The 461373-nt window shown below is 39.9% G+C and carries 472 protein-coding genes, 4 tRNA genes, 1 other RNA gene, 8 pseudogenes, 4 riboswitches and 3 other annotated features (1 of these 492 only partly in view); of the genes and pseudogenes, 79 read left to right on the forward strand and 406 right to left on the reverse strand.

Features of this window, described 5'->3' with window-relative positions:
* Positions 1-64 precede the first annotated feature (64 nt).
* The 13 genes from ssb (HWX15_RS00005) to HWX15_RS00065 all read right to left on the reverse strand — a co-directional run bounded on the left by ssb (HWX15_RS00005) (position 65) and on the right by HWX15_RS00065 (position 6476).
* A complete protein-coding gene (gene ssb, locus HWX15_RS00005; RefSeq protein WP_175879879.1) occupies positions 65-589 on the reverse strand; it encodes a single-stranded DNA-binding protein in 525 nt (174 codons plus the stop codon).
* A complete protein-coding gene (locus HWX15_RS00010) occupies positions 579-755 on the reverse strand; it encodes a hypothetical protein (protein WP_175879880.1) in 177 nt (58 codons plus the stop codon). The genes ssb (HWX15_RS00005) and HWX15_RS00010 overlap by 11 nt, the downstream gene beginning before the upstream one ends.
* A 219-nt stretch (positions 756-974) precedes the next feature.
* Positions 975-1964: a DUF1351 domain-containing protein gene (locus tag HWX15_RS00015; protein WP_175879881.1), complete on the reverse strand. Its 990-nt coding sequence runs from the start codon at positions 1962-1964 to the stop codon at positions 975-977.
* A 12-nt stretch (positions 1965-1976) separates the two neighbouring features.
* A complete protein-coding gene (locus tag HWX15_RS09780) occupies positions 1977-2171 on the reverse strand; it encodes a hypothetical protein (RefSeq protein ID WP_254867319.1) in 195 nt (64 codons plus the stop codon).
* A 102-nt stretch (positions 2172-2273) separates the two neighbouring features.
* Complete coding sequence (locus tag HWX15_RS00025) at positions 2274-2999, reverse strand: ERF family protein (RefSeq protein WP_254867320.1); 726 nt, start codon at positions 2997-2999, stop codon at positions 2274-2276.
* A gap of 135 nt (positions 3000-3134) precedes the next feature.
* Positions 3135-3482, reverse strand: a complete 348-nt coding sequence (locus HWX15_RS00030) for a hypothetical protein (RefSeq protein ID WP_175879882.1) — start codon at positions 3480-3482, stop codon at positions 3135-3137.
* 10 nt (positions 3483-3492) lie between these two features.
* Positions 3493-3804: an excisionase gene (locus tag HWX15_RS00035; RefSeq protein WP_175879883.1), complete on the reverse strand. Its 312-nt coding sequence runs from the start codon at positions 3802-3804 to the stop codon at positions 3493-3495.
* A gap of 77 nt (positions 3805-3881) precedes the next feature.
* On the reverse strand, positions 3882-4049 hold the full coding sequence (locus tag HWX15_RS00040) for a hypothetical protein (protein WP_175879884.1): 168 nt from the start codon (positions 4047-4049) through the stop codon (positions 3882-3884).
* Positions 4039-4893, reverse strand: coding sequence for an ATP-binding protein (locus HWX15_RS00045; protein WP_175879885.1), 855 nt, complete (start codon positions 4891-4893; stop codon positions 4039-4041). The genes HWX15_RS00040 and HWX15_RS00045 overlap by 11 nt, the downstream gene beginning before the upstream one ends.
* 9 nt (positions 4894-4902) lie before the next feature.
* Positions 4903-5754, reverse strand: coding sequence for a DnaD domain protein (locus HWX15_RS00050; protein WP_175879886.1), 852 nt, complete (start codon positions 5752-5754; stop codon positions 4903-4905).
* Complete coding sequence (locus HWX15_RS00055; protein ID WP_015973623.1) at positions 5751-5978, reverse strand: helix-turn-helix domain-containing protein; 228 nt, start codon at positions 5976-5978, stop codon at positions 5751-5753. The genes HWX15_RS00050 and HWX15_RS00055 overlap by 4 nt, the downstream gene beginning before the upstream one ends.
* Positions 5979-5982: 4 nt before the next feature.
* The gene (locus HWX15_RS00060; protein WP_175879887.1) at positions 5983-6129 is read right to left on the reverse strand and encodes a hypothetical protein; all 147 of its coding nucleotides are present in this window, start codon (positions 6127-6129) and stop codon (positions 5983-5985) included.
* Positions 6130-6200: 71 nt separating this feature from the next.
* Positions 6201-6476, reverse strand: a complete 276-nt coding sequence (locus HWX15_RS00065) for a hypothetical protein (RefSeq protein WP_175879888.1) — start codon at positions 6474-6476, stop codon at positions 6201-6203.
* A 175-nt stretch (positions 6477-6651) separates the two neighbouring features.
* Between HWX15_RS00065 and HWX15_RS00070 the strand changes: the two genes are divergently transcribed.
* From HWX15_RS00070 to HWX15_RS00090, 5 genes are all read left to right on the forward strand, one after another.
* Positions 6652-7455 carry a S24 family peptidase gene (locus HWX15_RS00070; protein ID WP_175879889.1) on the forward strand — a complete coding sequence of 268 codons (804 nt, stop codon included), beginning with the start codon at positions 6652-6654 and terminating at the stop codon, positions 7453-7455.
* 13 nt (positions 7456-7468) lie between these two features.
* Entirely contained in the window at positions 7469-7900 is a 432-nt protein-coding gene (locus tag HWX15_RS00075) for a hypothetical protein (RefSeq protein WP_175879890.1), read from the forward strand.
* A gap of 5 nt (positions 7901-7905) precedes the next feature.
* On the forward strand, positions 7906-8316 hold the full coding sequence (locus HWX15_RS00080) for a hypothetical protein (protein WP_254867321.1): 411 nt from the start codon (positions 7906-7908) through the stop codon (positions 8314-8316).
* Positions 8317-8455: 139 nt separating this feature from the next.
* Positions 8456-8902, forward strand: coding sequence for a hypothetical protein (locus HWX15_RS00085; protein ID WP_175879891.1), 447 nt, complete (start codon positions 8456-8458; stop codon positions 8900-8902).
* Positions 8903-9149: 247 nt separating this feature from the next.
* Positions 9150-10295, forward strand: coding sequence for a tyrosine-type recombinase/integrase (locus HWX15_RS00090; RefSeq protein WP_217703777.1), 1146 nt, complete (start codon positions 9150-9152; stop codon positions 10293-10295).
* Positions 10296-10991: 696 nt separating this feature from the next.
* On the opposite strand, the gene HWX15_RS00095 is transcribed toward HWX15_RS00090, so the two are convergent.
* From HWX15_RS00095 to HWX15_RS00395, 61 genes are all read right to left on the reverse strand, one after another.
* Positions 10992-11372 (reverse strand): PBECR3 domain-containing polyvalent protein, encoded by a 381-nt coding sequence (locus tag HWX15_RS00095; RefSeq protein WP_175879892.1) that lies wholly within the window; start codon positions 11370-11372, stop codon positions 10992-10994.
* Between the two features lie 37 nt (positions 11373-11409).
* Complete coding sequence (locus tag HWX15_RS00100) at positions 11410-12366, reverse strand: N-acetylmuramoyl-L-alanine amidase family protein (protein ID WP_175879893.1); 957 nt, start codon at positions 12364-12366, stop codon at positions 11410-11412.
* Positions 12366-12701 carry a phage holin gene (locus HWX15_RS00105; protein ID WP_175879894.1) on the reverse strand — a complete coding sequence of 112 codons (336 nt, stop codon included), beginning with the start codon at positions 12699-12701 and terminating at the stop codon, positions 12366-12368. Before HWX15_RS00105 ends, HWX15_RS00100 begins: the two co-directional genes overlap by 1 nt.
* A gap of 4 nt (positions 12702-12705) precedes the next feature.
* Entirely contained in the window at positions 12706-13461 is a 756-nt protein-coding gene (locus HWX15_RS00110) for a hypothetical protein (protein WP_175879895.1), read from the reverse strand.
* Positions 13462-13466: 5 nt separating this feature from the next.
* Complete coding sequence (locus HWX15_RS00115) at positions 13467-13799, reverse strand: hypothetical protein (protein WP_112445251.1); 333 nt, start codon at positions 13797-13799, stop codon at positions 13467-13469.
* A gap of 4 nt (positions 13800-13803) precedes the next feature.
* A complete protein-coding gene (locus HWX15_RS00120) occupies positions 13804-14289 on the reverse strand; it encodes a hypothetical protein (protein WP_175879896.1) in 486 nt (161 codons plus the stop codon).
* 17 nt (positions 14290-14306) lie between these two features.
* Positions 14307-14744 carry a coiled-coil domain-containing protein gene (locus HWX15_RS00125; RefSeq protein ID WP_175879897.1) on the reverse strand — a complete coding sequence of 146 codons (438 nt, stop codon included), beginning with the start codon at positions 14742-14744 and terminating at the stop codon, positions 14307-14309.
* A gap of 10 nt (positions 14745-14754) precedes the next feature.
* Positions 14755-14907, reverse strand: coding sequence for a hypothetical protein (locus HWX15_RS00130; RefSeq protein WP_175879898.1), 153 nt, complete (start codon positions 14905-14907; stop codon positions 14755-14757).
* Positions 14900-15550: a hypothetical protein gene (locus tag HWX15_RS09750; RefSeq protein WP_217703778.1), complete on the reverse strand. Its 651-nt coding sequence runs from the start codon at positions 15548-15550 to the stop codon at positions 14900-14902. The genes HWX15_RS00130 and HWX15_RS09750 overlap by 8 nt, the downstream gene beginning before the upstream one ends.
* A 6-nt stretch (positions 15551-15556) precedes the next feature.
* Positions 15557-15943, reverse strand: a complete 387-nt coding sequence (locus tag HWX15_RS00140; RefSeq protein WP_175879899.1) for a hypothetical protein — start codon at positions 15941-15943, stop codon at positions 15557-15559.
* Between the two features lie 8 nt (positions 15944-15951).
* A complete protein-coding gene (locus tag HWX15_RS00145; protein WP_175879900.1) occupies positions 15952-16440 on the reverse strand; it encodes a phage upper tail fiber protein in 489 nt (162 codons plus the stop codon).
* Positions 16441-16444: 4 nt separating this feature from the next.
* Positions 16445-16894 carry a hypothetical protein gene (locus HWX15_RS00150; RefSeq protein ID WP_175879901.1) on the reverse strand — a complete coding sequence of 150 codons (450 nt, stop codon included), beginning with the start codon at positions 16892-16894 and terminating at the stop codon, positions 16445-16447.
* Entirely contained in the window at positions 16887-17162 is a 276-nt protein-coding gene (locus tag HWX15_RS00155; RefSeq protein WP_175879902.1) for a hypothetical protein, read from the reverse strand. The genes HWX15_RS00150 and HWX15_RS00155 overlap by 8 nt, the downstream gene beginning before the upstream one ends.
* Complete coding sequence (locus HWX15_RS00160; RefSeq protein ID WP_175879903.1) at positions 17155-17748, reverse strand: putative phage tail protein; 594 nt, start codon at positions 17746-17748, stop codon at positions 17155-17157. The genes HWX15_RS00155 and HWX15_RS00160 overlap by 8 nt, the downstream gene beginning before the upstream one ends.
* Positions 17748-18875, reverse strand: a complete 1128-nt coding sequence (locus HWX15_RS00165; RefSeq protein WP_175879904.1) for a baseplate J/gp47 family protein — start codon at positions 18873-18875, stop codon at positions 17748-17750. Before HWX15_RS00165 ends, HWX15_RS00160 begins: the two co-directional genes overlap by 1 nt.
* On the reverse strand, positions 18865-19257 hold the full coding sequence (locus HWX15_RS00170; RefSeq protein ID WP_023948079.1) for a DUF2634 domain-containing protein: 393 nt from the start codon (positions 19255-19257) through the stop codon (positions 18865-18867). The genes HWX15_RS00165 and HWX15_RS00170 overlap by 11 nt, the downstream gene beginning before the upstream one ends.
* 2 nt (positions 19258-19259) lie before the next feature.
* Positions 19260-19562 carry a DUF2577 domain-containing protein gene (locus HWX15_RS00175; protein WP_015973671.1) on the reverse strand — a complete coding sequence of 101 codons (303 nt, stop codon included), beginning with the start codon at positions 19560-19562 and terminating at the stop codon, positions 19260-19262.
* The gene (locus HWX15_RS00180) at positions 19562-20530 is read right to left on the reverse strand and encodes an XkdQ/YqbQ family protein (RefSeq protein WP_175879905.1); all 969 of its coding nucleotides are present in this window, start codon (positions 20528-20530) and stop codon (positions 19562-19564) included. Before HWX15_RS00180 ends, HWX15_RS00175 begins: the two co-directional genes overlap by 1 nt.
* The gene (locus HWX15_RS00185) at positions 20527-21219 is read right to left on the reverse strand and encodes a hypothetical protein (protein ID WP_175879906.1); all 693 of its coding nucleotides are present in this window, start codon (positions 21217-21219) and stop codon (positions 20527-20529) included. The genes HWX15_RS00180 and HWX15_RS00185 overlap by 4 nt, the downstream gene beginning before the upstream one ends.
* A 13-nt stretch (positions 21220-21232) precedes the next feature.
* Positions 21233-23482, reverse strand: a complete 2250-nt coding sequence (locus HWX15_RS00190) for a tape measure protein (protein ID WP_175879907.1) — start codon at positions 23480-23482, stop codon at positions 21233-21235.
* A 194-nt stretch (positions 23483-23676) separates the two neighbouring features.
* Positions 23677-24081: a phage tail assembly chaperone gene (locus tag HWX15_RS00195; protein ID WP_023948071.1), complete on the reverse strand. Its 405-nt coding sequence runs from the start codon at positions 24079-24081 to the stop codon at positions 23677-23679.
* A 15-nt stretch (positions 24082-24096) separates the two neighbouring features.
* Positions 24097-24561 (reverse strand): phage tail tube protein, encoded by a 465-nt coding sequence (locus HWX15_RS00200; RefSeq protein ID WP_175879908.1) that lies wholly within the window; start codon positions 24559-24561, stop codon positions 24097-24099.
* Between the two features lie 13 nt (positions 24562-24574).
* Positions 24575-25888, reverse strand: coding sequence for a phage tail sheath family protein (locus tag HWX15_RS00205; RefSeq protein ID WP_175879909.1), 1314 nt, complete (start codon positions 25886-25888; stop codon positions 24575-24577).
* Positions 25888-26058, reverse strand: coding sequence for a hypothetical protein (locus tag HWX15_RS00210; RefSeq protein WP_015973664.1), 171 nt, complete (start codon positions 26056-26058; stop codon positions 25888-25890). The genes HWX15_RS00205 and HWX15_RS00210 overlap by 1 nt, the downstream gene beginning before the upstream one ends.
* Complete coding sequence (locus tag HWX15_RS00215; RefSeq protein WP_175879910.1) at positions 26051-26467, reverse strand: phage tail terminator family protein; 417 nt, start codon at positions 26465-26467, stop codon at positions 26051-26053. The genes HWX15_RS00210 and HWX15_RS00215 overlap by 8 nt, the downstream gene beginning before the upstream one ends.
* A complete protein-coding gene (locus tag HWX15_RS00220; RefSeq protein ID WP_175879911.1) occupies positions 26457-26948 on the reverse strand; it encodes an HK97 gp10 family phage protein in 492 nt (163 codons plus the stop codon). The genes HWX15_RS00215 and HWX15_RS00220 overlap by 11 nt, the downstream gene beginning before the upstream one ends.
* Positions 26945-27301 carry a hypothetical protein gene (locus tag HWX15_RS00225; RefSeq protein ID WP_175879912.1) on the reverse strand — a complete coding sequence of 119 codons (357 nt, stop codon included), beginning with the start codon at positions 27299-27301 and terminating at the stop codon, positions 26945-26947. Before HWX15_RS00225 ends, HWX15_RS00220 begins: the two co-directional genes overlap by 4 nt.
* On the reverse strand, positions 27298-27693 hold the full coding sequence (locus HWX15_RS00230) for a head-tail connector protein (RefSeq protein ID WP_175879913.1): 396 nt from the start codon (positions 27691-27693) through the stop codon (positions 27298-27300). Before HWX15_RS00230 ends, HWX15_RS00225 begins: the two co-directional genes overlap by 4 nt.
* 15 nt (positions 27694-27708) lie before the next feature.
* Positions 27709-28701 carry a major capsid protein gene (locus tag HWX15_RS00235; protein WP_175879914.1) on the reverse strand — a complete coding sequence of 331 codons (993 nt, stop codon included), beginning with the start codon at positions 28699-28701 and terminating at the stop codon, positions 27709-27711.
* Positions 28701-29282: a phage scaffolding protein gene (locus HWX15_RS00240; RefSeq protein ID WP_175879915.1), complete on the reverse strand. Its 582-nt coding sequence runs from the start codon at positions 29280-29282 to the stop codon at positions 28701-28703. Before HWX15_RS00240 ends, HWX15_RS00235 begins: the two co-directional genes overlap by 1 nt.
* Before the next feature lie 159 nt (positions 29283-29441).
* Positions 29442-30197 (reverse strand): phage antirepressor KilAC domain-containing protein, encoded by a 756-nt coding sequence (locus tag HWX15_RS00245; RefSeq protein WP_175879916.1) that lies wholly within the window; start codon positions 30195-30197, stop codon positions 29442-29444.
* Positions 30198-30207: 10 nt separating this feature from the next.
* Positions 30208-30483: a hypothetical protein gene (locus HWX15_RS00250; protein WP_175879917.1), complete on the reverse strand. Its 276-nt coding sequence runs from the start codon at positions 30481-30483 to the stop codon at positions 30208-30210.
* 115 nt (positions 30484-30598) lie between these two features.
* Positions 30599-30778 carry a ribbon-helix-helix protein, CopG family gene (locus tag HWX15_RS00255; RefSeq protein WP_033675919.1) on the reverse strand — a complete coding sequence of 60 codons (180 nt, stop codon included), beginning with the start codon at positions 30776-30778 and terminating at the stop codon, positions 30599-30601.
* 120 nt (positions 30779-30898) lie between these two features.
* Positions 30899-31078, reverse strand: a complete 180-nt coding sequence (locus HWX15_RS00260; RefSeq protein WP_223335869.1) for a CPCC family cysteine-rich protein — start codon at positions 31076-31078, stop codon at positions 30899-30901.
* Entirely contained in the window at positions 31071-32624 is a 1554-nt protein-coding gene (locus HWX15_RS00265) for a minor capsid protein (RefSeq protein ID WP_175879918.1), read from the reverse strand. The genes HWX15_RS00260 and HWX15_RS00265 overlap by 8 nt, the downstream gene beginning before the upstream one ends.
* On the reverse strand, positions 32605-34020 hold the full coding sequence (locus tag HWX15_RS00270; protein WP_175879919.1) for a phage portal protein: 1416 nt from the start codon (positions 34018-34020) through the stop codon (positions 32605-32607). The genes HWX15_RS00265 and HWX15_RS00270 overlap by 20 nt, the downstream gene beginning before the upstream one ends.
* Positions 34011-35276, reverse strand: a complete 1266-nt coding sequence (locus tag HWX15_RS00275; protein WP_175880194.1) for a PBSX family phage terminase large subunit — start codon at positions 35274-35276, stop codon at positions 34011-34013. The genes HWX15_RS00270 and HWX15_RS00275 overlap by 10 nt, the downstream gene beginning before the upstream one ends.
* A gap of 2 nt (positions 35277-35278) precedes the next feature.
* On the reverse strand, positions 35279-36034 hold the full coding sequence (gene terS / locus HWX15_RS00280) for a phage terminase small subunit (protein WP_254867322.1): 756 nt from the start codon (positions 36032-36034) through the stop codon (positions 35279-35281).
* Positions 36035-36583: 549 nt separating this feature from the next.
* Positions 36584-37003, reverse strand: a complete 420-nt coding sequence (locus tag HWX15_RS00285; protein WP_175879920.1) for a DUF1492 domain-containing protein — start codon at positions 37001-37003, stop codon at positions 36584-36586.
* Positions 37004-37080: 77 nt separating this feature from the next.
* Positions 37081-37944 carry an SPFH domain-containing protein gene (locus tag HWX15_RS00290; RefSeq protein ID WP_175879921.1) on the reverse strand — a complete coding sequence of 288 codons (864 nt, stop codon included), beginning with the start codon at positions 37942-37944 and terminating at the stop codon, positions 37081-37083.
* 16 nt (positions 37945-37960) lie between these two features.
* Positions 37961-38125, reverse strand: coding sequence for a hypothetical protein (locus HWX15_RS00295; RefSeq protein ID WP_175879922.1), 165 nt, complete (start codon positions 38123-38125; stop codon positions 37961-37963).
* Complete coding sequence (locus tag HWX15_RS00300; RefSeq protein WP_175879923.1) at positions 38115-38339, reverse strand: DUF3310 domain-containing protein; 225 nt, start codon at positions 38337-38339, stop codon at positions 38115-38117. The genes HWX15_RS00295 and HWX15_RS00300 overlap by 11 nt, the downstream gene beginning before the upstream one ends.
* A gap of 1 nt (position 38340) precedes the next feature.
* Positions 38341-38865 carry an Lrp/AsnC family transcriptional regulator gene (locus HWX15_RS00305; protein WP_217703779.1) on the reverse strand — a complete coding sequence of 175 codons (525 nt, stop codon included), beginning with the start codon at positions 38863-38865 and terminating at the stop codon, positions 38341-38343.
* On the reverse strand, positions 38852-39031 hold the full coding sequence (locus HWX15_RS00310) for a hypothetical protein (RefSeq protein ID WP_175879925.1): 180 nt from the start codon (positions 39029-39031) through the stop codon (positions 38852-38854). The genes HWX15_RS00305 and HWX15_RS00310 overlap by 14 nt, the downstream gene beginning before the upstream one ends.
* Entirely contained in the window at positions 39024-39401 is a 378-nt protein-coding gene (locus tag HWX15_RS00315; RefSeq protein ID WP_112444008.1) for a YopX family protein, read from the reverse strand. The genes HWX15_RS00310 and HWX15_RS00315 overlap by 8 nt, the downstream gene beginning before the upstream one ends.
* Complete coding sequence (locus HWX15_RS00320; protein WP_175879926.1) at positions 39398-39658, reverse strand: DUF1372 family protein; 261 nt, start codon at positions 39656-39658, stop codon at positions 39398-39400. The genes HWX15_RS00315 and HWX15_RS00320 overlap by 4 nt, the downstream gene beginning before the upstream one ends.
* A 12-nt stretch (positions 39659-39670) precedes the next feature.
* Positions 39671-39811, reverse strand: coding sequence for a hypothetical protein (locus HWX15_RS00325; RefSeq protein WP_175879927.1), 141 nt, complete (start codon positions 39809-39811; stop codon positions 39671-39673).
* The gene (locus tag HWX15_RS00330) at positions 39811-40245 is read right to left on the reverse strand and encodes a RusA family crossover junction endodeoxyribonuclease (protein ID WP_175879928.1); all 435 of its coding nucleotides are present in this window, start codon (positions 40243-40245) and stop codon (positions 39811-39813) included. The genes HWX15_RS00325 and HWX15_RS00330 overlap by 1 nt, the downstream gene beginning before the upstream one ends.
* A 257-nt stretch (positions 40246-40502) precedes the next feature.
* A complete protein-coding gene (gene ssb, locus HWX15_RS00335; protein WP_175879929.1) occupies positions 40503-41027 on the reverse strand; it encodes a single-stranded DNA-binding protein in 525 nt (174 codons plus the stop codon).
* Positions 41017-41193: a hypothetical protein gene (locus tag HWX15_RS00340; protein WP_175879880.1), complete on the reverse strand. Its 177-nt coding sequence runs from the start codon at positions 41191-41193 to the stop codon at positions 41017-41019. The genes ssb (HWX15_RS00335) and HWX15_RS00340 overlap by 11 nt, the downstream gene beginning before the upstream one ends.
* Positions 41194-41412: 219 nt before the next feature.
* Positions 41413-42402, reverse strand: coding sequence for a DUF1351 domain-containing protein (locus HWX15_RS00345; protein ID WP_175879881.1), 990 nt, complete (start codon positions 42400-42402; stop codon positions 41413-41415).
* Between the two features lie 12 nt (positions 42403-42414).
* Entirely contained in the window at positions 42415-42609 is a 195-nt protein-coding gene (locus HWX15_RS09785; RefSeq protein WP_254867319.1) for a hypothetical protein, read from the reverse strand.
* A 102-nt stretch (positions 42610-42711) separates the two neighbouring features.
* Entirely contained in the window at positions 42712-43437 is a 726-nt protein-coding gene (locus tag HWX15_RS00355; protein WP_254867320.1) for an ERF family protein, read from the reverse strand.
* A 135-nt stretch (positions 43438-43572) separates the two neighbouring features.
* A complete protein-coding gene (locus HWX15_RS00360) occupies positions 43573-43920 on the reverse strand; it encodes a hypothetical protein (RefSeq protein ID WP_175879882.1) in 348 nt (115 codons plus the stop codon).
* 10 nt (positions 43921-43930) lie between these two features.
* Positions 43931-44242 (reverse strand): excisionase, encoded by a 312-nt coding sequence (locus HWX15_RS00365; RefSeq protein WP_175879883.1) that lies wholly within the window; start codon positions 44240-44242, stop codon positions 43931-43933.
* Positions 44243-44319: 77 nt separating this feature from the next.
* Positions 44320-44487, reverse strand: coding sequence for a hypothetical protein (locus tag HWX15_RS00370; RefSeq protein ID WP_175879884.1), 168 nt, complete (start codon positions 44485-44487; stop codon positions 44320-44322).
* Positions 44477-45331, reverse strand: coding sequence for an ATP-binding protein (locus tag HWX15_RS00375; protein WP_175879885.1), 855 nt, complete (start codon positions 45329-45331; stop codon positions 44477-44479). Before HWX15_RS00375 ends, HWX15_RS00370 begins: the two co-directional genes overlap by 11 nt.
* 9 nt (positions 45332-45340) lie before the next feature.
* Positions 45341-46192, reverse strand: coding sequence for a DnaD domain protein (locus tag HWX15_RS00380; RefSeq protein WP_175879886.1), 852 nt, complete (start codon positions 46190-46192; stop codon positions 45341-45343).
* Positions 46189-46416: a helix-turn-helix domain-containing protein gene (locus HWX15_RS00385; protein ID WP_015973623.1), complete on the reverse strand. Its 228-nt coding sequence runs from the start codon at positions 46414-46416 to the stop codon at positions 46189-46191. The genes HWX15_RS00380 and HWX15_RS00385 overlap by 4 nt, the downstream gene beginning before the upstream one ends.
* A 4-nt stretch (positions 46417-46420) precedes the next feature.
* Positions 46421-46567 (reverse strand): hypothetical protein, encoded by a 147-nt coding sequence (locus HWX15_RS00390; RefSeq protein ID WP_175879887.1) that lies wholly within the window; start codon positions 46565-46567, stop codon positions 46421-46423.
* Positions 46568-46638: 71 nt separating this feature from the next.
* Positions 46639-46914 carry a hypothetical protein gene (locus HWX15_RS00395; protein ID WP_175879888.1) on the reverse strand — a complete coding sequence of 92 codons (276 nt, stop codon included), beginning with the start codon at positions 46912-46914 and terminating at the stop codon, positions 46639-46641.
* Between the two features lie 175 nt (positions 46915-47089).
* Between HWX15_RS00395 and HWX15_RS00400 the strand changes: the two genes are divergently transcribed.
* The 5 genes from HWX15_RS00400 (at position 47090) to HWX15_RS00420 (ending at position 50733) form a co-directional block, all read left to right on the forward strand.
* Positions 47090-47893 (forward strand): S24 family peptidase, encoded by an 804-nt coding sequence (locus tag HWX15_RS00400; protein ID WP_175879889.1) that lies wholly within the window; start codon positions 47090-47092, stop codon positions 47891-47893.
* A 13-nt stretch (positions 47894-47906) separates the two neighbouring features.
* Entirely contained in the window at positions 47907-48338 is a 432-nt protein-coding gene (locus HWX15_RS00405; protein ID WP_175879890.1) for a hypothetical protein, read from the forward strand.
* 5 nt (positions 48339-48343) lie between these two features.
* Positions 48344-48754: a hypothetical protein gene (locus HWX15_RS00410; RefSeq protein ID WP_254867321.1), complete on the forward strand. Its 411-nt coding sequence runs from the start codon at positions 48344-48346 to the stop codon at positions 48752-48754.
* A gap of 139 nt (positions 48755-48893) precedes the next feature.
* Positions 48894-49340, forward strand: a complete 447-nt coding sequence (locus HWX15_RS00415; RefSeq protein WP_175879891.1) for a hypothetical protein — start codon at positions 48894-48896, stop codon at positions 49338-49340.
* A gap of 247 nt (positions 49341-49587) precedes the next feature.
* On the forward strand, positions 49588-50733 hold the full coding sequence (locus HWX15_RS00420; protein WP_217703777.1) for a tyrosine-type recombinase/integrase: 1146 nt from the start codon (positions 49588-49590) through the stop codon (positions 50731-50733).
* Positions 50734-50820: 87 nt separating this feature from the next.
* On the opposite strand, the gene eno is transcribed toward HWX15_RS00420, so the two are convergent.
* A complete protein-coding gene (gene eno / locus HWX15_RS00425; protein WP_000022821.1) occupies positions 50821-52125 on the reverse strand; it encodes a surface-displayed alpha-enolase in 1305 nt (434 codons plus the stop codon).
* Between the two features lie 163 nt (positions 52126-52288).
* On the opposite strand from eno, the gene HWX15_RS00430 reads away from it, so the two are divergent.
* Positions 52289-52735, forward strand: a complete 447-nt coding sequence (locus HWX15_RS00430; protein ID WP_175879930.1) for a YueI family protein — start codon at positions 52289-52291, stop codon at positions 52733-52735.
* Here the strand turns inward: HWX15_RS00430 and HWX15_RS00435 are convergent.
* The 13 genes from HWX15_RS00435 to HWX15_RS00495 all read right to left on the reverse strand — a co-directional run bounded on the left by HWX15_RS00435 (position 52732) and on the right by HWX15_RS00495 (position 70668).
* Entirely contained in the window at positions 52732-53847 is a 1116-nt protein-coding gene (locus HWX15_RS00435) for a glycerate kinase (protein WP_175879931.1), read from the reverse strand. The two genes, HWX15_RS00430 and HWX15_RS00435, sit on opposite strands and share 4 nt — an antisense overlap.
* Before the next feature lie 9 nt (positions 53848-53856).
* On the reverse strand, positions 53857-54501 hold the full coding sequence (serB, locus tag HWX15_RS00440) for a phosphoserine phosphatase SerB (RefSeq protein ID WP_175879932.1): 645 nt from the start codon (positions 54499-54501) through the stop codon (positions 53857-53859).
* A gap of 58 nt (positions 54502-54559) precedes the next feature.
* Positions 54560-55993 carry a glycogen synthase GlgA gene (gene glgA, locus HWX15_RS00445; protein ID WP_175879933.1) on the reverse strand — a complete coding sequence of 478 codons (1434 nt, stop codon included), beginning with the start codon at positions 55991-55993 and terminating at the stop codon, positions 54560-54562.
* Entirely contained in the window at positions 55990-57129 is a 1140-nt protein-coding gene (gene glgD / locus HWX15_RS00450; RefSeq protein ID WP_175879934.1) for a glucose-1-phosphate adenylyltransferase subunit GlgD, read from the reverse strand. The genes glgA and glgD overlap by 4 nt, the downstream gene beginning before the upstream one ends.
* On the reverse strand, positions 57119-58261 hold the full coding sequence (locus HWX15_RS00455; protein WP_049512069.1) for a glucose-1-phosphate adenylyltransferase: 1143 nt from the start codon (positions 58259-58261) through the stop codon (positions 57119-57121). Before HWX15_RS00455 ends, glgD begins: the two co-directional genes overlap by 11 nt.
* Positions 58251-60179: a 1,4-alpha-glucan branching protein GlgB gene (glgB, locus tag HWX15_RS00460; RefSeq protein WP_175879935.1), complete on the reverse strand. Its 1929-nt coding sequence runs from the start codon at positions 60177-60179 to the stop codon at positions 58251-58253. Before glgB ends, HWX15_RS00455 begins: the two co-directional genes overlap by 11 nt.
* Positions 60180-60559: 380 nt before the next feature.
* Positions 60560-62839 carry a type I pullulanase gene (gene pulA, locus HWX15_RS00465; protein ID WP_175879936.1) on the reverse strand — a complete coding sequence of 760 codons (2280 nt, stop codon included), beginning with the start codon at positions 62837-62839 and terminating at the stop codon, positions 60560-60562.
* A 110-nt stretch (positions 62840-62949) separates the two neighbouring features.
* Positions 62950-64908, reverse strand: a complete 1959-nt coding sequence (gene ligA / locus HWX15_RS00470; protein WP_175879937.1) for an NAD-dependent DNA ligase LigA — start codon at positions 64906-64908, stop codon at positions 62950-62952.
* Between the two features lie 92 nt (positions 64909-65000).
* Complete coding sequence (locus HWX15_RS00475; protein WP_175879938.1) at positions 65001-66179, reverse strand: MFS transporter; 1179 nt, start codon at positions 66177-66179, stop codon at positions 65001-65003.
* Between the two features lie 79 nt (positions 66180-66258).
* Positions 66259-67122 carry an Rgg family transcriptional regulator gene (locus tag HWX15_RS00480; protein ID WP_175879939.1) on the reverse strand — a complete coding sequence of 288 codons (864 nt, stop codon included), beginning with the start codon at positions 67120-67122 and terminating at the stop codon, positions 66259-66261.
* 1 nt (position 67123) lies between these two features.
* Positions 67124-69025, reverse strand: a complete 1902-nt coding sequence (locus tag HWX15_RS00485) for an ABC-F family ATP-binding cassette domain-containing protein (RefSeq protein WP_175879940.1) — start codon at positions 69023-69025, stop codon at positions 67124-67126.
* A gap of 421 nt (positions 69026-69446) precedes the next feature.
* On the reverse strand, positions 69447-69722 hold the full coding sequence (locus HWX15_RS00490) for an HU family DNA-binding protein (protein ID WP_001284639.1): 276 nt from the start codon (positions 69720-69722) through the stop codon (positions 69447-69449).
* A 106-nt stretch (positions 69723-69828) separates the two neighbouring features.
* Positions 69829-70668: a DegV family protein gene (locus tag HWX15_RS00495; protein WP_175879941.1), complete on the reverse strand. Its 840-nt coding sequence runs from the start codon at positions 70666-70668 to the stop codon at positions 69829-69831.
* Positions 70669-70809: 141 nt separating this feature from the next.
* Here HWX15_RS00495 and HWX15_RS00500 point away from each other — a divergent pair, with 141 nt between their 5' ends.
* A complete protein-coding gene (locus HWX15_RS00500; protein WP_050243034.1) occupies positions 70810-71658 on the forward strand; it encodes a YitT family protein in 849 nt (282 codons plus the stop codon).
* Between the two features lie 87 nt (positions 71659-71745).
* On the opposite strand, the gene HWX15_RS00505 is transcribed toward HWX15_RS00500, so the two are convergent.
* Positions 71746-72663, reverse strand: a complete 918-nt coding sequence (locus HWX15_RS00505) for a bifunctional riboflavin kinase/FAD synthetase (RefSeq protein ID WP_000587437.1) — start codon at positions 72661-72663, stop codon at positions 71746-71748.
* A 307-nt stretch (positions 72664-72970) separates the two neighbouring features.
* On the opposite strand from HWX15_RS00505, the gene HWX15_RS09790 reads away from it, so the two are divergent.
* Positions 72971-73087 carry an SPJ_0845 family protein gene (locus HWX15_RS09790; RefSeq protein WP_112443675.1) on the forward strand — a complete coding sequence of 39 codons (117 nt, stop codon included), beginning with the start codon at positions 72971-72973 and terminating at the stop codon, positions 73085-73087.
* 69 nt (positions 73088-73156) lie between these two features.
* Positions 73157-73294, forward strand: a pseudogene (locus tag HWX15_RS00510) (TIGR03943 family putative permease subunit); the annotation flags it as partial.
* A gap of 220 nt (positions 73295-73514) precedes the next feature.
* Here the strand turns inward: HWX15_RS00510 and rpmA are convergent.
* From rpmA to HWX15_RS00530, 4 genes are all read right to left on the reverse strand, one after another.
* Positions 73515-73808 (reverse strand): 50S ribosomal protein L27, encoded by a 294-nt coding sequence (rpmA, locus tag HWX15_RS00515; RefSeq protein ID WP_000916509.1) that lies wholly within the window; start codon positions 73806-73808, stop codon positions 73515-73517.
* A 16-nt stretch (positions 73809-73824) separates the two neighbouring features.
* A complete protein-coding gene (locus HWX15_RS00520; RefSeq protein ID WP_000613699.1) occupies positions 73825-74169 on the reverse strand; it encodes a ribosomal-processing cysteine protease Prp in 345 nt (114 codons plus the stop codon).
* A 15-nt stretch (positions 74170-74184) separates the two neighbouring features.
* Positions 74185-74499: a 50S ribosomal protein L21 gene (rplU, locus tag HWX15_RS00525; RefSeq protein WP_153219636.1), complete on the reverse strand. Its 315-nt coding sequence runs from the start codon at positions 74497-74499 to the stop codon at positions 74185-74187.
* 36 nt (positions 74500-74535) lie between these two features.
* Positions 74536-74623, reverse strand: a sequence feature (ribosomal protein L21 leader region).
* Between the two features lie 64 nt (positions 74624-74687).
* Positions 74688-75386 (reverse strand): YoaK family protein, encoded by a 699-nt coding sequence (locus tag HWX15_RS00530; RefSeq protein WP_173212676.1) that lies wholly within the window; start codon positions 75384-75386, stop codon positions 74688-74690.
* Positions 75387-75789: 403 nt separating this feature from the next.
* On the opposite strand from HWX15_RS00530, the gene HWX15_RS00535 reads away from it, so the two are divergent.
* Positions 75790-76089: a YbaB/EbfC family nucleoid-associated protein gene (locus HWX15_RS00535; RefSeq protein WP_000981526.1), complete on the forward strand. Its 300-nt coding sequence runs from the start codon at positions 75790-75792 to the stop codon at positions 76087-76089.
* A 341-nt stretch (positions 76090-76430) separates the two neighbouring features.
* Here HWX15_RS00535 and pta read toward each other — a convergent pair whose 3' ends face one another.
* Genes pta through yjbM form a run of 4 tightly spaced genes read right to left on the reverse strand, consistent with a single transcriptional unit; the run spans position 76431 to position 79814 of the window.
* Complete coding sequence (gene pta, locus HWX15_RS00540) at positions 76431-77405, reverse strand: phosphate acetyltransferase (protein WP_175879942.1); 975 nt, start codon at positions 77403-77405, stop codon at positions 76431-76433.
* Positions 77406-77447: 42 nt separating this feature from the next.
* A complete protein-coding gene (locus tag HWX15_RS00545; protein WP_175879943.1) occupies positions 77448-78344 on the reverse strand; it encodes an RluA family pseudouridine synthase in 897 nt (298 codons plus the stop codon).
* Positions 78341-79159: an NAD kinase gene (locus HWX15_RS00550; RefSeq protein ID WP_061424624.1), complete on the reverse strand. Its 819-nt coding sequence runs from the start codon at positions 79157-79159 to the stop codon at positions 78341-78343. Before HWX15_RS00550 ends, HWX15_RS00545 begins: the two co-directional genes overlap by 4 nt.
* Positions 79143-79814 carry a GTP diphosphokinase gene (yjbM, locus tag HWX15_RS00555; protein WP_175879944.1) on the reverse strand — a complete coding sequence of 224 codons (672 nt, stop codon included), beginning with the start codon at positions 79812-79814 and terminating at the stop codon, positions 79143-79145. The genes HWX15_RS00550 and yjbM overlap by 17 nt, the downstream gene beginning before the upstream one ends.
* A gap of 128 nt (positions 79815-79942) precedes the next feature.
* On the opposite strand from yjbM, the gene HWX15_RS00560 reads away from it, so the two are divergent.
* The 5 genes from HWX15_RS00560 to HWX15_RS00580 all read left to right on the forward strand — a co-directional run bounded on the left by HWX15_RS00560 (position 79943) and on the right by HWX15_RS00580 (position 83284).
* Positions 79943-80512 (forward strand): CYTH domain-containing protein, encoded by a 570-nt coding sequence (locus HWX15_RS00560; RefSeq protein ID WP_175879945.1) that lies wholly within the window; start codon positions 79943-79945, stop codon positions 80510-80512.
* Positions 80513-80624: 112 nt separating this feature from the next.
* Complete coding sequence (locus HWX15_RS00565; protein ID WP_175879946.1) at positions 80625-81584, forward strand: ribose-phosphate diphosphokinase; 960 nt, start codon at positions 80625-80627, stop codon at positions 81582-81584.
* Between the two features lie 9 nt (positions 81585-81593).
* On the forward strand, positions 81594-82709 hold the full coding sequence (locus tag HWX15_RS00570) for a cysteine desulfurase family protein (protein WP_175879947.1): 1116 nt from the start codon (positions 81594-81596) through the stop codon (positions 82707-82709).
* A 4-nt stretch (positions 82710-82713) separates the two neighbouring features.
* Complete coding sequence (locus tag HWX15_RS00575; RefSeq protein WP_175879948.1) at positions 82714-83061, forward strand: DUF1831 domain-containing protein; 348 nt, start codon at positions 82714-82716, stop codon at positions 83059-83061.
* Positions 83062-83068: 7 nt separating this feature from the next.
* Positions 83069-83284, forward strand: a complete 216-nt coding sequence (locus HWX15_RS00580; RefSeq protein ID WP_175879949.1) for a DUF4649 family protein — start codon at positions 83069-83071, stop codon at positions 83282-83284.
* 260 nt (positions 83285-83544) lie between these two features.
* Here HWX15_RS00580 and HWX15_RS00585 read toward each other — a convergent pair whose 3' ends face one another.
* The gene (locus tag HWX15_RS00585) at positions 83545-84711 is read right to left on the reverse strand and encodes an IS30 family transposase (protein WP_175879950.1); all 1167 of its coding nucleotides are present in this window, start codon (positions 84709-84711) and stop codon (positions 83545-83547) included.
* A 200-nt stretch (positions 84712-84911) separates the two neighbouring features.
* Between HWX15_RS00585 and HWX15_RS00590 the strand changes: the two genes are divergently transcribed.
* Both HWX15_RS00590 and HWX15_RS00595 read left to right on the forward strand, forming a co-directional pair.
* On the forward strand, positions 84912-85553 hold the full coding sequence (locus HWX15_RS00590; RefSeq protein ID WP_000653414.1) for a redox-sensing transcriptional repressor Rex: 642 nt from the start codon (positions 84912-84914) through the stop codon (positions 85551-85553).
* Positions 85554-85570: 17 nt separating this feature from the next.
* Positions 85571-86260, forward strand: a complete 690-nt coding sequence (locus tag HWX15_RS00595) for a gamma-glutamyl-gamma-aminobutyrate hydrolase family protein (RefSeq protein ID WP_175879951.1) — start codon at positions 85571-85573, stop codon at positions 86258-86260.
* Here the strand turns inward: HWX15_RS00595 and radC are convergent.
* Both radC and pcrA read right to left on the reverse strand, forming a co-directional pair.
* On the reverse strand, positions 86257-86937 hold the full coding sequence (gene radC, locus HWX15_RS00600; protein WP_175879952.1) for a RadC family protein: 681 nt from the start codon (positions 86935-86937) through the stop codon (positions 86257-86259). The two genes, HWX15_RS00595 and radC, sit on opposite strands and share 4 nt — an antisense overlap.
* Positions 86938-86979: 42 nt before the next feature.
* Positions 86980-89271 carry a DNA helicase PcrA gene (gene pcrA, locus HWX15_RS00605; RefSeq protein WP_175879953.1) on the reverse strand — a complete coding sequence of 764 codons (2292 nt, stop codon included), beginning with the start codon at positions 89269-89271 and terminating at the stop codon, positions 86980-86982.
* Positions 89272-89481: 210 nt separating this feature from the next.
* On the opposite strand from pcrA, the gene HWX15_RS00610 reads away from it, so the two are divergent.
* Positions 89482-90648 (forward strand): IS30 family transposase, encoded by a 1167-nt coding sequence (locus HWX15_RS00610; RefSeq protein WP_175879954.1) that lies wholly within the window; start codon positions 89482-89484, stop codon positions 90646-90648.
* A 682-nt stretch (positions 90649-91330) separates the two neighbouring features.
* Here HWX15_RS00610 and HWX15_RS00615 read toward each other — a convergent pair.
* From HWX15_RS00615 to HWX15_RS00630, 4 genes are read right to left on the reverse strand one after another with little or no spacing between them, the layout of a single operon-like run.
* Positions 91331-92191: a methionyl aminopeptidase gene (locus HWX15_RS00615; protein ID WP_084953909.1), complete on the reverse strand. Its 861-nt coding sequence runs from the start codon at positions 92189-92191 to the stop codon at positions 91331-91333.
* A 15-nt stretch (positions 92192-92206) separates the two neighbouring features.
* The gene (gene spxR, locus HWX15_RS00620) at positions 92207-93484 is read right to left on the reverse strand and encodes a CBS-HotDog domain-containing transcription factor SpxR (protein WP_000033820.1); all 1278 of its coding nucleotides are present in this window, start codon (positions 93482-93484) and stop codon (positions 92207-92209) included.
* The gene (locus HWX15_RS00625; protein WP_173254326.1) at positions 93477-94028 is read right to left on the reverse strand and encodes a GNAT family N-acetyltransferase; all 552 of its coding nucleotides are present in this window, start codon (positions 94026-94028) and stop codon (positions 93477-93479) included. The genes spxR and HWX15_RS00625 overlap by 8 nt, the downstream gene beginning before the upstream one ends.
* Positions 94029-94043: 15 nt before the next feature.
* Positions 94044-95303: a UDP-N-acetylglucosamine 1-carboxyvinyltransferase gene (locus tag HWX15_RS00630; protein WP_175879955.1), complete on the reverse strand. Its 1260-nt coding sequence runs from the start codon at positions 95301-95303 to the stop codon at positions 94044-94046.
* 143 nt (positions 95304-95446) lie between these two features.
* Here HWX15_RS00630 and HWX15_RS09795 point away from each other — a divergent pair, with 143 nt between their 5' ends.
* Positions 95447-95617 (forward strand): hypothetical protein, encoded by a 171-nt coding sequence (locus HWX15_RS09795; RefSeq protein ID WP_254867323.1) that lies wholly within the window; start codon positions 95447-95449, stop codon positions 95615-95617.
* An 824-nt stretch (positions 95618-96441) separates the two neighbouring features.
* Here the strand turns inward: HWX15_RS09795 and HWX15_RS00640 are convergent.
* From HWX15_RS00640 to HWX15_RS00730, 19 genes and pseudogenes are all read right to left on the reverse strand, one after another.
* Positions 96442-96600 (reverse strand): hypothetical protein, encoded by a 159-nt coding sequence (locus tag HWX15_RS00640; RefSeq protein ID WP_001808548.1) that lies wholly within the window; start codon positions 96598-96600, stop codon positions 96442-96444.
* 9 nt (positions 96601-96609) lie between these two features.
* Positions 96610-97920, reverse strand: coding sequence for a GTPase ObgE (gene obgE, locus HWX15_RS00645; RefSeq protein WP_175879956.1), 1311 nt, complete (start codon positions 97918-97920; stop codon positions 96610-96612).
* 63 nt (positions 97921-97983) lie between these two features.
* Complete coding sequence (locus HWX15_RS00650) at positions 97984-98118, reverse strand: DUF4044 domain-containing protein (RefSeq protein WP_000863859.1); 135 nt, start codon at positions 98116-98118, stop codon at positions 97984-97986.
* Positions 98119-98176: 58 nt separating this feature from the next.
* The gene (locus tag HWX15_RS00655) at positions 98177-98353 is read right to left on the reverse strand and encodes a PspC domain-containing protein (protein WP_025170615.1); all 177 of its coding nucleotides are present in this window, start codon (positions 98351-98353) and stop codon (positions 98177-98179) included.
* 29 nt (positions 98354-98382) lie between these two features.
* A complete protein-coding gene (locus HWX15_RS00660; protein ID WP_175879957.1) occupies positions 98383-99708 on the reverse strand; it encodes a glycosyltransferase family 4 protein in 1326 nt (441 codons plus the stop codon).
* Between the two features lie 15 nt (positions 99709-99723).
* Positions 99724-100848, reverse strand: coding sequence for an alpha-galactosylglucosyldiacylglycerol synthase (cpoA, locus tag HWX15_RS00665; protein WP_175879958.1), 1125 nt, complete (start codon positions 100846-100848; stop codon positions 99724-99726).
* A gap of 33 nt (positions 100849-100881) precedes the next feature.
* A complete protein-coding gene (locus HWX15_RS00670; protein WP_000331929.1) occupies positions 100882-101211 on the reverse strand; it encodes a metal-sulfur cluster assembly factor in 330 nt (109 codons plus the stop codon).
* A gap of 14 nt (positions 101212-101225) precedes the next feature.
* Positions 101226-102335 (reverse strand): RNA polymerase sigma factor RpoD, encoded by a 1110-nt coding sequence (gene rpoD, locus HWX15_RS00675; RefSeq protein ID WP_175879959.1) that lies wholly within the window; start codon positions 102333-102335, stop codon positions 101226-101228.
* Positions 102336-102337: 2 nt separating this feature from the next.
* A complete protein-coding gene (gene dnaG / locus HWX15_RS00680) occupies positions 102338-104098 on the reverse strand; it encodes a DNA primase (protein WP_175879960.1) in 1761 nt (586 codons plus the stop codon).
* A gap of 89 nt (positions 104099-104187) precedes the next feature.
* Positions 104188-104946: an ABC transporter ATP-binding protein gene (locus tag HWX15_RS00685; RefSeq protein WP_119920139.1), complete on the reverse strand. Its 759-nt coding sequence runs from the start codon at positions 104944-104946 to the stop codon at positions 104188-104190.
* Complete coding sequence (locus HWX15_RS00690) at positions 104943-105809, reverse strand: ABC transporter permease (RefSeq protein ID WP_175879961.1); 867 nt, start codon at positions 105807-105809, stop codon at positions 104943-104945. The genes HWX15_RS00685 and HWX15_RS00690 overlap by 4 nt, the downstream gene beginning before the upstream one ends.
* A gap of 68 nt (positions 105810-105877) precedes the next feature.
* Positions 105878-106882, reverse strand: coding sequence for a tryptophan ABC transporter substrate-binding protein (gene trpX, locus HWX15_RS00695; protein WP_173212839.1), 1005 nt, complete (start codon positions 106880-106882; stop codon positions 105878-105880).
* A 263-nt stretch (positions 106883-107145) separates the two neighbouring features.
* Positions 107146-107363, reverse strand: a binding site (T-box leader).
* A 69-nt stretch (positions 107364-107432) separates the two neighbouring features.
* Positions 107433-110129 carry a phosphoenolpyruvate carboxylase gene (gene ppc / locus HWX15_RS00700; protein WP_175879962.1) on the reverse strand — a complete coding sequence of 899 codons (2697 nt, stop codon included), beginning with the start codon at positions 110127-110129 and terminating at the stop codon, positions 107433-107435.
* A 24-nt stretch (positions 110130-110153) separates the two neighbouring features.
* Complete coding sequence (gene ftsW / locus HWX15_RS00705) at positions 110154-111377, reverse strand: cell division peptidoglycan polymerase FtsW (protein ID WP_000703356.1); 1224 nt, start codon at positions 111375-111377, stop codon at positions 110154-110156.
* Between the two features lie 143 nt (positions 111378-111520).
* Positions 111521-111637 (reverse strand): annotated as a pseudogene (locus HWX15_RS00710) (IS5/IS1182 family transposase); the annotation flags it as partial.
* A gap of 194 nt (positions 111638-111831) precedes the next feature.
* Positions 111832-112461, reverse strand: coding sequence for a DUF6037 family protein (locus tag HWX15_RS00715; protein WP_175879963.1), 630 nt, complete (start codon positions 112459-112461; stop codon positions 111832-111834).
* Positions 112462-112854: 393 nt separating this feature from the next.
* The gene (locus HWX15_RS00720; protein WP_175879964.1) at positions 112855-114546 is read right to left on the reverse strand and encodes an N-6 DNA methylase family protein; all 1692 of its coding nucleotides are present in this window, start codon (positions 114544-114546) and stop codon (positions 112855-112857) included.
* Between the two features lie 56 nt (positions 114547-114602).
* Positions 114603-115154, reverse strand: a complete 552-nt coding sequence (locus HWX15_RS00725) for a hypothetical protein (protein WP_175879965.1) — start codon at positions 115152-115154, stop codon at positions 114603-114605.
* Positions 115155-116174: a hypothetical protein gene (locus HWX15_RS00730; RefSeq protein WP_175879966.1), complete on the reverse strand. Its 1020-nt coding sequence runs from the start codon at positions 116172-116174 to the stop codon at positions 115155-115157.
* A 529-nt stretch (positions 116175-116703) separates the two neighbouring features.
* Between HWX15_RS00730 and HWX15_RS00735 the strand changes: the two genes are divergently transcribed.
* From HWX15_RS00735 to HWX15_RS00750, 4 genes are read left to right on the forward strand one after another with little or no spacing between them, the layout of a single operon-like run.
* Positions 116704-116949, forward strand: a complete 246-nt coding sequence (locus HWX15_RS00735; RefSeq protein WP_001813542.1) for a hypothetical protein — start codon at positions 116704-116706, stop codon at positions 116947-116949.
* Positions 116946-117281: a DinB/UmuC family translesion DNA polymerase gene (locus HWX15_RS00740; protein ID WP_000806926.1), complete on the forward strand. Its 336-nt coding sequence runs from the start codon at positions 116946-116948 to the stop codon at positions 117279-117281. The genes HWX15_RS00735 and HWX15_RS00740 overlap by 4 nt, the downstream gene beginning before the upstream one ends.
* 12 nt (positions 117282-117293) lie before the next feature.
* Positions 117294-117662: a hypothetical protein gene (locus tag HWX15_RS00745; RefSeq protein WP_000567222.1), complete on the forward strand. Its 369-nt coding sequence runs from the start codon at positions 117294-117296 to the stop codon at positions 117660-117662.
* Entirely contained in the window at positions 117649-117948 is a 300-nt protein-coding gene (locus HWX15_RS00750; protein ID WP_001072467.1) for a DUF5960 family protein, read from the forward strand. The genes HWX15_RS00745 and HWX15_RS00750 overlap by 14 nt, the downstream gene beginning before the upstream one ends.
* 117 nt (positions 117949-118065) lie before the next feature.
* Here HWX15_RS00750 and msr(D) read toward each other — a convergent pair whose 3' ends face one another.
* From msr(D) to HWX15_RS00815, 13 genes are all read right to left on the reverse strand, one after another.
* Positions 118066-119529: an ABC-F type ribosomal protection protein Msr(D) gene (gene msr(D), locus HWX15_RS00755; RefSeq protein WP_000420315.1), complete on the reverse strand. Its 1464-nt coding sequence runs from the start codon at positions 119527-119529 to the stop codon at positions 118066-118068.
* Positions 119530-119648: 119 nt separating this feature from the next.
* Positions 119649-120866 (reverse strand): macrolide efflux MFS transporter Mef(A), encoded by a 1218-nt coding sequence (gene mef(A) / locus HWX15_RS00760; RefSeq protein ID WP_000417519.1) that lies wholly within the window; start codon positions 120864-120866, stop codon positions 119649-119651.
* Between the two features lie 385 nt (positions 120867-121251).
* Positions 121252-121422: a hypothetical protein gene (locus tag HWX15_RS00765; RefSeq protein ID WP_000873143.1), complete on the reverse strand. Its 171-nt coding sequence runs from the start codon at positions 121420-121422 to the stop codon at positions 121252-121254.
* A gap of 503 nt (positions 121423-121925) precedes the next feature.
* On the reverse strand, positions 121926-123296 hold the full coding sequence (gene rlmD, locus HWX15_RS00770) for a 23S rRNA (uracil(1939)-C(5))-methyltransferase RlmD (protein WP_175879967.1): 1371 nt from the start codon (positions 123294-123296) through the stop codon (positions 121926-121928).
* Positions 123297-123369: 73 nt separating this feature from the next.
* On the reverse strand, positions 123370-124344 hold the full coding sequence (locus HWX15_RS00775) for a DUF1002 domain-containing protein (protein WP_175879968.1): 975 nt from the start codon (positions 124342-124344) through the stop codon (positions 123370-123372).
* 73 nt (positions 124345-124417) lie between these two features.
* The gene (gene pmp23, locus HWX15_RS00780; protein ID WP_175879969.1) at positions 124418-125032 is read right to left on the reverse strand and encodes a cell wall hydrolase Pmp23; all 615 of its coding nucleotides are present in this window, start codon (positions 125030-125032) and stop codon (positions 124418-124420) included.
* Positions 125032-126006 (reverse strand): nucleoid-associated protein, encoded by a 975-nt coding sequence (locus HWX15_RS00785; RefSeq protein ID WP_175879970.1) that lies wholly within the window; start codon positions 126004-126006, stop codon positions 125032-125034. The genes pmp23 and HWX15_RS00785 overlap by 1 nt, the downstream gene beginning before the upstream one ends.
* A 7-nt stretch (positions 126007-126013) precedes the next feature.
* Positions 126014-127270: a serine hydroxymethyltransferase gene (gene glyA, locus HWX15_RS00790; RefSeq protein WP_050115388.1), complete on the reverse strand. Its 1257-nt coding sequence runs from the start codon at positions 127268-127270 to the stop codon at positions 126014-126016.
* A gap of 61 nt (positions 127271-127331) precedes the next feature.
* The gene (locus tag HWX15_RS00795; protein WP_050115386.1) at positions 127332-127763 is read right to left on the reverse strand and encodes a GNAT family N-acetyltransferase; all 432 of its coding nucleotides are present in this window, start codon (positions 127761-127763) and stop codon (positions 127332-127334) included.
* Position 127764: 1 nt separating this feature from the next.
* Positions 127765-128367, reverse strand: a complete 603-nt coding sequence (locus tag HWX15_RS00800) for an L-threonylcarbamoyladenylate synthase (protein WP_050115383.1) — start codon at positions 128365-128367, stop codon at positions 127765-127767.
* Positions 128351-129187, reverse strand: coding sequence for a peptide chain release factor N(5)-glutamine methyltransferase (prmC, locus tag HWX15_RS00805; RefSeq protein ID WP_175879971.1), 837 nt, complete (start codon positions 129185-129187; stop codon positions 128351-128353). Before prmC ends, HWX15_RS00800 begins: the two co-directional genes overlap by 17 nt.
* Positions 129187-130266, reverse strand: coding sequence for a peptide chain release factor 1 (gene prfA / locus HWX15_RS00810; RefSeq protein WP_001028807.1), 1080 nt, complete (start codon positions 130264-130266; stop codon positions 129187-129189). Before prfA ends, prmC begins: the two co-directional genes overlap by 1 nt.
* The gene (locus tag HWX15_RS00815) at positions 130263-130853 is read right to left on the reverse strand and encodes a thymidine kinase (protein ID WP_175879972.1); all 591 of its coding nucleotides are present in this window, start codon (positions 130851-130853) and stop codon (positions 130263-130265) included. The genes prfA and HWX15_RS00815 overlap by 4 nt, the downstream gene beginning before the upstream one ends.
* Positions 130854-130976: 123 nt before the next feature.
* Here HWX15_RS00815 and HWX15_RS00820 point away from each other — a divergent pair, with 123 nt between their 5' ends.
* Together HWX15_RS00820 and mnmE are read left to right on the forward strand one after the other, a co-directional pair.
* Positions 130977-131159, forward strand: coding sequence for a 4-oxalocrotonate tautomerase (locus HWX15_RS00820; RefSeq protein ID WP_001117401.1), 183 nt, complete (start codon positions 130977-130979; stop codon positions 131157-131159).
* 137 nt (positions 131160-131296) lie between these two features.
* Positions 131297-132670 (forward strand): tRNA uridine-5-carboxymethylaminomethyl(34) synthesis GTPase MnmE, encoded by a 1374-nt coding sequence (gene mnmE, locus HWX15_RS00825; protein ID WP_175879973.1) that lies wholly within the window; start codon positions 131297-131299, stop codon positions 132668-132670.
* 46 nt (positions 132671-132716) lie between these two features.
* On the opposite strand, the gene dapA is transcribed toward mnmE, so the two are convergent.
* The 4 genes from dapA to HWX15_RS00845 all read right to left on the reverse strand — a co-directional run bounded on the left by dapA (position 132717) and on the right by HWX15_RS00845 (position 135845).
* Entirely contained in the window at positions 132717-133652 is a 936-nt protein-coding gene (dapA, locus tag HWX15_RS00830; RefSeq protein WP_175879974.1) for a 4-hydroxy-tetrahydrodipicolinate synthase, read from the reverse strand.
* Positions 133653-133707: 55 nt separating this feature from the next.
* Positions 133708-134784 (reverse strand): aspartate-semialdehyde dehydrogenase, encoded by a 1077-nt coding sequence (locus tag HWX15_RS00835; RefSeq protein WP_000542462.1) that lies wholly within the window; start codon positions 134782-134784, stop codon positions 133708-133710.
* A 379-nt stretch (positions 134785-135163) separates the two neighbouring features.
* Positions 135164-135236 (reverse strand) — tRNA-Thr (locus HWX15_RS00840).
* Positions 135237-135335: 99 nt separating this feature from the next.
* Positions 135336-135845, reverse strand: a complete 510-nt coding sequence (locus HWX15_RS00845) for a QueT transporter family protein (RefSeq protein WP_000737072.1) — start codon at positions 135843-135845, stop codon at positions 135336-135338.
* Positions 135843-135939, reverse strand: a riboswitch (PreQ1 riboswitch). (Overlaps the previous gene by 3 nt.)
* A 28-nt stretch (positions 135940-135967) precedes the next feature.
* Between HWX15_RS00845 and HWX15_RS00850 the strand changes: the two genes are divergently transcribed.
* Entirely contained in the window at positions 135968-136399 is a 432-nt protein-coding gene (locus HWX15_RS00850) for a GtrA family protein (protein WP_175879975.1), read from the forward strand.
* A gap of 81 nt (positions 136400-136480) precedes the next feature.
* Positions 136481-136858, forward strand: coding sequence for a large conductance mechanosensitive channel protein MscL (gene mscL / locus HWX15_RS00855; protein ID WP_000916792.1), 378 nt, complete (start codon positions 136481-136483; stop codon positions 136856-136858).
* Between the two features lie 41 nt (positions 136859-136899).
* On the opposite strand, the gene hemH is transcribed toward mscL, so the two are convergent.
* Positions 136900-137994, reverse strand: coding sequence for a ferrochelatase (gene hemH, locus HWX15_RS00860; protein ID WP_175879976.1), 1095 nt, complete (start codon positions 137992-137994; stop codon positions 136900-136902).
* 153 nt (positions 137995-138147) lie between these two features.
* On the opposite strand from hemH, the gene pepT reads away from it, so the two are divergent.
* Complete coding sequence (gene pepT, locus HWX15_RS00865) at positions 138148-139371, forward strand: peptidase T (protein ID WP_175879977.1); 1224 nt, start codon at positions 138148-138150, stop codon at positions 139369-139371.
* Between the two features lie 35 nt (positions 139372-139406).
* Here pepT and HWX15_RS00870 read toward each other — a convergent pair whose 3' ends face one another.
* The 17 genes from HWX15_RS00870 to glmU all read right to left on the reverse strand — a co-directional run bounded on the left by HWX15_RS00870 (position 139407) and on the right by glmU (position 169447).
* Complete coding sequence (locus HWX15_RS00870; protein ID WP_175879978.1) at positions 139407-142949, reverse strand: pneumococcal-type histidine triad protein; 3543 nt, start codon at positions 142947-142949, stop codon at positions 139407-139409.
* A gap of 210 nt (positions 142950-143159) precedes the next feature.
* A complete protein-coding gene (locus HWX15_RS00875; RefSeq protein WP_175879979.1) occupies positions 143160-146252 on the reverse strand; it encodes a pneumococcal-type histidine triad protein in 3093 nt (1030 codons plus the stop codon).
* Positions 146253-146259: 7 nt separating this feature from the next.
* On the reverse strand, positions 146260-147177 hold the full coding sequence (adcAII, locus tag HWX15_RS00880) for a zinc-binding lipoprotein AdcAII (protein WP_173283029.1): 918 nt from the start codon (positions 147175-147177) through the stop codon (positions 146260-146262).
* 142 nt (positions 147178-147319) lie between these two features.
* The gene (locus HWX15_RS00885) at positions 147320-148711 is read right to left on the reverse strand and encodes an APC family permease (RefSeq protein ID WP_175879980.1); all 1392 of its coding nucleotides are present in this window, start codon (positions 148709-148711) and stop codon (positions 147320-147322) included.
* A 120-nt stretch (positions 148712-148831) separates the two neighbouring features.
* Complete coding sequence (gene sdbB, locus HWX15_RS00890) at positions 148832-149389, reverse strand: thiol-disulfide oxidoreductase-associated lipoprotein SdbB (RefSeq protein WP_173218329.1); 558 nt, start codon at positions 149387-149389, stop codon at positions 148832-148834.
* Between the two features lie 11 nt (positions 149390-149400).
* The gene (gene ccdA2 / locus HWX15_RS00895; protein WP_175879981.1) at positions 149401-150108 is read right to left on the reverse strand and encodes a thiol-disulfide oxidoreductase-associated membrane protein CcdA2; all 708 of its coding nucleotides are present in this window, start codon (positions 150106-150108) and stop codon (positions 149401-149403) included.
* 230 nt (positions 150109-150338) lie between these two features.
* On the reverse strand, positions 150339-160166 hold the full coding sequence (locus tag HWX15_RS00900; RefSeq protein ID WP_175879982.1) for a DUF1542 domain-containing protein: 9828 nt from the start codon (positions 160164-160166) through the stop codon (positions 150339-150341).
* A 663-nt stretch (positions 160167-160829) separates the two neighbouring features.
* Positions 160830-161801 carry an Rpn family recombination-promoting nuclease/putative transposase gene (locus HWX15_RS00905; protein WP_175879983.1) on the reverse strand — a complete coding sequence of 324 codons (972 nt, stop codon included), beginning with the start codon at positions 161799-161801 and terminating at the stop codon, positions 160830-160832.
* 191 nt (positions 161802-161992) lie between these two features.
* A complete protein-coding gene (locus HWX15_RS00910) occupies positions 161993-162928 on the reverse strand; it encodes an Rpn family recombination-promoting nuclease/putative transposase (protein WP_175879984.1) in 936 nt (311 codons plus the stop codon).
* Positions 162929-163254: 326 nt separating this feature from the next.
* The gene (locus HWX15_RS00915; RefSeq protein WP_173306869.1) at positions 163255-165018 is read right to left on the reverse strand and encodes a glycerophosphoryl diester phosphodiesterase membrane domain-containing protein; all 1764 of its coding nucleotides are present in this window, start codon (positions 165016-165018) and stop codon (positions 163255-163257) included.
* An 8-nt stretch (positions 165019-165026) separates the two neighbouring features.
* A complete protein-coding gene (locus tag HWX15_RS00920) occupies positions 165027-165617 on the reverse strand; it encodes a 3'-5' exonuclease (RefSeq protein WP_164227065.1) in 591 nt (196 codons plus the stop codon).
* 12 nt (positions 165618-165629) lie between these two features.
* Positions 165630-165833, reverse strand: a complete 204-nt coding sequence (locus HWX15_RS00925) for a hypothetical protein (RefSeq protein ID WP_000693056.1) — start codon at positions 165831-165833, stop codon at positions 165630-165632.
* Between the two features lie 79 nt (positions 165834-165912).
* A complete protein-coding gene (rocS, locus tag HWX15_RS00930) occupies positions 165913-166404 on the reverse strand; it encodes a chromosome segregation protein RocS (RefSeq protein ID WP_000021242.1) in 492 nt (163 codons plus the stop codon).
* Between the two features lie 76 nt (positions 166405-166480).
* Complete coding sequence (locus tag HWX15_RS00935; protein WP_175879985.1) at positions 166481-167173, reverse strand: 5'-methylthioadenosine/adenosylhomocysteine nucleosidase; 693 nt, start codon at positions 167171-167173, stop codon at positions 166481-166483.
* A gap of 13 nt (positions 167174-167186) precedes the next feature.
* A complete protein-coding gene (gene macP, locus HWX15_RS00940; RefSeq protein WP_175879986.1) occupies positions 167187-167501 on the reverse strand; it encodes a cell wall synthase accessory phosphoprotein MacP in 315 nt (104 codons plus the stop codon).
* An 11-nt stretch (positions 167502-167512) separates the two neighbouring features.
* Positions 167513-168058, reverse strand: coding sequence for an NUDIX hydrolase (locus HWX15_RS00945; RefSeq protein ID WP_023942735.1), 546 nt, complete (start codon positions 168056-168058; stop codon positions 167513-167515).
* A gap of 9 nt (positions 168059-168067) precedes the next feature.
* A complete protein-coding gene (gene glmU / locus HWX15_RS00950; RefSeq protein ID WP_175879987.1) occupies positions 168068-169447 on the reverse strand; it encodes a bifunctional UDP-N-acetylglucosamine diphosphorylase/glucosamine-1-phosphate N-acetyltransferase GlmU in 1380 nt (459 codons plus the stop codon).
* A 143-nt stretch (positions 169448-169590) separates the two neighbouring features.
* Here glmU and HWX15_RS00955 point away from each other — a divergent pair, with 143 nt between their 5' ends.
* The 4 genes from HWX15_RS00955 to HWX15_RS00970 all read left to right on the forward strand — a co-directional run bounded on the left by HWX15_RS00955 (position 169591) and on the right by HWX15_RS00970 (position 172430).
* Positions 169591-170391, forward strand: coding sequence for a GH25 family lysozyme (locus tag HWX15_RS00955; protein ID WP_119919552.1), 801 nt, complete (start codon positions 169591-169593; stop codon positions 170389-170391).
* Between the two features lie 94 nt (positions 170392-170485).
* The gene (locus HWX15_RS00960; protein ID WP_175879988.1) at positions 170486-171328 is read left to right on the forward strand and encodes a DUF368 domain-containing protein; all 843 of its coding nucleotides are present in this window, start codon (positions 170486-170488) and stop codon (positions 171326-171328) included.
* Positions 171328-171810, forward strand: coding sequence for an aminoacyl-tRNA deacylase (locus tag HWX15_RS00965; RefSeq protein ID WP_175879989.1), 483 nt, complete (start codon positions 171328-171330; stop codon positions 171808-171810). Before HWX15_RS00960 ends, HWX15_RS00965 begins: the two co-directional genes overlap by 1 nt.
* The gene (locus HWX15_RS00970; protein ID WP_175879990.1) at positions 171810-172430 is read left to right on the forward strand and encodes a histidine phosphatase family protein; all 621 of its coding nucleotides are present in this window, start codon (positions 171810-171812) and stop codon (positions 172428-172430) included. Before HWX15_RS00965 ends, HWX15_RS00970 begins: the two co-directional genes overlap by 1 nt.
* A gap of 357 nt (positions 172431-172787) precedes the next feature.
* Here HWX15_RS00970 and HWX15_RS00975 read toward each other — a convergent pair.
* The 16 genes and pseudogenes from HWX15_RS00975 to ybeY all read right to left on the reverse strand — a co-directional run.
* Positions 172788-172883, reverse strand: a pseudogene (locus HWX15_RS00975) (IS630 family transposase); the annotation flags it as partial.
* A 307-nt stretch (positions 172884-173190) separates the two neighbouring features.
* Positions 173191-174129, reverse strand: a complete 939-nt coding sequence (gene prsA, locus HWX15_RS00980; protein WP_175879991.1) for a peptidylprolyl isomerase PrsA — start codon at positions 174127-174129, stop codon at positions 173191-173193.
* A gap of 66 nt (positions 174130-174195) precedes the next feature.
* The gene (locus HWX15_RS00985; RefSeq protein WP_175879992.1) at positions 174196-174909 is read right to left on the reverse strand and encodes an O-methyltransferase; all 714 of its coding nucleotides are present in this window, start codon (positions 174907-174909) and stop codon (positions 174196-174198) included.
* A 1-nt stretch (position 174910) separates the two neighbouring features.
* Positions 174911-176713 carry an oligoendopeptidase F gene (gene pepF, locus HWX15_RS00990; RefSeq protein WP_175879993.1) on the reverse strand — a complete coding sequence of 601 codons (1803 nt, stop codon included), beginning with the start codon at positions 176711-176713 and terminating at the stop codon, positions 174911-174913.
* An 18-nt stretch (positions 176714-176731) separates the two neighbouring features.
* On the reverse strand, positions 176732-177685 hold the full coding sequence (locus HWX15_RS00995; protein ID WP_175879994.1) for a competence protein CoiA: 954 nt from the start codon (positions 177683-177685) through the stop codon (positions 176732-176734).
* A gap of 72 nt (positions 177686-177757) precedes the next feature.
* Positions 177758-178618, reverse strand: a complete 861-nt coding sequence (gene tehB / locus HWX15_RS01000; RefSeq protein WP_175879995.1) for an SAM-dependent methyltransferase TehB — start codon at positions 178616-178618, stop codon at positions 177758-177760.
* Positions 178619-178633: 15 nt separating this feature from the next.
* Positions 178634-179101 carry an SsrA-binding protein SmpB gene (smpB, locus tag HWX15_RS01005; RefSeq protein ID WP_001051750.1) on the reverse strand — a complete coding sequence of 156 codons (468 nt, stop codon included), beginning with the start codon at positions 179099-179101 and terminating at the stop codon, positions 178634-178636.
* Positions 179064-181418, reverse strand: coding sequence for a ribonuclease R (rnr, locus tag HWX15_RS01010; RefSeq protein ID WP_175879996.1), 2355 nt, complete (start codon positions 181416-181418; stop codon positions 179064-179066). The genes smpB and rnr overlap by 38 nt, the downstream gene beginning before the upstream one ends.
* A gap of 100 nt (positions 181419-181518) precedes the next feature.
* Positions 181519-181752 (reverse strand): preprotein translocase subunit SecG, encoded by a 234-nt coding sequence (gene secG, locus HWX15_RS01015; RefSeq protein WP_000282517.1) that lies wholly within the window; start codon positions 181750-181752, stop codon positions 181519-181521.
* Positions 181753-181791: 39 nt separating this feature from the next.
* Positions 181792-181941: a 50S ribosomal protein L33 gene (rpmG, locus tag HWX15_RS01020; RefSeq protein ID WP_175879997.1), complete on the reverse strand. Its 150-nt coding sequence runs from the start codon at positions 181939-181941 to the stop codon at positions 181792-181794.
* Positions 181941-183140, reverse strand: a complete 1200-nt coding sequence (locus HWX15_RS01025; RefSeq protein ID WP_175879998.1) for a multidrug efflux MFS transporter PmrA — start codon at positions 183138-183140, stop codon at positions 181941-181943. Before HWX15_RS01025 ends, rpmG begins: the two co-directional genes overlap by 1 nt.
* A complete protein-coding gene (coaE, locus tag HWX15_RS01030; RefSeq protein WP_175879999.1) occupies positions 183127-183732 on the reverse strand; it encodes a dephospho-CoA kinase in 606 nt (201 codons plus the stop codon). The genes HWX15_RS01025 and coaE overlap by 14 nt, the downstream gene beginning before the upstream one ends.
* Positions 183732-184556: a DNA-formamidopyrimidine glycosylase gene (gene mutM, locus HWX15_RS01035; RefSeq protein ID WP_175880000.1), complete on the reverse strand. Its 825-nt coding sequence runs from the start codon at positions 184554-184556 to the stop codon at positions 183732-183734. The genes coaE and mutM overlap by 1 nt, the downstream gene beginning before the upstream one ends.
* Before the next feature lie 48 nt (positions 184557-184604).
* A complete protein-coding gene (era, locus tag HWX15_RS01040) occupies positions 184605-185504 on the reverse strand; it encodes a GTPase Era (RefSeq protein WP_000143264.1) in 900 nt (299 codons plus the stop codon).
* A gap of 16 nt (positions 185505-185520) precedes the next feature.
* Positions 185521-185916, reverse strand: coding sequence for a diacylglycerol kinase family protein (locus tag HWX15_RS01045; protein ID WP_000378166.1), 396 nt, complete (start codon positions 185914-185916; stop codon positions 185521-185523).
* Positions 185897-186394: an rRNA maturation RNase YbeY gene (gene ybeY / locus HWX15_RS01050; protein WP_000275156.1), complete on the reverse strand. Its 498-nt coding sequence runs from the start codon at positions 186392-186394 to the stop codon at positions 185897-185899. The genes HWX15_RS01045 and ybeY overlap by 20 nt, the downstream gene beginning before the upstream one ends.
* Positions 186395-186498: 104 nt before the next feature.
* Between ybeY and pavA the strand changes: the two genes are divergently transcribed.
* Positions 186499-188154, forward strand: coding sequence for an Rqc2 family fibronectin-binding protein PavA (gene pavA, locus HWX15_RS01055; RefSeq protein ID WP_175880001.1), 1656 nt, complete (start codon positions 186499-186501; stop codon positions 188152-188154).
* A gap of 60 nt (positions 188155-188214) precedes the next feature.
* Here pavA and HWX15_RS01060 read toward each other — a convergent pair whose 3' ends face one another.
* From HWX15_RS01060 to HWX15_RS01195, 28 genes and pseudogenes are all read right to left on the reverse strand, one after another.
* Positions 188215-189984, reverse strand: a complete 1770-nt coding sequence (locus tag HWX15_RS01060) for a glucosaminidase domain-containing protein (protein ID WP_175880002.1) — start codon at positions 189982-189984, stop codon at positions 188215-188217.
* 41 nt (positions 189985-190025) lie between these two features.
* Positions 190026-191012: a dihydroorotate dehydrogenase gene (locus HWX15_RS01065; protein ID WP_175880003.1), complete on the reverse strand. Its 987-nt coding sequence runs from the start codon at positions 191010-191012 to the stop codon at positions 190026-190028.
* Positions 190975-191775, reverse strand: a complete 801-nt coding sequence (locus tag HWX15_RS01070; protein WP_175880004.1) for a dihydroorotate dehydrogenase electron transfer subunit — start codon at positions 191773-191775, stop codon at positions 190975-190977. Before HWX15_RS01070 ends, HWX15_RS01065 begins: the two co-directional genes overlap by 38 nt.
* A 248-nt stretch (positions 191776-192023) precedes the next feature.
* The gene (gloA, locus tag HWX15_RS01075; RefSeq protein ID WP_000157154.1) at positions 192024-192404 is read right to left on the reverse strand and encodes a lactoylglutathione lyase; all 381 of its coding nucleotides are present in this window, start codon (positions 192402-192404) and stop codon (positions 192024-192026) included.
* 58 nt (positions 192405-192462) lie between these two features.
* A complete protein-coding gene (gene rplT, locus HWX15_RS01080; RefSeq protein WP_000124834.1) occupies positions 192463-192822 on the reverse strand; it encodes a 50S ribosomal protein L20 in 360 nt (119 codons plus the stop codon).
* A 51-nt stretch (positions 192823-192873) separates the two neighbouring features.
* The gene (gene rpmI, locus HWX15_RS01085; RefSeq protein WP_001125943.1) at positions 192874-193074 is read right to left on the reverse strand and encodes a 50S ribosomal protein L35; all 201 of its coding nucleotides are present in this window, start codon (positions 193072-193074) and stop codon (positions 192874-192876) included.
* 32 nt (positions 193075-193106) lie between these two features.
* Positions 193107-193637, reverse strand: a complete 531-nt coding sequence (gene infC, locus HWX15_RS01090; protein ID WP_000848180.1) for a translation initiation factor IF-3 — start codon at positions 193635-193637, stop codon at positions 193107-193109.
* Positions 193638-193652: 15 nt separating this feature from the next.
* Positions 193653-193784 (reverse strand) — a sequence feature (ribosomal protein L20 leader region).
* A 72-nt stretch (positions 193785-193856) separates the two neighbouring features.
* Positions 193857-196097 (reverse strand): DNA internalization-related competence protein ComEC/Rec2, encoded by a 2241-nt coding sequence (locus tag HWX15_RS01095; protein WP_175880005.1) that lies wholly within the window; start codon positions 196095-196097, stop codon positions 193857-193859.
* Positions 196081-196731, reverse strand: coding sequence for a helix-hairpin-helix domain-containing protein (locus tag HWX15_RS01100; RefSeq protein ID WP_175880006.1), 651 nt, complete (start codon positions 196729-196731; stop codon positions 196081-196083). Before HWX15_RS01100 ends, HWX15_RS01095 begins: the two co-directional genes overlap by 17 nt.
* Positions 196732-196798: 67 nt before the next feature.
* Positions 196799-197368, reverse strand: a complete 570-nt coding sequence (locus HWX15_RS01105; protein WP_175880007.1) for a GNAT family N-acetyltransferase — start codon at positions 197366-197368, stop codon at positions 196799-196801.
* 107 nt (positions 197369-197475) lie between these two features.
* On the reverse strand, positions 197476-198480 hold the full coding sequence (locus tag HWX15_RS01110; protein ID WP_175880008.1) for a PhoH family protein: 1005 nt from the start codon (positions 198478-198480) through the stop codon (positions 197476-197478).
* An 84-nt stretch (positions 198481-198564) separates the two neighbouring features.
* The gene (locus tag HWX15_RS01115; protein WP_001232089.1) at positions 198565-198780 is read right to left on the reverse strand and encodes a YozE family protein; all 216 of its coding nucleotides are present in this window, start codon (positions 198778-198780) and stop codon (positions 198565-198567) included.
* An 8-nt stretch (positions 198781-198788) separates the two neighbouring features.
* Positions 198789-199643, reverse strand: coding sequence for an RNA-binding virulence regulatory protein CvfB (gene cvfB, locus HWX15_RS01120; RefSeq protein ID WP_001095459.1), 855 nt, complete (start codon positions 199641-199643; stop codon positions 198789-198791).
* A gap of 59 nt (positions 199644-199702) precedes the next feature.
* Entirely contained in the window at positions 199703-200260 is a 558-nt protein-coding gene (gene frr, locus HWX15_RS01125; RefSeq protein ID WP_001262225.1) for a ribosome recycling factor, read from the reverse strand.
* An 8-nt stretch (positions 200261-200268) separates the two neighbouring features.
* Positions 200269-201006, reverse strand: coding sequence for a UMP kinase (gene pyrH / locus HWX15_RS01130; protein ID WP_039704027.1), 738 nt, complete (start codon positions 201004-201006; stop codon positions 200269-200271).
* 83 nt (positions 201007-201089) lie between these two features.
* The gene (trmFO, locus tag HWX15_RS01135; RefSeq protein ID WP_175880009.1) at positions 201090-202424 is read right to left on the reverse strand and encodes a methylenetetrahydrofolate--tRNA-(uracil(54)-C(5))-methyltransferase (FADH(2)-oxidizing) TrmFO; all 1335 of its coding nucleotides are present in this window, start codon (positions 202422-202424) and stop codon (positions 201090-201092) included.
* Positions 202425-202659: 235 nt separating this feature from the next.
* Complete coding sequence (gene rsmI, locus HWX15_RS01140; RefSeq protein WP_175880010.1) at positions 202660-203538, reverse strand: 16S rRNA (cytidine(1402)-2'-O)-methyltransferase; 879 nt, start codon at positions 203536-203538, stop codon at positions 202660-202662.
* A 2-nt stretch (positions 203539-203540) separates the two neighbouring features.
* Complete coding sequence (gene yabA / locus HWX15_RS01145) at positions 203541-203858, reverse strand: DNA replication initiation control protein YabA (RefSeq protein ID WP_000358227.1); 318 nt, start codon at positions 203856-203858, stop codon at positions 203541-203543.
* 39 nt (positions 203859-203897) lie between these two features.
* Positions 203898-204788 carry a DNA polymerase III subunit delta' gene (locus HWX15_RS01150; RefSeq protein ID WP_175880011.1) on the reverse strand — a complete coding sequence of 297 codons (891 nt, stop codon included), beginning with the start codon at positions 204786-204788 and terminating at the stop codon, positions 203898-203900.
* Positions 204785-205423 (reverse strand): dTMP kinase, encoded by a 639-nt coding sequence (gene tmk, locus HWX15_RS01155; RefSeq protein ID WP_175880012.1) that lies wholly within the window; start codon positions 205421-205423, stop codon positions 204785-204787. Before tmk ends, HWX15_RS01150 begins: the two co-directional genes overlap by 4 nt.
* Positions 205424-205650: 227 nt before the next feature.
* Complete coding sequence (proC, locus tag HWX15_RS01160; RefSeq protein WP_175880013.1) at positions 205651-206448, reverse strand: pyrroline-5-carboxylate reductase; 798 nt, start codon at positions 206446-206448, stop codon at positions 205651-205653.
* A 3-nt stretch (positions 206449-206451) separates the two neighbouring features.
* On the reverse strand, positions 206452-207714 hold the full coding sequence (locus tag HWX15_RS01165) for a glutamate-5-semialdehyde dehydrogenase (protein ID WP_175880014.1): 1263 nt from the start codon (positions 207712-207714) through the stop codon (positions 206452-206454).
* A gap of 9 nt (positions 207715-207723) precedes the next feature.
* On the reverse strand, positions 207724-208833 hold the full coding sequence (proB, locus tag HWX15_RS01170) for a glutamate 5-kinase (protein WP_217703781.1): 1110 nt from the start codon (positions 208831-208833) through the stop codon (positions 207724-207726).
* 100 nt (positions 208834-208933) lie between these two features.
* Complete coding sequence (cbpE, locus tag HWX15_RS01175) at positions 208934-210817, reverse strand: phosphorylcholine esterase CbpE (protein ID WP_175880016.1); 1884 nt, start codon at positions 210815-210817, stop codon at positions 208934-208936.
* A gap of 5 nt (positions 210818-210822) precedes the next feature.
* Positions 210823-211890, reverse strand: a pseudogene (locus tag HWX15_RS01180) (MBL fold metallo-hydrolase); the annotation flags it as partial.
* 106 nt (positions 211891-211996) lie between these two features.
* On the reverse strand, positions 211997-212884 hold the full coding sequence (locus tag HWX15_RS01185) for an RluA family pseudouridine synthase (RefSeq protein ID WP_175880017.1): 888 nt from the start codon (positions 212882-212884) through the stop codon (positions 211997-211999).
* Entirely contained in the window at positions 212874-213335 is a 462-nt protein-coding gene (gene lspA / locus HWX15_RS01190; RefSeq protein WP_175880018.1) for a signal peptidase II, read from the reverse strand. Before lspA ends, HWX15_RS01185 begins: the two co-directional genes overlap by 11 nt.
* Positions 213332-214240, reverse strand: a complete 909-nt coding sequence (locus tag HWX15_RS01195; protein ID WP_175880019.1) for a LysR family transcriptional regulator — start codon at positions 214238-214240, stop codon at positions 213332-213334. The genes lspA and HWX15_RS01195 overlap by 4 nt, the downstream gene beginning before the upstream one ends.
* On the opposite strand from HWX15_RS01195, the gene HWX15_RS01200 reads away from it, so the two are divergent.
* Positions 214233-214430 (forward strand): AraC family transcriptional regulator, encoded by a 198-nt coding sequence (locus HWX15_RS01200; protein ID WP_175880020.1) that lies wholly within the window; start codon positions 214233-214235, stop codon positions 214428-214430. The two genes, HWX15_RS01195 and HWX15_RS01200, sit on opposite strands and share 8 nt — an antisense overlap.
* 52 nt (positions 214431-214482) lie before the next feature.
* Here HWX15_RS01200 and HWX15_RS01205 read toward each other — a convergent pair whose 3' ends face one another.
* Positions 214483-215154, reverse strand: a complete 672-nt coding sequence (locus HWX15_RS01205) for a CPBP family intramembrane glutamic endopeptidase (protein WP_175880021.1) — start codon at positions 215152-215154, stop codon at positions 214483-214485.
* 218 nt (positions 215155-215372) lie between these two features.
* On the opposite strand from HWX15_RS01205, the gene HWX15_RS01210 reads away from it, so the two are divergent.
* The 3 genes from HWX15_RS01210 (at position 215373) to HWX15_RS01220 (ending at position 217995) form a co-directional block, all read left to right on the forward strand.
* On the forward strand, positions 215373-216182 hold the full coding sequence (locus HWX15_RS01210; RefSeq protein ID WP_050167256.1) for a Cof-type HAD-IIB family hydrolase: 810 nt from the start codon (positions 215373-215375) through the stop codon (positions 216180-216182).
* Positions 216183-216323: 141 nt separating this feature from the next.
* Positions 216324-217232, forward strand: coding sequence for an ABC transporter ATP-binding protein (locus HWX15_RS01215; RefSeq protein ID WP_175880022.1), 909 nt, complete (start codon positions 216324-216326; stop codon positions 217230-217232).
* Positions 217233-217242: 10 nt separating this feature from the next.
* On the forward strand, positions 217243-217995 hold the full coding sequence (locus HWX15_RS01220; protein WP_175880023.1) for an ABC transporter permease: 753 nt from the start codon (positions 217243-217245) through the stop codon (positions 217993-217995).
* Between the two features lie 39 nt (positions 217996-218034).
* Here the strand turns inward: HWX15_RS01220 and HWX15_RS01225 are convergent, their stop codons facing one another.
* The 8 genes from HWX15_RS01225 to HWX15_RS01260 all read right to left on the reverse strand — a co-directional run bounded on the left by HWX15_RS01225 (position 218035) and on the right by HWX15_RS01260 (position 226474).
* Positions 218035-218913 carry a sensor histidine kinase gene (locus tag HWX15_RS01225; RefSeq protein ID WP_175880024.1) on the reverse strand — a complete coding sequence of 293 codons (879 nt, stop codon included), beginning with the start codon at positions 218911-218913 and terminating at the stop codon, positions 218035-218037.
* Positions 218910-219611: a response regulator transcription factor gene (locus HWX15_RS01230; RefSeq protein WP_175880025.1), complete on the reverse strand. Its 702-nt coding sequence runs from the start codon at positions 219609-219611 to the stop codon at positions 218910-218912. Before HWX15_RS01230 ends, HWX15_RS01225 begins: the two co-directional genes overlap by 4 nt.
* 191 nt (positions 219612-219802) lie before the next feature.
* Positions 219803-220678 carry an N-carbamoylputrescine amidase gene (gene aguB, locus HWX15_RS01235; RefSeq protein ID WP_175880026.1) on the reverse strand — a complete coding sequence of 292 codons (876 nt, stop codon included), beginning with the start codon at positions 220676-220678 and terminating at the stop codon, positions 219803-219805.
* Between the two features lie 9 nt (positions 220679-220687).
* Positions 220688-221773, reverse strand: a complete 1086-nt coding sequence (gene aguA / locus HWX15_RS01240) for an agmatine deiminase (RefSeq protein ID WP_175880027.1) — start codon at positions 221771-221773, stop codon at positions 220688-220690.
* Entirely contained in the window at positions 221770-222897 is a 1128-nt protein-coding gene (nspC, locus tag HWX15_RS01245; RefSeq protein WP_175880028.1) for a carboxynorspermidine decarboxylase, read from the reverse strand. The genes aguA and nspC overlap by 4 nt, the downstream gene beginning before the upstream one ends.
* The gene (locus HWX15_RS01250; RefSeq protein ID WP_175880029.1) at positions 222897-224156 is read right to left on the reverse strand and encodes a saccharopine dehydrogenase family protein; all 1260 of its coding nucleotides are present in this window, start codon (positions 224154-224156) and stop codon (positions 222897-222899) included. Before HWX15_RS01250 ends, nspC begins: the two co-directional genes overlap by 1 nt.
* On the reverse strand, positions 224153-225013 hold the full coding sequence (gene speE / locus HWX15_RS01255; protein WP_000366713.1) for a polyamine aminopropyltransferase: 861 nt from the start codon (positions 225011-225013) through the stop codon (positions 224153-224155). The genes HWX15_RS01250 and speE overlap by 4 nt, the downstream gene beginning before the upstream one ends.
* Positions 225014-226474 carry an aminotransferase class I/II-fold pyridoxal phosphate-dependent enzyme gene (locus HWX15_RS01260; RefSeq protein WP_175880030.1) on the reverse strand — a complete coding sequence of 487 codons (1461 nt, stop codon included), beginning with the start codon at positions 226472-226474 and terminating at the stop codon, positions 225014-225016. It abuts the gene before it with no gap.
* 697 nt (positions 226475-227171) lie between these two features.
* Between HWX15_RS01260 and HWX15_RS01265 the strand changes: the two genes are divergently transcribed.
* Positions 227172-227867: a VIT1/CCC1 transporter family protein gene (locus tag HWX15_RS01265; protein ID WP_173251751.1), complete on the forward strand. Its 696-nt coding sequence runs from the start codon at positions 227172-227174 to the stop codon at positions 227865-227867.
* A gap of 28 nt (positions 227868-227895) precedes the next feature.
* On the opposite strand, the gene HWX15_RS09805 is transcribed toward HWX15_RS01265, so the two are convergent.
* From HWX15_RS09805 to HWX15_RS01280, 3 genes are read right to left on the reverse strand one after another with little or no spacing between them, the layout of a single operon-like run.
* On the reverse strand, positions 227896-228099 hold the full coding sequence (locus tag HWX15_RS09805; RefSeq protein ID WP_254867324.1) for a hypothetical protein: 204 nt from the start codon (positions 228097-228099) through the stop codon (positions 227896-227898).
* Positions 228100-228150: 51 nt separating this feature from the next.
* On the reverse strand, positions 228151-230139 hold the full coding sequence (locus tag HWX15_RS01275; RefSeq protein ID WP_175880031.1) for an ABC transporter permease: 1989 nt from the start codon (positions 230137-230139) through the stop codon (positions 228151-228153).
* Between the two features lies 1 nt (position 230140).
* Positions 230141-230899: an ABC transporter ATP-binding protein gene (locus HWX15_RS01280; protein WP_000173358.1), complete on the reverse strand. Its 759-nt coding sequence runs from the start codon at positions 230897-230899 to the stop codon at positions 230141-230143.
* A 427-nt stretch (positions 230900-231326) separates the two neighbouring features.
* Here HWX15_RS01280 and HWX15_RS01285 point away from each other — a divergent pair, with 427 nt between their 5' ends.
* On the forward strand, positions 231327-231524 hold the full coding sequence (locus HWX15_RS01285) for a hypothetical protein (protein ID WP_175880032.1): 198 nt from the start codon (positions 231327-231329) through the stop codon (positions 231522-231524).
* A gap of 138 nt (positions 231525-231662) precedes the next feature.
* On the opposite strand, the gene HWX15_RS01290 is transcribed toward HWX15_RS01285, so the two are convergent.
* The 3 genes from HWX15_RS01290 to HWX15_RS01300 are packed head-to-tail and all read right to left on the reverse strand — an operon-like array spanning position 231663 to position 234559.
* Complete coding sequence (locus HWX15_RS01290) at positions 231663-231935, reverse strand: PspC domain-containing protein (RefSeq protein ID WP_175880033.1); 273 nt, start codon at positions 231933-231935, stop codon at positions 231663-231665.
* Between the two features lie 58 nt (positions 231936-231993).
* A complete protein-coding gene (locus HWX15_RS01295) occupies positions 231994-232443 on the reverse strand; it encodes a SprT family protein (protein WP_175880197.1) in 450 nt (149 codons plus the stop codon).
* Complete coding sequence (locus tag HWX15_RS01300; protein ID WP_175880034.1) at positions 232430-234559, reverse strand: Tex family protein; 2130 nt, start codon at positions 234557-234559, stop codon at positions 232430-232432. The genes HWX15_RS01295 and HWX15_RS01300 overlap by 14 nt, the downstream gene beginning before the upstream one ends.
* Positions 234560-235130: 571 nt before the next feature.
* Between HWX15_RS01300 and HWX15_RS09810 the strand changes: the two genes are divergently transcribed.
* Genes HWX15_RS09810 through HWX15_RS01310 form a run of 3 tightly spaced genes read left to right on the forward strand, consistent with a single transcriptional unit; the run spans position 235131 to position 236980 of the window.
* Entirely contained in the window at positions 235131-235262 is a 132-nt protein-coding gene (locus HWX15_RS09810; protein ID WP_049511209.1) for an SPJ_0845 family protein, read from the forward strand.
* Positions 235263-236168 carry a permease gene (locus HWX15_RS01305; protein ID WP_175880035.1) on the forward strand — a complete coding sequence of 302 codons (906 nt, stop codon included), beginning with the start codon at positions 235263-235265 and terminating at the stop codon, positions 236166-236168. It begins immediately after the preceding gene.
* Positions 236165-236980, forward strand: a complete 816-nt coding sequence (locus HWX15_RS01310) for a TIGR03943 family putative permease subunit (protein WP_175880036.1) — start codon at positions 236165-236167, stop codon at positions 236978-236980. Before HWX15_RS01305 ends, HWX15_RS01310 begins: the two co-directional genes overlap by 4 nt.
* A gap of 155 nt (positions 236981-237135) precedes the next feature.
* Here the strand turns inward: HWX15_RS01310 and HWX15_RS01315 are convergent, their stop codons facing one another.
* The 3 genes from HWX15_RS01315 to HWX15_RS01325 form a co-directional block, all read right to left on the reverse strand.
* Positions 237136-237447, reverse strand: coding sequence for a hypothetical protein (locus tag HWX15_RS01315; RefSeq protein WP_175880037.1), 312 nt, complete (start codon positions 237445-237447; stop codon positions 237136-237138).
* Positions 237448-237559: 112 nt separating this feature from the next.
* Entirely contained in the window at positions 237560-237739 is a 180-nt protein-coding gene (locus HWX15_RS01320; RefSeq protein WP_173274428.1) for a hypothetical protein, read from the reverse strand.
* 12 nt (positions 237740-237751) lie between these two features.
* On the reverse strand, positions 237752-238624 hold the full coding sequence (locus tag HWX15_RS01325) for a DUF4300 family protein (protein ID WP_175880038.1): 873 nt from the start codon (positions 238622-238624) through the stop codon (positions 237752-237754).
* Between the two features lie 286 nt (positions 238625-238910).
* Between HWX15_RS01325 and HWX15_RS01330 the strand changes: the two genes are divergently transcribed.
* The 3 genes from HWX15_RS01330 to HWX15_RS09815 all read left to right on the forward strand — a co-directional run bounded on the left by HWX15_RS01330 (position 238911) and on the right by HWX15_RS09815 (position 240149).
* On the forward strand, positions 238911-239168 hold the full coding sequence (locus HWX15_RS01330; protein ID WP_225904741.1) for an XRE family transcriptional regulator: 258 nt from the start codon (positions 238911-238913) through the stop codon (positions 239166-239168).
* Between the two features lie 28 nt (positions 239169-239196).
* On the forward strand, positions 239197-239343 hold the full coding sequence (locus tag HWX15_RS01335; RefSeq protein WP_175880039.1) for a S26 family signal peptidase: 147 nt from the start codon (positions 239197-239199) through the stop codon (positions 239341-239343).
* A gap of 641 nt (positions 239344-239984) precedes the next feature.
* Positions 239985-240149 carry a hypothetical protein gene (locus tag HWX15_RS09815; RefSeq protein ID WP_254867325.1) on the forward strand — a complete coding sequence of 55 codons (165 nt, stop codon included), beginning with the start codon at positions 239985-239987 and terminating at the stop codon, positions 240147-240149.
* Positions 240150-240215: 66 nt separating this feature from the next.
* On the opposite strand, the gene pyk is transcribed toward HWX15_RS09815, so the two are convergent.
* From pyk to HWX15_RS01355, 3 genes are all read right to left on the reverse strand, one after another.
* On the reverse strand, positions 240216-241721 hold the full coding sequence (pyk, locus tag HWX15_RS01345; protein ID WP_112443566.1) for a pyruvate kinase: 1506 nt from the start codon (positions 241719-241721) through the stop codon (positions 240216-240218).
* Positions 241722-241779: 58 nt separating this feature from the next.
* Positions 241780-242787, reverse strand: a complete 1008-nt coding sequence (pfkA, locus tag HWX15_RS01350) for a 6-phosphofructokinase (RefSeq protein ID WP_000820871.1) — start codon at positions 242785-242787, stop codon at positions 241780-241782.
* 82 nt (positions 242788-242869) lie between these two features.
* Positions 242870-245971, reverse strand: coding sequence for a DNA polymerase III subunit alpha (locus tag HWX15_RS01355; protein ID WP_175880040.1), 3102 nt, complete (start codon positions 245969-245971; stop codon positions 242870-242872).
* A gap of 344 nt (positions 245972-246315) precedes the next feature.
* Here HWX15_RS01355 and HWX15_RS01360 point away from each other — a divergent pair, with 344 nt between their 5' ends.
* Complete coding sequence (locus HWX15_RS01360) at positions 246316-248589, forward strand: Xaa-Pro dipeptidyl-peptidase (protein ID WP_175880041.1); 2274 nt, start codon at positions 246316-246318, stop codon at positions 248587-248589.
* A gap of 16 nt (positions 248590-248605) precedes the next feature.
* The gene (locus HWX15_RS01365; protein WP_050241520.1) at positions 248606-249076 is read left to right on the forward strand and encodes an arginine repressor; all 471 of its coding nucleotides are present in this window, start codon (positions 248606-248608) and stop codon (positions 249074-249076) included.
* Between the two features lie 114 nt (positions 249077-249190).
* Here the strand turns inward: HWX15_RS01365 and HWX15_RS01370 are convergent, their stop codons facing one another.
* The 14 genes from HWX15_RS01370 to HWX15_RS01435 all read right to left on the reverse strand — a co-directional run bounded on the left by HWX15_RS01370 (position 249191) and on the right by HWX15_RS01435 (position 264771).
* Positions 249191-249391 carry a hypothetical protein gene (locus tag HWX15_RS01370; RefSeq protein WP_175880042.1) on the reverse strand — a complete coding sequence of 67 codons (201 nt, stop codon included), beginning with the start codon at positions 249389-249391 and terminating at the stop codon, positions 249191-249193.
* Positions 249392-249660: 269 nt separating this feature from the next.
* The gene (locus tag HWX15_RS01375) at positions 249661-253011 is read right to left on the reverse strand and encodes a DEAD/DEAH box helicase family protein (protein WP_175880043.1); all 3351 of its coding nucleotides are present in this window, start codon (positions 253009-253011) and stop codon (positions 249661-249663) included.
* A 29-nt stretch (positions 253012-253040) separates the two neighbouring features.
* On the reverse strand, positions 253041-254108 hold the full coding sequence (locus HWX15_RS01380; RefSeq protein ID WP_175880044.1) for a restriction endonuclease subunit S: 1068 nt from the start codon (positions 254106-254108) through the stop codon (positions 253041-253043).
* 33 nt (positions 254109-254141) lie between these two features.
* Positions 254142-255107, reverse strand: a complete 966-nt coding sequence (gene xerA / locus HWX15_RS01385; RefSeq protein WP_000444456.1) for a site-specific tyrosine recombinase/integron integrase — start codon at positions 255105-255107, stop codon at positions 254142-254144.
* Positions 255108-255224: 117 nt separating this feature from the next.
* On the reverse strand, positions 255225-255638 hold the full coding sequence (locus tag HWX15_RS01390; RefSeq protein WP_050243478.1) for a type II toxin-antitoxin system death-on-curing family toxin: 414 nt from the start codon (positions 255636-255638) through the stop codon (positions 255225-255227).
* A complete protein-coding gene (locus tag HWX15_RS01395) occupies positions 255635-255871 on the reverse strand; it encodes an AbrB/MazE/SpoVT family DNA-binding domain-containing protein (RefSeq protein WP_000260605.1) in 237 nt (78 codons plus the stop codon). Before HWX15_RS01395 ends, HWX15_RS01390 begins: the two co-directional genes overlap by 4 nt.
* Positions 255872-255930: 59 nt before the next feature.
* Positions 255931-257103 carry a restriction endonuclease subunit S gene (locus HWX15_RS01400; protein ID WP_175880045.1) on the reverse strand — a complete coding sequence of 391 codons (1173 nt, stop codon included), beginning with the start codon at positions 257101-257103 and terminating at the stop codon, positions 255931-255933.
* Positions 257100-257642 carry a restriction endonuclease subunit S gene (locus tag HWX15_RS01405; protein WP_175880046.1) on the reverse strand — a complete coding sequence of 181 codons (543 nt, stop codon included), beginning with the start codon at positions 257640-257642 and terminating at the stop codon, positions 257100-257102. Before HWX15_RS01405 ends, HWX15_RS01400 begins: the two co-directional genes overlap by 4 nt.
* 12 nt (positions 257643-257654) lie before the next feature.
* Positions 257655-259148, reverse strand: a complete 1494-nt coding sequence (locus HWX15_RS01410; protein WP_175880047.1) for a type I restriction-modification system subunit M — start codon at positions 259146-259148, stop codon at positions 257655-257657.
* A gap of 355 nt (positions 259149-259503) precedes the next feature.
* Entirely contained in the window at positions 259504-260670 is a 1167-nt protein-coding gene (locus HWX15_RS01415) for an ATP-grasp domain-containing protein (RefSeq protein ID WP_175880048.1), read from the reverse strand.
* A 12-nt stretch (positions 260671-260682) separates the two neighbouring features.
* A complete protein-coding gene (locus tag HWX15_RS01420) occupies positions 260683-261423 on the reverse strand; it encodes an esterase family protein (protein WP_000546753.1) in 741 nt (246 codons plus the stop codon).
* 21 nt (positions 261424-261444) lie between these two features.
* Positions 261445-262269: an alpha/beta hydrolase gene (locus HWX15_RS01425; protein ID WP_175880049.1), complete on the reverse strand. Its 825-nt coding sequence runs from the start codon at positions 262267-262269 to the stop codon at positions 261445-261447.
* A gap of 136 nt (positions 262270-262405) precedes the next feature.
* Positions 262406-263620, reverse strand: a complete 1215-nt coding sequence (gene thiI, locus HWX15_RS01430; RefSeq protein WP_175880050.1) for a tRNA uracil 4-sulfurtransferase ThiI — start codon at positions 263618-263620, stop codon at positions 262406-262408.
* Positions 263621-263628: 8 nt separating this feature from the next.
* Positions 263629-264771 carry a cysteine desulfurase family protein gene (locus HWX15_RS01435; RefSeq protein WP_175880051.1) on the reverse strand — a complete coding sequence of 381 codons (1143 nt, stop codon included), beginning with the start codon at positions 264769-264771 and terminating at the stop codon, positions 263629-263631.
* A gap of 138 nt (positions 264772-264909) precedes the next feature.
* Between HWX15_RS01435 and HWX15_RS01440 the strand changes: the two genes are divergently transcribed.
* Complete coding sequence (locus tag HWX15_RS01440; RefSeq protein ID WP_175880052.1) at positions 264910-265338, forward strand: DUF6556 family protein; 429 nt, start codon at positions 264910-264912, stop codon at positions 265336-265338.
* A 43-nt stretch (positions 265339-265381) separates the two neighbouring features.
* On the opposite strand, the gene HWX15_RS01445 is transcribed toward HWX15_RS01440, so the two are convergent.
* The 4 genes from HWX15_RS01445 to HWX15_RS01460 all read right to left on the reverse strand — a co-directional run bounded on the left by HWX15_RS01445 (position 265382) and on the right by HWX15_RS01460 (position 271371).
* Positions 265382-267634, reverse strand: a complete 2253-nt coding sequence (locus HWX15_RS01445; RefSeq protein WP_303048042.1) for a DNA translocase FtsK — start codon at positions 267632-267634, stop codon at positions 265382-265384.
* Positions 267635-267773: 139 nt separating this feature from the next.
* Positions 267774-269726 (reverse strand): fructose-specific PTS transporter subunit EIIC, encoded by a 1953-nt coding sequence (locus HWX15_RS01450; protein WP_175880053.1) that lies wholly within the window; start codon positions 269724-269726, stop codon positions 267774-267776.
* Positions 269723-270634 carry a 1-phosphofructokinase gene (gene pfkB / locus HWX15_RS01455; RefSeq protein WP_175880054.1) on the reverse strand — a complete coding sequence of 304 codons (912 nt, stop codon included), beginning with the start codon at positions 270632-270634 and terminating at the stop codon, positions 269723-269725. The genes HWX15_RS01450 and pfkB overlap by 4 nt, the downstream gene beginning before the upstream one ends.
* Positions 270631-271371: a DeoR/GlpR family DNA-binding transcription regulator gene (locus tag HWX15_RS01460; RefSeq protein ID WP_173250058.1), complete on the reverse strand. Its 741-nt coding sequence runs from the start codon at positions 271369-271371 to the stop codon at positions 270631-270633. Before HWX15_RS01460 ends, pfkB begins: the two co-directional genes overlap by 4 nt.
* 161 nt (positions 271372-271532) lie before the next feature.
* Between HWX15_RS01460 and HWX15_RS01465 the strand changes: the two genes are divergently transcribed.
* Positions 271533-271620, forward strand: a tRNA-Ser gene (locus HWX15_RS01465).
* A gap of 184 nt (positions 271621-271804) precedes the next feature.
* Here HWX15_RS01465 and ssrA read toward each other — a convergent pair.
* Positions 271805-272152, reverse strand: a transfer-messenger RNA (tmRNA) gene (ssrA, locus tag HWX15_RS01470).
* Between the two features lie 541 nt (positions 272153-272693).
* The gene (cozE, locus tag HWX15_RS01475) at positions 272694-273803 is read right to left on the reverse strand and encodes a cell elongation protein CozE (protein WP_175880055.1); all 1110 of its coding nucleotides are present in this window, start codon (positions 273801-273803) and stop codon (positions 272694-272696) included.
* A 102-nt stretch (positions 273804-273905) separates the two neighbouring features.
* On the opposite strand from cozE, the gene pbp3 reads away from it, so the two are divergent.
* On the forward strand, positions 273906-275147 hold the full coding sequence (gene pbp3 / locus HWX15_RS01480; RefSeq protein WP_175880056.1) for a D-alanyl-D-alanine carboxypeptidase PBP3: 1242 nt from the start codon (positions 273906-273908) through the stop codon (positions 275145-275147).
* Between the two features lie 196 nt (positions 275148-275343).
* On the opposite strand, the gene sufB is transcribed toward pbp3, so the two are convergent.
* From sufB to parE, 18 genes are all read right to left on the reverse strand, one after another.
* Positions 275344-276756, reverse strand: a complete 1413-nt coding sequence (gene sufB, locus HWX15_RS01485; protein WP_000797047.1) for a Fe-S cluster assembly protein SufB — start codon at positions 276754-276756, stop codon at positions 275344-275346.
* A 57-nt stretch (positions 276757-276813) separates the two neighbouring features.
* On the reverse strand, positions 276814-277254 hold the full coding sequence (gene sufU / locus HWX15_RS01490) for a Fe-S cluster assembly sulfur transfer protein SufU (RefSeq protein ID WP_175880057.1): 441 nt from the start codon (positions 277252-277254) through the stop codon (positions 276814-276816).
* Entirely contained in the window at positions 277241-278467 is a 1227-nt protein-coding gene (locus HWX15_RS01495; RefSeq protein WP_166728150.1) for a cysteine desulfurase, read from the reverse strand. The genes sufU and HWX15_RS01495 overlap by 14 nt, the downstream gene beginning before the upstream one ends.
* Before the next feature lie 10 nt (positions 278468-278477).
* Positions 278478-279740: a Fe-S cluster assembly protein SufD gene (gene sufD / locus HWX15_RS01500; RefSeq protein ID WP_138705530.1), complete on the reverse strand. Its 1263-nt coding sequence runs from the start codon at positions 279738-279740 to the stop codon at positions 278478-278480.
* 27 nt (positions 279741-279767) lie between these two features.
* Positions 279768-280538 carry a Fe-S cluster assembly ATPase SufC gene (sufC, locus tag HWX15_RS01505; protein WP_000114489.1) on the reverse strand — a complete coding sequence of 257 codons (771 nt, stop codon included), beginning with the start codon at positions 280536-280538 and terminating at the stop codon, positions 279768-279770.
* Between the two features lie 149 nt (positions 280539-280687).
* Positions 280688-280882, reverse strand: coding sequence for a DUF3272 domain-containing protein (locus HWX15_RS01510; protein WP_001041547.1), 195 nt, complete (start codon positions 280880-280882; stop codon positions 280688-280690).
* 27 nt (positions 280883-280909) lie between these two features.
* Positions 280910-282565 (reverse strand): DNA polymerase III subunit gamma/tau, encoded by a 1656-nt coding sequence (gene dnaX, locus HWX15_RS01515; protein ID WP_175880058.1) that lies wholly within the window; start codon positions 282563-282565, stop codon positions 280910-280912.
* Positions 282565-283062: a GAF domain-containing protein gene (locus HWX15_RS01520; RefSeq protein WP_175880059.1), complete on the reverse strand. Its 498-nt coding sequence runs from the start codon at positions 283060-283062 to the stop codon at positions 282565-282567. Before HWX15_RS01520 ends, dnaX begins: the two co-directional genes overlap by 1 nt.
* An 85-nt stretch (positions 283063-283147) precedes the next feature.
* Positions 283148-284350, reverse strand: coding sequence for a 30S ribosomal protein S1 (gene rpsA, locus HWX15_RS01525; RefSeq protein WP_061439368.1), 1203 nt, complete (start codon positions 284348-284350; stop codon positions 283148-283150).
* Between the two features lie 162 nt (positions 284351-284512).
* Positions 284513-284584, reverse strand: a tRNA-Gln gene (locus tag HWX15_RS01530).
* Positions 284585-284593: 9 nt separating this feature from the next.
* Positions 284594-284674, reverse strand: a tRNA-Tyr gene (locus tag HWX15_RS01535).
* Between the two features lie 49 nt (positions 284675-284723).
* Positions 284724-284954 (reverse strand): DUF2969 domain-containing protein, encoded by a 231-nt coding sequence (locus tag HWX15_RS01540; RefSeq protein ID WP_175880060.1) that lies wholly within the window; start codon positions 284952-284954, stop codon positions 284724-284726.
* A 97-nt stretch (positions 284955-285051) separates the two neighbouring features.
* Positions 285052-287019 (reverse strand): peptide ABC transporter substrate-binding protein, encoded by a 1968-nt coding sequence (locus HWX15_RS01545; protein ID WP_175880061.1) that lies wholly within the window; start codon positions 287017-287019, stop codon positions 285052-285054.
* Positions 287020-287041: 22 nt separating this feature from the next.
* Positions 287042-288064: a branched-chain amino acid aminotransferase gene (locus HWX15_RS01550; RefSeq protein WP_175880062.1), complete on the reverse strand. Its 1023-nt coding sequence runs from the start codon at positions 288062-288064 to the stop codon at positions 287042-287044.
* Positions 288065-288198: 134 nt separating this feature from the next.
* Positions 288199-290670 carry a DNA topoisomerase IV subunit A gene (gene parC / locus HWX15_RS01555; RefSeq protein WP_175880063.1) on the reverse strand — a complete coding sequence of 824 codons (2472 nt, stop codon included), beginning with the start codon at positions 290668-290670 and terminating at the stop codon, positions 288199-288201.
* Between the two features lie 254 nt (positions 290671-290924).
* Positions 290925-291269 carry a hypothetical protein gene (locus HWX15_RS01560; protein ID WP_175880064.1) on the reverse strand — a complete coding sequence of 115 codons (345 nt, stop codon included), beginning with the start codon at positions 291267-291269 and terminating at the stop codon, positions 290925-290927.
* 112 nt (positions 291270-291381) lie between these two features.
* A complete protein-coding gene (locus HWX15_RS01565; RefSeq protein ID WP_175880065.1) occupies positions 291382-292218 on the reverse strand; it encodes an aminoglycoside 6-adenylyltransferase in 837 nt (278 codons plus the stop codon).
* A gap of 27 nt (positions 292219-292245) precedes the next feature.
* Positions 292246-294189 carry a DNA topoisomerase IV subunit B gene (parE, locus tag HWX15_RS01570; protein WP_175880066.1) on the reverse strand — a complete coding sequence of 648 codons (1944 nt, stop codon included), beginning with the start codon at positions 294187-294189 and terminating at the stop codon, positions 292246-292248.
* 135 nt (positions 294190-294324) lie between these two features.
* Between parE and plsY the strand changes: the two genes are divergently transcribed.
* Positions 294325-294966 carry a glycerol-3-phosphate 1-O-acyltransferase PlsY gene (gene plsY, locus HWX15_RS01575; RefSeq protein WP_175880067.1) on the forward strand — a complete coding sequence of 214 codons (642 nt, stop codon included), beginning with the start codon at positions 294325-294327 and terminating at the stop codon, positions 294964-294966.
* A 37-nt stretch (positions 294967-295003) separates the two neighbouring features.
* On the opposite strand, the gene HWX15_RS01580 is transcribed toward plsY, so the two are convergent.
* From HWX15_RS01580 to HWX15_RS01620, 9 genes are all read right to left on the reverse strand, one after another.
* Positions 295004-295960, reverse strand: a complete 957-nt coding sequence (locus HWX15_RS01580) for an ABC transporter permease (protein ID WP_000029119.1) — start codon at positions 295958-295960, stop codon at positions 295004-295006.
* A gap of 2 nt (positions 295961-295962) precedes the next feature.
* Positions 295963-297021, reverse strand: a complete 1059-nt coding sequence (locus HWX15_RS01585; protein WP_175880068.1) for an ABC transporter permease — start codon at positions 297019-297021, stop codon at positions 295963-295965.
* A complete protein-coding gene (locus HWX15_RS01590) occupies positions 297014-298549 on the reverse strand; it encodes an ABC transporter ATP-binding protein (RefSeq protein ID WP_175880069.1) in 1536 nt (511 codons plus the stop codon). The genes HWX15_RS01585 and HWX15_RS01590 overlap by 8 nt, the downstream gene beginning before the upstream one ends.
* Before the next feature lie 142 nt (positions 298550-298691).
* Positions 298692-299744, reverse strand: a complete 1053-nt coding sequence (locus HWX15_RS01595; RefSeq protein ID WP_001036122.1) for a BMP family lipoprotein — start codon at positions 299742-299744, stop codon at positions 298692-298694.
* Positions 299745-299833: 89 nt separating this feature from the next.
* Positions 299834-300223, reverse strand: coding sequence for a cytidine deaminase (locus HWX15_RS01600; protein ID WP_000246089.1), 390 nt, complete (start codon positions 300221-300223; stop codon positions 299834-299836).
* Positions 300210-300872 (reverse strand): deoxyribose-phosphate aldolase, encoded by a 663-nt coding sequence (deoC, locus tag HWX15_RS01605; protein ID WP_175880070.1) that lies wholly within the window; start codon positions 300870-300872, stop codon positions 300210-300212. The genes HWX15_RS01600 and deoC overlap by 14 nt, the downstream gene beginning before the upstream one ends.
* 19 nt (positions 300873-300891) lie before the next feature.
* Complete coding sequence (locus tag HWX15_RS01610; RefSeq protein ID WP_175880071.1) at positions 300892-302169, reverse strand: pyrimidine-nucleoside phosphorylase; 1278 nt, start codon at positions 302167-302169, stop codon at positions 300892-300894.
* Positions 302166-302756 (reverse strand): class I SAM-dependent methyltransferase, encoded by a 591-nt coding sequence (locus tag HWX15_RS01615; protein ID WP_303048037.1) that lies wholly within the window; start codon positions 302754-302756, stop codon positions 302166-302168. The genes HWX15_RS01610 and HWX15_RS01615 overlap by 4 nt, the downstream gene beginning before the upstream one ends.
* Before the next feature lie 208 nt (positions 302757-302964).
* Positions 302965-303369, reverse strand: a complete 405-nt coding sequence (locus HWX15_RS01620) for a hypothetical protein (protein WP_175880072.1) — start codon at positions 303367-303369, stop codon at positions 302965-302967.
* Positions 303370-303569: 200 nt separating this feature from the next.
* Between HWX15_RS01620 and coaA the strand changes: the two genes are divergently transcribed.
* The 3 genes from coaA (at position 303570) to HWX15_RS01635 (ending at position 305359) form a co-directional block, all read left to right on the forward strand.
* Positions 303570-304490: a type I pantothenate kinase gene (gene coaA, locus HWX15_RS01625; RefSeq protein WP_050242438.1), complete on the forward strand. Its 921-nt coding sequence runs from the start codon at positions 303570-303572 to the stop codon at positions 304488-304490.
* Positions 304491-304557: 67 nt separating this feature from the next.
* Complete coding sequence (rpsT, locus tag HWX15_RS01630) at positions 304558-304794, forward strand: 30S ribosomal protein S20 (RefSeq protein WP_001274000.1); 237 nt, start codon at positions 304558-304560, stop codon at positions 304792-304794.
* A gap of 52 nt (positions 304795-304846) precedes the next feature.
* Complete coding sequence (locus tag HWX15_RS01635) at positions 304847-305359, forward strand: DNA topology modulation protein (RefSeq protein ID WP_175880073.1); 513 nt, start codon at positions 304847-304849, stop codon at positions 305357-305359.
* A 230-nt stretch (positions 305360-305589) separates the two neighbouring features.
* On the opposite strand, the gene HWX15_RS01640 is transcribed toward HWX15_RS01635, so the two are convergent.
* The 15 genes and pseudogenes from HWX15_RS01640 to HWX15_RS01710 all read right to left on the reverse strand — a co-directional run bounded on the left by HWX15_RS01640 (position 305590) and on the right by HWX15_RS01710 (position 320913).
* Positions 305590-306321, reverse strand: a complete 732-nt coding sequence (locus HWX15_RS01640; protein ID WP_175880074.1) for an NAD-dependent protein deacylase — start codon at positions 306319-306321, stop codon at positions 305590-305592.
* 229 nt (positions 306322-306550) lie between these two features.
* The gene (deoD, locus tag HWX15_RS01645; RefSeq protein ID WP_175880075.1) at positions 306551-307261 is read right to left on the reverse strand and encodes a purine-nucleoside phosphorylase; all 711 of its coding nucleotides are present in this window, start codon (positions 307259-307261) and stop codon (positions 306551-306553) included.
* 796 nt (positions 307262-308057) lie between these two features.
* Positions 308058-309341 carry a chloride channel protein gene (locus tag HWX15_RS01650; protein ID WP_175880076.1) on the reverse strand — a complete coding sequence of 428 codons (1284 nt, stop codon included), beginning with the start codon at positions 309339-309341 and terminating at the stop codon, positions 308058-308060.
* Positions 309335-309580, reverse strand: a pseudogene (locus HWX15_RS01655) (phosphorylase family protein); the annotation flags it as partial. The gene HWX15_RS01650 and the pseudogene HWX15_RS01655, both read right to left, overlap by 7 nt.
* 270 nt (positions 309581-309850) lie before the next feature.
* Entirely contained in the window at positions 309851-312598 is a 2748-nt protein-coding gene (locus tag HWX15_RS10215; RefSeq protein ID WP_175880078.1) for a galactose-binding domain-containing protein, read from the reverse strand.
* A gap of 64 nt (positions 312599-312662) precedes the next feature.
* Positions 312663-312851: a hypothetical protein gene (locus HWX15_RS09835; RefSeq protein ID WP_254867326.1), complete on the reverse strand. Its 189-nt coding sequence runs from the start codon at positions 312849-312851 to the stop codon at positions 312663-312665.
* 205 nt (positions 312852-313056) lie between these two features.
* Positions 313057-313866, reverse strand: a complete 810-nt coding sequence (locus HWX15_RS01670; RefSeq protein ID WP_175880079.1) for a purine-nucleoside phosphorylase — start codon at positions 313864-313866, stop codon at positions 313057-313059.
* Positions 313863-314423, reverse strand: a complete 561-nt coding sequence (locus HWX15_RS01675; protein ID WP_175880080.1) for a DUF1697 domain-containing protein — start codon at positions 314421-314423, stop codon at positions 313863-313865. Before HWX15_RS01675 ends, HWX15_RS01670 begins: the two co-directional genes overlap by 4 nt.
* A gap of 1 nt (position 314424) precedes the next feature.
* A complete protein-coding gene (locus HWX15_RS01680; RefSeq protein ID WP_175880081.1) occupies positions 314425-315636 on the reverse strand; it encodes a phosphopentomutase in 1212 nt (403 codons plus the stop codon).
* A gap of 13 nt (positions 315637-315649) precedes the next feature.
* A complete protein-coding gene (rpiA, locus tag HWX15_RS01685; RefSeq protein ID WP_175880082.1) occupies positions 315650-316333 on the reverse strand; it encodes a ribose-5-phosphate isomerase RpiA in 684 nt (227 codons plus the stop codon).
* 281 nt (positions 316334-316614) lie between these two features.
* On the reverse strand, positions 316615-317487 hold the full coding sequence (locus HWX15_RS01690; protein ID WP_175880083.1) for an NAD(P)H-hydrate dehydratase: 873 nt from the start codon (positions 317485-317487) through the stop codon (positions 316615-316617).
* A gap of 14 nt (positions 317488-317501) precedes the next feature.
* Entirely contained in the window at positions 317502-318323 is an 822-nt protein-coding gene (locus tag HWX15_RS01695) for a phosphate ABC transporter ATPase (protein WP_173213679.1), read from the reverse strand.
* A 136-nt stretch (positions 318324-318459) separates the two neighbouring features.
* Entirely contained in the window at positions 318460-319317 is an 858-nt protein-coding gene (locus tag HWX15_RS01700) for a bifunctional methylenetetrahydrofolate dehydrogenase/methenyltetrahydrofolate cyclohydrolase (RefSeq protein WP_050142755.1), read from the reverse strand.
* A 178-nt stretch (positions 319318-319495) separates the two neighbouring features.
* The gene (locus tag HWX15_RS01705; protein ID WP_000140955.1) at positions 319496-320230 is read right to left on the reverse strand and encodes an amino acid ABC transporter ATP-binding protein; all 735 of its coding nucleotides are present in this window, start codon (positions 320228-320230) and stop codon (positions 319496-319498) included.
* Positions 320230-320913, reverse strand: coding sequence for an amino acid ABC transporter permease (locus HWX15_RS01710; protein WP_033676806.1), 684 nt, complete (start codon positions 320911-320913; stop codon positions 320230-320232). Before HWX15_RS01710 ends, HWX15_RS01705 begins: the two co-directional genes overlap by 1 nt.
* A 189-nt stretch (positions 320914-321102) precedes the next feature.
* On the opposite strand from HWX15_RS01710, the gene HWX15_RS01715 reads away from it, so the two are divergent.
* The 4 genes from HWX15_RS01715 to HWX15_RS01730 all read left to right on the forward strand — a co-directional run bounded on the left by HWX15_RS01715 (position 321103) and on the right by HWX15_RS01730 (position 324915).
* Positions 321103-321333 (forward strand): DUF1797 family protein, encoded by a 231-nt coding sequence (locus HWX15_RS01715; protein ID WP_000443574.1) that lies wholly within the window; start codon positions 321103-321105, stop codon positions 321331-321333.
* Between the two features lie 230 nt (positions 321334-321563).
* Complete coding sequence (locus HWX15_RS01720) at positions 321564-323822, forward strand: ATP-dependent Clp protease ATP-binding subunit (RefSeq protein WP_175880084.1); 2259 nt, start codon at positions 321564-321566, stop codon at positions 323820-323822.
* Positions 323823-323952: 130 nt separating this feature from the next.
* Complete coding sequence (locus HWX15_RS01725; protein WP_175880085.1) at positions 323953-324405, forward strand: NUDIX hydrolase; 453 nt, start codon at positions 323953-323955, stop codon at positions 324403-324405.
* 210 nt (positions 324406-324615) lie between these two features.
* A complete protein-coding gene (locus HWX15_RS01730) occupies positions 324616-324915 on the forward strand; it encodes a DUF1827 family protein (RefSeq protein WP_061439313.1) in 300 nt (99 codons plus the stop codon).
* Between the two features lie 184 nt (positions 324916-325099).
* Here the strand turns inward: HWX15_RS01730 and ezrA are convergent, their stop codons facing one another.
* From ezrA to HWX15_RS01765, 7 genes are all read right to left on the reverse strand, one after another.
* Positions 325100-326827, reverse strand: coding sequence for a septation ring formation regulator EzrA (gene ezrA, locus HWX15_RS01735; RefSeq protein ID WP_175880086.1), 1728 nt, complete (start codon positions 326825-326827; stop codon positions 325100-325102).
* Between the two features lie 81 nt (positions 326828-326908).
* The gene (gene gyrB, locus HWX15_RS01740) at positions 326909-328855 is read right to left on the reverse strand and encodes a DNA topoisomerase (ATP-hydrolyzing) subunit B (RefSeq protein ID WP_175880087.1); all 1947 of its coding nucleotides are present in this window, start codon (positions 328853-328855) and stop codon (positions 326909-326911) included.
* 14 nt (positions 328856-328869) lie between these two features.
* Positions 328870-329433: an HAD family hydrolase gene (locus HWX15_RS01745; protein WP_173226681.1), complete on the reverse strand. Its 564-nt coding sequence runs from the start codon at positions 329431-329433 to the stop codon at positions 328870-328872.
* An 84-nt stretch (positions 329434-329517) separates the two neighbouring features.
* Positions 329518-330072, reverse strand: a complete 555-nt coding sequence (locus HWX15_RS01750; RefSeq protein ID WP_175880088.1) for a DJ-1 family glyoxalase III — start codon at positions 330070-330072, stop codon at positions 329518-329520.
* A gap of 10 nt (positions 330073-330082) precedes the next feature.
* Positions 330083-331306: an FtsW/RodA/SpoVE family cell cycle protein gene (locus HWX15_RS01755; protein WP_175880089.1), complete on the reverse strand. Its 1224-nt coding sequence runs from the start codon at positions 331304-331306 to the stop codon at positions 330083-330085.
* 36 nt (positions 331307-331342) lie between these two features.
* Complete coding sequence (locus HWX15_RS01760; RefSeq protein ID WP_175880090.1) at positions 331343-333793, reverse strand: bifunctional DnaQ family exonuclease/ATP-dependent helicase; 2451 nt, start codon at positions 333791-333793, stop codon at positions 331343-331345.
* A 199-nt stretch (positions 333794-333992) separates the two neighbouring features.
* Entirely contained in the window at positions 333993-334922 is a 930-nt protein-coding gene (locus tag HWX15_RS01765; RefSeq protein WP_175880091.1) for a peptidase U32 family protein, read from the reverse strand.
* A 139-nt stretch (positions 334923-335061) separates the two neighbouring features.
* Between HWX15_RS01765 and HWX15_RS01770 the strand changes: the two genes are divergently transcribed.
* Positions 335062-335349 (forward strand): DUF3270 domain-containing protein, encoded by a 288-nt coding sequence (locus tag HWX15_RS01770; RefSeq protein WP_112443507.1) that lies wholly within the window; start codon positions 335062-335064, stop codon positions 335347-335349.
* 28 nt (positions 335350-335377) lie between these two features.
* Here HWX15_RS01770 and ciaH read toward each other — a convergent pair whose 3' ends face one another.
* From ciaH to HWX15_RS01850, 17 genes are all read right to left on the reverse strand, one after another.
* On the reverse strand, positions 335378-336712 hold the full coding sequence (gene ciaH, locus HWX15_RS01775; RefSeq protein ID WP_000491798.1) for a two-component system sensor histidine kinase CiaH: 1335 nt from the start codon (positions 336710-336712) through the stop codon (positions 335378-335380).
* Positions 336702-337376, reverse strand: a complete 675-nt coding sequence (ciaR, locus tag HWX15_RS01780) for a two-component system response regulator CiaR (protein ID WP_000590628.1) — start codon at positions 337374-337376, stop codon at positions 336702-336704. Before ciaR ends, ciaH begins: the two co-directional genes overlap by 11 nt.
* Before the next feature lie 107 nt (positions 337377-337483).
* On the reverse strand, positions 337484-340030 hold the full coding sequence (locus HWX15_RS01785) for a M1 family metallopeptidase (protein ID WP_175880092.1): 2547 nt from the start codon (positions 340028-340030) through the stop codon (positions 337484-337486).
* A 122-nt stretch (positions 340031-340152) separates the two neighbouring features.
* Entirely contained in the window at positions 340153-340593 is a 441-nt protein-coding gene (locus HWX15_RS01790) for an ASCH domain-containing protein (protein WP_175880093.1), read from the reverse strand.
* Positions 340590-341438: a putative PEP-binding protein gene (locus HWX15_RS01795; RefSeq protein WP_175880094.1), complete on the reverse strand. Its 849-nt coding sequence runs from the start codon at positions 341436-341438 to the stop codon at positions 340590-340592. The genes HWX15_RS01790 and HWX15_RS01795 overlap by 4 nt, the downstream gene beginning before the upstream one ends.
* A 38-nt stretch (positions 341439-341476) precedes the next feature.
* Entirely contained in the window at positions 341477-342205 is a 729-nt protein-coding gene (locus HWX15_RS01800; RefSeq protein ID WP_175880095.1) for a GNAT family N-acetyltransferase, read from the reverse strand.
* A gap of 7 nt (positions 342206-342212) precedes the next feature.
* A complete protein-coding gene (locus HWX15_RS01805; protein ID WP_175880096.1) occupies positions 342213-342692 on the reverse strand; it encodes an NUDIX hydrolase in 480 nt (159 codons plus the stop codon).
* Between the two features lie 9 nt (positions 342693-342701).
* Positions 342702-343400 carry a 3-oxoacyl-ACP reductase gene (locus tag HWX15_RS01810; protein ID WP_175880097.1) on the reverse strand — a complete coding sequence of 233 codons (699 nt, stop codon included), beginning with the start codon at positions 343398-343400 and terminating at the stop codon, positions 342702-342704.
* Positions 343393-343629, reverse strand: coding sequence for a DUF2829 domain-containing protein (locus HWX15_RS01815; RefSeq protein WP_000141913.1), 237 nt, complete (start codon positions 343627-343629; stop codon positions 343393-343395). The genes HWX15_RS01810 and HWX15_RS01815 overlap by 8 nt, the downstream gene beginning before the upstream one ends.
* Positions 343630-343725: 96 nt before the next feature.
* Entirely contained in the window at positions 343726-344652 is a 927-nt protein-coding gene (locus tag HWX15_RS01820) for an aldo/keto reductase (protein ID WP_175880099.1), read from the reverse strand.
* A 74-nt stretch (positions 344653-344726) separates the two neighbouring features.
* Entirely contained in the window at positions 344727-345542 is an 816-nt protein-coding gene (locus HWX15_RS01825; protein WP_175880100.1) for a hypothetical protein, read from the reverse strand.
* A gap of 3 nt (positions 345543-345545) precedes the next feature.
* Positions 345546-345866 (reverse strand): PadR family transcriptional regulator, encoded by a 321-nt coding sequence (locus HWX15_RS01830; RefSeq protein ID WP_000665422.1) that lies wholly within the window; start codon positions 345864-345866, stop codon positions 345546-345548.
* An 88-nt stretch (positions 345867-345954) separates the two neighbouring features.
* Complete coding sequence (locus HWX15_RS10130) at positions 345955-346083, reverse strand: hypothetical protein (protein ID WP_303048038.1); 129 nt, start codon at positions 346081-346083, stop codon at positions 345955-345957.
* Positions 346084-346231: 148 nt separating this feature from the next.
* A complete protein-coding gene (gene metG / locus HWX15_RS01835; RefSeq protein WP_175880101.1) occupies positions 346232-348229 on the reverse strand; it encodes a methionine--tRNA ligase in 1998 nt (665 codons plus the stop codon).
* A gap of 123 nt (positions 348230-348352) precedes the next feature.
* Positions 348353-349612, reverse strand: coding sequence for an ABC transporter permease (locus HWX15_RS01840; protein WP_175880102.1), 1260 nt, complete (start codon positions 349610-349612; stop codon positions 348353-348355).
* A gap of 1 nt (position 349613) precedes the next feature.
* Complete coding sequence (locus HWX15_RS01845) at positions 349614-350315, reverse strand: ABC transporter ATP-binding protein (protein WP_175880103.1); 702 nt, start codon at positions 350313-350315, stop codon at positions 349614-349616.
* Positions 350299-351504, reverse strand: coding sequence for an efflux RND transporter periplasmic adaptor subunit (locus HWX15_RS01850; protein WP_175880104.1), 1206 nt, complete (start codon positions 351502-351504; stop codon positions 350299-350301). Before HWX15_RS01850 ends, HWX15_RS01845 begins: the two co-directional genes overlap by 17 nt.
* 287 nt (positions 351505-351791) lie before the next feature.
* Between HWX15_RS01850 and gor the strand changes: the two genes are divergently transcribed.
* Both gor and HWX15_RS01860 read left to right on the forward strand, forming a co-directional pair.
* Positions 351792-353138 carry a glutathione-disulfide reductase gene (gene gor / locus HWX15_RS01855; RefSeq protein WP_001209581.1) on the forward strand — a complete coding sequence of 449 codons (1347 nt, stop codon included), beginning with the start codon at positions 351792-351794 and terminating at the stop codon, positions 353136-353138.
* 196 nt (positions 353139-353334) lie between these two features.
* Positions 353335-353871 (forward strand): biotin transporter BioY, encoded by a 537-nt coding sequence (locus tag HWX15_RS01860; protein ID WP_175880105.1) that lies wholly within the window; start codon positions 353335-353337, stop codon positions 353869-353871.
* Between the two features lie 53 nt (positions 353872-353924).
* Here the strand turns inward: HWX15_RS01860 and HWX15_RS01865 are convergent, their stop codons facing one another.
* A complete protein-coding gene (locus HWX15_RS01865; protein ID WP_000807422.1) occupies positions 353925-354140 on the reverse strand; it encodes a YdbC family protein in 216 nt (71 codons plus the stop codon).
* Positions 354141-354238: 98 nt separating this feature from the next.
* Between HWX15_RS01865 and HWX15_RS01870 the strand changes: the two genes are divergently transcribed.
* Complete coding sequence (locus HWX15_RS01870; RefSeq protein ID WP_164226937.1) at positions 354239-354559, forward strand: hypothetical protein; 321 nt, start codon at positions 354239-354241, stop codon at positions 354557-354559.
* A gap of 29 nt (positions 354560-354588) precedes the next feature.
* Here the strand turns inward: HWX15_RS01870 and HWX15_RS01875 are convergent, their stop codons facing one another.
* The 7 genes from HWX15_RS01875 to rpsP all read right to left on the reverse strand — a co-directional run bounded on the left by HWX15_RS01875 (position 354589) and on the right by rpsP (position 357991).
* Positions 354589-354927: an ATP cone domain-containing protein gene (locus tag HWX15_RS01875; RefSeq protein WP_001196040.1), complete on the reverse strand. Its 339-nt coding sequence runs from the start codon at positions 354925-354927 to the stop codon at positions 354589-354591.
* Positions 354928-354938: 11 nt separating this feature from the next.
* The gene (trmD, locus tag HWX15_RS01880) at positions 354939-355658 is read right to left on the reverse strand and encodes a tRNA (guanosine(37)-N1)-methyltransferase TrmD (protein ID WP_083989291.1); all 720 of its coding nucleotides are present in this window, start codon (positions 355656-355658) and stop codon (positions 354939-354941) included.
* Positions 355648-356166: a ribosome maturation factor RimM gene (gene rimM, locus HWX15_RS01885; RefSeq protein ID WP_001105892.1), complete on the reverse strand. Its 519-nt coding sequence runs from the start codon at positions 356164-356166 to the stop codon at positions 355648-355650. Before rimM ends, trmD begins: the two co-directional genes overlap by 11 nt.
* Positions 356167-356196: 30 nt before the next feature.
* Entirely contained in the window at positions 356197-356985 is a 789-nt protein-coding gene (locus tag HWX15_RS01890) for an alpha/beta fold hydrolase (RefSeq protein ID WP_175880106.1), read from the reverse strand.
* 103 nt (positions 356986-357088) lie between these two features.
* Positions 357089-357415 (reverse strand): MazG nucleotide pyrophosphohydrolase domain-containing protein, encoded by a 327-nt coding sequence (locus tag HWX15_RS01895; RefSeq protein WP_112443777.1) that lies wholly within the window; start codon positions 357413-357415, stop codon positions 357089-357091.
* A gap of 44 nt (positions 357416-357459) precedes the next feature.
* Positions 357460-357699, reverse strand: coding sequence for an RNA-binding protein KphA (gene kphA / locus HWX15_RS01900; protein WP_000379617.1), 240 nt, complete (start codon positions 357697-357699; stop codon positions 357460-357462).
* Between the two features lie 19 nt (positions 357700-357718).
* Positions 357719-357991, reverse strand: coding sequence for a 30S ribosomal protein S16 (rpsP, locus tag HWX15_RS01905; protein ID WP_000268760.1), 273 nt, complete (start codon positions 357989-357991; stop codon positions 357719-357721).
* 177 nt (positions 357992-358168) lie between these two features.
* On the opposite strand from rpsP, the gene HWX15_RS10135 reads away from it, so the two are divergent.
* The 4 genes from HWX15_RS10135 (at position 358169) to HWX15_RS01920 (ending at position 360595) form a co-directional block, all read left to right on the forward strand.
* Positions 358169-358300: a hypothetical protein gene (locus HWX15_RS10135; RefSeq protein ID WP_267240441.1), complete on the forward strand. Its 132-nt coding sequence runs from the start codon at positions 358169-358171 to the stop codon at positions 358298-358300.
* Positions 358301-358680: 380 nt separating this feature from the next.
* The gene (locus tag HWX15_RS01910) at positions 358681-359259 is read left to right on the forward strand and encodes a hypothetical protein (RefSeq protein ID WP_175880107.1); all 579 of its coding nucleotides are present in this window, start codon (positions 358681-358683) and stop codon (positions 359257-359259) included.
* Positions 359260-359261: 2 nt separating this feature from the next.
* A complete protein-coding gene (locus HWX15_RS01915) occupies positions 359262-359486 on the forward strand; it encodes a helix-turn-helix transcriptional regulator (RefSeq protein ID WP_173275085.1) in 225 nt (74 codons plus the stop codon).
* Between the two features lie 305 nt (positions 359487-359791).
* Positions 359792-360595: a peptidylprolyl isomerase gene (locus tag HWX15_RS01920; RefSeq protein ID WP_175880108.1), complete on the forward strand. Its 804-nt coding sequence runs from the start codon at positions 359792-359794 to the stop codon at positions 360593-360595.
* 56 nt (positions 360596-360651) lie between these two features.
* Here HWX15_RS01920 and HWX15_RS01925 read toward each other — a convergent pair whose 3' ends face one another.
* The 26 genes from HWX15_RS01925 to HWX15_RS02050 all read right to left on the reverse strand — a co-directional run bounded on the left by HWX15_RS01925 (position 360652) and on the right by HWX15_RS02050 (position 386342).
* A complete protein-coding gene (locus tag HWX15_RS01925) occupies positions 360652-362193 on the reverse strand; it encodes an ABC-F family ATP-binding cassette domain-containing protein (protein ID WP_023935815.1) in 1542 nt (513 codons plus the stop codon).
* A gap of 115 nt (positions 362194-362308) precedes the next feature.
* Positions 362309-362782, reverse strand: coding sequence for a VanZ family protein (locus tag HWX15_RS01930; RefSeq protein WP_175880109.1), 474 nt, complete (start codon positions 362780-362782; stop codon positions 362309-362311).
* Positions 362782-363867, reverse strand: coding sequence for a dual-specificity RNA methyltransferase RlmN (rlmN, locus tag HWX15_RS01935; protein ID WP_000804760.1), 1086 nt, complete (start codon positions 363865-363867; stop codon positions 362782-362784). The genes HWX15_RS01930 and rlmN overlap by 1 nt, the downstream gene beginning before the upstream one ends.
* Before the next feature lie 19 nt (positions 363868-363886).
* Positions 363887-364417, reverse strand: a complete 531-nt coding sequence (locus HWX15_RS01940; RefSeq protein WP_175880110.1) for a YutD family protein — start codon at positions 364415-364417, stop codon at positions 363887-363889.
* A 174-nt stretch (positions 364418-364591) separates the two neighbouring features.
* Positions 364592-365197: a superoxide dismutase SodA gene (gene sodA / locus HWX15_RS01945; protein WP_000974733.1), complete on the reverse strand. Its 606-nt coding sequence runs from the start codon at positions 365195-365197 to the stop codon at positions 364592-364594.
* Positions 365198-365300: 103 nt separating this feature from the next.
* Positions 365301-365537: a hypothetical protein gene (locus tag HWX15_RS09840; protein WP_254867327.1), complete on the reverse strand. Its 237-nt coding sequence runs from the start codon at positions 365535-365537 to the stop codon at positions 365301-365303.
* 79 nt (positions 365538-365616) lie between these two features.
* A complete protein-coding gene (gene holA / locus HWX15_RS01955; protein WP_175880111.1) occupies positions 365617-366654 on the reverse strand; it encodes a DNA polymerase III subunit delta in 1038 nt (345 codons plus the stop codon).
* Between the two features lie 33 nt (positions 366655-366687).
* Positions 366688-367623: a dihydroorotate oxidase gene (locus HWX15_RS01960; RefSeq protein ID WP_175880112.1), complete on the reverse strand. Its 936-nt coding sequence runs from the start codon at positions 367621-367623 to the stop codon at positions 366688-366690.
* Positions 367624-368073: 450 nt separating this feature from the next.
* Positions 368074-369264, reverse strand: a complete 1191-nt coding sequence (gene metK, locus HWX15_RS01965; protein ID WP_175880113.1) for a methionine adenosyltransferase — start codon at positions 369262-369264, stop codon at positions 368074-368076.
* Positions 369265-369759: 495 nt separating this feature from the next.
* Positions 369760-371103 carry a DEAD/DEAH box helicase gene (locus HWX15_RS01970; protein WP_175880114.1) on the reverse strand — a complete coding sequence of 448 codons (1344 nt, stop codon included), beginning with the start codon at positions 371101-371103 and terminating at the stop codon, positions 369760-369762.
* 416 nt (positions 371104-371519) lie between these two features.
* Positions 371520-372335, reverse strand: a complete 816-nt coding sequence (locus HWX15_RS01975) for an endonuclease/exonuclease/phosphatase family protein (protein WP_175880115.1) — start codon at positions 372333-372335, stop codon at positions 371520-371522.
* Positions 372336-372386: 51 nt separating this feature from the next.
* The gene (locus tag HWX15_RS01980) at positions 372387-374567 is read right to left on the reverse strand and encodes a PTS transporter subunit IIBC (RefSeq protein ID WP_000974057.1); all 2181 of its coding nucleotides are present in this window, start codon (positions 374565-374567) and stop codon (positions 372387-372389) included.
* Positions 374568-374961: 394 nt separating this feature from the next.
* On the reverse strand, positions 374962-375888 hold the full coding sequence (gene ftsX / locus HWX15_RS01985; protein ID WP_000625541.1) for a permease-like cell division protein FtsX: 927 nt from the start codon (positions 375886-375888) through the stop codon (positions 374962-374964).
* On the reverse strand, positions 375881-376573 hold the full coding sequence (gene ftsE / locus HWX15_RS01990) for a cell division ATP-binding protein FtsE (RefSeq protein WP_000022265.1): 693 nt from the start codon (positions 376571-376573) through the stop codon (positions 375881-375883). The genes ftsX and ftsE overlap by 8 nt, the downstream gene beginning before the upstream one ends.
* A 17-nt stretch (positions 376574-376590) precedes the next feature.
* Positions 376591-377686 (reverse strand): peptide chain release factor 2 gene (gene prfB / locus HWX15_RS01995; RefSeq protein ID WP_175880116.1). Its coding sequence is split into 2 segments (ribosomal slippage): positions 376591-377613 and positions 377615-377686, totalling 1095 coding nucleotides; the frame shifts between segments, so codons are not numbered across the junction.
* Positions 377687-377791: 105 nt separating this feature from the next.
* Complete coding sequence (locus HWX15_RS02000; protein ID WP_000268665.1) at positions 377792-378448, reverse strand: CBS domain-containing protein; 657 nt, start codon at positions 378446-378448, stop codon at positions 377792-377794.
* Between the two features lie 358 nt (positions 378449-378806).
* The gene (locus HWX15_RS02005; RefSeq protein WP_000062219.1) at positions 378807-379517 is read right to left on the reverse strand and encodes an ABC transporter ATP-binding protein; all 711 of its coding nucleotides are present in this window, start codon (positions 379515-379517) and stop codon (positions 378807-378809) included.
* Positions 379517-380281: an ABC transporter ATP-binding protein gene (locus tag HWX15_RS02010; RefSeq protein WP_001185995.1), complete on the reverse strand. Its 765-nt coding sequence runs from the start codon at positions 380279-380281 to the stop codon at positions 379517-379519. The genes HWX15_RS02005 and HWX15_RS02010 overlap by 1 nt, the downstream gene beginning before the upstream one ends.
* A complete protein-coding gene (locus HWX15_RS02015; RefSeq protein WP_175880117.1) occupies positions 380281-381237 on the reverse strand; it encodes a branched-chain amino acid ABC transporter permease in 957 nt (318 codons plus the stop codon). The genes HWX15_RS02010 and HWX15_RS02015 overlap by 1 nt, the downstream gene beginning before the upstream one ends.
* Before the next feature lie 3 nt (positions 381238-381240).
* Positions 381241-382110, reverse strand: a complete 870-nt coding sequence (locus tag HWX15_RS02020) for a branched-chain amino acid ABC transporter permease (RefSeq protein ID WP_000941427.1) — start codon at positions 382108-382110, stop codon at positions 381241-381243.
* Between the two features lie 116 nt (positions 382111-382226).
* Positions 382227-383387 carry an ABC transporter substrate-binding protein gene (locus HWX15_RS02025; RefSeq protein WP_138700164.1) on the reverse strand — a complete coding sequence of 387 codons (1161 nt, stop codon included), beginning with the start codon at positions 383385-383387 and terminating at the stop codon, positions 382227-382229.
* A gap of 84 nt (positions 383388-383471) precedes the next feature.
* The gene (locus HWX15_RS02030) at positions 383472-383738 is read right to left on the reverse strand and encodes a YlbG family protein (RefSeq protein WP_057487258.1); all 267 of its coding nucleotides are present in this window, start codon (positions 383736-383738) and stop codon (positions 383472-383474) included.
* 78 nt (positions 383739-383816) lie between these two features.
* A complete protein-coding gene (gene clpP / locus HWX15_RS02035; RefSeq protein WP_000613471.1) occupies positions 383817-384407 on the reverse strand; it encodes an ATP-dependent Clp protease proteolytic subunit ClpP in 591 nt (196 codons plus the stop codon).
* Between the two features lie 173 nt (positions 384408-384580).
* Positions 384581-385210, reverse strand: a complete 630-nt coding sequence (gene upp / locus HWX15_RS02040; RefSeq protein ID WP_000515975.1) for a uracil phosphoribosyltransferase — start codon at positions 385208-385210, stop codon at positions 384581-384583.
* 88 nt (positions 385211-385298) lie between these two features.
* On the reverse strand, positions 385299-385766 hold the full coding sequence (locus tag HWX15_RS02045; protein WP_173283368.1) for a deoxycytidylate deaminase: 468 nt from the start codon (positions 385764-385766) through the stop codon (positions 385299-385301).
* 18 nt (positions 385767-385784) lie between these two features.
* Positions 385785-386342: a TetR/AcrR family transcriptional regulator gene (locus HWX15_RS02050; RefSeq protein WP_175880118.1), complete on the reverse strand. Its 558-nt coding sequence runs from the start codon at positions 386340-386342 to the stop codon at positions 385785-385787.
* 124 nt (positions 386343-386466) lie between these two features.
* On the opposite strand from HWX15_RS02050, the gene HWX15_RS02055 reads away from it, so the two are divergent.
* From HWX15_RS02055 to HWX15_RS02065, 3 genes are read left to right on the forward strand one after another with little or no spacing between them, the layout of a single operon-like run.
* Positions 386467-387312: a DegV family protein gene (locus tag HWX15_RS02055; protein ID WP_175880119.1), complete on the forward strand. Its 846-nt coding sequence runs from the start codon at positions 386467-386469 to the stop codon at positions 387310-387312.
* A 58-nt stretch (positions 387313-387370) separates the two neighbouring features.
* A complete protein-coding gene (gene aao, locus HWX15_RS02060; RefSeq protein WP_175880120.1) occupies positions 387371-388543 on the forward strand; it encodes an aminoacetone oxidase in 1173 nt (390 codons plus the stop codon).
* 48 nt (positions 388544-388591) lie between these two features.
* Positions 388592-389113, forward strand: a complete 522-nt coding sequence (locus tag HWX15_RS02065; protein ID WP_175880121.1) for a DUF1697 domain-containing protein — start codon at positions 388592-388594, stop codon at positions 389111-389113.
* A 41-nt stretch (positions 389114-389154) separates the two neighbouring features.
* On the opposite strand, the gene HWX15_RS02070 is transcribed toward HWX15_RS02065, so the two are convergent.
* Positions 389155-389895, reverse strand: coding sequence for a MerR family transcriptional regulator (locus HWX15_RS02070; protein ID WP_175880122.1), 741 nt, complete (start codon positions 389893-389895; stop codon positions 389155-389157).
* Positions 389896-390129: 234 nt separating this feature from the next.
* Between HWX15_RS02070 and HWX15_RS09760 the strand changes: the two genes are divergently transcribed.
* Positions 390130-391470 carry a sodium-dependent transporter gene (locus HWX15_RS09760; RefSeq protein WP_217703782.1) on the forward strand — a complete coding sequence of 447 codons (1341 nt, stop codon included), beginning with the start codon at positions 390130-390132 and terminating at the stop codon, positions 391468-391470.
* A 40-nt stretch (positions 391471-391510) separates the two neighbouring features.
* On the opposite strand, the gene manA is transcribed toward HWX15_RS09760, so the two are convergent.
* From manA to HWX15_RS02130, 11 genes and pseudogenes are all read right to left on the reverse strand, one after another.
* Positions 391511-392455, reverse strand: a complete 945-nt coding sequence (gene manA / locus HWX15_RS02080) for a mannose-6-phosphate isomerase, class I (RefSeq protein ID WP_175880123.1) — start codon at positions 392453-392455, stop codon at positions 391511-391513.
* A gap of 258 nt (positions 392456-392713) precedes the next feature.
* Positions 392714-392974: a SemiSWEET family transporter gene (locus tag HWX15_RS02085; protein WP_004261618.1), complete on the reverse strand. Its 261-nt coding sequence runs from the start codon at positions 392972-392974 to the stop codon at positions 392714-392716.
* A 140-nt stretch (positions 392975-393114) separates the two neighbouring features.
* Positions 393115-393306, reverse strand: a complete 192-nt coding sequence (locus HWX15_RS02090) for a hypothetical protein (RefSeq protein WP_000850052.1) — start codon at positions 393304-393306, stop codon at positions 393115-393117.
* A complete protein-coding gene (locus HWX15_RS02095) occupies positions 393303-393938 on the reverse strand; it encodes a putative bacteriocin export ABC transporter (protein WP_112443468.1) in 636 nt (211 codons plus the stop codon). Before HWX15_RS02095 ends, HWX15_RS02090 begins: the two co-directional genes overlap by 4 nt.
* A gap of 1 nt (position 393939) precedes the next feature.
* Positions 393940-395937 carry a DUF1430 domain-containing protein gene (locus HWX15_RS02100; protein ID WP_175880124.1) on the reverse strand — a complete coding sequence of 666 codons (1998 nt, stop codon included), beginning with the start codon at positions 395935-395937 and terminating at the stop codon, positions 393940-393942.
* 60 nt (positions 395938-395997) lie between these two features.
* Positions 395998-396201: pseudogene (locus tag HWX15_RS10220) on the reverse strand (lactococcin 972 family bacteriocin); the annotation flags it as partial.
* 353 nt (positions 396202-396554) lie between these two features.
* Positions 396555-396902 (reverse strand): VOC family protein, encoded by a 348-nt coding sequence (locus HWX15_RS02110; RefSeq protein ID WP_175880125.1) that lies wholly within the window; start codon positions 396900-396902, stop codon positions 396555-396557.
* A gap of 110 nt (positions 396903-397012) precedes the next feature.
* Positions 397013-398788, reverse strand: a complete 1776-nt coding sequence (gene spxB / locus HWX15_RS02115; protein WP_112443465.1) for a pyruvate oxidase — start codon at positions 398786-398788, stop codon at positions 397013-397015.
* 206 nt (positions 398789-398994) lie between these two features.
* Positions 398995-401238, reverse strand: coding sequence for a heavy metal translocating P-type ATPase (locus tag HWX15_RS02120; RefSeq protein ID WP_175880126.1), 2244 nt, complete (start codon positions 401236-401238; stop codon positions 398995-398997).
* A 9-nt stretch (positions 401239-401247) separates the two neighbouring features.
* The gene (locus HWX15_RS02125) at positions 401248-401619 is read right to left on the reverse strand and encodes a cupredoxin domain-containing protein (RefSeq protein WP_175880127.1); all 372 of its coding nucleotides are present in this window, start codon (positions 401617-401619) and stop codon (positions 401248-401250) included.
* Between the two features lie 10 nt (positions 401620-401629).
* Entirely contained in the window at positions 401630-402025 is a 396-nt protein-coding gene (locus tag HWX15_RS02130) for a CopY/TcrY family copper transport repressor (protein ID WP_061439242.1), read from the reverse strand.
* A 184-nt stretch (positions 402026-402209) separates the two neighbouring features.
* Positions 402210-402308, forward strand: a riboswitch (TPP riboswitch).
* Between the two features lie 83 nt (positions 402309-402391).
* On the opposite strand from HWX15_RS02130, the gene thiD reads away from it, so the two are divergent.
* The gene (gene thiD, locus HWX15_RS02135) at positions 402392-403183 is read left to right on the forward strand and encodes a bifunctional hydroxymethylpyrimidine kinase/phosphomethylpyrimidine kinase (RefSeq protein WP_175880128.1); all 792 of its coding nucleotides are present in this window, start codon (positions 402392-402394) and stop codon (positions 403181-403183) included.
* Between the two features lie 72 nt (positions 403184-403255).
* Here the strand turns inward: thiD and HWX15_RS10140 are convergent, their stop codons facing one another.
* The 22 genes from HWX15_RS10140 to typA all read right to left on the reverse strand — a co-directional run bounded on the left by HWX15_RS10140 (position 403256) and on the right by typA (position 426037).
* On the reverse strand, positions 403256-403378 hold the full coding sequence (locus tag HWX15_RS10140) for a hypothetical protein (RefSeq protein WP_303048040.1): 123 nt from the start codon (positions 403376-403378) through the stop codon (positions 403256-403258).
* A gap of 10 nt (positions 403379-403388) precedes the next feature.
* Positions 403389-404021: a thiamine phosphate synthase gene (thiE, locus tag HWX15_RS02140; RefSeq protein ID WP_175880129.1), complete on the reverse strand. Its 633-nt coding sequence runs from the start codon at positions 404019-404021 to the stop codon at positions 403389-403391.
* Positions 404014-404817, reverse strand: coding sequence for a hydroxyethylthiazole kinase (thiM, locus tag HWX15_RS02145; protein WP_175880130.1), 804 nt, complete (start codon positions 404815-404817; stop codon positions 404014-404016). The genes thiE (HWX15_RS02140) and thiM (HWX15_RS02145) overlap by 8 nt, the downstream gene beginning before the upstream one ends.
* Entirely contained in the window at positions 404817-405341 is a 525-nt protein-coding gene (thiW, locus tag HWX15_RS02150; protein WP_001225549.1) for an energy coupling factor transporter S component ThiW, read from the reverse strand. The genes thiM (HWX15_RS02145) and thiW overlap by 1 nt, the downstream gene beginning before the upstream one ends.
* A 4-nt stretch (positions 405342-405345) precedes the next feature.
* On the reverse strand, positions 405346-406038 hold the full coding sequence (gene tenA, locus HWX15_RS02155) for a thiaminase II (RefSeq protein WP_175880131.1): 693 nt from the start codon (positions 406036-406038) through the stop codon (positions 405346-405348).
* 10 nt (positions 406039-406048) lie between these two features.
* Positions 406049-406699 carry an energy-coupling factor transporter transmembrane component T gene (locus tag HWX15_RS02160; protein ID WP_175880132.1) on the reverse strand — a complete coding sequence of 217 codons (651 nt, stop codon included), beginning with the start codon at positions 406697-406699 and terminating at the stop codon, positions 406049-406051.
* 1 nt (position 406700) lies between these two features.
* Positions 406701-408086: an ATP-binding cassette domain-containing protein gene (locus tag HWX15_RS02165; RefSeq protein WP_175880133.1), complete on the reverse strand. Its 1386-nt coding sequence runs from the start codon at positions 408084-408086 to the stop codon at positions 406701-406703.
* On the reverse strand, positions 408087-408647 hold the full coding sequence (locus HWX15_RS02170) for an ECF transporter S component (protein WP_175880134.1): 561 nt from the start codon (positions 408645-408647) through the stop codon (positions 408087-408089).
* 157 nt (positions 408648-408804) lie between these two features.
* Positions 408805-408893: riboswitch (TPP riboswitch) on the reverse strand.
* A gap of 115 nt (positions 408894-409008) precedes the next feature.
* The gene (gene thiE, locus HWX15_RS02175) at positions 409009-409638 is read right to left on the reverse strand and encodes a thiamine phosphate synthase (protein ID WP_175880135.1); all 630 of its coding nucleotides are present in this window, start codon (positions 409636-409638) and stop codon (positions 409009-409011) included.
* 1 nt (position 409639) lies between these two features.
* On the reverse strand, positions 409640-410422 hold the full coding sequence (gene thiM / locus HWX15_RS02180) for a hydroxyethylthiazole kinase (RefSeq protein ID WP_175880136.1): 783 nt from the start codon (positions 410420-410422) through the stop codon (positions 409640-409642).
* Between the two features lie 129 nt (positions 410423-410551).
* Entirely contained in the window at positions 410552-411220 is a 669-nt protein-coding gene (locus tag HWX15_RS02185; RefSeq protein WP_175880137.1) for a TenA family protein, read from the reverse strand.
* Between the two features lie 207 nt (positions 411221-411427).
* Positions 411428-411516: riboswitch (TPP riboswitch) on the reverse strand.
* Positions 411517-411664: 148 nt separating this feature from the next.
* Positions 411665-412801, reverse strand: coding sequence for an L-lactate oxidase (gene lctO, locus HWX15_RS02190; RefSeq protein WP_049524544.1), 1137 nt, complete (start codon positions 412799-412801; stop codon positions 411665-411667).
* Between the two features lie 622 nt (positions 412802-413423).
* Entirely contained in the window at positions 413424-414914 is a 1491-nt protein-coding gene (gene lysS / locus HWX15_RS02195; protein WP_175880138.1) for a lysine--tRNA ligase, read from the reverse strand.
* Between the two features lie 372 nt (positions 414915-415286).
* Positions 415287-415919: an orotate phosphoribosyltransferase gene (gene pyrE / locus HWX15_RS02200; RefSeq protein WP_172925641.1), complete on the reverse strand. Its 633-nt coding sequence runs from the start codon at positions 415917-415919 to the stop codon at positions 415287-415289.
* Positions 415920-415957: 38 nt separating this feature from the next.
* A complete protein-coding gene (pyrF, locus tag HWX15_RS02205) occupies positions 415958-416653 on the reverse strand; it encodes an orotidine-5'-phosphate decarboxylase (protein ID WP_175880139.1) in 696 nt (231 codons plus the stop codon).
* Between the two features lie 233 nt (positions 416654-416886).
* Complete coding sequence (locus HWX15_RS02210) at positions 416887-418107, reverse strand: cell division protein FtsQ/DivIB (protein ID WP_175880140.1); 1221 nt, start codon at positions 418105-418107, stop codon at positions 416887-416889.
* Positions 418108-418116: 9 nt separating this feature from the next.
* Positions 418117-419175 carry a UDP-N-acetylglucosamine--N-acetylmuramyl-(pentapeptide) pyrophosphoryl-undecaprenol N-acetylglucosamine transferase gene (locus HWX15_RS02215; RefSeq protein ID WP_175880141.1) on the reverse strand — a complete coding sequence of 353 codons (1059 nt, stop codon included), beginning with the start codon at positions 419173-419175 and terminating at the stop codon, positions 418117-418119.
* Between the two features lies 1 nt (position 419176).
* Positions 419177-420529 carry a UDP-N-acetylmuramoyl-L-alanine--D-glutamate ligase gene (murD, locus tag HWX15_RS02220; protein WP_175880142.1) on the reverse strand — a complete coding sequence of 451 codons (1353 nt, stop codon included), beginning with the start codon at positions 420527-420529 and terminating at the stop codon, positions 419177-419179.
* Between the two features lie 208 nt (positions 420530-420737).
* A complete protein-coding gene (locus tag HWX15_RS02225; protein ID WP_049550680.1) occupies positions 420738-421379 on the reverse strand; it encodes an ABC transporter ATP-binding protein in 642 nt (213 codons plus the stop codon).
* Between the two features lies 1 nt (position 421380).
* Positions 421381-423402: a bacteriocin-associated integral membrane family protein gene (locus tag HWX15_RS02230; protein ID WP_175880143.1), complete on the reverse strand. Its 2022-nt coding sequence runs from the start codon at positions 423400-423402 to the stop codon at positions 421381-421383.
* Positions 423403-423921: 519 nt separating this feature from the next.
* A complete protein-coding gene (locus tag HWX15_RS02235) occupies positions 423922-424176 on the reverse strand; it encodes a DUF3165 family protein (protein ID WP_000262803.1) in 255 nt (84 codons plus the stop codon).
* 19 nt (positions 424177-424195) lie between these two features.
* Positions 424196-426037 carry a translational GTPase TypA gene (gene typA, locus HWX15_RS02240; protein ID WP_000164111.1) on the reverse strand — a complete coding sequence of 614 codons (1842 nt, stop codon included), beginning with the start codon at positions 426035-426037 and terminating at the stop codon, positions 424196-424198.
* Between the two features lie 161 nt (positions 426038-426198).
* Here typA and HWX15_RS02245 point away from each other — a divergent pair, with 161 nt between their 5' ends.
* Positions 426199-426924 (forward strand): 16S rRNA pseudouridine(516) synthase, encoded by a 726-nt coding sequence (locus tag HWX15_RS02245; protein WP_175880144.1) that lies wholly within the window; start codon positions 426199-426201, stop codon positions 426922-426924.
* A 33-nt stretch (positions 426925-426957) separates the two neighbouring features.
* Here HWX15_RS02245 and HWX15_RS02250 read toward each other — a convergent pair whose 3' ends face one another.
* The 7 genes from HWX15_RS02250 to HWX15_RS02280 form a co-directional block, all read right to left on the reverse strand.
* Complete coding sequence (locus HWX15_RS02250) at positions 426958-427341, reverse strand: rhodanese-like domain-containing protein (RefSeq protein WP_000259257.1); 384 nt, start codon at positions 427339-427341, stop codon at positions 426958-426960.
* Positions 427341-427610, reverse strand: coding sequence for a YqgQ family protein (locus HWX15_RS02255; RefSeq protein WP_049539509.1), 270 nt, complete (start codon positions 427608-427610; stop codon positions 427341-427343). The genes HWX15_RS02250 and HWX15_RS02255 overlap by 1 nt, the downstream gene beginning before the upstream one ends.
* 47 nt (positions 427611-427657) lie before the next feature.
* Positions 427658-428254, reverse strand: a complete 597-nt coding sequence (locus tag HWX15_RS02260) for a response regulator transcription factor (RefSeq protein ID WP_173277806.1) — start codon at positions 428252-428254, stop codon at positions 427658-427660.
* Positions 428235-429809, reverse strand: a complete 1575-nt coding sequence (locus tag HWX15_RS02265) for a sensor histidine kinase (protein WP_175880145.1) — start codon at positions 429807-429809, stop codon at positions 428235-428237. The genes HWX15_RS02260 and HWX15_RS02265 overlap by 20 nt, the downstream gene beginning before the upstream one ends.
* Before the next feature lie 80 nt (positions 429810-429889).
* Positions 429890-431905, reverse strand: coding sequence for an FtsX-like permease family protein (locus HWX15_RS02270; RefSeq protein WP_175880146.1), 2016 nt, complete (start codon positions 431903-431905; stop codon positions 429890-429892).
* A 9-nt stretch (positions 431906-431914) separates the two neighbouring features.
* On the reverse strand, positions 431915-432649 hold the full coding sequence (locus HWX15_RS02275; protein WP_050242521.1) for an ABC transporter ATP-binding protein: 735 nt from the start codon (positions 432647-432649) through the stop codon (positions 431915-431917).
* A 130-nt stretch (positions 432650-432779) separates the two neighbouring features.
* Complete coding sequence (locus HWX15_RS02280) at positions 432780-432887, reverse strand: QVPTGV class sortase B protein-sorting domain-containing protein (RefSeq protein WP_004256158.1); 108 nt, start codon at positions 432885-432887, stop codon at positions 432780-432782.
* A gap of 708 nt (positions 432888-433595) precedes the next feature.
* On the opposite strand from HWX15_RS02280, the gene HWX15_RS02290 reads away from it, so the two are divergent.
* Positions 433596-434504: a LysR family transcriptional regulator gene (locus tag HWX15_RS02290; RefSeq protein WP_001222592.1), complete on the forward strand. Its 909-nt coding sequence runs from the start codon at positions 433596-433598 to the stop codon at positions 434502-434504.
* A 53-nt stretch (positions 434505-434557) separates the two neighbouring features.
* Here the strand turns inward: HWX15_RS02290 and HWX15_RS02295 are convergent, their stop codons facing one another.
* The 5 genes from HWX15_RS02295 to miaA are packed head-to-tail and all read right to left on the reverse strand — an operon-like array spanning position 434558 to position 439009.
* Positions 434558-435313 carry an SDR family NAD(P)-dependent oxidoreductase gene (locus HWX15_RS02295; RefSeq protein WP_175880147.1) on the reverse strand — a complete coding sequence of 252 codons (756 nt, stop codon included), beginning with the start codon at positions 435311-435313 and terminating at the stop codon, positions 434558-434560.
* A 20-nt stretch (positions 435314-435333) separates the two neighbouring features.
* Complete coding sequence (gene rnz, locus HWX15_RS02300) at positions 435334-436263, reverse strand: ribonuclease Z (RefSeq protein ID WP_175880148.1); 930 nt, start codon at positions 436261-436263, stop codon at positions 435334-435336.
* Between the two features lie 14 nt (positions 436264-436277).
* A complete protein-coding gene (locus HWX15_RS02305; RefSeq protein WP_000129710.1) occupies positions 436278-436901 on the reverse strand; it encodes a hypothetical protein in 624 nt (207 codons plus the stop codon).
* Positions 436894-438132 (reverse strand): GTPase HflX, encoded by a 1239-nt coding sequence (hflX, locus tag HWX15_RS02310; RefSeq protein ID WP_175880149.1) that lies wholly within the window; start codon positions 438130-438132, stop codon positions 436894-436896. The genes HWX15_RS02305 and hflX overlap by 8 nt, the downstream gene beginning before the upstream one ends.
* On the reverse strand, positions 438125-439009 hold the full coding sequence (miaA, locus tag HWX15_RS02315) for a tRNA (adenosine(37)-N6)-dimethylallyltransferase MiaA (RefSeq protein WP_175880150.1): 885 nt from the start codon (positions 439007-439009) through the stop codon (positions 438125-438127). The genes hflX and miaA overlap by 8 nt, the downstream gene beginning before the upstream one ends.
* A gap of 120 nt (positions 439010-439129) precedes the next feature.
* On the opposite strand from miaA, the gene HWX15_RS02320 reads away from it, so the two are divergent.
* Positions 439130-439300, forward strand: coding sequence for a DUF3042 family protein (locus HWX15_RS02320; protein ID WP_001051780.1), 171 nt, complete (start codon positions 439130-439132; stop codon positions 439298-439300).
* 50 nt (positions 439301-439350) lie between these two features.
* Here HWX15_RS02320 and HWX15_RS02325 read toward each other — a convergent pair whose 3' ends face one another.
* The 17 genes and pseudogenes from HWX15_RS02325 to mnmL form a co-directional block, all read right to left on the reverse strand.
* Positions 439351-440190 (reverse strand): thymidylate synthase, encoded by an 840-nt coding sequence (locus HWX15_RS02325; protein WP_173307440.1) that lies wholly within the window; start codon positions 440188-440190, stop codon positions 439351-439353.
* A 97-nt stretch (positions 440191-440287) separates the two neighbouring features.
* A complete protein-coding gene (locus tag HWX15_RS02330) occupies positions 440288-441247 on the reverse strand; it encodes an ROK family glucokinase (RefSeq protein WP_175880151.1) in 960 nt (319 codons plus the stop codon).
* 164 nt (positions 441248-441411) lie between these two features.
* Positions 441412-442050: pseudogene (locus HWX15_RS02335) on the reverse strand (excalibur calcium-binding domain-containing protein); the annotation flags it as partial.
* Between the two features lie 108 nt (positions 442051-442158).
* On the reverse strand, positions 442159-443877 hold the full coding sequence (gene pabB, locus HWX15_RS02340; RefSeq protein ID WP_175880153.1) for an aminodeoxychorismate synthase component I: 1719 nt from the start codon (positions 443875-443877) through the stop codon (positions 442159-442161).
* A 69-nt stretch (positions 443878-443946) separates the two neighbouring features.
* Positions 443947-444774 (reverse strand): annotated as a pseudogene (locus HWX15_RS02345) (ZmpA/ZmpB/ZmpC family metallo-endopeptidase); the annotation flags it as partial.
* A gap of 194 nt (positions 444775-444968) precedes the next feature.
* Positions 444969-450839 (reverse strand): ZmpA/ZmpB/ZmpC family metallo-endopeptidase, encoded by a 5871-nt coding sequence (locus HWX15_RS02350; RefSeq protein WP_175880155.1) that lies wholly within the window; start codon positions 450837-450839, stop codon positions 444969-444971.
* 21 nt (positions 450840-450860) lie between these two features.
* Positions 450861-451424 (reverse strand): TIGR01440 family protein, encoded by a 564-nt coding sequence (locus HWX15_RS02355; RefSeq protein WP_061438789.1) that lies wholly within the window; start codon positions 451422-451424, stop codon positions 450861-450863.
* A 123-nt stretch (positions 451425-451547) separates the two neighbouring features.
* Positions 451548-453230, reverse strand: a complete 1683-nt coding sequence (locus HWX15_RS02360; RefSeq protein ID WP_175880156.1) for a cache domain-containing sensor histidine kinase — start codon at positions 453228-453230, stop codon at positions 451548-451550.
* Entirely contained in the window at positions 453227-453964 is a 738-nt protein-coding gene (locus HWX15_RS02365) for a response regulator transcription factor (RefSeq protein WP_175880157.1), read from the reverse strand. The genes HWX15_RS02360 and HWX15_RS02365 overlap by 4 nt, the downstream gene beginning before the upstream one ends.
* A gap of 70 nt (positions 453965-454034) precedes the next feature.
* Positions 454035-455147 carry a peptide-methionine (R)-S-oxide reductase MsrB gene (gene msrB, locus HWX15_RS02370; protein ID WP_175880158.1) on the reverse strand — a complete coding sequence of 371 codons (1113 nt, stop codon included), beginning with the start codon at positions 455145-455147 and terminating at the stop codon, positions 454035-454037.
* A gap of 10 nt (positions 455148-455157) precedes the next feature.
* Entirely contained in the window at positions 455158-455724 is a 567-nt protein-coding gene (locus tag HWX15_RS02375; protein ID WP_050105147.1) for a TlpA family protein disulfide reductase, read from the reverse strand.
* A gap of 19 nt (positions 455725-455743) precedes the next feature.
* On the reverse strand, positions 455744-456454 hold the full coding sequence (gene ccdA2 / locus HWX15_RS02380) for a thiol-disulfide oxidoreductase-associated membrane protein CcdA2 (RefSeq protein ID WP_175880159.1): 711 nt from the start codon (positions 456452-456454) through the stop codon (positions 455744-455746).
* A 210-nt stretch (positions 456455-456664) separates the two neighbouring features.
* A complete protein-coding gene (locus tag HWX15_RS02385) occupies positions 456665-457525 on the reverse strand; it encodes a YihY/virulence factor BrkB family protein (protein ID WP_175880160.1) in 861 nt (286 codons plus the stop codon).
* Between the two features lie 178 nt (positions 457526-457703).
* Positions 457704-459758, reverse strand: a complete 2055-nt coding sequence (locus tag HWX15_RS02390; protein ID WP_175880161.1) for a cation:proton antiporter — start codon at positions 459756-459758, stop codon at positions 457704-457706.
* A gap of 11 nt (positions 459759-459769) precedes the next feature.
* The gene (locus HWX15_RS02395) at positions 459770-460024 is read right to left on the reverse strand and encodes a hypothetical protein (RefSeq protein ID WP_000361085.1); all 255 of its coding nucleotides are present in this window, start codon (positions 460022-460024) and stop codon (positions 459770-459772) included.
* Positions 460017-460574, reverse strand: coding sequence for a tRNA 5-(aminomethyl)-2-thiouridylate-methyltransferase MnmM (gene mnmM, locus HWX15_RS02400; RefSeq protein ID WP_175880162.1), 558 nt, complete (start codon positions 460572-460574; stop codon positions 460017-460019). The genes HWX15_RS02395 and mnmM overlap by 8 nt, the downstream gene beginning before the upstream one ends.
* Positions 460558-461373, reverse strand: the 3' portion of a protein-coding gene (mnmL, locus tag HWX15_RS02405) for a tRNA modification radical SAM protein MnmL/YtqA (protein WP_175880163.1). The gene runs 141 nt beyond the window's last position; the window shows 816 of its 957 coding nt (coding positions 142-957); its start codon lies beyond the right edge, outside the window — the gene reads right to left on this strand; its stop codon occupies positions 460558-460560. Before mnmL ends, mnmM begins: the two co-directional genes overlap by 17 nt.

A 461373-nucleotide genomic window follows, 5' to 3' on the forward strand; every position in this document is an offset into this window, starting at 1 on the left:
CACAAAACGGACACTGCACGTCTACTTTTACTAATTCAGTCATATTTTTCCAATCTATCAAACATTAAAATGGCAAATCACCATCACTGATATCCAATGGTTTTTTTGTATTCCCCTCAAAGAAACTCCCTTGTTGCCCGTAACTATTTCCATTTTGGAAATTGTCCCCTATGTTATTTCCATTTTGGAAAGAACTGCCCTGGTTGCTGTACCCCTGTTGCTGATAACCGCCATGATGATCTTGATGGCCTTGATTATTTTGCTGACTGTTACGACTTTCTAGTAATTGGAAGTTACTAGCAACAACCTCTGTAACATAAATACGTTGACCTTGCTGATTATCATAGGTACGTGTTTGAATTACTCCTGTGATACCAATCAATGAGCCTTTTTTAGCCCAATTAGCAAGATTTTCAGCTGACTGTCTCCAGATAACACAATTGATAAAATCAGCATCACGCTCTCCAGCCTCGTTCTTAAATGGACGATTTACAGCAAGAGTAAACGTAGCAACCGCAATATTAGATTGCGTATATTTTAGATTGGCATCTCTTGTAAGCCGCCCTACTAAAACAACGTTATTTATCATTTTGCACCTCCTCTACTTCTGATACCTTGATTTCATTTGAACCAAAATTTAATAAGTCGGTGTATCGTTTCACAAACTTAATAGCGGCCATAAATGAATTTTCTGCATTGATTTCTGACCCCAAATCAAGATCTGCAATTTTACCACTGACATAAAAACATCTCATAGTTCTGACTCCTTTCTGTTGACCAACCTTTTACATTTTCAATCAGTTCATTAAACTTCATTGTGCATACCTCCTGTTGCAATATTCACGTTCTAAGCTATCTAGCACCACTTTTAAATACTCGATAGAGTAAATGGCAAGGCTTTTCTTTTCAATTTGTGTGAGAGGCCTGTTAGCCTCCTCAAACTCTAAAATAAGTTGATACTTTCTAAATCCCACCTAACCCTCCAAAGTTTCAAAGCTGATAAAGTTATCCTCAAGCCATTCTTTCAACTGATCAAACTGAGATTTCCCACCATGCAATGTCAAATGCAAGTCAATTGTTAAAGGCTCGCTAGGTTCAAATTTTGCCACCTCTCGCGCATTGTTTTGAGGTTCTGGTGTAATTGTACCCTGCTCCAAAATCTCGCCTGTTTCAGCATCGTAAGCCTTGATATGCGCATTTGCATTTTCTTTGGCCAATTGTTCAATCTCTGCAAGTCGTTCAGCTTCTGCTTTTTCTTGAGCCTCTTTCTGCTCTTTGCGTGCAATCTCAGCATCACGATCAGTTTTCATCATCTTGAAAACATCAACAAGGCTCTTACCATCTTCAAGATGTCTGATATAGCTATCAGCTGGCAAATCGTACTCTTGAGCTTGCTCTTGGATAGCTTGCTTGTTGGCCTTATATTCTTCCAGGGCATCAAATTCTGAAAGCACCAAGGCATCCATTTCATCAAGTGTTGTATTTTTCAGCTCATACTTGCCTGTTTTAAAATATTTCTTGAGGCTGTACTCATCGTATTTGTCAGCGAATGTTGATTTTTCAATCCCTGCGAACATACACCTATCCTCAAAGGTAGTCCGGATAACATCCACGCGCATCAATCGTTCATGTTCATCAATCGCATTAAGTCCTGCTGTGATGTTTGAGATAACATTATCCAATGGCTCAACTGTTTTCTTATACCACTTCTCAAATTCCTTGTATGGATTATTGATGTTATTTTTGATTTCCTTACGCCGAGTTTCCAACGCCTCTTTTAATTTATTAAGGCGTGTACGCTCATCATAATCAATCTTATAAGTGGATGCCGTCACCTCATAATCCGTGTACTGTGCAACGATTGCTGCAAGTTGTTTCTCAACGCTATCATAATCAACATTGATTACTGCTGGTTGGAAATCTACCTTAATTTCTGTCAAGCTATTAGTTACATCTTTTACCATGCCTTTGTTCTCCTAGTCTGTGAAAATTTTGATTTTACTACCTGATGATGAATGTCCAAAACATAAATTGCCATTATCACAAATTAAGGCAAGTTCTGTTTTTGATAAATTAGGGGTATTCTTGTAAATCTCATATAGTGAATTCCCGTAACCACCACCAACTCGACCATATACAACATCAACGGTTTCTTGATCTTGTTCATTCATTTTGTCGTAATTCCATTTGTCCTTGATGATATATTTCTCTTTCAACTCTTTTAGAGCTGAAAGATTAGATTTCTGTTTTTGGCTTTCGTTTTCTGTGAAAGCTCATGGCGAATAAATTTTATTTTCAGTCATGTCTTGTACTCCTTGTTTTTCGTATGCTTTTTGAATTTGTTTAGTGAGATATTCCATCACTATGTTATAGCCATCAACTGGCACTTTGTGGAAATCATCTATTTGGTACTTGCTCAATACAAAATTTGCAACTGTATCAACTGGCGCTCCCTTAATCGTCGCAATTTCTTCAACGTTCTTGATAATTTCTTGATACTGAATGTTGTCAATGTACCTTACTTGATTTTGTTCTCGGGCTTGCTGGTTGTTTGGTTTCTGTTGCTGATTATTCTGCCCTTGCTCTTGGCTTTCTTCTACTGGATACTCATCAATATCTTTTTCACCAATCGCAAACAACCCCTGCAAAGCATATTTTCGAGCGTATGAGCTGACTGCACCTGTCCATTGCGGATCTTGCATTTGTTTAATCTGCCCTTTTTGGGTATTAAATACTGGAACTGGACTCATTTCAGCGTATGCTGTTGATTGGTACCTCTCGTCTCTCTCATCATTAAAAGCTACGGCTGTTGCTTTTACAAAGATTTTTCCAACAAGCTCAATGAGTTCATCAGTTACGATTACAGACCAATCGCTTTTTAGCTCTTTGAAAGTTGTATAGATGTCCTCGGCATTTCTAAATGCGTACTTTACATCTTTGGATTTCTTTTTTTCTAATTGCATTTTTTGTTGCAACTCTGGGAAAGTTAAACTTGCCATTTTCTTCCTCCTTTAAAAACTCTGTAATTCCCTTATTTTAGCCCAAGGTCCAGCAATTCGTTTTTTTCTTCATGATTGGCCAAAAGCCATACACGGTTTTCAAGTTCAATTCTAGTCATCAGCGTCTCCTTTGCTCTACCCCAAATGCTTTGCATAGCGTGATCTTCGTGGTTCTGGTAAGGATAATGGCTCAGGACGCAATCCTACAGGCGGTTCATTGTCGTATGTGAAGCCCTTGAACTCCCGACGGACATTCTTGCGGATTTCTTGACGCTGTGCCTCTCTACCACGTTCGTATGCTTGGTTGTACCCTTGGATAATCATAGACGCAAATTCTTGCTCTTCTCGTCTCTCTTCTTCCTTCTGGCGGATTCTCTCCTCTTCCTGCTTATCCAACTGATGAGCTATAAACCCTGCGATGATAAATCCTAAAATCACTGCGCCAGTTCCTAAAAGCTGGCTAACTAATGGTGGTTCAAACATTTTCTCTCTCCTATACTCCGAATTGTTTTTCTTTCTTGATATTCTCAAGCATTTCTGATAAAGTTTCTTTCTTCGCACGATAGCGATTGCGACTTTTCCATTTGACGAACATGCGAAATCCTTCGTAATCGATAAATACAATCTTATGAGTTGGGTTATCGATGAACTGCTTAAAATCAGGATGTTCTCGCATTTCACCCGCCCAGACTTTTGCAGTCCCTGGAGTCAACCCTTCCCACCTCTGACAAAGATGTTTGTAATCGCCATGCGTAGCTTTTTCGTCCACATCAACTGGCTTATAAGTAATTTCTGTTTTCGGCATGCAATTTCCTCCCTTTCGTGTTATAATCATGTTGAATATTTAAGTATGCGCCTGATTGCCGTCAGGTGCTTTTATTTTTAGATTCTATAGACGCTTCCATTTGTTGCATAGTACGTCAGCTCGTTCATCTTTCTTGTAAACTGGTAGTCGCTTGTAATCAGCAACCGCTCTTTCAGCAAGCTAGATAGTCCGTAGTGATTAGCTTCAAACTGTTCAATAATTTTCTGACGTTCTTCAGTAGTCACTTGCTGACAAGGTGCGTCTAGACTCTGTGTCATTGCTAAATTTGAACGCATTGGTCTTCATGTTTCCTTTCGTTATTCTATCTACTAGGCTTTTCTCGTAAAGTTGCTCCAAGTGATTGCCTCCATAATTCGTAGTTATAATCGTATTCGTCCTGTTTTCAAGTATCTGATACAGGACTTTTTGCATCCAGTTGTTCCCCTGTTTGATTTCATCTCCTACACTTGACTCTTTGCCAAGGTCATCCAAAATCAAGTAGTCTACTTTCTGCAAGAACTGGATAGTCCGTCTTTCTTCCCACTTGGAATCCTTGTATCTAAAAGCGTCTTTCATCCGTGAGAATAGTTCCATGGAGGGAATATAGACCACCGAGCGCTTCAACTGGAACTTCTGAAAACTCTCGTTCAGCGTCTTGGCAATTCCAACTGCTAGATGGCTCTTACCAACTCCAGGCGGACCGCTGATAATCGTATTCCCCTCATATCGCTCCTTCACATAGTCAACCGTCACACGCTTAGCGAAATTGACTGCTTCAGCATCTTGGTCTGTGTGAATCTCAAAGTTGCCGATAGTGGCATTTTGTAAATCAGGTGGAATGATGCTCTCCTTAGAAAATAAAGAGTAAGACCGTGTATTTCTGATTTGAGCCTCAGCTTGAGCAAGTTGTTCGCCTGCTTGACTGTTGATTTTATCCTGCCAACATTCAGGACAATAAGTCATCACATTCTGTGTGCAAGGGTTGACTGAACGCCACATATACACACCTTCATGCTTGGGACATTGAGTATTCAAAGTTTCAATCTGTAAAAATCTACCCTGCAATTCATCTCTTGATACTGCTCGCATAGCACCCTCCTAGAATCCCAGTCGTGGGTTGTAACCATCGTCTGACAATCTCAACTCACTGCTCGACTTCCCACTTGACCGCTTCGGTTTCTGTCTATTCTCTACCAACTTAACAGTAGTTAAACCTTTCTGTTTCCAGTCTCTTAAGATACTCTCCAGATATTTGAAGTAAGGTTTACCATTTCCCACACATTCCTTGATTGCTAACTTGATAACCTCTTTACTATGATCTTGTAAGAAGTATTTCAAGTCCTCAATCTCAAATGGTGTTGGGTATCTTCCAAACTCTGAAAAAATCCAATCGTGAACAATTCCCAAATCATTTTCTGCGGGTGCGTCCTCCATACTATATAGATTATTAGCACCAGCACCATCTGGTTCAGTAAGGTTGGTTATATCAGGTTGGTTATTATTAGGTTGGTTAGCCTTAACATTTTTAAGTTCTTGAACTAAAGTTTCTTTAGTTCCCCCCTTAACATTTTTAAGTTCTTGAACTAAAGTTTCTTTAGTTCTGATTTTCTGAGGATATAGTAAATTCGCCAATCTAACGCCCTGCCTTTTTTCTTTCAAAAGGCCATGTTCTATCAGTTGTCCTTTTAATTTAATTACTACTGGTTCGCTTTTTTTAATCCAACTACATATTTCAGGATTTGTAGCTATAACGTACAAATGCCCTTCCTTGTCAGTAAAGTGTTGCTTGTTTTTTCGAGATAATGAAACACGGTCAATCAGAATACCATAAATCATAACAGCTAGTGGATCTAATCCTGAGAAATAATCATCTTCTATTAGCCGATACGGAATTTTAAAGTATCTCTCATGATTATCCATATCTACCTCTGTAAAGTATTGGTCATTCATATCTCTCCTAAACTATGATTTAATTCGTATTTTTTTCCTAAAAAAATAAAATCTTTTTTAACATTGTATAACCGAGCTAGCTTATCTAATAAATCAACTGGAATTTTAGAACTGTCATGCTCATATTTCAACAACGTTTGTTGATGAATTTGTAGTTTATCAGCAACTTCTTTTGCAGATAAATTGTAATTTGTTCTTATTGCTCGTAGCGTCATCTTTTGCACGCACTCACCCCCTTGTTTTACATTCCGGCGCCCTGAGTTCTATCTCATAGCTGGCTTGTCTAAATAGCCTCTCACACGCTATCTTTGCTTCTCTGTACGTTTCATGCGAGCCAATGAATTGATCTGCAAGTTCTATGACTTTTTCTGTCATTCTATCGCCTCCTTTTTTATTTTGCTCTTGGAGCAACAACCTGCCAAAGATTCGAACCTTGGTGATACCAATCAGGCTACATTCATTTTGTCAAGCATTCCTTCAAATGCTGCATCAAAACGAATGTCATCGATTTCATCTTGAGTGAAACCAGAATCAATAAGGTAACGTTCTTGACGTTCGATCTCTTCTGCTAACTCTGTCCATCCGAAAGCGAATTGACGGCAGTTAGTGCAGAATGCTTCAAGTTGGCTATAGAGGAAGTTTTCCTCGCAAGTGCCTTGAATTAAAGTTTCCTTTGCTACTGCTTTGAAGATGTTGATTGCTTTCTCGTTTAATGTGTTCATGATGTTTCCCTCCGATTTGTTTTTTTGTTATTTCCTTAAGCTTGATTTAATTATACTACGAATTAAATCGTATGTCAATACTTTTTTAGAATTTTTTCGTATTTTTTTCGAATTTTTTATTTACAAATACGAAAATAAGCGTTATTATATAGTAAAAGACAAAAGGAGAAAAATAATGGCCAGAGGACGAGGAAAGTTAACTCCTCAAGACAAAGAGGATATGAAAATCTTTTCCGCAAACCTTAATACGATTTTGTCGGATAGGAATTGTAAGCAAGTTGAATTGTCCAGAGCGACAGGTATACCTGCTAGCACTTTAACGGGTTATGTGAAAGGAACTTCTTTGCCTATACCCGGAAATGTACAAAAGATAGCTGATTATTTTGGAGTATTAAAATCGACTTTAGACCCAAGGTTTGTAAGTGAAGATTCTGCTATCAAAGTCAGCCCTGCACCACCACCTGCCACTTCCCCCATCCAATCCATCTACAACGAACTTGAACCGCCTGGACAAAGAAAAGTTATCACATACGCTGAAAAATTACGAGATGAACAAGAGAAGCGAAGAAAAACGAAGATAAACGAAGTATCGGAGAAAGTTGTTCAACTCTATGGTTACGACTACTATGACCACGCTGCTTCTGCTGGTACTGGGCAGTATTTGAATGATGTACGAGTTGAACAGATAGAGTTGCCAATAGATGTAGATGCTGACTTTGTTATCCCGATTAAAGGTGACTCCATGGAGCCTGATTATCATGATGGCGACCTAGTGTTTATCCAGACAAGTGTTGATTTGAATGATGGTGTTATCGGAGTGTTTAACTACAACGGAGAGGCATATATCAAGCAACTGGTTATTGATACAGAACAATCCTACCTACATAGCTTGAACCCTGATTACAAAGATATGCCAATCACACCAGAAACAGACTTCCGAATCATTGGGGAAGTCGTAAATTTGTATAGAGAAAAATAGACGGAGAATAACAATGGTTGAATTAAATGAAGAATTTTCTTCAATTTCCTTTAATGAAAAAATATCGAACATTCGTTTTGTACACTTAGAAAATGAAAAACTTTTGACAACTGCTTCTTCTTTGGATGAATTTCCTGCTTCTTTTTCGCTTGGAGTAGACATTGATTTGTTCAATATTAAAGCTAATTACAAATACCAAATCCATGTTTTCTTTCAAGGAGATGGACAACTCCATGAGCAACTCATACACGTTTCAAACGTATACATCCATGAAGAAGAATTTATCTTCTCCAAAAATAATTACGGTATAACTACAGGAAGTTTTATCTTTGGATTGACCCCTAAAAAACAAGGTGATTATAGAATTACTCTCAAACTTGTTGACGCGGAATATCAAAAGGTTCTCGATGAATTTCATCAATATATCTATCTTTACAAGAGGTAACAGGCATGAGTGGTACAAGCGAGTTTAAAACAAAAACTACAGACAAAGTCACAGAATTGCGTTCCCAAAATTATGCTAATGGTGATATAATGAAAGCAAAGATTCAGGAGGAACAAAGTATGGAACGTGAAATGTATACTAAAACAGAAATTGATTTAAAACTTGATAAAATCAATTCTGATGTCAAACATGGTTTTGAAAAAGTTGATTTAAAATTCGACCAAGTCAGAACTGAAATGCGTGATGGTTTTGAAAATATGGGACTTCGAATGGAAAAAATGTTCTCTGATTTCAAACTGGAGCAACAAAAAGAGAAAGAAGAAAACAAAAAATGGTTAATCGCATTAACCGTCGGATCTCTTCTTTCAATTATCGGGATTGTCGTTTCAATTATCGCCATCCTAGCCCAAAAATAAAAACCACACTCTCTTTGAACATTACATATCGTTGGAATCGATTTAATTTTATGGTGTAGATAAAATTAATAGTAAAAATCAACTGTTTCCTTTTTGGAAATAGTTGGCATATAAAAAACGGAAATAAAGGAGAATACCAATGAAAAAACTACTAACAACATCAGCAATCTTGCTTAGTGCTACAGTTCTAGTAGCATGTTCAAACAACCAATCGACTACCAAAGATAGCGCAGAACAACCAAAAACAAAGCAAACTAAAGCAAATGACAAACCTGCTTCTAAAAAGGCTACTAGCTTAGACGATTTTAAAAAAGCACTAGAAAGCAATGGCTTCACTATCAAAGAAGAAATCTCAAAAGAAGCTAGTCTTATTCAAGCCGAATCAGGGAAAGGGTTCATTTTAGAAGATGATACTGCTGTAGAAGTTTACGAATACTACGAGAAAAACCCAATGTTTAAAGAAGCTAAAAAAGAAAAAGAGTTAATCGGACACCCTGCTTATATCTACGGAAATTATGTTGTTTTAGTGCTTAATGCTACAGACTCAAAAGATAAGATTTTAGAGAGTTTCAAAGGATTTGAGTAGATCGTTGACAGTATTTATAAATTGAACTATAATTAAGTTACTTAGAGGTTTACCCTCATAATTTTAGACTTTGCACCTTAGCGTGCCAGGGGAAGTAACTTAACTGTTGCTTCCCTTTTTAAAAACTAAAAAATCCCCACGCTCGCAAAGTTTGGCGACTCTGAGCGTGAGGATATCCTGTATAGTAAAAGGCATTAAAAAGCCTGTTTTACTATGCCTATTTTATCAAGAAATGAGGTGAAAATCAATGTGGATGGAAGAACTTTCCAACGGAAAATATAAATTCTTTGAACGATACAGAGACCCGTATACCGAGAAATGGAAAAGGGTATCTGTCACTCTTGATTCGGGTTCAGCAAGAGCTAAGAAAGAAGCTCAGAAACAACTGGACGAAAAGATAGAATCCTTACTGCAAAAATTGACTACTGCTTCTGCTCTCTTTCACACAGTCTTTGACGAATGGTGGGAATTTCACCAGAAGCAAATTAAATTGAGTACGTATAAGACTATGTTAGCTACCTACAACCGAATATCCGATAAAGTTGAACTAGGTACTAAATTGGAAAATATGGATGTACGGCTGGTTCAAAGATTGATTGATACTGAAGAATGGACATATACCCAAAAATATCGTGTCAAATCAATTCTAAACGTCTTCTTTGATTATGCTATCGACCAAGGTTTTATTGAGAATAATCCTGCTAGGAAAGCCAAACTTCCGAGAAAAAAACAAAGCTTGGAGCAGATTAAAAATGCAAAGGATAAATATCTAGAACCAAAAGAATACAAGGCTATTTTAAAAGAACTCTATCGAAAAGATATTACATTACGATACGCCTTGGCATGTGAGTTTATGATCCTGAACGGTTGTCGTGTCGGTGAGTTAGCTGGTCTTACACTAGACAAATATCACAAAGATAGTAAGACATTAGATATTCATACTACATTTAATCGATACATTCCAGACGATGATGGAACTAAGACTTTTGCCAGCTTCAGGACGACACACCTCACAAAAAGAGAGATTGAAATACTTGATAAAATGATTGAATTAAATCGTCTAAGCGAAACAACCGATAAGAATTGGCATAAAAGCGACCGCATCTTTGTTACAAATACGGGAAAGCCCGTTCATAGCTCTATCCTAAGCAAGTCTCTCCAGCGAGCAAATGAACGCCTAAAGAAACCAATTCCCAAACATCTATCCCCTCACATCTTCAGACATACAACTATTAGCATTTTAGCTGAGAATAAAATTCCGCTAAAAACAATCATGGATAGGGTTGGACATTCTGATTCTGATGTTACTAATTCCATCTATACTCACGTCACGAAGAACATGAAAGATGAAGCAATCAATGTACTGGATAAAGTTATGAAAAAGATTTTTTAAAAAGTTTTGCCCCTTTTTTGCCCCCTAAATACAAAAATAGCCCTTCGGATAAAATCCGAGGGGCTAGAAACGTTGTTAAATCAACGATTATTTTTTCAAGTTGTAGAATGATTTCAATCCACGGTATTCTATTTTAGAGCTTTTATATAAAACTACATGAGTGCAAACCCTTGTAAAATAAGGGTTTATACGTCATAAACTACATATATTTTTTACCGTAAAAATACAAAAGTTTACACCTTATGCCCCTTTTTTGCCCCCTGTTTTTATTATTGACAAAACACCGTTTTTGACAATAATACACCACGATTTTCTATTCCTATTCTTCAAGAAAACGCTTTTTTGAACAATAGGATTGTAATTTTGCTTTCTAATCGTTCAAAATGCGCGTTTTTGCAAAATAGAAATACAAACTCTAATTTTGTTAACGTCAACAAAATTGGCAACCAAGCACTTTATAATACTATTTGTTGATGTCAACAAGTCAATTTCAGAGCAAACAAAAAAACGCAAGCCTGAGCCTGCGGTGGGGATAATCTTTTTTGAAATTTTAAATAAAAAAAGGAGCATTTAAGCCCCTCCTTTGAAATAACGGACACTTGGCTGGTCGGTGTACCCAGCATCTCAGATACCTTTTCCAAGGTGCGGCAGGAACCTTTCTGCCCTCAAATGTCTTTCGTTAATGTTATTCTAGCACTATCTGCTTTTTTTGTCAAGTTTTCTCAATCTACCAGACTTAATACGATTTTGTAATTTGAAATCTTGTAAGCGATACATGGTCGGAACATAAAAGAAATCGCCACTTTTATGTAACTTGATGGCAACGAGAACATTATCATCAAATCTTTTTACATATTCAAAACTAGCGTCTTTCTCTCGCGGATTGACTCCAACAAAATCTGGATTTCTTAGTATGAGTTCCAAGTCTTCAATATGATGGATCACATCATTATGATGGCGTTTCAACATATGGCTTCTCAAGCCTTCTTTGTTGACCTTGATTTCACTTGCTTCAAGAACAATATTAAAAATTTCTTTTACTTCATCGGTAACCTGACCGATTTTTTCGTGATTCATAAATTCCTCCGTTATTTCATAACCATTATATCACATTTTATTTAGTCGTAATCAAGCCGTCTGGCTCGACTGCGAACTCTGGTTTATCTGCCAATGTTCCGTTTGGTTTGAGGTAGTACCAGCCTGTTCCGTCTGCGGACTGGACGAAGGCGTTTGATACCATGGCACCTTCTTTACCGTCAAGATAATACCAAGTCTCCTTGTACTTGACCCATCCTGTCTTCATAGCGCCCTCTACGTCGAAATAATACCACTTCTCAGCGATTTTCTTCCAGCCTGTAGCCATTTCACCTGACTGGTCAAACCAGTACCAATTACCGTCAGTGTGCTGCTTCCAGCGGTCCGCAAGCATGTAGCCTGAGCCGTCGAAGTAATACCAGGTTCCGTTGACCTTCTCAAACTTATCTTTTGGATAAGAGCCGTCTGAGTGTACGTACCAGTAGCCTGTATCGTTCTTCTGCCAGCCTGCTTCAATTGTCAAGCCGTTTTCAATATCCTGCTTGAACTGTTCGCGGCTAATGCCCCATTTGGCTAGATATGGATAAGGGTCAATGTGGTCTGAATGGTTGTCGGGCTGGTTATTAGTACAGTATTCATGCGTTTTAATACCCGCCAAGTCGTCTGTATCAAGTGTTTTCGGCAAGCCTGCTTCATCTGCTAGGTTTCGTAGCAATTCAATATAAAGGCGATAGTCTGTCATGAACTCTTCTTTAGTTGAATGACTTTCAATCAGCTCAACTGCTGCATAGCTTTCTGCATTCCAACCACCACCAACGTCCCAAAATCCGTTATTTACAGGTCCGACCTGCATGACACGTCCGTTTCCGACCACATGAGAAAAGAACCCAAGTTCAGGGTCCTTTCTATAGTGGTAGTCTGCCTCATTCTGAGCTGTTGAGTTGCGGTTGCCTGTTGAGTGAGCATGTACTTGTCGATAAGGCTGCACCCCAACCTGGGGCAAGCCTGTACGTAGTCTGCTTGTATCGATATCCATTACTCTTGTCCTTTCCAAGCGTCATTCATCTGTTTCACTGCTGACTCTACGAAGGTGTCCAAGTCCTTGTCGGTCATACTGATATTATATTTGGTCAGCTCAGCTCTAACTTTATCACGAGCTTGCTCTAGCTTCTCATCACCTTTAAAACCAGTCTCTTTAGCTACCTGCTCAACGGCATTAACTGCGTTCTTGGCTAGTATTTCAGCGATAATCACCGCTTTCTCTCCGCCTTTTCGCAAAAGATAATCTTTTACTGCTTTTACAATACCGCCTACTGCTACTGCTAAAAAGCCTGTCGCAAAAGCGATAATAAATTCATTAAATTGTGTCATGTGTTTATCCTCCTATTGTTGGTAATGTTGTAGGCCACTCATCTTCTGTTAAATAAGAGAATGGGTTGACGTGATTTTCTGCTACACCTAATGTACTAGTTACAATTTGTAATTTCAATCTAGTTTTATCATGACGGTAATATTCATACTGAATAATCACAGCCCCTGTTCCTTGCGCACCTTCTGAATTTTCCGCACTAGCAGTATTAGAATAAATATCGCTAGAAGTACCATATATAGTCTGAACTACATCATCAACAGGTTTAAAACCATCAATAGATAAATTATCATCTGACTCATAACCGCCAAGATCTAATATTAAATTAGCGCTAGGACTAATAGTGCTTTTGTTAATTTTAGGTTCAAATTTCACATGTACAACATCATTTATACGTCTGAAATACATTCGGTTTATGACATCTTTATTCGTATCATCCTGCCAACCTAACACCCAACCAGTGTCACCTTCAACAACTTTCCAGCCTTGATTTCCACCATCAGTAGTCTTAATCCATTTTAAAGCGCCGTTAGTTTTGGCTGTGTCGATGTAAGTCGCTCCTATTTCTGCACTTATACGCCCTTCTGGCGAGCCAGTGCCACGGATTTCTTGACCTACATTGTCTGGTAATGGTAGGGTGACATGATTGCCCCCAACAATTCCAAGAGTAATTCCTGTCAGTGTCAGCATTGGCTCAGGCTTTTGGTTCAGCGCCTTGACGTCACGCCCAACTGTTTGGGCAAATTCCTCTAAATTACTCATAGCACTCACGCTTTCGCTGCGTTATAGGTTGCGACCAAGTCAACATTGGCAATCTGGTCTACACGTCCGCTGACTTCAGTTACTTTGCCAAGAAGTGCGCTATTTTCATCTTGTCCCATGCTCGTGATTTTTTCCGCGATTTCTTTCAAGGTATCAAGGTTCTCAGGCGTTCCTTCACCCAAGATTTCAGCCTTAACTTCGGATTTAGCTTGAGTAACTGCCTGTGAAATAGCTTGCGTCATTGCTGAAGTTTCTACTTTAGTGCTGACACTTTGCTTCACTTCCTTGATATCTGCTCCGACCGCTTGTGCGAATGCTGTTAATTTTGTAGTATCCATTGTTTTACACCTTTCCTAAATTGTAGTAAAAAAGCAAGTCAGGGATTTCCTGACATGCTCCACCTTCACTTGCAGGTCTTTCTGCAAGTTGTTTTTTTACTTCTTCTGCTATATCTAATTCCTTTAATTTATAGATATCTTCAGTAACCAATTCCTTGTCTGAGTCTTCAATTTCAATATAAGTATCTCTATCGCTTGGGAAGATATATCCTCCGACCGAAATTTCTACTCGGTATTTTCCGCTTGGTAGAATACTGTCTAAATTGAAATTGACAGAATGGCTAGTGACGGGAGCAGTTGTCTTCCACCTACGTGGTCCCTTTGTTAGAGTAACAACCGCATCTTGACCCTCAAATAAGGTCATAACACGGTAATTTTCATCTAACAATTCGAATCCAAAAGTAGAAGACAAATCTCCTTGCTTAACAAGGTCGCCACCATCAATTCGAGCCAAATTGGTTGTATTCACTCTGTGGTTTTTACAACCCATTCTGAACCTCTTTCTATCTAATCATCTATTAAGATGCCTTCTTTGATATCCAATTTTTCAAAATCGCTAAATAAACGATCTATGTAGCCATTACCTCCTAGAGTTTTGTAGCTTTTATGCATACTTTCTACTAGGGAGAATTCATCTCTAGAAGTATATCCTCTGTTAATAGCCTGTCGCATATCACGGCCGAGGCGCAACTTCATAGTATTTAGATGCGCCTCGTCGTGCACTTTTAGCTTTTCCTGTACTTCATCGATTTTGGAATTGCTATCTTTAGCGGTAGTCTGGACATCTTCAATCTGTTTCTTGACATCGGTTAGTTCCGAGACAATTTTATCTGTTTCTTCCTTGGCTTTTTTCGGCAACCGATAGCTTATCCAAGCAATGATTGTTGGAGTTAGCACTGGCATTACGTTAGTGAAAAAGTGTTCTATTTTCTCAAAGACATCCATAAACACCTCTCTAGTTCGCCAAATGGCTCAACCCAAGGCGTTCCAATTCTTTACGCACACGGTCTCGGAAGCGTTTGTTGACAAATGAAAAGTCAATCGCTCCACGTTTCAGCAGGTTAATGTACATGTCAATTTTAGCTTGGTCTAATGTAATTTTACTCATTGTTGCTACCTCCATTGTCTTCACTAGTGCTCGCTTCGCTTGTCGGTGTAGGAATTTCATGTTCTGTCTCGCTTTCTGTTGGTTGTTCTACTGCTGGTGCAGGTTGGATAGGCGCTTCTGCCACTGGTTGCGCTGGAGCTGGTGCTGGTTCAGATACGACCACGTTCGGTACTCCGTTTGTGGCTACTTCTGTGGCTGGTTGGGGTTCTGGTTGAACCGGTGGAGTTACTGGAGCCGGTTCAGTAGGGTGTGTTTCTGCCTCAGAAACGTGAGGCCCCTCTGCTTCGTCCTCATGCTCGTGTTCAATGCCATTGTGTTTTTCAAGCACTTCCAAGCGTGCAAAGATTTCCTCGATATCGTCAGTATTGTGTAAGCTGACCTTCTGCATGCCATCCATGAGTTGGTTGGCTCTCTCCAGCGCTTCCGTCGTCTTAGCCAGTTGTTCTTGGTTTTTGACGATTGCGCTTGTAGGGTCAAGTTCGGTACGTAGAATCTCTTTGACTGCTTCAATGAGCGTTTCGTCCGTGTCACCCAAACGGTCACCCTCTAACTCACGAGTGAAAAAAGTAAACGGCTTGTCACATTGAATAGAGACTTCCGTCTTGCCAACTCTAAAAAATTTATTTACTAATACAAATTCCATGTTTAATTACCTCTTGCTTTTATAAAATGATGTCGAACCCGACACAGAAAGAAAATTATATTTATCGCCGGGATTTGCGAAATAAATTATAATTCGCCCCTCTGTTTGATTGAATTGCCCAGTACGGGCTTCTATATTCACGGATACATTCTTAAATCTACGCCCATTTCTTTCTACAACAATCGCTGAGCGGTATGCTTCGTATTCTGCTAATCTATAGATTCCATTTAAGTTTTCTAGGCTATACTCAACACTATTGGCATTTGATGACGTAAAACGATAGGAAAGCGATCCAATAAATATAAGTTTATTCTTCTCCCACACCAACCTATTACCAACGTATCTTTGGACAATTTCATGTCCTCTAACATAAATTCCTTCTCTTGTAGCCATAGTATCACCTACTCATATACATCATAGATTGTGTTGGGATCTTTCGTGCTAATTGAATTATATTGATATTTAGATCCATACCAATACTTCATTTGCTGGTTTCCGTTCTGGTTAATCAGCTTATTAGCGACTATTTCGGACGGTGTACTTGGAATCCCAAGCGCTGACCTGTTTACTCGCAAAACACCCGAATTATCGACTGTAATCGTTGAGTTGTCAGGTCGCACCACACCAGCCTGCCCACTAGTTGCAGTCTTTGCTTTCAGCACACCATTTGAAACCTCTGTCGTCTGATTATCCGGTCTGACGATACCGTTTGAGTTTGATGTTGCTACTGATATAGCCGATTGTGGTGTTGTAAATGTTCGTTTCAAAGTGGATACAGGTACTTTTTTCAATCCTGCTCCACTATGAACTAGCACCACATCTCCGTCTGATACGTTGGATAACGTTGGCAAATCAGTAGCTTTTCTAACTTGGTTACTCATAATTACCATTCATCTATTCCTCCCTTTCTACTATTTGGTATTTCCAATCAGCTACGACTAGATTATTGTTTTCGTCCCCTAGCAATACATCATCATTATCTTCAGCCTTGATTGGTATATAGAACGCATTCTGTAGTACCATTTCTTCTAGCAATGACAATCGTTGTTCTTGCTCGGCGACTTCTCTTTTTGTAGCTTCATGGTCTGTATAACTGGCTTGCCTTACGTTGTCCACGTTACCTAGACCCACTTGTTGTTTAGTGACACCGTGTGGGTTGTTTCGGTTGTTGATGTGACCAGTTAAGTCAACCTTCTCAGCCTTACTTCTAGTGAACTCGTCAATCTTTTCAGACAGACCGTCGATGTCTCCAACCTTGTGCCTGTGATTTAAGTCGGCTTTGTTTTCCCATCGTTGCGCATCTTCAGCGCCAATGATGTCTCTTGACCGCCAAATTTTAGCCATCTGTTAGCACCTCCAGTCTATATTTGAATCGTGTCGTTGTTTCAATCGGAACGTACACATCAATGACAGACTGAGGTACGTTTGAACTGTCTAGCAACTCAATCTTGTTAATTTCTCTGATTGAGTCTGGTACCAAGAAATCAATCAAAACAAAACGCTGCTCTCGTTGTTTCTGTATCGTCACAATTTGATTATCGTTCAACCTTGCTTTGTTGATTTTAGCTAGTACGGTTTCTGTAACTGTATTTAGTAACGTTTCTTTAATCATTGAATAAAACCTCCTCTTGCGGTCCTTCGTATTCAAAAGGTGTCACACCTACAACTGCATAACCTGCTCTAGCGAAATCTACCGAAGTCTTGAACAACCGTTCTTTCAGCTTGACTCTTTCTGTTACTGTCGGGATATGAGTATACCCCATATTTGCTGGCTTGATTGCATTGACAAAGATAACTGACTCTCTAAAAAGTCCACTCGTTTCTGCTCCAGACTCAATCAGTAAAACCTGATTAGCGAAATCTACTGAAGCCTTGTACTTTCCTTTCCCGAAAAGGTCGTCTAATTTGCGAATTAAAAACCACCATGAAAATGGTGGCCTCATATTGATCCGCAGTAAAACACGCTCTCTTCTCCACTCCAACGTATCGTCGGCGTGAGCAACAATACCGTAGACTTCTTCAAATTTCGTTAAGGTAGGGACATCACAGAGCATAATAAACTGGTTCTTGATGAACTGATCTAACGAGATAGTACCGTCTTTAAACAGAGCATTTTCAACCCGAATCAGTTCTTTCATATCCTTGACGCCCTCGTAGTAATCTGGAACGTATTCAGATAAGTTTACTTCTTTTACCATTAAACCGTCCTCACTGTTCCTTTATACGGCAATTGTTGTAATTGTCCTGTAAAAACAAGCGACAAATCAGCTTCACGGTTGTTCAATTTCATCTTATCTACGTTTGCGATACCTGTAATGGTCAGTAGCTTAGCCATTAACTGCGAGCGATAGATTTTCATGCTGTAGGTATTGACATCTGAGTATTGCGCCCAGTTCTTTCTCAAGTCCAAGAAATACTGGTCTAGAGCCTTGTCTACCAGTCCTTTTACTTGATTTAGCTGATATCCTGTCATCAACTCAAGTTTAAACTCAATATCAATCGGGAAGCGTGTCGCGGTCGTAACCGTCACACGATGATTGATAGGAGCAAGTCCAACTCCTTTTCCAGTATATTCTAGTGGATCCAGAACATTTTGCACCTTCTTAATTGTCTCGGTAGATGCCAAGTTTAAGTCGTTGTCTAAAACAACCACTTTAACCGTTCCTGAGCCATTCCAAACTGGATAAACCTGAACTGCGCCAACACCATCAATTTCCCGGACACGCTGAACGTACTCAATGAAGTTACCGCCAAAAGGCTTCTCATTGACGTAAATCAAGAAACGCTTCCGCAATTCATCGTCAGTTTCTTCATCTTGCCCAGATGTAACAATTTCTCCTAAGACCGCAGTGGCAAGGCTTCTGTAGTTCTCCAAGGGTAAGATATTGCCGTAGTAGCGATTCCCAACAACACCAGTCGTCTCACACTCTACTTCATACTTACCTACTACATCTGTTGCACGAACAACCTTGTAGATGAGTGCAGCATCGTCAATTGTCGCAAAACGAGAACCCAAAGCGATTTGTACGCCTTCTTTTCTCTCATTTTTAAACTCCGCAAAGCGTACTGCTTTTTTTGACGGATAACGGTGGAGTCCGAACTCTTCAACCTTGTAGTCTAGGTATTGACCAATAGCGGTCTGTGGAAATGTATCTAGCAGTAGATTTTTCAACTGCAAATAAAAACCAGCTAACTCGTAACAAGCAGGCGCTAATGCGTCATAGATGATAGAACCTTCCCGTGTATCAATATTTTCATTGACACGAGAAAGAGCGTCATTCATCAGATAATCAAACGTGTATTTTTCTAAGAAATCACCTATCATTAATCAGCGTCACCTCCTTTTCAACTTTAAATAAACCGGATATGGTATGGACTTCAAAGACACAAAGCAAGCTGTCCTTGGTTTGTTGCTCGATAAAGAAATTCTGAACACTTTTAATTCTTGTATCAACTAACAAAGCTTGAGAAATTGTTCTCTCAAGGTCAGCTTTTACAAAATCATAAGGCTTTCCAATCAAGCGCTCCAATTCTACTCCGTAGTTCGAAGAGTAGATTACCCACTCAAACCGTTCTGTAAGCAGAATCTTTTCAACTGCTTGCCTCATGGCTTCTAAGCCGTCAATATATCCGTGTATTCTGCCATTTTTCACTTGATAAGTGTAGGATGGCAAAACAACTTCTTCAATGTTTCGTATATCTACCATCTTCACTCCATCCTTTGTAAAACGTAGTATAATTGCCCGTTCTGGGCTTTAATCATTAAGACTTTGTCTCCTGCTTCAAGATCACGAAAAACAATCCACCTCTTATTGTCCCCTTCAGTATCTCCAGTACGTAGTTCTTTAACCATCGGACTTAGAACTAAAAAGGACTCAGGGATTTCAAGTTTATTATTAACCTTGATTGTCAGAGGAGAAACAGATGTGACAGAACCAAAAACAATGTCTGTTCTGTCTGTTCCATCATCTACTCCTTGCGCCAAAAGTCGTGCTAATAACTCTCCTGCCATTATTCCAGCGTCCTCAATTCTAAATCCATTGTATGCACCTTATCCCACTTATGGGTACATTTAGAGATGATGCCAAGACTGTTCTTCTTAATCCCTTCGGACTCTAAATCAGCAAAATCCAGTACCACACTGTTGCCTGCACTGATTCCAAGATGTCCTAAACAAGGAACTTTAAAAGTCTTTTTAGGATGATTCTTAGCTTTCAATAAGAGTTCAGCCTTTTGTTGAATCTGACTCTCATTCATCTTTTCATCCACTTTTTCGTGGTACTGCAACTTACCCCAAAGAGCAACATTTTTAGAATCTTTCACGACGTAAACTTCACGCTTCTTACTCTCTTTGTTGTCTTTAGTCAATTTTACATAGTTGAAACTATCATCGATAGAGCCTTCATAGTCAAAGTCTGTAGCTACGCTATCATCCCCAATCACTAAATCAGTAATCAGCGAATTTAAGGCTATATGCTCGACTGTACCAAAGTTATCTCTGATGATGTACCACATGCCACCATGAATCAACGTTAAGTCCAAAGCGTTCTGGATCATCGCAAAATAAGTTTTTTTATCTTCGATTTTCTCAGGACACGTCCAGTTACCTTCATCAACAACTTTGTACTCAAGTTCTGAGATTTCGCAAATCTTACTAAATATTTCATGACTTTTAGAGGCTTCAAACACGATTGTGTCAGTGTTTTTCAGGTACCTCATTCTGTCATAAGCAGTAACCGACCATTTCTTGGCTGATTTCCGCTTTTTCTTGAAAACTTTACCGTAAAAAATGCCCTTATCATCTACCTTAAAGCGAATGACATCCCCAAAGTTACAAGCAACCTGCGAGTCTATAATCATATCAAACTCAAGTTTTCCCGGCTGAAAATCAATGCTGGTTTCCCATTTGACACCTCCGACCAACTCAGTGATATCAAAGACTTTACCGTCATTCACATCTTGAATCAGAAATTCCATCATAGGACTTGCACCGAATCAGCAGTAACCCAACCACGCCAACCGCCATCAAGCATAGTAACGTGATAAGGATGCGACCCTTTCATATTGATATAATTGACAAGTCTAGTTGCGTTTGACTCAGTTTGACCAGGCCCTTCTCCGTAGCTATCTCTATGAAGTTGCCCATTAACGAGCACCTTTGCACCGATAGTCACTTCTTTCTTAGTCGAAGGGGCTTGTTCTTTCTGAGGTTGACTAGCTTTCTTCTCCTCTGATACCTTCTTTTCGATTTTTACAAACCGAGCCTTGGCCATCTTGTACTCTTTGAAAGTGATGTCGTAGTAAACATCCTCATGAATACCAGCTTTTCTTTGTTGCTCAAAACTCTCAACTGTCGCAAGTATATTGATACCCACGCCAGAGATAATCAAGCGACAAGGTTCTTTCCCATCCATGATTTTCTTTAAGAGTCGGACATAGGTTTCAGGCGTTCCTGATTTATTCAGGACATAAGAGCGGAAAGTGTCTCTAGGGAAGAATGAAGTGAAAGTAACCTCAGAGAGTTTAGGAAAACTCATCTGGGTTATTTCTCCTAGCGCAATACTCGTTGTTGACTCGTTATTTGCGCTATTCTTTGTTTTTAGCTCCTCTGGATTGACAGGAAGTTGTGTGACTTGACCTTTGTACTCTACAAAAATACCAATCGCCATTTCTTTCTACCTCCTACGCAATTCCTAGGTCGCTATCGACCAGTCCGATAATCTTTTCTTCAATCTTGCCAACTAGATCATTGATATCTTGTTCAGTAGCGCTATTTTTAGACTCGTAATTGACACTAACTTGAGGTGTTAGAACTTGGTAATCAATGATGTACTTACGTTCTGCAACATCACGCATCATCTTGATATCTTCGTCTTTCAGCTTGACTTCATCTTCAATCTTACCGACGTTACCAATGTTCTTGCCTTTACCTAACTTGTCTCCAAGTCCTTTGCCACCGCCACCTTCCGGAGCACCTGCTCCTGCAGGCGTTTGGTTCATTTGGTCAAATTTAGAAGCAAGTTCGTCTTGACCTTTCATCTTATCAGCGAAGCCTTGCATAGCATCACCAACACCTTGACCAAAAGCCTTAGTACCACTAAAAGCATTACCAGCAGTTGAGAAAGGATTTTTCATCCCATCCCACAAACCACCTGGAGTCATCATGTTAGCACGCATGCCGTCAAAAGATTCATAATCATCAGGAGCCTCTCCTGGATTAAACATCTCTCCCATCGCACGAATACCATTGGCAAAACTACCGTCATTGGACATGTAGCCCATTTCGCCAACTTTTCCTAGATTCACTCCTGGTATTTTATTTAAAGCGTCAATGATCCAGTTGATAGCTTTAATAGCCATGTTTGCGCCAGCTATAAAAGCATTACCGATAGATTGCGCTACATTGACTACCCCATCAACAAACGAAGCAAAATAATCTAATACAGTTCGAATAAGATTATAAAATAACTTTCTGATGGAATAAATCGGGTGCTTAAAGACATTTCTCAAAAACTCTGCAATAGCTATACCAATGTTATAAATGGCTACGAAGAGATTCACAATCGGTGCAATCATATACATGACAAGATTGACAACAAACATAATAATGTCATAAACTACCGTTCCAACAAAGACAAAGGCTGCAACGATAGCCGCTGCAACGTCTAAGAATGAAATCCCCATAGCATTTAGAACTGTAGCTATTAAGAGCGCAACAGCAATAATGCCAATCATAACTAAATAGACTAACGCCCATGGAGCCTGTGCAATCATACCTGCTATAAATATAGCAATACCTACTATGGTAGCTACAGTTGCGACCATTATTAAAGCAGTGATTACAAAATCTATGTTCTCAGTAACCCAGTTCCAACCTGCAACAAAGAGATTAAAGAGCCACAGAGCTATCTGGCCAATCGCAAACATAGCGGTTTCTAAACCTGCCATGAAGTTTTGTCCAGCGGTACTATTAATAAACTCTTGCCATGCTTGAATCAAAGGCTGAAATGCGTATGAAGCTACGTTGCCAATCTGAGTCATCATATCAGCAAAAGTCATCGGCATTTTCGCAAATTCAGCGTTTGTTTCAACTGCTGAACCAAGCAGAGCGTTCTTAAGAGTATCTCCGGTTAATTGTCCATCTTTAGCCATTGCCCGTAGTTGCCCAACGCTAACGCCAAGGTGTCTAGCTAGTTTTTGGGCAACAAGCGGAGCATTCTCCATCATAGAATTAAACTCATCACCACGAAGAACTCCCGAAGCAAGCGCCTGTGTGATTTGAAGCGTTCCTGCTTTTTGTTGCTCTAAGCTTGCACCACCGATTTTATAAAGTTTATTCAACTGTTCAGCAAATGCAATAGCTTCATCATTGCTTTTAAAGGCTTCTCCAGCTTGTAAGCGTATTTTAGCCACTGAGTCTGCCATGATACCGAAGCCAGTCCTTGAGCGTTGTGCTGCTGCCATGATACTATCTTGTAGTTCTTGGCCTGTCTTAGATCCGTCTTCTATCGTCTTAAGCCTTGCCATGGTCTGGATATACTCATCGCCTGACTTAATCAGACCACTCATTAAATTAGCCATTTGCCTCAAGGCTTGAATAGCAACCATGAAATTCAAAGCACGAGAAATAGAAGTCATTCGACCAAGCATGGACGTAGCAACGCCAAGGCCACCAACAAGAGGGCCGGTTGAAGGAAGTTTAGGGGTGACAGGCGACGCCATTTTAGGCGCTACAGGGCTAGAAGCTTTAGGTGCAGTTAAATTCTTAGGCATATCTGCTTTGACTTTAATCGTTGCAGTTTGCGTCATCTTCTTGACGCGTCTATCCAACTCGCCGAACTTAGCAATAGTCCTGTTAATCGTACTGTTAATTCGGTTTAAAGGGCTTGAGAAATTATCTCTAAGCGCCAGTGTTTGCATTAATGTAGTCATCTTCTACCGTCTCCTCCTTCCTCTGCTTTTCCTTTCCATTTCTTTGTGTTCCTTTTCTTCTGCCTCTACTCGGATATCGATAAAGGCAAAAACCAAGGCTTTCTCACGTTTAGATAAGCTATCCAAAAAGGACGGAGTCCAGTTAAATTGATGCAAACAGTAGTAAGCATAACTCAACTCTGCGTCCCCGTCCTCTAGTCGTTTTTTGCTTCTTCAACAAGATCATTGATATCTTCATCAAATCCGTTAAGCGACTGGATTTCTTGCATTAAGGTAGCATATTCCCCAATCTTCAACATAGCTTTCAAGGTTGCTGCTTCATCCCCAACCGTACGATAAGATTCTTGTAGTTGAGCATCTTTTAAGTCTGGCGTAACAACGCAGGCAGACATTAAAGAGTCGATGTACTTATCGTTGTTGAACTCAGGGATAGCAACACCTTGACGGTTTTTCTTCTTGATTGTCGCACGTTTCTTCAACGTATCATTTAGGCTTTCGTCAATACTGCGAATGACAAAAGGAGATTTGAAACGTTTAAGGTGTACCTCTTTTGTTTCTTCCTGCTGAACGTTTTCTAGTAAAAAGTCTGAAATTGCCATTTATCTACCCTCTTTCTAACCTAATTTAGGCGCATTAAATTTTTCCAAGATATCCACATCTTCAAAAGTAAAGTTAACTTCTTCTTCCAAGAAATCTTCCTCAACTTTTAATTGACCCATCACAACTTCATCAAGGTTACATTCACGCAAGATAGTTGTTTGACGACCGATTGAACTTGTCGCATCGTCGTTGGTCACTTGGATATCAAAGAATGTATCACGACCATTCTTCATGTAGTCCAACATCATTTCCTTGAATGTTGAAGTGACACCGTAGATGGTCATCTTACCTTCACCCTTGAAACCAGTCGCTTTTACTTGCGTACCACGTTTGTTAAGGGTGCGGACTTCTTCTTTGTTTTTCTTAACTGTTGCTTCAAGTTCCTTGATATAGAACATGAACTCATTTTTTCCGTCGATTTGAATAAAAGCGGTACCTTCCTGACCGCTAATTACGTCACGACCTTTTAAAAAAGCCATACTATCTCCTTTCCTACTCTACTGTAACTGTCATGTACAGTTTTTCCATACTGTCTACTGGTTTCACTTTAACGTTAACCACTACAGACTCTTTTAACTCACCACGTAGTACCTCGATGTCTTCAACTTTGAAGTCTTCGATAGCACCACGAGCCTCAAGGTCTTTGAAGTAGCGAATACGGTTCGCTTTGAACGCTTGACGTCCATCTTCGTTGTTGCTTACCTTTCCAAGGAAATACTCAGAGAAAGCATAACGAGTATCGTTCACGATATCGTCCAAAGTACGCAAGATACGGTTCTTACGGAAGTCTTGGTTCTTCTCAATCGTGAAGCTGACGTGTGAGTTGATATCTTGTTCAACTACTGCACGACCACGACGAGCAGTAAAGACAAATTGCCCTTTCAAGAGCGCATCTTCTGTCTCTGTATGGCTCAAACGACCCACAACATCAACAGAATCTTCGTACTTCTCATAAGTCAATGATTTCTCAACGCCAGCATTTGCGCTGGCTGCTGCAACCCAGACAGTCGCTTTAGTCTTATCAATAACTGTCTTATCAGACAAGATAACACCGTTTTTAACGTTGATTACCGCTTCGCTGTCAGCGTCAGAGTCTGCAACAACCAATTGAGCACCAAGTCCTTCGTCTTCACGCATACGTTTGATGAAGTTGATAGCCGCCTTTTTGATAGAAGCGTCTTCTACTGGCAAGGCCATATAGTTAAACTCAACTGTTTCAAGCGCCTTGAAGTATTCTGTGTAGTCTTGAGTTGATACTGTTCCATCAGTACCACCAGTCAATTTAGCACCAGCCACCGCTTGCAGTTCGCCAGTTCCTGAAAATTCAACGAGATCATTGTTTTTCAAATCAGCCAAGACTTTTACAGTTTGCGAGTCCATAACAACAGTATCAAGGAATGTGACAACATCAAATGAACTTGGGTCGTCTACGTTTGTTTTGACCGTTACTGTAATGTCATTCCCACGGACACCGCTATATTTAGCTTGAGCCGTTACGTTGTCTGAAAGGCTTACGTTTGCCTTTTCGCCCGTATTCAGACGATAAAGCAAGACTTCACTCACACGTTTGAATGCTTCATTCAGCAACAAAAGCTGTGGGCTTTCTTGCTCATAACCTAGCTTCTTAAATAGGTCTTCACCACGTCGAATTTTCATCAATTTCTTTGATTGACCGAAGCTGAGTGCTAGCGGTACTGTTACGACACCATCACCACCAAGTCGAGTCATTGCAATGTCTTTTGATTTGACGTTGATGTAAGCACCTGGTCTTACTTTATTTTGGCGTTTCCAAATTCCACCTGCCATTACTTAATCTTCCTTCCTAGTTCGTATTCTAGTTTTGCTCTTGCTTCTTCCAAACTATAAGACTCTTCTGGATCTAAAATAGCCCCCAAGATGTCTTTTTCTCCGTTGGTAAAAGCGCTACTTTCCAAAATGTCCGCAGTAGGGAACACAATTCCGTCTACATTATCCATCTTTTACCTCTTCTTTCACTTTCAATTCACGTTGTTTGATATCTTCCTCTTCTAACTTCAAGCGTGTGCTTGCGTTAAAAATACAATGCAGAACGTTGTCAAACACTTCATACTGACGGTCAAATAAATGAATCGTCGGCAAGTGTAAGAGTTTATAACTCAATTCTTCCTGCATTGCTAAACACTCGCTACGCTTTTTCTTAGGAGGAAAATAAGACAAATCCACTTTAGAACGTACTTTCACATACTTATTGGCCTCTGGAGTGTACTTAGTATCAACCACATGGATAAAAAAACAAGGCTCTTTAAAACCTTGCTCTACTTCATCCAGATAAATCCTGATGTCAGGATATAACCCCTTGATGTGACTAACTAACTCCTCGACTAACCGAAAGCCTTTATTTGCCATTTCCTAACACTACCTTTCTCATAAAGCCATCATACTTATCACGGACACGATTTTCCATATCGCTTTTAGTATCTTCAACCGTTTTATGAAGGAAAAACTGCCCTGGAACAAAGCCACCATTGACTGTCTTATGCCCGTACTCAACGTGTGGGGCATAGTAGACCTTGTTATAAACTTTCTGCTTATAAGTCCGTCCAGATACTTCAATACGGCTTTTAGACCAACCTTTTTGCAAAGTTCCGCCTTGTTTACCATGAGCGCTTGCCCAAAATTTGACGTGTTTGCCATCTTTGGTTGTGAACTCCACCCAATGATCCGTATAAACACCGACAGGTGTTCTCTCTTTTACTTTGGAATTTAGTTCTGTACCTTCATAATTCAAGGTCTGTCTCATAAATCGGTCTACTCTCGCATGATTCGCATTCCTGTTGAAGTTGTTAGCAAATTTAGCGAAACTACGATAATCAAAACTGCCACTCATGACTTGCCCTCTAGCTTTATAGCAATTTCTTGATGTGACCAGTACTGACCAATAGGCACATTAGAACGTGTAAACACTTTAACGTGCCCATTTCTATCAGTCACCTCAATCTTGCAACCTGCAGGGATATCATAGACAACTGAGCAAAAGAGTTTCATATCATATCCATTAGCTTGATAGTCGCTCCCATTCGTTGAACTATTGCTCATTTGCGAAATCCTGCAAGGAATGTCCTCTAATAGCACGCTTTCTGACATACTGGTCAAACCGTCTATCTCTTGCTCAGTATAAACTTTAACCGTCATTTTACAGTCATACAAGCAATCAAAGACTGTCTTAGCATATTCGGTCATAGTAGCTTCCTAAAACGATTCAACTGACGCTTGTAGCGCTCAAGTGATGACGGCACTTGTTTCATTCGTTGAATCATTTCATAAGGACTAACCTTTTCGATTGTCGTATCACCCATTTTGATACTCTTAACCGAAAAGTCGTCTGCGTCAGCTTTTTTAGCAAGAACGCTTTGCTCCTTGACCTTGTCTAGTAAGTCGTTGGTCATGTCTATCCATACGTTCTCTAAACGTCCAGGCACACTGTCTTGGTGAATATAATTCAAAATCTCATTTTCTGCTTGAGTTAAAGCGTAATGGAGAACTTCCATATCGTTGAAATAATTATCCTGACGCATTTTCCGAACGCATGAGATCAAGTACATTGTGTTGTCTTGTTTCAATTCTTGAATCATATTCTGTCACCCAATCTATTTGCCGATTTTGTGTTTCAAAGCGATAATACCGATGTTCTTAGGCTCGTAAACACGTTGCCAGTTCTTGAATTTAGCCAAGTCAGCGTTTGATGGAGTGATGTTTCCTTCAGCAACTTCTGCGCCAGTCCATTTCACACCGTAAGGGTGCATAACAAGGGCACGACGAGTGTAAATCATGTCGTTGCCTTTAGCTGCTTCACGAGAAGTTTCAAACGTAGTCAATCCTGATGGATTTCCTGTATTGAGACCGATTGAACCAGTACGGAAAAGGTATGATGTATAAACATCTCCTGTTGGCGCAATACCATCATCGATAATGACACGGTAACCAAGGTAGGTAGGGATGTTGATAGTCGCAGTTGTTGGCTGGATGTATTGAATCAAGTTATCTTTTTGTAGTTTTGTATAAACCGCTGAGTGCATAGCAATCGCAGTAACTTGATCAGCAGAATCCCCAAGCAATTGTTTAGCGTCAAGTACCATAGCTGCACTAATTCCTTCAGCTACTTTCGTTTGGTCTGATACGTGGGTTTCTTCCAGCGCACCTTTCTCACCACCGGTACCAGTAGCAAAGATACCATTCAAGGTAGCAATCAAGGCTTTTTGGTCTTCACGCAACCAATAAGCACCGATACGGTTCAAGATAGCACGCACTGGGTCAGACCCAGCTACAATACCAGTCAATTCGTTGGCAGCCCAACCACGTCCACGATAAAGAACGCAGGCAATGTCTGCTCCAGCAGTAATTTTACCAGTTTCTAGGGCTTTGTCGCCATTCCCGAGAACCTCAGAATCACCAGTAAGGTCGTTCCAGAAAGGCATGTTGACCAACAGACCGCCGGATGTAATGTTTTTAGAGACACGTTCGTCTGATACTGCGATACCACTTTGAACGAAAGCAGATTTAGCAGCAGTGTACTGTTGCATGTAGGCATTGTACTGTTGAGGTGTAATCGTGTCTAGAATTTTTGTAAGTTCATTAGCCATTAGTTATTTTCTCCTTGTTGTTCTAAAAATTGAGTTAGGTTAAAGTTAGGATTGCTCATAGCAGTTTCCCAATTCCCTAAATTAGCACCTTGCCCATCGCCCTGATTTGGCGTATATTGGGCTTGTTTCTCCCCGTTAAAGAGATATGGACTCTTAGCACGCTGAGCTTCGATTTGCTCAGTCAAACCAATCAATTTGCCATCTTTTACAGAGATTTCGTCTTTGTTTAAGATTTTCTCAAAAATTTCTGCGTCTCGAACGCCAGCTTTTGCCAATTCAGCATCGATTAAGCGAGATTTATTCTCATCTGCTAGTTTCATCTCAAGCGCTTCTGTATCTTGTTTGTACTTAGCTTGTAAGCCCTCTAGCTTTTGCTGAATATCTTCAACATCTGCGCCTTTTTTCTTCAAATCATTCAAGTCTTTATCACGTTGTGTCAGCTGTCCACGAACGCTCTCTAATTCGCTTTCTTTACTTGCTACATCATCTTTGAATTTTTGGACAGAAGCACCATACAAAGCGAAGACTTGAGAAATTTGGTCTTCAGTTAAGCCGATGTTTGCCAGTTGTTCTTTTTTCATTTTGAAAATCCTTTCCTCTACGCTAGGCTTTTTAGGTGTTCTCCATCACCAGTCGCTCCGCTTTTGTTAGGACTACGGACTTGTCCAATATTTGAACCTTTTAACGCCATGCTCAGGGCATAAGAAAACCGCCTCGATTTCGATGCGGTTAGAACATAATTAGATAAATAGTAGTCTAAAGGTTTCACGACCTTTAGGTGTGATGAGAGTCTGTGTGCCAGACCATTGTGTTTTTTCGTTGAGTGTTTCCTTGACCTCAAACAAACCATCATTTTTATTGGCTGTTGGTTGGAGCTTGCCTTTCTTATCTCGATAAATGTATTTTTTCTCCATCAAGAAGTCAATAAACTTACGTTCTTTGATTTTTAATTGTTTTGCTGTTTCTCTGAAGCTGGTCAGTAAGTTTCTATCTACTAGTTCATCGAAATAGTCTGCTTTCGGCTTCATTATAGTATTTTCAACGGAAAGTACAGCTTTTTCAGCTTCCAAGTTTTTAATGACTGCTTCTTTTTCTTTCAGTTGATTACCAGCCATAAGGAGCAAGTCTGCTAAGGCTTGTTTGTTGTGTGTGATATTATAGGCCACTTGGTCGGTCATATAAGCGCCATGCTTACGAATAGAGGGCAGCACTTCGCTAGTGACCCAATCAGCAAATTTCTCTGCTTCTGGTTTGCGAGATTGAAAAACAAGTTTATAGAAATTCGCTTCGTTGATGAAGTTGGCTTGTTGGACTCCTCCATTTGTAAGGATGTCACTACTAGTTACACCCTTTGGATTAAGTCTTTCTAATGTTTTTCGTGGGTTACTTAAATCCAGAATTTGGCAACAATCATTCAAATTAAAGAATGGCTCGCCTTTAATTTCTATTGTTCTTACTTCTCCGAATTGTTCATTTTTAAAAATTTGTAGTTCCATTTTTATGCTCCTAGTTAAAAATTTTACTTCCTAAGATTTCTGCTTTATCTGTTGAGTTCATCAAAATAAAAGCAATTTCATCTAGTGTTGAATGAAGTAAACCGAATTGTTCATTAAAAGTATCAAAGAACTTTTTAGACAGCTCTTTAAAAGCTGTATCGTCCTTAAGTTGAACCCAAGACAAGGTTTCTGTCATATTGGTTGCCATTTCAACCGTTCTTCGAATATCTGAAAGCTCGTAGCCTAGATGAGTCAATTGTTCTTCTGTTAATTCAATTTTTGCCATTATAAAAACTCCTTTGCGGTATGACAAAGAAGCTCTTTTCTGATATAATGATTTCAGAAAGAGTTTCTTTCGTGCGATAGCTTAGAACCAACTGTTTGGCGATAGGGGTTCTAGGCTATTTTTGTTTATTTAATTCTTGATATAACTTGTCAATACCTTTTCGGATAACACTAGATTTCGTGCTATCCGTTTTTTTTGCAATTTCTTCAAGTTTATCAACCGTTTCGTCGTCAACTCGAACTCGCAACATGGTATTTTTAGGCTTATCTTTGAATTGTTCTTTTCGTGCAAGCAATTTGCTCACCTCCTTTTTGTTGCTACAATGTCATTATATAACTTTGTAGCAACAAAGTCAAGAGGTTTTTTGAAAAAAATTAAAAATAAGAAAAGCACTTAGATTTCTCTAGGTGCTTTTTTATCTAATTGGTAAGCCTTTTGCGTATGCTTCTTTAGCCTCCGCAAGTGTCATTTTATTTGGACCGCCATCGATATTAAATGCTCCCGTATTTTGCCAATGACAAACATCACAAATATCATAAGTTTCTACTAAATTTCCACATACGGGGCAATGCACATGTTCCCATCCGTCAATCATTATTATATTCTTTTTTATAGTCGTCATGGTAATATTCCTCTCCATCATCTGGCTTAAACATAGTTGTTATTCTCGCTTTTCCTGAGGCATTTCTTTTTCCAATCGCAATTGTCCCCGTTTCTCGATTAAATCGAACTCTTCTTTCTCCAGTATCATAACCTATAATATTTTTAGAGACAACAGAAGATAATAAATTTCTAGCCAATTGTTGATATTCTTCAGGGTTTTCCGCTCCGAACTCTTTCCCATGACTTTTGAAATGTCCATTTAAAGATTTCTCAGTAGGAAACTTGGACTTTGCCCATCTGATGCGGTCTTTTAGTTCCTTGTATCCCTCAACATCATTATACTTCAAATCATAGAAGCCTGCAAATGTTTTGGGCATATTTTGAGAGCCTAAAACCTGCCTATAAGCTATGAACTGCTCCTTGGTTCTGCGTACTCTGTCCTTTTCCAATCGTTCAGCTTGTAGCTTGTCTTTGATAGCAGTCTGGCCATACTTATCAAGTTGCTGCTTTCGCCAGTCCTTGAAGGTCTGACCACTTTCAACCTCATAGCCTTTCCCTGTTTCAATATCTCTTGCATAGCGTTTCCCACCTTTTTCTAAGGCAGGAACCGTCGTACATCGACAGTGAGGGTGCATAGTAGGGTAATTTACACCTTTCTCTGCATCTTTAACAAGAAATACCTTACCATCCAACTCACCACAAATAGGGCATGTGTGAACCTCTAAGGTCGCCAGATACCTGTACTTCTTGATATTGTCGTCTTGGTATTCATCTAACGTTGCCTGAGCCTGAATTCCGTTCGTTTCCGTCTGCAAAACAGTAACCGCACGATTACGAGCACGTTCGAACTCAATTGCTAGAAGTTTACTGGACTGGTCTACGGGATAACCTCGGTTTAAATCATTGGTTACAAGCGATTCTACTCTACTAACCAATTCGTCCATGTTGCTACCCCAAACACGCTCAGAGAATCGCTTACCTTTGAAGTTTTCGTTGATCGCCTTTTGAAGATACTCTTCTTCTAGACGCTCAGGCTTGAAATTCGGTTCCCTTTTGGTCTGCTTATGGTAGTTGTAAGCACGATTTAAGTAAGTTTCTTGGTAGGTTTGTTTGAGATGTGTTTCTATTCGCTTGTTGATTTTACCAGTCATTTCAGCGATATCCATCTCAACACCAGCAAACAAGGCATCTGCATTTGTTTTGACCTTTATTGACCTTGACCACTCTGTTAAATCAGGATGTTTCTTAACAAAACCAGCAATCTCTTGCTTGGTTTTTAATTGGTCAGTCTTAGTCAAGGATAACAGATAAAATGGCAATGAGTCACTGCGATTTTTAGATACCCTCTCAAACGCCTCTAAACGCCCTGTAATGCGTTTTAGTGTTCTGCGGTATAAATTATCGATGTAGTCTATTATCTCGCTGAGGTCGTCAATCTGAGCCAACTCATATAGCAATCTGTCCTTCTCTTCTCGGCTGAGGTCGTCAAGAGATTCGATGAAAGCAATTTTCTCTTCTTTATTCAGCTTCCGACTCATGCTCTAACTCTTCCATATCGTAGGCTTTTTCAGGGCGTTCCTCTTGTTCAGCTTTCTGCAAGCGCAGTTCATCCTGCCAATCTTCTACAATTGGATTCGATTTAGCTACGTTCTCTCTTGATGTGATAGTTGCAAGAGTAGAAACTACTTGAGCCATTTCTGTATCGTTATTGATTGAGTTCCGTGTCCATGTTTGCTTGATTTTGAGTTTGTCGGAAAATCCTAGATGTTTCAAGATCATCTTGACAAGCGTGGCATATCCACTTCTGAACTGAGTCTCCATATTACCAGCTTTTAACTCTAAAAGAGAGTATAGGAACTTCAGAGCAACGCCTGAACTGTTCCCCAGTTTATCTGTTTCAGGATTAACCCCTTGGCCACTAATAAAGATTTGTTTCTTAGTCCTCTCTAAAATCAGATTTCTGGCTTCGGTTGGAATGTCAATAGCAATGGTTGTAACTCCTGATTGGTCTCCCATGCCGTCGTTGTCCATCTTAATCATCTTGTAGCGTTTCAAATCTTCTAGAAACTCTTGCTTGTCCTGTCCACCGTAGTTAGTAAGGACAAAGATAACCTCTTGAACATCGTCTGTATCATTTACAAACCCACTAAAAACCTTGTCGTAAACATCAACCAGGTCTTTGATTGGCTTCAAGTCGTTGGTCTCGATTTCATTGTTTTTAAACGGAATAAAAGGAACAAGACCAAAATCATGTTTGAAACTATTGTCGCTTGAGCGGTCGCCATTCATGGTATCAACCAAAGAGATTGCTTGGAATGTCTCTAATTCTTCCAGTGGTTTATTTTCTTCATGGCGATAGAAAGAACACTCTTTGTCGTTCCAGTATTCGTAAACAGTATAATTCTTACCATCTGTTTCATCTATGCTAGAGTAAACTCGCAGTACCCCAATTAACTTCTTATCCAAAGACTTTGAGTAGATTGGTATTACTTCTTTTGAGTCCACACAAGCATATCTAAACGAGTTATCATTAGCGTCTTTCCAAACGTGAAGCCAAGCGATGCCAGCATTTCCTGCATTCACACAAAGTTGCTTGCTGATACGTTCATAATCGTCTCCTAAGACGTCTACAATCTTATCATTAACGCTTTTATCGTCCACATCAAATGTAGGCGGATAGGTCAACGCATAAGCCTTTTTCTGATCAAGCAATAACTGATGCCAGTTGTGACTAATACGGTTGTCAGCATTACGAAAAGGATTATCTTCTGCTTTTGCTTCATTCTCTGCGCCTTTCTTGTCGGCAGGCTTACTCTTCCGTTTAATATCATTCTCGTTACGATAGTATTTCTCAGCATCAGCTGCTTGTGAGACAAACTCTCTGTGCTTAACCATCTGCGACGAGATTATTTTTTTAATTACTTCTATTTCCAAACAGTCATACCTCCTGACTTGAATAATACTGTATAGCAGAAATAACGCAGGGCGTCCATTGCGTGGTCGAATTGCTTGATAGGCTTGTCCTCGCCGTTTGCTGAAGCTTTCTCGTCCCAAACATAAGCATGGAACTCTTTCAGCGTATTCACACAACTCTCATGCACTGCTATTTTCTCTTGGCCCAGCATAGAACCAACAAAACGAATGCCTTCAAGGACATTATTTCTAGCTTTTTTGATTTTATATCCTCGCTTCTTCAATTCAGCAATGAATGAAGCAGCAGACGGGTCAATAATGATTCGTTCGATGTTCGTATCTCCTAGCCAAGCAGTTAGATCATCAGCATACTCAGCATTGGTTTTCTGCACGTTCTCGTCACGACCTGAATAGTAGTATTCCCTTGTTAAGTAATACTTGCCATTGATATCTTTTTCCCACAAAAGAAAAACGGTCGCATTCTGCGTACCGTAGTCGACCGAGACATATTTGCCCAGTTTGCTCATTTCTGGCAAGGTTGATACAACATGCTTATCTTTACTGAACATATCGTAGACAATACCTTCTGCAACCGTCCAAAGACCTTGAATATATCGCTGATAGAAAACACCTTGATATTGACTTCTGTAACGCTTCTTGATGTTCTCTGAAAGAGAAAGGTTGTCGTCCATATCAAAATGCAGATAAAGCATATTCTTTGTTTCTGCTTTGTCTATCCAGTTAACTTTAAACCAATGATAAGGCCCGTCTGGGTTGCAGTTAAACCACCACTTGGAACCTGCCACAGAGCACCGCCCTGTGCCCTGGTTAACAAAGGACTCAGGCATAAGCGCTACTTCATCGAAAAAGATACCTGCCAGCGTTAAACCTTGAATAAGATCCTGTGAGCTCTCGTCCTTACCACCAAAGATATAAAAATCATTCGACACGTCGCCTTTTGTGATTTCTATCAAGTTATCCGTCCGATGATAGACATAGCTAAAACCTCTTGACTGTATCATAACCAACAACAGTTTCAAAACGTTACGATTAAAAGAGCCAATTGTCTTACCACACATCGCAAAGTTCTGATGGTTGAATGATGTCATCGCCCAGATGACAAACGCTAGACTCATAGAGACAGTCTTACCCGAACGGATAGCACCATCAGCAATAACACCTTCCGATTCATGGACCGGAGAGTTCCAAAGCCACCAAGTTAACACTTTCTTCTGCTTTTTGCTAAAAGGTTGAAATTTGAATGTATTGGTTTGCATTCTTAATCTAGCCAAGTTTCTTCAACCACCCCTTCTAGAGATTTAATAAAACCATCATCATGTATGTTTTCAGGTTCATTGTCAGGCAGTTTAGATTTCAGAATCTCAATTCTCAATCTCTGCTCCTCTGTAGCAAGGCTTGAGCGAGTCAATTCATCATATGTTTTAATCATATTTCTAAGTTCTGACTGTATTCTTGCAATTGCAGCTAAGGCCTTACCCTGCTTATCCCAAGCAGTGTGAACTTCATAGCTTTCTCCGCCTTTTGCTGTGCTTGCAACAAGCATAGTGGTTGTATCATCAACGTCCTGAACATACAGAATGCGCTGGGCATGTAAAAGATTAGCATAGGTTAGCTGAATGTTCTCCCAAAGAATATCAATTGGTTGCTTATCTGCCAGTTGCTCGTATATCTCATGCACTCCTTGCGGTAGATACTTAGCGAACAGACCATGTTTAAGGGCGTTTTGATTACCTATACTTCCGCCTTTGCTGTTCTTATTGCCTTTCGGCGCTCCCCGTTTCCTTTTTGTAGTACTACATTCATCTTTTGAAGTACTACAATCACTCCATTTATCTCTTAACTTCCAAACTGAGATAGTTTTTTCAGGCACACCCAACATGTCACCAATCTTGCGGTTAGTGATGTTTCCGTTATTCTGCTTATAAATTTCAAAAGCTTTATCTCGGTTTGGGTCTCGTGCTCTGCCCAACCTATTACCTCCTATTTGTCCGTTTTGTAAATCAAAAAAAGCCACACGATGTGTGACCTTCTTGCAAGGCGACTACTACCTTGCGTGTTAATTAGAAATAAATTTTCTGATTTATTTTTTTGTAGTCATTTAAAACCTCTGAGGGAATCAAACCCTCTAGCTTATAACTTATCCGGAATATAATTAGCTACGCAACCATGCAAGGTTCGGTCGCTACTGCAACTATTTTTAAGTTAATGAGTGATATATGAATGCTAAGCCTACTGCCTACCCCATTTTTGGGACACAAACACTCAAATGACAGCAGCTGGAATCGAACCAACTGGTCTAGCAGTAAAACGCACGTTTGGTAAAAAATTAAGGAGACCCAAACAACCTGCTAACCTGTCCTTACTGTCTAAGAGACCGAAGTCTCGGAAATAAAATGAAAAATATAAAGGAGACGTCAATGAACGAAATAGAGGGAGGGGCTCGAACCCTCAATGTCTTTACGACACCCTGATTTCAGGTAACCATCTACCAAATTCTGAGACCTCTCTTTTCAATTCTTGACACTACCATTCTAACAGATTTTAGACTTCATGCGCACTCACTTTAGCTCACTTTGTCTATGATAGTCTCCTCTAATTCAGACTCAGCCTGTTTGCGTAATCTGTAATAAGTTGCCTTACTAATTCTCAAATTGTCGCAAATATCCTCAATGTAAGTCTTAGTAATGTAAGTCATTCTAAGGACGGACCTACTTTTTGGATTTTTAAGCCTGTTGATCATTCTACCTAATTCAAGTTTTCTGTTAATAACCTCTTTAGTATCCTGCTCTATAGCCTCTTTCATCACTACCAACTGAGTATAGACATCATCAACTTTTCTAGTCTGTCCACCTTTGACTTTGACACCTGACCACTTAGGACTTGAGAGCAAACCTGCCTCAAGCTCATTGATTTCATCTATACGGCTTTGGATGTCCATGTCCAGATCCTGCAACTCTTTCAAGAGTTCTTTAGCCTTGTTCACTCTCTATCTCCTTTGTGATATAATAGTCTTTGCGAGAACTATTAGCTGAGACAGAGGGTGTCTTGGCTTTTTTTATTCTATTCTTTATTCGTAATCACACTACCTGCACCGTTAACAGTGACCCAGCCATGCTTCTCTCTGGCTTCTGCTTCTTTCATCCGGATAAGATTATCTGTGATTGAGTCTGACTTAGCTTTATTGGCTTTGGCTTCACCTTCTGCTTTGATGATACCTGCATCTGCTTCTGCTTGAGCTTGAACTTTCTTGGTATCGGCTTCAACCTTAGCTTTTTCCTGTTCCTGTTTAGCTGTATCTATTTCCTTTTGTTTTACAGATTCATTTTTGATTGCTGCTTCAATTTCATCACCTGCGTCTTGGTCTGTGATGGTAAAGGATACAAACTCCAAATCGTAAGACTCAAATTTTTCTTTAAGAGCCTTATCAATTGCCTCATAGACCTCAGTACGCTTGTCACCCAGTACATCATAAATATCATAATTACCTGTTACCGATTCTATAGCACGTTGAACTGCTGGAGATACTACACTATCATTTACATTTTCTAACGTTGTGTAGTTAGAAAAAACAGTCATAGCCTTTTCTTTATTAACACGATATTTCACATCGATATTAGTATTCAACCATTGACCGTCTTTTGTCTGAGTCGTGATTTTCTCCATTGTTTTTGTTTGAACAGACGTAGATAAGGTGTAGACTTTGTCAATAAATGGCATGTTTAGATGATATCCTGTTTGCAGGGTGTTTTCTTGAACACCTCCAATTGCGCTAACCTTAACTCCAACTGTATTAGCTGGGATACGTTTCACAGCCGTAAGACGAAAAATTCCAAGTGAAGCAACAGCTGCAACTGTAATGATACCGCCCTTAGCAAGTTTTGTAAGTGTCGTTTTTCCTGTTTCATGATTGTATTGTGTAAACATTATTTTTACTCCTTTTTTAAATTATTTTCCCATCGAAAACTAGTGTTATTGTACCTGTACCATCTTTGTGTTTAGATACTAAAGCACGACAATCTGAGCCCAATTCAATACCCTCAACTGTGATACTGCGCTTTATCCTGTCAACATTGATGATTGTTCCCATTGATGTTTTAATTCTCATGCTCCATCTCCTCAATCAACCAATCAAGGTTCTTACGTGCTTTCTTCAGGTCTTCCAGACCGTTTTTCTTTTGGAATCGCAGTTGATACTTCAAGGCATTTCCAAGATAAAAGCCTTTCAGCTGTTCTGGTGTCATGAAATTTCTTAGAGCATCGATAGATTCCATGCCAAATCTACCTTGGTAGTGATTTGGTTTGTTTATGTTGTCTGTCATGTTAAGTCCTCCTCATAAAAATCATATCATTCAAATTCCTCCAAGCGAAATTGTTACTTTGATTTCTAAACTCTCGCTTTTTGTAAGGAATATGATGTTTATTCAAGTAGTAATATACCTGATTGTAATGTAGTCCTAATTTTTGTGCGATATCTTTTACAGCTATACCTTGATTGGCTAGCGAAACTACATCTTTGTGAAATATAGTCAAGTCTAAAATTTTTCGTTTCCCTAATTTTCGGATACGGTCTCGAATGGCTTTCTCACTACGTCCTAAGATACGAGCCAAGGTCTTGTACGAAAAGCGTTGGTAGTATTTCAGGATATAGCTATCATCTGCGTCTGACCATTTGGGCTGAAATTGCAAGTTAGGATTGTATTTCTGGAGTTTGGCTAATTTTGACCGAACTGCTTGGTAACTTCTATCCAAAAACTTGCAAGCCTGTGTTAAATCATGCTCTTCTCTGGACAAGACGTACCACTCCAGATAATCAACCTCGTCTTCCGTCCATCTACGTCCTGCCATAATGTTTATACGCTCCATGTAAATAATAAGTGCCATCTTTACGCTTGTTTACGTAATACGTATATTGCCCATCTGGACTAGCGTAGGAAATCTGCTTCTCTCCTGCCCAGATACCATTGTCACGCATCATATGGCAACTCTCCATAATCCATTCTACGTCAGGCATCTAGTAACTCCTTGTTTTCGTAGATGTTGCCTACAACCTCACAATCAGTATGGCGTAACCACAATTCACATCCGTGTTGTTTTGATTCAAGACGATAGGCTCCGCCATAATGCCTTGCAACTTCGTAATAAGTTAGCTCAGAATAGACATCCTTAGACATTTTGACTACATCCCCCTCAAAAATCTCTTTTCCGTTCTTATCTTTGAGTCCTGTTGATTGCATGAGGTGAATATCATTATTCACAATCCATTCACCAGCAGCAGAATCCTCATCAATAATCCAGATATCACCATTTCCAGCCATCACTTCGTCTGGTTGATACATGCGACTTAATGAGCCACTATCATACGCTCTAAATTTTGGTATCATAACATCACCCCATCCCCTACTTTCACTTTATCGTACACGTCCTTCGTAACAACGAACACACCGTAATCACGAATAGTCACTATATATAGCTTCCCATGCCGTCCTTTCTCGACGACTTTACCAAATATCTCAGCGCCTTGATTATCCGCTTTATAGATAACCATCGGCTTCTTCTCTTCCAAATCTCGAATCCTGTCCATCTGCCAGAGGTTCAATCCAGCAGACAATAAAATCCAGATAGCTATGAATCGTTTCAATCTGTTACCTCCTTACTCTTCTTCATCCATAATTTCATTAAACTGCTCTTCGTCAATAAGTCCACGGTCAATCATTGTTTGGAGCGTCAATTCAATTTTTATCAATCTGTTCAATTCTTTGTTAGGCAACGTAGCCATAATAACTTCTTCCATCACTCCACCTCCTTTATTTCCTCAATTTCTACTTCAATCCTCGGATTCAGGCTGTAAAACTTGCCTACATCGTGCATAGCTATCTGCCCATCATCCTTAAACACTATCCCTGACATGCTGTCATATAGCGCTTTTTCATAATTATCAATATCAGGCTTCTTGTCTACTGGAATAACTTCATCCAGTAGCGCTTGCTGGTTCTTCTTGACCTTAGAAATATACTGAGGCGGTTTGATGTAAAATCTAAGCCGTGCCTTCAGTGCTACCTCAAGCATAGACTTACCAGCGTACTGTTTAGCAATCAATAACTGACAATGGTCACGCCAGATTTTCATATCCTGTTCTTCGTATGCTTTAACAAAATTCCCACGTTTTGCAAATCTTGGTCTGGATTGTGGTTTGGGTTCTATTTCTAAAATCAATCGTTCTTTCATGTCTTTGTGAACACCTCATTCAGTTCCATAATCTCCTCATTGTTGTTATACGGATCATACGCTAACCGCCCAAAACCTGCTTTATTCGTGCTGGTTGGTGTGTTACCTGTCCATTTCAAATGCAGAAACTTACTGCACGCTCTACAACGAATTGATGAAGGTTTAATCTTAACCATTCTGTGATAACATTCCCCACAAAACGGACACTGCACGTCTACTTTTACTAATTCAGTCATATTTTTCCAATCTATCAAACATTAAAATGGCAAATCATCATCACTGATATCCAATGGATTTGTTGTATTCCCCTCAAAGAAACTACCTTGTTGCCCGTAACTATTTCCATTTTGGAAATTGTTCCCTATGTTATTTCCATTTTGGAAAGAACTGCCCTGGTTGCTGTAACCCTGTTGCTGATAACCGCCATGATGATCTTGATGGCCTTGATTATTTTGCTGACTGTTACGACTTTCTAGTAATTGGAAGTTACTAGCAACAACCTCTGTAACATAAATACGTTGACCTTGCTGATTATCATAGGTACGTGTTTGAATTACTCCTGTGATACCAATCAATGAGCCTTTTTTAGCCCAATTAGCAAGATTTTCAGCTGACTGTCTCCAGATAACACAATTGATAAAATCAGCATCACGCTCTCCAGCCTCGTTCTTAAATGGACGATTTACAGCAAGAGTAAACGTAGCAACCGCAATATTAGATTGCGTATATTTTAGATTGGCATCTCTTGTAAGCCGCCCTACTAAAACAACGTTATTTATCATTTTGCACCTCCTCTACTTCTGATACCTTGATTTCATTTGAACCAAAATTTAATAAGTCGGTGTATCGTTTCACAAACTTAATAGCGGCCATAAATGAATTTTCTGCATTGATTTCTGACCCCAAATCAAGATCTGCAATTTTACCACTGACATAAAAACATCTCATAGTTCTGACTCCTTTCTGTTGACCAACCTTTTACATTTTCAATCAGTTCATTAAACTTCATTGTGCATACCTCCTGTTGCAATATTCACGTTCTAAGCTATCTAGCACCACTTTTAAATACTCGATAGAGTAAATGGCAAGGCTTTTCTTTTCAATTTGTGTGAGAGGCCTGTTAGCCTCCTCAAACTCTAAAATAAGTTGATACTTTCTAAATCCCACCTAACCCTCCAAAGTTTCAAAGCTGATAAAGTTATCCTCAAGCCATTCTTTCAACTGATCAAACTGAGATTTCCCACCATGCAATGTCAAATGCAAGTCAATTGTTAAAGGCTCGCTAGGTTCAAATTTTGCCACCTCTCGCGCATTGTTTTGAGGTTCTGGTGTAATTGTACCCTGCTCCAAAATCTCGCCTGTTTCAGCATCGTAAGCCTTGATATGCGCATTTGCATTTTCTTTGGCCAATTGTTCAATCTCTGCAAGTCGTTCAGCTTCTGCTTTTTCTTGAGCCTCTTTCTGCTCTTTGCGTGCAATCTCAGCATCACGATCAGTTTTCATCATCTTGAAAACATCAACAAGGCTCTTACCATCTTCAAGATGTCTGATATAGCTATCAGCTGGCAAATCGTACTCTTGAGCTTGCTCTTGGATAGCTTGCTTGTTGGCCTTATATTCTTCCAGGGCATCAAATTCTGAAAGCACCAAGGCATCCATTTCATCAAGTGTTGTATTTTTCAGCTCATACTTGCCTGTTTTAAAATATTTCTTGAGGCTGTACTCATCGTATTTGTCAGCGAATGTTGATTTTTCAATCCCTGCGAACATACACCTATCCTCAAAGGTAGTCCGGATAACATCCACGCGCATCAATCGTTCATGTTCATCAATCGCATTAAGTCCTGCTGTGATGTTTGAGATAACATTATCCAATGGCTCAACTGTTTTCTTATACCACTTCTCAAATTCCTTGTATGGATTATTGATGTTATTTTTGATTTCCTTACGCCGAGTTTCCAACGCCTCTTTTAATTTATTAAGGCGTGTACGCTCATCATAATCAATCTTATAAGTGGATGCCGTCACCTCATAATCCGTGTACTGTGCAACGATTGCTGCAAGTTGTTTCTCAACGCTATCATAATCAACATTGATTACTGCTGGTTGGAAATCTACCTTAATTTCTGTCAAGCTATTAGTTACATCTTTTACCATGCCTTTGTTCTCCTAGTCTGTGAAAATTTTGATTTTACTACCTGATGATGAATGTCCAAAACATAAATTGCCATTATCACAAATTAAGGCAAGTTCTGTTTTTGATAAATTAGGGGTATTCTTGTAAATCTCATATAGTGAATTCCCGTAACCACCACCAACTCGACCATATACAACATCAACGGTTTCTTGATCTTGTTCATTCATTTTGTCGTAATTCCATTTGTCCTTGATGATATATTTCTCTTTCAACTCTTTTAGAGCTGAAAGATTAGATTTCTGTTTTTGGCTTTCGTTTTCTGTGAAAGCTCATGGCGAATAAATTTTATTTTCAGTCATGTCTTGTACTCCTTGTTTTTCGTATGCTTTTTGAATTTGTTTAGTGAGATATTCCATCACTATGTTATAGCCATCAACTGGCACTTTGTGGAAATCATCTATTTGGTACTTGCTCAATACAAAATTTGCAACTGTATCAACTGGCGCTCCCTTAATCGTCGCAATTTCTTCAACGTTCTTGATAATTTCTTGATACTGAATGTTGTCAATGTACCTTACTTGATTTTGTTCTCGGGCTTGCTGGTTGTTTGGTTTCTGTTGCTGATTATTCTGCCCTTGCTCTTGGCTTTCTTCTACTGGATACTCATCAATATCTTTTTCACCAATCGCAAACAACCCCTGCAAAGCATATTTTCGAGCGTATGAGCTGACTGCACCTGTCCATTGCGGATCTTGCATTTGTTTAATCTGCCCTTTTTGGGTATTAAATACTGGAACTGGACTCATTTCAGCGTATGCTGTTGATTGGTACCTCTCGTCTCTCTCATCATTAAAAGCTACGGCTGTTGCTTTTACAAAGATTTTTCCAACAAGCTCAATGAGTTCATCAGTTACGATTACAGACCAATCGCTTTTTAGCTCTTTGAAAGTTGTATAGATGTCCTCGGCATTTCTAAATGCGTACTTTACATCTTTGGATTTCTTTTTTTCTAATTGCATTTTTTGTTGCAACTCTGGGAAAGTTAAACTTGCCATTTTCTTCCTCCTTTAAAAACTCTGTAATTCCCTTATTTTAGCCCAAGGTCCAGCAATTCGTTTTTTTCTTCATGATTGGCCAAAAGCCATACACGGTTTTCAAGTTCAATTCTAGTCATCAGCGTCTCCTTTGCTCTACCCCAAATGCTTTGCATAGCGTGATCTTCGTGGTTCTGGTAAGGATAATGGCTCAGGACGCAATCCTACAGGCGGTTCATTGTCGTATGTGAAGCCCTTGAACTCCCGACGGACATTCTTGCGGATTTCTTGACGCTGTGCCTCTCTACCACGTTCGTATGCTTGGTTGTACCCTTGGATAATCATAGACGCAAATTCTTGCTCTTCTCGTCTCTCTTCTTCCTTCTGGCGGATTCTCTCCTCTTCCTGCTTATCCAACTGATGAGCTATAAACCCTGCGATGATAAATCCTAAAATCACTGCGCCAGTTCCTAAAAGCTGGCTAACTAATGGTGGTTCAAACATTTTCTCTCTCCTATACTCCGAATTGTTTTTCTTTCTTGATATTCTCAAGCATTTCTGATAAAGTTTCTTTCTTCGCACGATAGCGATTGCGACTTTTCCATTTGACGAACATGCGAAATCCTTCGTAATCGATAAATACAATCTTATGAGTTGGGTTATCGATGAACTGCTTAAAATCAGGATGTTCTCGCATTTCACCCGCCCAGACTTTTGCAGTCCCTGGAGTCAACCCTTCCCACCTCTGACAAAGATGTTTGTAATCGCCATGCGTAGCTTTTTCGTCCACATCAACTGGCTTATAAGTAATTTCTGTTTTCGGCATGCAATTTCCTCCCTTTCGTGTTATAATCATGTTGAATATTTAAGTATGCGCCTGATTGCCGTCAGGTGCTTTTATTTTTAGATTCTATAGACGCTTCCATTTGTTGCATAGTACGTCAGCTCGTTCATCTTTCTTGTAAACTGGTAGTCGCTTGTAATCAGCAACCGCTCTTTCAGCAAGCTAGATAGTCCGTAGTGATTAGCTTCAAACTGTTCAATAATTTTCTGACGTTCTTCAGTAGTCACTTGCTGACAAGGTGCGTCTAGACTCTGTGTCATTGCTAAATTTGAACGCATTGGTCTTCATGTTTCCTTTCGTTATTCTATCTACTAGGCTTTTCTCGTAAAGTTGCTCCAAGTGATTGCCTCCATAATTCGTAGTTATAATCGTATTCGTCCTGTTTTCAAGTATCTGATACAGGACTTTTTGCATCCAGTTGTTCCCCTGTTTGATTTCATCTCCTACACTTGACTCTTTGCCAAGGTCATCCAAAATCAAGTAGTCTACTTTCTGCAAGAACTGGATAGTCCGTCTTTCTTCCCACTTGGAATCCTTGTATCTAAAAGCGTCTTTCATCCGTGAGAATAGTTCCATGGAGGGAATATAGACCACCGAGCGCTTCAACTGGAACTTCTGAAAACTCTCGTTCAGCGTCTTGGCAATTCCAACTGCTAGATGGCTCTTACCAACTCCAGGCGGACCGCTGATAATCGTATTCCCCTCATATCGCTCCTTCACATAGTCAACCGTCACACGCTTAGCGAAATTGACTGCTTCAGCATCTTGGTCTGTGTGAATCTCAAAGTTGCCGATAGTGGCATTTTGTAAATCAGGTGGAATGATGCTCTCCTTAGAAAATAAAGAGTAAGACCGTGTATTTCTGATTTGAGCCTCAGCTTGAGCAAGTTGTTCGCCTGCTTGACTGTTGATTTTATCCTGCCAACATTCAGGACAATAAGTCATCACATTCTGTGTGCAAGGGTTGACTGAACGCCACATATACACACCTTCATGCTTGGGACATTGAGTATTCAAAGTTTCAATCTGTAAAAATCTACCCTGCAATTCATCTCTTGATACTGCTCGCATAGCACCCTCCTAGAATCCCAGTCGTGGGTTGTAACCATCGTCTGACAATCTCAACTCACTGCTCGACTTCCCACTTGACCGCTTCGGTTTCTGTCTATTCTCTACCAACTTAACAGTAGTTAAACCTTTCTGTTTCCAGTCTCTTAAGATACTCTCCAGATATTTGAAGTAAGGTTTACCATTTCCCACACATTCCTTGATTGCTAACTTGATAACCTCTTTACTATGATCTTGTAAGAAGTATTTCAAGTCCTCAATCTCAAATGGTGTTGGGTATCTTCCAAACTCTGAAAAAATCCAATCGTGAACAATTCCCAAATCATTTTCTGCGGGTGCGTCCTCCATACTATATAGATTATTAGCACCAGCACCATCTGGTTCAGTAAGGTTGGTTATATCAGGTTGGTTATTATTAGGTTGGTTAGCCTTAACATTTTTAAGTTCTTGAACTAAAGTTTCTTTAGTTCCCCCCTTAACATTTTTAAGTTCTTGAACTAAAGTTTCTTTAGTTCTGATTTTCTGAGGATATAGTAAATTCGCCAATCTAACGCCCTGCCTTTTTTCTTTCAAAAGGCCATGTTCTATCAGTTGTCCTTTTAATTTAATTACTACTGGTTCGCTTTTTTTAATCCAACTACATATTTCAGGATTTGTAGCTATAACGTACAAATGCCCTTCCTTGTCAGTAAAGTGTTGCTTGTTTTTTCGAGATAATGAAACACGGTCAATCAGAATACCATAAATCATAACAGCTAGTGGATCTAATCCTGAGAAATAATCATCTTCTATTAGCCGATACGGAATTTTAAAGTATCTCTCATGATTATCCATATCTACCTCTGTAAAGTATTGGTCATTCATATCTCTCCTAAACTATGATTTAATTCGTATTTTTTTCCTAAAAAAATAAAATCTTTTTTAACATTGTATAACCGAGCTAGCTTATCTAATAAATCAACTGGAATTTTAGAACTGTCATGCTCATATTTCAACAACGTTTGTTGATGAATTTGTAGTTTATCAGCAACTTCTTTTGCAGATAAATTGTAATTTGTTCTTATTGCTCGTAGCGTCATCTTTTGCACGCACTCACCCCCTTGTTTTACATTCCGGCGCCCTGAGTTCTATCTCATAGCTGGCTTGTCTAAATAGCCTCTCACACGCTATCTTTGCTTCTCTGTACGTTTCATGCGAGCCAATGAATTGATCTGCAAGTTCTATGACTTTTTCTGTCATTCTATCGCCTCCTTTTTTATTTTGCTCTTGGAGCAACAACCTGCCAAAGATTCGAACCTTGGTGATACCAATCAGGCTACATTCATTTTGTCAAGCATTCCTTCAAATGCTGCATCAAAACGAATGTCATCGATTTCATCTTGAGTGAAACCAGAATCAATAAGGTAACGTTCTTGACGTTCGATCTCTTCTGCTAACTCTGTCCATCCGAAAGCGAATTGACGGCAGTTAGTGCAGAATGCTTCAAGTTGGCTATAGAGGAAGTTTTCCTCGCAAGTGCCTTGAATTAAAGTTTCCTTTGCTACTGCTTTGAAGATGTTGATTGCTTTCTCGTTTAATGTGTTCATGATGTTTCCCTCCGATTTGTTTTTTTGTTATTTCCTTAAGCTTGATTTAATTATACTACGAATTAAATCGTATGTCAATACTTTTTTAGAATTTTTTCGTATTTTTTTCGAATTTTTTATTTACAAATACGAAAATAAGCGTTATTATATAGTAAAAGACAAAAGGAGAAAAATAATGGCCAGAGGACGAGGAAAGTTAACTCCTCAAGACAAAGAGGATATGAAAATCTTTTCCGCAAACCTTAATACGATTTTGTCGGATAGGAATTGTAAGCAAGTTGAATTGTCCAGAGCGACAGGTATACCTGCTAGCACTTTAACGGGTTATGTGAAAGGAACTTCTTTGCCTATACCCGGAAATGTACAAAAGATAGCTGATTATTTTGGAGTATTAAAATCGACTTTAGACCCAAGGTTTGTAAGTGAAGATTCTGCTATCAAAGTCAGCCCTGCACCACCACCTGCCACTTCCCCCATCCAATCCATCTACAACGAACTTGAACCGCCTGGACAAAGAAAAGTTATCACATACGCTGAAAAATTACGAGATGAACAAGAGAAGCGAAGAAAAACGAAGATAAACGAAGTATCGGAGAAAGTTGTTCAACTCTATGGTTACGACTACTATGACCACGCTGCTTCTGCTGGTACTGGGCAGTATTTGAATGATGTACGAGTTGAACAGATAGAGTTGCCAATAGATGTAGATGCTGACTTTGTTATCCCGATTAAAGGTGACTCCATGGAGCCTGATTATCATGATGGCGACCTAGTGTTTATCCAGACAAGTGTTGATTTGAATGATGGTGTTATCGGAGTGTTTAACTACAACGGAGAGGCATATATCAAGCAACTGGTTATTGATACAGAACAATCCTACCTACATAGCTTGAACCCTGATTACAAAGATATGCCAATCACACCAGAAACAGACTTCCGAATCATTGGGGAAGTCGTAAATTTGTATAGAGAAAAATAGACGGAGAATAACAATGGTTGAATTAAATGAAGAATTTTCTTCAATTTCCTTTAATGAAAAAATATCGAACATTCGTTTTGTACACTTAGAAAATGAAAAACTTTTGACAACTGCTTCTTCTTTGGATGAATTTCCTGCTTCTTTTTCGCTTGGAGTAGACATTGATTTGTTCAATATTAAAGCTAATTACAAATACCAAATCCATGTTTTCTTTCAAGGAGATGGACAACTCCATGAGCAACTCATACACGTTTCAAACGTATACATCCATGAAGAAGAATTTATCTTCTCCAAAAATAATTACGGTATAACTACAGGAAGTTTTATCTTTGGATTGACCCCTAAAAAACAAGGTGATTATAGAATTACTCTCAAACTTGTTGACGCGGAATATCAAAAGGTTCTCGATGAATTTCATCAATATATCTATCTTTACAAGAGGTAACAGGCATGAGTGGTACAAGCGAGTTTAAAACAAAAACTACAGACAAAGTCACAGAATTGCGTTCCCAAAATTATGCTAATGGTGATATAATGAAAGCAAAGATTCAGGAGGAACAAAGTATGGAACGTGAAATGTATACTAAAACAGAAATTGATTTAAAACTTGATAAAATCAATTCTGATGTCAAACATGGTTTTGAAAAAGTTGATTTAAAATTCGACCAAGTCAGAACTGAAATGCGTGATGGTTTTGAAAATATGGGACTTCGAATGGAAAAAATGTTCTCTGATTTCAAACTGGAGCAACAAAAAGAGAAAGAAGAAAACAAAAAATGGTTAATCGCATTAACCGTCGGATCTCTTCTTTCAATTATCGGGATTGTCGTTTCAATTATCGCCATCCTAGCCCAAAAATAAAAACCACACTCTCTTTGAACATTACATATCGTTGGAATCGATTTAATTTTATGGTGTAGATAAAATTAATAGTAAAAATCAACTGTTTCCTTTTTGGAAATAGTTGGCATATAAAAAACGGAAATAAAGGAGAATACCAATGAAAAAACTACTAACAACATCAGCAATCTTGCTTAGTGCTACAGTTCTAGTAGCATGTTCAAACAACCAATCGACTACCAAAGATAGCGCAGAACAACCAAAAACAAAGCAAACTAAAGCAAATGACAAACCTGCTTCTAAAAAGGCTACTAGCTTAGACGATTTTAAAAAAGCACTAGAAAGCAATGGCTTCACTATCAAAGAAGAAATCTCAAAAGAAGCTAGTCTTATTCAAGCCGAATCAGGGAAAGGGTTCATTTTAGAAGATGATACTGCTGTAGAAGTTTACGAATACTACGAGAAAAACCCAATGTTTAAAGAAGCTAAAAAAGAAAAAGAGTTAATCGGACACCCTGCTTATATCTACGGAAATTATGTTGTTTTAGTGCTTAATGCTACAGACTCAAAAGATAAGATTTTAGAGAGTTTCAAAGGATTTGAGTAGATCGTTGACAGTATTTATAAATTGAACTATAATTAAGTTACTTAGAGGTTTACCCTCATAATTTTAGACTTTGCACCTTAGCGTGCCAGGGGAAGTAACTTAACTGTTGCTTCCCTTTTTAAAAACTAAAAAATCCCCACGCTCGCAAAGTTTGGCGACTCTGAGCGTGAGGATATCCTGTATAGTAAAAGGCATTAAAAAGCCTGTTTTACTATGCCTATTTTATCAAGAAATGAGGTGAAAATCAATGTGGATGGAAGAACTTTCCAACGGAAAATATAAATTCTTTGAACGATACAGAGACCCGTATACCGAGAAATGGAAAAGGGTATCTGTCACTCTTGATTCGGGTTCAGCAAGAGCTAAGAAAGAAGCTCAGAAACAACTGGACGAAAAGATAGAATCCTTACTGCAAAAATTGACTACTGCTTCTGCTCTCTTTCACACAGTCTTTGACGAATGGTGGGAATTTCACCAGAAGCAAATTAAATTGAGTACGTATAAGACTATGTTAGCTACCTACAACCGAATATCCGATAAAGTTGAACTAGGTACTAAATTGGAAAATATGGATGTACGGCTGGTTCAAAGATTGATTGATACTGAAGAATGGACATATACCCAAAAATATCGTGTCAAATCAATTCTAAACGTCTTCTTTGATTATGCTATCGACCAAGGTTTTATTGAGAATAATCCTGCTAGGAAAGCCAAACTTCCGAGAAAAAAACAAAGCTTGGAGCAGATTAAAAATGCAAAGGATAAATATCTAGAACCAAAAGAATACAAGGCTATTTTAAAAGAACTCTATCGAAAAGATATTACATTACGATACGCCTTGGCATGTGAGTTTATGATCCTGAACGGTTGTCGTGTCGGTGAGTTAGCTGGTCTTACACTAGACAAATATCACAAAGATAGTAAGACATTAGATATTCATACTACATTTAATCGATACATTCCAGACGATGATGGAACTAAGACTTTTGCCAGCTTCAGGACGACACACCTCACAAAAAGAGAGATTGAAATACTTGATAAAATGATTGAATTAAATCGTCTAAGCGAAACAACCGATAAGAATTGGCATAAAAGCGACCGCATCTTTGTTACAAATACGGGAAAGCCCGTTCATAGCTCTATCCTAAGCAAGTCTCTCCAGCGAGCAAATGAACGCCTAAAGAAACCAATTCCCAAACATCTATCCCCTCACATCTTCAGACATACAACTATTAGCATTTTAGCTGAGAATAAAATTCCGCTAAAAACAATCATGGATAGGGTTGGACATTCTGATTCTGATGTTACTAATTCCATCTATACTCACGTCACGAAGAACATGAAAGATGAAGCAATCAATGTACTGGATAAAGTTATGAAAAAGATTTTTTAAAAAGTTTTGCCCCTTTTTTGCCCCCTAAATACAAAAATAGCCCTTCGGATAAAATCCGAGGGGCTAGAAACGTTGTTAAATCAACGATTATTTTTTCAAGTTGTAGAATGATTTCAATCCACGGTATTCAGCTACTTCACCAAGTTGGTCTTCAATACGAAGCAATTGGTTGTATTTAGCGATACGGTCTGTACGTGAAAGTGAACCAGTCTTGATTTGTCCTGCGTTAGTTGCAACTGCGATGTCAGCGATTGTTGAATCTTCAGTTTCACCTGAACGGTGTGATACAACGGCAGTGTAACCAGCTTCTTTCGCCATTTCGATAGCGTCGAATGTTTCAGTAAGAGTACCGATTTGGTTAACTTTGATAAGGATTGAGTTAGCAGCACCTTCTGCAATACCTTTTTCAAGGTAAGAAGTGTTTGTTACGAAGAAGTCGTCACCAACCAATTGAACTTTACCACCAAGACGTTCAGTAAGAGCTTTCCAACCGTCCCAGTCATTTTCATCCATACCATCTTCGATAGTGATGATTGGGTATTTGTTTACCAATTCTTCAAGGTAGTCGATTTGTTCTGCAGCAGTACGTACAGCTGCTCCTTCACCTTCGAATTTAGTGTAGTCGTAAACTTTACGTTCTTTATCGTAGAATTCTGATGAAGCACAGTCAAATCCGATAAATACGTCTTTACCTGGAACATATCCAGCAGCTTCGATAGCAGCAAGGATAGTTTCAACTCCGTCTTCAGTTCCTTCAAAACGAGGAGCGAATCCACCTTCGTCACCTACGGCTGTTTCCAAACCACGAGATTTAAGGATTTTCTTAAGAGCATGGAAGATTTCAGCACCCCAACGAAGAGCTTCTTTGAATGATGGCGCACCAGCAGGTACGATCATGAATTCTTGGAAAGCGATTGGAGCGTCAGAGTGAGAACCACCGTTGATGATGTTCATCATTGGAGTTGGAAGAACTTTAGTATTGAATCCACCAAGGTAGCTGTAAAGTGGGATTTCAAGGTAGTCAGCAGCAGCACGAGCTACAGCGATAGACACACCAAGGATTGCGTTTGCACCCAATTTACCTTTGTTAGGAGTACCGTCAAGAGCGATCATAGCACGGTCGATAGCTTGTTGATCACGTACATCGTAGCCAATGATAGCTTCAGCAATGATGTTGTTTACATTGTCAACAGCTTTTTGTGTACCAAGACCACCGTAACGAGATTTGTCACCGTCGCGAAGTTCAACTGCTTCGTGTTCACCAGTAGAAGCTCCTGATGGAACCATACCACGTCCGAAAGCACCTGATTCAGTGTAAACTTCTACTTCAAGTGTTGGGTTACCGCGTGAGTCTAGGACTTCGCGAGCGTAAACATCAGTAATAATTGACATTTTTTACTCTCCTTATGAGTTAAATTTTTTACACCTCTATAATACCTTAAAACCCCTCCTTTTTCAAGAAAAAACGTTATCTTTGTGCAAATTTTCCTTAACTTTATAAAGTAATCGCTTTCTTTTGTCTGTTTTATTCTAACTTTTATGATATACTGTTTTCATGACAGATTTATCAAAACAATTACTTGAAAAAGCTCATGGTGGAGCAAAATTAAATCCGGATGAGCAAAGACGCTATCTTGGTACTTTTGAAGAAAGAGTTCTTGGATATGCAGATATTGACACAGCAAATAGCCCTCAGCTAGAAAAAGGCTTTTTATCTATTTTAGAAAACCTACAGGAAAAAGCAGAGCCTCTATTTGTGAAAATCTCACCAACTATCGAATTTGACAAGCAAGTTTTCTACTTAAAAGAAGCAAAAGAAACCAATAGTCAAGCCACCATAGTATCTGAAGAGCATGCTACTTCTCCCTTCGGTCTGGTTATCCATAGCAATGCACCAGTTCAAGTAGAAGAAAAGGACCTTCGACTTGCTTTTGCAAAACTTTGGGAAGTTCAAAAGGAAGAACCAGTCAAAACATCCTTCTGGAAGAAATGGTTTGGCTAAATCTTGTGCATATTTAATAAGTGCCCAATATTGGCAGCCGTGCGCTCCAGATAGAGACTGGCATTTTTCAAACTATCTTCTAAAGGTTCACTTTTCTCCAAAATTGAAAAGGCGGCTTGAATATTTTCAAATGGTAAGGGAGGTAAATCCTCAGCAAGACTACCGCAAATAGCAATAGCAGGAACTCCAACAGGGGTTCTTTTTGCTACACCAATAGGCGCTTTACCTGTTAAGCTTTGACGATCTAGCCTTCCTTCTCCTACAACAACCAAGTCAGCATCTGAAACTTTCTTATCAAAGTTGATTAAGTTCAAGCAGGTATCAATTCCAGACACGATATTTGCCTGAGTAAAGGCACACAAACCAGCAGCAAGGCCTCCACCAGCTCCTGCTCCTTTAATTTCCAATGTTACAGGTGAGGCTTTTTCATAAAAATCTTGGATTGCCTGATCTAGGACTGGAAACATAGCAGGATGTAGGCCTTTTTGTTTGCCAAAAATGTAGGTCGCACCTTGATGACCACATAAGGGACTCGCGACATCTGCTAAAATACGAATTTGCACATCTTCAGGAATTTCATAGCGATTTTCTGTTGAAACCGAAGCTAATTTTAGTAAGGATTGACCACAAGCCGGCAAGACATTTCCATCCCTATCATAAAATTGATAACCTAAACCAGCAGCAATCCCCAGTCCTCCATCATTACTAGCCGTACCACCAACGCCAATATAGATTTCTTTAATCTCTTTACTAATGAGGTGGCGAATCAATTCTCCAATACCACAAGTTTGGATTTTCAGTGGATTTCGTTCCTCTAGCGGAATCTTTCCAAGGCCAACTAAATCAGCAACTTCAAATAGTGCCAGTCCCCCTTTTTGAAAATAGCGCATGGCTTCTTTTTGGCCAAAAGTGCCTGTCACTTGGATCCATTTTTCTTCTAGGTCAAGAGAATGTCGGATAGCATCTACAGTACCTTCTCCCCCATCACCAACAGGACAGAGGAGACAGTCTACATCTGCTATCGATTGTTGGAAGCCTCTTTTTATTGCTTCAGCTACCTGTTGAGCTGTCAAGCTTTCCTTAAACGAATCTGGTGCAATTACAATCTTCATATTTTCCCCTCATTCTAAAAAGTCAATCAAAGGAAGAACTTCTAAAAAATCCCTCTTGTCAACATGATTCGGTATTTCCTGTTTCAGCACTTCTTTGGCACAAAAAGCAATTCCCAATCCTGCTGATTTCAACATCAATAAATCATTGGCCCCATCACCGATTGCAAACGTTCTTTCTTTAGAAAGTTTTAGTTCCTTTCTCCATTGTTCCAGAGTCTCTTTTTTGACCTCAGGACTTATAATTTGTCCAACTAATTTTCCTGTTAGAAGACCATCTTTGACTTCAAGTTGGTTGGCAGAAAAATAGGCGATTCCAAGAGATTTTGCTAATCTCTCAACTATTGGAGTAAATCCACCGGACACCAGACCAACTAGGATGCCATTCTTTTGGAGAATAGAGATAAATTCCTGGGCATTTGGCGTTAGATGAATTGAGTTGAAAACTTTATCAAAGACCGCAATAGGAAGACCTTCCAACAAGGAAACTCTTTTGCTTAAACTGCTTTCAAAGTTCAACTCTCCTCGCATTGCCTGACTTGTAATCTGCGAAATTTCCTCCTCACGACCTACCTCTCTTCCCAAAAAATCAATCACTTCTTCTAGGATTAAGGTTCCATCCACATCCATAACACACAAGCCTTTTACTTGAGACATCAGTTCTCCTCTCTAAACAGCCCAAAAATCGTATGAAGTCATCATACGATTTTATCTATTAGTTAACTAAACTATGGTACAAGTCAAGGTATGACCTGCAGGCTGTATCCCATGAGAAATCACACTCCATAGCTTGTTTTTGTAGGTTTCTCCAAATGTCTGGATGATTTCTATACAAGTCCAAAGCTGTTTGGAAAGTCCAATTTAACCAATAAGGAGATAGATTGTCAAAGCTAAAGCCAGTACCGCTTCCTTCGATTGGATTGAAAGCACGAACGGTATCTCGCAAGCCTCCAACTTCATGGACCAATGGCAAAGTTCCATAACGCATAGCCATCATTTGAGACAAGCCACACGGTTCGAAACGACTTGGCATGAGGAAGAGGTCACAAGCAGCGTAGATTTCTTGAGCAAGTTTGACATCAAAAGTGATATTTGCTGATAGCTTGTCTGGGTAAATCTGAGCAAACCATGAGAAAGCTCCTTCAAAGGCTGGATCTCCAGTTCCCAAAAGAACAATCTGAACATCATTTTGCAAGATATGGTGAAGACTTTCGACCACCACATCAAAACCTTTTTGACGTGTCAAACGAGAAACAATTCCCACTAGAGGAACGTCAGCTCTAACTGGCAGGCCAACTCTCTCTTGTAATTTTGCCTTGTTTTGGGCTTTCCCAGATAAATCTTCCTGACTAAAATGATAGTCCAAAAGGATATCCGTCTGAGGATTATAAAGATCAGCATCAATCCCATTCACGATACCAGATACCTTACCAGATTCCATTCTAAGAATCTGATCCAAGTTACATCCGAACTGACTGGTCATAATTTCATGAGCATAGCTAGGTGAAACGGTTGAAACACGGTCAGCATAAAGAATACCAGCCTTCATCCAGTTCAGACAGTTGTTCCAGCGAAGGGTACCATCAGCATAACGTTCAAAGCCGACTCCAAACAAATCCCATAACATTCCTTCTGAAAATTGTCCTTGAAATTCCAAATTATGAATGGTTAAAACAGTTTTTATTCCTTGATAGGCTTGAATCCAACGGTATTTTTCCTTTAACAAGAAAGGAATCATAGCTGTATGGTAGTCATGAACATGGAGAAGGTCAGGAATGAAGTCAATCCTTTCCATAGCCTCAATGGCAGCCAGTTGGAAGAAAGCGAAACGTTCCCCATCATCAAAATCACCGTAAACATGACCACGGAAGAAATAATATTGGCTGTCAATAAAGTAGAAGGTTACACCGTTTAAGACGGTTTTCTTAATCCCACAGTACTGTCTGCGCCAACCGACGCTCACCTCAAAATGAAGAACATCTTCAATCTGATTTCCAAATTTAGCCTCTACCATGTCATAGTAGGGTAAAATCACTGCAACTTCATGTCCCGCTTTTACCAGTGATTTAGGAAGAGCGCCAATGACGTCTCCCAAACCACCTGTTTTTGAAAAGGGTGCACCCTCTGCTGCTACAAATAAAATTTTCATGAATGAATATCCTCTGTTACTTTGCTACCTTTCTTAACGACGACTGGATGTTCTGCAGTTCCACGGATCACAACTCCATCCGCAACTTCAACACCCTTGTCCAAGATAGCATATTCTACCTGAGCACCTTCTCCAATAACAACACGAGGGAATAAGATGCTATCTTTAACCAAGCTATCCTTATGGACATGAATATTACGTGATAGAACAGAATTAGCCACTTGACCTTCAATGATACTACCAGACGCAAACTGAGAAGTGCTTACTTTAGATGTATTAGCATAATAAGTTGGTTCTTCGTTTTTGACCTTTGTATAAATCTTTTGATTTGGTGAGAAGAGAGAATAGAATTTCTGTGATTCAAGCATATCTTTATTAGCTTGGTAATAAGACTCTACAGAATGAATATTTGCAAGGTAGCCTGTATACTCGTAGGCGAAAGCTCCCTCTTTTGCAGCCAAATCCCGTAAAACATAACGCAACTTCTCTGGATGTTCTTTTTTAGCTTCTTCTTCCAAGCGTTCAATCAACCAAGGTGTATCAACGACAAAGATATCTGTAGACATATTGAACGTTTCAGCTGCTGACTTGCTATCAAAGAGTTTATGAGAAAGAACATGGTCTGTTTCATCCACTTCTAAGATTGCATTTACTTCTGAAATATCTTTCTTAGCTAGTTTTTTATAAACTACAGTGATAGGCCCTTTTGTTGTACTATGTAGGTGGAAAACTTGGTTCAAATCAATGTTAATCAAGACATCGCAGTTGAGGGCAACCGTTTGGTTTGAGCCAGAACGTTTCAAATAAGTAAGAAGCTGTTGGTAGTATTCTTTTCCAACTGTGCTACTTTCTACACGGGTATTGTAAATTCCTAGATAATAGTGACTAAGAAGAGTTGACAAGCCCCACTCGCGTCCTGAACGAATATGGTCAAAGACTGAGCTGATATTATCCTGCTGGAAAATACCAAAGACACTACGAACACCTGCATTAGCAAGGCTTGAAAGCGGGAAGTCAATCAAACGATATTTCCCACCAAATGGCAAACTTGCTACTGGACGGTGGTCCGTCAATGTCGACATATCATGAAAACCAACTGTATTTCCTAAAATGGCAGAATATTTATCAATCTTCATCTGTTGCTACCCCCACTACTTCATCATATCCTACAACTTGTACTTCATCTGTTCCATCAATTTCGACACCGTCAGAAATAATCGCACCTTCACCAATAATGGCACGTTTAATCTTAGCTCCTTGACCAATAATAGCTCCACTCATGATAACTGAATCAACAACTTCCGCTCCTTCGCGAACTTGCGCGCCTGTTGAAAGGATAGAATGTTTAACAGTTCCATCAACGAAACATCCATCTACAACTAATGAGTCTTCCACATCAGCATTTGCCCCGAGGAAGTTTGGTGGTGAAATCAAGTTTCTTGAGTAAATCTTCCATTGACGGTTACGACTATCCAAGGCATTCTCTGGAGAAATGTACTCCATGTTCGCTTCCCAAAGCGACTCAATCGTACCAACATCTTTCCAGTAACCGCTAAATTCGTAAGCATAAACACTTTCACCTGACTCAAGGTAATTTGGAATGACATTTTTACCAAAGTCTGACATGTCAACCTTGCTCTTTTCAGCAGCAACGAGCATATTACGAAGGCGTTGCCAATCAAAAATGTAGATTCCCATAGAAGCTTTTGTAGATTTAGGTTGAGCTGGTTTTTCTTCAAATTCAACAATACGATTGTTGGCATCTGTGTTCATGATACCAAAACGGCTTGCTTCTTTAAGAGGGACGTCTAAAACTGCTACTGTCAGGCTAGCATTATTATCCTTATGAGACTGGAGCATATCATCATAGTCCATTTTGTAGATGTGGTCCCCAGACAAAATCAAGACATACTCAGGGTTGACACTGTCGATATAGTCGATATTTTGGTAAATAGCGTGACTAGTCCCTTCAAACCAACGATTTCCTTCACTGGCAGAATAAGGTTGAAGAATAGAAACACCAGAATTGATACCATCTAGTCCCCAGCTTGAACCATTCCCAATATGATTGTTGAGAGCAAGAGGCTGATACTGTGTAATGACCCCAACATTATGAATCCCTGAGTTGGCACAGTTTGATAGGGCAAAGTCAATGATACGGTAGCGCCCACCAAATTGCACAGCTGGTTTTGCGATGCTTTGAGTGAGTTTACCGAGACGAGTTCCTTGCCCACCAGCAAGAATCAAAGCTAACATTTCATTCTTCATTTTCTACTCCTTTTTGGTTTTTACTTGTGACGGTTTTAGTAGGTTTCAAGCGGCGTTTGATTTTCCAAACACTAGCTCCCATAGCCGGTAGGGTAAAGGTCAAGGTCTGCTCATAATCTTTCCATAGTCCTTCTTGCGTTTGAACAGTTTGATTATGTTCTTTCCAAACGCCTCCCCACTCTTCCAACTCAGTATTCCAGACTTCTTCGTAAATTCCTGCAACGGGTAGTCCGATTGTAAAATCTTTCCGTTCAACAGGTGCCATGTTAAAGATACAGACTAACATTTCTCCCTTTTTACCCTTACGAATAAAGGAAAGAACACTCTGGTCTCGATTATCCGCATCAATGATTTCAATACCATCATAGCTGGTATCAATTTCCCACAGACAGCGGTTGTCTTTGTAAAACTGGTTTAGCTGAGAAGTGAAATACTTCATCTTAGCATTCATTGGGTCTTCTAGGTTAGACCATTCCAACTGCTCTTCAGATTTCCATTCTAGGAATTGACCATATTCGCTACCCATGAAGAGCAATTTCTTACCAGGGTGACAAATTTGGTACGTATAGAGATTGCGCAAGCCTGCGAATTGATTGTAACGATCTCCCCACATCTTATGCATCATACTCTTCTTGCCATGAACCACTTCATCGTGCGAGAATGGCAAGAGATAGTTTTCATTGAAAACATACATAAAGCTGAAAGTCACCAAATTAAAGTCATATTTACGATAAATCGGATCTTCTTCGTAGAAACGGAGGATATCATTCATCCAGCCCATGTTCCATTTGTAGTCAAATCCTAGACCACCAAGCTCTCTCCTTCCCGTAATCTTGGTTGCAGACGAACTTTCTTCTGCAATCATCATCACATCTGGATATTCTAACTTAATAATATCATTCAAGCGTTGAAGGAAATAATAACCTTCATAGTTGAGATTTCCCCCATCTTTGTTAGGTGTCCATGGAGCATCATCATAGTCCAAATAGAGCATGTTGCTAACAGCATCCACACGAATACCATCCAAATGATAGACATCGATCCAATGCTTAATACAAGAAATCAAGAAGGACTGGACTTCATTTTTTCCAAGGTCAAAATTGAGAGCGCCCCAACCATAGTTATGAGCCTTATTATGGTCTTGGTACTCAAAAGTCGGTGTCCCGTCATAATAGGCTAAGGCATCATCATTGATGGTAAAGTGACCAGGTACCCAGTCTACGATAACCCCAATATTATGGATATGACACTCCTCGACAAAATCTTGAAACTCCTCTGGTCTACCATAAGCATGCTCTAAAGCGAAGTAACCCATAAGCTGATAACCCCAACTCAACCCCAAAGGGTGGGACATCAAGGGCATAAACTCAATATGAGTATAGTTCATTTCAACGAGATAAGGAATGAGTTCATCCTTGAGCTGGGCAAAACTATAAGGACTACCATCAGGATTTCTTTTCCATGATCCAGCGTGAACTTCATAGATATTGACAGGACGTTCAGCAAAGCCCCAACGTTTTCTTCGTGCCAGCCAAAGTCCATCCCTCCATTTCTTCTCAGGAAGCTCTGTTACGATTGCCCCTGTTCCTGGACGCGCCTCATATCTGACAGCAAAAGGGTCAATCTTCATCAGTTGATGACCATTTTGACGTGTGACATGATATTTGTAAATATGCCCTTCTTGAGCCATATTGGTAAAGACTTCCCAGACCCCAAAGTCATTTCTTACCATTGGAATCTGCCCCTCAATCCAGTTGGTAAAATCACCAACCAAGTGAACAGCCTGAGCATTAGGTGCCCAAACACGGAAAGTATAACCATACTCTCCATTTAGCTCTTCCCTATGTGCTCCTAGATAATGCTGAAGGTGAAAATTTTCTCCTGTCATAAAGGTGCGCAAAGCTTCTCTTTTATCCATAATACCTCCCCTTTTCTGTAAGCGTTTTCTATGTTTTTATTATACTACCTTTTTAGAGAAGATTCAAGTAAATTACTATACTTCTTTAAAATTATTTTGAAAATCTTCAACAAATTCACTGATGTGTCCACTTGTAAATCAATATTTTTTCAAAAAAATTGCGAAAACGCCTTTCTTTTCTCTACTATAATACCAAAAAGTTCGTATTTTTTCTATTATTATTGTTTTATAGTAAAAAAATAAAATCAGGAAAACAATTTCCTGATTTTACACGTTTGATGAAAATATTTATCAAATTTTCTATACAAGTGAGTTATCAGCTAAGTTCTTTCTATTCGTTCACTTCCAATGATGTGTTAGAATAGCGAGATAGATGGTCTTTATAAAACACTCAAGACGGCTAGACTAATATCATCTAACACATTGTCTTCTTTTGAGCGACTGTTGGTTACCAACATAGCTAAATTTCCTGCATTTTCAAATGGATAGGGTTCTGATTTAGCATTCACAACAACCAAGAGGTGTTCTTTGCCGTGAACTTCATAGATAAGGCAGCCGCTATGTTCAATCGCAGAATGCACAAAGACATGATGGTAAATTTCATCATAGCTAGAGTAAGAAAAGGCACCAGTTTTTGTCTTCAATCGGATGACTTGACGGATAAACTCAATACTGTCTTGACGCTCATTGATCAAATCCCAGTTGACTTGGTTCACACTGTCAGGAGCATTATAGCTATTCATCGCACGCTCTCTATCATCGTGTGTCAACTCACCATTATCACCAGTCGCAACGAGTTTGGTACGACCAAATTCTTGACCGATTTCCATAAAGGCCATCCCCTGCATGAGCAGATTCATGGCTGTGGCTGTCTCAACCTTGCGCATGATTTGCTCTGAACTTTGGTCTGGATGAAGGGTTGCCAATAAATCGTGAAGATTGTAATTGTCATGGGCTTCTACATAGTTAAGCACCTGATTTGGATGTGTATAGGTTCCTAATTCACGACTGCCTAGGATTGCTTTGGCAAGAATTGGCTCTGTCGCAGCACCACTGACAAAACCTGATTTAATTGCACCGTAAACTTCTCCACCTTTGACAGCATCACGCTGATTGTCATTAAAGAAACCAATATTTGGCATCTCGTAGGCATTGTCTTTCTTAGCCTTATCATAAGGGGCAAGGCCTGTTCCCATATCCCAACCTTCTCCATAGAGGATGATGTTAGGGTCGATTTCATCCAAGCTCTGACGAATCATCTGCATGGTCTTGACATCATGAATCCCCATCAAATCAAAACGGAAGCCGTCAATATTGTATTCCTGCACCCAGTATAGAAGAGAATCAATCATATACTTGCGGAACATTTCGTGTTCACTGGCTGTTTCATTTCCAACACCCGTTCCATTCTGGAAGGTACCGTCTGGATTCATACGATAATAGTAATCAGGGACAGTTGTTTGGAAAGGTGCATCAACAACTGAAAAGGTATGGTTATAGACCACATCCATAATGACACCAATGCCCGCATCGTGATAAGCTTGAACCATGGTCTTCAAGTCGCGAATGACCTGAGCTGGATCATCTGGATTAGTTGAAAAACTAGTTTCTGGCGCGTTATAGTTTTGTGGGTCATAACCCCAGTTGTAGGTCACATTCCCGTCCTCATCGTATTCTTTGTGACGGTCTGCAATTGGTTGCAACTGAACATAATTGTAGCCCAACTTCTTGATGTGATCAAAAGCAGTTGACTGACCGTACTGGTTAACTGTTCCAGTCTGAGCAGCACCCAAGAATGTTCCTCGAAGATGTTCATCTACACCTGAGGTCGGTGATTGGGTCAAATCACGAATATGCATTTCACAAATAACTGCCTTACATGGATTTTCCAAACGCCAAGCAGCATCAGAACCATGCTTGACCTCGAAGTTTTCAACTTGCTTTTCTTCATGACTCAAAATAGCTGAACGTTTGCCATCAGGACTGGTCGCAATGGTGTAAGGATCACGTGTCAGTGTTTGGTGATGAGGGAATTGGACCTGATACTGATAAGCCTTACCAGTCAAATCTTCCTCAACATCCAAACTCCAGACACCAATAGTATTGTCCTTATGGTTATAAGAGTAGCGATTGCCTCTCTCCATATTAAAAGTTTTCCAAACAGAGGCATCATTAGCAGCTGATTCATAAACCACAACCTGCACTGCTGTCGCTGTTGGTGACCAAAGGGAAAAATGAGCCTGATTGTCCTCTACACGGCAACCCAATTCCCCTTGGTAACCCCAATGATGGTCAAAACTAGCACTGTTAATGGCCTTATCAAAGGCAAAAGGATTTTGATTTTTATAGAAAGGACTGGCAATAGCAGGATTTTCAGAGTAATAAATCCGATCATCGCCTTCCAAAATCCAGACCTCTGTTAATAGGGGATAGTGATTAAAACGGATAGCATATTCTTTACTAGTTTGACCTGTATGAACCACAAAATTCAAGCTTTCTAAGGGATGAACGCTTGGGTGTTCAAAACTAAATAAGGCACCAAAATAATCTTCTTGGTAAGTTAGTAAATCAATTCGTTGATCCTTACTCTTTACAAAAGAGCAAGTGCCGTATTCACCATTCTTGCGATGGTAATGAATGCGCATAGGGTAGGTATACATTTTTATTTTTCCTTTTTATTTTATTTCTGTTTCACTAATAAATTCTTGACCAATCTCGTCTCAATTAACAGACATAGTCAAATGATCCAAACTCTGTTTTTAAACGATCATTACAGACTTTCTAACCAAGCTTCATCTCGAACCTCAATACCAAGTTCTTGTGCTTTTTGCAGTTTACTTCCAGCGTCTGCTCCTGCAACAACAAGGTCTGTCTTTTTAGAAACACTGCCTGTTACCTTGGCACCCAGACTTTCGAGTTTGCTTTTAGCTTCTGAGCGCTTGAGCCGTTCCAATTTTCCTGTCAATACCACGGTCAAACCTGACAAGGTCGCATCCGCTACTACTGTCTGACCTTTATAGTCCAGATTGACCCCAGTTTCTTTCAATTCTCTGAGGAGAATTTCAGAGCCTTCTGTCGCAAAATATGTCTGGAGACTCTTGGCAATCACACCACCCAGACTTTCAATACTAGCCACTTCCTCTGGATCTGCCTGAGCCAGATTTTCAATTGAATGGAAATGTTGGAGTAAGAGCTGACTGGCCTTGCTTCCGACATGGCGAATCCCTAGTCCAAACAAGAGTTTTTCAGCAGAGTTTTCCTTAGATGCTTGGATGGCCTGATACAGTTTAGCAGCGGACTTTTCCTTAACCCCCTCTAAAAGTAGGAAATCTTCTTCTTTCAAACAGTAAATATCTGCCACATCCTTAACTAGGTCTGCAGCAAAGAGCTTCTCAACAATAGATGGACCAAGGCCTGTAATATTCATGGCATCTCGAGAGGCAAAGTGAATCAAACCTTCCATGATTTGGGCAGGACAACGCGGATTTATACAACGGAGAGCCACTTCATCTTCAAAGTGCAACAAATCAGAGTCACAACTTGGACAGTTTGTAGGAATATCTAGTTTTTCTTCAGAAACCCGCTTGGACTCTACCACTCGTAAAACAGCAGGGATGATGTCACCAGCCTTATAGACGATAACCGTGTCGGCTTTGCGGATATCTTTTTCAGCAATATAATCCACATTGTGCAGGGTCGCACGGCTAACAGTCGTACCGGCAAGTTGTACTGGTGTTAGATTTGCAGTTGGGGTTACAACACCGGTACGGCCAACTGTCCAGTCAACTGATAAGAGTTGAGCTTCTTTTTCTTCAGCAGGGAACTTGTAGGCTACTGCCCACTTAGGCGCTTTAACTGTAAAACCGAGTTCTTCTTGACCTGCTAGGTCATTGACCTTGATTACCACCCCATCGATATCATAAGGCAGATTGTCCCGTTCTTGTCCTACTTCTTGGATAAAATTCCAGATTTCATCTATGTTTGCAGCCAAAATCCGCTTAGGATTAACTACAAAACCGAGCTGTTCTAGGTGCTTCAAAACCTTTTCTTGGCTATCACGAGTTGACGGGCTGGCTTCTTGATAGAGAAACGTTGCAAGATTACGCTTGGCAACTACTGCTGTATCCAACTGTCGCAAGGTTCCTGCTGCCGCATTACGAGGATTGGCAAATTCAGGCTCTCCATTTTCTTGGCGAGCTTGATTGACCTGGTCAAAAGACGCGCGTGGCATGTAACATTCCCCACGAACTGTGATATCTAGTTCTTCTGGCAAAGTTAAGGGAATATCCTTGACGCGTTTGAGGTTTTCTGTGATATTTTCACCAATTGAACCATCTCCACGTGTTGCTCCAGCAACTAAAATCCCCTTTTCATACGTCAGCGAGATAGACAAGCCATCGATTTTCAGCTCACAAATATAGGTCGGATGAGCCACTTCCTTACGAACACGCGCATCAAAAGCTTCAAGCTCCTCACATGAAAAAGCATCCTGCAAACTATAAAGAGGATACTGATGACTGTATTTTTCAAAACCATCTAAAACCTTGCCACCAACACGATGAGTCGGACTGTCTGCTAATACTTGATCTGGATAGGCAGTTTCTAACTCGACCAACTCACGGTAAAGACGGTCATACTCACTATCTGAAACCGAGGGATTGTCACTCGTATAGTACTCAGTCGCATAGCGATTGAGCAAGGCGACTAACTCATTCATTCTTTTATTCATAAGACCATTTTACCATAAAACAAGCCCTCCTCACAAACGAGAAGGGCGGAAAAAACACTTAGTTTGAAATTATTTTTGAAACTCAAGCAGCCTTATATCAATTTTTCAAAATGAGTTCGAACATAAATAAACGATATACAAGACAAGATGATAACACCACTTCCAATTATCAGGAAAGAAGAGAGATGTACACTTGGCAAGACTGTCATAAATCCTTTTGCAATAGGCATAAATAGAATAGCTAAGGTAAAAATTGTACTCAGTACTCTCCCAAGAAATTCTCTCTCAACCTTGGTTTGTACTTGAGTAAAAAAGTGAATATTAAAAATCGTCATAAACAATTCACAAACTAAATTTCCAGAAAAGGAAAGCAAATTTGGAAGTGGTAATCCCATCATAAAAACTCCGACACCTGTCAAAGCCAATAAAATCAAAAGATTATAAACATTAGCTTTAATTTTACTAGCTAGAAGAGCCCCAATGATGGAACCAATAGCCCCCATAGTTAAAATGCTTGCATAGGCTCCTTCTGACCCGTAAAGCTGATTCGAAAAGGGAAGTAGAAATTCAAAAGCGGCAAAAAAGAAATTAACGCTGGAAGCTACCAGCAAAAGGAAGAAAATTTCTTGCTGATGCCAGATATAGTGTAACCCATCCTTGATATCTACAAAAATATCTCTCCCAGTAAAAGCCTTTTTCTCTTGAACTTTTGCTTCCTCTTTTGGAAGGAAAGCCACTAGAACAAAAGCAATGAAAAAAGTCAGCGAATCTAGTAGTAGCGTCATATGGAGACTTGCAAACTGTAAAACAAGGAAGGAAAGAACAGGAGAACTAACACCTACAACCTGCAAAACCAGTTCTAAGCGAGAATTATAGATCACAATCTCATCTTTCTCCACCACTTCAGTTATAATAGCTTTATTGGCTGTACGAGAAAAGGCAAAAGCAATAGCCTGCACAATGTTAGCAACAATCAAAGCTCCAATCATCCAGCTATCATTCCTTATGAAAGAAATAGCCAGACAAAGAATCCCACAAACAAGGTCTGTCGTCATCAAAATCTTGCGACGAGAAAAACGGTCTGAAATGACTCCACCAAAGGGATTGACTAGAATAGATGTGACGAGTTCAGAAATCTGATACATTCCTAAAACTGTCTGTCCGATAGTCCCCATGGAAGCCAACCAGACACTATTTCCATAATCATAGAGCATATTCCCTATCTTGTTTACAGCTCCACGACTAATTAACTGTACTGCATAGCGATTCATATAAAAACTCCTCTCAAATTTTGAAACTATTGTATCAAAACCGAAAGGAGCTTTTTATTTTTTCCCTTATTTGGGAAAATTAATCTTTGACAAATTTTTCGTAGTGTTCCTGGTAGTAGGCTACTTGCTCTGGAAGACCTAGTACGTCAAAAATATGCATAGCCTCTTGCATTTGGCTACAACCTTCTTTACACTGTCCTTTTTGGTATAAGGCAAAACCTTTTAAATAATGGAAAACATTACGCTCATAAAGCTTAATACCTTTACCAATAATCTTCTCTGTATAAGTCTCAAAATAGCTTGCATTATCAAAAGAAAGATGCTCTAAACAATGCTGGTAACAATTGAGGGCCAAAATCAACACTAATCTCTTATGGCGACCAATCTCTTGATAAAATTCTTCCCTCTCCATGACTTCTCTACCAATTCGAGTGACATAGTCCACATCGTAGAAACTATAGAGGTTCCCGAAAAGAATCAACTCATACATGGTCCATTCTTCTGTTTTGAAGAGATAATCTGCCACCTTATCCAAATCATCCTGCTTCATATCATAAGTCGCATCTCTTTGACAAATCAGACCTTGTAGCAAAATCCAGTTCAGCTCAAAATAAAGGGGAGTCGTCGAACTCTTAGACTTTTCAAGTTGTTCTCTTTGAAGCTTTTGAAAACCTGCAATATCATTTGAATAGTAAAGAGGCACAATTTGTCCCATCATAGCAACATGTTCATGATTGTGAAAATTCCTTGCCTTGTCCATGAAATTTTCAATTGTTACATGAATGTTATCCAAAAGCTCAAAAAAACGTGAGACTGCTAGGTCAGACTCCCCAAGCTCAAAGCGAGATAACTGAGAGGTAGAGCAGGACTCGCCTGCCGCCTCCTTTAAAGAATAATTTCCACTTGTCCGAAATTCACGAAATACTTTTCCAAGATGTTCCATTTTACACCTGCTCTGATAATTCTTCCCACTCAAGCATGGCTTCTTCCTGACGGTGGCTAATTTTGTCCAGCTCAGTCTGTAATTCCATGAGTTTACCAGCATCGTTTGTTTCCAACATTTGTTCAGAAATGTCTTTGCTTTGACTTTCTAGCTCTTCAATTTCAGTTTCAAGACTTTCAATTTGTCGCATGAGCTTGCGAACTTCTTTTTGACTTTCTTTCTGAGCTTGATAGTCATTAACTGGGCTTGCTTCTTTTGTTTGATTGCTGGTTGAAGCTTCCTCAGTTTGAATCATTTCTACTTCTGATTTCTTCTCAACATAGTAATCGTAATCTCCAAGATAGAGAGTTGATCCATTCTCTGACAATTCCAGTACATGAGTTGCCACACGATTGATAAAGTAACGGTCATGGCTGACGAATAGAAGAGTTCCATCAAAGTCAATCAAGGCATTTTCTAGCACTTCCTTGCTATCAATATCCAAGTGGTTGGTCGGTTCATCCAGAATCAAGAAGTTGTTGTTTTCCATAGACAATTTAGCTAAAAGTAAACGAGCTTTTTCGCCACCAGATAACATGCCGACTGATTTTTTAACATCATCTCCTGAGAAAAGGAAGGCACCAAGACGATTGCGGATTTCAACTTCTGGTGTCAGTTTGAAATCATTCCATAGTTCATCCAGAACCGTATTACTTGCTGTCAGCTTGCTTTGGGTTTGGTCATAGTAACCAACCTCAACATTGGCCCCAAATCGCTTTTCACCTTTGATAAAAGGAATCTGCTCCACGATTGATTTGATAAAGGTTGATTTTCCGATACCATTGGGACCAACTATGGCGACAGCATTCATCTTACGAAGGTCTAGGTTGATAGGCTCTGACAGTACTTCCCCATCATAACCAATAGCCGCATTTTCAACAGTCAAAACAACATTGCCCGACGTTTTTTCAGACTGGAAGGTCATGTTGGCTGATTTCTTACCAGCTTCAGGCTTGTCCAAACGTTCCATTTTTTCCAGTTGTTTGCGACGAGATTGGGCACGTTTGGTCGTCGAAGCACGGACTAGATTGCGATTGACAAAGTCTTCCAGAGCAGCGATTTCCTTTTGTTGCTTTTCATAGTTTTTTGCCTCAGTAGCTAGCTTTTGCTCCTTTAACTCAACAAAACGAGAGTAGTTGCCAACATAGCGATCCAAGGAATGCTTGGTCAAATCTAGCGTAATCGTCGCAACCTTGTCCAAGAAATAACGGTCGTGGCTGACGATAATGAGGGCACCGCTATAGTTTACCAAGTAATTCTCTAGCCAGGCAATGGTTTCGATATCCAAATGGTTGGTTGGCTCGTCCAAGACCAAGAGATTTGGTTTTTCAAGAAGCATTTTGGCTAGAGCCAGACGGGTGTTTTGGCCACCAGAAAGCTCGGCAATTTTCATCTGCCACATAGATTCGTCAAACTTGAATCCATTCAAAATCGCTCGAATATCAGCTTCATAGGTAAAGCCACCCGCTTGACGAAAATTCTCAGATAAGCGATCGTAATCTGACATCAGTTTATCCAAATCCTCACCAGACTTTTCACCCATCTCCAGTTCCATCTGACGAAGTTGTTTCTCAGTCCGACGCAAGTCATCAAAAACATGAAGCATTTCATCGTAGATGGTATTTTCAGACTCAAAACGGCTATCTTGGGCTAGGTAAGACAGAGAAATATCTTTTTTCTTATTGATTTCTCCACTAGTTGGTTCCTCTTCTCCAACCAAAATCTTCAAAAGAGTAGACTTGCCTGCACCATTTTTCCCAACAAGGGCTATCCGATCTCGTTCATCAACCTGCAGGTTGATATTATCAAAAAGAACCTCTCCTGCAAAAGATCGTTCAATTTTATTAGCTTGTAAAATAATCATACAAGTAGTATAGCATGTTTCCCAAAGGCATTCAAGATAATGGTAAGTATTTTAGCGAAGGGTTTGTGACATAAAGTAAATTATGTAAAATTTATATTAGATTCCTTCGCTATCTTGTTGGATTTTCTAACAAGCTAATCTTGCTTCAAATAGTTATCGCACAATTCTATTATTTAATTCTTTTCATTATATACATACGTATAGCGGATTGAAATAAGATGAGAACAAATCGATTGAGGAAGTAAAATTAATTTCTATAAATATTTTAGAAATTGTTTCGTACTATTTTAGATTCAACTACTATATATACAATATTTTCGGAACATTCAACTTTTTAACTCTATTTATTACTAGATTTCATAATTAAAAAGCCTACTGATCAAGCTAGAAAGCTTGATACAATAGGCTTTTTAAAGGCTGATTATTTAACAGCGTCTTTAAGAGCTTTACCAGCTTTGAATGCTGGAACTTTAGAAGCTGCAATTGTCATTTCTTTACCAGTTTGTGGGTTGCGACCTTTACGTTCTGCACGCTCACGAACTTCAAAGTTACCAAAACCGATCAATTGAACTTTTTCACCAGCTGCAAGATAGTCAGCTACTGCTGCAAATACAGCTTCAACTGCTGCTGCTGAGTCTTTCTTAGTCAATTCTGTAGCTTCTGCTACTTTAGCGATCAAATCTTGTTTGTTTGCCATGTTAACGATTCCTCCAAATAATTTCTAATTAACAAATATAATCATATCCTAAAATCCCTTTTAGGTCAAGTTAAAAACGCTATTTCTTCCCATTTTATTTATTTTTTTAGGAGTGGTAACGTACCAAAATAGCCCAAGCGTTCTCACCCGTGTGAGTTTGAATAATGGAACCCGTTTCCAAAACAGAAATTGGCTTTTCAACATAAGCTTGTAAGCTTTCTTTCATCTCTTTTGCCCAATCATCACTACCAGAATATGAAATTCCAATCTCTGCTACAGAACGTTCAGAAAGCGATGTTATCAACTCATCTAACCATTTTTTAAAAGTTTTAGCTCCACGACCTTTAACCATTGGCTGCAATTCATGGTCTTTCATTTGCATGACAACACGGATATTGAGAAGGGAGCTCAACAATCCAGTTACACGGCCAATTCGTCCACCTTTGACAAGATTTTCCAAAGTTGAAACGCCAATATAGAGTTCTGTGTGGTTTTTAACCTCTTCTACATGAGATAAGATTTCCTCCAACTCTTTGCCTTCTTGCGCTAATTTTGCAGCCTCAACAACTTGGAATTTCAAAGCTTGGTCAGTGAAGGAACTGTCAATAACTGTTACGTCGGCAGTAGATAGGCTAGCACCTTGACGCGCTGCTTCTACAGTCCCCGAAAGAGCATGGGACATATGAATAGCAAGAATCTGGCTACCATCCTTGCATAGGTCTTCAAAAACTTCAGCGAAGACACCTACAGGCGGCTGGCTTGTTTTTGGAAGATTCTTAGCTTCTTGCATCAAGTGAAGGAATTTACCTTCTTCTTTCAAATCAGCATCAGAATAAACAACATTATCAATCATTACAGATAATGGAACAATTGTAATATCTAATTGTTTTACGAGTTCTGGTTCAATAGTAACAGATGAATCGGTTACAATCTTAATTTTTGTCATAGTATCAATCTTTCTATTTTAGGATTCAGATTGGTTTTCTTACCTTTAATTATATCAAAAAAAGATTAAAAATCCTAATGGAGTCACTCAAATTTTCCGTAAAAATTTGATATAATCAACTTATAAGAAAAGAGGTGTCCTATGATTAAAAAAATTTATCCCATTTTAACCATTTTACTAGGTGCTGCTATTTATGCTTTTGGGCTGACTTATTTTGTAGTTCCTCATCATCTCTTTGAAGGAGGAGCGACAGGTATTACCCTCATCACCTTTTATCTTTTTAAAATACCTGTTTCTCTCATGAACCTGCTGATTAACATTCCCCTTTTCATCCTAGCTTGGAAAATATTTGGAGCCAAATCCCTCTATTCTAGTTTACTTGGAACCTTAGCTTTGTCAGCTTGGTTGGCTTTTTTTGAGCGTATTCCCCTTCATATTGATCTTCAAGGTGATTTACTAATCACAGCCCTTATAGCAGGAATCCTATTGGGAATTGGCCTTGGAATTATTTTTAATGCTGGAGGTACAACTGGCGGAACTGATATTCTAGCTCGTATTCTCAACAAATACACTCATATATCAATGGGGAAACTACTTTTTATCTTAGATTTTTGTATTCTCATGCTCATTCTCCTTATCTTCAAGGATTTGAGATTGGTTTCCTACACACTCTTATTTGATTTTATCGTTTCGCGTGTTATTGATTTGATTGGCGAAGGTGGCTACGCAGGTAAAGGCTTTATGATTATCACAAAACGTCCTGACCAACTTGCTAAGGCGATCAATGATGACCTAGGAAGAGGTGTTACTTTTATTTCTGGTCAAGGCTACTATAGTCAAAAAGATTTGAAAATCATTTACTGTATTGTCGGTAGAAATGAGATTGTGAAAATGAAGGAAATGATTCATCGAATCGATCCTCAAGCCTTTATAACCATTACAGAAGCCCACGAAATCCTTGGAGAAGGATTTACCTTTGAAAAAGAATAAAAAGAGGTAATGTCGTGACCTCAAAAGTTAGACTAAATCATCTATCTTTTGGGTTACAAACAACCTCTTTTTTGTTTACTCAAGCTCTTAAGACCAATTTCGAGCTACTTCTTCATCAGCCTTTAACTGATCCACTAATTGGTCAACTGAGTCAAATTTGGTCATATCTCGAATGCGATCAAGCCAATAAACCATGACGGTTTCCCCATAAATATCTTGATTAAAATCAAAAATATTGACTTCAAAACGTGCTTCTTCTCCATCAAAGGTCACGTTTTTCCCGACACTAGCCATAGCACGATACTTCTGTCTTTGAATCTCAACATCAACGACATAAACGCCATCTGCTGGCATATAAGTGCGGTCTAAAAGCACTAAATTAGCTGTTGGATAACCAATTGTACGACCACGAGCATTGCCATGAACCACCATCCCTCTTGATGGAAGCGGTGCTCCCAAAAGTTCTCCTGCTTCTTTCACATTTCCATCTAAAATAGCTTGACGGATACGAGTTGAACTAATCTTTCCTTTCTCATCTTCTACAGGTGGAACAATGATAACTTCTCCATCAAAGTAATCCTTTAAATCTTCTGCTGTTTTTTTGTCAGAACCAAATGTATAATCAAAACCTGCAACAATAATTTTGGCATTCATAGCCTTGATATAAGTTGCAAAAAATTCTTCTGCCGTGAGACTAGCGAATTGACTACTAAAATCAAGGAGATATAATTCTTCTACACCTTCGCGCTTTAATTTTCTTTCACGTTCAGCAGGGTTCAAAATATGCAAAAATAAATCCGGATGATAAGGCTCTAAAGCGATCTTTGGAGATTCATTAAAGGTCATAACGACGATAGGTAATAAATCCTTTCTCGCAGCCTTATTGGCAACACGAAATAATTCTTGATGCCCCTTGTGTATACCATCAAAATAGCCGAGAACAACGACTGAATCAGATGGTGTGCCAATATCTTTTTGGTTTTTTATAGGAATAGTAATAATCATAAACTAATTATATCATAGCGATAGCTATTTCTGGATCAGAAAATCTGAAATGTCGTTTTTTTCACCTGAAGTGTAGCTGTTTTCAAAAAGTACTTCACTCTATTGTTGCTCAACTATGAACTTTGCAATATTCTTCTCAAAAACTTGTAGGACATCTTCAAAAGTTTGAAAGGAGTGATTAGACTTGTTCAATAACCATAAAATGTCATACTATCCTTATGTATGAAAAAGCAATGAAACTAACTCCTGAGAACTTTAAATTACTAATTGGTGTCGAAAAGGTAGAATTTAGAATCGAGGTACACCTATGGCTGCAAAATTTACAAAACTAGACAACTTGAACAAGATGTTTGAAGAGTTTCCTAAACTCCCTGATTTGAAGCAAGTCACTTTCCCTGATGACAAAGAAAAAAAGCCAAAGTAGAAAAGAAAAACTAGATAACTGCTTTTCAACAACTCCCATCCAGTGTGATTCAGATTGGAGCTATTTTTCTTTCCATCTGTTAGCTTGGATTCTCAGACAGTTTCAGCTAAAGAATATCATTTTCCCTTATCAGAAGGAACGAATCAAGCCATTCAGACAAGTGAAGGGACGACAAGCCAGTATTTGAAACCAGATACCAGTTCTTATAGTCAATTGAAATAAAATCTGAAGAAATCGAGTAGGAAACTCAAATCAATTTTTAACAGTGTTCTATTCCAGATTCAATCCACTATACATATTAAAAAGTATGGGTACCAAAACAAAAAAATAGGCTCTCCGAAAACTCGGAAAGCCTGTTTTTATGCTACTTCTAGCTTCCTCACCTTTACAATTCAAGGCTCGGGATAAAAAGGTTCACTGAACCTTTTTATTTAGCGATTGGGTAAACAGAAACTTGTTTTTTATCGCGTCCTTTACGTTCAAAGCGTACTACGCCTTCAACTTTAGCGAACAAAGTATCGTCTCCGCCACGACCAACGTTTACACCTGGGTAGATGTGTGTACCACGTTGACGGTAAAGGATTGATCCACCTGTTACAGTTTGTCCGTCAGCTGCTTTAGCTCCAAGACGTTTTGCTTGTGAATCACGTCCGTTTGATGTAGAACCTCCACCTTTTTTGTGGGCGAAAAGTTGCAAGTTGTTAAGAGTCATTTTTAACATAATGTTTTCCTCCGTGTTAGTTTTCTGTGATAACTCTGGTTTGGACGAACTCAGAAGAGTTCTCCGATAAGTTTGCCATACCTAAGAAAAATGATTCAAAGAATAACTGGGTCATTTCTCTTTGGTGTGAAGGAAGATCTTTTGGAATTTCAACCATCAGATAGCCACCTTCATCTTCGTTTAATTCTAGGATTGGTTCATAGCCTGCAAATTTCTCAATAGAATTGATAAAGTTAATGGCAAGCGTAGAAACCGATGCACACACGACATCTAAGCCGTATTCGCCACTCTCGGCGTGTCCAGTAATTTCCGCACTCCTCAGCTCGCCATCTTCGGCTCTCTCAAAGACTGCCTGTATCATGTGTTCTCCTTAAAATTAAGCGTTGATTGCGTTGATGACAACTTTAGTATATGGTTGACGGTGACCTTGTTTACGGTGGCTACCTTTTTTAGGTTTGTACTTGTAAGTAACAACTTTCTTTTGTTTTCCTTGTTTTTCAACAATTCCAACTACAGTAGCTCCAGCAACAAGTGGAGTTCCGACAACAGTGTTTTCACCACCAACAAGAACAACTTCGTTAAAAGTAACTTCTTGACCAGCTTCAACGTTCAATTTTTCAACGTAAACTGCTTGACCAACTTCAACTTTAACTTGTTTTCCGCCAGTTTTGATAATTGCGTATGTGCTCATTATGCACCTCCTATGATTTTTATGGGTTTCCCCGAATTTTTTGTGAAGACTCGCCTAGCATCGTGGGACGAACCACTTAAACTTGAATAATCAAGCAACGATGTTCGTGCGGTTGCACAGGAACGTGCATAGTCAACTCTCTAAGTATAGCATAACTCCTATTTTCTTACAAGTAATAACACCTAAAATCAAGCTTTTTCTTTTACTTTTTTCTGCCACGAGGCAAAAAGCATGCTAAGGTAAAAAATGCTCATCATAATAGGAACACCAAGAATGGTCTTTTCATGATAGAAAATCGTCAAATAGGCTGAAAAGACAACGCCAAGGACAAAACTACTAAGCAGGCTAACAAATATAAATCCTTCACGCAAAAAAGGTGTGTGCTTGGTTCGGAAATAATCTCCAAAAGCCAGCATGGTCCGTTTGATATTCCCTGTCATAAAAGCGTTATTGTAGGCAATACCCGATACTTCTCCAAAAGCAGTTGTCACCAGTCCCATACAGAAGGCCAAGGGCGGCACTAGATAGATATTATCTACAGTCTGCGGAACAAAACCAATAATTATTGATAAGATTGCCAAAGGAATCAGTGACAGAATCGGTTTTTTTACAATTCTCAATTTTTCCTTATAAATGGTTAGTAAAAAAACTCCCAGCATAAATGCTATTAAAGTTAAAAGCTTATCCCTAACATCCGAAACATTATTCTGTATTAGCTCTACCGAAAGAAAGACAACATTTCCAGTTTGTCCAGCTACAAGGGTATTCCCGCGAACAATAAAAGTGTAAGCATCCACATATCCAGCACAAAAGGTCAAAAAAAGTGCTAACCTTTTAGACTGACGTGATATTTTTCTTATAGGTAATAACCTCATTTTACCTCCCATTGTATTTTCTCTTAGAAATATTGTACCATTTTCTTTCTAAAAAATCGTAGACTACCATTTAGATTTTACTATTAGCATAAAAATAATAATAGACAACTATTTATCCAAAAATAGATAGAGGTAACATGTTTTGTAAACAAAGCATACGAACCTTTAGTAAAATCATTTCCATGAAACTAGAATGGAGCCCCGATTAGCAAAAATCATTATTTTAATTTATTTCTAATTACTCCTTGACATAAATAACTCTCACCAATAAAAGACTATGTCTTAAAAAAATGGTATAATAAAATCAATACTTGGGCTTGATGGCTATGCTACTAATAACAATTAGGAGAGAAAATCAGGCACTTGTTAACAACAGGGATTATCCCCTTGAGATGAAAGGAACTTTAGAAATCTTATGATGAACATGCAAAACATGATGCGTCAAGCACAAAAACTTCAAAAACAAATGGAACAAAGCCAGGCCGAACTTGCTGCCATGCAATTTGTTGGCAAATCTGCTCAAGACCTTGTCCAAGCGACCTTAACTGGAGATAAGAAAGTTGTCAGCATTGATTTCAATCCAGCTGTCGTTGATCCAGAGGACCTTGAAACTCTTTCTGATATGACCGTTCAAGCCATCAACTCTGCTCTTGAACAAATCGATGAAACTACCAAGAAAAAACTGGGTGCTTTCGCTGGGAAATTGCCATTCTAAAAACAAGGAGCTAGAACAATACTTGTCGATAACAAAGGCTAAGAAAGGTGCAAAAATTATAAAAAACGCATAATAGCAGGTGTCAAAGCACTCAATATTATGCGTTTTCTCATGAAAAAATTCTCTTTTCATACTCATTTAAAATCAAAAAGGGAATTTATCGTTTTACGGACATGTATATTACAGATGTCTATAGGTCGTATATAGACAGGATATTATCGCTTGGAAGTTGTCCTTTTTGACACCAATCAGTAATTTAGTTCTCAGGAGTTAATGGCAGTGCTTTTCGTACATAGTTTCATAACTACAGTATAGCATAGTATATCGCTTTATAGTTTTCACTATTGATGAACAGCTTGAGCTGCTGTGATAAGGGTTAAATTGTAAACATCTTCTGCACTACATCCACGTGAAAGGTCATTAACTGGCTTATTCAAACCTTGTAAAACAGGTCCTACAGCAGAGAAACCACCGAGACGTTCTGCAATCTTGTAACCGATATTTCCAGCTTCGATACTTGGGAAGATGAATACAGTTGCTTGTCCAGCCACTTTACTTCCTGGAGCTTTTAAAGCTGCTGTTTCAGGGTGGAAGGCAGCGTCAAATTGCAATTCCCCATCTATTTCAAGGTCTGGGCGTAGTTCGTGCGCACGTTGTGTAGCTACTACTACCTTATCAACGTTCTCACCAAAACCAGAACCTTTACTTGAATAGCTCAACATAGCAATTTTTGGTTCTATACCAAACATTTTCGCAGTGATTGCTGAGTTAATTGCAATTTCAGCCAAGGCATCTGCATCAGGATTGATATTGATAGCACAGTCACCAAATAGATAACGTTCTGAACCACGAGTCATTAGGAAGGCACCTGAAGTACGAGTAACATTAGGACGAGTTTTAATGATTTGAAGGGCTGGACGAACTGTTGCAGCAGTTGAGTGAAGTGCACCTGAAACCATACCGTCAACCAAGCCCATATATACTAGCATCACACCAAAGTAGTTAACGTCTTCACGTAAGAGTCTAGCAGCTTCTTCTTCTGATATCTTACCGTTTCGACGTTCAACGAGCGCAGCAACCATTTCGTCAAACTTAGCGTAGTGGTCAGGGTCGATGACTTCATAACCCTCGTGAATCCCTTCAATTTCAAGGTAAATTTTAATTTTTTCTGGTTTACCAAGCAAGACTGGAATAACATCTGTTTCTTTTACCAAGCGTTTCGTAGCTTGAAGAATACGAGGTTCTTTTCCTTCAGGTAGAACGATGCGAACATTTTTACCAACTAGGTTGGCTCTTAGACTTTCAAAAACTTCCATGAGTTTTCTCCTTTAAAATAATAAATTATACTCTAATATGTTTTATTGAGTATTAGTTGATAACTGTTTAATAAGGTTACTGAAATCATCCGGCAAGGGACTTTCTAACTGCAAATCTTGCTCTAAAAATGGATGATAAAAAGATAGGTAATGGCAATGCAGAGCCTGCCGTTGGATGCCGTCGTCCAGACTACCACCATACAAATCATCTCCCAGCAAAGGAAAACCAATATGAGAAAAATGGACTCGGATTTGGTGGGTTCGACCAGTATGCAGGTGAATATCAACTAAATGAATATTTCCATAAGAAGCTACAATCTTGTAGGAAGTATGGGCATACTTTCCTCCTTTTGCCACTCGTCTGGTGATAATAGAGTCTTCATCACGCGCAATCGGAGCAATAATTTCCCCCTCTGGCTCCAAGTATCCATCACCTTTAACCAAAGCAAAGTAGCGTTTTTCAATGGACTTTTTCTGCAACTGCTTGTCCAATCGTGCATGGGCATAGCCGTGCTTGGCAAAGAGCATCAAGCCAGAAGTATCCCTATCAAGCCTGGTCACAATGTGAACTTGCTGATTTTCGTAATTTTGCTTGACGTAGTAACCCTTGATAAAATTGGCAATGGTATTGGAGTGGTTAACACTAGGAATAGAGGCAACTCCATAGGGTTTATTCAAGACTAGAAAGTGGTCATCCTCATAGAGAATATCCAGTGGGCGCTCGATAGCTTCCAGAGTTTCAAAGCCTTCCTCAGCGGGAATATCGATAGTAACGCGGTCCCCAAGATCCAATAGATAGGTTGCATTTTGTGGTTGGTCATTGACCAGAATAGCCCCACCTCGAAACTTAATCTTGGCCAGAAGCCCCTTAGAAACCTCGTGCTTTTTTAAGAAGGTCTTAACCTTGACATGCTCATCTGCGATAAATTCAAACCTCATTCGTCCACCTCGCCGATAAAGGCATCCTTAACGCGGTTCCAGAAACTGGTATGGCTAGGAGTCGCGACAAAGTGAATCTTATGATGATCAATTTGATACTCGATTCGCTCGATACTACGAAAAGAATAGACACTATTGTCAACCGAAATGGTATGGTAATCGTTTCTTGTTGGAATGAGTTCAATCTTATCCTTCTTAGGCACAATAATAGAAGAGCCCAGCGTTCGATAGACACGATTATTAAGGCTGGCAATCTCCGTTAATTGCAAAGCTTCAATGGTAGGGTGTAAAACAGCACCGCCAAGAGACTTGTTATAGGCAGTACTACCAGTCGGTGTCGAAACTGTTAGCCCGTCTCCACGAAAACGCTCAAAGGGAACACCATTGATGACAATATCTGCCACCATGGTTCGATCAGACCTGCGAATGCTGGCTTCGTTTAGGGCACGAAAAATCTTGACCTCTCCATTTCCAAGAAAAACCTTCACATTTAGAACAGGGTAAGAAACCCTTGCTCCGGTATCTAGCTGCAAATTGGTCATTAACTTATCCAACTCAAAATCACGATAATCGGTATAAAAGCCCAGATGTCCTGTATGAAGACCGATAAAGCGTACCTTATCAAGTTGGTCTTCGTACTTATGAAAGGCCGACAAGAGCATGCCATCTCCACCAATGGAAATGACAATGTCCGGACTGCTATCATTGAGTATAAACTGATTTCTCTTCAAACGATCTCGCAATTCATACAAAACCTTTTGACTCTGCGGTTTTCTATTGGCTATCAGATCAATTCGTTTACCTGTATTCTTCATCTGTATCGTCACTGTTTCCTACACCGTCATTTAATTTTCTACTCAAGGGATCAAAAAGTGCCTGGGCTTCCTGGATATCATCTCGAATTTTACCCATTTCTTCATCCAACTGATGGGCAATTTTGGCAGTAATTTCCAGTCTCTTCTTAATCTCTTCTGGGAAATCCCCTTGGTACTTGTAGTTGAGAGAATGTTCTATCGTTGCCCAAAAATTCATGGCCAAGGTACGAATTTGAATTTCCGCCAAAATAGTCTTAGCTCCATTGATGGTATCAACCGTATATTCTACTACCAAATGATAGGAACGATAGCCTGATGCTTTTCTATGAGTAATGTAATCTCGCTCCTGTATGATTCGCATATCCTGACGCTTATGCAAAATCTCCACTACTTCCTTGACGTCATCTACAAACTGAACCATCACACGTAAGCCAGCAATATCCTGCAAATCGTGTTCCAAGGTCGCATAAGTAATGCCACGACGAGCCATTTTTTCTTTGATGCTCTCAATTGGCTTGACTCGACCAGTCACAAACTCAATCGGAGAATGCTTATTTTGCTTACGATATTGCTTACGAATACCACGTAGTTTAATCTTTAACTCACCAACAGCTTGAATGTAAGGATCTAGAAATTCTTCCCATTCTAAGGTCATATATTCTCCCTTGTTCTCATATTATCCGTCAAAAATATCTTTGATTTTTTCTCCAGATTCATATACAATAAATACAATGCTTATTATACCATAAATCCGCTTTCAACGATAAAGAAAAGGTAAGAAAAATGAAACATTTAGAAATTGAATTGAAAACACTCTTGAAAAAAGATGAATATAACCGTCTAAAAGACCAGTTCACAGGTGTCACTCCTGTTCTTCAAAAAAATTACTACATCGACACGCCTGATTTTGAACTGCGAGAAAAGAAAGTCGCTATGCGCATTCGAACCTTTGAAGACTGGGCTGAGTTGACACTCAAAGTCCCACAAAGTGTCGGAAACATGGAATACAATCAAAAATTGCAACTAAAAGATGCTGAAAACTATCTGATCAAGAAAGAACTTCCTCAGGGGCTGGTTCTTGATGAATTAGCTAAACATGGTATCCAAACTAGTGAATGGCAGGTTCTTGGTTGTCTCACAACACTTCGCTATGAAATGAAGACAGCTATTGGCCTCATGGCACTGGATGAAAGTCAGTACTTTGATATGACAGATTACGAATTGGAGCTTGAAGTGGAAAATCACGAGCAAGGGAAACAGGATTTCCAGCAATTTTTAGAGGAAAATCAGATTTCTTATCAAAAAGCTCCTTCAAAATTGGTTCGATTTGTCAAAAGCATGAAAAATAGCTGAAATAATCTCCATTTTTTGGTAAAATAGAAAAGATAAAAATACACGAATCCCAGTTCATATATGTAAGGCAAATATCACTAGGATTTAAAAAGTTTACAGAGGACGGTCTATAATGTCAGATAGAAAAAACATGAAACTTTTCGCACTCAACTCTAACCAAGAGATTGCACAGAAAATTGCTCAAGCTGTTGGTGTCCCACTTGGAAAACTATCATCACGTCAATTTTCAGACGGAGAAATCCAAGTAAATATCGAAGAAAGTGTCCGTGGCTATGATGTTTACATCATCCAATCAACAAGTTTCCCTGTCAACAACCACCTAATGGAATTGTTGATCATGGTTGATGCTTGTGTTCGTGCAAGTGCCCACAGTATCAACGTTGTCCTTCCATATTTCGGCTATGCACGTCAAGACCGCATTGCTTCACCACGTGAACCACTTACAGCGAAACTAGTTGCCAATATGCTGGTTAAGGCTGGGGTTGATCGTATCCTGACTCTTGATTTGCATGCCGTTCAAGTTCAAGGTTTCTTTGATATTCCAGTGGATAATCTTTTCACTGTTCCCCTATTCGCAAAACATTACTGCGATAAGGGCCTCCTTGGCTCAGATATTGTTGTTGTTAGCCCTAAAAATTCAGGTGTGAAACGTGCTCGTAGCTTGGCTGAGTATCTTGATGCTCCTATCGCCATTATCGACTACCCTCAAGACGATGCAACTCGTAACGAAGGTTATATTATTGGTGATGTTGAAGGTAAGAAAGCCATCTTGATTGACGATATTCTTAATACAGGACGTACCTTCTCTGAAGCTGCTAAAATCGTTGAACGTGAAGGGGCTACAGAAATTTATGCTGTTTCTAGCCACGGTCTCTTCGTTGAAGGTGCTGCTGAACTTCTTGACAATACTAAGATTAACGAAATTCTTGTGACTGATTCAGTAGCAACAAAAGAAAAAACTCCTAAAAACGTATGCTACATCACTGCTAGTGAGTTAATTGGTGATGCCATCGTCCGTATCCACGAAAGAAAACCAGTCAGCCCACTCTTTGCTTACAACAAAAAGAAATAAGGTGATTCTTTGATTTATTTGGACAATGCTGCGACGACTCCTATGTCAGCAGTTGCTATTTCAGCTATGACCAAGGTGATGCAAGAAACCCATGGAAATCCTTCTAGTATTCATGGGCATGGTCGTCAAGCTGGCAAACTCTTGCGAGAAGCCCGTCAGGAACTAGCTCAGTTACTGAGGACAAAACCTCAACATATCTTTTTCACTTCTGGTGGGACTGAAGGAAACAATACTGCCATCATTGGCTACTGCCTTCGTCACCAAGAACAAGGAAAACATATTATCACAACTGCTATTGAGCACCATGCTGTCCTTGAAACAATTGATTACTTGGTTCAACACTTTGGGTTTGAAGCAACCATTATCCAGCCAGAAAATCAAGAAATCACCGCCCAGCAAATTCAAGAGGCCTTACGTGACGATACGATTTTGGTTTCTACCATGTTTGCCAATAATGAGACTGGAAACCTACTGCCCATTGCTGAAATTGGCCAAATACTCAAGCAACACCCAGCCGCCTATCATGTCGATGCAGTTCAGGCTATTGGTAAAATCCCTATACACCCAGAAGAATTGGGCATTGATTTTCTCACTGCTTCTGCCCACAAGTTCCATGGTCCTAAGGGAATTGGTTTTCTCTACGCATCAAGCATGGACTTTGATTCCTATCTCCATGGCGGAGACCAAGAACAGAAAAAACGTGCAGGGACTGAAAATCTGGCTGCCATCGTAGGCATGCTTGCAGCTCTAAAAGAAGACCTAGAAAAACAAGAAGAACATTTTCAACATGTACAAAATTTAGAAACTGCCTTTCTGGCAGAGCTAGAGGGAGTTCAGTATTACCTGAATAGAGGCGAACACCATCTCCCTTATGTTCTCAATATTGGATTTCCTGGCCAGAAAAATGACCTCTTACTCCTTCGTCTGGATTTGGCTGGAATTTCAATCTCTACTGGCTCAGCCTGCACTGCGGGCATTGTACAATCCAGCCATGTTCTTGAAGCCATGTACGGGGCAAATTCAGAACGCTTGAAGGAATCCGTTCGTATCAGTTTGTCGCCACAAAATACTGTTGAAGACCTACATACCCTCGCAAAAACCTTAAAAGAAATTATCGGAGGTTAGCCATATGGCATTTGAAAAAACCATTCAGTTAAAAAATTGTCGTTACGACTACACTCTTAGCCCTTCTGTTAAAAAATTTACCCTCAAGGACAACACTTTTTTTGAAACAAACGTTGGTAACTATGAATTGACTCGCCTTTTGGAAAAAGTTCCGAACAGCGGTGAAGGCTTCCAACTCAAAATCATCATTAACAAGGAACTTACAGGTGCTAAAATCAATATCACTGACAAGTTTGGGCTACGCCTAGTTGATATTTTCAAATCAGAAGACCACCACATTCATCAGGAAAAATTCTACTTCCTCATGGATAGCTTAGTAGAACGTGGTGTCTTTACAAAATCTGAAAGATAGGTCCCATATGTTTGAACTGACCTATAAAGACAGCTATCATGTAGAGCGGACTCTCAAGTACGAAGATTATGAGGAACTCATGCTGGCTTTGTCAGGCTGTGTGACCCTACCAGATACACTTTATGTGACTTCTCTGACTTTTAAGGGCCAGAAAGTTTACCAGGGTCTGATCGGAGACCTCTACCGTTTTCTATCACATGCAGATTTTTTACATCAAAACTAAGATTTTTCGGTAAATTCCCAAACTAAGTTCCACCGTTAATCCAAGTGGAAGTTAGTCTGATAAAAATTGTAAAAACCAGTGCAAATCCGTGTCAGGGTAAGTTCCACTGGTTTTAATCATACTTGATTTCATCGCTTTTGTAGCCAAAATGAATCGAAAAAAAGAGCGCACAAAATCCCCTCATCTGAAAGCGTTTCAGATTAAGTTCCGCTATGGTGGAAGTTAGTGTGAGACGTTTAAATGGGGTTAAAGGTTAGTTTTTAGATTTTATGTTGGAGTAATTTAGAAGACTGGCAGACGTCTTCTGCAGGTATTTTAGAAATGCCGAGAAGCTTAGGAATCTCTTCTCCATAGGTAAAGGTAAAGAGTTCATAAGCTGACTTTCCATTTAAAGCAGCGCGTTTGACGCTGTTGACATGAGAACAAACGAGATTGATGTCCTCTTGAGTTAAGTTGTCAAAAGAAGTTCCTTTAGGTAGAATGTCGCGAATCAGCGTGTGATTTTTCTCAATTCTGCCTTTCTGGTCAGAGCGATTAGTGTCACAAAAGAAGAGTTTACTCTCTCCTCGCACATCCATTTCGATATCATCGACCCTGGCAAACTCTCCACCATTATCGGTGAGAATGACAGGGAAGAGTTGGAAGAAATCTTTGTCAGCTTGGTGAAGAGTGTTCTTGATGTCATAGAGGTGTTTGGTAACCTCAAGGGCAGTTTTATTATCCAGAAGTCTAGCGAAGATAAAGTTACAGAAAGAGAGATTGAAGGTGAGTAGGAGTTTACCTCCCATCCTGCCCATAACTGTATCCATTTCCAGCCAAGAGTCTAGTTGATTCAGTGCTAAATAGTTTTGGAAATCCTCATAGGAGCGGCCTTTTTTAGCTTCTTTAGGGATGGAAGGTAGCTTACTTTTCCTTCTTTCTTTGAATTTAACGGCTCTGGCTAGGTCAATCGGAGCTATAGACAGGTACCCTTTTCGGATGTGCCGATAGACAGTTGAGGAGCTGACATCAAGGTTGTGAGTTTTGAGGATATGATAGATGTGTTGCCCCTTTTTAACCCCATCAGAGATGACTTTGTCCATGTCCCAGAAGGTCTTGGAATTGAGGGGAGTTCCTTCACGAGCTTCTACAAGAGTTTGTTCGTATTGTTTTTGAGCTTGTTTAGCGAGGTAGAAGATCTTCTTATAGCCACAATTCTGTCTTCTTTTAGGGCAACCATTACAGACAAAGGGAGCTTTGTCGAGTAGAGGGCAAGGAAGGTTGTTAGAGGTAGAGTCTCTAATTTGTTTATTTCGTTTGACTTCTTTAGAAACAGTGGTTGGGTCTTTTAGAATAAGTTGCCCGATAGCTTTGAAGGTTTCGCCGCGCTCTAAGCCTAATTGGATATCATTACGGTCTGAAAGGGTAAGATGTTTATGTTTTGTCATAGTAGACCTCATTTCTAACTCAAACGTCTCACACTTAATTCCACCATAAAAATCCGTTTTAGACTAATTTCCACTTTGGTCAGGCAAGTGGAAGTTACTTTGAGAAGTTACCAACTAAGATTTTTCTTAGTTTTTTCTTGTTTTTGTTGATTTTTTCACAATGTTTCTATAAAATAGAAGAATAGAAAGGTTGTGATTTTGTGAAAGATAAACAGTCCGCTATTCCAAAAGCTACAGCAAAAAGACTCTCCCTCTACTATCGAATTTTTAAGAGATTTCATGCAGAAAAGATTGAACGTGCCAACTCTAAACAAATTGCAGAGGCCATCGGTATTGATTCAGCGACAGTTCGTCGTGATTTTTCCTATTTTGGTGAACTAGGTCGTCGTGGTTTTGGCTATGATGTCAAAAAACTGATGACATTTTTTGCCGATTTGCTCAATGATAACTCTATTACCAATGTCATGCTGGTTGGTATTGGAAATATGGGCCATGCCCTTCTCCACTACCGCTTCCATGAGCGTAACAAGATGAAGATTATCATGGCCTTTGACCTTGATGACCATCCTGAAGTCGGTAGCCAAACTCCTGATGGAATTCCCATTTACGGAATTTCTCAAATCAAGGATAAAATCAAGGATGCTGATGTCAAAACTGCTATCCTGACAGTTCCCAGCGTCAAGTCGCAAGAGGTTGCTAATCTCTTGGTGGATGCTGGCGTGAAAGGAATTCTCAGTTTTTCACCAGTCCATCTGCATTTACCCAAAGACGTGGTCGTTCAGTATGTCGATTTGACAAGTGAACTCCAAACCCTCCTCTACTTCATGCGAAAAGAGGATTAGAAAGCGAAAATCATTTTATGAAAAAACCAGTTATAGGGATTACAGGAAATGAAAAAAACCATCCAGATGATGACATCATGATGAGCTACGCAGCAAAAGGATTTGTTGAAAGCGTTAAAGACGCTGGAGGGATTCCCATCATCCTACCGATTGGTAATCAAGAAATGGCCTGCCACTATATCAGTATGATTGACAAGCTCATCTTGACAGGTGGGCAAAATGTTGATCCAAAATTCTATGGTGAACCAAAAACCATTGATAGCGATGACTACCACCTTCAAAGAGATATCTTCGAACTAGCCCTCATCAAGGAAGCTATTAACCAGAAAAAGCCTATTTTCTCTGTCTGTCGCGGGACTCAACTCTTTAACGTTGCCATGGGTGGAACTTTGTATCAAGATATTGAAGACCACTGGCAAGATTGTTCTGCCGAGTACACAACTCAACGCTTGGTGACAGAGCCTGATACAGTTCTTCGAGAAATCTATGGAGAAATTTCCCATATCAACTCCTTCCACCATCAGAGCATCAAGGATTTAGCACCAAATTTAAAGATTGCGGCTCATGATCCTAAAGATGGTATCATTGAAGCTGTCATGAGTACGGATGATGTTGCCTTTCTCGGTGTCCAATGGCATCCAGAGTTTCTTTTTGAAAATCGTCCCAAAGATAAAAACCTCTTTGACTATATCGTTAATGAACTTTAGATTAAATCCGTCTTTTCACGGTAACTAAAGTAACTAGATTGTGAGACAATCAAATGGTCCAAGAGGACAATTCCCATCAGATCGCAGGCTTCTTTAACAAGTTTAGTGACATGATCATCATTTCGGCTAGGGGCTACCGCTCCTGAGGGATGATTATGAACCAAGATGAGAGAAGTCGCCATATGCTTAATAGCATAATGAAGAATCTCCCTAGGTTCAGCTATACTGCGAGTTGCAGAACCGATAAAAATGGTCTGTTGATGGATGATTTGATTTTGAGTATTGAGATAGAGCGCCACCAGGTGCTCTTGTTTTTTGTCCCCTAATTCCTGTTGCATCTTCTTGGCCAACTTTTGGCTGCTGAGAATACTTTCCATCTCAAGGGTTTCGTGCTTGTGAATACGACGGCCCAGTTCAATCATAGCTTGTAATTCTACGGCCTTAACACGTCCAATACCTGACAGACTCTGCAATTCCTGCAGGGTCATTTTTTTTAAATCCGTTAGACTTGAAAGATTGCTCAAGACTTTCTGGGCAATTTCAAAAACGCTGGCTTGACGTGTTCCAGTCCTAAGTAAAATAGCTAGCAACTCTTGATTACTGAGCGCTTCCACTCCTTCCTTGGCCAGTCTTTCTCTTGGCAATAGTGAATCTTCTTGGAATGAAATACTGTACATAAAAATCCTCCTCACTTTATTATTCGTGAGAAGGATGAAAAGTTAGATTTTTTTCTCAATTGGGGCTACACTAGCTAAAAGTTTTTTCAGGCCAACCTCTGGGAAATTGATTTTCAACTCCTGCGTAGCACCACTACCTGAAACTTCCAGAACAGTTCCCTCTCCCCATTTCTTGTGGAGAGCAATGTCACCAATGGACCAATTTGCTTCACTAGACGCTGGTTTTGCTCCAGCTGTAAATTGACCAAATGGGAGACCGCTTGACTGGATAGTTTTTGGGGCCGAACTGCGTTTACGGTCTTGAAGAGCCTGAGCCAAACTCATTCCTTGACCGAAGGCAAGTCCACCACTGCTATAAGATGCTTTAAAGCTTGAATTTGCTGGACGCGCCAATCCTTGATACTCAAGCAAGTCTGAACTGATTTCGTTAATAAAACGAGTCGGACGGTTGTAGTTGGTACGACCAAAAAGCAGGCGTGAGTTGGCATTTGTCAGATAGAGGATTTTCTCTGCACGCGTAATTCCTACGTAGGCCAGACGGCGTTCTTCTTCTAATTCATCTTGATCTTCAGCCGCACGACTAAGTGGAAAGACATTTTCTTCCATCCCAATCAAAAAGACAACTGGAAACTCGAGACCTTTGGCAGCGTGTAGGGTCATCAGGGTCACTTCTGATGTCTCCTGACTACCTGAATCTGTGTCTGCAATCAAAGCCAAGTCATTTAAGAAACGACTCAACTTGTCCAAACCAGTTTCCTCTTCTGGCCCATCAGAGGTGTCATCAAAGTTTTTCGTTACAGAAAGGAACTCTTCGATATTTTCAACCCTAGCCTTGCTTTCTAAGGTCGCTTGAGCATTAAGAATATCAATGTAACCTGTTTTTTCTAGAATAGCCTCAACCAACTCTGTAATAGTTAAGCGGTCTAGCTGCTCTCGTAAATCCAGAATCATATTTGCAAAATCCCAGATAGACTGAGCTGCTTTTCCTTTGATGCCAGACAACATGATGTTTGCTGAAGCATCTAGCATGGACATGTCTTGCATATTCGCAAAGTCACGGATTTTCTCAACTGTACCTGGCCCAATTCCACGTTTAGGCTCGTTGATAATACGCTCAAAACTGATATTGTCACTCAAATTAGCAATGAGGTTGAGGTAAGCGATAATATCGCGAATTTCCTTACGGCTGTAGAACTTGGTCCCTCCAACCATGGTATAAGGAATGTTTGACTTGAGCAAGGCTTCCTCAATAGTACGGGACTGCGCATTTGTACGATAGAGAACTGCAAAATCCTTGTGAAGGAAGTTTTGACTGCGACCAAGTTCATCAATAGTTTTAGCCACAAATACAGCCTCATCTAGCTCATCATTGGCACGATAGTAAACGATTTGTTCTCCATCAGCGTTTTGAGTCCAGAGATTCTTAGGACGGCGGTTTTTATTGTTTTTAATGACCTCGTTGGCCGCTTGGAGAATAGTTTTAGTTGAGCGATAATTCTCCTCCAACAAAACAACCTTGGCTTGGGGATAATCCTTTTCAAAATCCAAAATATTCTGCATATCAGCACCACGCCAACCGTAGATAGACTGGTCCGCATCCCCAACCACACAAATATTTTTAAAGCGTGAAGCCAAGAGTTTGACCAATTGGTACTGGGCATGGTTAGTATCTTGGTACTCATCAACGTGGATGTATTGAAACTTCTGCTGGTAATAAGTCAAAACATCAGGATTTTGATCAAAGAGACGCAGGGTCAGCATAATCAAATCATCAAAGTCAACCGACTCCGACTGACGCAGTTCTTTTTGGTAAGCCGTGTAACATTGGGACACGATTTGCGTGTACATATCTCCAGCTTGAGCTGCATAAGCCACATCATCAATCAAATCATTCTTAGCATTGGAAATAGTTCCTAAGATGCTCCGTTCATTCCATTTTTTCGGATCCAAGTTCAACTGCCTGAGAATGCGTTTCATGAGCGTTCGCTGTTCACCAGGATCTACAATAGTGAAATTGCGGTTGTAGCCAATATGGTCCGCATCCCGACGCAAAATACGAACACACATGGAGTGGAAGGTAGCAATCAGACAGTCCTGAGTGGCTGGATTGAGGCTATAAGCACGCTCCTTCATCTCACGCGCAGCCTTGTTGGTAAAGGTAATAGCCAAGATATTCCAAGGATTGACCAGCTTTTCATCAATCAAATAAGCGATACGGTGGGTCAAAACTCGGGTCTTTCCAGAACCAGCCCCCGCCATGATCAACAAGGGACCTTCTGTCGTTTGCACCGCCTCAGCCTGACGGTCATTCATTCCATTTAATAATGCGTTCATCTTCTCTTCCTTACTCTTGAAGTCAATATTTCTATTATATCAGAAATCAGGGAAAATAGAAACTTTACGGGGAGTAGCAAAATATAGTGGATTGAAACGCTAACTTCTCAAAGTAACTTCCACTTGCCTGACCAAAGTGGAAATTAGTCTAAAACGGATTTTTATGGTGGAATTAAGTGTGAGACGTTTGAGTTAGAAATGAGGTCTACTATGACAAAACATAAACATCTTACCCTTTCAGACCGTAATGATATCCAATTAGGCTTAGAGCGCGGCGAAACCTTCAAAGCTATCGGGCAACTTATTCTAAAAGACCCAACCACTGTTTCTAAAGAAGTCAAACGAAATAAACAAATTAGAGACTCTACCTCTAACAACCTTCCTTGCCCTCTACTCGACAAAGCTCCCTTTGTCTGTAATGGTTGCCCTAAAAGAAGACAGAATTGTGGCTATAAGAAGATCTTCTACCTCGCTAAACAAGCTCAAAAACAATACGAACAAACTCTTGTAGAAGCTCGTGAAGGAACTCCCCTCAATTCCAAGACCTTCTGGGACATGGACAAAGTCATCTCTGATGGGGTTAAAAAGGGGCAACACATCTATCATATCCTCAAAACTCACAACCTTGATGTCAGCTCCTCAACTGTCTATCGGCACATCCGAAAAGGGTACCTGTCTATAGCTCCGATTGACCTAGCCAGAGCCGTTAAATTCAAAGAAAGAAGGAAAAGTAAGCTACCTTCCATCCCTAAAGAAGCTAAAAAAGGCCGCTCCTATGAGGATTTCCAAAACTATTTAGCACTGAATCAACTAGACTCTTGGCTGGAAATGGATACAGTTATGGGCAGGATGGGAGGTAAACTCCTACTCACCTTCAATCTCTCTTTCTGTAACTTTATCTTCGCTAGACTTCTGGATAATAAAACTGCCCTTGAGGTTACCAAACACCTCTATGACATCAAGAACACTCTTCACCAAGCTGACAAAGATTTCTTCCAACTCTTCCCTGTCATTCTCACCGATAATGGTGGAGAGTTTGCCAGGGTCGATGATATCGAAATGGATGTGCGAGGAGAGAGTAAACTCTTCTTTTGTGACCCTAATCGCTCTGACCAGAAAGGCAGAATTGAGAAAAATCACACGCTGATTCGCGACATTCTACCTAAAGGAACTTCTTTTGACAACTTAACTCAAGAGGACATCAATCTCGTTTGTTCTCATGTCAACAGCGTCAAACGCGCTGCTTTAAATGGAAAGTCAGCTTATGAACTCTTTGCCTTTACCTATGGAGAAGAGATTCCTAAGCTTCTCGGCATTTCTAAAATACCTGCAGAAGACGTCTGCCAGTCTTCTAAATTACTCCAACATAAAATCTAAAAACTAACCTTTAACCCCATTTAAACGTCTCACACTAACTTCCACCATAGCGGAACTTAATCTGAAACGCTTTCAGATGAGGGGATTTTGTGCGCTCTTTTTTTCGATTCATTTTGGTTACAAAAGCGATGAAATCAAGCATGAGTAAAACCAGTGGAACTTACCTTGACACGGATTTCCACTGGTTTTTAGGATTTTTATCAGACTAACTTCCACTTGGATTAGCAGTGGAACTTAGTTTGGGAATTTACCAGTGGATTGAAACTAGAATACTACACTGTGGGTTTCTAAAACACTCGATTCTTTCACTCAATTTTTTCATGAACTAGCTCCAATACCTCAATATAAAAAAGTAAATTTAAGATTGGCAATACGAACGTTAAACAGAATTCCATTTCTCTTTTTAGAATCAAAACGATAATATTGTGTAACCTCTACAGAAACAATAGATTGCGACACTAAAATATTCTCCCCTAGTTTTGCTTTACTAATAGTATATAGGAGGAGAGCCCTGAATCCTAGATCCTCTGTTATGATGTGGTTACAAACAGAGTTGAAAAAATCTTAAAATCAGAAAAACGCATGATATCAGCCTCTAACACTTGATACAATGCGTTTTATTATAAAAAGATCTACTGGATTTTTTATCAAAATAAACTTCCAGTAGTCTTTTCACTTTTTATTAATAAGTTCCTTCTTCACCTTGGCTAGTCAAGATAACAGGTCCATCTTTCGTAATGACAAATTGGTGTTCATACTGACATGACAATCCACCGTCAATGGTCTTATGGGCCCAACCAGTCTTCATATCTGTATCAATTTCCCAGTCACCTGTATTGATCATCGGTTCAATAGTTAAGACCATTCCTTCACGAAGACGGAGTCCTCGACCTGCAATACCATAGTTAGGAACCATTGGTTCTTCGTGCATGGTTGGACCAACACCATGACCAACCAAATCACGCACTACACCGTAACCACGACTTTCAGCGTATTCTTGAATGGCTGCACCAATATCACCGATACGATTTCCAACAACAGCTTGCTCAATACCCTTGTACATGGCTTCTTTGGTTACATCCATCAAGTTTTTGACTTCTTCGGACGGTGTACCAACAGCATAAGCCCAACAAGAGTCTGCAAGACCACCAGAGTAACTCTGGGTGTATTTTTTCATTTGCTCAACATTGTTGAAGTTTAATTTTGAGACATTTAGGTCAGATTTAGCAATGGGACCTCCCAAAACCATGTCAACCTTGAGCAAATCACCATCTTTCAAGGTATAGTGACGAGGGAAAGCGTGAGCCACTTCATCATTAAGAGAGCAGCAGGTAGCATAAGGATAGTCCATCATGGCACCATCAACCCCAATCTGAAGCGGAAGGAAATTTTCTTCCTTGCAACGACGGCGGACATACTCTTCAACTTCCCACATATCTACGCCAGGCTTAATCAAATCACGTAAGCCTATATGAATACTTGCTAGAAAATCACCAGCCTTGTCCATAGCTTCGATTTCACGAGCTGATTTTAATGTTATCATTTTTTCTCCTAGTTTCTAATTAATTTTAACGGTCACATTTGCCTTTGAAACAATCTGGTGACCATGATAAATATCGTAATCAATAATAGCTGACCGTCTCGTATGGTGGATGATGCGTGCTTGAATGCGCAATATATCATCTATCTGCACAGCCTGCAAAAAGTAGATTAGCATCTGCTCGATAATGAGATTGCGACCACTATTCACAACTAAATCTTGAGTCATATGGGTCAAAATTTCTGCCAATACACCATTAGCCAAAACACCATTTTTCTCTAGCATAAAGGGTTCCACTGTAATGACTACTTCATCATGGTGATAAGAAAGTTTTTGACCAATCTGCTCAGAAAAAGTCGGTAGAGCCGAAACTTGGGAACGACTCATCTTCTCCATGACATCCCGTCGTGTCACAACTCCAAGCAAGGTTTGATTATTCCGAACAACCGGTACCATTTCAAAGTCTTCTGCGATCATCCGTTGACTCACATTGGCAATATTTGTTGATAATCCAACTAAAAATAGACTACGAGACATGACTTTATCAATTGTGGTACTTGGTGACTTATCACCCGCATCTCTCATAGTAACAACCCCAACAACGACCTGATGTTGATTGATAACAGGGAAACGACTGCTACGATTCTTACGAACTAAGTCCAAATAATCTTTGACTGTGTCAGTCTCTCTCAGAAAACCATATTCATGACTTGGACGATAAAGTTTCTCAACTGTCAAAATATCAGTCTTGATTTGGACATTTGACAAGGCTTTATTGATCATAGTCGCGACGGTGAAAGTGTCATGCTTGCTTCTTAGAACTGGAATTCCTTTTTGATTGGCCAGTTTAAGAACATCATCATGAACATGAAAACCACCTGTAACCAAGACTGCATTTTCATTTTCAAGCGCTAATAATTGAATACGAGTCCGGTCTCCGACAATCAAGAGTCCCCCATCATGAAGGTAAGACAAGATATTTTGTTCAGTCATAGCACCGATTGAGAACTTACTAAATTCTCTTTCTAAACCTTCTTGCCCAGCCAGAACCTCAGAAGAAGTCACTTCTGCAATTTCAGCAAAAGTTAATCTTTCGATAGCAACTTTCTGTGATTTAACGCGGATAGTACCACTTCTTGGTCGAGTCTCCACAATTCCACGATTTTCAGCTTCCTTGATAGCGCGATAGGCAGTTCCATCACTGACTCCCAGATGATTTGAAATACTACGAACACTGACCCTTTTACCAACGGGTAATTCTTCCAAATAGCTTAGAATTTCTTGGTGTTTACTCATTAACTTCTCCCTTTACAAAGCGAAACTCAAGATAATCTCGCATTTTCCTTGTATAGCGATCACTTCCTTTAAACTGACGAATCAATCGAAATCCAGACTTAAGGGCAACCCGTTGACTAGCTTCATTTTCAAGGTGGGTAATGATGGATAATTGTTTTAAGCCAAATTCTTCAAAAGAAAGTTGACAAATTTTTCTAACAACCTCTGTCATAAATCCTTGCGACCAAGCATCTTTTCTCAAAAAATAGCCAAGTTCTGCTTCTTTTTTGATTTCATCTAACTTTTCAAACTTAACAGAACCAATCATTTTTTCAGTTTTCTTGTCACAAATAGCCCATACTCCCAAAGGGGACTTCATAAAGTAATTGGCCAACGCATATTGGCTCTCTTCCAGACTTGCCTGAGTCGGGAAAATAAATTGAAGATTTTCTGGATTCGAAGCTATCTCATGGAAGTCATGACTATCACTAAAAAAGAAAGGACGCAAATACAAGCGATCCGTTTCAAAAAAAGAAAACATTGCTAATTTGGTCCAAATATTCATAAACACCTCTACGGTTTAATCCTCAACAAGTGTAATATCCGCTCCTAGATTACGTAATTTTTCGATAATATCAGAATAACCACGTAAGATAAACTCGATATTGGTAATTTCAGTTTGTCCCTCGGCCATCAAACCAGCAATAACCAAAGCTGCACCAGCTCTTAAGTCAGTCGCTTTAACACTTGCCCCACGCAAATTACGTCCACCCGTGTACAAAATATGACCATTTGTTGTCGAAATGTCCGCATCCATCTTTGCTAGTTCAAAAACATGATTTACACGTTTTTCGTAAATCGTATCGACAATTGTACCACGACCATTAGCTGTTAGTAAAAGAGGGGTAAGCGGTTGTTGCAAATCAGTTGCAAAGCCTGGGTAAGGAGCTGTCTTAATATTGATTGCTTTCAAATTAGACTGCTCTTCGACAAAAATGCTGTCTTCAGATACAGTCATTCTCACTCCCATTTCTTCCAACTTAGCAATAAATCCTTCTAGGTGTTCGTAAAGAACATTATTGATACGAATTCCTTTACCAACTGCAGCAGCTAAAGAAATATATGTTCCAGCTTCAATACGATCTGGAATCACCTGATGACGGGTTCCATGTAATCTTTCAACACCATCAATAATGATGATATTAGTTCCTGCCCCACGGATATGGGCACCCATATTATTCAAGAGGGTAGCTACATCAATAATCTCAGGTTCACGGGCTGCATTTTCAATAATAGTACGACCATTCGCTTTAACCGCAGCAATCATCGTATTGATCGTTGCCCCTACACTAACCGTATCCATGTAAATACTTGCGCCATGGAGTCCTGTATCTTTAGCAGATAACTTCATGTTATCTCCCTCGTAGCTAACAGTGGCACCCATAGCTTCAAACGCCTTAAGGTGTAAGTCAATCGGACGAGGACCAAGATCACATCCTCCCGGTAAACCAACTGTCGCTTCACCAAAACGGCCTAAGAGGCTCCCATAAAAATAGTAAGATGCACGAAGACTGTTAATTTTACCATAAGGCATTGGAATATTTTGAACACCTCTTGGATCAATCTCCAAGACATCGTCATAACGTTTAACAGTAGCTCCCATCAATTCCATGATTTCGACAAGACTTGCTACATCCGAAATATCTGGAACACAATCCAAAGTCACCACATCATCAGCCAAGATAATAGCCGGAATTAAGGCCACAACACTATTTTTAGCACCACTAATAGTGATTTCACCTTGTAGTGGTAATCCACCATTGATAACAATTTTTCTCATTCTAAGTTTTTAATACTCTTTCAAGATTTCTAATAAGGTCTTTAAAATAAATTATATCATAAATGCAACCTTTTTTCCATCCTTTTCAATTTTATTGGATAAATCAGAGTTGACGAGTTAGTAACTGAATTACTTAATACTCAATGAAAATCAAAGAGCAAACTAGGAAACTAGCCGCAGGCTGCTCAAAACACTGTTTTGAGGTTGTAGATAGAACTGACGAAGTCAGCTCAAAACACTGTTTTGAGGTTGTGGATAGAACTGACGAAGTCAGTTACCTATACCTACGGCAAGGCGATATTGACGTGATTTGAAAAGATTTTCGAAGAGTATGAATTACTAATCTTTCTCGAATCGCTATTGCCCTTTTTTGTCCCCTGAAACCAAGTAGGAGCTAAGACTAGCTCCCTTATCTAAGTATCGGAATACGGCTGTTCAACTAAATTTTAACAAGAACTTCTCCCCCTTCTCTCAGTTCACAGAAGCGTTTGATACATACCGTCCTATATTTCATGAACAAGACGTTTTCAGGCTAGCATCCTATCAGACAATCTATTTTAAAGATAACCGTGACTCAGGATCACTTTTATCTGTCGTTTTCTCTTTATAGTGATAGATCTCACGGGATAAGTCGTATATCTTTCCTCGTGTATATAAGATACGAGGACGTTAAAAGGTTACAGTGAAAATAAAAAATCTTAGTCCAAATTCAATTACTTTCGTGCTTTACGCATATAGGTTACGACTACTTTTTGGACTTCGGAGTTTCGCGCCCCCTTATCCGCTATATACGCCTTACTATCACATTTCTGTTCGTAGAGCCACGATTTCGCTCTCCCTTCCTCTGACGATTCTTATTTCCAGCATCAGACTTAAAACGGTCTATCCCCAGACCGTTTTAATCCGCTACCTCACGATAGTCAGGCTCGGGAATCGCTATTTGACTCGCCGATAACTTTGACATCAGATATACTATAACAAAGTGAAAAAAGAATTAAACAATTTAATTTTGAAATTCAAATCAATTTATAACAATATTTTAGAAGATATGCTGTGCTATTCCAGATTCAGTTTGATATACATCCCGTCGTACCACAAAATTCCGTGTCTGATATGGCACGGAATTTTGTTATGTTCTTTACTGAGATGGATTTTCTTTTTTAGTTCGTGCCAATCTCAGAGCACGATTTGGATTGAGACGATTAAATAGTTCTTCCAATTTCTTTTCATTCCAAACGTCTGCGGCGGAAACAAAATTACCATCCGCATCTCGGAAAGATATCGGTTTATCTCCCATACCAGTCTCCTAGTCTACAAATTCAAACTCAAATTTACCAATTCGGACCAAGTCACCATCTTTAGCACCACGCGCACGAAGGGCTTCATCAACCCCCATACCACGAAGTTGGCGGGCAAATTTCATGACAGATTCATCACGATCAAAGTTGGTCATATTAAAGAGTTTCATGAGTTTTTCACCAGAAAGTACCCATGTCGCATCGTCATCACGGCTAATTTCAAAGGCTTTCTCTTCCTCGTCAAAGCCGTAGTAGGCTTCTTCTTCCATATCAGACTCGTCATAGAGCAAGAATTCTGGTGTCTTATCTAACAATTCAGCTGTAGCATCCAAAAGCTTAGCCAGACCTTGCTTAGTCAAACCAGAAATTGGGAAGATAGCTGGTAACTCTTCAAATTCATCGTAGTGTTCAGCCAATTTTTTCTTAAATTCTTTAAGATTTTCTTGACTCTCAGGCATATCCATCTTATTGGCTACGATAATCTGTGGACGTTCCATGAGACGGAGGTTATAAGACTCTAACTCCTTATTGATAGCTAAGTAGTCCTCATAAGGATCACGGCCTTCGCTAGCTGACATATCAATGATGTGAAGGATGACACGTGTACGCTCAATGTGACGGAGGAACTGAGTTCCCAAACCAACACCTTGACTAGCCCCTTCAATCAAACCTGGTAAATCAGCTACTGCAAAGGATTCACCTGATTGGGTACGAACCATACCTAGATTTGGCACAATGGTCGTAAAGTGGTAGGCGCCGATTTTAGGTTTAGCTGAGGTAATAACACTTAAAAGGGTTGATTTCCCTACTGATGGGAAACCCACTAAACCGACATCTGCCAAGATTTTTAGTTCCAATTGTAACTCACGTTCCTGACCTGGTTCTCCATTTTCAGAGATTTCCGGTGCAGGATTTTTTGGTGTCGCGAAACGAATATTTCCACGTCCACCACGACCACCGTGGGCTACAATAAATTCTTGCCCATGTTCAATCAAATCTGTTAAAACTTTGCCAGTCTCTGCATCACGGACAGTCGTACCTTGCGGCACTCGAACTCTAAGATCCTCAGCACCACGGCCATGCATCCCTTTGGTCATTCCTTTCTCACCAGAATCAGCCTTGAAATGACGATTGTAGCGGAAATCCATCAAAGTACGCAAACCTTCGTCTACAACGAAGACGACATTGCCTCCACGACCACCATCACCACCCCAAGGACCACCATTAGGGACATATTTTTCACGGCGAAAGGCAACCATACCATCGCCACCATTACCAGCCTTGACCTTGATCTTAGCTGTATCTAAAAACATACTCATTTTTTCTTCTCACTTTAAAAAAGGGCTGGGAAATCCCAGTCACTAAATTTTCTTGAATCTATTTTATAGATTACTGAGGGCACCAATTGCAGTTGCAAAAATTCCCAATAAACTTGCTACTAGCATGATAATCACGATAAACAAGGTTATTTTCTCAAACATCGTTTTTTTACGATTTCCATTATCTCCAAATGCCATTTTTCTCTCCTTCGTTACATTCTATTTTCTATTATCTTAGCATGAATTGAGCTAGTTTTCAATAGTCACTTGCTACTGGTGCGATAATCCATAAAATGATATAAGCTACAATTCCCGCTCCGTAACAGCAAGCAAGAACACCCCATATTACACGAACAATAGTCGGATCCATATCAAAATAATGGGCTACCCCAGCACAAACACCAGCAATTTTTTGATCACTACCACTTCTCATCAATTGTTTTTTCATAGCTATTCCTCTTTCTATTCTTCATGGTCTTTCCAATAATCTCTGATGCTGATTAACTGTGTTTTTGAAGCCTTCAGCATGCGTCTAGAGCCTTTTACCGGTACAGCGACCACCTTTTGCGGTAGATACAAAACTGTCTTAAAGATACGCTGACTAACCGTATCATCTTTAGCCAAATCTTTCTGGAAGTTATTTGAAATGATGGCATCCAGATAAAACTCATGCACTCGTTTCCCAAAGTTCTCAGCTGAAATCTCATACAATTTCTCTGATAAGCTATGCTCATTCATGTCTGGTGTTGCAATCAGGGCTTCCAAAATAGCACCAGCCAAGTCATGTTCTCCATAGTACAAGGTTCCAAACATTTTATCACTGATAAGATTGTCCAGATAAGGATTTCCATGAGCAATGACAGGCGTTCCACTGGCTAAGCTTTCCAAGTAGGTCAAGCCTTGGGTTTCACTTGTCGATGCCGAGATGAAGAAATCCGCCGCCTTATAATAGAGAGCCGTCTCACTAGGAGCAATCATGCCTGTAAAGATGACGGAGTCTTGAATCTCTAGTTTCTGGGTTTGCTCTTTGAGATCATCCAGATAAGGGCCATCGCCAGCTACCACCAGTTTAACCTTGTCTTCTTCTTTCAGAACATCTGCAAAAGCTGCTAAAACTGCTTGAATATTTTTTTCATAGGAAATTCTGGAAAGGCTCAGCAACATCTGTTCATCATCTTGAATCCCTAGTTTACTACGTAGTTCTTTCAAATTTTCCTGCTTGATTTCCGGACGCTCAAACTTAGCTAATTCAATCCCTGTTGGAATGACTCGTTTTTCAACCTTGACCTTATAGTCAGATAGCAAGTCATGGACAATCTCACTCGGGCAAATGACTCCATCCACATCATGCAGGAAACCTCTTACTAAGTACTTTACCATACTAGGACGAATCAACATCCCCTTCGCAATATAGTGGACATAGTCTTCGTATTGTGTGTGATAGGTATGGATGACTGGAATCTTCAATTCACGCGCAATCCAAATCCCCAACAAGCCAAGAGAAAATTCTGTCTGAGTATGGATGATATCCAGCTGATACTGTTTAGCAATTTCCAGTGCTTTGCTGAATCCTCGATAGGCAAAGCGGCGATCCTTAAAAGCAAAGAAAGGAACACTTGGAATGCGGATAATTTGCCAATCTTCATAACGATTGACATCCTTATCTGTCGTCGTAAAGATAAAAACAGCATGCCCCTGCTTTTCAAGTTCTGTTTTCAAGGTTCGAATACTGGTCGCAACACCTGAAACCTGAGGAAAATAGGTATCTGTAAATAAACCAATTCGCATAGATTACCTCACTTTTTACTTTCTCCCTAAAGCGGCTTGTTTATCATAAAAATCCAACCAGATTTGTAACAGATGCTCTTCTGAATATTCTCTAGAAATATTCTTAGCTTTTTCTTTCAAATCTTTTAAAGCAACAGGATTCGCTTGATATTCCAAAATAGCTTCTTTCATCTCTTCTCTGTCTGCTGTCGCCCGATAATTTCCCTCCAAAATTACCTTATAAAGATCCAAATCACGCAACATAATCGGAGCTTCACAACTGGCAGCCTCTAAAATCGTCATCGGAAAGAGCTCATTATAACTAGGCAACAAGAAAAGATCCGCTAGGGCATACAACTCGCGCATCCGCTCTGGCGATACAATACCTGGAAAAATCAAATTTTTAGGGGGATTTTCCATGATTTTCTTGTAGCGTTCATAACCATCTGTCATGCCACCAAAAGAGAAACCACCGGCCCAGATAAAGGTAATCTGAGGCAATTCCTCAGCCAGACGGATAAAGTCATCAATCCCTTTACGTTTCTGAACTTGCCCAGCACCTACTACGATAAACTGTTTGTCACTAAGACCTAAATCTGTTCGTAGTCTCATCACCTCTTCTTGCGGAAGAGGATGCCATTTTTCCTTATTGACAAAATTAGGAATATAGGTCACTTTTTCACGTGGAATACCCGCTGCCACCAAATCCTCAATAAACATAGGATTGACCACCACCAAATGCTCCATCCGGTTGTAAAAAGAAAATACATAGCGTTTCACAATTCCCTTTAAGAAAAATGGAATTTTCAAACTCCCCTCAAGTGTATCAGGTAAGAAATGCACATAGCCAATTTTCCTTCCTGAGCGTTTCTTTTGAAATGTTGATAAATAATAGGGGAAATCAATTGTATGAAAGTGAGTCACATCTGCCTCTATTGGAAGATTTTCTGTAACAATCAATTGGTCCTTGGCATCACGGTGAAGAAGACGAACTAATTCACGGTAAGCACCTGAAACTCCTTGTCCTGCTACTTTCTCACTTGAACTCAACATATTGATGCGTAATTTCTTTTTTTCCATAACTACTATTATATCATTTTCTTTGAATAAAATCAGCAAAAGAAAGGAGAGACTAGAGGAAAAGATGGGAAATTTCCTCACTTTTCCAATGGTCTCTCACATGCTTTTATCTGTTTACTTAATGCCTAGGGCAATGCGGGCATAGCGACTCATTTTTTCAACTGTCCAAGCTGGATACCAGACTAATTTAACCTCAGTATCCGTTACTTCTGGCACCTCTGTCATGGCATCATAAATCTGGTCCGTCAAAAGGTCAGCTAGGGGACAACCCATAGTTGTCAACGTCATATCAATCTCTGTTTGCCCTGTGTCGCCGTCAAAACGAATCTCATAAATCAAACCAAGATTGACAATATCGATTCCCAACTCAGGGTCAATAACTTCTTCCAAGGCTGTTAAAATCCGTGTTTTGATGTTTTCAATTTGCTCTTCTGTATAAGCCATATTTATCCTCACTCTTAGTCTTCAATAAAATCACGAAGCGGTTTGCTGCGACTTGGTTGGCGTAATTTTCTCAAAGCCTTAGCTTCAATCTGACGGATACGCTCACGAGTCACGTTAAAGACTTTACCCACATCTTCAAGGGTGCGCATTTTTCCATCATCTAGTCCAAAACGTAGACGCAGAACATTTTCTTCACGGTCTGTAAGAGTATCCAAAACCTCATCCAACTGCTCACGCAAAACGATACGAGTTGTGTAGTCCACTGGATTTTCAATCACTTCATCTTCGATAAAGTCCCCAAGGTGGCTATCATCCTCTTCACCGATCGGTGTTTCAAGGGATACCGGTTCTTGAGCAATCTTCAAGATTTCACGAACCTTATCAGGTGTCATATCCATACGTTCAGCGATCTGTTCTGGTGTCGGATCTTGTCCCAATTCTTGAAGGAGATTCCGCTGTTCACGAACCAATTTATTGATGGTTTCAACCATGTGAACTGGGATACGGATGGTACGAGCTTGGTCCGCAATAGCACGAGTGATAGCCTGACGAATCCACCAAGTTGCGTAAGTTGAAAACTTGAACCCTTTAGAATAGTCAAACTTGTCAACCGCCTTCATCAAGCCCATGTTCCCTTCTTGAATCAAGTCAAGGAACTGCATACCACGGCCGACATAACGTTTAGCAATAGAAACAACCAAACGAAGGTTAGCTTCCGCAAGACGTTGTTTGGCTTCGATGTCACCAGCTTCAACTGCTAGTGCCAATTCTTTTTCCTCTTCATTGGTCAAGAGAGGAACGACCCCGATTTCTTTCAAGTACATACGGACAGGGTCATTAACCTTAGCCGAAGTTGACCCAATCAAGTCCTCGTCACTGAGTTCTGGCTCTTCTTCAGTGCTAAGAACACGCGCACTTGGATTTCCTTCGTTATCTGTGATCGAAATTCCTGCATCCTGAATCCGTTGCAAGAGATCTTCAATCCCATCAGCGTCCAAGGTAAAAGGAAGGACTAGACTAGCATTGATTTCATCATCTGTTGCTGTCCCTTTTTGCTTATGATTACGGATAAATTCTGCTACTTGTACGTCAAATGTTGTTACTTCTTTTTGTTTTGTTACCATTATTACTCCATTCTTCTCTTTTGGGAAATTAAACGTTCCAATTCTTCTAGGGCTGTATCTGTATCTCCTACATGGCTAGCTTCCTGCACCTTCTTTTTGATTCTCATATTGTCCTGATTCAAGAGAGCCTTGTTTCGAGTCATTTCTACTTCACTTAGTTCCTGCGGTGACATCTCAGCAGGCAAATCCTGAGCTAAGACTTGGTACCAAGCTCTTTCAACTTCCTCTGTCTGTTCTGCTAGAACTTCTGGAGGAAGATTGCCATACTGACCAAGCAAGTCATATAAGACCTGAAATTCAGGTGTATCAAATGCAAAGTCTTCTCGCAAGCGGTAATCGTTCAAAACAAGAGGAGATTCCATCATTCGATAAAGTAGATGGGCTTCTGCCCTCATAATAGCCGATAACTGCTTGGTGACAGGCATGGTGATTGGCGTCGGTCTGGAAACCCCTTCCATGCGATTCTGCCTTTGCGCCTGACGACTTTCATTAACAATCTGCTCAATCTGGGCATAATCAAAGGACGACAGACTGTCAGCTAAAATATGAATATAACTGTTTTGAGCAGTGATAGACTTTTCTTGAACAATTAAGGGAGCTATTTTTTCAATAAACTCAATCTGAGCCTGCAGATTTTCACTATTTTCAGGCTTGTACTGGTGAATGTAGAACTCAATCGGACTAATACGAGTTTTCGTTAATAGATAGGCCAAGTCTTCTGGACCATTTTTTTGTAGATATTCATCTGGATCCAAGTTATCAGGCATGCTGACAATTTGCACAGGTATATCACCAATTTCGTCCAGCGCTTTCAATGTCGCAGCTTGCCCAGCCTTATCGCCATCGTAAACAAGAACCAACTTCTTGGTTAACCTTTTTAGATGCTCAACATGCTCGCGACTCAAGGCTGTTCCCATGGACGCCACAGCATTTTCGATTCCAGCCCGATAGGCTGCGATAACATCCATGAATCCTTCCATCAGATAAATCTCACTGGCTTTACCAGAAGATTTTTTAGCCCTATCCATATGATATAATTCGTAACTTTTGTTAAAAATTGCAGTCGATCGGCTATTTTTATACTTAGAAGTTTGTGAATCCGTTTTCTGCCAGATACGACCTGAGAAGGCAATGACCTTTCCCTGGTCATTTGTCAGGGGAAACATAATGCGATTGTGAAAAGTGTCTACAAATTGATTGGCATCTGAGAGGTAAAACAGTCCTGAATCTAGAAAATCCTCATCACGATACTGACCAGCCAAACGTTGATAGAGATAGTTTCGTTCTGGAGGTGCTAAACCAATCCGAAAATGCTTGAGCACTTCATCTGTCAAACCACGCTGATAAAGGTAGTTTCTAGCCTCTTCCCCCATGGTCGTTGTCATGAGAATAGCATGATAAAATTTGGCAGCATCTTCGTGCATATCATAAAGAGCTTGGTGAGGTGAGGCTGGCTTCTGCTCACTATAAAGCGGTTTTTCCACCTCTATCCCAACACGCTGACCTAAGATTTGGACAGCCTCCATAAAGGGAACACCTTGGTACTCCTCGATAAATTTAAAGACATCACCAGAGCGACCACAGCCAAAACAGTGGTAAAACTGCTTGTCCTCTACAACGTTGAAAGAAGGTGTTTTTTCACCATGAAAAGGACAGAGCCCTAGATAGTTCCGTCCTGCCTTTTGTAAAGAAATCACATCTCCTATGACTTCCACAATGTTGGCATTGTTTTTGATTTCTTTAATGACTTGTTTGTCAACCATACACAATACCTCCATGTTATCATAGTTTACTTTATATAGTATACTTTATTTCAGAAAAAAAGTAAACCATTTCACTCATTTTCCCTACTTTATTCAAAGAGTTGATAATAATCAGAGATTTTCATTTTTGCTTTTTCTTCTTGTTTCAAATCTTGGATAATCCGTCCTTCTTTCATGACAATCAAACGATTGCCATATTTAAGAGCGTCTTCCATATGATGGGTAATCATAAGCGCTGTCAGCTGATCTTTCTTGACAAATTCATCTGTCAATTCCATAAGGGAAACACTGGTCTTTGGATCAAGAGCTGCAGTATGCTCGTCTAGCAAGAGTAATCCAGGTCGCTTCAAGGTTGCCATCAAGAGACTCAAGGCCTGTCTTTGCCCACCTGATAAGAACTCAATTGGCGTATTCAAGTGTTTCTCAAGACCATTTCCTACTTTTTCAATGGTCGCTTGAAATTCATCCTTATAACTAGTCAAGCGTCGTGGTAACAATCCACGCTTTTCACCACGAAACTTGGCAATCAAGAGATTCTCTGCCACTGTCATACGAGGAGCTGTCCCCATCTTTGGATCTTGGAAGACACGAGACAGATACTTAGCGCGCTTTTCTGGTGAAAACTTGGTAACATCCTCACCTAAAATACGGATAGTTCCACTGGTTAGTGATAAGGTTCCTGCAATAGTGTTAAAGAGGGTTGATTTACCAGCACCATTTCCACCCAAAATCGTGATAAAATCCTGTTCAAAAATTTCTAAGGAAACATCATTTAAAATAATCTTTTCTTCATCAAAGCCATTTTTAACGACTTTGGTTGCATTTTTTAATTCTACAATGGCTGTCATTTGCTTAACTTGGCTCCTTTCAAGATTGTTTGCTTAAATGTTGGAATCATGAGGCAGACTGCTAAAATCACGGCGCTGTACAAACGAAGGTAACTTGTATTAAAGCCAAGCGCAATAACTGCCCACACTAAGAATTGATAAGCGATAGAACCTACAACGATGGCAACCAGACGCTCTGCCAAGCTCAAACTCTTAAAAATAACTTCCCCAATAATCAAACTTGCAAGCCCCACAACGATAACCCCGATTCCTCGAGATACATCAGCATAACCTTCTTGCTGGGCAATGAGAGCGCCTGCAAGGGCGATCACACCATTTGATAAGACCAAACCCATGAGCTCCATGCGCCCAGTATGAATCCCGAAACTTCTAGCCATATCAGGATTGTCACCTGTAGCAATATAGGCTTGTCCGAGTTTGGTATCCAAGAAAAAGAGCATGAGAGCAATAACAAGACTGACAAAGATAAGACCTGTCAAAAGTTGATTCAAGTCTGAATCAAAAGGTAGAACATCCTGAATTTGCTTGGTTCCAAGCAAACCTAAATTTGCACGTCCCATAATCAAGAGCATGATAGAGTGACAAGAAGTCATCACCAAAATCCCTGATAGCAAGGTTGGAATCTTCCCTTTTGTATAAAGAAGTCCTGCTACCATTCCAGCCAAACAACCTGCTCCTACAGCAAGCAGTGTCGCTAAAAAAGGGTTCACGCCTTTGGTTATCAGAGTGACAGCAACAGCTCCCCCAAGAGGGAAGGAACCTTCTGTCGTCATATCTGGAAAGTTCAAAATCCTAAATGTCATAAAGATTCCCAGGCCTAAAATAGCCCAGACAAATCCTTGAGAAATAATGGAAACAATCATATTTTATTTAATCCTTTCTATATTCATCTTTTTAAAAAATGGGAAGAGTCTCCTCCTCCCTACCTTATTTATTCGATGACTTGTCCTGCTTCTTTGAGAACAGACTCAGGAATCGTAATACCTAGTTCTTGTGCTATTTTTTTATTGATGACTGACTTACCAGTTGAAAAGACATTGACTGGGGTATCGGCTGGTTTTGCACCTTTCAAGACTTGCGCAATCATTTTTCCAGTTGCCACACCAAGGTCATGTTGGTCAACTACAACAGATGCCAAACCACCTACTTCTACCATAGCTGTCGCACTTGGATAAATTGGTTTCTTAGAACTTTGATTGCTAGAGACAACCGTTGGAAATCCTGATGCAATGGTGTTATCAATCGGAACCCAAATAGCATCTACCTTGCTAGTCATAACAGTGACAGTTGAGGCAATTTCATTTGTTGAAGGAACTGCAAATGTTTCCACTGTCAGACCTGCTTTTTCAGCATAAGCCTTAAATTCTTCGACCTGTGTTTTTGAATTGTCTTCGCTACTTGAGTAAAGAGCTCCGATTGTTTTCACATTCGGTGTCAGAGCTTTGATGAGTTCAACTTGTTGTTGAGCTGGATTGTGGTCAGATACCCCTGTAACGTTGCCACCTGGTCTTTTCAAATCTTTAACCAAGTTAGCACCAATTGGGTCTGTAATAGCGGCCATGATAACAGGTAGGTCTTTTGTGGCACTAGCCAAACCTTGGGCTGCTGGTGTTGCGATACCAACCACAAGGTCATTCCCATTTGCAACCAATTGTTTACTCATTGTCGCAACCTTACTTTGGTCACCTTCTGAGTTCATAAAATCGATTTTAACTTGATCATCTTTATATCCTTCTTCTGCAAGTCCATCTTGGATCCCTTTATAAATCAAGTCAAGGGATGGATGGCTCACAAATTGAAGCACACCAATCTTGGCTATTTTCTTCTCATCCTTATTATTCTGAGCTTCTGATTTATTCATTGAAGAATAAATTAAGCTTCCTGCTACTAAGACTGCTAATGCAGCGATAATTCCAATTAAACGTTTATTTTTCATTCTATTTCCCCTTTTATTCCTTTAAAATACTTCACTTATCTAATACTCTTCGAAAATCTCTTCAAACCACGTCAGCGTCGCCTTACCGTAGATATATGATACTGACTCTGTCAGTTCTATCCACAACCTCAAAACAGTGTTTTGAGCAGCTTGCGGCTAGCTTCCTAGTTTGCTTTTTGATTTTCATTGAGTATAAACAAGCGACGCCATCGTTTTCTTTCCATACTAACCTCCATCAAAAAAGTCCTCACACAAAAAACTTGTGTGAGGACGTCGATGCGCGGTACCACCTCAATTATAGGGAATTTCCCTATCGCTCTGTCTCGCAATAACGAGATGCACTGTAAGGTGTGCTCACCGAATTTTTATGATTTCAAATTCTAAATAACATTCAGCCCAATTTTCATCATCATCACTTATCTGTTTTCAGCTACCACAGACTCTCTTGAAAGTTTGTACGATTACTTTTCTGAATGGTTAAATTATATCATTTTTAAACTACTTGTCAATAGTCTATTAGAATTTTTTTGATATTCACTCTTGAAAATTATCAACCTGAATTACGCAATCCTGTCGCAATTCCGTTGATGGTGATATGAATCAATCGTTCTTGATCACTGGACAATTCTCCACGACGTTGGCGTTTAATCAACTCTAACTGAATATAGTTGAGAATATTAAAGTAAGGCATACGGTAATCCAGACTAGCTTTTAGATATGGATTGTCAGCTAAGAGTTCGTCATGTCCTTCAATAGCCAAGATAACGTTCTTAGTAACTTGCCATTCATTTAAAATAGTCTCATAGATGGCCTTAACTTGCTCGTCTTCACAAAGTTTAGCATATTCAAAAGCAATATTCATATTTGATTTTGACAAAACCATATCAACATTTGAAAGAAGCGATTGGAAGAAAGGCCAATTTTGGTACATATCTCGTAAGATAGCAATATTCTCTGGATTTTTATCGATAAATTCCTTGAAGCTTGAACCAACTCCATACCATCCAGGGAACATGACGCGACTTTGCGACCATGAGAATACCCAAGGGATAGCTCGCAAACCACCGATTTCAGTAATAGTCTTACGAGCGGCTGGACGAGAACCAATATTAAAGCTTGAAATAGCCTTGATTGGACTTGACTCGAAGAAATAATCATAGAAATGATCATTACCAAAGACCAAATCACGGTAGATATCGTAACTACGGTCCACCACTTGGTCCATAATAGCTTCATAACGATTTGAGGTGTTGGTATCGCTCTTCTTCTGAGTAATCATACGGTTAATGGCTGCGGATACTAGCATTTCAAGGTTATAGTAAGCTGCGTCTTTATTACCGTATTTATTCCCAATTACTTCACCCTGCTCCGTCAAGCGGATACGATCCTTAATAGACTTGAGCGGTTGAGAGGTGATGGCTTCATAGGTTGGTCCACCACCACGACCGACAGTACCACCACGGCCGTGGAAGAAGGTAACCTTAACGCCAAATTCATCTCCAATAGCAGTCAATTGTTGTTGAGCCTTGTAGAGGGTCCAACATGATGATAGGTAACCACCATCTTTATTACTGTCAGAGTAGCCCAACATGATTTCTTGATAGTTATTGCGTGAAGCAATCCATTTCTTGGCAAGAGGAAGAGAAAGATATTCTCTCATGGTTTCTTCTGAATGGTCCAAGTCCTCGATTGTTTCAAAGAGAGGTACAATTTGAACACGGGCTCTTTCTTTATCAACTAACCCTACTTCTTTTAGCAAGATAGCCAATTCCAACATGTCAGATACGCTAGTTGCATGTGAAATAATTGTCTGACGAATGACATCATCTCCCAACTTATCTTTCAACTTACGAGCAGCCTTAAAGATTGCTAATTCTTTTTCAAGTAACTCTGATTTTTCAACATGAGTGGCAGAAAGAATACGTGGATCTTCTTCTAATTCTTTCAAGAGAAGCTGGCATTTTTCTTCTTCACTTAATTCACTATAATGCGAATGAATACCAGCTGATTTCAAGAGTTCGGCTACACAAGCTTCATGAACACTAGAATCTTGACGCATGTCAATAGATGCCAAATAGAAACCAAAAATTTCAACTGCCTGAATTAACTCAACAAAATCACCAGAAATCAGTGCTTCGCCCTTATTTTCCAAAAGGGAATCACGAATAGTAATTAAATCCTTATAAAAATCATTAGCTGTTTCATAGCGAGCCCCAACTTCCTTATCCTCAATCAGATAGGTTTTTGTTGCTTGGATTTTTGATTGAATATCAAATAAGGCACGGCGGTAAAGTTCTTTTTCACGATAAATCGAGTTATCCTTGGATTGACGAGCCATTTCTCTGACTTGCTTGCTCACATTGACTATACTGGTTGAGAGAGAAAATTCACGATAAAGTTGGTAGATCTTTTCATCATAGTAATTCATGATGACTTCACACTGAGTCATAGCAGATTGTTTCAAGGTATCTGCTGTAACAAAAGGATTCCCATCACGGTCTCCACCTATCCACATACCCATGGTGATTGGCTTAGCCTGTTTTAAATTCAACCCATGCGCTTGCGCTAAGCGCTTATACTCCGTCGTCAAGTGAGGTACAGCTTTCAAAAAGGAGCTGTTGTAATATTCCATAGCATTCGTGATTTCGTTAGTCACTTTTAATTTTTTCTCACGAATCATGTCTGTCTGCATGATAATTTCGATGTAACGGCGCAAATCATTGTGCCATTTTTCTTTATTGATCAACCCCAACTTAACATCACGGTATTTACGCAAAAGACTATGAATATGATTTGTTAAATCCAACATACTTTTGCGTTGCACTTGTGTTGGATGGGCTGTCAAAACAGGGACAACATTCAAGTGTTCAAGAATTTCAACGGCATTTTCTTTTTCAGCAACCATTTTGATCGTTGTAGATAATTTACCTAAGTAGTCCTGATCAATATTATTTTGATGATTGATTTCATAAGCTAAATCCACATCCTCTGAAATATTAATCAAAAGAGGTAAGATTGAAAAATAGCGTGAAATATAGACCATTTCATCATTTGATAAGCTAGTCACTAGACGGTTTAGACCTTGATAATCTTCTTGCGTTGATAATTCTTTCAACTGCATGATTTTTTCAAAGGTCTCTGGAGCAAGCATGTTTTTAGTAATATCTTCCAGCAATTCTGTTAGAATCAATACTTCTTCTTGCACAACACTTTTATTACTATAATTTTCTAATTTTTGAAGAGACATAGACTATCCTTTCTTTATTCTACTTCACAGAAGGTTCATTGGTTGATTTTCCAATTCTCGGTACAACTTAGCGCGTTTTTCACTGGCATCAATATTCAAGACAAAGGCCACTGCCACTGATAAGACTAGAAGACTATTCCCCCCCTGGGACAAGAAGGGGAAGGTTACTCCTGTAGATGGAATCAAGCCCGAAATCCCTCCGATATTGACAAATACCTGAACCAACATCATCCCTCCGACACCGAGTGCAACCATGGCATTGAAAGGATTCTCCGCTCGGATACCGACCAAGATAATCCTCAGAATCATGAAAAACAAGAGAGCTAAAATAAGACTGGCACCAACAAAGCCAAATTCTTCAATCACGATAGAAAAGACAAAGTCTGTGTGAGCTTCTGGTAAATAACCTCGTTTTTCAATCGAGTTTCCAAGACCTAGACCAAACCAACCGCCATTGACCATGGCAAAATAAGAATTAGATAACTGGTGACCCGCATCAGCACGATCGGCAAAAGGATTAAAAAAGGCACTAAAGCGCTTGGCTACATAGCCAAATACTGGAATTTTTGAAAAGGTCTCAACACCGATTAGGCTGATAGTGGTCAAGAAAAAGACAGAAGCGGCAGATACGAGCGCCAGAATGGTTGAAAACCAGCGATAAGCGATTCCACTAACTGTATACATAATCAAGGAAACCAAGACTAAAATAGTCGCATTCCCTAAATCAGGGAAAATTCCCAAACTTCCAATCAGAACTAGGAGAACGAATCGCCAATCATTAAAAGCACGAGGAAGCCATTGATTTTGAGTCAAAACTTGAAAATCATAAATAGCTATTTCTTCTTGCTGTTTGGAGAATCGGTGAGCCAAATACCAAATAATAATGATTTTTAAGTACTCAGCTGGCTGAATAGTTACTCCTGCAACCGAAATCCAACCGTATGCCCCGTTTACGGAAATACCAATAAAACGAGCCAAGAACAATAAAAGCATTTCTATCAATATAACTAAAATGATTAGTCGCTCATTTCTCAAAAAATCTAGTCTCAATTTATAAATTAAGGCAATCAGTATCAAACTAACAATCCAAAAGATTCCTTGGTTTCTAACCAATTGCAAGGCGCTCTTGCCTTCTTCAATTAAAATAGCGCTGGTGGTCGAATAGACCACAATCAAGCCCAAAATAGATAAAAGCAAGTAGGGAATCAAGATGGAATAATTTAATAAGTGCCTCTTACTAATCTTCATAGTATCACCACTCTACTAGGATACAGACAAATCTGTTCCAAATTCCGTTTTATTTTCTAGTTTTGATTGCTATTATACCATTTTTTCAGAAAGAAAAAAACTCTTACCTTACAATCCTTCGAATTTTACTGTTTTTACAGAATTAAGGCAGAATTTGAAATCGTAAAACCATTTTGAATAAGAGTTGCTTCACCCCATTGACTCCGATGGATTAAGTTTCTTTCGTGAATGCCAAAATCAGCCGCAATTTGTTCAGATGTGTCTGCGGAACTCAAAAGGTTTGGATAACCTTTTGAGGATTAACTGCGTTTCTTCAACAAGCTTACACATTCGACATGAAACGAGTGAACGCCAAGTATGCCAAGTAGTTGCATTCGTATTTGGGAACATATCCACATACTTTTTAACGATAGCATAATGTTATCGTTAAAAGGTTTAATCCATATATAACAAATCAGTGTCTAGCAGCAACTTGCTTTATTATTTCCTCATCAGTTCTTTCATCTTCTAATTTATCAGAAAAGAAGAAACTAAGATTTTTATCCTCTTTATATTTTTCATACAAACTTCTTCTTAGAGTATACGCCTTATTACTATTCGCCTTTGATCTGGTATTCTTTTTTCCATCAATCTCTCCATTTCTTCTTACATCATAACAGTATATTGCATTAGGATTGTTTCCCTCACATCTTGAACCTTGGAGCTGTTTAATTAAACCTTGCTTTTCCTCATACTTTTTATCTGGTATAAATTTTGAAAAAATTTCAGAGAAATCTACAAATAAATTTCTATTTGCACTACCTCTATTTATATTAAAAAAATTCGCAAATTCATCTAAAGAATTGAAGTAAACCTCGTAAAAATTCGCATACGCCTGTATAGATTCATTAATATTATTAGCCCTAATGAATTCTAATTTTACCTTAGCATATTCAGATGGCTTTCTTTCTGTATCACTATATAACTTTAATATTACAACATAATCCTCATTTTTGTAATTGAATGAAAAGCTATCAATAATCCATTCTTTTTCCTCCATACTACTTAACAACTTAGGTAGATTTTTAAATCTAATTTCAGCCATATAATCACCTCATATTATTTTTTATATTCTTTCCATCTTTATTCTATTATCTACTGCTTCCTGTACATCTTTTTGGTATAGCCAGTACAATGCATTATCGCGACAAATAGGAATGTATATAACTAAATGTTCCAAATACCTTCTTGACCTTAGGTCACTCTAAATTTATCAAACTTCTTTCTGCTTAATCTTATTATACCATATTCACTACACTTCATAAATCACAATAGAGTCTGCGACAAAAGTCTACCCTTAAATATAAAAAGCGAACAAAACGAGTTATCTGACACTCAGAATTCTGTTTTGTTCGCTTTTTTCTAATCTATCGATTTTAAAAATTTATAATAAAGAATTACTAAAATCAAAATCTTTTTGTCCTAGCCTCTTATATAGTTAATATCCAACTATCATTTCTTTATCCAATCCAAATAACCTATAAACTATCTTATCAATTTCTTCTTGATTATTTTTCCCCTTATAAATAATTTCATCAACCAAATTGGTTAATTCATTATTAGTTTTAGGATCAATTTTTGGGAATGGTAATTCTGAAAGATTCCCTTTAAGAACTTTTAATTCTCCAAAAAGCTTTTCGTACAAAAATTGATATAAACTTGAGTTTAGAAAAGCTAATACTGTCTTAGTCGACATTCCGGGAATATTCGGTATCAAAATATTTGCACTATTTAAGAATAGACTAGAGGAGTCATCATACGCAAACATCAGTTTATTTGATACAAATTTATAAACTAGCTTTTCTTTAGCTCTGTATATTTCATCTTTAGCCACTTGCTGGAAAGAAGCTCTATCATAGTAGATATAATGTTTAGCTTCTCTGAGTTTAAATTTATCAATTTCCTTTCCAGTGTAAATTTTCTCTAGATTAGGACCATCAATAGACTTTAATTTTTCCTTATTGTTTCCTGTAACAATCCCCAATGCCCATTGGCTACTTGATAATGAGTATACTGATTTCATTAAAACTTTTTCAATGATTTGCTCTTCCTGTGGTTTCAATAATGAAAACACCTTATTCTCTGTATGTCCAAAAGCAGTGTATCCAACATAAAATTCTTCATTTTTATTACGAACTTTTATTTTATTAGTCTTAACACCCTTAGTAAATTTCATACTAATAAAATTAGTTACAACTCCCGTAAACGAAGAACTATATTGATGTATTTCATTTAAATCCTGATTTGATATTATAAACTCACGAATCACTTTGTGCGATTTAACATTGAGAATAGACTCTGGAAACAGAAAATTGGTTTTTCCTCCTTTTTTCAATAGATTGTATGATTTTACAAAAAAATGTACAAAAGATTCTTTTGAATCAATCAAATTAGAAACTATTTTTTTCTTACTACCCCAAGGAGGATTTGTTGCAATAAAATCAAATCTGTCATTTGAGCTAAAGAATTCATCATCTTGTAAAAAATCTCCACATAGAATATTTGGTACAAAGTCGACATCTTTATAAGAAAGGACTAAGTTCACTTTTGCAATAAAGGCTGCAATTGGATCCTTTTCAATACCAAATAAATTTGAAGGATTATTTGTGCGTACGCCCATCAAAAATGCACCACTCCCACAGCAAGGGTCTAGAAAATTTGTTCCCTCTGTTAAATCAAATTCGTACAACATATCATTTACAATTTGTCTTGGTGTATAATAAGAACCATTCTTATTTTTATCTCCCTCAGTTAATAAACTTTGGTATAATGCTCCAAGAAAATCATCTGTACGATTGAATCGAGGAATTATCTCGCTAATCGGCATTAAGTCAATATTATTTTCTCTTTGAAAATCCAATAATATCTCTTGAACTGAGGGCCTCTCATATATCCCCTCTATTTGTAGCAGACTCACCGCAATATTGTAGATAACCTCAGTTACAGTACCTGTATAGGTTTCACTTATTTTTTCAATAAGGTTAATCTTATCAGTATCTTGTAGGTACTCAACTGGTATTATTTTTTTTAATGACTTTTGCTTATTAGCACGACTCTTTAATTTACCATCTGTATTTACTGATAGTCTATCCCAATTTCGCCGTGTCGCATCTGAAATTATATTTTCCATTTTCCTCCTTTCAATTGTCATTATATTACCTCAAGTTAATTTTATTATCAAGTATTTTAGTTATTACCTAATACGATAAATAATTCATAAAGTTCTTCATAACTAACCCATCGATATAACTGATTATCAAGGTGATACTGGATTGTTTTATTATTTAAATGAAACTGCCCCTCACCTTCATTACCACGGTGTTGCTTGTTGGAATAATTAGGCAGTGAAAATACATCCTGACTATCTACCTTAAAAATTGCAATTCTATCTTGAAAGAATAATCCATAATAGAGAACATCAAATTCGGCAGTTTTTACTTGCTGAATATTACAATCAAATTTTGAAGCATAAATATCATTGCTATCCATCATTCTGTGGTCAACAGTAGAATCGAGGATCTGTTGAATAACATTTTGTTCAGTAATCGTTGATTCATTTTTCTTCATCACAGTTGAAAACTTCACTTCAATACGATTCATTTCAGAATCTGTTAAGTCATACGCTAAAGTTCCAGACATTTCCACACTGACGAGTGCTTTTATCATGTACTCTGCAACTGTTCCAAATCGTCTTGTACGTAAAGAAAAGATTCCCTCTTTGAATTCTTGAATATTCATTTATATTTCTCCTAACTTATTTAATTCACCTTTTAATGAGTTATACAATCTCTCTATATCACTACTAGGATTTAATTGTTCGATTGTATTTTTTAATCTATCAAGTTCAGTAGATTTCACACCAATCCCACTTGATTTAGAATAATATTTGACAAATCTCAGTAGGATTTCTTTCTTTCTAGTTAATGATTGCTCTCTAAATTTAGTTAATTCAGCAAACAAATAATCTAGCTTGTATTCACCTAGCTCCTTATATTGATCATACTTGGCAGAAAAATCCCTAATTTTCTCTATATGACTATCGAATCTTTTTGTTAATTTACCTTTTGGGAAAAGAAACTTATGAATAGAATTAGTATTGAAATCCTTACAGTTTATATCATCAATAAGAAATTCTTCTATTTCGTTGATTATCTTATTTTTAGTATTCTGAAATAAATCAAATAAGTCCTCGTATGAATACTCTTTATTAAAAAATTCATTATGAATTTCTATGTTTGATTGTTTTATGTGAAATTGCCCCTCACCATCGTTCCCACTGTGTTGTTTATCAGAACCTGAAAATTTAGGATCAGTAATTTTCTGTAGATATTTTACGTCTGAAATACTATAGATTTTTATTTTATCCTCAAAAAACAAACCATAGAATAGCGTATGAAAAAATTTAGGTTTCACTTGTTGAATATTACAATCAAAATTTTTTTCGTTGCTACTTTTTAGTATTCTGTCTATATTCGATTTTGAATTCAAAATAACATCAAAAGCTGAAAGTTCACTAATTACTGGTTCTGATTCTAATACCCTAGAAAACTTGACCTCGATATTTCCGAACTCCTCGCTATATAAATCAAAATTTTTTTTATTTTCACCTACTTTAGTTTTAGACGCATCAGAAGGTTTATCCTTAGAAAAAACGCAACCAAAAATTTGCTTTATCATTATCTCAGCAATAAAACCAAAACGTCTTGTATTGAGTGCGAAAATCCCATTTTTAAAATTTGTTAAATCAGATTGAGTCATTTTTAGCTCCAAAATTTTTCTAAGATAATTATATCATATTTCGAGACTCTAAAATAGTGGAGTGCTTTCATTCCCTCATCCCCCTTATCTATGGAAACAGCTCCGTCCCCCAAGGGTTTTTGGAAATAAATTACCTCTTATCAAGCAATCACATCAAGAAGTACAATTGAGGATCTTACTCAAATACTTCCCCACTAAACAAGAAAAGGCCTTACCTACAAGGCTTTTCATAATTCCTTTCGTTACAAGGTTTCTAGGCTTTTACCAGCAAAGCTACAACCTCCACATGTGCTGAGAGCTTTCTTCTATACTAATAGACGAAAGGGTGTGAAAATGATTTTTAAATGATACTGTGGAACGGAACAGTAGCCCTAGTATTGACTACTGTCGTTTCTATTCATATTGGCTATTCTAGGACTGAGATGAAAAAATCTATAAATGCTCAGAATAAAATTGAACCCGCAAATCTCCCCAAAACAATGGTGAGTCATGTACTTGTATTATTCCGAAAAAATACACCTCTGGTGCAGTGAGACAAATTGGTGTATCTTATAGTGGCTTCGTAGATGAAAGCTATACTCTACTATCACTCTTTGATGATGTAGAACAAATTGAAAAAGATAATAGACTTCAGACAGCTATTGATGTTGTCAGAGAACAGTTTGGTTTTTTAGCCATACAAAAAGGAACCGTCCTAACTGAAGGTTCCAGAAATATTGAACGCAGTAAACTTATCGGTGGTCATTCCGCGGGTGGATTGGAGGGATTAAAATGAAACAAGAAAAAAATACAGTACAATTTTCAGAAATCCGTAGCAAAGGATGTAATGATATTGAAATGCTTGAAAGATTTTTACATGGAATCGTTGAAACAGCAACTTCAAAACTTCGTCAGAGAAAACTCAAAACAACTGAAATATCGATACGACTAGTACATGCTAAATCTGAAAACCGATTACCATTGGAATTTACATTTAGCATTAAGCCAACAAGCTCATCTGTGATAATCTATACTGAGGTAATCAATCGCTTTAAAGAATGTTACACAGGTGGGGGAATTCAAGGTTTTACGATTCAATTTGATAAAAATACCCTTGCCTCTGCATAGAAAGGATTTGATATGATTGACCGTTCATATTTACCATTTCAATCAGCAAGAGAGTACCAGGATACAAAGATGCAAAAATGGATGGGCTTTTTCCTATCTGAACATGCATCAGCACTCTCTGATGATACAAACAAAGTAACGTACATGTCTGACTTATCACTAGAGAAGAAATTATTACTCCTCAGTCAAGTATACGCCGGGCAGCTACGCACACGCATTCAAGTGATTGAAAAAAACAAGCGTGTTTCCTACACTGGAACAATACCAAGTCTGACCAAAGATTTCATTTTGATAAAAACTACAACAGGTCACATCAATTTGAAATTAAAAGACATTATTAGTATTGAACTTGTCGAGGAGGTGCTCTATGAATCAGCTTGAGTTTCAGCGTAATCACCTACAAATGGACTATTATAGCGAGAGCTACCAAGATTTTGAACGTGACTTCTACCGCTACTCTAACATGAATATTCCATTGACCTTCCTAACTGATGATATCCTAAAAACAATGGCGACTTCACGTAAGAATTACTTTGTCCTCAATAAGGAAAAGTCCAGAGATAACCGCGATCACTTCTTCATATTTGAAGTAAGTACCGTAGATGAGAATCCGCTAATCTATCATTATACATATAAGAAAACTACAATATATTTAGCAGAAAAATAGGAGCAGTTCAATTGACTGTTCCTATTTTTAATATTCATAAAATCTAAAGTCTTTATACTCTTTAACAATGGAGTCGCCAACCAGAACAGACTATACTGACCAGCGACTACCTTAAATTTAATGTTTCAGATTTATTTTCTTATCTCTAATTTCATAAACTACATCTGCTACATTTTCGAGTAATCGTTTATCGTGGGTGATAAACACGATAGTTCCGGTGTACTCCTTCATTAGTATTTCCAAAGCCTCTAAACTTGGTATGTCAAGGAAGTTACTGGGTTCATCCATTATTAGGATGTTATATCTACCCATGAGCATTTTAGCAAGCAACAATTTTATAATTTCTCCACCGCTTAAAACAGATAAACTTTTTCCAATATCGTTCTGTTTGAACCCCATAGATGCTAGCACTGAACGAATTTCTGATATATTGTAGTCACAATCCTTCTGCATAAACTCCATAACATTCTGATTACTGTTGTACTTGTAACCATTCTGTGCAAAGTAACCTATTTTTGCCTTAGGCGAAATAGAAATTCCTTCTTCATGGTTTAAGATCATTTGGATTAAAGTTGTTTTTCCGATTCCATTACCACCAGTTAACGCCACTTTTGCTCCTAACGGAATTTGAAAAGATGCATTTTCAAACAGAGCCTTATCCCCAAATACTTTATTAATTTCTGCACCGACTATAGGGTATGGATTATGGAGCTCCAATGCTTTACTTTGCCTGAAACGAATTCTGCGAATGCCTTCCGGAGCTTCTACTTTTCCTAAGGCCGCAATCCTGTGCTCTAGGGTTTTAGCAGCATTATACATCTTTTTTTCCTTACTTCCTATTGATTTTTGATGAGCTAAACGCCCTCCGTCTTCAGTACTTTTTTTCTTTGAAGAACCTTTTGCCTTCTGTTCTATTTTACGAGCCTGTTTTCGCTTTTTCTCCGCAGCCCTTTCCAATCGGGCACGTTCCGCAATAAATTGTTCGTATTCTGCAGCTTGGCTCTTACGTTCTTCCTCTTTCTGACGAAGATAATCAGAATAGTTTCCCCAATACTCAGTGATTTTGCCATCTTTCAGTTCCCATATTTTATCTACTATTTCATCAAGAAAATAGCGGTCATGGCTAATAACTAACAGTGCACCTGTAAAATATTTTAGCTGTCCTATTAGAAAATCAATTCCTTCACGGTCTAAATGGCTCGTAGGTTCATCCGCTAAAATACCATGAACCTGTGCCGATAAGGCCTGTGCTATTTTAAGCCTTGTTTCTTCACCACCGCTCATAGTCTGTATATTTAATTGCTCAACACCTAGCTTGCCTACAAGTGCAAAATCTTTTTCCTCCTGCAGAGTTACTTCGTCCAACTGGGGAATATAGGCAAGTTCACCCAGACGATTCATTTTACATCCTGGGGGAGTTAATTCTCCTAAAAGTACCCTGAGTAAAGTGCTTTTTCCAGCACCATTTGCTCCTACTAAACCAATACGGTCATAATCATATACTTCTAATTCATTTATATCTAAAACATCGCGTCCTTTGAATTCCACACGAATGTCTTTTGCTTTTAATATTAATTCCATAACATTTCCTCCTGTCTATAATCGCATGCTTTCATTTGCTTGTATGCAGGGAAAACCCTGCGATTTTAGCAGGAAGAGTTACATGAAAATAAGATACATAAATATTCCTCCAATATTGTTTATTTTAAATCTAATTTTCTAACCTCAGTTATCATTTGGCAAACTATAGCAATGCCAATAATTAAAATACCTGATAGTAAAAACCAATGATTTACACCGATTTTATCAGCAAAGAATCCAGAAAGAATTAACCCAATTGGCATAGCAAGTGACATGATACTTCCGATCAAAGAAAATACACGTCCTAAATATTCAGGCTTAATTTTCTCCTGAAAAAGAGCTGTTTGCACACCGCTATAAAATGGCACCGAAAGCCCCATTATTGCACAGCAAACTACGAATATTACAAATCCATTTGGAGGAAGTATTCCCGAAACGGCTAAACTGGTCCCCATTATAAAAAATGAACTTGTTATTAGTAATACATGCTTTTCGAAGCCCCCTAATCTTCCTAATAATAAGCCTCCTGCTAGCATCCCAAATGCAAAGGAAATTTCCGTAATAGAAATATGCACAGGCGTTCCATTAAAGTGTTCCATGCTTATTAAAGGAAATAGTGCATTGATTGGCATATAAACAAAAGTATATAGTGTTCCTAAGAGTAATAAGGCAAACAATCCTTTGTTTTGTCTCAGAACCACAACTCCTTCTTTCATCTCCCTTATGAAATTTGGTTCTAAACTTTGCACTTGATTACCCAGCTTAGGTATACGTACAATTGCTACCGTAATAGATGCAATCACAGCACCCAATACGTCGATGGCAATAATAGCATTTAAATCCCAAACGGAGTATAAGAGTGCTGCAACTGCCGGACTAACAATATAGCTTATAGACTGCAAAGACTGACTATAGCCTGCGCATTTCGTTAGCTGTTCTTCTGGTACTAAAAGTGGTGTAACCGCATTGAGTGCTGGGGTATGAAAAGCTGTTCCAATGCTACGGATAAACAATACTATCATAATCATCCAGACAGGTAGCTCCATACAGAATGCAACAATAGCAAGCACTGCACCAGCTGCTGCGATAATTAAATCGGCACCAATCATTATCTTCTTCCTATCATGACGATCCACTAGCACACCAATGGCAGGTCCCAAAATCGCATAGGGTAAAAAACCTACTAATGAAGCCATAGACAAGACCATCGCAGATCCTGTTTTTTCTGTAAGGTAAAAAATAATCGCCATTTGCAGGATGGCACTAGTGATTAATGATACTGCTTGCCCTGCCCATATTGCATAAAATTTTCGTTTCCAATTGTTGTATTTTTCCATTTATATTATCTCCTGCATATTATTTTGCTTGAATTTCTATTTTGAATAGCATTCTAGGCAATAAAAAATGCAGGCCAAACCCCACAATGTGGCTTTTGGTCTGCATACATACAATTTGGAAACATTCATATTAAAGACATAGTTAAATAAAGGTATAGTTAAATAACCAATATCCTCACCGTAACTAATGAATGCTCAATATCGTATAAATAAGCACAACAAAAAAGCCTATCATCGGGTATAGATTCTGCTTTTTTTATTGCCAGCTTATCTTAAACGCATTGAGGCTGTCATAGTTTCGGTTCCTCCTACATCTTTGTTTATATCAATTTATAGTATAACACAAAAAGATGATATGTTCAATATAAAAGTTATGGAATGAGACTCATACTTCCAATTCGATGCCAGATTTAAAGGATATGACGAAGTTTTCTTCATAGACTGTAACGCTCTGGATTATCTTCCTTAGTAGCAAGCGATTAGCTTTCACAAAATCTTCTGTTTGTAGTTTTAAAAATTCATCAGGATTTTCTAACTCAACCTCAAAATATTTCATTTTACATTCCCTCATTTCATTTATTGATAAATTGAGTTTGCAAAAAAGAGTGGACAATTTTTGTCTACTCTTAACCTTTAAAATAGTTTTTTTTAATCGATTTGAAGTTGCCTAAATTATTACTTATTCGGTAAAATGAAGTATTGCTTTCAACAGATTTCCTTCAACTACACTTCACTTGATTCAAACAAGGTGGGTACATTTCTATTCCCACAAACTCCTTATCTATGGTAACAACTCCGTACCCTCTAGGTTTTATGGAAATAGATTGACAGCCTATCAGGCTATCACATCAAGATACTCAACTTGTATTCTCACTCTGATACTTCTCATCCACAAAGAAAAAAGCCTTACATTCAAGGCTTTTCATTATAAATTTCGTTCCAAGGTTTTTACGCTTTTTCAAGCAACACTACACACTCAGCGGTTCGGACTTGCCTTATCATTTCGTCGGTTTCCCTCCTCATTCTACGAGTCCTATCCCATGGGCAGATCATCTACTTCTACTTCGCTGATGCCTCAGCTCGTACAAGCAGTGATACTGCCTCAACATGATGCGTTTGCGGAAAAAGATCCACCGGCTGGACTTTCTTCAATTCATATCCCAATTCTCGGTAGAGTTTGATATCACGCGCCATAGTCGCGACATTACATGAGATATAGGCAATGCGATCAGCTCCTGTTTGGCTACTTGCTTTGATAAAGCTTTCGGTCAAGCCCTTGCGTGGAGGATCAACCAAAATAACGGTTGGTTGAATCCCATCTTTAAGCCAATTTTTCATAGCATTTTCAGCTGTAGCACAGACATAGTGGGCGTTTGAAATATGGTTCAGTTGGGCATTCTTCTTGCTATTCTCAACCGCTTCTGGAATTACCTCAACACCATAAACTTCCTTGACGTGTTTCGCAACAGAGAGGCCAATCGTCCCGATACCAGAATAGGCATCAATGGCCACATCATCTGATTTTAATGCTGCAAAGTCAATGGCTGTTTGATAAAGTTTTTCAGCCATTTCAGTATTGACTTGGTAAAAAGCAGGTCCAGCGATTTGGTAGTCATTTCCCAACATCTGGTCAGTGATAGAGTCTTGTCCATAAAGTGTGCGCCATTCCTTACCAAGAATAGCATTAGTGTTTTGGTCATTGATATTTTGCATAACAGACACAATCTCTGGGAACTGTTTGATTAGTTGTTCAATCAATTGCTCCACACGGAAAATCTTCGGACGAGTGGTTACCAAAATAACCATAATTTGACCTGAATAGTGTCCGCGACGCACCACAAGGTTTCGAATCAAGCCAGCTTGTTCCTTTTCATCATAAGGTTTCAAATCATAACGACGAAGCAAATCGCGTAGGGCTACTACTACCTCATCAATCACAGGATCTTGAATAAAGAAATCTTCCAGTGGCATGAGGTCGTGGGAATTCTTACGGAAAAATCCTGTTTCCAAGATACCATTCACTCTACGAACAGGAACCTGCGCCTTATTGCGGTACTTGACTGGATTTTTCATACTCAAAGTTTCAGCAACCTCTACATCAGCAATCCCAGCAATCTTGTATAGACTATCCTTGACTTGCTTGGTTTTAAACTTAAGCTGTTCTGGATATGCAAGATGACCTAAATCAGCGATTCCTGAACGCAGGTAAGCCAAATCTAGATCTTGATTACGGTGTGGTGATTGGACAAGGTATTCTTCAACTTTCCCAAAACCAATCTTTTTATTGACCTTGAGGATACGCATGAGAATTTTTTCACTCGGTAAAGCATTTTCGACAAAAAATACCAAACCATCTACCTTGGCCACTCCTGCTCCTTCATGGGTCAAATCAACAATTTCAACTTCTACAATATCATTTTTCTTTAACATTCTCTTCTCTTTCTATTGGCCGACAAAAAAGACGGCAACGTTACGGTTACCATCTATTATACCATGAAATTTCTTAAGAACCAAAACTCTTGAAGAAGTTGACAATGGCTTGCCAGAGGGAGCTTAAAAAGTTCCCGCCGTCCTCTATCACCTTATCAGCATCAAAGTTAAGGTTGATATTTTTAAAACTGTCGCCAGCTTGTGAAACAATACTTTGTTTAAGGTCATTCAAGGTTTTAGTGAAGTCTGCATTGCTGAGGATATCACTTTTTGAGAGATTCAAAGCAAAATTGATGATGATATTGATCTGGTTTCCTGTTATCACCTGATCAAGTTTGTAATTTTTTAAGGTATCTTCAACGATTTTGCGGACATCTTCTTCTGTCAGATTTCCCTTGCTTTCTTTAGCTTTGGCGAGTGCTGACTTGATATCGGCTAGAGCAACGTTTAATTTATTAGCATCATAGCCTGACTTGTCCTTATTTTCAGCATTGATATCGGACAAAGCCTTTAGCTCTTCTTGAGCCAAGTCTTTATTGGCTTGTGGCACCTTGGCTCCATTAGCCTCTAGCGAATAATAAATCCCTGCTAGGGCGCTCTCACCTGTAACTGGGATAGGGGCTGCTACAGTGATTTTGGCGTGTTCTACTCCTAAAGTTACGGCTGCATTGCGGTACATATCCTGCGTCACCTTAGTAATGTTTTCTGGTGTTTCAATCTTTACCTCAAGTGGTGATTTGTCACCTAGTTTTTGAATCTTGGCTGATGAATACAACTGTAAGCTAGAGTCATTGGCCACATTCATAATCTTAGAATAGACATCAGGTGTCATGGTCTTGAGTTCTTTGGTGTCTGTGGAGGCATTGTAGCCTAGTTTTTTTAGGGTTTGATTTTTTTGGTCGTCAGATAGTGAAGAACCTAGGACATATTCAGGTTGGACATATGTTTCATCGATGACTTTTTGCACATCTGTTGCTGCACGGGCGCTATTCATAGCTGTTACTGCCCACAAGACCGCAGCACTGGTCAGAAAGAGTTTCTTTCTCATAGGGAATTCCCTCCTTTACCTTTTTAGAGTAATATATCTATCTTAAAGAAAACTTATAACAAAAACACCTGGATTAGCCAGATGTTGAAAAGAGAGTGAAACATTTGATGATGTAAAGGTTAAGATGAACCTGCCTAGAATAGTAATAGTTTCCTCCATTTACATAGAGTTCGGCACCGTGAAAAACGGAAATGGGGTGAATATAACTATAAGTCTTTCCAGTCGTATTACCCAGCAAGGGAGCAACAGTCTCACGAGAATACTGTTTAGCCAGTGCTAGGGTGTTTTCCTTACCATTTTGGACGATAAAATCGATATAGGCAGGTCCAAAATTATAGGCTTGAACAGCCGTCCAGACATCTACCCCCTTCTTCTGGGCCAGATAGAGATTATCTGTCAGAGTTTGAACGCCTTGCCGAATGCTAGAGGCGTTATCATTGATGGTATTGGTTGAACCACTTGCAGACTCACTAGACTGCATAACATCGCCTTCTTTTCCTTTTGTTTCGGTATAAATCATAGCGAGCACAAGCTCTTCGTTTGCTGGGGTGTCTTTTTCACTCAAGATTTCTCGCACCATAGGTTGATAGGTCATGACTTGCTTGACATCTTGGTGAACGCGGTAAGCTTTATAGCCAGCAAAAAGGAAGACTGCTAGTACAAGCACTCTTCGAATTCGTTTAAACATTATTTACTTTGGATATCCTCGATATTTTTGATTAAGATAGAGTAGGTTCCATTGTCGTTTTGGATAAACTCAACAGACTCGGCGTCTTGATAGACGTTATTGGGAACGATGAGCTCAATTCCATTTGACAAGGAAAGTTTTTGGTTTTCAAATTTCTTTAATTGGCGACTGGCATCAATTTCATCAAATTGAACTGGTTCTGGTACAGTTTCTTTAACTTGATCAATAAAGCTCAAACGAGCTGTCAGATTATTGTCGAAAAGGTCATTGGCCAATTTTTCAGGTGACAATTCATTGCTTTCTTCTAGGTTGTTGAAAATCGCTGATTTGACCTTGGATTGAAATTGAAAATCGTCTGTGTTAAAGGTTTCAGCAATTCTCTGGGCCGTTTTTTCCAGTTCTTTGATAGATTTCTTGGGTGAAATTTTAGGGGCGACAGCAAGAAGATTATCTGAAAAATAGTTTAAAAAAGTCCCATTGTACTTGATTCGTTTTTCAATCAGATGGTACTTGCGACTCTGAAGATTGACCACCAAGGCCTCATCAGCCCCTGTTCCAAATCCAGGCAAGTTATTCTGAGTCAGCTTGATTGGATTATCAACTTCTCCTCCGAGGTGAGTCAAGGTCTCACGCAGGGCAATTCTCAAGAAAGCGAAATGTTCCACACCTTCTTTAGAAAATTGCACAAAAATCAAGTCATTGGTCTTGAGATTTTCAGAAATGCTAAACTCCTCTTTCCAGAGATTAGCCAGTGTTACTGATGTCTCCAATAAATCGTCTGTGATGTGATTGAAGAAGGGATTTTCTTCCTCGAAAATCCCAGTCTTGGCTTCATCTGAATACACACGTTCAATTTTTTTACGCAGGTATTCTTCGATTTTTGGAGTAATATTGAGAAGCTTATCCGCTAAGAACAGCTCGGTATCATCTGGGCTGAACTGATGGATAATAGCTTTCTTAATATAAATGTCCATAAAAGTTTTAGTCCTCGTATAGTGGGAAGGCATCTGTCAATTCTTTGACTGCACTTCTCACTTCTTCTAAGACAGCTTCATTTTCTGCATTTTTAAGGGTTTTAATGATGAGCTCAGCCACTTTGCGACTTTCTTCTTCACCAAATCCACGTGCAGTAATGGCTGCTGCTCCGATACGAATACCACTTGTCTTGAATGGTGACAAGGTTTCGTAAGGAATTGAGTTTTTATTTAGGGTAATATTGACTTCATCCAGCAAGTTTTGGGCAACTTTTCCGTTTTCTACAACTTTAGTCACATCCACTAGGAAGAGGTGATTTTCAGTCCCGCCAGAAATAATACGGAAATCAGGGTCTTGCAAGAAGACATCTGCCATAGCCTTGCTGTTCTTGATAACATTAGCAGCATATTCCTTGAAAGCTGGATCTAAGACTTCTTTGAAGGAAACAGCTTTAGCCGCCACAACATGCTCCAAAGGGCCGCCCTGAATACCAGGGAAAATAGCTGAATTGATTTTCTTAGCTAAGTCTTCATCATTGGTCAAAATCAAACCACCACGAGGGCCACGAAGGGTTTTGTGGGTTGTGGTTGTTGTGATGTGAGCGTATGGCACTGGGCTAGGATGTAGACCAGCTGCAACCAAACCAGCGATATGAGCCATATCTACCATAAGTTTAGCCCCAACAGCGTCCGCAATTTCACGGAATTTTGAAAAGTCGATAATTTGAGAATAGGCTGAAGCACCTGCTACGATCAATTTTGGTTTGACTTCTTGGGCTTGTTTCAAGATAGCATCAAAATCCAAGAGTTCCGTTTCAGGATCTACACTATAAGAAACAAAGTTGTAGGTTTGACCAGAAAAGCTAACTGGAGCTCCGTGGGTCAAGTGTCCACCTGCTGCCAAATCCATCCCCATAACGGTATCACCTGGCTCAATTAAGGCCATGTAAGACGCACAGTTGGCTTGGCTTCCTGAGTGTGGTTGGACATTGGCAAATTTAGCGCCGAAAATTTCTTTTGCACGCTCAATAGCTAGAGATTCTACCACGTCTACCACATCCGTTCCACCATAATAACGGCGTCCTGGGTAACCTTCGGCGTATTTATTCGTCAAGATAGACCCTTGAGCTGCCATAACAGCCTTGGAAACTACGTTTTCCGAAGCAATCAACTCAATGTTGTTTTGTTGTCGTTCTTCTTCTTTGGCAATAGCATTCCATAGATCAGCATCATATGCTTTAAAATCATCTTTGTCAAAAATCATAGGTCTTCTCCTTTATTGTGTGACTAGTCCATTAGTTTAATTTTCTTATTAGAAAATCAAACTAAAAGATGCGAATAAACCGTTTCTGCATTTTATCACAAGTATAACCAACTTTTTCATAAAATGCATGAGCTCCCAGACGATGATCGGCAGAGTTTAAGCGGATAAACCCATAACTACGTCTTTTTGCTTCTTGCTCCAACCCTTGTAATAAGCTTTTACCAATACCTTGACCTTGCGCTTGAGGTGAAACTGCTAAGGCTAAAATATTAAATCCTGCTTTAGAATAAAGTGATTCATAGACCTCAGCGTGGACATATCCAAGAAAGGCATGACTAGCTGCATCCTCATAGCCAAGTAGGAAATGATGGGAATCCTGAGATAGTCTAGCTAGTTGACTAGCCGTGTCCTCTAGACTAAAAGAATAGCCCAAAGCCTCTTGGTTGATGTCACATATGGCTTTCACATCTGTTTCTTGTAAATCTCTTAGCATCTCATTCCTCCTCAAAAGAAATCTCTGGCAACTGAGCAAGAATATCTTCTCGCTTAATGGCCCCTTGGCGTAAGATTTTCACCTTGTCTCCAGACAAATCCATAATAGTCGAATCTTGTCCAGTTAGAAAAGCATCGTCTTCCAGTCCCAGGACCTCTTGATCAAAACCCTTCAGAATTTGTTCAAAGGTTACACCACTTGCCTGACCTGAGATATTGGCAGACGGTCCAATCAAGGGCCCCGTCTCTCTAATCAAATCAAGTGTGATAGGGTGACTGGGCATCCGAAATCCCACCGTTGCTAGACCAGAATTGACCCAATAAGGAACTCGGTCATTGGCTTCGAGAATAAGGGTCAAGGGACCTGGCAAAAAGGTCTCTACAAGTTTTTGTAGATAAGCTGGCTGATTCTTTGAAAAGTACAAGATGTCCTCGAGAGAATCGATATTGAGGTTGAGTGCCTTATCCCTAGGACGACGTTTGAGTTGGTAAACATGGTCAACTGCTTTTTCATCTAATGCCTTAGCAAAAAGACCATAAACAGTCTCTGTAGGTAGAACGACAGCTCTACCATTTTCCAACTCTTGTCTAATCCTGTCCATCATCAACCACAACCATCCTATCTTGACCAAATTGATCCTTAAGCGTTCTTACACGTTTTTCAGGAAGATGCTTCCTAAAAAGTTCAGGAACACTTTGACCTTGCTTGTATCCAATTTCAAGGTAAATCTTACCACCATCTTTGAGATAGTCTTTTGCATCTTCCACAATTCTACGGTAAATAGCTAGGCCATTTTCGTCTGCAAAGAGAGCTAGATGAGGCTCCGAATGCAAAACATTCAAGCCGACCTCTGACTCATCTTCACGAGAGATATAGGGTGGATTGGAAACAATTATATCATATTTTTCAGAAATTTCTGTAAAACAGTCAGATTTTTTTAAAAATATTTGAAGATTTTGATTTTTAGCATTTTCGTTAGCTAAATCTAAGGCATCTTGGGAAATATCTGCTGCCGTCACTGACCAGTCTGGTCTATTTTTTGCTAGAGCGAGAGCAATAGCTCCACTACCTGTTCCAATATCCAGAACTGAAAGATTCGTATCAGGATTTTCAGCCAGAATAAGCTCCACCAACTCCTCTGTCTCTGGACGAGGAATCAAAACCCGCTCATCCACTTTTAACTGCATTCCATAAAAATCTGCCTGTCCAATGATATACTGGGCCGGTTTATGAGCTGCTAACTGTTGGAAAATTCCTTTTACAAATACTTCTTCCTCTGTTGTCACCTCCTGCTGGAGGGCAAAAACAAAGTCTGTAAACGTGAGGTCTTTCAGACTACGATAGACAAAAGAGAGGCTTTCAGCTTCCTCTCCTTGTCTTATCAATTCTTCTTCAAAATCTGAAAATAATTGAGCTAATTTCATTATTTGTTTAATTCTTCTAATTTTTGTGTTTGGTCATAGAGCACCAAGGCATCCACAACTTCGTCCAATTTACCAGACAAGATGGTATCTAGTTTTTGGAGAGTTAAGCCGATACGGTGGTCTGTGACACGGTTTTGTGGGAAGTTATAAGTACGAATCCGTTCTGAACGGTCACCAGTACCGATTGTTGACTTACGCTCAGCGTCTTGTTCATCCTGAGCAATCTGAGCAAAGTGGTCAGCAACACGCGCACGGATGATTTTCATGGCTTTCTCACGGTTCTTCTGCTGGGTACGTTCTTCCTGCATTTCGACCTTGATATTGGTTGGCAAGTGAACGATACGAACGGCAGTCGCAACCTTATTGACGTTCTGTCCACCAGCACCAGAGGCGTGGTAGATGTCAACACGAAGGTCTTTTGGATCAATGTCGTATTCAACCTCTTCAACTTCAGGCATGACAAGAACTGTCGCTGTGGAAGTATGAACACGGCCTTGGCTTTCTGTCACAGGGACACGTTGCACACGATGGGCACCTGATTCGTACTTGAGTTTAGAGTAAACTGACTGACCAGAAACCATAGCAACCACTTCTTTAAAACCACCGACACCATTCATAGAGGCTTCCATGACTTCAAAGCGCCAACCTTGGGCTTCCGCATACTTTTGGTACATGGTTAGCAAATCACCAGCGAAAAGTGCAGCTTCGTCTCCACCTGCGGCTCCTCGGATTTCAAGGATGATGTTCTTGTCATCGTTTGGATCCTTTGGAAGGAGCAAAATTTTCAGTTTTTCTTCGTATTCTTCTTTTTCAGCCTTGGCATCTTTGAGCTCTTGCTTGGCCATTTCTTCCAAGTCAGCGTCTCCACCTGATTCTTTAATCATTTCCTCTGCGTCAACGATGTTTTGAAGGACTTGTTTGTACTCACGGTAGGCTGTCACCGTATCACGACTTGAAGCCTCTTCTTTTGAAAGCTCCATAAAACGTTTGGTGTCTGAAACGACATCCGGGTCACTGAGTAATTCACCTAGTTCTTCATAACGGTCTTCTACTGCTTGTAGTTGATCATAGATGTTCATTTTTCTTCATTCTCCTTATTGATTTCAGGGGCAAAATAATGTTTACGGCAAACCGAGATATAGTTTTCATTACCACCAATCTGAATCTGCTCACCATCGTAAACGGGCAGTCCATCCTGTGTTCGCAAAACCATAGTCGCCTTTTTCTTACAATACTGACAGATGGTCTTGATTTCATCAATCTTGTCTGCTAAGAGCAAGAGATATTTGGAACCTTCGAACAGTTCATTGCGAAAATCATTTTTCAAACCAAAAGTCATGACGGGTATATCTAACTCGTCCACAACACGAGCTAGGTCGTAAACATGATGACGTTTGAGAAACTGGGCTTCATCGACCAAAACACAGTAAGGCTTTTCTGGTAGGTCTCGGATATAGCCAAAGATATCCGTCGTCTCCTCAATTGCAAGAGCAGGGCGTTTCATACCGATTCGACTCGACACATAGCCAACACCGTCACGCGTATCCAGAGCCGAGGTCATAATCACAACACCTTTTCCTTGCTCCTCATAGTTATAGGCCACCTTGAGAATCTCAATCGTCTTACCGGAGTTCATGGTCCCATAACGATAATACAACTGTGCCATGTTTCTTGCTTCACGTCCATTTCTAAATTTTTGCTACATTCTAGTATATCATAATTTTCTGAAGCTTTAAACGGCAAAATGTGGTAAAATAGAAGAAATCAAAAACTAGTGGAGGAAGCTATTATGCCATTTGTACGCATCGATTTATTTGAAGGACGCACGCTCGAGCAAAAGAAAGCTCTTGCTAAGGAAGTAACGGAAGCGGTTGTTCGCAACACTGGAGCTCCTCAATCTGCTGTCCATGTCATCATCAACGACATGCCAGAAGGAACTTATTTCCCACAAGGGGAAATGCGCACCAAATAAGCTAGCTTAAGCAGAATTGCTTAGGCTTTTTCAATCTCCAAGTAGCATCCATTGAAGAAATAGTTCAAATTTGTTACAATTTGAAAAGAGACTTGGAAAAATTTCCAAGAAAAGAGCTATTTATTAAAGGAAACAATATGATTACACGTGAATTTGATACCATCGCTGCTATCTCTACTCCACTAGGTGAAGGGGCTATTGGTATTGTCCGCCTGAGCGGAACAGACAGTTTTGCTATTGCGCAAAAGATTTTTAAAGGAAAAGACTTGAGCAAGGTTGCTAGCCACACTCTCAACTACGGTCACATCGTTGATCCTCTGACTGGTAAAGTCATGGACGAGGTTATGGTTGGGGCTATGAAATCTCCAAAGACCTTCACTCGTGAGGATATTATCGAGATTAACACTCACGGCGGGATTGCCGTGACCAATGAAATTCTCCAACTAGCTATCCGTGAAGGAGCTCGGTTAGCAGAACCTGGTGAATTTACCAAACGTGCCTTTCTAAACGGTCGTGTGGATTTGACACAGGCCGAGGCGGTGATGGATATCATCCGTGCAAAAACTGACAAGGCCATGAATATTGCGATCAAACAACTAGATGGTTCCCTTTCTGATCTTATCAATAATACCCGCCAAGAAATCCTAAATACACTCGCCCAAGTTGAGGTTAATATCGACTATCCTGAGTATGACGATGTTGAGGAAGCCACTACTGCTGTTGTCCGAGAGAAGACTATGGAGTTTGAGCAATTGCTAACCAATCTCCTTAAGACAGCCCGCCGCGGTAAAATCCTCCGTGAAGGAATTTCCACTGCTATTATCGGACGCCCAAACGTTGGGAAATCTAGCCTCCTCAACAACCTCTTGCGTGAGGACAAGGCTATCGTTACAGATATTGCTGGTACTACTCGAGATGTCATTGAAGAATACGTCAACATCAACGGTGTCCCTCTCAAATTGATTGATACAGCCGGTATCCGTGAAACGGATGACATCGTGGAACAAATAGGTGTTGAGCGTTCGAAAAAAGCCCTCAAGGAAGCCGACTTGGTTCTACTGGTGCTAAATGCCAGTGAACCACTAATTGCCCAAGACCAACAACTTCTTGAGATTAGCCAAGATACAAACCGTATTATTCTTCTTAATAAAACCGACCTGCCAGAAGCTATTGAAGCTTCGGAACTACCTGAAGACGTTATTCGTATTTCAGTCCTTAAAAACCAAAACATCGATAAGATTGAAGAGAGAATTAACAACCTCTTCTTCGAAAATGCTGGTTTGGTTGAACAAGATGCTACCTACTTGTCAAATGCCCGTCACATTTCCTTGATTGAGAAGGCCGTTGAAAGCCTACAAGCTGTTAACCAAGGTCTGGAACTGGGGATGCCAGTTGATTTGCTTCAAGTTGACTTGACCCGTACTTGGGAAATCCTCGGAGAAATCACTGGAGATGCTGCTCCTGATGAACTCATTACCCAGCTCTTTAGCCAATTCTGTTTAGGAAAATAAGAAAAATCCATGATCCTTCATTCGGTCATGGATTTTATTGTCTTTATTAGTAATCTGGTCTTAAAACACCAGTTACAGTTGCCTTAGTCGCTTCGTAGTCGCCATCTACGACAACCTTGATAATGCGTTTAGCATCTTCTTCTGGTGCTGGAACAAGAGGTAGACGAGTTGGGCCAGCTTCAAATCCCATATAGTTAAGAACGGCCTTAACAGGAGCAGGACTTGGATAAGAGAAGAGGGCATTGACCTTAGGAATGAATTTACGTTGAATAGCTGCAGCCTTCTTCATATCGCTTTCTGCAATGGCAGTAAACATCTCGTGCATTTCATCCCCATTTGTATGAGAGGCAACAGAAATAACCCCATCCGCACCAAGATTCATGGCATGGAAAGCATCTCCATCCTCACCTGTATAAATCAAGAACTCTTCAGGCTTGTGCTCAATCAAGTAAGCCATATTTGCTAAACTAGTACATTCTTTTACGCCAATGATATTTGGATGGTCAGCCAAGCGAAGCATGGTTTCTGGAGTCAACTCGACAACTACACGCCCCGGAATGTTATAGATAATAATAGGTAGGTCAGAAGCATCTGCAATAGCCTTAAAGTGCTGATACATCCCTTCTTGAGAAGGTTTGTTATAGTAAGGTACAATAGCAAGTCCAGCAGCAAAACCGCCAAATTCCGCTACTTCTTTGACAAACTCAATAGAGTCACGCGTATCATTAGTACCTACACCCGCAATCAAAGGAACGCGTCCATTGACAATCTTTTGTACAGCCGCAAAGAGTTCCAACTCCTCATCGTGGGTCAAGGTTGGACTCTCAGCAGTGGTCCCTGCGAGAAGAATTCCGTCTGTATGATGCGCCAACAAATGCTCAATCAAGGTTGGAATAGCATCAAAGTTGATGGAACCATCCTCGTGAAAGGGGGTAATAAAGGCTGTGATGATTTTACACTCTTTTAAATCTTTATAAGACATGAAAACACCTCTCTATTTCAAAGAAGGAGTTCATCTGAACTCCTAAATTATATGACTATTTTAATTCAAATTTCAATTCAGCTGTTGGACGAACCAATCCACGTTCGTGCAAAGTTTCAGCAATCTGAACTGAGTTCCAAGCAGCACCTTTGAGAAGGTTATCTGAAACAACCCACATGTGAATTCCTTTTTCTGCATCCAAGTCTTTACGGATACGACCAACAAAGGTATCACGTGAACCAACTGCATTGATGGCTTGCGGATAGATTTGATGAGCTACATCATCTTCAAGAACAGCGCCTGGGAAGGCTGCGATAGCTGCTTTGACTTCTTCTATTGGAGCCACTTCTTTTGTTTCGATGTAAACAGACTCAGAGTGAGCTGACAAGACTGGAATACGCACACATGTTGCAGATACTGCAATGCTATCATCTTCCATGATTTTCTTAGTTTCCTTGGTCATCTTCATCTCTTCGTATGTGTAATCATTGTCAGTGAAGACATCGATTTGTGGAAGAGCGTTAAAGGCGATAGGATAGTGTTTCTTGTCCCCACCTGAAGGCAAGATTTCGGCATGCAAATCACGTGGTTTCACTCCGTCATTCAAGACCTCACGAAGCTCACGTTGTGTCTCAAGAATTGCTCCCATACCAGCACCTGAAACGGCTTGATAAGTTGAAACAATGATACGGTCCAAGCCCCATTTTTGGCGAACTGGCTCAAGAGCCACCATCATTTGGATTGTTGAACAGTTAGGGCAAGCAATAATCCCGTTGTGGGCATCAAGTGCGTGAGCATTGACCTCTGGAACAACCAAAGGAACATCTGGATTTTGACGGAAGTAAGATGTATTATCTACTACTACTGCGCCAGCTTTCACTGCGTATGGTGCATACTTAGCTGATGTAGAACCACCTGCTGAAAAGAGAGCAATATCAACTCCTTCAAAAGCAGTTTCAGTCGTTTCTTCAATCGTAATATCTTGGTCTTTAAATTTCAAAGTCTTGCCTGCTGAACGTGCAGAAGCAAGTAAACGAATTTTATCGATTGGAAGTGTTGATTCTTCCAACATTTTTATCATCTGAGCACCGACAGCACCTGTCGCGCCGACTACAGCAACTGTATATCCCATAAATAACCTCTTTCGGAATTTTCTAAAAATTTCTATAATAGAAGTATTATACTACTTTTTCCATGAATTGCAAAGCTTTTTCATCATTTTTTGAAAAATAAAAATCCCCAGTCACTAGACCAAGGACTAAGAGGCATCTTCATGTGATGAGCAGGTTCACACAACTCATCAAGGTCCGCTCCTGCGTTATGACCTCCTTATGCTCAATAGTAGTCCGAAGACTACCTATCGACTCATCGCATCTATTATATTACTAGAGATAATTGGTTTTGTCAATAATAAATTTTTGCAGTCTGACTTTTATTATACAAAAGTCAGAATTTTTTCTCGCGAGCATAAGAAAAAACTCTTGCATTCAAGAGTTTCCCTGTAAATATCATGCTAATTGCCGGGATTGAACCGGCGACCTCATCCTTACCATGGATGCGCTCTGCCAACTGAGCTAAATCAGCTTACTTAAAAAGTATACTATAATCAGAAAAACTTGTCAAGTTTCCTTAGACATTTTCCATAAGAAAAAGCCAGGTAAAGGCTACCTAGCTTGTCTTCTTCTATTTACTTAAATCGATTCGACGACCAATTTTACCAATGATAATCGCTCCAATAATCAATGAGGCAAATTCACCGATCCCTGTTGTGAACCAAGTAAGGAAAAATGGTAATTGCGCTACGATATTCAACTCTGCAGCGATGGTAAACATGGAAATTGAAAAGAGGATTGAAAAGAAGAAATGATCTTTTCGAATCAATCCGTTAAAGAGGTAATCCTTGCTGTATTTTGCAAAAAGCCAAACACCTAAACTGAGGAATACCAAGGTTGATCCACCACCAACAAAGACATCTAGGAGTCCGAAGCTAAAGAAATTAGCAATCATACAACCGATAGTAACTCCGATGATGTACTTGGGATTGTAAAAAGCCATAAAGTTCATCATTTCTGAAATACGGAACTGATAAGCACCATAGCTGATTGCATTTAGGGGCGGTGTGACAGTCAAAACGACATAGATAGCAGCAACGATTGCAATATCTGCAACATCACGAATAGTTAATTTTTTCATCTTTTCTCCTTTGGCGGTTATCCGCGTGTAATATGCTTGGTGAAAGAAGCTAAGCACCAAGGGTTGCTTTATTCAACCTTACTAGTATAGCACAATAGCCTGCTTTATGCTATACTTAAAGCATGAAAAAACCTATTCAAAAATTTTTTAACAATGAAATCTTAGCCTATCTCTTTTTTGGCCTTGCAACAACTCTAGTTTCGATTCTCTCACGACTAGTCATTTATCAACTAAGTCATCAGGAACTTCTTGCTACTGCCTTAGCAAATATTATTGGTATCCTATTTGCCTTTATCACAAATGATACGATTGTGTTTAAGCAAGCAAGGAAGAAGCGACTTATCCGTTTATTGAAATTTTTTCTTGCCCGCCTTTCCACTTTTCTGTTAGACTTGTTTTTAACTTTTCTCTTTGTAACTCATTTTCCTAACATCATAGGGCAATTTGTAAATGAAAATCCTGATAAGGTAAATGCAATTGAAACAATAATTGCACAAATACTCATTATTATCATCAATTATATCTTGAGCAAGGTCTATATTTTTAGAAAATAATATTCCATTTATGAGCCTTTTAATTGCCTTCTATAATGATTTAGGATACAATGAAACACGAAACGTTGAAAGGAAAACAGTATGTTAAAAAATCTAAAATCATTCTTGCTTCGAGGAAATGTTATTGACCTTGCTGTCGGTGTTGTCATTGCCTCTGCTTTTGGTGCTATCGTTACTTCACTTGTAAACGACATTATCACTCCTCTTATTTTAAATCCCGCTTTGAAAGCTGCTAAAGTCGAACGTATCGCTCAACTTTCTTGGCATGGAGTCGGCTATGGTAACTTTTTAAGCGCTATTATCAATTTTATCTTTGTCGGTACCGCCCTCTTCTTTATTATCAAAGGTATTGAAAAAGCACAGAAGCTGACTGGCATAAAGGAAGAAAAAACTGACGAAAAAAAACCAACCGAATTGGAAGTACTTCAAGAAATCAAAGCGCTTCTTGAGAAAAAATAATCGATTAAAAGGATCTAGCGCAAAGCTAAATCCTTTTTTCTTTACTCTTTGGGTAACTTGCCTGCTTTCTCAAGCATTTTCTTAATAAGATAAGGCATCTTAACATTTTCCCGACCTTTTTTCTCAATCAGTTTTTTTACAAATTCCGGCATTTGTAAATCTTGAGATTCAGCCAAAATATTTTTCGTCTCATCTGAAGGAACTAACTCATCAAAGGTTTCTTCTTCTGGGAGAAATTCCTTAAACTCTTGATGTTCATTGGCTCTGACTGTATTGACCAAGGCATCAATCAAGCGAGAATCCGTATTGGGCATTGGTGGTCGATGGTAGTTCACACCCAATTCTTGACACAAGTCATAACATTCCACATCATTGTCAAACAAGACTTCAATATGCTCGCTAATGAAGCTGATAGGAACAAAAATATAATGGTCTGGATGTTCTTTCTGTTCTCTGAGATACTCCAAAACATCTGGCTTAATCCATGGAATCCCGATATCACTTTCACTCTGCCAAGTGTTGGTATATTGTTCTGAACTCAGTCCTAGTTTTTCAGCGACTAGCTTGCTATTTTCGAAAATTTGGTCAATATATGGGTCACCAAAATCCAAGGCAAAAATAGGCACACTATGGGCTGAAAAGATGACTTTAAAGCTATCTTGCTTTACTTCTTCTTTTAAAATCTTAGCAATTTCATCTGCCCAATAGTTTAAGAGCGCTTCTTCCTGATACCAGTCCTTAATGACTAAAAATTGAATTTGCTTGCTTTCTAAAAACTTCTCATAACCCATGACAGAGTAAAAAGAATAATGAGGCTCCAAAATCAGGCAAATACACTGTTCAATGCCGTCTGCTTCCATCTGACCGATCACATCTGGAATAAAGGGACTGGAAAATTTATTGGCAAAATAAACACTATACTCATTCCCCAGTCTAGCTTCTACTAAGGCCACCTCTTCACGGGTAATTCTTTGCAGAGGCGTACCTCCAATAAGTACATAATTATCATAGAGTGTTTGAATCTCGTGGTCTTGAGGTCTCACTCCACGACGAATATTTGTGAAAAAATCAGCCACACCTTCAAAGGTAATCTCTTCTGGCGAACCGAAAGTCATCATTAAAATTGCTTTTTTCATAACTGCTTCCTTGTGATATTTTTATCAAGTTTATTTTATCATTTATCCATTAATAAGTAAACGCCAACATAGCGAATTTCCCTAACTTCTGTCTTTTGTTTTTCTCTTCTTTCTATGATACAATGGAAAAAATGAATTCAAAAGGAGTTTTTTATGACTTACCCCAATCTCTTGGACCGCTTCTTAACCTACGTTAAGGTCAACACGCGCTCTGATGAACACTCTACTACTACTCCAAGTACGCAGAGTCAGGTTGACTTTGCAACCAATGTCCTAATTCCTGAAATGAAACGTGTTGGACTGCAAAACGTCTACTACCTTCCAAATGGTTTTGCGATTGGTACCTTGCCAGCCAACGATCCGTCTTTAACACGAAAAATTGGCTTCATCTCCCACATGGATACTGCTGATTTTAATGCCGAAGGAGTCAATCCTCAGGTGATTGAAAACTACGATGGTGGTGTGATTGAACTTGGAAATTCTGGTTTCAAACTCGATCCAGCTGACTTTAAGAGTCTTGAGAAATATCCAGGACAAACGCTCATCACAACCGATGGAACAACCTTACTAGGTGCTGATGATAAGTCAGGAATTGCTGAAATTATGACTGCTATTGAATATCTGACTGCCCATCCTGAAATCAAACACTGTGAGATCCGTGTTGGTTTTGGTCCAGATGAAGAAATCGGCGTTGGTGCCAATCAATTTGATGCAGAAGATTTTGATGTGGATTTTGCCTACACTGTTGATGGCGGCCCACTAGGTGAGCTTCAGTACGAGACCTTCTCAGCAGCTGGGGCTGAATTGCATTTCCAAGGACGCAATGTCCACCCTGGTACTGCCAAAGGGCAAATGGTCAACGCCCTTCAGCTAGCAATTGATTTTCACAATCAACTTCCAGAAAATGACCGACCTGAGTTAACGGATGGTTACCAAGGATTCTATCATCTTATGGATGTGGCTGGAAGCGTTGAGGAGGCGCGTGCAAGCTACATCATTCGCGATTTTGAAAAAGATGCCTTTGAAGCGCGTAAAGCAGCTATGCAGTCTATCGCTGATAAAATGAATCAAGAACTTGGTAGCGACCGTGTCACTCTAAACTTGACAGACCAGTACTACAATATGAAAGAAGTCATTGAAAAAGATATGACTCCAATTACCATTGCTAAAGCCGTTATGGAAGATCTAGGTATCACTCCTATTATCGAACCAATCCGTGGAGGGACAGACGGCTCTAAGATTTCCTTTATGGGAATCCCAACTCCGAACATCTTTGCGGGCGGCGAAAATATGCACGGACGTTTTGAATACGTCAGCCTTCAGACTATGGAACGTGCAGTTGATACCATCATTGGCATCGTAGCTTATAAAGACTAAAAAGACGAGGTAGCTCAGCTACTTCGCCTTTCTTTTTATTCTGCTGGTTTTTCTTGATTTCCAGTAGTTGTAGAAGATTCTGGTGTTTCCTTTTCTGAAGCTGATTCAGCAGGTTTAGAATCTCTTGTGTTGCTCGGTTTGTTTTTGTCGCTAGCAGTTTCACTGTTAGATTCTGCAGTTGCGTTTGGTTGATTCTCAGCACTGGTGTTATCACCATTTGCTTCAGCATTTCTTGCTGGACTTGTTTCTTCACTTGAGCTAGCTTTTGACTGGATTTGGTGATTCAAAACTAGAATAGCTTTGGTCAATTCAAGTAAAGCTGCTTTGTCTTTACTCTTAGCAGAAAGTTGATCTAGTAATGCATCCACTTTATCAAAGTCCTCATCAGAACCATTATTACTTTCTAAATAAGAGTGAAGCGATATGAGAATATCGTAGAGTTTTTGATAGAGTACAAGTGTCTGAGGATCTTGCTCAGCATTTTCCTTTTCTTGTTGAAGGGCGCTAGCGATACGAGTCAAGACATCTTTTACCTGACTGTTTACTTCATCCAAATCTGCATCAGCCTTGTTTGTGGCAGCTTTGAGATTTTCTACTTCTTCTGCCAAGGATTGTCTGATTCCTTCTTCTTGGAGTTGTTCCAAGAGTTGATTTGCCTTGCTCAAAAGACTTTCTACTTCTTCCTTGCTAACATGATTGACATGCTCTTCTTTTTTAAGATCAGGATAAAGATCTTTCAAAAATTCATAAATCGCTTGCTTAGCAGATTGGTTATCAACTTTTTCTTTATCTAAAACTGTTTCATTTACTTTTGCAGTAGCTGGCTGATTTTTCAAAGCCTCTTCTACTTCTTGTTTTGTTTGATAAATGCTTGGGAACAGTTTATTCAAGTCCACAGCCTTACGGAAGGATTGGGATTGATATAAAGTCAAAGTCAAATTGGCTACTTTATTGCGAAGTTCATCACTTAAACGACCATCCTGTACATGCTCATAGAAGTACTTGATGTATTCAACACTTGTATCACCAGTACGATCATTAAAGTCTTGAAGAGCTTGAAGTTGTGATTCAACCGCTGCTAAACCAGCCTCATCTTTAGCTAACTTAGCTTCTTGGAGTCGAACAAGAAGGTCTTTTTTAGGAAGTCCATAAGAGTCAGTATCTAGCGTATTGATTTTATCAATCAAGGATTGATATTTCTTATCTAAAGCACTTGTTTCAACAGGTTTGACACTTTCATCAATATGGATATATTGCTTATCAAAGAGATCAAGTGTCGCAAGATAACCTGCTGTAGAGTTAGTTGCTAGTTTCTTCATATTTTCAGTAAACTGACCCAAGGCTAACTCAATCTGTCTTTGTTCGATAGGCTTGTCTTTGTAGATGCTTCTACTGTCAGCTAGAAGTTGTTCTACTTTTGCTAAGACTGTTTTCTCATCAAAAGCTCCAGGTTGGTAGTTAGATTGAAGAGCTGGAATCTTGTTTTTCAATGCTACTTCATAGCCCTTAGTTTGCACCTTAATGTAGTGATTGTGGTCACCATGAGGAATCACAAAACTACCATTTTCTACCTGCAAACTATAAGGAGATACACCATCACGTAAGGCAGTCGTATAGAGTTCATTTAGGAAATCAAGCTCTGGATTGCCAGTTTGGAGTGGAAGTCGAACATGTTCCTTACGAACAGCATATGGGTGGATATGAGTTGGATCGTAGGCTTGGTCTGGATTTCCAAAAACAAAGAATCCGTTTGAAATTCTAATCGCTTCAAGTGGAACACCATAGGTCTTAGAAATGTAAGCAATCTTTTCTTCATCACTAGCATCTCTTGAGAAAGACTCTACCGTTTTAGCAAGAGGTTTTATAGGCTCTGCATCATGATGTGTTTTCAGATGATCCTGTGCGGCCTTAATTTGCTCCGCTGTCAAATCTTTCTTGAAGAAGTAATGATTGTGGTCACCATGACTCATGACAAAGCCTTGTTCATCCTCACTGATGACACGATCGGCATCAAAACCGTGATCATGGTCTTCCCCATGATGGTGGTCGTGCTCATCATCATCGTGATCATCATGGGCTGGACTTGGTGTTGCTGGCGTTTTACCTCTCAAATGATCCTGCGCTGCCTTAATTTGCTCTGCTGACAAGTCCTTCTTGAAGAAGTAATGATTGTGGTTACCATGAGTCATGACAAAGCCTGCCGCATCTTCAGCAATAATACGATTAGCATCAAAGCCGTGCCCATCTTCTTCATGTTCCTCATGTGAAGTTCCTGGATTGATTGGAAGAGATGGCGAAGGTGTTGTTAGACTATTACTTGGAAGAGTCGGTTGTCCAATTTGATTCGACTTAGGAATGTAATGGAAATGATCACCATGTCTTACAATATAAGCTGTAGCAGTTTCTTCGACAATATCTTTAGGATTAAAGATATAACCATCAGATGTTGAAGAGATAGGCTTATTTGTAAGTAATGAGGCATGATTCAAAGTAGATGGACTACTTGAAAGACTTCCTAGACTAGACGCTACTTCATTAGGTTTTACATTTGTAGAAACTGTAGAACCAGTTCCATCGATAGGCACCATTCTAGCAATCTTTTCTTCTAAAGGAGAGAGCTTGCTGTAAGGAATAAAGTGGTAATGGTCGCCATGCGGAATCGCAACTCCATTTGCCGTACGACTGATAATCTTAGCAGGGTCAAAGACCAAGCCATCTGATTCACTGTAACGTTGGTCGCTAGGTAAATCATAGAGTTCTTTCAATAGACTTTGGAGATTTTCAGCTTTATTTGCTGGCTTGCTAGTTGAGCCTTGTGCTACAGATTGCGTGTTATTGTCACTAGCTGTTGAAGAATAGCTTAGCTGACTTGGTTGCGTATTTTTCCCAGCCAGATAAGCTTTTGCTGCTGCTAATTCACTAGCAGACAAATCACTTTTTGGAATGTAGTGATAGTGACCTCCGTGGGGAACGATATAGGCATCACCCGTATCTTCGATAATATCAGCTGGATTAAAGACATAGCCATCATCTGTCGTATAGCGTCCCTGAGACCTTGCTACAGCAACATCAGAGCTGACCTTCTCATTATCTTTGACATGTTCTTGTTTTTGACGATTGATTTCATCCTTGGTTCGAACATTATCAGCATGAGCTGCATCTTTCAGGTAGACATAATATTTTCCATCGACCTTGATGATATAGCCACCCTTGACCTCATTGACAATATCTCCATCCTTAAGTTGGTAGTTTGGATCCTTCATCAAAAGTTCTTCACTAAAGAGGGCATCATAAGGAACTTTCCCATTGTAGTAATGATAGTGATCACCGTGTGACGTCACATAGCCCTGATCTGTGATCTTGATAACAATTTGCTCAGCCTGAATTCCTTCTTTCTGGCTGACTTGGTCTGGTGTCAGGTTTTCAGTTTTCTGACTTGACTGGCTGCCATCCACATAAGAGACACGATTATTGTCCTTATTTTCCTGCGAGCGATACTGGTTCAGTGCATATGCACATAGACTCAAGGATACGATAACAGCTGATCCAGCTGCTATATATTTTTTACTGAATTTCATAAATCCCTCATTTCAATAAATGATGAAGCTTTTTCTTAACTTCTTTTTCTCGGTTAAACAGTTTTTCTAAACCGGTTATTTAACCATTTAATTAACCAGTAAATAGTTTACCTTTTTTAAGTTTATCTGTCAAGATTTTTATATCATTTAAAAAAATAAAAGCCAGTATTACTACTGACTCTTACATCATTTTCATTTAGCAAGATAAACTTATGCTTCTGGCTTCGTCTCAATTGACTCACTACCTTTTAACAAAGCAAGTAATTTTTCTGCCTCTGTCATGATGTCATTATTATCCATGGTTTGCAGGCTCAAGTTACCTCGTAAACTAGCCAGGGTTTCAGTCGCAGTAGCTTTCAGACTAGCATCCGTTACTTTATCAAGTAAAGCTTCTACTTCTTTGAGTTTAGCTTCTACTTTTGCAGTCTCTACTTGATGGACTTCTGGCTCTTCTGTAGTATCTTCAGCTTCTTCCTCTGTCTCGTCTTCATCAGTGCTCGGTTTATAAAGATTATCTGCTGAAGGATTTAAACCAGCGTGATTCTCTTTTTCATCAGATTCAGAGCGAGTTGGCTCACTTACTTCATCATGTTCCTTATTTTCATCAGGTTTACCGTCTTGGTCTGCCTTATTTTTACGAACATGGTCGCTAGCATTACCCCAACCATTATCTGAATGAGGACGTTGGTCCGGATGTTCAACGTAGTATTTTACAGTCGCAAATAAATCTTCTAAGGTATAACCCTCAGGTGCCTTATAGAGTCCTTCGTCAAACCATGCAAACTTAAGATTATGATAGTGATCAAAGTGAGGAATTATAAAGTAACCATTCTGTACAGCTACAGTATACTGTAAATGATTTGGTATTTTTTCTAATGGTACCTTGTTCTCAGCTGTTACGCGGTTATAGATAGCTTCTGTCCCTGTTGCCTCTGGTTTTGCTTCAGTAGAATTTGGAGCTTGTAAGCCTTTTTCTTTAGCATAAGCCTGAGCTGCTGCCCTTTCAGCTTCAGATAAGCTGTCTTTTTTAATCCAGTGGCTATGGTTCAAGTGTGGAGTGACGTAGGCATTTCCTGCATCACTTTCAATATCATGTTCGTCAAAAATGTAGCCATCTGAGGTTGTATATTTACCTGCTAATTTCGCTAATTTAATTTCATCGTTTGTATAGGCAATTTGAGCATTTGGTTTGCCAAGGCGTTCTGGGTGGGTAATTGGTGCTAGAAATGCCAATAAATCATCTACCAATTTTACTTTATTATTAGAAGATTCATTATTCAAGCGTTCTGCTAATTTGTCTAAGGCTTGAAAATCAACAGCACGCCCCTTATTTTCAGACAAGGCTTTATGAGCCTGGGTTAACAGATTATAAGCTTTATCATAAAATTCTTTGTCACGAGAAGAGACGTTTTCTTTCTTCGCAACTAGAGCATGTGTCTCTTGAGTTTTCTTAGACAAGAGATTTTCAATAGCATCAATCTTATCCTTAGCCAAGTCTTTAGCAAAAACATAGTGACTGACACCAGCAATTTCCACAACATATCCTTTTCCAACTTTTCTAACAACCTGTTCTACTGCAAAATTAGTTTGTTTTTTCTCAGTTGACGGTTGAGCTTGCGGTTTTGGTGCTGGTTTCAAATAATGCATTCCTGGCACGACTGCACCATTTTGCCCTTTTAACAGAATCATTCTTGCAATCTTCTGCTCTAAATCAGACATTTGTGAATAAGGGATAAAGTGATAATGATTTCCGTGAGGCACAGCAACACCATTTGCTGTACGATCTGTTATTTGTGCTGGGTCGAATACCAAGCCATCCGATTCCACATGTCGTTCTGACAAAGGTTTGGCATACAATTCACGTAAAAGGCTTGAAATATCTTCCCCTTGATTCTGATGATAAGTTGGAGTGACAGTTAGATTGTGGTTCTCTGACAAGCTTGGTTGAGCTGGATTTGCATTATGACTAAAACTTGAAGAAGGACGAGACCCCTGCTTCCCATTCCAATAGGCTTGGGCTGCAGCTAATTCCCCTGCAGACAAAGCGCCTTTTGGTATATAGTGGAAATGATTTCCATGCGGTACAATAAAAGCGTCTCCTGTATCTTCAATCACATCTGACGGACTAAAGACATACCCATCATCCGTTGTATAGGCGCCTCCAGTTCCTCGATTTGATGCTTGCGTATTGAGATTAAAGTTTGGTTTAATGGTTGAACTTAGTTTATCTGTACTGCTTGGTTTCGTATTATCAGAATGCTTTTGAACTGGCTGACCTCCAATTGGTAGATTTCGAGCCAATTTTTCTTCCAAAGCAGACATTTGTGAATACGGAATGAAATGGAAATGATCCCCATGAGGAACTGCGACCCCATTTGCAGTACGTTTTATAATTTGTGCTGGGTCAAATACCAATCCATCAGACTCCACATGACGTTGGCTAAGTGGCAAAGCATACAATTCTTGAAGGAGACTAGCTAAGTCCTCACTTTGACTTTCAGAATCTGTTGCAGGATTTTGAGGTGTCTCAGATTGACTCGTTCTCACACTAGATCTTGTTTCTCCCCTACTTGAACGGTATTCAACCGTACTTAATTGGCCACCTTTTCCAGATAAGAAGGCTTGGGCTGCCGCTAATTCACTAGCAGACAAGTCACTCTTAGGAATATAATGGAAGTGATTACCATGAGGAACGATATAGGCATCACCTGTATCTTCTATAATATCAGAGGCATTAAAGATATAACCATCATCCGTTGTATAGCGCCCTTGAGCTCTGGCTACAGCAACAGCATTATCTGTGCTTGCATTATGATTATGACTATGTTCCTGCTTCTGACGTTTAATCTCTTCTTTTGTCCGAATATTGTCAGCATGGGCGGCATCCTTGAGGTAAACATAGTATTTCCCGTCTACCTTAATGACATAGCCACCCTTGATTTCATTGACAATGTCTGAATCCTTCAACTGATAATTCGGATCTTTCATCAGCAATTCTTCACTGATGATAGCATCATAAGGAACCTTCCCATTATAGTAATGATAATGGTCTCCATGAGAGGTCACATAACCTTGATCCGTAATCTTGATAACAATTTGTTCGGCGTTGATTCCCTCTCTCTTACTGACTTCATCTGGTGTCAAATTTTCTGCCTTTTGACCAGCCTGATCACCGTCTATATAAGCAACTCGATTAGACTCTTTCTTAGCCTGACCAGCTTGGTAACGACCAAGTTCATAGGAACAAACACTTAGGGCAAGAACTGCCACTGAACCTGCTACATATTTTTTATTGATTTTCATTCTTTCCTCACTTTAATTCTTCTGCTAAAACACTTATATTTTCTTCAAGATTTTCTAAATAAGTCTTGTCATTTTGTGGGTCTGCCTCTAAAGGATTCAGAGTTTTAAGACCTACACCTGTTGATTTAACAAGAGTTTCAGCTACTTTTGAAGAAGCATTACTTTCTGTAAAAATCGTTTTAACCTTATAGGTTTTAACAAATTCCTGAATTTCTGTTAGTTGTCGTGGACTTGGTTCTTGTTCAGGAGAGATGCCTGCAATACCAAGTTGATGAAGTCCAAATCGCTTCGCTAAATAAGAAAAGGCTGTATGTTGTGTTACAAAGGTTTTCTGACTCGCTTTTTCAAATTTAGGCTGGAATTTCTTAGTTAGTTCTTGAGCTTTTTTGATAAAGGCTTGCGCATTTTTCTGGTAAGTTTCTTTATGCTCACTATCCACCTCTGAAAGTTTATCAGCGATAATCTGAGCTTCTTCGCCAGCTTTTTCAGGATCTAGCCAAGTGTGAGGATCATAGAGCGTTTTTTCATCAACTCCATCCCCTGCTTCCACATCTTCTAGCCCTGGGACGCGGTCTAAAGTCATTCCCTCTGAAGCCTCTAAGACCTTCACTTTAGATTTTTTTAGATTGGGATCTAAACTTCCTGCCCAAGATTCGAGCGTATGCGAATGGTAAACAAAGACATCTGCATCATAGATGGCCGCGATGTCATTTGCCGAAGGCTCAAAGGAGTGAATCCCACTACTTGACTGAATCATCCGAACATCATTCAAGTCACCTGACACTTCCTTAACCATAGCGTAGATAGGATAAAAACTGGTCACAATTTTCATCCCCTTTCCTGTCTGGCTTTCCTTTTGACTACAGGCTCCTAGCAATAAAAGAAAAACACTTAACAAGACTAAAAATAAATTTTGTTTCTTCATGAACAACTCCTTAACCATTTAATTAACTAGTAAACATTCTACTCCTAAAAATTTAATCTGTCAAGATATTTTTAGAAAAAAATTGAAATTTCTTTCACATATAAAAATCTGCTGAGTTTCAACAACTCAACAGATTCTAACTTTATTCTTCTATGGTAGAATGCTTATAACCATAAGTGAAATAAATAATACTTCCTATCAACAAGGCAATCAGGAAAACAATCCAAGTTTCCATATTATACTGTAACATGAAGGATAAACAAATGATGATTGATAAAATTGGTAACAGAGGTACCAGTGGTGTTTTAAATTCCCCAGCTTTGGGCATTCCTTTTTCTTTCCGTAAGCGAATCAGGCCGTAAGCAAGCATAATCAAGTAGGCTAAGGTACAAATATTTAAGAAGGCTGCGATACTAGCAAGAGGGAACATTCCTGCTGCTACTGCTGAAGCTAGACCTGTCAAGATAGTCGCATTTTTGGGTACCTTACTTGTCTTCGTCAGTTCCTTAAAGGCGGCAGGCATTAAGCCATCGCGCGCTAAACTGTAAATCATACGCGATAGGGCATAAGTCATCGAAATACAAACTGTAATCAAGGTTAAGATAGCCACCAATGACACATAGTTGGCTGCCCAACTAATCCCAACACTACGAAGGGCAAAGGCAACGGCATCATCAACATTTAGATGACTATAGTGAACCACACCAGTCAAAACAAGGGTCACCAAGGCATAGAGAATAGTTACGATAGAAAGCGATAAGACAATCCCTCTAGGAATATTTTTTTGGGGAGTCTTGACCTCATCTACAGCCATAGAGATGGATTCAAATCCCAAAAATCCAAAGAACATCAAGGACGCACCAGCCATAATACCAGTACTAGCGCCATAGATTTGTCCAAAACCATAAGGAGCAAAATTACTCCAGTTATCAAGTTTGATATGCCAAATTCCTACTAAAACAAAGAGAGCTAAAGCGGAAAATTTCAAAATGACTAGAATCGAATTAAAGCGTAAGGCTGCCTTGGCATTTAGTAAAACAAGCGAAGTCACCAAGACCAAGACAAGAATAGGCAATAAATCAACAAATGTCCCTGCTTGAGGATTAAAGGTACCATTTAAAGCCTGAGGAAGGGCTATCCCGTATTGAGAGAGCAAGCCTTTAAAATAAGCCGCCCAACCCGAAGCCACACCAGATATGGCTGTCATGAATTCCATCATGGTTAACCAGCCAGCCAACCAGGCTGGAAATTCTCCTAAAATAGCATAGAGATAACTGTAGGCACCACCTGTAGCAGGTACTCGTGAAGCAAATTCTGCAAAAAAGAGGGCTGATAATCCCACGCACAAGGCAGAAATGACGATTGAAATCACTAGGGCTGGACCAGCAAGAGTTGCGGCTGCAGTACCTGTAATTGTAAAGACGCCTGTCCCTACCATAGCACCGATACCCAGCAAAATCAAATCCCATAACTTCAAATGCCTGTGCATCTCCGTTTTATCCAAACTGACATTTTTTGTTCTAAATATATTCATCTTTGACTCCAAAATAAACTGATGATTCTATTTTACCATAAATATAGGACATTTGTGAATATTTATAAAATGTTTTTCTAAAAAAATCTGACTACATCTTGTAATCAGATTTTATCGATTCTAGTTCATTTCTTTAAAGGCTGCTTCTGCATCCGCGTTGCTGATAACACCAAATTGAATCTTCCCAATCTTTCCTTGACTATCAATTAGGTATTCTGTAGGAATGCTTCGAATTTGATAAGCTTGGAAGGTTGTGGCCTTGGTATCATAAAGAACTGGGATATCCTTATACCCTTGATCTTGGAACCATTGTGGGAATTGCTCAACAGTTTTTTCACCTTGAATTCCTGGTGCAATGACACTAAGAATTTCGAAATCACGATCTGGTTTCGCCGCTAGTTCCATCAACTCAGGCATGCTTTTCTTACATGGACCACACCATGAAGCCCAAAACTTCAAATAGACTTTTTTACCCTTATAATCAGATAACTTGACTTCTTTGCCATCCATGGATTGTAAGGTGAAGTCTGGAGCCTCTTTTCCAACAGCGATTTGTTGTACAGTCGTTTCTTGTTTTGGCTGTTGTGGGGCTTGAGTCTTTTTAGTCTCTTCCTCACCACAGGCCATCAATACAACTAATGACAAAAGGCTTAAGCCAGCAAACATTACTTTTTTCATCTTTTTCTCCTTTATTCAAAAATTCCAGCTAGAACATTTACTTGTCCTAATAGTAATAAAATTCCCATTAAAATAATGAGGAAACCACCAATTTTCTTCAGTAACATCATATGGCGTTTGATTTTACTAAAATAAGGCATCACTACACCTGAAGCTAGAGCCAAAACCAAGAAAGGAATAGCCATCCCTAGAGTGTAAATCAAGGTATAAATCGCTCCTTGCCAAGCACCATTGCCTCCAGAAGCCGCAAGCGCTAAAACAGAACTCAAAACTGGACCAATACAAGGCGTCCAACCAAAACTAAAGGTAATACCGAGTAAAAAGGCCGACCAATAACGATTGGCTTCTGATTTCTTAAAAGTAAAGCTTTTTTGAACCTCTAATTTCTTAAAATGAAAAATTTCCATCTGGTGAAGACCCAAAATGATAATAATAGCTCCCATGACATATCGAAACCAATTGGCATAGAGAATATGACCAAAGTAGCCAGCACCAAAGCCTAGAATAAAGAAAATGAGAGAGATACCTGCGATAAAGCAAAGTGTTCGAATCAAACCGGACCAAAGAACCTTTCTCCCAAATAAGGAAAAACTTTTTGCACTTTCCTGATCATCCAATAAAATCCCAGCATAGACTGGCAAAAGAGGAAAAATACAGGGAGAAAAGAAGGACAAGACCCCTGCTAAAAAAACGGAGATTGAAAATATTATCGTTTCCAATAAAGAACCAACTTTCTTAAGATTTCTAATCCTATTTTACTATATTCAATTTAATTTGTATGCTTTCTGCTACGCAAAATCGTATCGGGCACTATTAGACTGATCTTTTCTTTTGCTAGTCAAGGCGGATCTTATCCTACAAAATAGCCAAAAAGCAACGACAAGGGTTACTCGTCGCTGCTTTTGTGAACGGAAATGTCTTTTAGGTCTGACATTTCATAACTCATGTTTTACTTGAGTTTGGCAAGGATTGCTTTAAGCTCCTCTACTAGTTTAGCTTCTGTCTCTGCTGAGCCATTTTCCTCTTTCACGAAATCAAGGGTTTCTTGGAGAAGTTTTTTGGCTTTGGCAAGGACTTTTTTATCCGCTTTTTCTGCATCTAGCTGTCCAAGAACTTTTGTCAATTCCGTGCTTAATTGCTGGATTTCTGACTCTTTCTTACGGCGAACCAACCAGAAGGCAATCACACCTAGAAGGGCAAGTAGACCGACTACAATCACTCCTGCTGGAACTGAGTTTGTTTCAGTCATCTTATCTGAATCCTTACTATCTTCCGTTCCTTGTTTGGCATCCTTCTTGTCCTGTGCAGGCTTGCTGTCGCTAGCATTTGCTTTCACATCTTTGAGAGAGTCCAAGGCAGCCTTCACAGACTCTACTGCAGTACGTAGACCTTGCTCAGTCAAGGCACTATCTTCCAGAGCTTTTTGAGCATCTAGGAGGACAGCTTTGGCTGCATCGATTTTCGGATCAGATACTGTTGCCAAAGCTTTCAAGCGTTGGTCTAACTCTTGAGTCAAGGCACGAAGTTCAGACTTATCAACTTGCTCTTGAGCTGGAGCTTGCGTGCTCGTTGAGCTAGCTGAAGGACTTGCTGCTACTCTAGGAGCTTGAGTCGGAGCTGAACTTGGAGCTGGAGCAGGACTTACAGGTTGACCCGGAGCAGTTGGTTGAGACGGTTGTGGAGCTGGCTCAGATGGAGCTGTTGGAGTCTCAGTAGCTCCTTGGTCTGGCTGAGTAGGAGTAGAAGGTTGAGGTTGAGGCGTAGGAAGCGGACGTGGAGTTGGTTGTGGATTGATGTTATTGATAGCATCGATTCCTGCCACTTTTGCCTCTTCTACATCCTTATTTGTTACACCCTTGTCCACAGCACTCTTAGCATCCTTCGCTTCTTGATCCACCTGTTGCAATGCTCTTGACTTGTCCTCAGTTGCCAAATCAAAACGATTCGAAATTTCTGTTTTCTTAGCAAATGCAGCTGCATCAATTGCCTTAATCGCTTTGCCTTTTTCTGTAGCTTCGCCTGTTGGAATTGCTACAGCGTTAATCGCGTTAATGCCTTGTTCTTTATTATCAAGTACCTTATCAGCATCTTCTGATTTATTTATGCTATTATTAGCAGTATCCGCCACGTTTTTATACTGATTCTTGACATTCGCTTTTTCTTCTGTAGTTAAATCGTTATTTGAATCTACATTCGCAGTTTTTAGATGTAATAGATCTAAGATTTCCGCTATCGCAGTTCTCTTAACGGCATTTAAATCGCCTGCTGTATGCACCGCTTTGATTGCTGTTACGCCAGTCGTTCTAGCTGTTTCTACTGCATCAGCATCGCTTGCATTTGTAATAGCTGTTTCAGCGTTAGTTTTCGCTGTCTCAACTAATTTAAGTTTCTCAGTTTTCTGAGTGCGCGTTAAACTGTTATCGTTGTTGATTTCACCAGTCTCTTGCGTTGCAGCTGTGGCTATAGATGCTTTTGCCTGACGTTTAACTTCATCTAAGTTTCCTTGAGTATGAACGTTACCTATGTTGGTTACGCCAGTCGTTCTAGCTGTTTCTACTGCATCAGCATCGCTTGCATTTGTAATAGCTGTTTCAGCGTTAGTTTTCGCTGTCTCAACTAATTTAAGTTTCTCAGTTTTCTGAGTGCGCGTTAAACTGTTATCGTTGTTGATTTCACCAGTCTCTTGCGTTGCAGCTGTGGCTATAGATGCTTTTGCCTGACGTTTAACTTCATCTAAGTTTCCTTGAGTATGAACGTTACCTATGTTGGTTACGCCAGTCGTTCTAGCTGTTTCTACTGCATCAGCATCGCTTGCATTTGTAATAGCTGTTTCAGCGTTAGTTTTCGCTGTCTCAACTAATTTAAGTTTCTCAGTTTTCTGAGTGCGCGTTAAACTGTTATCGTTGTTGATTTCACCAGTCTCTTGCGTTGCAGCTGTGGCTATAGATGCTTTTGCCTGACGTTTAACTTCATCTAAGTTTCCTTGAGTATGAACGTTACCTATGTTGGTTACGCCAGTCGTTCTAGCTGTTTCTACTGCATCAGCATCGCTTGCATTTGTAATAGCTGTTTCAGCGTTAGTTTTCGCTGTCTCAACTAATTTAAGTTTCTCAGTTTTCTGAGTGCGCGTTAAACTGTTATCGTTGTTGATTTCACCAGTCTCTTGCGTTGCAGCTGTGGCTATAGATGCTTTTGCCTGACGTTTAACTTCATCTAAGTTTCCTTGAGTATGAACGTTACCTATGTTGGTTACGCCAGTCGTTCTAGCTGTTTCTACTGCATCAGCATCGCTTGCATTTGTAATAGCTGTTTCAGCGTTAGTTTTCGCTGTCTCAACTAATTTAAGTTTCTCAGTTTTCTGAGTGCGCGTTAAACTGTTATCGTTGTTGATTTCACCAGTCTCTTGCGTTGCAGCTGTGGCTATAGATGCTTTTGCCTGACGTTTAACTTCATCTAAGTTTCCTTGAGTATGAACGTTACCTATGTTGGTTACGCCAGTCGTTCTAGCTGTTTCTACTGCATCAGCATCGCTTGCATTTGTAATAGCTGTTTCAGCGTTAGTTTTCGCTGTCTCAACTAATTTAAGTTTCTCAGTTTTCTGAGTGCGCGTTAAACTGTTATCGTTGTTGATTTCACCAGTCTCTTGCGTTGCAGCTGTGGCTATAGATGCTTTTGCCTGACGTTTAACTTCATCTAAGTTTCCTTGAGTATGAACGTTACCTATGTTGGTTACGCCAGTCGTTCTAGCTGTTTCTACTGCATCAGCATCGCTTGCATTTGTAATAGCTGTTTCAGCGTTAGTTTTCGCTGTCTCAACTAATTTAAGTTTCTCAGTTTTCTGAGTGCGCGTTAAACTGTTATCGTTGTTGATTTCACCAGTCTCTTGCGTTGCAGCTGTGGCTATAGATGCTTTTGCCTGACGTTTAACTTCATCTAAGTTTCCTTGAGTATGAACGTTACCTATGTTGGTTACGCCAGTCGTTCTAGCTGTTTCTACTGCATCAGCATCGCTTGCATTTGTAATAGCTGTTTCAGCGTTAGTTTTCGCTGTCTCAACTAATTTAAGTTTCTCAGTTTTCTGAGTGCGCGTTAAACTGTTATCGTTGTTGATTTCACCAGTCTCTTGCGTTGCAGCTGTGGCTATAGATGCTTTTGCCTGACGTTTAACTTCATCTAAGTTTCCTTGAGTATGAACGTTACCTATGTTGGTTACGCCAGTCGTTCTAGCTGTTTCTACTGCATCAGCATCGCTTGCATTTGTAATAGCTGTTTCAGCGTTAGTTTTCGCTGTCTCAACTAATTTAAGTTTCTCAGTTTTCTGAGTGCGCGTTAAACTGTTATCGTTGTTGATTTCACCAGTCTCTTGCGTTGCAGCTGTGGCTATAGATGCTTTTGCCTGACGTTTAACTTCATCTAAGTTTCCTTGAGTATGAACGTTACCTATGTTGGTTACGCCAGTCGTTCTAGCTGTTTCTACTGCATCAGCATCGCTTGCATTTGTAATAGCTGTTTCAGCGTTAGTTTTCGCTGTCTCAACTAATTTAAGTTTCTCAGTTTTCTGAGTGCGCGTTAAACTGTTATCGTTGTTGATTTCACCAGTCTCTTGCGTTGCAGCTGTGGCTATAGATGCTTTTGCCTGACGTTTAACTTCATCTAAGTTTCCTTGAGTATGAACGTTACCTATGTTGGTTACGCCAGTCGTTCTAGCTGTTTCTACTGCATCAGCATCGCTTGCATTTGTAATAGCTGTTTCAGCGTTAGTTTTCGCTGTCTCAACTAATTTAAGTTTCTCAGTTTTCTGAGTGCGCGTTAAACTGTTATCGTTGTTGATTTCACCAGTCTCTTGCGTTGCAGCTGTGGCTATAGATGCTTTTGCCTGACGTTTAACTTCATCTAAGTTTCCTTGAGTATGAACGTTACCTATGTTGGTTACGCCAGTCGTTCTAGCTGTTTCTACTGCATCAGCATCGCTTGCATTTGTAATAGCTGTTTCAGCGTTAGTTTTCGCTGTCTCAACTAATTTAAGTTTCTCAGTTTTCTGAGTGCGCGTTAAACTGTTATCGTTGTTGATTTCACCAGTCTCTTGCGTTGCAGCTGTGGCTATAGATGCTTTTGCCTGACGTTTAACTTCATCTAAGTTTCCTTGAGTATGAACGTTACCTATGTTGGTTACGCCAGTCGTTCTAGCTGTTTCTACTGCATCAGCATCGCTTGCATTTGTAATAGCTGTTTCAGCGTTAGTTTTCGCTGTCTCAACTAATTTAAGTTTCTCAGTTTTCTGAGTGCGCGTTAAACTGTTATCGTTGTTGATTTCACCAGTCTCTTGCGTTGCAGCTGTGGCTATAGATGCTTTTGCCTGACGTTTAACTTCATCTAAGTTTCCTTGAGTATGAACGTTACCTATGTTGGTTACGCCAGTCGTTCTAGCTGTTTCTACTGCATCAGCATCGCTTGCATTTGTAATAGCTGTTTCAGCGTTAGTTTTCGCTGTCTCAACTAATTTAAGTTTCTCAGTTTTCTGAGTGCGCGTTAAACTGTTATCGTTGTTGATTTCACCAGTCTCTTGCGTTGCAGCTGTGGCTATAGATGCTTTTGCCTGACGTTTAACTTCATCTAAGTTTCCTTGAGTATGAACGTTACCTATGTTGGTTACGCCAGTCGTTCTAGCTGTTTCTACTGCATCAGCATCGCTTGCATTTGTAATAGCTGTTTCAGCGTTAGTTTTCGCTGTCTCAACTAATTTAAGTTTCTCAGTTTTCTGAGTGCGCGTTAAACTGTTATCGTTGTTGATTTCACCAGTCTCTTGCGTTGCAGCTGTGGCTATAGATGCTTTTGCCTGACGTTTAACTTCATCTAAGTTTCCTTGAGTATGAACGTTACCTATGTTGGTTACGCCAGTCGTTCTAGCTGTTTCTACTGCATCAGCATCGCTTGCATTTGTAATAGCTGTTTCAGCGTTAGTTTTCGCTGTCTCAACTAATTTAAGTTTCTCAGTTTTCTGAGTGCGCGTTAAACTGTTATCGTTGTTGATTTCACCAGTCTCTTGCGTTGCAGCTGTGGCTATAGATGCTTTTGCCTGACGTTTAACTTCATCTAAGTTTCCTTGAGTATGAACGTTACCTATGTTGGTTACGCCAGTCGTTCTAGCTGTTTCTACTGCATCAGCATCGCTTGCATTTGTAATAGCTGTTTCAGCGTTAGTTTTCGCTGTCTCAACTAATTTAAGTTTCTCAGTTTTCTGAGTGCGCGTTAAACTGTTATCGTTGTTGATTTCACCAGTCTCTTGCGTTGCAGCTGTGGCTATAGATGCTTTTGCCTGACGTTTAACTTCATCTAAGTTTCCTTGAGTATGAACGTTACCTATGTTGGTTACGCCAGTCGTTCTAGCTGTTTCTACTGCATCAGCATCGCTTGCATTTGTAATAGCTGTTTCAGCGTTAGTTTTCGCTGTCTCAACTAATTTAAGTTTCTCAGTTTTCTGAGTGCGCGTTAAACTGTTATCGTTGTTGATTTCACCAGTCTCTTGCGTTGCAGCTGTGGCTATAGATGCTTTTGCCTGACGTTTAACTTCATCTAAGTTTCCTTGAGTATGAACGTTACCTATGTTGGTTACGCCAGTCGTTCTAGCTGTTTCTACTGCATCAGCATCGCTTGCATTTGTAATAGCTGTTTCAGCGTTAGTTTTCGCTGTCTCAACTAATTTAAGTTTCTCAGTTTTCTGAGTGCGCGTTAAACTGTTATCGTTGTTGATTTCACCAGTCTCTTGCGTTGCAGCTGTGGCTATAGATGCTTTTGCCTGACGTTTAACTTCATCTAAGTTTCCTTGAGTATGAACGTTACCTATGTTGGTTACGCCAGTCGTTCTAGCTGTTTCTACTGCATCAGCATCGCTTGCATTTGTAATAGCTGTTTCAGCGTTAGTTTTCGCTGTCTCAACTAATTTAAGTTTCTCAGTTTTCTGAGTGCGCGTTAAACTGTTATCGTTGTTGATTTCACCAGTCTCTTGCGTTGCAGCTGTGGCTATAGATGCTTTTGCCTGACGTTTAACTTCATCTAAGTTTCCTTGAGTATGAACGTTACCTATGTTGGTTACGCCAGTCGTTCTAGCTGTTTCTACTGCATCAGCATCGCTTGCATTTGTAATAGCTGTTTCAGCGTTAGTTTTCGCTGTCTCAACTAATTTAAGTTTCTCAGTTTTCTGAGTGCGCGTTAAACTGTTATCGTTGTTGATTTCACCAGTCTCTTGCGTTGCAGCTGTGGCTATAGATGCTTTTGCCTGACGTTTAACTTCATCTAAGTTTCCTTGAGTATGAACGTTACCTATGTTGGTTACGCCAGTCGTTCTAGCTGTTTCTACTGCATCAGCATCGCTTGCATTTGTAATAGCTGTTTCAGCGTTAGTTTTCGCTGTCTCAACTAATTTAAGTTTCTCAGTTTTCTGAGTGCGCGTTAAACTGTTATCGTTGTTGATTTCACCAGTCTCTTGCGTTGCAGCTGTGGCTATAGATGCTTTTGCCTGACGTTTAACTTCATCTAAGTTTCCTTGAGTATGAACGTTACCTATGTTGGTTACGCCAGTCGTTCTAGCTGTTTCTACTGCATCAGCATCGCTTGCATTTGTAATAGCTGTTTCAGCGTTAGTTTTCGCTGTCTCAACTAATTTAAGTTTCTCAGTTTTCTGAGTGCGCGTTAAACTGTTATCGTTGTTGATTTCACCAGTCTCTTGCGTTGCAGCTGTGGCTATAGATGCTTTTGCCTGACGTTTAACTTCATCTAAGTTTCCTTGAGTATGAACGTTACCTATGTTGGTTACGCCAGTCGTTCTAGCTGTTTCTACTGCATCAGCATCGCTTGCATTTGTAATAGCTGTTTCAGCGTTAGTTTTCGCTGTCTCAACTAATTTAAGTTTCTCAGTTTTCTGAGTGCGCGTTAAACTGTTATCGTTGTTGATTTCACCAGTCTCTTGCGTTGCAGCTGTGGCTATAGATGCTTTTGCCTGACGTTTAACTTCATCTAAGTTTCCTTGAGTATGAACGTTACCTATGTTGGTTACGCCAGTCGTTCTAGCTGTTTCTACTGCATCAGCATCGCTTGCATTTGTAATAGCTGTTTCAGCGTTAGTTTTCGCTGTCTCAACTAATTTAAGTTTCTCAGTTTTCTGAGTGCGCGTTAAACTGTTATCGTTGTTGATTTCACCAGTCTCTTGCGTTGCAGCTGTGGCTATAGATGCTTTTGCCTGACGTTTAACTTCATCTAAGTTTCCTTGAGTATGAACGTTACCTATGTTGGTTACGCCAGTCGTTCTAGCTGTTTCTACTGCATCAGCATCGCTTGCATTTGTAATAGCTGTTTCAGCGTTAGTTTTCGCTGTCTCAACTAATTTAAGTTTCTCAGTTTTCTGAGTGCGCGTTAAACTGTTATCGTTGTTGATTTCACCAGTCTCTTGCGTTGCAGCTGTGGCTATAGATGCTTTTGCCTGACGTTTAACTTCATCTAAGTTTCCTTGAGTATGAACGTTACCTATGTTGGTTACGCCAGTCGTTCTAGCTGTTTCTACTGCATCAGCATCGCTTGCATTTGTAATAGCTGTTTCAGCGTTAGTTTTCGCTGTCTCAACTAATTTAAGTTTCTCAGTTTTCTGAGTGCGCGTTAAACTGTTATCGTTGTTGATTTCACCAGTCTCTTGCGTTGCAGCTGTGGCTATAGATGCTTTTGCCTGACGTTTAACTTCATCTAAGTTTCCTTGAGTATGAACGTTACCTATGTTGGTTACGCCAGTCGTTCTAGCTGTTTCTACTGCATCAGCATCGCTTGCATTTGTAATAGCTGTTTCAGCGTTAGTTTTCGCTGTCTCAACTAATTTAAGTTTCTCAGTTTTCTGAGTGCGCGTTAAACTGTTATCGTTGTTGATTTCACCAGTCTCTTGCGTTGCAGCTGTGGCTATAGATGCTTTTGCCTGACGTTTAACTTCATCTAAGTTTCCTTGAGTATGAACGTTACCTATGTTGGTTACGCCAGTCGTTCTAGCTGTTTCTACTGCATCAGCATCGCTTGCATTTGTAATAGCTGTTTCAGCGTTAGTTTTCGCTGTCTCAACTAATTTAAGTTTCTCAGTTTTCTGAGTGCGCGTTAAACTGTTATCGTTGTTGATTTCACCAGTCTCTTGCGTTGCAGCTGTGGCTATAGATGCTTTTGCCTTAGTTTTCAATTCCTCCAAATTAACTTTCGGCGCTACTGTCGCTGCATCACTGTAACTTGAAGCTCTTATCCCAGGATTCCCATTTGTTTTATCGTCGATTTCAATAACTGTCAATGCAAGAAGTTTTCCTCCTGATAGAGGTTTTAGATAATCACTTTCTGTAATAGTTACAGTCGTTTTCTTCGTTACTGGATCAACTACTCCCGTTGAAACATCTGCTTTTGCTGTTAATCTAGTTGGTCTTGGATTACCATTCGTTGCAAATTCATCACCATCATATTTCGTTTTGTCACGATCATTATCAGCAACTAAATATACTTTCATTTTTGCATATGATGGGAGACTTGGGACAGGGGGGATTTCTACATCAATTTTTGGTTTAGTACCATCCTTCCCTTTTAAATACTCATCTACAGTAGATTCCTTTTGACCTGTCGGAACTTTAATAGTTGGCTTACCGAGAGAACGCAAAGCCCCAATTTGAACCTTCTTCTCTCCTCCTGCAGTTTTTACAGTGAAAGTTAAAACAGCATCGTTTTTACCATTAACATCTGTTATTGCTCTCGCAAAATATGTCGTTGCATTGTTTGGAAAATTAGTCATTTTTTCCAGAGTTACATTTCTTCCTGTGTTAGTGGTTACAGTTACATTTTGAATCTCTCCAGTTTTAGATACAAATTTAATTATAGTCTTAACTTGATTCGAAAGTATTTCATAAAAATATTTATCGATACTACTGTAATTTCCATTTGTTTGATTATTCGATATCCCAAACTCTATACCAGAAGACTCTTCTGGCGTCGCCCTAAACCCACTACCTTCTGTAAAAGTAGTTCCATTTAAGCTGTGATTATGCCCTGCGATATTGGTACCGTTTGGTTCTGTATTTTCTGCCTTTAGACCGACTGTTGCTTTACCGTTTGTTGTATCAAGTTTAGGAGCCTTAGGCTCTACATTCTTCTTAACACGTTTTAAGCCAGTATTTTTATAACTTACTAATGTTCTAAAGGCTGCATCTACTTCTGTTTGATTTTGCGCCGTTGCAAGGACTTGTCTCGCTTCTTCGGCTTTTGCTTTTAAGGCTGCTACTGATTCTTTTGTGTAGTTTTCTGTTTTTATGGTATCAATTTCACTTAATAGCGATTCTAAGTTCTGAGTATTTAGTTGTCTACTAAGTTCAATATCTGTTTTCGGTTGATCTTGTTTTTCTGCTATCTCTTTATTTAATTCTAATTTAGAGTTGCCTTCAGTACTCCTTTCCTCAACCTTAGCTTTTGCTTCACCATCTTTAGATGAAGTTCCTGGCTCTTTTTTCTCTCTTCCTTGAGTTTCTGCTTCAGTTCCTGCTTGTCCTACGCTTGGATTTTGACTGCTTGTCTCTGATGAGCTTAGGGCAGATGAATTGTCAGGCTTGACATCCCTATCCTGAGCGACCACTTCTGTACTTGATTCTGCCGCCTGCACTTCTGTTGCTGGATTAGCTACAAAAAAGACAGACCCTAGCAAGACTGAGGCTGCTCCGATTGAAAACTTGCGTATAGAAAAGCGTTGGCGCTCATTCATTTTAAACTGTTTCATAGTTTTTCCTTTCTTTCTACCCTGTCTTTGCTCCTCTAGCCATGTTCATGCAGGCATCAAGCAAATGAAAAAGCCATTTGACAACACTGTTATAACCAATATATCACTTAGTTCCTTTTCAACCTCCTGTTTGAAAATCGATAATATATATATATGCATGTTGCTTATTTTAAAGGATTTAGAGGCTCCTTATTTGTAAATTTAGTATATTTTTCATTATTTTCAGAAATTTTAAATTTATATGACATTCAAACGGAACTGCTCGTCTTGCTATCTATCGCCAGAAAGACCTATCCTAGACTCAGCAAATAAAAAAACAGGCTCTCCGAAAAATCAGAAATCCTGAGATATTATTTGATATAACTCCTATCCCAAATCACTTGATGTAGGCTCTCCCAGCTTTGTCGAGTAGCAGAGGTAGACTAACCATGATAAAAATCAGCCATAGCCAGACTCATAAAAGCCCAGATAAATATAGGAAAGAAGCAAAGAGAAAGGCCGATAGCAAAATCATACCCAAAGTCCCTCCAAAATTCCTGCAAATACCTTAGAAGCCAAAGGAGAGATAAAGGATAAAGAGACTAAAGCAAAAACGCTTGCCTGTCTTTTTAGTACAAAAAGCACACCTTGGCTAGATGGCGTGCTTGACCATTATTGCTATTCTTACAACAATGCTTCAAACTCAGCCACGGTCATGCCTAACTGCCGGCTGGCAACCTCAGGTGTTAGAAGACCTTGACGTACTAGATTTACTAAACCTACTTTTAATCCCTGTTCGATGCCTTCAGCTCGTCCACGTTCAAGTCCTTGTGCTAAACCTTTTTCGATGCCTTGTTCAATCCCCTCTGCACGACCACGTTCAAGTCCAAGTTCTAAGCCCTTTTCCTCTGCTTGTTCCAAGGCATAGTCCTGAGCTAACAAGGCTTGTTCTTCACGCATACGTAATTGACTAAACATTTTCCTGTCCTCCTCGGACCAGCTTTTATAGTCCAGCAGTTGGTCTGCTTGGCTGATGGCTCGCTCGGGGTGTTGGGTAAAGGGCTTGTTGCCGAAAAACTCCAACCAGGGTTTGCGAACCTTGTCTTTGCTGGTTTCTCTGTATTTTTTTAATTCCAAGAATGCCATCTTGACCAGATGGTTTTCTTGACCGTTATTGGTGATAGTTAAGACCTCACCCGTCGTGTCCTCGCGCATACTAAAGCTATGAAAAGCTAAGTCATCTGAAAAGTAATTGCTGTCCACGATTGCGATAGCGTATACTGGTGCGATGTGTTTGTAACTCTGGTGTGTATCACCTTCTCGTTGGCGAATTTTTTCTAGGTTTTGATTAACCTGACTACACAGATAAGCCCACAGGCGATTGATGAAAAAATTCTGATGATGAACTTGAATCTCAATGATAACTTGCGTTCCATTATCCAACTCCGCCAAGACGTCTATACTGGTATAGAAGTCCTGAGCCGAGTAGGGTAGAGAAGGCAAGACATGAATATTACTTCCCTCCAAAATCGTCACATTTTTGGCTGGTAAATCCAGCATATCGCGAATAAATTGACAAGTGATCTCTGGATTGCTAAAGATTTTCTTAGCAACCAAGTCATTAGTCGGGCTAATGCCCGGATGTCTGAGAATCATATTTCCTCTCCTTTCATTATAGCACATTTTTTAATCTAATTTACTAGATTCTCTGCTTCTATCTATTTATTCGGAAAAGAAAGTGAAAAGTTCAAACTTTCCTAACAAAAAAGATAGCTAATCTCTTTTCCATCAAGAAATTTAGCTATTCTTTTTAATTGTTTTCATATCGTATAATATTTACAGATTTCTCACTCATGTCTTGCCAACAACGCTTCAAACTCAGCGACGGTCATGCCTAATTGCTCACTGGCAACCTCAGAAGTCAGGAGACCTTGGCGTACTAGATTTACTAAACCTACTTTTAATCCCTCTTCAATGCCTTCTTCTCGTCCTTGTTCACGACCCTCTGCACGACCACGTTCTAAGCCTTTTTCCTCAGCTTGTTCCAAGGCATAGTCCTGCGCTAACAAGGCTTGTTCTTCGCGCATACGTAGTTGACTAAACATTTTCCTGTCCTCCTCGGACCAGCTTTTATAGTCCAGCAGTTGATCTGCTTGGCTGATAGCTCGCTCTGGTTGTTGGGTAAAGGGTTTATTCCCAAAAAACTCCAACCAGGGTTTGCGAACCTCGTCTTTGCTGGTTTCTCTGTATTTTTTTAGTTCTAAGAACGCCATCTTGACCAGATGGTTTTCTTGACCGTTACTTGTGATGGTTAAGACTTCACCAGTCGTGTCTTCGCGCATGCTGAAACTGTGGAAAGCCAAGTCATCTGAGAAATAGTTGCTGTCCACAATTGCAATGGCATAAACGGGGGCGATGTGTTTGTAACTCTGGTGGGTATCACCTTCACGTTGGCGAATTTTTTCAAGATTTTGATTGACCTGACTGCACAGATAAGCCCACAGGCGATTGATGAAAAAATTCTGATGATGGACTTGAATCTCAATGATAACTTGAGTGCCATTGTCTAGTTCAGCTAAAACGTCTATACTGGTATAGAAATCTTGTGCCGAGTACGGCAGGGAAGGTAAGACGTGAATGTTACTTCCCTCCAAAATGGTCACGTTTTTTGCTGGTAAATCCAGCATATCGCGAATAAATTGACAAGTGATTTCTGGATTACTAAAGATTTTCTTAGCAACCAAATCGTTAGTTGGGCTGATGCCCGGATGACGTACAGTCATATTTCTTCTCCTTTCATTATAGCACATTTTTTAATCTAATTTACTAGATTTGATGCTTCTATCTATTTATTCGGAAAAGAAATTAAAAGTCTCCTAATTTTTAATCAATTCTTTCTGATGAATATATAGAATAAAGGAATTTTCCCAATTTTTAGTACCATTTTAGAAGTTGTAATGTACTATTCCAATCTCAAATTACTATCAAGTTGATTGAAATAAAAACAAGACATACATTTCTCGTAAACCGTATTGCAATCACAAAAAAGCAAGCATTCACAAGAATACTTACCTATCATGGAAGGAATAGTTGTTCCTCTTTTTTATGACTAAAATTCAAAGAATTCCAGAGCTTTTTTCAAGAGCAAATCCGTATATTCTGGATCTTCTTGGGCTACTTCTATTTCCCACTGAACTTTTTCCAAATCATCTGTAATCACTCCATCTACTCCTAAGTGAAGCGATTTGTTGATAGCTTCTGAATCATTGACAGTCCAGACATAAAGTTTCTGATCCGTTGTCCATAGTTTGCTTACAAAATATTCATCCAAGGTCGAGTACTCCATAGTATATCCTGTCGCCCTTGTTTTAGGAAAGACAGAATTGTAGGGCATGATAAAATAAACTGGCAGTTCGGCATCATACTGTCTTACTTTTTCAACAACATGGTAGTCTAAAGACTGGATTTGATGCCCATAAATCTTGAGCTTTGCAGCATAACGGGCTAAAAAGCGGTCCATCATGTCTGGACTATCTTTTTTACTAGTTTTGATTTCAATTAGTAATTTTTGACCAAGTTCGTTGGCTCGACTGAGATAATCTTCAAAGCTTGAAATTTTAGTCTGGTAGCCATTTTCAAAAATATCAATCCCTTTAAGCTCCTCCAAGTTTAAGTCTTGAGGACTTTTATTGATACCTGCTAGATTTTTCAAGTTAGCATCATGCATCATGACAAACTGCCCATCTTTTGTCTCCTGCACGTCCGTCTCCACCAAGTCTGGTTTGAGCTGTGCTGTAGTTTCCAAGGACTCTACTGTATTTTGAATCCCATTTGCATTGGAAACCCCTCGGTGAGAAATAAGCTGAGGTAGATGAACCATGGGAGCCTCCAGATAAATATAACCTTCTAAGGCAAAGAAAAGACTAGCACAAGTCATGACTCCCCATCGCATGATGTGATCTTTTTCTCTCCTAGGAAGCATATCCAGCTCCTTTCCTGTCAAAAATGAAACAAATTTAACCAAAAAGTAAGTCAGAGCCATATAATAAAGATTTTTAATCACGACAAAATTCAAAATACCAAGAATCAGAGACTCTCTCTGAGTGATGTCATCTACCAAAGTTTGAGCCAATAACAAAGGAATCAAAGGAAGATAAAATAATAAATTTGCCTTGAGCAAGATATAAAATAAATTCCAAGCATAAAAAGCAACTCTTTTCTTGGTTTTCTCCAAACTAAACATCACTGCTTCTCGAACAGTCAGCTGATCATATACAATCTTCGGAAGGGCAAACATCAATCTGACAGAGACATAGAGAAAAATAAGAGATAGAAGTAGGATGCTCAGCCACCACATCCAATATTTATCTTCTAAATAATCTTGAATAAACTCTGGAATGACGATTTTATTGAGATAATAAATCTTCAGCATTTTCCGTATAAAAGGAAAAAGCATAGCTATATAGAAAAAGATAAACAAGGCTTTGGCGCAAGTTAGCTTTTTCATAAATCCAAAACTTTCATGGAAAACCTTGCGGATATACTCAATTAGCCTTCGCTTTTCATGATAGAGAAGATGACGAGCACCAATAAAGAGGAGTCCTATTTGAAAATAAGCAACCAGAAGGTTAATGATAATCAAGGCTAAAAAAGCTAGACTAATCAATGGAGAATGAGTGAGGATGGCTAAGACATTGTTATAGGAAATAAAAAGATAACCTGTCTGATCTAATAAGAAGCTAGCCAACCATGAATTGAATGGGACCCACAAATACTCCACTATCATAAAAATCAAGAAAAAGAGAAAGAGGATTTTATCAAGATTGAGATAAATCTGTTTAAAACCCAATTTTTTAGGTTTTTCAGGTTTCATAGGCACTCCTAGTCAAATAATTGAGACAAGTCCAAGCCACCAAAAGGATTGTTTGATAAGCTACTTTCTGTCTCTAACAATTCCCTAGCTTGATCTGACTCTAAGAAGGATTCGTAAACACGCGCCGTCATACGAGCATCCTCCAGACTATTATGGGACTGACCTTGAAATCCAAGAAATGAGGCAACAGTTTGCAATTTGAGATTGGCAATACCATGTAAATCCGAACTGCGACGTTCAAAAGCTTCATCATACAGATCCACCTTGTACTGCTGGCTATAATCTAAACCATGCTCTGCTAGAATAGGCAAATCACTTTTAACAGCATTGTAGCCTATCATCGGCAAAGAACCCACAAACTCTTGGAATTCTTTTATGACTTCCTCCACTGGGGGAGCATCTTTTAAGGTCTCAGCTGTAATCCCCGTCAATCCATTGATAAAACTCTTTAGAGGCACACTGGTATGAACATAGGAATCATAGGCATCGATTTCCTGACCATCTCTAAAACGCACTGCCGATACTTGAATCAAGTGTGTTTGCCCTTCATGCTGATTAAATTCTAAATCGAAAGCAATATAATCTTCTAATCGTTCCATTTTCTACCTCTCCTATACTGTTATTTTATACTCTTCGAAAATCTCTTCAAACCGCGTCAGCTTCGCCTTGCCGTAGATATAGTTACTGACTTCGTCAGTTTTATCCGCAACCTCAAAAACATGTTTTGAGCTGACTTCGTCAGTCTTATCTACAACCTCAAAGCAGTGCTTTGAGCAGCCTGCGGCTAGCTTCCTAGTTTGCTCTTTAATTTTCATTGAGTATTACTTGAGCAACTATACTATTTAGAAATAAAAGAAGCCATCAGGTTAGCATTTAACCTAAACAGCTCCTTGATTATCCTCCAAATAAACGAGCAAAAAAGCCTTTCTTAGTGGATTGGACTTCTTCTTTTGCTTGGTCCAGCTCTAGCTTGAGATTTTCTTGATCCTTCATAGCTTGAAGGGTCAATTGTTGCTGCTGATCGAGTTGTTTGTCTTTCTCAGCAATCTGACGGTCTTTGATACGCATCTGCTCGTCTTTTTCTGATAACTGACGATCCTTGGCTTTTAATTGTTCATAGAGACGAAGAATTTCTGCATTCTTCTCATCAACCAGAATCTCCATCAGTTCACGTTGCTTGACATCTTCACTGACAGGCTCATCTTCAAAAATCGTTTTTTTATAGATTTCTTCTAGCTTAATCAAGCCACTTCTGGTAACGACTGTTACCCCTTTGTCATTTTTATCTGTGTCTTCTTCTGGTAATTCTTTGACACGGTTATTGATTGCTTGGCGAGATAATCCTAAGACCTCTGCAATCTCACTGACGGTCATTTCAATACTCATAATATCCTCTGAAACGTTTTCTAGCTTTTCTTTACTTAAATCTTATCATAAGCTAGAAAAACTGTCAAATTTTCGCTTAATTTAAGGCCTTCAAAAAGGCTAATAAGACTTGAGCAGAGCGACGTCCAGCTTCGATAATAAACTCATCAAAAGAGATGTTTGCTTCATGGTTGGCATTGTCACTCATAGCTCGGATGACTAAGACTGGAAGATTAAGAGCATGCGCTGCCTGAGCAATCGCTGCCCCCTCCATCTCAACAGCTAAAACATCTGGGAAATGGGACTTAATCGCTTCTATCTTGTCATTTCCTGCAACAAAACTATCTCCTGTAGCAATCAAACCAAGATGCCAGTTTTGATCCAATTGAGATAAACTCTCTTGGATTTTGGCAACAAAGGTTTTATCTGATTCGAAATAAAGCGGTTGTTGCGCCATTTGTCCATAAGCATAACCAAAAGCTGTGACATCCACGTCATGATAGGCTAATTTGTCAGCAATCACAACATCCCCAACCGCAATACCCTCTGCTACTGCACCAGCAGATCCCGTGTTAATCAAAGCATCCACTTGGAAATGATCAGCCAAAATCGCCACACTCATAGCAGACATGACCTTACCAATTCCACTTTCTACAAGAACGACTTCATGCGAGGCAAGGTTTCCTATATGATAGGTATTCCCCAAAACAACTTGCTCTTGGGCATTTTCTAAATGCTGGACCAAATAAGCCAGTTCTTCTGGCATAGCTGCAATAATTCCTATTTTCATTTCAATTCCTTTTCTATCGCCAATATTTTACAGCTAACACAAGCAAAATCAAGAGAAAGATGACTACAAATAAAATCTTATTTAACTTAGAATTGAAGACATTTCTCTTGGTATTTTCAATGCGACGGCTTTTATGAATAGACGGTTCGACCTGAATCTTCAAGGTTTCCTGGCTAAAACCATGATTCTTAGGATTGGCATAACCAAAACGGGAAGAAGAGGTTGGTAAAATCTTAGTCTCCTCATCATCTAGCAAAGGGGAACCTGAAATTTTTTCGCCTCTATTAGCTCTTTCAATCATTTCATCCGTTAATAAAGGTTTACCCATACTGACCTCCTCTATTTTTTGTGCAATTCCCAATACTGAACAGCCATAATTGTCTTGGCATCACAAATATGACCTGATTGGATCAATTCCTTGGCTTCTTCTAAGCTCACTTCAAGGACTTCCAAGGTCTCATCTTCATCCTGCGGACGTGGATTTTCCACCTTTTTCAAATCGCTAGCTAGGTATAGTTTTAACTTCTCATTACAAAAGCCAATAGCTGAATAAAAATCGTACAAGAGTTCTAATTTCCCTGTATAGGCTGTTTCTTCCTCTAATTCACGAAGAGCTGCTGCTACAGGGTCTGTATTTTCTCCTACTTCCAATTTTCCAGCTGGAATTTCGTAAGAGACAGCCTCGATAGCCTTACGGTACTGCTTGACCAAGATGAGTTTTTGCTCATCGGTTACAGCTAAAACACAGACAGCTCCATTGTGGAAAATCAAATCCCGTTGAGCAGTTCCTTTACCTTCTGGTAATTCAACCTGATCTTGAACCAGTTTAAATATTGGTCCTTGATAGATTTCTTTTCGGCTAAGCGTTTTTTCTTCAAATTCCATGATAGGCTCCTACTGATTCTTAGGATGATGAGGAAGGCGTGTTGCATATTCGTCTTTATTGACCTGACGACCGCGACCAATCGCAATCGCATCTGCTGGCACGTCTTTAGTAATAGTTGAACCAGCTCCAACGAGGGAATTGTCACCTAACTCAACTGGCGCAATAATGGTTGAATTTGAACCAACGAAGACATTGTTACCGATGACTGTCTTGTATTTGTTTTTACCGTCATAGTTGACTGTAATGGTTCCTGCACCAAAATTAACCTTGCTACCCACTTCACAGTTTCCGATATAAGTCAAATGACCAGCCTTGGTATTCTCGCCAATTGAAGAACCTTTCACCTCAACAAAGTTTCCAATATGAACTTGGGCACCCAGACTTGAACCTGGACGAATGTGGGCGTAAGGACCGACTGTTACACCGTCCGCAACACTACTTTCCTCAATCATAGAATTGGTAATGATCGCTCCTGCTCCGACAGTGCTGTCCACTACATAAGTACCGTTTGTCAAAACAGTCTCAGCACCAATTTTCGTTTGCCCCTTCAAGGTAACATTGGCTTCGATTTGAACTTCAGGAGCAATCTCAACATCAATATCGATATAAGTTGCTTCTGGGTTGACAAAGCTAACCCCATTGACCATGTGTTGGTGATTGATGCGGCGACGCATAACTGACTCAGCTGTCGCAAGAGCCACACGGTCATTTACACCAAGACTTTCATCAAAATCTTTCAAAGTATAAGCGCCAACTTTTTCACCAGCTTCACGGAAAATGCCAATGACATCTGTGATATAGTATTCTCCTTGAGCATTATTGGTATTGATATTTTTCAAAGCCTCAAACAAACGCTCGTTGTCAAAGACATATGTTCCAGTGTTGATTTCCTTGATTTGCTTTTCAAAATCTGTGGCATCTTTCTGCTCCACAATGCGAAGAACCTCAGCATTGTCATTACGAACAATTCGTCCATAGCCAAAAGGATTATCCGTTTCAGCAGTCAAGATAGTGGCCACATTTTTATGATTGATGTGGAAATCAATCAAGTTTTTCAAGCTTTCACCAGTGATTAAAGGAGTATCTCCTGCGATGACCAAGGTGTGCCCTGACAAACCTTCTAAGATAGGCTCTGTCATCATAACCGCATGACCTGTACCCAATTGTTCAGATTGAGTCACAAATTCTGTCTGTCCAGCCAAGACCTGTTCAACCAATTCTGCCTTGTGTCCCACAACTGTTACTGTCTTTTCAGGTTGGATAGCTCCCACACTACGGAAAACATGTTCCAACATAGAAATACCCGCAACCTTGTGCAACACTTTTGGCAAATCAGATTTCATGCGAGTCCCTTTACCCGCTGCTAAAATAATGGCAAAATTTGACATAATCTTCTCTTTTCTGTAGAAATTCCCTTTTATTATACCATATTTCAAATCATTCCGCGCCCTTGAATGAAAAAATGCTCCAAAGTCCTTTCCTTAACCCATTTTTTTGATTTTTTTTGATTTTTAGGGTAGAATTATAAGATATGAGAAAACAAATTCATCCACTTATTTTATTTGGTTTTTTTGGGATCATAATTTTCATTTTAATCATCAATCGCCCACTTAATGACAACCAATCGTTTAAAACAAAATCCAACATAGCGCAGATTGAAGCACAGGCTTTGAAACACTTAGACAAACCGATTATTGACCTCTCTGGCTGGCAGCGTCCTGAGGAAATCAACTATGACGCCCTCTCACAAAATATTTCAGGCGCTATTGTTCGTGTTCACAGCGGTGCTCAAACGACAAAAGAAAATGATGCTTCCTTTATCAATGGAATAGACAAGGCCTATAAGAGTCATATCACTGAACTTCAAAAGCGGAATGTCCCCGTTGGGGTCTACGCTTATGTAGCTGGAAAAAGTGTCCAAGAAATGGAAAAAGCCGCTGAAGTTTTCTACAATGCTGCCTCTCCTTACAGCCCTAGTTACTATTGGCTAGACGTAGAAGACAAAACCATGTCCAATATGAACGAGGGTGTTGAAGCCTTTCGAGCAAAACTAGCATCACTAGGTGCTAAAAACATCGGAATCTACGTTGGGGTCTACTTCATGGAAGAACACAGTATTGATACAGGCAAGTTTACCTCTGTTTGGATTCCGTCCTACGGCTCAAACTCAGGATTTTTGGAGAGCAGTCCTAAAACTGATTTAGATTATGACATCCACCAATACACATCTAAAGGGAAAATTGCCGGCTTTGACCACAATTTGGATATCAACGTCATCTCTCCCTTAAAAAACAAAGAAGAAACCTTTAGAAAACTCTTTTTAAAACCTTAAAAGCATTTGTTTAGCATTTGCTTTTTCTTTTTGTGTTTGATTGTGATACAATATAGTAAGGATTTTTTGAAATAGAAATAGTTGGAGGAACTATATGCTCTCATGGTTAGCACGCCTTATTAAAGGGATTGTGATTGCTCTTGGATTTATCTTACCGGGAATTTCCGGAGGGGTTCTAGCAGCAATCTTAGGAATTTACGAACGGATGATTGGCTTTCTGGCCCATCCCTTTAAAGACTTTAAAGAAAATGTTTTGTACTTTATTCCAGTTGCGATTGGTATGCTTCTGGGAATCGGCTTATTTTCTTACCCGATTGAATACCTGCTTGAAAATTATCAGGTCTTTGTCTTATGGAGCTTTGCGGGTGCCATCATTGGTACGGTTCCTAGCCTCCTCAAGGAATCAACTCGAGAATCTGACCGAGACAAGATTGATTTAGCTTGGTTCTGGATAACCTTTATCATTTCTGGATTAGGACTCTATGCCTTAAATTTTGTCGTTGGAACCTTAAGTGCTAGCTTTCTTAATTTGGTCCTAGCAGGTGCACTGCTGGCTCTTGGCGTATTGGTGCCTGGCCTCAGTCCATCAAATCTACTTTTGATTTTGGGCCTCTATGCTCCTATGTTGACTGGTTTCAAAACCTTTGACCTTTTGGGAACCTTCTTCCCGATTGGAATCGGGGCAGGTGCCACTCTCATCGTTTTTTCAAAAATGATGGATTATGCCTTAAATAACTACTACTCACGCGTCTATCATTTCATCATCGGTATCGTCCTATCAAGTACTCTTTTGATCTTGATTCCAAATGCAGGAAACTCTGAAAGCATCCAATACACAGGCCTTTCACTTGTTGGCTATGTCATCATCGCCTTCTTCTTTGCCTTGGGAATCTGGCTTGGTATTTGGATGAGTCAATTGGAGGATAAGTATAAATAATGGCAAAAAAAGTAAAAGTCAAAAAAACATTAGTAGAACAAATCCTGTCTAAAGCAGGTATCCCACATCAAGGGATTCAAATCAATGCTCTGGAAGGAGAGCTTCCTCAAGGTTATGAGCGAGACCAGATTTTCAAAACCTTGGCTCTTTTGGGAGACAAGACAGGACCGATTATCGGAATTGTACCTATCACTCAGCACTTGTCTGAAAAGAAACTAGCTAAAATTTCTGGCAATAAAAAAGTGAGCATGATTCCGCAAAAGGACTTGGAAAAAACAACTGGCTACATTCATGGAGCCAATAATCCTGTCGGCATTCGTCAGAAACACAATTATCCCATTTTTATCGATAAAATTGCCCTAGACTTGGATCAAATGATTGTCTCTGCTGGGGAAGTTGGTCACAGCATTATCGTCGCGCCACAAGACTTGGCTAGCTTTGTAAAGGCAGACTTTGCCGATATTTTGGAGGACAGCAAGTAATGAAACTCTACTTTGTCCGCCACGGTCGTACCGTCTGGAACCAAGAAGGGCGTTTTCAAGGTGCTAGTGGAGATTCTCCCCTTCTTCCTGAATCCATTGAAACCCTAAAACAACTTGGCCAGTATCTCAAGGATGTTCCTTTTAATCAGATTTATTCAAGTGATTTACCTCGAGCGGTCAAATCTGCTGAGATTATCCAAAGTCAACTCAGGACCCCCTGTCCTTTAGAAAGTGTTCCGAATCTCCGTGAATGGCAGCTGGGTAAATTAGAAGGTTTGAAAATTGCAACCTTGGAAGCTATTTATCCACAACAAATCCAGGCTTTTCGTTCAAATCTTGCTCAATTTGACACTCAAATGTTTGGAGCCGAATCCCTCTATAGCACAACACAACGAACTATCCAATTTATCAAATCATTAAAAGATAGTCCAGCTGAGCGTATTCTAATTGTCGGACACGGCGCCAATCTTACTGCCAGTCTTCGTACTCTTCTAGGTTATAAAGAACCACTTCTTCGTAAAGATGGCGGTCTAGCAAATGCCAGCCTAACCATTATAGAAACCCATGATTTTGAAACATTTACTCTCGATACTTGGAATGATACTTCCTATCAATCATAATTATAGCCTAGCCTTCTGAACTAGAACAATAGGAGATATAGTCAGTTGAAACAAAAATAAGACAAAAGAGCCTCGTAAAAAGGTATTGCAACTTGCCAATACCTTTTTACTATGAAAACGTGTCTTCTCAACAGGATTGTAGAGCAAAATGAAATAAGAACTGAATAATGTGATTTGAGAATTTAAATCAATTTATAAGAATGTTTTAGAAGCAGTGATGTACTAGTTCAGATTCACTTTTCTATACTAATACTCTTCGAAAATCTCTTCAAACCGCGTCAACGTCGCCTTGCTGTACTCAAGTACAGCCTGCGGCTAGTTTCCTAGTTTGCTCTTTAATTTTCATTGAGTATAAGATGAGTAGGGAGGAAGAGGTAAAAGTTTATGCCCAAACTCTTCACATAAGAACTCTAGCTTACCCATTCTATGGAATCTTGCATTATCCATTAAAACTTCCAGACTCATACTCTTCTAAAATCTATTCAAACCACGTCAGCTTCACATTATATATGTTGGTGACCTCATAAGTCTTATCTGCAACCTCAAAGCTGTTCTTTGAGCAGCCTACAGCTAGCTTCCTAGTTTAATCTTTGCTTTTCACTGAGTATTAAGTTAAAAAATGGGGCTAGTCAAAAAGTCTTTAAAATCAAAAAACGCATAATATCAGGTATTGAAAACCTTGTACTATGCGTTTTATTGTGGGAAGATTTACTTCATTTTTTCCTGAAGTCGAGTTTTTTCCCTGACTTATTGATTTGGACTATTCTTTTGATGAACTGCTTGAGCTTGAATCTCCGCCACCGATATATTGTGTAAAGATATTTTGGAAGGCTTGGTCTTTAACCTTGATATTGGCTGCTTGCAATTCTTTTCCGATAATGCTTTGAACAAATGTTGAATCATTTTGTTTTTGAGTCAAGATAACAGTTTTTAATTTTTCTTTGTAGTCATCAATATTAGATGATTTTTCTGTTTTCTTAATGAGTTTTACAATGTAATATTGGCTACTGTAAGCTTGTGTTCCAGTTGCTGTAATCACATCAGAAATGCCATTTACATCTAAAGCGAAAGCGGCTTTCTTGACTTGCTCAGGTACTTCCGTTGAAGCAGAATCAAAGGTGATTTCTCCACCATTTGCTTTAGTTTTCTCATCAGTTGAGTTATCTTTGGCTAATTGAGCAAAATCAGCACCTTCTGCCTTGGCTTTTTCGAGAACTTCTTTAGCCTTATCTTCATTATCAAGACGGATGATTTGAACCGTTACATCTGGAGTGTATTCGTCAAAGGCCTTCTTATAAGCATCATCTGTCAATTCAGCTTCTGCTGCCTTCTTAACTGCCAACTCAACTAATTTACTTGTACGAATTTGAGCTTTACGTGTTTCAAGAGTCATACCTGCTTGTGACAAGACACGTTGGTAGTTTTCGCCATATTGTTTTTCTTCTTCGGCAATAGTATCATCAACCTCTTTATCATCAAGCTCTGAGCCATATTGTTTTTCAAAAACTTTTTGGATGGTCATATTTAACAAGACTTGTTGGGCTGAAGGGTTGCTTTTCACTTGCTCATAAAATTGATGTTCTGTGATGACATCCCCTTTCATGCTGATAAGGTCTGCCCCTTCTGAACCTTTCGAACAAGCTACTAAAGTTGCTACTGATAATAGTGTAATGGCACCTGCCAATAGTTTTTTCTTCATGTCTACTCCTTTGAGATAAGTGTTACTCTATCTATTTTACTATATTTTCTTAAATTTTTCTGAAAATCATTCGCTGTCAGGCAATTGAACATCTGCTACATTTTTACGAAGCATGAGAATGCCGTCACCCAGAGGTACTAATGTTGCGGTGAGGCCTGGATTGTCTAAGGTTGCATCAAATAGTCTTTGAAGTCCTCTGTAAATAGTTCGCTGACCACGCCGAACTTCCATAATGTCCTTGGCAACATCACCACCTTGAAAAATATCATCCAAGACAACCACACCTCCAACTTCCAAATGTTTGAGGATTTCTGGCAGAAAAACGATGTATTTAGACTTGGCAGAGTCCATAAAGACGAAATCATAAGACTCTGTCAAGGTAGATAAGACATCTACCGCATCTCCTTCTAGGAGTGTGATTTGCTTGCGAATGTCAAACTGGGCAAAATTTTCCTTGGCAAAACCAATCATTTCTGGATTGCGATCAATAGTTGTAATCTTGGCATTTGGCGCATGTTCTGCCATCAAGAGGGCAGAAAAACCGATAGCCGTCCCAATTTCCAGAATGTTTTTAGGTTGCATGGTTTCCATGAGAAAACGGAAATAAGCTACCGTTTCATGGGGAATAATAGGAATATTTTCCTTGCGGGCAAAGTCTTCCAATTCTTTCAAGGAACCTGTGACTTGCTTTTGGCGCTGACGCATCAAGTCCACAATTTCTTCCTTGACGACAGGGCGACGCATGTTATGGTTGGCATTTTTACTATACGATTCAACCATCTTATGCCAATCCCAATTTTTCAACAAGGGCTTCAAACTCATTCAAACGACGTTCAAAGACTGCAAAGGCATCGTTGAGGTAGTCTTCCTTCTCCATATCAACACCAGCCTTTCTCATGACATTGAGTGGGTAGTCAGATTTACCTGCCTTGAGGTAGTCGATATAGCGGTCACGGTCTTCTTGACTACCATGGACAATCTTTTCAGCCAAGGCTGAGGCCGCCGCAAAGCCTGTTGAATATTGATATACATAGTAGTTATAGTAGAAGTGTGGAATCCGAGCCCACTCGTATTGGATTTCAGGATTGTCTTCCTTACTCAAACCATAATACTCTTGGTTCAAGTCTGCGTAGAGTTTATTTAGGAAATCGCTTGTCAAGACTTCACCATTTTGGTCCGCTTGGTGAATCGCGTGTTCAAACTCAGCAAATTGAGTTTGGCGGAAAACTGTTCCACGGAAACCATCTAGGAAGTTATTGAGAATCGCAAAGCGCGTTGCGTCGTCTTCCACTTCTTCCAATAATTTCTCCGTCAAGATATTTTCATTGGTCGTTGAGGCAATCTCAGCCAAGAAGATAGAGTAATCTCCGTAAACATAAGGTTGCGTTTCACGAGTATAGCTTGAATGCATACTGTGACCTGTTTCATGAACAAGAGTAAAGAGATTGTCCAGATTGTCCTGCCAGTTGAGAAGCATAAAGGCATTGGTATCGTAAGAACCACCAGAGTAGGCACCTGAACGCTTGCCTTGATTTTCGTAAACATCAATCCAACGCTCGCTGAAGGCACGTTTAACACGGCTCAAGTAATCCTCACCCAAGACTGCCAAGGCATCTTCTGCTTTTTTCAAGGCTTCTTGGTAGGTAAAACTATATTCAACAGATGAAAGCGGCGTGTAGACATCGTACATCTTGAGGTCTGAAATCCCCAAAATCTTTGAACGAAGTTCAAGGTAACGATGCAAGAGTGGCAAATGCTTGCGAACTGCTGCTACCAAATTGTCATAAACACTTTCTGGAACAAAATTAGCCGCTAGGGCTGCATGACGAGCACTCTTGTAGTTGCGTACCTTGGCACGATAGTTTTGGACCTTAACATTGGTTTGCAAGGTTTTGGCATAGGTATGTTGGAATTGTTCATAAGTCGCATAAAGAGCTTGATAGGCCCCACGGCGAACCTCACGATTTTTAGACTCCATCAAACGTGTGTAAGTCCCATGAGAGAGTTGAACTTCCTTACCATCATCGTCAAGAACATAAGGGAACACAATATCCGCATTGTCCAAGATAGCGAAGGTTTCACTTGCCGAACCAAAGATTTCTCCAGCGCCAGCCAATAATTCTTCTTCACGTTGTGAAAGAACGTGTTCCTTGCCTTGCAAAAGCTTATCAAAATAGTGTTGATAAACCTGCAATTTTGGCTGAGCTTCTAAAAAGTCAGCATACTGCTTTTCACTGATTTCCATAAATTCAGGTTCATAGAATGAAAAGGCTTGGTCTAGCTGGCTGTAGAGTGTCATGGCCTTGGCATAGTACTCTTGGTACTTGGCTTCACGTGTGTCCTGGTCATTCTTCATATGTGCATAAACGTAAAGCTTCTCAATTTGGCGTTCCATTTCAAGAGAAAATTCAGTAATTTCGAGTAGGCTATCCGCACTATCCAAGAGATGACCTTCATACTGGGCTACTGTCTCCAATTGTTCTGTTAAATCTTTTAAGGCTTCTTCCCAAGCCTGGTCAGTTGGGTAGATCGTTGATAGATCCCATGTATCTTTTTCATTTATTTCATTTCTTTGTAATACCATTAGATTCCTCCATCCTTTCTATTCTACCATATTTTTCAAGAAATATTGCTGATAAAAGGCTGGTGGATAGAGCTTTTGCCAATCATTTTGAGGATTTTCTTGGTAATAGATTTGAAAATACTGATAATAGCTGGTCAAATCCTTCTCAATTTGGCAAAAATCACCTACTAGTGGTCGAATTTGTGGATACCATTCTTTTAGTCCATAAGTCATGAGATTTTCTCCCTTCTGATAGGCTTCTGCTTGTTCTTTCATCCAAATGGGATTTTGATAATAAAGCTGCTGTCGGATATAGCGACAGATGTCCTTATCTTGAAAAACTGTAAAATGAGATGTTTTTTGTTTCTTATAGGGAAGACGTAATATCTCCAGTAGACTACTTTGACCATAGGGAAATTCCTTGATTTGATAATGGAGTTTGCCACGGAGATCCTGGTGAATGAGGTATTTGAGTCTTAAAACTTGTTTTTCACTGTCTAATTCCCAAACATAAAATCCCATGTTGTGACTGAAGTATAGAAAACCTTGTTGCAGACGAGTCAAACGCTCCTTGAGCCAAAGTTTTTGACCCAGCAACCACAGTACTTGGTAACCCTGACTACGATAGCCCTCACTACGCTCTTTAAGAATTTTTTGAGGCAAGGGACTACACTGAACTTCTAAAGCTAGATTGCCATTTACAAACACATCTGCAATCTGTTTAAGCTCTGGAAGGGGGTATTCTAATTGAACTTCTGTCTCTTTTTTTAACCAGTGATAGAGGGATTCCTTATTGGCTAGGTGTTCTGGACTTTCATTTTCAAATGAAAAATCACAGTCTTTTAAAGATTTATGGGCAAAATGGGTTCGGACACTTGGTCCTTGACGCAAACGGAGCTGACCTCCACAAGCTGGGCAGGTGTATTCTTCCTTCTCAAGCTTATCCTCTAACACATTTACCAATTCTCCCCTAGCATCTCTCGCAACAAACATGATTTCCCTCCTTTTCTATATTATTCGTAAAAAAAGAAAAAAGATCAGGAAATTCCCAATCTTCATTCATGATTATTTAATTTTTTTAGCTAGCATGGTCGCAAAGCGTAGTTGAATGCGATTGTCATTCTCATCGCGACGGTGAAGATGGCCAGGATTTTCATTGTACTTGACCAATTCCCAGTCCTTGTAATAGTCTGCCAATTCCCTTTCTTTAAAGGTAAATGGGAAGTTCACAGAGCAAGGGTAATCTTCCGTATCCATAGCACAAACGATAAGATTATAGCCACCGACCGTGGTATGCTCCTGCATATTTTTGATAATTGCAGGAATGCGGTTCGCTTGCAAAAACATCAAAACAACTGTTGAAACGATAAAATCATATTCTTGCCCAATGCTGGCTGAATTGATATCGTAAAGACCAACAGGCATGTTCAGGTCTTCTTGCTCCACAATGCTTTGCAAGATTTCAAGGGCCAGTTCATTTTGATCCACAGCTGTCACATCAAAACCATTCTGTGCAAGAAAGAGAGAGTTACGGCCCTGACCACAGCCCAAATCCAAGGCTTTCCCTGGTTTTACTGTCTGCATGGTCTCTAGAACCTCTGAATGGACAGGATTGGTATTGTATTTCTTTGGGAAGTAATCCTCAGGTTTACAATAAAATTCCAAGTACCATTCCACATCGTCTGTAGCAGCCTCTACTCGATGCCAGGCTTGAGGTTGGGCCATTGGATTGTCTGCCCCTGCTTCAAAGAGGTGTTCAGCTAAAACCTCACCATCCTCTGTCAATTCAATAAACTTGAGAGTTCCTTTTAAAACAGTAATCTTGCCCCAAGTCCCAACCTTGGTATTGTGTTTCTGCTGAACAGCCTCTGGCATGGTTTCTTTAGTCCACAAAGGCATACGTTTATAGGCAACTAGTTTTTCCATTTTCATTTCCTCTTTTTATCGCTGATTAACAGCTTTCATCACGCGCGCAATATCGCGATTCTGCTCACGTCGTTTGATAGACTCCCGTTTGTCATAGTCATGCTTCCCTTTAGCAAGTCCTAAAAGGAGTTTAGCATAACCATCTTTAATATAGACTTTAAGGGGAACCAGGGTCATACCTGTTCCCTTAGTCTCTTGTTCCAATTTTTGAATTTGTTTCTTATGGAGCAGGAGTTTACGACGACGTTCTGGTTCTTGGTTCCAGATATTGCCCTCTTCGTAAGGAGCGATATGAACATTGCTCAACCAGACTTCTCCATTTTTTACTTGGGCAAAGCCATCCTTGAGATTGATTCGAGCAGCTCGCACACTCTTGATTTCAGTCCCAGTCAGGACCATCCCTGCCTCTAGCGTATCTACGATTGTATAGTCGTGGCGCGCCTTTTTATTTTGTGCGACGACCTTTCCCTCGCCCTTTGCCATGCTTGGCTCCTTTCTTAGCTACTTCCTTGTAAAAAGGTTTCTTCCCTTTTTTCTTCTTGTCTTTTTGTGAATGCTTGCGCTTATCATTTGAGCGTCCTGATTTTCTTTTGTCTTCCTTCTTATCTGAACGACGATTTGAACCACGTCCTCTTTCATTACGACTAGACTGTTTCAAGCCTTTTTCAATCACATCAAACTCACTAGGTACGAATGAAAAATCAATCTCTCCAGTCATTTTATCCGCTCTTTCAACTCGAATACGAATCTGCTGCCCGACACGGAAGGTAATACCTGATTTCTCTCCACGAAGGGTCAAATCCCGCTCATTGAAATGATAAAATTCAGGTAGATTTGTGATGTGAATCAATCCTTCAACTGTGTTTGGCAATTCGACAAAGAGACCGAATTTAACAATACTTGATACAACAGCATCGTACTCGTCACCCACGTATTCTTCCATATACTCAGCCTTTTTCATGGCTTCGACTTCACGCTCAGCCTCAATGGCACGACGTTCACGGTTGGAAGACTGGGTTGCAATCTCTGGAATCACTTGCTCAAAATGCTCTGCTATTTCCTTAGAACGGCCGTAATCACGAATCATACGGTGAACAAGAAGGTCTGGATAACGACGAATCGGACTGGTAAAGTGAGTGTAATAGTCAGCCGCTAGTCCATAGTGGCCGTGATTATGCTCCGAATAGCGAGCCTGCTGCATGGAACGGAGAAGCATCATAGACAATACATCCGCATAAGGTTCTCCCTCAACAGTACGCATGATGTCTTGGAGGGCCTCCTGGCTAATCTCACTAGCAGTTCCATAAATGCGCAAGCCAAAGCTCGAAGCATAATCAATAAACTTCTGAACCTTTTCAGCCTTGGGCTCCTCGTGGATTCGATAAATAAAAGGCAAATCCAGCTTACTAAAATGCTCAGCAACTGTTTCATTGGCCATCAGCATAAAGGACTCAATCATGCGCTCGGCAACACCACGCTGACGAAGAACGATATCAACAGGCTTACCTTGTTTATCCACTAAAATCTTGGCTTCATTGGTATCGAAATTGAGGGCTCCACGTTTCACACGCATGTTTTCTAAAATTTCATGGAGCTTGGCCATGAGTTCAATACTTGGAACAATTTTCTGATATTCTTGTCTCTTCTCCTCATCGCCTGCTAAGATGTCATTGACATCGCTATAGGTCATACGGAAGCTTGTCTTGATAACCGTTTGTGTGATGGTGTAGTTGACTACACGACCATGTTTATCAATCTCCATAATGGCAGACTGGGTCAAGCGGTCAACTTGAGGATTGAGGGAGCAGATGCCATTTGACAAACGCTCTGGAAGCATTGGCACCACTCGGTCTGTCACATAGACTGAAGTCGCGCGGTTAAGGGCTTCCTTGTCCAGGGCAGAACCCTCGGTCACATAGTAGGAAACATCCGCGATGTGAACTCCAAGTTCCAGATTGCCATTTTTCAATGCCTTGATATGCACCGCATCGTCCAAGTCCTTGGCGTCCGCACCATCAATGGTAAAGATAATCTCATCTCTTAGATCCAGACGGCCTTCCATATCCTTTTGTGATGGAGCATCAGGCACACTTTCTGCCTCCTTGACAACAGCCTCTGGAAATTCTGAGACAATGTCCATAGACTCCAAAACCTCAAGGACATCAATTCCGACATCTGTTGAGTGTCCCACCACATCGAGAACACTCGCGACAAAGAAATCATGTTTCTTGCTTGGGTATTTATCGATAAAGACCTTGAGAACTTCGGTTCCCTCGAGTTTAAGGGCTGGTTTCTTAACATAGATCGGTTGACTGATTTTCTGATTTTTCGAACGGATGTAGCCAGCATACTTAGGCTTTTCCTGATCTAGAACGATTTGGCCGACAACAGTTGTCAGACTGTGTTCTAGGATATCAATAATTTTGGCTTCGGCAGCTGTTCCCTTGTTGCGGTCAGCGACTTTTTTGATGACGACCTCAACGGTATCACCATCAATAGCATAGTTGACATCGTTTTTTCCTACAAAAAGGTCGTCCTCCTCGCCTTCCAGACTAACAAAGCCAAATCCATTTTTATGGGCATGAAAAATCCCCTTGAGAGTAATCTCGTGTTTTTTCTTGACTTCCAAAGTCAAAGTTCCATCTTCTTCAAAGCGAATCTGATGCTTTCTTTCCATTAGGGACAAGGTTTTAATCAACTCACGAAAATCCTTGGAACCGTCTTTTCCCAAAGCCTGAGCCAAGTCATTGACAGTTACCTTTCCCTTATCTTGTAAATATTCTTTTATTCTATCTTTCATATTTTCTTTCTAGATTTTTTATTTTCTTTTACTGTAAAACCTTCTCAAATATCCTTTAAAAATAAAAAGAGGCAAAGACCTAGTCCTGCCCATTATTTTCTTATCTACTTGATAATACCGTCAATGCTAAGGCAATGGCTAGCCAGAAAAAGACTAAAATCCCTGTCAAACGCTGCATTACAGCTTCGAAACCGCGTGCTTTACTGCGTTCAAACAAATCACCTGAGCTGGCATCAAATACATTGCTGGATTGGTTTTTGGTTGGTTGCATGAAAATCGCAATCACAATCACAACAGATAATACTAATAAAATGGTTAATAATAGGTTATACATATCAAACTCCTTAAAATCCCTATTATTTTACCATAAAATCTACTCAGATTCAAGATGTAGGGTTACTTTTCTTTCCTTGGGACAATACTTTAAAACCTCGATCTTGTCTGGATGGGTTTTTGAATTTTTACTGGTTAGGTAATTGATACTGCCACAAGAGGAGCATTTGAGATTGATTTTTACTCGCACTAGATTTCCTTTACTTTTAATAATGTTCGAAATTGAATCAGGTTAAAGAGACAACTAAAGGCAACACAAAGGCTTGTCGCATAAAAGACAGCATGGTAGCCAAATTGACCTGCTACTGCAGAACCTGCCATAGGACCAACAACACCTCCCAGATAAAAGAATACCTGATTGAAGGCAAAGACCCTCGAAATGCCGGCTTTGGGAGTCATTTTGCTGAGTAGGGCATTGACCCCAGGTATCAGCGCACCGGTTCCCAAGCCAAAGAGGAATCGATAGAGTCCTAGTTGAAGCGGACTAGAGGCATTGGCACAGAGGAGATAGATGATAACTGAATAAAACTGAGCTACAACCAAGAGACGATGGTTGCCCACCTTGTCACCTAGCTTTCCCATGACTCCTGCACTCATCATACTGGAAAAGCCCATACTGGATACAATCAAACCAGAGACAAAAAGAAGATTCTCTGTCTGCCCTAAGTCGCGTACATAAAGAGCCAAAATAGGACCGATTGATTGGGCTGAAAATTGGATGACAAAACTGGTCAGAAAGAGGTTGACCAAAAGATAGGGATATTTAACTGATGTAAATAATTCCTTGGTTGGGATGGCCTTTTCCTTGGCTACTGGTTGAAAATCTTCCTTGATAAAGCAAATAGTTAAAATAGCAGCTAAGAATAGGAAACTACCAACCAGTAAGAAAACAGTACGGATGCCAAATAATTCTGCAATAAAGCCACCAATAAAGGGACCCGTTAGAGTACCTGCAACTACGCCTGTAGACAAAGTACCTAAGGCAGAGCCTGATTTCTCCTTGGGAACCTGACTGGCTATCAAGGCCGTTGCATTGGGAACAAAACCTGCAAATACACCATTCAGTAAACGAAGAAAGATTAACCAATAGATATTTGGCACAAAAGCCAATCCCCCCATAGTGATAGTCATGGCCAGACCAGCCCGAATCATCATGGGCTTTCGACCGTATTTGTCAGCAAGGATGCCCCAGATAGGAGAGAAAAGTGCTGCAGAAATGGCAGAGACAGAAATAGCTAAGCCTGCATAAAAAGCGACTTGCTCACTTCTTACACCCAGATTTTCCACAAAGATGGGCATAAAAGGCACAACCAAAGAAATACTGGCTCCTGTCAAAAAATTACCAAACCAAGCAATGCGCAGATTATCCTTCCAGTTAATCTCTGTCATCTTGCTTACCTCCCTCAAGAAGGGAGAACACCTGAGTAAGAAGCTGGACCTGATTCCCATTATTATCAAGAATTTGGCTGGCCAAATCTTTCTTTTTCTCTAAAGGCCACTGGGCTGCCAGACGAAACTCAGCTTCATCTTTGGATAACTGGTCCCTTTTCATTAAGCGTTCTACTTGGACATCCCGGTCCACATAGACCAACCAAGTCTCATCAAACCAAGAGACGTAGTCCTGCTCAAAAAGTAGGGGAATATCCATAAAGAAAATCTCTTCTGTCTGAGCCAACTGGTCTCTCAAAGTAGCCAGTTCCTCACGGATAATCTCCCCTTGAATTTGCTTAGACCATTCCCGTTCTTCAGGATTTGAAAAGATAAGACTAGCTAGGAGAGGGCGATTGAGTTCTCCGTTTTCAAGGATGATTTCTTGCCCAAAGTGCTGGACTAGAGCTTCAAACAGACGACCACCAGGTTTCTGTAGTTGGTGGACGACTGCATCGGCATCCACTACTTGAAAACCTTGCTTTCTTAGAAAATTTGTCACAGTTGACTTACCAGAGGCAATTCCTCCTGTGATTCCAATGATTTTTTCCATCAGCCCCTCCTTTGACAGTTTGGACAAAAGTGAGTTCCTCGTCCACCTAGTTGGATTTTCTCAATAATGGTGCCACAACGTGAACATTCTTGACCAGCCTTGTCATAGACTTGATGAAAATCCTGCATGGTTCCATCTTCCCCAAAGGCATTGGTATAGGTCCGAATGGTGGAACCACCTTTTTCAACAGCCTGTCCCAAAACAGCAATGGTCTGGTCATGAATAGCTGTCGCTTCTTCTACTGTTAAAGTCTGGGAAGATCTAGCCGGATGAACCTGAGCTCGCCAGAGAACCTCATCCACATAGATATTGCCAAGTCCAGCTACCAAAGTCTGGTCTAGGAGATGGGATTTGATAGGCTTTTTAGATTTAGTTAGAGCAGCTTGAAAGACCTGCACATCAAAGTCTTGCTCGCTTGGTTCGGGACCTAGTTTTTTAGAAATAAAGTAGGCATCCAAAAGGTCAGGAGCCAAGAGTTCCATAGTACCAAACTTGCGAACATCCTCATAAACAAGCGTGCCACCATCTTCAAACTGAAAGAAAACATGGGCATGCTTGCGTTCAGGAACCTGGTCCGGATAGTAAAAATACTTGCCCTCCATCCGCAGATGGGAAATCAAGACCGTGTCTGTCAAGTAAAAAAGCAAATATTTGCCCCGACGTCCCATTGACTCAATAATCTGACCAGACACTTCCTTTCGAAACTCGTCCAAATCCGTCTTAATCATCTTGGGATAACGAATTTCTACACTCGAAATCTTCTTACCCACAATCAATTTTTCTAGGCCACGTCGAACGGTTTCAACCTCAGGTAATTCAGGCATAAGTCCTCCTTCTGTAAAAACAAGAAGCAGGCATGAGCCCACCTCTACTTAGTATTCTTTTTCATTATAGCCAAAGTCAGCCAAATCTAGCTTTTTATCGCGCCAGTTTTTCTTGACCTTGACCCAGGTTTCTAGGAAGACCTTGTCTCCTAGCATGAGTTCGATATCACGACGGGCCATGCTACCAATTTTCTTAAGCATAGCGCCACCTTTACCGATGATAATCCCTTTTTGGCTATCGCGCTCGACCATGATGGTTGCACGGATATGCACCTTGTCTGTCTCTTCATCTCGTTTCATAGAATCCACTACTACTGCAACAGAATGCGGAATCTCTTCACGAGTTAGGTGCAAGACTTTCTCGCGAACCATTTCTGATACCAAGAAACGTTCTGGATGGTCTGTAATTTGATCAGACGGGAAATACTGGAAACCTTCGTCCAAATTTTCACTCAAAATATCCACTAGACGAGACACGTTATTGCCCTGAAGAGCTGAGATTGGGACAATTTCCTTAAAGTCCATTTGGTTACGGAAATCATCAATCTGAGACAAAAGCTGGTCTGGGTGAACCTTATCGATCTTGTTCACAACCAAAATCACAGGAACCTTGGCAGCCTTGAGGCGTTCGATAATCATATCGTCCCCTTTGCCACGCGCTTCATCAGCAGGCACCATGAATAGGACAGTATCCACTTCACGAAGGGTACTGTAGGCAGACTCAACCATGAAATCTCCAAGGGCTGTTTTAGGCTTGTGAATCCCTGGTGTGTCGATAAAGACAATTTGTTCCTTATCAGTCGTGTAAATTCCCATGATTTTATTGCGCGTTGTCTGCGCCTTGTCACTCATGATGGCAATCTTTTGCCCCATGACGTGGTTTAAAAAAGTTGACTTCCCAACATTAGGGCGTCCTAAAATGGCTACAAAGCCTGATTTAAAAGTCATAATTTCCTCTTACTGTTTAAAATAATAAATCCCAGATCCGTGGGAGAAAAATCAATGCGCCTGTTAAGGCTGCGAAAAGAGAGACCACTAATACCGCGCCAGCCGCCATATCCTTGGCATTTTTAGCCAGCATGGAAAAGTGATAGTGACTGGCCAAATCTACCACATTTTCGATAGCAGAATTGATAATTTCAAAGGCTACTACCAAGAAAATGCTCAATAGGAGAAAGAGCCATTCGATTCGTGACACCTGAAAAACAAAACCTGCAAGAATGACTACAAGAGCCGTTACTGCATGTTTTCGCATATTGCGTTCTTCCTTGATAGCAGTAAAAATTCCTGTGAGAGCAAATTCTAAACTGGATATCAGGTCACGATTTTTCCATTTTCGTTTATTGTCTTGTGAGTCCATAGGCTGTCAAAATTTCTTCTTGTAAACCGAACATCTCTGCTTCTTCTTCCGGAGTGTAGTGATCATAGCCGTTGATATGTAAAAAGCCGTGTACTGCCAAGAAGCCCATCTCACGCTCAAAGCTGTGACCGTATTCCTCGGCTTGCTCATGAGCCTTATCAATAGAGATGAACAGTTCCCCAATATAGGCATCAAACTCAGACATCATCTCTGCCAATTCCGGATTTTCAAGCAAATCTTCCTCATCAAAGGCAATTTCCAACTCTGGTTTATACTCAAGGCTGATAACATCTGTCGGACGGTCGGTGTCACGGTACTCTAGATTGAGTTCATGGCTACGCTCGTTGGTCACAAAAGTGACTGCCATTTCCTTGTCTTCTTTTCCTAATTTTTGGGCTGCAAATTCCAAAATTTCTTGGGTTTGTTGCAACATTTCTTTTGAAACTTGACCAGTTTCATCTACCATTTCAATATACATGTGCTTCTCGTTTCTCTTTACTTGGCTTTATTATACCACATTTCCATGATTTTATTCTACCTTTTTGATATAATACTATGGAATACTATCACAAGGAGAGAACGATGTCATTTGACGGATTTTTTTTACACCACATGGTTGAGGAATTGCGAAGAGAGTTAGTGAATGGTCGCATTCAGAAAATCAATCAGCCTTTTGAACAAGAATTAGTCTTGCAAATCCGTAGCAATCGCCAAAGTCATCGCCTGCTCCTTTCTGCCCATCCAGTTTTTGGACGCATTCAGCTGACCCAAACAACTTTTGAAAACCCAGCCCAGCCTTCTACCTTTATCATGGTTTTGAGAAAATATTTGCAGGGTGCCCTGATTGAGTCGATCGAGCAAGTGGAAAATGACCGTATTGTGGAAATGACAGTTTCCAATAAAAACGAGATTGGAGACCATATACAGGCTACCTTGATTATCGAAATTATGGGGAAACACAGTAATATTCTACTGGTTGATAAAAGCAGCCACAAAATCCTCGAAGTCATTAAACACGTCGGTTTTTCACAAAATAGCTACCGCACCTTGCTGCCTGGGTCTACCTATATCGCTCCGCCAAGCACGGAATCTCTCAATCCTTTCACTGTCAAGGACGAGAAACTCTTTGAAATCCTGCAAACACAGGAAACGACAGCTAAAAATCTTCAAAATCTCTTTCAAGGTCTAGGACGCGACACGGCAAATGAATTGGAAAACATTCTGGTTAGTGATAAACTTTCCACTTTCCGTAACTTTTTCAGTCAAGAAACCAAGCCTTGCTTGACAGAGACTTCTTTCAGTCCAATTCCTTTTGCAAATCAAGTGGGAGAGCCTTTTACCAGTCTTTCTGATTTGCTGGACACCTACTATAAGGATAAGGCTGAACGCGACCGGGTAAAACAGCAAGCCAGTGAACTCATTCGTCGTGTTGAAAATGAACTTCAAAAAAATCGCCATAAGCTGAAAAAACAAGAAAAAGAGTTACTGGCGACAGACAATGCTGAAGAATTTCGCCAAAAAGGAGAATTGCTGACAACTTTCCTCCACCAAGTGCCTAACGACCAAGACCAGGTTATCCTAGACAACTACTACACTAACCAACCGATTACGATTGCGCTTAATAAGGCCTTGACTCCCAACCAGAATGCCCAACGCTATTTCAAACGCTATCAGAAACTCAAAGAAGCTGTCAAATACTTGACTGATCTGATTGAAGAAACCAAGGTAACCATTCTCTATCTGGAAAGTGTCGAGACCGTCCTCAACCAAGCTGGACTAGAAGAAATCGCTGAAATCCGTGAAGAATTGATTCAAACAGGTTTTATCCGCAGAAGACAGAGAGAAAAAATTCAGAAACGTAAAAAACCAGAACAGTATCTAGCAAGCGATGGCAAAACCATCATCTATGTCGGCCGCAATAACCTGCAAAATGAGGAACTAACCTTTAAAATGGCACGCAAGGAGGAACTTTGGTTCCATGCCAAGGACATTCCTGGAAGCCACGTTGTCATCTCAGGCAATCTTGACCCATCTGATGAAGTCAAGACAGACGCAGCAGAGCTGGCCGCCTACTTCTCTCAAGGACGCCTGTCAAATCTGGTGCAGGTAGATATGATTGAAGTCAAGAAACTCAATAAACCAACTGGTGGAAAACCAGGCTTTGTCACTTACACAGGACAAAAGACCCTCCGTGTAACACCTGACCCAGAAAAAATCGCATCCATGAAAAAATCCTGATTCGACTTGAAATCAGGATTTTTAGCTTATACTCTTCGAAAATCATATCCAATTATAGGACTAATCTTTGCCACCTAGTTTTTCATTGATTTTCATCATCACACTAGCAATTTTCTCGCCCCAATAAGGGTCTGAAGCATATTCCACATTCATACCAGATGCCTTGTTTCCAAGGAAAATTCTGCCCCTATCGATATAATTTTCCTTAATCCACTTGCTTGCACCTAAAATTCCCTTATCCACATCATCAAATGTCTTGGCAGAAAGGTAAGGGGTCGTATCATAGGCTGTAATTCCAAAGAAATTATTCTTATCTTTGGCAATCTTACTTCGTCCCCAGTCACTTTCTAAGGCACTATGGGCAAGGAGGTAAAGGGCATTGATATGGTAATGTTCTTCGGCTTCCTTAAAAGTAGCTCCCTTGTTTTCCAAGAGACTATTGTCAATATTTAACAGACTAAATACCTTATCCAAGTCTTCAGCACTGTAGTTTGTAGCCTCTGTCAAATCTTTGAAAAGGAAGGGATTCTCAAGCTTAAAACCATCAAAATGCAGCCCATCTGCCGAATAATATTTCTTGCCTACTTCCATATCAGAAAGATGAGAAGCTACTGGGATACTAGCATTCTGAGCCACATAGTGATAAAAACGGTGGCCATCACTCTCATAATAAGGGATAAAGTCCTTACTAGCATCTAGTGCTTGTAAATCTTCTGTTTTCATATAGCCTGACAAACCAGAAACAGTAATAGCTAGGCGCTTGTCATCGCTTTTTCTATCCTTATCTAGCCAGACAACACTACCTTGTGATATATAGGAGAGCTTTTCACCATCTGCATTATAAACATTGGCTGTGACAGGCACTACTTGATAGTAAGCAGCATTTTCATTTGTAGCTTTTCCTCCAAGCCATTTACCATCACTTCCAAGCTGATAATCATCTACTGTCTCATTTTTCGCCATGTAGCCACCGGATTTGAAGTAGTACCAGGCTTGATTTTTAGAATCGTATAACCATTCTTTATCAGCCATTTTTCCATCAGATTTTATATAAAACCAAGATTCCTTATCCCAAATCCATTCATTGGCTGCCATATAGCCACCGGATTTGAAATAATAATAGTGACCATTTTCGAAAATCCATTCTTTATCAGCATGATTTCCATTTGCTTTGATGTAAAACCAAGATTGGTATTGTTTGTCAAAAAGCCAACCTTGCTGTACTTTGGCACCACTAGCATTCACATAAGCCTGCTCAATCCACTGACTTGTCAGTAAATAACCACCGGATTTGAAATAATAGTCCTTCCCTTTAATTTGGAGCCATTCTTTCTCTGCGTACTGGCCATCTGCTTTGATATAAAACCAAGCATCATATTGAGAATCATAGACCCAGTCTTCTATTACCTTGGCACCTGTAGCACCGACATAGGAAGCTCCTACCCAAGCATTTCTTTTCATCTTTCCATTTTGGTCAAAATAATAGAAGGCTCCCTTATCTTCTACCCATTCTGATTTTGCCATATAGCCACCAGATTTGAGATAAAAATAGTCGTCACCTTGTTTCAGCCATTCATTTTCAGCATAGTTGGCATCTGCTTTTATATAAAACCAAGATTGATAGTGAGCATCAAAAACCCATTCATTCGCTGCTTGACTGCCGTCTGCTTTCAGGTATTGTTTTCCTTGCCAAGTACCATCACTGGCCATTACAGCCTCTGGACTAGCTAAGAAAAATAGCAGGGCTAAAAAAATAAATCTTACTTTCTTCATTAACCTTCTTCCTCTGTTCTTATTTATTTTATTGTACCAAAATTCTCCTAAATTCATATTACAAACTAATAAAAAATCAAGAACAGATTGATTGCAGTTTACCTCAGAGACTCTTTTACTTCCTTGCGGAGATTTTCCAGACTGCTGATGCCATATTTATCCATAACCTTTGGTAGATTTTCAATGATGTCAGGACAGGCATATGGATTGGTAAAGTTGGCTGTTCCAACTCCGATTGCAGATGCTCCAGCTAGATACATTTCTAGGGCTGCTTCTGCCGAATCCACTCCCCCCATTCCAATGATGGGCAGGTCTGTGGTTTGGGCGACTTGGCGGATGAGTTTGAGGGCTACTGGAAAGACTGCTGGACCAGACATTCCACCTGTTCCATTGGCCAAGATTGGTTTTCTGGTTTTGAGGTCAAAGCGCATTCCAACTAGAGTATTGATCATGGTTAAACCACTTGCCCCTGCATCTTCTGCAGCTTTTGCGACAGTAACAATATCGGTCACACTAGGGGTTAATTTGACATAAACTGGTACATCAGAAGCCTCTACAGCTGCTTTCACCACATCATAAGCCAAATCTGGATCTTGACCAATCAAAAGTCCGTGATTACAGTGGTCAACATTGGGGCAAGAAATATTGAGCTCGATAGCCTTTACATTAGCTGCCTTGGAAATCCCATGAGAAACAGCTGCATACTCTTGTTTTGAAAAACCAGCTACATTAGCAATAATAGGAAGATTTGGATATTCTCTTTCCAGCCAAGGTAACTTTTCAGCCAAAACAACTTCCAAACCAGGATTTTGCAAGCCAATTGCATTGAGCATACCAGCAGGCGTCTCTGCTACTCTTGGAGTTGGATTGCCAAATCGTGGTTCAAGGGTTGTCGCCTTGATCATAATAGAACCCAAAAGGTCTAAATCATAGTACTTGGCATACTCTTGGCCAAAACCAAAACAGCCTGATGCTGGAATAATCGGATTTTTCAAATCCAAACCAGGTAGAGAAACTTGTAAACGATTTGTAGTCATAATTTTCTCCTTATAATACAACTGTTCCTGTGCGGAAAACAGGGCCATCTTCACAGACACGTTGGCTGACCGTCTCGCTTTCTGGCACTTTTAGGACGCAGGCATAACAAGCTCCCATCCCACAAGCCATACGAGATTCCAGAGATAGATAGGCTCTTGGGTGGTCATAAAAGGTTTGATTGATATACTTCATCATTCCTGGAGCCCCACATGAGTAAACAGCATCAAACTGACTATCTAAGTCATTGATGACAACAGAAACATTTCCCTTGATACCATAAGAACCATCATCTGTCGTTACAAAGACCTGACCATATTGGGCCAATTCCGTCTCTAAAATAACAGCATCCTTAGTGGAAAAACCGAGAACTGTCACTACTTTCACTCCACGTCCATGCAATTCCTTGGCCACCTCAAGCAAGGGAGGTACACCAATCCCCCCACCAACAAGGAGAACCTGACTCTGCTCATCAAGGTCAGACAAGTTAAAACCATTTCCCTGAGGACCCATCACATCAAGAGTATCTCCCTGACTTAAGGTTGAGAAAATAGCTGTCCCAGCCCCTTCAATCCGATAAATGAGATGGCACTGCTTGTTAGCCTTATCAATAGACGAAATCGAAATAGGGCGACGCAAAAGATGGGCGTCATCAGGCACACGCAGATGAAGAAATTGGCCTGCTCGCATAGCTTCAACCATTTCTCCTTCTAGGACTAATTCAAAAATTGCTGGTGCGATTTCCTCCTGTGCTACCACCTTCATGGTTTCCAAACGAATGGCACCCAAACGTTTCTTACATGTGGGATTCATGACTTTTCCTCCTTAAATTTTAAGGGAACCAGACAAAGAAAAGACCTTGCTAGTGCAAGGCCTCAGTTAAAATCGTACAACACAAGAGAGCACACTCAAAAAGTCTCCTCTAGAAAATTGCACTATTCTTTTATCTGACACCTTGTGAGTCTCTCTGGACTCCCCTTAAAGGTTAAATTTTTATTAGTATACTCTTTCAGCTAAAAAAAGTCAAGTAGAAAACGAACATTCTACTTGACTTCACGTGATTATTTTTCACGAATGACTTCGACCTTATATCCATCAGGGTCTTTGACAAAGTAATAGTTAGGCGTAGTTCCTGGTAGACCATTTGGCTCAGTCACTTCATAGCCTTTGGCACTATGCTCTTGATGAAGCGCCTCAAGATCAGGTGTACTGAGGGCGATATGGGCAAATCCATCTCCAACCACATAAGGACCGTGATCGTAGTTATAAGTCAATTCCAACTCATAGTCGTCACCCTCAAGACCTAGATAGACAATCGTGAAGGCATGATCTGGAAAATCTCTGCGACGCAATTCTTTAAAACCAAAAGCATCTTGATAAAATGCGATTGATTTTTCAAGGTTTTCTACTCGCAAGCAAGTGTGTAGCATTTTTGAAGCCATATTTTTCTCCTTTATTTTTAAAAAGACTGGGACAATCCTGTTCCAGTCTTATCTGTTATTATTTACCAAGTTTTGCTTTAGCTGCATCTGCAAGAGCTGTGAAAGCTGCTGCATCGTTAACAGCTAAGTCAGCAAGCATTTTACGGTTAACTTCGATTTCAGCCAATTTCAAACCATGCATCAATTGTGAGTATGAAAGTCCGTTCATACGAGCTGCCGCGTTGATACGAGTGATCCACAATTTGCGGAAGTCACGTTTTTTCTGACGACGGTCACGGTATGCATAGTAGTAAGAGTTCATTACTTGTTCTTTTGCAGTACGGAACAAGATGTGTTTAGCTCCATAGTAACCTTTTGCTAATTTAAGAATACGTTTACGACGTTTGCGTGATACAACGCCACCTTTAACACGTGCCATGTTTTATTTCCTCCAAATATTTCCTAGAATTGTTTACTTACTGTTAGGCTATTATTTCAAGCGAGTAAGCATTGCTTTGATACGTTTGTAATCTCCTGAATGCACCATAGATGCTTTACGAAGATGACGACGTTGTTTTTTAGTTTTTCCGTGGAAACGGTGAGAAGTGTAAGCACGGAAACGTTTAAGTCCACCAGAACCTGTACGTTTGAAACGTTTAGCTGATGCGCGGTGTGTTTTTTGTTTTGGCATGATTTTTTCTCCTTTATTTAACTTTCTGACAATTATTTTTTGTCAGTCGCTGGCGCCAATTGCATGAACATTTGACGTCCATCCATTTTAGCACGTTGTTCGATGATGGCAATATCTTGAGTTGCTTCAGCAAACTCGGCTAAAACTTTTGCACCAATCTCTTTATGGGTAATCATACGACCCTTAAAGCGAATAGATACCTTAACTTTATTTCCTTTTTCAAGGAACTTACGTGCATTACGAAGTTTTGTATCAAAGTCACCCTTGTCAATCGTTGGACTTAGACGAACTTCTTTCACAGTAACAACGCTTTGTTTTTTACGTTGTTCTTTTTGCTTCTTCTGGTACTCAAATTTGAACTTACCGTAGTCCATAATTTTTGCAACAGGCGGTTTGGCTTGGGGTTGAATCAATACTAGGTCAACATTAGCGTTATCAGCCAAAGCTTGCGCTTCACTGAGTGGCTTGATCCCTAGCTGTTCTCCTTCAAGACCAATCAAGCGAACTTCACGTACACGAATCTCATCATTGATGAATAAGTCTTGCTTTGCTATGGTTTTCACCTCTTTTGTTTTATTAGAGAAAAACAATAGCGGACTCGTAAATATACAAGCCCGCACGTTATGATAGCGTTTCTTAGAAACTTTTCATCCGTAGGGCCAGGCAACTTAATGTCACAAGGCGAGAAGCTCTCACTTCTGCTTTTCTCAACTTTTATATGATACCAAGTTTTCTAGCTCTTGTCAAGATAAAAAGTTATTTTTTTGAAAAGTTTCTGCTCATTAACCAACCGTTTCAATTTTCCAACTATTCCAACCTTTAAAGCGTATAGCTCCTTGCTGGTCAGTTCGATAAACTTTGCTATTGATATCTTCCAGTCGGGTCAAGGTTTCCTGATGGGGTAATTTCGTTCGATTGTTCTTTCCAACTGAAATGAGAGTAAACTCTGGTTTGAGCTGTTCTAGAAAGGCTGAACTTGATGATTTTTTAGAGCCATGTTGGCTAGCTTTCAAAACATCCACCTCTAGGTCAGGATAGTGCTTCAGCAAGTCCTTCTCTCCTTTCTCCTCCAAATTTCCAGTGAAGAGAAAGTGCTTATCCAAAAGTTTTCCATACAGAACCAGGGAATCTTCATGACCTCCGTCTCCAATTTTCCTTGGAGATAGGACTTCTAACTGACTTCCGAAAATTGGCAAATTCTCTCCCATTGTCACACTGCGTACTTTGGTTTGAGTCGCCTGTAGTTCTACCACAAATTCCTTCTGTTTCAGACTGCCTTTTGATACTAAGATCTCCCCTACATGGAAAGCCTTGGTCACCTCCAACAAATCTCCAACACGTTCCTTGTCTGTATTTGTCAAAATCAGCTGGTCAATCTTGGCCACTCCACGACTTTTAAGATAGGGTATCAAGGTTCGCTGGGCATTGCTGGTCGTCGCCTTTTCTTGCCATTTTTCAATTTTCTTATCAGATTCTGCCTTGCCACCTACATCTATGAGAATGGTCTTACCAGTTACATCCCGTAGGAAAATACTTTCGCCTTGCCCCACATCCAGCATGGTAATTTCATTTTCCAGTGGATACTTGGTAAGGAAAAAGAGACCTGTAATCAATAAGCTCAACACTGCTAGCCTTTTAATGTTTTTCCTCAAATCATAGACCAAAGCCAAGGAAATTAACAATAAGATTAAAAGCCATGCATTGGGTTGTCCAAAGACTAGAGGCCTACTTGCCGCATGTGATACCAAGCGAATCATCCCCTCCAACCATTCAAAAATAAAATTCAGCTGAATGACTGGATAGAGAAAGGAAAGGGCAAATAAGATAGACAAGAGCGGTAAGAAGACCAAGTCAAAAAGAAAGGAAAAGACAAAGGTCAAAAGGATGGACCAAGGTTGAAATTCCGCAAAATAGAAGGATAGAATGGGCAATATGCCCAAGGAGATGACTAGACTTTCTCTAGCAACAGCCTTGAGTCCCTCCCCTTCTTTGCTGGTCATGGTCAAGATAAAAGCATAAGCACATGACAAAACACCTCCCGCCGTCAGGAAAAAGTTAGGCATGACAATAAAGAGGATAAGGACCGTCAAGGCAAAATTATCCAAGCCCTTAACACCATGTTGAGCCAGTAGCTTCTGCAAGAGACTGCGAATAACCGAAGCTGAAAATCCTGTCAGTCCTGCATAGATAAGGGAAAAGGGATAAGTCAGCCACTTCAACTTTTCTTGGGTCAAGCCCAAACGTAAGAGAAGTTTCTTAAAGCCATCCATGAAAAATCCTACCTGCATACCAGACAAGGCAAAAAGGTGGATAATTCCTAGACTGGAATAAAGCTCATTCATCTCCTCAAAATCTGTGTCCAGATGCCCTAACAAGAGACCTGTCATGTAATTGCGCATAGGGTCTGGAAAGTGCGTCTTAATCCAAACTACAGCCTTACGGCGTAAACTGGACAGATTTTCTCCTATATCCCAACTGCCAACTTTTTGAAGCGACTGGATTCTTTTGATATTGAGAGTCTGGTAAATTCCCTGAGTCTTCAGATAGGCTTGGTAGTCAAAGCCACCAAAATTTCTCTGCCCTTCTGGCTCCGAAAGTTTTCCTTCTAGTTCTATCTCATGAAGGTTTGTTAAGGTTTGAAATTGCTCTTTTTCATTCTCTGACTGGAGTTTATAATAGACTTGAAAAATGCGTCCATCAAACTTGCCACGAAAGGATAGACTATCACCATTGATCTTAACAGTGTCGGGCAGAATCCGTACCCTTTCAACAGAATCCGCTAGGTTTTGACCAGCTTGACTCTGTTGCCAATTTTGAAACAGAAACCAGAAGGCAAAGATTCCACAAAGCAATAGAACTTTACTAGCTGATTTCCACGAAAATTGGAAAAAGAGACAGACTAGCAGAAAAACAAAACCCAACAAAGCAAGATAGGATGCTGAGAAAATAGCATAGTAAAGCCAGAGTAATAGAAAACTCAGGTAAATTAAGGGAATAGGGAAATTCTTAATCCACTGTAACATAATCTTTTAGCTTTTCTATGGTCTTGGCACCAATGCCAGAGACCTTCTTGAGTTCATCAACCGACTTGAATTTTCCATTTGATTCACGATGGTCGATAATATCCTGGGCTCGTTTTCCTCCCAGACCCTTGACTTGCTTGAGTTCTTCCAGACTGGCCTTGTTGAGATTGACCTTCTTGTCCTTGCTTGTTGAAGAAGGCGCTCCAGAACCTGCCTGTTGACCAGCTACTTCTTCTCCCTTAGTTGGAACGTAAACCAGAGCCTCATCACTGACTCTCTGAGCTAGATTGAGCGACTTGCTGTCTGCTTGTTCTGTCAAGCCACCAGCCTTATGAACAGCATCATTGACTCGACTACCTACCGGCAAATCATAAATTCCAGGTGCTTTAACAGCACCTTTGACATCTACTGTGATTAGATCTTGTTCAAGGGGTTCTTCCTTTTCTTCCTTGTTCACTTCCTTTTCAGTCGATGAATCCTTGGAAACAGTTGCAACTTCTGCCTGCAAATTCGTTTCCTTGACAGGTGTTTGTGGAGCTGGCTTTAGCAGGAAAAATCCTCCCACAAGCAAGCCCAGACCAGTACAGATGACAATGATTTTATACTCTTTGATTTTTTCGATAATTGCTTCCATATTTTCTCCTCTCTTAGATTATTCGTAAGAGGAAGAAAAAACAGTCGAAAAATTTCTTTTCAACTGCTTATTTATTTGCAAAATAGTCTTGCTTGGTCAAGACATAATGAACTCTTGTCACGATTCGGCCTTTTTCATGCTGATCCATACAAGCATAAGCTTCTTCGTGGGAAAAATGCATGCCTGATTTCTCCATGACCTTTCCTGACGCGGGATTAGCCTTATCGTGAATGGCAGTCAACTTATTCATCCCTATCTTCTCAAAAGCTAGCTCAATCACGGCACGGTTGGCTTCTGTCGTCAATCCTTGATTCCAATACTTTTTATTGATAATGTAGCCAATAGCTGCCTTCTTAAGAGCAGGATCAATCTTGTGCAAATCAATGGTTCCGATAAATTTGCCATTGCTTTTTAGTTCTATTCCCCAGCGTCCCAAGGGATTGGCCAAGTAGAACTGACCAATGTTATTCTTGGTTTCGTCCAAGCTTTGATTGGTTGGAAAAGTGTAACGCGTATTTTCTCTGTCCGAGGCATAGGCAAACATTTCTTCCGCATCATCCAAAGTTACAGGTCTAAGCAATAAATGCTCCGTTTCTATATACGGATACTGGGCAAATTTTACAAAAATTGATTCCATATATTTCTTCTACTTGAAACCTTTCTAATCTAATACAAGGATATTGAATGAAACATTTAAAAAGCAAATTTATACTTAGTATTGAGATAACTTTAAGTACAAAATAACTATCCTTCAGATATAGGTTGAGGATCTAATTCTTCACTCTCTTCTTTTTTAACCGGTGCTGGTTCATAAGCTCGGATAATCTGAGCGACAACAGGATGGCGAACCACATCCTTGGCTGAAAAATGAACAAAGTCAATCTGATGGATGTTCTTGAGTTTCTCTTGGGCATCAATCAAACCGGACTTGACATTACGTGGCAGGTCAATCTGGCTGATATCTCCATTGACAATCATCTTAGAATTAAAGCCTAAACGAGTCAAAAACATCTTCATCTGCATGATGGTCGTATTTTGTGCCTCATCGAGAATGACAAAGGCATTATCCAAGGTCCGTCCACGCATGTAGGCAAGGGGCGCAATTTCGATAATTTCACGCTCCATGAGACGAGTTGTCTGGTCTTTTCCCAGAATCTGATACAAGGCATCATAAACAGGTCGAAGGTAAGGATCCACTTTCTCCTTAAGATCACCCGGAAGAAAACCTAGACTCTCTCCTGCTTCCACTGCTGGACGAGTTAGGATAATTCGCTTGACCTGCCCACGTTTAAGGGCAGTCACTGCCAAGGTCACTGCAAGGAAGGTCTTCCCTGTCCCTGCAGGTCCGATTCCAAAGGTCACATCGTGCTGTTTAACACTGTCCACATAAAGTTTTTGACCCAGTGTTTTGACACGGATAGGTTTCCCTGTATTATCCTTGATGATTTCTTCTTCGTAAAGGGCGACAAACTTGTCGATTTCATCGTTTTTGACCATGCTAATTGCAGTCACCACATCTGGCGTACCAACGGTCATCCCACGGTTCACCAAGACCATGAGAGCTTGAATAACTTGACGGGCTTCCTCACAGGCAGTCTCTTCTCCCAAAACCTGAACAATCTCCGTACGGGCATGAATCACCACATCCAGTTCTTCTTCCATCAAACGAAGATGGCGTTCATTGGAACCAAAAAGATGAAACAGGTCATCTGGATGACTCAGTTGAATGTCTATTGAATGTTCCTTCAAATAAAGAACCTCTCTAATCCTTTTATTTCTTTTTATTATAGCAAAGGGGCGGAGAAATTACTAGCCCAAACCCAGTGAATCATGCTAGTGTTCTAAGTATTCTTGCCAGATAGCGTCAAAGTCTCCTAGGTTGAAAGAGAAACTAGCGTGCTCCTCCAAAAAGCGACTCACCTCATCAAAATCATCGGTGTGTTTTGGGAAGGAAGACTCTTCAAAAGCTAGATCTGCCAAGATAGCCTTAGGACTATTACTTTTAGGATTGCGCTCAGTCATGAGCCAAGTGTAAAATGATTTTCTCATATGTCACCCTAGATCAATTCTGTCCCAAACTGGTCTTGCTTGATTTTACCAGCCTTCATAAGACCACCTAAAGCTTTCTTGAACTGACCTTTAGAAATGCCAAAGGTTGCCTTGATGTCATCTGGAGATGACTTATCATTTAAGGTCATGAAACCGCCATTGCTTTCCAAATAAGTCAAAATCATCTGAGCATCATTTTCCAACATTTCAAAAGAACGTGGTTTGAGGGAGAGGTTCAGAGTGCGGTCCACTTCGCGGAAACCAATGACACGCGCATCTAATACTTGCCCCAAACGTGGCTCTGCGTAACGCTCGCTAGGATGGATAAAGCCGAGCATGTTATTTTCTGGCAGGTAAACAAACGTTCCTGACAGCTTGAGGCGGTAAACAATGGCTGGCCAGTTTTGGTTCTGCATGTTGTTGTAGGCAGGACGAGCTAGACGTTGGAAATCTTCCTGATAAGCTAAGAGTCCCCAGATACGGTCTTTCTTATCCACTTCAAGACGGATGTAGAGTTGGTCACCCTTCTTAGGCCAGAGTTCCTTAAGTTCAGGGAGAATATCGAGTGACACTACGATTTCCTTGTCAGGAAGACCTGTATCCACAAAGACACCCAAGTCTTTACGAACTTCTGTTACAGTTCCCCAACCAAATTGGTCCTGAGTGGCGGTCACTTCTAGAGTGGTCAGGCGGAGTTTTTGCTTCATATCCGTGTAGGCAAAACCTTTGACCGTATCCCCTACTGTATGTTGACCTTCTTCCTTAGCAAGAGCATAGGTTTGACCATCCTTTTGCACAAAGTAAAAACGGTCATTTTCATCGATGATGAGTCCAACGATAAAACTTGCAAGATTTGTATTCATATTTCCTTCTTTCGAATAAAACTCAGCCAGCAATGCCAACTGAGTTTTTCTGTTTATTTTTAGACTTCCAAGAGTTCTTTCTCTTTGTTGGCAGTCATGTCGTCGATGTGTTTAACAGCATCGTCTGTTACTTTTTGAATGTCTTTTTCAAGAGTCTTCAATTCGTCTTCAGTGATTTCTTTTGCTTTTTCTTGTTTCTTAGCTTCGTCCATAGCATCACGACGGATATTGCGGACAGCCACTTTAGCATTTTCGCCGACCTTCTTCACTTCTTTAGCAAGGTCACGACGAGTTTCTTCTGTAAGAGCAGGGATAACCAAACGAATAACAGAACCGTCATTAGCTGGTGTGATACCAAGATCAGAAGCGTTCAAGGCACGTTCGATGTCTTTCAATGAAGACTTGTCAAATGGTGTTACTAACAAAACACGCGCTTCTGGAATCGTAATTGAAGCGATTTGGTTAAGAGGAGTTTCTACTCCATAGTATTCTACATGTACACGGTCCAGCAAACTTGCATTGGCACGACCTGCACGGATACCACCAAATTCACGAGCAAGTGATTGGTGAGACTGGGTCATTCTCTCTTTAGCTTTTTCAATAATTGCGTTAGCCATAATCTTTCTTATTCCTTTTCTTCAATATTATTTGAAACAGTTGTTCCGATATTTTCACCAAATACGACACGTTTGATGTTGCCTGGTTGGTTCATGTTGAAGACAACCAAGTCAATGTCGTTGTCCATTGAGAGGGTTGAAGCTGTTGAGTCCATGATACGAAGACCTTTATTGATAACGTCACGGTGGGTCAATTCTTCAAACTTAACGGCTGTCTTGTCTTTCTTAGGATCGGCATTGTACACACCGTCAACGCCATTTTTGGCCATAAGGATAGCATCCGCTTCGATTTCAGCTGCACGAAGGGCCGCTGTTGTATCGGTTGAGAAGTAAGGTGAACCAATTCCGGCACCAAAGATAACGATACGGCCTTTTTCAAGGTGACGAAGGGCACGTCCACGTACATAGGGCTCTGCCACTTGTTGCATGGCAATCGCTGTTTGTACACGCGTATCAACCCCAACTTGTTGCAATGAATCTGCCATCACAAGAGCATTCATAACAGTCCCAAGCATTCCTGTGTAATCTGCCTGAACGCGGTCCATTCCTGCTTCTGCAGCAGGTTCACCACGCCAGAGATTTCCTCCACCAATAACAAGGGCAATTTCGATACCTAAGCTATGAACTTCTTGAATCTCTCTTGCGATTGTTTGAACTGTTTGGATATCAATCCCTACGCCACGTTCTCCGGCAAGGGCTTCACCTGATAACTTGATTAAAATACGTTTATACTTGGGATTCGCCATTTTCACTCTCCTTCTTTTATCCTACCTATTTTATCACAATTTCTAAGATTTTTATAGTATCATGAGTAATTCTTTGAAAAAAATTAGAACGTTAAAAATTCCTCTAAGTCGGCAAGGGCACGCTCTGCAATTTTTTCATAACGAGCCTTCTTATCACGAATACGCTCGCCTTCCAACTCCTTGATAATCCCAAAGTTGACATTCATTGGTTGGAAATGTTTGCTATCGGCATGGGTGATGTAATGAGCTAGGCTTCCAATCGCTGTTGTCTCTGGGAAAATAGCCTCGCTTTCTCCCTTGAAAAGACGAGCGGCGTTAATACCAGCTACTAAACCTGAAGCTGCTGATTCAACATAGCCTTCCACACCCGTCATCTGCCCAGCAAAGAAGAGATTTGGTTGTTTCTTAGAACGGTAGGTCTGCTCAAGAAGATTTGGTGAATCCATGTAAGAATTGCGATGCATAACACCATAACGGACAAACTCGGCATTTTCAAGACCTGGAATCATTTGGAAAACACGCTTTTGTTCTCCCCATTTGAGGTGGGTCTGGAAACCAACAATATTGTATAGGCTACCAGCTGCATTGTCCTGACGAAGCTGAACCACCGCATAAGGTGTTTTAAATTCTCCATCACGAGGTCCTGTGTAGTCATCCGGATACTCAAGACCGACTGGTTTCATAGGGCCATAAAGCATGGTTTTAATACCACGTTTAGCCATGACTTCGATTGGCATGCATCCTTCAAAATACTTTTCTTTTTCAAAAGAATTAAGCGGTGCTTCTTCAGCATTGACCAAGGCTTCATGGAAATCCATAAACTCTTGCTTGGTCATGGGAGCGTTGAGATAAGCGGCTTCTCCCTTATCATAACGAGACTTGAGATAGATCTTGCTCATATCAATGGTGTTGACGTCGATAATCGGCGCTGCCGCATCGTAGAAATAGAAACCATCGCCATCATTAAGGGCATGAATCTTTTTAGCTAGGGCATCGCTGGTCAAAGGACCAGTAGCGACAACCGTAATAACATCTGTCGGCAATTCTGTAATTTCATCACGCACCACTTCAATCAAGGGGTGGTTGGCCACTTTTTCGGTCACCATTTGGGAGAAACCATCACGGTCCACCGCAAGGGCACCACCCGCAGGAACCCGTGTAGCCTCAGCAGATTCCAAAATAACAGAACCCAAGCGACGCATTTCTTCCTTGAGAAGACCAACTGCATTTGTCAGAGCATCTCCACGAAGAGAATTGGAACAAACTAACTCTGCAAAATTGTCTGTTTTGTGCTGGGGTGTTGACTTGACACCACGCATTTCATAGAGTTTAACTGGAATACCACGTTCTGCAATTTGGTAGGCTGCTTCAGAACCTGCCAAACCAGCACCGATAACATTGATATAAGATTGAGACACGACACTAATACCTCTTTGGGAGTGTGAAGACAAGGTTCACATTGAAAAAGCCAATCAAACTTAAGAGTTTTCGAATTTCTTGGCTCAGGCTGAAAAAGTCCACAGGACTTACTTCGCTCTCGAGTTTCTTGGCTCAGGCTGAAAAAGTCCCCCGGACTTTTTCACTCCCACAAATCTTTCTATTTTTTTCTTCTACTAGTATAACAAAAAAAGGGAAGAAGGCAAACTTCCCTGTTTAGTCATTTTCTTGGTTTTCTTCCCAGTCGTGATAGGCAGCGTAGAGCTGGCTCTTATTCCACTGGTAAATCTTAGCGACTTCCTTGATAACTTGGTTTTTCTTCATGCCTTTCTGGATACTAGCTTGGATTTCTAAAAATAAGTCTTCCTCGTCCTTTTCCTCCACATCCTGGCTGGCACCTTCAACGATGAGAAGGCATTCACCCTTGAGTGGCGTTTCAGCAATGCTTTCTAATAACTCAGAAATGATACCGCGTTGGTATTCTTCATAGATTTTGGTCAATTCTCTGACCAAGACGACCAATCGGTCGCCGTAGACTTCTAGCATATTTTCCAACGTATCTGCCACACGATGGGGCGATTCATAGAAAATCTGAGTTTCAGGATAGTCTTTTTTTGAGTCAAAAAATTGCTTCTGCTGGCCTGATTTTCTCGGTAAAAAACCATAAAAGATATGTGGCTGTGGCGCTAAACCACTGGCAATCAAGGCAGAAATTCCTGCAGAGGCACCTGGAACAGTCACAACCGCAATTTCTTCCCCAATGGCTGTCTTAACTAAATCATGACCAGGGTCTGAGATGCTAGGCAGACCCGCATCAGAAACCTGAGCAATACTTTGCCCTGCTTTCAAGAAACCAATCAAATCAGGAATTTTTTCCTTGGCATTGTGCTCATGAAAACTAATCTGCTTAGTAGAAATATCAAAATGCTTGAGCAGAAGACCTGTATTGCGCGTGTCCTCAGCAGCAATCCAGTCCACTTCTTTCAAGGTCTGAATAGCTCGAAAGGTCATATCATCTAGATTGCCAATCGGCGTTGCCACTAGATACAGCTTGCCGTAGGGAGACTGCCCCTTAAAACTTTTTTGAATTTGCATGCCTACTCCCTGTACAACAACTCGTCACAGAACATACATTCCTCGTCCTGCTCTCGACGTTGTCCATAAAAATCATTACATACGTGAAAACCATCTTTATAAATGCGACGGACACTTTCGCGAACATGTTTAGCCTTGACGGGAGCATCTGCTTCCACCTCACCCAAGCGTTCGCGCAACTTACTATTTTCCAAACGAAGAGCTGTATTTTCCTCTACCAGGCTCTTGAGATTTTTCTTGATGGCTTCCACATCGGCCAAGGTTACCAATAACTGTTGGGAAAAATCATCCAGTGCGTCAAATAATTCTTTTTTGTCCATAAAACAGCCCTTTCCTTTCTTTATCATTCATTTTTGAGTTTATATTTCTTTCAAGACCAGATATTCCATAGCATTTTGAAAGCTGACATTAGCTTGCCACATTTTTCTAGCTTCTAGCAAATCTTGTAGAATCACTCTTACTCTTGCTTGTAGGATATCTTGCCCACAGAGGACTTCAAGAATCCGTAAAACCTGATCTTGTTTTTCCTTGTCATCTGCCAAGCTAGCTAGTTTAGCAACTTGCAAATAACTTTCTTTTTTCTTAGCTAATAACCAAGTCAGCAGGCGTTCACTTTCATCGACTAAGGTCCAAAAACTTACCTGATTAGCCAACTTTTCTGCTTCAGCTCGTGATTGACTAAACTGGGCTAAAAGAGTCGCTTTTTTCTTAACCAACCCCATTTGTTCTAAGAGTAAGATGAGTTTCTCTTCTTGTTTTTTAAAGTGGAAAATCTGGGTCCGACTTCGGATTGTCGGCAACATCTTTTCCTCATCGCTAGTCAAGAAGAAAATATAAACCTCACTCTGGGGTTCTTCGATGACCTTGAGCAGAGAATTAGCTGCATTGGGATGCATCTTTTCCGCTTGTTCAATGATAAAGACCTGTTGCTGACTTTCAATCCCTGCTTGGGAAAACTGACCCACCAATTCTCGAATGCGTTCTGTCTTAATAACCTGATTGACTGGCTTAATCAAGGTGACATCGGGAAACTCTCCCTGTTCAATCAGCTTACAATTTCGGCATTTCTCACATGGTAAAACGCCTACTTTATCCGTACAAAAGAGACTTTTAGCTAAAAATTGCGCCATTTCCAAGCTTCCAAAGAAACCTGAAAAGAGGTAGGCATGATTGAGCTGCTCTTGTTCTAGGATACGAACAAAGCGGTCAAACTGGTCTGGCTGCCAAGACTTTAGTTGATCTTGTTTCATTTAGTTAATCCCATTCTATCAAACAAGACAGCCTTGGTAGTTTCCACAACTTGCTCCAAAGGGAGACTAGCATCAATCTTGACTATGCGATTTCCTTCTTTGTCCAGAAGAGAAAGATAGCCTTTACGGACTTTTTTATGCAAGTCCAACCCTTCCAAATCCAAACGATTGACCTCGCGATTGCTATTAGCAGCAATGCGAGCCAGTCCTTCTTCCACCTCGATGTCAAAATAGAGTGTCAAATCGGGTTTAAGGCCATCTGTAGCAAACTGATTGAGCCAGTCAATGGCCTCGATATCTAAGCCACGGCCAAATCCCTGATAGGCAAGAGAACTATCGATGAAACGGTCCATAATAACCAACTTACCAGCTTCAAGTGCTGGAAGAACTTTTTCCACCAAGTGCTGCCTGCGACTGGCAATATAGAGAAGGAGCTCTGTTTTAGAATCCATCTGAGTATGACTTGGGTCCAAAATTACTTCCCGAATCTTCTCTCCTATCAAGACTCCGCCAGGTTCACGAGTCGTCAGCACCTCTACCCCTTTTTCCTCTAAAATTGGGAGCAGAGCCTCTAAAACACTGGTCTTTCCTGCTCCCTCTGGTCCCTCAAGAGAGACTAAAAATCCTTTTGACATGTCTAACTCATTTCTTTTTTACTACTTCTATTCTATCAAAAAAATAGGGGTTTGTGACAATCTTTTTGCTTCTCATTTCATACTCAATGAAAATCAAAGAGCAAACTAGGAAGCTAGCCGCAGGTTGCTCAAAACACTGTTTTGAGGTTGCAGATGGAAGCTGACGCAGTTTGAAGAGATTTTCGAAGAGTATCAACCACCATAAAAGAGGCAGACAAAGCCACCTCTTATTTACCTAGTTCTTGTGTTCGTTTATAGGCTTGATGAACTGCATCCATGACCGTTCCTCGAAAAGCATGCGCTTCTAGGCTTGCTACACCAGCGATAGTCGAACCGCCTGGGCTACAAACTTGGTCTTTCAAGACCCCAGGATGTTGCTGACTTTCAAGGACCAATTGACCAGCTCCTACCACAGTTTGAGCCGCCATTTTCAATGCCGTTTCTCTTGGCAATCCCGTCTGAACACCCGCATCTGCCAAGGCCTCAATAAAGAGATAGACAAAGGCTGGTCCACAACCTGCAAGACCTGTCGCTGCATCGATTAAACTTTCTCCTAGTTCAACCAAGAGACCAGACTTGGCTAAAAGCTGATAAAAGAGCTCACTGTCCTCAGCCCTGCAATTAGGAGACAAGGCATAACTAATCACTCCTTGCCCAATAGAAGCAGGGGTATTTGGCATCATACGAATAATTCGGTGTTGACTTGGGATAAGACTTGCTAGTTTTTCTAAAGTCAATCCAGCTGCCATGGAGATTAAAAGAAGACTTTCTCTTTTTTCAAGGATAGACTGGTATTGAGCAAGTAACTCAGAAAACTGAGCTGGCTTCACTCCTAGAAAAATCACATCTGCTTCTGCGAAAATTTCTTCATTGCTAGAAATCTGACCACCAAAGTTAGCGATGAAAGCATCCACCTTAGCTTGACTACGATTAGCAAGGAGAATCTTATCTGACGGTCTAGCCTGCAAGACAGACTTGGCCAAGCTAGCTCCCATATTCCCCAAACCGATAAATCCAATCTTCATCTCTTACTCCCTTATTTGTCCGTCACCAGTGACCACATACTTGTAGCTCGTCAATTCTTTTAAGCCCATTGGACCACGCGCGTGCAGTTTCTGAGTTGAAATCCCCATTTCACATCCAAGACCAAATTGACCTCCATCTGTGAAACGAGTTGAAGCATTGACATAGACAGCTGCCGAGTCCACTTGATCTGTAAAGTAAGCCGCAGCTTCAGCATTTTCAGTCACAATGGCATCCGAATGATGGGTACTGTGGGCTTCAATATGCGCGACCGCTTCTTCTAAACTGCTCACAACCTTAACAGCTAGGACATAGTCTAAAAACTCGGTGTCAAAGTCTTGGGCCTCAGCTGCGTAACCTGAAACAAACTGACTTGCTTTACTATCCAAGCGGAATTGAATTGGTTCCACCCCAGCTTCTTTACGCTCTGCAACTAGAACTTGCTCCAAGCGAGGAAGGAAGCTTGCTGCCTTGTCTTCATGAACCAGTAGAACCTCCATGGCATTGCAGACAGAAGGACGACTGGTTTTGGCATTGTTGATGATAGACAGAGCCTTGTCTTCATCTGCATCCTTATCCACATAGACATGGACAATCCCAGTTCCTGTCTCGATAACAGGTACGATAGCATTCTCAACCACTGCATTGATCAAACCGGCTCCTCCACGAGGAATAAGAAGGTCTAGATATCCCTTGGCCTTCATCATAGCATAGCTACTTTCACGGCTAGTATCTTCCACAAGTTGAATCACATCGGGATGAATGGTCGTTGTCTCCAAGCCTTTTTTCAAGGCTTTAACAATAGCATGGGCAGTTTGATAGGCATCCTTACCACTACGAAGAACAACCGCATTCCCACTCTTGAGAGCCAGAGCAGCCGCGTCAGACGTCACATTTGGACGGCTTTCATAGATAATACCAATAACACCCATGGCCACACGTTTTTTGGTGATAACCAAGCCATTTTCAAGATGATTGGTTTCTAAAACTTCACCGATTGGATCTGGTAAAGCAACCACTTCACGAATCCCAGTTGCCATTGCTTCTATACGACCTGCATCCAAATAAAGACGATCCAGCATCACATCTGAGATTTTACCCTTAGCAGCTTCCATATCAAGGGCATTGGCTGCTAAAATTTCCTCAGTAGCTGCTAATAAGTAATCAGCCATGGCTAGCAAGGCTTGGTTTTTTACCTCTTCACTAGCTGTGTTGATTGATTTTTTAACAGCCTGCACCTGTTCAAATTGTTCTTGTGTACTTACCATAGTTTACCTCTAAAATTCTGTAAAGAGTAGTTGGATTTCAGGAGTAATGGAAATCCAGTCATCACGGTGAATCAGGACACCCTTGGCTTTGTTAGAACGCAACATATCCTCCAAAGCAGATGCACCAAATTGCACACGCCCTTTTCCAAGTGATTTTCCACTTTCCTTGTCAAATACTGTCACAATATCGCCGTAAGAAAAGGCGCCTTCTGCTTCAACAATACCAGATAAGAGAAGACTCTTTCCATGTTGGGAGAGAGCTTCCGCAGCCCCTTTATCAACCCAAATAGAACCTTGACTCTGAGCATAGAAGGCCAGCCATTGTTTCTGGGTACGAAGCCCCTTCTCTTGAGCAACAAAGTAGGAACCATCCTTGGTCTCCTCAGCAGCCTCAATCATGGCATCTGACTTCAAGGATGAGCAGATATAAACAGGAACTCCTGATTCCGTCGCGATAGTTGCAGCTTTGATTTTGGTTAACATGCCACCTGTACCATTAGACGAACCTGCTCCACCGGCCATATCAATAATCTCACGATTGATGGTCTCGATTCGCTCCAAGCGTTTGGCTCTTGGGTCTGAATTAGGATTTCCAGTATAAAGACCGTCGACGTCTGTCAAGAGAACCAAAAGGTCTGCTTGGACCATGGCCGCCACCTGTGCACTCAGAGTATCATTATCCCCGACCTTGAGCTCATCAATAACGACACTGTCATTCTCGTTGATAATAGGAATCGCACCACGGCTAAGTAGAACTGACAAAGCCTGATGGGCATTTTTATAACGACGCTTATCCACAAAATCGTCCTGGGTCAGCAAAATTTGGGCAGAAACGATTTGACGTAAGAGAAGATTAGTTGTGTATTCTTCTAACAAAAGCCCTTGCCCTACCGCTGCTGAAGCCTGTTTATCAGCAATCTTAGTCGGACGCTTTTTAAATCCTAAGGCCCCAAAACCAGCTGCAATGGCACCTGACGACACCAAAATCAATTCATGACCAGTCTCGTGCAACATAGCCAACTGCTGGGTAATAGCCTTTACCTTACTACGTGATAAACTTCCATCCTCATTTGTCAGAGAAGAAGTCCCCACCTTAAAGACAATCCGTTTGTATTTCATAGTCTCACTCCGATTCTTCATATCTATCCATTATAACATGAATGGTAGGAAATAGAAAAGAGTTGATAGGAAAAAGAAGGCCCTAAAACCTTCTTTTTTACTACTGTTCTGATTTCGATTTGTTTGCACTCATTTCAGAGCTTTGTGAAGTTGAAGAAGTCAAATCTTGACTAGTTGAAGAACTTGTAACACTTTCATGTTGACTCGTTTCTTTATTTTCAAGATCTTTTTTCACTACTTCTTTGAATTCTTTTATTTCTGAGTTACTTGTATCTCTAGTTGTAGCAGATTTCTCGATCGGAACATCCACTAACCAAGCACCACTTGAATCAACAGTATAGCCTTCCGGTGTCTTACCATTCACAAGTAATTGACCATTTTCTTTCAAGAAGTACCATTTATCATTGTCTTTGATCCAACCAACAGCTCGTGAACCGTCTGTCTTGTAGAAGTACCAAGCATTTGCCTTTTTAAGCCAACCTTGCTTCATAGCTCCTGAATCTTCCAGATAGTAATGATGACCAGCGACTTCTATCTCACCTGTCTTCATAATGCCAGTAGAATCCATATAGTACCAGATTTCTTTATCTTTTACCCAGCCTGTTTTCATTTCCCCTGATTGAGCAAAGTAATACCATTGTCCCTTATATTGAAGCCAACCTGTCTTCATAGAGCCATCGTTTGATAAATAATAGGACTGACCTCCAGTATTTACCCAACCAATTTCCATCTGATTTTCTTTGTTGAAATAATACCAAATTCCATCAATTTTCTTCCAATTTTTAGCAGAAGCACCAGAGTCTGTCAAATAGAACCAATGATTGTTCCATTTTTTCCATTGATTCTGTAACAAGATACCCGTTTGGTTAAAGTAATACCATTCACCTTCGATTTCATTCCAACCGACAGCATACTCTCCTGTAGAATCAGGCGCTTGATACCACCAGTTCCCATACGCACTCTTATGCCAACCAGCTTGAAAACTTGGAATCGGCTTGTAGGACGTTGAAATATTGACAAAACCATCTTGTCGAATATCAAAAACTGTTGCATCATAGTCTTTGCTGGCTGCGTTGATTCTTTCAATTCCTCGTTCTTTGAGCCAATTGACATACTCACTATCAACACCATTTTTCCAAGGTAAACTATCCGAGGTTTGAACAATCAAACTCGGACTCAAATTTTTAATGAAATCCTTGGTGTTTGATTTATTGGTATCACGGTGATGGTTAAACTTCATCAAATCAACTTTTCCAATGAGAGGACCATACTTGTCTTCTGCTCCATGAACATTATCTAAGTCGCCCCCAAGGTAAATTTTCTTACCATTGACTTTTACTACGCTAATCAAGGAATTAGAATTATCATCCCAAATTTTCTTTAATTCACCTGATGAATCTGTTTCATTTTCATAGTTATAGAGTTGAATATCCATGTCCCCAAACTGAAAATGAGCATCTCCTTGTGTGATGTTTTGAATAACTGAAACACCTTTTTCGGCGGCAGTCTGTAAAACCTTATCATAACCGTACAAATTATCCCATAAACGTTCAGAATTAGTAATACGATTATCACTATATTTTTTAAGATAGACTCGGTCAACTGGATAGGTAGACAGTAATTCATCAACATTTCCAATATGATCACTGTGGGTATGGGTCACCAAAATAAAATCAAGTTTTTGGACACCCAATTCCTTCAAACGACGAAAGACACGGTCTGTCAGAACATGCTTATAAGACGTTTCAATTCCTTCTCTCCATGGATAACGAGAATCACTTCCATCTGGGAAATCATAATCTTCTCCTGTATCCACCATGGCAAAATGTCCATTGCTTTCAAGAATAATCGCATCACTGCCACCTTCTTGAACATTTATAAAGTGGATTTTATTTTCTGAACTTTCTTGAGCTTGAACATTCCCATACCATGACAAACCTAAAAAAGCGCCTGCAAGTGCTAAACTAATCAATTTCTTTTTCATTATTGCTCTATTAGAATTCCTTTTTGATTAAAATAATATCTTTTTCCATCAATTTCGTTCCAACCGATAGAATAATTTCCTGTAGAATCTGGTGCTTGGTACCACCAATCGCCATTAGATTTCTGATGCCATCCTGAAACAAACGATGGTATTTTTTTATATTGTTTACTTATATCAACTATGCCATTTTGTCTAATATCAAAAACAGTTGCATCATATTCTGTACTAGCTGCATTTATTCGCTTTATCCCTAAACTATCTAACCATGCTATATATTCAGGGTTGTCTACAATAGGACTATCATAAAAACCTGGAACAGCATCACTTGTCTGCACTATGATTTCTGGAGATAGATTTAATATAAAGTTTTTTGTATTTGATTTTTCGGTATCCTTATGATGATTAAACTTCATCAAATCAACTTTTCCAATAAGAGGACCATACTTGTCTTCTGCTCCATGAACATTATCTAAGTCGCCCCCAAGGTAAATTTTCTTGCCATTGACTTTGACTACACTAATCAAGGAATTGGAATTATCGTCCCAAACAGGTTTAAGATTTCCATTCTCATCATATTCATTTTCATAATTATAGAGCTGAATATCCATGTCTCCAAACTGAAAATGAGATTTATCTGCCGATATATCTTGAATTAATTTCACCCCATTACGATTTGCAGCTTTAATCGCATTATCATATCCGTAGAGATTATCCCACAAACGATTTTTATCAGTTATACGACTATCATCATATCTTTTCATATAAATACGATCAACAGGGTATTTATCTAATATTTCATCCATATTTCCAATATGGTCACTGTGGGTATGGGTCACCAAAATAAAATCAAGTTTTCGGACACCCAATTCCTTCAAATGACGGAATACTCTATCTGTCATTACATGCTTATAAGAAGTACCGATTCCTGGTCTCAAAGGATATTTAGGATTACTACCATCAGGAAAATCATAATCTTCTCCTACATCAATCATGGCAAAATGACCATTACTTTCCAAAATAATAGCATCACTTCCTGCAGTCAGTACATTAACAAAATGTATTTTATTACTGGAAAAGCCAAAATATTTTTCTAGCGTTAACCCATTATATATATATATATATATATAATTAAGATTGCAGTTACCATAATTATACTGGACTTCTTTTTACACTTCATTCTTACTTCCTCAATCTCTCTAATGTTTCCTTAAAAATTTCTGGGATATCTGCTGTAAATTCCAAGATCTCACCTGTTCTCGGATGAGTAAAACCTAAAGTCTTAGCATGAAGAAATTGTCCATGTCCTTTCAAAGTCTTGCGAGGACCATAGACTTCATCACCAGCGACTGGATGGCCAATATAAGCCATGTGAACACGGATTTGATGGGTACGCCCTGTCTCCAGTTGCAACTCCACTAAGCTATAATCACCAAAGCGTTCCAAAACGTGGAAACGAGTCACTGCAGGCTTCCCTTTAGCAGTCACAGCCTGTTTCTTACGGTCTTTTTCACTACGGCCAATCGGCGCTTCAATCACACCACGATCATTGGGCAGATTTCCATGAACAATCGCCCAATATTTGCGTAAAGACTTTTTATCCTTGAGCTCTTGGGCAAGTGCTAGATGCGCCTCATCATTTTTAGCAATCATAAGAAGACCTGACGTATCCTTATCAATACGGTGAACAATTCCTGGGCGTAGAACCCCATTGATACCCGACAAGTCCTTAATATGATACATAAGGGCATTGACTAGAGTTCCACTGGTATGACCAGCACTCGGATGCACAACCATTCCCTGAGGTTTGTTAACGACAGCAACGTCCTCATCTTGGTAGATGATGTCTAGTGGAAGATCCTCAGCCACATACTCTAAAACCTCTGGCTCTGGTACATGGTAAGTGACGACATCGCCCTCTTGAACTGTGTATTTAGCTTTCTTTACTTGACCATTGACCAAGACCTGGCCTGATTTGATTTGTTCATTCGCGAGACTGCGTGATAATTCTGTCAAATCCGACAAAGCCTTATCTAAGCGCAGACCACCAATTTCAATTTTAATTTCCATTTATTTCCTCTTTTAGCATTGCAATCAATAAAATAATCACTCCAACAGTCAGATAGCTATCTGCCACATTGAAAATTGCAAAATTGATAAAGTCAAAGTGAAACATATCCACAACAAAGCCCTGACTCACCCTGTCAATAAAATTTCCAAGACCACCTGCAATGATCAAAGTCAAACCCAAGACCATCCAGAGTGACTCCTCCATGTGTTTATGTAGATACCAAATGGCACCTACCACGACAACCAGAGTAATGATAGCAAATAAGAACTGCTGATCTTGTAAGATAGAAAAGGCTGCCCCTCGATTTTGCAGGTAGGTCAAGCTAACGAAATTGGGAATCCAAGAACGCACTTCACCCAGTGGAATCTGCTGGACGATATAGGATTTGACCAACTGATCCAGCGCAATCAAAAGCAGTACAATGACTGCCACTATTCCTCTTTTTTTCATGATTTCCTCTTTTGATCAAAATATTCTTGCATGACTTCTACGAAAAGAGTCCCAGCTTGACTAAGCTCTACTTCTTCACGTTTAACATAGACCATGCGATTATCTAAGTTATCCTTGAGACGAATAACTGTAATGCCATTCACACTGTCACTATCTAAAAATCCAGAACCTGTCGCATAGGCATCCGTACGCTCCAAAATACCATTCAAGGTGGCACGGTCTGTCACATTAAACATCTGTGAGCTCGCACTGGTATCGACAAAGTTCTCCGAATAATAAAGGTACTCGTCTTTCTCTTGAGTAAAACGAACTGTCGGTAAATCCGCTAAATCCTCCATGACCAGTTCCTCTTTCTGAGCCAAAGGATGCCCCTCGCGGAGATAAATATGGGTATAGAAGGGAATCAGTTCAATGACTTCAAGGCCTAACTTTTCAACCCGTTGCATGATCCCTTTTTTATTTTGATTGTTGAGGTAGATAATCCCAATCTCACTGTGCCCCTGAGCTACTTCGTCTAAGATTTGAACAGTAGTTGATTCAAAAATACGAAAGTTCTTATAGTCAGGATAGCGCTCTGAAAAAGCCGTAATCGTCGGTGGCAAGAAGTCATAGTGCTGACTAGCAATGGAAAATTCATCTTTTTCTTCTTCAGGATTGGCATACTGATTTTGAAAAATATCAAATCCTTTAACCAATTCTTGCGCTTTTTCATAGAATTCCATACCTCGACGAGTCAAGAAAGTCCCTGAGCTGGTCCGACGGAAAATCTTAAAACCCAATTCTTTTTCCAAATCACGAACAGAAATAGACAGACTCGGCTGACTAACATACATCTTTTCAGCAGCTTCACGAAAAGTACCGCTATTTGCAATAGCCACAACATAGCGTAATTGTTGAATGTTCATCTTCTACCCCCAACTTCTTTATCTTTTCATTATACCATATTTTAGAAGTTTTCCAAAAAGGAAAAAAGAACATCCTATTCTTCTTAACTATCTTCACTATCTACCTTTCTCAAGCCAATCTTATTTTCAAAATCAATTCAAAAAAATAACTGGATACACACCACTCCAATATCGAAAAGAAAAACGTTGACTATTTGTGAAAAAAAGAAAATGCCGGAAAGTTCCGACATTGTTTTAGTAAGCTAACTTCCTGAAAATAGGAGTAACCATACATTCCAGAAGGCAGTGATATTGATGAAAATATGAACTAGTATTGGATAGTAGAGATTTTTAGTCATGCGATACAATAGAGCCAAAATAAGCCCTCCGCTAGCATAAATGAAAAAAGCAAGAAGAGTTAAAGCAAAATTGATATGAATATAACCGAAAATAATAGCAGAAAGCAAGACATCTCCGTACCAAGGCGAGTTTTTGAAAAAGGTTGTCATAAGCACACCGCGATAAATCAATTCCTCAGCAATAGGGCCGATGAAGCAAGCTATGAGCAAAAAATAGGGTAATTCCTGTCTCCCCATCATTTCTATCGTTTCATTCAAAGAAATTTGATTTGAAGGCGGGGATATGAAATAAGACAAGAAGAAGTCCGACATATGCAAAATGATGTAGCCCAGTAAAAGGTAGATAAAGTACCTCAACTGCCACTTGAAATGAAAAGTCTTCTTTCCTGCAAAAACTAGTAGATAGATGACTGCTGACAAAAGAACACCACTTTCCAGCAAAAGTAGAATCTGAAAAAACTCACGACTTGCTGGTAGATAGGACTTTGCGAGATGATTGAAAACTCCCCAAAACCAAGTTGAGTTGTAAAAAATTAAGGATAATGCTAGTAAAATCTGAATAATTCGTTTTTTCATCTTAAATCCTCTGTTTTCCTTGGCTAGCTTATTGAATAGAATGGTTTACTTAACTGTATAACAAGTTTAGTATAGCATATCTTGGCCAAATATCCTCTTCAAATCATGAATTGTTATCAAAACATCTTAAACTGTAAAATCAATTAGCCCCAAGCTTTCTATCAATTTCTTCTCCAAAATATGCTATAATAATACCAAAAGATAAAGAAGGAAGACCTATGATTAAACTACTAGCCTTGGATATGGATGGAACCCTCCTCAATGAAGCCAAGGAAATCCCACAAGCTCACATTACTGCTATTCACCAAGCCATTGAAAAAGGTGTCAAACTAGTTCTCTGTACGGGGCGCCCGCTTTTCGGCGTCCTCCCCTACTATAAAAAACTGGGGCTGGATCTCCAGAACGAATATGTCATTGTTAACAACGGTTGTTCAACTCACCAGACAAGTGATTGGAGTCTGATTGATTGGCAAGAACTCAGTCCAGCAGACATCGAGTACCTCTATGACCTAGCTGAAAAAAGTGATGTTCAGTTGACTCTTTTTGACGAGACACATTATTTTGTCCTCGGTGGCAAGCCCAATCAAGTCATCCAAAATGATGCCGAACTAGTCTTTTCAGACTTGACAGAAATTTCTCTTGAGGAAGCGACTAGTGGCAAGTATCGCATGTTCCAAGGTATGTTTTTAGGTACAGAGGAGCAAACAGACGATTTTGAAGAGCGTTTTGCTGAGGAGCTTTGCCAACGATTTAGTGGAGTTCGTTCGCAGCCTGTCATTTATGAAGCTATGCCACTTGGAACGACAAAGGCCACTGCTCTTTCTCGACTAGCTGAGATTTTGAAGATTGATTCCTCAGAAATCCTGGCCATGGGCGATGCCAATAACGATATCGAAATGCTCCAGTTTGCAGGGCTTGGAATTGCAATGGGAAATGCCAGCGATTATGTCAAATCTCTTGCGGATGCCGTTACAGCAAGCAATGAAGAAGACGGTGTTGCGCGTGCCATTGAGAAATATATTTTATAATTAAGAAGCCCAGTTCGTGTCAACTGGGTTTTGATATTTAAGAATTCCTAAAACTTTAGAAACTCTTTAGAAATCCTTGAGTTTTCTTTGATTTCTATGCTTTATACTAAAGTTATCAAAATAAATCAAAAGGAGAGAATCATGAAAACAGTACTTGACATTCATGGATTGTCCAAAAACTTTGACAAACAAGCTATCCTTCAGGATCTTCATCTAACGGTAAGAGAGGGAGATATTTATGGACTTATCGGGAAGAACGGAGCTGGGAAAACCACCTTGATAAAAATCATTACGCAACTACTCTTTGCGGATAAAGGGACTGTTTCCCTCTTTTCTAGTCAATCGGAAAATGAGTGGACCAAGGCCCTATCTCGAGTAGGTTCAGTGATTGAATCACCTGTAGCTCATAATCACTTAACAGCCTATCAAAATCTGAAATATTACTGTATGATTCGTCATATTCCAAATGCTGATCAAGTCATTCGAGAAACGCTGGACTATGTAGGTTTGGCAGATACAGGTAAAAAAGTCTTTCGAGATTTCTCTCTTGGAATGAAGCAAAGACTTGGCATCGCCATTGCCCTCCTATCCAAACCAGACTTCCTGATTTTAGATGAACCTATCAACGGTCTCGACCCAATCGGTATCAAAGAATTTCGACTCATGATTCAACGGCTCAATCAAGAGAAAGGGATCACTATTCTCATCTCTAGCCATATCTTGTCAGAACTCTATCTCCTAGCTAATCGCTTTGGTATTTTAGATCAAGGCAAGGTTATCCGTGAAATCAGCAAAGCTGAATTTGAAACACTAAGTGAGGATTATATTGTGCTTAAGACAGCTGACCAAGAGAAAGCTTGTCAAGTATTGAAAGAACAAATCCAGCTCCAGTTCAAGGTTGTTAATCCAGAAAATGAAATCCATATTTTTGGTCAGGAACAAGATGTCAAACAGATTCTTAAGGAATTAACCTTGGCAGATGTTGACATTGACGAGATTTACTATGCCCGTCAAAACCTAGAAGAATACTTCACTCAATTGGTCCAATAGGAGGAAAATCATGATACATACCATTCAAGCAGACTTTTACCGTCTTTTCCGTTCCAAAGGATTCTGGATTACAGAGTTCATTCTCTTTGTACTCATGTTAATGGGGGCTATTTTTGGGGCTACTGGCCATCTGATGGCAATTCAGACAGAAGAACCAGAAATTCCAACCCAAGGTTGGAATGGTGTGCAAGCACTTATTAACGCATCTAGTCAAGGTTCAAACCTCGTTTTTCTCTGCATCATTCTTGCTTGCCTCGTTCTTGGAGTTGATTTAATCGGCAAACTCTATAAAAATAATTTAACAGTGGGTGTTTCTCGTACCGAGTTTTTCCTTGCCAAAGCCTTTGTATTGACTTCTATTGCACTTTTACAAGTGATCATCTGTCTTGTAATTGCCTTTATTCCAGCAACTATCTTAAATGGATTTGGAACTATGCCTGATGGCTTTATTGGAAATCTACTGATAACCATTTTCCTTCAATTATTTTGCCTCCTTGCTTGGCTTTCCATTGTTTCCTTTATTCTCTATGTGAGTCATTCTTATCTTGCAGTATTTATTGGTTATTTTGTCAGCTCTATCTTACTTTCTATGCCAATGCTCATTTTTCCAAATATCAAAATTTTGCCATATTTGTCCTTGCAATTTACCTATGCTATGACTGCTAATAGTGAGTCCATTTTCTACACCATTATAGTTAGCTTAGCTGTTATTGTAATCTTTAATATAGGTGGACTGATAGTTTTCAAAAAGAAAAGTCTATAAAAAAGACCTCCTCTAGCCTACAGAGGAGGATTCTTTTCGTTAAAAATAAATGAAAACTGACAACCACTGCCCATCTGTGCTTAGTTTCATCTCTGCACCGAGAAGATGACATAATTCCTCAGTGATATAAAGGCCTAAACCAGAGGATTCTTCTGTGTCTGATAGATTTTCAGAATAAAAACGATTGCTGAGATTCTCTATTCTTTTGATGGGCTGTTTGACAAGGTTTGCAATTTCTAAGACAAGCTGTTCCTTTTCCTTTCGCAAAGATAGCCGCGCTTCTTCCTTGCCATGTTTTAGGACATTTCCAAGCAAATTTTGTAAAATTCGATCCAGCAAGTCTTCATCAGTCCTCATTTTTAAACCAGCTTCAACCTTAAAATCAAGCGTGATATTTGCCGCCTGAAAAACATCATAGTAAGCCAGAGTCTTTTTGGTGATAACAGCTGAAAAATCCACTTCTTCCAGTTTCGGTTTGACAGCTCCTTCCATCAAACGACGATATTCTAGGAGAGCCTCCAAACGTTTGGAAACTAAATCAAGATGCTGGGCTATTTTTTGTAAGGTTTCTGCTTTGTCTTCAGGAGACTTTATCAATTGTTGGGTGTAGCCTGAAGCGATAGTCAAAGGCGTCCGAATATCGTGGGCGATATTGCTGATGGCCATATCCAGAGTCTGCTTTTCCCTTTTCATCACCAATCGAGATTGTTCTACTTCCTGAAATAGATTCTCAATCTGCTGGTAGAGATGTAAAAAATGTTTGGAAAAAATGCTGACTCCGACTCTTTTCATGCTACCTGTGAGAATCTTGTCTTCAATCTGTTGACTCAGACTTTCAAGTGCTAGATGGTAGCGAATCAATGCAATCGATAAAACAATTAGGAGTACCAGTAGAACAAAGATTATCATGTAGGTCATTGCTTGTCTCCTTTTAATCTTACCCCAACTCCCCAGATGGTTTCAATATATTCTTGATTTGGGTCAAGCTGGTTTAATTTTTTACGAAGATTACTCAAATGCGTATTGAGGGTATTATCTCCAGGTAGGTAGCTATCCTCCCAGACCAATTCATAAAGTTCTTCTTTGGTAAAAATTTTCTTAGGATGTTTAAGGAGAGTTTGGAGGATCAAGCATTCTTTTTTGGCAAGGCGAATCGTTTCCTGACTATTTTTGATTTCAAAACTCTCTGCATCAAACTGGATATTTTTCAAGTTTTGTGGCAGATTTTCAGTTTTTCCTATTTCCATAGGCTGTTTTTCTGCACTTTGACGTAATTGAACAGTAACTCTTGCAAAGACTTCATCCAAGTCAAAAGGCTTGACTATGTAATCATTGGCACCGTCTAAGAGGTATTGACTGATTAATTTCTTATCGCCCAAAGCCGTTAGCATAATGACTGGAATTTGACTTTGTTCCCTGATAGCTTTTAAAACCTGATCCCCATTTTTCCCAGGAAGCATGATATCTAGCAAAACGAGGTCAATCCCACCTTGGTCAAAAAGCATGATTCCTTCTGTACCAGAAAAGGCTTGAATCACCTCATGCTCTTCAGTAAGAAGTGTTCGTAAAATCTCTTGAATGTCACTATTGTCTTCAATAACCAATATCCTAGCCATAACTACCAACCTTTCTGAAACTATTATAGCATGTTTTATTGATAAAGCTTAAACAGAAAAGCTCCTCGCATCAAAGCGCGAGAAAGTCTTAGAGGATTAAAATATAAAATCCACTTGCTAGACAACATAGTATCCTTATAGTTGCTAATAAGAAGTTAGTCTAGCAGAATGAATTTCTCATTTTTTCCCTACTAGTCCGTAATGCGTTGATACATTTCGGGTCTTCTATCTCGAAACAAGCCCCAGTTTAGGCGTTCGCTTGCTCCCTTGTCTAGGTCATAAGTAGTTAACAGAACAGCTTCGCCTTGTCTTTCAGCTAGCTCTAGAATAGCTCCTGTTTCATCCGTCATAAAGGATGAACCGTAGAAGTCAAGACTGGAACTCTGTCCACCATTTTCCTCACTTGGAGTGACTTCCTCTAACCCATAACGATTGGCTGCGATAACTGGAACAATATTTGCTGCTGCGTGTCCTTGCATGGTACGTTGCCAATGACCACAACTATCCGTATCTAAAATTGGCTCTGAACCGATGGCTGTAGGATAAAAGAGCAATTCAGCACCATTTAACGCAAGACAGCGCGCTGTTTCAGGGAACCATTGATCCCAACAGATACCGATCCCAATCTTGGCATAGCGAGTATCCCAGACCTTGAAACCAGTGTTGCCAGGCGTAAAATAAAACTTTTCTTGATAATAATGATCATCTGGTATATGGGTTTTCCGATAAACGCCCAGCACTTCCCCATCAGCATCAATAACGGCAATAGAGTTATACAAGACATTGCCATCTTTTTCATAGAAACTGATTGGTAAAACGACCTTTAGCTCCTTGGCAATGGTTTTAAAATGTTGAATAGCTGTATTGTCTGTCACCGACTGGGCATGCTGGTAGTAGTCATACTGGCGTTCCTGACAGAAATAGGGACGTTCAAACAACTCGGGTAAAAGAATAATTTGTGCACCTTGTTCTGCAGCCTGACGTACTAAACGCTCTGCGGTTTGGATATTTGTTGCGACATCCTTAGCGCATTGCATCTGAATGGCTGCAACTTTTACATTTCTCATCTTTTTCTCCTATTTTGGGATTTGTTGGGTGATACAGTGGATATTTCCACCACCTAAGAGAATATCTCTGGCTGGAATTCCGACAACTTTACGGTCTGGAAAACACTTACTGAGGATATCTAAGGCTACTTGATCGTTTATATCATCAAACTGTGGAACCAAGACAGCCTTGTTGGCGATATAAAAGTTTACGTAGGAAGCTGCTAGTCGTTCACCTGCGTATCGCTCTTCTTCTCCTTCTTCATAGATGTAGCCTGGCAAATCCTCTTCTGTCACAACTTGACGAACTGCAGGGATAGGCAATTTATGAATGATAAACTTACGTCCTTTTGCATCTGTCTCTTGCTCTAAGAGTTCGAGATCTGCTTTTGACATGGCATATTGAGGATCACTTTCGTCGTCCGTCCAAGCCAAGACAAGCTCTGCAGGACCAACAAAGGCAGAAACATTGTCAACGTGTTCATTGGTTTCATCTTGATAAATACCATAAGGAAGCCAAATAACTTTTTCAGCTCCAAGGCTCTCTAATAAGGTATTCTCAATTTCCTCTTTACTTAGATGAGGATTGCGACCGGGACTAAGCAAGCAACTTTCAGTCACGAGAATGGTTCCTTGACCATCGCTATGAATGGCTCCGCCTTCTAGGACAAAAGGTTTGGCATCATAAACAGGCATTTCCAAGGCCTCAGCAAAACGACTGGCTACTTGGTCATCGGCTTCGTAGTCTTGGTAGAGACCATCAACAGCACCACCCCAAGCATTGAAAGACCAGTCTACTGCCAACTTTTCCCTTTTATCATTGAGGAGAATGGTCGGTCCTGTATCTCTAGCCCAGGCATCATTGGTGGGAATGTCTAAATAAACAACGCTATCTCCAAGGTAGTCTTGGGCTTCAGCTAAGTAGTCTTGCTCTACCAAAAGATAAACTCTTTCCCCTTCTGCAATGGTTTTGATAATCTGGCTAAATGCTGCTTTAGCAGCTTTTCCTTGAAAAGGCCACGATCCTGGTCGAGTCGGCCATATCATGAGGGTACCATGATGGGGTTCGTACTCTGCTGGCATACGATAGCCTAATTTTTTTGGACTGTTCATCATGATAATCTCCCTTTAAAGTCTTGATATCCGAAAGCTTTGACCAAGCTGCAGTCTTCCTGTTCGTCCATGAGATAGAGACTTGGCAATCCAATACCATTAAAGGTATTATTTTTGACAAAAGAATAAATGGCCATGTCTTCAAAATAAAGTCTATCACCGATTTGAACTGGATTTTCAAAGCTATAATCACCAATCACATCGCCCGTCAGACAAGTATTGGAAGAAAGCCTGTAGGTATGGTCTTTTTCCTGTGCCTCAAAGCCATTTCTCAAAGGTGGACGATAGGGCATCTCAAGTACATCAGGCATATGGCAGGTCGCAGAGGCATCTAAAACCAAGATTTCCATACCGTTTTCTACAATATCCAATACTTCAGTTGCTAGATAACCAGCATTGAGCGCAATAGCTTCACCAGGCTCGATATAGATTTCAAGATTGTAAGTTTCTCGGATACGCTTGATTTCTGAAATCAGCAAATCCACATCGTAACCTTCTCTTGTGATGTGGTGTCCGCCACCCATATTGAGCCATTTTACTTCATGTAAATAAGAACCAAACTGCGCTTCTACTGCTTTCAAAGTTGTTTCTAAATCATCTGCTCCCTGCTCGCAAAGGGTGTGAAAATGAAGACCATCCACCAAATCTAGTAAATCACTCGGAATCTTGTCTAGAGTGACTCCAAAGCGAGAACCAGGTGCGCAGGGGTCGTAGAGCGCGTGATCTCCTTGAGTTGAACATTGAGGATTGAGACGTAAACCTACACTGACACCAGCCTCCCGACAACGAGGCCCATGTTTACGCAATTGTCTCTCCGAGTTAAAGACGATATGGTCCGTTATCTCCAGCAATTCCTCCAAGTCCGCATCCTTGAAAGCTGGCGCAAATACATGGACTTCACCAGGAAATTCTTCCCTTGCTAATTTGGCCTCATAGAGTCCACTGGCTGTCGTACCTGATAAATACTGGCTAATCAAGGGATAGGTTTTGTAGAGGGAATAAGCCTTCTGGGCAAGCAAAACCTTGCAGCAAGCTTCTTCTTGTACATATTGTAAAATGCGACAGTTGGCTTCTAACTTTGCCAAGTCAATGACGTAAGCTGGTGTTGCTACTTGTTCTAACTTCATCAGTCCACCATTTGTGGATTTTCAACCACAACCCATGGCAAACCATACTCATGCAAAGCTTCCATAAATGGATCTGGATCTAACTCCTCAAGATTATACACTCCAGCTTGTTTCCAAGTACCGTTCATAACCAATTTTGTTCCAATCATGGCTGGAACGCCAGTCGTGTAAGAAATAGCTTGTGAACCAACTTCCGCGTAACATTCCTGATGGTCGCAAACATTGTAAATGTAGATGGTCTTTTCAACACCGTCTTTAACACCTGTAAAGATACATCCAATATTGGTTTTACCTACAGTACGTGGGCCAAGGCTGGCAGGATCTGGAAGTAAGGCTTTCAAGAATTGGATTGGAACGATTTCTTGACCGTTAAAGTTAATGGTATCCGTACGAAGGAGTCCAACATTTTCAAGACATTTCATGTGCGTCAAGTAAGATTGACCAAAAGTCATAAAGAAACGAATACGTTTGACACCTGGAATGTTCTTAGCCAATGATTCGATTTCTTCGTGGTGAAGGAGATACATGTCTTTTTGCCCAACCTGTGGGAAATCGTACTCACGCTTGATAAACATTGCTTCAACCTCAACCCATTTCCCATCTTCCCAGTAAGAACCTGGTGCAGAAACCTCGCGTAGATTGATTTCTGGGTTAAAGTTTGTCGCAAATGGATAACCGTGGTCACCACCATTACAGTCTAAAATGTCGATATAATGGATTTCATCAAAATAGTGTTTGAGGGCATAGGCTGAAAAGACACTAGTCACACCTGGGTCAAAACCAGAACCAAGAAGAGCAGTCAAGCCTGCTTCTTTGAATTTCTCTTGATAAGCCCACTGCCATGAGTAGTCAAAGTAGGCTGTAAATCCAAGTTCCTTACAACGTTTCTCATAAATAGCACGCCATTCAGGGTCTTCTGTATCCTCGGCTTCGTAGTTGGCCGTATCGATATAGTGAACTCCAGTCGCCAAACAAGCATCCATGATGGTTAAATCTTGATAAGGCAGAGCTACGTTCAAAACAGCTTCTGGCTTGTAGCTTTCAATCAGGGCAATCACTTCTTCAACCTTATCAGCATCAAGGGCAGCTGTCTCAATCTTTGTACTTGTTTTGCCTTCCAATTTAGCTTTCAAGTCATCACATTTTGACTTGGTACGGCTAGCAATCATAATTTCTTTAAAAGTTTCGCTATCTTGACAAATCTTTGAAATAGCAACTTGGGCAACGCCCCCACATCCAATAACTAATAAACGACTCATTTTTTTCCTTCCTCTTCTTCTAAAATGTCCTCAACATACTTGGGCAACATAAAGGCCCCTACATGTAAGTTTGCAGTGTAGTATTCAGTGAAAAGCTGGCGTTTTTTCCAGCCTTCCTTGTCAAAATCTTTGACAGGGTGGTATTTTTTCGATGCAAATCCAAACAACCAATAGCCAGCTGGGCTAGTTGGGATATGGGCCTGATAGACCCGACTGATTGGAAAGGCTTGATTGACCTTGCGGTGCATGCTACGACAAGCTGACTCATCTTCGTCAAAGAAGGGACTTCCATGCTGGTAAATCATGATACCGTCTTCTTTCAAGGCTCTATAACTGTTACCGTAAAATTCCTTGGTAAAGAGCCCTTCTGTATGTCCAAAGGGATCTGTCGCATCGTTGATAATAATATCATAGTCATCTTCGCAGTTTCGCAAAAAGCGTAGTCCATTTTGGTAGTAAATGGTAACACGAGGATCATCTAGCCCTGCGGCAAAATCTGGGAAATACTCACGACAAACCTCAACTAGCATCTCATCCGGTTCCACAATATCGATTTGTTCCAATTCTGGATAGAGTGTTAATACTTGGGCAACACCACCGTCGCCACCCCCAATAACCAAGACTTTCTTGGGATTTGGGTGGACAGCCATGGGAACATGAACGGTCATTTCATTGTAGACAAAATCATCCGCATCTGAAAATAAGACGTGCCCATTTAAAATCAGTATTTTCCCAAAAGCTGGGGTATCCAATACTTCGATATCCTGCCATTCACTTTTACCAGCGTAGAGTTGCTTGGCTGTTCTCAGGGACAATTTCACATCTGGAGTATGAACTTCAGAAAACCATAAATCCATCTAGTTCTCCTTTCTCTTAATGACGTTGATGTGATTGACCTCAGGATCTTCTGTCCCTTGGAGAGAGCAACCACGTTCCTTGGCAAATTGGATATAGTCTACAATTTCACGTGTAATGCGTTCTCCAGGAGCCAAGATAGGAATACCTGGAGGATAGCACATGACAAATTCCCCACAGACCTGTCCAACAGATTCGTCTAAAGACAAACTTTTTCTCTCTGAATAGAAGGCTTCCTGAGGAGATAACACCAACTCGGGCTGGATATATTCTCCAGCTATCAAGTCCTTCCCATCTCGTGAATAGAGTCTCTTGATATCAGCCAAAGCACCGACCAAGCGCTCGATGTCTTGGATACGGTCACCAATCGAAATATAGGCCAAGATATTGCCAATATCACCAAACTCGATCTGAATGTCGTATTCATCACGTAGGAGGTCATAAACCTCGATACCTGTTAAGCCAATACCCTGAGTGTAAACTGACAACTTGGTTACATCAAAATCACAGACCGACACACCATCTATTAACTCTTTTGAGTAGGCATAGTAGCCACCAATGGCATTGATTTCACGACGAGCGTACTCGGATAGCTCAATGACCTTCTCAAACGACTCTTTACCACGAAGGGCTAGATTACGACGTGAAATATCCAAACTAGCCATCAGCAAATAAGAGGCAGATGTTGACTGGGTCAGATTGATTATCTGACGAACGTACTCAGGATTCATCTGCTCTCCGATTAAAAGAAGCGAACTTTGGGTCAAACTCCCACCAGACTTATGCATGGAGACTGCTGCCATATCAGCACCTGCATCCATAGCAGAAATTGGAAGTTTATCAGTGAAATGCAAATGCGCTCCGTGGGCTTCATCTACTAAAACCATCATGCCAGCTTCATGAGCCATTTCTGTCAACCCCTTTAGGTCTGAACAGATGCCGTAATAAGTAGGATTGTTAATCAAAATGGCCTTGGCATCTGGATGCTCCTTTATGGCCTGGGCTACTCGGTCATTTTCAAGACCTAAAGCGATACCAATCTTAGGATCTACACTCATCTCGATATAGATTGGAATGGCACCACATAGAACCAGCGCATTGATGGCAGATTTATGGACATTTCGTGGCAGAATAATCTTATCTCCAGCCTTGCAGGTTGACAGAATCATAGTCTGCACCGATGAAGTTGTTCCCCCAATCATGAGAAAAGCATGGGCTGCTCCAAAAGCATCTGCAGCCAGCTCCTCTGCATCTCGAATAATCGAAATGGGGTGGCCTAAATTATCCAAGGGTTTCATCGAATTGACATCAATGCCTACACATTTTTCTCCTAAGAGTTCGACAAGTTCTGGATTTCCTCGTCCACGCTTGTGACCTGGAACATCAAAGGGAACAATCCTTTTCTTGCGCAACTTCACCAAGGCCTCATAAATTGGGGCTTGGTTTTGATCTAACTCTTTCAAGACATACTCCTTTCAATATTTTTAGGACCTTATGAAAACTAAGGAACTAAAGGTTGACTCATGAAAAAAGAGCAGGATTTCACCTGCTCTGCAATCTTCCGACGTTTTTATGTTTGTTTCTGTTGAGTATGTCTGTTCCCGATGTTTCCTAACTCTCTAGTAGCAAATATTACGTACTTTATTGATCGTTTCACAAGATGACGTGTGCTTTCACCACACTAAAAATTTATGAATTAGGACAAACGTCCTAACATCAACTTATAAAAGTAGGCTTTTAACCCTATCAATAATGTGGTTTTTCAACCACGCTTCGGCATTCAACCCTGCCTGTCCGTAGGCATTTTTTACTCGGGTTTATATTTGCTAGAAAACATCATCTCATTTTCTAAGCTTTATTACTATATCATGTTTTTAAGAACTTGTAAAGCGTTTTACGAAAAAAATATAAAAAAGTTCGCAAAATATTTGGATTTTATTTGATTTAATACTCATTATTCTCTTGTAAACGATTATAAAGTGAACAAAATGTTTATCGTATTTAATTTAAAAATTCTATACTCTTTACCTTCGGTGTTTGATCTATCAGAGAAGATGTCGACATTTTTATATCATTAAAATCGTGCAACTTTTTTCAGATACTTTTAAAAGATTGATTTCCCTATATTTTTCCTTTATACTGGATAAAAAGGAGATTAGTATGTCAGAAACAAATCACGAAATTGATTCAAACTTTGCAGGGCGTTTAAATATCCTGCGTGCAGGTGTTCTTGGTGCCAACGATGGAATTATTTCCATTGCTGGTGTGGTTATTGGGGTTGCTAGTGCTACGAGCAATATCTGGATTATCTTTTTATCAGGTTTTGCGGCTATCTTAGCTGGTGCCTTTTCAATGGCTGGTGGAGAATATGTGTCCGTTTCAACTCAAAAAGATACTGAGGAAGCGGCCGTTGCGCGTGAGCAACTCTTGCTAGACCAAGATATAGAGTTAGCCAAAAAGTCCCTCTATGCTGCTTATATCCAAAATGATGAGTGTGAAACATCAGCCCAACTTCTCACCAACAAAGCCTTTTTAAATAATCCGCTCAAGGCTTTGGTAGAGGAAAAATATGGGATTGAGTATGAAGAATTTACCAATCCTTGGCATGCTGCTATCTCTAGCTTTATTTCTTTTTTCCTTGGTAGCTTACCACCAATGCTTTCAATTACCATTTTCCCAAGTGAATACCGCATCCCTGCTACTGTCCTTATCGTCGGTGTGGCCCTTCTTCTCACTGGTTACACTAGTGCCAAACTTGGAAAAGCCCCAACCAAAACAGCTATGATTCGAAACCTCACTATTGGTCTCTTGACTATGGGAGTTACCTTCTTGCTCGGACAACTTTTCAGCATTTAATACTCTTCGAAAATCTCTTCAAACCACGTCAGCTTCGCCTTGCCGTGTATATGTTACTGACTTCGTCAGTTCTATCCACAACCTCAAAACAGTGTTTTGAGCTGACTTCGTCAGTTCTATCTGCAACCTCAAAGCAGTGTTTTGAGCTGACTTCGTCAGTTCTATCTGCAACCTCAAAGCAGTGCTTTGAGCAACCTGCGGCTAGCTTCCTAGTTTGCTTTTTGATTTTCATTGAGTATAAAAGACAAGAAATACCTCGATTTTGAAGTCGAGGTATCTTTTTTTACATTTGCACAATCTTGCGATAACTTCTTGAAGTAATCATGAAAATCAGCACATAGGCGATGAGGAAGATAGCGCAGATAGACAAGGTCACAATCAACATCATAGTCGTATCCAGTACACCAATCACTTTTAAAATCAGACTAAGCATATGGTAGGCAAAGGCTAGATGTAGGAAGGCAAAAAGCAAAGGAAGGAAGAAAACAGTTAAAACCTGTTTGTTGATGGTTTGCTTGATTTGCTTTTGATCTAAACCGACTTTCTGCAAGATAATAAAGCGTTCACGGTCTTCGTAGCCTTCAGAAATTTGTTTGTAGTAGATGACAAGAACGGTTCCGACCATAAAGATAATGGATAGGAAAATACCGATAAAGAAGACACCACCAAAGAGGGCACTCATCTGAGAACTAGCATCTGATAAATTACTACCATAAACATAGCTACCTTCCGTGTTTAATTGAGCATTAAATTGATCGAGGTATTTATCATACTCGTCAGCGACCTTGAGTTGTTCTTCTTCACTGGCATTTACATTCATACCACCGTAAAACTGATTATAGATAGCCGAATCTGGGAATTGATCCAAAAAGGCTTGTAAATCAGGTACAACAAGATAATTGTAATCAGCAGTCAAAATATTAAACTGATTTGGGACATGGTTGACAATGAAATCTTTATTAAATTCTTCTTTGACAGAAAATTGATGATCATTCAGAATTAGAGTTTTCTGTTCTTTAACTCCCTCATTCTTGGCAAAGAGTCCGACCTCATTTCCTGATAGAGACAGTTTTTGACCAGTCATATTTTCATAATCTTTTTGGTCAAATACCATGAAAACTGTTGTGGGTTGGACACGATTTTGTCCTTTTTCAAAAAGGGTTAACTTATTTCCTTCTTGGTTCGCAACACCGAAGTAAGTGTAACGAAACACTTCTTTTTCTTTAATCTTATAACCTTTGTCACTTGCAAACTGGCTCAAGAGTTTGTCCAAGTCTTCTTTTTCAACATTTTGCCCTGAAACCCCAAAATCATGAGGATTTAGAACTTTTTTAAAGGATTCTGCGGAATTGAAAATGCTTGTCGCTGCTGACATGGTTACCAAAACCATTGTTGACAAAATAGCAATAGTTGCTAGTCCAACTGCATTTTTCTTCATACGGAAAATCAAGTTGGAAACAGATATGAGGTTATTAGGTTGGTAATAGTATTTCTTGTTTTTCTTTAAGATTTGAAGGAAAACGGTAATTCCTGCATTGAACAAAAGATAAGTACCAAAGATAACCAGTAAAACAGCTATGAAGAAGGTTGTTAAGGCTGTAAGAGGATCTTTTACCGTAAGGGCAAGATAATAGCCAATCCCTAAACTAATCGAACCAAGAATCGTTTGGAGAGGTAGGAAACGACCTTTTTTCTCTCCGCTTGCTTTCTCACGCGAGAGCTGGAGGGCATTCATACGGGCGATTCGAAGGGCATTCAGGAACATGAGGCCTAGGAAAATCAAACCAAAGACAAGAAGTACTGTAATGACAACTTTCATCTGGAAGGTAGCGACCAGCTCAACCTTCAATTTCATCAGTTTGAGCAAGAAAGCGAAAATTAACTTGTCAAACAAGGCTCCAATACCGATACCCGCTCCAACAGTTAGAATCCCAAATAGCACTAACTCCTTAAAGGTCATACTGATTAGATGACGCTTCTCCAAACCCAGCATGCCATAAATTCCTAGTTCCTTGGAACGATTTTTCATAACAAAACTATTGGCATAGAGGACGATAATGGCTGACGCAAGTGTGACGACAAACATACCAAATCCAAGTGTAGCCTGAATGGTTGTTCCTCCACGGATTTCCGCAATCTTGGGATTGAAGGTTAGAGAGTAAAAGAGATAGGTGACAGTGACTGCCAAGAGAACAGCTAGCGCAAAAGGATAGTAGAGTTTGCGGTTTTTAATCAAGTTTGATACCGCTAACTTATTGGTTAATCGAAACATACTAATTCACCTCGCTTGCCATGACAGTCAAGGTATCAGAAATTTCTTGGAACATCTGACGTTCTGTCTTCTCTCCACGGTAGATTTGGTTGTAAAGAATGCCGTCTTTGATAAAGAGCACACGTTTAGCTCTGCTGGCTGCTGCTGTGGAGTGGGTTACCATGAGAATAGTTTGGCCGCGCTCATTGATTTCATCAAAGACATCAAGTAAGGCTGCAGAGGACTTGGAATCAAGGGCTCCTGTTGGCTCATCCGCAAGGAGAATTTCAGGTTCTGTGATGATGGCGCGGGCTACTGCTACACGCTGTTTCTGCCCACCAGAAATCTCGTAAGGATACTTCTCTTGCAATTGGTTGATGCCTAGATTCTCAGCTGTCACCACCAATTTCTTCATCATCTCCGTAATGGGTCTTCTTGACAAGACAAGCGGAAGTAAGATATTGTCCTTAACAGACAGAGTATCTAGCAAGTTAAAGTCCTGGAATACAAAACCTAATTTTTCACGACGGAAACTAGAAGCCTGTGAATTTTTAATAGTTGCTGTGTCTGTTCCATTCAAGTAAACCTGTCCACGACTTGGTTTATCCAGCATAGCTAGGATATTGAGAAGAGTTGATTTACCCGAACCAGACTCACCCATGATGGCAACGTAGTCACCCTTTTCGACGGTAAAGTGAATATCCTTGAGGGCTTCTACTTGGTTGCCCTGAAAACGAGTTTTATAAATTTTTTGAACGTGTTTTACATCTAAAAGTGTCATGAGAATCTCCTTTCTTAATATCCCATCAAATGAAATGTTGCTTGCATCATAGCGCATCCCAGCTGAACGCACTCGATTTCTTTGTGGCTTGGTTTTCTTGTTTTCTTCTGTAAGGTTTGTTTCATGATGTTACTCCTTTGTTCTTTATGAGTCTAGTTTACATCAAAAAAAGACCGCTTGCCATAACCTAACCTTACAAAAGAGACTTTAATCTTACATTTTTGTAAGATTGGGGGAAATGTAAGCAAAATTACTTGGAAAATGATTTGATTTCCTATTTTTAAAATTGTAAAATATAAGTGTGAAAAGGCTTACTTTGGAAAGGAGGAAGCGGGAACTAACATTTGAGTAAGCTTACCTAGATAACATACCATTAAATTGAACACTTGTAAGTCGTTCTAAGTATCAGGAAAGAAGGTGCGCTTTAATGAAACACAAAGAACATATACTCATCGGACTTCTCTATCTCCTCTCTCCATTCATCGGTCAGCTCTTAGTTGAAAAGACATACTTTATCGGTACAAGAATTACAGCTACTGCTTATGCTATTTGCTGGCTATCAGTTGTTATCAGTATCCATTATTTATCAAAAAATGTATTGTCTCAGCATGAAAAATCAGATTAGAAAACCTGAGTTTAAAATAATATTTTTAGTTTGTAGAAGAAGCTGGGAAAATATTATTAAAAGTAAAAAAGCTTTAAATCAAGCAGTTTAGACTATTGATTTAAAGCTTTTTGCTTATTCTTAATCTTTTGTAGAACCTCACCAAAACCATCCTTCGTTATCGTCAATGGCTTGGGCTTCTTTGCGTTTTCGTGGGCCTGTTCCATACATTTCTGCTTCGATTTCTTCCTTGGTTGGCATGATAGAAGCTAGGATGATATAGATAATCACGCCAAGTCCAAAGTTTGCAACTGTGAAAATAGCAAACAAAAAACGAACAAGGGTAACGTCAAAGTTCCACTTATCTGACAGACCTGCAAGAACTCCTGAAATCATGCGATTTCGTTTCATTTTATAAAATTTACTGTTCATGATATTTCCTCTTTCTGCTAAGTTAGACATAGTATATCACGGGTAGGCTCGGCTTTCATCAGTCTTCAGGCTGATTTATCAGAAGCAATTTACCTCGACAAAGTCCACAGCGATAGCGTTTGGTATCAATCCTTCGCTTGCGATGATAACTTTGCTGGCAGGATTGGCAACGATAGAGCTTGATTGGCTTGGCGTTACTATTTGTCAAAGAGGGCACAAAGCGTAATCCATCCACTGCTTTCAACAGTTCCTTAAAATCCCGATCCTTGTGTTGATAGCCCTTCCCTTGAAAATAGAGGTGATAGTGACAGAGTTCATGGCGAACAATTTTCCTAAAAACGTCTAAACCCAGTTCTTTATAAACCTTAGGATTAAAATCCAAATGCCCATCTTTGGGGAAAAATCGCCCACCTGTCGAACGTAGACGAGAATTCCACTGAGCTTGATGGATAAAAGGTCTGCCGAAGTCTTTTAGTGAAACCTGCTTGACGTAATCAGTCAGTTTCATTTGGAGCGAGGAGCGACAGATTGACTTTTTCACGTTCAGTATCAATTTTCTTGACCCAAACGGTCACCAAATCACCAACTGACACCACTTGGCTAGGATGTTTGATAAATTTGCGACTCATATGGGAAATATGAATCAGACCGTCCTCGTGAATCCCAATATCAACGAAGGCACCGAAGTCAACGACATTACGCACCACACCTTCCAGCTTCTGACCAACCACTAAGTCTTTGATATCTAGGACATCTTGGCGAAGTACAGGTGCGTCAAAGGAATCACGGAAATCTCGACCTGGTTTGAGAAGGTCTGCAATGATATCTTTAAGAGTTTCTGGACCAAGGTCTAGCTCTTGCGCCATTTCCTTGACTGAAAGAGACTTGAGTTTACTTTGGGCTTCTTCATTCAAGTCCTTGATATCCAAGCGTTTGAAAAGTTCCTTAACGGCAGCATAGTTTTCTGGGTGAACTCCTGTATTATCAAGGATATTGCTACTTTCAGGGATACGGAGGAAACCAGCTGCCTGCTCAAAGGCCTTAGCTCCCAGACGAGGAACTTTCTTGATTTGGGCGCGCGAAGTAATTTTCCCTTCTTCCTCACGGTATTTGACAATATTTTCAGAGATAGTTTTATTGAGTCCAGCTACATGGGAAAGAAGAGCTGGGCTGGCTGTATTGACGTTGACACCAACTTGGTTTACCACTGTATCCACGACAAAGTCCAGACTTTCAGACAGTTTCTTCTGACTGACATCGTACTGGTACTGGCCGACACCAATTGATTTTGGATCGATTTTGACCAATTCCGCAAGGGGGTCCTGCAAACGACGGGCGATAGAAATTGCCGAACGCTTTTCAACGGTCAAGTCTGGAAACTCCTGACGAGCAAGTTCACTGGTAGAATAGACCGAAGCGCCACTTTCATTGACAATAACATAGCTGACTTCAGGGAAATCTTTAAGAACTTCCGCCACAAAGGCTTCACTTTCTCGACTGGCCGTCCCATTTCCGATAGCAATGATCTCTACACCGTATTGACCAATCAAATCTGCCAAATCTTTCTTGGCTTCTTCGATTTGACGAGCCGATGCTGGTTTGACAGGATAAATGACCTGAGTTGTCAGCATTTTTCCTGTTGCATCCACGACAGCTAGCTTGGCACCTGTACGAAAGGCAGGGTCAAATCCTAGAACCACGCGCCCTTTCAGCGGAGCAACTAAGAGCAGATTGCGCAGGTTGTCCGAAAAGAGTTGGATAGCTCCTTCTTCTGCTTTCTCAGTTAGTTCTGTCCGAATACGGCGCTCGATAGCAGGCAAAACTTTTTTCTTAACTGACTGCTGAACAACTTCATCTATATAGGCGTTTTTCACCTTGAAACGAGCAGCAAAGAAAGCTAGAATGCGGTCCGTCGCATGTTCAAAACCGACCTTCAAGACACCTAGCTTCTCCCCACGATTGAGGGCCAAAGTACGATAACCCTGCATATTTCCAACCGTCTCTGAAAAATCATAATAAATCTGAAAAACCTGCTTTTCATCAAGACTTTCATCCTTGACTTGAGAAGTGAGTTTAGAGTGTCTAAGCACCTCCTGATAAGTCATGGAACGCAAGGTCACATCTTCCGATAAGGCTTCAACCAAAATATCAACTGCACCAGACAATGCTTCCTTACCAGTCGCAAATCCTTCACAGACAAACTTTTCAGCCTCTTTCTCTAAGTCCGCTACATTCTGCAAAATCAAGCGAGCAAGAGGAAAGAGTCCCGCTTCACGGGCAATGGTTGCCTTGGTTCGACGCTTTTCCTTGTAAGGAAGATAGAGTTCTTCTACATCTGCTAGTTTTTCGGCAGCTAAGATAGCTTCTTCCAACTCCTTGGTCAGCTTGCCTTGCTCTTGAATCTTAGCCAAGACAGCTTCCTTACGGTCATTGAGGTTTGTCAGACTTTTATCCAAGTCAATAATGGCCTTAATCGCCACCTCATCCAGACTACCAGTCATGTCCTTGCGATAACGCGCGATAAAGGGAATAGTCGCCCCTTCAGCTGTCAAACTTAGAACAGTATCAATTTGCTTTAACGTCACTCCCAAATCCTGAGAGATTTTTTCATATTTTTTATCCATGAATCTATTATACCACAAGCTAATCTTATTCAAATTATCTCTTACAATTTTAAAACATAAGTTGGGAAATAAATTTACTTCATTTCAATATTCTATTCATTGAGAAGGTTGCAATTTAATTCTAATAGTTTACAAAAGAATCTATGAGTAATTTCATTTTTTTATTTTTGACAAAACGCTTTATAAAGCTATTTGTTGAAGTTAACGAATCAATTTTCAGTGCAAATAAAAAACCGTAAGTCTGAGCCTGCGGTGGGTGTAATCTATTTTGAAATTTTAAATAAAAAAGGAGCATTTAAGCCCCTCCTTTGAAATAACGGACACTTGGCTGGTCGGTGTACCCAGCATCTCAGATACCTTTTTCAAGGTGCGGCAGGAACCTTTCTGCCCTCAAATGTCTTTCGTTAATATTATTCTAGCACCATCTACTTTTTTGTCAAACTTTCTCAATCTACCAGACTTAATCAGGATTTATAAAGCTCTATTATTCGTTAGATACTCAATTTTAACTTTTCCCTTTTCCGCAAAATAATAGTATAATAGAGGTAGAATCTAGAATCGAGGTACACCTATGGCTGTAAAATTTACAAAACGAGACGACTTGGATAAGATGTTTGAAGAGTTTGCGAAACTCCCAGATTTGAAACAAGTTACTTTCCCTGATGACAAAGAGAAAAAAGCCAAAACAGAAAAGAAAAACTAGATGACTGCTTTCCAACAACTCCCGTCTAGTGTGCTTCAAACTGGGGCTATTTTTCTCTCTATAATCATTGAAGCCCTACCCTTCGTTCTGATAGGAAGTATTGTCTCAGGGCTGATTGAGGTTTATATCACACCTGACAAGGTTTATCATTTTCTCCCTCGAAATCGTTGGGGGAGAATCTTTTTTGGCACCTTCGTCGGGATACTTTTCCCTTCTTGTGAATGTGGAATCGTCCCCATTATCAATCGTTTTCTGGAAAAAAAGGTTCCCAGTTACACGGCCGTTCCCTTTCTCGTGACAGCACCTGTTATCAATCCCATTGTTCTCTTTGCGACCTATTCTGCCTTTGGCAACTCCTTCCATATCGCGCTGTTACGAGCTCTGGGTTCCATTGTTGTGGCTGTAATACTAGGAATTTTTCTAGGATTTTTCTGGCAAGAACCAATTCAAAAAGAAAATCGTTTGGTCTGTCATGAGCACAATTTTTCTCACTTAACCCCTGCAAAGAAAGTTTTTCAGGTCTTTGTGCAAGCAATTGATGAATTTTTTGATACGGGGCGTTATTTGGTATTTGGCTGTCTCTTCGCCTCTGTTATACAGGTCTATGTTCCGACACGGATTCTGACCTCTATCAGTGCGACCCCTATTTTTGCCATCCTCCTCTTGATGCTTTTGGCCTTTCTTCTGTCGCTCTGTAGTGAGGCGGATGCCTTTATCGGTGCCTCTCTTCTCTCGAGTTTCGGTTTGGCACCAGTTCTGGCCTTTCTCGTCATTGGTCCAATGCTGGATATCAAAAATATTCTCATGATGAAAAATTACTTGAAAGCACGATTTATCAGTCACTTTATCACTATTGTAACTCTTGTCGTCTTAGTCTATTCTCTCTTGATTGGAGTCATCCTATGATTCGATTTTTAGTTTTAGCTGGCTATTTTGAACTGACTATTTACCTCCATCTGTCGGGCAAATTAAACCAGTACATCAACATGCACTATTCCTATCTGGCCTATATCTCCATGGTGCTTTCCTTTATTTTGGCAATTGTTCAATTGTATATCTGGATGAAGCGAGTCAAAACCCACAGTCATCTGAACAGTCGATTGGCCAAGATGACGAGTATTTCTCTTCTGGCTATTCCACTTGTCATCGGCTTAACTTTCCCAACTGTTAGCTTGGATTCTCAGACTGTTTCTGCTAAAGGTTATCATTTCCCCCTATCGGAAGGAACGAATCTAGCCATTCAGACAAGCGAAGGGACGACAAGCCAATATTTGAAACCAGATACCAGTTCTTATTTTTCAAAATCAGCCTATGAAAAGGAAATGCGAACGGCGGCGGATAAATACTTATCCCAAGATAGCATTAACATTACTAACGAAAACTATATGGAAGTCATGGAAGCTATCTACGACTATCCAGATGAGTTTGAGGGTAAGACAGTCCAGTTCACAGGCTTTGTCTATAACGACCCCAGTCATGCCAATAGCCAATTTCTGTTCCGCTTCGGCATTATTCACTGTATCGCAGATTCTGGTGTCTATGGTTTGTTGACCAAGGGAAATACCCGGCAATATGAAAACAACACCTGGATAACAGCCAAAGGAAAACTGGTCAATCACTACCATAAAGAACTCAAACAAAACCTCCCAACCTTGGAAATCGATAGCTTTACCAAAGTCGATAAACCAGAGAATCCCTATGTGTATCGAGCTTTTTAAGAAAATCAAGATAAAAACGAACAAGTTCTCTTCTGAATAACAGAAAAAGAGCCTGTTCGTTTTTTGTTGAGTATTGTATAGTAGAATATAAATTGCGATTTTTAAAATGATATATAACTAGTGAACAATTCACAAATCAAATATATTTTCATTCTCTACTTAATACTATGCTTATTCATCTTTTGTTCAAAGATAGTTGTGATAATCTGACGTAGTTCTTCTCGTTCTTTTTCTGGGATTTCACCACTTGTTTGAGCTGCAGCGTAAAGCTCAGGGTGTTCAACTGAAATGCGTTTAATCGTACGTGTAGTAGCATGTTTTCTGACGAAAAATGGGATTCTCTTAATCAAGTCTTGTGGGACAAGCGCAAGAATCTTCTCAGCAGTTTCCTTGTCACTAATCTTAGACGTCATAAGTCCCTTCTTAATCATTTCCTGTTCTTTTTCTGTAAAATCTTTTAATTCCATCTGATTAGTCCTCCTATTTTCTCTAAGTTAAATTATATACCAATCTGGATAAAACTACAAATGGACTGTCTGGAAATAGGTGCAATACTGTAAAGAAGATTCTGTTCTTTAATTATAAATCTTCCTCCTCAGTCACTTCCCATACTTCTGATTGATAGCCTTCCCCATCAATATCGTATCTTTGAATATAACCTATAAATCTTTCATTTTTTCCTGGTTTTCGACTGTTAATTATCGTACTCACCCATATACCTATCAAGAATAAACATAAAATGCCTAATACTATATCCATGTTAGATTACCTCTAGATATTAACCCACTTATCATTATCCATGATAAAAGGCTGAGCCAGTCCCTCGCCTGTATAATCCGCATACTTGGTACCTAAATACTTGTAACAATCTTCCTTGCTGGCAAATTTAATCGCTTGGTAGGGCTCTTCGAAAGTCAATTTCTCTACAAATAAGAAACCGTCATCAGCAGGTACTAAGACTCCAACGTGGCCTACAAACAGATACTCGCCATCCAGATTGTCGTGCAAGACTACAGACAGCATTCGAGCTTTGTCGTTGAATTGAAATTGTGAGAAGAATGTTTCCATCTTTTCAGCGTGAACCTTGACATCTGTAGTTGCCTCAGTTGGAACTCTCGAAAATAGAATATCAAACTCTTCCTTATCTTGAGAATCAAAGACCTTTCCCTTATCAATCGCATCGTTATCTAGGAAAAGCAATTGGTCATTCTTATCAAGTTTTGGAATGGTGACTGAATTTTTCAAAAGGGCATAACTGTTAATACGGCAGTTGGTTCCAACGAAATCTCCCTTCTTTTGATTCCAGAGATGACTGATTTTCTCAACATCGTATTCGGTGTGAGTAAAGGAAGTGAAATCTCCTGATAAGCCAGTTGAGCCAACAATGGTATTGTAATCATTAACGAGATTAAAAAAGGCATCAACACTTTTTGGATCCAAATGGGCTGATAAGAGAGATTTGACCTCTTCTGTACTTACCTGATTGTTTAGGTTGGTGTATGAAGCTTTCCATGGAACTTTCGTTGAACTACTTTGCCTTTGACTCGTCCCATTCGAAATTGTAGCATCTTGTTGACAAGCAGCCAAGCCTAAAAACAAGGCTGAACAGAGTCCTAATGTGGCTAATTTTCTTGATTTCTTCATCTTTTTCTCCGATTTGTTTTTTTTGTTATTTCCTTAAGCTTGATTTAATTATAGTAGGCGTTTCGTGCTCTGTCAACAAATTTTTTATGAAAACACAACAAAGTTTTCATTTTCTTGGATTTCGTGTTATGCTTTACTTACAAAAATAGAAAACGATTTCATCCGTGGATAAAGAAGAGATTGCGATTGTTACATGCGAAAACTAAAACAATATAGACTAGTAATGGTTAGACTCAATAAGAATTGGGTACTAAGATAGGTATAAATAAAAACGCCATTGGAAATTATGAAAAGGGTTAGGTCTACTAAGAAAAATACTATATTTGACTTAGCTAAAGTATTCAGTAGCTTGATTGATGCCCTCTTTCCTCCAGTTCAAAAGGATTCTCCTAGCGATATCCAATCCATCTACGACCAACGGGCATCACCCAGACAAGGTAAAATCCTGACCTATGCCGAGAGGCAACTGTATGAGCAGAAAAACGAAGATAAACGAAGTATCGTAAAAATCATCAGACTGGACGACTACTTACTATCGTGTTAGGTAGTTTATCTCTGCAGGTAGCCGCTCGATGCAGGACGACGATTTAGATATGGAGTTCCCATTCTATGAGGATGAAATCCCAGACGACTACGACGCAATCGCTTATGTCGTCAGCAAGTCCATGGATCCAAAGATAAGAAACGGTGACTACCTATTTATCAAGAATCCCCCATAGATTGACTATAATACCATCGGCATCTTCCAAGTAGACGGTGCTAACTATGTCAAAAAACTCCGCTAAGGCTACCTCAAAAAAACTCAATCCCGAATACCCCGACATCCGCCTAGACGAAAGCAACCATATTCGCACCATCGGGAAAATTATCAGGCTGTATAGGGAGAATTAAAAAAGGGGGAGAATGACGATATAAAACAAACAGATTTTAAAAGATTCGAAAAAGTTCATTCTACATTTCAAAAGAAGAATAAGTGACCTAAAGCAGATTAGATTTTCTTAAACAATAGTGATATGTAAATTTAGAGAAAGGCATTTAAGATCACTTTGCAAAAGGCAAATACTAAACTAGCAAAACCGATAAATCAGACCCTTAGTTCCCATATTTTCAGGCACACACTCCTTAGTACACTAGCTGAGAAGAATTAGAGTAGAACACAAAGACGCTAAAACAATAAACAACATCTACACTCACGTAAGTAAAAGAATGGAGCAAGCTGCTTTGGAGGTTTTAAATACCATATCATTAAATCGAAAATATATCAGATCGAATCTAGACAAGTAGATTGCGATTGCTAAAACATTTGTAGAAATTCATTTGACTTTCCTAATCAATTTGTGCATATCTTATTTCATACTCAATGAAAATCAAAGAGCAAACTAAGAAGCTAGCCGCAGGTTGCTCAAAGCACTGTTTTGAGGTTGTAGATGAAACTGACGAAGTCAGTAACCATACCTACGGCAAGGCGACGCTGACGTGGTTTGAAGAGTATCAATCCATTATGAAAGTTTTGCCTCTTTCTTAACCTCTATATAAAAAAAGCCTATCACACAAGCTCTAAAGCTGGATATGATAGGTTTTTATATCTTTCTTAACGTACTGTGCGGATACGCATTGTGTTTGTGCGAACAGCTTCTCCTACTGGTACACCAGCAACGATAACGATATCATCGCCTGACTCAACGAGACCTGCTTCTACCGCTTTACGTTCAGCGATTTCGAACATATCGTCAGTTGAAGATGGAGCATCTGTCAACATTGGGATAACACCCCAGTTCAACATCAAGCCACGTTCTGTCAACTCATCAAATGTCAATGCCAAGATGTCAGCATTTGGACGGTATTTAGAGATCAAACGTGCAGTGTGACCTGTCTTAGTAAGAGTTACAACCAATTTAATGTCCATTGAGTTAGTCGCATCTTTAACAGCAGAAGCCATTACTTCTGTCTTAGAGTTACGTTCGAATGAATCTGAATCAAGACGTCCGTATTCATTAAGAAGAGTTTGAGCGTTCTTGTCGATTGTAGCCATTGTAGTTACTGACTCAAGTGGATATTTACCATTTGCAGACTCACCTGAAAGCATTGTAGCGTCAGTACCGTCGATAACAGCGTTAAATACGTCTGATACTTCTGAACGAGTTGCACGTGGTTTTTCAGTCATTGTTTCAAGCATGTTTGTTGCAGTGATAACAACCTTACCTGCAGCGTTCACTTTAGTGATGATCATTTTTTGGTAAACTGGAACCATTTCGAACGGTACTTCGATACCCATGTCACCACGAGCGATCATGATACCATCAGCAGCTTCGATGATTTCATCCAAGTTGTCGATACCTTGTTGGTTTTCGATTTTAGCGAACAATTGAACGTGTCCGTTTCCAGTTTCTTCACAGATTGCACGAACTTCGTTCACGTCTTTTGCAGTACGTACGAATGAAATCGCGATGAAGTTGATACCTTGTTCAAGACCGAAACGGATATCGTCGTTATCGCGTTCAGCAAGAGCTGGGAAAGGAATTTTAGTGTTAGGAATGTTCACACCTTTTTGTTTAGCAATTACGCCATCATTTTCAACTTCAACTTCAAACTCACGAGTTGCATCATCTTTAGCAACCACACGAAGACCAAGTTTACCATCGTCAACCAAAACTTGACGACCAACTTCAACATCATCATAGATATCAAGAGCACCAGCAACGTTCAATGCAATCACTTCACGAGTTGATTTGATTCCTTGTTTAGTTGCAACACGGATTTTCTCACCAGTTTTATATGAATACTCTTTAGCTTCACCTTCGAACAATTCTGTACGGATTTCTGGTCCTTTTGTATCAAGAAGGAAACCAACTTTTTTACCTGCAAGTTTTTCAGCAAGTTTAACAGTTGCCATACGCTCACCTTGTTCTTGGTGGTCACCGTGTGAGAAGTTGAAACGGAATGTGTTAGCACCAGCTTCAATCAATTTAGCAATGTTTTTAGCTGAAGCTTCAACATCAAGTTTTTCACCCCAGTATCCGTCATCACCGAATTTTTTACCACCACGGATTTCTACCGCAGGACCCAAAGTTGCAACGATTTTTACACGTTTGTTCATGATTTTTTGTGACTCCTTTATATATATGACCTTTTGGTCTTATTAACTAAATTATGAATTATGACAAGCAATTGTTCAATTGTGACAGGTCAAGATCAGCTTTGTGTGGATTATTTACAATAATCTTACCGTCTGCTGCCAAACTAAACAATGCTCCTTCTTCTGCAGTACCAAGAATTGGATTTTCAACCATTTTTTCGTTACGAATACCTACCGCAACACCACCGATACCTTTTTTAAGAAGTTTAACAGCATGGGCACCCATACGTGACGCCAATACACGGTCACGCGCAGTTGGAGAACCACCACGTTGAATATGTCCAAGTTCTGTCACACGAAGATCGGTCGTATCTCCAGCTTCTTTTAGTTTTTGAGCAAATTCATCTGCTGACATAACCCCCTCTGCCAAAACGATGATATTGTGTCTTTTACCACATTCATAGCCAGCTTTGATACTTGCTACGATATCTTCAATTTTGAAGTCTTCTTCAGGGATGATAATTTCATCAGCACCAGTTGCGATACCAGCCCAAAGAGCGATATCACCAGCGTTACGCCCCATAACTTCGATGACAAAAGTACGACGGTGACTTAATGATGTATCACGAATCTTATCGATAGCGTCCATAGCAGTCGTAACCGCTGTGTCAAAACCGATTGTGAAGTCAGTACCAACGATATCGTTATCAATTGTACCTGGAAGACCGATAGCTGGGAAACCATGCTCAGTCAAACGCATAGCACCGTGGTAAGATCCGTCACCACCGATAACAACTACACCTTCAATGCCGTGTTTTTTCAATTGCTCAATCCCTTTAAGTTGCCCTTCAAGTTGAGCGAACTCTGGGTAACGAGCTGAGTGAAGGAAGGTACCACCACGAGAAATGATGTTTCCTACTGAAGCCGCATTTAAGGGATGAATTTCACCGGCAACCATACCAGCATATCCGTCATAGATACCAAACACTTCCATTCCTTCTGAAATTGCTTGACGAACAACTGCACGGATAGCAGCGTTCATACCAGGGGCGTCTCCACCACTAGTCAAAACAGCAATACGTTTCATATTGGTTTATGCTCCTTTTTCTTTTAACATTCTTCTTGATTATACCACATTTGATTTTAAAATTCTTCTATTTTCCGTATTTTTAGCGATAAATCGTTTTCATAACGATTTCATTCAATTTCGCTTCTAATTCATTGGATTTAGCTACAAAATGATGAGGGGAAACGATTGTTTTCTGTTCTTCTTCATACCTGATGATGACTGGGATTTGGCCTTTATATTGGTCTAAAATACGTGAAATTTCTTGATCCGAATCATGATTCTTCACCTGTATCCAAAAGCGTTCAGCAACTGCTTCTCTTATTTCTTGTGCAATCATTTGCAGACGGCCATCACGTGATTGTATTTTCCCTTTTATATAGTAGAAGGCTCCCTCTTTTATTTCCTGCCCAACCTGTCGATATAAGTCTGAAAAGAGGGTAACATCCAATTTTTTCTTACTATCATCCACCTGTAAGAAAGCCATATTTTCACCCTTTTTGGTACGAATTACTTTTATCTTCTGAACTTCAACCAAAATAATAGCGTAGCTATTTTCTGATAAATTTCCGATTGGTGTAATCGAATAAATAGCCTTACTCGCAATAGCTTGTAGGGGATGTTTGCTGACACCTATCCCTAAAAGCTCTTGTTCCATATAGAATTTTTCTTGTTCCGTCCAATCTTCCGATTCCTGCCAACTATAAATAGTATCTCCAAACAAACTTCCTAACTCTTTTACAAATTCAAATAGATTAACTAAATTATTGAATACTTTTTGACGATTTTTTTCAAATAAATCGAAAAGACCAACTTTTACCAAAGGTTCTAGCAGAGGAAGTTTCAGATAATTTTCAGGTAATTTAGCTATAAAATCTTCAATGTTAGAATAAGGTCTATTTTCAAGAATCCAAAGTGCCAAATCATTGCTGACTCCCTTAATCGATTTCAAACCTAGATAGATAGACTTGTTGGAAATTTTATCGTGATAGGGAATAGTATTGATGGACAGAGGCGCCACTTCAAAACCTGCTTCAAGTGCATCTATTAAGTAATCACTGTTGGCAGAATTCAACATGACCTGATAAAAAATAGCTGGATAATGCGTTTTGAAATAAGCCAACTGGAAGGCCAAGGCTGAGTAGGCATAGGCGTGTGACCTGTTAAAACCATAACCTGCAAACTTTTCCATGACATCAAAGACCTGCTCTGCCTTTTCCGCAGTATGACCTGCTTTTAATGCCCCCTGAATAAAGGAAGCCCTCATCTCATGCATGGCAGAGGCATCCTTTTTCCCCATAGCTCGGCGCAAAATATCGGCTTTCCCAAGACTAAATCCGGCAAATCGCTGAGCAACCTGCATAACCTGCTCCTGATAGAGCATAATTCCGTAAGTTGGAGCCAAAATATCCTCCAGTACTGGATCCAGAACAGTCACTTCTTCCTGCCCATGCTTTCTTGCTACAAAATTATTGATGTAGTCACTAGCACCTGGTCTATTTAGGGAAGTAGTTGCTACGACATCTTCAAAACAGACTGGTTGCACACGTTTGAGCAAGCGAATGGCACCAGGTTGCTCAAATTGAAAGATACCTTTTGTATTACCAGAAGCAAATAAAGCTAGCGTTTCTTTATCTTCTAAATCGATTTCTTCAATTTTAAGGTGAATACCTTCTGTTTCAGCAAGCAACTCTTGCATCTTCTGGACAAAGGTCAAATTTCGTAGTCCCAGAAAGTCCATTTTCAAAAGCCCACTAGCTTCAACTCCATGAGCATCATATTGAGTCAGTGGAATTTCATCACCGTGCTTCAGAGGGATGTAGTTGGTCAAGTCTTGGTCACTGATCACAACACCAGCCGCATGGACAGAGGTTTGTCTTGGATAGCCCTCTATCTTGCAAGCAATCTCAAAGGCTTTTTGGTATTCTAACTTACTATTGATTTGCTGACGAAACTGGAGATTGCCCTCATAGGCCGACTTAAGATTGTCCCGAAAACTGATTTTCTTGGTAATTGCAGATAATTCATACTCAGGAACACCAAAGCGTTTCAAGACATCTCGTAGAGCTTGCTTGGCACCAAAGGTAGAAAAAGTGACAATTTGTGCCGCATGTTTACTACCATATTTATTACCAACATATCTGATAAAATCTGGACGATAAATATCAGGAATATCTATATCAATATCAGGCATGGTATAGCGTTCACGATTGAGGAAACGTTCAAAAATCAGATTTTTCTCTACTGGGTCAATTCCTGTAATGTCTAAAGCATAGGAAACCAAGCTACCAACTGCGGAACCTCGTCCCATTCCCATATAATAACCATTCGAACGTCCAAAACGCAACAAATCCCAGACAACCAAGAAATAATCATCAAAGCCCATATCATGAATAACAGCCAATTCTTGGTCTAGTCGGTCTTGATATTCTTTGCTAGACAATCCCTTCTGAGCAAGCCCCAATTCAGCACGTTCTCTCAACTCTTCTACTGCTGGCCTTGCTGGATTAAAACGAGGTAATTTTAAACTAGTATCCAAGTCATAAGAGATACCTAAAATAAGCTTTTCTAAGTTTTCCAAGGCTTGCGGAAAACGTTCTAGGAATAATTTCTCTAAAGAACTTGCTGATATAAAGACATCTTGTCGTGAACGCAAAGGGACTTCTCTGAGGGGTAGGTTTTCTTTAATCGCTGTTAGCACTTGCAGAACTTCTCTATCCCTACTTTCAAAGGCATTGACTCGATAAAGTGGTAAGATAGGATGATGAAATTCGCTTGTCAGTGTTTCTGGATAAACTCCAATATAATAATCACAGCCTAGTTCTAACGACTCCAGTCCATCAAAATAAGGCACAATTACTGCAATATCCTCTAGGTACTGGGACAGGACTGACCATGTTTTCTCCCCCTGCATCTTGGCTGTTGAAAGCTTCATCAACTGCTGATAGCCCACACTAGATAGAGCTAAAAAGCGCAAATTTACTTCCTGCTCATCTACCAACACTGTCATCTCAAGCCCTAGCAAAGGATGAATGCCGTATTTTTTTGTAATCTCTAGAAAGTCAAAAGCCCCATAAAGATTGTCAATATCCATCATAGCTAAATGAGTGTAGCCATATTCTTTAGCTGCTCTCACATACTTTTCAATCGAAATGACGCTTTCCATAAAACTATAGACTGTTTTTGTATCTAGTTGTGCGATCAATTTACACTTCTCCTCTATCCTTCTCACTATATTATACCATTTTCACCTATAAAAGGCTGCTCTTGAGAAAAATTTCATCAGCTTACTAATTTACTTTCTATTCATTTGTATTTTTGTCATCTTTTTTATATTTATACTATATTATATATAAAATAGAAAACATACAATATAAATCTCCTAGAATTTTTATATTATACCTATTATGTCTATTATTACACTGTTCTCTATATTGAATTTAGCACTTTATTCATTTTTATTGGATTATTTCCTTTTGCAGTTAACAATTCCCTTTCTGCTTTTTTTTTGATATAATAACCTTAACTATCATTCTATATGGAGGTTCTATGCGTTTTAATCAATATAGTTATGTCACTTTCCCAAAAGAAAATATCTTATCTGAACTAAAAAAATGTGGCTTTGATTTACAAAATACAGCCAATCCCAAGGAATTACTGGAAACTTTTTTACGTCGTTTCTTTTTCACTTATGAGAACACCGACTATCCACTCTCCTGCTTGGCTATAGATAAAGAAACTAACATATTAACTTTTTTCAAATCTGACAAAGACTTGACAGCGGATATTTTTTATACTATCGCCTTTCAACTTTTAGGCTTTTCTTATTTGATTGACTTCGAAGACAGTGAAGCTTTTCGTAAAGAGACTGGATTTCCTATTGTATACGGTGACTTGATTGAAAATCTCTATCAGTTACTCAATACTCGCACCAAAAAGGGAAATACTCTTATCGACCAACTTGTCAGTGACGGTCTTATTCCTGAGGATAATGACTACCACTACTTTAACGGCAAGAGTTTGGCTACTTTTTCTAGCCATGATGTTATTCGAGAAGTGGTCTACGTTGAGTCTCGTGTCGATACTGACCAAAAAGGACTACCAGACCTAGTCAAGGTCAGCATTATTCGTCCACGTTATGAGGGGCAAATCCCTGCCATCATGACAGCCAGTCCCTATCATCAGGGAACAAATGACAAGGCAAGCGATAAGGCTCTCTACAAGATGGAGGGCGAGCTTGAGGTGAAACCTGCTCATAAGATTGAACTAGAGGAACCTCAACTCATTCTCGTCCAACCTCAAGGCCAAGCTGAGCTTGTGGCTGAAGCTGAGGAAAAGCTAAGTCACATCAACTCTAGCTATACACTCAACGACTACTTCCTCCCACGAGGTTTTGCTAATCTCTATGTGTCAGGTGTTGGTACCAAAGACTCTACTGGTTTCATGACTAATGGGGACTACCAGCAAATCGAGGCTTATAAAAATGTCATCGATTGGCTTAATGGCCGTTGCCGTGCCTTTACCGACCATACACGTCAGCGTCAAGTCAAGGCTGACTGGTCAAATGGAAAAGTAGCCACAACTGGACTTTCTTATCTGGGTACAATGTCCAATGGTCTTGCGACTACAGGAGTCGATGGTTTAGAGGTTATCATTGCTGAGGCTGGCATTTCTTCATGGTACAACTACTACCGTGAAAACGGTCTGGTGACTAGCCCAGGTGGCTATCCAGGTGAGGACTTTGACTCCCTTGCTGAGTTAACCTATTCTCGTAATCTCTTGGCTGGCGACTATATCCGTGGCAATGAAGCTCACCAAGCTGACTTAGAAAAAGTAAAAGCTCAGCTAGACCGAAAAACTGGGGACTACAATCAGTTTTGGCATGATCGTAACTATCTGCTCAATGCCCATAATGTAAAAGCAGAGGTTGTCTTTACCCACGGTTCTCAGGATTGGAATGTCAAACCACTTCATGTTTACCAGATGTTCCACACTCTTCCTGCACATATCAACAAGCATCTCTTTTTCCATAATGGTGCCCATGTTTACATGAACAACTGGCAGTCCATTGACTTCCGTGAGTCCATGAATGCTTTGTTGACAAAGAAATTACTGGGACAAGATACAGATTTCCAACTTCCTACTGTTATCTGGCAGGACAATACAACCCCTCAGACTTGGTTATCACTTGATACCTTTGGAGAGCAAGAAAACTGTGAAACCTTCTCACTTGGTCAAGAAGAGAAAGTCATTCAAAACCAGTACTCAGATAAAGATTTTGAGCGTTATGGTAAAACCTACCAGACCTTCAATACAGAACTCTATCAAGGGAAAGCCAATCAGATTACTATTGACCTTCCTGTGACCAAAGATCTTCACTTGAACGGTCGCGCTCAACTCAATCTTCGTATCAAATCCAGTACAAATAAGGGACTCTTATCTGCCCAACTGCTAGAATTTGGACAAAAGAAATACCTACAACCTTATCCAGCTATTTTAAGTGCTAAAACCATTGACAACGGACGCTACCACATGTTGGAAAATCTCTGTGAACTGCCATTTAGACCTGATGCACAGCGAGTCGTGACAAAAGGCTACCTTAATTTACAAAATAGAACTGATCTACTGTTAGTAGAGGATATTACAGCAGATGAATGGATGGATGTGCAATTTGAACTACAACCTACTATTTACAAGTTAAAAGAAGGAGATACTCTTCGTTTAGTCCTCTATACTACTGACTTTGAAATCACCATACGTGACAATACCAACTACCACTTGACTGTCGACCTCACTCAGTCCACGCTTACCATACCTTGCTAAAAGGAGTTACATTATTATGAATAAATCAGAACACCGCCACCAACTCATACGCGCTCTTGTCGCAAAAAACAAGATTCATACACAGGCTGAATTGCAGTCCCTTCTTGCTGAGAACGACATTCAAGTGACCCAGGCAACCCTCTCACGCGACATCAAAAATATGAACCTATCAAAAGTCCGCGAAGAAGATAACGCTTATTATGTTCTTAATAATGGTTCCATCTCAAAATGGGAAAAACGTTTGGAAAACTATATGGAAGATGCCCTCATCATGTTGCGACCTATTCAGCACCAAGTCCTACTCAAAACTCTTCCTGGTCTAGCACAATCGTTCGCTACAATTATTGATGCTCTTGATTTCCAAGATATTATCGCAACCCTTTGTGGTGATGATGTTTGCCTTATCATCTGTGAAGATGCAGATACTGCTCAAAAGTGCTTTGAAGAACTGAAAAAATTTGCCCCACCATTTTTCTTTGAAGAATAATAAATGACTACAACTAACAATTATGCTTAAAAAAACTGGTAGAAAGTCTTTAACATCAGAAAACGCATAGTATCAAGTGTTGAAAACCCTTGATACTATGCGTTTTGCTTTATCCTAGGAAGATTTATACTCTTCGAAAATCTCTTCAATCCCCGTCAACATCGCCTTGCCGTAGGTATGGTTACTGACTTCGTCAGTCTTATCTACAACCTCAAAACAGTGTTTTGAGCTGACTTCGTCAGTTTCATCTACAACCTCAAAACAGTGTTTTGAGCAGCCTGCAGCTAGTTTCCTAGTTTGCTCTTTGATTTTCATTGAGTATTACTTCATTTTCTCCTGCAATTGAATTCTTGCTCAGCTTTTTGTTTTCTATTTCTTTAAAATCAAAGTAGCTCTTTTATAATAACTCAATCAACAAACATCGTGGTACAAGTATCTACTTTGAAATTTATCAGCCACTTAAAAACTGATACTGTATTCTAGGAAAACGATGACATTCTTCCTAATAAAACTTCTCATATATAAGATAAATTTCTACTCTTTTTAATTTTAAATGAGTCTCAGCATGGCAATCACTTTAGAATTTAAGCCGCTTCTCCAGCTCGATTATTGATGAGCTCAATGGTTTGAACAATATTACGAAGTACTGGTAGTTGGTGTTGGAAGAGTAGTTGAACCGATCCATAAGATTTAAACGGCTCTTGCGTTAACACTTTCGTCTCTAAAAAACCATTTTCTACAATGTAGTCTACAATCAATTTTACAAATGAAATCTGCCTAGCATTAAGGTTCTCATCCGACAAAAATTTAGAAAAAATACGATTGGCAGACTCTCTATCTAAGCCAATAATCTCACGCACCAATCTCGGAATTGCCTTATTTTCATAATGATGTTGGTAGTCTGATTTGCTACCTAATTTTTCCCAGAGCAATTTTTCAAGTGCAAGCATATCATCAGATGTCAACTTTTTATTATGGTATAGCTTAGAAATGGACTCTTCATCCAGATGAGTTTTCAAATAATGCTCAACTTTTTCATTGTAGGACCGAAGATCGTTGACCTGCAAAAATGCTGTGGTCTCGTGAACAGTGGAGAGTATACGATCTTCAAAGTTAACATAGTAGGGTTTACGGTCTGTCTTATCCAAAAACTGTAATAAATCTCGAATAGCAAGACGAATTTTTTCCAAATCAGACAAGCTAACTTCTTTCCAAAATTCAGGCTCCTGTACTTTCCTGATAATTTCAGCCTGCTCAAAAACCTGCGGGATATTGCCAATAGCAGAAAGAGCTCTAGCCGTCTTCATCACTTGGGAAATATGAACAGTAGAAGATTTAGCTGTCAGTTGCCCTAACTGAATATGAAGTAAGCACAAATCAAATCTCCTCGCCATCTCATCTTCTTTATCTTCATCAAATAGAAGCGGAGAGAGATTGTTTTGAATGTTTTCACTTGTAACAGCAGTTAGATTCTGCCAACTTTCCAATTTCCTATAGCTATAAACTGTATCTAAAACCATACGAACCCTGAAGTCCAACTCATTTAAGCTCTCTATACGACCTTGAAGTTCTGAGACAAGCTCCTGACGGTATGCTCTCGCAAACTGATCTTCTTGGTATTGGAGTCCCTGAAGTTCTCGAATCAAGTCCACTTTGATATTAAATAAACGCTGAGTCAACGAAACAATGTGACGACCCTCTCCATCTCTTGGATCTGCACGAAAATAATCAAAATTGTCCCCATAATCAAATACCAAGAAGTTTTCCTTATCCTGCTCAGGTCCAAATAAATCTTTACATAGACGGGTTCCTCGACCAATCATCTGCCAAAACTTAGTTTTAGAGCGTACTTTCTTGAAGAATACTAAATTAACAACCTCTGGTACATCAATACCTGTATCTAACATATCAACAGAAATCGCAATTTGAGGATACTTCTCCTTAATTTTAAAATCATCAATCAAGGTCTGATAATGCTTAATACTATAATCAATCACCTGAGCATAGTCGCTCCCTTTTTCAGGATAGCGGTTGTTAAAAATACCTCTGATATATTCCGCATGATCATGATTTTTAGCAAAAATAATAGTTTTACCAATTTCATCACCCGAGGCTGTCTGAATTCCTCTTGTCATGAGTTCATTTAAAACAATTTCTACTGTACTTTTATTGAAAATAAAGGAATTAAACACACTCCCATCAATATCTTTTTCACAGCTATCGTCTTCAAATTTGCTATCAAAATGTTCCTTTTCTTCTTCAGACAAATCATCATAATGTAGACCATCCGTAGGTAGTTTCAGCTTGGTTTCGATAGAATGATAGGCTACTAAATATCCGTCTTTAACAGCCTCTTCCAAATCATATGCATATGTTGGAACACCATTCTCCAAATTAAAGAATCCATAGGTGTTTTTATCTAAATCTTGACGCGGAGTAGCTGTTAAGCCTACAATCCTTGCATCAAAATAATCAAAAATGGACTTGTATTTCTGATAAATAGAACGGTGAGACTCGTCAATTATGATAAGGTCAAAATGCCCAACAGTGAAAGGGCGTTGATTTACTTCTTCTTGACCACTAATCGCTCCAATCATGGTCGGATAAGTTGAAAAGACCATGCGACTTGATTGAGCTCCTTCTTTATCTTCTAAGAAGTTACAAACTGAAAGATCTGGGAGTAATTTTCTAAACGAATCATATGCTTGCTTAACCAAGGAAGTTCTATCGGCTAAGAAGAGAACGTTTTTTACCCAGTTATGACGTGATAAGATATCAACTAGAGAAACTGCTGTACGAGTTTTCCCCGCCCCAGTTGCCATAACCAAAAGTGCCTGTCTACGATGATTAGAGAAAGCTTCACAAACGCTTGCAATCGCATGTTTTTGGTAGTGACGCCCGGAAATATCGTCTCTAATTTTACTAGAAATATCCTCAAGTGGTTTTTGAAGATGACGTCTATCCATCACTAATTGCAATTCTTCTTGAGAGTAAAAGCCTGCAATCTGGCGGCGGTTCGGACCATCAAGTATATAGTGCTTCAACCCATTTGTAATAAAGCAAATTGGCTGATAGCCGATATGTTTCTCCAGAGCTTCAGCATATTCTTTGACCTGTACTTCCCCTACTTCTGGATTGACAGAGGCTTTTTTAGCCTCTACAATCGCTAAAATTTTCCCATTTTTACCATAAAGTACATAGTCACAGTAACCAATTCCTGAACCGTGTTTGAGACCATCAACGGCTATCTCAACACGACAGTTTTCTTCAAATATCCATCCTGCTAGACGGAGATCGATATCAATAAAGAGTTTTCTTGTCTCTGCCTCAGATAATTGATCAATATGGAAAGGCACATCTTGCCGTTGCGCTGCAGTCTCACGTTTTTCAGTATAAGTCTCTTGAACTTCTACGGACTGAGCAGCCATCTGCTCATGAAAATCAGGCAGTTCTGGTAAACTGTCTTGTAACTTTATCATAGATTGTGGAGTTTCTCGGTATTTGATGTTTGCTGAAAGTGGTAAGCACTTCTCATCAAAATAACGCTCCACAAACTCATTGCTGTAACAATAATCGATAAAATTAACAAACTGATATAAATGATGCAAAGCTAAAATCGCTTCTCGTTCCTTAATTTCACCACCATGAGCAGCATGGTTTCCCCACCGAATCAACAGAACTATCTGCTTGTGGAGTTCAGAATCTACGATATCCCTAAAATCATCATCCCATACTAAAGAAGATAGAGTAGCACGATAGGGAGCTTCTAAATATGAATCGTGACTATATATCCAATGGACAGCCTGCTCTAAAGCACGACGCGCCATAAAGGCAGTAGCCACAGTTGATGTAGCAATCATATTCTCAGCTTCAATGCAAGGTTTTGAAAAAGATTCATATTCGTCATTTTTTAAAAGAAAGCTAAAATTTCCCATTTTTTTCTCACTTTAAACAAATAGTTTAGCTATATTATACTAAATTTCAAGCTATTTCTCCACACTTTTATAGCTATCTCACAAGCAAATTGTGATTTGTCGACTTGGGCTACAAAGTCTGCAAACTCATTTTGGAGGGCTAGTGGGGGGAGGGGGATGGAAATATCTAATAAATCTGATTTGGTTAAACTAGGTATTGTTACAGCCTTATTTAACTTCTCAAAATTGTATAATTGACAAAAATAGAATAAATATTCTGAGTTTATTTTTTCTAAAACAGGCTCTAATCCAAATGCTGTATCTACATTCCAAAAATTTTCTCTAACTAAAATAGGTTTATTTATATTTCCTTTACGTCCAATAATAACTGAATTTTTCTTCACTATCCAATCTTTAGCATATCCCATAATTCCCCCACTTCCATAAATAGGAAATTTCCCATCAGCATCTTCAACCTGTTTTTGATTTTTACCATTTCTTATTGTTAGAATCTCGTTCCATTTGCTAACTTTCCATTCTTTTTCATTTAGAATAACATCCCCAAACATCTCGTTAAATCGGGATTTTACGAGATATTCAAACTCAATCAATTGTTCTTTTCTAGTATAAATAAGTTTATCAATTTTTTGTAGAACTTTAACTTGTTTCCTCTGTATGTCATACGTTGGCAAAAAAATCTCAATATCAGATACTATACTTTTAGATATTTCCTTGAATGTTGCTCCTCGCCCCAAAATATTCAAATAATTTTTTCTTGCTTTAAAAAAATAATATAAATACTCATTATTGATTTTATTTGAGCAGATAAAATTTTTAAAACCTTGATTACAATACATCTCACATCCTGAAATTGCAACTTTACCAATCGGAGCACGAGATGATAACAAAACTGTTCCCGTAGGAAATGATTTCAAGCCCGTTTCTTCAATTCCTAACTTAGTAATTTTCCGTTGTGTGTCAAAAACGATAAAATCATCATCACTAATTTCTGCAGGAGTAATCCATTTGTATTCTCCATTCCAATAATTTGGATTACTACTCTTTGGAGTTGAACCTGTAACTATTTCACAAATTTCCCCTAACTTCACTTTCTTCATGCAACCACCTCCTCGGAATATCGGGATTTGCTTTTAAGAGATGAATTTTTGGTGTGAATGCTTGACATTATTTTGATTGACCATGGCATAGGCCAGGGTTGTGTCAATCTTGCTATGACCTAGCAGTTTTTGGACTTGTTCGATAGGCATACCTTTATCAATTGCCTTAGTCGCTAAAGTTCTTCTGAACTTATGTGGGTGAACCTTTTGTATACCGAGTTTGTCTCCTAACTTTCTTAAGCGAATCTCTACACCAGCAATTCCAAGCCTCTGGACTTTTCCAACTAACGTTACAAAAAGAGCAGGGTGACTATCTTTTCTGTCGTTAAGATAGTTTCTTAAATGAATTTTCGTCCGAGCGTCAAAATATACTGGTCTCTCCTTCTTTCCTTTACCAAAGACAACACACTCTCTGTTTTCAAAATCAATATCTGAACGATTCAACTGTACAAGCTCCCCTACACGCATACCTGTCGATGCTAGTAGGTCTATTATTGCCAAATCTCTCAAATTTTCACAGTTATCGCGCATAATTTCCAAATGTTCATCAGTATAAGTTTCCTTCACATTTTGCTCAGTCTTAATTTTCTTTATCCGTCGAATGGGATTTTTAATGATATATTCCTCTTGCTCAAGCCAAGCAAAAAAAGAAGACAATATACGCCTAATATTGTCTAAATTTGCCTTACTACAGTCCTTTTCAGACTGGTAATTTGCTAAATAACTCCTTAAATCATCTGTTGTGAGTTGTGTCACAGACTCTTTAATAGCATTAAACAAGTTTTCAATCGTCCTCTGGTAATAACGAATTGTTTTTGAGCTACAGCCCTCTACCTGTTTGGCAGTGATAAAGAGTTGCAACAGGTTATTATTCGAATACTTCTGCTGCTTTTTTCCGTCTACTAGATGATGTTCTAAACTCTCTCTCAATGCTAGTAATTGTTCATTATTTAAAAGAGGTAACATTTCTTGCATGATAATTGTAACTTTTGATTCCATAATTTTTCACTTTCTTATTCATCAATAAAAAGAGACAATATCAGTTTCTGCATTACAGAATTCTAATATTGTCTGTTCATTTATTTTCTTGTTCTCATTCAAATCCAGCATACTAGGTTACTTTTTGACCTTTTCTCTAACAGAATGTTCAGAAACCCATTTGGAGTAGCTTATCATTTTTTCATCAGTTAAAGCTTCTACTGCGATGGTTACACACATTTTTACTGCTTCTTCTACCGTTACAGAAAAACGATAGCCATTTAATTGTAAAAATTTGACCAAAACGAAGAAAGCAGTTCGTTTATTAGCATTAGCAAAAACATGCTTCTTTATCAATTGGACAAATAGTATCGTTGCTTTATCAAAAATTGTTGGATAAAGAGGCTTCCCAAAGACAAATTGTTCTGGTAAGTTCACAATCATATTTAAGGCAGAAGGACTAACTGTTTGAATTTTCTCATTTGGAGAATACCGTTGAATTGCTAAAGCATTTATTTTTTCAATTTGCTTTTCTGTCAGATAGATTGTCATTTTTCTACCAAAGCTTTGAAAACATCGTCGTATTCGTCAAATATTTTATCTAAATTTAAGTCAAAGGCATCATCAGATACATAAGAAACCTGCTGCCCCAATTCTTCAGGAGTAAAGATAATCTCACCACTTGGTAACAATTTAGCTTCGTATTTAACACCACTTGGAATATTAAATTCACTTGGAATCGTAATGGTGATTGAATTTCCTTGTTTTCTTGTTTTTACGACCATCTGATTTCCTCCTTTGTTGTATTATAACAAATCATTACCGTAATTACAATGGCAGAATATCAGCCAAAATACTCCTGCATCAGAGATTTCTTCAAAGTTTCAAGCTCTTCCAGAGATTTTTGGATTGCCAATTGTGATTTGTCGACCTGGGCTACAAAATCTGCGAACTCATTTTGGAGGGCTAGAGGGGGGAGGGGGATGGAAATATTTTTGATCATCGATAAGTTAAAATTTTTTTGACGTACGCCTCTTTGTTGATTCAATAGCGTTGATCTTAAATTTTGAATTACATAATAAACATATATAGTATTCGTGATTTTATCATCTAATTTTGCAAAAGCAATAGCTTGATTGCAAGATATTACTTTAGTATTGATCGATGATTTTAACCCCGCAGTATCATACATACCCAGTAATAAACTACCTTTTTCAATTATTTTTGCAGAACTACATTCAATTGCCTTTTCTGTAATTTTTTCAAAAGAATCTTCAATGTATTTATGTTCTAGTTCTCCTGATGTAATCCAAGGAATATTTCCTCTAAAAAATTCTTCTTCATTTCTTTTAGGAGTTCCACCGCTTTTCCATATTCCAAATTCCTTCAAAGCATGTTTATCCCAACCAATTTCATTCAAAACTGGATCCCCAAACATCTCATTAAATCGGGATTTTACAAGGTTTGAGAGTTCACTAAGCTGCTTATTTCTATTTATTATTTGATACTCTAACCTATCCAATATATCTACTATTGTATTTTGATTTTCTATAGTTTCAATATTAACTTTGGTTTTATTTAAATAGTCAGCTAACTTTAAATTAATAATTCCAGTTGTTTGATTTTGAAATTTTAACACCTTCTTTGTGTCATAAAGATACTTCATTAAATAAAATATATATTTAGAATTATATCCTGGTTTAACTCTTAAAATACTAGTAAAGTTATTTGTGAAATAATCTTGATCTGTAACATCGAAATATACAACACGTCCAACCGGTTGATTTGGACTACCTCCTGATTTTTCAATTATAATATCACCAGTTCGTAGAATTTTGTCGCTGTTTTTATCTTTATCAATTTCACGACATACAATATTATCTAGATTTAGTCTTCCAGAATTTAGAAAATTTGAGGTCCTAATTACTGCTGTCGCCTCTCCTTTGCCACTATCTTCATTACCCCATTCACCATTTATAGATTTTTCAAATATATTCTGTAAAAAAATGATTGTCATGCAACCACCTCCTCGGAATATCGGGATTTGACGAACAAGTTTAGTTCATCTAACTGCAATTTTCTTTTAGTAGTAAGCCTTTTAATCGTATTAAGAATACAGATAATGTTCTCTTGTTCTTCGATACCTAGCAATTCTAGTTGTAAATCAAGTAATATATTCTTGTTTAAATGAGGAATTGTTGCACCTGTTGAATGATCTCGTAAATACTGCGATTTACTTTCCAAAAAAACTCCCAAGTAATCTGATATAATTTTTTCTTTGTATCGCTCATTCTTTTTTAAGACCGTAATTGTACTACCAACAGCTCCAGATAACCCATAACCAACTGTTCCTGCATTAGCACCATCCCATGTTATCAGAATATCATCTGGGAGTGCTTCAGTCATATTTAAACTTTCAGTGAATTTTAAATTATTATTATTTCTTAAATCATCTATTTGAATATAACGTTGGCTTAGAGTTGTTTGTTCAGCAAGTACAGTGGCTTTCTTGCCTTTTTTTAGAGATAAGACTTCCCCCAACTTCACTTTTTGCATACAGCCACCTCCCTACTTGAGTAATTTTTCTAATTCAGCCAAGCCAGCTTGAATTTCTTTTTCTAAATCATTGATTTTCTTCAAGATGACCTCTGTTGGTTCATACTCAACTTTTTCATACTCAATCTCTTTATATTTATTGATAGACAAATCATAATCATTTTCCTTTATCTCATCAACTGGAACAAAGAAAGATTGATCCGTTCTCTGACGTTCTGCTTCTTTTTCAAGATGATGAAAACGTTCGATAATATCTGGAATATCATTGTCGCTAATCGGTTGTCGCTTATCATCCAAACTTAAACCATCCGCTTTCATATCGTAAAACCAGACCTTGTCAGTACCACCATTGCCAGTTTTTGTAAAGATGAGAATGGCAGTTGAAACTCCAGCATAAGGCTTGAAAACACCACTAGGCATTGAGATTACAGCATCAAGCTTATGGTTCTCTACAATTTCCTGACGAATTCCTTTATGAGCTTTCGACGAACCAAAAAGGACACCATCAGGTACGATAACTGCTGCTCGTCCACCTGGTTTTAAAGTTCGCAAGAAAAGAGAAAGAAAGAGTAATTCTGTTTTTTTGGTTTTTACGGTTGCAAGAAGGTCATTAGAGGTTGAATTGTAGTCAAGTGAGCCTTTAAAAGGAGGATTTGCTAAAACCAAAGTATATTTATCGGCTTCTTCATTATCTTGAGACAGCGAGTCAAGGTAACTGATTTGTGGATTTTCTACTCCATGTAGCATCATGTTCATCGCCCCAAGTCTCAACATAGTCGTATCCGTATCATTTCCATGAAACATCTGATTATGAAAATGGTTGATATTATCTATATTGGTTTCCCATTCATCTTTCCTACGCTTTAAGTAACGGCTAGCAGATACTAAGAAGCCAGCAGAACCCATAGCGGGATCTGAGATGATATCTTTAATGGTCGGTTGCATCAACTCAACCATCATATCGATGATGTGACGAGGTGTACGGAACTGTCCATTTTTACCTGCGGTCGACAATTTTGATAACAGATATTCATAGATATCTCCGATATCAGTAATACTTTGTTTGTCATTATCAAAATCTACATCTAATCCCCTAGTTGGAAAAACATCTAAGATAGAAATTGCCTTTTGAAGCGTAGCAGGTTTATTTATTTGAAAAATAGCTTCTCGCATATATCGTGAAAAGGCTGTATCATCTGTATCCCCCTTGAGATTTTTAATAAACGGAAAAATCTCCTGAGTCATTAAACGATAAACTTCCTGAGCATCTCCTATATTTTTAAAAGTTGACCAACGGTATTCAGGTTTATCTTTTGGAAAAACTCCCTCATAAGGAATCCCTAAAAATTCAGCATCACTTTCACGTCCAAGCTCGACACTATCCAAATCTTTCATAAATAAGAGATAAGTCAACTGTTCAATATTTGTTAAAGGATTTGCATTTCCTTCTGTCCAAAGAATTTCCCACAACTGATCGATTTTATTTTTTAATTCGCCTGTAATCATATCTTCCCTTTTCTTTAGTTTTTAAAACTTAGTAATATCATTATTTTATCAGATTTCAAACAAAGCTTCAATTAACTATATCTATGCGTCACCTGAATATTTTAATAGACTTGTTTGGTATCTTGAAAACTATATCGTATAGGTGTCGTCATGGATCCTTTTAGCTGATTTAAGGATACGAAAGCACAATACTATGACTAAATTGAAATATTAAAATTCAATTTCTGACCACCTAATCCTGCTTCAAATAGTTATCGAACAAGTTTTATGATAGCTATCTTGTTAGGATGTTCTTATTTTTTATCAGACAAAACAAAAGGATTAAGAAAGTCATTTTCCTTAACCCTATAATCCCTTAAGCTTGACGTTGTCCGAAATCTGCAATCATCTGCTCCATTTCTTGTCGACTCGGAGTTGTCAGCATATAAAGGTAATCCCCTTGAAGTTCCGCAAAGGCAGCTGGCATGATTTTTTTAACCTTGAACTGCTGACTATATTTGGCAAGCAAGTCCTCCTCAGAATAGACATAGTGAGCATTTGCACGGCGAGAAGTAGCCAAACAATACTGAGCTTCAAAGTCTGACGCTGGGAACTCTTCTCCTGCGACAATAGCTGCATAGCCACGATAGAGGTCCAAGGAATGAGCAAAGTTATAAACATCAATGGTAAAACCACCTGCAGGGCGGTTATTGTACTCAATGGCGATGTAATCATCCCCTTCACGGAAAAACTCAATATGGAAGAAACGTTCTTTCATACCAAATTCCTTGACAATCGCTTCCCCATACTTGCGCAGTTTAGGATCCATATCCTTGAGAACATAGTAGGAATTGTCCATCTTGTAAATCATGAGATCCAGCGGTGTATAGGCGTAGTCGAAGGTTGTTGAAAAGACAATTTTTCCGTCCTTATCCACAAGACCATCAAAGGTACAAATTTCGCTGGAAGTGACAAATTTTTCAAAGAAATAAAGGGTTGAATGATCCCATTCTTGTTTGAAGTGATTGATATCGTCTTCTGTCTCAAGTTTAAAGGTGGCGGTCGCTCCCACTCCATTGTCAGGTTTGGCAATCATTGGAAGGCCGATTTCATTCACAGCTTGATCAACATCTGCTTCCGTCTTAATAACAGCTCCAGGTACCACAGGAACACCTGCTTTTTTGAAAAGTTTCTTCATTTCAGACTTATATTTCGTCTTTTTGAGATCCTCTGGTTTGGCACCAAAAACATTGAATTGCTCACGAAGACTTGCATCTAACTCAAGCCAGTATTCATTATGAGACTCGATGCGGTCAATTGGACCATGTTTATAAAAGAGAAAAGCAACTGCACGTTTGACTTCGTCTATATTTTCAAGATTATCAACACGGAAATATTCGGTCAGGCTATTGCGTAAAGGTTCATCCAGTTGTTCATATGGTTCTTGACCAATTCCCAAGACCGTGATGCCTTTATTAGCTAGTTCAATGGTAAACTGTTGAAAATTTTGTGGATAGTAGGGAGAAATAACAAGGTAATTCATAGGTAACTCCTTTTATAAATAGAGATTTCCAAGGAAATAAGGCATTTGTTTGCGCCACCATTCCCAGTCGTGGGCGACATCGTGTCCCCATTCAGCAAACCAGGCTGGAATTTGTTTCTGGTCAAAGGCTTCTTTGAGCTTGTAGAAAGATGGCAAGCCATCTTGTTCCCAGGCACCGAGACCCGTACAAAGCACAATCTCTGCCTGACGATAACGGTCAATAAACCAGCCGTCATTCTGGTTCCAGATATAATCTACTGGCGAGTTTTGGTAAATAGCATCGTCATTGTAATAATCGCCGACAAAGAAACGTGCATCGTAAACACCACTGAGAGCAATCACTTTGGTAAAGACATCTGGATGCTGGAGGAAGAAATTGAGTGCATGATAGGCTCCCATAGAGCAACCTGTCGTCATCATGCCATCAAACCAACCTGTCTTGTGCTTGATAAAAGGAATAGCCTCCTCAATCACATAGCGCTCGTAGGCACGGTGCATCTCTGCTTGGTCGTGCCCATTTTTCCAAGTGGCCAACCAGCTCTCACTATCTACACTGGATAGGGTAAAGAACTGGACACGGCCTTCCTCAATAAAGGAAGCACAAGCATCAATCATGCCAAAATCATAGTATTCATTGTGACTACCGCCTGATGAAGCAAAGACCACAACTGGAATCCCAGCATGTCCATAACGGTTGAGGTACATTTCACGGTTGAGATGGCCACTCCAGTGGCTAAGATGTTCAATATGCATTTCGTTTTTTCCTTTCTTAACTTACCATTTTTCTGCAAAAAATCTCAGACAATCTGGTAAATTCTCCGACCAAGGGATTTCACTATGGATGGCACCAGACTGAACTTTCAGCACAAGATTATCCAGATGTACTCCCCCTGCTATCAAATCATGGTAATAGCGTAGCGATGAATCAATGTAGGATTGCTTGATATTGCCAGCCATCAAGGTCTTGTCCGTATCATCCGCTTCTTCCGTTCCCACATAGATGAAGATGCGCTGGTCAGGCGATAGTTTTTGGCGCTCAATATAGCGGTTAAAGGCTTCTTGGTGGAGCCAGTTGGCAGATGAAAAGACCCCTAGACAACCAATTTGGTCTTGATATTCCAAACCGATAAACTGGGTAATATTGCCTCCTAGCGAAGAGCCAATCATAGCCGTATGCTGGCGGTCAGCTTTGGTACGATAGGTCTCATCAATAAAAGGCTTGACCACATCCATAACAAACTCAGCATACTCCACGCCCTTACCACCAAACTGCTGGCCTGGAATAGGAGATTCTTGGAACTTCCAAGCCGCATACTCATTCATCCGCCCCATACCATCATTGTCAATGGCAACGACAATCATGCGACTGATATCCGGATTTCGTTTGATAGCTGGGATAATCTTCCATGAATGACCAATGAAAGACTCCTTGCTATAAAAAACATTTTGCCCGTCATGAAAGTATACAACAGGATAGGAACGGTCCGTGTCTTTCTCATAATCTTTAGGTAGAAGAACACGTACACGGCGCTCCTTACCTGTATAAGGAACCTTGAGTTTGTGTTCTTTCATTTTTAGATAAAAGTAGGAATGATTCATTGTCAGAAAACTCTCTATATTCAAAATTTTATCTCATTATATCATAAAAATAGAAAAAAAGTCAGTTTTTTACCTATTTTTATGATAAAAAACTAACTTTCTTTCCTGATTTTTGCTATTCTTTTGTGTTTTCTGATTAGAGAAGATTGTCAATCAAGTCATCCACTTCATCTTTTTCAGCCTGCGGTGTAATCTCAGTAATCATGATTCCAGCCACAGCTCGCTCTACTAATCCTTCAACATCCATACGCGCTTCGTACTGCTCCGCATTCTTAATCTTAGGATTTGTTTTCGGGCGATCTGGCGCAAAAATGGTACAACAGTCTTCAAAAGGCTGGATAGAAATTTCAAAGGTGTCAATTTCCTGAGCAATGTCAATGATTTCCAACTTATCCATTGTCACAACTGGACGGATGATGGGAGTGTTGGTCACAGCGTTGATAGCCTGCATACTTTCAAGAGTTTGGCTAGCTACTTGACCTAGGCTTTCTCCATTGATGATAACTAAACCATTTCGTACCTCACGAATACGGTCCGTAATACGCATCATAAAACGACGCGTCAAGGTCATAAGGTAGGCTTCTGGTGCCTTAGCCTTGATTTCCTCTTGAATCTCTGTAAAAGGAACTTCGATAAACTGGATATTGCCCCCAAACTTGGTCAATTTACGAGTCAAATCTTGGGCTTTTTTAAGAGCACCAGGACTCGTGTAAGGTGGGCTGGCAAAGTGAACAGCCTCAATATCCACTCCACGTTTCAAAGCAAGATAACCTGCTACAGGTGAGTCAATCCCTCCTGATAACATAAGCATCCCTTTACCTGAAGTTCCCACTGGCAAACCACCTGCCCCTCGAATGGTTTCATAGGAAAGGTAGGCTGCTTCTTCTCGAATCTCCACTTGGAGATTGATGTCAGGACTTTTCATTTGAGCTTGCACATTTGGAATGGCTTCAAAAACAGCCCCTCCAAGTGTTTGGTTGAGTTCACGACTGTCAAGTTCAAAGTTGTGGTCGCTACGTTTGCTAGAAATCTTAAAGGTCATACCTTCCTTGTAGATGTCCTGCATAATCTCTTGGACAGAAGACTTCAAAACTTCTACAGATTTTTCAACCTTATAAACAGGGGAAAAGTTTTGAATTCCAAATACTTGTTTGAGCGATTCTGCTACTGCTGTGTAATCTGCTCCATTGAGGTAAGCGTGGGCACGGTCGCGATCTGCCGTTATCTTAACTTGGGGATAGATAGACAAAACGTCTGAAATATTATTGCGAAGTTTATTGATGAAACGCATACGGTTTTTGCCCTTGGTTGACAACTCTCCGTAGCGAATCATAATTTCTGAATACTGCATGAATGCTCCTATCTTACTTTTCTAGTTTGATTGTAAATCAATTTTAACTTGGTCAAAAACTGCTCGACCTGACTCATATCATTTTCAAGGTCTAGGCTAAGACGCACAGCTGACTGGGCCTTATCCTTATCCACTCCCATTGCAATCAAGGTGCCTGCAGGTTTTCCAGCCTTAGATGAACAAGCAGAGGTCGTTGAGATGAAAATATCATAGTCTTCAAAGGCGTGAACAATGACCTCACCACGAACACCCTTGATTCCAAAAGTCAGGATATGAGGGGCAAAGTCTTCCTCATCTGAAAAGACAAAAATATCTGGATAGTCCAGAAGTGCTTGACGAATCACTGTCTTCATCTGCCCAGTCTTACTTGTAAAGAAATCTAGCTTCTCCATAGACAAACGGAGGGCCTTAGCTGTCGCTGCAATCCCTGCCACATTTTCAGTTGTCGAACGATAATCTCGCTCCTGACCACCACCTGTTAAAAGAGGCGTAATTTTCTTACCAGACTTGATATAGACAAAACCAACACCTCGGACACCATGAAATTTATGACTCGAAAAGGTCGCGAAATCCACTCGTTCTGTCAGATACTTTTCGGTCGGAATCTTGGCAAGCGCCTGAACCGCATCAACGTGGAAGGAAATAGTCGGTTTGTCTGCCAATAGTTTTGAAATAGCCTCGATGGGCTGGATAGAACCGATTTCATTGTTAACTGCCATGATAGAGATGAGGGTCGTATCAGGTCTTATCAAAGCTCCTAGCGCCTCAACATCCACAAATCCTTTCTCATTAACTGGAGCAAAATCCACTTCAAATCCTTGACTTTTCAGCCTGAGGGCTGATTCCTTAACTGCTGGATGTTCAACGGCTGATACAATGATGTGCTTGCCAAACCGAGCTTTTTCAAAGGCCACACCCTTGATAACCCAGTTATCTCCTTCTGTCCCACCAGAAGTAAAGAAGATTTCATCGCTTTTCTTACCGATTAAATCTGCAATCTGTTGCCGAGAAGCATCTAAGATTCGTGTTGCCTGGTCTCCCAAACGATGGAGACTAGATGGATTTCCTAAAATTTTTGAAGCGACCTGCATATAAGTTTCAAGGGCTTCAGGATAAGGCTTGGTAGTCGCCGAATTATCAAAGTAAATCATGTTTTCTCACGCTTTCTAAAATCACTCCTTCTATTGTATCATGAAACGGAGCTTGCGACAAGAAAGGGCAATTCCTCTTTTTTTAAGATTTTTTTAAAGAAATGCGGTATAATAAATTTTAATGAAAGGAGAAAATGTATGTCTAATTATCGTAGAACTTCAAAACCAAAAACAGAACACATCAAAAAAGGCTTTACGGTCTTTCAAAAAACCGTTGCGACTATCGGTAGTATCCTCGGCTTGGTTACTGCGACTATCACGATCATGAATGCCTTGGATAATAATAAAAATACTAAAAAAGAAAACACAACAACACAGACGACAACAATTGTCAAAGAAATTCAAAAGGAATCCCCTCAGGAAAACACTAGTCCCAATAAGGAAACTAACACTTCTCAAGAAAAAACACAGCAAGAAGAAACACCAAAATCTAGCGTCAAGGAAGAGAAAAAAGAAGATCAGAAAACAGCAACTCAGGACTCTACTACACCTGCTACAAGTAAACCTGCCGCTGATAATGAAAAACAGTCCAATGCGCCAACTTCAGAAAATAAAAGCAATCAATAGCCAGTAAAATAGCTTCCTTCCAAACTTGGAAAGAAGCTATTTTTTATTGTTGCAATACTTTTCTTGGTTTGGTACCTTCAGCTGGACCGATGACACCTGCCATTTCGAGTTCTTCCATAAGGCGGGTTGCACGGTTAAATCCAACTGATAAACGACGCTGAATCATGGATGCACTGGCTTTCTGGGTCTCAATAACTAGAGCCTTGGCTTCTTCAAAGAGCGGATCACCACCAGATTCACCATCTGAAAATTCTCCGTCATTTTCAGAAACTTCTCCCGGATCAAAACTCTCATCGTAGTCCGCATCTGCCTGAGTCTTGATAAAGTTTACAATACGTTCGACATCATCATCCGAGATAAAGGAGCCTTGGAGACGAACAGGATGATTTTCATCGATTGGTTTAAAGAGCATATCTCCTCGACCAAGTAGTTTCTCAGCTCCATTTTCATCCAAAATCGTACGGGAATCTGTACCTGATGATACCGCAAAAGCCACTCGAGATGGGACATTGGCCTTAATCAGACCAGAAATGACATCAACAGATGGACGCTGAGTTGCAAGAATCATGTGGATACCGGCAGCACGCGCCTTCTGCCCAAGACGGATGATAGCATCTTCCACTTCCTTGCTGGCCACCATCATGAGGTCAGCCAACTCATCCACAATCACAACAATGAGTGGTAGTGGAACCTGCTTGTACTCAGACTGGGCATTAAACTCTTCTACCTTGGCATTAAAGCCTGCAATATTCCGAACTCCCACCTTGGCAAAGAGTTCATAACGATTTTCCATTTCGTCCACAACCTTTTGCAGGGCCTTGCTGGCTTTGCGTGGATTGGTCACAACTGGAATCAAGAGATGGGGAATATCATTGTAAACAGACAACTCAACCATCTTGGGGTCCACCATCATAAATTTAACTTGGTCTGGTCTCGCCTTCATGAGAATGCTAGCGATAATGCCGTTAACTGCTACTGACTTCCCTGAACCCGTTGAACCTGCGACTAGCAAGTGGGGCATTTTAGAAAGGTCAAAAGCTCTTGCGGTGCCATTAACTGCCTTCCCTAGAGGAATTTCCAAGAGATTTTCTGCTTTCGTTTGAGATTGTTCCCATAGTTCGCGGAAGGATACAGTCGCAATCTCAGAGTTAGGAACTTCGATTCCGACTAAAGATTTCCCTGGGATAGGTGCTTCGATTCGGACATCCTTGGCTGCCAAGGCTAGAGCGAGGTCATCTGCGAGATTGGAAATGCGGTTGACCCTTACACCCACTGCAGGCTTGACTTCATACTTGGTCACTGATGGCCCAATTTCGGCCCGTTCAACCGTTACCTTGATACCAAAGCTAGCAAAGGTTTCTTCAAGGATTTTGATATTTTCACGAACGATTTTCTTCTCTTTAGACTGGTCTTTTGGTTTATCTGGGGCAAAGAGTTGTAAGCTTGGAAGTTTGTATTCAAGGGCTTCTTTGGCTGAAAAATCAACCTGTACATCTTCATCATCAGAGCCATCTTCCTGCTCAGGGAATTCAAGTTCGGCTTGAGGCAGGATGATTTCTGGTTCCACCCAGTCTTCTTCTGGAACAGGAGGAATGTCAAGCACAACATCATCAGTCAGAATTTCACCCGTTTCCATATCAACAGGAGGCAAATCGAGTAAGGCTTTTTCAGCTTCTTCTTGTTCTAATCTAGCCTCTTCCTCAGCCTTTTGGCGAGCTTTTTCTTCTTGTTTGACAAAGCGTTCCTCTTTTCGAAGCTCATGTCCTTCCCTCCATTTGGCAAAGCCTCTACTGAAAAATTCCGCAATATCGTAAACAGACCAAGGACTGACTAGGAGGGCACCCACTAAAATCAAGATAGAACCAATAAAGTAAGTGCCGATATTTGAAAAGAGAAAGGCGGTTGGAATATAAAGAGTGACACCAATCAAGCCCCCTCCAGCAAAACTGGTCGTTCGAAAACCAGTCAAATCCGTCACAACCTGAGCCATTGTCCCTTTTAGAACGGACTTGTCTAAACCATATTTCCAAACTAAGTAGGCTTCAAAAATCAAGAGCAAACCTGCAAATATGGTAAAAAATCCTGATAAGAGTCCTTCCTGTTTTCGTATCCACTTGAAAAAGAAGAGATAGAGTAGGATACCAAATATTGCCAGATAAGCTAGGCTACCCACCAGCAAGCGAATTAAATTGTAAAGAGTGATACCTGCAGCCCCTAATTTGAAGGCTGCGAAAATCAATAAAATCGCGATTCCCAACGAAATCAACATTCGTTGAATCGCTTCTTTTCTTTCCAGTTCTGCTTTAGACGGTCTCCGTCTTGTTTTACTTGTATTCTTGTTTGCCATTCTTCTATTATACCATATTTCACAGGCATTTCGGAAAGAGAAAAAGACTGCACCAAACGGTCCAATCTTTTTATTTTCTATCTAATTTTTATGCTTGTGGTTTGCGTAGGTAACCATAGACCACACCACTTACAATTGCTCCTACCAAGACAGAAACGAGGTAAAGGAGAGCATTTGAAGTAAGGGCGATAACGAAGATTCCTCCGTGTGGCGCCATGAGTTTGATACCAGTAAGACCAACGAGGCCACCTGCTACTGCTGAACCAAGGATGAAGCTTGGGATCGCACGAGCTGGGTCAGCGGCACCAAATGGAATTGCTCCCTCAGTGATAAATGACAAGCCCATGATGATGTTTGTCAAACCAGAGTTGCGTTCTTCTTTGGTAAATTTATCTTTGAAAAGAAGCGTTGCGACAAAGATAGCAAGTGGTGGCACCATTCCTCCAGCCATAACTGCTGCCATAGCCACAGAACCACCTGAAGAAACAGTCGCTGCAAGCGTACCTGTACCAAAGACATAGGCAGCTTTATTGACTGGTCCACCCATGTCAACAGCCATCATACCACCAAGAACGATACCAAGAAGGACAGCCGAACCTCCTCCAAGACCGCCTAGGAAGTCATTCATAGCAGTGTTGATTGCTGCCATTGGAATGTTCACAGCTAGCATGACAAATCCAGTCAAGATTGTTCCAAGAAGTGGCAAGAGAAGAATTGATTTAGCACCTTCGAGTGAACGAGGAACTTTAACGTATTTCTTGATAGCAAGAACTAAAGCACCTGCGATAAATCCACCAACAAGGGCACCTAGGAAACCAGATGAGACACCTGCAAGAGTTGAAGTTGCTTCACCACCTGCGGCATAAGGAATTTTACCAAAGGCAAAACCTTCTTTGGCAATAGCACCAGCCACGAAACCTGCTACCAAACCTGGTTTTTCAGCGATAGAGTATGCAACATAACCTGCAAAGACTGGGAGCATCAAACCAAAGGCAGCTCCACCAATTTTCATAAACATAGAAGCTAGCTCATGGTAGGAACCAAGATTACCAAGATTTTCATTTGGAACACCCAAAGCACCGTCAATCAAGAAGGCAAGGGCAATCATGATACCACCACCTATAACGAATGGCAACATTTGAGATACACCACTCATCAAGTGTTTGTAGAAGGCACCACCAAGGCTTTGTTTTTCGTTGCTTGCTGTCGAAGCTTTTGCTCCATTAGCAGCACGGTAGACTTCAGCATCTCCTGAAAGAGCCAAGTTAATCAATTCTTCTGTTTTACGGATACCGTCAGCAACCGGACGATTGATCAATGGTTTACCATCGAAACGATCCATCTCAACCGCTTTGTCTGCAGCGATGATAACAGCTTTAGCCTTGCGGATGTCCTCAGCAGTTAGTTGGTTACCAACACCGCTAGCTCCGTTTGTTTCAACCTTAATACCAACCCCCATTTCAGCAGCCACTTTTTGAAGGGCTTCTTGGGCCATGTAAGTGTGGGCAATACCTGTCGTACAAGCTGTAACAGCAACGATAAAGTCACCAGAGTCATTGGCAGGTACTTGAACAGGCTGCTCAGTTTTTTCTGAAGCTTGGTCAAAGAGCTCAATAACTTGGTCAACTGATGTTGCTTGGCGAAGTTTGTCAGCAAAACCGTCTTTCATTAAGTATTGAGACAATTCTGCCAAGGCTGCCAAGTGAGTATCATTGGCACCTTCTGGAGCCGCAATCATGAAGAAGAGGTCAGTTGCTTGTCCATCCAAACTCTCATAATCAACACCCTTATTTGACTTAGCAAAGAGAACTGTCGCTTCTTTGACAGCAGCATTTTTGCTGTGAGGCATTGCGATTCCGTCACCCAAACCTGTAGAAGTCAGAGCTTCACGCGCCAAAATTCCTTCTTTAAAGGTTTCAAAATCTGTCACATAACCGTGGTCTGTCAAGCTTTTAATCATCTCTTCGATGACAGCTGTTTTTTCAGTTGCCTGCAAATCCAGCAACATGACATCTTTTCTCAATAGGTCTTGAATTTTCATCGTTTTTCTACCTCAACTTTTTCATATGTTTCTTTAATAAATTCTGCTGTTGCCAAGTCATCTGAGAAGGTCGTTGCTGTTCCGCAAGCTACTCCCCACTTGAAGGCTTCTACTGCATCTTTAGATTTGACAAATTCACCGGTAAATCCAGCAACCATAGAATCACCAGCTCCGACTGAATTTTTGACTGTTCCCTTGATTGGTTTAGCAAAGTAAGCTCCCTCAGATGTGACAAGAAGGGCACCGTCACCAGCCATAGAGATAATAACATTTTGAGCACCCTTAGCCAGTAACTCACGAGCGTATTTCTCAATTTCATCTAAACTATCGAGTTCAACTCCAAAGATAGCTCCAAGTTCATGATTGTTTGGTTTGACCAAAAGTGGCTGGTAGTCCAAACTATCAATCAAGGTCTGTCCTTCAAAGTCACAAGCCACTTGCGCACCCGTTTGACGCGTCAAGGCAATCAAATCCTTATAGATGACATTGCCTAGATTTTTAGCACTTGAACCCGCAAATACAACCGTATCTTCTGCTGTCAGACTCGATAAAATAGCTTTCAACTCTTCTAGCTGAGCCGGTTCAACAGTTGGGCCCGTTCCGTTGATTTCTGTTTCTTGGTCTGCTTTAATCTTGACATTGATACGAGTATCTTCTGCCACTTGGACAAAACGTGTCTCGATTTCTTCATCAGCCAAAGTATCTGTGATAAATTTACCAGTAAAGCCACCGATAAATCCAGTCGCTGTATTTGGAATACCCAAGCGTTTCAAGACACGACTGACATTGATTCCTTTCCCACCAGCAAACTTATCATCACTGTCCATACGATTGACACTACCGACTTGGACTTGGTCCAAACGAACGATATAGTCAATGGATGGATTGAGTGTGACTGTATAAATCATACTTCTATTACCTCCGTTTTCTCCTTAATAACCTGCAAGAGATCATGCCCTTGACTTGTGATAACAATAGCGCGTTTGAGTGGTGCTACCTTGGCAAAGCAAGTTTGTCCAATCTTAGACGAATCCACCAAGACATAGGTCTGTTTGGCATTCTCTAAAATAGCACGCTTCACAGCTCCCTCCTCCATATCAGGAGTCGTATAATAGCCATCGTCCACACCATTCATCCCGATAAAGGCACGGTCAAAGTGCAATTGGTTAATCTGGTTAAGAGCAACGCCCCCGATGCTAGCATCTGTCGCCATCTTGACACTTCCTCCAACCATGACCGTTGGAATCTGCTTTTCAACCAACTGAGCAGCATGGTGAATGGAGTTGGTCACGACTGTAACATTCTTATTGACCAATTCATGAATCAAAAAGGCAGTTGTTGTTCCAGCATCGATAAAGATGACATCTTGTTCCTTGATGAGAGAGGCTGCTTTCTGAGCCAACAACTTCTTTTCTTGAAGGTTTTTGACAGATTTTTCTTGAATGGTTTCTTCTTCCTGCAAGGAGTGAGGCAATTCTGCTCCACCATGCACGCGACGAAGCTTATTTTCTGCTTCCAATTCATCCAAGTCTCTTCGAACCGTTGATTCTGAGGTCTCTAGCAAACTAACTAATTTTTCTAGAGAAACTACATGATGTTGATTTAACTCCTCTAAAATCAGTTGCTTCCGCTCTGTTTTTAACACCGAATCACCTCCTGTTATCGTTTACACTATTCATTCTATCACACTTTCTTTTAAAGTCAAGCATTTTTTATCATTTTCTTTCAAATTCTATCATTTTTCTTATTTTCAGAATTTTTATTGCAAGATAAGTATCTTTATGGTAGACTATTTGAGTAAGTATTGGAAGATTACTCAAGAGGCTTAAGAGGCCGTGTTGGAAACGCGGTAGGCGTGTAACAGCGTGCGTGGGTTCGAATCCCATGTCTTCCGTGGAAAAGAAAAATTATTTCTAGGATGCAACAAATGTTGTATCTTTTTTATCGCTTTTTTTAAAATAGGGTCTGTTTTAGGGTCTGCCTTTTTCGCAAAAGAATATCAAGGAATACCAAAGATAAAAATAAAAAACGTTGATTTAACAACGTTTTACCAAGGAATGTAAAAGAATACAAAGGAATAATGGAGCCGGTGGGAGTCGAACCCACGTCCAAACACCTGCCAACATATTTGTCTACAACCATAGGTTATGTATTAGTTTAACAGTTCCTCGACACATAACTCAAGCCTAGAAACTGCGAGTCTATCAATCTCTTATCAAGCCGCTAGACAAGACTTGATCGTATCTCGCTAATAATAAGACCTGTCATTGAACACGAGCAATCCAAATCGGGTCACGCCTGCTGGTTTTTAGGCAGCTAGAGCGTAAGAAGTGTTATTTTTTGCAGTTATATTTAACTGAGCGTTTACGTCGCCACACGAGTCGCAAAATATGCCTCATAATGCCTGTCGAATCCGTAACGACCCCAAAAGACAATAAAACCATTATACCTTATCTAACACAAAAATGCAAAAAAGAAATCACTTACCTAAAAAAGATACTATTCGAGAAATTTAGCAAACTGGGAGACTAACTACAACTTTCTCAGTGCATAACTTTACAATTGTGAATAGAGCTTACGAAATCCAATTAACACATACTTAAGATAAAGCTATCTGTTTTGAAGAAATTCACGAAGAAAATTATTCTAAAATACTTTCAGATGAGAATTTTCCTACTCTCTTTGTTTCAATTCATTTGAGTTTAAAAACTATAAAATAAATCCTTATATTATCCGGACTACTTTTTACTTGTTTCACTAAAATAAATAGGTTTCATTCAAACTTTAATAGACTATGAAAACCAGTGGAACTTACCCTGACACGGAATTCCACTGGTTTTTTTGATTTTTATCAGATTAACTTCTACTATTTTTAGCTGTGAAAATTAGTTTAGGACTTTAACTTATTTTCAATCTTCTAATCTAAAGGCCACTTCCAGTAAAGAAAAATCAGGGTTCTCCTGACTTTTACTTAGCTAATTCTCTTTCTCGTTCTTTCATTATTTTATGATTTTCATACAAACGGGATAAGAACTTAGAAATTTCTTTTAAGATAGAATAGGTTGGCACTGCGACAATCATTCCAATGACACCATAGATATTGCTTGACAACAAAAGTAAAACCAAAATCGTGATTGGATGAACCTTCATAACACTTCCTACGATTCGAGGATATAAGATATTGCCATCTACCTGCTGAACAACAAGCATATAAATCACTGCAATCAGCAGTCTATGGGGATCAGTGAATATATTTGCGATGATCATAGGAATCAAACCAATACTTGGCCCCACATAAGGAATTAAATTGGCTACACCAGAAAAAATAGCAAAAACTAAAGCATATTTTAAACCAATAATACTATAGCCAATATAAGCCAAACAACCTATAATGATTGCGTCAATCGAAACTCCACTAATATAGCGAGCAATCGTCGCATTTAAATTCTTTAAGAGACCTGCAATATGCAAGCGATCCCTCTTTAGAATCGTTCTTTCAAGCATGGGCAAGAATTTATGTCCATCTAATAAGAAATAAACCAAAAAAACTGGAGTCATAATCAAAATCAAAACAGTACTGATAAGAGCTGACAAGACGCTCCCCACACTATTTGATACGCTATTTAGGATATTTTGAAGAATATCAACATAGGATAAGTTTAGTTGCTGAATTGTAGCTTCTACATCCAAATTCTGGAGCGCAGGGTAATTAGATAAATCTATGATTAAGTCTTGTACTCGACTATAAATAGTTTGACTAGATATAATCAAACTAGATAACTGATTAATCAAAATAGGTAAGAGATAGACAACACCTATGACCATTCCCCAGACCAAAGCACACAAGGTAATTAAAATACCAAGTAAACGATTGAGTTTACAGACTTTATTTAAGAAAGTAACAATAGGGTTTGTCAAATAATAAAGAAAGCCACCTAATAAAAATGGAATCATAATTGTATTAAGCACGCTAACAAAAGGGTTAATCAAAGACCCCATCTGTCTCCATAGGTAAAAGATGATGGTTAAGAGTAAAATTTCTGTGGTCCAAAAAAATAATTTATTTCTACGAAACATGAGTTACCTCCCTCACTCTATTTTACCATATTTTCAAAAAGCTTAACGGATGAATTATTAAAGCAAGAATATTTTTTTTCTTTATGATAGAATAAGACTACTATGAAAAAAATATGTTTAACTTTATTAACTGTCTCCCTTTTAGGAGGCGCTTCTACTGTTGCTGCTCAAGATTTTAATATTGCTGCAAAACATGCGATTGCTGTTGAGGCAAATACTGGTAAAATTCTCTATGAGAAGGATGCAACTCAGCCAGTCGAAATTGCTTCTATTACAAAACTACTTACAGTTTATCTTGTCTATGAGGCTCTAGAAAATGGAAGTATCACACTCTCCACCCCAGTAGATATCTCTGATTATCCTTATCAATTGACGACAAATTCTGAAGCCAGTAATGTTCCTATGGAGGCTCGTAATTATACCGTCGAACAACTACTGGAAGCAACTCTGGTATCTAGTGCCAACAGCGCCGCTATTGCCCTAGCTGAGAAAATTGCTGGCTCTGAAAAAAACTTCGTTGATATGATGCGGGCCAAACTCCTGGAATGGGGAATCAAAGATGCCACGGTTGTCAATACAACTGGTCTGAACAACGAAACTCTCGGAGATAACATTTACCCAGGGTCTAATAAAGATGATGAAAATAAGCTCAGTGCTTATGATGTCGCTATCGTTGCCCGCAACCTCATCAAAAAATACCCACAAGTCTTGGAAATCACCAAAAAACCTTCTTCTACTTTTGCTGGAATGACAATTACTTCAACCAACTACATGTTAGAAGGTATGCCTGCTTACCGTGGTGGTTTTGATGGACTGAAAACAGGAACAACAGATAAGGCTGGAGAGTCTTTTGTTGGTACTACTGTCGAAAAAGGCATGAGAGTCATCACAGTTGTTTTAAATGCAGACCATCAAGACAATAATCCCTACGCTCGGTTTACAGCTACATCTTCCCTAATGGATTATATTTCTTCTACATTTACACTTCGCAAAATCGTTCAGCAAGGCGATGCCTATCAAGATAGCAAAGCCCCTGTACAAGATGGAAAAGAAGATACGGTAACTGCAGTGGCTCCAGAGGATATCTATCTAATCGAACGTGTTGGAAATCAATCTTCCCAATCTGTTCAATTCACTCCCGATTCTAAAGCAATCCCAGCACCACTTGAAGCCGGAACAGTGGTTGGCCATCTGACTTATGAAGACAAGGACTTGATTGGTCAAGGTTACATCACCACAGAGCGCCCTAGTTTCGAAATGGTTGCAGAAAAGAAAATTGAAAAAGCCTTCTTCTTAAAAGTTTGGTGGAATCAGTTTATCCGATTTGTTAATGAGAAATTATAAAAAAATCGCGATTTAAACCGCGATTTTTTTGTTACAAGTTCATCTGCAAAATCTTTGATTTTGAATAAATCTAATACTCAATGAAAATCAAAGAGCAAACTAGGAAGCTAGCCGCAGGTTGCTCAAAGCACCGCTTTGAGGTTGTAGATAAAGCTGACGTGTTTGGAGAGATTTTCGAAGAGTATAAAAACAAATTTTACCCAACTGATCCTTCCATTTCATAGCTGATCAAACGGTTCAGCTCAACAGCATACTCCATTGGAAGTTCTTTTGTGAAGGGTTCCACAAATCCCATAACGATCATCTCAGTTGCCTCAGATTCTGACAATCCACGGCTCATGAGGTAATAGAGCTGTTCTTCTGAAATCTTAGATACCTTGGCTTCGTGTTCCAAAGCTACTTGCGAGTTGTGAATTTCATTAAATGGAATAGTATCTGATGCTGACAAGTCATCCATGATAATGGTATCACATTCAATGTGAGAAACAGATTTCTTAGAGTTCTTATTAAAGGTTACTTGTCCACGGTAGTCAACCTTACCTCCACCTTTAGCGATGGATTTAGACACGATAGACGAGCTTGTATGTGGAGCATTGTGGATCATCTTAGCTCCAGTATCCTGGTGTTGCCCAGCATTGGCAAAGGCGATAGAGAGCATGGTACCACGCGCCCCTTCTCCATCAAGGTAAACTGATGGATATTTCATGGTAGTCTTTGCACCCAAGTTTCCATCAATCCACTCAACAGTGGCATCCTTTTGAGCTTTAGCACGTTTCGTTACCAAGTTATAAACGTTATCAGACCAGTTTTGGATGGTTGTATAACGCATGTAAGCTCCGTCCAAGGCAAAAATTTCTACGATGGCAGCATGTAAGCTGTTACTTGAATAAGTTGGTGCTGTACATCCTTCAACGTAGTGGACACTTGCTCCCTCATCAACGATAATCAGAGTACGTTCAAACTGACCAGTATTTTCATTGTTGATACGGAAGTAGGTTTGAAGAGGAATATCCACTTTGACCCCTTTTGGTACGTAGATAAAGGTTCCACCTGACCATACTGCTGAATTAAGGGCAGCCAACTTGTTATCTGTCGGCGGTACCAACTTAGCAAAGTATTGTTTAAACAAGTCTGGGTATTCTTTAAGAGCAGAATCCGTATCTGTAAAGATGATACCTAACTTCTCAAATTCTTCCTTCATGTTGTGGTAAACTACTTCTGACTCGTACTGGGCAGAGGCACCGGCTAGATAAGCACGCTCAGCTTCTGGAATCCCGATACGTTCAAAGGTTTCTTTAATTTTTTCAGGCACATCATCCCAAGAACGAGCTGGCTTATCAGATGGTTTTTGGTAGTAGATCAAGTCATCAAAATCAATCTCTGACAAGTCTGCTCCCCAAGTTTGCATGGGCATTTTTTTAAAGGTTTCATAAGACTTCAAACGGAACTCTAACATCCACTCAGGTTCTCCCTTAGCAGCTGATAGTTCACGAATGACATCTTCATTCAATCCTTTTCCTGTCGATAGGACAGGCTCTACATCATCATGGAAACCAAATTTATATTCACCAAGATCAATTGGTTTTGGTTCTACTCTTTCTTCAGCCATAATATCCTTTCTTTCATTCTTCATTTCTACTGATTCATAAGACAAAAGAAACTTGTCTTATTGTTTTTCTTGATTTTCAATTGTTTTCTTAAGGGCATTCCAAGCTAGGGTTGCACACTTAATTCGTTGAGGAAATTTAGCAACACCTAACAAGAAGCCTGCATCGCCTAGTTGGTCTTGGTGTTCATCTTTTTGCCCTTGAACCATTTCAGAAAAAATAGTCGCAAGTTCTAATATTTCTTGTTTGGTTTTTCCTAAAACGGCATCCGTCATCATGCTAGCAGAGGCAGTCGAGATGGTACAACCTGAGTTTAGAAAAGCGATATCCTCCAAGCGGTCATCTGCATCAAACTTGACGGAGAGATTGATAACATCCCCACAGGTCGGATTGTTGAGACTGATTTGCTCAGCGTCTTCTAACTTCCCTTGGTGATGTGGATTTTTCGAATGGTCTGCTACCACTGCCATATAAAGGCTATCTAGTTTAGAAAGTGCCATTGAAAAACTCCTTTGTCTTTTGTAAGGCATCGACTAGCTTGTCGCAATCTGCCTTGGTATTGTAGATATAAAAACTTGCACGAGCTGTTGCTCGAACATCCAAATACTGAAGCAAGGGTTGCGCACAGTGGTGACCCGCACGAACTGCCACACCTTCATAATCCAAAGCAGTCGCAAGGTCATGCGGATGAAGGTCGCCTAGGTTAAAGGCAATGACACCTGAACGTTGAGCCAAGTCCTGAGAACCGTAAATAGTCAATCCTTCAATCGCCTGCAGTTTTGGATAGACGTATGCTATCAATTCCTGTTCATGGGCTTCAATGGCATCCATACCAATCTTTTCCAGATAATCAACTGCAGCAGCAAGTCCGATGGCACCAGCCATGTTAGGAGTTCCAGCCTCGAATTTCCAAGGCAATTCCTTCCAACTAGCCGATTGTTCATAAACGAAATCAATCATCTCACCGCCAAATTCGACTGGTGACATTTGTTCCAAATACTTCTCTTTACCGTAAAGGACACCTATCCCAGTCGGACCAGCCATCTTGTGACCTGAAAAAGCAAAGAAGTCCACATCCAAGTCCTGAATATCAATCTTCATATGAGGCGTAGATTGAGCACCATCCACCACCATGATGGCACCAACTTGGTGGGCCATTTGAGTGATTTCCTTGATAGGATTAACCACTCCAAGAACATTTGAGGCATGAGCTAGGGAGACAAATTTCACCTTATCAGTCAATTTAACTCGCAAGTCAGCCATATCCAAGGCACCGTCCCTGAGATAAATATAGACCAGCTCAGCCCCAGTCTTACGACAGGCTTCCTGCCAAGGTATGATGTTAGAATGGTGTTCCATGATGGAAATCAAGACCTGGTCTCCCTCAGTCAGAACTTCCTCAGCAAAGCGTGCTACCCAGTTGAGACTGGTTGTCGTTCCTCTGGTAAAGAGAACTTCCTTTGTCGAACCTGCATTGATAAACTTAGCAATGGTTTCACGAGCGGCTTCATAGGATGCTGTCGCCCTTTCTGCCAAGGTATGAACACCACGGTGAACATTGGCATTGTCGTTCTCATAGTAGCGGTTAATCGTCTCCAGAACTGCTAGTGGTTTTTGTGTCGTCGCAGCATTATCCAAATAAACCAATGGTTCATCATTAACAATCTGGTCTAAAATTGGAAAATCCTTGCGAATCGCTTCTACATCTAACATCGGCTTCCCCTTAGCGTTTTGACAATTTTTCTTCGATAGTTGCAATCATTTCATCACGAACTTCCTTGACTGGAATCTCAACGATAACGGATCCAAGGAAGCCACGAACAACCAAACGCTCTGCAGTTGCCTTATCCAAGCCACGACTCATGAGGTAGTACATATCTTCTGGATCCACCTGACCAATAGAGGCTGCGTGTCCTGCAGTTACGTCATTTTCATCAATCAAAAGAATTGGGTTAGCATCTGAACGCGCTTGGTCTGAAAGCATGAGAACACGACTTTCTTGTTGGGCATCTGCTCCCTTGGCACCCTTGATAATGTGGCCAATACCATTGAAGGTCAAGGTTGCTTTTTCAAGGATAACCCCATGTTGGAGGATATTTCCGATTGAGTTGCAACCATAGTTAGTCACTCGAGTATCAATCCCTTGTACCTGACGGCCACTTGAAAGAGCTACAACTTTCAGGTCAGCATGGCTACCGTTACCAATCAAGTCACTATCAAAGTCAGCAACGACGTTTCCTTCGTTCATGACACCGATTGCCCAGTCAATACTTGCATCGTTGCCTAATTTACCACGACGGCTAATATAGGCAGTGACATTTTCTCCTAGACGGTCGATAGCTGCAAACTTGACTTGAGCACCAGAACGAGCAATCACTTCAACAGTAATGTTTGCAGTTACTTTGGCACTTCCTTCACCGCGTGACTCTAAACGCTCCAGATAACTAATCTTAGAATTTTTACCAGCGATAATCATAATATGCTTGTTAAACGGCACATCGCTATCGCTATCTTGGTAGAAAATACCCTCGATTGGTTCTTTAATCTCAACATTATCAGGAATGTAAAGAACAGCACCACTATTGAAATAAGCTGTATGGTAGGCTGCCAACTTATCATCGTCATACTTGACAGATGACATGAAGAATTCCTCAACAAGCTCTGGAATTTCTTCTAAAGCTGAGTGGAAGTCTGTAAAGATGATACCCTGTTCAGCCAACTCAACTGGAATTTGCTCAAAAACAGTTTGCGTTCCTACTTGCACCAACTTCAAGTGGTTATCTAGTGCAGTGAAATCTGGAACATTTGCTGATGGCTCGCTTTCTGTAATCGTCCCATCCCCCAGATTCCAACGGTGGAATTTGACACGCTCAATAACTGGTAATTCTAGGCTCTCAATCTTATCAAAAGCTTTTTGACGGAGGTCAGCCAACCAGCTTGGTTCAGCGTGCATTTCTGAAAAAAGTTTAATATTTTCTTTAGTCATTTACTTCTCCTAAAAGATACGAGGGAATTACAATTCTTCCTTGTAGTCGTAGCCAAGTTCTTCAGCTAGTTTTGCGTATCCTTCACGTTCCAAACGCGCAGCCAATTCTGGACCACCAGAAAGGACAACACGACCTTCCATCATCACGTGTACCACGTCTGGTGTGATGTAGTTCAAAAGACGTTGGTAGTGAGTGATAATCATAGCACCAAAACCTTCACCACGCATGGCATTGACACCTTTCGATACAACTTTAAGAGCGTCAATATCAAGACCAGAGTCAATCTCATCTAAAAGGGCAAATGTTGGTTCCAACATCAAGAGTTGAAGAATTTCATTACGTTTTTTCTCACCACCAGAGAAGCCTTCGTTGAGGTAACGCTCTGCCATTTCTTCTTTCATGTTGAGCAATTCCATTTTTTCATCTAGTTTAGTAATAAACTCACGAACTGAAATCTTCTCATCATCTTCTTTACCAGCATTCATAGCGGCACGAAGAAATTCAGCGTTGGTAATTCCAGGAATTTCTGATGGGTATTGCATAGCAAGGAAAAGTCCCATACGCGCACGCTCGTCAACTTCCAACTCAAGGATGTTTACGCCATCAAATAAGACTTCACCTTTGGTTACTTCATAGTTTGGATTTCCCATAATAGCGGCAGAAAGAGTTGATTTACCAGTACCATTTGGCCCCATGATAGCGGCAATTTCTCCTGTTTTCAGGGTCAGGTTCACCCCTTTTAAAATTTCTTTTCCTTCAATCTCAACGTGAAGATCTTTGATCTCTAATACTGACATGATAGTTCCTTTCTTTTTCAAGACTTTTACAGTACTTACTAGAAAAACGTCTGATTTCCCCAGAAATAGAGTAAAAGGTCTATAAATATACTTTTATAGTATAACAAAAAAAAGCCTAAAAGGCTTTGATTTTGTCTGGAAGCTGAGGGCTAGTCTTTCCTATTAAAATGCTGATCGATGACATCAACGATTTTGCCCATCACATAACTGACTCGGAAATTTCTGAAGAGCAAAATGGCCCAAAAGGCTGCCATAATATAGCGACCAGTCATCCAGGCTTCATTGAAAAAATAGGTCTCAGCAGCTGTGAACAGCGCCATAATAATAAATTGTTGTTTATTCATAAACTTATTGTATCATGAAATCTTTCTTTAGTCTTCCTCTACCTTCACTTTATCAGCCAAAAATTCAAATCCTTCTGGAATCAGACTTTCTTCTGCTTCTTTTTCAGTTTGAGAAGATTTGGCTTTGGCTGAAAAGGCTGCGCGAACTTCTTTCCATTCCTCCATGGAAATAGCTAAAATCTCAGGTGAAAAACCTGCCGCCTGACTGAGGATGTTACCAAACATGGCGTTGAGATTATCTCGTTTCATGGTTTGACCAGCATTGAAGTTAGACTCAAAAGCAAGAATAGCATGGTGTTCATTGGCCGCAACCGGTTGAGATCCAACTAGCAGAGCCTTATCAGGACCACCTAGACTTTCAATTACCTCTCCCCAGGCATTCTGCAAACGAATCAGGTTTTGACGTGCTAAATCAGGATTTTCGACAGCCTCTTGTAAGATAGATTGAACTTTATTGCGATCCACACGATAGACTGTCTTGCCTGTTGCTGGGCGACTAGGAGCTGGATTTGTTGGCTTGGGCACAGTTCCCACGTTTGCGAGTTCTTGTTTGAGACGTGTCACTTCCTGTCTCAGCGAAGCAATTTCATGTTCAACTGCCCCTGATAGAGCTAGTTCAGGCTTAATTTCCGCTAAACGAATGGTCATCATTTCAGCATAAATCTTGGGCTGCAAACTAGACTTAATATCTGCTAAACTGACTGTCGCTAAGCGAATCATTTCAAACAGATTTTCTTGAGGAAGTGCCAAATTCTCTACAAAGACTGGACTATGATGAGTGTTTTCTCCTCCTGTTTGAACAATTAACAAGTCTCTTAAATAGTGCAAAAGGTCGGTCACAAAACGAGTCATGCTCTTACCATTATCAAAGAGAAGATTCAAGCAAGACAAAGCCTTGGGAACATCCTGTTGAGATAAGGCGGCCACATAATCATCCAAGGCTGATAGACTAATGGTACCAGTAATTTCTTCAGAGATGGCAGTCGTCAACTCGTTTCCCTGTGTCAAACTCAGGGCTTGATCCAAAATAGACAAGGCATCTCGCATCCCACCTTCAGCCCGTCTGGCAATGATTTCAACGGCCTCTGGTTCAGAACTGATATTTTCTTTTTCTAAGATATAGCGGATATGTTTCTTAATATCCTGTGTCTTAATCGATTTAAACTCGAAACGTTGCACACGGGATAGAATAGTGGCAGGTATCTTGTGCAATTCAGTAGTAGCTAAAATAAAGACCACATTCTGTGTTGGCTCTTCCAGCGTCTTTAGGAGGGCATTAAAAGCCCCTGTAGACAGCATGTGAACCTCATCTATGATATAAACCTTATAACGAGCAAGGCTAGGCGCATAGGTAGATTTATCACGAATTTCACGGATTTCATCCACCCCGTTATTAGAGGCCGCATCCATTTCGATGACATCTTCTAAACTACCGTCCGTCACTGCCTGACAAATATAGCAGTTATTACAAGGTTCACCACCCACTTGATTTGGGCAGTTCATAGCCTTGGCAAAGATCTTGGCTACACTGGTTTTTCCCGTTCCCCGTGGACCAGAAAAAAGATAAGCATGACTTATTTTCTCTTGCTCCACTGCTTGTTTAAGAGTCTTAGCCACAACTTCTTGACCAACCAACTGGGAGAAGTTTTGACTTCTATATTTTCGATAAAGTGCTTGATACATTAAGATTTTTCCCCAAACATTGTAAAGTCCCATTCTGTCTTTTCAAGCAAAATCGCGACAAATTGTTCCAAATAATCTCGATCCGTTGCATCGTAATCCTCAATCTCTGAAGAATCCAAATCCAGAACCCCAAGTAACTGACCATTCTTCATCATCGGTACCACAATTTCACTTTTAGCTAGACTGTCACAAGAAATATAGTTGGGATAGGTCGTCACATCTCCAACAATAACAGTTTCCTGAAAGTGAGCTGCCTCACCACAAACGCCCTTGCCTAGTGCAATACGGATACAGGAAACACCTCCTTGGAAGGGACCTAAAACCAATTCCTTTCCATCGAACAAATAAAAGCCTGCAAATACAGTATCAGGAAAGCGTGATTTTATGAGAGCACTGGCGTTGGAAAGATTAGCCAAAACATTAGTTTCGCCTTCCAATAGGAAGGACAATTCTTCATTTAACATTTGATAATGTGATTGTTTTTCTGATTTTAACATAGAACTATTATATCAAAAAAGGAGCAGAGACAAAAGAAAAATCCCTTGTTTAGTAAACAAAGGATTTTGTGAATTTTCAATTTGATTAAAGTTCGATATCACCAAACAAATCAGCCATTGAGAATCCTGTTTGTGTTTCTGGAAGTTCAAAATCACGTTTTTCTTGACGTTTTGGACGACGTGGACGAGCAGCACGTTTTTCTTCTTTTTGTCCTTCTTCTTGAGCTGGACGCTCTTCAAGAGCTTTGATAGAAAGTGATACGCGCTCTGCATCTGCGTTAACTTCAAGAACTTTAACTTTAACTTCTTGACCAACTTTAAGAGCTTCTTTAGGATTTTCAATACGTTTGTGTGAGATTTGTGATACGTGAACAAGTCCATCGATACCTGGCAATACTTCAACAAATGCACCGAAGTCAGTCAAACGTTTAACTGTTCCTTCTACTACATCACCTTTAGCCAATTTTTGCTCAACGCCATCCCATGGTCCAGGTGTTGTTGCTTTAAGTGAAAGTGATACACGTCCTTCTTCTTCGTTAAGATCAAGGATTTTCACTTCAATTTCTTCACCAACAGTTACAACTGATTTTGGTGATACGTTACGTTCGTGTGACAATTCAGTCAAGTGAACCAATCCGTCAACACCACCAAGGTCGATGAAAGCACCGAAGCTTGTGATACGAGCAACTTTACCAGTTACAACATCACCAACAGCCAATTTACCGAATACTTCAGCACGAGCTGCTGCTGTAGCTGCTTCAACAACTTCACGACGTGAAAGGATGAAGCGGTTTTCTTTAGCGTCAACTTCTTTGATTTTAGCCTCAAATTCTTGACCTACAAAACGCTCAGTGTTACGTACGAAACGAGTATCCAACATTGAAGCTGGGATAAATCCACGAACACCTTCAAATTCTACTGAAAGTCCACCTTTAACGGCACGAGTTCCTTTAACAGTAACAACTTCTTCTTCGCGACCAACAAGTTTGTCCCATGCTTTGCGAGCTTCAAGGCGTTTTTTAGATACAAGGTATGTAACTGTATCAGTATCTTTACCAACTACTTGACGAAGTACAAGAACATCCAATACTTCTCCTACTTTAACAAAGTCATTGATATCTGCATCGCGATCATTTGTCAATTCGCGAAGAGTCAAGACACCTTCAACACCAGTTCCAGAGATTGCAACGTTAGCTTGAGTCGCATCAACTGTCAATACTTCAGCACTAACAACATCACCAGTCTCAACTTGGCTAACGCTATTTAGCAAATCTTCAAATTCGTTCATCTAAAAAATCCTCCAACAATCAAGTTTTTTCTTAAACTTGACATACTTATAATTTTTTTCCTAAGCACCCGCAAGGACATGTTCATATCGTTCACGTCTTTCAATTATAAAAATAAAATACCCTAAGATATTTTGCTTTTTATCTTGATTATTACCTAAGAACTGGGGTAGCTGGATTCGAACCAACGCATGAGGGAGTCAAAGTCCCTTGCCTTACCGCTTGGCTATACCCCATTGATGAAATGGAGAGAGAGGGATTCGAACCCCCGAACCCGAAGGAGCGGATTTACAGTCCGCCGCGTTTAGCCTCTTCGCTATCTCTCCTACAATCAACATGGACTATTATATCATGAAAATTTCAAAAAAACAAGACTTATTTTGCTAAATTATAATTTTCAATCAAAATTTCCACAGCTTTTTCCAATTTTTTATAAAAACTATCGACATTCCCATTCTTTATGATGGCAAATTGTCCATCTAATTCGGCAATTTCTCCGATAACTTTTTTACCAATGGTCAAGATATAGCCTTCAAAACTGTCTTTTCCAACATTAACTTTGGCATCTGCTACTTGAATTTCGATTTTTTTATCTTTCTTGCTCATTTCATACCTCTCTTCACTTTTTCTATTTTACAAGAAAATCCTAAAACTAGCAAGAAAAAACTCTATATCAGGCTTGTCTGACATAGAGTTTTCTGCTTTATTTAACATGTTTTTCTAGTTCTTTTTGATATTTGCTATTGGATTCCAATTTTTCTTTTTGCCATTTTTTAAGAGCTTCGTCATATTCTTTTGTTGTAACGATATCTTTTTGCAATTTCATTCCTTTAAAGATATATGGGTCACCTTTAATACCAACTTGTGAGTATGGTTTTGAGAATGGCACGACATTACTTACAACTGGAGAACCACCGGATGAAGCTGTTGGCATCAATAATGAACTATCTGTCAACCAAGCTTGAGCTTTGGCATATTTTTCATATCTCTTCTCTAAGTCAGTGGTCTCAGAAACAGCATCTTCTAACAATTTCTTATATTGATCCAAACCAAGTTTAGCGACAACATCCTTATCTTTTCCTTTCGTAATACCAAGGTGTTTCATGGCAGAACCAGATTTTGGATCCATAATATTCAAGTAAGACGCTGGATCTTGATAGCTTGGAGCCCATCCTGTACTGTTCAAATCATAGTCTTTTTGAGAAGGAACACGCGCTTGTGATGTAATGGTTTCTTTTTCATTATCTGTCATTTGAAGTACATCGATGACAACATTTTCAGCACCAAGAGTTGATTCAATAGACTGTTTGAAAGAGTTGCTTTGTTGAACGGCGATAGTATCTGTTTGTTCAACCGGGACATCCAAGTGAATTGGGAAAGTTACCCCTTTAGATTCCAGGTCTTTCTTAGCTTTTTCGAAAGCAACTTTAGCCTTGTCAGGGTTGTAGATAGAATCCTTACCGTCAACTAGCTCAACACCTTTCCATTGGTCACCATAGTTCACCAACTCTGCTTGAGCGATTTGACCAAAGTTCTTACCACCTGCTTGTACGAAGTTATCTGGAACAAGACTGTTACGAATAATCTTGTCCGCACCGTCTTCACCATTTAGCTGGGCAGCATAAGAATGGCGGTTGAAGGCAAAGTTGATAGCCTGACGGAAGTCCTTATTAAGCATAGCTTCTTTTGTAGAAGTCTTTTGTTCTTCACTTGTTTTCGCAGTTTTATTGTATGATTGACGATTTACGTTAAAGGTGAAGTAATAACTACTTGAGTCCTGTGGGCTATAAGTAATTTTATCTCCGTATTGTTCCAAAGTTGAAGCAAAGTTTGAGCTACTTGGGAAGAGACGGGCTGTCGTATAGGCACCTGAAGAGAAGCTACGAATCAACGATTCCTGATCTGAACCATCGTAGTAGGTCAATTTAATCTTCTCAATTTTAACATTTTCTTTATCCCAGTAATTTGGATTTTTTTCATATTCAATCAACGATTTAGAAGTCAATGTTTTTAAGAAATAAGGACCATTGTAGAGAATACCTGCTGGGCTAACCTCTCCGTAATTCTTTCCTGATGCCTTTAAAAACTCTTCATTTACAGGCAACATCGTCGCTGTTGTAACTTTTGAATTCCAGAAACTTTCTGGCGCATTCAATGTATACTCAACCGTGTAGTCATCCAAAGCTTTAACACCAACTGTAGAGAAATCATTGGTTTCACCAGTCATATAGGCGTCCAAGCCTTTGATTGAATTTTGGATGAGAGAGACACCGTCTGACTTGCCATCAGCCACGTGTTTTAGTCCTGTCACAAAGTCATGGGCTGTTACTTCTGCGTATTCTTCGCCTTCTGATGTGTACCATTTCACTCCTTTACGAAGTTTATAGGTATAAGTCAATCCATCTTTTGAGACAGACCAATCCTCAGCCAAAGAAGGAATAACATTACCATATTTATCATTTTCCATCAAACCATCAACGACATTCCCGATAATATCTGTTGTGGATGTACGCGTTGCTATGCTGTAGTCCAAGGATGCTGGATCCACTGCATAGACATAAGAAAATGTTGTCGGAGCATCTGCTTCTTTATCAGCTTTTCCACAGGCTGCTAAAAGAGCTGTTGTGCTTAGGATAAGTCCTGTTGTTAAAATCCACTTTTTCGATTTCATAAAAATCTCCCTTAATATATTTTTAATCTACTTTTACAATCCAACCTTCTGGCGCTGGAATATCACCAAACTGAATTCCTGTCAATTCATCATAGAGCTTACGAGTCACAGGTCCTACTTCTGTTTCACTATAGAATACATGGAAATCATCACCGTGCTGAATACCTCCAATTGGAGAAATAACCGCTGCTGTACCACAGGCACCTGCCTCTACAAAACGGTCAAGGTTATCAATTGGAACATCACCCTCAATAGGAGTTAAGCCCAAGCGATGTTCTGCCAAATAAAGCAAGGAATACTTGGTAATAGATGGCAAGATAGATGGACTCAATGGTGTTACAAATTCATTATCAGCTGTAATTCCAAAGAAGTTAGCTGATCCGACTTCTTCAATCTTTGTATGAGTTGAAGGGTCTAGGTAAATAACATCTGAGAAATGACGTGATTTAGCCAATTTCCCTGGCAAGAGACTGGCAGCATAATTCCCACCAACCTTAGCCGCACCTGTACCATTTGGAGCGGCACGGTCGTATTCATCCTGAATCAAGAAGTTGGTTGGAACCAATCCACCCTTAAAGTAATTTCCAACTGGCATGGCAAAGATGGTGAAAATGTATTCCTCTGCTGGTTTAACCCCAATAATATCTCCAACACCAATCAAAAGAGGGCGAAGATAGAGGGTTCCACCTGTTCCATATGGAGGTACATATTCTTCATTCGCACGAACAACTGCCTTACAAGCTTCTACAAACATGTCTGTCGGAACTTGTGGCATCAAGAGACGGTCACATGTCCGTTGCAGGCGTTTGGCATTTTCATCAGGACGGAACAGTTGAATACTGCCATCCTTAGTACGATAAGCTTTCAAACCTTCAAATGCTTGTTGTCCATAGTGGAGACTTGGAGAAGACTCTGAAATATGCAAAGTTGCATCCTCTGTAAGCTCTCCTTGATTCCATTGTCCATTTTTAAAATGAGCAATATAGCGATAAGGTAATTTCATATAGGAAAAACCAAGGTTTTCCCAATCAATCGTTACTGTCATATTCCACTCCTTATTCTAAAAACCTATTTCTTATATTCTACACTATTTTTCTAAAATAGCAAGTATATTTTGTAATTTTCAGAAAATTTCTTCAATAAAAAGAACCAGCTCTTAGAACTGATTCTTCATTTCACTTATTTAGCTTCAGTAAATACTTCTTTAAGATAAGCGTCAAAAACTTCTTCATCTGAAATCGTGTCAGAAATGAAGCTTCCATTGCTAGTGCGTTCTGACAAGTTCAAGTCTTGCAATCGGCTTTCATAGATTGTTCCTTTGTTGGATTGAACAAGCAGAGTTTGGTCGTTCTCGTCCACTTCTGTACTAAAGAGGTCACCAACGAAGCCTTGTTCTGCAACTGCTCCTGCTAAGAAGACACGGTGCGGTTTGTTTTTCAACTCACGCAAAACTTGTAAACCACGTTTGGCACGGCTGGTTGCTGGAATTTCCTCAATAGAAACACGTTTCAAGCTTCCACGCTGGGTCAAGAGGTAGAAGGATGAGGTGTTACAGATAAAGGCGGATTGGAGGGCATCATCTTCTTTCAGGTTCATAGCCTTGACCCCTGCAGCCTTGGCACCGACAACTGGAACCTCTTCGATATTGAAACGAAGGGCATAACCATTTTGGCTAATCAAGAGAACATCATCCAGTTTAATCGGAGCTACTGCCACAATCTTGTCTGTATCGTCTTTGAGCTTAGCATACTTGACAGACTTAGACTTGTAGGTCCGCCATGGAGTGAATTCTTTGCGTTCTACGCGCTTGATTTGACCGAGACGAGTAGCTGCAAAATAAGTTGTCGCATCATCAAACTGATCTACTACTTCAACATAAAGGATTTCTTCGTTAGTTTCAAAGTTTGTAATGGTCTGGCTCAGATGCTCTCCGATGTCCTTCCAGCGAATATCTGCTAATTCATGGATTGGTCTGTAGATGACATTTCCAAGACTTGTGAACATCAAGAGGTGCTGGGTTGTCTTGGCAGATTGAACAAAAATCAAACGGTCGTCATCACGTTTGCCAATTTCTTCCAGCGTTGAAGCGGCAAAGGAACGTGGGCTGGTACGCTTGATGTAACCTGCCTTGGTCACGCTGACGTAGGTATCTTCCTCAGCAATCAGACTAGCTGTATCAATCTCGATTGCTTTTGCTGTGTCTTCTAAAGTGCTCAAACGTGGTGTCGCAAATTTCTTCTTAACCTCACGAAGCTCTTTCTTCATGAGATTGTACATAGTCCGCTCATCACCGATAATAGCCGCAAGCATGGCAATCTTCTCACGAAGTTCTGCTTCTTCTTCCTGCAAGACAACTACGTCTGTATTGGTCAAACGGTACAGTTGCAAGGTTACGATAGCCTCAGCCTGCTCTTCTGTAAAGTCATAGCTGACCTTAAGGTTTTCCTTGGCGTCCGCCTTATTCTCAGAAGCGCGGATAAGAGCAATGACTTCGTCCAAAATCGAAATCACACGAATCAAACCTTCGACAATATGGAGACGCTTCTCAGCCTTTTCCTTGTCAAAGCGTGAACGCGCCAAAATCACTTCTCGACGGTGGGCGATATAGCTAGACAAGATTGGAACGATCCCAACCTGACGAGGCGTGAAATTGTCAATCGCCACCATGTTAAAGTTGTAGTTGATTTGCAGGTCTGTGTATTTGAAAAGATAATTAAGAACAAGCTCCGTATTGGCATCTTTTTTTAGCTCAATAGCAATACGTAGACCATCACGGTCAGACTCATCGCGAACCTCAGCAATCCCAGCCACCTTGTTATTGACACGAACATCATCGATTTTCTTGACTAGATTGGCCTTGTTGATTTCATAAGGAATCTCAGTGACAACGATTTGTTCCTTACCGCCTTTTAGCTTTTCAATCTCAGTCTTGGAACGAATAACCACGCGCCCTTTCCCAGTTTCATAGGCCTTCTTGATTTCATCACGACCCTGGATAATCCCTCCAGTCGGGAAGTCTGGTCCCGGCAAGAATTCCATGAGTTTTTCAACTTTGGTCGTTGGATGGTCAATCATGTAAACCGCCGCATCAATAACCTCAGCTAAATTATGGGGAGGAATATCTGTCGCATATCCAGCCGAAATCCCAGTCGAACCATTGACTAAAAGGTTGGGAAAAGCTGCCGGTAGAACAGTCGGCTCTTTTTCGGTGTCATCAAAGTTCCAAGCAAAAGGAACGGTCTTTTTATCGATATCCTGAAGAAGATAGCCTGCAATTTCAGACAAACGCGCCTCGGTATAACGCATGGCCGCAGGTGGATCACCGTCCATAGAACCGTTATTACCGTGCATTTCAACTAGAATCTCACGATTTTTCCAGTCCTGTGACATACGAACCATGGCATCATAGATAGAACTGTCACCGTGTGGGTGAAAATTCCCCATGATATTCCCGACAGACTTGGCCGACTTGCGGTAGCTCTTGTCAAAAGTATTGCCATCCTTATTCATAGAATAAAGAATGCGACGCTGAACCGGCTTCAATCCATCACGAATATCTGGCAAGGCCCGGTCTTGAATAATATACTTGGAGTAGCGACCAAAGCGCTCTCCCATGATGTCCTCCAGGGACATGTTTTGAATGTTACTCATATAGGATACAGAGCCCGTAAAATATCAAGTGAAAATAGAAAATTCTTGAAGTAAGCAAGCTCAGCAGAGAATTTATCTTTTTCACGCATCATTTAGGGCGTGTTCAACTCCTTTCAAAGAATGTAGAGTAGGTTTTATAGAAAAGGGGGGTAGTTAAGATACAAAGGGAAGATTCAGCTGCCGAAAATTTCTGTAGAAAAAGTATTCAAAAAATTTTTACAACTTCCTAATCTTCTATATGTAATAATCTTCTTTCACAGAATACAAAGTTCCTTTACACCTAGAAGCTCACCGTATTTATAGAATTTTCTTCCGGTAATATATATCCCTTCGGTATATCCTAGCTCTTTTAAGCACTCAGCCGTTATCTTAGATACTATTATCCCATCATATTTTCGAATCAGTTCATTAATTTCATCGTCGCTCATGTTAATCTTATAATATAATTTTGATAACTTAACTCCGTCAATTCTTTTTTGTCTTCTTAATGTTACTTCGGCTCTCATTGGCTCTTCTGTTAAGCATGGGGGGAATTTTTTTATAATATTACCATATCTATCCACTATGACTATCTCACGTCCAGTTAAATTTGCAAGCATTAAATTAGTCCTCATTCTTCTTATTCTAATGATTTTTTTTTGCTTTAGAATCATTTTTTCAATTTTTAAAAGATATAATTCTAATCCTAATTTTTTTTATATTTAATTTTCTTTAATAATTTTTATTATTCCCAAACTTCTTCACTCTTTCCTCAGCATACTCAATCATCTTCTCAGCCACTTCTTTATCGTAGTCAAAGCCCAGCTTTTGAGCAAGTCTTTGAGCTTCTCTATGGAAAAGTTGCATCGTAGCAAACAAAGACTGAGTGATTTTATCTAAACTTGAAAAATCAAGCAGATTTGATAATTCTTTCTCTTTCTCAGCAGGCAAATACTGAAAGAGGTACTTGTAGTTCTTGCCGATATCGACTTTCCCCCTATCACTTGCGACCTGCCAAGCTAAGATCTTCAACAACTCTTGCTGACAAATGCCGTAGAGATGGTCAGTCGCGTAGATGACTTGCTTACGACAGATTCCTTTGACCACGTAGGCTGACACCCACCAAAATTCATTGCAGGATTTTACAAAATTCGTTTCAGTAGCTGGGCTTGTCCAGTAACGCTCTAGATTTTGAGAATAGGGTTCAAATAAATGTTCTGGATCTTCTAAAACAGTGAATCCGGCCTCGCTATCTACCCATTCTTTCATGTGTTCTTTAGGACAGAGGGTTAGATCAATTCGATTCCCATCTTCAAAGAGCATGAGATAAAGACGACGATGGTCAAGAACAACCTCTTGCTCTATAATTCTTTTTCCGAAATAGTCCAACCAATAAAGGTCACTCGTCAGATTATCAAAATCATCCACGACATAGACCACGTCATAGTCTTGAAATTCATCTTTTGAGGCTTTTGTATCAGTCCGTGAACCAGACATGGCGACAGCTTTAACTTTCAAGTTTTTAGCTATCTTAATAATTATATCTAGCATTTCTGCTTCAGCTCTCATGTTGATACCCATTCATTAAAAACTAACTTAAAACACTGTCGCTTCTTCCAGCGTAAACTTGACATTGTCCTCAATCCACTTACGGCGTGGTTCGACCTTGTCTCCCATGAGAACATTGACACGGCGTTCGGCGCGAGCCAGGTCTTCAATGGTGACACGGATAAGGGTACGAGTTTCTGGGTTCATGGTTGTTTCCCAGAGCTGGTTCGCATTCATCTCACCAAGACCTTTATATCGTTGGAGGGTAGCTCCTTTACCAAACTGTTTGCGGAGTTCTTCTAGTTCTCCGTCCGTCCAAGCGTAGGCCACCTCTTCTTTCTTGCCTTTACCTTTGGACATCTTGTAAAGAGGTGGGAGGGCAATATAGACATGGCCTGCCTCGACTAGCGGACGCATGTAGCGGTAGAAAAATGTCAAAAGCAAGGTCTGGATATGAGCACCATCAGTATCCGCATCGGTCATGATAATAATCTTGTCATAGTTGGCATCTTCAATAGAGAAGTCTGCCCCAACACCCGCGCCAATAGTATAAATCATAGTATTGATTTCTTCATTTTTGAGGATATCTGCCATCTTGGCCTTGGCTGTATTGATAACCTTACCACGAAGAGGCAATATAGCCTGGAACTTGCGGTCACGACCTTGCTTAGCAGAACCACCGGCAGAATCCCCCTCGACTAGATAGAGTTCATTCTTAGCAGGATTTTTGGACTGGGCTGGGGTTAATTTACCAGACAGCAAGCCCTTGTCCTTCTTGTTTTTCTTCCCATTTCGGCTCTCATCACGCGCCTTACGAGCCGCTTCACGAGCATCACGCGCCTTGATAGCCTTGCGAATAAGGTTAGAAGCTAGTTCCCCATTTTCCATAAGGAAAAATGTCAACTTATCAGCCACAATGCCATCCACAACGGGACGAGCAAGAGGGCTTCCTAGCTTGTCCTTGGTCTGACCTTCAAATTGGAGGTGTTCTTCAGGAACTAAGATAGAAAGAACGGCCGCTAGTCCCTCACGATAGTCGGATCCTTCAAGATTTTTATCTTTTTCCTTGAGAAGACCTGTCTTACGCGCGTAGTCATTCATGACCTTGGTAATGGCAGACTTGAGTCCTGTCTCATGTGTTCCACCGTCCTTGGTGCGAACGTTATTGACAAAGGACAAGATGTTATCTGAAAAACCATCATTGTACTGGAGGGCAACTTCCACTTGAAAACCATTGTCTTCCCCTTCAAAGTAAAGGACTGGCGTCAAGGTTTCCTTGTCTTCGTTTAGATAAGAAACAAAGTCCTGCACCCCATTCTCATAGTGAAATTCAATTGCTTCATCTGTTCGCTCGTCTGTCAAAGACAAGGTCACATTTTTCAAGAGAAAGGCTGACTCATTGAGACGTTCTGAAATGGTATTGTACTTGAAGTCTGTCGTAGAAAAGATCGTCGCATCAGGCATAAACGTAACCTTGGTACCTGTTTTAGACTTAGGTGCTGTACCGATTTTCTTCAAGGTCGTGACAGGTTTGCCACCATTTTCAAAACGTTGCTTATAGATTGCCCCATCACGGGTAATTTCAACTTCTAGCCAGCTAGAAAGGGCATTAACAACGGAAGAACCCACCCCGTGAAGTCCACCTGATGTCTTGTAGCCACCCTGACCGAATTTTCCTCCGGCATGAAGAATGGTAAAAATAACCTCAACAGTTGGAATTCCCATAGCATGCATACCAGTCGGCATCCCACGACCATGGTCTTGAACCGTTAAACTCCCATCTTTATTGATTGTCACATCAATACGGTCACCAAATCCAGACAAGGCCTCATCGACCGCATTATCGACGATTTCCCAGACTAGGTGGTGGAGACCAGCACCATCGGTCGATCCGATATACATCCCTGGACGTTTTCGAACCGCATCCAACCCTTCTAGCACCTGAATGGCATCATCATTATAATTGTTAATATTGATTTCCTTTTTTGACACAAGGAACCTCCTATTCGTTCATCTTTACTATTCTACAGGTTTTCCAAGGATTTTGCAAAATTTTTCTTTCTCCGATGTGACAATTTCAGAAGTGATTCTCTGCCTTTCTTTTCCATTTCATGATATAATAGTAGTATGATGACAATAGTTTTATTAATCCTAGCCTATCTGCTAGGTTCAATTCCGTCTGGTCTCTGGATTGGACAAGTATTCTTTCAAATCAATCTACGCGAACATGGTTCTGGAAATACCGGAACAACCAATACCTTTCGCATTTTAGGTAAGAAAGCTGGTATGGCAACCTTTGTGATTGACTTTTTCAAAGGAACCCTAGCAACACTTCTTCCAATTATGTTTCATCTGCAAGGCGTTTCGCCTCTCATCTTTGGACTTTTAGCTGTCATTGGCCATACCTTCCCTATCTTTGCAGGATTTAAGGGGGGCAAGGCTGTCGCGACCAGTGCTGGAGTGATTTTCGGATTTGCACCTGTCTTCTGTCTCTACCTTGCAGTTGTTTTCTTTGGAACCCTTTATCTTGGTAGTATGATTTCACTATCTAGTGTCACAGCATCTATCGCGGCTGTCATGGGAGTTCTACTCTTTCCACTTTTTGGTTTTATCCTGAGTCACTATGACCCTCTCTTCATCGCTATTATCCTGGCTCTTGCTAGCTTGATTATCATTCGGCATAAGGATAATATCACACGTATCCAGAATAAGACTGAAAATCTTGTTCCTTGGGGATTAAACTTAACCCATCAAAATTCTAAAAAATAAACGTCAGTTTGAACTGAACTGACGTTTTTTTGTATGCTTATTTTGATTTGATATAGTTGATACCATCTGCTTTTGGTGCGACTGCTTTTCCAAAGAAGGCTGCCAAGACAAGAATTGTCAAAACGTAAGGTGCGATTTGAAGGTAAACCGCAGGCACTCCTTGCAGGAACGGCAATTGAGATCCGATAACAGCCAAACTTTGTGAAAGTCCAAAGAAAAGACTAGATAGCATGGCTCCGATTGGATTCCATTTTCCAAAGATCATTGCAGCAAGGGCGATAAATCCAGGCCCAACAATAGTTGTTACTGAGAAGTTAACTGAGATTGATTGAGCATAAATCGCTCCGCCAATTCCACCTAGGAAACCTGAAATAATAACCCCTAAATATCTCATCTTGTAGACATTGATTCCCAAGGTATCCGCTGCTTGAGGGTGTTCACCGACAGAGCGGAGACGAAGACCAAAACGGGTCTTGAAGAGGATAAACCAAGCAAGGAACGAGAAGGCAATCGCGATATAACCTAGCAGACTTGTTGACTTGAAGAAGATATCACCAATCACTGGGATATTCGCCAAGACTGGGAAGTCAAAGCGTCCAAAAGTTTGACTTAGGTTGTCGGTTTGTCCTTTGTTATAAAGAACTTTAACCAAGAAAACAGCCAAGGCAGGCGCCATCAAATTTAATACCGTACCGCTGACAACATGGTCTGCACGGAAATGAACCGTCGCTGCTGCGTGGATGATAGAAAAGATTCCCCCTACCAATCCTGCTACAAGCAAAGATAGCCATGGAGTTGCTGCTCCAAATTGTTCTGCAAATTCAAGGTTAAAGACGACTCCAGAAAAGGCACCCATAACCATAATTCCTTCAAGGCCAACGTTTACCACACCACCACGTTCAGAGAAAACACCGCCAATACTTGTAAAGATGAGGGGTGCTGAGTAAATCAGCATAGAAGACACCAAGAGGGTGAGCAAGGTTGTAATAGACATCTTTACTTACCTCCTTTAACTTGTTTTTTCGGTTTGACAAAGCGTTCGATAAGGTAATGAACACTGACAAAGAAGATAATAGACGCCGTTACAATGCTGACAAGCTCAGACGGTACCTGCGCTGCATTCATACCAGGGGCTCCAACTTGGAGAACACCAAACAGGAAGGCTGCAAAGAGAATACCAATTGGTGAGTTGGCCGCAAGCAGACTAACCGCCATCCCGTTAAATCCAACAGCTAATGACGATCCCTGAACATAAACGTTCTGGAAGGTTCCCAGACCTTCAACAGCTCCACCAAGACCTGCCAAGGCACCTGAAATAATCATTGAGAGGATAATCGTTCTTTTGGCAGAAATACCAGCATATTCTGAAGCATGTGGATTAAGACCAACCGCACGAATTTCAAAACCAAGGGTTGTTTTCTTGAGCATGAACCAAATAACTGCAACTGCAATGACGGCAAAGAAAATACCAATATTCATCCGCGAGTTACCAGTCAACTCAGCCAACCAAGGTGTCTGATAGGTTGCATTAGCCCCAACACGAATGGTCGAATCTGTACTTTGCATAAAGTCTTTAGGAAAGGCATGGATAAAGGCATTCCCTACATACAAGACAATGTAGTTCATCATGATGGTTACGATAACCTCTGACGTCCCTAGATAGGCTCTCAAAATACCTGGAATCGCGCCGACAATTCCTCCAGCAATCAAGGCAATCACGATAGTTGCTAGAATCATCAATGGACGAGGCATATCTGGATGCGACAGGGCAAACCAACCACTGAGAATCCAACCTGCCAAAGCCTGACCAGGAAGTCCGACGTTAAAGAAACCTGCACGACTGGCAACGGCAAAACCAAGACCAATCAAGACCAAAGGCCCCATGGCACGGAAGATTTCTCCAATTCCACGCAAACTACCAAAGGCTGTATGGAACAATTCTTCGTAGCCCCAAATAGCATCATAACCAAAGATCCACATAACAATGGCTCCAAGTAAAATTCCAAGGAAGACAGAAATCAAGGGAACCGAAATTTGTTGTAATTTTTTAGACATCACTCTTCTCCTTTCCCAAGTTTCCACCAGCCATCAAGACACCAAGTTCTTGTTTATTGGTTGTTTCTGGTGACACAATACCTTGAATCTTACCATCGTGGATAACGGCAATACGGTCTGAGACGTTTAAAATCTCATCCAATTCAAAGCTGACAACAAGGACAGCTTTACCATTATCACGCTCTTCGATCAAGCGTTTGTGGATATACTCAATGGCACCGACATCCAACCCACGAGTTGGCTGACTGACGATAAGGAGATCAGGATCACGATCAATTTCACGAGCAATAATTGCTTTTTGTTGATTTCCTCCTGAGAGTGCAGCTGCAGGCACAATTTCGCTGGCAGCACGAACATCAAATTCTTCCATTAGCTTTTTAGCATAAGAAGTAATATTTGAATAGTTCAAAATTCCATTTTTACTATGTGGTTCTTTATAGTAAGTTTGAAGGGCAATATTTTCAGAAATCATCATTTCCAAAATCAAGCCATCACGGTGACGGTCTTCTGGAACGTGCCCAACACTCAACTCTGTAATTTTTCGTGGGTGCAAGCCTACAATTGAATCTCCTTTTAGCTCAATGCTACCAGATTCTACCTTGCGAAGACCTGTAATGGCTTGAATCAGTTCAGACTGACCATTTCCATCAATCCCCGCAATACCAACAATCTCTCCCGCTCGAACATCCAAGGACAGATTTTTCACAGCTGGAACACCACGGTTTTCATTGACCACCAAATCTTTGATTGACAAGACCACTTCTTTTGGTTGAGATGCTTGTTTCTCTGTCTTAAAGGAAACAGAACGTCCTACCATCATTTCTGCCAAATCAGCATTGGTAGCTCCTGCAATTTTGACGGTTTCAATTGATTTCCCACGACGGATAACTGTAACGCGGTCAGAAACTGCGCGAATCTCGTCCAACTTGTGAGTAATCAAGATAATTGATTTTCCTTCTTTGACAAGATTTTTCATAATAGCCATCAACTCCTCAATTTCTGATGGAGTCAAAACAGCCGTTGGTTCGTCAAAGATAAGAATATCAGCTCCCCGATAAAGGGTTTTTAAAATTTCTACACGTTGTTGGGCTCCAACTGAGATGTCTGCCACCTTGGCAGAAGGGTCCACAGCTAAGCCATAACGTTCAGAAAGAGCCTTGATTTCTTTGCTAGCTCCAGCGATATCTAGCACACCATTTTTAGTCAATTCACTTCCTAAAATAATGTTTTCAGCCACCGTGAAAGCCTCTACCAACATAAAGTGCTGGTGAACCATTCCGATTCCCAAGCCAGCTGCTTTAGATGGGGAGTCGAGGTTGACAACTTGACCGTTGACCGCGATTTCACCACTAGTTGGTTCAAGAAGCCCTGCTAACATGTTCATGAGCGTGGACTTACCAGCCCCATTTTCTCCTAAAAGTGCATGAATTTCACCTTTTCGTAGGTGCAGGTTGATTTTGTCGTTGGCAACAAATTCACCAAACACCTTGGTAATATCACGCATCTCAATGACATTTTCGTGTGCCATGTGCTCTTCCTTTCAGAGTCTTATTTTATTTCAATAAAACTTGCTAGTTTGTCTAGTAGCAAGCTTTACTGAGACAAAATGACTTTGTCTCAACTCTTAAAAAGCGACCGATGGCCGCTTCCTAAGAAATAACTTCCATCCATTATTTTGCAGGAACTTTTACGCTTCCATCAAGGATTTTAGCTTTAGCATCTTCGACAGCTTTTTTACCTTCTTCTGAAAGGTTTGTTGTTACCAAGTCAACCCCTTTATCTTTCAATGAGTAAACGATCACTTGACCGCCAGGGAATTCACCTTTTTCTGCCTTGTTAGAAATATCTTTTACAGTTGTACCAACTTGTTTCAAAGTAGATGCAAGAACAAAGTTTGATTCTTTACCATCTTTAGAAGTGTATTTACCTTCTGCTTCTTGGTCACGGTCAACACCGATAACCCAAACTTTTTCATTTTCAGGACGGCTTTCGTTGAGTGATTTTGCTTCTGCAAAGACACCTGCACCTGTACCACCAGCTACTTGGTAAACAATATCTGCACCGGCTGCGTATTGTGCGGCTGCAATTGTTTTACCTTTAGCAGCATCACCAAATGAACCAGCATAGTCAACTTGTACTTTGATAGATGGGTCTACTGAGGCAACACCTGCCTTGAAACCAGCTTCAAAACGAGAGATAACTTCTGACTCCTGTCCACCTACAAAACCAACTTGTTTTGTTTTAGTTGTTTTTGCTGCAGCTACACCTGCAAGGTAACCTGACTCATTATCAGCGAAAGTTACGCTCGCAACATTCTTTTGATCTTTAATTACATCATCAATCAAGACATAGTTCAAGTCAGAATGTTCTTTAGCTGCTTCTTCAACCGCATTGTGAAGGGCAAAACCAACACCGAAGATTAGGTTGTAACTTCCAGCCGCTTGTTGCAAGTTGTTAGCGTAGTCGGCTTCACTTGTTGATTGGAAGTAAGTGAAACCGTTATCTTTTGAAAGATTGTGTTCTTTACCCCAAGCCTGCAAACCTTCCCAAGCTGATTGGTTGAATGATTTGTCATCAACACCACCAGTATCAGTGACGATTGCTGCTTTTGTCTTCACATCAGAAGATGAATCTGCCTTACGAGAAGAGCGGTTACCACATGCAGCAAGTCCAACTGCTGCCACTGCTACTAGGCCAAGACCTAGCCATTGTTTCTTGTTCATTACTGAACCTCCTAAATAAGATGTGCAACGATGTTGCAAGTATGGATTGGTTGGCCACAAGGACCGTGCCACTCAGAGAGCGACTCAGACTAGTTTAAGTCTGTAAAAGAGTATGGAAGTAACTCCCCGACCGTCATCTCGACCGTCGATTTATCTTTTGCGACTAAGGTCACTTTTAGATCTTGTTCAAAAAATTCGACCATTACTTGGCGACAAGCACCACATGGTGAGATTGGTTTTTCAGTCTGACCATAAACAATCAGCTCTGAAAATTCTCTTTGCCCTTCAGATACAGCCTTAAAAATGGCTGTTCTCTCACCGCAATTGGTCAAAGGATAGCTAGCATTTTCGATATTCACTCCCGTGTAAACACTTCCGTCTTTGGCTACTAAAACTGCTCCGATAGGAAAGTGAGAATAGGGGACATAGGCATGTTTGCTGGTTTCAATTGCCAGTTCAATCAACTCAGTAGTCGCCATCTGCCAATTCTCCTTTTAAAATGGCTACCCCAGCTGACGTTCCAATACGGGTCGCACCTGCTTCCACAAAGGCAAGAGCATCTGCATAAGAACGAGCTCCACCAGCAGCCTTGACACCCATATCAAGTCCAACTGTTTCACGCATCAATTTGACATCTGCTATCGTAGCACCACCAGTTGAAAAGCCAGTAGATGTTTTGACAAAGTCAGCCCCAGCTTTTTGGGCTAATTGGCAGGCTACAACTTTTTCTTGGTCAGTCAGCAGGCAAGCTTCAATAATGACTTTCACTAACTTGTCCCCACTTGCTTCCACGACTGCGCGAATATCTGACTCCACCAAGGCTAAATCACCTGATTTGAGAGCTCCAACATTGATTACCATGTCAATCTCGTCAGCCCCATTTTGGATAGCTTCTTTTGTTTCAAATGCTTTCACGGCTGAAGTTGTTGCTCCCAAGGGGAAACCTACTACTGTGCAGACCTTGACATCTGTGCCTTCAAGCCCTTTTTTAGCATATTCAACCCAGGTCGGATTAACGCAAACACTGGCAAAGTCATACTCTCTAGCCTCAGACAACAAACTATCAATTTGATTTTCTGTTGCATCTTGTTTTAAAAGCGTATGATCGATATATTTATTTAATTTCATATTCGGATTCTCCTGCGGTTTATGAGATGATTTCTATAATTTCTCGTAAACTTTGCACCCTATCATTTATTTTAACATATTTTTGAAAATCTGTAACTAGCTGAGGAGAAATTTTTCCATTTGTGTATACTTTTGCAACAATTTCTCCCTTTTGAACGGAATCTCCAATTTTCTTTTCAAAAACAATTCCTGTTTCATAGTCCAAGGCATCAGATTTGACTGCACGACCGGCTCCCAGTCTCATGGCATAAAGCCCAAAGTCCATAGCTGGAAGAGCAGAAATGACACCCGTTTCCTGAGCAGGGATTTCCACCACATGGGCAACATTGACTGGGCGATAGAGGTCCTCCAAGTCTCCACCTTGGGCTTGGACCATCTCCTCAAACTTAGCCAGCGCTTGACCATTTTCAAGATGTTGGCGAACTTCTTCAACTGTCTTGTTTACATTTGCCAGGCCAAGCATAATTTGAGCCAATTCACAGATGAAGTGGGTAATATCCTGACGGCCTTGACCTTGTAAAATCTCCAATGCTTCAAGGATCTCCAGACGATTTCCAATCGCTCGTCCCAAGGGCTGACTCATATCCGTAATCACTGCTACCGTCTTTCGACCAACTGCCTTACCAAGATCTACCATGGTTTGAGCCAGCTCACGCGCCTCATCAACCGTTTTCATGAAGGCACCCTCACCGACAGTCACGTCTAGCAAAATAGCATCCGCCCCTGCCGCAATTTTCTTGCTCATCACCGAACTCGCAATCAAAGGAATCGTGTCGACAGTTGCGGTCACATCACGTAGAGCGTAGAGAAGCTTATCCGCTTTAACCAGCTGGTCTGATTGCCCAATGACAGATACACCAATATCCTGAACCTGACGAATAAAATCCTCTTGGGTGCGCTCGACTTGATAGCCCTTGATAGACTCCAATTTATCAATTGTCCCACCAGTATGGCCGAGACCACGACCACTCATTTTTGCCACAGGAACACCAAAGCTTGCAACAAGAGGAGCCAAAATCAAGGTCACCTTGTCACCAACACCACCAGTAGAATGCTTGTCAACTTTCACACCATCAATGGCAGACAGGTCAAACTCTTGCCCAGTCTTGACCATCTTCATAGTCAAATCTGAGATTTCTCGTGTCGTCATTCCTTTGAAATAGACAGCCATAGCAAAGGCAGACATCTGATAATCAGGGACAGTTCCTGACACATAGCCTTCTACCAGCCATTCAATTTCACTCGAAGTCAATTCTTGCCCGTCTCGTTTTTTTTGGATTAAATCAACTGCTCTCATTCTTTCACACTTCTAAGGATATAGTATCCCTTGTCTTTTTTAAGGATTTCACAATTGCCAAACACGTCTTCCATCTTAGACTTGGCACTTGGAGCCCCTTGTTTTTTCTGGATAACGATTGTTAAATCTCCACCAGTTTCCAAAAAATCTTTGCTTTTCTCAATGATTTCATGAACCACTTGCTTACCCGCACGGATAGGGGGATTTGAAATGACATGGTCAAATTTCCCTTCAACTTGTTCATAGATGTTGGACTGGAAAATCGTCGCTTCTACTTTATTTCGTTCAGCATTTTGTCGTGCCAAATCCAAAGCACGATTGTTGATATCGACCATGGTCGCCTGAACTCCATAAGCCTTTGCTAAAGACAAGCCCAAAGGTCCGTAACCACAGCCTACATCAAGGACAGTTTCTCCTTGATTGACCTCAAGACACTTGAGCAATAGTTGACTGCCAAAGTCAACCATTTTCTTGCTAAAAACACCCGCATCCGTCAAAAAGGTCATTTTTTCTCCCAACAAGTCCACTCTCAACTCATGAATGTCGTGAGCAGCGTCAGGATTTTCTGCATAATACATTTTACTCATGAAACTATTTTACCATAATTTGCCTTAAATTGTAAATCGTTTACATATCCAGAATGAGACAAAAAGATTGAAGGAAGTTGCGTTACAATAACTCCTCTTCAATCTCTTTCAACCTTTATAAGCAAATAGTATTTCATCTAGGACTACAGCTATCATTGCCATGATAAAACAACAAATTTATTGTCTATAATCAAGCGCATTTTTATTACTATTGCTTAACCTTCAGATACTTAATTATCAACAAAATTCCCAACAAAATATTTAGATAAAAGCCCAACTGATAAGTTTGTGTCAGGATTTCCAAACTTGTCCAAAGTCGTATCAAATCTTCTAGCGACATGCGGAAGAAATAACCCTCTGTAGCAATCCACAAAATCAAAAATAGATAACTACCAGCAGCAAGCCATTTCGCCCACCGTTTTTTTAGGAAGAAAGCAACTAAGAGCGAACAGATAAAGACAGCTGTTACAATGGCATGTTCCATCAAAAAAGTAAAACCGTAATAGATTTCTACAAAGCGTCTACCATTGTCCGCATTGGCTCCTTTTATAAAAGGTAAGGCAAAACTCAAAATAAAACAGAGTTCCAATAGGTAAGGTTTCAAAATTTTCATAGTACACCTCCTATAAGTTATAAACCCAAAAGCCCCCTTTATTAGCTTATAAATCAGGAGAAACCAGCTCCTACTTCATCATTAAATTGGTCAGTCTCTATCTATCTCTATTATACGATATTAGCTTACTATTATCAAGAAAACGCTTTATTTTTTTAGCTTTTTATGGTATGATAGACAAAATATCTAGGGGAAAACAAATGACCAACGAATTTTTACATTTTGAAAAAATCAGCCGCCAGACTTGGCAATCTTTACATCGAAAGACCACACCTCCTTTGACTGAAGAAGAATTGGAATCTATCAAGAGTTTTAATGACCAAATCAGTCTTCAAGACGTTACAGATATCTATCTCCCCTTGGCTCATCTGATTCAGATTTACAAGCGAACTAAGGAAGATTTAGCCTTTTCAAAAGGAATTTTCCTCCAACGTGAAAGTAAATCTCAACCTTTTATTATTGGGGTTTCTGGGAGTGTTGCCGTTGGAAAATCAACAACCAGCCGACTATTGCAAACCCTGCTTTCTAGAACTGTAACTGATGCTAGTGTTGAGTTGGTTACAACTGATGGCTTTCTCTATCCCAACCAGACCTTGATTGAGCAGGGGATTTTAAATCGCAAGGGATTTCCCGAAAGCTATGATATGGAAGCTCTTCTCAACTTCTTGGACCGCATCAAAAATGGACAAGATGTAGATATTCCTGTCTATTCTCATGAAGTCTACGACATCGTACCCGAAGAGAAACAAAGTGTCAAAGCTGCTGATTTTGTCATTGTCGAGGGAATCAATGTCTTTCAAAATCCCCAAAACGAACGCCTCTATATCACTGACTTCTTTGACTTTTCCATCTATGTTGATGCTGGAGTGGATGATATTGAGAGTTGGTATCTGGACCGTTTCTTGAAAATGCTGAGCCTAGCCCAAAACGACCCTGATAGCTACTATTATCGTTTTACTCAAATGCCGATTGGGGAAGTGGAATCCTTTGCCCATCAGGTCTGGACCAGTATCAATCTCACAAATCTACAAAATTATATTGAACCAACTAGAAATCGTGCGGAAGTGATTCTTCATAAAAGCAAGAACCATGAAATCGATGAAATTTACTTAAAAAAATAATTTTCCCTTGTCAAAACGTAAGTTTTCAGATATAATGGTATAGTTAGTAAATATGGAGGTAAGAACATTGGCAAACATTAAATCAGCTATCAAACGCGCTGAATTGAACGTTAAACAAAACGAAAAGAACTCAGCTCAAAAATCAGCTATGCGTACTGCTATCAAAGCTTTCGAAGCAAACCCATCTGAAGAACTTTTCCGTGCTGCTAGCTCAGCTATCGATAAAGCAGAAACTAAAGGTTTGATTCACAAAAACAAAGCAAGCCGCGACAAAGCTCGTCTTTCAGCTAAACTTGCTAAATAAGAAACAGTCCATAGAGGCTGTTTTTTTGTCTCCAAATAGGAAAAGGTAGAAAATGAAAATCGCAATTATCGGATATTCTGGTGCTGGTAAGTCAACGCTAGCAGAAAAGTTATCTAACTACTACTCCATCCCAAAACTACATATGGACACACTCCAATTTCAACCTGGTTGGCAAGACAGTGACCGCGACTGGATGTTAACCAAGATGAAAAACTTTCTCACCAAGCATGAAGCTTGGGTCATTGATGGGAATTATTCTTGGTGCTATTACGAGGAAAGAATGCAGGAAGCTGACCAAATCATCTTTTTAAATTTCTCTACTTGGAATTGTTTGCTAAGAGCCTTTAAACGTTATCTTAAATACCGGGGAAAAGTAAGAGAAAGTATGGCTAAGGGATGCCCCGAGCAATTCAACTGGGAATTTATTCGTTGGATTCTCTGGGATGGTCGAACAAAAAATGCTAAGGATAGATACCAATACTTACACAATACTTACCCAGAAAAGATGCGTATTCTCCATTCTCAAGCAGAGATTGATTGTTTTTTGCGATCTTTAAAAAAGTAAACAATATAGTAGCATTTCATTAAAATCAGCATGTACTGATTGACTAAAAAAGGCAATTTTTCATCCAGAAAGTCTTCCTTTTTTCCTTTTATTCAACAATTAAAAATAACTCGAGCAATTTATAAATCAACAATAAAATTCCCCTAGAAATGAAGAGAATCTTGTTCATAGTTTCTGAGTTCGTGATACAAAAAAACTGAAGGAAGTATAGTCCTACTTCTTTCAGTTTTTTATTGTCTCAATTTAGAAAAAACTTCTCCAATCTTACCCTCGATAACTAAATCAGCTTGCCTATCTTGAGGAGTGCTGGACTTGTTGATAACGACAAGATTTGACCCTGAAAAGTAATTGATTAGGCTAGCTGCAGGGTAAACAACTAAGGAAGTGCCACCAATAATCAACAAATCTGCTTGCTGAATGACTTGGGCGGCGCGACTAAATACATCCATATCTAGCGATTCCTCATAAAGGGTCACGTCAGGTTTGACCACCTTGCCACAATCTAAGCAGTAGGGAACTGGACCTTCAAGTTCCAAAAAGGCAGTCAAATCATAAAAGCGATGACAGCCCAAACAATAATTACGATCTGCACTACCATGCAGTTTCAAAATTTTCTGAGATCCTGCCATTTCATGGAGACTATCGATATTTTGCGTCACAATCGCCTTTAATTTACCTGTTTTTTCCAACGACGCTAGATAAGCATGTGCTAAATTCGGCTTGGCATCAGGATAGATCAGATACTTTTTGTAGAAATCAAAAAAATCCTCTGGATAGCGTTCAAACATAGTGCGTGAAACCAGTTGCTCGGCAGTAAAATGGCGACCTAGTTTCAGACTATATATACCATCTGAACTACGAAAATCTGGAATATTAGACTCTGTAGAAACCCCTGCACCACCGAAAAAGACAATGCTCTGACTTTGATCAATAATACCTTGTAATTGTTCAATCTTATCCATTTTGTACTCCTAGGAATTTTCAAGTTAAAAAGTTGAAAGTCTTGACTTCTTGTCAACTTGGCTTCCAACTTTATTTGATTATGATTTAGATATTAAACTGACTAGTCTCGGTCCTTTGACACAATTAGGCTTTCTTCAATTTTCTTATTCTTACCTATTTCAGGATTGATTCATTGTTGATAGTTATCATTTTGAGAACAAGAGAAACCATTCTGAATATAGCCTACCTCTAGTCTGCAATCAATGTTTCCAAACCGACCTTCATCATATCAGTGAAGGTGTTTTGACGTTCTTCTGCAGTTGTATCTTCATCTGGATTAACCAAACTATCTGAAATAGTCATAATAGCTAAAGCATCAACATGGTGTTGAGCAGCAAGATAGTAAAGAGCCGCTGCTTCCATTTCCACAGCCTTGACTCCCCATTTACCAAGTTCGATGTTCTTTTCAAAGTAGTTTGAGTAAAAGACATCAGATGATAAAACGTTCCCAACGTGGGTTGTCATACCGAGTTCTTTAGCGATATGGTAGGCCTTATCCAGCAAATCAAAGCTAGCGATTTGTGGAAAATCATACTGTGGCCAGTCATTACGGACAATGTTTGAGTTAGTTGCAGCTGCCTGCGCCAAAACTAATTCACGGACGTGAACATCTTCATTCAAAGAACCCGCAGTTCCCACACGAATCAATTTCTTCACACCGTAGTCAACAATCAACTCACGCGCATAAATCGAAATTGAGGGCATTCCCATCCCAGTTCCCATAACAGATACACGGTGACCCTTGTAAGTACCAGTATAACCAAACATGTTACGCACTTCGTTAAAACAAACAGCATCTTCAAGAAAATTCTCCGCAATAAACTTAGCACGAAGAGGATCGCCTGGAAGAAGAATTCTATCAGCAATTTCACCCTGCTGAGCAGCAATATGGATAGACATAATATAAGATACCAAACCCGTCAAAAAGCAAAGGGAAAATAGGAGTTGGGTGCAGTGAGCGATGCTCGCTAGACCAACTATCTTTTTCCCACTGCTTTTAGGGTGGGTTCAATTCCTTTCTTTCTTAATTTTGATGACAACTAGGAGAATAGCACGGGTTCAATTCAAAACCAAACTACCCTCTCTAAGTTTTTAGAAAAGTTTTCCGCTCGTGTTCAAATCAAAACACACGCTCTACCTTTCTTTTTTGTATATTTAGGATAGCAACAGAGAACAAAGTAAAAATAGGAAACTGACGAAGCATCTCAGATGCTAGACAGTTTATCTTTTTTACACAGTTCTCCGCCCGTATTCAGTTCAATGAATACAGTTAACCCATCCTTTCTTTATTCTAAAATTTATAATCAGAAAGATACCAAACCCGTCAAAAAGCAAAGGGAAAATAGGAGTTGGGGGCAGTGAGCGATGCTCGCTAGACCAACTATCTTTTTCCTACTGCTTTTAGGGTGGGTTCAATTCCTTTCTTTCTTAATTTTGATAATATTGAGAAGATTAGATCGGCTTCAATTCAAACCCGAACTCCCTTTCTCTTCTGATTTTTTAGAAAAGTTTTCCGCTCGTGTTCAAATCAAAACACACGCTCTACCTTTCTTTTTTTATATTTCATAGCTAGGAAAAATCGGATTCAATCATGACTCCGATAAGCCTACTACATTTTTTTAAACAGTTATTGATAAATTGACAATAGTTTTTAATCTTTTAAGAGAAATCTTTGATTAGAAGAAACGGTCATTCTCTATCTTATTACTCTATTCTTTGACTTCTGACACAGTATGTTAGCCCAAGAAAAACGATCTAATATTTTTGCAAATTCATAGGCTAAAATAGCTGTTACTAAGAGATACGGAAGAGAATCTAAACCTAGCCCAGTGAAGCCTATTACTAATCCAGTTGCAGACCAGGGAGCCCTCAAGGTCACAGACAAAAAGCAAACCGATCCCAAAAGCAAAATACTTGGCTGGCTATCCCCACCTAGAATCATTCCAAAAAGAGCAGCTCCAGCCATACCCAAGGCAAAAGATGGCGTAAGTGTACCACCATAGGCCCCTGCCCACAGAGTAATAAGAACGACCAGTGCTTTTAGGATAAACAAGAGGAATACTGTTTTGCCGTTGCTACCATTCAATACTTCCTGAGCCATCATACGTCCATTTCCAAGTAGATGTGGAAAATAACTTGCCAACCCAGCAAGAAAAAGAAAAGCTGTAGGCAATGTGAGAAGTATTCGTTTATCTTTTATTCTATTTGAAGACACTTCTTTACTTAAGCGATCAAAAAACCAAGCTAGTGGGGTTAAGAAAAGAAGTAATAAGGGAATAATCCACATTTCCTTTAATGACCATGCAATGGCTGGAATCTGGTAGAGAGCATGATCTGAAATAACCAAGCCTGCTGTATAGGTTGACACATAGGTAGTCAAACCGACTAAGACAAATCGTTTAATAGATAGAGCAATTCCTAGGGTTTCAAAAACAAAGAAGACACTTGTTAATGGAACCTGATAGACAGCCGCTAAACCAGCACCAGCACCGCAAGCAAGGAGAAAGATTTGATCCTTCTTAGAGAGAAAACATATTTTTCCAATTGGTCCTGCAAATAGAGTCCCAATCTCTCGTGGTGCAGCTTCTTTGCCAATAGGGGCTCCCCCTCCAACTGCAATAATTTGCCAAATTGAATGAAATAGCTGTTTTAAAAAATGAAGTTTGTATTGTGAAGTCTCATTCTTCATCTGCGCTTTAATGGAAAAAATCTGTGATTCTTTTTGCAAGAAATACCAGACCAAGGATGAGCTGACACCCACGATTATTAAACTTAATCCTATCCGCGACGAGGAAACTCCATCTGTCAAGAATACAGTTTGATGCTCTGATTGACCAAAAGCTATCCCCTCTATTATCTTTAAAAGATAATGTAGAAAAATACCAGATAAACCTGAAACTATTCCTTGCAAAATGACTGCTAGGAATAATTTAAGATTATAAGGGATTTTCTGAAAAATACTCCTCAATTCTTTTAACATAGTAATAATTCAGCAAAAACGGCTTTAAGTACGCCTTTAAAATCACCTTTAACACACTCAGTCACTTCTATAACCTCTTCGCAGTTAATCTCTTCTTTGAAACCAGTAGTATAGTTAGTAATACATGAAATTCTTAGAAGTTTCAAACTTGAGTAGGCTACAACAATAACTTCAGGAGCAGTTGACATTCCGACCACATCTGTTCCAAGCATCTTATAGGTACGAATTTCTACTCGTGTTCAAATTAGAACACGCGCTCTACCTTTCTTTTTTGTATATTTAGGATAGCAACAGAGAACAAAGTAAAAATAGGAAACTGACGATGCATCGCAGATGCTAGACAGTTTATCTTTTTTACACAGTTCTCCGCCCGTATTCAGTTCAGTGAATACAGTTAACCCATCCTTTCTGTTTAATTTTGTTCTTTCACAGAGAGCTACCTGAGTTCTATTCAAGCTCAGGTAGTTTTTTTATAAACTAAATTATCTAACTGTCATTGTATCATCAGATTACAAGACATCGTCATCAGAAATCTTAGAATTTAATGTTGTTCCCCAATGGGTAATTTTACGGTGGGGTTGAGCTAAAATTGGTCTGTTTTCATAGATTGTTTGCCATCTATTCCATAGTAGACCTGTCTTTTTCTCAATCTTAATTCGCAGATTTCTCATATTTTCTTTGATTGGGAGGTTGAGGACAAAACCTGCAGTCTGGTTGCGACCGTTTCCTTCCCAAGAACGACTACGAACAACTTGGTTTCCATCTTTGTCTACTGTAACTTCTTCCCAAGTTATAGAGTAGCGAGCAATGTAAGCTCCGCTATGTTGAATTGTCAATGTTTTATCTTTCACAGGAGTCTGACTGATTGGTTGAACTGGCTTAGAAATTTGTGTCGCTGTCTCACCATTCGTAGCGATAAAGCGGAAAACTTCTACTTCTGCAAGACTGAGGGCTTGATTGTTCTTACGTAGTTGCACACGAACACGGCGTCCCAATTTCCCATTTAATTGAACATCCAAGCTCGTTCCGTCAAGTTTAGAAACATACTGTCTAGCAACTTCTGTTCCTTTTTCATCATACAAAATCACATCAAAGTCTGACAGACGTTTAGAAAGTTCTCCATCCCCACGGTTATGAAGGCGAACAAGTCCTACCTGTTCTGTACGACCTAAATCAACTTCCCACCAAGGCTGGTTTTCAAATTTTGTATGGGTAATTGATTGCTGGCTATAACTACTATTGGTATTGCCATCTAAGGCACGACTAGCATCTCCACCAAAATCAGTAGAACTTTGCTTAGCTTGTTTTTTCCAAGCGATATTCTCAGCACGATATACTTGGACTTCTGCAAGACTGAGGGCATTATAGCCTTCTAGCTCAATTCGAACATAGCGCGCTTTTTTATGGTTAATCGCAATTTGTGCTGATACATCTTTAAGAGATGTTATGCGTTTTCTCTCAATTTCTTTACCAGAACTGTCTAAAAGAATGACATCAAAGTTTGCCAATCTATCCTGGGCAGTGTCTGTGCGGTTGTAAATATTGATTTGGCGAATGGTTTCTTCTTTAGCCAAATCTACTTGCCACCAAGGTTTAGATTGGAAGTTGGTATGAGTGACAGAATTGTGACCATAGTTACCATCAACTTTACCATCCACAGCTCTTCTAGCATCTCCTCCGAAAGCTGTCGAACTTTGAGTAACCTGTTTTCCTAAGGCAATATTTTCCATTGGTTCAGCGCTTGGTTGACTAGAAGATTGAGGCAGAGCCTGTTTCTTAAAGAATCGCACTTTATCCAATTTCGGATCACGATAACCATGTTTATCCAAGGTAGCTCGTTTACCAATATTAAAGTTAGGAATATCATTCATTCGACTTTCAAAATAGCCACGAGAACGGTGTTTAAAGCGTGAATTACCTGTAAATGTAACAATATCACGATCATTATGAATCAAAGGAGTCACAACATTATCATTATCAACCACATAATGCTTAATTTTTCCGCTAACAGCTAATTTACGGCTTTCCAAACCAACATCCCAGAAACCATTCTTAGCATTCCAAACAGTTCTGGAAGTAATCACTTTAGGAGCACTGAAAGTCGTTACTTTCCGTAATACATGGTTATAAAAATCAGGATATTTTTGGTAAGCTTCAACCGCTGCAATCTGAGCTAGGTAGCCTCCAAGAGAATGACCTGTCATATACAACTTAGTAATACTTGTATCCTTGGCTAATTCTCCAACAACCTTGCGGATATCATCCGCTTGAGCTGGTTTATTTCCACCTAATAAAACCAAATCTGCACTTAAGTCCTTGGCGTCATTAACTCGCGTTCCACGAATAGCCAACATGTGCACCGTTCCATCTTTGAGATAAGGAAGGTCGCTCTTGGTCTCAAATAAGAAAGCATCCAGACCACTATCTGTATGGTAGGCTTTTTTCATCTTCCAGAAAGGAGCCAATTCATTGTGCATGAGTTTGTATTCTTGACGGTCAAGATAGAGACTAGGGAAAGGATTCTTATGATCTAAAATTTTCTCAATATAATCATCGTCTCGATAGGCTAACTCCATAAAGAGAAGAGAATCACGGTCTGTGACATACCATTCTTTCTTATTGTCATCTTCTCCATCTGACAAACCATCCCCATCACTGTCTGCTAGCAAGGGATGACTGTTATATCCTAGATAATCCTTACCATCTTTGTTGTACACATAAAGTTCATCTTTGTTTTTGATGCCATCTTGGTCATCATCCCCTTCCAAATCAAGAACTTTTTCACCATAGAGAGATTCATCAATCAAATCATTTTCTAAATGCAATTCCCCTTTGGAAATCTTTTCCAAATCTTCTGCGGTTAGAGAACGAGTATTTGTTGGTTTTTCTGTCACAACTTCTTCTTTAGTTTCTTCTACAGGAGCAAGAATAGGTGAGTCTTGAGCTGGCTCTGTTGTCTCTACTTTTGACTCTTCCCTTTTGTTTTCAAGAACTTCACTTGCTTCTGGAAGCGGTTGAGGAGCTAGTCTTGGCTCCTCTCTAAGAGGAGTTTCTAGTTTTGGAGCAACATTTTCCGGCTCTCTCAATTCCTCCTTAGAATCTAGCACTCTTGTTGCCACTTCAGATGTTACATCTTGCTTTAGTTCATTGGCTGAAATTCCAGCTGGAGCTAGAAATGCGAAGCCGACTGCAACAGATACAACTCCGATACTTAATTTTTTTATGCCAAAGCGCATAATTCGTTGACCAATTTTCATTATTTCTTATCTTTCTTTTCGTTTATTTATAAGCAGACTCAAGCGAAATCTCCTTGTCCCCTATCTAGGACAAGGCTAAGAAATTCAGAAAGTAATACTCTTCGAAAATCTCTTCAAACCACGTCAGCGTCGCCTTACCGTAGATATGGTCACTGACTTCGTCAGTCTTATCTACAACCTCAAAACTGTGTTTTGAGCAACCTGCGGCTAACTTCCTAGTTTGCTCTTTGATTTTCATTGAGTATAAATTCATTCTTATCTCTTCTTATCATCCTAGTCTGCTTGGCTAGGAAGCTAATGCTAGTATCCTAGAATCTTGTCTTTCACAATGCTAACTATAGACTCTTTCAGTTACAAGAGTAGGAAGAAACCCATAGTCTACCTATGTTTCTTCTTTGTTCCGAATAGCCAGTCAATCATGAAAAGGTAGAGGTATTCCCCCTTTTAAATCTTTTTTCTTACAATTCTGCAAGAATCGCTTTAAGCAAGCCTTTGAAATTACCTTTAACACGTTCAGTCACTTCTACAACTTCTTCGTGGTTAAGTTCTTCTTGGAAACCAGCCGCAAAGTTAGTGATACATGAGATTCCCAGAACTTTCAAGTCAGAGTGGGCTGCCACGATAACTTCAGGAACAGTAGACATACCAACCGCATCTGCTCCCAGTTGCTTATAAGCACGAATTTCTGCTGGGGTTTCATAAGTTGGACCAGTAACGCCGATATAGACACCTTCATCAAGCTTGATACCAAGTTTTTTAGCCACTTCATGGGCAGTAGCACGGTATTCTGGTGTGTAGGCCTTAGACATATCTGGGAAACGAGGACCAAAGTCATCCAAGTTTTCACCCATCAATGGATTTTGCCCCGTCATATTGATATGGTCTGAAATAGCCATCAAAGTACCAGGGCCATAACCAATACCACCAGCTGCATTGGTTACAATGACACCTTCACATCCAAGAACTTTCATGACACGTACTGGGAAAGTCACAACTTCGAGAGGGTTCCCTTCGTAGAAATGGAAACGCCCTTGAAGAGCCAAGACCTTGCGACCTGCAAGTTCCCCATATACCAATTTACCAGCGTGACCGACTACTGTAGAGCGGCCCCAGTTTGGAATCTCAGCATAGTCTACTACAACTGGGTTTTCAATTTCTTCTGCCAATTCTCCAAGACCTGATCCAAGGATTAGACCGAACTCAGGCGTTTGGATTCCCTTGTCCTTCAGGAAAGCAGCTGTTTCATTGATTTTATCTAAAAATGTCATTGTGTATTTCCTTTATTATTTTTAAGCATTTGACCGATTTTGTCAAAGGTTTTTGCATTGCGAATGGTAATATTGCGATAGAATGGCATCTTGAGCAAGTGCTTGTGATAGGCAGTTTTAGAGTAGGTTTCCTCAGAGAATTTTCCCCAGAAAATCCCAAGTTTACCAAAATGAACAACTTCATCTTCCAGTTTCAAACTGCCTACTTTCTCGATGACTTGCTCCACATCCAAAACTTCTGTGTAAAAGAGGACGTCTTTTCGAGCCAAGTCTTCGTTCCACCAAGCCGGGAGATTTTCCACTTCTGCTTCATAGTCTTCTTGACTCAGTAAAGAAAAGCTCTGAATAAATGGATAACGAGTCCCAAAGAAAGTCTCTAACCTTTCAATCAATTTGACTTTTGAGTCTGTCGAAGTAAAGAAAACATTGCCACTGTTGATGTAGCTTTCAACCTTTTCCAGTCCCAAGTCTGTCAATTCTTGACGAAGCTCCGCCATGACGACCTTATTCTTACCACCAACATTGATGCCTCTCACCAGCAAAGCATAGCGTGTCATCTTACACCAATTTATCTAAGAAACTTTCCCCGATCATAGCAGTTTCAACACCAAAGTTATCTGCAACAGTCGCTGAAATATCTGCAAAATGTCCTACTGGAATGACACCATTTCCTTTAAAGGCAGGGCTGTAGGCCAACAATGGAATATATTCACGAGTGTGGTCTGTTCCTGCGTAAGTTGGGTCGTTCCCGTGGTCCGCAGTAATCAAGAGAAGGTCGTTCTCTCGCATGGCTGAGATAATTTCAGGTAAGCGTTCATCAAACTCATGCAAGCAATCACGATAGCCGTGAGCATTACGACGGTGGCCGTAAAGGGCATCAAAGTCCACCAAGTTTGTGAATGAGAATCCTTTTTCAAATTCAGCAAGGCCCATGGTCTTCAATAGTGTATCAATTCCATGGCTATTTGACTTGTTATGGCCCATGTCATGGTTGATACCAGCACCGTTAAAGATATCGTTGATTTTACCAACAGCATAAGTATCGATACCAGCTTCATTCAATTTATCCAAAACAGTCGGTGCAAATGGAGAAACGGCTAAGTCACGACGGTTGGCTGTACGAGTGAAGTTACCTGGTTCACCTACATAAGGGCGGGCAATGATGCGACCTAGAAGGGCTGGGCGCTCAAGGGTGATTGAACGAGCGTATTCACAGATACGGTACAATTCGTCCAGAGGAATGATGTCTTCGTGGGCAGCAATTTGCAAGACTGGGTCAGCTGAAGTATAGATAATCAACTCTCCAGTTTCCATCTGACGTGGTCCAAAATCATCGATAACAGCTGTTCCTGAGTAAGGTTTGTTAGCTTCACGAATAACCTTGCGTCCTGAGAATTCTTCGATTTTTGTCAGGATTTCTTCTGGGAATCCGTTCCAGAAAGTATCGAAAGGCTCGGTAATGTTGAGTCCCATGATTTCCCAGTGTCCAGTCATGGTATCCTTACCAAGGGATACTTCTTCCAATTTTGTTGCATATCCAGTTGGATTGCTTTCAGCTGCTACAGTCTTAAGAGGAGTTTCACGAGGAATATTTCCTAGACCTATTTTAGCCATGTTTGGGACATTCAAACCAACTGTTTTTGAAATATGTCCCAGTGTGTCAGAAGCTCCATCTGGAACCCCTGCATTGACAAAGTTATTAGCATCTGGTGCTGCACCGATTCCCACAGAATCTAGTACTACCAAGTGAATACGATTAAATTTAGACATCTTATGCCCCCTTCTATTTTTCTTTTCTTGAGGTTAAAATCTGAACGCCATCTTGTCCAGCAACGATGACCTTATCCACCATTTGGTTGAATAAGCCGTGCTCCACGACACCAACGATATGGTCTAATTCTTGTCCAAAAGCAATTGGATTTTCAATGACATCCAAGGCGAGGTCAATGATAAAATTCTGCATATCCGTCACAAAACGTTGGCCGTCTTTTTCACGGAAGCTTGGTTTGTAGCCAGCTCGTTCAAAATGACGAAAGACCTGCTCTGCGCCATACTGAACCACTTCTACTGGCAATTTAAAAGCACCTAGTTTCTCAACTAGCTTGCTGTCATCCACTACCCAAATATATTCTTTTGAGGGCGTTGCCACAACCTTTTCCATGAGAAGAGCACCACCACCACCTTTGATTCCGTTAAACTGACTATCCACTTCATCCGCCCCGTCGACTGTCACATCGACAAAGTCTACTTGGTCAATAGACTTGAGTGGGATATTAAGCCCTTCAGCCTGTTTACTAGTCACACTAGAAGTCGTTACAGCTGTAATCTGCAATCCTTCTTCCTTGATACGACGACCGATTTCTTCGACAAAATAATAGGCAGTCGAGCCTGTTCCAAGTCCAACGACCATTCCATCGCTCACGAACTCAGCAGCCTTGATACCTGCCATTTTCTTCAGATTTTCCACCGATTTACCTCCATCATTCTCAGTTCTTATTTTACTATGAAACCGCTTTTTATTCAAGTAAAAAGATCAAATTTACATTTTTCATCAATCTTTCTTTGAAAATATGCATTTTCTTTTTATCAAACGAATAAAAATGAGTTTATCTTTTATGTATTTGCTTTGTTCATCTCTTTCCAGTTCCAAAAATAAGAGCTTAACTTTGATACGTCTAGTTTAGCATTAAAGCAGGCGCATTTCAAGAATCATAAATTAAGAGAAGGAAGTAGATTTATCTGTCTATTTTAAACAAGTTTATCTTTGCTTACCCTCTCTTTTTGACAAATAATTTTCATTACTCTAGGAAGACAATTACTAATTCCCGTCGGCAAGACCACATAATATTCTTGAGATAGTTCTTGGGCTATAGCTGAATGAAGATGAGTCGCTACTGCCACACTCTCGTAGAGACTGGCTTGTTTAAACTGGCCTGCAAATCCTGCAATCATCCCAGCCAGAGTATCTCCCATTCCCCCAGTCGCCTGATAGGGACCACCAACCTGTAACTGGTAATAATCAGACTGGCCAACTTGCCAAATACGAGTAGCTGGGCCTTTCTCCACCAAAATTGTTCCTTGAGGAAAGGAAGTCAGGGCACTAGCCGTTGCATCTTCCTTTTGCTTTTCAATCGTAATTCCAGATAATTTTTCCCATTCTTTTTGGTGAGGAGTTAGGATAAGCTGGTTAGACGGAAATGACAAACTTGTTCTAGCAAGAATGGTCAAGGCCCCTCCATCTACAATCAAAATCTGATTTTGGCTTAAATTAGCAAAGACCTGTTTGACTAGTTTTTCTCCAAAAGCATCGTCTCGTAAACCAGGCCCCAGCAAGACAACTTCTGCCTTCTCCAATTGCTCTTTTAACAATTGCTGGTCTTGAAGAGAAAAGGCCATAGCCTCTGGTAAATGACTGTGTAGAGCAGGGATATTTTCTCTATCTGTTCCAACAGTTACCAATCCTGCACCGCTTTTTACAGCTGCTAAAGCAGCCATGATGATGGCACCACCATAAGGATAGGTACCACCTAACAGAAGTAAGCGACCGTAGTCTCCTTTATGACTTGTACGAGAACGTTCAATAATAACTTTTTCTAGTAAGGTTTGATCAATCACTTTCATCCTTTTTTCCTCAACTATCCTTTATCTGATTGTTTTAAAACAACTTGATAGACTTTCTTAGTCCACTCTTCTAAGTCTTCTCCAGCATAGTCAAGATAATGCACCCTATCTTGTATTTTAGTTGGAATAATATTTTCAAATTGGCTCTTATTATGAGTTGGAATAACACAAATATACAACTCACTAAATAAATTCAACATGTCCTTAATTTTTGCAACATGGTAGCCATCAAAAATATAACCAGTAACTTTAATCAAATCTGTATAGATAAAATGAAAACTCACTCCAGGAATAAACTTGTCTTGTAATTCTTTCTCTGAAGGAGCTCGACCTAATAAACGCTCCATCGCTAATCGATAACCAGAACTTGTATTTGACCACCCTAACATGACATAGTCAAAATAATCTATCGGATCCGATGCAGCATTTCTACTATCCAAAACCAACTCCTCAGCATCTCGCCCAAAGGCTTTCACAGCAGATAAGAGCTGACCTGTTTTAAAGATAGAAATAGCTGCATCTATAGTCGTAGTATGACTACAGTAGTCTGAAGTCACTAACCTCTTATGTAGATCATAAGTCGAGGCTACTATTTTATTTGTAGGGGTAAATGGTGGCAGAAAGGGATGCTGACAGATGTAATCTAAAATTTCTTTTTTTAAACAAGAATCAGCACAGTCAATACTTGTTTGACGTTTATGAAGTTTTTCGTAAGCTATAAATTTAGCAATTTTTTCTAATTCCCACTCTTGAATATTTGGATAATCAATTAGTGCTAAGTAGTATATTCCATCCCATTGTAAACTATATTCCCCATTATAAATTTTTAAAATCATCTAATCACCTCACTCCATTATACAACAAAAAGGAGGCGCAGACCTCCTTTTATAAACTTATTTCTAAAATTTAATACTCATTTCTGCCATTTCAGATATAGCTATAGAAAATACACTCTCTTCAGCGATTTTTCTCTTATTTTCTATCCAATGTCCGAAGTGCTGCCTGATAGGTTTGCTCCATCAGCATAGTAATGGTCATAGGACCGACACCTCCAGGAACTGGCGTGATGTGGCTAGCAAGTGGGGCAACCGCCTCATAATCAACATCCCCACAGAGCTTCCCATTTTCATCGCGGTTCATCCCAACGTCAATGACTACCGCACCTGGTTTCACAAAATCAGGAGTCACAAACTTAGCACGACCGATTGCTACTACAAGAATATCTGCTTTAGCAGCTACCTTGGCAAGATTATGAGTACGTGAATGGGTCAAAGTCACTGTAGCATTCTTGGCCAAAAGAAGCTGAGCCATGGGTTTTCCAACAATGTTTGAACGACCGATGACAACCGCATTTTTACCTTCTAAATCAATCCCATATTCATGAAACATTTCCATAATTCCTGCAGGTGTCGAAGGAATCATGACTGGATGACCAGACCAGAGACGCCCCATGTTTAAGGGATGGAAACCATCCACATCCTTTTCTGGGTCAATAGCCAATAGAATCGCCTCTTCATCAATGTGTTTTGGTAATGGCAACTGAACCAAAATCCCATGCCAAGCTGGATCCTGATTATATTTAGCAATCAGGTCTAACAATTCCTCTTGAGTAATGGTCTCTGGAACTCGCACTACTTCGCTACGGAAACCAGCTGCAAGAGCTGACCTCTCCTTGTTGCGAACGTAGACTTGGCTGGCTGGATTGTCCCCAACCAAAATCACTACCAAACCAGGCACTAGACCTGTTTCTTCCTTTAATTTTGCAGTCTTTTCAGCCAACTGCCCCTGCAATTTGGCCGCTAAAGCTTTCCCATCAATAATCTGTGTCATATCACTTCTCTTTTCTTTCAAATATCTTCCATTATACCAAAAACCGCTAGTCCCCTCTAACACTTCTTTCCTAGGCTATCCTATAGTTTCAAACTATAAGAAAAAGCTCTGGTCGAGCTTTTCACTAATCTTGTCTTGAAAGTTTAAAATTGGTTACAAATAGCTTAACAAAGCTAACCTATAAAACCTTACTCAAGAAATCCTTAGTCCGTTGTTCTTGGGTTTGTTCAAAAATCTGTTCTGGTGTTCCATCTTCAACAACCACACCGTCTGCCATAAAGATGACACGGTCTGCCACCTCACGGGCAAATCCCATTTCATGTGTTACGATAACCATGGTCATTCCTGATTTGGCAAGGTCTTGCATAACAGCCAATACCTCACCTACCATTTCAGGATCCAAGGCTGAAGTTGGCTCGTCAAAGAGCAAAACATCAGGTTCCATGGCCAACCCACGCGCGATGGCAATCCGCTGTTGCTGCCCACCTGACAAACTCTGTGGATAAGCAGTTGCCTTATCTGGCAAACCAACTTTTTCCAAAAGTTCTTGGGCTCTCTTCTCAGCAACTGCCTTGCTCTCACCTTTGGTCTTGATAGGTGACAAGGTGATATTTTCCATCACAGTCATATTAGGAAAGAGATTAAACTGTTGGAAAACCATCCCCATCTTCTCACGCATAGCAAACAGGTCATTCTTCTTGTCCGTAATATCGACTCCCTCAAAGATAACCTTCCCCTTGGTTGCTTCTTCCAATAAATTCATAGAGCGAAGCAAGGTAGATTTCCCGCTCCCTGAAGGACCGATGATAACGACAACTTCTCCTCTTTTAATCTCGAGGTTGATGCCCTTCAATACTTCATTCTTTCCAAATGATTTATGTAAATTTTCAATTTTTATCAAGGTTTCTGTCATTATTTCTTATCTCCTTGTCCCATACGTTTTTCAAAAGCTTTCAAGGCTACTGTCAAAATAGAAGTCATAATCAAGTAATAAAAGGCTGCAAATAAAAGTGGTGTCAAAGGTAAATAGGTTGTTGTAGAAACTGTTGTAGCCCCGTTCCACAACTCCATGACACCGATAGCTGATAAGAGGGAGCTGTCCTTGATAATGGTGATAAATTCGTTCCCCAAAGCTGGCAAGATATTTTTGATTGCTTGTGGCAAAATCACATAACGCATCGCATTTTTAGGACGAATCCCTAGCGAATAAGCTGCCTCTAGCTGACCTTTTGGAACCGCATTGATTCCGGCACGAACAGTCTCAGAAACATAAGCACCACTGTTCATAGAAATAATCAAAATCCCTGGAATCAGACGAGAAAGATCAACACCTAAAATTCCAACCTGAATAGTCGGAGCATTGATGTGCATAAGAGCAAAGGCAATCATAATCTGAACCATCATCGGTGTCCCACGGAAAATCCAAACGTACAAGTTGGCCAGCCAAACAAGCGGTTTAAACTTTGAACGTTGCCCAAAAGCCAAGACAACACCCAAAATAGTTCCCAAAAAGACAACACAGATAGAAATGAGAACCGTCACGATAGCCCCATAGTTAAAATAAGGTAAATACTTAGGTAAAAAAGAAAAATTCATAGTCACACTGCTTTCTAAAATAGAGTACTGTATGATTATAACATGTATTGAATTAAAATTCAAATCTTTTATCCAATTTATTTAAAAATCTTTAAACTAGCAGAATTAGCGAGAAATCTTAGTTTTTTCTAGTCAAGTTGGCCTCCTTTATGGTAAAATAGTAACGATAAGAAATGAAGGAGAATCAAAATGGAATCACATTTGGTTAGAATCATCAACCGCCTTGAAGCAATGGCAAACGATGGCGGAAATTTAAAACGTAATTTTGAACGCGAAGGAGTTGTTGTTGCAGAAGTTGCATACAGCCACGACGAAGAAAACGGCTCAATCTTTACCCTTCGTGATGTCGAAGCTCGCGAAACGTATACGTTTGACAGCATTGACTTGATTGCAATGGAGATTTACGAACTCCTTTACTAATACAAAACAAGCTGGGATTACACCCTGCATGTCTAACCAAAATCCTTTTTGTCTCACAAATAGGATTTTTTTATTCCCTAAAATCTCAAAAATTTTCATTGTAACAACTTCTCAAAGCTGCAATCTTTTTACTTGCTTTACACCCCAATCCTGTTATAATGAGAGTATAGAAATTTGACTATTTTTGACCTTTAAACAGGTCAAGCTAAAGAAAGAAATGAGGTAGATGTATGCTTTGTCAAAACTGTAAAATCAACGACTCAACAATTCATCTTTACACCAATCTCAATGGAAAACAAAAACAAATTGACCTCTGTCAAAACTGCTACAAGATTATCAAAACAGACCCTAATAACAGTCTCTTTAAAGGCATGACAGATTTGAACAATCGTGATTTCGATCCCTTTGGTGATTTTTTCAATGACCTAAACAATTTCAGACCTTCTAGCAATACTCCTCCTATTCCCCCAACCCAATCAGGTGGAGGTTACGGTGGAAACGGCGGTTATGGTTCCCAAAATCATGGATCCGCTCAAACTCCACCACCAAGCCAAGAAAAAGGCCTGCTGGAAGAATTTGGTATCAACGTAACTGAGATTGCCCGTCGTGGAGACATTGACCCCGTTATTGGGCGCGACGATGAGATTATCCGTGTCATAGAAATTCTCAATCGTAGAACCAAGAATAATCCTGTCCTTATCGGTGAACCAGGTGTCGGAAAAACTGCTGTTGTCGAAGGTCTAGCTCAGAAAATCGTTGATGGCGATGTTCCACATAAACTCCAAGGTAAACAAGTCATCCGTCTGGATGTGGTTAGCTTGGTTCAAGGAACGGGTATCCGTGGACAATTTGAAGAACGCATGCAAAAACTCATGGAAGAAATTCGCAAACGTGAGGATATTATCCTCTTTATCGATGAAATCCATGAAATTGTCGGTGCAGGTTCTGCGAGTGATGGTAATATGGACGCAGGAAATATCCTCAAGCCAGCCCTTGCTCGTGGAGAACTGCAACTGGTCGGTGCTACTACCCTTAATGAATACCGTATCATTGAAAAGGATGCTGCCCTAGAACGCCGTATGCAGCCTGTTAAGGTTGATGAACCAACGGTGGACGAAACAATCACTATCCTCAAAGGGATTCAAAAGAAATACGAAGACTACCACCACGTTCAATATACCGATGCTGCAATTGAAGCAGCTGCAACTCTTTCCAATCGCTATATCCAAGATCGCTTCTTACCTGACAAGGCCATTGACCTCCTAGATGAAGCTGGTTCTAAGATGAACTTGACCTTGAATTTTGTCGATCCTAAAGTGATTGATCAGCGCTTGATTGAGGCTGAAAATCTTAAATCTCAAGCTACACGAGAGGAAGATTTTGAGAAAGCTGCCTACTTCCGCGATCAGATTGCCAAGTATAAGGAAATGCAAAAGAAAAAGGTCACAGACCAAGATACTCCTATCATCAGTGAGAAAACCATTGAGCATATTATCGAGCAGAAAACCAATATCCCTGTTGGTGATTTGAAAGAGAAAGAACAATCTCAACTCATCCATCTAGCCGAAGATCTCAAGTCTCATGTTATTGGCCAAGATGATGCAGTCGATAAGATTGCCAAAGCTATTCGCCGTAATCGTGTCGGTCTCGGTACGCCTAACCGTCCAATTGGAAGCTTCCTCTTTGTCGGACCAACTGGTGTCGGTAAGACGGAACTTTCCAAACAATTAGCTATCGAACTCTTTGGTTCTGCTGACAGTATGATTCGCTTTGACATGAGCGAATACATGGAAAAACATAGCGTGGCTAAGTTGGTCGGTGCCCCTCCAGGTTATGTTGGCTATGATGAGGCTGGACAATTAACTGAAAAAGTTCGCCGCAATCCATATTCTCTTATTCTCTTGGATGAAGTAGAAAAAGCCCATCCAGATGTCATGCATATGTTCCTTCAAGTCTTGGACGATGGCCGTTTGACAGATGGGCAAGGGCGCACCGTTAGCTTCAAGGATGCCATCATTATCATGACCTCAAATGCAGGTACAGGTAAGGCAGAAGCCAGCGTTGGATTTGGGGCTGCTAGAGAAGGACGTACCAACTCTGTTCTCGGTGAACTCGGCAACTTCTTTAGCCCAGAGTTTATGAACCGTTTTGATGGTATTATCGAATTTAAGGCTCTCAGCAAGGATAACCTCCTTCAGATTGTCGAGCTCATGCTAACAGATGTTAACAAGCGCCTCTCCTGCAATAACATTCATTTGGATGTAACTGACAAGGTCAAGGAAAAGTTAGTTGACCTCGGTTATGATCCAAAAATGGGAGCACGCCCACTTCGCCGCACTATTCAAGACTATATTGAAGACGCAATCACTGACTACTACCTTGAAAATCCAAGCGAAAAAGACCTCAAGGCAGTTATGACCAGCAAAGGCAAGATTCAAATCAAGTCTGCCAAAAAAGCTGAAGTGAAAGCTTCTGAAACAGAAAAATAAATACTATATAAAATAAGTGGAAAATGAAAATTTTCTGCTTCTTTTTTACTAAAATAACTGTAATTTCTTGACAGCTTGCCCTTTGTCCATTATGATAATAATAACGATACTAGATAATGAGGAAAATGCAATGGCAAACCCAACTTTCGGAGAAAAAAAAGCGAATACAGACTATGTTTCACGTTACGGTGTATATGCAGTTATTCCTGACGCTGAACAAAAACAAATAGTTTTAGTTCAAGCTCCTAATGGCGCTTGGTTCCTACCAGGTGGCGAAATTGAAACAGGGGAAAATCATCAGGAAGCCCTAAAGCGTGAATTGATTGAAGAGCTTGGATTCACAGCTGAAATTGGTACCTACTACGGACAAGCTGACGAATATTTCTACTCTCGTCACCGTGACACCTACTACTACAATCCTGCCTACCTCTATGAAGCGACTTCTTTCAAAGAAGTACAAGAGCCACTAGAAGACTTTAATCATATTGCTTGGTTCCCTATTGACGAGGCTATTGAAAATCTCAAACGTGGTAGTCATAAATGGGCCATCCAATCTTGGAAAAAACAGCATAAGATTGACTAATACTCTTCGAAAATCTCTTCAAACTACGTCAGCGTCGCCTTACCTTAGATATGGTCACTGACTTCGTCAGTCTTATCTACAATCTCAAAACTGTGTTTTGAGCAACCCGCGGCTAGCTTCCTAGTTTGCTCTTTGATTTTCATTGAGTATAAATCAAGCGACTTTATTCAAAAAGTGCTATAATAGAATTAGAAAATCGGAGGAAATATTATGAAGCTTATCAATACGACAAACTCACACTCGCAACTTGTAAAAAGTCAGCTAGAAAGTACCGATGCAACCCTTGTTGAGGTTTATTCTGCAGGGAATACAGATGTTATTTTTACCCAAGCTCCGCTTCACTATGAAATCCTCATCTCAAATAAACACCGTGCTATTCGTGAGCCTGAAATCGAAACCATTCAAGAATTTTTCTTGAAACGTAAAATTGATAAGGAATCTATTGATGAGGCCAATATCAAGACACTCTACTCAGAAAAATTAATTGGAATTTCAATTCCAATCAAGTAAGGAACTTGAGTAAAAACTCGATTTGAGAGAAAGTCCAATAAGTCTTTCCATAATAAAACGCATAGTAGCAAGAGTTTCTACACCTGCTATTATGCGTTTTTATCATTTTGAAATCTTTTGCTAAAGATATTACTATAAAAAAGATTTGATTCTGCTCCTCACACAATCAAATCTTTTTCTTTTATTAAAAACGAATCGTTTCACGTGTTTTCTCATATGAGGTAACAAAGCGGTTGGTTACACCAGGCTCTGCCACTTCCAATGCTTGCGAAATCTTGTCAAATGAAGCGTGATAATCAAATTCTTTTTCAAAAATATCTAAAGCTTCGTTAAATGCTTCTTGAATGCGTTCATCAAATGAGCGATAGCGGTTAGAATATTGCAAGAGTTGCTCTGTTAAGGTTGCATATTGTACAATATTATAAGTTTCCGTTTCTAAAGCTTCCATATCATTCGTTGCAATTTCAAGAACTCGGGTAACAGATTCAATGTTAATCATTTTTTGTTCTAACTCAACCATTAAATCCTCGGTATTATTGCTTGCCGTAAAGAATAACTTCAAGAAAGTTTGTGGAATACCTGGCAGATTGCGTTTTTCCATGTATCGCTTGATAGTATGGAGACGATTGACATAAACATTGGCCTTTTGACGTGCATTGATATCATCTTTCTCAATTTGTGTCAGGCGCTCACTAACTGAAATTTGCTCATCTTCAATATCTTTTAGTTGAGTTTGTAAATCCTCAAGATTTTCTTCAAGAACTGAATAAGCTTGGGTTGGTTCTTCTTGATTTGAAGTTACCACAACAATAGCTGCCTCAAAACTCTCTAATTCTGTCTGAATACGACGAACATGACTTGCAGCTGTCTCAGGAAGTAAATAGGTCTTGCTCAAACGTGCAATATCTTCTCCCAATAAAGTATTATTCTCTTTCATATGTTGAAGGTAAGTTGGAAGAGTTGCAAGTAGATTTTCCACTACTTTCTGAGCAGCAATTTCTCGAGTAAAAATATCATACAAGGCATTGATTTCCTCTTGTGCCTGTCCATTCTCATATTCGGCATTATCTAATTCCAACTGACTAATATTCTCTTGGTTTTTCTTGAATGCTTCATAAAGCAAGTGGAAACGCGCTTCAATATCCGTTTCAACAAAATGATAATTAGCATCTAAAAGCTTACGGTAGCCATCTTCTAAATCTTCCAGTTGATCAGGTAGGTCTTTAGATAATGTCGCTACAATTGCTGGTATACGATCAACAATATGCGTTAAAGCCAAAATATGATTTTCAGCATTATCCAAAATCACAGCAGCTTCTACTGGGTCACCCGATGAATTCAAGGTTACAAATTGTGAAAATTCAGATTGGATATTTTCTAATTGTTTTTCAATCTCATCCAAGGCTTGACCATACTGTTCTGAATTTTCAGCAACTCTATGCTGAAGTTCCTCAAATAAATCCAAAGCATGAAGAACACGACCACTATTTTTAGATTCTTGCTTCTCTAAGTCTGCCAAAGCATTGCGAATTTCAGCAATATCTTCTTCAATCAAAGTAATTTGACTCTCAATTTGGTCAATTTGATGACTGGCCTTGAGAAAACGAAATGAATGGTTATAGCCTTCTGCTTCAAAGAGATTATTTTCAATATCGGCAAAAGAGTTGAGAGATAAATCGACCCATTTTTGATTCCATTCACGGAAAGCCACTTGACTTTGTCCAATCAAGTGCATATTTTTTACAGCTTCTACTTCATCATTTACTGGAAGATTGTATAGTTCTTCTTTTCTTTCTTCTAGCGCCTCTAATCTTCCCTCATTTCGCTTACGTAGAAAGATTGCCACTACATAAGCCAGAACTAAAATGACTGCAATTGCAACCATTAAATAAATTAGTTGTCCATTAGACATATCAAACTCCTTTTTTACTTGAAACAATCGTAATGATTATATCATATTTTTTAGACCAAGGGAACTACTTCTCCCGATTTTTTAGACATCAAGTGTACTATAGACGGCATTTTCTTCGATAAACTCACGACGAGGTTCTACTCGATCCCCCATCAACATGTCAAAGATTTTATCTGCTTCTGCAGCATCGTCCACAGAAACTCTAGCCATCAAGCGATGTTCGGGATCCATGGTTGTTTCCCACAACTGATGATCATCCATTTCACCTAGCCCCTTATAACGCTGAATAGTCGGTTTGGTACGACCTTCACTATAACGGGCTAAAGCTTCTTGGAGTTTGATTTCTTGATCTGCACCCGGCTGAATATATTCTTTAATCTCGCTTCCAACCTTGACACCATAGATTGGTGGTTGGGCAATATAAACATAACCAGCTTCTAGGATTGGTTTCATATAACGATAAATCAAGGTCAAAAGAAGGGTACGAATGTGGGCTCCATCGACATCGGCATCAGTCATCAAAACGAGTTTTTGGTAACGGGCTTTCGAAACATCAAATTCTGCGCCAAATCCTGTTCCCATGGCTGTGAAAAGACTACGAATTTCTTCGTTAGCAAGAATCTTATCCATGCTAGCTTTTTCAACGTTCAAAATTTTACCGCGAATTGGAAGGATAGCCTGAAACTCACGGTTACGACCAGATTTAGCTGATCCACCAGCTGAATCTCCTTCAACGATGAAGAGTTCTGTTTCAGCAGGATTGTTAGAAGAACAGTCTGCTAGTTTACCTGGAAGGTTGGAAATTTCCAAACCAGATTTTTTACGGGTGACTTCACGCGCACGCTTGGCAGCCACACGAGCCTTGGCAGCCAAAATCCCTTTTTCCACGATACGTTTGGCAATCTGTGGATTTTCCATGAGGAAATCAGAGAAGGCTTCACTGAAGAGGCGATTGGTAATCTTGACCACTTCACTGTTCCCAAGTTTGGTCTTTGTTTGTCCTTCAAACTGTGGATTTGGGTGTTTAACTGAGATAACTGCAGTCAATCCTTCGCGAACATCTTCCCCTGTTAGGTTGTCTTCATTGTCTTTTAGTAACTTATTCTTACGAGCATAATCGTTGATGACACGTGTCAAGGCTGTACGGAAACCTTGTTCATGCGTTCCACCTTCATGGGTATGAATATTATTGGCGAAACTCATGACATTTTCATGGTAACCAGTTGTGTACTGCATGGCTACCTCAACTGTGATATCATCCATCTCACCATCTGTATAGATTGGTGTATCAAAGATAACATCCTTATTCTCATTGATATATTCAACGTAACTAGCAATCCCACCTTCATAATGGTAATGCTTGGTTTGTTCCAAACCTTGGCGCTTATCTGTGATGGAGATTTGAAGACCGCGATTTAGAAAGGCCAACTCTTGAATGCGTTTATTTAATTTATCAAAATCAAAGGTTGTTGTTTCCGTAAAGATTTCTGGATCCGGAGTAAAATGAACCGTTGTTCCAGTTCTATCTGTATCCCCAACCACCTCAAGGTCTGCAACAACATGACCACGACGGTATTCTTGGTAGTGAATTTTACCGTTTTTGTGGACATGAACGTCTAATTGAGTGGAAAGGGCATTAACTACTGATGACCCTACTCCGTGAAGACCACCTGAAACCTTGTATCCGCCACCGCCAAATTTTCCTCCAGCGTGAAGGACAGTAAAGACAGTCTCAACGGCAGGTCGACCTGTTTTTTCCTGAATATCGACTGGGATACCACGTCCATCATCGACAACAGTGATCGAATTATCTGGCTCAATAAAGACTTGAATATGGCTGGCAAATCCTGCCAAGGCCTCATCAATTGAGTTATCAACGATTTCCCAGACTAGATGGTGAAGACCTTCTTTTGAGGTTGATCCGATATACATCCCTGGACGCATACGAACAGCCTCTAAGCCCTCTAAAACTTGAATTTGACTGGCATCATAATCCTGTGCCTGCAGATTTTTGATTTCTTCTGTCATCTTATTCCTTTTTCTTATATGTCTAATACTTGTCTTAAATTCACGATACTGGTAAACAAGTGGGTAGCTAGTCCTGCAGATTGACCTGCTTCGATATCAATCGGTCGATCACCAATGACAAGACCTGAACTAATTTGATATTTTTCTCTTAAATAAATCATGGACTCTGGACTTGGCTTTCTCTTAAAACCTGAGCTAGAAGTCACTACTTCTGTAAAATAGGTTGCTATGGAAGTTTTTTCCAAAATTTCTAAGACCTGATTATTTCGATGAGAGACCAAAAAATGACGCCCATCTTGTTTTGAAATATCTTCCAATAAGTCAGAAACTCCTTCAAATAAAATCGGGTGTTCTAGCTCTCTGGCTTCATTTTCCTTGTATTTTTCTAAAAAATGCTCTAAGTTGGGAGCGAATGTCTCAATCGCAAAATCAGTAGAAACCTTTAAAGCTTGATAGACACTATCGTGGTCTTGTGTGATGCCATACAGTGCCAATGTTTCAACAAAGGCAGCTGTTGAAGTTTCATAATTATCCAGTAAAGTTCCACCTAAATCCCAGATATAATCGTGATATTTCATACCCTTCATTATAGCATTTTTTTATGAAAAAAGCGATGATTTCCCTGATTTTTCCACATGAAAAACGAGAGAATAACTCCCGTTTTACTGATTTTTACCAAAGACATCTCGATAGAGCATTCCTGTTCGTAAAGTCTCTGCGTCTCCTCCTAATTGCTCCACCAACTCGTAGGCAAAGGCAAGGGCTGTTGATGGACCTCGACTGGTTATCAAATGACCATCTACCACTACTGTTTCCTTGACGTAGTGACCATCAAGGATTTGCTCTTGAACGCCGTCATAACAAGTGTACTGCTTGTTTTTCAATATCCCTGCTTGATTAAGGGCAATTGGTGCCGCACAAATGGCTGCCAGTTTCTTCCCTTCTTGCTCGAAGCTTTGCAATTCTTGCATCAAGGCCTGATTATCACGTAAATGTGCAGAACCAGGCATGCCGCCAGGAAGAACAACCATATCATAGTCTGATAAATCACCATCAAAGACACGATCTGCTCTTACTTGGATTGCATGCGAACCCGTTACTTGCTCCTCAAATCCTACCATATGACAAGTGATATTGGCGCGACGCAAGACATCTACAACTGTCAAGGCTTCAATTTCTTCAAAGCCCTGAGCTAACATAACTGCTACTTTTACCATGATTTTCTCCTTATTTGATTTGTTTTAATACAACCTTTTTCCGTTTGAATGGGACTTTTCCGCTCTTTTCTTCAGCTAGATTAGTCTGGTAACTCATCGATAAAAGCAAACCAACACCAATCAGATTACTGATAATAGCTGATCCCCCTTGAGAAATGAAAGGCAAGGGAATCCCCGTCAAGGGAAGCAAGCCCGTTACAGCACCGATATTCTCAAAGATATGGAAGAGTAACATCATAATCAAACCTGTGGAAATATAGGTGTAGAACTGATTATTTGATTTAAGAGTAATCTTCAACATACGGTAAATGAGCATAAGATAAAGGGCAATAACCAGGACTGAGCCAATAAAGCCAAAATCTTCTGCAATGACCGTGAAAATCATATCTGACTCTCGAACTGGGATAAGCAGATTTGAAGCATTAAAACCTTGGCCAAATAAGCCACCGCTCCCAATGGCAATCTGCCCTTGAGCCTGTTGGTAAGTGGTTGTTTGGGCAAACTCAAAGGGATTGAGCCAAGCCAAAATCCGATTGATTTGGTAGGTCGGCATTCCAATCTGGTGAAGAAAAGCTCGTCCGTCCTTGCTAATAAAGATGGCTAAGAAACCAACAACTCCTGTTACAGCAGTCACAAATACTGGAATAATAATTTTCCAAGAAACCCCTGATAGCAAGACGATTCCTGAGAAAATGGCTACAAAAACCAAAGCCGTCCCCAAGTCACTTTGAAGTGCCAAAAGAACTAGGACTGGAATGGTAAAGAGAATCATCCAGAAAATCAACAAGAAGTCCAGCGGAACCGTGCGTCTCCATTCCTTATGTTTTTTGGTAAATTGGACAATCACACGAGCCAACATGAGGATATAGGATATCTTCATAAATTCTGACGGTTGGAACAAGGTGATGCCATTTACCGATACCCAGTTTTTGGCACCCGTTGATGCAACTAAGCTTGGATTATAAAAGACAATCGGCAAGACCATGAGTCCCAAGCCTAAAATATATAGAAAGGGGGTCACCTTCCAAAGAAACTCTGTATTGAAGAGCATGACGATAAAACCAATCACAAGCCCCAAGGCAATCCAGGCGACCTGCTGCCCTAAAATGGGCAGAATATTATTTGGATAATCATGACTAACGGCTATATAGATAGCCACCACACCGATGACCAGCAGAAAAAATACTGGCAAGAGCAAACTATAATCGACTCTAGAGTCGAGAGAACGTTTCATATACACTAACCTTATACTTTCATACAATACTATTTATCAAAGTTCATTTAAAAATTTATCAACAGCTTCATCAACTTCGGATCGAGAGACGGTTTTAACAGTCGCTTCTTTTGCTAGAGAAGTTACAATTTGTTTGCCATATCGCTTTCCGACAATTCTCCTATCCAAAATAAGAGTTAAGGAACGTTGGTGTTCGCGTCTCATACTTCTTCCTAAAGCCTGTTTTAAACGAATAATAGCCATCGGCAATTGATAATCATAAAAGGCATTTTTCCCTTCTTGAATTAGTTCCTGATTGATCTTTTTCGTCAAGGGCTCTTGAGGATTTTGGAAAGGAAGTCTTGGTACAACTTGAATCACAAAAGGATGACTTGAAAAATCAACTCCCTCCCAGAAACTTGCTGCACCAAGCAGGATTTGTTGTTCACCTTTTTCAAAGCGTTTCTTTAGCTGATGAACATCGCCATTTTTATACTGGGCCAGATGGCTAACTGTAAGCAAATCCGATACTGCTAGAAGCATGTCTTTAGCAGTAAAGAGAACCAAAATCGGTTGCCGGAAAGCTTGAATTTCCACTAGTAAATCAGCTACCTCTTGGGCATAAATTTCTAAGGAGGTTTCTGTTACCAGGGGAAAATCTTTGACCAAGACCACTTCTTGATCCTGTTTTCCCCGAGATTCAATCTTGACAAATTTGGCTTCAGGATAGCCTAAAAGGTCTGCCAAAGAAACCCTCTGACTAATCTCAAGAGTAGCCGACACTCCCAAGACTTGACATGAATCAGGCACTAAAGAAGATAGAAGAATACGGCCTGATTTCGTAGAAGAAATTTGAATTTTCTTTTGACTCGTTTCAGTTGCTTCAAGCCAGTAATCTCGGTCAGCTGTAAAATAGCGAACCAGTTCCCCAAAGCCTTCTACCTCTAATTCTGAAAAATACTGATGGAGATTGGCCAGAGAATCTAAGATATTTTTCCTAGATTTGCCAGACTGAAATTGTTCTATCAAGTAGAGGCACTCAAAGCGAATACTTTCTAGTATTCGTTGTTGAACCCTGTTTTCTTCTCCTATTAAAGCCTTATCAATCAAATCGACAATAGACTGGATATCGTAGGTCTCTTGAAGCAGATTTTCTAGAGCTAACAAAATCTTTTGAACTTCATCAATAATCAATAAACGGTCACTGACAAATTCAGGATTATCTTCAAGTCTAGTTACAAGATAGGCATGATTGGTCACTAAAAGTTTGCAGGTTTGTGCCCTTTCTTGACTTCGTTTCCAGAAATCTTCCGTCACAAATAAGCTCTTGGATGATAAATTCCCATCATGACGAAGGTCTGTCAGAAAATGTTGGTAACGGTAGAGTTGACCAATCTCATCCAAATCTCCTGTCTCTGTCTCTGTCAGCCAGACCAAGAGTTGCATTTTAAAGCGTCTAAATAAGCGATTTTCATCATTTTCCTGCAAGGAGCGATAAAAAGAATCCAGCTTCAGATAATTGTGTGGTCCCTTTAAACTATGAATATCTATATGGAACACTTCCTTGAGACGTTTACCTTCTTCTTCCATGATTTGATTTTGAAGAATCTTTGTCGGAACGCTAAGGACAATCTGACGATTTTCCACTTGGGATAAAGCGGGTAAGAGATAGCCATAAGTTTTCCCAATCCCTGTCGGTGCTTGAATCAGAGATACAGACTCATCTTTCAATAGCAAGCCAACCTCTTTAGCAAAATTTTCTTGCTCCTCCCTCACTTCAAGGTTCAACAGAGAAATATTCTTAGAAAAATCTTGGGATAGTTTTCGTGACTCCATGGAATCTGCAGTTTTCTTGAAATACAGTCCTTGAACTTGGACCAAATCTGAAGAATTCAGGATAGATTGGTTGCGATAAATTTCTTCAATAACCAGGTAGGACTCATATAGGAGGGCATCAGCCATTTCCAGCAAGCGTTCCAAGAGACCTTTAGGAAGCTGGGCCATCTTTTCCCGTAGAAATAAGAGTAATTCCGCAGTAGCTTGGGCATCTGAAAGGGCTGTATGAGCGTGTTTTAGAGGAATTCCTAATTCTCGACACAATATCGGCAAACTATATTTTTCCAGTTCAGGGAAAAAGACCTGGGCCAATTCGACCGTGTCAACACGAGGATTTCTTAGTTCATAGCCTTCAAAAAATAAATTTTCCGCCAAAAGATTGGCATCAAACTGAACATTGTGGGCTACAAAAATCCCATCCTTCACCAAGTCAAAGATTTTTCTAGCAACTTGCGAAAAATCAGGTGCTTGCGCCAGACGTTGGTCTGTCAATCCTGTCAGTTCTTTGATATGAGTATCTAAGGGTTCATGGGGATTGACATCCGTCGTATAGTGATCGACGATTTTTCCATCCTCAATCACAACAATTCCCACTTGGATAATTTTAGCCTTACTACCTGTGCTAGTTGCCTCTAAATCAACCACAACATAGCGATTACCAATCGTTTTCATTATAAAAAATTATACCAAAAAAAGGGCCATTTGGCACCTGCAAACATAGGATAATTTTCAAACTCAAGAACACTACTTGTCTTAAAAATCCTATCAAATAGAGCATCCTATCCTGCTGATTTTTTGAAAATGGTGAAGAAATAAGAAAAATTGAGAGAAGAAATATTTGCATCTTCCTTCTCTCAACTATCCATTTACTTTATTTAACCATGTCAGGATCGTAGTCATAAAATCCTGTATCAAGGAAACGGTTTTTAGGATGTAACTTGCGCACTTCTTCATCCAGCAAGAAAGCTTGGTCATGGCTAAAGTTGCCCTCTTGGATCAAGCTACGCGCTTGGATAAAGAGTTTTGCAATCTCAACAAAGTTCTGACCAGGTGTATAAAGACCTTCTAATTTCCAGTGAGTAAAACCATGCTCTACCAATTCTGTCAATTTGGTCATCAAATCAAGGTCATTGTTGGCAAAGATGTGGGTACCATGATTGTCTTCAAAAATGGAATAGTGGCTCTCTGGGTCACTTGGCTCAGCCAAGAAAAGGTCACGCTTACGGGTCTTTTCATCATCGATGTGCGTAAAGTTATAGTAGTTTTGCAAGAGTGGACGTTTAGAATGGTGAATGACACTAGCACCGTAAACCAAAACTTCAGCAGGAATTTCCAAAATCTCAGGCATTTTGAAAAGTTCAGCTGATGGAATTTCACGCGCCAAAACAGCCTCAGATGCGCCAGCCTTTTGTCCCCAGAAGTTAATCTGACGACTGCTTGTCACCATTGTAGAAGCATCATAGATGGTTTTAAATGAATAACCATTGCGATTGACCACATAAAAGACACCTGCATCCCCAATCGTAATGTAATCGGTCTTAATTTCTTCCAAGAAATCGAGGAATAGCTTAATACGATCCATCATGTCTTGGTGCATGAGGGCATTGACTGCAACAATCAATTCCTTACCAGCATCATGAACCAGCTTAGCGATTTCACGCAATTGGTCATGACTAAAGGTTGTTGGCAGACGAAGGCCAAAATCTTTCTCACCGACATAGATACGGTCTACACCAGCTTCGAGCAGTTGTTTAACTTGTTCAATACTTTCAGCAGTTGCTGTAATGATAATCTTTTCCATAAGAAAAATTATACCATATTTCTCCAAAATCAGCCATGCTTTGAAAATGAAAAGGGACTTTATTCTTTTTGTAACCTTTCTGTAATAATTCTCTACTGAAAAAATGATAAAATAGGTATGTACTGTTAAGGAGAGAATCATGCCCGTAAGAAAATTACAATCCTATGAGGTAGACTATCAAGAAGAATTAAACCAGCAACTTCCTCATTATCAAGCTTATACACCTGAAGCACAAGCTGATAGCAATCTCAAAGAAATTTTATTTTTTGTCAATATCGCTGTTTTTTGTATCTGCATTGCCATCTTTAGTTTTATCTTTTTATCACTAAAATTAACAACTGTGCTCGCCTTACCTGCAGCAATAGTATCCAGCTTACTCGTTTTAAAAGTCCAACGCTCTATTATCAAACGAAAACTAAAAAAATAAACATATCGCCCCATCTGGAGCGATATGTTTATTTTTTCTTTTTCGATGGTGTGTGGATAGCAATCTTCACTTCAAAGATCGTTCCCTTGGGTTTATTATCTTTGACAGTAATGGTTCCTTTTAAGGCGTCTACAATTTGCTTGGCCAGAGATAATCCTAAACCAAAACCACCTTTTTGTCGGGTTCTAGCCTTGTCCACTCGATAAAAGCGGTCAAAAATTTTCTTCTTATCTTCTGTCGAAATACCGACTCCATTATCAGAAACAAGTAAATACAGATTGCGATCGGTCGCCGAGATAAGAAAATCAATTTCACCATCCTCTTCAGTATACTTGACAGCATTATCAAATAGGATAGTCATCAACTGCTTCAAGAGAAGCTGATCTGTGACAATCGTGCGATGGATCCGATTTTCAAAACGGAAGACACGATCATTTTCCGAAGCAATCATCTCATAGTTTGTGAAAGTCGTATTAAAAAAGCTAGTTGGAACTTCTGCAAGTTCTGGCTTAATCCCATCATCTCTACGAGCTAAGTTCAGCAAGTTTGTCGTCAAAAAACGCATATTTCGGACTTCTTCCAAGCTCGATGCAATGCTTTCACTCACATCCATAATGGTAGCTTCTGGCTTACGAAAAAGGGTCTCTAAGCGATTTTGCAAAACTGCGAGTGGAGTTCGTAACTCATGACTGGCATTTTCCACAAATGACTGTTGCTTCTGCATGCTCTCAAGCAGGGGCCTAACACTAACCCTAGCTAGATAGAGACTGGCAAGCAAAGACAAAATCCAGAAACTTGCCATCACAATCACAATCAATTTCTCATGCTTTTGACTGGCCTGCTCTAACTGACTGGTATTTATCAAGACAGCAGCATACTTGATATTGGTTGAAACCGAACTAATATTGGTTTCCATCAAAATCATACGATAGATTTCTTCCTGCCCATAGCTATTAAAAACCTGAATCTGATAGATATGGCCTAGTTCTTTCTTTTCTAACTTAATCTTATCCAAGCCCAAAAATCGATTTCCAGAAAGAAGTTGAGTAAAGTTCTTATCAAAGAGAATGACTTCCGTATTGGAACTGACATTGGGTTTTATCTCAGTCTTGCTAGTATCTGTAGCGGCATTTTCTAAATCTTTAATCTCTTCTGTTGCCCTATTTACTGCCAGCTGAATAACTGCTTGAGGATTTTCACTCAGTCCGTGGAGCTTATCATCCACCGAAGTATAGAGACTCGAATGCATGACTTGTAAAATAATCAAGGTCATGGTGGAGAAAATCAGAGTGAAGACACCGAAGTTGCGGATAAAATAACTAAAGTCATCCGCATACCATGTTTTTTTTAGTTTACTGAACATCTTTTAAAATATACCCAACACTGCGCAAGGTTTGCAAATTCTCTGCAAAAGTGGTTCCTTTTAATTTCTTACGGACTTTTGAAACATAAACTTCGACAACTGAAATCGTTGTGTCACTATCAAATCCCCATAGACGATCAAAAATCTGCGTCTTAGGCAAAATAACATTTTGATTTTGAAGGAAATAAACCAGTAAATCGAACTCTTTCCCCAGCAATTCGACAGTAGTATCTTCAACCTTAACGGTATTTGTTGATAAATTGATGAGAATATCTCCATAAGATAGCGTATTTTCATTAAACTTGCCTGAACGTTTGAGAAGGGCTTGAATCCGCATTTTGAGTTCTTCTAGGTAGAAAGGCTTGGTCAGATAATCATCCGCTCCCAGTTCAAATCCATGTCCCTTATCATCCAAACTTTCCTTGGCAGTCATGATCAGAACTGGTGTCGTAATTCCCTTTTCACGCAATTCTTTCAAGACTTGGAAGCCATTTTTTTCAGGTAACATCAAATCGAGCAAAATCAAGTCATAGACACCACTTTCAGCTTCGTAGAGACCTTCTTCCCCATCAAATACCTGCATGACATCCGCAAAATCGTCTAAAAAGTCAAATACTGAATTTGACAGGCCTAGGTCATCCTCAACTAATAAGATTTTTATCATGAGAAACTCCTCCTTATTAAAACCATTATACCAAATTTGCCTTAAAAAAAACTCAACTCTCTGCATTTTATATGAGATAGCTGAGTTTTCTTTTTATTTAGTCTTAATTATTTAGTTCCATATTGAAGAACGACTGCTTCGACTGCAGCTTTTTCACGGTTAATCAAGTCAACACGCGCTGCAATTTCCTTGATCCCCATACCGATGTTACGGCTAAGAGCAAGGTCAGAAAGTTGTGGCTCAAAGAATTCCTTGTACTCTGCCAAACGTTGCTGAGTCTTAAATACGTGTGCAGGAAGGATAACAAAGCTATCAAAGCTCATATCTCCACCAAGAGCTGCCTTAATCCAAGCCCAGTTTTCACGCGCCCAAGACCATGCTGTTTCCTGAGTTACTTGGTGAGCTAGGAATTGGTAATACCAAGCAGACAAGTCCTGCGGTTTCACCACAAATTTGTCCTTCCAAGAAGCAATCAAGGTTTGGATATTGTTCGCATCTGTACTGTAGGCTAGAGCAGCTGCCAACTGACGTTTAAAGACAGCATCTGTTGCATGCGTATAAGTATCAAGATAAAGTGCTAACAAGTCTTTAGTCTCATGATGTTTCATCTCATTGATCAGAACTTGTGAGCGAATAGCTGCTGGGAGTCCTGCAAGCTGATCCTTGTGGGCTGCGAAGATTTGGCTAGCGACTTGACTAGCTTCTGCATCATTTGAGCGAATCATCATAGAAACAGCCACCTGACGAACCAATTCATCCTCATCTGATTCGCCATCTTTAGCTTCAAAACCAAGACGGTCATAATTATGACGAGCCAATTTAGCAACCAAGGCTTTGAAGGCTCTTTCAGCTTCTGTTCCTTCATCGATAAAGCGCTCAAGGGCCGAAATCACTTGAGAAACAGCTGAAACAACAAGGTAAGATTCTTCCTTAGCAAGTTTATCAAGAACTGGGAGCAAGTCAGCATAAGAAATGTGTCCTGCCTCAGCAAGCAAACGACGTTCTTGAACGATTTGCAGTTTGCTTGTGTTATCAAGACTAACTAGGTCAGCAAGAACTGCATCTAACAAGTCTCCTTGATAGTCTGTAATGTAGTGGGCTGTATTTTCAGTATTGAAACGAAGAGCTCCTTCATTTTCAGCAAGAAGGGCTGCGTAGCCAGGGATTTCGATACTTTCAGTTTCAAGTGTATCAGGCAAGCCTTTCCAGTTGCTATTGAGTGGCACAACCCAGAGACGGTTCTTGTCTTCGTGCTCACCGATAAAGAATTGTCTTTGTGAAATCTTCAAGACATCATTTTCAACTTTGACAGTGAGAACTGGATAACCAGGTTGTTCCAACCAAGAATCCATGAAGGCTGCGACATCACGTCCAGACGCTTGACCAAGAGCATCCCAAAGGTCACGACCAATTGTATTGCTGTATTGATGTTTTTCAAAGTAAGCGTGCAAACCTTTAGCAAAAGCAGCATCTCCTAGCCAACGACGAAGCATGTGCATGAGGCGACTTCCTTTGGCATAGACGATAGCTCCGTCAAAGAGCGTATTGATTTCATCTGGATGTTTAACTTCGACGTGGACAGACTGAACACCATCAGTCGCATCGCGTTCAAGAGCGTGAGGCACTCCACCTGTTTGGAAATCTTCAAAGATATTCCAGCTTGGTTCAATAGCATCCACACAGACGTACTCCATCATGTTGGCAAAACTTTCATTGAGCCAAAGATCATCCCACCATTTCATAGTTACGAGGTTACCAAACCATTGGTGAGCCAATTCATGGGCCACAACAAGGGCAACTTGTTGACGGCTGGCAAAGGTAGAGTTCTCATCCACAACCAAGTAAACTTCACGGTAGGTCACAAGACCCCAGTTTTCCATAGCTCCAGCTGAGAAGTCAGGAAGGGCGATGTGGAGAGATTGAGGAATTGGGTACTTGACTCCATAGTAATCTTCGTAAAACTCGATAGAGCGAACGGCAATGTCCAAAGAGAAATCAAGGTTAGAAAGTGGATGTGCTTTGGTAGAGTATACACCAACGAGGGTACCATTTTTAGTTTTAGCGGTTACCCCTTGCAAATCACCTGCAACAAAGGCTAACAAGTAAGAAGACATGCGAGGTGTTGTCTCAAACTTCCAGATACCTGTTTCCTTACGGTTTTCAACATCGATTTCTGGCATGTTAGACAAGGCCAATTCACCTTCTGCTTGGTCAAAACGTAGAGAGAGGTCAAAAGTCGCTTTGGCTTCAGGCTCATCCACACATGGGAAGGCTTCGCGCGCAAAATGGCTCTCGAACTGAGTAGACAAGACTTCCTTCTTCACTCCATCAACTGTATAGTAAGAAGGATAGATCCCTGTCATGTTATCTGTAATTTTTCCTGAGAAAGCGATAACCACTTCAACTTGACCTGCTTCCGCAAGTTCAAAATGAAGGGCTTCATTTTCATGGTCAACTGTAAATGGACGAGCTTGACCTGCAACTTCTACAGAAGCGATTTCCAAGTCTTTTTGATGAAGGGAAATGCGGTCACTCTGTGCTTGACCAGTGATGGTCACCTTCCCTGAAAACGTCTTGGTCTCACGACTCAAGTCTAAAAATAAATCATAATGTTCAGGAACAAATTGCTTAATAAAATGTTCAACTGCTTGCATAGTTTTCTCCTATTCTAAGTTTAAGAGCTGCTGCTCTTCTTCAAACAAACTTATTATATCATGTTTTGCTTGAGAAAAAAGGATTGGACAGCGATTTCCAAAACTTTCTTCCGTCTAACAGTCTACAGTGGGTAGACCTTACGAAATTCTTCTAAAACAATCTTGCTGTCAGGTGTAAAAGTCAGCCCAGCCTCCCTCATCCACTCGGTGAAAAAATCTTCATGAACCTGGCGCCAATAGGCTAAAGATTTGTCTCCCTCACCTTCCTTGTAGGCATGGTCAGCAGAAACTTGATTAAAGGACTGAACGGAAACCTTTGTAATTTCGACAATGCAGATAGCCTGATTTTGACTATCTAAAATGATGTCGAAGGTCCCTTCTTGCGGAAGGGGTTCGTCCTCTACTGCGTAGAGGTCGTAGGCTGAAGCCGTTGCTGTCTTTTCTCCTTTTAAAACCAAATCTGCCAAGAGATCGGCTTCTACTCCAAAAGCCCAAGCATCGATTTCATCTCCGATTGAAGGATTGATTTGCTTGTATTTATTCCACATTTCTTGCGGTGTCATGGGTTTCTCCTTTGTAATTTTTTACTTTCTTCTTTTATCTGTTTAAGATGATCTGGATGGTCAATCTCTAAATCAAAAATCTCTGGAATAGAACTATAGTGAATAATGCACTTGATACCCATCTGATTCATTTTTTGTATGAAAGAAGTATTCAGATAGCCTGCTACAGCAAAATCAATCTTTTTCGCCCTTGCTTTATCCTGCATCTGTCTCAACATATCTAACATAATTGGATTTTCCATATCATGCCATTGACTGTTTCTCACGGTCGCAAAAATAAAAGAAGTCAAATCATTCATTCCAACTACAATCTTTGAAATGCCCGTTTCCAGTATCCTATCCAAGTCAAAATACGCTGACGGTAATTCAATCATCGTTCTGACTTTCCCAGTAAAGCCATGCTGACGCAATACTCTAATAGCTTGTTTTAATTGGTCGGCATCATTGACAAAAGGAAAGATAAGAGACAGATTGGGATTAGTTTGATAAACTTCTGTAACAACATTTGCTTCAGCCTGAAATTCATTCGAACACGCCAGTAAACGCCTAGTTCCTCTATAACCAAACAAAGGATGGCGTTCATCAAAATACTCTTTAGTCCCCTTTAGACAATTAGCTTCTGTATTCGTTAATTCAGAAAAACGATACCAAACTTCTTCATCTGAGTACAAGGAGCAGATTGTGTCTAGATAATCTTTTACAAATTCCTGACAACTTGGTAATAGGATGTTTTGATTGAGCTCTCTCAACAAGTATTCCCCACGAATCATACCAACATGATGAAATAGTTGTGGGTAAACTTTTTCATCAAGTTTTTCGCCACTAAGAGCAAGTTGATTTTTCATCATTCACCTCATCTTAAAAGATATAATATCAGCTATCATTATATGACACTTTTCTCTAGTTCAAAAGCTACATAAGGTTCAGCTAACTCATATCCTAAAAATTCTGCTACTTTTTTGGAAGCCTCGTTGTGAGCATCCCAAAGTGGAAACATATCTCTATTTAAACTCTCTAGAATCATTGCAGCACCAAGCTTTTTAGCAAATCCATTTCCTTGTTCGTTTGGTCTAGTTGCAACTTCCACTTCAACTGCTCCACGGTAAACTAAACCTGAGGAAATCCCAGCAATCAGTTCATTATTTTTAAGAATCACAAAGCCAAATCCACCTTTTAAAACAAAATCCTGATAGGACTCAAAATCCCCCTGTAAATCTTGTGACCATTCTTCCTCAGAAAAGCAGTTATAAATATGATTATCAATAGGCACAATATTGTAACCTTCCTCTAAATGGCTAACTAGATCATTTAGAAATTCAACTTGGAAATTTGCCTTATCTTTAAAAGAATAGCGAGTAAAAGAATTTAGCCCCACTTTTCGATGCAGAAAATCTTGCCAATTAGTATTTTCTGAAATAATAATCTTATAATCTAAACCATATTTTCTAACAAAATCTTCCCAAAATCTGGAATTTAACTCCCCTGCTAGGTATAGAAAATTCCCAACATCATAAAAGCTTGTTGTCCTATCCCTGTTTCGGTAGACAGTTCCGATTTGAGATTTAAGACCATAGAAAACCATATTTTTCTTCCATGTTTTAAATAGTTCCATTATCCCCCTACTTCACCTTCCAATTCATGTAAGAGCTCTTGTCCAGTTCTGGAAATCCTAATAATTCAGACTTAACCTTCAAGACTAATGGCGATACATTTTCTTCTGTAATCTCTTGAATATCCATCCAAATATATCCAAGTGAATCATTCGCACCATCAGACACAGCTTCCGAAATTGTAACTAGAGGTACACTCTCATTCATTTCAACATCATACAAGGCCATGATATGGTGAACCATAAAATTTTTTAACTCTTCCCTGACGAAAACATCGTAGATTCGAGGATTAGAGTAACTTCTAACAGTAAATCCCGTCTCTTCCAAAACTTCTCTAATCAGCGTTTCCGTCAGTCCTTCACCAAGTTGCTGACTGCCTCCAGGTAGATCATACCGACGTTGATAAGGGCCTCTCGTTTTTTCAATGCAGAGTAATTTCCCATTTTTAAAGCAAACAGCGTAGACTCCAAAGTGTCTTTTTATTTCCATCAGATCCTCCTACTTCAAAGACCAGCCACCATCTACTGTAAGGATTTGTCCTTGCATGGCACTCGCTTTCTCACTTGCTAAGAAAAGGCTAATTTCTGCTATTTCCTCTGGCTCAATCCAGCGTTTGATTGGCGTTTCACTAGCCACCCAGTCCGCTAAACCACCTGGTTCAAAGTCGGCAGCGGTCATACCCGTCTTGACTGCTCCTGGAGCAATCCCAAAGACCTGAATCCCAGCTTCTGCATAGTCTAGAGCCAACTGCTTTGTAAATCCAGCCAAGGCGTGCTTCGAAGAAGTATAGGCGTGTCCACCGCCACCTGCTAGACTAGAAGCGATAGAGCACATATTGATAATGGAGCCTTTTTTATTCTCCAGCATTTGTGTCAAATAATAGCGAGTCAACTCAACTGGAGTCACGTAGTTTATTTCAAAAATCTCTTGAATTTCCTGCGCTGTCTGTTCCAACAGTGGTTTGTAATCATCCAACACTCCAGCAGTATTGCACAAAATATCTACCTGAGGACACCAGTCAAAAATTGGCTCCAAGTCCAAGGTCAAATCTCTCTGTAAAAAATGGAAATCACCTTGTAGGAATGGATTTTCACCTTGGTCAACTCCATAAACTTGAAAGCCCTTCTCTAAAAAGAAGCGAGCTTGAGCCAATCCGATCCCTGAACTCACTCCTGTAATGAGTACACGTTTAGTCATGCACTTCTACCCAATCTGTCGCCAAAACATCACAAGGTGTCGGGCTCCACATGGAAAAACCTTCTCCTTCGCCAGAAACGTTGATTAGGAAATAAGGTGTCACTTCAAGTGCAACCCCGTTTTGCTCAATGGTGTCAAAAAGCTGCACATAGTTTTCAGCACCTCCCCAACCAGTACGTACGTATTTTTTCTTAGCCTTTAACCCAGGCAGGATCTCTTCAAATGTCATATTATTCTCCTTTAATTCTACATTCTTCATTTAATTATAACAAAAAACCGCTTTGCAACGGCTTTTTGACTGTGATTTATTTACATCTGCTTCTACTTACGGCAAATTATTCCCTGCTGCAAGATAAATTTCATACCATTCTTTTCTTGTTAAGCTAAAATTTGCCGCTTGGCTAACTTCTCTCAAATGCTTTGGATTGGTTGTACCTACGACTGCCTGCATTTTTGCTGGATAACGCAATATCCAAGAAATGGCAATAGTTGAAGAGGTTACTCCATATTTAATAGCCAAACGATCAAGTACTTGATTTAAAGCTTGAAATTTCTCATTTCCAACAAAATTCCCTTTAAAATACCCGAATTGTAAGACAGACCATGCTTGAATGACCACATCGTGTAATTGGCAATATTCAAAAATGCTGCCATCTCGCATAGCTGCTTGACTAGCTTCCATATTAACATGAAAACCTGATTCGAATCCTGGAGTAAAAGCCGCACTCAATTGTAGCTGATTAACAGCTAACGGCTGCTTGACATCTTTTTTAAGTAACTCCATCATCATAGGATTTTGATTAGAAACTCCAAAATTTCGAACCTTACCTTGTTTATAAAGGAGATCAAAGGCTTCTGCTACTTGCTCAGATTCCATCAAAGCATCTGGTCGATGAAGAAGCAAGCTATCTAGATGATCAATCTTCAATCTTTGCAAAATTCCGTCAACTGATTTTATAATATAGTCCTTAGAAAAATCAAAATAGGTAAATTCTTCAATGCGAATGCCACATTTGGACTGAATCCACATCTTTTCTCTTAAATCTGGACGATTTTTTAGGACAAGACCTAACAGTTCTTCACAACGACCACGACCATATATATCAGCCAAGTCAAAAGCATTGATTCCAACAGAAAGTGCTGTTTCTACAAGCTCTTCAACTTCTTTTACAGACTTATCCTCTATTCTCATCATTCCGAGAACAATTTCTGATAATTCTTTGTCATCTTGACCAAGAGTTATGTATCTCATCAAATTTTTCTCCTTAAATTTCTAACATTCTTCCCTTCATTATAACAAAAAACCGCTTTGCAACGGCTTTTTGACTATATTTCACTCCATTTTATCTTCTTAAACCCACGGAACAAGAGAAAAATACCAATAAAGAGGACAGCTAAAGGAATAACTTTTGTAAGAAAAACATTTGAAATGCCCATCCACTCATAGTAACGGAGCAGAGAACCTACCACAAGATGGGCAACAATCATACTGACAAAGGGACGAAAGACCGCTTCTTTCCAATTCCAAATACTGATGACTAGAGAAAGCGTAAAGACAAGGAAACTATCCCAGGGAGCAGGAAGATAAAAGGCTCCTTCTTGTATGAAGCTTGCCATTCCTACATATCCCAGAACAACTAGCAGAACAAGAATCCCAACGACAACATAGGTGCCAATTTTCATTTTAGGAGAATCTTGGACTAAGCTCCAACGTAAGATTGTAGCCACAAGTCCAAAGCCAACTAGAAAAAGAAGAAGTTGCCCTAAAAACGTGAGCAAATTGACTGTTAAGAGAGGACCTTTAGAAAAATCGCCTAGTAGTTGATAATAACGTAATACCGCTAGGACAAGAATTGGTGTCAAAAGGGACTCCTTGATAGAACTGCGTGGTGCTTCCTTGAGAATCTCTTTCATTATTTTTTTAGGATTCTTACCTAAATAATCCTCTGCACTCATGCCGTCTCGTTCTGCTTCTGAGAAATCTAGCATCATCAAATAGATCTGCTCTCTGAGATAGTCCTCATCATAGAGAAATCCAGCAAGATTAAAACTATCCCACAGCTCCTCAAAATACTGCTGATTGTCCTCAGAAAACTCATGCAACAAAGCGCTTGTTTCTTCGTAATACTTCATTTTCTTCATGGTTTAACCCCCATTCTTAATTCCTTCTACTTTTTGACTCAAATCATCCCATTGTTGCCAAAAGACTGAGACACGCTCTTCTCCTTCTTTCGTTAATGAAAAATACTTCCGATCTGGACCATCTGGCGACGGGCGCATGTCGCCTCTTATCCATTGATTTTTTTCTAACTTTTGCAACAAAGGATAAATAGTTCCTGGAACGATAGTGTCAAATCCAGCCTCTCGCAAAGTCTGAACCAACTCATAACCATATCGCTCTTTTTGACCAATCATATCCAAGACACAACCTTCAAGAACACCTTTTAATAGCTGAGTTTCCTTCATCCCTTCCTCCTTCTAATCTATTTTGTAATACCTACTAGTAGCTTCACCTATAGATACTACTTTCATACTAGTTTGTAAAGCATAATAGTTAATACTTTTCGAAAATCTCTTCAAACCACGTCAGCGTCGCCTTGCCGTAGATATGGTTACTGACTTCGTCAGTTCTATCCACAACCTCAAAACAGTGTTTTGAGCTGACTTCGTCAGTTCTATCCACAACCTCAAAACAGTGTTTTGAGCTGACTTCGTCAGTTTCATCTACAGCCTCAAAGCAGTTCTTTGAGCAACCTGCGGCTAGTTTGCTCTTTGATTTTCATTGAGTGTAAATCAAAAACAGAACTAGCATGAACTAGTCCTGTCTATTTTTACCCAATCACACTTCCATTTGGTACAGCTGGATCAACTGTAAGAAGGGTTAATTGTCCATCATGTTCAGCTGAGAGAATCACCCCTTGGCTGACATATTTTTTCATCATTTTACGTGGTTTGAGATTGGCAACGATTTGAACTTTCTTGCCGATCAATTCTTGTTCATTTGGATAGTATTTTGCAATTCCTGAGAGGATTTGACGATCTTCACCATCACCAGCATCCAAGCGGAATTGGAGCAACTTATCAGAACCTTCTACTTTAGACACTTCTTTGACTTCTGCGACACGGATTTCGACCTTATCAAAGTCTTCAAACTTGATTTCATCCTTGTTTAGTTTGAGTTCGACTTCGTCTGGATTCCATTCTTTTTCGACAGCTGGCTTGTTGCATTCCATTTGTTCCTTGATATAGGCGATTTCTTCTTCCATATCCAGACGTGGGAAAATTGGTGTTCCCTTAGCAACTACAGTCACACCTGCAGGGAAATCAGCCAAGCTCAAGTTTTCAAGACTCACTACTTCTTCCAAGCCAAGTTGGGTCAAGACTGCACGACTGGTTTCCATCATAAATGGTTCAATCAAGTGAGCGACGACACGAAGGCTGGCTGCCAAGTGGCTCATAACACTTGCCAATTGATCGCGGAGTGCTTCATCTTTTGCCAAGACCCATGGAGCTGTCTCGTCTATGTATTTATTAGTACGAGAGATCAGAGTCCAGACTGCTTCAAGTGCACGTGGGTAGTCAACTGCTTCCATGTGTGTATGGTAGTCAGCGATTGATTCAGCAGCTACTTGAGCAAGAGCATGGTCAAACTCTGTCACGCCCTCTACATAGGCTGGAATTTGTCCATCAAAATACTTGTTAATCATGGAAACCGTACGGTTGAGGAGGTTTCCAAGGTCATTGGCCAATTCATAGTTGATACGGCCTACATAGTCTTCAGGAGTAAAGGTTCCGTCTGAACCAACTGGAAGGCTACGCATGAGGTAGTAACGAAGTGGATCCAGTCCATAACGCTCTACCAACATTTCAGGGTAAACGACATTTCCTTTAGACTTAGACATCTTGCCGTCTTTCATGACGAACCAACCGTGGGCAATCAAACGATCTGGTAATTTGATATCTAACATCATAAGAAGGATTGGCCAGTAGATTGAGTGGAAACGAAGAATGTCTTTTCCTACCATGTGGAAGACTGTTCCATTCCAGAACTTGTCAAAGTTACCATGTTCGTCTTGACCGTAGCCAAGAGCTGTCACATAGTTGAGCAGAGCATCAATCCAAACATAGACAACGTGTTTAGGATTTGATGGTACTGGTACACCCCATGTAAAGGTTGTACGAGAAACTGCCAAATCCTCTAAACCTGGTTCGATGAAGTTGCGTAACATTTCATTCAGACGACCATCTGGAGTGATAAATTCAGGATGGGACTTGAAAAATTCTACTAAACGGTCTTGGTATTTGCTAAGGCGAAGGAAGTATGATTCTTCAGATACCCATTCAACCTCGTGACCTGATGGAGCAATTCCACCTGTCACGTTTCCAGCTTCATCACGAAATACTTCTGCAAGCTGGCTTTCTGTAAAGAATTCTTCATCTGATACTGAATACCAGCCAGAGTATTCACCCAAGTAAATATCATCTTGAGCCAGCAAGCGCTCAAAGACCTGTGCGACAACTTTTTCGTGGTAGTCATCAGTTGTACGGATAAATTTATCGTATGAAATATTTAGTAATTGCCAGAGTTCTTTAACTCCAACTGCCATTCCATCAACATAGGCTTGTGGTGTAATGCCAGCTTCTTCCGCTTTTTGTTGAATCTTTTGACCATGCTCATCAAGACCTGTCAGATAAAAGACATCGTAGCCCATTAGGCGTTTGTAACGGGCTAGGACATCACAGGCGATGGTTGTGTAGGCAGAACCGATATGAAGTTTCCCAGATGGATAGTAAATCGGCGTTGTAATATAAAAATTCTTTTCAGACATAATTTTTCCTTTCCAGGCAAATGAAACCTGTTTTTCTAACACTTCATTATATCACATTTTTAAGGATTTTTGATAGGGAAATCCATACAAAAACAAGATAGACAAGTGTCCATCTTGTTGATCTTATTCATAACGAAGGGCTTCGATTGGATCAAGTTTCGATGCCTTGTTGGCTGGCAAGACTCCAAAAATCATACCCACACTAGCCGAAACCGCAAGACTAAATAGGGCAACTGGGATCGATACTCCCACTTCTATACCCGCAATCAAGCCTTGCAATAGCAAACCTGCTAAGGCAGTTAAACCACTTGCAATTGTCAATCCAATCAAGCCACCTAACAAAGTCAAAATCATGGATTCAATCAAAAACTGAATTAAAATATTGGCACGCGTTGCACCCAAAGCCTTACGAAGACCAATCTCACGAGTGCGCTCTGTCACCGAAACCAGCATGATGTTCATAACACCAGTTCCTCCAACAAAGAGGGAAATCCCTGCGATGGAACTGATAATCGTCGTCATAAAACTAAACGATTGTTGAATTTCTGCAAATGTAAGCGACTCATCTGCCACCTGATATTCTCCCTGTTGCAAGCCTGCAAGTTCTGTCATTTTTCGTGCCAGTTCTGGACCCAGAGTTGGAGTTAAACTGGTATCATTCACTCGAAAGACAATACTAGCTATTTCATCTACATTAAAATTCGCAGCAAGGGAGATATTGGTAGTAATAGGCAAGCCACCAAAACCATATATTTTTGAATTTTTAGATTCTGGACTAGTATAAACACCAATGACTCTATAACTAAAACCATTGACTTCTACAACCTTGTTAATAGCTTCTTGAGGAGAGCCAAATAGACTAATGGATAATTCTTCATCAAGCAAAATGACACTTGCAAATTCTTTGAAATCTTGTTCTCTCAGGCTACGACCTGCAAGAATTTCATTGTTAACAGCCTCCATATAAGTTCTGTTTCCACCTGTCAAATTGGCATTTTCAACCTTTTTATCTTTATAAGTCAAGATGGCGTTCGTTGAGTTGGTTACATAGTAATTATCCACTCCCTTGAGTTTGGCTGCCTCCTTGACCCAAGATTCTTGCGGTTTTGGTGGTTCAACATGAACTTCCTCTTCTTTTCCAGAAACCGTAAAAGCTGATTGTTTCTGAGTAAAAGATCCATCTTTACTTTTTTTAGAAGAGAAAAAGACACTGATATTTTTCTGAGATCTGGTCATGTTTTTATTTAGATATCGAGACATGGAATCACCCAGAGCCATAATCACAACAACCGATGAAACACCGATAATAATCCCAATCATGGTAAGCAAAGAACGCATCTTGTGAGCCATAATAGATGAAAAGGCAAATTTCAGATTCTGCATCTTAGTTTTCCTCCTTTTCTAACTGAGCACTATCAGATGAAATAACTCCATCTCGAATGACAATCTGGCGTTTGGCATAAGCAGCGATCTCAGGCTCATGCGTTACCATGATAATGGTTTTTCCTTCTTTGTTCAAGTCAACCAATAGTTGCATGATTTGGTTACCTGTTTTGGTATCCAAGGCTCCTGTCGGTTCGTCCGCTAGAATAATAGAAGGATTGTTTACCAAGGCACGCGCAATAGCCACACGTTGCTTTTGACCACCAGATAATTCCGAAGGCAAATGGTGACTACGCTCAGTTAATTCAACCTTTTCTAGATATTCCTCAGCCAACTTACGACGTTTTGAAGACGAAACTCCCGCGTAAATCAAGGGCAATTCTACATTTTGCAAGGCATTGAGTTTGGATAGAAGAAAGAACTGCTGAAAGACAAAACCGATTTGTTGGTTGCGAACCTTGGCTAGTTGTTTTTCACCAAGTCCAGCCACTTCTTGACCTTCAAGATAATACTCTCCACTACTTGGTGTATCCAACATCCCAATCGTATTCATGAGAGTAGACTTACCAGAACCAGATGGTCCCATAATGGCAACAAACTCACCCTCATTCACTTCTAGGTTGATATTTTTAAGAACCTGCAGTTCTTGGTCACCGTTACGGTAGCTTCTGCAGATATTTTTTAGACTAATTAGTTGCTTCATCAGCCTTCACCTCTTTTCCTTCCTCTAGAGAAGACGTTGGGTTACTGATGACCTTGACTCCATTTGTCAGACCTGAAGTGATTTCTTGGTTGTCTGCATCAGCATTACCCAAACCAACTTCCACTTTCTTGGCCTTTTTCTGCTCGTCAAGCACCCAGACATAGTTCTTATCATTTTCAGTCACAACACTTGTTAGAGGAACCAAAATGGCTTTACTCTTATTTTTGACCTCAACACTTACTGAGAATCCTTGTTTCAAATCACCGATTTCACTTGTAACATCAATAGTGTATGGATATTTAGAACCAGAATTACCAGAAGCTGCGGCAGCTGGACTAGCTGCTTCACCATTGTTTTTAGGATAGTCAGAAATATAGCTTAATTTCCCAGTCCATTTTTTATCAGGATACACTTTAGAAGTAAAGCTTACTTCTTGACCTACAGATAGGTTGGCGAGGTTATATTCAGATAGTTCTCCCTTAACTTGCAAGTTTTCATTACTTACGACATGAACGACTACTTGGCTAGCTCCTGTTGGAGATTTAGAAACATTGTGGTTGACTTCGACCACAGTTCCCTCTAGGGTACTGAGAACCGTCATTGCATCTAACTGACTTTGAGCCTTACTTAATTGTGCTGCTGCATCTGCACGAGCATCACGGGCATCACCCAACTGAGCGTCAATAGAAGCAACAGAATTTCCAGCCACTGGAGTTGGGCTTTGCACCGTTGCATCTTCTCCTCCTGCTGGCGCAGAGACTTGAGGAGCCGGAGCTGAAGCGGCTTCATTTCGTGCTTGATTGAGTTCATTGATATGACGATCTGCCTTAGCTACTGCTCGACTAGCTGAATCATAGGCCGCCTGCGCTTCTGAACTACTGTACTTGACTAAAGCCTGCCCTTCGCTGACCTTATCGCCCACAGAAACAAGGATTTCATCTAAATCTCCCTTGCTAGCATCAAAATAAACGTATTGTTCATTTTTTGCCGTTACTGTTCCTGACAATAAAACAGAGGATGCCACGCTTCCTTCCTTGGCAACAACAAGATGAGTAGCCTCATCTTTTACAGCAGTCTGAGATGGTTGTCTAAAGAGCAAAATCCCCCCAGCACCCAATACAACTACACTGGCAGCACCGATTGCTGCATACAATTGCCACTTTTTAGCTTTACCATTCTTTTTCTTCATAATGAAACTCCTTTTCTTTTTTACAATACTTTGCTATTATACCAAATTCCCCTCCAGCAAACAATGCAGTTCAGATGGAAATAATGACAGTTCAGGATTAAACAATCGTTCGGAAATCCTTCTTTTTTTATTGTACTAGTTATATAATACACTATCTTGACTTATTTGGCAAGCTTTTTTGCAATTTTTTGTGCGTAGCAGATTTTTGCAATCAAATCAAAAAAAAGATAGAATATGACTATCAAAAAAGACACTCGACTATTTAAAAGAGTACAAAGGAGTTTTTAATGAGAGAATACGATATCATTGCTATCGGTGGAGGTAGCGGAGGAATCGCTACCATGAACCGTGCTGGTGAACATGGAGCCAAAGCAGCCGTTATTGAGGAAAAGAAATTAGGTGGAACCTGTGTCAACGTCGGTTGTGTTCCTAAAAAAATCATGTGGTACGGGGCGCAAATCGCTGAGACTTTCCATCAATTTGGAGAAGACTACGGCTTTAAGACTACTGATCTTAACTTTGACTTTGCAACCCTACGTCGCAATCGTGAAGCCTACATTGATCGCGCTCGTTCTTCTTATGATGGTAGTTTTAAACGCAACGGTGTAGACTTGATTGAAGGTCATGCTGAATTTGTAGATTCTCATACTGTAAGCGTAAATGGTGAACTGATTCGTGCTAAACATATCGTGATTGCTACAGGTGCCCATCCAAGTATTCCTAATATTCCTGGTGCTGAGCTAGGTGGCTCTTCTGATGATGTATTTGCCTGGGAAGAACTTCCAGAGTCAGTTGCCATTCTAGGCGCTGGTTATATCGCCGTTGAATTAGCTGGCGTACTCCACACTTTTGGTGTCAAGACAGATCTCTTTGTTCGCCGCGATCGTCCTTTACGTGGTTTTGATTCCTACATCGTTGAAGGTTTGGTCAAGGAAATGGAAAGAACAAACTTACCACTTCACACTCACAAAGTCCCTGTCAAGTTAGAAAAAACTACTGACGGCATTACCATTCATTTCGAAGATGGTACTAGTCACACAGCTAGCCAAGTTATCTGGGCTACAGGCCGCCGTCCAAACGTTAAGGGCTTGCAACTTGAAAAAGCTGGAGTGACTCTGAACGAACGTGGCTTTATCCAAGTGGATGAATACCAAAATACTGTTGTTGAGGGACTCTATGCTCTAGGTGATGTAACGGGCGAGAAAGAACTGACTCCAGTTGCAATCAAGGCCGGACGTACCCTATCTGAACGTCTCTTTAACGGAAAAACTACTGCAAAAATGGATTACTCAACTATTCCAACTGTTGTCTTTTCACACCCTGCTATCGGAACTGTTGGTTTGACAGAAGAGCAAGCTATTAAAGAATACGGTCAAGACCAAATCAAGGTTTATAAATCAAGCTTTGCATCTATGTACTCTGCTTGCACTCGCAACCGTCAAGAATCCCGTTTCAAACTCATAACAGCTGGTTCAGAAGAAAAAGTTGTCGGACTTCATGGAATTGGCTACGGCGTTGATGAAATGATTCAGGGATTTGCCGTTGCTATCAAAATGGGAGCAACCAAGGCAGACTTTGATGCAACTGTGGCGATTCACCCAACTGCATCCGAAGAATTTGTAACCATGCGTTAATCGAAACAAAAGAAGCTGATACAAATGTGTCTGCTTCTTTTTTGATGTCTTACAAATCTACAAAAAAATTATCCAACTTAACCAATAAGCAAAATCGGCCGTTACAGTGTTTGTTACCTTGTTTTTAAAAATTGATTGACAATAATTACGCTACGAGTATAATAGTTACTATACATCAGAAAAGAGGTTAACTATTTTGAAAAAAGCTCACATTTATGCTATACCTGCTATTGGGGCTGCTCTCATTGCTGTTTTGGCACAAATCAGTCTTCCAATTGGACCCGTCCCCTTCACTCTGCAAAACTTTGCAATCGGCTTGATTGCTACTGTCTTTAGACCGAGAGAGGCTGTACTTTCTGTTGGACTCTATCTTCTTCTAGGTGCTATCGGTCTTCCTGTTTTTGCAGGAGGTGGAGCTGGTTTTCAGGCTTTAGTTGGTCCCACTGCAGGCTATCTTTGGTTTTATCTTGTATACTCTGGACTTACTTCTTCCCTAACTAACAGCAAGAGTGGTGTTGTCAAGATTTTTCTTGCCAACCTCTTGGGTGATGCCCTTGTCTTTATCGGAGGGATTCTTAGCTTGCATTTCCTAGCTGGAATGGCATTTGAAAAAGCTCTTGTTGTGGGGGTATTTCCCTTTATCATCCCAGATCTTGGTAAAATTATTGCTATTAGTATTATTAGCCGTCCACTACTTCAACGCCTTAAAAATCAGGCTTACTTTGCTAACTAAAAAAGGATATCGAGTTGCCATGACTCAATATCCTTTTCTTTCATTTTAAAAACTTAGTTTCCTTTAAAAGCATCCACCATCGTTTGAAATTCTTCATTGGAGAGAGTAATCCCTTTGCCCATTTTAGTATGATCTGGACTCCAAGCACGAATATCAAACTTTGCAGGGGCACCATTAAAGCTCACACGGTTGATTTCCTTGGTCCAACCTTTTTCGTTTTCAGAAAGAGTCAACAAGTGCTCTTCGATTTCAAATGTAAATTCTGCCATTTTCTTCTCCTTTTTTAGCTTTCATCTGATTATTCGTAAAATCTTGTAGATTTTAGGAAAATTTTATATAATATTGATATAAAAGAAGGGAGGCCAATATGAGACATAAATTCCAGCAAGTTCTAGGTAAAATACATGACTTTTTAAATGGACATGAAGAACCAGACCAGACTGAAAGCAACTCCCTTACAGCCACTATTGAAGAGGCTATCCAGAAACAAACCGCTGTTCACCTTATCTTGTCTGAGACAAGCTTTACAGGTAACATCATCAAATACGATCAGCAAGGACAGCAAATTATCGTGAAAAATTTTGCCAAAAATGTGACCCGTATTATCCGCATAAGCGATATTCAACGCCTGCGATTTGTCCCTTCAACTGTCCAAACAGCCCAAAAAAATAGATTTAAGAAAGAGTGAGATGTAGTTGCTTCATCCCACTCTTTTTCTTAGCGAATTTGTTCAAAATGTAAATGAACAGCGATATGGTCTCCATAACCACTTCTTTCCAAGTCACGTTGTAGACGATAGGAAATGTAGTGTTCTGCAATGGTAATGTAACCTGCACCCAATAAACGATGTTCAACCATAGATTGAATCATACTGATAGTCGCACGTTCCACCTTGGCCTCTTCCAAATCCAAAACCACTTTCTTAGTGACTTGTGCAAGGTTTTGACGCAAATCATCTGTCAATACATAGACAGTCTGGGCTGCCTTTAAGATAGCTTGGTAAATCTTATCTGGATTAAATTCAGCAATTTCTCCATCACGTTTGATTACTTGCATAGGTTTCTCCTTTATTCTTTGTTTTCTTTAATTTCTGCCAGCATTTTTTCTTCTTCTGCTGTCAGTTGATAATCTTCAAGCAAATCCGGTCTGCGCTCGTAGGTTTTCTTTAAACTCTCATACAGGCGCCACTGACGAATCTTTTCATGGTGCCCGCTCATCAGAACATCTGGGACAACCATGCCTCGATAATCATAGGGACGTGTGTACTGAGGGTATTCAAGAAGGCCTGAAGAAAAACTATCATCTTGGTGGCTAGACTCCTTGCCAATCACTTCTGGAATCAGGCGTACCGTAGCATCAATCATGGTCATAGCCGCCAATTCCCCACCAGTCAAGACATAGTCGCCCAGGGAGATCTCATCTGTCACCAAGGTCTTAATGCGCTCATCATAACCCTCGTAGTGCCCACAGATAAAGATTAGCTCTTCCTCTTGAGCTAAATCCTCAGCATAGGCCTGATCGAACTGTTTCCCTGCAGGATCGAGAAGGATGACGCGAGGATTTTTCTTTTCAATAGCATCAAAGGCATCGAAAATAGGTTGGACTCGGAGCAGCATCCCCTGACCGCCTCCGTAGGGCTCATCGTCGACATGGCGGGCCTTTTCAGCATTTTCTCGAAAATTATGATACTGGATATCCAAGAGCCCTTTTTCACGAGCCTTTCCAACAATTGAGTGCTCTAGCGGAGAAAACATCTCTGGAAAAAGGGTTAAAATATCAATCTTCATCGTCTAACCCTTCTAAGATTTCCACATCGACGCGGTTATTTGGAATATCAACATTGAGAACCACTGGTGGGATATAAGGCAATAATAAATCACGCTTGCCTTTTCGCTTGACCACCCAGACATCGTTGGCACCTGGTTGCAGGATTTCCTTGATGGTTCCAATCAAGTTATCACCCTCATAGACTTCCAAACCGATAATCTCGTGATAGTAGAATTCACCATCGTCTAGGTCATTCAAATCTTCCTCAGCAACCTTGAGACTGTATCCCTTGTACTTTTCGATAGCGTTTATATGGTACATATCTTTGAATTTAATAATGTCAAAGTTCTTCTGTTTACGGTGGCTAGCGATAGTCACTGTTTGGACAAACTGATCTTTTTCATCAAACAAAGCCAGCTCAGCCCCTTTTTTAAACCGTTCTTCTGCAAAATCCGTCACAGACAAGACTCGCATCTCACCCTGCAACCCCTGCGTATTGACGATTTTCCCAACATTAAAGTAGTTCATCTTGTCTCCTGTACTCTATTTCTATCCATCTTATTCTGACAATTCTCGAATAATAGTCGCAATTTTTTCGGATTCTGACCATTGTAAATAATGGTGATTCCCTCCTAAAATGAGTTTAGTATTGGAAGTCCAATATTCTGATTCTCTGTACTCTTTTTCTCTGTAAGGCTGACAAAAAACAAATACAGGGATACAATCTGGTATTGATACATCCTCAAAATCTTCCTCAGTAATCTCTCCAGATATCTGAAATCCTGGATTTTGCTTTTCTAACTCTAAGCCTTTTTCTTGCATTATTTCCCAGATTTCTTTATTCGTTTCAGGACTAAATGTTGCTTGAGTTAAGTTCTTAAAATAAAGTTCAGGATCACACTCGTCAATCAGCCTCATCTGCTCTTCCATTTCTGGATAAGGATTTTCTGAAAAATCAGCAAACATGATTTTTTTAGTTGTCGGTTCAATTGCTAGTAAAGCCTGACACTTAATTGATTTGTTGAGTAATTTGCAAGCTAAAATTCCACTCAAACTATGTACACAAAGTATATATTCAAAAATCGCCAATTCTTCAAGCACTTCATAAACTGCATCTGCAAGATTATCTAGATTTTTTCCAGTTTGGTCATGAATCGGACTCCTACCTGTGTTCGGAAAATCAATTGTCAAATAACCAATTGTAGGAGGAAGTTTTTCAAGTATAAGTGAAAAATTTTCATAACTTGGTAGCAAACCTGCGCCACTTAAACAAACTAGCATTTTCTTTTGCTTTTGATAAGTAACAGAGAGACTACCAATCTCTGTAGATACTTCAAACCTCTTCATAAAGAAATCCACTCATTCTATATAATGAATTATTAAAAATCCTTATCCTTTATTTTATCATGTTCCAAGGATTTTCTCAAGTTGGAGGAAGGGGACAACATCTCTACTTTCCATTCAAAAATCCTTCCAAATCACGTTCATGCTGATATTTGATAGACGCCTTTTTGTCTTTTTCAAAAATAGTCTTGGTTAGATCTATGTCGTTGATGGCCGCAATTGCGACAGTGTAGTGAATAATATCAGCCAGTTCTTTTGCTAGTTCCTCGTTCGAATCTTGAACTCCTTCTTTTCTACCAGAACGACCATTCAAAACCTCAGCTACTTCTCCGACTTCCTCCACTAACTTCATAAAGAGACCTTCCTCAGTTCGAGACTGCTGGTAATGTTCCAGTAGGTAGTCTTGTAATTGTCTAAACGTTAAATCTTTCATATCCTGCTCCTTGCAAAAAAAGCGAGACATTCGTCCCGCCCTTCTTATTTTTCGTCAATAACGATTCTTACTTTTTTGTCTTCAGTTGGGACAGAGTAGACAATCGTTCTTATCGCAGAAATAGTGCGACCCTTACGACCGATTACACGACCCACATCACTTTGATCAAGATCCAAATGATATTCCAAAAATTCTGGTGTATCTTCTATCTTGATAGTTAAGGCATCTGGTTGTGAAATCAAGGGTTTCACAATCGCAATAATAAGATTTTCAATCGTATCCATCTGTCAACCTACTTTAAACTTATTTTGAGAATTTAGAATCGTGGAATTTCTTCAATACACCTTCTTTTGAAAGGATGTTGCGAACTGTATCTGAAGGTTGAGCTCCATCAGCCAACCATGCAAGAACGCGGTCTTCTTTCAAAGTTACTTGGTTTTCAGCAACAAGTGGGTTGTAAGTTCCAACTGTTTCGATGAAACGTCCGTCACGTGGTGAACGTGAATCTGCTACGTTGATACGGTAGAAAGGTTTTTTCTTAGAACCCATACGAGTCAAACGGATTTTAACTGCCATTTTTAAAGTCTCTTTTCTTATTTTTTATTTCGGTGAAATAGCTGAGCTATTTAGCACATGTTCTATTATAGCAGATTTCTGACAGGTGTCAAGAAAAAAACTTGACAGACTATAAAATTTTTAAACCATTTATAAATTTGTTAGAAGTAGGAAATAAATGTTTGAAAGAGGCTATCAGTGAATACTATTTTAGAAAAATGTGATAAAGACCACCAAGTTAAGCCCTTCATCTCACCTGAACATGATTTGAATGCTTGGCTCCTAAATCCCAAGCGAAATATCAAGGATTTTAAGAAAGATATCTACTAATTTTAGTTTATAAAATATGAATCAATAGATTCTAAATAGGGGAATAATTTAGTTCTATAAAAATTAACTTCTACACCTACAACGCCTATTCTGACAGACTTTGTAACAGTCTAAGAAAAAAAGTAGATATTCATACAGTATCTAGATTTTTCAAAAATTCTTTATCATCAAATATTATTAACGAAACTATCCAAACCAAATCCGATGCATTGCTTCAAAGAATTCTTTAGTTGTTTGACTATCATGGGCTTTTATTAAAAAATTTTTTCAAATAATTGCCACCTTGGCACATAAATTCTTGCTTTCCGAATTTAAATGTGATATATTTATAACATAAAATTTAAGTGTTATATATTTATAACACAAAAAAGGAGTCTATCATGAAAAAAAGTCAAAAAATGCATGGCCTCATTGCAATGATTGCCGTAGCTCTCTTTATTGATTTTATTGTTGTATTTGGTTCTAATCTTAGTTGGGGACCCAAGTTAGTTATTACTGGTATTTCAGTGTCAGGTCAAATTGTAGCTATATCGAGCTGGCTACATAAGAGTCAGAAAGGTAAGAGAAAAATTATTTTTGACTTGTCTGCTAAGCTTTACACGATACTTGTGTTTGCAGCAAGCATTTTTTATACAGTAGGAATTTGGGTTGCGACCCCAAGCGAAAGTTCTGGTATTAAAGAATGGATTTTGGGAATTGGCCTCGTTATTGAAGTGATTCTATTTGGTTTTTTCTCTTTAAAAAATGTCAAGGAAACTCCGGACGAACGCTTTTATGCTAATTTAGCCAAGGCAGCTAGCTTGATGTTTGTTTTTATACTAGGCGCACTGATAATCCTAGCAGTTATCATTGGGTATATGGGGTCTCTCACTCTTTACATGGGCCAGATCTTTATTAGCATAGCTGCCTTGATTTTCATCTTTGCGGTTGTCTATTTTATCTTGGAACGTAGAGGATAAGCATGGCCAAAGAAAGCAAGATTATTACTAATCTCAAATCTGTTCGTGAGTCCACAGGCATGACCCAGCAGGAGTTAGCCGACCTCATCGGCATTCGACGCGAGACAATTCTTCACTTGGAAAATAACCGTTACAATCCTTCGCTGGAAATGGCTCTTAAAATTGCTCAAGTTTTTAATCTGAAAGTAGAAGAGCTCTTTGAACTCAGACAGAAAGAGGAAGCATAATTCTTTTCGAGACCTAGTATTAAGTCCATTGATTCATTAGGAATTGAAGCCAAAAGAAAAAATCCTTTTAAAATGTGCTCTTTTAAAATATAGTAATTCTTTCAAATTAACCTTTACTAATTGTGATGCTTTACGAGCTTTCTTAAGATCTGGTTCCCTAAATACTTTGAGTATACTTATGGTATTGATGCCCCTAAGCAAGCGACTTTCTGGTTGGCTTCCTCTTAAACTGTCTTGTCACTAACATTTGAAATCCACTTCCTTTTAGGGTACAATGGTAGAAATGAATTTTTGAGAGGATCAGAATGAAAAAACTAGCAACCCTTCTTTTACTATCCACTGTAGCCCTAGCTGGGTGTAGCAGCATCCAACGCAGTCTGCGTGGTGATGACTATGTAGATTCTAGCTTGGCCTCTGAGGAAAGCTCCAAAGCAGCAGCCCAATCTGCCAAGGAGTTAAACGATGCTTTAACAAACGAGAATGCCAATTTCCCGCAACTTTCTAAGGAAGTTGCTGAGGATGAAGCCGAAGTGATTCTCCACACAAGCCAAGGTGATATCCGCATTAAGCTCTTCCCTAAACTGGCTCCTCTAGCGGTTGAAAACTTCCTCACTCATGCCAAAGAAGGCTACTATAACGGTATTACCTTCCACCGTGTCATCGATGGCTTTATGGTCCAAACTGGAGATCCCAAAGGAGACGGTACAGGTGGTCAGTCCATCTGGCATGACAAGGATAAGACTAAAGATAAGGGAACTGGTTTCAAAAACGAGATTACTCCTTATCTCTATAACATCCGTGGTGCTCTTTCTATGGCTAATACTGGTCAACCAAACACCAATGGCAGCCAGTTCTTCATCAACCAAAATTCTACAGATACCTCTGCTAAACTCCCTACAAGCAAGTATCCAAAGAAAATCATCGAAGCCTACAAAGAAGGTGGAAACCCTAGTCTAGATGGCAAACACCCAGTCTTTGGTCAAGTAATTGACGGTATGGATGTTGTAGATAAAATTGCTAAAGCCGAAAAAGATGAAAAAGACAAGCCAACTACTGCTATCACAATCGATAGCATCGAAGTAGTAAAAGACTACGATTTTAAATCTTAAAAAAAACAAAAAATACAGTATCCACATTTGGTACTGTATTTCTTTTACTCTCATTCTTAAGTTAAATTATTAAAATCCCATATTTGATCCATCCAACCTTCATAGAAGTCTGGCTCGTGGCAGACCATAAGAATCGATCCCTTGTATTCTTTGAGAGCACGTTTGAGTTCATCCTTGGCATCCACATCCAAGTGGTTGGTCGGCTCGTCCAGCACTAAAACATTGTTTTCACGATTCATCAAGAGACAGAAACGAACCTTGGCTTGTTCCCCACCTGACAAGACCTGAATTTGGCTTTCGATATGCTTAGTTGTCAAACCACAACGGGCAAGGGCTGCACGGACTTCTGCTTGGTTGAGAGCTGGAAAGGCATTCCAGACAGCTTCAAGAGGAGTTTGGCGATTGCCACCTTCTACTTCCTGTTCAAAATAACCGAGTTCTAGGTAGTCACCGCGTTCCACTTCCCCAGCGATTGGCGGGATAATCCCTAAAAGGCTCTTCAAAAGAGTTGTTTTCCCGATACCATTTGCCCCGATAATAGCAACCTTTTGATTGCGTTCAAAGGTAAGATTTAAAGGCTTGGTCAGAGGACGTTCATAACCAATTTGCAAATCCTTGGCTTGGAAAATAAAGCGTCCTGGCGTACGAGCTGGTTTGAAATCAAAGGACGGCTTTGGTTTCTCACTTTGCAACTCGATAATATCCATCTTATCCAATTTCTTCTGACGAGACATGGCCATGTTTCGTGTTGCAACACGCGCTTTATTACGTGCGACAAAGTCTTTGAGATCTGCAATCTCTTTCTGCTGACGTTCGTAGGCAGCCTCTAGCTGAGATTTCTTCATCGCATAGACTTCTTGGAACTGATAGTAGTCACCAGAATAACGCGTCAGCTGTTGATTTTCCACATGATAGACGATATTGATAACGTCATTTAGGAACGGAATATCGTGTGAAATGAGAACAAAGGCATTCTCATAGTTTTGGAGATAGCGCTTGAGCCAGTCAATATGCTCAGCATCCAAGTAGTTGGTCGGCTCGTCCAAAAGCAAGATATCAGGCTTTTCAAGGAGAAGTTTAGCCAAAAGCACCTTGGTTCTTTGTCCACCTGACAAAGAGGTTACATCCGTATCCATGCCAAAGTCCATAACACCAAGGGCACGCGCTACTTCGTCAATCTTAGCATCCAAGGTGTAGAAATCACGACTCTCCAGACGATCTTGGAGTTCTCCCACTTCTTCCATGAGAGCATCAACATCCGCACCGTCTTCAGCCATTTCCATATAGAGGTCATTGATACGAGCTTCTGCTTTAAACAGCTCATCAAAGGCCGTACGGAGAACATCGCGCACCGACTGCCCTTCAGCAAGGACGGAGTGCTGATCCAAGTAACCAGCAGTCACATATTTGGACCACTCAACCTTCCCTTCATCTGGCAGCATTTTACCAGTCACGATACTCATAAAGGTTGATTTTCCTTCACCATTGGCACCGACCAGGCCGATATGTTCTCCTTTGAGAAGACGGAAGGACACATCTTCAAAAATTGCACGGTCACCAAAACCGTGACTCAGATTTTTAACTTCTAAAATACTCATTTTAATTCCTTATCTTGTTTTTATACTCTTCGAAAATCTCTTCAAACCACGTCAGCTTCACCTTGCCGTACTCAAGTACAGCCTGCGGCTAGCTTCCTAGTTTGCTCTTTGATTTTCATTGAGTATTATGTAATTGTTTATAGAGGAGCCAAGCCAGATAGCCACCCAAGGTATTGGTCCACAAATCATCAATTTCAAAGACGCGATTAAAATCAAAGAAAAAGTCCAAGACTAACTGCGTACACTCGATTCCAAGACTTAAGAGAAAACTGAAAAGAAGAACTCTTTTTGTTTTCCTTAAGTTTGGAAAGAGATAGATAAGTTGAAAGACCAGAGGAAAAAGCAAGAAGACATTGAGGATATTTTGTAAAAAAATCCAACATAATTGTCCAATGTCACTTACTTCACCCAGTTTCCAAAAAGAATTGAAAGGAGTCAAAAGAAAAACCAGGCGTCCAAGATGCTGAATACCTGGAGTTTCCACTCCCACGGGAGATTGTTCTTGAGGAGTAAAGCAAAAATAGACGATACAAATGCTATAGAAAATGACCCCCCAGACCAAAATATGATTATAAGTCTTCTTCATCATTAAGGATTGACTGCTGCGACTGCTTTCTGGCGGTCACGTTTCATTGTATTGGAACGCAATTGTCCACAAGCTGCATCAATATCTGTTCCGTGCTCTTGACGAACCACACAGTTAACCCCTTTTTTCTTAAGCGTATCATAGAAAGCCAACACGCGCTCTTTAGGACTACGGCTATATTGGTCATGCTCACTAACTGGGTTATAAGGAATCAAGTTTACATAAGACAATTTCTTGATATTCTTGAGCAATTCAGCCAATTCCAAGGCTTGTTCTACACCATCATTAACTTCATTGAGCATGATATATTCAAAGGTCACACGACGGTTGGTTGTCTCAATGTAATACTCAATGGCTGCGAAAAGCTTTTCAATCGGAAAGGCACGGTTAATCTTCATGATACTTGAGCGCAGTTCATTATTAGGTGCGTGAAGGGAAACGGCAAGATTGACCTGAACTCCTTCATTAGCAAAATCACGAATTTTATGGGCCAAACCTGAGGTTGAAACCGTAATGTGACGAGCACCGATGGCCATTCCCTTGTCATCATTGATAGTACGAACGAAATTTAAGACATTGTTGTAGTTATCAAATGGTTCACCAATTCCCATGACAACGATATGGCTGACACGTTCGTCCTGACCACGCTCATCAAAGTATTTCTGAACCAGCATGATTTGCGCTACGATTTCACCGTTATTGAGGTCACGTTGTTTCTTAATCAAACCAGAAGCACAGAAGGTACAACCGATATTACAGCCGACCTGAGTGGTCACACAGACTGACAAACCATAGTGCTGTCTCATCAATACTGTCTCAATCAGCATGCCATCAGGCAATTCAAAAAGATATTTAACGGTACCATCAGCAGACTCTTGAACGATACGTTGTTTCAAGGGATTGACCACAAACTGGTCATTGAGCTTAGCAATCAAATCCTTGGAAAGGTTGGTCATTTCTTCAAATGACTGGACACGTTTACGGTAAAGCCATTCCCAGATTTGGTCTGCACGGAATTTCTTTTCTCCCTGCTCCAAAACCCATTCCTGCATGGTTTGACGTGTTAAACTATAAATTGACGGTTTCATTTCTTCTCCTTATTTCTACTCACTTCTGACGAATGACAAAATGACGTTGTCCCTTGTCCTCTTTCTGAGAATGCTGGTCTTTCTGACGACGTCTATTTTTCTTCTCTGTATTCGATTTTCGTTTTGTTTGAGTCGGTTTCTTTCCTTTTCTAGAAGGCGTTTCTTCTTCCTTCTTACGCATTTTCTTGTCAAATGATGCGCGCTTAGGGGCTTCATTTTCTAAGACAAAATAAGCACAACCATAACTACAATACTCTAAAAGGTAGTCTTGTAAACGACTGATTTTTTCAAGTTTTTCTTCTGTTCGGTCATCCTTGTAAAAACCTCGTAGGCGAAGCTGTTCATTACTCCAGTCCCCCACGATATAATCAAACTTGGTTAAGACTTCTGAAAAACGCTGATTAAAAGTCGTCACATCAAAGGCTTCCTTGATATTTTCCACCAAGGAAAAAGCTATCCCTTCCGTTTCGACCTTGTCCCCGTGTAAATGAAACTCAGGACCAGGAAACTTGTTATAGTTGTATAATTCAGGTGCAATTTCTTTTCGCATAGATATCCTTTTTTCACGATTACTTAATACTTTATTCTACCATAATTTCTAGCAGTTAGCACGTTTCTCATAAAAATGAAAAAAGTCTGACGATTTTGTCAGACTCGAATCATATGACCTAAAAAAATCATATAACCTAAAAAAGAGAAGAACCATTCTTCCCTCCAACTATCATTATTTAGCGGCTGCGTACAATTCATCTACTTTGTTCCAGTTGATTACTGAGAAGAAAGCTTTGATGTAGTCAGGACGCACGTTGCGGTATTTCACGTAGTAAGCATGTTCCCAAACGTCCAGGCCCAAGATTGGTTTTTTACCTTCTGAGATTGGTGTGTCTTGGTTTGCTGTTGAAGTCACTTCAAGTTTACCTTCTTTATTGACAACCAACCATGCCCATCCTGAACCGAAACGAGTTGTTGCTGCTGCAGTGAAGGCTGCTTGGAATTCTTCAAATGAACCAAATGTTGCATCGATTGCTGCTGCAAGTTCTGCTGATGGAGCTGTTTTCTCAGGAGTCATCAATTCCCAGAAAAGAGCGTGGTTCAAGTGTCCACCACCGTTGTTGATAAGTGCTTGACGGATATCAGCTGGAATAGATTCTACATCAGCAAGCAAGGCTTCAAGATCTTCACCGATTTCAGGGTGTTTTTCAAGAGCTGCATTAGCATTGTTGACATAAGTTTGATGGTGTTTGTCATGGTGCAAGTGCATTGTTTCCGCATCGATGTATGGTTCCAAAGCGTCGTATGCATATGGAAGATCTGGTAAGATAATAGCCATCTGTAATACCTCTTTTTCTTTCTATATGAAAATGATAACGCAAACATTCACTTTTTTCAAGTTTTTTGCTTATAGATGAAGAAATCACTGAAATACTTTCTAACTAATACTCTTCGAAAATCTCTTCAAACCGCGTCAACGTCTCCTTGCCGTAGATATGGTTACTGACTTCGTCAGTTTCATCCGCAACCTCAAAACGGTGTTTTGAGCTGACTTCGTCAGTTCTATCCACAACCTCAAAAACATGTTTTGAGCTGACTTCGTCAGTCTTATCTACAACCTCAAAGCAGTACTTTGAGCAACCTGCGGCTAGTTTCCTAGTTTGCTCTTTGATTTTCATTGAGTATAAAACAAGCAAATCAGCAAGAAACCCACGACAAGATAATCCTGACGCGGGTTAAAAAGTTTTTCAAAAAATATCAATTTACCTGACTAGCAATCTGTAGGAGTGCTTTTTCAAAAAGGAAACCTTTTTCATAAAGACCTGTCTTAATCTGATAGTCTGTCTCAATCAAATAAGAAATAGCTTGCTTCAAAAATCTCAAGGAAAGTCCTCGCGCATCTCTCAGCGCAAACTTGATTTGATAGGGATTGGGATTGCGTCCGAGAAAACTGCCTAAACTACTTGCTATCTGCGATTCTGTTTGCCCAGACTCTGACAAAATTTTCACCTGAGTAAAAGTCCGAAATTGTCCTAGCATGACTGCAATCAACTTGATTTCATCTTCCCCTTGCAAGGTCAAGTCTCTCACCAAATCACGCGCCTGGTCCATCTTTTTAGTCAGAATAAACTGAGTTAAATCAAAAATATTGTCCTGCAAGGTCTTAGGAATTGCCTCGACAATGTCCTTTTCCTCAATCACCCCATCTGATTTATAGGACTGTAAAAAGAGGAGATTTTTCTGAATTTCACTAAATTGAAAACCCGACTTGACGAGAAGATTTTCAAAAGAATGATTAGCAAACTGCAGACCTTGTTTCTGACTCCACTTTTGGAAATACTGGCGCAATTCTTGTTCTTTGGCTTCTACTGCATCAAAAACCTTAGCATCACGCTTCAGTAATTTAACCAACCGTCTTTTGCTATCCAGTTTTCCTTCTGCAAAGATTAACAACTTGGTTGTTGGTGAAGGATTATCAAGGTATTCCTCAAACGACTTGAGTTCATCATCTGTTAAAAAGCGTTTCTTGGCTGTTGTGATATCGACAAAATGATCCAATATCACGATTTTCTCATCCGCAAAGAAAGGAAGGCTGACTAACTCCAGTTCCACATCCTTGTAAACTACTTCTTTCATATCAAAGTAGGCAAAGTTGAGGTCAGCAGAATCATAGCCAATCTGTTTCAACACTTGACTCTTCATAACTTCAAACTGACCCTGGTCTGTCCCTGTAAATAGGCTCAGGCTAGGTAAATTTGATAAAGTCAACTTCTGGCTTTCTTCAATAGCTAGCATCTTCTCTCCTTTCTTCTGATTTTTCGATTTAATTTAGTCAATATAGCGCAATTTCCCACGAAAATCTTCTAGGCTTTCGTACCCTTTTTCCGCCATGATTGCCTTCAGTTCATTGGTAATACGTTCGAAAGCACCGACGCCTTCTTTGTGAAGGGTGGTTCCCACCTGTACCATACTGGCACCACAGAGGATGTGTTCAAAGGCATCACGACCAGTCAACACGCCACCTGTTCCGATGATTTGGATTTGAGGATTTAAGCGTTGGTAGAAAGCATGAACATTGGCTAGAGCAGTCGGTTTGATATACTCCCCACCAATCCCCCCAAAACCATTTTTAGGACGGATAACGACGGACTCATCTTCTATATATAGGCCATTTCCGATAGAGTTGACGCAGTTGACAAACTTAAGAGGATACTTGTTAAAAATAGCTGCCGCTTGGTCAAAGTGAACAATATCAAAATATGGTGGCAATTTAATTCCAAGAGGTTTGATGAAGTAGGCAAACACCTCTGCCAAAATCCGATCTGTTGTCTCAAAATCATAGGCAATCTGAGGTTTACCTGGAACATTTGGACAGGAGAGGTTTAGCTCAGTCAGACCACGAAAATCACTCTCTTGGACTTTTTTCAAAATAGTATGGGTTTCCTCTGGAGACATGCCAACTAGAGATAAGAAGAAAGTCCGGTTTGGCTCTTTTTCCTGCAAGTCCAAAAGGTAGTCCAGATAGTAGTCTAAGCCCTTATTTGGCAAACCCATAGAGTTGATAGAACCAAGTGGAACATCCTGATAACGTGGTTCAGGGTTTCCCTGACGAAAGTCCAAGGTCGCTGTCTTTGTGACAAAGGTTCCTGCAACTGAGTTTTTAACCCCTTCTAACTCCTCTATCGTCATACAAGCCACACCTGCTGCATTCATCAAGCAATTGTCAAACTCAAAACCAGCAATTTGTGATTTTGTTGATACCATGATTCTGATCCTCCAGATTCCTTTTATTGCTAATATTATACCACAGTTTTAATTCTAGGTTTACTAGATTCTATGGTTCTATCTATTTATTCGGAAAAGAAAGTCTAGTGCAGAAGTCATGCTATGGAAACAGCTAGTGTATTGGAAGTTTGAACAAGGCTTGGGTAACAGACTTTTGAATGAAGTCCAAGCAACAAGGAAAAATCTCAACCATGAGTCCATTCCATGACTCTGTTGCTCTAGAAAACCTTGCAATAGTCAAGTGATAACGAATAAAACTTTGGATTGAAATATCCCCATGATTATCTATTACGAGGAGAAATCTCAACCTTTGTCATTTTTAAAGAAATACATGTAAATCTCTACTTTCGCAAAATGGATTTTCAGAACAGTATCCCAGCATAGTTAAAAACTATAAAAAAGAGGGAGTTCCCTCTTTCTTCAATTCATTTATTTGACTGCTTCTTTTAAAGCATCTACCTTGTCCAAACGTTCCCATGGAAGATCAATATCTGTACGTCCCATGTGTCCATAAGCTGCTGTTTGACGGTAGATTGGACGTTTAAGATCCAACATTTGGATAATTCCTGCAGGGCGAAGGTCAAAGATTTGACGGGCTGCTTTTTCAAGCTTGCTTTCAGCTACTGTTCCTGTACCAAAGGTATCGATACGAACAGAGACAGGCTGGGCAACACCGATAGCGTAGGCCAACTGCACTTCTGCCTTCTTAGCAAGGCCTGCTGCAACAATATTCTTGGCAATATAACGAGCTGCATATGACGCAGAACGGTCCACCTTAGTCGCATCCTTACCAGAGAAGGCACCACCACCGTGACGAGAGTAGCCACCATAGGTATCCACGATAATCTTACGACCAGTCAAGCCTGAGTCTCCTTGAGGTCCACCGATTACAAAGCGACCAGTTGGATTGATGAAGAATTTTGTTTGCTCATCCAAGTACGAGGCTGGAATAACCTCTTTGATAACCTTGTTAATGACATCATTGTGAATTTGTTCGTTGCTGACTTCTGGATCGTGCTGAGTTGAAATAACGACTGTGTCCACACGTACTGGACGGTCATTTTCATCATACTCAACTGTAACTTGTGATTTAGCATCTGGGCGAAGATAGCTGATTTCCCCAGATTTACGAAGATCTGCTAAACGACGAACTAACTTGTGGCTGAGTGAAATTGGCAATGGCATGAGCTCTTCTGTTTCATCCACAGCAAATCCAAACATGAGCCCTTGGTCTCCAGCACCAATCAAGTCCAGCGGATCTTGATCTGCATTTCCACGGACCTCCAAGGCTTCGTTAACACCTTGGGCAATGTCTGGTGACTGCTCAACAAGTGACGGATGGACTCCCACCGTCTCAGCAGAAAAACCATACTCTGTATTGGTGTAGCCAATTTCTGCAATGGTATCACGAACCACACGGTTAATATCCACATAGGCATTTGTAGAAATTTCACCAAAAACGTGGACAGATCCAGTATAGACAGCTGTCTCAGCAGCAACGTGAGCTTCTGGATCCTCTGCTAAAATAGCATCCAAAATCGCATCTGAAATTTGGTCTGCAATCTTATCCGGATGCCCTTCAGATACAGATTCAGACGTGAATAATTTACGTTCTGACATAAAAATGTCCCCCCTTAAAAATAGTGTTATAGAGTTACAAAGTACTGGTAGGTATTTCCATTATCTAAGAGTTACGACGCGAAAGAAATAAAAACGATACTTTTTTATTTCTGAAGCTAGTAAGGTGCATAGGGTGACCGCATTATAGCGGCAACCGTAGAATGACGCACGACTTTGGAGCTGTCAGTCTTTGCGAGTTACGACGCGAAAGAAATAAAAACAATACTTTTTTATTTCTGAAACTAGTAAGGCGCATAGGGTGACTGCCTTATAGCGGCAACCGTAGAATGACGAGCGACTACTTTGTAGCTATCAGTCTTTGCGAGTTACGACGCGTAAGAAAAAATAGAAATACCTACCATCTTATCGGGACTATATAACTTTATCATTATACCATTTTTAAACACAATTTGCAGTCTTTAATGTGGTATTTCGGTTTAGATAGTTCGTTCTCATAAAGCAAAAAGTTGGAGCTCAGTACTCCAACGATTACTATTAAAATGTTTGGCGTTTAGCTTTACGCTCGGCACGACCGCGAGCACGATTTTCGGCACGCTTGGTCTTACGGCGCTTTTCATCAACCGCCCATTGAATTTTCTTCTTATAACCCGGTTTGACTTTTTTCTTTTTCTTTTTAACCAGACCAATCATTTCAATATCAAGCTTATCTTGTTTTTTCTCACGGTTTGCACGACGATCACGGTCATAGGTATCTTGAAATTCCCCGTCTTTTACCATCTTCGGAGTAAATTTAATTCCTAATTTCTCCAACTCACGGATATCCGAATCATCGCTTGGTTGGTAAAGGGTAATGGCTGTACCTGGTAGGCCATTTCGTCCAGTTCGACCAACTCGGTGCACAAAGAAAGACAAGTCTTGCGGAATGGCATCATTGATGACATGGCTGACACCTTCAATGTCAATTCCACGCGCTGCCAAGTCTGTTGCGACAATATACTCAAAATCCAGATTTTTCACCTGATTCATAATACGCTTGCGCTCACGAGGGGCAATATCTCCATGGATTTTTGCTACCTTCAATCCTTGAGCAGTCAGATATGAATGCAATTCATCAGCACGTGTCTTAGTGTTAACAAAAATCATTGCCAAATAAGGCTGCATCAACTGAGTCAACTGATAAATTTGAGCATTCTTGTCACGTCCCTTAGTAGAAATCAACCAATTATCAATGGTATCAGAAATGACCGTTTTGGTCTTGATTTTCTCCATGACAGGATTTGACAAATATTTTTTCAAGAATGGTTGCAACTTTTGTGGAATAGTCGCTGAGAAGACCATGAATTGCAGGTCTTTTGGAAGGCTGCTAGCAATCTTATCAACAGTTTCTAAGAATCCCATATCCAAGGTCATATCTGCCTCATCAACCACAAAGGTCTTGGCTTTATGAATAGCTAAATCACCAGATTTAACCAAGTCGTAGATACGGCCTGGTGTTCCAATAACAATATGAGGCTGATTGCTTGCCAATTTTTCAATCTGGCGAGCCTTATCAGTACCACCCACATAATTAACCACACGAACTTCCACTTCTGAGTGGGCAGCAATCTGACGGGCTGCTTGGTAAATTTGAGTAGCTAATTCACGGCTCGGTGCAGTAATCACTGCTTGTACACTATCGCTAGCTTCATCTAATTGCTGGAAAATCGGTAACAAGAAAGTATGAGTCTTACCTGAACCTGTTTTTGATTCTCCAACCAAATCTCGGCCTGCCAAGACAATGGGAATCAACTTATCTTGCACCTCTGTTGGAGTTATAAATTTCAGCTCCTGCAAGGCTTCTCTAATATAGTTTTTAAATTGAAATTTCGTAAATGACATACTATCCTCGATTCTATCTATCTTACCAATTATACCATATTTTATTCCATTTCAGTAGCCTCACTCATTTATACTCAATGAAAATCAAAGAGCAAACTAGGAAGCTAGCCGCAGGCTGTACTTGAGTACGGCAAGGTGAAGCTGACGTGGTTTGAATTTGATTTTCGAAGAGTATTAGGCTATTTCCAGTAGCTTTTCTAATCAGAAAAAGGCTGGAATTTCATTATTCCAACCTCTTTTCATACTCAATGAAAATCAAAGAGCAAACTAGGAAACTAGCCGCAGGCTGTACTTGAGTACGGCAAGGCGACGTTGACGTGGTTTGAAGAGATTTTCGAAGAGTATTAGGCTATTTCCAGTAGCTTTTCTAATCAGAAAAAGGCTGGAACTTGTGAATCCCAACCTCTTTTCAGTTATTATTTCCAGTTTAAAATAGCATTCAAGCCATAGTGATCACTGACTTGCGGACTATTGTTACCATCAAATACAACATGTAAATTTTCTACCTCTAACTCTTTGGTAGTAAAAACATAGTCGATTCGAAGGGGTTCAGTGTTCCCTTTCCAGCCATCAATTTCTGGTGGAACGGTATAGCTACCGCTTTTCTCTTGAGCAACTTCAAAAGCGTCTTGTAAGCCTAATGGACTAGCTAAAATAGCTTGGTAGCCTTCCTGTCCAGCCGGATTGTTAAAATCTCCAGCGAGTAAAAGTGGCTTGTTCAATTCTTTCAAGACAGCCTCAAATCGTGCCCATTCTTCTTGGAAACCTTTATCCCACCAAGAGAGATGAACACTGGCAACTGCTAGCTCCTTACCATCGACTACAGTCTCAGCTAGGGCAACACGACGAGTATGATAGTCTGTTGGATCATCCACATCTGAAACCAAAATTTCTCTGGCTTCAATCGGTGTTTTAGACAAGATAGCCACACCTTCGTGGTAGCGATCATAACCGATATGGTTATAAGCCCAGGTCCAGTAGTAATTTTTCCCTTGCTCAGACAACTTTTCAACCAAGAGTCTAACATAGTGATCTTGGTGAATAGACTCAGCTGCTGGCAAAGCTTGATAAAGATCATTAACCTCCACCTCTGGAGATGTGATCTCCTGATTGATTTCTTGGAAACAAATCAAATCATAGTCCTTTTCAAGAATATCCTCAAGCAAAATCTGGAATTTTTCCTCAGCTTCTTTTTCCATCCAACTGTGAGTATTGAGTGTTAAAAATTTCATGCTTTTCTCCCAAAATAAGAGGTTGGAATACAGCTTCCAACCTCAAGTATATTACAATTCTACTTTAGCAACTGCTGTTTTAGCTGCAAGAGAACCTGTTTTTTCTAATTTAACTGATTTAATTGCATCACCATTTGTGAAGACAACTACTGTTGAAGTTTCACGTCCTGCTGCACGGATAGCGTCCAAGTCAGCTGTGACAAGGAGATCACCTGCTGCAACTTTTTGTCCTTCAGCAACATGAACTGTAAATGGTTTACCTTCAAGACTTACTGTATCCAAACCAATGTGAACCAATACTTCAAGACCTGCTTCAGTCACAATACCAAGAGCATGTTTTGTTGGGAAGATGCTTGATACAGTACCTGAAACTGGAGATACAATGTTTCCATTTGCAGGTTCTACTGCAAATCCATCACCCATCATTTTTTGAGCAAATACTGGATCTTTTACTTGTTCCAAAGCAACAACTTGACCGTCTGCTACTGAGTAAACTTCCTCAGTAAGACCTTTGAAGTGAACAGTGTTTTGTTGTGCTTCAGTCATTTGGCTTGGAAGAGTTTCAGGAATGATTTCACCTGAATCAAGAATATCTTGGATATCAGATTTCAATACGTCAGCTTTTGGACCGTAGATAGCTTGAACCCCTTGTCCTTTCATGACAAGACCCATAGCCCCTTCTGCTTTCCATTGCTCTGCATTTCCTACTTTATCTGCATCTTTAACAGTTACACGAAGACGAGTCATACATGCGTCAACATCAACGATGTTTGCACGTCCACCAAGAAGGTTAATAATGTTTACAGCTTGAGAACCAGCTGCAACTTTCACTTCGCTGCTAGATTCTTCTGAACCTTCAGCAGTTTCGTAGTTTCCGTTACGCCCTGGAGTTGCGTAGTTGAATTTTTGAATCATGAAGTTTGCGATAAAGTACATGATTACAGCAAAGAGAACAGTTACCCAAACGAAGTTAATGATATCCATACCGATACCAGCACTGATTGCAATAGGTGTACGAGTCAAGAACTCGATTGAACCGAATGAGTGCATACGTAGGTTTACAACGTCAGCCATAGCGAAGGCAGCACCTTGAACAAGTGAGTAAACAAGATACATAGGTGTTGCAACGAACATGAACATGTATTCGATTGGTTCAGTAACCCCTGTCAAGAATGTTGCAAGAGCTGTCGCAATCATCATACCTTTGTATTTGTGTTTCTTGTCAGCATCAACATTACGGTAGATAGCCACAACCACACCCATCAAGATACCGAATGAACCAATCATTTGTCCAACTTTGAAACGAGCTGGGTGAACAGTATCTAACAAGTGTTGGTATTGACTAGCATCAGTACCTTTAAGGTTTACAAGGTCTGTTACCCATGCAAGCCAAAGTGGATCTTGACCAAATACTTGGCTACCTTTTGCTGCACCAGTTAAGACCTCATAAGTACCACCAAGAGCTGTGTAGTTCATTGGGATAGTCAACATGTGGTGAAGACCAAATGGCAAGAGCAAACGTTCCAATGTACCATACAAGAATGGTGCAAGGATTGGAGCAGTTTCTTGTGAGTTGGCAATCCAGATACCAAAGCTATTGATACCAGTTTGCACAAGTGGCCAGAAAGCAGCAAGTACAATTGCAGCAATTATTGAACGAAGAATAACTACAAATGGTACAAAACGTTTTCCGTTAAAGAATGAAAGTGCATCAGGAAGCTTACGGAAGTTATAGTATTTATTGTAAGCAGTTGCTCCAATAAAACCAGAAATAATCCCTACGAATACACCCATGTTAAGTGCTGGGGCTTCCATTACACTAATGAAGTAATCAGCAACTTTGATTGATCCACCAAAGAGAGTTGTTACCATAGCTTCTGGATTCTTCAACATGTCTCCTGATACGCCAAAGATTGTACCAGTGATACGGTTAATCAAGATGAAGGCAAGACCAGCGGCGAAAGCACCACCAGCACGTTCCTTAGCCCAGCTTCCTCCAATAGCGAGGGCGAACAAGATATGAAGGTTAACGATAACCCCCCAACCGATTTGCTCTAGGACACCACCAGTAATAACGAGTGGAGCAAAGTTAGGGTTAATCATCACGATAGACTTACCGATTGAAATCATCAAACCAGCAGCCGGCATAACCGCGATAACCACCATCAAAGCCTTACCGAATTTTTGCCAAAATTCGAAAGACAAGACATTTTTGAATGTATCTTTCATCATTCAAATCTCCTTTATTTTTATTTAGGCAAACGTTTTACGAAAACGTTTGCACCTTTTATGATTTAATTATACCACTTTAATTTTTTTTGTAAAGGCTTTTATTCAAAAAAATCCTCTTTTTTCAAAAATTTTCTAGGTGCTAAATTTCAAGTTCAAGTTAGCCATCAAGAAGTCTTCTCTGAGCGACTTCTTTATACTCTTCAAACCACGTCACGTCGTCTTACCGTATATATCTGACTGACTTTCTACAACCTCAAAACAGTATTTTGAGCATCCTGTGGCGAGCTACCTAGTTTGCTCTTTGATTTTCATTGAGTATTAGAAGTCCCTTTTCTAAAATTTTTGTAGCAAAAAAGGAGATTTTACAATCTCCTCATAAAAATAATTATTTTACCTAAATCTTCAAGAATCGGCGCATGGATATTCCTGATCCCAATGAACCAATGAAAATCCCAATCACAAATAGTAGGGCAATCATCAAAGGACTAAATAAATCTGGACTAATCATAGATAGATTTTGTCCTACCAACGATTTGTTGACAGATTGGTAAACCATTTGATAAACAATAAAGACTAAAACAGATGGTGCGATAGCTCCCAATAAACCGATAAAGGCTCCTTCTAACAAGAACGGTCCACGGATATAACTGTTTTTAGCTCCGACCAAGCGCATGATTTGAATTTCGCGACTACGGGAAATAATGGTAATACGAATGGTATTTGAAATCAAGAAAACTGCGACAAAAATTAACAAGGCAGCAATCCCTAGTCCCCAAACACGGATAAATGAAGCTAACTTGAAGAGTCTTTCTGTATTGGCACCGCCATCTTGAACCTCAGAAACTCCTTCAATTTTTTTAGCATCTTCGGCTATAGTTTTTACATCATTTGGAGTATTTGCCTCTACAATATAGGCATCATAGAGAGGATTGGCATCTCCTTCAAAGATTTTCCAGTTATCTCCCATTGTCTCGGTTAATTTTTCATATTGTTCTTCTTTACTTGAAAAGGTAACACTCTTAACCGTAGACATGTTCTTCAAAGAATCATATACCTTGTGGTAGTCATTATTTGTAACAGTTTGACCTTCTTTTTCAATTGTCTGACTGTTATCTTCCACATCCTTTCGGATATAAACTACTACACGGACATTATTTTCAATATCTGTAGCTAGTTTCGCTGTATTGAAAATAACAGATGCAAATATTGCCACCAAGGTCAAAGTAATCATGACTGAACTGACAGCAGCTACTGTCATCCAACCATTTCGTTTCAAACTTTTTAAGGCTTCAAATAAATGGCGAAAAAATCTACTAATCATCGTATCCATACTCTCCTTTTGATTCGTCACGAACGACACGGCCATTTTCAATGGCAATGACACGGTGGCGCAAGGTATTTACAATCTGGCTATTATGAGTCGCCATCAAAATAGTTGTCCCTTGTAGGTTAATCCGTTCCAAGAGATTCATAATTTCCCATGAATTATCAGGATCCAGGTTTCCTGTTGGTTCATCGGCTATCAATACTTTGGGATTATTTACAATGGCACGCGCAATCGCAATCCGCTGTTGCTCCCCACCTGAGAGTTCATTTGGGAAAGAACGAACCTTATGCTTCAAGCCAACCAAGTCCAAAACTTCCATCACTCGTTTTTTGATATTACGGCGATTTTCCCCGATTACTTCCATAGCGTATGCAATATTCTCATAAACCGTTTTCTTTGGCAACAGTTTATAATCCTGGAAGACAACCCCAACACTACGACGTAGAAGCGGGACATCTTTCTTTTTAATCTTAACCAGATTAAAACCAGCAACTGATAGGCTTCCTTTATCGATTTTTACTTCACGATACAGAGAACGAATAAAAGTTGACTTACCTGCTCCTGAAGGTCCTACGATGTAAGCAAATTCCCCTGGTTGAACACTGACCGAAACACCGCGTAGGGCAGTCGTTCCGTTGTCGTATTTTTTGACGACATCTCTCATTTCAATGATTGACATGTGACTTCCTTTCTATATTAGCTAATTCGCCACTTGAGATAGGCATCGATAAAACCATCTAGGTCCCCATCCATAACCTTATCTACCTGAGCAACCTCAAAGCTAGTTCGGTGATCTTTTACCATAGTATAAGGTGTGAAGACATAAGAACGGATTTGGCTTCCCCATGTGATTTCTTTTTTCTCACCCTTGAGAGAATCTACCTCCGCAGCCTTCTTCTCTTGCTCCATTTGATAGAGCTTAGCCTGCAACATTTTCATGGCACGATCTCTATTTCCATACTGGGTCCGATCCACTGTTGATTGGACAACAATTCCAGTTGGAATGTGGGTCAAACGCACACCTGTTGAAACCTTGTTGACGTTTTGTCCACCGGCACCACCTGAACGGAAGGTATCCATCTTGATGTCATCTTCACGGATTTCCACTTCAATAGTATCATCCAATTCTGGCATCACTTCTACAGATGTGAAAGAGGTATGGCGACGTTTGGCAGAGTCGAACGGCGAAATTCGCACCAAACGGTGCACACCCATTTCTGACTTGAGAAGGCCATAGGCATTAGGCCCTTCAAATGATAAAGTTACTGACTTGATACCAGCTTCATCTCCTGCTTGGTAATCCAATACTTCTACTTTAAAGCCTTTAGCATTGCCATAACGAGTATACATACGCAGCAACATATCACCCCAGTCCTGAGCCTCAGTACCACCAGAACCTGGATGGATTTCCAAGATGGCATTGTTGTGGTCATAAGGTTCTGACAAGAGTAGAGTCATCTCATAGCTGGTCATCATCTTATCAAGTTCGGCTAACTGCGCTACCAGTTCTTCTTGAACCAACTCGTCTTCTGCTAAAAAGTCCAATAAAATTTCGACTTCATCCTGCAACTCTTCCATTTTGTGGAAAGTGTTATAGGTGTTTTTTAATTCATTTAATTCTTGCGACGTTTTTTGGGCCGCGATATTATCGTTCCAAAAATCAGGTTCTGTCATCTTGTTTTCCAAGATGGCAATCTCTTCCTCTAGCCCTTCGAGGTCAAAGAGACCCCCTGAAAGAAGCTAATTTTTCACGATTTGCGTCAATTTTCTGACGAATTACTGAAATGTCCATAAATACTCCTTTTTGCATCATTTCATTATAGCATATTTTATCATTTCTTTCCATCTTTTGCTATAATCCCTTTTTATGAAAAAAGAAGCCTTTCGGCTTCCCTTCTTACAAGACTTTTGCTGAAGTGCGAGTGATTTCTTCCACTTGAATACCATTTGCTTCAAATTTTTCTTTCAAGGCTGGTAAATCAATTGAGCCATCGATTTGCACTTCGATAATGACCTTACCATCCTTACGCGGAATATTGACTGTATGGGAGATATTCAAATTTTCTTCAACGATTAGAGAAACAATCTTTCCGAGAACACCAACTTCATCTTCTGTAACAAAGCGCACACGAATTCCTTCTTCTCCATAACCAGCAATTTCAAGAAAGGCTTGGAAAACGTCACGGTCCGTAATAACCCCATAGACTTGATGGTTATCAACGACAGGAAGAATACCAATCTTGTTTTTCAACATCAAATAAGTTGCATCCTCAAGACTCGCATAGCCTGAAACAGTGACAACATCGCGAATCATGACATCTTTTACTTTTGTCTTATTCAGAAGATAATTCATCTCATAGATAGAAAGACTTGTTGCTTTCGATGGACTTGCTTGTGCAATGGTTCCCTCAGTCACCAAACCAACCAATTGATCATTTTCGATAACAGGCAAGCGGTGCAAACCTTGCTCTCTCATCAAATCTGCTGCATGAGATACTGTTGTATCTGGACTAATATACACTACCTTGCGGGTCATAAAATCTTTAACTGCCATGAGACTTCTCCTTTTCTATTCTTATCCCTATTATACAATCTTTTTGTAAATCTATCAAACGCTTACATTTCTTTTTCAAAATTCAGAAAAGTATGAATAAGCTAGCAAAAAGAGCTCTGAAATCGAGCTCTGTGAATGAAGGCAAGATACGTTTCATTCGATTTTTTCAATTATTAGAAATTAAGCTTTCAATGTAGATGAATATTGCTTTGCAATCTCAATCTGCCGACTAAAACAATCCACTGGATTTGATGATTGCTTCGCAATCTCTATCCACCGATTAAAAAGGTCCCCCGGACTATAATGATGATTACTTCATAATCTTTATCTGCAACCTAAACTAGTCTCCCAGACTAGTTTAGCCACCAAGATACGCTTTTCTTACTTCTTCTGATGAAGCGAGTTCTTTTCCTGTTCCTGATAGAACGATTTTTCCTGTTTCCAATACATATCCTCGGTCAGAGATTGCGAGTGCTTTATTGGCATTTTGTTCAATCAAGAGGACAGTTGTTCCTTGTTTCTGGATGTCTTGAATGATATCAAAAATCTCTTGGATAAAGATTGGGGCAAGTCCCATTGATGGTTCATCTAAAAGAAGAAGTTTTGGTGTTGACATAAGAGCGCGTCCCATGGCAAGCATTTGTTGTTCTCCTCCTGAAAGAGTGGCTGCGTCCTGGTTCTTCCGTTCTTCAAGACGTGGAAAGCGTGAGAAAACTTTCTTCAAGTTAGCTTGATTTTCTTCACGATTTTTCTTCAAAAAAGCTCCCATTTCTAGATTTTCCATAACAGTCAAGCCAGGGAAGACGTGGCGTCCTTCTGGAACTTGTGAAAGACCACCTGCCACGATTTTCTGAGCTGGCATTTTTTGGATTTCTTGACCTAAGAATTCAATCTTTCCTGAACTTGGTCGAACCAAACCAGACAAGGTACGGAGAATGGTTGTCTTACCTGCACCATTGGCACCGATAAGGGAAACAACTTCTCCCTCATTCACTTCAAAGCTTACATCACGGACTGCTTGGATCATACCGTAATGCACAGAAAGATTTTCAACTTTTAACATAGACATTAGGCTTCACCTCCTAGATAAGCTTCGATAACGCGTTTATTGGTCTTAATTTCGTCAGGAGTTCCTTGTGCAATCAAACGACCGTATTCAAGTACGTAGATACGTTCTGTAACTTCCATGACCAGATTCATATCGTGTTCAATCAGCATGATCGTAATCTTAAATTCATCTTTGATGCGACGAATTAACTCAGTCAATTCGGCTGTTTCCTGCGGGTTCATACCTGCTGCTGGTTCATCTAAGAAGAGAATTTTAGGTTCCGTAGCGAGGGCACGAACAATTTCCAAACGACGTTGTTGTCCGTAGGCAAGATTTTTAGCAAGAGTTTCTGCATCACCATCTAAATCAAAGATTTTCAACAATTCCAAAGCCTTAGCCTTTAATTCTTTTTCACTCTTGTAAAAAGCTGGTAAGCGTAAGAAACTAGCAAAAACATGTTGTTTGTGATGGTTGCCAAAAGCAATCAAAACATTGTCCAAAACTGTTAAATCTTTAAAGAGACGGATATTTTGGAATGTACGTCCAAGTCCCAAAGAAGCAATCTTATAAGGTGCCTTTCCATTCAAAAGGTGACCATCTAAGGTAACTGTTCCCTCACTTGGTTCATAAACACCGGTCAAAAGGTTGAAAAGGGTTGTTTTACCAGCTCCATTTGGACCGATTAGTCCAACCAGTTCCCCTTCGTTCAATTCAAGAGTCACATCTCCAACAGCTGTTAGACCGCCAAAATGTTTGGTTAACTGTTTTACTTCAAGTAATGCCATTAGTTTTGTTCCTCCTTCTTAGATTTTTTAAAGAAACGTGATAGGCTCAATTCCCATGTTCCAAGGAGTCCACCTGGTCTGAAAATCATTACCAATACCAAGGCCAAAGCATAAATAATCATACGCACGCTGGCAACATCTTGGAGAAGCATATTCAAAATTCCAAGAACAATAGCTGAAACAATGGCACCTGTAATGGAACCAAGTCCACCAAATACAACAATGATCAAAACGTTGATTGAGTTGATAAAAGTGTAATCTTTCGGTACAACTGAACCGATAAATCCTGCCTGAAGTGACCCTGCAATACTTGCAGTAATGGCACCAAAGACAAAGGCAATGATTTTAATTTTAGTTGTATTAACACCGACTGACTCTGCAGCGATTTCATCCTCACGAACGGAGAGGGTTGAACGACCAATTGGACTACGCAAGAAGTTCAAGGTTGCAATGGTTGTAATCACAACAAAGAAGTAAACCATTTGCCAAGTTGTAAAGTTTGGAATTCCCAAGATACCTGCCGCACCATTTGTAAGGCTTCCGCCATTGATGATAAAGATACGGATAATTTCAGAAACACCTAGAGTCGCTACCGCAAGATAGTCCCCCTTCAAGCGCAAGGTTGGAATTCCGACAAGTAAAGCAACTACTCCTGAAAGCAAAGCTCCTACCAGCATAGCTCCAAAGAAGGCACCGTAGGTTGGTGATTTAGAACCAATAATAGCTGCTGCATAGGCACCAATCGCCATGAAACCAGCATGACCAAGTGAAAATTGTCCTGAAAAACCAACGATTAAGTTGAGACCAACAGCCAGAATAATATTAATTCCGATTTGTTGTAAAATCTGAACATAGAATAGGTTGAGTACTCCGACTGAGACCAGCACACTAATCAAGCCATAACCAGCTAACAAAAGGAGTAACCATAGAATATTAACTTTTAAATTTTCCTTCATCGTTTACACCTTCTCTTTCACATTTTTACCAAGGATACCAGCTGGGCGGACAATCAAGATCAACAACAAGATTCCATAAACAATGGCATCACGGAAGTCTGACATTCCAAAGGCTGTCGCAAAGGTTTCCAATAGACCAATTACAAAGCCACCAAGAGCCGCACCAGGAATGATTCCGATACCACCAAGTACTGCGGCAACGAATGACTTAAGACCTGGAGTAACCCCCATCAAAGGCTCAAGAGAGTTATAATAGAGGGCAATCAGAACACCAGCCGCCCCCGCAAGAGCAGAACCCAAAGCAAAGGTAAAGCTGATCGTACGGTTTACATTGATTCCCATCAATTGCGCCGCATCGCTATCTACAGATACTGCACGCATGGCTTTCCCCATCTTTGTCTTTTGAACAATGACTTGTAACAAAATCATCAAAATCAAGGAAATCGCCAAAATCATTAACTGCACGTTTGTTAGGCTAACTGGTCCCAAATCATAGCGAACTGTTTGAATCGCTTGAGGGAAGGCGCGAGTATTGGCACCAACCAGATAGACCATGCCATACTCCAGTAGGAAAGAAACCCCAATAGCCGTAATCAAAACAGCAATACGCGTAGAGTGGCGCAAAGGTCGGTAAGCAAGGAACTCAATCACGACACCAAGAATGGCTGTCGCTAGCATGGCTACAATAAGCGCTACAAAGAAATTCATTTGGAAAGAATTGATCAAGAAATAACCGATAAAGGCTCCCATCATATAAATATCACCGTGGGCAAAGTTGATGAGCTTGATAATTCCGTAAACCATGGTATATCCTAGGGCTAACAGCGCGTAAACACTACCTAGAATCAAACCATTTACTAGTTGTTGGAGCATAAGATTCACTCTTTCTATATGTGATTTCGAGGGTTTTCCCTCACTTTTTGATAGGTTCTTAAACATCGAAACAGGGAGTGAGTCCGAGGCTCATTCCCTATTTCAACATTTTTCTATTATGGTTTTACAACTTCTGCTGCTTCAACCTTACCATTGTTCATGGTCATCATGTAAGCAGTTTTGACTGTGTTATGGTCTGCATCGAAGCTTGTTTGACCAGTTACACCTTCAAAGTCTTTTGTTTTAGCAAGGTTATCCTTGATTTCACCTGAGTTTTTAGCACCTTTTGCTGCGTTTGCTACAAGGTGAACTGAGTCATAAGCCAAGGCTGCAAATGTTGAAGGCTCTTCATTGTACTTAGCGCGGTAAGCGTCAAGGAAGGCTTTGGCTTTAGCTGAAACTTCTACAGTAGTTGAGAAACCTGAGATAAAGTAGATGTTTGATGCTTTTTCAGCAGTTGCTTGTTGTACAAACTCTTCACCGTTAAATCCATCACCACCAACGATTGGTTTATCAATTCCCATACCACGCGCTTGGTTTACAATCTTACCAGCTTCAGTGTAGTAACCAGGGACGATGATAGCATCAAAATCTTTCCCTTTCATTTTTGTAAGGGCTGCTTGGAAGTCTGTGTCACCTGCTACGAAAGTTTCATCTGCAACGATCTCACCCTTGTAGGATTCGCGGAAAGATTTAGCAATCCCTTTAGCATAGTCACTGGCATTGTCAGTGTAAAGAACCACTTTCTTAGCATTTAATTTTTCAGAAACATAGTTTGAGATAATTTTTCCTTGGAAGCTATCTTGGAAAGTTCCGATAAAGAGGTAATCTTGACCTTTAGTCAATCCATCTTGCGTCGCACTTGGTGAGATCAATGGAACACCTGCTTTTGTAGCGTTCGCTACCGCAGCTGCAGTTGCACCAGATGTCGCAGGTCCTACGATTGCTGATACTTTAGATTGAGTTACAAGGTTAGTTGTTACTGAAGCAGCCTCTGCTGTTTCAGACTTGTTATCTTTATCGACTACTTCGATTTGTTTTCCATCGATACCACCTGCTGCATTGATTTCATCAACAGCCAATTGGGCACCTTTTTGTTCAGATGTTCCGTAGGCTGCTACGGCACCAGTTTCCTCGAAGTTAAATCCGATTTTGATTGTCTTTTCCTCTACTGAGTTACCAGCAGTGTTGACTGCTCCAGACTTCACTTCTCCACAGGCTGCAAGAAGTGCTACACTTGCAAGCGCCACAAACGATAGGGCAAATTTTTTCTTCATCTTTTTTTGTCTCCTTATTTCTTAAATAGTCTGTTAAGAATATACCGAATTATCAGAAAATTGTCAACACTTTTCTTTAATTTTTTATCTGATAACGTTTTCTTCTCGGTAAAGATTGCCCACAAAGGGTGTTTCCAGCTCTTGGATATGACAAACTCTGACTTTTTTTATAAATTTTTCCTTGCCCAAGCGCCCGACCAATTGCTCCACTTCTTGAGTTGGAACATAGAGTTGTAAGTAACGATGTTTCTTGGAATGATAGGTAATATCTCCATAATCCTGCAGTTTTTTGGCATCACGATTATAGTAAAGATAGATAATCAAGCCAGATCGATTGACTTTTTCAAACATGATAAATCCTCTTTCTAAGAAATCTCTCCCTATTATACCAAAAAAAGCAAACCCAGTCGAGTTTGCCTTCTTTCATCATTAGTTCAATGAATTGTTGGCCATGATTTCATCAATAAAGCCATATTCGAGTGTTTCTTGGGCACTCATCCAGTTATCGCGTTCTGCATCTGCATGGACTTTTTCGATTGACTGACCTGAATTTTCAGCCAAGATTTTTTCCAAGATGTTACGAGTTTTGAGCAAGTGTTCTGCAGCAATCGCCATATCGGTTTGTTGAGTACCACCACCTGTACCGCCCATTGGTTGGTGAATCATGTATTCAGCATTTGGAAGCATGAAACGTTTCCCTTTTGCTCCACTTGATGCGATGACTGTTCCCATAGATGCAGCCATTCCCATAACGATGGTTTGGACATCTGCCTTGATAAAGTTCATGGTATCAACGATTGCCAAACCAGCTGAAACGGAACCACCAGGTGTATTGACATAAAGGTAAATATCTTTTGTACTATCTTGGGCATCTAAGAAAAGCAATTGGGCAATAACAGAGTTAGCCATATTGTCTTCAACTGGACCTGTCAGCATAATGATGCGGTCTTTGAGAAGACGTGAGTAAATATCGTAGGAACGTTCTCCACGGCTTGTTTGTTCAATAACTACAGGAATCATTCAATTCTCCTTTTGAGTTTTAATTTTGTTGGTCAAATGACTGAAGATAAGACTATTATAATATCTTGGTCAAAAAAGGTCAAATTTTTGCTCTGTTTTCATTAGACAGAAACAAAAATTCAACCTCCTTTCGTAACTGGAACTTCTTTTCCAAGTCAATCTTCTTTTCGATCTTATTTCGTACCGAACAAGCGGTCCCCAGCATCTCCAAGACCTGGAACGATATAACCGTGTTCGTTCAAGCGTTCATCCAAGGCTGCTGTAAAGATTTCTACATCTGGATGAGCTTCTTGAAGGGCTTTAACACCTTCTGGAGCAGATACAAGGCAGACAAATTTGATATTTGATGCGCCACGTTTTTTAAGCGAGTCAACAGCCAAGATCGCTGACCCACCTGTTGCCAACATTGGGTCTACTACAAAAATTTGACGTTGGTTAATGTCCTCAGGCAATTTCACCAAGTATTCAACTGGTTGAAGTGTTTCTTCATCACGGTACATACCGATGTGACCAACTTTAGCAGCTGGAACCAAGCTCAAGAGACCATCAACCATCCCGATACCTGCACGCAAGATTGGAACGATGGCCAATTTCTTACCTGCCAATTGTTTTTGAACTGTTTTTGTAATTGGTGTTTCGATTTCCACATCTTCTAGTGGAAGATCACGAAGTACTTCATACCCCATCAACATTGCAATCTCATCTACTAGCTCACGAAAAGCTTTTGTAGAAGTATCTGTACGACGCAAGATTGACAATTTGTGTTGAATCAGTGGGTGATTAATAACTTCAATTTTTCCCATTTTTGGAGTTCCTTCTTTCAATTTATTCTTCTTATTATACCAAAAAACGGTTTAAAAATCTTTCTAAACCATTTATTTTTGATAATTTTTACATTAGATCAGCCTCTTTAAGAGCGGCCTGTACTGTCTCAAGTGGTAAATGAGTCAATTCTGTTCCCTTTTCTTGATAGAGGTATTGGGCATAGTCATCCATTCGGTACTGGTTGATATAAACCACGCGCTTGCAACCAACCTGCAGCAATTGTTTTGTACAGTTCAGACAAGGGAAATGCGTCACATAGGCTGTAAAGCCTTTAGGAACACCACGTTCTGCACCTTGAAGGATAGCATTGACCTCAGCGTGAAGGGTGCGAACACAGTGGCCTTCGATGACCAGACATTCGTGATCAATACAATGCTCGGTACCTGACACCGAACCATTGTAACCAGTGGAAATCACCTTATTATCCTTAACCAGAATTGCACCCACTTTAGCGCGTTTACAAGTGGAACGATTAGCAATTAGTAGGGCTTGGGCTGCAAAATACTCATCCCATGCTAGTCTTTTTTCAATCATCTCTTTTCTCCTATTTCTCTATTTTTTAAAAAATGGTAAACCTAAATCCGCTATCTTTTCAGCAGGTACCTTCATGCCATCCTTGATCCATTTTAGAAGGACAGAGACGATGGCTGAGCTCCAGAAGGAATGAAGATAAGAGCTGACACCTTTTGATTTTCCATGGTATTTTTCCAGAAATTCCTGCATGGCTTGGACAAAGATTTTTTCCAGATGGTAATCCAAGGCCAGTTGAATCACTCTGGCTTCCTTTCTTGCTTCTCGGAAAAGGTGAACCCAGACCAGATAAAGGTCTGTCTTTAAATCATAATAATGCAACTGTTCCATAATATTGTGGACAGTTCGTTTAAAGACACTTTCTAAAATCTCCTCTTTGGAATCATAATTGCGATAAAAGGCCGCACGCGAAACGCCTGCACGTTTGACCAATTCAGAAATACTAATCTTGGTCAGGTCCTTTTTTTCCAAGAGTTGCAAGAGGGCTGTTTCGATGGCTTCTCTAGTTAATAAATTGGATTCTTGGTTTGATTTTCTGAGATTTTCAAGAGACTTTTCAGAGATTCTACGTTCAGACATAACATTTTCTTTCTACTTGTCACAACAGACGGATGAGGCTTTTGTTTCAATGGCTTTCATGATATAATTGTAAAAAAAGACAGAACCTTTGTCAATGTATAACTGACAAAGATGGAGAATTTCTATGACTTGGAAGATTATTGCTGACTCTGGTTGTGATTATCGTCAGCTGGAGACACCAGCTATTGACACGACCTTTGTAAGTGTCCCCTTAACCATTCAAGTAGCTGATCAGGTCTTCGTTGATGATGCCAGTCTTGACATTGACCAAATGATGGAAACCATGTATGCAACCGCAGAAGCTTCAAAATCGGCTTGTCCAAGCCCAGATGATTATTTGCGAGCATTTGAAGGAGCCAAAAACATTTTCCTAGTAACCATCACTGGTACTCTTTCTGGCAGCCACAATAGTGCGCAACTGGCCAAGAATATTTATCTGGAAGAACATCCTGATACTAAAATTCATGTAATTGATAGTTTGTCTGCTGGTGGGGAAGTTGACTTGCTCGTAGAAAAATTGAATGACTTGATTGACCAGGGCTTATCTTTTGAAGAAGTGGTTGAAACTATCACTGCCTATCAAGAAAAAACCAAGTTACTTTTTGTCCTAGCCAAAGTCGATAACTTGGTGAAGAACGGCCGTTTGAGCAAGCTTATCGGTACGGTCGTTGGCCTTCTCAATATCCGTATGGTTGGAGAAGCTAGTGAAACTGGAACCCTTGAATTGCTACAAAAAGCACGAGGGCCAAAGAAAGCGATTCAAGCAGCATATGAAGAGTTAGTGAAAGCAGGATATACTGGTGGCCGTATCGTCATGGCCCAACGTAATAACGAGAAATGTTGTCAACAGCTCTCAGAGCGAATTCGCGAAACCTTCCCACAGGCGGATATTAAAATTCTCCCGACATCTGGTCTCTGCAGTTTCTATGCAGAAGATGGCGGTTTGTTGATGGGATATGAAATCAACTAAGATCATTAGCAACAAGAGATGTCGAGCATCTCTTGTTTTTTTGTGGTACAATAGAGCTATGAAACATTTTGATACTATCGTCATCGGTGGAGGACCTGCTGGAATGATGGCTACAATTTCCAGTAGCTTTTATGGACAGAAAACCCTCCTCATCGAAAAAAATCGGAAACTTGGAAAAAAATTAGCTGGGACTGGTGGGGGACGTTGCAATGTAACCAACAATGGTAGCTTGGACGACCTGCTAGCTGGCATCCCTGGAAATGGGCGCTTTCTCTACAGTGTCTTCTCCCAATTTGATAATCATGATATCATTAACTTTTTTACTGAAAATGGTGTTAAACTTAAGATCGAAGACCACGGACGCGTCTTTCCTACTAGCGACAAATCGCGAACCATTATCGAAGCCTTGGAAAAGAAAATCACTGAGCTAGGCGGCCAAGTTGCTACTCAAATAGAAATCGTTTCTGTTAAAAAAGTAGATGATCAGTTTATCCTTAAGTCCGCAGACCAAAGCTTCACTTGTAATAAACTCATTGTCACAACTGGTGGGAAATCCTATCCTTCTACTGGTTCGACTGGTTTTGGTCACGAGATTGCCCGCCATTTTAAGCATACCATCACCGAGCTTGAGGCTGCTGAAAGTCCTTTATTAACAGATTTTCCACACAAAGCCTTACAGGGGATTTCGCTGGACGATGTGACCCTAAGCTATGGTAAGCATGTCATCACTCACGATTTGCTCTTTACCCACTTTGGTTTGTCAGGCCCTGTTGCCCTGCGTATGTCTAGTTTTGTCAAGGGTGGGGAGGTGCTCTCACTGGATGTTTTGCCTCAACTTTCTGAGAAAGACTTGGCTGCATTTCTAGAAGAAAATCGGGAAAAATCTCTAAAAAATGCCTTAAAAACTTTGCTCCCAGAACGCTTGGCAGAATTTTTTGTGCAAGGCTATCCTGACAAAGTCAAACAGTTGACTGAAAAGGAACAAGAACAACTTCTCCAGTCCATCAAGGGACTTAAAATTCCTGTAACTGGTAAAATGTCCCTCGCCAAGTCATTTGTTACCAAGGGTGGCGTCAGTCTTAAGGAAATCAATCCTAAAACTCTGGAAAGTAAGCTGATACCTGGTCTCCACTTTGCAGGAGAGGTACTGGATATCAATGCCCACACAGGTGGTTTTAATATCACTTCAGCCCTCTGCACTGGCTGGGTGGCGGGATCAAATTCATTCTAAATCTAAATTATTCAATGGAACAATCAGCCCCAAAAGAAAGGAAGTCCTTTGGAACATATTATCTTGTTAAGGGGAGTTACTCCTAATGGAAAAAATGCTATCCCTAAAATGTCTTATCTAGTAGATATCTTGACAGAAGCTGGTTTTCAACAAGTTCGAACCTATATTCAAAGTGGGAATATCATTCTTGAAAGTGACTTAGATTTAGAAAAAATACAAGAACGTGTCCATACTCTAATAAATGAAAATATTGGTGCTGACTTAAAAATGGTAATCAAGAACAAAAGTGATTTTAAAAAAATTGTCCAAGAAAACCCGTTTGGAGAACACTATCTTTATGACCGTATACACGTGATTTTTTATCAAGAATCTATTCAAAGTCTCCCTTTAGAAAAATTGAAAATTGATTACGGTGAAGAAGAAATTTGTATCGGTAACCATTGTCTTTACCTCTATCTCCCTAGAACTGCAAAACAAAAGAAACTCCATACCAACTATCTTGAAAAACTTTTTAATGTAGATTTGACAATGCGAAAGCTAAATGTAGTAGAAAAATTATTAAGCAAGTAATGCTTGAATTTAGTAAAAATCGGAAGAATACTCCTCCGATTTTATTTTGTCTGAGTTTGGACATAGTGGGCAATCACATCTGATGTGTACTGGGCTGTTCCAGATCCAAATTTGTCAATGTTTTCCTTAAATTCTGGGTTGTAGACGTAGCCTTTACCGATATGACCGAATACTTCAACGGAGCAGTCAAATCCATAAGTACGAATAGCTTGCAAGAGTTTGGCAGCTTCTTCTTGGTTTTCTGTTGCTGTTACAGGCAGTCCAGCTTGAAGATTTTGTGACAAGGCTCGAAAAACTTGGTTGAAGGCAGCCGTAGCCTCGTCTTCGTGACCTTTTTGGCGCTCGAGCGCTTGGTCCATCACTTCTTGTCCATATTTCTCTACCGCCTCTTGGTGGTATTTTTGATGGTCTTGGTAGTTAAATCCAGCAAATTTCTCTTGAATGCTCATTTCTCTTTCTCCTTTATATTCTTGAATGGTTTTTTGCAAGGTTGAAATCAAAGTATCCAGATGTTCCCTTTCTCGAGTCAAATAGTCCAACTGCCTGGTCAAATGAGGCAATAAGTCTGATCTATCTTCCTTTAACAGCTCTGATATTTTTTCTAAAGAAAAGCCTAGATATTTGTAGTAAAGAATGACCTGAAGGCGTTCCAAATCCTCCTGACTGTAGGTTCGATAGCCGTTTCCCGACTTTAAAGGAACTAAGAGTCCTATCTTATCGTAGTGGTGCAGGGTCTTGACAGAGACCCCTGAAAGCTGGGCAGCTTCTTTTATATGGTACATGATTTCCTCCTTACATTGATAGTATAACCCCTCCCCTTAGGTCAGAGTCAAGCGATTTTGCGAAATTTTTTACTTTATCATAACATGAAAATGGTTTTCTTGACAGACCTTAGAAAACATGATAGGATAGTCAAGTCTATCAATCAAAAGAAACGCTCACTTTGAGTACTGATGAGGCTAGTTGCCAAGGGCAGTAGCTTTTTCTTTTGTAACACTAATTTTAGGAGTTTAACTATGTCTGAAAAATCTCAATGGGGTTCTAAACTGGGCTTTATCCTAGCATCTGCTGGTTCAGCCATCGGACTTGGAGCCGTTTGGAAATTCCCTTACATGACTGCTGCTAACGGTGGAGGAGGCTTTTTACTGGTCTTTCTCGTTTCCACTATTTTAATCGGTTTCCCTCTTTTGCTAGCTGAATTTGCCCTCGGCCGAAGCGCTGGTGTCTCAGCTATCAAAACCTTTGGAAAACTAGGCAAGAATAGTAAGTACAACTTTATCGGTTGGATTGGTGCCTTTGCCCTCTTTATCCTTCTCTCTTTCTATAGTGTTATTGGAGGATGGGTCTTCATTTATTTAGGTATCGCTATCGGTAAAGCTCTCCACCTAGGCATTACCAATGACTATGCTCAGCTCTTTACCGATATTATTTCCAATCCAGCCATTGCCCTAGGAGCTCAAGCTGCCTTTATCTTGTTGAATATCTTTATTGTATCACGTGGGGTTCAAAAAGGGATTGAAAGAGCTTCGAAAGTCATGATGCCTCTGCTCTTTATCATCTTTGTCGTCATCATCGGTCGTTCTCTCAGTTTGCCAAATGCCATGGAAGGCGTTCTCTACTTCCTAAAACCAGAGTTCTCTAAGCTGACAAGTGCTGGTCTCCTCTATGCTCTGGGACAATCTTTCTTTGCCCTCTCACTAGGGGTTACAGCCATGCTGACCTATGCGTCCTACTTGGACAAGAAAACCAATCTAGTTCAATCAGGGATTTCTATCGTTGCCATGAATATCTCAGTATCCATCATGGCAGGTCTAGCCATTTTCCCAGCCATGTCAGCCTTCAATATCCAGTCTGAAGGGGGACCGAGCCTGCTCTTTATCGTCTTGCCTCAACTCTTTGACAAGATGCCTTTTGGAACCATTTTCTACATCCTCTTCCTCTTGCTCTTCCTCTTTGCGACGGTCACTTCTTCCGTTGTTATGCTGGAAATCAATGTGGGCAATATCACCAATCAGGACAACAGCAAGCGTGCTAAATGGAGTGTTATTTTAGGAATTTTGACCTTTGTCTTTGGAATTCCTTCAGCCCTATCTTACGGTGTTATGGCGGATGTTCACATCTTTGGGAAGACCTTCTTTGACGCTATGGACTTCTTGGTTTCCAATCTCCTCATGCCATTTGGAGCTCTCTGCCTTTCACTTTTTACAGGCTATATCTTTAAAAAGGCTCTTGCAATGGAGGAACTCCATCTCGATGAAACAGCATGGAAACAGGGACTGTTCCAAGTCTGGCTCTTCCTTCTTCGTTTCATCATTCCAATCATCATCATCGTGGTCTTCATCGCCCAATTTATGTAATCAAAAAGGACTTGAGTAGTGAACTCAGGCCCTTTCTTTTTTATGGATGGCTAACAATCAATTCCAAAGCTTGCCCTTCCAATGTCCAAGCTTCAACATCACTTGGTAGGATAAAGTGGCTGCCTTTTTGAATTGGATAATTTTTCCCGTCAACAGTTAGCTGACCTTGACCAACTAGGACACTCAATAAGCTGTAGTCAGCTGTCTTTTCGAAGTCAACTTTTCCAGTAATTTCCCACTTGTAAACTGCAAAGAAATCATTGGATACAAGGAGAGTTGAGTATAAATCATCAGCTTTGACAGTTACAGGACGGCTATTTGCAGGCTCACCAATGTTCAATACATCAATGGATTTTTCAAGGTGAAGTTCACGCAAGTTTCCCTTATCATCCTTACGGTCAAAGTCATAGACGCGATAGGTGGTGTCACTAGATTGTTGGGTTTCAAGAATCAAGATACCCGCACCGATAGCATGCATAGTGCCACTTGGTACATAGAAGAAATCTCCAGCTTTAACTGGTACTTTTGTCAGCAAGGCATCCCAGTTCTTGTCCTCAATTTGCTGACGAAGTTCATCTTTTGACTTGGCATTGTGACCGTAGATAATCTCTGAACCTTCATCCGCAGCGATGATGTACCAGCATTCTGTTTTTCCAAGTTCGCCTTCATGCTCTAGTCCATAAGCATCGTCTGGGTGAACTTGGACGCTGAGCCAGTCGTTGGCATCGAGGATTTTGGTCAAAAGCGGAAATACAGGTTCTGGACGATTGCCAAACAATTCACGGTGTTCTGCATACAAAGTTGCTAGGTCTGTTCCCTCAAAACGACCATTGGCAACTTTAGAGACACCATTTGGATGGGCTGAGATGGCCCAATATTCTCCGATTTTTTCACTTGGGATGTCGTATCCAAACTCATCACGTAGCTTGGTTCCACCCCAGATTTTTTCTTGCATAACTGATTGTAAAAATAATGGTTCTGACATCTTGATCTCCTGTCTGATTTTTCTTCCTTCATTATAGCAAAAAAAGAGTTCCATTTGAACTCTTTTTAACATCTTATAAAGTAGGGAGAAGATTTTATAAAAATAGTAACGATATACTTTTTTCTTTGATAGAGACGAACATAAAAGACTCTCGTAAAGCTAGCTGTAACTGGACTTGTTCCCTCAACTCTCATTCAAAAATTACTTTAATGAAGCATCTATTTTCATAAAAGAAAAAGACTGAAAGCAGTCTCCTTTTTAAATCAAAGCTGTGATAGCCGTTACTAAACCAAAAACGATACCTGGTGCATTAGCAGCTGCAAGTGGAATATCTCTTTCCTTCTTGAAAAGACCATAGTAAACCCAGAGACTACAGTTGATAGCTGCGACTAGGGGTTGAATGAAGTTGCCTTTTTGACCGGCAAGATTATTCATGATTTGTGGGAAATATGACACATACATCATAACAGACATAAATGTCGCTGCCCAGCCCAACACTTTCATTTGTTTTTCAGACATTTTCAAAACCTCTTTTATTCTTTTATACTTTCTATTTTATAATTTAATACAAAAATAAGCAAGACTTTAAGAGTTTTATTATAAAAATGTAAACTATCACAGTCTTGTAATAAGAAACAGACCGGATTGCTCCGATCTGTTCAGTCTTTTTCTTCACGTACATAATTCCAAATCGCAATAGCTAAAGATAACAAACTTAGTAAGCAAATCATCTGTATAATTAGCTTTGTAGGTTGACGCAGTAAACCAAACTGAGTCAGTATTACAAAGAGAGAAGAACCAAAAATCATTACTTGGAAAAAAATTGTTGTTAAACTAAATTTTGTTTTCATATCTTTTCCTTTCTAATTTCTACAACCTGATCCATTCGTTCATATACACTACTATCATGAGTTGCAATAATAATCGTACGTTTTTCATTTCGTAATCCAAGAATAAGGTCAATAATTTCACGACTATTCCTACTATCTAAAGATGCTGTTGGTTCATCTGCTAAGATTATTGGGGAATCTTTCAACATTATTTTAGCAATTGCGACACGCTGTGCTTCACCACCTGAAAGAGTAAAAATCTTACGTTTTAAATCTAATTGTAAATGAACATGCTTCAAGGCTTCTCTCATAAGAGCTTCTTGTTCTTTTTTGCTTTCTTTTCTCCCAATAAATGCAAGTTCTAAATTATCTTTAATACTCTTATTTTCAATTAAACCATAATTTTGAAATAAGTAGCTTACATAATCCTTAAAATAGATTTTTTCCTTAATTTGTTTTAAGTCCTTACCATCAACTTCTACTGAGCCACTTTGGACAGTTTCTAATTTACCTATAATATTTAAAAGAGTTGTTTTGCCTGCTCCAGACTCACCTATCAAAGCATAGGTCTGACCTTCATGAAATTGATAATTAAAGTCTTTAAAAATAACATAATCATCAAATTGTTTACAAATATCTTTCAATTCAATCATACTAACCTCCTTTTAGATATAAAATATTAGCCTTTTTATCTTGTCTCAGTTGAAGAAGAAAAATTCCTGTAAATAATAGCAATGAGAGCAAAGGAATAGAAATCACAAACAAATTAAAGCCTAATATTACCGACAATAAAGTGCAAAAAATATAGCTACTAGATAAAATCGAAAAATAAACATGATGAATTTCAAAAAGTGACTTCCCTGCTAATCTCTCAATGAAATAAGTTTTGCGCCCTTGATAGAGGTAAAGAGTGTTCAGTAATACCATCAATAAAATGGAACTCACAAAACTAATCATCATCGCAAAAAATAATATAAATCTATCTGTCTCTACTTTTTGAATTCTATTTTCAAATGAATACATGCCATTTGAAAAACTACCAATACTAGCTGTTAACTTGTATTTAGAAATCAATTCTTTCACTACCTCGGGTTTATCAAAAATATAATGTGCCAAAGAAAATTGGCGAATTGTTCTATTTTCATAAGCAGAACCAAACACAGTAATAATTGGTTCATGAACAAAAGCATTTTGATTCACTAAGTAATTAGCCGAAGTAAAGATTGGGTAAACAAATAGATTTTCACCGCCTTGATAAGTGGCTATCTCAATTTTCTCATTAGGATCTTTCTTTTTTACAGGAGCATCGTCTGGAGCAAAGCCTTTTTGTTCATATCGCAACCAAGCCTTGTGTAATTCTGAAAAGTTTGATTCTTGATTCTTTGGTATTAAAACGAGACGATCAAAATCTCCCATCTGTTCAAAGAATGCTTGAGCTTCCATACTCAACTGAATGCCACTTGTTTCAATAAAACGTCGATTCACACGAATTTCATTTGATACCATATCTGGGGTAGGATAATAAGAATTAGCTGAAGAACTCTTTTGAAAAGCAATTCTATCTAAATTTGTATCTATATAAAGGAAATTTGTTTTTTGACTAAGTTCTGAATAAAAAGCTACTTCTGCTTCTCTGTCTTTATTTGACTCTCCAGTATATAATTCATTAGTAGCAAAATAATTAGAATGCTTACTCCATTCGTCTCGTCCTACTTGTAATGTTGACAATTGTTGATTTAAGTTAACAACACCATAAACGCTATACATCACGATTAAAAGAGATAGTAACTGCGTCAAAATAACCAAAATGAACACAAGATGCAAAGGTGCCTTACCTTTTATGGATAGATTAAGAGCTTGCTTTTGTAAAATATGGTAAAAAATATTTGATAAAAAGAAATTTAAAAAAAGTAAAAGAAATAACCAAGAAAGCAAAGGATAAAATACTAGACTTAAGGACAAAATGTTTACAGTTCTAGTAGAGAATAAGAATAAAACTGTCGCTAAATAAACTATACTTGCTATCAATATTAAGAAAATACTATCTTTGCTAATATTTCTTAAAGCAATTTGATATTTTCCTCTACCTGACAATCGTTCTATACTTACAGAACGCAGTTTGGCTATGTAGTCAGCTAGTGTCAGAGTCCCAAAAGCAATTATCAAAACCAATGTAAAAGTAATCGATTGAGGATAAGTCAAAAATACCTTTAACAAAGTCAAACCAGAACTTGATTGTTCAACAATTGCTTGATGTCCTTTTTGGTTTAAAGTTTGTGCTAGTTCCTGTGCACTTAAGTTTCCTCTTACAATCAAATATAAGGTGTCATCAGATGCATTTTGGATTAGGTTTTGATCTTGTTGTAATGGTAAATCTACAGGTAGTTCACCTCCAATTGGTATATAGGTATTTTCTGTCTTTCCCCTAACATTATCCTTTACAGAAACAATTCTCCGAGCTAAAACACTCTGTTTATCTTTTGCAATCTCTTCTAAATCCTTCTTAATGGTAGTAGTAGATTTCTCTACAGAAATCATCTTACTGTATCCACCCAACATTTCACTTTTATATTGGCTAATAAAGAAAAGGCTAACAAAAGCAATTAAAACAAAGGAAAAAGTTGCAAGGCTTCGTTTTAGTATGTTATACATAGACTACTCCTTTCATTAGCAAAAAAGGAGGAGAAGCCTCCTCCCTGTCTGTATTAAGAGTTAATAGCCTCCATTTGAGCTATAATAAAAAGTAGCAGGATCCCAAACATCCCAAATCCAAGCTTTTGACCAAACTCCAGATTCAGCATTAGCTGTATTAGTATCTCCATTATTTCTATTTTTTACTCTAGAACCATGATAATTATATGAATGATAATAATCTGAATACGCGTTAATACCAGTAGTATAACCATAGGACCATGTGCCGCCCTCTACATCAACAGTCTATGCTATACTAACAGTAGCTGTTACTGCTGAAAGTGCCAACGCACTAACTAATAAAACGTTTTTTAATTTTCTCATAGGATTTTCCTCCTTCCCCAGGATTAGCAAAGTAAAACTTTTTCTAAAAAGCAACTCTTCCTCCCTTCTTTATTATTAAAAAGCTTTACTTCTCCTATTTCATCATTATTATATCATGCTAGGAAAGCGTTGTCAACTATTTATATGCAATTTCTTTATATTAAAAAGACCGGATTGCTCCGATCTTTCAATAGTTCCTATTCTCAATTTCTGTTTTAAAAATAGCTAAGGTTATCTTCAAATGACTAAGCGCCTTATTTCATACGATAAAAATCAATCACTAGACCAGCAGGACCTTTTACAAGCAAGGATTCTGTTCCCCAATCGGTTACAGTTGGACCGTTTAAAACCTGGACACCAAGCTCGTTCAACCGTTTGTAGTTCTGATCTACATCCTCAACCTCGATATGAAGAATGATTCCTGACTGAAAATTTTCCAAAGGAACCAAATGATTTTGGGACAACATGAGACAGTGACTGCCAATCGTAAACTGAGCAAAACCTTGGTCAACATAGTCTGCCTGTTTATCCAAAATACGCTCCAAGTCCGCACAGACTTGGGGAACATCTGAAACGATAATATCTAATTGATTTAAATCCATTTACTATCCTCCATAAAAAGACCGGATTGCTCCGATCTTTTCAAGTTTCTCTCTATGAAAATTAAAGAATAAAATCTACAAGTTTTATATTTGATTTTCGGCGAGAGAAATTATTTAATTGCGCGTGATTGCAACCCTTCTTCTTCCAAGAAGAGACGGAATGGTACGAGTTCTTCTGCTTCGTATTTTTCCTTGAAGGCTTTGATTGCTTCTTCTGAGTGTTGTTTTGGATCCAACTCAAGTACTTCTACTGGAAGTGGACGGTGTGGAGTGATGCGAGCATCGATCACAACAGTTTTACCTTCTTTGTTCAATTTAACAGCTTCTGCAACAACTGCATCGATGTCTTCGATACGGTCAACTGTAAATCCTACAGCACCTTGTGCTTCAGCGATTTTCGCATAGTCAGCATTAGAGAAGTCACAACCAAACAAGTGTTTGTTTGTGTCTTCGTATTTGTCCTTGATGAAGGCATATTTACCATTTGAGAAGACAACGTTGATAACTGGAAGGTCGTATTGAACGTTTGTGATAACGTCTGGGTAGCACATGTTGAATGCACCGTCACCCATGATGTTCCATACTTGGCGATCTGGATTGTCTTTCTTAGCAGCGATACCACCAGGCAGGGCAATACCCATTGTCGCAAAGAGTGGAGATGTACGCCACATGTTCTTAGGTGTCATGTGAAGGTGACGAGTAGATGTTTGAGTAGTGTCACCTACGTCGATTGAGTAGATAGCGTCTTGATCAGCATGTTTGTTGATTGCATTGTAAACTTGATACAATTGCAATTCACCCTCAGTTTTACCTTCGAGTTTGTTCATGTAATCACGCCAGTTTTGGTTATTCTTAACGTTTGCACGCCACCATGGAGTAGATTCAACTGGATTCACTTTGTCAAGGATTGCTTTGGCTGCTTGACCTGCATCACCAAGGATTGAAGCGTCTAGGGCATGACGTTTACCAAGTTTGTAAGGGTCGATATCCACTTGGATGAATTTTTCAGTGTTCTTGAATGCTTCGTAAACTTCAGCAAATGGGAAGTTTGAACCAAGGAAAAGAACTGTGTCTGCTTCAAAGACCACTTCGTTGGCTGGTTTCCAACCAACACGGTAAGCAGAACCTGTCAATCCTTCATAGTTCCATTCGAAAGCTTCAAAGTTTTTACCAGTTGTGATGATTGGTGCTTTGATTTTACGTGACAATTCAGTAATCACTTCACCAGCTTTAACACCACCGTAACCAGCATAGATAACTGGACGTTCAGCATTGTTCAAGATTTCAACAGCTTTGTCGATTTCAACTTCGTTCAAAGCAGGAGCGATGAATGAGCGTTCGTATGAACCTGATCCATAGTATGAGTTTTCGTCGATTTCTTGGAAACCAAAGTTTACTGGGATTTCAACAACAGCTGGACCTTTTTTAGAAACTGCAGCACGGCAAGCTTCGTCGATTACTTTTGGCAATTGCTCAGCGTAAGCTACACGTTTGTTGTATACAGCGATGCCGTTGTACATTGGGTTTTGGTTCAATTCTTGGAAAGCATCCATGTTGAGTTCGTTAACTGGACGTGATCCAAGGATTGCTAGGAATGGAGTGTTATCCATAGCTGCATCGTAAACACCGTTAATCAAGTGAGTCGCACCTGGACCACCTGAACCAACTGCAACCCCGATTGAGCCACCGAATTTAGCTTGCATAACCGCTGCAAGAGCACCTGTTTCTTCGTGGCGAACTTGCAAGAAGCGGATATCTTTTTCTTCAGCCAAAGCGTCCATCAATGAGCTGAGTGTTCCTGATGGGATACCGTAGATTGTGTCTACGCCCCATGTTTTCAATACGTTAAGCATTGCTGCAGATGCAGTAATTTTCCCTTGAGTCATAGTGATAACTCTCCTTCAATTTTTTTAGACTTGGAGAATACGATTACATAGAATTGGAAACGTTCTCCAAACTTTTACTATTCCACTGTATCATATTTATGCTGACTTTTCTAAAAATCTGCTCAAAACTCTCTATTCTCTATTCTAATACAGTTTTGAAAATGCTGCCATTCCTGTTTTATAACAAAGAAATCTAGTCATTACTTTTAGTCTATTTTACTAAAGTTTAAGAGAAGGGAACTGGTCAGAACGGATACAGAACTAAAGGCCATGGCTAGACCAGCTAGTTCTGGATTGAGGACTAGTCCAACACCAGAAAAGACTCCTGCTGCAATCGGAATTCCGGCGACATTGTAGATAAAGGCCCAGAAAAGATTGAGCAGAATTCGATTAAAGGTTTTCTTACTCATGTCAAAGGCACGAACCACTCCTAGGAGGTTATTAGTTGTCAACACCAAATCTGCTGACTCGATGGCAATATCTGTTCCAGCTCCCATGGCAATCCCCACATCTGCTACACTAAGGGCAGGAGCGTCATTGATACCGTCCCCAACAAAGGCTACTTTACCAGCTGATTGTAGTTTATGAATTTCATGAGCTTTTTCTTCTGGTAAAACACCTGCAATGACCTCTTCGATTCCGATCTGATCCGCAATAGCACGCGCCACACCTACATTGTCTCCTGTCAGCATGACTGTTTTAAGACCTCGTTTTTTCAACTGACTGATGGCAAGCTTAGCATTTTCCTTAGGAATATCTTGCAAAGCAAGCAAGCCTTTGATTTCATTGTCCACAGCCAAGAAAACAACTGTCTTAGCTTCTTTTTCTAGCTCTTCTAGTTTTGCCTGATAAGTGCTAGAAATATCCATGCCATCCAGCATTTTAGCATTTCCAAGCAAAACTTTTTTTCCATTGATTTGCCCTGAAACACCTTTTCCGTGCAAGGCTTGGAAATTTTCCACAGTGTGAAGCTCAAGTCCAGTTTCAGTCGCTCGCTTGACAATGGCCTCAGCCAGTGGGTGTTGAGAAGCTTCTTCCAAGGAAGCTGCCAATCCGAGCACTTCTACTTCGTCGCCGATGATATCTGTGACCACAGGTTTCCCTTCCGTCAAAGTCCCGGTCTTATCAAAGACGATAGTTTGAACTTTCTGGATTTCCTGTAGAACCATTCCATTTTTGAGGAGAACTCCCATCTTGGCACTGCGTCCTGTCCCCACCATAAGAGCTGTCGGTGTTGCAAGTCCCAATGCACAAGGGCAGGCAATAATCAGAACTGCTACTCCATAGAGAAGCGAAGACACAAAGCTCGCTCCAAGCACGACTACACTATCCCTGAGCAAGACGAACCAAACCCAAAAGGTCACAATCCCTAAAATGACAACTGCTGGGACAAAAATCCCTGAAATTTTATCCGTCAAGTCCTGAATCGGCGCACGACTTGTCTGAGCTTTCTTCACAAAATCCACAATCTGAGCCAAAACAGTCTCTGAACCAACTTTTTCTGCTCTAAAAACAAGTGTTCCGCTATTATTGATAGTTGAGCCAATCACAGTATCTCCAACTGTCTTGTCCACAGGCAGACTCTCACCTGTCACCATAGACTCATCAATACTAGAGATACCTTCTACTACGACACCATCAACCGCAATCTTTTCACCGGGACGCACTCGAATCAGGTCACCTACCTTGACTTGCTCCAAAGGAACTTGAACATAGTTATCCTCACGCAAGACTTCTGCAGTTTTAGCCTGCAAGTCAAGTAATTTCTCCACAGCTTGGGAAGTATTTTTCCGCATTTTCTCCTCAAAAACGGCTCCCATAAGAACGAAGAAGAAGATAAATGCAGCACTTTCAAAGTAAACGGGGAGACCAGCGAAGAGGGCAACTAAGCTATAGAAATAGGCCACTAGGGTTCCCAGAGCAACCAAGGTATCCATGTTGGCATTGTGCTTTTTAAAACTAGCCCAAGCACTTTGGATATAAGGACCACCTGCTACTAGCATAATCGGTGTTGTAGCTAAAAAGGTGCCCCAACGCATGACTTGGTGACTAATTCCTCCTGTCGACATCCCAATCATGAGAATCACAAGAGGCACAGTAAAGATACTAGTAATCCAAAAACGCTGTAAAAGTGATAGAGATTTTCGAGTCTTCTCAACTACGGTATAACTCCCCTTTTGCATCTTCATGCCACAAGAAAATTCATGTTGGCCTAATTCTTGAGGTGTAAAACGAATGACTTTCTCCTCATCTAAGCCGATTGGTTCTAAGATGCCTTCTTCTTCAAACAGAATTTCCTTATAACAGTTTGAAGGTGTCACACGGTGAAAGGTGATCTCAGCAGGAACTCCTTTTTGCAGTTGAATGTGGGCTGGATGATAGCCTTTGTCTGCCGTGATACGGATTTTTTGAACACCATTTTCAAGACTTGCTTTTACAATTTCAGTCATATCATTCTCCTATTCTACAATCATCTTACCGTGCATCATATTCATGCCACAAGAGAAACCATACTCTCCAACCTGCTCAGGCGTGATTTCCACTACATACTCTTCACCCATAGGTAGGTCTGCATGTACACCAAAATCTGGAAAGACAATTTGGTCCAAACATGGTGAAGGATCCTTACGGTCAAAGACAATGCGAGCTGGCACTGATTTCTTGAGGATAATCAACTCAGGCGTATAGCCTCCCATGACCTCCACTCGAATCTCTTGGTAGCCCTTTTTTTGCTGGGCCTTTTGTCCAGATTTTTCAGGCTTTTTGAAAAACCAAAACAAGATAAACGCGATAAGGGCAATACAAACAATGGTTACAATACTATTTAACATGACGTCTCCTTTACATACAATTACATTTTACTTCTGTCACAGCGTTTGATTTCTTCTCAGAAATCACAGCTTCCAAGTCTTCCAAGTCGGCCTGAGTAAAATCACATTCAGCAATCAAATCAGCCAACAAGTTCTTAATCCTACGAGAACAAACCTTGTCCTTGATATCTTGGACAAGTAAATCCCGACTTTGGTCCAAAGTTAAAAGAGCTGAATAAACAAAGGACTTGCCTTCTTTTTTCCTTGTCAGACACTCTTTCTCAACCAAACGAGCCAAGAGAGTTTGAATGGTTGACTTGGACCAGTCGAACCGCTCCGCCAGAACCCTGATCAAATCCGTACTAGTCTGCTCTCCTTGCATCCAAATAATCTTCATCACTTGCCATTCCGCATCTGAAATCTGCATCATCACACCTCCAAAATCTACATTTGTCAATTACATCCCTTAGTATACTCCTAAAATCTACATTTGTCAATTATAAAATCAATCTTTTCTTTGAAAAATTGAATTTTAACCATATAATACAGGATTTTCAGTCAAATCTTACTATATAAACTATAAAAATATGCTATACTAAAGAAAAAAAGAAAACAACCACTAGGGGTGCGTAAAGCTGAGATTAACGACTGTTAGATCCCTCTGACTCAATCTAGGTAATGCTAGCTGATGGAAGTGGAAATGATAATGGGGACTAGCAGTCTTCTATTACCTTTCTAAAACAGACCAGCTTGTTCTTGAGAATACAAACTTCAGTTGGTTGGGAGGTTTTAGATGACTTATTTACCCGTTGCTTTGACCATTGCAGGGACTGACCCTAGTGGCGGTGCTGGCATTATGGCTGATTTAAAGTCATTCCAAGCGAGAGATGTCTATGGAATGGCCGTTGTGACTAGCCTTGTTGCTCAAAATACCAGAGGTGTTCAGCTAATCGAGCACGTTTCTCCTCAAATGTTGGAAGCCCAATTGGACAGTGTCTTTTCTGATATTCCACCTCAGGCTGTAAAAACTGGGATGTTGGCAACTACTGACATCATGGAAATCATCCAGCCCTATCTTAAAAAACTGGATTGTCCCTATGTTCTTGATCCTGTTATGGTTGCTACAAGTGGAGATGCCTTGATCGACTCAGGTGCTAGAGACTATCTCAAAACAAACTTACTACCTCTAGCAACGATTATTACGCCAAATCTTCCTGAGGCAGAAGAAATTGTTGGTTTTTCAATCCATGATCCAGAAGACATGCAGCGTGCCGGTCGCCTGATTTTAAAAGAATTTGGTCCTCAGTCTGTGGTTATCAAAGGTGGGCATCTCGAAGGCGGTGCCAAGGATTTCCTCTTTACCAAGGATGACCAATTTGTCTGGGAAAGCCCAAGAATTCAAACCTGTCACACCCATGGTACTGGATGTACCTTTGCTGCAGTGATTACGGCTGAACTAGCTAAGGGGAAAACCCTCTATCAAGCAGTCGATAAGGCCAAGGCCTTTATCACGAAAGCCATCCAAGATGCTCCTCAACTTGGTCATGGTTCTGGCCCAGTCAACCATACAAGCTTTAAAGATTAAAAAAACTCTCTAGTTCCCACTTTAAGGGAATTAGAGAGTTTTTATACTCTTCGAAAATCTCTTCAAACTACGTCAGCTTCCATCTGCAACCTCAAAACACTGTTTTGAGCTGACTTCGTCAGTCTTATCTAAAACCTCAAGCCAGGGCTTTGAGCAACCTGCGACTAGCTTCCTAGTTTGCTCTTTGATTTTCATCGAGTATTAGTTAGGAAATAATGTCATGCAACTTTGTTAAAAAGGCTTGGGTTTTTGCCTCAATATCTTCTGCCTGCATCAGATCGCGTACGACTGCTACTCCAGCTATACCCGTGCCCATAAGTTGGGCAATATTCTCTGAAGTCAAGCCTCCAATAGCAACTACTGGAATGGCAACCGTTTGGCAAATTGTTTTCAAGGTTGAAATCAGGGTGATAGGCGCATTTTCCTTGGTGGTGGTTGGGAAAATGGCTCCTGTCCCCAAGTAATCTGCACCTGATGTTTCTGCTTCCAGAGCTCTTTTTATTGTTTTAGCGGTGACACCGAGGATTTTTTCAGGTCCCAAGACTTGTCGGGCAACCGAAACGGGTAATTCATCATCTCCGATATGCAGACCTGCTGCATCAACCGCAAGACAAACATCCAACCGATCATCGATGATCAAGGGTACCTGATAAGCATCTGTTATTTCCTTGACTTGTTTTGCCAGTTGATAGTATTGATTGGTTGTGAGATTTTTTTCTCGCAATTGGACTATGGTAACCCCTGAACGGCAAGCCCTCTCAATCTTTGCAAGAAAGCTTTCCACGGAATCTTGGTAGCGATTGGTTACCAGATATAGTCTAAGTGCTTCTCTATTCATAAACCTCTCCTTTGATAGCATCTAGCCAGTTTTCATCTCTTTTGAGGAGTGAAAGTTGATTGAGTACTTGGTAACGAAATTCTTCCAATCCCATTCCTTGGACAACGATTCTCTCAGCGGAGATATTGAGATAAGAGACTGCTAAGCAAGAAGCTTCAAATGCAGTCTTTCCTTGGCTGAGAAAAACGGCTGTTAAGGCTCCAACCAAATCTCCTGTCCCTGTTATCCAGTCTAATTCTGCACAGCCATTTCCCAGTACAGCGACCTGATTCTTCGAAACGATGAGGTCCTTGGGGCCAGTAACTAAGAATGACATACCAGGATAAAGCTGACACCAGTCTTTCAAGACTTGAAGTAAATCCTCAGTTTCTTGATCTTTAGCACTCGCATCGACCCCAACGCCGTGGTATTTTAAGCCAACAAGACTTCGGATTTCCGACATGTTTCCTTTAAGGACCGTAGGACTGTAGTCTAAAAGGTCTTCAACTAAGCTCTTACGAATGGATGAAGCCGTTACGCCAACCGCATCTACTACCATTGGAAGAGAAACTTGAGCTGCATAAGAAGCTGCCATACGGATTGCTTTTTCCTTCTCAGCTGACAAATGCCCCAAATTGATGAAGAGAGCCTGACTTTGCTTAGTAAAATCAAGAACCTCACGGGGATCATCTGCCATGACAGGTTTGCATCCCAGAGCCAAAATCCCATTTGCCAGCATCTCACAAGAAATCTCATTGGTAATACAGTGAATGAGGGAACTAGAGCCTATCGGAAAAGGATTTGTCAATGCCTGCATCAGTCTATCCTTTCAGCAAAGAAATATCCCTGCACTTTTTTAAAGAATTCCTGCTTGATTAAAAATCGAAAGGCAATAAAGGAAATCGCTGTACCGATTAAGGTTGCTCCGAAAAATCGAGGAGTGTAGATAAACCAGCTAAGCTTAGCAGCTGATCCTGTAAAGAGTACCATAACAGGATAGGAAACAATAGAACCAATGATACCTGTTCCCAAAATCTCTCCTAGAGCAGAATAGTGAAATTTTCGACCATACTTATAAAAGAGACCTGCTAGAAGGGCTCCAAAAGTCGCTCCTGTGAGAGCTAAAGGCGGAATCCCTTGAGTCGTCATACGGATAAAAGCTGTCACTGTAGCCATAGCCAAGGCATAAACAGGTCCCATCATGATTCCTGCTAGAATATTGACTACACTGGACATCGGTGCCATTCCCTCAATCCGAAAGATAGGCGTAAGGACTACATCAAGGGCAATCATCATAGATAAAATGGTTAATTTGTGAACTTGTAGTTGGTGCTTTCTCATATTTCTATTCTTCTCCTGTTTCTAAAGACTGTAAATCACTCTTCCATGTCTGGTGTTGGTAGGCCATTTGCCAAAACTTAGCTTCCATATGAACACTGATGTGGAAGGCATCTAGCATTTTTTTCTTGTCTGTCTCGTCACTTTCTCGATAGAGTTGATTGACTAGCGCTTCTTCCTCTCGAATCTGTTGCTCCAACTCATCCGTAATATAAGTTTCAATCCATTGTTGGTAGAGAGGATTTGGTGATGGTTTAAGATTAAGTGATTTTCCTATATCATGGTATAACCAAGGACAAGGTAGCAAACTTGCAAAGGCAATGGCTAGATTTGCTTCTTCAAATTGACGATAAATGTGAGAAATGTAATGATAGCAGGTGGGAGCGATTGGATGTTGCTCCATTTCCTGATCGCTGATTTCCAATTCCTTGAAAAATTGTTGGCGGATAAACAACTCACCCTCCAGTAGACTCTGAGCATTTTGTTTCAAGAGTCTTTTCATCTCTTGGTTTGAAGTCTTATCAGCCAAAAGGTGATAGATTTCTGAGAAGGCCTTCAGATAGTAGGCATCCTGAATCAGGTAATAGCGGAAAATGGCAGGTTCTAAATTCCCCTCTTGTAATTGTAAAATAAAGGGATGATGAAAGGAAGCCTGCCAAGCTTCCTTGGATAATTCCATCGCAATATCTGTAAATTCCATAATAACTCCTTTATAAAAATAGACTGGTTTGAAGCAATAAAAAGAACAGCAGGTAGATGAATATTGTCCTTTTAGGAATATAAAAAGTCCGATAGCTATTCTCCACCTGTGCATGTTCGTCATATCCATGCGCTGACAGAGCTCTCAGGTAAAGATGGCGCCACCTAAAGACTGTCATCAGAACCTTACTGTAAATCAAGGGAGACCAAAAATGCAGTTCTTGACCACGTAATAGGCAAGCTTCTTTTAGGGACTTGATTTCTTGCTGAATGAGGGGGAAGGAATTGAATACCACAATTAAGGCATAAGCCCAAGACCGTGATAACCCCTTTTGGGCCAAGTACAAGAGAAGCTCTTTTAGGGAAATAGAGGAAACAAAGACAAGGCCGATACAAACTGTCACAAAGGCCCTAGTTCCAAGCATGACTGCCTGCGAAACATCTCCATGTAACTGAACTGCCCAGTAGTTGGCAAAGGATGGCAAAATGGCAAGCAGAATCATCCAAGCCAACATCTTAAATCGACGGTAATAGAGCATAAAGAGAATACAGAATGCGACTACCGAAAGATTCAGAGCAATCGAAGGAATGAAAGATGTTTCCAGCGATAAAATCAACAAGAAGAGACTGATAATTGGTGTCTGGGTTGCTACTTTGACCATACTATCTCACCTCCCCTTGGGTATTGCTACTCTGAGATGTGAGTGGTTTGGTAATTGTCACTTCTTTCACATGACTGAGCCCCTGACTAGTCATCTCAATCCAATAATCAACCACAGAGATCAAGGGATCTAAACGATGGCTAATGATCAGAAAACTTCTTCCTTGATTTCTTTCCTCCAGAATCCACTGACAAAAATAATGGCAGGCTCTATCATCCAAACCTGCAAAAGGTTCATCTAGCAAGATCACGGAAGCTTTACTGGTCAAGATAGTCAAGAGCTGAAGAATCTTTTGCTGGCCACCACTTAATTGATAGGGACTCTTATCGACTGCCTGCTCCAGATCAAAATACCGTAAAGCTTGGAAAATTCGTTGATTTCTTTCAGAATCAGGTCCATCTAATTGAAGTTCCTCTCGCAGACTGGCTCTGATAAACTGTTTCTCAGCTTCCTGAACAACACCCGTCAGGTCACGGTACAAACTCTTTTTCTTTTTCAGGACTGTCCCCTTCCAGATAATGCGCCCCTTATACTTTTGAAATTGAAGAATAGACCGAAAGAGGGTGGATTTCCCGACACCATTATCACCCAAGATACAAGAAATTCCTTGGTAGAATGTAAAATCTGCAATTGAAAAGAGGGAGCGCTTATTCAGCTCACAAGTTGTTTTGTCCATATGGAATAGTTCTGGGCTAGAAGCAGCTTCCTTTGAAGTAACCTGTATCATCTCAGAAATAGGGATTTGATTTATTTCCCTTAGTTTTCCGTCTCTTAGCTCCACCATATGGTCGATATAGGCTTCATAATCAGATAAATCATGGTCGCACAAAATAACTGTCTTCCCATCAGAGACCAACTCTTTTAGAATCTCCAATATCTCTATCCTGCTCTTGCGGTCAATGGAAGCGAAGGGCTCATCCAAGAGATAGACCCTAGGATTCATAGCAAAGAGAACAGCCAAAGCAGCCTTTTGCTTTTCCCCACCTGATAAGTGATGAATTGGACGGTGCAAGATGTCCTTGCAACGACATTGCTGGACCACCTCTGCTATTTTAGAATCAATTTCCTGAAGGTGATAGCCGATATTTTCCATGGTAAAAACCAACTCCTCAAACAAGCTCTCCATGGTAAATTGATGATTGGGATTTTGAAAGAGAATACCAACCGTCTGGACACGTTCGATGATAGAAAGCTGACTGACTTCGCTCCCATCTATCAGGACTTGACCGCTATAGGGAAGAGAACTAACTTGGGCAATAACTTGAAAAAGGCTCGATTTTCCTGAACCACTGCTCCCAACTAACAAGGTAAAGGCTTGCTCATGAAAAGTAAAATCAATCGGTTCCGAAAAAATTGGGGACTGAATCTCCCGTAATTCCAGACCCATCTATGCCTTGCCCCCAGCTGCAAACTGATAATAGAGTTTGACAATGGCACGAACCAAGATAGTACAGAAGAAATAAACAGAAATAAAACGTACCACAAGCAAGGAAAGGACAAACGGAAGGGAAAAGGCGTAGTAACCTAACTTAATGTATTCATAGACAAAGCTAACAAGCGTAATCCCAATACTATTAGCAGTTAGAGAGAGCCAACTCTCATAGCGATTTCTAGTTACGATAAAACCAAGTTCACTTCCCAAACCTTGAACCAAGCCGGACAAAAGGGCACCTAGACCGAATTGGCTACCATAAAGGACTTCAGCAAGCGCAGCTAGCACTTCTCCAATCGTTGCACTTCCGACTCTCGGAACAAAGATGGCAGCAATGGGCGCAGCCATACACCAGAGTCCAAAGAGGATTTCATTGGCAAAAGCCTGTAAACCAAGAGGTGTTAAGAGTAGGCTGAGAATATTATACACATATCCTGAACCAACGAAAACCCCACCAAAAAAGATAGACAAGAAAGCAAGCAAGATAACATCTTTTAACTGCCATTTTTTCAACATAAAAAACTCCTTTTTTTAAAGAAAAGTGGGGCACTCAAGGTGAGCTACCAAAAGGCTTTATATCACCTTCATCCAGTTTCGTAAAAGAAAAAACTCTAATTACAGATAGGAATTAGAGTTTAGCTTACAAGATTAGACCGTTCTTTTCGACATACGAAAAAAACATTTCACATTTCCCTTCGCCAGTATTAACTGTATCAGGTTCAATGGGTATCATCTCAGCCTAAAGCACCCCAAATGTCTTTATTATTTAATTATGTGATTATTATAACACACATTTTATACTAGTTCAAGAAATTGAACCGGAAATACAGCCTTGCACTCACAAAGATAGCAGATCTTTCTTGGGTTAGATCTATATCTATTGTTCACTCATTTCCCGAACAGTTTTTTCTATATTTTTTGCATACGATATTGCTGAAATGATTGAAACACCATCCATATTGGTCTTTATAATGTCTTTAATATGTTGCGTCTGTATCCCACCAATTGCAACTAAGGGCATTTGTGGTAGCAGTTTTCTCATCAATTTAAGACCTTCATAACCTATAGCACCTCCAGCATCATCTTTTGACTGGGTATCAAATACAGGACCAACACCAACATAATCTACATATTCAACTTTTGATTGTTGAAATTCTTCCTTGTTTTTTATAGAAAGACCAATTATTTTATCTGGCATCAATTTTCTAATTTCATCAACTCCAAGGTCATCTTGTCCTACATGTACGCCATCAGCGTCAATTTCCATCGCCAAATCAATATCATCATTAACAATAAACGGAACATTGTATTTTTTACAAAGATCCTGTAGTTTAATTGCTAATTTAACTTTTTCTTTACCTTCCAGGGCTCCCTCACCTTTTTCACGGAATTGAAATAAGGTTATACCACCTTTTAAGGCTTCCTCAACGACTGTATATAGATCTTTTCCTTGGCAAGTAGTCGTTCCACAAATAAAATATAGTTTTAGTAATTCTTTATGAAACATCTTACTTCACTCTTTTGAATTTCTTTACATCTTCATCTGAAATCTCGTATAAGGCATTCATAAATTCAACTTTAAATGTTCCAGGAAGATGTCCATTTGGACGTTTTTCTGCCATTTCTCCAGCGATATTGTAAACCAACATTGCTGTTTCTAATGATTTCAATTCTTGACCTTTTTCTAGTCCGATAAAGCTTGCTACCACTGCCCCTAATAAACATCCTGTCCCAATGACTTTTGGCATCATGGCACTACCATTATGAATCGTTACCACTTCTCCATTTACCGCAATGGCATCCACTTCACCTGTTACTACTATTGGAACATTGAACTTTTCATTTGCTGCTAGAGCAATTTCGTCAATATTATCTACGCCCGCACTATCTACTCCTTTAGACGCCACATTTATACCTACTAAAGAAGCAATCTCGCCAGCATTTCCTCTAATCGCTGCTAGTTTATAATTGTTGATTAGATCATCTGCTACTTTTTTTCTATATTCTCCTGCTCCACAAGCTACTGGATCTAATACTGCTGGGACATTATATTTCTCTGCAATTTTCAGAGCAGCTTGGTATAATTTCCAATTATCATCCGTTAAAGTCCCAATGTTAATCAATAATCCTCCAGCATATTTTAATAGATCTTCTAAGTCTGCTGGGTACTCGCTCATAGCTGGTGAGGCACCCAGTGCTACTAATCCATTTGCTGTGAAATTTTTTACTACATCATTGGTTATGCAAATGACTAATGGTGCTTTTTCTTTTAATAATTTTAAACTTGTCATATTGAAATTCTTCCTTTTCACTTTATACGATATACTGATTTCGATTTATCTCTATCTTTTGTTAAGAAATTTTTTTCATTTACATTGAATGATGTACCTCATCAAATTTGTAACTATCCTAAACTTTCTCTAGGCGTCATAACCAATATCAAAAAAGGCTAATTCTAAAGCGACCGCTTGATTCCAGCGTTGCTGAAGTTCTGTCAAATCTTCTCGACCTTTCCCAACACGATTGAGTTCGTCAACCAGAAATTGAACCCACTCTGCAAAGAAAGAACCTCTGTGTAGATTGATCCATTCCGAATGAATATAGCCTTCAGATATAGGCAGATCTTTAGAACCCCAGTCTAAATAGAGACCCTCTGCAATGACCAGCATGACCAAAAGATGAGCATAGTCTGATGATGACACAGCAGAATACATAAGCTCCTGAAAGGCTTTTGTTACAGGGTGCAAGCTCACTTCCAGATAGTCATTCTCAGATACTTTTAACTCTTTGAAAGCCTTTTGGAAATAACCATCTTCATCTGCTTCAAGAAAGCCTAGTTGCTTGGCAAAACGAAGCTTGGATTCAAGCTGGTCTGCGTGGGCTACGCAGGCACCCAGCATGGATAAGAAGGCATCAAAGAAGTGATAATCTTGAATCAGGTAGTCCTTTAAGACCTTATTCTCAATTGTCCCCGCAAAAAGTTCCTTGACAAAACGATGATTGATTGCAGCCTGCCAATCATTCTGACTACTTTTTAATAATTCTCCAACAGTCAAACCTGGCTGAAATGCATAAATCTGTGTTTCCATATTTATTTTTCCTCTCTTTACTCCTTAGTAATCAATAAAATACCAAGCAAAATCCTAGTTTCACTTGACCCTTTTAAAGAAAATCTAGGGCATTTGCAGAGAGCTACCTAAACAAGCCTATCCAGTTTTATATAAACAAAAAAACTCCAATTACAATCAAGAATTAGAGTTGACTTACAAGATTAGACCGTTCATTTCACCATACGAAAAAAACTGTTCACATTTCCCTTCGCCAGTCTTAACTGTATCAGGTTCAATGGGTATCATCTCAGCCTAAAGCACCCCAAATGTCTTTATTATTTAATTACTGCATCAGTATAGCAAAAAATGAAAGCCCTAGCAAGATATTTGACCGAAAAATATCTTTATATAGTTTTTGATAGCGATTTATTCTTCCAATACACGAAGAAAAACCTCCACATTCAGTGGAGGCAATCTCTTTTATCAATACAATTTTAAGTCACGAGGATCAACTGGGAAGGTTGGGTTGTATGGGTTATGACGAAGTTTAAAGTGTTTAACATCTTCAATCGTTTGAGTTCCAGACAATTGCATAACTGTCTTCAATTCTGCATTCAAGTGTTCAAAGACTTGACGCACACCAACACTACCGCCGAGGGCCAAGCCATAGATAACCGGGCGACCAATAGCTACCAAGTCTGCACCTGAAGCCAAGGCTTTAAAGACGTGTTGACCACGACGAACACCAGAGTCAAAGACGATTGGTACGCGTTTATCAACCGCTTCTGCCACTTCTTGAAGCGAGTCAAAGGCAGCTGGTCCACCGTCGATTTGACGACCACCGTGGTTGGTTACCCAGATACCAGAAGCTCCTGCAGCAAGCGAACGTTCAACGTCCTCACGGCATTGTGGTCCCTTGACATACACAGGAAGACCAGAGTATTCAGCGATAAATTCTACATCGCGTGGAGACAAGCGTTGTTTAGCTGATTTGTAAACAAAGTCCATTGATTTACCAGCACCTTCTGGCAGGTATTCTTCAACAATCGGCATGCCAACTGGGAAGACAAAACCATTACGCTTATCCACTTCACGATTACCCCCTACAGTAGCATCTGCCGTCAAGACAATCGCTTTATAACCTTCAGCCTTCACACGATCCATGATGTGGCGGTTAATTCCATCATCTTTACTAAAGTAAAATTGGAACCAATGAGGTGTCCCTTGAAGGGCTTCCGTAATTTCTGGAAGGTCGACAGTAGAGTAAGAGCTGGTTGTATAAAGAGAACCAAACTCATGCACACCACGCGCAGTCGCCACTTCACCTTGTTCGTTTGCCAATTTATGAGCCGCAACAGGCGCCATAATGATTGGTGAAGATAGTTTTTCACCTGCAAATTCAATCTCTGTACTTGGATTTTCTACATTGCAAAGCGTATGCGGAACGATGAGTTTGTGGTTAAAGGCACGGATATTCTCACGTAAAGTGAAAGTATCTTCCGCCCCACTAGCGATATAGCCAAAGGCTGCTTTAGGGATCACTTGTTGCGCCATGGGCTCCAAATCATAGGTATTGATGAAATCTACATGACCTTCTGCATTGCTTGTTTTGTATGACATAAACTGTCCTCCTTGATTAAGTAAGCGTTTGCTTTTTACTATACAACTATAATAACTCTTTTTTCAATCATTTTCAAGAGTTTTGCTTAAAAACCATCTTATTTTTCATACAATATACTATCCCTACTTTCCTTAAACTCTAAACTTTAGTCTATATTAAGTGAATCGTTAATATTTTTTGCTGCCAGACATTTGAACTACTTTTTTATTTGCTGATTCTATCTACTAATGCTATAAAAAACAAGTGAATAAGACACCAGAGCATCCTCTAATAGGGCCTATGGACTTATATCAGTTCCATATATACTGTTTAATCAAGATACTATCCTAGTTGACGCTAACTTCCTATCCCACTTATTAATTTTTTATTTATAGTGAATCTGAACAAATCAATTGGAGAATCCAAGTCAATTTCTAGTACTTTTTGAAAAGTTTCAGCGTACTATCGTAAAATGAAATAAAACATGCGCAAATTGATTAGGGAATTTAAACCAATTTCTAACAATGTCTTAGAAATCAAAGTGTACTATTTCAACTTCAATACACTATACTTCATTTTCTCCTTAAATTCAGTCTCTTTTTTCATCAAAAAATCCTCTGGCAAGTACCAGAGGATAAGAGCTTATTTCATTGTTGGGAAAAGCAATACGTCACGGATAGTGGTTGTATCAGTGAGGAGCATGCAGAGACGGTCGATACCGATTCCCAAACCACCTGTTGGTGGCATACCATATTCAAGGGCTTCAATGTAGTCATAGTCGATGCCAGTCGCTTCATCATCACCAAGTTCTTTGGCTTTAGCTTGGGCTTCAAAGCGGCTAAGTTGGTCGATTGGATCGTTCAACTCAGTAAAGGCATTACCGTACTCCTTAGTCATGATGAAGAGTTCGAAACGGTCAGTAAAGCGTTCGTCTTCAGGATTTTTCTTCGCGAGTGGAGATACAGCTACTGGATGTCCATAGACAAAGGTTGGTTGGATCAAAGTTTCTTCAACAAACTCTTCAAAGAAGGCATTGATAATGTGACCAACTTCAGTGTAGTGTTTCTCAACTGGAACTTTCTTCTCAGCAGCGATAGCTTTGGCTTCCTCGAAAGTCATGTCTTGCCAGAAATCCACACCAGTAATTTCTTTGATAGCATCCACCATGTGAACACGTTTAAATGGTTCGTTAATTTTGATTTCAGTACCTTGGTAGTTGACTGGGTCATCGCCTTTGACAGCTTTAGCAGCATGTTGGATAATGCCTTCCGTCAAGTCCATGATGTCTTGGAAGTCAGCATAAGCTTGGTAGACTTCGATAGAAGTAAATTCAGGGTTATGAGTAGCGTCCATTCCTTCATTACGGAAGATACGGCCAATTTCATAGACACGTTCCATACCACCAACGATAAGGCGTTTCAAGTGAAGCTCAGTCGCGATACGAAGCACCATGTCAATGTTTTGGGCATTGTGGTGAGTGATAAATGGACGGGCAGAAGCACCACCGGCTTCGTTATGAAGAACAGGTGTCTCCACTTCAAGGAAACCTTTTTGGTCAAGGTAACGACGGATTTCAGAGATGATTTTTGAACGAGTGATAAAACGCTCAAAGCTTTCACGATTCGAAATCAAGTCAAGGTAACGTTTACGGTAAATTGTTTCAACGTCTGTCAAACCATGGAATTTCTCAGGAAGAGGACGAAGAGCCTTAGACAAGTGTGTGATGTGGGTTGCCTTGATAGAGAGTTCTCCCATATCTGTACGCATCACTTCACCTTCGACACCAAGGAAGTCACCAAGGTCTGCTTTTTTGAAGATTTCGTAGTTTTCTTCACCGACAGCATCCTTACGTACGTAGATTTGGATTTGACCTTCGCGGTCTTGAAGGTGGGCAAAACCTACTTTACCTTTACCACGTTTAGTTACCAAGCGTCCTGCGATAGTAGCTGTTTCGTTTTTATCATGTAATTGTTCTTTATCGAGGTCGGCATATTTATCTTTTAATTCTTGTGAATTTGCAGTGCGTTCAAAGCGTTTTCCGAAAGGATCGATTCCTTGTTCACGGAGCGCAGCCATTTTTTCACGGCGAACGATCTGCTGGTCATTTAGTTCTTCCATATGTTCTGTTGACATGGGATCCTCCTAGTTTTACTCAAAATTGAATACGATGAGTCTTTTTTGCGATACTCCCATTTTATCATAAATAAGCAAGAAATTCACGGATAATCTTTAAAAACTACAAAGAACTTGACGCCAAAATCACTGAAAAAACTGGGATAAGCAAGAAATTTCAACATCTCAGAAAAGGGATCTGACCATGTTTATGGATTATACTTTAACCCTTGTAACTTTCATGACGTGTGCTACTTTTTATATAAGAGCAAGCCAAGCAAATCTAAAACTGAAACAATTGACGTAAAAAACATTAACAACTTGAATCTTGTCATTCATATACCTGATATGACAGAATAGTATAATTTTTAACCTTTTAGTCTTTTGATTTTTTTACACCTCTTGCCAATTTTCTTGGTCTTCTTTAAAGCGTTTTAGAAGATCGAGTCCTTCTGGTGTGATATAGCCTTCTTCTTGGGCTAGATGGATAAGCTCGCTATAGTTTGAAAGTGTTACCAATTTCACACCAGCATCCGCAAAGTTCTTATCTGCTTTTGGCAATTGGTAACTGAAAATCGCCACAACACCAAGAACGTCAGCTCCTTCGCGTTTAGCAGCTGCAACAGCTTCAAGAACAGAACCACCTGTTGAAATAAGATCTTCAACCACTACCATTTTTTGACCCTGAGCTACGCGGCCTTCAATTTGATTACCAGCTCCATGATCTTTTGGCTTGCTACGGATGTAGGCAAATGGCAGATTCATCTTGTCAGCAATAATAGCTCCGTGTGGAATCCCTGCTGTTGCAGTTCCTGCAATCACTTCAACCTCAGGAAAAGCTTCTTTGATAGCTTCCACAAAGCCATTTTCAATGAGCGTACGAGTTTCTGGATAGGCTAGTGTCACACGGTTATCCGTGTAAATAGGCGACTTGATACCAGATGCCCAAGTGAAAGGCTCCTCTGGTTTGAGGTAAACGGCTTGGATTTTCAAGAGGTGGCTAGCAATATCTTTAGCAAGTGTCATGGTCTTCTCCTTTTGTTTTTCTAATCTATTCTTTAATTCTAGTCTTGGTTCCATTCATCCTTGATAGCATGATAAGCTGCAACAGGATCCTCAGCTTGAGTAATGGGACGTCCCACTACGATATAGTCACTACCGATTCGATAGGCATCTGCTGGCGTCATCACGCGTTTTTGGTCTCCAACAGCAGCTCCCTGAGGACGAATGCCCGGTGTCAGACAGATAAAATCTGGATTGGTAGCCTGCTTGATGACTTGCACTTCCTGAGCCGAGCAAACGACACCATCCAAACCCGCTTCAGCTGTCTTCTTGGCATAGTGGATCACTGACTCCTGCAGACTGGTTTGAATATTTTGAAACTCCTGCATCTGGACTTCTGACGTTGAGGTCAGCTGAGTCACTGCAATCAACTTCGCTTGACTTCCAAGACCTTCACGCGCAGCCTTCATCATCTCTACACCACCAGCTGCATGAACATTGGTCATATCCACACCAAGCTGAGACAAGACCTTCATGGCTGACTTGACTGTATTGGGAATGTCATGAAGTTTAAGGTCAAGAAAGACGCTATGTCCCAAGTTTTTAAAATAGGAAATAATCTCAGGCCCCGTTGCGTAATAAAGCTCCATCCCTACCTTTAGATAAAGGCTTTCTTCTGCTGGAAAAAGAGCTAAAAATTCCTTGACTGCCTCAAAACTAGGAAAATCAAGAGCAATGACTGGACGATATTCTCGCATAGGTTTCTCCTTTTACCTTTGCTAGTGAGAGAGTCTGGGCAACAGAAGCCACGAAAAAAGGAACCTGCCAACAGCAAGGTTCCACGAAAAACGGGTAGTCTCCACCCTTTCACCGTCTAACCTTAGCTGCCTCTCTGGACTGCTTTAAAGGTTTTTTACTATTCTATTATTTCTACTAGCACTTGTCAAGTAAAAATATGGTCACTAAAGAACTATGAGAGAAAAGATCAAGCCTAGCGGCGCGATGAGCGCTGGGTCGTTTGGTTTCGATTATTCTGTTCCTCTTGTTTTTTCTGTTCTTCTTCTAAACGTTTACGATCTTCTTCCTGTTTTTTCTCGGCTTCCTTAGCCTCTTGTTTGGCTTTTTCCTCAGCTTCCATAATCAATTTATCCGCCACAGTGTAACTGTAAATTCCAGCTTCCATATCGACCACACTCGGTTCTGACAATTGAGGCTTAATCTTACTGTAATAAGGCAATTTCTTACTCATTTCAGAAAGGGGAACCAAGACTTCGTCCGAATCATTCATAGTCAATCGAATTAAATCGGAAGTCACCTTGCTTGGGGCTAATTCCACCTTTTGGATAGCAGCCTTGAGTTCTGGGCTAATTTGAGCAAGTTCTGAGACAAAAGCCTTGATTTGTTCACTATCATTAAAGAGAACTGATAAATAAGTTTCTGGTAGACTGACCAAACTCACAGCACTGGTCTCAAGCTGACCACTGGAAAGAATAGGATAATGGTTTTCACCAGAAATATAGTAGGCTACAATATCATATTCCTTAACCTTGATAGTAAACTTGGTTGGAAATTGATAGACAAGCTGAGCTGATTCAACCCAATAGTTAGACTTGATCTGCTTTTCATATTTTGCCTTGTCTAGCAGAAGGTTAATCGTATAATCCGAATCCTGAATGCCTGAAGCCTGTCGGATATCATCAGCCGTAGTGTGCATCGTTCCCTCAACACGAATCTCCTTCATGGTCGCATAAGGACTGAGTAAGTAGGCAGAGACAATCAATAAAAGCAGACTTGGAAATAAAATCGTTAAGGCTCGTAAGATATGGAAACCAGGAATCTTTGCTTTGGCTGGTTTTTCCTTTGTAGCCTTTTTAGCAAGCTTTTTATCCTGTTCCTCGTCCTCTTTAGACGTTGATTCTTCTATCTCTTCTTCCTCTTTGTCAGCCTCTGGGGATTCTACTTTTTCCTCAGACTCTTCCTTAGCTGATTTTGAGTCTTTTGGATCAGATTCACTCTCTTGGTCCTCAGTTGCATCTGACTTTTCAGATTTTGAAGCCATTCGAGCTTGTCTTTCCTTTTCTTTCTCCTCAGCTAGGGCTGCCTCTTCTTCAGCCTTCTTTTTTAGATATTCTTGGTTCCGTTTCTGCCATTCTGATAACTCTTTAAATTCTTCGAGGATTTCTTTGCCCTCATTTTTCTTATCTTTTGACATTTACTTTCCTTATGATAAATCTTTTTTCAACAATTGATAAAAATCTGCTAGAGATTTCAATTCCTTAGAAGCCTTCATCTTAGCTTGGTAATCTTCCTTGTGACTTAGTAAGTGAGAAAGCTTCTCTTCCAAACTGTCCAAGGTCAAATCACTTTCTTGAAGCTCTTCTGCATAGCCTTTTTTTACAAAGTAGGCTGCATTTTCAATCTGGTCACCACGACTAGCTTCACGACCAAGTGGCACAATAACATGCAATTTTGCCATGGCCAAGAGCTCAAAAATCGTATTGGCACCACCTCGTGTCACAACAATATCAGCCAATTCCATCAAGGGTTGATAGAGATTGGTCACATAGTCAACACGAAAAAGATTTTGGCTCAATTCGTTCAGGCTAGAGTCCCCAGTTAGATTGATAATATTATAGCGCTCGGCTAACTCTTTTTTATGGTCTGTCACCAATTGGTTAAAGACACGAGCGCCTGCAGAACCACCGACAAACAATACAGTTGGCAATTTAGGATTAAAGTGGGTTTGAATATCCACCAATTCATCTGGTTCTGGATTTTTTTGGTCTGAAACCTTGGTAACTGCTCCCACATGCTCGACCTTAGACAAACTTGAAGCTTGTTCGAAGGTTGAATACATCTTCGTCGCAAATTTATAGGCGATTTTATTGGCCAAGCCCATAGACAGGTCAGATTCGTGAATAAAGACAGGCACTCCTGACACACGTGCTGCGATAACAGGCGACACAGAGACAAAGCCCCCCTTTGAAAAAAGGGCCTGTGGACGAACTCGTAACATGATAAAGAGCGATTGGACAATTCCCCAACCAACTTTGAAGACATCCAGCATATTTTGCCAAGAGAAATAACGACGCAATTTTCCAGTCGCAATGGAGTGGAAGGTGACATCCAAACCTGACTTGAGGATTTCTTGGTGTTCAATCCCACGCTTGTCCCCAATATAGTGAACTTCCCAGCCATCTTCGATGAACTTAGGCATTAACAAAAGGTTGAGGGTAACGTGTCCAACCGTCCCCCCACCTGTAAAGACAATTTTTTTCATATTATTCCTTTAACTCCGCTACTGTGTCGATAAAGAGGTCGCCACGTACTTCAAAGTTAGCATACATATCCCAGCTGGCATTGGCAGGACTGAGAAGGACTACATCTCCTTGAGTCGCAAATTCATAGGCTTTGCGGGTCGCATCTGCAATATCAGTCGCATCCACATAAGACACACCAGCCTTATCTGCTGCCCGTTTGACACGTTCGGCAGACTGACCGAGGATGACCATCTTCTTGAGTCCAGTAATATCTGGAACCAATTCGTCAAACTCATTGCCACGGTCCAAACCACCTGCAATCAAAATAACCTTGCTATTGTCAAATCCTGACAAGGCTTTTTGAGTAGCCAAGATATTGGTTGACTTGCTATCATTATAGAATTTGACACCTTTGATTTCATCCACAAACTGGAGACGGTGTTTGACACCACCAAAGGCTGAAAGAGTTTCTTTGATGGTTTGGTTATCCACACCACGAAGCTTGGCTACAGCAATAGTCGCAAGGGCATTTTCCACATTGTGGCTACCTGGAACTCCGATTTCACTAGCTGCCATGACCACTTCTCCACGGAAGTAGAGCTGACGATCTTCCAAATAAGCTCCATCAACCTTTTCCAGTGCTGAGAATGGTACAACTGTAGCTTGTGTTTTAGTAGCTAATTCTTTTGCCAAGTCTTGGTTAAAGTTCAAGACAAGGAAATCAGTTGCTGTCATCTTGTTCTGGATATTCCACTTGGCTGCTACATAGGCCTCAAACGAACCATGATAATCGATATGAGTTGGCATGAGGTTGGTAATAACCGCAATCTCAGGATGAAATTCTTGAACTCCCATGAGTTGGAAAGAAGAAAGTTCCATGACAAGCGTATCCTTATCTGACGCTGTTTGAGCAACCTGACTGGCAGGATAGCCGATATTTCCTGATAAAAGACCATGTTGCCCAGCAGCAGTCAAAACGTCCCCAATCATAGTCGTTGTGGTTGTTTTTCCATTTGAACCTGTGATACCGATAATTGGCGCTTCTGAAATCAAATAAGCCAATTCCACCTCAGTCAAGACTGGGATACCTTTAGCCAAAGCCTTTTCAATCATGGGATTATTGTATGGAATACCTGGATTTTTCACCATAAGAGCAAACTCTTCATCCAAGAGTTCCAAAGGATGACCACCTGTGATAACCTTGATTCCTTCTTCCAGCAAACTTTGTGCAGCGGGATTGTCCTCAAAAGGTTTCCCGTCATTTACCGTCACAATGGCACCTAGCTTGTCCAACAAACGAGCTGCAGATTCACCAGACTTGGCCAAACCTAAAACAAGGACTTTCTTATTTTTAAATTGATCTATTACTTTCATGTCTCAAACTCCATTTCTACTCCTACTATTTTACCATTTTTATGGAAATAAAAAAGCCACAAAGTGTGTTTGTGACTCTTTCTTCTAACTGATACTCTTCGAAAATCTCTTCAAACCACGTCAGCTTCGCCTTGCCGTACTCAAGTACAGCCTGCGGCTAGCTTCCTAGTTTGCTTTTTGATTTTCATTGAGTATGAATCTTACCATATCATATATGTGATAAATCGGTAACTCGAATAACTTGGTCCACTTGCTCCCAAATCAGAGGATTGTGGGTCGCAATAATAATAGTTCGATTCGGATTTTTTAAAGATTCTAGGATAGAAAGTAATTCCTCAGAGTTTTTGGGGTCTAGTGAAGCGGTTGGTTCATCTGCGAGAATCAAAGGTGGATCCTTTAAAATTATCTTCGCTAATGCAACACGTTGTGCTTCTCCTCCTGATAATTCAAAGATAGGTTGCTTTAAATCTAAATAAGAGAGGTTAACACGGTTTAGAGCTTGTTTCATCAAAGAGATTTTCTCTTTCTCTTTCAACTTTTTACCAACTAAACCCAGATTGAGGTTCTCTTTGACGGTTTGGCTTTCGATTAAGCCAAAATCTTGAAATAGGTATCCTAAGTAATCTCTAAAGAAAACAGAAGGCTTGATGTCCTTAAGAGAAGTACCATCATAGATGATTTGTCCTTTGTCATATGGCTCTAATCGTCCAATCATATTCAAGAGTGTTGTCTTACCACAGCCACTTGTACCGATTAAGGCATAAATTTTCCCACCTTCAAAATGAAGATTTGTATCTGAAAATAGCTGACGGCTTCCAAATTTTTTAGATATATTCTTTAGTTCAATCATCCTATTTTCCTTTCATAATTGTCATAGAAACACGAGATTCTTTCTGAACTTGACGGTAAAGCGTCAAAACTGCACTAACTAGAAAGACGAATAAAGTGAGCAAGCCAATCACCAAGTCTCGACTGCTTAAAATAAAGAGACTAGCACCAAATACAAAACTGGCAAATTGACTAACCATATACTGAGCATGTGTTTCAAAAAATCGTAAACCTGAAATTCGTTTAATCAGAACATCTCGGCGGAATTGCTCGAAATATAGAAGATTGACAGAATAAAAGAGTAACAAGGAACTAGCTATCCCCACAATAGCTCCTAGGATTAAAGTTGCTGTTTCAGTTTGCACTTCATTATAACGAGTTAGATAAACACTTCTTCCTTCTTTAAGATAGGATACTTGCTCATAAATTCCAGCTTTCTTCAAGAGTTCTAGCCCACTCTCATATCCTTTGATAAAAAGTTGTTTTCCAGCATTGATAGACCAAACATATTTTGAAATGAAACTATCACCTGTAGATGTTGGAGTAAATACAACTAAAATCGGATCAGTTAAGTACTGGATGGATACTGGGCTTTCACCGTTATTATAAATAAATCGCTTTTCTCCAGTTGGAAGATAGCTAACAATCGCTCTCATTTCATACTCTAAAGGAGCGTTTTTATCCTCACTTGATTGTCCGTAATAGTTCAAACTCTCTTCAAAAGCTTTCTTAAGTTCTGCTTCCTGTGAACGAAGAGATTCTGGTAATAAGAGTCCAAACTCTCCTTTTTGAAGATGAGCTAGTTTCTGTCTAGTATCATCATTTACAGTAACATTTTCCTTGTCCAAATAACTTGGGCTGACATAAAGAACATTTGCATCTGGACTATAGGTATCCAGTGTCTCTCCGTTTTTATTTTTTCCTTGAGGATTTGCAAAATGAATGAGATTATCTTTTACAAATAGAGCCTGTTCTTTTTCAACTGCTTCCTTGGCAAAGGCATACCACTTGCTCTGATTTTCTGTATCTTTTCCTCTATCACCTAAGCCAAAAGAAATTTGATAATAGTCTGCTCTGTCCTGCCATGCTTGTTTTGAAATTTCAAGTTCTTTCAATCGTTGGTAAGACGTCAAACCTGTCTTAACAGCGTAGCCCACTGTAAGAACAGCCACTAACTGACACAATAAGGTTAAAATCATCAAGCGTTTAAGGGGTAATCTCCCCTTAATAACAGGAACTAATGCTTTGTAACTCAAACTCATTAGATAAAGGAGCATTAGTAAAATTGAAATACCCAATAAAAACAAAAGATAAAAACTAATCCCAAAACCATAGGTGGCTAACAAGATAGGATAAAACAAACCTTGACTAAAAAGAACGACTCCCCCACCTAGGAAGGAAAGGAGGGCTGATAGAAGGAGCCACTTGATATCAGTCGATAAAGAATGCCCCATGATGGATAAGAGAGTCTGACCAGAAAAGAGTTTTATACCTGCTGCTCTCATTTCCTTAATCCGAGTGATAATCACTAAAGCAAAGAAAGATAAGCCAAATATTGCTAAACTAATTAAAATAAGTGGATTTAGTAACATTCGAAAAGCAAGAGAATAGGGAGGTGTCTTTCGGTCAGCAATTGCTTTATAACCCAAATCTCCTAATTTATCGGCAAGCTTTTCTTTCGTCAAGGAGCCTGACAAAAGGAGATAACTATTTAGCGGATCACTACGTTCACGACTTTCTTGACTAGCTTCTTGGAATTCTTTTGGTAAAGTTCCCTGACCATAAGTTGCATAAGTAAAGTGAGTCGTCCCATCCTTACTCGGCTCTACAATTCTTCTAGCTATTAAACTCTGTTCTGAGTTTGCAAAATTCTCCAATTCCTGTTCAAATACCTCACGCGTCGGTTCCTGAGTATCCTTTTTGACACGAAGTAAAGTAACGGAATCATAGCTTGCATATAAATATTGTGGCGCACGTAAGACAATAATCCAAGCAAGGAAGAAGCTGAGAAAAAAAGTTGATAGTAATATGAATAATTTCTTCATAGTAGACTCCTTGTAAAATAGAATAACCCTATAGAAAAAGATTTTATCTTTTATAAATTCTTAGAATTATTTTCCTAGTTTAATCAATCACACCCTGAACAACAAGACAACAATACTCTTCAAAAATCTCTTCAAACCGCGTCAACGTCGCCTTGGATTATATATGTGACTGACTTCGTCAGTCTTATCTACAACCTCAAAGCAGTGCTTTGAGCAACCTGCGGCTAGTTTCCTAGTTTGCTCTTTGATTTTCATTGAGTATAAATTTAATCCTTTCTTATTTTGAAAACGATTTCTTATGACTTAAGTATATCACTTTCTATATAATTTATCAACATATTTTACTAAAATATTATTAGTAATAGAATTTTACAGTTCCCTAAAAAATAGACATCATTAACGAATTTTATTCCAGTTTTTCCCATTCATATTATCCAAGCAAAAGAGATGGTGATAACTCAAAAACAAATCGAAATATTGTAAAATTCCTAGCAAAAAAGAGAGCCGAAACTCTCTTTTTTATCTTCTTTTACTTTTTTTGACTGGCATGAGTGTGATGTCTCTCACACTAAAGTAAGCTAGGATTAACATGGCTATTGCTAGGAATATTTCTGTTGGTAATTGAAAAATTTTCAGAAAAGATAGAGCCAACAAAACCAAAAGTGCCACTAAAATACATACCATAGCGACGATATTGACTGTCCCTTTAATGCTTTCTGGTGTCGCAAATACATAGAGTAGGAGCAGTAAAATCCCTAGGACTAAATAGACCATCTTTATCTCTTTCTAGCTCTTATTCAGCTGATTTTTTCTTCTTGTTCGCTTTCTCACGCTCTGCCTTGTTAAGGATTTGTTTACGCAAACGGATAGACTCAGGCGTTACTTCCATGTACTCATCGTCGTTCAAGAACTCAAGAGACTCTTCAAGTGTCAAGATACGAGGTGTCTTGATAACAGCTGTTTGGTCCTTAGTAGCTGAACGAACGTTGGTCATTTGTTTCGCCTTAGTGATGTTAACTGTCAAGTCGTTCTCACGAGAGTTTTCACCGATAATCATTCCTTCATAAACCTCAGTACCTGGGTTGACAAAGATGGTACCACGTTCTTCGATAGACATGATGGAGTAAGTTGTAGCCTTACCAGCATCAATAGAAACAAGGGCACCACGGTGACGACCACCAATTTCACCTGGAATCAATGGCAAGTATTGATCGAAAGTATGATTCATGATACCGTAACCACGAGTCATTGACAAGAACTCAGTTGAGTATCCAATCAAACCACGCGCAGGAACAAGGAAAACCAAACGAGTTTGACCATTACCAGTTGAAATCATATCCAACATTTCACCCTTACGTTCAGAAAGGCTTTGGATAACAGATCCTTGGTATTCTTCTGGAGTGTCGATTTGAACACGTTCGAATGGTTCGCATTTGACACCGTCGATTTCTTTTACGATAACTTCTGGACGAGATACTTGAAGTTCATATCCCTCACGACGCATTGTTTCGATAAGGATTGACAAGTGCAATTCTCCACGTCCTGAAACAGTCCATTTATCTGGAGAGTCAGTTGGATCAACACGAAGGGAAACGTCTGTTTGCAATTCTGCCTGCAAACGTTCTTCCACCTTACGAGAAGTCACCCATTTACCTTCTTTACCAGCAAATGGTGAGTTGTTGACCAAGAAAGTCATTTGAAGAGTTGGCTCATCGATGTGTAGGATTGGAAGCGCTTCTACTGCATCTGTCGGAGTAATAGTTTCACCGACAAAGATATCTTCCATACCTGAAACGGCAATCAAGTCACCTGCTTTAGCTTCTTGGATTTCACGACGTTCCAAACCAAAGAAACCAAAGAGTTTTGTAACACGGAAGTTTTTAGTTGTACCATCAAGTTTAGAAAGGGTAACTTGGTCCCCAACTTTAACAGTACCACGGAAAACACGACCTATACCGATACGTCCAACGAAGTCGTTGTAGTCCAAAAGTGATACTTGGAACTGCAAAGGCTCATCTGAGTTGTCTACTGGAGCTGGGATATGGTCGATAATCGTGTCAAAGATTGGCGCCATAGTCGCTTCTTGGTCAGCTGGATCATCTGACAATGAAGAAGTTCCGTTGATCGCTGAAGCATAGACCACTGGGAAATCAAGCTGGTCGTCATCTGCACCAAGTTCGATGAACAGTTCCAAGACTTCGTCCACTACTTCAGCTGGGCGAGCTGATGGTTTGTCGATTTTGTTAACAACCACGATTGGGACAAGATCTTGTTCCAAAGCTTTTTTCAATACAAAACGAGTCTGTGGCATTGTTCCTTCGTAGGCATCTACGACCAAGACAACACCGTCAACCATTTTCATGATACGCTCAACTTCTCCACCGAAGTCCGCGTGTCCTGGTGTGTCCATGATATTGATACGAGTTCCGTTGTAGGCAACGGCTGTATTTTTAGCAAGGATGGTAATTCCACGCTCTTTTTCGATATCGTTTGAGTCCATAGCACGCTCTGCCAATTCAGTACGTGCATCAAGCGTTTCTGATTGTTTCAATAATTCGTCAACGAGGGTTGTTTTACCGTGGTCAACGTGGGCGATAATCGCAATGTTACGGATATCTTCTCTTAATTTTGTCATGATTTCCTCTATAATATTCAAAATTTATTTTCTAACTGAACGATTATACCATAATTTCAGGTAAATAACATAACTCAAGCAAGTGTAAATGTTTTCACTATGCTTTTCTTTTCACGTCAAGCCTTTTCAAAGCAAGCGACTTATGATAAGATAGGCACAGTATGCGTTTAGATAATTTATTAGCCCAAGAAAAAGTTAGCCGAAAGGCCATGAAGCAAGCCTTACTCAAAGGGGAAATTCTAGTTGATGGTTGCCCAGGCCGCTCCCTAGCTCAAAATATCGATACGGGACTACAAGAACTCCTTTTTCAGGACCGTATCATTCGAGGCTATGAACACACCTACCTTATGCTACATAAACCTGCTGGTGTCGTGACAGCCAACAAAGACAAGCAACTTCCAACTGTCATGGACCTGCTATCACCTGACATCCAGTCTGACAAGCTCTATGCCGTCGGCCGACTGGATCGAGATACGACGGGCCTCCTCCTCTTGACCGATAACGGCCCCTTGGGCTTTCAACTCCTTCATCCTCAGTATCATGTCGATAAGACCTACCAAGTTGAGGTTAATGGACTTCTGACACCTGACCATATCCAAGCCTTTCAAAAGGGAATTGTCTTTTTAGATGGCACTGTCTGTAAACCTGCAAGACTAGAGATTCTATCTGCAAGTCCTTCCCTCAGTCAAGCCTCCATTACCATTTCAGAAGGAAAATTTCATCAGGTTAAGAAAATGTTCCTCTCGGTTGGTGTCAAGGTGACCTCCCTCAAACGTACTCAATTTGGCACTTGGAGCTTGGATGACAATCTTCAAGAAGGAGACTATCGCCCCCTAAACTCCCAAGAATTAGCAAGCATTCGTGAATTTCTCATAAAAAGTGGTTAAAAAATGAGCTCGGAAACATCCAAGCTCGTTTTCTTATTTCTCAACTTTGACTTTCCCTTTCCAAGAATCCAAACCATAAGAAAGGATATAAATCTCAGAAAAACCTTGTTTTTTCAAGTAAAGGGCTGCATTTGTAACTCGTTGCGCACGTTGGTTTTCATAAAGAAGGACAGGTTTATCCTTACGAAGAGCTGCAAGACTAGTTTTCAACTGACTTGAAGGAATATTGCGGGCCCCAAGGATATGTTTTCTGTGAAATTCTGCTGGGTCGCGCAAATCAATCAATTGACCCGTACGAATCAAGGCTTCAAACTCCTCATTGTCTACAATTTTAGCCGCACGGCGAATACGAAGATAGTTAAAGCCCATCCACGCCAACATTGCTAGTATAAGTGCCCACAAAATCCAAGTAACCATTAGTTCTTTTCTCCATTTTTCTCAATATAATCCAATTCTACCTTGTGCTCTCTGCGAAGAACCGCTTCTGCTTCTAGATAGTCTAATTTGTCCATCAACCCTGCATCGTAAATCCGTGAGAGTTCCAACTTCATCAGTTCAATATCATATAAGCGTTTTCCCATGTAAACAATAATACCAAATCGTTTGAGGAATTGCTGCACATCATAGAATGTTTTCATAAGACTCATTCTAGCAAAATTTTGTGTTTTTTTCAAGAAGAGACCCACACAAGAAGTAGCACAGAAATTAAAAAAGCTACATCTTCTGCAGCTTTTTAATCTGGTGGAAAATAGCCCAACTGCTCAGCGATGTGAATCGCCTCCTGCCTGTTAGTAACTCCCAATTTTGAAAAGATATTGGCCAAATGATTGGAAACTGTACGTTTACTCACATAGACCTTGTCACAGACATCATCAATGGTCAAGCCATTTCTAACCAGTTCTAGTATCTCGATTTCTCGTGGTGTTAGCACCTCTACCATCACTTCATCTGAAAAGACCTTACCACCTAGATAAATCTTTTCCAGTTTTTTCTCCAACTCATCTGGATCCATACTTTTGTCCAGAAAGCCATAAGCCCCCATAACTTTAGCTCGGTGTTCATACATTTTTTTACTGTAACCTGTCAAAATCACAACCTTACTAGAACAACCATTGTCGATAATCTCTTGTGCCAAGGTCAGCCCATCAGCTTGATACAGACTCGTCAGGTTGATGTCAATCAAAATAATGTCGTAGTCATTAAAAGCAATCTCCGAAATAGTCGAAAAATTATCCACTAACTGGACCTTTTTAATGTTTTCCGATAACTCTAAAATCATCTTGATACTTTGGCTAAATAATTTATGATCATCAATTAACAAAATTTTCATAACACAACTCCTTATCAATCGGGAGAGTAATTTCTACACGAAATCTCTTATTATTTTCAAAAATCTGCATTTGACCACCTAAAACACTAATTTTATTAGACATATTTTTCAAGCCATAACCTAAGGATTTTTCTGTTTGAAGGCAGTCATTTTCAGAAATGATAAAAAGAGCGTCATCATGCATATCAATCTTCAAAGAAATCCTTCCACCACTAGCGTACTTAACGGCATTGGTCGCCAACTCCTCAACCAGACGATAGGCAATTTTATCGTAAGGAGATAAAAGCCTAAAGTGGACAGGAAAGTGTGTAACGACTTCATTTTCTGCGTGATAACGCTTGACAATCCGATTAATCAGCCCTTGATACTGGATGTCTAACTGCTCGTCTGTTTCTACCATTGGCTGATAATAATCCATCCGCTCACGAATCCGCTGAACCAACTCCTCTGTTACCAGATTGATCTGTTCACCAAAAGCTTGATTGCTACTATATTTATTGAAATTTTTTATTGCCATCACATTTTGCAGGATTTCATTGTGAAGAAATTCGGAGAACTGTTGTTCTGTATCTTCATTTGCCAGCAGACTTTTCACCATACGGTTACGCTTTAAAAAGAGAACTTTTACATAATCCCTAGCATCTAGCATCTCAGCAGAACGAAAGAGGCAAATCAATTCTTCCGAACAAATCCCGAACAATAGTAACACGATATTCAAGACCAAAAAGCTCGTGTTTAAGTCTAAATGAAAGATGATGAAAATGCCTACCAACAAAAACAGAACCAGTAAAAACAAGCGTGAAAAAGCTTTTATATAGGACAATTTTAACTCTGATACCTTTTTTTGAAGAGAGCTGATAATTGTTTTGAAGTGTAAAAAAGCTAAAATGCCAACAATTTCCAGATACCAGACTAGGTTCATCACTCCTGAGCCCCTCGTATTGATATACAAAAAGAAATAAGAAAGAGGCAATATTAAAGCTAATATCCACAAATTTCGTCTCTGATACTTGAGTTTACTTTTCAACTCTTTATGATATAAAATCAGTAAAATCAAGGGAACAAGGTTTAAAAAGAAAGACGCAAACAAGGACAGAAATAGAAAAATTGAAGGACTTAACAGATACGAACTAATGGTGATTAGTGTCAACACAAAGGACACACTCAACAGTTCTTTTCCTATTTTCTCTCCCAGAAAGATAATAGACAGAGAACTATACACCAATAAAAAAGAGTTGAGCGGATGAAGAATATCAAAAAAGTGCAATAGGGTGCTCGCGACTCCTTGATTAAATATGGATTGCCAGCTAATGAGAAACATCATCAGAAGCAACCAAAGTTTCAACTCACTATAGCGAAAGGTCACAATATTACAAATATAACTAAATGCAATGAATGCAATAATCAGCAATAAAACCATCTGCAAGGAAAAATCTGTCGAAAAGTCCAGAGGAATCCTATAATGAATATAAATCATTAAAGCTAGATGATTAAAAATCGTCAACCACCACAATAAAAGTGAGTTTTTCGAGAGCGATTTGACAAACTGTTTCATATGTATCCACTTCCTGAACTACTTTAATATCATTATAACACAATACCAGAATTGTCGGATTGGCAACTCTGGTATTTGACTTAATTTTCAATAATTTGCCAACTTACTCTATAAGTCACTAGCAGGTAAAGGACAAAGAGTAAGACCGCTACTCCCAGATAGGTGATATCTATAGAAATGCTGGTATTAGCGAAGTTCTCAAAATAGCCCAAAAGAGCGGTACTCAAGGCAAGTGCTAGCGGACCTGCGATAAGCAGCGGAACCAAGAAATAACTTAGAATCTGTTGCAAAAGAATAAAGCGATTTTGCTTTCTCTTATTACCAAGAAGGTATAAGATTTGATAATCATTAACACTATCCAAAGCACTTGTAGAAGTTTGAAGAGACAAGATACTGAGGGAAATAATGATAAAAATAACACTGACAAAAATCATGACAAAGACAATGACGCCCATAAATCCAAGATAAATCTCAAAAATTCTTCCTTTCGTTTGATAGACGAACGAATTCAACTCTTCTCCATCACGAGTGAAGTAGTATTTTTCAATCCACTGACTCAAGAATGTTTCTACTTCCCGTTTGTCAATGTTTTCTTTGAAATTGGCAACATAGGTCGTGTGGTCTTCCGTCAATCCAACTACTACCTTATCTGGTACAATCAAGGTTCCTGAATCATTTGTAGTTACTGAAGATAAAAAGTAAACTGTTTCAAGTGGCTTTGAAGAGGCAAGGTTGAGAGAATGACCGTTAATCATGAAGGTTTTGGTCGTTGATAGAAAGTCCTGGATCTGCTTGGCAGTTCCTTTATAATTGGCATTGACTAGAAATTGGTCTTCTGCCAAGTCAACCGCTTTTTTCCCTTGCAGTTTGCGGAGATGATTGTAGGCAGAAATTCCTAAAATCGGTACTTTTGATTCAGGAAGTTTCTTATCATGCTCCCAGAGATTGCTAGTATCAATCAAATCTTTATAGGTTAAATCACTAGAATAGATAGGATAGCTGTACTCCTCTTTGATGAGGTTAAAGTCAAATCCATCTGCTTTCAATCTGTCTTTGACAGATTCCTGAGAAAATTGAAACTCTTTACCACGGTAGAGATTGACAGTTACATCATAAGGTGAGTATTTGTTCAGCTCTCGGTTCATAGTCGTATAGGCACTACCACTAAAAACGAGTAAGCTGATAGCCAGTGTCAAGGTCAAGGATAAGACAGCCAACGTGACCGAATTACTATCAGCTTGTTTTGAAAATTGACGGATTTTAAAAGTGTTTAGTTTGTTATAGTAGGTTTGAGGCAGTTTTCTAAGGGAGACCAAGATAAAATGGCTCAAGGTATTGTAAAATAAAATCACAAAAATCACGAAGACAGATACCAGCAAGATACCCCAGCTTTTCAAGAATGATAGATGGTGATAGTCTGAAAAATAGAGAGCACCAAAACCGATAACAGCTGTCGAAAGAATAAAGAGAAGTGCTTGAAGAACTGGCTTGCCTTTTGCCAAGACAGATTTCTTGACCCCATTTTCTTGAATGAGTGCAATGATATTTTGCTTTCTAAAGGTAAGAATGTCCATGACACCAACAATAAAACTGGTGACCAAATAGGAATAAACTAGTAAGATGACAGACTTGCTATCAAAGAAAAGCAGACTACCAAAGTAATTGGCCATAAAAAACTCAGATGCAACCTTAGATAGAATGACCAGTAAGATCAATCCAAGCAAGAAACCTAGAATCAAAGAAAAGATATTGACCAGCATGGTTTCAAAGAACAGGGTACGGATAATCTGCTTCTTCTTCATTCCCAGCGTTGCATAAAGTCCCAGCTCTTTCTTGCGCCGTCCCAGCACAAAATTTGTGGCGTAAACAATGAGAAAGGCAATCGCCGATAGAATCAGATAGGAAAGCAAGCCCATGTACTGGCTCATCACCGTCGTTAACATTTCCTTTGCTCCTGATAAACTTTGCATCACTGGATGGCTTGGTAAAGCATTAAAAGCGTAGAGCAAGCTATAAATCAAGGTCAGACTGAAAAAATAGATGGTATAGGTCTGTAAATTTCGAAATACATTTCGTAAAATCAATTTTGGATACATACTCTCCTCCTATCTGGTACGGCTGTAAATCTCTTGCAAATACTGTTCATTAGATAAGCTGTTACGTTCCAAATCATCCATAATCTTTCCATCGCTAAGTAGCACCATCCGTGAAGAGTACTTGGCTGCGGCAGGGTCATGCGTAACCAGTAAAATGGTAATACCAAAACTTTTATTGATTTCCTGCAAAAGTGCCATCAGTTTTTCAGAATTGGCAGAGTCCAAGGCTCCTGTCGGCTCATCTGCGATAATCAGTTTAGAATCATCAATCAAGGCTCTAGCAGTTGCCACACGTTGTCGCTGACCACCTGATAACTGATTAGGAAACTTATCTTTTGAGTTTTGGATGGCCAACTTATCCAAAATTTCCACAATCTTATCCTGATGTTTTTTGATATTTTTCCCCTGAATTTGAAGAGGTAGAACGATATTTTCATAGACCGTCAAGGTTTCCACCAAGTTGTAGGCTTGGAAAATATAGGAAATGTTTTTAGCACGATAGTCAGCTAGTTCATTTTCCTTGGCATGGATGATGTCAAAATCTTCAAATCGAATCTCACCTGATGTTGGTTTATCAATCGTTGAAATACAGTTGAGAAGTGTTGTTTTTCCACTACCACTTGCCCCCATAATTGCCAGAAATTCTCCTTTTTCAACGGACAAGTTCACATCTGATAAAGCATGAACGATATTATCCCCTTGACCAAATGTTTTCGTTAATCCTGTCACAATAAGCTGTTTCATTATTTCATTCCTCCGTTTCTTTATTACACTCTCATTATACGGTTTCTTTCAAGGTTTGCCATGAGTATTTTGTGCAATATATTCAAGTTATAAAAAACCGATGCCTTTTTCAGGTATCGGTCGATGTTGATTATTTGCGATCGTTTCTTTTTTTCATAAAGTAAACAATCCCTATGACAACAACTCCTAAGACCAGTACAGGTGCATAGAATTCTAGTGTTCCAATAATTCCTTCCATTTTATCCTCCTGTCAAAAAATAGAGAGTTTTACCCACAGCGCACGTTTGGCGAAATACGTTCATAAGAATATGTCAATCACCAAGCACAGCGTCCCTGTGCTGTTAATCTAACAGCCATACCCTACCCAGCAGCAGATTTACCATCCAATTCTTGGCTATCAATTTCCATAATCCAAAGAATCAATCTCAAAGTTATCTCGTTTTATTTGTATTTCTCCCCGTAAATATAACACCAAATCAAAATGTTGTCAATATTTTGTAATAAAACACTAGAATTTTCCTTTTGTTTTATCTAACAACGAACATTATTTCTCGTACACTCATAGGAATAGGTGAAATACAATCCACAGAGACCTGCTACTGTCATTTTAAAAGCTGTATACCACTAGCTTCTGATTTCCCAGAAAGTTCTTGGTTTTCAACCTCAAAACTTAGAGAATCAATTTCTAAACGATTTGTATTTTTAGCCATAAGGTTGCCTCCTTCCTTCTTTTGGATGATCATCTTTACAATAACTAGTATAAACTCTAGTATTGGCTAAGTAATGAGTAAATCGTGCAAGTTTCTTATTTTCGAGAAAAATTTTTAATCTTATTTACTAAATGATTTAGAAGTTTCTTCTTAACTACTTTACAGAGACCCACACACTCCCCCTGATTTTCCTATCTTCTTTGGCGATTCTGACGCAAGTGTGGTACAATAAAAACATGAGAATTCAACAATTACACTATATTATCAAAATCGTCGAAACTGGCTCCATGAATGAGGCAGCCAAGCAACTCTTTATCACTCAGCCGAGTCTTTCCAATGCTGTGAGAGATTTGGAAAATGAAATGGGCATTGAAATCTTTATTCGTAATCCTAAGGGAATCACCTTGACCCGTGATGGGATGGAGTTTCTCTCTTATGCCCGTCAGGTTGTCGAGCAGACCCAGCTTCTGGAGGAACGCTATAAAAATCCTGTCGCCCACCGTGAACTCTTTAGCGTTTCGTCTCAACACTATGCCTTTGTGGTAAACGCTTTCGTCTCTCTGCTCAAGAAAAGCGATATGGAGAAATACGAGCTTTTCCTTCGTGAAACTCGTACTTGGGAGATTATCGACGACGTCAAGAACTTCCGCAGTGAGGTCGGTGTTCTCTTTTTGAACAGCTACAACCGTGATGTTTTAACAAAAATGCTGGATGACAACCACCTGCTGGCTCATCATCTCTTTACCGCCCAACCGCATATCTTTGTCAGTAAGACCAATCCTCTGGCAAAAAAAGACAAGGTCAAACTATCTGATTTAGAAAACTTCCCTTATCTCAGCTATGACCAAGGGACGCACAACTCCTTCTACTTTTCAGAAGAAATTCTTTCTCAAGAACACCACAAGAAATCTATCGTAGTCAGCGACCGTGCTACCCTCTTTAATCTCTTGATTGGTCTGGACGGTTATACCATCGCAACAGGGATTTTGAACAGCAACCTCAACGGAGACAATATCGTTTCTATCCCACTGGATATTGATGATCCAATTGAACTGGTCTATATCCAGCATGAGAAAACCAGCCTATCTAAGATGGGCGAACGCTTTATCGACTATCTCCTAGAAGAAGTCCAGTTTGATAGTTGAGAAATGATAAGAACCAATATGTAGGCTAGCAACAACCTACGCATTGGTTCTTTTTACTTATAATTAAAAGTTTCCCCTGCCAACTTATCAGCTAGCTTGGGAAAGAGAGTATAAAACTTATGGGCTAGGTTCAACAAGACAGGAAGATTGAGTTCTCGTTTGTTTTTTCCTATAATCTTAACAATCTTTTTAGCCACTGCATCTGACTCTAGCAGGAAGCGTTCAACCGACTTGAGATAAGTTCCATCTGGGTCCGCTTGGTCAAAAAATCCAGTGCGGATTGGTCCTGGATTAACCGTCGTTACATAAACACCGTAGGACATGAGTTCAAGGCGCAAAGCATTTGAAAAACCAATGGCCGCAAACTTGGTCGCTGAGTAGAGACTGGACTTGCCAGTAGCGATTAAACCTGCCATGCTGACGATATTGATGATATGGCCTTTTCGACTTTCCTTCATTCGAGCCGCAAGGCGACGAGACAGATTCATTAGGGCAAAGGTATTGACCTCGAACATCTGATGAATATCTTGGTCGGAAATCTGGTCAAATTCCTCAAAAATCCCGTAACCAGCGTTGTTTATCAAGACATCAATCTTGCCATAACGGAGATAGAGGTCTGCTACCAGAGTTTCTAAGGCTGAATCATCGGTAATATCGATTTCAATCAATTCTGCATGGGGATGGTTTCCGTAGAGTTGGGCTAATTTTTCCTTATTTCGACCAAGCAAGATGAGTTGGTCTTCAGGTAAAAGTTTGACTATTTCTTGGGCTAGACCACCGCTAGCTCCGGTAATGAGAATAGTAGGCATACTGTTCCTTTCTCAAGCTTTTAGATTTCCACTTCTTCCAAGTCTTTGACCACATGGACATTTTCAAAAACACTAGCAGCGTCTTTTTTGAGCTTGCTGATATCTTTTGATAGAAAACGAGCACTGATGTGGTTAAGTAAGAGGCGTTTGGCACCTGCTTCTACTGCTACTTGTGCAGCTTGCATGTTAGTAGAGTGGCCATGGTTACGAGCAATTATTTCATCACCCTTGCCATAAGTCGATTCATGGACTAGGACATCGGCATTGACAGCCAGACGCACACTGGCATCCGTTTTTCGAGTGTCTCCTAAAATAGTGATAATTTTACCTGGACGTGGAGCTGAGATATAGTCTGCTGCCTTGATTTCAGTTCCGTCTTCCAAAACAACATCCTGACCGTTTTTGATTTTCCCAAAAAGTGGGCCAAATGGGACACCAGCTGCCTTGAGTTTTTCAGCATCCAGCGTTCCTTCCAAGTCCTTTTGAATGACACGATAGCCAACACAGAAAATAGTATGATCCAGCTCCTCTGCATACACCGTGAATTTATCGGTCTCAAGGATTTTTCCTAGAGAATCTTGGTCAAACTCATGAAAATGAATGCGGTAAGGCAGGCGCGAACCTGACACACGAAGGCTGGTTAAGACAAATGATTTGATTCCTTGCGGTCCATAGATTTCCAAATCTGTCTGCTCTTCATTAGCCTGAAAGGCACGGCTTGAAAGGAAACCTGGTAAGCCAAAGATGTGGTCTCCATGCAGGTGGGTGATAAAAATTTTGCTGACCTTACGTGGTCGAATCGTGGTTTCTAGAATGCGATTTTGCGTACCTTCTCCACAGTCAAAGAGCCAAACTTCGTTAATCTCGTCCAAGAGTTTCAGGGCGAGACTTGAAACGTTGCGGGCTTTAGAGGGCTGACCTGCCCCCGTTCCTAAAAATTGAATATCCATTCGATACTTTCTAATTAATCAATATATAACATGGCTGTGCGGTTTTCCGATCGGAAATAGCGCTTGCCAGAAAAAGCAGCAGCTTCTTGCAGTAAATCCTCTTGGCTGTAACCTTTAAGACGCTTGCGACCATCAGCCAAGCTTTCCAAATCAGTCAAAGCTGTTAGACTCTCCATGCTAACAACTTCCTCATCTCCAACAGCCTTCATGTAAATCTTGCCAGATTCTTCAAAGACTAGTTGATGGGGGAAAATTTGCGCAATTTCAAAGAACAAGTCATCTGAGATTACCTCTTCATTTTCAGAGAAAATCCGACCCAGTCCCTCACTTTCATAACAAAAACCAAAGGATTTACCAGACAGGTTTAGGCGAATAAAGGGCTTGTTTTCTAAGGTGAAACTTGGCTCAGTATTGTAAAGATTCAGTTCCTGACTGAGTTCCGCAAAATAATCGGTTGCAGCTTGAGGACTCTTTTTTTGGTAAAGTTCTGCAAAGTAAGCATTGACCACGCTAGGCGGAGGTGTGATGAGAGCCAACTGCTCCTGCTCTGTCTTGCCAGCTAGAAGCTGATCCAGATATACCTTATCCAGACTTGTATAACCTCCATACTTTAGAGCCAACGTTTTGATATCAGTCATAAAATTCTTCTAACCTCCATTTGTTTTTCTCAGAAATGTAGCCTGTAATCACTTCGCCGTCTTCCTGATAATCACGTTCTTCCAAAATCGCAACACTTTCTAAATCATGAATCTTGTAGGACTTAGAAAAAGGCACGCGCAGGGTAAAGGTCTCAAAAATATCCTTGATTTTTTCTAAAAATAGTGCCTGCAAATTCTCACGACTATCCTCAGCCTTGGCAGAAATGAGGGCGTAGGGCGTTTGGGTAGGCGTAAAATCTTCCACCAAATCCGCTTTATTATAAAGTGTCAGGCGAGGAATATCCTTCATGTCCAAGTCTTTCATGATGGAGAGGACCGTTTTTTCATGCTCTTCGTGGTAAGGATTGCTGGCATCGATAACATGAACCAGAAGATCCACATGCTTGCTTTCTTCCAAGGTCGACTTGAAACTGGACACCAATTCAGTCGGCAAATCTTGAATAAAGCCAACTGTATCTGTCAAAGTTACTTGGAGATTGCCCCCTAGATGGATACTCTTAGTCGTCGCATCCAGAGTCGCAAAGAGCTCGTCAGCTTCATACTGGGTCTTACTGGTCAAGGTGTTCATGATGGTTGATTTCCCAGCATTGGTATAACCAATCAAACCAATCTTAAAGGTGCTTGACTCCAAACGTTTTTCTCTGACAGTCGCCCGATTTTTCTCAACCACCTTGAGCTGGCGCTCGATATCCGTGATTTGATTGCGAACACTACGACGGTTCAGCTCCAGCTGGCTTTCACCAGGTCCACGGGAACCAATTCCCCCAGCCTGACGACTGAGCATAATCCCCTGACCAACCAAACGAGGCAAGAGGTATTTGAGCTGGGCTAGGTGAACTTGGAGCTTCCCTTCATGGCTTCGAGCCCGCATGGCAAAGATATCTAAAATCAACTGCATACGGTCAATGACCTTAACACCCAGAACTTCCTCTAAATTGACATTCTGCCTTGGTGTCAGACGGTTGTTGACGATGACAGTGGTGATTTCTTCTGCATCCACCATAAGCGCAATCTCTTCCAACTTACCAGAGCCTACGAAGGTCTTTGAGTCATACTTTTCACGTTTTTGTCTGTAGCTATCTACAACGACTGCCCCAGCTGTCTTGGCTAGACTGGCCAATTCTTCCATAGAGAGGTCAAAATTGTCCATGCCCTGCAATTCCACACCAATCAACAAGACCCGTTCCTCTTTTTTCTCCATTTCAATCATCTAAAAACTCCTCTATCTGGCTTAAAATGCGGTCTTGCACACCAGCTTCTCCAATCTGATAAAAGGTCACCTGCATGCGATTACGGAACCAGGTCAGCTGACGTTTGGCAAAACGACGGGTCGCCTGTTTGAGGCTCTCACTGACTTCTTCCAAGGATTGCTCTCCACGGAAGTAAGGAAAGAGTTCCTTGTAGCCAATTCCTTTAGCAGCCTGCACATCTGGATAATGGTCAAAGAGCCACTTGGCTTCGTCTAGAAGTCCAGCTTCAAACATCAAATCCACTCGATGATTGATTCGTTCATATAATTGACTGCGCTCATCATCCAAGCAGATAATCAGTGGTTCATACAAGGTCTCTTGATTTTCCAAATCCTGACCAAAATGGGCAATTTCCAAGGCACGTATTGCACGACGACGATTAAACTGGGGAATCTCAAGACCTGCTTGCGCCACCAGATGAGCTAATTCCTCATCTGAATATGGCTCCAAACTAGCTCGATAGTCCAAAATCTCCTCATGGGGAGTCTCCCCACCCAGGTGATAACCTTCTAGCAAGCTCTGGATATAAAGCCCAGTCCCACCGGCTATAATGGCTAGCTTGCCACGGCTGTGAATATCCTCAATAGCCATCTTAGCTTCTGAAACAAAATCAAAAGCCGAGTAAGACTCGGTTACCTCTCTAACATCGATTAAATGATGGGGAACAGCTGCCTGCTCTTCTGGACTAGCCTTAGCCGTCCCAATATCAAGTTCTCGATAGACTTGCTGGCTATCTCCACTAACCACTTCGCCATTAAAACGCTTGGCCACTTCAATGGCAAGGGCTGTTTTTCCAACAGCAGTCGGTCCAACAATCACAATTATTTTTGTTTTCATCTTTTTTCCTTGAAAAATTCCCATTTTTTCGTTACTATTATTATAACACAAAAAGGTCAGTCAGAAAAATGTGACCTCTTGAGGAGGCTGGCTGATTGAGAATATAAAGGAGGAAGACTCATGGCTAAAGGATTCGCTAAAGGTCTTGTAACAGGTGTCGCAGGAACTGTCGCTGCCGTTGCAGGTGCAGTATACGCATTTAAAAAGAAAGTAATCGAACCAGAAGAGCAAAAAGCAGCTTTCATCGAAGAAAACCGTAAAAAAGCAGCTCGTCGCCGCGTATCACGTTAAAAAACAAAAGAAGTTGGGATTTATTGTCTCAACTTCTTTTTTCTATTCTTTTAAATAGCTAGGTCAAACTTCAACTGTGGCTTGACAGGGTCATAATCCACCAACTCAAAATCTTCTGCTTTAATATCAAAGAAACTAGTCCCATCAGGAACATTTAAAACCAAGCGTGGTTGGCAGTTTGATGGCTCACGACGGAGCAATTCCTGAGCTTGTTCAAATTGATTATCATAGATATGAAGGTTGTTGATAAAATAGAAGAACTTCCCAACCTTCCAGCCAAAATGCTTGGCAATCATCATTTGAAGAGCCACATACTGCATAGCATTGATGTGGTGGGCCACTAGCATATCATTGGAGCGCTGGGTCAAGGTCGCATCCAGATAGATTTCTCCATCTACACGGCGGACATCAAACATGGTCTGAAAGGCGCATGGGAGCAGCCCATCTGTTTCTTCGAAAGCCTGGTAATCCCAGAGCGAAATAATATTGCGACGGTTCCAAGGGTTGGCTTCCAACTGTTTGAGAAGCTTATTGATAATGTCGTGTTTCTTAACGACCGCCCCGTAACGCTCACCAATAGTTCCCGTATCTCCCACTTCCCAGTCATTCCAGTAGTGAACATTGTACTTGTCATTAAGCACTTCTAAGCTATTTGACTGGTCTTGGTAGATCCAGAGAACTTCTTTGATAGCTGATTTGATGGCAATGGGACGCAAGGTTGTGATGGGGAATTCCCCCTTGGCCAAGTCATACTCGGCAAATGCACCCGTTACATACTTGGAGTTGGCAACTGTCCCATCCTTATACTTAGGACGTGCTTGCTCTGAAAAGACACCGTCTTTGAGGATTCGTTCAATATTTTCTTTAAAAATCGTATCTGCTTTTGTCATTCTCTCTCACCTCATTTATTGTCCTAACTAGTATAGCATAAAAAAAGAAAGGAGGAAAATCACTCGCTTCTGGAAAGCAACTTTCTCCTTTTTTATTTTATTGCAATACAAGTGATGCTGCTCCAATAACTCCAGCGTCATTTCCTAGAGTTGCAAGAGCTAATTTAGTAGATGTGCGTACTTGTGGGAAACTATTTTCATCGTAAACTTTTTGAACACCTTGTAGAAGGAATTCTCCCGCAGCTGACACACCACCACCGATGACGATTGTTGATGGGTTCAAAATTGAACCGATGTTGGCACAAGCGATTCCCAAGTAACGTGAGAAGTTACGGTAAACAATCAAAGCAAGGTCGTCTCCTTCTTTTGCAAGGTCAAAGACAGTCTTAGCAGTTACTTCTTCTCCGTTATCAATCAAGCGTTTCAAGGCTGCATCGCCTTCGTATTCATCGGCATAGCGACGAGTCAAGTTGACAATCCCTGTTGCTGAAGCAACTGTCTCAAGGCAACCTTTCTTACCGCAAGTACATGCAATTGGTTGGTCAAAGTCAACAGTGATGTGGCCAAGCTCACCTGCTGCACCAGCAACACCGTGAAGCAATTTGCCTTCTGCGACAATACCACCACCAACACCTGTACCAAGTGTCATAAAGACAACATCTGGTTGGTTATCTCCAGCACCCATCCAGCGCTCACCAAGAGCTGCCACGTTGGCATCATTATCGATGAAAAATGGAATGCCCAAGGCTTTTTCAATTTTCTCTTTAATTGGTTGAAGGGTTTTCCAGTTCAAGTTGTAGGCACCAATAACAGTCCCTTTTTCACGGTCAACCACACCTGGTGATCCCATTCCAATACCTTGGAAGTCCTCTGCTGTCAATCCAAGCAAGTCCAAACGGTGTTTAATAGACTCAATCATATCATCTACGATATGACTTCCCTCATCCAAAATGCTGGTCTTGATTGACCATTTTTCTTGGATTTCTCCTGCTGTTGTCAAGATTGCAAATTTGATAGAAGTTCCACCAAGGTCAATCCCAATAATCTTTTGACTCATCATATTCTCCTTTTTCATTGTATAATAATTGAAAATGCTTACAGCACTAGTATAACAAAATTCATTTACTTATGCAAAGGTTTGCATTAACTTTCTAAATTTTATCTGATTTATGGTTTCCAGAGACCTGAGGCATCTACATAGTAGCGGCCTCCATCAACTCACTCATTCTTAGCCATTTTACCATCTGATTTCAAATAGTAATTTCCTTGCCATGCATTGCGAGCGTATGAACCATCTGATTTCAAGTAATACCAGGCTTGATAAGAAGAGTCATAAACCCACTCACCTTGTGCCATTTTACCGTTTGACTTAAGGTAGTAAGCTCCTTGCCATGCATTCTTTGCATAAGATCCATCTGATTTCAAATAATACCAAGCTTGATAGGAAGAATCATAAATCCATTCGCTCTGTGCCATTTGACCATCTTCTTTCAGGTAATAGCTTCCCTGCCATGCATTTTTCACTGGATTGCCATTTCCATCAAAGTAATACCAAGCACCATCCTGCTTAACCCAGCCACTTGTTGTTGCTGAACTTGTATTGTTTTGAGCCGCAGTTGATTGTTTTGTTTTGAAAGCACCCTTAGGAGCATTTTTCAATTCGCAAGCCACACCATCATGATCGCGGTCTAACTTGGCAGAATAACCAGGATCCCCCTCATGAAGATCTGAATAGCCATTAGCCCAAGCTTCCTTACAGCTAGAAAAATGGATGTTTTCTTCTGCTAAAACAGATTGTGAAAGCAAAGCTAAAACTGACAACGTCGCCAAACTCATTTTAAAAAATAGACGTTTGTTCATTTATTTCTCCCATAATTATGATATCGATTTCATGTTTATTTTATCAGATTTATTTATTCAATTCAAGGAAAAATCAATCCTAGTTCTTATAACTTTTCATTACAATTCTTATTTTTGAATAAATAACTCATACAATCCTCTCACTGCATTACAGCCGTAAATAGCTTCTGCTTGGGCTAAATCTGCCAAGGTCAAGGCTTTCTCTTCTACCTGTCCTGTTTCCAGCAAATGCTGACGGTAAATTCCTGGCAAGATTCCAAATCGGATAGGCGGTGTGTAGAGTTTTCCAGCGATTTTCAGAACCAAATTTCCGATAGAGGTTTCAAGCAGTTCTCCTGACTTATTGTGGTAAATAATCTCTTGTTCCCCTAGGCTCAAATGCGGTCGGTGAGTCGTTTTAAAATAGGTAAAGGCTTGTTGCAAATTGGCTTCCTGAAGACAAAGTTTGGCCTCGCAAAAACTTGGACTAAGAGGTGTTAATACTTGACGACTGAGTTCTATCTTTCCAGATTTGCTGAGAGAAATTCGCAAGCGGTAATCTTGATTAGCATCACAAGCCTGACACTCTTCCTCTATCTTTTGTCTTAAGTCTTCTGCATCAAAAGGAAAGGAAAAATATCGACTTGCTTTTTTCAGTCTTTCTATATGTTGATTTTCAAATAGCAAGCTCTTCTGACTGATTTTTCCAGTTGTAATCAGTTGGAAACGAGCTTGTTTACGATAAAGTACAGCTGCTTTTTGATGAACTTCTCGGTATTCAGATTTCCAAGTGCTATCCCAAGTAATGCCTCCGCCAACTCCATAGATGGCTTTCCCTTGATGCAGTTGAATGGTCCGAATGGCGACATTAAAAATCCGTAGTCCATTTGGAAGCAAGAGACCAATCGTTCCACAGTAGACTCCACGCGGTTGTGGCTCCAGGTCCTTAATGATTTCCATAGTCGCAATTTTGGGTGCGCCCGTTATAGATCCGCAAGGAAAGAGTGAGCGGAAAATTTCAACAAGGTCCACATCCTCTCGCAACTGACTCTTGATAGTCGAAGTCATCTGCCAAACAGTTGAATACTGTTCCACTTGGCAAAGACGCTCCACGTGCTCACTTCCCACTTCAGAAATACGGTTCATATCATTGCGCAAGAGGTCCACAATCATCATATTTTCAGAGCGATTTTTAGGATCCTGCTCCAACCAACTGGCCTGTTCAAGATCTTCTTGGTCGGTCACGCCACGCTGAGTCGTTCCCTTCATTGGTCGCGTTGTCAACTCGCGGCCATTTTGCTCAAAAAAGAGCTCTGGACTCATGGAAATCACTGCCATCTCGTCATGTTCCACATAGGCATTGTAGCCCGCCTCCTGTTCTACCACCATGCGATTGTAGATAGCAAAAGGATTGGCGCTTAAATCTTGTTTGAGTTGGACGGTGTAGTTGACCTGATAGGTGTCCCCCTGCCGCAAATGATGGTGAATCTGAGCAATCGCCTTTTCATAGTCTGCTGCAGACGTTACTTCCTGCCAATTTGAAGGCAAATCAACCTCATCATAAGTCAGAGGAATAGGGGAAGTTTCTACGCTATCATGAACAGTAAAGTAAAGCAGGTACTCGCCCAGTAGAGGAGCCTTATGAACTGCTAATTTCTCCTCAAAAGCAGGTGCAGCCTCGTAGCTGACATAGCCCACCACATAGTAGCCCTGCTCTTGGTAGCTTTCCACTTGTGCCAGCAAGGCTGTTACTTCCGCTAAATCTCTCGTTTTTAACTCTTTGATAGGATGGGTGAAGGTGTATCTCTCCCCCAAAGCCCTAAAATCAATCACTGTTTTTCTATGCATATTTCAAGTATAGCATAAAAAGGCAGATCAAGAAAAACTTAATCTACCTTTTTACGACTTTATTCATCCCTATGCTTGTGGTGCAGTAAATAGATCACCAGAGAAACCGTCTGTGTTTTTAAGGACTTGTTTGTATATTTTTGATTTCAAAGCAACCGTATTTCGATATTTGTCTTTAATACTATTATCGTTTAATTCTGTTAAATCTTTAGTAACAGCTTCTTTGAATAATTCTTGTAATTTACTATACGTAGAGATGTTTTCTCCATCAATATTAATTTCTGTAAATCCTCTTTGAGCTTTTGTAAGAACTTCCCCATACCAAGCTTTTTTCCATTCTTCCAGGGTTTGGAATGTACCACCAGAAACTTTATCAATAATAAATTTATCACTCAATGTTGATTGTTTTTCTTTATTGGCTTCAGCTTTATATTTATTAGAAACATATCCGATGAATCCATTTTCATATCCATAATAACCCCACATACGGAAGGCATTGTGTTTAAATGATAAGGCACCTGGCGCACCATCACTTGAGTTACCTCCATAGATACCAGCCATCATATTAACATTAACATATGCAGAACCGAAGTCTTCAGGGCGATATCTACCATTACCTACACCATGTTTAGTTGCAAAGTTATTATCAACTAGTTGATCGATAGTTGTAAGAGCCATAGTCTTCTCAGTATCGTTTAAATCACGAACTAGATCCCATTGATGTGGTGCACCTTCTAACTTATTATAGCTAGCTTTTTCACGATATTTCTTATCGATTCTCTTGAACCACTTATCGTTAGTTCCAGTGTTTTTCTTAATTACAGATTCAGCTTCTAAGTAATCAAGCATCATCATAGATTCATTATAGTTCTTCATGTAGTGGTCAATTTTCTCACGGAGTTCTTCTGGTGTCAAATACGTAGTACTATCCGTTACAATCGCAATTTTCATTTACTAGACTCCTTTTCTTAAAATTAGCAATCACGTTACTTTATGTAGTATACCAAATATATATTAGGAGCAAACGTTGGAAATTAGCAGAGCCACAAAAAGGAGCTAGGCTTTCACCTAAACTCCTTAACACTAAAATTTTATTTTGTAAAAACTTCTTCTTTAAAACTATTTGTAGCTTGTAATAATTTTTTAAAGACTTTTTCTTTCAGTGAAACTGTGTTTGTATATGATTCTTTGCTTGTTCTAGCCATTTCTTCTTTATCTTTTTGAACTGCTTCTTGGAATAGTGTTTCCAATTGCGCATATGATGAAATGATTTTTCCGTCTATCTCAAATTCATGTATCCCATCTTTAGCTTGGGCTACAACTTTTTTGAAATATGCCTTCTTCCAATCTTCTAAAGTATGGAATTCACCTTCAGAAATTTTTTCAATAATATAGCTATCACTTAATACTTTATTTTCTTTTCGAGCTTCTGCACTATATTTATTTGATGCATAACCGACAAACCCTTTTTCATATCCATAGTATCCCCACAGACGGAATGTATTGTGTTTAAATGATAATGCTCCTGGAGAACCTTCACTCGTATTTCCTCCATAGATTCCTCCGGTAATTCGAACATTGACATATGCTGTTTGGAAGTCTTCCGGTTTATATAAACCATGGAAATCTCGATTTGTAATGAAATTGTTCATAATTAAATCATCGACAGAATTTAGCGGTACTTGTTTATCAGTATCATTCAACGGACGAACATTGTCCCATTGATCTTTAGAGTTAGCTGGATTTCGTAGTTGTTTGTCCATCTTCTTGAACCATTTGTGTTTTAATGCTGTATCCTGCTGTTTAACAACCGTATCCCCTTCTAAATAATCCAAGAGCATTAACGTATCATTATAGCCTTTCATATAATGATCAATTTCCTCACGTGATCTTAATTCGTTTGGATTTGTATTATACCATTGATTTCCATCGTTTGGACGAATGTAAGCCATATTCAATCCTAACGCTCCATAATCTCCTTGGTGCCCAATTTCAGAAGGCGATTGTAACATTCCTTGCGCAAACGCTTCAACATTAGTTCCCGGACGATGTCTCCATCCACCTAAGTAAGCCATACGGTCGTTAACGTGTGTCGTTTCATGCGTAAAAGCTGAAATCCCAAACGGACTAATCATATTGGTAAGCATAAAGAATACTGATGCTTCAGGTCTATTCGGATCATCATAGATAGATGCCATTGCCCCCATACGTGTATCAGTATTATGATATGTTCCTGTCGGTCCGAACACTTCCCGAATCGGTGCAATTGCTGTTCCTTGATTTGAATACCCTAGACGATTTGCAGATACACCTGGATATAATTGATTATCCCAGACCGGAGTTGGTACTATATTTTTACTCTTCAACAGACGTTCTCGAACATTTGGTAACGCTAATCGAGACCAGAAGTCTAAGTACGCTTGTTGAGCTGTAGCCACCTTATCAATTTCCGGTTTAAATGCATTTCTTTCTTCTTCCGTCATCTTGCCATATTTCTCAAATGAACTAAAGGCTAATGTATTATAAGTTGAAATTAAGAACATATGCGCATTCTTTACGTTTAGAAGCGGTAAAATCATCTTAGCATGGGTACCATTATTCAATCCATCGTAAGCACGATGTTTCTTATCTTTAAAATCTTCCGTCGTTGTCTCTGGTTCCGAAACATATACATGATCTCTCGTTGCATCAATAAACCAATCATTCATATTATCAATATTTGTAAATAATTTACGATTATAATCTAAGAATTGATGTAAATTACCAGACAATGTATCCTTCGCTAAGACTTCACGGAATGCATCTTGCGTACGGTTCCCTTTGAGGTTATTCTCTTTTGAACCAATCTCAATCAATCGATCCAATACACTTACGTTTTTACCATAGAAATCTGGTTTGAATAACATTAATTCTTTAATATTTACCTCTCCAAATTTTACTCCGTAATAACGATGTAGATACGTTAATCCAAGAATTAAAGCCGCTTTATTCTTTTCAACTTTATCTAAAATCATTTGTTGTGCTACTAGAGAATCATTTAATTGATGATTTTCATTTTGAACTAACTTAGTCACTAGTTCTGTTAAGTTATTCTTCACATAATCAAAGCTTTCTTCTAAGTAAAGATTTTTCACCGCATCAAATCTTCCTGCTCCCGGTCGGTTAAAGTGTTTATAAATAACATCTGATTGTAATTCAATCGGACTTAATTTTGAAACAATTCCATTCACTAAACCATCATAATTTTTTTGAACAATATTTAATGTATATTTAACTCCTAAATCTGTTACAGTGTATTCTTTAACATTACTTAATCCTTCTGTACTGCCAGATAGATTTAAGTATTCTTTTGTTCCATCCGCATAGTGAATCATAATTTTATTCACTTCTTCTAAATTTGTAACGAATTTTGTATCATGCATTGGTGTTACAGAAAGAACTTCTTTCGTATTTAAGTTATGTGATTTATCCAATTTATTAGCTTGATGTACAATATATTCTTTATTATAGAATGGTTGTAATTTTTCAAAATTCTTATATGCTAATTTATATTCATCGTTATAATCTTGGATTTGATTATAAGCAGAATTTTGAGACACTGTTGCGTTTAATGTAGCCACTAGTGATTTTTCGCTTTCAAAAGTATTAGCAGTAATATTATAGCTAGCTACTTTTTCATCAGCTTCTTCTTTTGTCAATTCAATTTGTTTATTAGGATATTTAGTGTATGACTTTTTACCTTCACTATATCCAGCTACACTGTATAATTTATCAATTTGTGGATGTGCATAATCATCATCAATATCATTTGAACCAAATAACATTTCTGCATTTTTCACTTTTACATAACTAACATTATCTTTTACTGTACCAAAAGGCCATGTCTTACTTGCAAACGCTCCAGTTTGTACTGGCGTAACTACATTAATCATTCCTTTGGCAACAGATTTGGTCAAGTTTCCTTTAGTTCCAGTTAAATAATCGCCTACCATTCCGTATTCAACATATGGAATTAGTGAGCTTGCTCTTACGTTATTACCTGTTAATGTTGCATCTACATAAGTTCTCGTTACAATGCCTCGATAATTTTTATCAGCAATACCACCTAACATAGAACCATTTGCATGTAATTTTCCGATGAATGCAACATTTTCAATGCGAGTTCCATCGTTCATATTATTAACAACACCCGCTACATTATTACGTCCAATAACAGAACCTGTAATTTTAACATCTTCAATGACAGAAGTGCCATTCATTGTATTTGCTATTGTAGCAACACCATCATCATTTTTACGATCGATATCGACATCTTCAAAATTAATATTTTTTATAGTAGCATTCTTAATAACATTGAATAAAGGTCGTTCTAACTCTGTAATAGCATAACGTTTTCCGTCTTCACTTAATAATTTTCCTGTAAATTCACTCGTGATATACGATTTTCCATTCGCAGATGCATTTCTAGCACTCATACTTTGACCTAATCGGTATTCTCCTGCTGGATCTTTTTGCATTGCTGAAACTAAATCTTCAAAATCATAATAAACATTTCCGTTAGCTGCAACTGATTTTTCAATGTAATGAGTATATTCAGATTCAAATGTTTGATCTTTTTGACGCCCAACTAAATTATCTGCTGTTGCAGTTACTTTATACATTTGTTTTCCATCAACGGTTACTTCTTCAATATTTTTCACTGCTAATAATGTTGATTTTTGATCATGTGAAGTGACTTTTAAGTAGTATTTACTCTTATCCTCTGGGATTGATTTTAATCTAGATTCATTCGTTTCTGTTTCTTGATCATATTTAATTAAATCAGTCCTTCGAATATCTTTGATTTCAACTTTTTTAAGATCTAATTGAATTTTTTTATCTTCTAATGTTTGAGTTTCTTCGCCTTCTCCACGATCATAAACCATTTTTGTAGATAGAGTGTAGCCTTTATAATATTTCAAGTCTTTTAATGTTGCTTGTAAATCATTTTCCGGCACGTCAACTTCTTTAACTACTTCACCAGCTTCATTTTTTAAAGCAACTTTAATCGATTTAATCGTAACTCCAACTGGTTTATTTAAAGTGTATTTAGCGGTAGCGCTCTTCTTCAATTCATCTTTATCTGTTGTATTCCATTGTAATGTTGGTTTTTCTAAACCTTTTGTTCCTTGTTTGATAATTTTATCTTGAGGTTGTAAGATAACTTTTTCTTCTACTGTTGGAGCTTCGTTTGTTTTTTCTCCGCGAATCGTTTTATATGTCTTGGTAATTTGTTTCTTGCCATCTACACCTTCTTGAGCAACTTTAGTTGTTCCACGTTTTAAAGTGTCATCATCTTCTGTTTTTGTAGCAAAAGGAATGGCTTCTTCTCTTGTTTCAATTGTTGTTCCTTCAACTGGTTTTGTTCCTTTTTTAACGACTTTAGAAACGGCAGGCGTTTTTACTTCTGTAGTTGTAGAAAGAACTTTATCTGTCTCTACACCTTCCACTGTTTCGTAAGTTGTTTTCGTAACTTGAACTCCTTTAGACCCTTGACGTTCAACAACTTCTTCATCTACATATTTTGTGTCATCCGGAACTACTTCTGTTGTGAAATCTAATTCACTTTCGGTAGACTTCTCAACTGTACCTGTTGTTACTTTATATTCTGGATTTACTTCTTGTACTGGTGCTTGACCTTCTTTGCCTTCTTCTTGCGTCCCCTTAGCTGTTTTGGTCTCCTCTTTTGGTTCTACAGTTTCTTCAGCCTTGGTATCTGGAGTTGACTCTTCTTGTTTCGGTGTTTCTTCCGCAGTCTTCTCTTCTTTAGAAGCTTCTGGTTGCTTTTCTGGAGAGACTGGTGCCTTTTCGCCTTCACTTGGCGCGACTGGTTCACCTGCTTGTTCAACTTTTGGTTCCTCAGCTGGTTCTGTTTGTTTTTCTACAGCAGGCGTTTCAACTTTTGGTTCTTCAACAGGTTGATTAGCAGCCTCATCTTTTGTTTTTACTACTTCTGGCTGTGTATCTTCTTGTTTCGGTGTCTCTTCCGCTCCCCTATTTTCTTTAGGAACTTCTGGTTGTGATGAATCTTTTGGTATCCTTGGTTGCTCCGGTTGTGTAGGTTGCACGGGTTGTTCTACTGGTGGTTCAACTTTTGGCTCCTCAGCTGGTTTATCTGATGGTTGACTTTCTGGCTTGACTGGTGCTTGTTCATCTATTTTTGAATCAACTGCTCCACTTACTTCTTCAACTGGAGCTGGTTCTGCTGAAGCTTCTTTTTCATCTTTTCCTTTAGGGAGGGGTTCGTCAGTAGGTTTTACCTCCGATTTTGGTTCTCCCTTTGGACTTTCTTCTGTTTTAGGTGCTTCTTCTTTTGGAGCTTCCTCTGTCTCTACTGCTTGGTTTTCTGGCTTAGCTTGCTCCTGATTTATTGTTACTTGGGGCTTCTCAACTTCGACCACAGTTACCTCTCCAGGTTTAGCTGAGGCTTCTTCTAAAACAGTGTCCAAGCCAAGCGTTTTGAGGATGTCACCTGATAGATAACCAACATAGCGATAGCCCTCCATTTCAACAACACCCTCTCGACTAGCCGGTGCTAGAGTAGCAACTGGGTCTACAGCTCCTGCACTAGGAAGAACTACCAATCCCATAGCTCCAACTAGAAAGACGCTGGCAATTTTCTTTCTCTTGTAGATTACAAGCAAGCTCCCAACAGTCAGTAAACCAAAAGCTGTCAAAACAGATGCTTCTGTCCCTGTTTGTGGCAACTGGTCTTTTTGATACACCAAACCATATACAACTTCATTTCCATCAGGCTTTCCTGTCTGGATTAAATCCTTAGCTTCTTGTGAAATAACCTCTTTATCTACATAGTGATAGGTGGCTGCGTCCACTACAGAAGGAGCCATCAAAAGGCTTCCAAGAAATACAGAACCTACAACTCCCTTAATCTTACGAATTGAAAAACGGTCTTTTTTAAACACTTTCATCTCCTTTATTCATTCTCACGACTTTCTGATAGAATCTTGCGGATAGTGCGCACGCGCACCTCCGACTAATTTTGGACGACTAGCCAGCGCCGTTACATGGGCATGACCAATCTCTCTCAAAAGAGGGCGAATCGGAACCTGAACATGCTTGACATGCATGCCAATTGCAGTGTCTCCGATATCCAATCCAGCATGAGCCTTGATAAATTCAACCTCAACTGGATCCTGCATAAACTTGAAGGCTGCTAACTGCCCCGAACCTCCTGCATGAAGAGTTGGAAGGACACTGACGATTTCCAGACCAAACTGCTCTGCCACCTGACGTTCAACAACGAGGGCACGATTGACATGTTCACAACCTTGAACGGCTAAATGGATACCTCTACTACCTAGAATACCCAAGATAGTCTCCACTATCAGCTCACCAATCTCTTGACTGGATTCTTTCCCAATCTGACCACCTATCACCTCACTAGAAGATAGACCTAAAACAAAAAGGGCCCCCTGCTTCAAATTGGCCTTTTCTAAAACATCTTCTAATACCTGACGTGTTTCTCTTTGAATCTGTGTCTCGTTCATCTCTGCCACCTCTTTTGTCACTATCTATCATACCGTTTTTTCTTGTTTTTAGCAAGATAGACAACCTAGAAAGCTTGCCCAATTACGCATAAAACTCCCAGAATTGACTGGGAGTTAGCTAGTTTATATTCTATTTATGTATATTTCCACTTTCGTCCCTTTTTGGGGCCTAGAATCAATCTTCATCTGGTAATTGTCTCCAAAATGAAGTTTGAGTCGCTGATCAACATTTTGCAGACCAACTCCTCCACGTTTGAGTTGACTTTGACTACTATCACCAGCATCTTGGAAACCAACACCATCATCCTCAATACGGATGATCAATCCTAAATCCTGTTTCTGGACAGAGACTTTAATATGGCCCTGACCTTCCTTTTCCTTAATGCCATGGTAAAGAGCATTCTCTACCAGAGGTTGCAACACCAGCTTAGGCAAGACCAGATTATCAAAGGCAGGATTTTCCTCAATCTCGTATTCCAGCTTATCTCCATAGCGTTGTTTCTGGATAAAGAGATACTGGCGAACATGATTGATTTCATCAGACAGGCAAATCAAATCTTTACCTTGATTGAGCGCTAGGCGAAAATAGGTTGCCAAGGACTTGGTCACCTGAACCACACGCTGACTATCCTGAAATTCAGCCATCCAGATGATGGTATCCAAGGTGTTATAGAGGAAATGTGGATTAATCTGGCTCGAAAGGGCTTGAAGTTCATACTGACGGGTCGTTTCTTCCTGCCTGCGAATAGCTGCCATCAACTGATCAATCTGATCCAACATGGCATTAAATTGGCGAGTTACTTCTCTCAGTTCATAGGCACCAGCTTCCTTGGCACGAAGATTTTGAGAACCAGAAGCAATTTCCAGCATGGTTTCTCTCAAATCCCTTAAAGGAGCAATCCAGCGTTTAAGACTGAACCACACTAAGCAGAGACAGACAAGAAGAGATGTGACACTGGCCCCAAGCAAGGTCCACATGAGTTGACTCCTAACCTGGTCTAACTTCTCCAACGAAGACACACCAAGCACCGTCCAATCAGTTCCAGCAATCTTTTCCTGACTGACGTAGGATTTGTGATCTGGAGTATAGCCCTGCCCTGTCTCAATATAGGGTTTCATGGCCTCCATTTCGCTAGACGAACTATAAACTGTGTGTTGAGGATGGTAAACAAATTCATGATTTTCATTGATGATAAAAGCAAATCCCTGCTGACCCAGCTGAAGCTGGTTGAGATAGGCTTCCAGAGTTTCGTAGGAAATATCCAAACGAAGCACGCCCAGATTGGCTCCCTTTGCATCAACAAGTTCCTGAGTGACAGAAATGACCCACTGACTATCTGATTTACGAGCTGGAGTCAAAACGGGCATGGCTCCCTGATGAATGGCCTTTTGGTACCAATCCTCAGCCATCATATCAGAGGAAGTTTTCATCTGCACACTGTCATCTGTAGAAATGACCTGACCTGATTTGGTGACCAGTACAACAGCTTTCAAGTCCTGGTCTGCCTTCAAGATAGTTAAAAATAGATCTCGAATTCCCCTGACCTTGTCTTGACTGGGATTCTCAGCATAGGCCAGAACATCCGTCTGCTGGGTCAAACCGGTCGAGGTGGTTTCTAATTTTTTGATATAAGACTGGATAAAGTGGCTAGTTTGGCTGATAGTCGTCTGGCTATTGCCCTCAATGCTAGCCTCAATGGCTGATGAACTAGATTGATAGTAGAAAGTCCCAACCAGAGCTAGGAGAACGAGAAAGACCAGAAAGATGGAAATAACCATTCTGACTAGGAGAGAAGAACGCTTCATCGACCTTCCCCCTTCTTAAACTGACGAGGTGTCACACCTGCAATATGCTTAAAGCGTTGGGTAAAATAGTTCATATCTTCAAAACCAACCTTTTCGGCTATCTCATAAATCTTTAAATCCGTGGTCAGAAGCAAGAGCTTGGCTTGTTTGACACGTTCTCTCACCAAATAATCCTGAAAAGGCAAGCCCAACTCTTTCTTAATCAAGGAACTCAGATAAGTTGGACTAAAGCCCAAGTCACTGGCCAAAGACTTTAAACTAAATTGGCTATCAGCCAGATGGGACTGGATTTTCTGGGCCATGTTTCCTTCAAACTTATCGGTCAATAAATCTTGTAATTGCTCTTCTTTCTCTTCCTTATCCAACTTTTGCTTGATTTTCCCCAACATTTCCTCAATATCCTGACGAGAAAAGGGCTTAAGCAGGTAGTCATCCACACCGAGTTTGACAGCAGACAAGGCATAATCAAAATCATCGTAGCCTGTCAAAAAAACTAAATGAACCTGAGGATAGGTTTCTCTGACCAGACTGGCCAACTGGATACCATTTAGATGAGGCATGTTGATATCGGTTAAAATGATATCTGGCACCTGCTTTTGTATCAAGTCCCAAGCCTGCCTTCCATTTTCAGCCTGACCGATGATTTCCATATCGTAGGCTGCTACATTAACCAGTTTAGTCAAGCCTTGTCTTACCAGATATTCATCTTCTACGATTAAGATTGTGTAGGTCATGCTCCGCTCCTTTACCACTTACTAGTATCAGTATAGCAAAATTCTCCTCTAACTGCTTAGGAAAGACTTCTTAATCAACATAATCTAGTAAATAAGCATAGCCTTTTTCTTCCATTTGGTCTTTGGGAATAAAGCGGATGGAAAGACTATTGATACAGTAGCGCAAGCCGCCCTTGTCCTGTGGACCGTCCGTAAAGACATGCCCAAGGTGAGAATCTCCCACTCGACTCCGCACTTCCATGCGTGTCATATTGTAGGACTTATCTTCCTTGTAGGTAGCAACATCTGGGCTGATGGGCTGGGTGAAACTAGGCCAACCACAACCAGACTCAAACTTATCCTTTGATGAAAAGAGGGGTTCTCCAGTTGCCACATCCACATAGATACCAGATTCAAATTTATCCCAGTAGCGGTTTGAAAAAGCTCGCTCTGTTTGATTTTTCTGGGTAACTGCATACTCCTCAGGTGACAGGGTCTTTTTCAATTCCTCATCACTTGGTTTTGGATATTTGCTGGCATCGATGACAGGGTAGGCAGCCTGATTGACATTGATATGGCAGTAGCCATTTGGATTTTTCTTGAGATAGTCTTGGTGGTAATCCTCTGCCACTACAAAATTCTTCAAGGTTTCCTTTTCAACTGCTAGAGGTTGATCGTATTTCTTAGCCACCTCATCAAAGACTTGGTTGATTACCTCCAAATCCTTGTCATCTGTGTAATAAACACCAGTACGGTACTGGGTTCCCACATCATTTCCTTGTTTATTTTTGCTGGTTGGATTGATAATGCGGAAATAATGAAGCAGAATTTCCTTGAGGGAAATTTGATTGGCGTCATAGGTGACATGGACAGTCTCCGCATGTCCTGTTTGGTTGATCAATTCGTACTTGGTTGTTTCCCCTCTACCATTTGCATAACCTGAAACGGCATCTGTCACTCCGGGAACGCGGGAGAAGTATTCCTCTACTCCCCAGAAACATCCCCCAGCTAGATAAATTTCATGCAAGTCTGCGTCTTTACTAATTTCTGTTTTTTTCACTGTTTTTCCTCCTTGGCTAACTGATGCTTTCTCAATTTGCGAGCTATCTGTCTGCCCTGCATTTCGCATCAATAGAAAATAGAAACCGGTTATGGCTAGGAAAAATACTCCTAGCAACAAGATGATTTTTAGCTTATCATTCATAGGACACCTCCTAGGCTAATTCCTTCAAAGTTTGCAAAATCGCATCTTTTTCCATAAAACCTGGTTGGGTTTTGACCAATTTTCCTTCACCATCTATAAAGGCTTGAGTTGGGTAGGAACGAACGCCATAAGTTTCCAAAAGTTTGCCTGATGGGTCAACTAGGACTGGGAAATTTTTATAATCCAATCCCTTATACCAGTTCTTAAAGTCCGTTTCAGATTGCTCTCCCTTATGTCCTGGTGATACTACTGTCAAGACCACATAATCATCACCAGCATCCTTAGCGATTTCATCCGTGTCTGGAAGACTAGCCAGACAGATGGAGCACCAAGACGCCCAGAATTTGAGATAGACTTTCTTTCCCTTGTAATCAGACAAGCGATAGGTCTTGCCATCTACTCCAGTTAGCTCAAAATCAGCCACTTCTTTCCCTTTAGCCGTGCTTGTTTTACTAGCTGTCTGCTCCATCTTCATCTCATCTTTCATTTGGTGTTCACTGGTCATGGACTTGCCTGAACAAGCCGTCAAACAAAGGAGCGAACCTGCTCCAAGAACACATGTTTGCCATTTTTTCATACTGATATTCCTTTCCATTTTATTCAAATAATTGACTTAAAATTGAAGCATTTCCAAATAGAACCAAGAGTCCCATCACAATAATGAGAAAACCACCCACTTTTTTGAGGATTCCGAGATAGGGATGAAGTTTTCGGAAATGTTTCAAAACATAACTAGAGGCTAGAGCTAGAAGCAAGAATGGTAGCGCCAAACCCAACGTGTACACCAACATGAGACCCGCTCCCTGCCAAGCTCCTGAACCACCTGAAGCCGCCAAGGCTAAAACAGAGCCAAGAACCGGCCCTACACAAGGCGTCCAAGCAAAACTAAAGGTCAAACCCAATAAAAATGCCTGACTATAGCCCTTACCATTTTGCCCCTGTCCTTGCAGTTGTAACCTCTTTTCCTTATAAAGCCCCTTAAAGCTTAGAATCTCCATCTGGTGCAAGCCTAAGAGAATGATAACCGCACCCGTCACATATTGGAACCAAGAAGCATAAAGCAAATCGCCTAAAAAACCAGCTCCATAGCCTAGTAAAATAAAGATAAAGGAAATTCCTGCTATAAAGGCCAGAGTTCGCAATAAACTAGTAACTGAGATTGAAAATTTGTTGCTAGAAGCCTGAGCACCATCCTTATCATCTAGTAACACCCCTGCATAGACTGGTAACAAGGGTAAGATACAAGGAGAAAAGAAGGATAGAATCCCTGCCAAAAAGACACTTAGAAAAAAGAAAATATGACCCATAAAGTTCCTCCTATCATTTTATTGATAGATTTATTATACTCCTTCCATTTTCGAAAAAACAGGGACAATGATAGGGAAAAATAGGAATTTAATCAGATAATTTAGAAATCTTGGACAAAAACTATACAAAAAACTGTCAAAGCACAAAAGCGCATAGTATCAAGGCTTTATAGAACCTTGATACTATGCGCTTTTGTAATGGATAAATAGTTAGTCTTTTCTAAAACTAGGATCTTTCAAACTCTGCACACTGGCATTGATCACCGCGCCTAGGATAACAATTTTAGCAATCAAGATAAACCAAAACATCATAACAACAAGAAGAACAGAACCTAAAATTCGGACGTCCACCAAATGATGGACATAGTAATTGAGATAACTAGAGAACAGAGTTAGTAAACCTAAAATCACTAAGAGAACAAAGGCACTACCTGGTAGGGTATAACTAAGTTTCCTGTTAGATAGATTGGGAAGAAAATAATAAAGCATGACCAAGATAGCAAAGAGCAGGGCGTAAGTCAGAGGACCTGCCAACCCTTGTAAAGCCTGATAGATAATGCCATCTTTTGTCCAATAATGAGCAAGTAAATCCAAAATCATCTGCCCAAACAAGCTCAAAAACAAGGCAAAAGCAAAGAGGAGCTGTAAACCAAAACTGACTAGGAGACTCACCATCTGATGGGAAATAAGTCCACGACTCTTTTCGACGCCATAAGCCTTGTTAAAAGCTTTTTGCAAGAAATTCATAGATTTTGAAAAACTCCATAACGCCGATAAAACAGAAAAACTCAATAAACCTGTTGAAGGTTGGGTCAAGACTTCTCTGGCTATTTTTTCCACACCTTCATAGAGGCTTGGAGGCAGGACGTCTTTCACAAATCCCAGAAATTCTCCCACAGGAATCTGAAAATAGGGGAGGATATTGACCACCACCAAAAGAAGTGGAAAAATCGAAATCAACCAATAGTAGGCTACTGCGACACTGGTCAACTCACTATCTGATGCTTGATAATAATGCAAAAAGGCTTTTAATAAAGGCTTGTCTATCAGCTCTTTCCACCACTTCTTCATGTCACACTCCTTCACTTATAATCTTATACTCAATGAAAATCAAATAGCAAACTAGGAAACTAGGCGTAGGTTGCTCAAAGCCCTGCTTTGAGGTTGTAGATGAAACTGACGAAGTCAGTCACATATATAATCCAAGGCGACGCTGACGTGGTTTGAAGAGATTTTCGAAGAGTATTAACTAATTTCTTCTTACCAATTCCACCATATCATAAGGCAGGGTATTGGCAGCTTCCTTCAAGGAATAGTTCTCTAAGTTATTGACATTTTGTCGTAACTTCTTGGCATACTTGGTCGTAATCAATCGTTTTTCTTCGTATTCGAAAATCAACTTGCGCTCCAGATAATAGCCTCTCAGCATTTCATCGATATTGTTGGGTTTGACACGATTGATAACCCGTTCGACAAAGGCACCACTACTGATAATAGCTGTTTCACGGAGACGAGACTCCTGCATAAAACTAATCAAAGAGCGTCTATAGACTCCCTTCAGATTTTCCAAACTTTCAATAATCATCTCTGTATTGGCAAGATAGAGTTCTGCAATTTGGTCATAATCAAGAGCACGGAGACGGCTTTGCTCCTTGTCCTTCCAGCTACGGAAAGTCCTCCCGAGAGTAAAAACTTCATGAAGGAGAAAACGTAAAATCCGCAAAGAAACAAGGAAATAATAGGTCAATCGTGACGCAAATTTACGATTGATGCCTCGTTCTATATTTTTCAGATAACGTTGGTAAACTCGGTAAGCACGATTGCTAATGTTCCCCTCTTCATAGGCCTGTTCCAATCCATCACTTTCAATACTAAGAATCAAGAGTTTCAAAGCAGCCCAGTCTTCTTGAGCCCCCTTATTTTCTTGACTCAGGATGAGATTTTCAATACGTCCATGATAATTGTCAATAGCCGCATAGAGGGGAAGTTTATTTCTGGTGCCTTCCAACTCTTTTTCCAACTCTATCGTCACTTCATTCAAAATGGCGATATGCATGAGATAGTCCTTACTGTCTTCCTGTTCATCAGAAAGATGAGGCAAGACCAAGAGACCTGTTAAAAAGCTGACAAGCGTCACACCTGCAACAAGGAAAAGTAAGAGAGGATACTCCTGCTCTAGATTACTTGGTATCAAGAGAATCGTAGCAATTGACACGGTTCCCTTGACACCTGAGAAGGTCAAAAGAAGCATGTCCTTCATATACTTATTTAACTTTTTCTTGAGACGTCGAGTCCTATAGGCATAATAGCCATAAATCATGACAAAACGAATGGCAAAGAGGAGAACGGTCAGGGAGACAAGAGATAGCAATAAAAGTAAGGGATTATAGATTGGATTGGTCAAGATAGGCTCTGCTATCATTTCCAGCTCCATCCCTAAAATCACAAAGACAGAACCGTTGAGCATAAAGTTCACTGTATGCCAGACTGTCTCGGTTACCGTATCCACTTGGGCTTCGAGGAGCGTAATTTTCTTAAAACGGCTTGCCTTTAAAATCCCAGCAACTACAACGGCAATAATCCCTGAAACATGGACTTCTTCTGCCAGGAAGAAGGTCACCAGAGGCAAACTCAATTCTAATAAAAGTTCGCTGGCAATATCCGTTGCTCGCACACTTAGCAAGAAGCTATGGAGGAAACGATTGGTCATGGCTGTTAAAAAGCCAATCAAAAAACCGCCTAGGATTGAAAAGATGAGCGAACTACTCGCTTGCCCAAGGGAAAAGGCTCCAGTTGTCCAAGCTGTCAAAGCTACCTGAAAAGCCACCAAACCAGATGCATCATTCAAAAGTCCTTCACCCTTAAGGATATTGGACACGCGCTTAGGAAAGCTAAACCGCTCTGAAAGAGAGGCAAAGGCCACCAAATCCGTAGGCCCAAGAGCTGCCCCAACAGCCAAGCAAGCTGCCAAGGGAAGGCTGAGCCAAAGAAGATGGGCCAAACCTCCCAAACTCAGGGTCGAGATAAAAATCACTGGAAATATGAGATAAACAATGATTCGCCAGTGTTTTAAAATAGCCGTAATATCCGCTTCTTCCGACTCTCGAAAAAGCAAGGGTCCAATAACCAGTGCCAAAAACAACTCTGTATTGAGGTGAAAGTCGGTATTGGGTAAAAATAGACCAATCACAATTCCCAAAAGAATCTGCACCAAAGGGAGTGGCAAAAAAGGCAGGAGCTTATTGGTTGTACTCGAGACAATCAAGACCAGTAAAAATAGGATAAGGTAAATCAGTAATTCCACGCACGACCTCCTTAATCTTTTTTACAACAGGATTCAAATATCTCCTTCTGCTCTTTGATTTTTTGGTCAATCTTGGAACAATCTTTGTGCTCAATTTTTCTCTGGCACCGTTCCATTTCAAGAGCAACTAATTTTTTCTTAATTTTAAGCATTTTTTTGCTCATATGCGCTTGGTCTAGCACGCCCACCGCTCGTTCGTGGTGGGTTGATTCAACAAAATTCTGGCGCATGGCATCCAGCTTTTCACGTAGGTATTGTTTATCCATGTTTATATCTCTCTAATTTTTCAATCATTACTAAAAATGGTGGATTGTTGACTTGGTTTAAAGTTCGGTAAATGGCAGCTGTGTACTCTTGTTGGTTCAACTGGCTAACAAAATCCAAAACAGCATCCCTCTCGAGGTCGCCTCCTTCATGACCATAGTAGATCATGATAGCAATCCGTCCCCCTTTGACAAGTAAATGGCATAACTTTTCTAATGCTTCAATCGTTGTCTGAGGTCGGGTGATGACAGACTTATCAGCTGACGGCAGATAGCCCAGATTAAAAATCCCTGCCTTGGCTTCTGTCACAAACTGGTCCAGTGTCTCATGACCTTGCAAGATTAACTGGGCATTTGTCATTCCAGCCTGGTCCAAACGCTCTTGGGTCTTTTCCAAGGCTTGCTCCTGAATATCAAAAGCATAGACTTGCTTGGCTAGCTTGGCCAGAAAAAGCGTGTCATGGCCATTTCCCATAGTCGCATCCACTACGATATCCTCTTTTGTCACTACCTCAGACAAAAAATCATGTGCCATCTCAAGTGGTCTTTTCATTTTCAAACTCCTGTTTTACAGCCTTGCATCCTTGAACGCTTCCACGACGTCGCATCTCCGTCTCAATACTATTAAGGACTTCCCATTTATTGAGGCTCCACATAGGCCCAATCAGCATATCCCTAGGTGCATCTCCCGTGATTCGATGGATGACGATATGCTTGGGAATGATTTCCAGTTGGTCACAGATGACCTTAACATATTCGTCCTGGCTCATCAACTGCAAACGTCCCTCGTGGTAATCTCGTTGCATACGCGTATTGGTCATCAGGTGAAGCAAGTGCAATTTAATCCCTTGAATATCGTTATCCGTGACACAGCGGCGGACATTTTCAATCATCATCTCATGGGTTTCACCAGGCAAGCCGTTGATCAGATGGGAAACAATCTCAATCTTGGGATACTTTCTCAAACGCTTGACCGTTTCCACGTACAACTCATAGGAATGGGCGCGGTTAATCAGGTCAGAGGTTGTTTCATAAGTGGTTTGCAAGCCCAATTCAACCGTCACATGCATGCGTTCCGATAACTCAGCCAAATATTCAATGGTTGCGTCTGGTAAACAGTCTGGGCGCGTTCCGATATTGATTCCTACCACACCTGGCTCGTTGATAGCCTGTTCATAGCGCTCTCGAATAACTTCCACCTTTTCATGGGTGTTGGTAAAATTTTGAAAATAAACCAGATACTTCTGAACATCCGGCCACTTACGATGCATAAAGTCAATTTCCTTATAAAATTGCTCACGGATAGGCGCATCTGGTGCTACAATAGCATCTCCAGAACCAGAAACCGTACA

The sequence above is a fragment of the Streptococcus thalassemiae genome (genome assembly GCF_903645285.1).
Lineage (GTDB): Bacteria > Bacillota > Bacilli > Lactobacillales > Streptococcaceae > Streptococcus > Streptococcus thalassemiae.

Excerpts from the sequence above, each read along its gene's own strand:
- HWX15_RS00150 (WP_175879901.1), bottom strand. The coding sequence starts at position 16,894 with ATGGCTAAAATTTGGCGGTCAAGAGACATCATTGGCGCTGAAGATGCG.
- manA (WP_175880123.1), bottom strand. The coding sequence starts at position 392,455 with ATGTCAGAACCATTATTTTTACAATCAGTTATGCAAGAAAAAATCTGG.
- HWX15_RS00745 (WP_000567222.1), top strand. The coding sequence starts at position 117,294 with ATGATTGACCGTTCATATTTACCATTTCAATCAGCAAGAGAGTACCAG.
- HWX15_RS09815 (WP_254867325.1), top strand. The coding sequence starts at position 239,985 with ATGAAAATCAAAGAGCAAACTAAGAAGCTAGCCGCAGGTTGCTCAAAG.
- deoD (WP_175880075.1), bottom strand. The coding sequence starts at position 307,261 with ATGTCTATCCATATTGCTGCTCAGCAGGGTGAAATTGCTGATAGAATT.
- HWX15_RS00640 (WP_001808548.1), bottom strand. The coding sequence starts at position 96,600 with ATGGGAGATAAACCGATATCTTTCCGAGATGCGGATGGTAATTTTGTT.
- sufU (WP_175880057.1), bottom strand. The coding sequence starts at position 277,254 with ATGGCACTTTCTAAACTAGATAGCCTTTATATGGCAGTGGTAGCAGAC.
- holA (WP_175880111.1), bottom strand. The coding sequence starts at position 366,654 with ATGCTAGCTATTGAAGAAAGCCAGAAGTTGACTTTATCAAATTTACCT.
- HWX15_RS00435 (WP_175879931.1), bottom strand. The coding sequence starts at position 53,847 with ATGAAGATTGTAATTGCACCAGATTCGTTTAAGGAAAGCTTGACAGCT.
- HWX15_RS00360 (WP_175879882.1), bottom strand. The coding sequence starts at position 43,920 with ATGTTTGAACCACCATTAGTTAGCCAGCTTTTAGGAACTGGCGCAGTG.
- HWX15_RS00740 (WP_000806926.1), top strand. The coding sequence starts at position 116,946 with ATGAAACAAGAAAAAAATACAGTACAATTTTCAGAAATCCGTAGCAAA.
- HWX15_RS01695 (WP_173213679.1), bottom strand. The coding sequence starts at position 318,323 with ATGATTTTAAAAATTTATAATGGGGAATATAGTTTACAATGGGATGGA.
- HWX15_RS01940 (WP_175880110.1), bottom strand. The coding sequence starts at position 364,417 with ATGCGAAAAGAAATTGCACCTGAATTATACAACTATAACAAGTTTCCT.
- HWX15_RS01395 (WP_000260605.1), bottom strand. The coding sequence starts at position 255,871 with ATGGTCGTAAAAACAAGAAAACAAGGAAATTCAATCACCATTACGATT.
- frr (WP_001262225.1), bottom strand. The coding sequence starts at position 200,260 with ATGGCTAACGCAATTATTGAAAAAGCTAAAGAGAGAATGACCCAGTCT.
- HWX15_RS00330 (WP_175879928.1), bottom strand. The coding sequence starts at position 40,245 with ATGAAAGAACGATTGATTTTAGAAATAGAACCCAAACCACAATCCAGA.
- HWX15_RS01585 (WP_175880068.1), bottom strand. The coding sequence starts at position 297,021 with ATGTCTAAAAAATTACAACAAATTTCGGTTCCCTTGATTTCTGTCTTC.
- HWX15_RS01540 (WP_175880060.1), bottom strand. The coding sequence starts at position 284,954 with ATGAGCAAGAAAGATAAAAAAATCGAAATTCAAGTAGCAGATGCCAAA.
- HWX15_RS00300 (WP_175879923.1), bottom strand. The coding sequence starts at position 38,339 with ATGACAGACAACATAAACAAACCAAATCACTACCAAGGTAGATTTGGC.
- HWX15_RS00900 (WP_175879982.1), bottom strand. The coding sequence starts at position 160,166 with ATGAAACAGTTTAAAATGAATGAGCGCCAACGCTTTTCTATACGCAAG.
- HWX15_RS02355 (WP_061438789.1), bottom strand. The coding sequence starts at position 451,424 with ATGAACGAGACACAGATTCAAAGAGAAACACGTCAGGTATTAGAAGAT.
- HWX15_RS01910 (WP_175880107.1), top strand. The coding sequence starts at position 358,681 with ATGAAAAAAAGTCAAAAAATGCATGGCCTCATTGCAATGATTGCCGTA.
- HWX15_RS00195 (WP_023948071.1), bottom strand. The coding sequence starts at position 24,081 with ATGGCAATTTCAGACTTTTTACTAGAAAACGTTCAGCAGGAAGAAACA.
- HWX15_RS01600 (WP_000246089.1), bottom strand. The coding sequence starts at position 300,223 with ATGGCGACTACTGAGTTGATTGAACTGGCAATTGAAACCAGCAAACAT.
- HWX15_RS01785 (WP_175880092.1), bottom strand. The coding sequence starts at position 340,030 with ATGCAAGCAGTTGAACATTTTATTAAGCAATTTGTTCCTGAACATTAT.
- HWX15_RS00545 (WP_175879943.1), bottom strand. The coding sequence starts at position 78,344 with ATGAGGTTTGAATTTATCGCAGATGAGCATGTCAAGGTTAAGACCTTC.
- HWX15_RS00185 (WP_175879906.1), bottom strand. The coding sequence starts at position 21,219 with ATGGCGATTGGTATTTTTGTAGAGTACAAAGGTCAAGTCACACAACTT.
- HWX15_RS00430 (WP_175879930.1), top strand. The coding sequence starts at position 52,289 with ATGACAGATTTATCAAAACAATTACTTGAAAAAGCTCATGGTGGAGCA.
- thiM (WP_175880130.1), bottom strand. The coding sequence starts at position 404,817 with ATGCAGGCATTGACAAATCCTTTTCCGATAGGCTCTAGTTCCCTCATT.
- HWX15_RS00720 (WP_175879964.1), bottom strand. The coding sequence starts at position 114,546 with ATGGAAAATATAATTTCAGATGCGACACGGCGAAATTGGGATAGACTA.
- HWX15_RS00775 (WP_175879968.1), bottom strand. The coding sequence starts at position 124,344 with ATGAGAAAGAAACTCTTTCTGACCAGTGCTGCGGTCTTGTGGGCAGTA.
- HWX15_RS02325 (WP_173307440.1), bottom strand. The coding sequence starts at position 440,190 with ATGACAAAAGCAGATACGATTTTTAAAGAAAATATTGAACGAATCCTC.
- HWX15_RS01215 (WP_175880022.1), top strand. The coding sequence starts at position 216,324 with ATGAAAACAGTACTTGACATTCATGGATTGTCCAAAAACTTTGACAAA.
- HWX15_RS02265 (WP_175880145.1), bottom strand. The coding sequence starts at position 429,809 with ATGAAACAGTTTGTCAAATCGCTCTCGAAAAACTCACTTTTATTGTGG.
- HWX15_RS01320 (WP_173274428.1), bottom strand. The coding sequence starts at position 237,739 with ATGGATATAGTATTAGGCATTTTATGTTTATTCTTGATAGGTATATGG.
- HWX15_RS01045 (WP_000378166.1), bottom strand. The coding sequence starts at position 185,916 with ATGGACTCACAAGACAATAAACGAAAATGGAAAAATCGTGACCTGATA.
- lspA (WP_175880018.1), bottom strand. The coding sequence starts at position 213,335 with ATGAAAAAAAGAGGAATAGTGGCAGTCATTGTACTGCTTTTGATTGCG.
- HWX15_RS01410 (WP_175880047.1), bottom strand. The coding sequence starts at position 259,148 with ATGATTACAGGCGAATTAAAAAATAAAATCGATCAGTTGTGGGAAATT.
- aguB (WP_175880026.1), bottom strand. The coding sequence starts at position 220,678 with ATGAGAAATGTAAAAGTTGCAGCCATTCAGATGCAATGCGCTAAGGAT.
- thiM (WP_175880136.1), bottom strand. The coding sequence starts at position 410,422 with ATGACAAGTTTAAAATTATTAAAAGAAAAAGCACCATTAGTCATTTGC.
- HWX15_RS00240 (WP_175879915.1), bottom strand. The coding sequence starts at position 29,282 with ATGAAAAAAGAACAACTGGCAAACATCGGCTTAACTGAAGACCAAATT.
- metK (WP_175880113.1), bottom strand. The coding sequence starts at position 369,264 with ATGTCAGAACGTAAATTATTCACGTCTGAATCTGTATCTGAAGGGCAT.
- dnaX (WP_175880058.1), bottom strand. The coding sequence starts at position 282,565 with ATGTATCAAGCACTTTATCGAAAATATAGAAGTCAAAACTTCTCCCAG.
- rplU (WP_153219636.1), bottom strand. The coding sequence starts at position 74,499 with ATGAGCACATACGCAATTATCAAAACTGGCGGAAAACAAGTTAAAGTT.
- HWX15_RS01620 (WP_175880072.1), bottom strand. The coding sequence starts at position 303,369 with ATGAAAATTTTGAAACCTTACCTATTGGAACTCTGTTTTATTTTGAGT.
- rocS (WP_000021242.1), bottom strand. The coding sequence starts at position 166,404 with ATGAGTATTGAAATGACCGTCAGTGAGATTGCAGAGGTCTTAGGATTA.
- HWX15_RS01420 (WP_000546753.1), bottom strand. The coding sequence starts at position 261,423 with ATGCATATTGAACATCTTAGCCACTGGAGTGGCCATCTCAACCGTGAA.
- HWX15_RS02125 (WP_175880127.1), bottom strand. The coding sequence starts at position 401,619 with ATGTTAAATAGTATTGTAACCATTGTTTGTATTGCCCTTATCGCGTTT.
- HWX15_RS00715 (WP_175879963.1), bottom strand. The coding sequence starts at position 112,461 with ATGGCTGAAATTAGATTTAAAAATCTACCTAAGTTGTTAAGTAGTATG.
- yabA (WP_000358227.1), bottom strand. The coding sequence starts at position 203,858 with ATGGACAAAAAAGAATTATTTGACGCACTGGATGATTTTTCCCAACAG.
- HWX15_RS10215 (WP_175880078.1), bottom strand. The coding sequence starts at position 312,598 with ATGAAAATTGGTCAACGAATTATGCGCTTTGGCATAAAAAAATTAAGT.
- HWX15_RS01710 (WP_033676806.1), bottom strand. The coding sequence starts at position 320,913 with ATGAATTTTTCTTTTTTACCTAAGTATTTACCTTATTTTAACTATGGG.
- HWX15_RS00965 (WP_175879989.1), top strand. The coding sequence starts at position 171,328 with ATGGCAAAAAAAGTAAAAGTCAAAAAAACATTAGTAGAACAAATCCTG.
- HWX15_RS00175 (WP_015973671.1), bottom strand. The coding sequence starts at position 19,562 with ATGGCAGGAGAGTTATTAGCACGACTTTTGGCGCAAGGAGTAGATGAT.
- HWX15_RS01975 (WP_175880115.1), bottom strand. The coding sequence starts at position 372,335 with ATGAAATTTTTAACACTCAATACTCACAGTTGGATGGAAAAAGAAGCT.
- HWX15_RS01915 (WP_173275085.1), top strand. The coding sequence starts at position 359,262 with ATGGCCAAAGAAAGCAAGATTATTACTAATCTCAAATCTGTTCGTGAG.
- HWX15_RS01390 (WP_050243478.1), bottom strand. The coding sequence starts at position 255,638 with ATGACAATCTATCTGACAGAAAAGCAAATTGAAAAAATAAATGCTTTA.
- HWX15_RS01815 (WP_000141913.1), bottom strand. The coding sequence starts at position 343,629 with ATGACATTTGAAGAGATCCTGCCTGGGTTAAAGGCTAAGAAAAAATAC.
- HWX15_RS00505 (WP_000587437.1), bottom strand. The coding sequence starts at position 72,663 with ATGATTATTACTATTCCTATAAAAAACCAAAAAGATATTGGCACACCA.
- HWX15_RS02210 (WP_175880140.1), bottom strand. The coding sequence starts at position 418,107 with ATGTCAAAAGATAAGAAAAATGAGGGCAAAGAAATCCTCGAAGAATTT.
- HWX15_RS02055 (WP_175880119.1), top strand. The coding sequence starts at position 386,467 with ATGACTTGGAAGATTATTGCTGACTCTGGTTGTGATTATCGTCAGCTG.
- HWX15_RS09810 (WP_049511209.1), top strand. The coding sequence starts at position 235,131 with ATGGCTGTAAAATTTACAAAACGAGACGACTTGGATAAGATGTTTGAA.
- HWX15_RS02100 (WP_175880124.1), bottom strand. The coding sequence starts at position 395,937 with ATGTATAACATACTAAAACGAAGCCTTGCAACTTTTTCCTTTGTTTTA.
- HWX15_RS01615 (WP_303048037.1), bottom strand. The coding sequence starts at position 302,756 with ATGAGTAAAATGTATTATGCAGAAAATCCTGACGCTGCTCACGACATT.
- HWX15_RS01870 (WP_164226937.1), top strand. The coding sequence starts at position 354,239 with ATGAGACATAAATTCCAGCAAGTTCTAGGTAAAATACATGACTTTTTA.
- macP (WP_175879986.1), bottom strand. The coding sequence starts at position 167,501 with ATGGGTAAACCTTTATTAACGGATGAAATGATTGAAAGAGCTAATAGA.
- HWX15_RS02185 (WP_175880137.1), bottom strand. The coding sequence starts at position 411,220 with ATGGAAACACAGATTTATGCATTTCAGCCAGGTTTGACTGTTGGAGAA.
- ftsE (WP_000022265.1), bottom strand. The coding sequence starts at position 376,573 with ATGTCAATCATTGAAATGAGAGATGTCGTCAAAAAATACGACAACGGA.
- thiE (WP_175880129.1), bottom strand. The coding sequence starts at position 404,021 with ATGAATAGAGAAGCACTTAGACTATATCTGGTAACCAATCGCTACCAA.
- HWX15_RS00915 (WP_173306869.1), bottom strand. The coding sequence starts at position 165,018 with ATGAAACCTGAAAAACCTAAAAAATTGGGTTTTAAACAGATTTATCTC.
- HWX15_RS00105 (WP_175879894.1), bottom strand. The coding sequence starts at position 12,701 with ATGACACAATTTAATGAATTTATTATCGCTTTTGCGACAGGCTTTTTA.
- HWX15_RS00035 (WP_175879883.1), bottom strand. The coding sequence starts at position 3,804 with ATGCCGAAAACAGAAATTACTTATAAGCCAGTTGATGTGGACGAAAAA.
- HWX15_RS00475 (WP_175879938.1), bottom strand. The coding sequence starts at position 66,179 with ATGAATCGCTATGCAGTACAGTTAATTAGTCGTGGAGCTGTAAACAAG.
- glgA (WP_175879933.1), bottom strand. The coding sequence starts at position 55,993 with ATGAAAATTTTATTTGTAGCAGCAGAGGGTGCACCCTTTTCAAAAACA.
- HWX15_RS01765 (WP_175880091.1), bottom strand. The coding sequence starts at position 334,922 with ATGGAAAAGATTATCATTACAGCAACTGCTGAAAGTATTGAACAAGTT.
- HWX15_RS00550 (WP_061424624.1), bottom strand. The coding sequence starts at position 79,159 with ATGAAGAATACAGGTAAACGAATTGATCTGATAGCCAATAGAAAACCG.
- HWX15_RS00010 (WP_175879880.1), bottom strand. The coding sequence starts at position 755 with ATGAGATGTTTTTATGTCAGTGGTAAAATTGCAGATCTTGATTTGGGG.
- mutM (WP_175880000.1), bottom strand. The coding sequence starts at position 184,556 with ATGCCTGAATTACCTGAGGTTGAAACCGTTCGACGTGGCCTAGAAAAA.
- HWX15_RS01405 (WP_175880046.1), bottom strand. The coding sequence starts at position 257,642 with ATGCAAAAAGTGAAGTTGGGGGAAGTCTTATCTCTAAAAAAAGGCAAG.
- tmk (WP_175880012.1), bottom strand. The coding sequence starts at position 205,423 with ATGTCAAAAGGATTTTTAGTCTCTCTTGAGGGACCAGAGGGAGCAGGA.
- HWX15_RS01800 (WP_175880095.1), bottom strand. The coding sequence starts at position 342,205 with ATGGAACTATTTAAAACATGGAAGAAAAATATGGTTTTCTATGGTCTT.
- glgD (WP_175879934.1), bottom strand. The coding sequence starts at position 57,129 with ATGAAGATTGATAAATATTCTGCCATTTTAGGAAATACAGTTGGTTTT.
- HWX15_RS01610 (WP_175880071.1), bottom strand. The coding sequence starts at position 302,169 with ATGAGAGCAGTTGATTTAATCCAAAAAAAACGAGACGGGCAAGAATTG.
- HWX15_RS01840 (WP_175880102.1), bottom strand. The coding sequence starts at position 349,612 with ATGCAGAATCTGAAATTTGCCTTTTCATCTATTATGGCTCACAAGATG.
- HWX15_RS01700 (WP_050142755.1), bottom strand. The coding sequence starts at position 319,317 with ATGACACAGATTATTGATGGGAAAGCTTTAGCGGCCAAATTGCAGGGG.
- cbpE (WP_175880016.1), bottom strand. The coding sequence starts at position 210,817 with ATGAAAAAGAAATTGATTAGTTTAGCACTTGCAGGCGCTTTTTTAGGT.
- HWX15_RS00520 (WP_000613699.1), bottom strand. The coding sequence starts at position 74,169 with ATGATACAGGCAGTCTTTGAGAGAGCCGAAGATGGCGAGCTGAGGAGT.
- HWX15_RS00090 (WP_217703777.1), top strand. The coding sequence starts at position 9,150 with ATGTGGATGGAAGAACTTTCCAACGGAAAATATAAATTCTTTGAACGA.
- HWX15_RS02290 (WP_001222592.1), top strand. The coding sequence starts at position 433,596 with ATGAGAATTCAACAATTACACTATATTATCAAAATCGTCGAAACTGGC.
- HWX15_RS00245 (WP_175879916.1), bottom strand. The coding sequence starts at position 30,197 with ATGGAACTACAAATTTTTAAAAATGAACAATTCGGAGAAGTAAGAACA.
- HWX15_RS00875 (WP_175879979.1), bottom strand. The coding sequence starts at position 146,252 with ATGAAAATCAATAAAAAATATGTAGCAGGTTCAGTGGCAGTTCTTGCC.
- HWX15_RS00120 (WP_175879896.1), bottom strand. The coding sequence starts at position 14,289 with ATGGGTTGTAAAAACCACAGAGTGAATACAACCAATTTGGCTCGAATT.
- HWX15_RS01025 (WP_175879998.1), bottom strand. The coding sequence starts at position 183,140 with ATGACAGAGATTAACTGGAAGGATAATCTGCGCATTGCTTGGTTTGGT.
- HWX15_RS00260 (WP_223335869.1), bottom strand. The coding sequence starts at position 31,078 with ATGATTGACGGATGGGAACATGTGCATTGCCCCGTATGTGGAAATTTA.
- HWX15_RS00690 (WP_175879961.1), bottom strand. The coding sequence starts at position 105,809 with ATGATTGTTTCCATTATTTCTCAAGGATTTGTCTGGGCTATTTTAGGC.
- HWX15_RS01670 (WP_175880079.1), bottom strand. The coding sequence starts at position 313,866 with ATGACATTTTTAGATAAAATCAATGAAACAGCTGCTTTCCTGAAGGAC.
- pbp3 (WP_175880056.1), top strand. The coding sequence starts at position 273,906 with ATGAAAAAAATATGTTTAACTTTATTAACTGTCTCCCTTTTAGGAGGC.
- HWX15_RS00390 (WP_175879887.1), bottom strand. The coding sequence starts at position 46,567 with ATGACAGAAAAAGTCATAGAACTTGCAGATCAATTCATTGGCTCGCAT.
- HWX15_RS01375 (WP_175880043.1), bottom strand. The coding sequence starts at position 253,011 with ATGGGAAATTTTAGCTTTCTTTTAAAAAATGACGAATATGAATCTTTT.
- thiW (WP_001225549.1), bottom strand. The coding sequence starts at position 405,341 with ATGAGAAAGCACCAACTACAAGTTCACAAATTAACCATTTTATCTATG.
- HWX15_RS01705 (WP_000140955.1), bottom strand. The coding sequence starts at position 320,230 with ATGACAGAAACCTTGATAAAAATTGAAAATTTACATAAATCATTTGGA.
- aguA (WP_175880027.1), bottom strand. The coding sequence starts at position 221,773 with ATGATGAACAGTCCAAAAAAATTAGGCTATCGTATGCCAGCAGAGTAC.
- rnr (WP_175879996.1), bottom strand. The coding sequence starts at position 181,418 with ATGAAAGATAGAATAAAAGAATATTTACAAGATAAGGGAAAGGTAACT.
- HWX15_RS00125 (WP_175879897.1), bottom strand. The coding sequence starts at position 14,744 with ATGGATGTCTTTGAGAAAATAGAACACTTTTTCACTAACGTAATGCCA.
- HWX15_RS00920 (WP_164227065.1), bottom strand. The coding sequence starts at position 165,617 with ATGGAACGATTAGAAGATTATATTGCTTTCGATTTAGAATTTAATCAG.
- pavA (WP_175880001.1), top strand. The coding sequence starts at position 186,499 with ATGTCATTTGACGGATTTTTTTTACACCACATGGTTGAGGAATTGCGA.
- HWX15_RS01070 (WP_175880004.1), bottom strand. The coding sequence starts at position 191,775 with ATGAATCCCACATGTAAGAAACGTTTGGGTGCCATTCGTTTGGAAACC.
- ppc (WP_175879962.1), bottom strand. The coding sequence starts at position 110,129 with ATGTCTCTTCAAAAATTAGAAAATTATAGTAATAAAAGTGTTGTGCAA.
- HWX15_RS01830 (WP_000665422.1), bottom strand. The coding sequence starts at position 345,866 with ATGAAGGAAACTCAGCTATTAAAAGGTGTTCTTGAAGGTTGTGTCTTG.
- ybeY (WP_000275156.1), bottom strand. The coding sequence starts at position 186,394 with ATGTATATTGAAATGGTAGATGAAACTGGTCAAGTTTCAAAAGAAATG.
- HWX15_RS00725 (WP_175879965.1), bottom strand. The coding sequence starts at position 115,154 with ATGAATATTCAAGAATTCAAAGAGGGAATCTTTTCTTTACGTACAAGA.
- HWX15_RS01305 (WP_175880035.1), top strand. The coding sequence starts at position 235,263 with ATGACTGCTTTCCAACAACTCCCGTCTAGTGTGCTTCAAACTGGGGCT.
- HWX15_RS02245 (WP_175880144.1), top strand. The coding sequence starts at position 426,199 with ATGCGTTTAGATAATTTATTAGCCCAAGAAAAAGTTAGCCGAAAGGCC.
- HWX15_RS01895 (WP_112443777.1), bottom strand. The coding sequence starts at position 357,415 with ATGAAAGATTTAACGTTTAGACAATTACAAGACTACCTACTGGAACAT.
- rpmI (WP_001125943.1), bottom strand. The coding sequence starts at position 193,074 with ATGCCAAAACAAAAAACACACCGCGCATCAGCTAAACGTTTCAAACGT.
- speE (WP_000366713.1), bottom strand. The coding sequence starts at position 225,013 with ATGGATTTATGGTTTTCTGAAGTTCATACTCCAGATGTGAAATTGTCC.
- HWX15_RS00595 (WP_175879951.1), top strand. The coding sequence starts at position 85,571 with ATGAAAAAACCAGTTATAGGGATTACAGGAAATGAAAAAAACCATCCA.
- HWX15_RS01060 (WP_175880002.1), bottom strand. The coding sequence starts at position 189,984 with ATGAATTTAGGAGAATTTTGGTACAATAAAATAAATAAGAACAGAGGA.
- HWX15_RS00910 (WP_175879984.1), bottom strand. The coding sequence starts at position 162,928 with ATGACTGTACGTCATCCGGGCATCAGCCCAACTAACGATTTGGTTGCT.
- HWX15_RS01560 (WP_175880064.1), bottom strand. The coding sequence starts at position 291,269 with ATGCTTGCAAATTTAACTGGACGTGAGATAGTCATAGTGGATAGATAT.
- HWX15_RS01315 (WP_175880037.1), bottom strand. The coding sequence starts at position 237,447 with ATGGAATTAAAAGATTTTACAGAAAAAGAACAGGAAATGATTAAGAAG.
- HWX15_RS02095 (WP_112443468.1), bottom strand. The coding sequence starts at position 393,938 with ATGATTGAATTGAAAGATATTTGTAAACAATTTGATGATTATGTTATT.
- HWX15_RS02070 (WP_175880122.1), bottom strand. The coding sequence starts at position 389,895 with ATGTACCATATAAAAGAAGCTGCCCAGCTTTCAGGGGTCTCTGTCAAG.
- HWX15_RS01065 (WP_175880003.1), bottom strand. The coding sequence starts at position 191,012 with ATGGCCCTGTTTTCCGCACAGGAACAGTTGTATTATAAGGAGAAAATT.
- ftsX (WP_000625541.1), bottom strand. The coding sequence starts at position 375,888 with ATGATTAGTAGATTTTTTCGCCATTTATTTGAAGCCTTAAAAAGTTTG.
- plsY (WP_175880067.1), top strand. The coding sequence starts at position 294,325 with ATGATGACAATAGTTTTATTAATCCTAGCCTATCTGCTAGGTTCAATT.
- pulA (WP_175879936.1), bottom strand. The coding sequence starts at position 62,839 with ATGTATACCTACCCTATGCGCATTCATTACCATCGCAAGAATGGTGAA.
- HWX15_RS00630 (WP_175879955.1), bottom strand. The coding sequence starts at position 95,303 with ATGAGAAAAATTGTTATCAATGGTGGATTACCACTACAAGGTGAAATC.
- HWX15_RS02010 (WP_001185995.1), bottom strand. The coding sequence starts at position 380,281 with ATGGCATTACTTGAAGTAAAACAGTTAACCAAACATTTTGGCGGTCTA.
- HWX15_RS01185 (WP_175880017.1), bottom strand. The coding sequence starts at position 212,884 with ATGGAAATTAAAATTGAAATTGGTGGTCTGCGCTTAGATAAGGCTTTG.
- HWX15_RS00265 (WP_175879918.1), bottom strand. The coding sequence starts at position 32,624 with ATGAGTCGGAAGCTGAATAAAGAAGAGAAAATTGCTTTCATCGAATCT.
- HWX15_RS01580 (WP_000029119.1), bottom strand. The coding sequence starts at position 295,960 with ATGTCTATTACAACCTTGCTCACCCTCTTGGTGTCTTCTATGCTGATT.
- HWX15_RS01285 (WP_175880032.1), top strand. The coding sequence starts at position 231,327 with ATGAAACACAAAGAACATATACTCATCGGACTTCTCTATCTCCTCTCT.
- sufB (WP_000797047.1), bottom strand. The coding sequence starts at position 276,756 with ATGGCTGAAGAAAGAGTAGAACCAAAACCAATTGATCTTGGTGAATAT.
- HWX15_RS01750 (WP_175880088.1), bottom strand. The coding sequence starts at position 330,072 with ATGGTAAAAGTAGCAGTTATGTTAGCTCAGGGCTTTGAAGAAATTGAA.
- HWX15_RS00575 (WP_175879948.1), top strand. The coding sequence starts at position 82,714 with ATGGCATTTGAAAAAACCATTCAGTTAAAAAATTGTCGTTACGACTAC.
- HWX15_RS01725 (WP_175880085.1), top strand. The coding sequence starts at position 323,953 with ATGGCAAACCCAACTTTCGGAGAAAAAAAAGCGAATACAGACTATGTT.
- HWX15_RS09790 (WP_112443675.1), top strand. The coding sequence starts at position 72,971 with ATGGCTGCAAAATTTACAAAACTAGACAACTTGAACAAGATGTTTGAA.
- kphA (WP_000379617.1), bottom strand. The coding sequence starts at position 357,699 with ATGGATACGATTGAAAATCTTATTATTGCGATTGTGAAACCCTTGATT.
- HWX15_RS00165 (WP_175879904.1), bottom strand. The coding sequence starts at position 18,875 with ATGATAGGTGATTTCTTAGAAAAATACACGTTTGATTATCTGATGAAT.
- eno (WP_000022821.1), bottom strand. The coding sequence starts at position 52,125 with ATGTCAATTATTACTGATGTTTACGCTCGCGAAGTCCTAGACTCACGC.
- HWX15_RS00115 (WP_112445251.1), bottom strand. The coding sequence starts at position 13,799 with ATGGATACTACAAAATTAACAGCATTCGCACAAGCGGTCGGAGCAGAT.
- HWX15_RS01675 (WP_175880080.1), bottom strand. The coding sequence starts at position 314,423 with ATGACACGCTATGCTTTGCTGGTGAGAGGCATCAATGTTGGTGGTAAG.
- HWX15_RS01370 (WP_175880042.1), bottom strand. The coding sequence starts at position 249,391 with ATGAAAATCAAAGAGCAAACTAGGAAACTAGCTGCAGGCTGCTCAAAA.
- HWX15_RS00220 (WP_175879911.1), bottom strand. The coding sequence starts at position 26,948 with ATGAGTGGCAGTTTTGATTATCGTAGTTTCGCTAAATTTGCTAACAAC.
- HWX15_RS00340 (WP_175879880.1), bottom strand. The coding sequence starts at position 41,193 with ATGAGATGTTTTTATGTCAGTGGTAAAATTGCAGATCTTGATTTGGGG.
- ftsW (WP_000703356.1), bottom strand. The coding sequence starts at position 111,377 with ATGAAGATTAGTAAGAGGCACTTATTAAATTATTCCATCTTGATTCCC.
- HWX15_RS01280 (WP_000173358.1), bottom strand. The coding sequence starts at position 230,899 with ATGACACTTTTAGATGTAAAACACGTTCAAAAAATTTATAAAACTCGT.
- HWX15_RS00365 (WP_175879883.1), bottom strand. The coding sequence starts at position 44,242 with ATGCCGAAAACAGAAATTACTTATAAGCCAGTTGATGTGGACGAAAAA.
- HWX15_RS02365 (WP_175880157.1), bottom strand. The coding sequence starts at position 453,964 with ATGACCTACACAATCTTAATCGTAGAAGATGAATATCTGGTAAGACAA.
- upp (WP_000515975.1), bottom strand. The coding sequence starts at position 385,210 with ATGGGAAAAATTGAAGTTATTAATCACCCACTGATTCAACACAAATTG.
- HWX15_RS00905 (WP_175879983.1), bottom strand. The coding sequence starts at position 161,801 with ATGATTCTCAGACATCCGGGCATTAGCCCGACTAATGACTTGGTTGCT.
- HWX15_RS01590 (WP_175880069.1), bottom strand. The coding sequence starts at position 298,549 with ATGGCACACGAAAATGTCATTGAGATGCGTGATATTACCAAGGTGTTT.
- HWX15_RS01210 (WP_050167256.1), top strand. The coding sequence starts at position 215,373 with ATGATTAAACTACTAGCCTTGGATATGGATGGAACCCTCCTCAATGAA.
- HWX15_RS00480 (WP_175879939.1), bottom strand. The coding sequence starts at position 67,122 with ATGGAACATCTTGGAAAAGTATTTCGTGAATTTCGGACAAGTGGAAAT.
- HWX15_RS02320 (WP_001051780.1), top strand. The coding sequence starts at position 439,130 with ATGGCTAAAGGATTCGCTAAAGGTCTTGTAACAGGTGTCGCAGGAACT.
- gor (WP_001209581.1), top strand. The coding sequence starts at position 351,792 with ATGAGAGAATACGATATCATTGCTATCGGTGGAGGTAGCGGAGGAATC.
- HWX15_RS00400 (WP_175879889.1), top strand. The coding sequence starts at position 47,090 with ATGGCCAGAGGACGAGGAAAGTTAACTCCTCAAGACAAAGAGGATATG.
- HWX15_RS01825 (WP_175880100.1), bottom strand. The coding sequence starts at position 345,542 with ATGAAGAAAATGAAGTATTACGAAGAAACAAGCGCTTTGTTGCATGAG.
- HWX15_RS00290 (WP_175879921.1), bottom strand. The coding sequence starts at position 37,944 with ATGTTTACACAATACAATCATGAAACAGGAAAAACGACACTTACAAAA.
- metG (WP_175880101.1), bottom strand. The coding sequence starts at position 348,229 with ATGTCTGAAAAGAATTTTTATATTACAACGCCGATTTACTATCCATCT.
- spxR (WP_000033820.1), bottom strand. The coding sequence starts at position 93,484 with ATGAGTAAACACCAAGAAATTCTAAGCTATTTGGAAGAATTACCCGTT.
- rsmI (WP_175880010.1), bottom strand. The coding sequence starts at position 203,538 with ATGCAAATTCAAAAAAGTTTTAAGGGGCAGTCTCCCTACGGCAAGCTG.
- HWX15_RS00100 (WP_175879893.1), bottom strand. The coding sequence starts at position 12,366 with ATGGATATCGATACAAGCAGACTACGTACAGGCTTGCCCCAGGTTGGG.
- HWX15_RS02275 (WP_050242521.1), bottom strand. The coding sequence starts at position 432,649 with ATGAAACAGCTTATTGTGACAGGATTAACGAAAACATTTGGTCAAGGG.
- HWX15_RS01115 (WP_001232089.1), bottom strand. The coding sequence starts at position 198,780 with ATGAGAAAATCATTTTACACTTGGCTCATGACTGAGCGCAATCCTAAA.
- HWX15_RS02050 (WP_175880118.1), bottom strand. The coding sequence starts at position 386,342 with ATGTCTGAACGTAGAATCTCTGAAAAGTCTCTTGAAAATCTCAGAAAA.
- ligA (WP_175879937.1), bottom strand. The coding sequence starts at position 64,908 with ATGAATAAAAGAATGAATGAGTTAGTCGCCTTGCTCAATCGCTATGCG.
- HWX15_RS00295 (WP_175879922.1), bottom strand. The coding sequence starts at position 38,125 with ATGAGAATTAAAACATCAATGGGAACAATCATCAATGTTGACAGGATA.
- HWX15_RS01550 (WP_175880062.1), bottom strand. The coding sequence starts at position 288,064 with ATGACAGTAACGATTGATTGGGAAAACCTTGGTTTTTCCTATATGAAA.
- HWX15_RS01295 (WP_175880197.1), bottom strand. The coding sequence starts at position 232,443 with ATGAAACTGACTGATTACGTCAAGCAGGTTTCACTAAAAGACTTCGGC.
- HWX15_RS00565 (WP_175879946.1), top strand. The coding sequence starts at position 80,625 with ATGTCAGATAGAAAAAACATGAAACTTTTCGCACTCAACTCTAACCAA.
- ezrA (WP_175880086.1), bottom strand. The coding sequence starts at position 326,827 with ATGTCTAATGGACAACTAATTTATTTAATGGTTGCAATTGCAGTCATT.
- HWX15_RS00870 (WP_175879978.1), bottom strand. The coding sequence starts at position 142,949 with ATGAAATTCAGTAAAAAATATATAGCAGCTGGATCAGCTGTTATCGTA.
- HWX15_RS00750 (WP_001072467.1), top strand. The coding sequence starts at position 117,649 with ATGAATCAGCTTGAGTTTCAGCGTAATCACCTACAAATGGACTATTAT.
- HWX15_RS01805 (WP_175880096.1), bottom strand. The coding sequence starts at position 342,692 with ATGGAAATAAAAAGACACTTTGGAGTCTACGCTGTTTGCTTTAAAAAT.
- HWX15_RS01595 (WP_001036122.1), bottom strand. The coding sequence starts at position 299,744 with ATGAACAAGAAACAATGGCTAGGTCTTGGCCTAGTAGCAGTGGCAGCA.
- lctO (WP_049524544.1), bottom strand. The coding sequence starts at position 412,801 with ATGTCATACAAAACAAGCAATGCAGAAGGTCATGTAGATTTCATCAAT.
- pmp23 (WP_175879969.1), bottom strand. The coding sequence starts at position 125,032 with ATGTTTAAACGAATTCGAAGAGTGCTTGTACTAGCAGTCTTCCTTTTT.
- pyk (WP_112443566.1), bottom strand. The coding sequence starts at position 241,721 with ATGAACAAACGTGTAAAAATCGTTGCAACTTTGGGTCCTGCGGTAGAA.
- deoC (WP_175880070.1), bottom strand. The coding sequence starts at position 300,872 with ATGAAATTAAATAAATATATCGATCATACGCTTTTAAAACAAGATGCA.
- HWX15_RS00415 (WP_175879891.1), top strand. The coding sequence starts at position 48,894 with ATGAAAAAACTACTAACAACATCAGCAATCTTGCTTAGTGCTACAGTT.
- HWX15_RS00935 (WP_175879985.1), bottom strand. The coding sequence starts at position 167,173 with ATGAAAATAGGAATTATTGCAGCTATGCCAGAAGAACTGGCTTATTTG.
- trmD (WP_083989291.1), bottom strand. The coding sequence starts at position 355,658 with ATGAAGATTGATATTTTAACCCTTTTTCCAGAGATGTTTTCTCCGCTA.
- HWX15_RS01200 (WP_175880020.1), top strand. The coding sequence starts at position 214,233 with ATGTTCATCTTCTACCCCCAACTTCTTTATCTTTTCATTATACCATAT.
- cvfB (WP_001095459.1), bottom strand. The coding sequence starts at position 199,643 with ATGAATACAAATCTTGCAAGTTTTATCGTTGGACTCATCATCGATGAA.
- HWX15_RS01755 (WP_175880089.1), bottom strand. The coding sequence starts at position 331,306 with ATGAAACGTTCTCTCGACTCTAGAGTCGATTATAGTTTGCTCTTGCCA.
- HWX15_RS00995 (WP_175879994.1), bottom strand. The coding sequence starts at position 177,685 with ATGTTTGTTGCGAGAGATGCTAGGGGAGAATTGGTAAATGTGTTAGAG.
- HWX15_RS02225 (WP_049550680.1), bottom strand. The coding sequence starts at position 421,379 with ATGATTGAACTAAAGAATATATCTAAAAAATTTGGAAGCCGTCAGCTA.
- HWX15_RS02360 (WP_175880156.1), bottom strand. The coding sequence starts at position 453,230 with ATGAAGCGTTCTTCTCTCCTAGTCAGAATGGTTATTTCCATCTTTCTG.
- HWX15_RS09835 (WP_254867326.1), bottom strand. The coding sequence starts at position 312,851 with ATGAATTTATACTCAATGAAAATCAAAGAGCAAACTAGGAAGTTAGCC.
- HWX15_RS00050 (WP_175879886.1), bottom strand. The coding sequence starts at position 5,754 with ATGAATGACCAATACTTTACAGAGGTAGATATGGATAATCATGAGAGA.
- HWX15_RS00625 (WP_173254326.1), bottom strand. The coding sequence starts at position 94,028 with ATGAATATTTGGACCAAATTAGCAATGTTTTCTTTTTTTGAAACGGAT.
- murD (WP_175880142.1), bottom strand. The coding sequence starts at position 420,529 with ATGAAAGTAATAGATCAATTTAAAAATAAGAAAGTCCTTGTTTTAGGT.
- HWX15_RS00495 (WP_175879941.1), bottom strand. The coding sequence starts at position 70,668 with ATGACAAAAATTAAGATTGTAACCGATTCATCTGTTACTATTGAACCA.
- pepT (WP_175879977.1), top strand. The coding sequence starts at position 138,148 with ATGACTTACCCCAATCTCTTGGACCGCTTCTTAACCTACGTTAAGGTC.
- HWX15_RS01300 (WP_175880034.1), bottom strand. The coding sequence starts at position 234,559 with ATGGATAAAAAATATGAAAAAATCTCTCAGGATTTGGGAGTGACGTTA.
- HWX15_RS00070 (WP_175879889.1), top strand. The coding sequence starts at position 6,652 with ATGGCCAGAGGACGAGGAAAGTTAACTCCTCAAGACAAAGAGGATATG.
- HWX15_RS09780 (WP_254867319.1), bottom strand. The coding sequence starts at position 2,171 with ATGAATGAACAAGATCAAGAAACCGTTGATGTTGTATATGGTCGAGTT.
- HWX15_RS00095 (WP_175879892.1), bottom strand. The coding sequence starts at position 11,372 with ATGAATCACGAAAAAATCGGTCAGGTTACCGATGAAGTAAAAGAAATT.
- HWX15_RS01105 (WP_175880007.1), bottom strand. The coding sequence starts at position 197,368 with ATGGAATCAATTTTTGTAAAATTTGCCCAGTATCCGTATATAGAAACG.
- HWX15_RS02085 (WP_004261618.1), bottom strand. The coding sequence starts at position 392,974 with ATGTCTGAAAAACAAATGAAAGTGTTGGGCTGGGCAGCGACATTTATG.
- HWX15_RS09750 (WP_217703778.1), bottom strand. The coding sequence starts at position 15,550 with ATGGAATTTGTATTAGTAAATAAATTTTTTAGAGTTGGCAAGACGGAA.
- HWX15_RS02235 (WP_000262803.1), bottom strand. The coding sequence starts at position 424,176 with ATGGTCTATTTAGTCCTAGGGATTTTACTGCTCCTACTCTATGTATTT.
- HWX15_RS00025 (WP_254867320.1), bottom strand. The coding sequence starts at position 2,999 with ATGGCAAGTTTAACTTTCCCAGAGTTGCAACAAAAAATGCAATTAGAA.
- radC (WP_175879952.1), bottom strand. The coding sequence starts at position 86,937 with ATGTACAGTATTTCATTCCAAGAAGATTCACTATTGCCAAGAGAAAGA.
- HWX15_RS02250 (WP_000259257.1), bottom strand. The coding sequence starts at position 427,341 with ATGGTTACTTGGATTTTGTGGGCACTTATACTAGCAATGTTGGCGTGG.
- cozE (WP_175880055.1), bottom strand. The coding sequence starts at position 273,803 with ATGTTTCGTAGAAATAAATTATTTTTTTGGACCACAGAAATTTTACTC.
- dapA (WP_175879974.1), bottom strand. The coding sequence starts at position 133,652 with ATGTCTTATAAAGATTTAAAAGAGTGTAAAATCATCACAGCCTTTATT.
- HWX15_RS01380 (WP_175880044.1), bottom strand. The coding sequence starts at position 254,108 with ATGAAGAAAGTGAAGTTAGGGGAAATTTGTGAAATAGTTACAGGTTCA.
- HWX15_RS02045 (WP_173283368.1), bottom strand. The coding sequence starts at position 385,766 with ATGATTGAAAAAAGACTAGCATGGGATGAGTATTTTGCAGCCCAAGCC.
- HWX15_RS02160 (WP_175880132.1), bottom strand. The coding sequence starts at position 406,699 with ATGGTCAAAGTAGCAACCCAGACACCAATTATCAGTCTCTTCTTGTTG.
- proC (WP_175880013.1), bottom strand. The coding sequence starts at position 206,448 with ATGAAGATTGGATTTATCGGTTTGGGGAATATGGGAGCTAGCTTGGCC.
- glmU (WP_175879987.1), bottom strand. The coding sequence starts at position 169,447 with ATGTCAAATTTTGCCATTATTTTAGCAGCGGGTAAAGGGACTCGCATG.
- HWX15_RS01310 (WP_175880036.1), top strand. The coding sequence starts at position 236,165 with ATGATTCGATTTTTAGTTTTAGCTGGCTATTTTGAACTGACTATTTAC.
- sufC (WP_000114489.1), bottom strand. The coding sequence starts at position 280,538 with ATGTCAGTATTAGAGATCAAAGATCTTCACGTTGAGATTGAAGGAAAA.
- HWX15_RS00085 (WP_175879891.1), top strand. The coding sequence starts at position 8,456 with ATGAAAAAACTACTAACAACATCAGCAATCTTGCTTAGTGCTACAGTT.
- HWX15_RS09795 (WP_254867323.1), top strand. The coding sequence starts at position 95,447 with ATGAAAATCAAAGAGCAAACTAGGAAACTAGCCGCAGGCTGCTCAAAA.
- HWX15_RS00190 (WP_175879907.1), bottom strand. The coding sequence starts at position 23,482 with ATGACTACATTAATGCAAACACTGGCGCTTAGAGATAATTTCTCAAGC.
- HWX15_RS00160 (WP_175879903.1), bottom strand. The coding sequence starts at position 17,748 with ATGGTAAAAGAAGTAAACTTATCTGAATACGTTCCAGATTACTACGAG.
- sufD (WP_138705530.1), bottom strand. The coding sequence starts at position 279,740 with ATGACTAAAGAAAATATTAAACTTTTTTCAGAAATGCACGCTGAACCA.
- HWX15_RS00110 (WP_175879895.1), bottom strand. The coding sequence starts at position 13,461 with ATGAGTAATTTAGAGGAATTTGCCCAAACAGTTGGGCGTGACGTCAAG.
- gyrB (WP_175880087.1), bottom strand. The coding sequence starts at position 328,855 with ATGACAGAAGAAATCAAAAATCTGCAGGCACAGGATTATGATGCCAGT.
- HWX15_RS01165 (WP_175880014.1), bottom strand. The coding sequence starts at position 207,714 with ATGGTAAGTACACAAGAACAATTTGAACAGGTGCAGGCTGTTAAAAAA.
- HWX15_RS00305 (WP_217703779.1), bottom strand. The coding sequence starts at position 38,865 with ATGGCAGGACGTAGATGGACGGAAGACGAGGTTGATTATCTGGAGTGG.
- HWX15_RS02295 (WP_175880147.1), bottom strand. The coding sequence starts at position 435,313 with ATGCCTACTATTCTCATTACCGGAGCTAGCGGTGGTCTAGCCCAAGAA.
- HWX15_RS00325 (WP_175879927.1), bottom strand. The coding sequence starts at position 39,811 with ATGGAAGAAGTTATTATGGCTACGTTGCCTAACAAAGAATTGAACAGA.
- HWX15_RS00530 (WP_173212676.1), bottom strand. The coding sequence starts at position 75,386 with ATGGGAGGTAAAATGAGGTTATTACCTATAAGAAAAATATCACGTCAG.
- HWX15_RS00215 (WP_175879910.1), bottom strand. The coding sequence starts at position 26,467 with ATGGCAAATAAAGGCTTTCGGTTAGTCGAGGAGTTAGTTAGTCACATC.
- HWX15_RS01970 (WP_175880114.1), bottom strand. The coding sequence starts at position 371,103 with ATGTCATTTACGAAATTTCAATTTAAAAACTATATTAGAGAAGCCTTG.
- HWX15_RS02280 (WP_004256158.1), bottom strand. The coding sequence starts at position 432,887 with ATGGAAGGAATTATTGGAACACTAGAATTCTATGCACCTGTACTGGTC.
- HWX15_RS02015 (WP_175880117.1), bottom strand. The coding sequence starts at position 381,237 with ATGAAGGAAAATTTAAAAGTTAATATTCTATGGTTACTCCTTTTGTTA.
- HWX15_RS01100 (WP_175880006.1), bottom strand. The coding sequence starts at position 196,731 with ATGGAAGCAATTATCGAAAAAATCAAAGAGTATAAAATCATTGTCATC.
- rlmN (WP_000804760.1), bottom strand. The coding sequence starts at position 363,867 with ATGAAACCGTCAATTTATAGTTTAACACGTCAAACCATGCAGGAATGG.
- HWX15_RS01450 (WP_175880053.1), bottom strand. The coding sequence starts at position 269,726 with ATGAAAATTCAAGACCTATTGAGAAAAGATGTCATGTTGCTGGATTTG.
- smpB (WP_001051750.1), bottom strand. The coding sequence starts at position 179,101 with ATGGCAAAGGGCGAGGGAAAGGTCGTCGCACAAAATAAAAAGGCGCGC.
- HWX15_RS01150 (WP_175880011.1), bottom strand. The coding sequence starts at position 204,788 with ATGAAACAAGATCAACTAAAGTCTTGGCAGCCAGACCAGTTTGACCGC.
- miaA (WP_175880150.1), bottom strand. The coding sequence starts at position 439,009 with ATGAAAACAAAAATAATTGTGATTGTTGGACCGACTGCTGTTGGAAAA.
- HWX15_RS01795 (WP_175880094.1), bottom strand. The coding sequence starts at position 341,438 with ATGAAAAATCAACTTGCTCTTAGTGGCGAAAAACTTGATGAAAAAGTT.
- HWX15_RS00030 (WP_175879882.1), bottom strand. The coding sequence starts at position 3,482 with ATGTTTGAACCACCATTAGTTAGCCAGCTTTTAGGAACTGGCGCAGTG.
- HWX15_RS02090 (WP_000850052.1), bottom strand. The coding sequence starts at position 393,306 with ATGAAAACAAAATTTAGTTTAACAACAATTTTTTTCCAAGTAATGATT.
- HWX15_RS00970 (WP_175879990.1), top strand. The coding sequence starts at position 171,810 with ATGAAACTCTACTTTGTCCGCCACGGTCGTACCGTCTGGAACCAAGAA.
- HWX15_RS01845 (WP_175880103.1), bottom strand. The coding sequence starts at position 350,315 with ATGAAGCAACTAATTAGTCTAAAAAATATCTGCAGAAGCTACCGTAAC.
- HWX15_RS00925 (WP_000693056.1), bottom strand. The coding sequence starts at position 165,833 with ATGAAAATTAAAGAGCAAACTAGGAAGCTAGCCGCAGGCTGCTCAAAG.
- HWX15_RS00580 (WP_175879949.1), top strand. The coding sequence starts at position 83,069 with ATGTTTGAACTGACCTATAAAGACAGCTATCATGTAGAGCGGACTCTC.
- HWX15_RS01820 (WP_175880099.1), bottom strand. The coding sequence starts at position 344,652 with ATGAGATACATAACTCTTGGTCAAGATGACAAAGAATTATCAGAAATT.
- HWX15_RS01545 (WP_175880061.1), bottom strand. The coding sequence starts at position 287,019 with ATGAAATCGAAAAAGTGGATTTTAACAACAGGACTTATCCTAAGCACA.
- HWX15_RS01440 (WP_175880052.1), top strand. The coding sequence starts at position 264,910 with ATGTCTAATTATCGTAGAACTTCAAAACCAAAAACAGAACACATCAAA.
- HWX15_RS00310 (WP_175879925.1), bottom strand. The coding sequence starts at position 39,031 with ATGCCTGACGTAGAATGGATTATGGAGAGTTGCCATATGATGCGTGAC.
- hflX (WP_175880149.1), bottom strand. The coding sequence starts at position 438,132 with ATGATTGAAATGGAGAAAAAAGAGGAACGGGTCTTGTTGATTGGTGTG.
- HWX15_RS01565 (WP_175880065.1), bottom strand. The coding sequence starts at position 292,218 with ATGAGAGCTGAAGCAGAAATGCTAGATATAATTATTAAGATAGCTAAA.
- HWX15_RS00945 (WP_023942735.1), bottom strand. The coding sequence starts at position 168,058 with ATGGAATTTGAAGAAAAAACGCTTAGCCGAAAAGAAATCTATCAAGGA.
- HWX15_RS00610 (WP_175879954.1), top strand. The coding sequence starts at position 89,482 with ATGACAAAACATAAACATCTTACCCTTTCAGACCGTAATGATATCCAA.
- proB (WP_217703781.1), bottom strand. The coding sequence starts at position 208,833 with ATGAAATACAAACGGATTGTCTTTAAGGTGGGGACTTCTTCTCTGACA.
- HWX15_RS00685 (WP_119920139.1), bottom strand. The coding sequence starts at position 104,946 with ATGACAGCCATTGTAGAATTAAAAAATGCAACCAAAGTCGTTAAAAAT.
- HWX15_RS00585 (WP_175879950.1), bottom strand. The coding sequence starts at position 84,711 with ATGACAAAACATAAACATCTTACCCTTTCAGACCGTAATGATATCCAA.
- HWX15_RS10140 (WP_303048040.1), bottom strand. The coding sequence starts at position 403,378 with ATGAAAATCAAAGAGCAAACTAGGAAGCTAGTCGCAGGTTGCTCAAAG.
- HWX15_RS00170 (WP_023948079.1), bottom strand. The coding sequence starts at position 19,257 with ATGGTAGATATACGAAACATTGAAGAAGTTGTTTTGCCATCCTACACT.
- HWX15_RS01790 (WP_175880093.1), bottom strand. The coding sequence starts at position 340,593 with ATGACACCGCAAGAAATGTGGAATAAATACAAGCAAATCAATCCTTCA.
- HWX15_RS01400 (WP_175880045.1), bottom strand. The coding sequence starts at position 257,103 with ATGACAATCATTTTTTTACAGAATATATTTGAAAAATCTATAAATGGT.
- HWX15_RS00960 (WP_175879988.1), top strand. The coding sequence starts at position 170,486 with ATGCTCTCATGGTTAGCACGCCTTATTAAAGGGATTGTGATTGCTCTT.
- HWX15_RS01495 (WP_166728150.1), bottom strand. The coding sequence starts at position 278,467 with ATGTTAGATGTAGAAGCGATTCGCAAGGATTTTCCAATTTTAGACCAG.
- HWX15_RS01220 (WP_175880023.1), top strand. The coding sequence starts at position 217,243 with ATGATACATACCATTCAAGCAGACTTTTACCGTCTTTTCCGTTCCAAA.
- HWX15_RS00235 (WP_175879914.1), bottom strand. The coding sequence starts at position 28,701 with ATGGCTAATGAACTTACAAAAATTCTAGACACGATTACACCTCAACAG.
- mnmM (WP_175880162.1), bottom strand. The coding sequence starts at position 460,574 with ATGAAAAGACCACTTGAGATGGCACATGATTTTTTGTCTGAGGTAGTG.
- HWX15_RS01435 (WP_175880051.1), bottom strand. The coding sequence starts at position 264,771 with ATGATTTACTTTGATAATTCGGCGACTACCAAGCCTTATCCTGAAGCC.
- HWX15_RS00820 (WP_001117401.1), top strand. The coding sequence starts at position 130,977 with ATGCCATTTGTACGCATCGATTTATTTGAAGGACGCACGCTCGAGCAA.
- HWX15_RS02230 (WP_175880143.1), bottom strand. The coding sequence starts at position 423,402 with ATGAAGAAATTATTCATATTACTATCAACTTTTTTTCTCAGCTTCTTC.
- HWX15_RS09805 (WP_254867324.1), bottom strand. The coding sequence starts at position 228,099 with ATGAAAATCAAAAAGCAAACTAGGAAGCTAGCCGCAGGTTGCTCAAAG.
- HWX15_RS01250 (WP_175880029.1), bottom strand. The coding sequence starts at position 224,156 with ATGAGTCGTTTATTAGTTATTGGATGTGGGGGCGTTGCCCAAGTTGCT.
- rpmA (WP_000916509.1), bottom strand. The coding sequence starts at position 73,808 with ATGTTAAAAATGACTCTTAACAACTTGCAACTTTTCGCCCACAAAAAA.
- ccdA2 (WP_175880159.1), bottom strand. The coding sequence starts at position 456,454 with ATGGGTCATATTTTCTTTTTTCTAAGTGTCTTTTTGGCAGGGATTCTA.
- HWX15_RS00205 (WP_175879909.1), bottom strand. The coding sequence starts at position 25,888 with ATGGCAGGTGGAATTTGGAAACGCCAAAATAAAGTAAGACCAGGTGCT.
- HWX15_RS01330 (WP_225904741.1), top strand. The coding sequence starts at position 238,911 with ATGAAAAGGGTTAGGTCTACTAAGAAAAATACTATATTTGACTTAGCT.
- HWX15_RS00140 (WP_175879899.1), bottom strand. The coding sequence starts at position 15,943 with ATGGCTACAAGAGAAGGAATTTATGTTAGAGGACATGAAATTGTCCAA.
- HWX15_RS02030 (WP_057487258.1), bottom strand. The coding sequence starts at position 383,738 with ATGTTTGAAAAAGTCAATCGATCTGGCTTGATTATCTATCTTTACTAT.
- HWX15_RS00410 (WP_254867321.1), top strand. The coding sequence starts at position 48,344 with ATGAGTGGTACAAGCGAGTTTAAAACAAAAACTACAGACAAAGTCACA.
- HWX15_RS02260 (WP_173277806.1), bottom strand. The coding sequence starts at position 428,254 with ATGAAAATTTTGTTAATTGATGATCATAAATTATTTAGCCAAAGTATC.
- rplT (WP_000124834.1), bottom strand. The coding sequence starts at position 192,822 with ATGGCACGTGTTAAAGGTGGCGTTGTATCACGCAAACGTCGTAAACGT.
- sdbB (WP_173218329.1), bottom strand. The coding sequence starts at position 149,389 with ATGAAAAAAGTAATGTTTGCTGGCTTAAGCCTTTTGTCATTAGTTGTA.
- HWX15_RS00765 (WP_000873143.1), bottom strand. The coding sequence starts at position 121,422 with ATGAAATATTTTGAGGTTGAGTTAGAAAATCCTGATGAATTTTTAAAA.
- HWX15_RS01510 (WP_001041547.1), bottom strand. The coding sequence starts at position 280,882 with ATGAATAAACAACAATTTATTATTATGGCGCTGTTCACAGCTGCTGAG.
- HWX15_RS09840 (WP_254867327.1), bottom strand. The coding sequence starts at position 365,537 with ATGAAAATCAAAGAGCAAACTAGGAAACTAGCCGCAGGTTGCTCAAAG.
- HWX15_RS01760 (WP_175880090.1), bottom strand. The coding sequence starts at position 333,793 with ATGAAAACGATTGGTAATCGCTATGTTGTGGTTGATTTAGAGGCAACT.
- pcrA (WP_175879953.1), bottom strand. The coding sequence starts at position 89,271 with ATGAACGCATTATTAAATGGAATGAATGACCGTCAGGCTGAGGCGGTG.
- rnz (WP_175880148.1), bottom strand. The coding sequence starts at position 436,263 with ATGGATATTCAATTTTTAGGAACGGGGGCAGGTCAGCCCTCTAAAGCC.
- HWX15_RS00845 (WP_000737072.1), bottom strand. The coding sequence starts at position 135,845 with ATGAAAAAATTAACTATTCGTGATGTTGCAGATATTGCAATCGTTGCT.
- HWX15_RS00655 (WP_025170615.1), bottom strand. The coding sequence starts at position 98,353 with ATGAGAAGTGGTAGTGATCAAAAAATTGCTGGTGTTTGTGCTGGGGTA.
- HWX15_RS00670 (WP_000331929.1), bottom strand. The coding sequence starts at position 101,211 with ATGGCTTATACAGAAGAGCAAATTGAAAACATCAAAACACGGATTTTA.
- HWX15_RS01640 (WP_175880074.1), bottom strand. The coding sequence starts at position 306,321 with ATGGATAAGATTGAACAATTACAAGGTATTATTGATCAAAGTCAGAGC.
- ssb (WP_175879929.1), bottom strand. The coding sequence starts at position 41,027 with ATGATAAATAACGTTGTTTTAGTAGGGCGGCTTACAAGAGATGCCAAT.
- HWX15_RS02215 (WP_175880141.1), bottom strand. The coding sequence starts at position 419,175 with ATGAAAAAAATTGTCTTTACAGGTGGGGGGACGGTTGGACACGTTACC.
- HWX15_RS01980 (WP_000974057.1), bottom strand. The coding sequence starts at position 374,567 with ATGATGAAAGATACATTCAAAAATGTCTTGTCTTTCGAATTTTGGCAA.
- HWX15_RS00075 (WP_175879890.1), top strand. The coding sequence starts at position 7,469 with ATGGTTGAATTAAATGAAGAATTTTCTTCAATTTCCTTTAATGAAAAA.
- HWX15_RS00885 (WP_175879980.1), bottom strand. The coding sequence starts at position 148,711 with ATGAATATATTTAGAACAAAAAATGTCAGTTTGGATAAAACGGAGATG.
- HWX15_RS00405 (WP_175879890.1), top strand. The coding sequence starts at position 47,907 with ATGGTTGAATTAAATGAAGAATTTTCTTCAATTTCCTTTAATGAAAAA.
- HWX15_RS01730 (WP_061439313.1), top strand. The coding sequence starts at position 324,616 with ATGAAGCTTATCAATACGACAAACTCACACTCGCAACTTGTAAAAAGT.
- obgE (WP_175879956.1), bottom strand. The coding sequence starts at position 97,920 with ATGAGTATGTTTTTAGATACAGCTAAGATCAAGGTCAAGGCTGGTAAT.
- thiI (WP_175880050.1), bottom strand. The coding sequence starts at position 263,620 with ATGCAGTATTCAGAAATTATGATTCGCTACGGAGAGTTGTCAACCAAG.
- HWX15_RS01850 (WP_175880104.1), bottom strand. The coding sequence starts at position 351,504 with ATGAAGAAAAAGAATGGTAAAGCTAAAAAGTGGCAATTGTATGCAGCA.
- HWX15_RS02005 (WP_000062219.1), bottom strand. The coding sequence starts at position 379,517 with ATGTCTATGTTAAAAGTTGAAAATCTTTCTGTGCATTACGGTATGATC.
- HWX15_RS00730 (WP_175879966.1), bottom strand. The coding sequence starts at position 116,174 with ATGACTCAATCTGATTTAACAAATTTTAAAAATGGGATTTTCGCACTC.
- HWX15_RS00795 (WP_050115386.1), bottom strand. The coding sequence starts at position 127,763 with ATGCTAAGAGATTTACAAGAAACAGATGTGAAAGCCATATGTGACATC.
- HWX15_RS00345 (WP_175879881.1), bottom strand. The coding sequence starts at position 42,402 with ATGGTAAAAGATGTAACTAATAGCTTGACAGAAATTAAGGTAGATTTC.
- HWX15_RS01925 (WP_023935815.1), bottom strand. The coding sequence starts at position 362,193 with ATGAGTATTTTAGAAGTTAAAAATCTGAGTCACGGTTTTGGTGACCGT.
- prsA (WP_175879991.1), bottom strand. The coding sequence starts at position 174,129 with ATGAAGAAAAAACTATTGGCAGGTGCCATTACACTATTATCAGTAGCA.
- HWX15_RS00650 (WP_000863859.1), bottom strand. The coding sequence starts at position 98,118 with ATGGCATTTGGAGATAATGGAAATCGTAAAAAAACGATGTTTGAGAAA.
- yjbM (WP_175879944.1), bottom strand. The coding sequence starts at position 79,814 with ATGACCTTAGAATGGGAAGAATTTCTAGATCCTTACATTCAAGCTGTT.
- HWX15_RS01265 (WP_173251751.1), top strand. The coding sequence starts at position 227,172 with ATGTCAGAAACAAATCACGAAATTGATTCAAACTTTGCAGGGCGTTTA.
- pfkA (WP_000820871.1), bottom strand. The coding sequence starts at position 242,787 with ATGAAACGTATTGCTGTTTTGACTAGTGGTGGAGACGCCCCTGGTATG.
- thiD (WP_175880128.1), top strand. The coding sequence starts at position 402,392 with ATGACTTATTTACCCGTTGCTTTGACCATTGCAGGGACTGACCCTAGT.
- HWX15_RS00535 (WP_000981526.1), top strand. The coding sequence starts at position 75,790 with ATGATGAACATGCAAAACATGATGCGTCAAGCACAAAAACTTCAAAAA.
- spxB (WP_112443465.1), bottom strand. The coding sequence starts at position 398,788 with ATGACTCAAGGGAAAATTACTGCATCTGCAGCAATGCTTAACGTATTG.
- sodA (WP_000974733.1), bottom strand. The coding sequence starts at position 365,197 with ATGGCTATTATCTTACCAGATCTTCCATATGCATACGACGCTTTGGAA.
- HWX15_RS00225 (WP_175879912.1), bottom strand. The coding sequence starts at position 27,301 with ATGACCGAATATGCTAAGACAGTCTTTGATTGCTTGTATGACTGTAAA.
- HWX15_RS00955 (WP_119919552.1), top strand. The coding sequence starts at position 169,591 with ATGAGAAAACAAATTCATCCACTTATTTTATTTGGTTTTTTTGGGATC.
- HWX15_RS01335 (WP_175880039.1), top strand. The coding sequence starts at position 239,197 with ATGCAGGACGACGATTTAGATATGGAGTTCCCATTCTATGAGGATGAA.
- HWX15_RS00835 (WP_000542462.1), bottom strand. The coding sequence starts at position 134,784 with ATGGGATATACAGTTGCTGTAGTCGGCGCGACAGGTGCTGTCGGTGCT.
- HWX15_RS01715 (WP_000443574.1), top strand. The coding sequence starts at position 321,103 with ATGGAATCACATTTGGTTAGAATCATCAACCGCCTTGAAGCAATGGCA.
- HWX15_RS01720 (WP_175880084.1), top strand. The coding sequence starts at position 321,564 with ATGCTTTGTCAAAACTGTAAAATCAACGACTCAACAATTCATCTTTAC.
- mnmE (WP_175879973.1), top strand. The coding sequence starts at position 131,297 with ATGATTACACGTGAATTTGATACCATCGCTGCTATCTCTACTCCACTA.
- HWX15_RS02375 (WP_050105147.1), bottom strand. The coding sequence starts at position 455,724 with ATGAAAAAATGGCAAACATGTGTTCTTGGAGCAGGTTCGCTCCTTTGT.
- HWX15_RS00660 (WP_175879957.1), bottom strand. The coding sequence starts at position 99,708 with ATGCGAATTGGTTTATTTACAGATACCTATTTTCCTCAGGTTTCAGGT.
- pfkB (WP_175880054.1), bottom strand. The coding sequence starts at position 270,634 with ATGATTTATACAGTCACACTCAATCCATCCATTGACTATATCGTTCGT.
- HWX15_RS00560 (WP_175879945.1), top strand. The coding sequence starts at position 79,943 with ATGAAACATTTAGAAATTGAATTGAAAACACTCTTGAAAAAAGATGAA.
- trpX (WP_173212839.1), bottom strand. The coding sequence starts at position 106,882 with ATGAAAAATAAACGTTTAATTGGAATTATCGCTGCATTAGCAGTCTTA.
- era (WP_000143264.1), bottom strand. The coding sequence starts at position 185,504 with ATGACTTTTAAATCAGGCTTTGTAGCCATTTTAGGACGCCCTAATGTT.
- HWX15_RS00045 (WP_175879885.1), bottom strand. The coding sequence starts at position 4,893 with ATGCGAGCAGTATCAAGAGATGAATTGCAGGGTAGATTTTTACAGATT.
- coaE (WP_175879999.1), bottom strand. The coding sequence starts at position 183,732 with ATGGAAAAAATCATTGGAATCACAGGAGGAATTGCCTCTGGTAAGTCA.
- HWX15_RS02305 (WP_000129710.1), bottom strand. The coding sequence starts at position 436,901 with ATGACTGATATCAAAACGTTGGCTCTAAAGTATGGAGGTTATACAAGT.
- HWX15_RS01365 (WP_050241520.1), top strand. The coding sequence starts at position 248,606 with ATGAATAAATCAGAACACCGCCACCAACTCATACGCGCTCTTGTCGCA.
- HWX15_RS01205 (WP_175880021.1), bottom strand. The coding sequence starts at position 215,154 with ATGAAAAAACGAATTATTCAGATTTTACTAGCATTATCCTTAATTTTT.
- glyA (WP_050115388.1), bottom strand. The coding sequence starts at position 127,270 with ATGATTTTTGACAAAGATGATTTTAAAGCATATGATGCTGATCTATGG.
- secG (WP_000282517.1), bottom strand. The coding sequence starts at position 181,752 with ATGTATAACCTATTATTAACCATTTTATTAGTATTATCTGTTGTGATT.
- coaA (WP_050242438.1), top strand. The coding sequence starts at position 303,570 with ATGACCAACGAATTTTTACATTTTGAAAAAATCAGCCGCCAGACTTGG.
- nspC (WP_175880028.1), bottom strand. The coding sequence starts at position 222,897 with ATGAAGTTAGAACAAGTAGCAACACCAGCTTACGTCATTGACTTGGCA.
- ciaR (WP_000590628.1), bottom strand. The coding sequence starts at position 337,376 with ATGATAAAAATCTTATTAGTTGAGGATGACCTAGGCCTGTCAAATTCA.
- ssb (WP_175879879.1), bottom strand. The coding sequence starts at position 589 with ATGATAAATAACGTTGTTTTAGTAGGGCGGCTTACAAGAGATGCCAAT.
- HWX15_RS00200 (WP_175879908.1), bottom strand. The coding sequence starts at position 24,561 with ATGGCTTTTTTAAAAGGTCGTGACGTAATTAGCGGTCAGGAAGGTACC.
- pta (WP_175879942.1), bottom strand. The coding sequence starts at position 77,405 with ATGGAAGTTTTTGAAAGTCTAAGAGCCAACCTAGTTGGTAAAAATGTT.
- rpsA (WP_061439368.1), bottom strand. The coding sequence starts at position 284,350 with ATGAACGAATTTGAAGATTTGCTAAATAGCGTTAGCCAAGTTGAGACT.
- HWX15_RS01890 (WP_175880106.1), bottom strand. The coding sequence starts at position 356,985 with ATGAAGAGGTTTGAAGTATCTACAGAGATTGGTAGTCTCTCTGTTACT.
- HWX15_RS00155 (WP_175879902.1), bottom strand. The coding sequence starts at position 17,162 with ATGATTAAAGAAACGTTACTAAATACAGTTACAGAAACCGTACTAGCT.
- HWX15_RS01810 (WP_175880097.1), bottom strand. The coding sequence starts at position 343,400 with ATGACTAAACGTGTACTCATTACAGGAGTGAGTTCAGGGATCGGATTG.
- HWX15_RS01520 (WP_175880059.1), bottom strand. The coding sequence starts at position 283,062 with ATGTTAAAATCAGAAAAACAATCACATTATCAAATGTTAAATGAAGAA.
- HWX15_RS01960 (WP_175880112.1), bottom strand. The coding sequence starts at position 367,623 with ATGGTATCAACAAAATCACAAATTGCTGGTTTTGAGTTTGACAATTGC.
- HWX15_RS02170 (WP_175880134.1), bottom strand. The coding sequence starts at position 408,647 with ATGTTGAAAAAATGGCAGTTAAAAGATGTTATCTTGCTTGCTTTCTTG.
- HWX15_RS00395 (WP_175879888.1), bottom strand. The coding sequence starts at position 46,914 with ATGAACACATTAAACGAGAAAGCAATCAACATCTTCAAAGCAGTAGCA.
- xerA (WP_000444456.1), bottom strand. The coding sequence starts at position 255,107 with ATGGAATCAAAAGTTACAATTATCATGCAAGAAATGTTACCTCTTTTA.
- mscL (WP_000916792.1), top strand. The coding sequence starts at position 136,481 with ATGTTAAAAAATCTAAAATCATTCTTGCTTCGAGGAAATGTTATTGAC.
- HWX15_RS02385 (WP_175880160.1), bottom strand. The coding sequence starts at position 457,525 with ATGAAGAAGTGGTGGAAAGAGCTGATAGACAAGCCTTTATTAAAAGCC.
- thiE (WP_175880135.1), bottom strand. The coding sequence starts at position 409,638 with ATGTTTCATAAAGAATTACTAAAACTATATTTTATTTGTGGAACGACT.
- HWX15_RS01635 (WP_175880073.1), top strand. The coding sequence starts at position 304,847 with ATGAAAATCGCAATTATCGGATATTCTGGTGCTGGTAAGTCAACGCTA.
- HWX15_RS09785 (WP_254867319.1), bottom strand. The coding sequence starts at position 42,609 with ATGAATGAACAAGATCAAGAAACCGTTGATGTTGTATATGGTCGAGTT.
- HWX15_RS02165 (WP_175880133.1), bottom strand. The coding sequence starts at position 408,086 with ATGGGTCTGGAATTACGGGAGATTCAGTCCCCAATTTTTTCGGAACCG.
- dnaG (WP_175879960.1), bottom strand. The coding sequence starts at position 104,098 with ATGGTTGACAAACAAGTCATTAAAGAAATCAAAAACAATGCCAACATT.
- HWX15_RS00065 (WP_175879888.1), bottom strand. The coding sequence starts at position 6,476 with ATGAACACATTAAACGAGAAAGCAATCAACATCTTCAAAGCAGTAGCA.
- HWX15_RS01690 (WP_175880083.1), bottom strand. The coding sequence starts at position 317,487 with ATGAAAGTGATTGATCAAACCTTACTAGAAAAAGTTATTATTGAACGT.
- HWX15_RS01195 (WP_175880019.1), bottom strand. The coding sequence starts at position 214,240 with ATGAACATTCAACAATTACGCTATGTTGTGGCTATTGCAAATAGCGGT.
- HWX15_RS00850 (WP_175879975.1), top strand. The coding sequence starts at position 135,968 with ATGAAAAAACCTATTCAAAAATTTTTTAACAATGAAATCTTAGCCTAT.
- prfA (WP_001028807.1), bottom strand. The coding sequence starts at position 130,266 with ATGAACATCTATGATCAACTACAAGCAGTAGAAGACCGTTATGAAGAA.
- rpsP (WP_000268760.1), bottom strand. The coding sequence starts at position 357,991 with ATGGCAGTTAAAATCCGTTTGACTCGTATGGGTTCTAAGAAAAAACCT.
- HWX15_RS00785 (WP_175879970.1), bottom strand. The coding sequence starts at position 126,006 with ATGGACATTTATATTAAGAAAGCTATTATCCATCAGTTCAGCCCAGAT.
- prmC (WP_175879971.1), bottom strand. The coding sequence starts at position 129,187 with ATGAAATTAGCTCAATTATTTTCAGATTTTGAAGAAGAATTGATAAGA.
- HWX15_RS02120 (WP_175880126.1), bottom strand. The coding sequence starts at position 401,238 with ATGACTGAAATTGTAAAAGCAAGTCTTGAAAATGGTGTTCAAAAAATC.
- HWX15_RS01425 (WP_175880049.1), bottom strand. The coding sequence starts at position 262,269 with ATGAATCATTCCTACTTTTATCTAAAAATGAAAGAACACAAACTCAAG.
- HWX15_RS00080 (WP_254867321.1), top strand. The coding sequence starts at position 7,906 with ATGAGTGGTACAAGCGAGTTTAAAACAAAAACTACAGACAAAGTCACA.
- HWX15_RS01745 (WP_173226681.1), bottom strand. The coding sequence starts at position 329,433 with ATGAAATATCACGATTATATCTGGGATTTAGGTGGAACTTTACTGGAT.
- HWX15_RS00230 (WP_175879913.1), bottom strand. The coding sequence starts at position 27,693 with ATGATTCAAGAATTGAAACAAGACAACACAATGTACTTGATCTCATGC.
- HWX15_RS00420 (WP_217703777.1), top strand. The coding sequence starts at position 49,588 with ATGTGGATGGAAGAACTTTCCAACGGAAAATATAAATTCTTTGAACGA.
- HWX15_RS01875 (WP_001196040.1), bottom strand. The coding sequence starts at position 354,927 with ATGCAAGTAATCAAACGTGATGGAGAAATTGCTGAATTTAATCCAGAT.
- HWX15_RS02025 (WP_138700164.1), bottom strand. The coding sequence starts at position 383,387 with ATGAAGAAAAAATTTGCCCTATCGTTTGTGGCGCTTGCAAGTGTAGCA.
- HWX15_RS01650 (WP_175880076.1), bottom strand. The coding sequence starts at position 309,341 with ATGTTAAAAGAATTGAGGAGTATTTTTCAGAAAATCCCTTATAATCTT.
- HWX15_RS00375 (WP_175879885.1), bottom strand. The coding sequence starts at position 45,331 with ATGCGAGCAGTATCAAGAGATGAATTGCAGGGTAGATTTTTACAGATT.
- HWX15_RS00355 (WP_254867320.1), bottom strand. The coding sequence starts at position 43,437 with ATGGCAAGTTTAACTTTCCCAGAGTTGCAACAAAAAATGCAATTAGAA.
- HWX15_RS01325 (WP_175880038.1), bottom strand. The coding sequence starts at position 238,624 with ATGAAGAAATCAAGAAAATTAGCCACATTAGGACTCTGTTCAGCCTTG.
- HWX15_RS01225 (WP_175880024.1), bottom strand. The coding sequence starts at position 218,913 with ATGACCTACATGATAATCTTTGTTCTACTGGTACTCCTAATTGTTTTA.
- HWX15_RS00500 (WP_050243034.1), top strand. The coding sequence starts at position 70,810 with ATGATTAAAAAAATTTATCCCATTTTAACCATTTTACTAGGTGCTGCT.
- HWX15_RS00275 (WP_175880194.1), bottom strand. The coding sequence starts at position 35,276 with ATGCAAACCAATACATTCAAATTTCAACCTTTTAGCAAAAAGCAGAAG.
- HWX15_RS01865 (WP_000807422.1), bottom strand. The coding sequence starts at position 354,140 with ATGGCAGAATTTACATTTGAAATCGAAGAGCACTTGTTGACTCTTTCT.
- serB (WP_175879932.1), bottom strand. The coding sequence starts at position 54,501 with ATGTCTCAAGTAAAAGGCTTGTGTGTTATGGATGTGGATGGAACCTTA.
- HWX15_RS00800 (WP_050115383.1), bottom strand. The coding sequence starts at position 128,367 with ATGATGGACAGGATTAGACAAGAGTTGGAAAATGGTAGAGCTGTCGTT.
- HWX15_RS00315 (WP_112444008.1), bottom strand. The coding sequence starts at position 39,401 with ATGATACCAAAATTTAGAGCGTATGATAGTGGCTCATTAAGTCGCATG.
- HWX15_RS02020 (WP_000941427.1), bottom strand. The coding sequence starts at position 382,110 with ATGCTCCAACAACTAGTAAATGGTTTGATTCTAGGTAGTGTTTACGCG.
- HWX15_RS01930 (WP_175880109.1), bottom strand. The coding sequence starts at position 362,782 with ATGATGAAGAAGACTTATAATCATATTTTGGTCTGGGGGGTCATTTTC.
- aao (WP_175880120.1), top strand. The coding sequence starts at position 387,371 with ATGAAACATTTTGATACTATCGTCATCGGTGGAGGACCTGCTGGAATG.
- HWX15_RS01230 (WP_175880025.1), bottom strand. The coding sequence starts at position 219,611 with ATGGCTAGGATATTGGTTATTGAAGACAATAGTGACATTCAAGAGATT.
- HWX15_RS02330 (WP_175880151.1), bottom strand. The coding sequence starts at position 441,247 with ATGAGTCAAAAGATTATTGGGATTGACCTTGGTGGAACTTCTATCAAA.
- pyrH (WP_039704027.1), bottom strand. The coding sequence starts at position 201,006 with ATGGCGAATCCCAAGTATAAACGTATTTTAATCAAGTTATCAGGTGAA.
- HWX15_RS01360 (WP_175880041.1), top strand. The coding sequence starts at position 246,316 with ATGCGTTTTAATCAATATAGTTATGTCACTTTCCCAAAAGAAAATATC.
- HWX15_RS01920 (WP_175880108.1), top strand. The coding sequence starts at position 359,792 with ATGAAAAAACTAGCAACCCTTCTTTTACTATCCACTGTAGCCCTAGCT.
- HWX15_RS00250 (WP_175879917.1), bottom strand. The coding sequence starts at position 30,483 with ATGGCAAAAATTGAATTAACAGAAGAACAATTGACTCATCTAGGCTAC.
- msrB (WP_175880158.1), bottom strand. The coding sequence starts at position 455,147 with ATGAATGATAAGCTAAAAATCATCTTGTTGCTAGGAGTATTTTTCCTA.
- HWX15_RS00490 (WP_001284639.1), bottom strand. The coding sequence starts at position 69,722 with ATGGCAAACAAACAAGATTTGATCGCTAAAGTAGCAGAAGCTACAGAA.
- HWX15_RS00380 (WP_175879886.1), bottom strand. The coding sequence starts at position 46,192 with ATGAATGACCAATACTTTACAGAGGTAGATATGGATAATCATGAGAGA.
- lysS (WP_175880138.1), bottom strand. The coding sequence starts at position 414,914 with ATGTCAACAGAACATATGGAAGAACTAAATGACCAGCAGATCGTTCGC.
- pepF (WP_175879993.1), bottom strand. The coding sequence starts at position 176,713 with ATGGTATTACAAAGAAATGAAATAAATGAAAAAGATACATGGGATCTA.
- HWX15_RS01770 (WP_112443507.1), top strand. The coding sequence starts at position 335,062 with ATGCCCGTAAGAAAATTACAATCCTATGAGGTAGACTATCAAGAAGAA.
- HWX15_RS09760 (WP_217703782.1), top strand. The coding sequence starts at position 390,130 with ATGTCTGAAAAATCTCAATGGGGTTCTAAACTGGGCTTTATCCTAGCA.
- HWX15_RS01680 (WP_175880081.1), bottom strand. The coding sequence starts at position 315,636 with ATGTCTAAATTTAATCGTATTCACTTGGTAGTACTAGATTCTGTGGGA.
- adcAII (WP_173283029.1), bottom strand. The coding sequence starts at position 147,177 with ATGAAGAAACAAAATTTATTTTTAGTCTTGTTAAGTGTTTTTCTTTTA.
- hemH (WP_175879976.1), bottom strand. The coding sequence starts at position 137,994 with ATGAAAAAAGCAATTTTAATGATGACTTTCGGTTCGCCAGAAGAGATT.
- ciaH (WP_000491798.1), bottom strand. The coding sequence starts at position 336,712 with ATGTTCAGTAAACTAAAAAAAACATGGTATGCGGATGACTTTAGTTAT.
- pyrF (WP_175880139.1), bottom strand. The coding sequence starts at position 416,653 with ATGCGAGAATATCGTCCAGTCATTGCTCTTGATTTTCCTAGTTTTGAG.
- HWX15_RS01290 (WP_175880033.1), bottom strand. The coding sequence starts at position 231,935 with ATGAACAGTAAATTTTATAAAATGAAACGAAATCGCATGATTTCAGGA.
- tehB (WP_175879995.1), bottom strand. The coding sequence starts at position 178,618 with ATGGAAAAACTAGTTGCCTATAAACGTATGCCTTTGTGGACTAAAGAA.
- HWX15_RS00060 (WP_175879887.1), bottom strand. The coding sequence starts at position 6,129 with ATGACAGAAAAAGTCATAGAACTTGCAGATCAATTCATTGGCTCGCAT.
- HWX15_RS00815 (WP_175879972.1), bottom strand. The coding sequence starts at position 130,853 with ATGGCACAGTTGTATTATCGTTATGGGACCATGAACTCCGGTAAGACG.
- HWX15_RS00985 (WP_175879992.1), bottom strand. The coding sequence starts at position 174,909 with ATGGTTGAATCGTATAGTAAAAATGCCAACCATAACATGCGTCGCCCT.
- rpoD (WP_175879959.1), bottom strand. The coding sequence starts at position 102,335 with ATGGTAACAAAACAAAAAGAAGTAACAACATTTGACGTACAAGTAGCA.
- HWX15_RS00180 (WP_175879905.1), bottom strand. The coding sequence starts at position 20,530 with ATGATGGAATTTCTGATTCAAGATGTGAATGACGGTAAAGTCTTTGAT.
- typA (WP_000164111.1), bottom strand. The coding sequence starts at position 426,037 with ATGACAAAATTAAGAGAAGATATCCGTAACATTGCGATTATCGCCCAC.
- glgB (WP_175879935.1), bottom strand. The coding sequence starts at position 60,179 with ATGGATAAAAGAGAAGCTTTGCGCACCTTTATGACAGGAGAAAATTTT.
- HWX15_RS00485 (WP_175879940.1), bottom strand. The coding sequence starts at position 69,025 with ATGATTATTTTACAAGCTAATAAAATTGAACGATCTTTTGCAGGAGAG.
- rlmD (WP_175879967.1), bottom strand. The coding sequence starts at position 123,296 with ATGTTAAAGAAAAATGATATTGTAGAAGTTGAAATTGTTGATTTGACC.
- HWX15_RS00210 (WP_015973664.1), bottom strand. The coding sequence starts at position 26,058 with ATGGATAATGTAGACGGAATTGTGTTCCCTACTGCGGACATTTTGGAA.
- gloA (WP_000157154.1), bottom strand. The coding sequence starts at position 192,404 with ATGGCTTCAAAAATGCTACACACTTGCTTGCGAGTAGAAAACCTTGAA.
- HWX15_RS00455 (WP_049512069.1), bottom strand. The coding sequence starts at position 58,261 with ATGAAGAATGAAATGTTAGCTTTGATTCTTGCTGGTGGGCAAGGAACT.
- HWX15_RS01095 (WP_175880005.1), bottom strand. The coding sequence starts at position 196,097 with ATGTTACAGTGGATTAAGAATTTCCCTATTCCCTTAATTTACCTGAGT.
- HWX15_RS01415 (WP_175880048.1), bottom strand. The coding sequence starts at position 260,670 with ATGAATTACCTTGTTATTTCTCCCTACTATCCACAAAATTTTCAACAG.
- parC (WP_175880063.1), bottom strand. The coding sequence starts at position 290,670 with ATGAGTAACATTCAAAACATGTCCCTGGAGGACATCATGGGAGAGCGC.
- HWX15_RS02000 (WP_000268665.1), bottom strand. The coding sequence starts at position 378,448 with ATGGCAGTTAAAGATTTTATGACCCGCAAGGTAGTGTATATTAGTCCA.
- HWX15_RS02110 (WP_175880125.1), bottom strand. The coding sequence starts at position 396,902 with ATGGATTTAAATCAATTAGATATTATCGTTTCAGATGTTCCCCAAGTC.
- pabB (WP_175880153.1), bottom strand. The coding sequence starts at position 443,877 with ATGCATAGAAAAACAGTGATTGATTTTAGGGCTTTGGGGGAGAGATAC.
- HWX15_RS00130 (WP_175879898.1), bottom strand. The coding sequence starts at position 14,907 with ATGAGTAAAATTACATTAGACCAAGCTAAAATTGACATGTACATTAAC.
- HWX15_RS02395 (WP_000361085.1), bottom strand. The coding sequence starts at position 460,024 with ATGGATAAACAATACCTACGTGAAAAGCTGGATGCCATGCGCCAGAAT.
- HWX15_RS00145 (WP_175879900.1), bottom strand. The coding sequence starts at position 16,440 with ATGGTAATTATGAGTAACCAAGTTAGAAAAGCTACTGATTTGCCAACG.
- HWX15_RS01275 (WP_175880031.1), bottom strand. The coding sequence starts at position 230,139 with ATGTTTCGATTAACCAATAAGTTAGCGGTATCAAACTTGATTAAAAAC.
- pyrE (WP_172925641.1), bottom strand. The coding sequence starts at position 415,919 with ATGACACTTGCTAAAGATATTGCTAGCCACCTCTTGAAAATCCAAGCC.
- tenA (WP_175880131.1), bottom strand. The coding sequence starts at position 406,038 with ATGGAATTTACAGATATTGCGATGGAATTATCCAAGGAAGCTTGGCAG.
- HWX15_RS02270 (WP_175880146.1), bottom strand. The coding sequence starts at position 431,905 with ATGTATCCAAAATTGATTTTACGAAATGTATTTCGAAATTTACAGACC.
- clpP (WP_000613471.1), bottom strand. The coding sequence starts at position 384,407 with ATGATTCCTGTAGTTATTGAACAAACAAGCCGTGGAGAACGTTCCTAC.
- HWX15_RS00615 (WP_084953909.1), bottom strand. The coding sequence starts at position 92,191 with ATGATAACATTAAAATCAGCTCGTGAAATCGAAGCTATGGACAAGGCT.
- rimM (WP_001105892.1), bottom strand. The coding sequence starts at position 356,166 with ATGAACTACTTTAATGTTGGGAAAATCGTCAATACGCAGGGGTTGCAG.
- HWX15_RS00015 (WP_175879881.1), bottom strand. The coding sequence starts at position 1,964 with ATGGTAAAAGATGTAACTAATAGCTTGACAGAAATTAAGGTAGATTTC.
- HWX15_RS02130 (WP_061439242.1), bottom strand. The coding sequence starts at position 402,025 with ATGCAGATTTCAGATGCGGAATGGCAAGTGATGAAGATTATTTGGATG.